Raw genomic sequence first — 455,944 nt, forward strand, 5'->3', positions numbered from 1 at the left:
CCAGGCCGGGCTGGTGTGCCGGGGTGTCACCACCACGATGTCCGGCACGCTCACCCCCGCCACGGCGGTGACCGTGCGGGTGCGGTGCACCGTCGATGTCGGCCAAGCCCTGCTGCTGGGCGTGCCCGGCGGGAAAACGTTGGAATCGAGCGCCAGCGAAGTCGTCGACACCTACCGGTCATCACACCAGGTTGCGGGTGCCTGATGGCCGTCTCAGCGCGCGAATCCGAGCCCGGGGACGCAGGCTCGCAGCTGGGTGCCGGTCAACGTCCGGTGCTCGAGCAATCCTTCGGCGACGCGGCCGATCTCCGGCCAGTACCGGTCGATCAAGTCGTGGGCGATGCCCGCCCACAGCTCAGGCTGGCCCGCGGGGAGCCCGTAGGCGCGGCGGGCCTCGGCGATCACGGCCAGGTCGTCGTGCCCGCCGTGCAGGTAGGCCTCGACCCGGACGTCCTCGGCCGTCACGTCCTCGCGGTACCGCTCGGCCGCGCTGGTCGTGTCCAGGACGTGCCGGGCTTGGGCGAGCGGGCCGGCGTGGGCGACGACCGCCAGCGAGGACAGGTCCACCGGGCGGGGCCGGACCGCGGTGAACCCCATCCGTCCGGCGGCGCGGGGCCGCAGCGTGACGTAGCGCAGCGACCGGCCCTGCAGCAGGTAGACGACCGCGTGCCCGGCCTCGTGCCAGGCGGTCACGCTGTCCTCGTCCACCACGGGCGATTCCGGTGTCTCGGGCGCGGTCACCCGGCCCATTCTGGCCACACCGCCGGCTCGTCGTGCACCGGCGTTCCCGGTGCGTCCGCGCGTTGCCGATGGCGGTGGTGGTGGCGGGCCGAGGAGGGCGCGGTGACGGCCTTCGTGGTCGCGCTGTTGCTGGGGTTGCTTGCCCTGACCGGGCTGGGCCTGGACGGCGGTCTCGCGCTGGCGAGCAAGGTCCGCGCCGGCGGGCAGGCCGAGTCCGCCGCCCGCGCCGGCGCCCAGGCGCTCGACCTCGCCGCCTATCGCGCCACCGGTGTGGTTCGGCTCGATCCAGGGCGGGCGCGGGACCTGGCGCAGCGGTACCTGGCCAGCGTCGGCGCGACCGGCACGGTCGCGGTGGCTGGCGACACGGTGACTGTCGAGGTCACCGCCACCTACCGGCCCCAGCTGCTCTCGCTGATCGGGATCGGCGACATCCACACCCACGGGCGGGGTGCCGCCCACCCACAGCGCGGGGTCACCGGCATCGAACCCTGACCACAGGCACACGTCGTCACGGAAGGAGAACACGGCATGGTCACATCGGAAGAGGAGATCACCCACCGCCTCGAGGAACGCGACGTCGCCCGCAGCATGCGCCGCGCGCAGGCGGCCACCACGGTGGGCGGGCTGGCTCGCCGGCACGCCGAGCTGGCCGGGCAGCTCGCCGGGCTCGAACGCGAGCTCGGCGAGATCCTGAGGAAGGCCAGCGACGTCATCGACGTCCCGGAGCTGGCCCAGGTCACCGACATTCCCGCCGCCGACCTCACCCGCTGGCGCGACCAGACGACCAAGTCCGCCCGCGGCGGCAAACGTAAACGCCCCAGTGCGACGACCAACGACACCACTGGCACGGACAGGCAGGCGGCCACCGGGCCACGTGCCGCCCGGCCGGCACCACCGGCCGAACCGGAGTCCGCCGGTAGGGCCGGGGGAGCGGTCGGCGCGGCGCGCGGCTGATGAGGGTGTCGTCTGGTCGCGGGCCGAGCGCGCGTGTCGCGCGGCTGCTGGGCCGGGCGGCGCGGGGGCTGGTCGCGGCCATCGTGCTGGCCGCGCTGGTGGCCGGGTTGCCGTGGGCGCTGATCTACGGCGTGGGGTGGCCGTTGCCGGGTCACGTGCCGAGCAGCGGCGACATCGGCGCGGTGCTGATGGCGCCGATGTCGTCCAGGTTCCTGCTCGACACGCTCGCCTGCCTGGCCTGGCTGCTGTGGCTGGTGTTCGCCGTCGACGTCGCCGCGTGCGTCGTGGACGTGGCCCGTGGTGCGCGGTGGCCGGACCTGCGGGGCCAGAGCGGGCCGGTGCGGCGCCTCGCGGCCGTGCTCGTCGGCGCGCTGCTGGTCGCGGTCCTAGGCCGTACCGCCACCGCCGCACCCGCTGCCCCAGCCGGTGGCGCCCGTCCCGTCGGCCATGCCCCGGTGGTCGCGACCGCCCCCGCCTGGACCACGCTGGCCGCCCGCGAGCACACCGGCCGCCCGCTGTCCCCGCCCCCAGCCGGGCCCGGGACCGAGCGGGTCCGCCCGCCGGAGGCGGGGGTGCACGACTCGTTGTGGCGGATCGCGCGGCGCTGCCTGGGCGAGGGCGATCGCTGGCCGCAGATCTGGGCCCTCAACAAGGGCAGCGCCCAGCCCGGGGGACGGGTGCTGAGCGACCCGAACCGGATCCACCCCGGCGACACCCTCCGGCTCCCCACCGCCGCAGCGCCCACCCCGCCCACCTCGGCGGCTCTGGCGCCACCGGAGCACGTGCCTACGGCCCCCACTACTCGGCCGGTACCTCCGGCACCGGGCGCCGCCACACCACCGCCTTCGGAGTCGGCGGCCGGACGGCCCGGCGGGGGTGCGGTGACGTGGGGCAGCGGTGAGGTGTTCGTCGGCCTGGGGCTGGCCGCGGCGGTCAGTGCGCTGCTGGTGCTCGCGCGGCGGCGGCGCCAGGCGCGCTACCGGCCCGGCAGCGGCCGGCGCGACGACGACGACCTGCCGGTCGCGCCGGTGGTGTATCAGCTGCGCCTGGCCCACCTGCGCGCCCAGCACCATGACGAGGACACCGTGCTGGACGCCGAGAGCGATCAGGAGATCGACGACCCGGTCCCGCCGGAGCGACGGCGCGAGCATCCCCGGCCCGAGGCGGCCCCGCGATCGACCACCGTCAGCCCCGGGCACGCGGGATCCGGGAACGCGGGGCCGGTGCGGGTGCTCGCGCCCCGCATCCGCCGGGTGATCGGTGCCCCCGGCAGTGGAGCCGGACCAGTGAACGTGCCGTCGGTGGTGGATATCGCCCTCGGCGCGACCGCCTCCGGCGCTGAGGGCGAGATCACGACCGGCGACTCGACGCACAGCCTGCCGGTGGGCACGGGATCGCACATTGCCCTTGACCTGGCCCGCGTCCACGGTCTCGGTCTGGTCGGGCCGGGCGGCTACGCCGCGGCCCGCGCCCTGCTGCTCACCCTCCTCACCACCGTGCCCGACGGCGGATCGGCGCCGAGGGTGCTCGTGCCCGCCACGGACCTGGCCCGCCTGCTCGGTGTGCCGGTGCCCGCCACGGGCCTGCCGGACACGGTCACCGTCGTGGCCGACCTGGACACCGCGCTGGACGTCCTCGACCCGCAGAACCCGGCCTCACCCCGGCCCGCCGTCCTGATCGCGGCGCCGCCGCTCGACCCGGACCGGCAGGCCCGGCTGCAGCAGCTGCTCGACAACGGCGGCCAGGACGGTGTCACCGCGGTGCTGCTGGGCCAGTGGCGCGCCGGAGTGACCGCCTATGTCACCGCCGGCGGGATCATCTCCGCGACCGATCCCGGCCTCGGCGAGCCCCTGCGCGGCACCCGCGCCTTCACCCTGCCCGAGACCGCGATGCGCGACCTGCTCGCCTTTCTGCACACCACCCAGCCCGCTCGAGGCGCCCGCGGCGAACCTGACACCGCACCGGGCGCCGACGGCGCGGCGACCGCGCCCGCCCGTGGGCCGGCGGCGCAGCCACCGGAGGCGGACCAGGCCCATCCCGAGAACGCCGGAGACGGCCCGGATCGCCTGGAGATCACCTCGGGCCCGCCCGCGCCGGAGCCGCCTCTCGCCGAGGCCGGGGAGCCTGGTGGCGCACCGTGCCCGCGGCTGCCGGTGCGGGCGAACGCGACCTCGGACACGCGCGCACCGCTGGTGCTGACGGTGTTCGGCGCCCCGGCTCTGCACTGGCGACCCGATCCCGCGCGGCCCGGGGCCGTACCGCGGGACCTGTCCGGGGAGTTGAGCAGCCGGCCGGTCGAACTGCTGGTGTTTCTCGCGGTGCATCCCGGCGGGGTGTCCCGGGACGGGATCGTCGATGCCCTGTGGCCCGACGCGCCGCCCCGCAACCCCGCCAGCGTGCTGCGCACGGTGCGCTCCCGGATCCGCCGCGCCCTCGAGACCGCCACTCACGGCACCGTCGGCGAGCTGGTCCTGGCTGAGCACGGCCAGTACCAGCTCGACCCGGCCGTGGTGGAGGTGGACTACTGGGGATTCGCCAACGCGGTCACCGCCCGCCGCAGCGCCGGCACGCCCGAGCGGCGCGCCGACGCCTACGAGGCGATCGTGGCGCGCTACGGCGGCGTCTTGGCTGAGGGCGTGGACGCCGACTGGCTTGTCGCCGCCCGGGAAGCGACCCGCCGCGACGCGCTCGACGCGGTGGCCGCGCTCGCCCGCGCCCGGGTCGGGACCGACCCGGACTACACCCTGGATCTGCTGGAAACCGCGCGGGCGTTCGACCCGCACAACGAACTGCTCTACCGCGACATCATGCGCCTGCAACACAACCTCGGCCGGCACGACGCCATCTCCCGCACCCTCACCCTCCTGCGGACCCGCCTCGCCGAAATCGACGCCACCCCCGCCGCGGACACCGTCGACCTCGCCCAGCGGCTGCGCGCCCGCCACACCGGGATCCCCGTCGACGACGACTTCTCCCGATCCACGGCGCCATGACATGAGCGAGCCCGCTGTTCCCGATAACGCCTCGGCGAGACGGCAATCGAGGCGCGATCCGCGGCCGGTCAAGGTAATTATGCGGAACAGCGAAATACCTCGATGTCTCGCCGCGATCCCGTCCGTTCCGATGCTAGCGTCGACCGTGGTAGCACCATTGTCGAGGCCGAAGAAAAAGAATCCGGTGGATGCGCGCCTGTATTCAAAGACATATCCGGAACCGTTGCGCATCGAATGCCGTATGCGGCTATCGCGCGCTGCGAAGACGTCCCGGTGCCCCATGTGCGGCCGCGACGTCCAGGAAGACGCCGGCGCCTCCGGCGCCGAGTGGTGTGCCCACTCCCGGCCACCCGCTGCCATGGTCGTGGACTGGGATGACGCGGAGGGTGAGTGCCAACCGTGGGGCCGCCGACCCGGCCGATCCGCCTCGTCCTCCGGTATCCGACTAAGGCGGATCCCCCCGTCTCGGCCGTTCTCGCAGCTCAAGCCCCCTCCTGGGGGATCCACCGGTGTCTCAGACTCGCTTGACACCAAGCAGGTAAACACATCAGGCCCGGCGGCGGTGTCACCGGTGCTCGTCATCGTTCCAGCCGTGCTCACCACTGCACTTCACTCACCGTCCCCTCTTCTCACCCTCCTTTTCTTAAAAAGAACCGCATTTATCCGCAGCCTCGGCCGGGGCCGGCGCTCCTATTCTAAACCATCCCGACATTGCCTGACCTGTACAAACATTCCCGAGAAATGCCCGTTGTTCACGCGAAAAGATAGGCAAAATTCCCCAAAATTGACCCGGAAAACTATTGCGCGACACCTGGGATCGAGTTACGTTTGTTGTGTCACCGGGAACACCGGAAACCACAACACACCACCGCCCCGGCCGCGAACGATCGCCCCCGGGAAGTCGGAAACAGCAACTAGCGAATGGGTAACGTGTCATGTGCGTGATCGAATGCGATTCCGTGGAAGTGAACGACGACGGCACCGTTTCGATTTGGTGCTACTGCGGTTGGAATGAAACACGCCCCACCATGGACGCCGCCGATGCCGCCGGACGCGCGCACATGGAAGAATTCGAAGAAAGCGAACGGCTTTACCGCGAAAACCCCGCCGCGTGGGTAGAACGCTACGGCTGAACGCCCCGGTTGGGGCGCGCCACCAACCACGGAACCACGACCACGGAAGAAAACCGCGCCATGCCCGACAACAGAAACAACCCGCCCGCTGATAGCCCCCCAACAACCCGCACGCAACCCACCCAAAACCAAATTCGCCACTGATTGACACCAGAAACCCGCCGCCCCGTTCAGGAAAGGACCGACACGATGACCACGATTCCGGCCACGGGCAGCACGCCCGCCGCCCCGGGTGCGGCAACCCGGTTGCGCAACGGTGAACTTCGCCGCATGGTGGCCGAACAATTGGCCAGCGACCCCGCGACCGCATGGACCCCCGGCACGATCGCCGCCGCGCTTGGCGGGAAATCGTCCGGCGCGGTCGGGAACGCGCTGGCGACGCTGGAAGCGCGCGGGGAAGCCGAAAGGGTCGGCACGAACCCGGTCGCCTACCGTGCGACCGACACAACCGCCGACGCCGCGAAAGCCGCGACGGTCGCCCCGCGCACTACCACCGCCCCCGCGCCGTCGGTACCCGTCACGGCGCCCGCCGCGCCCGCGTTGGTGACCGGTCCGGTCCGCCGTCCGAACGGGCAGATGTACCACCCGCGCAAGCTGTCCGGGTTGTCGGATGTGACCGCGCTACGACGGTTGCGGGATGCGGGGGTGTCCGCGCTCATGTATGGCCCGCCCGGTACCGGGAAAACGTCGGTGGTGGAGGCCGCGTTCGACGACCTGGTGACCATTTCAGGTGACAGCGACACCGTGACCGACGACTTCGTCGGGTCCTACACACAGACCCCGGACGGCCGTTACGCATTCGCCCACGGCCCGCTGGTGACCGCGATGCGGGAGGGGCGCGCGCTGTTCATCGATGACGCCACCCTCATCCCGCCGACCGTGCTCGCGGTGGTGTACCCCGCGATGGACGGGCGCCGTCAGATCGTCATCAAGACGCATAACGGTGAAGTCGTCGATGCCGCACCGGGGTTCTACGTCGTGGCCGGGCACAACCCCGGGGTTCACGGGGCGGTGCTGAGTGACGCGCTCTCGTCCCGGTTCGCCGTTCAGATCCAGGTGTCCACCGACTATGACCTCGCCGCGCAGTTGAAGATCGACCCGAAAGCGGTGCGCGTGGCGCGGCATCTGGCCAAGCGGCAGGAAAAAGGCGAGGTTGGGTGGGCGCCGCAACTGCGGGAACTGATCGCGTTCAACCGGGTCGCCGACGCGCTCGGCACCGCCCACGCCGCCGGGAACCTGATCGGCATCGCCCCGGAAGAAGACCGCGACATCGTGGGCGACATCGTCCGCAACGTGTTCGGCGCCAACGTCACCCCGCTGTCTCTGGGCCCCCAGTTCTAGCCCGACTCGCTGCCGTCACCCCGCCGCCACACTGTCGCGAAAGGACATACACGATGACTGCGCACATTGCACTACCCGCCGCCGCACCGACCGCCGTGTTCCCGGCCGCCCCGGGATGGCTGGCCCTGTCCGCCGCGTTCGGCGACGAGGTGCCCGCCATCGCCGACCGCGACGACCTCGTGGTCACCGTGTCCCCGGGGGCGGGGCACGGGGCGCCGGCCTGTTTCTTCCCGGACCTCGCCACCATCGAGGTCGACGGGGCCCACCTGGCCCCCGGGGTCGACCCCGCCACCGTGGCCCCGCACCGGGTCGGGGACCGCAAGCGCTACCGCACCGCGTGGGGATTGCTCACCCACGAATGCGGCCACGCCAAGCATTCCGTGTGGCGTGCGCCCGACGACGCGCCCCCGGGCGCCGCCGCAGCGGCGAACCTGCTGGAAGAGACCCGGATGGAAGCGGCTCAGGTACGCCGCCGCCCGGGCGACCGGTACTGGCTCCGTGCCAGCGCCACCAACCTGATCCTCGCCGACACCCAGGCCAGCAATCCCGCCGCCGCACCGCAGATGACCGCGCCCGACGCGGCCCGGGCCGCCGCGCTGCTGCTGGCGCGGGTGGACGGGGGCATCCTCACCCGCCGCGAAGTCGCCCCCGTGGCCCGTGTCGTGCGCGACGTGCTCGGCACCGACACCCTTGCGGCCCTGCGCGGGATCTGGCGTGCGGCGCACCGCACCGCCGACGACAACGCCACGGCCATGATCGAACTCGGGCGCCGCTGGTGCGAGACGCTGGGCACCGACCCCAACCAGCCTCCCCACACCCCCGATCCCAACGCCACCAGCAACGGGAACGGGGCGCCGTCTCCGCTGGCGAACGCGATCACCAGCGCCGCCGCCGCGATCAGCCGCGCGGCGGCCGCTGAACCCGCCCCCACCGATCCCACCACGCAGGCCATGAACGCCCGGGCCGCCGATGACCGGGCACGTCAGCGGGCCCGGAACGCGGCGGACACGGTGTTCGGGGGAACGGGTACCGGATACGACCCGACGGCCAGCCCTGTCCGGGGCACCCGTGCGCCCAGCACTGCCGAGCACACCGCCGCGCGGCACCTGGCCCGGGCACTGACCACCGCCGGACAGCGTGACCGCACGGCCACCAAGACCCGCTCGGCCGTGCCCCCGGGGCGGTTGCGGATGCGGGGCGCGATGACCGCCGACGCCCAGCGCGCGGCGGGCGCGATCCCCACCGCCGAACCGTTCACTCGCACCACCCGCGCCATCGTGCCCGCCCCGCCGCTACGGCTCGGCATCATCTGCGACGTCACCGACTCGATGAGCGCCTTCACTGCCCCGGTGGCTTCGGCGGCCTGGATCCTCGCCCACGCCGCCCGCTACACCGCCGTGCCCGCCACCACCGCCACCGTGGTCTTCGGGGCGGGCATCGTCACCCCCATCACCCGTCCCGGTGCCACTCCCGCGCAGGTGACCGAATTCCGTACGCGCTGGGGTGGCCACGTCATCGACACCGCGATCAGCGCACTCGACGGCGCCCTCGACCTGTCCCGCCCGACCGCCGCGCGCCTGCTGGTGATCATCTCCGACGGCAATTTCGAGTCCGAAACCAGGAATCCGGGTCAGCGGATGCTCGACCGCTTGCGGGACAGCGGATGCGCGGTCCTGTGGCTGGCGCCCGACACGCCGGGGCTCGACCCGATGAGCGGCGCCACCGTGCACACCCTGACCGACCCGACCACCACCGCCCGCGCGATCGGGCAGGCCGCCACGGCCGCCCTGCGCGCCACCCGCTGAACGATCCCACCGCCCGGGGGTGGGCACCCCGCCCCCGGGCCCATCAACCAGGAGCGCAGGTCCGATGCAGTTCTTCTCGCCGCCGACGTCGGCGACGTCTTCGGTGTCAGCCCCTGGGAGGTCACGGTGACCGACGACCACGTTCGTGACAGCTGGGGAATTGGCTGGTTCCGCGTCGTGATCACCGACCACGACGAGAACGAGTACCGCTTCACCACCTGCGCCACCGTGACGACGCTGCGGATCCTCGGCCCGTGCCCGCACTGCGGCGGTGACGTGCCGATCTCCGAGGGCACCGAACTCGCCGCGCTCGGCCGCTACCGACCCCGGCCACGCCAAGAAATGCCCACGCCCGTAACACCACCACCCGCGCCGCCCTCCACGCGAGGGACATCCAACCCGTCACCTTTCCATTAACAGAGAAGGGAAACCCCGGTCATGGCCACGAACACGACATCCGACGCACTCTGACGACCGATGACGGACGGCGGCGGCTACTACGGCGCCTCCCGGACAGGGCACGTCGCATCGATCGCGTACCCGTGTCGTGGCACCAGCCGTGACCCCGACGACCCGTCGATTCCCACAAAAGGGGCAAACACCATGCACGACAGGTCGAAACGGCTCACCTGGGCTGCGCTGGCGGTGATGCTGCCGGGACCGTGGACCCCGGTGATCGTGCTCGCCTACCTCCTCGGCCGCGCGGCTGAGCGCGACCAGGACACCGCACACCACGACGCCGCGACACCCGATCACTACGCCTGCGTCCCGGCCGCCGCGAGCGGGGACCCGTATGCGCGAGCACAATAAGGAGCCCCTGATGTTGCCGAATTACACCGACTTGTATGTGGGGCGTGGCGAGACGGCCGAGTGGATCGGTTCTCTGCGCGGACAGTGCTATCCCGACATGTTCCTCGCCGTGCCACCGGTGCGGCTGGCCCTGACCGCGACCGAGGAGAACCTCTTCCGCGCCGCCGTCGCCGACGCCCTCGAGGTCTGGGAGAACGACCGTCTCGGCCAGGGCTATCCCCGGTACCTCGGCTGGCCGTGGCCGTGGCTGACCAGCCATAAGAGCAGGTGGGTCATTGCGTTCGCTCCCGGGGCCGGGGCGGTGTTCGTCACTGTGGGCGGCGGGGTCGCATGGCACCCGATCGACCCGCATGATCCACGATTTCCTGAGGGCGACGATCCACTCGGCCCGCCCGACATGCTGGCGTGGCTGCGTAATCCGGCCGCGCCGCCCTCGGTGCCGCTGCCACTCATGCGCGATCCGGTCACCGGATTCTGGACCCCCGCCGGAGATGCGTGGTGAGCCGCTCCAGCACCCATGACTTCTACCTCGGGCGCGGCCCGCGCGCGGAATGGATCGGGTCGATCCACCTCGACTCCTGCGCCTGCAACGGGCTCGGCGAGATCGAGCAGGCCTGCACCGCGGACGAGTTCGCCGACCTCGTAAGCCTTTTCCTTCACGCCGCCGAGACCGACGAGGCCGGCGAGGTCACGCACAGGGGCCGCGAGTGGCCGTGGCCCTGGCCCGCCAGCCACGGCACCGATTACACCCACGCCTTCGACCTGGGTGCGGTGTGGACGGCGCCGCGCGGGGACCGGTGGTCGGTGCGCGGACGAGTACGGCGCACCCGGGCCAGGGGACTGCCCTCTGGTGTTTCCGCCCGGGCGGATACCTGCGGCTACACCGGTGTCGACGCCGCCGACACCCTCTCGCGCCGCTACGGCCCACTGCAGGGCGAGACCCATCGCCACGACCTGCACCAGCTCGGGCTCCAGATCCTGGCCGACCTCACCCTGCCGCTCGGGCCGGGGGCGCCCGCCGAGCTGGCCGAGTTACGCGAGCGGCTGTCGCCGCACCTGCGGTACGCCGTCACCGCCAATGAAGCAGCCGTGGAGCTGGAGTGGGAGGTGTTCGGCTACCGCGACGGGGACCCCGCCGCCGAGACCACCGCCCACGCCCTCACAGCACTGCCCGCCCTCTATGGGTGGACCGATCCCGACGGCGGACCACCCCGCTTCGGCATGCGGATCCTCGTCGCCGACGACGACCACACCAGCCACCCCGCGCTGACCGACCGCCACGTCCGCGCCGTGCTGGCCTCGTACTGACCCCGCATGGCCGCCACGGAGGAACCATGACCCACGCCACCACGCCGAAGGAACCCGCCGCAGCCGACGGCAAGGAGGGGGCGGCGCACCTGAGTGCCGCCGAGCACTGCGCCGCAGCCGAGACCTTGTTCGCCCGCGCCCGCACGTTGGACCCGGACCCGGGGCGGACCCCGCCCCTGGCCGCCGAGTACGAACGCTGCCTGGAGTGGGCGTGCCTGCACCTGCGCCTCGCCGAGGCCATCACCGCCGGAGCGGCACTGATCGCCGCCCACCGCCGGCTCCTCGCCGACCCCGAAGTGCGGACCAGCCCCCACCTCGAGGACGAGGTCCGGCACTGGGCCGGATTCTTCCGCACCCAGCACGACACCACCCGGAGGACAGCATGACCACACACGCCACCACCGACATCGACGCCACGCCGCTGGCATCGTCCTGCCCGGACTGCCACGTCGGCATCGGACGAGCTCACAGCGAGGGCTGCGACGTCGCCCGCTGCCTGGCCACCGGGCTGCAGCGGCTCGGCCACGACGCATCGTGCCGCTGCCCCCGAGACGTCTGGACCGGACGCTGGCCCGGAGAGGCCGAGTGCCGGGAGTTCGGCTGGATGCTCGGCCCCGGCCTGCCCGACCTCAACCGCCTGATCACCACAGCCACCTGGGACCCCGACGTCCACCGCTGGACCCGCCCCGGCCACCAGAACACGACTGCCGAAGGAGCGCCGCGATGACCACGCCCACCACCGCCACCGACTCGTCCGCCCCGGACTCGCCCGCGGCCACCGGCCTCGCCGCCGGCGAGTACTGGATCGAGTTCCGTGCCCGCCACCCATGCCGAGCCGCACCAGGTCAGCTTTCCCGCCGTCGTCGAACCCCGCCGCCACCACGGCGTGTGGGTGCGGCCCCGGCTGCGCCGGGAGGTCGCCGAAGCGGTGTGCGAGTGGCTCAACGTGGTGTACCCGACCGACCCGGACTGGTACCCGCTGGCCCGCTTCGAAGACGACCTGCTGGTCGTGCTCACCGGAGACTCAGCCCGCCAGCGCCACGAGATCACCGTCGGCGCCGACGGCCGCTACCCGCTCGGGGAGCTGGGCCGCTGGTTCCTGTCCGGCCCGACCCGCACCCGCGCGCGGTTCTACCACCAGCTCGACGTGCTGCGCGACGCCGAGCGCCATTTCCTGCGCCCAGGCGAAACCGTGGTCACCTGCGACCCGGACAACCTGCCCGTGAGCGGGTTTCCCGCCCGGATCGACACCCCACCCGGGCAGGCGTGGGTCCCGGTGTTCCGGCCGAAGATCGCCGAGGCCGTCGCGGTGTGGAGCGCGAGCAACCACGACACCTTCCCCGACGACCACCCGCAGGTCTACTTCGACGGCGACACCCTGGTCCACGTCCACCAGCACCTCCGAAGCCGCGACGGCTACCTGCCCCGGCGCATCGACCCCGACCCGGACGGGAACTACCGCATCGACGGCGACGAGTGGACCTTCCAGGCAGCCTCGGAGAAATCCGAGGGCGAGGCGCACCCGGCCACGACAGAGCCTGACGGCGGGCACCGAACCCGGTCGGGGAGCCCAGCATGAAAGCGCCCCGCAGCCCTCGCGCTGGCCGTTGCTTCGGGCGAAGCCCTGCGCGCCGGCAACCGGGGGCCCTTCGGGAATCCAAGAAGGGCCTTGCCAGCTCGAGGACCGTTCAAGCTTGCCGCGGTTGCGCCCCGAAGAACCGGCCCGGGAGAACAACACCAGAGGCAAGTCAGCAACCGGCTCCGCCATGGCGCGTTCGTTCGCGCCGCCATCGCATGCTGCGAGAGATTTCTCGGAGCCATGCAACCCTGCGGGGGTTCCGCATCGTATTGGGTAGTCGACGAGGGGTGGTGACGTGGCAGACCGGAAGAGCTTCATCGACGTGGCGAGGGACCGTGCGCCGGCGTGGCAACGGGTGTCGTTCCTGATGTGCGGGGACTGGGGTCTGGCCGAGGACATCGTCCAGGTGACGCTGCTGCGGCTGTACAAGCGCTGGCACCGGCTGGATCTGAACGGCATCGAGGCCTACGCACGCAAGGTCATGGCTCGGCTGGCGATCGACGCTTCCCGTCAACCGCACCGCCGTTCTGAACTGCTGGCCGTGCCTCCCGATCATCCACACCTGGATGCGGCATCTGAGGACGGCGCCGATGTCCGTGCCGCGCTCGGGAAGCTAGGACCACGGCAACGTGCAGTGTTGGCCTTGCGCTTCTACTGCGATCTCTCGGTCGCCGAGACTGCGGCAACGCTGCGGATCAGCGAGGGGACCGTGAAGTCCCAGTCCGCTCGAGCCTTGGCCACTCTGCGGACGCTGCTGTCGCACGACCCGACCACGCTCAACCCGAACGAAAGGGCCCTGCCATGACGACGGAACGGGAGCTGCTCACGAGCGCCGTGGGCTCGGACCAACCGCCAGTATCGCTGGATTTCGACGCGATCGAGGCACAGGGGGAGCGCGCGGTCCGGCGACGTACCAAACTGGCCCTGGCCGGCGCTGCCGCTGCTGTGGTCCTGGTCGGGCTCGGCGCGGCCGCGCTGTTGACGCGCGGCGGCCCGCAGACGGTGTCTCCAGCCGCACCAGGACAGGTCACCACCGCGGCGCCGACCGAACGTGAGATCGCCTACTGTTACGAGACCGCGGACATCACCAGCAGCGCGGACGGCCAGCACGTCGCCGTGGGCGTCAGCGGCAGCAGCGCCAACGGTCGCGGTGATACCGCAGCCCACATCATGTCGTACTGCGCCACCGCGTGGACCGAGGACTACTACCAGTGGCAGAAGCCCGGATTGCCCCGGGTCGTGCCGCCGCTCGTCCCGTGCGTCCTGACCTCCGACGCCGTCAGCATCGACCGAGCCGCGGTCGGCGCGGTCGGCGTGTTCCCCGGAGACGCCACAACTTGCGCTGCGATGGGCCTGTCCGTCGCGAAAATCTAGAATTTAGGCGTTAGCCAAAATTACGAAATCTTTTGTGACTTGGGTCTCACTCGGTTGGTTCTCGATACTTTTCCATTCCGATGACAAGGTTTCTTCCCGAAGGTATCCAATTTTTGGGAGGAATTTTGCCTACCTGTTCACGCGCATTTGTTCCGCTCATCGGTGCGCTTGTTCTTGCGGCCGGACTTACCGTGAGCTCGGGTGCGGTTGCGTCCGCGGCGACTGAGTCTGCGCAGGGCGCCTCGCACTGCGTGACCGTCGTAAGCGGAGAGTTCGACAAGAACGGAAACTCCGTCGTGGTTGGCCCGATGAGATGCTCGACCACCATGGAGGACGCTCTGGCTCAGTCCAAGAAGGCAGGTGGAGTTAGCGCCAACGGTACGTCTTCCGCGCAGACGGACACCCTCCTGCTCCGCGAGTACAAGGACGCCGGCTACGGCGGCCCGATCTATGACTTCGTTGGCACCGCCGGCCCCTGCGACTTCGCCGGCTATCACCTCGTCAACTACGTACAGGTCGAGATCAATGTGTCGTCGATACAGGGATTCAACAACTGTAACCGTGTCCGGATCAACGACGAGCATGAGCACTACGGCACTTTCGCGCTGCCCCTGTACTACGTCGGCGATGAATGGAATGACGACCTGGTGGCCCTTCAGGTCTATCACGCCATGTAAGCAATCCGGCTGGACTGTAGCCAGCTATGGATAAGTGAAAAAAAGATCGTCGCCGGTGATGAAAAAGCAATGCCGTGGCTGGTCCTCCTCGAAAGGCGGAGGGCCGGCCACGGCGCTTGTCGACCCAGATCACTACTGCTCGAGGCCGGCGCGACGGCTGGGCCGGCCATGGCGGTGGGCAATGAACCCGGTGACCGTCTTCGCGTGTCTTCAGTCCGGGCGGTTCCGGTGGCGGCTGTTGAGGTTGCGTTCGGTGCGGGTGGCGTCGTGGTGGCGGGATTGGTGGTGGTAGAGGGTGAGGGCTTCCTGCCAGGCGGCGTGGGCGAGGTCGTGCTGGCTGAGGGTTGTGTGGAGCTGGCCGAGGCGGTCGAGTGTGTCGGCCAGTTGGTAGGTCGCGCCGAGGTCGCGAAAGATCGTGAGCGCGTTGCGGTAGTGGGTGATGGCGCGGGTGTGGTGGCCGGCGGCGTGCTCGATGTAGCCGAGGCTGTCCAAGGTGGTTGCTTTGCCTTCGGGGTCTTCGTTGCGGCGAAACAGGGTGAGGGCTTGCTCGCAGTGTGCGCGGGCTTGGTCGTGCTCGCCGAGTTGGGCGGCGTACCAGCCCACGGCGTTGTGGGCGCGTGCTTCCCACACCGGGTCGTCGAGGGCGTGGCACATGTGCAGCGCTCGTTCGGCGTGGTCGCGGGCCTTGCGGTCGTTGCCTAGTTGTGCCCAGGCGGCGGCGAGTGTGCGGTGGGTGTGGGCCTGGTTGACGCGGTCGTGGTGGTGTTCGGCCAGCGTGAGCGACTGGTGCAGGTGGTTGATCGCCTTGTCGTGCTGCGTGAGGTCGGAGTGGGCGCGGCCGATCAGGCGGTGGGTGAGGATGTGCGCGGCCGGGTCGGGCAAGTGCGCGGCGGCGTCCAGGGCGGTCTGCCACACGGTGAGCCTGCTGTGCAGGTGCCCGCGTCGGCGGTGGAATGGCTCCAGCGCCCACGCGAGGTTCCACACGACCCGGTGCTGGCCGCGGGCGGCGGCCTGTTCCTGGGCGGCCAGCAGGCACCGGTGTTCGCTGTCGAACCACGCCATCGCGATCTCGTCGCTGACCGGCGGGTCGAGGTGGGTGCCGTGCGCGGGCTCGTCGAGCAGGACCGGATCGCGGTGCGGGTTGAGGCGGCGGTCGGCGGCGTGAGCGGTGTGCAGGTAGAAGTCGGTCACCCGGCTCAGGGCGGCGGCGCGGACCCTCTCGGGAATCGCAGTGGCGGTGTCGCGAGCGTGCTGGCGGACCAGGTCGTGCATCCGGTAGCGGCCGTCGGTGCCGTGATCGAGCAGCGAAGCTTGTTCCAGCTGGCGCAGCAGCGTCGCGGTTTCGTCGCGGGGCAGGCCGAGCAGGCTCGCGGCGGCCGGCAGGCCGGTGTCCGGTCCCGGGGCCACGCCGAGCAGCGCGAACGCGGTGACCTGCTCGGCCTTGAGGGCCCGGTGCGACCACGACAGCACCGCGGGGAGGCTGGCGGCCGGGTCTCCGTCGTCGAACGCCCGCAGCCCCTGCCCCCGCAACTGAGCGACCAGCGCCCCCAGCGGGAGCTGGGGGCGTGCCTGGGCGTGACCGGCGACGATCCCCAGCGCCAGCGGGTACCCGCCACACAGGGCGGCGAGTTCCTCGGCAGCGGGCGCTTGCCCGGTCACCCGGGCCTCGCCGAACCGGCCGACGAACACGGCGCGGGCTTCGGCCGCGGACAGCGGGTCGAGGCGCAGCGGATGCGCGCCGTGCCTGGTGACCAGGCCGGAGAGTTGGTTGCGGCTGGTCACCAGGACGGCGCACCCTCCGCTGCCGGGCAGCAGCCCCGCAACCTGGGCGCTGTCGGCCGCGTTGTCCAGCACGAGCAGCATCCGCTTCCCGGCGATCGTGCTGCGGAACAACGCGGCCCTGGCGTTCGGGTCGAGGGGGACGCGGCCGGGCTTGGCGCAGAGAGCGTCGAGGAAGCCGCGGACCGCGTCCGGCGGATCCATCGGCGTGCCGTCCGGACCGTAGCCGCGCAGGTCGACGAACAGCTGACCGTCGGGGAACCGGTGGGCATGCCGATGCGCCCACCGCAGCGCCAGCCACGTCTTGCCGATGCCGCCCGGCCCGGTGATGGCGGCGACGGCGACCGAGCCACCACCGGGGCGGCCGAGCACCTCGTCCAGCCGGTCCAGTTCGGCGCGGCGCCCGGCGAACACCCCAGGCGCGGCCGGGAGCTGCCTGGGGGTCGCCGTACCAGGGCCAGCGGCGGCCCCAGCGCCGGGCACCGGGTCGGGGGCCGTCGCGGGCGCGGTTGCGAGGAGCCGCCGATGCTCCTCGACCAGGGCTGCGCCGGGTTCGATGCCCAGCTCCTCGACGAGCTGGCGCCGGGTCCGGCCGTAGTGCTCCAACGCTTCCGCCCTGCGTCCTGCCTGGTGCAGGGCCCGTAGGTACTGGCTGGCCACGCCCTCGTCCAGCGGGTGTTCCACGGCGCGCGCGGCCAGGTCCGCCAGCAGGTCCCGGCCGTGGCCGAGGTTGAGCCGGGCCTCGGTCAGCTCGTGCTCGGCGGCCAGCCGTTCGCGCGCGAACAGGTCGCGCTGGGTGCGGGCCCACTCGCCGTCGATGCCCGTGAGCGGTTCCCCGCACCACAGCTCCAGCGCCTCGGTCAGCAGCCGCGCGGCCGGCTCGTCGGCGGGCTCGGCGTGCGCGCGGCTGCGCAGGTCGCGGAAACGGTGCAGGTCGATCACCGTTCCCTGCGTGTCGAGCAGGTAGCCGCCGGGTCTTCGGACGATCGCCACCCCGGTCACACCACGCAAGGCCTGGCGTAGCCGCGAGATGTAGCTGTGCAGCGTGGCGCGCCCCCGCCGAGGAACCTGGGTACCCCACACCCGATGGACAAGACGGTCGGCGGGCACCACCTGGCCCGCGTCGACCGCGAGTGCCGCCAGCGCGCACCGCTGCCTGGCCGGCCCCAGCCCCACCGGCTGCCCCTCCGCTACCACGGACAGCTCTCCCAGCACGCGCACGAGGACAGTCACCCGAATCCCCCCAAACCGCTCAACCCCGCCTCAGCGTGGCACAGCCACCAGCGGAATGCAGAAACCGTGCAAGCGATGTACACGATCGACGCAGCACCGTGGTCGTCCCGGGCGAACCCGGACTCTCGTGCAAGGCGAAAGGGATGACAGATGGTGGTCAAGAAGATCCTGGCAGCAGCAGCGGGTGCGCTCGCGGTCACGGCCGGCCTGGTCGTGGCGGGCGGGTCGGCGAGCGCCGCCGCACCGGACTGCCAGACCGCGACCGGCTACGGCGTCGTCGTGGCGTCCGCGCCGGTGAAGGGACTCTCGGACGGGACCGAGATCGGGAAGAGCCAGCTCTGCCGCGACGCCGCGTACCACTACTGGGCGTTCGTGCGCTTCTACTCGCCCCTCAACGCCAGCTCATGGGGGCAAGCCAGCCTCTACCGGTTCCGCAACGGCGTCCAGGTGAGCACGATCGACTGCGGCAGCGGCAACGGCCTCGTCAACCCGGGCCAGACCCGATGCTGGACCGGCACGCTGGACGGCCTGTCCGGGGGCTACACCTTCCAGGCGGTCGGCGAGGTCACCAGCAGCCACACCGGCAACGTCTACGCCCAAGGCTGGACACCGATCACCCGCTGAGAACGCCAGGGCGCGGCACGACCCCGCATGGGTTCGCGTCGCGCCCCCGCGTCGGCGATGGTCGAACCGGAACAGCGGGCCGCATCGGCCTCCCGCTGGGCTCGCTGGATGTCACTTACGTGGTTCCGCAGGTCAACGGGTACTCCGGGCCACCGACGATCCTCGCCGCCGCGGCACGCGGCACAGCCTGGGCCCGGACCGTGATCACCGTGTACCTGCTGCTGCGGCGCCGATCCGTTGCCCGGTCGGGCCATGAGCGTCCGGTGCCACCGGCCCACCGCCAGCCTCCCGCTCCTCGGCAGGCTGCCTGCTGATCATCGCCCGTGACCGGGGCATGGCTGGTGTGGCGGCGGGGTGGGGCCGTGGCCGCGTCGGACGGTGCGGCGGGTCCCTTCACGGCCACCATCGCCCAGGGCGGCGTGGGTGATCCACGCGCATTGGAATGTCTCGATCAGCTGACTCGCGGCAGCGATCAAGCACCGTTGCCACGGCGCCAGTTGATGGTTTCGCGACGGCGGATGAGCCGACGCCGAATTCGTCCCCCGGTCTTGCCGTTATGGGCACGGCCGTAACCGCGCTTGAAGCCGTAGGCACGGCAAAATCCGTCGTCGAAGTGATCGCCATCAACCTTGAACGCGCCACGGTTGCGGCGGCACGCACTCATTCCTGGCATGGGCTTCCTCCCCGAGCTGCATTTTCGGGCTCAATCGACGGAGAAACCCGCGCGTAGGGCCGCGCCTCGGAATTGTGGCGAGCGACCCTGCGCGGGCAGGCTGAGTTGTTGCTATTCGGTGTCTCCGGCCGTTTCCGGGACGTCGGTCTTGTCCGGGTTGATGGCGAATCGTTTCGGCGCCTCGCAGGTTTTGATCGCGTACCCGTCGGCGACGAGCTTCTCGCACGCGTTGTTGACCGCACCGCCCGACCGGCTCAGGTCCTTGCCGATCTTGGCGGGCCCGAAGTCCTCGCCCGGGTGGTCGGTCAGGTACTCCTCCACCAAGGCCCGCAGGCCGCCCTTGGGCAGTCGGTCCGTGTCCGCACTGGCGGAACCGGTGGGGTCGGCGACCGCAGGCGGCTCTGCCGGAGACGGCGCGGTCTCGGTCGCGTGGTCCATCGGATCAACCGGTGCGGTGTCGGGCAGCGGGGTGGTGTCGTCGGTTTCGGCAGATGGGGCGGCCTCGTCGATGGTGGCTGTGGTGGTGCTGTCGGCGTCGGAGTCGTCGGCTTCTGATCCGGTGGTGACCTCCTGCACCGCCGTGGTGTCCTCGGTGGTCGTGTCGTCGACGTCGGCGGCCGGGTCCTCGGCTATCCCCGGGTCCTCGGTCGTGCTGTCAGGGGTGCCGCTTGGGTGGTCGGTCGGGTCGTCGTCGCTGGGCGTCGCGGTCGCGTCCGGCAGTGAGTCTTCGGTGTCGGGTGTGGCTGCGCCACTGTCCGACGGGGCGAACGCCCAGGTATCGGGATTGCGCGGGCCGTCACCTGCGGTGCGGATGGCGGTGCCGTCGCGCTCCCAACGGACGAGGATCTTCGCGGCGGTCGAACGGCCGACTCCGGCGGACATCGCCACTGTGGCGGTAGTGGACCCGGGACCGTCGCGCAGCGCTTCCCACACTTTGTCCTCCGCGCTCGGTGCGTTCGGCTGGCCGGGGACGTCGGCCACGGCGTGTAGGCAGTGGTCGCCGTCGGTGGCTGTGGCGGTGCGGGTGGTGCGGTTCTTGCGGGACATGACGAACTCCGTGTGCTAGTGCGGAATGGAAAGGGTCCTGCCCCGGCCGGGGCGTCGGGCCCGCCGGTGCGCATCCGGTGGTTCGGGCTGCACGTCTATGGACGCTTCGTCACCGCGCCGATGTCAAGTGATTCGTCAAACAAGACACCTGTCTCGTGTGGATCTAGCGCGAATCTGCTGCTATCGCGAAACGGCAATATCAGTGACAACCCATACGTGGCTTGACATCGCCGCGTGCACGGAGCGTCCATAGAGCTGTCATGGCACGAACCACGCCAACCGATTTCCGAGAAGGATGTTGTCTCCTGTAGACCAAGACTTCCGTAAACCGCGGTTCCGCCGCCGGCCCCGCCCTCGGCGCTTACCTTTTCCTCTTACCTATTCTGAAAGCTGCTTCGTCATGCCCATTTCTGTGACCGCACACGACGTGCCCGAGATTCGCGCGCGTATGACCGCGTGGACGCGAGATCCCGGTCCCGATGGGGCGGCGAACTGGTTGCAGTTCTTCCTCGGCCCGCAACCCGATTCCGCGACGGAAACACGAGTGTTCGACCGCTCCGATGATGTGGCCGCCATCATCGCGGGCACGCTGGCCGCGCAGCTCCCGGCCGCCGAACTGTTCTACGTCTCCAGCGGCATGACCGAACTCGCACGCCACGCCGTGACCACGCTGACCGAGTACCGATTGCATCCCGGAGACCTGCCCGCCCCGGTCGGCATGATGGTCTACGCCGAGCCGCCCGTGGCCAGCCCGGTCGATCATCATGACGGCGTGAGCGTCGTGTTCTGGGGGCCGGGACGCGGCGGCCTGTGGGGCCACCGATGGCGACGCCCGTCCCGCACGGTCGCCCCCCATGGGGCGGCTCCTGGCGACGCTTTCCCGCGACGAGGCGATCCGGCGGGGCGAACGCGCCGTGACGCGCCCGGAAACCCACCCCGACGTCCCGCTGACGACCGAGGAAGGGTTCGACTTCCTCCTGTCCAGGCCGTTGCCCAACCTGCGCCGCGCCCCGGCTCCACCGTCGTTCACCCCGCCCCACGGCTACGACTGGTCCGGGCTCACCCCGATGGAGTACACCGACATGCACGGCTGGCCCGGTGATATCACAACCGGGCTCGACGGCAACAGCCTGCGGCTGGCCGAGGCGAGCCTGAGCCTGGACCGCACGATCCTGGCCACCTGGCTGCTGATGGGGCAGACCATCGCCCGGTCCGAAGACCTCACCGCGCCGCGCGCGGCCCGTCCTCGCATGGCCCGCGACACCCCCGGCGCCGACCCGGGCGTCCGCTACATCGACCTGCCTCGCGCCCGCACCGAGCCATCCGACCATAGCGAGACCACGGCATCGACACGTGAGTACCGGCATCGCTGGGTTCGCGCGAGGACATTGGCGCAATCAATGGTACGCCAGCCGAAACGGTCACCGTCCTATTTGGATCGACCCGCACCTCGCCGGACCGGAGAACGCGCCGCTGCTCGGCGGTGACCGGGTCAACGTGCTGCGCCGATAGCAACCGTCAGGAGAAGGAGTAATTCGACATGACCCGTGGTTCGTTTATCGCTTTGACTGTTTCCCTGCAGGACGGTGTCGTCGCGCACGGCGTCTTCGGCACACGTGCGGACGCGCGCTTGTGCGCGGATTGGCACGGTGTCACCGATCCGGACGTCGCCGCTACCCGCGCCGTGGCCCTGTTCCCTCCCGACGCGGAACCGGTGCTGACACACAACACCACCGGGGGCGAGGTGTTCACGCTGCCCGACGAAGTCATGGCGGTCCTGGAGAACGGCACCCCGGAGGCCACCGCCCGCGACGAGTGCGTCATCGCGTTGGTCACGGTGCCGACCCCCGAGGTGCGCGCCGCTTTCGCGGTGGGACCGTTCGACGGTGCGCAGGCACGCCGATGGCTGGCCGACGCGTTGGCGCCCGGCCGGGGCCGTCCGGCCGAGTGCCGCCTGCTGCCGGTCCGTGCCAGCGCTCTCGGCGCTGCCCGCACGCCCGCCGCAACCCCGGAGGCACCCGTCCCTGCCGTGGTCCTGCTGGACACCTCGAACGGCCCGATCTGCTACGGCCCGTTCGACAGCGCGCTGGACGCCGCGCTGTTCTGGCACGACGTCACCCGCACCCTGGACCTGGCCAATGTGCACCGCGCCCACGTGTGCGACCTCATTCCACCCGGCCCGGCCGCGATTCCCACACCGACTTCCGAGGAGCCTCCGGGCGATGACCGCGTGCGAGGCTGGGTGGTGCGCCTGCAGGACCGCGCCGACTCCGACCCCCGGGTCGTCGGCATGTTCGCCGACCAATCCGTCGCCCGCGCGTGGCGGCCGGAATCGTCCTCGTCGGAGACCACATCACCACAGGACCTGCTCCCGGTCCATCAACCGTGATGTCGTGTGCACATATCAAGCCGCTCTCACGCTATCAGTGTGCGGGGCGCTTCCAACGTGATCGTCTCCGGGATAGCGGTCGTTGTCGATTTCGCACGGATCAGTGGATGTCTGACGCGTTGCGATTTCCCGTTTCCTCTGCAGCGTCCCACATGCCGGATGCGCGAGGGCGAGCGACAATAGACGAGGTCACCGGACAGCAGGGGCGCCCGTCGGGCGCGCGATTTCCTGCTCGGTATCGACCGTCAGCTGCGCGGGCAAGCACGCACCGCGGACAGGAGTGAGCTACCGGCCGCGTGATCGTGCTACGGCGGCGCTGCAGGGCTGGCTTATGCGAGTGTGGCTACTGGATCACCGATGGGCAGGATCGCGTCGACGGGCAGGCCCTCGCGGAGGATGCGGTGTCCGTCGAGATGGGCGTCGTGCAGGAGGCAGGCGTTGCCGAGTCTCTCGGTGAACTCGCGGATGTAGTTGACGGAGAAAGGGATCCCCAGATAAGCGATGCCGAGTCCGTCAGGCCAGGTCGGGTCATGGACGTTGCCGTGTTCGTCGACGCACCATGCATGCGCGCAGCCGAAGCCGCCTTCGGTCAGACCGTAGCCTTCGACGTAGGTTAGGCCGTGCGTTTCGCTGTAGCCGGACGCGTTGGAGTAGCACATTCGTTCTGTCCCGCGGGCTCGGCCAGGTGGCAGAGGCGACGGGAAACCCCAGCGGCCGAGGGCAAGTACGAGCTCCTCGGTGCAGCAGTATGACCAGCCGGCTGGGCCCCTGGACGAGCGGTAAAGCTGGACGTGCATGGACAACCATTCGACGAGCTGCGCGTGGTGCCCGGTGCCTGGCTCGTGAGTCACCGGTCCATAGTGCCAGCTATCCAGGTGTCGGCCTGGGGGAGCCTATATACGGGTCTCATGGCGCTGGCTCTGACGTCGGTCTGGTCCCTGAGAGGAAGTCCGCTCCTGCCCAGAGATACGGCTCAATCTTGATCACTTGATCGACATCAGGCGCGTCGATCATCAGACCCGCACCCAGGTAGAGACCCACATGGTGGACGTGCTGTTCGGTCCCGAAGAAGACCAAGTCACCCGGGAGCAGGGGCTGGCCGGCGGGGACGCGCGGGCCGGCACGGTACTGCGCGTCAGCGGTGCGGGGCAGGGCGAGGCCGGCGGCGGCGTAGGCGGCGGTGGTGAGTCCGGAGCAGTCGAAGCCACCGTCTTGTGCCCCGTTGCCGCCCCACACGTACGGCAGTCCCCGTTGCCCGCAGGCGTAGTTGATCGCGGTCATCGCGGCGGCGGTCGCGGTCTGGATGTTGGTGCAGTCCCCGGTCCCGGTCGTCGCGGGTGCGGGTTGGCAGCGGACCCCGGCCACGGCCGCAACGATCGCGCGGGCGGCGTTTTCGTGCTGGGCGTAGGCGTTCGGGAATCCCGAGCCCTGGACTGCTTGTGCGGCGTCGTTGACGCTCATCGTCTGCCAGTTCGGTGTGGCGGTGAGGTGTTCGAAGAACTTTGCCGCCGCGTAGGTCGGGGTGGCGACTTGGTGCGGGGTGCCCCAGCCCATCGAGGGCCGTTGCTGGAACAGCCCGAGTGAGTCGCGGTCGCCGTAGTACAGGTTGCGCAGCCCGGATTCCTGCATCGCGGCGGCAATCGCGATCACCCAGCCTGCCTCGGGTACGCCCCTCTGCTTGCCGACCGCGACGATGATGGCGGCGTTGCCCATTTGCTCGGCGGTCAGGCCGACGACGGTGCCGGTCGGTGTGCCGTCGGGCGTGCAGGTCAGGGCACCTGCCGCGGCGCTGCTGCCGAAGAGAGGCCTGATGATGCCGGCGACACCGGCGCCGATCAGCAGCGGAATAGCGAGGACCAGGGCGGCGACGCTGGCGCCGAGTTTGCTTCCCATGGTGGGATCGCTCTCCTTTCGCAGTGAAGGGCCGGGGCCGGACGGGGGAGTTCCTGGGTGTGGGCGGAGAAGAAGGCCCCGGTTGTCAGTGCTCGCCGCGGGCGACCCGGTTGGGGGTGGCCGGTGGAGGGATCGGACTCGGCGGTGGCAGCCGGTACGGCGTGGCCGCGGCGGCCTCGCCGTCGCTCTGACCGTCGTCGGGCGCGGCAGGGTCGGCGGGCGGTGGCAGGCCGGGCCAGGCGTCGGCGAGGTCGGCGAGGCGGTAGCGCGGGCCGGCGCGGTCGGCGCGCGCCGAGGTCAGCGGCAGCCACACCGCCTCGGCCGGGCTCGGATACGGCGCGGCGGGGTCGAGCAGGTCGGCCGCGGCGGTGGCCACCGGCACCGTCCGGGGGTGGTCGAGGCCGGCGTGGACGCGGGCGAGGGCGGTGCGGGCGCCGGCTTCGCGGCGGGTGCTGGGCAGCCACACCAGCACCGGGGTGGCGATGCCGGTCGACTCGGCCAGCCGGGCGTAACCGGCGAGCTTGCGCCCGACCTTGGTCAGGGACTCGGTGCCGGTGTCGAACTCGAGGAACCACTCCACCTCCCGGACGCCGCCGGTGCGGTGGCGGGTGCGCCAGCGGCCGTAGCTATCGGGGATGACGAGGTCACCGAAATGCCGGGCACAGCGGGATTCCGACCACCACACCACCACCGCCTCCGCCTGGGGCGGCAGGGTGCGGCGAGCGCGGGCGATCAGCGAGGTGAAGAAGTCGTTCACACCGACGGTGTGGGCGAGGCGCTGGTTGTGGGCGATGCCCATGGCGCGGTCGTGCCGGTAGCCCAGTTCTGTGACCTCGAGGCCGTACTCGGCGGCGAGGACGGCGGCGCCGGCGGGGCCCAGGACGTAGTGCATGGGTGCGGAGCCGAGCTGCTGGAACGGCTGGAACCGGGACACCGCGCGCCAGAGGTACAGGTCGCGCAGCCGCTGCCGCGCTGAGCGCCCGGAGGGGAAGGCCACATCCTGGATCTGGGCGGTGGTCAGGACCCGGTGCTCGTGCAGCAGGGCCAGGAGCCACTTGTCGCGGACGGTCAGGCGGGCGGCGAGCATGGCCTGGTGCTCGACCGAGCCGGCGGCGCGGGCGGTGTGGCGGCCGGGGAGGTGGCCGCGCAGGCTGTGCTGGCGGGTGATGGTGGTGATCAACGGACGCTCCTCTGGCGAGGTGTCAACAGGGGTGTGGACAAGTGCTGTGGACAGTCCGGCTCCGCCCCGGGTGGAACCGGCGGCTGCGGCTGTTTTTCTTGTGGCGCGGCGGAATACCGCGTCGGGCGGCGGGTCAGCGGCGGGTGCGGCGGGGATCGGTCTTGGGCGGCCGGGCCGGCGGAACCCGGCGCGCGGTCGGCGCGGTCCGGGTCGCGGTGGCGCGAGTCGCCGCTGCGGTGTCACCGGCGGCGGTGTTGTGCGCGCGGCGCCGGGCGCGGAGCGCGGCCCGGATTTCCCGTGCCCGTCCGGGAATCGGGTCGCGCATGGGCGTGGTGGTCATGGTGAAGGGTTCGGTTTCCTCGCCGTGCACGACCAGCCGGGTCGCGGTGTGGTAGACGCCGAGGTGGGACAGGTCGTGGTCGGAGAGCCGGGGTGCGGTGTGGCGGGCGAGTTCGCGGGCGTCTTCGGGGCTGGCGGAGAAGAAGATTTTCGAGCGGGCGTTGGTGGAGATGCCTTCCTTCAGCTCGCGGGACAGTTGCCCGAGGTGCTGGTGCGCGAGCGTCATCGACACGCGGAATCCCCGGGCTTCGGCGAGCATGTCTTCGAGCGGGTAGGGCAGGTTCAGGAAGTTGTGGCATTCGTCGACCACCAGGCTCGCGTCGGGACGCTCGCGTTGCGGGACGCGGGCGCGGGCGGTGGTGGCCTGCCAGGTTCGGGCCACGACCAGGGACCCGACCAGCCGTGTGGTCTCCTCGCCGAGGGAGCCTTTGGGGATGCGGACCAGGCAGATGCCGCCCTCGTCCAGGACCTGGGACATGTCCACTGTGGAGCGTCCGCCGGCGATGGCTTCCTTGACGAAGGGCCGCAGCAGGAACGCCCGCAGTTTGTTCATCAGCGGGGAGATGACCTGGGAGCGGGAGCTGTCGGTGAGGTCGTCGTACCACTCCCAGAACCCGCGCAGCACCGGGTCGGCGAGCCCGGCGGTGATGCGGGACCGGAACGCCTCACTGACGAGCAATTTCGGCAGATCGGCCAGGGTCGGGACACCTTCTTGCGCCCGCAGGGTCAGGCAGGCGGCGCGCATGAGGTCGTCGGTGCGCGGACCCCAGAACGCCGAATACACCCTGCGGAACACCGAGACGAGGTTGTCGACCTCCCGGTCGGTGTCCCCGCCCTCCAACGGATTCAGGATGGGCGGGCGGTGCCGGGAGTCGGCGTCGAACAGCACCACGCGGTCCGCGGCCGAGCGCGGCAGCCGGTTGAGGACGTCGGTGACCAGATCGCCTTTCGGGTCGATCAGGACGACACCGCGGTGGTTCTCGGCGTCGTCGAGGATCATGGTGCCCAGCAGGGTTGACTTCCCGCTGCCGGTGGCGCCGAGCACATGCAGGTGGTGGCGTGCGTCGGCGACCCGCAGCCCGACCGGGCGGGCGTGGCCGGTGTCGGACTGGCCCAGCGGTTTGACCTCCGGTCCCGGTGTCGCGACCCCGGGTGGCGGGGCGACGGCTTTGGCTCCGGCGCGTTCGACGCCGGGGATGTCCGGGTCGGTGGGCAGGTGCGCGAGCACCGCCAGCTCGGGCACCGAGAGCAGGTCCCCGCGCTCGAGGCGCCGGCCGGCGAGCGCGTGGGCGGGCCGGCGTAGACGGGTGCGGGTGTAGTGGTTGTGGTCGGTGTAGGCGGCGAACGCGGCGGCCAGCGCGTGTGCCCGCCCACGTGCGGTGTCCCGGGCCCGCCGGGCCAGGTCGTCGGGGACGTTGGCGGGCAGCTCGGTGGCCACGGCGTAGCGCACGACGGTCTCGTACTGGGAGCCGCGCTGTTTGCCCACGATCGCCTTGTTCTGGGCGGAATATTCCAGCGACAGCTGCGGGTCCTGGCTGATCCGCCGCGAGTCCGGGGTCCGGCCCCGGAGACCGGCGTGCGCACCCGGCGTGACCGCGTCCAGGATCCGCCCACCGAGCCGGCCCGGGGAGCCCTGGTGCACCCGGCGGGCCGCGCGGCGGGCCCGGGCGACCCGGGCGCCGGTGACCGGGCGGGCGAGGATCTGCACGCAGGCGCGCTCGTCCCGGCCGAGGCCGACCGGGGCGCCCAGGAGCCCCCGGATCGGGTCCGCGTCGAAGCTCGTGCGGATCGGCAGCGCCTCCGGGCGGGCCAGGCGCAGCTGCCCGCCGACCGTGATCCGCCGGCGCCCGGACCCTGGATCGGGGAACGGGGAGGTGGCGGGGCTGGTGCGGGTGTGGGAGCCGGGCCAGGCGGCCTCGATCGCCCGCTCCACCAAGCTGGGTGGGATGACGCCGGGGACCCAGAACTGCACGGAGACGCCATGCTCGCCAAACACGTACTCCATCGCCAGATGCGGCTGCCCGGCCCACCACCGCCGCCAGGCCGGGCGCAGCAATCCGACGAGGTTGGACCAGACCGCGACGCCGCCGGCGGGATCCACGGTGGGTGGGGCGAGCACGGTGATCCGGCGGGCACCGACCAGCAGCGCGGCATGTCGGCGGGTCCGCCACCAGCGGTGTGCCGCGACCCCGCCCGCCAGCGCCACGGCCAGGGCCACGGCGGCGACCGGTCCCCACCCCAGCGCCCACTCGCGCAGGGCGGTGAGCAGGGTGGCGGTGGCGCTGCCGGGGTCGCGCAGGTAGTCACTCACCCAGTTCTGCATCACCGGCGATGCCGCGTCGCGCGAAGCCATGGTGGACCTCCCTTTCGGGAAACTCTTGCGAGACAAGGAAAAATTCGAGAGCGAGCGCGGAGCCGGGTCACGCGGGGCCGAGGTCGAGGTGTCCGGTGTCGTCGAGCCCGTCATCGTCGGGCTCCGTCTCGGTGTCCCCGGCAGACCCGAGGTCGAGGTAGGCGTCGGCGAGGCCGCTGTCGGTGGCGTCCGGGTCTGCTTCGGCGAATCGGGCGAGTTCGGCGGGGTCAGTCGTGATCAGGAAGTTCTCGGTGGGCGAGGCCAGCGACTGGAACGCCACCCGCTGTGTCCCCGAGGACAAGAGACCCTGGCCCCGGTCGGCCGACAGCAGGAACTGCCGCTCGCCGGCGGACAGGTCGAAGGTCTCGGCGATCTCGTCGATGGCTTGCGGCGCCTGGCGCAGCAGCACCTGGGTGGCGGCGTTGCTGACGATGGCTTTGCCCAGGTCGCTGCTGAGCACGTCGGCGGTGTCCTGGGTGGCGACGGTGAGACCGCACCAGTGTTTACGGGCGGCTTTGGCCATCCGCCACAGGAACTTCGCGCCTGCGGGTTGCTGCATCAGCAGCCACGCCTCGTCGACCACCACCAGCCGGGGCTGCCGGTGGGCGGGGTTCGAGACGCGCCGCCAGACGGTGTCGAGCACGAGCAGGGTGCCGATCGCCCGCAGCTCGTCGGGCAGATCCCGCAGGGAGAACACGACCAGGTGCCCGTCCGGGGCCGCAGCGGTGGGCCCGTCGAAGAGATCGGCGAACGACCCGTCGACGAACGGGTGCAGCCGGGCGGCCAGGTCGGCGGCCACCGCGTCACCTCTGTCGCCGGAGGCGGCGAGGACGTCGCGCAGGTCACGCAGCAGCGGCGCCGGGCGGGTCCAGGTGCGGGCGTCGCCGGTGATGCCCACAGCCGCGTAGGTGGCGGTGATCGCGGTGTCGAGCACGGCCCGCTCGGCGCCGGTGACCTCCGCGCCGAAGAGCACCGCGAGGACGGTGTGCAGGAACAGGCTGCGCCGGCGGAGCGCGTCGCGTGGGGCGGTGCGGCGGCCGTGGGCGTCGGTGTGCACGGGCAGGTCGAACGGGTTCACCCTGACCCCGCCCGCACCGAGGTGCACGTAGGTGCCGCCGACCTGGGCAGCCAGGCGGGCGTACTCGTCCTCGGGGTCGACGACGAACACCTGCACCCCGCCCGCGGCCCACCCGTTCTCGTCGTCGCCGAGGGTGCGGTAGAGGCTGCGCAGCAGCTCGAGCTTGACCAAGTACGACTTGCCTGCCCCGGAGCGGCCCAGTACGACGGAGTTGTAGTTGTCGCACGCGAACCGGTCCCAGTGCACCAACCCGGCGGAGCCGATGTTGTAGCCGTAGAGGACCCCGGGCGGGGCCGGGGTGGCAGGGGCGGTCGGGGGCAGGTCCGGTGAGGTGAAGGGATAGGCGGCGGAGACCGCGGCGGTGTCGAACGTCCGTTTCAACCCGAGCGGGTCCAGCCCGAGTGGCAGGGTGGACACCCAGCCTTGCAGCGCCCGGTAGGTCGCGGGTTTCGCGTCCAACAAGAGTGACGCGCACAGTGACCGCAGCGCCGAGACCTCCTCGGCGAGCGAGGTTTCGTCCGGTGCGTGCACGGTCAGGTAGAGGCCGAATTTGAAGAGTTTCCCGTCGCCGCGGGCGATGCGCCGGGACAGGTCGGCGGCGTCGGCGGCGGCGGCGTCGAGGTCCGGGTCGTCGAGCCGGTCATGCCGGGCGTTATGCCGGCGGGACGATTCGAGTTTGCCGCGTTGGGTGCGCAGACCCTTGGCGGCGGTGGCCGGGTCGACGGGCTGGACGTGCACGGACACGTCGAGGCGCGCGGGGTAGGTCAGCAGCGGGGCGAGCCAGCCGGGGTAGACCTCCTGCGGATAGCCGGTCACACCGAACGAGGCAACGAACTCGTTGCCGACTTCCAGGTGCCGGGCGGATACCGACAACGAGTCGGGGGTGAACGCCCCGGCCGACCCGGACCGGCCCGCGGCGGCGTGGTTTCTGGTGCGTGCCATGGGAGGTCTACCTGCTTTCGATCTCGTCGTCGTAGTCCCAGTCCTCGTCGTCGGACAGCCACGGCCCCGCCGCCTGCGGGCGGCCGGATCGCGGCGCCTCGGCGCGGGAGGGCTCGGGGCCGCGATCCGCAGGGCCGGGGGAGCGGCGCGTGGCCGGGGCGCGGCGCGGGTGCGCAGCCGCTGCGGGTTCGGGGTCGTAGAGGTCGGTGAAGGTGGTGGTGGCGGTGACGACCTCGTCGGCGGCGGCCAGCCCGGCCGAGGGCGGCAGGAACGTGTCGGGGTTGCACGCCGCGGCCAGCACCCCGGTCGCGGCCGCGGCATCGAGCGGGGTCACGACGATCCCGGCGGGGGAGAGCAGTTCGGTGGCTTCGCCGAGGCGGCGGACGAGCCGTTGCTCCGCGGCCTGCCGCACCCGCTCGTCCACGGTGTGCTCGTCGCTGCGGCCGCGCCGCCACGGCAGCCTGATCGCTGTGGCGGGTGCCGGGCTGGTGCGCAGGGGTTCGTGCAGCACGAGCAGCACCTGCCGGCGCAGCAGATCCGACTGGGCGGTGAGCTCGGCGAGGAAGTCCGCGTGATCGCGGGCCGCGGCCTCCAGCGCGGGGTGCGGGAGCCCGCCGGCGCGGGCCCGCAGCTCGGCGATCTGCGGCGCGAGGTCGAGCCGTTCGGCCCGCACGAGGAACTGCACGGGCGCGGTCAGGCTGTGCAGATACCGGGCAAACGAGGCGACAAGTGCTTCTTGCTCTCCCGGTGTGCGCAGCGAGAAGTTGACGGTGGAGCAGACGGCGATGACCGCGAGGCCGTCGCCGCCGAGGTCGACGATCCCGGCCGGCGCGCCGGTGTCGGCCACACCGTGGGCCGGGAGTTCCAGCGGGGCCGGCGATACCGGCTCGGCCCCGGCGGGGTGCCCGCGGCCGCCTCGCGTGTCGGGGTGCTGGGCGGTCAGCCAGGCCGGGGCCGCGCGGACGCCGTCGGGGGCGGAGACGCGGTGGCGCGGGGACAGGTGCTGGCGGATCGCGGCGAGGGCGAGCGTGTCCAGCGGGAGTCCGTCGCGCCGGCCCAGTGCCAGCACGGTGGCCGCGATCCCGGCCGGGACCGCGACGATCAGGAACACCGGCAGCGGCAGTACGGCGCGGCTTGCCGCGTAGAGGCCGTAGAGCAGCAGCCCGGCGACGCCGAGGATCCCTAGTTGCCGGGCGGTCAGCGGCCCGAGGACCCGGTCCGGGCGATCGACATCGGCGGGGATACGAACCGCATACGACACGTTCGTTCGGGAATCGTGGTAGCTCATTGGTGGTTACCCATCCCTTTCATCCGTTGTGTGGCCGGGATCTGCCGGTGTTGTTCGAGCGGCGGACGCGGCGCGGGCTGTGGTTCGTGTGTGAGGTCGACGGCAAGCAGCGAGCGACGCTGCGGCAGGAGTGGACCGATCGCGGCGCGCCGGCTGGTGATCAGCGGCTATCGGCCGACGGGCTGACGGCGTTGCGCGAGGTGGTCGACGCGGTGGCGGGTCGCCGTTCAGGCACCACCCAGGTGGGTGAATGATGATCTTGATGGTGCGTGCACTCGACAACGACGGCTCGACCGGGCCGGGGATGGGGCGTGGTGGCCGCGGCCTGGTCTGGCGAGGCGGTGATGGCCGTGGCGAACATGGTCGAATCGTTGCTGCGCAAGGACAGTCGCGGCGGTGGCACCGGTGAACGGCTCGTCGAAGATCACCACGGATCACCGGTCGCGCAGCGCGGTGGTGTATGTGCGGCAGTCGACGCTGATGCAGGTCCGCGAGCATGGCGAGTCGACCGCCCGCCAGTACGGCCTGTCCACGGTGGCGGTCGAACTCGGCTGGACCGCCGAGCAGGTTCTCGTCGTCGACGCCGACCTCGGCGTGTCCGGCCGCTTCGGGTCGGAACGCGACGGGTTTCGCGAGCTGATCTCCCGGGTGTGTCTGGGCGAGGTTGGCGCGATCTTCGGGCTGGAGGTCTCGCGGCTGGCGCGCTCGTCGGCCGAGTTCGCGCGGCTGCTGGAACTGGCCCGGTTGACCGACACGCTCCTGATCGACGGCGACGGGGTCTACGACCTGGGCGACGTCAACGACCGTTTGTTGTTGGGGCTCAAGGGAAGCATGTCGGAGGCCGAGCTTCATGTGCTGGCCGGCCGGTTGCACGGCGCGAAGCTCGCGGCCGCGCACCGCGGCGAGTTGCGCGCGAAGCTGGCGGTCGGGTTCGTCTACGACCTCGACGGCCAGGTCGTGATCGACCCGGATGAGCAGGTCCGCACCGCGGTGGAGGATCTGTTCGCCGAGTTCGCCCGCACCGGGTCGGCGTTCGGGGTGGTCAAGGCGTTCGCCGAGACCGGTAGGTTGTTCCCGCAACGCGCCTACGGCGGCGCGTGGGCGGGGCGGTTGAAGTGGGGCAAGCTCGGCCACTACCGGGTACTGCAAGCCTTGAAGAACCCCGCCTACGCCGGGGCCTACACCTACGGTCGCAGCTACGACAAACGCCGTGTCCAGCCGGATGGCACGGTGCGCTCGGCACGCCGCACCCGTGCCAGGGACGAGTGGACGGTGCTGATCCAGGACCACCACGAGGGCTACATCAGCTGGCAGCAGTACCTGGACAACGAGGCCAAGCTCGCGGCGAACCAGACCAACGCCGGTGCCCGTCCGCCGCGCGAGGGCATCGCGTTGTGTCAGGGCATCGTCTACTGCGGCGGCTGCGGTTCGCGGATGGGCACCCGCTACGGCGCCCGGCACTACGTGCACTACGAGTGCGTCAGCGCCCGCGACCAGGCCAAGACCGCGCGCTGCCGCTCGGTGACCGCCTCCACGGTGGACGCGATCGTCTCGGAGTTGCTGCTCAAGGCGGTGACCCCGGAACAGATCACGGCCGCGCTGGCAGTGGCGGACGAGGTCACCGAGCGGCACGTCCGCTCGCACCGGGCCGCTGAACTCACGGTCGAACGCGCCCGCTACGAGGCCGACCGCGCCGAACGCGCGTTCAGTCAGGTGGAGCCGGAGAACCGGTTGGTGGCACGGAGCCTGGAATCCCGCTGGGAAGTCAAGCTCGCCGCGGTGGCCGAGGCGGAGGCGGCGCTGGAGACCGCGCGGGCAGCCAAGCCACCGTTGCCGCCCCGCTCGACGTTGGAGGCGTTGGCGGCGGATCTGCCGCGGTTGTGGGACGACCCGGACACCAGCCCGCGTGACCGCAAACGGCTGCTGCGCACCCTCATCGCCGACGTCACCCTGCTGCCCACCGACGATCCCCGCGAGGCCCGGATCGGGGTGCGCTGGCACACCGGCGCCATCGACGAGGTCACCGTCAATCGCAAAGGCCCCGGTCGCACCCCGGCCACCGCGTTGGAGATCATCCGCCGGCATGGCGCGACACGCACCAGCGAGCAGCTCGCCGCGGAGCTCAACGCCGCTGGCCTGACCACGGGCAAGGGACGTCCCTGGGACACTGCCGCCGTTGCCCGGGTCCGCGACACCTACGGCATTCCCGCGCCTCGCACCGCGGCGGTCCGCGAGGGCGAAGTCAGCATCGCCCAGGCCGCCGCGCAGTTGGGCGTCGCGCCCAAAGCGGTCGGCAACTGGATCCGGAAAGGACAGCTGCCCGCCCGCCGCGGCGCCGCCGGACGCTGGTGCATCCCCTGGGACGAGGCCACACAAGAGCTCTACCGGCAGCAGGTCGCGAACTCGTTCCGCGTCACACGAACCACCCCAACAACCGCAGGAGAGGCAGTATGAAACGACCGTCGGCACACGCACAGGAGAGGTCATGGCGGACAAGGCCTCACTTCGTCTTCGGGGCCCGGCGGGCGGGCAGGTCCAGGGGCAGCGGTAGTTGCGTCCCGACCCGCTTCGGCGCCGGAACCGGTGCCGAGGGCGGGGGTGCGGCGGCAGGTGCGCTCCCTGCCTCCGGAGGTTCGGGCGTGGGTGTGGGCTTGGGCTGGCGGCGCACGCCGAGGGGCAGCGGGTACTGGCCCGAGGCCAGGGCCCGGTTGCCGGTGTAGGCGTCGGGGGGCGGGCGGCGGGTCGCGCGGGCGGCGCGGTTGATCTGCCCGGAGGGGGTGATCAGGGCGGGCCCGGTCTGCCGCTCCGGGCCGGCCGGTGGGTTGGCGAGGTCGTCGGCGAGGGTCTGGCGGGGTGGGCGCGGGGGCGCGGGTTGCAGGTGGATGGGCAGCATCCCGGTGCTCGGCGCGATCAGCGCGCGGGGCAGACGCGCGGGTGGGCGGGCGTGGCGGTTGATCCGTCCGTCCGGGGTCAGCAGCCCCGGCTGCGGCACCGGCGGCATGCCGGGTGGGCGGTCGGCAAGGTCGTCGGCCAGCGACCGGCGCCCGACCGCGCCGGGATCGTGGCGGGTGGTGATCGGCAGGCCGAGCTGGTCGCGGGGCAGTGCGTGCGGCAGCGCGTCGTGTGGCAGCGCTCGCGGGTTCGCCGACACGACGCGGTTCTTGCCGGAGCCGCTCGCGGTGAACAGCGACAGCTGCCCCGGACCAGCCCGGCGACTTTCCCGCGTGGTGGCGGGGAGTTCGCCCAGGCGCGGCGCTCGGCGTGGCCGGGGCCGGGTGTGGCGCACCCGCAGGGGCAGCATGAACTGTCCCGTGGTCGTCGACGGCGGATCCGCGCCAGGACCACCCCCGCCCGGTCCTCGCGGCCGTCCGCGCGGACGGCCTTTGCCGCCGAAAAGGGAGCCGGCGCTGCCGAGCAGGCCCATCGTCTTGTAGGCGATCGCGCCGCGCACCAGCGACCCGAGCATCGAGCGCCGGCCGCTGCGCAGCGGGGCCAGGCACCAGAACGGGATCTTGATCAGCACCCAGATCAGCGCCAGGCACATCAGCAGGTTCACCAGCCCGGAGGCGTTCGGGCCGAACACGGTGAACCCGCCGGGGGTGAAGAACACTCGCAGCGCGGTGACCATCGCCAGCGATTGGCCGAGCTGGATGGCCAGGACCCCGCCGAACGCTTTCCACCACGCCTGCGCGATGCCCTCGGTGTGGGGGAGGGCGTGCCACATCAGCGCGATCGGGGCGGCGGCGATCAGCAGGATCGTCAGCATCACCCGCACGATGAACGTGATCAGCAGGACCACGACCATGATCACGAGCGCGAGGCCGAGGAAGACCAGCCACACGCTGCTGTTGAACGCGCTCAGCACCATGTCGGTCATGGCCTTGCCCGCCGCGGCCGGGTCGACGCCCTCGCCCAGCACCGCGCCGGCGAGGGCGTTGGCGATCTGGATCGCCTGGGTCGCGATAAACAGCGAGAGCGTCCCGGCGAGGAAACCGATCACGACCCGAGGCCCGATTTCCTTGATGGTGTAACGGGTCTGCAGGGTTTCGTAGCCCATGACGATCAGCCCGGCGACCAGCACGATGAGCACGTAGACGGCGAGCAGGATCTGCCACGACTGCGTCCACAGCTGCCCGACACTCGGCAACGCACTGGGCTCGGGTGTGGTCAGCAGTGTTCGGCCGAGCAGGTCCAGCAGCGGGTTGAGCGCGTCGGTCACCAGCCCGCGGAAGAAGCTGCTGATGCCCTCGGTGACGCAGGCGACCGGGTCGGTGATGCCGCACTCGTCGGCCTGGCCGCCGCTGCCGGTCCCCGGGGCTGGTGCCGTGCCGGGGGCGCGCGGGCTGATCGGGACGGGCTGGGGAATGCAGTCCGGTCCCTGACACGACGGCGGCGCCGGCGTGGCGCCGAGTCCGCCGCACTCGGGCATCAGCGCACCCGGGAAACACGACACCGGCGGTGCCGATGGCGGCGGCACGAGCGGAGCACTGGGCGGTCCCGACGGCGTCGGTGTCTGGGGGCTGCCGGGCAGCACGCATACGGGCTCGGCCGAGCCCGGGGCGCAGCCGGGCTGGGGCGGCAGCGGCAGCACCGGCGGCTGAGCGGCAGCGCGCGGTGCAGCCGCGGCCGCGGCCACGGGCGCAGGCTCGGGCCCGGGTGCGGCGGAGGCGCTCAGCGTGATCCCGGCGACGGCTGCCACCAACGGCACCAGCACCGCGAGCACCCGGACCGGCCGCCGCCGGGCCAGCCGTCCCCAGCCACCGCGCCCACAACGGCTCCCCGCGCGTGCGGTGGGTGGGCGGTGCAGGGGCCGTTCATCGCTGCCTGACCCGGTGCGTGCGCTGGCCCGGCCGCCGTCCGCGCGGACGGGGCGCACGTTCGGCGTCATCGGCCAGGCCTGGTGCTCGCGCCGGCGGAGACGGGGTGTGTGGCGAGGGGCGGTCATGGCTCACACCCCGCCCACGATGGTCTTGAGCATCTCGACCACGAGCGGGGCGAGCGCGGCGAGCCCGAAGCCGATGCAGCCGGCTTTGAAGGCGCCTTTCGCCTTCTCGATCTCCCCGGGGTCGCCGGAGGCCAGCAGGTAGCGCAGGCCCGCGACGGTGAACAGCACGAGGGCGGCGCCGGCGAGGATCCCCATGATCAAGTTGCGGATGTTGGTGAAGACCTGCTCGACGGTCTGGGCGAGCGCGACGATCTGCACCGTCTCCGCCCGCGCCGTCGACGACGTCAGCAGCACCCCGAGGGCGACCAGCCACCCGATCAGCAGGACATCACGGCGGCGGTGCGCGCCTCGCTGTGGCCGCGCCGATACGGGCATCGCGGTGGCGCCGGCGGAACCCGCGCAGCGACTCCCGGCGCGGTGGTGTGTGGCGGCGGTCGCGGACCGGGGATGCGTCGGCTGCGGCGCGGAGGCCGGGGTACCGGGACGGCGTGGTGCCGTGCGGCGTGAGGGTGCCGGGTGCGGATGAGGACGGTGTCGTGGTGTGGTCAGTCGCATGAGCGGGCCTCCTGAGCGGGCGCCGGGTGCCCGGCGGGGCCGGGCGAGTGGCCGCGGCGCGGGCGGGCGGGCAGCCGGGTCCCGCGTGCGCTAACTCCGGATTTCGGGCCGTGCGGAGACATCGGGCGGACGAATTTCTTCGCCAGTTCCGGACTCACCCGTGTCACGCCGCGTAGCCGCAGCCGGTGGGTCGGGGAGAGCCGCACGACCGGGTGCCCGGACCCGCGCAGGTAGCCGCGACCGCCGGTGTCGGGCGCCGGAGCGGAGGCGTCGTCGGTGTCGTTGGCTGGCTCGGTGAGGTAGCGGGCCAGGCGCTGCTCGGCGCGACGGCGAGCCTGCTGTGTTGTCCGGTAGTGCTCTCCGCGTGCGTGCGCGGCTTCGGTCAGCGACAGGTCCCCGAAGCGGGTGGCCGAGATCAGCGCGGCCTCGTCGGTCGTGATGACGCCCGCGCGCACGGCGGTCACGAGCACGAGGTCGGGGTGCCCGCCCGGGCGGTGTGATGGTGTGGAGCGGAACTCGGTGTCCTCTACCGGGGCCGGCGCGTCGAGGGCCTCGCGCAGCGCGGTGTAGCCGGCACGGTAGGCCGCCCACCGCAGTCGCACGAGGATCGCCGGCCGGTCCAGCGCGGCCTCGCCGAGCCCGTGGAGGAACCCCGTCAGGACGGCGGCGTGGATGTCGTGCCTGTCGCCGCGGAACCGGTGGGTCAGCTGCGCGGCGACCGGCAGCAGCACCGGCATCGCCAGGCCGACGCACGCCATCGTCCAGGTGCCGCCCTCCGCGCGCGCCCGGGTGATCAGGTAGGTCCACGTCGCGTCCCGGGTGGCCTGGGTGCAGCCCGTGGCTAGCAGCAGCGCCCCGAGTTCGTCCAGTGGCACCGGGCGTGCGGGGAGCCCGGGGATCGCGGTGCCGTCCACGCACACGGGATGGGGGCCGGTCACCAGCCACGCGAAGGTGGCGGCGGCGACGTCGAACACTCCGTCTCTCCCCGCGTGGTCGCCGGTGCGGCGAAGTGAGAAAACGCCCGGCCCGGGATCGGTTTCCGGTAACGACATATTCATGGCGGCCACTCCTGATAGAGGCGGAATCAGTGCGGCCACCAGCAAGCCATTCGAGGCGCCTCACAACCGCCCCAACACCGCCTCGAAAGCGCCTCCGAACCGCATCAAAACCGCCTCAAAGAAGTGCCTCAAGCGCAGTCTTGTGCGCACGCTGGAAAGTTGGCGAACGCGGCCCAGTGGCACGTTCACAGCCTTTGAGGCGCCCCGTAATGCGGCTTTGATCTGCGACAGTGTGCTCCGATGCGCCAACAGTGAGGCGAGGCGCCTCACGAGCTTTGTGCCACCGGCGAGGGTGCTGGACGCGCGGGGGAGAGTGCCTCGGGAAACTTGTCGAGAACCCTCGCGATGCCCTGGCGAGCAGGGAACAGGTCATTCTCGTGGTATCGGAAGCGTGTGTTCGTGGCTTGCCCGGTTGCGGTTGATTTCGTCGTGAAGTCTCGGAAGTTTCTTGAATTTTCCGGGATTTGGATGTCTCCAAGCAGACTTTTTTGCGGAGTTAGTCGGTGATCGCAGCCACCGCCGGCACACCCCGGCGGCTCCCGCTCAGGAGGCTTCTCATGACCCAGCGCGCGCAGTCCCCGGACGGCCGTCCGGGCCGCCGCACGGACTCGGCTCGCCCGCCGCGCACCCGGCGCGGTGGCGACCGCACCCCCTACCCCGGAGCCCGCACACGGACCACCACGGCAGACACCGGCCGGGCCCGTGCGGCCTCGCGCCCCGAGGGCGCACCGGCCCCGTCGCGCCGGCGCACGACGACCCCACCGGCGGCTCCGGCTCCGGCCACGGTGTGGACGTGCGGGCCCGAGCCGATCGACGCCCACGCGGCGTGGCCGGCGCCGATCGTGGAGACCATCACCGCGGCGTTCACCGCACCCGGTGCGCATGTCGTTCTGATCGACATCGATGCGGCGCCGGCCACGGGCACGCGATCCGGCGTGGACGGCTCGGCGACCGCTGGCGAGGTGTCGGTGACGGCGGCGCGGGCGGCGGTGCGCGCGCTCGATCGCACCGCCGACACGCTCACCTTCGACAGGCGCGCGGAGGGCGCCGTCGCGTCCTCACGCCCGTTCTGGGCAGACCTGGTCACCGACACGGGAGACCCGTCCGCAGCCCTCGCCGGGGGACCGCCGAACCCGGCGCGCACCGGGGACCGTGACCGTGCGGGTGCGCCGGAATCGGGGCACGGCGCGGGGGCGGATCTGGTCCTCGTGTCCCTGCCCGCCCACGCCGCCGAGACGGTGCCGCTGGACCGGCTCGTGCTGTTCGCGGCGGACCGGCTGCGGCAGGGCGGCATCGTCGCGGTGTATACGCACAGTGACTGGACACAGGGGACGCTGGTCGACCCGACCGGTGCGATCGTGGCCGCCTGCCAGCACGCCGATCTGCTCTACCTGCAGCACATCGTCGCCCTGCACACCCCCGTCCGCGACGGCCGCCTGCGGGCCGCGCCGGGTGTGGCGGTGGCCGCCGAATACGACCGCGCCCGGCACCGCGCGACGGTGCGCGGACTGCCCGCGCCGCACCTGCGCGCGCACGGCGACGTCCTCGCCTTCGCGCAACCCGCCGACGCCAGCGCGCCGCCACCCGAGACCGGTCCGGCGACCGCGGCACACGGCGACGCGCCAGGCACGGGTGGCGGCGAGTGAGCCCGCTCTCGCCGCGCCCGACCGGCTCTTCGTCGGCCACCTCCGTACTTATGAAAGGCACCACGCTCATGTCCCACCAGCATCCCTCGGCAACGGCCGCCGCCGGTCCCGCTGCCAGCGTCCTCGACGACCCGACTGTGCCGATCTCGCGCGCGCTCATCGACGCCCTCGACGCCGTCGCCGACACCACCGCACAGCCGCGGCACCAGACCGGAAACGACCCGATCGATCCGACCAGCGCGACCAACGTGACCGAGACGGACGAGCTGCCGTTGTCGGTGTGGGCGACCGCGCAGACCTCCCCCGCCGCGCAACGCAAGGGCCGCTACGTGAGCGACTCGACCGCGCACCCGGCGAAGATGCTCCCGGCCGTGGCCGCGCACGCCATCGGTGCCTACACCCGTCCCGGGGAGCTGGTGCTCGACCCGATGGCCGGCTCCGGCACCACACTGGTCGAGGCGATCGACGCCGGCCGGCGCGCGGTCGGGGTGGAGTACGAACCCCACTGGGTCGCCGTCGCCCGCGCCAACCTCGAGCTGGCCCGTGAACGCGGGCACGACCATCGGGCGCAGGTCGTGCACGGCGACGCGCGCCAGCTGCCGCACCTGCTGCCCGAGCGGTATCGGGGGCAGGTCGCGCTGGTGGTCACCTCACCCCCGTACGGGCCCGCTACCCACGGGCAGGTCGTCACCGCCACCACCGGCTCGGACGACGGGAAGGTCCACAAGTACCACCACCGCTACGGCTCCACCCTGGACCGCGGGAACCTGGCCAACGTCGGGCACCACCGGCTGCTGGCAGGGTTCACCCGCATCCTCACCGGCTGCGCGGCCGTGCTGCGCCCCGGCGGGCACGTCGCGATCACCGCGCGGCCCTGGCGCGAGCACTCCGAGCTGATCGACCTGCCCTCGCAGATCATCGCCTGCGGCCGGGCCGCCGGACTGGTCCCGGTCGAACGCTGCGTCGCCCTGCTGGCCCGGGTCGCCGACGACGAGCTGATCGCCCGCGGCTCGTTCTTCCAGCGGGACTTCATCCGCAAACAGCGCGAGCAGGGCCTGCCGCTGCATCTGATCGCGCACGAGGACGTCATCGTGCTGCGCCGGCCGGTCGAACCCACCCCTGCCCCGAAGCCCTCGGCCCATGGCGGTCAGGAGCGGCGGTCATGAGCGCTCGCACACGGTGCACGGACTGCGGATGGACCGCCCGATACCGCCGGCCCACTGCCGCTTACCGCGCCGCAGCCCGCCACCGCTGCGCTGTCGTCACGAACCAGCCACCGCAGAAGCGGCAGCACCGAACAGCGACCGACCACGACGCCTCCCCGCAGACCAGCCCGCTGCCACTGCTGCAGGCGCGCGGCAACGCGTGCGGTTGTCTTCCACCGGCCAGGTGCGCGCGATGACCTCACCACACCCTGACTCCGAGTGCGAGACCGCGAGCGGACACGACCCGCTGCGGTTCGTGGCGACCGAGGGCCCGGTGATCGGGTCTTTGTGCACCGGGCTGGCCGGTCTCGACCTCGGCGTCGCGGCCGTGCTCGGCGGCCGGATCGCCTGGTACTGCGAAGTCGATCCGCACGCCGCCACGATCCTCGCCGCCCGCGTGCCGGGGGTGGTGAACCTCGGTGATCTGCGCGCGGTCGACTTCGCCTCCGTGGAGCCGGTCGAGGTGCTCACCGCAGGGTTTCCGTGTCAGGACATTTCCGCGGCCGGTCGGCGCGCGGGTATCGAGAAAGGCGCTCGCAGTGGACTGTGGAGCAACGTGCTGGACGCCATTCGCGTCCTACGACCCCGCCTCGTCGTCGTGGAGAACGTCGCCGCACTCCGCTGGAAAAACGGCGGCCTCGACCGTGTACTCGCAGGGCTGGCCGAGGTGGGGTATGACGCGGTCTGGCGTTGCGTACGCGCCGCCGACATCGGCGCCGCCGACCGGCGGGAGCGGGTGTTCCTGTGTGCCGTCCCCCAGCCGGGACGGGATGCGGATGATGCCGACCCCGCAGGCCCGCGACGGGGAACCGCGCGGTCCGGTCGATCCCGCGCGCAGGCGCGCGGGCGGGCATCAGGTGAACCTCAACGACGCGGTCGACGCGGTGATCCGGCCGGCGCAGCTGCTGCCTACGCTGACGGCGGCGGACTCCCGGTCGGCGGCGATTCAGACCGTGCTCCATCCGGTCCGGCCGATCCCGGCCGGGTGCGTGACGCTGACCGACTCGGTGCGGCTGCTGCCGACCCCGACGGCCTCGGATGCGAAGAACTGCACCCACGACACGCACGACGGCGGACCGTCCCTTCCGGACAGAGCCCGCGCGCTCGGCACGCCGCCATCACCGAGAGACGGAACGTGCTGCGCGGCAACGCAAAGTCCAGGGCGGATTCGTAGCTGTCTTTCCCCGGGTGCGTGGGGCCCTGCTGCCGACACCGACCGCGCACGACGGTTCTTCCAACGGAATCTCCGCTGCCACGCGACAAGGAGGCCCGTCCCTCTTGGACACGCTACGACTTCTCCCGACCCCACGGGCGACCGACGGCACCAAGGGCTGCCCCGCGCAGCGCGGCTCGAAGGGCGATCTGATGCTGCCCTCGGTCGTCATCGCCGTCACCACGCCCACACCGACAACCCAGGCGCGGAAGGAGGCGAGTGATCGTGGCCGCACGCGCACCTCGCGCCCGCCGCGCCGCGCGCGGTGAACCCTGCCCGGTGGACTGGGGCGACTACGCCGCCGACGTGCACCGCTGGGAACTCATCACCGGCCGTCCTGCGCCGTACCCGACCCAGCCCGGGCGACACGGACGTCCCGTCCTCGCGCCGCCGTTCGTCGAATGGCTGATGGGCCTGCCCCCTGGCTGGGCCACCGCCGAACACCTCGACCTGCCCCGCACCGCGCAGCTGCGCGCCCTGGGCAACGGCGTCATGCCCCAGCAAGCCGCGCACGCCCTGCGCCTCCTGCTGGACGACCTGACCCACCTGCACCGTCCACGCTGCCACCCGCCGGCCAGCACCCCACGGGACACCACTTCCCGCGCGAGCCGACCGGCCCCGGCGCGCGGCGGCTCGACGCGACCGCCCGGTGCCGCCCGAACCTCGACCGCTGCGCGCGGCCGTCGCAGCGGTACCCGCTCGCGCCGCTGAACTCGTGGCGCTCCGGGGTGCGAGGCCACCACCGATCCCGCCCCGGAGCGCCACGCTCCACCCACCGCCCAGGTTCTCTCTGCCCGACTTGCCGAAGGGGCCCTTCGCCATGCCCACCCACAGCAGGACCCGCCACCTCGCAACCCGTGTGCGCCGCCAGGCCCGTACAGGCCGCCTCTGGCTGCGGTACCGGCGGCCACCGCACCGGGCACTCACCCGCCACGCGTCCCTCCGTGTCCAACCTGTCCAGCATCCGGTGACGCGGCGGTCGGCCGAGGCGATCGCCGTCCTGATCCGCGCGGGCTGGAACGTGCACCACCCGCCGTACGGCTACACCACGATGACCGTGGGCGGGGCACACAGCCGGCGCGGAACTCCCCGCACCCGCCTGACCCCGGACCCGCGCCGCGCCCCGGTGGTGCAGAACATCTTCTACTGGCGTGCGGTCACCGGCCTCTCGGTCGAGCACATCACCGCCCGCCTCGACGCCGATCCCGACCGCTACCCACCGCCCGGAATCCACACCGCCTGGCCGCCCGCAGCGGTGATCGCGGTCCTGACCAACATCAAGTACACCGGCTACCAGGCCACCGGCGCCCGCGACGAGCACGGCGCCTTCCGCCCCGTCGAGCAGTGGGCGCTCTCCGACCAGCCCGCGCACCGCGCCCTGATTACTCCCGCCCTGTTCTGGGCAGCCCAGGATCCCGTGACCAGTGTGCGGCAGATTCCGCATCACCTTGTACGCGATGGACATCGTGGCGGCGGGCCGACAACCGAGAACGCAGATGCCGGTTGCTCTCGGAGGGAACTGACGTGATCGAACGGGGGATCCCGTTGCCAGCCCGCGTTGGTGACCACCAGCGAAGCCACCAGGCCCATGACGTCTCGGTCGGCCGGAGCGTCCAGTCGCCGAGTGCGCAGCTGCTCTACACACCGGCGCAAGCGGCCGAGCTTCTCGCGATAGGGGAGTCGTGGTTACGGCGTAAGGCGGGGACACGGGCGATCCCGTGCACCTACGTCGGTAAGCATTTGCGGTTCGCCCACGCCGATCTGGAACAGATCGTCGCCGCAGGACATCGCCCCGGCGGGACCTATCCACGACGCAGCGGCGCACGATCGCGTCGTACACATCGAAACGCCGCGCGATGACGAACGAGGATCTTCCCTTCCCCTACGAGGCTCTCTACGGCCCGTGCTTGCTCTCTGTCTGTAGTGGAGCGTCCATGGACGTCGTCCTATCCGTGACCCCCACACCCCAGCGAAGGAGTTCATGATGCCGTGGGTTGAACCAAGCGGTCAGGGGAGCTGGCGTGTGCGGTTCCGCCGTGAAGACGGGTCGGTCGCGTCGCTTCCTGGTTTCGCTTCGGAGGCCGACGCGAACGACCACATCGACGAGATGACCGTGAGTCAGCGCAAAGGGACCTGGATCGATCCGCTCGCCGGCCAGACCACGGTCGCGGAGTACGCACCGAATTGGCTGGCCTCGCTCGACATCGACCAGCGGACCGAGGAGAACTACCGAGGTTTCATCAACAAGCACATCGTCCCGAAGTGGGGAGCGACAGCGCTGGACGCGGTCACCAACCTCGCGGTCCGGGGATGGGAGAAGACGCTGCGGTCGGCGAAGCTCGCCAAGACCACGGTCGACAGCATCATCAAGTGCTTCTCCCTCATGCTGTCCGACGCGGTGGGCGAGTTCATCGGCGCGAACCCGATCCAGCCACGCCGCCGGGGCCGCCGCCGACGGGCGCACAAACGTACGCCCCGGAAGGTGTGGGCCGAACCCGGGGAGGTGCTGGGTGTGGCCGACCAGGTTGCGCTGAAGTATGGGCCAGGGGGAGCCGTGCTGGTGGTGGCAGCGGCGTGGACGGGGGCACGCTGGGGCGAGCTCGTCGGGCTGCAGCGGCACAACCTCCACCTGTTCGACGACGACACAGGCTTCATGGTCGTTGATCCCGACGTCGGTGCACTGCACGAGCCGAACAAGGGTGGCCTGTATCTGGGGCCGCCGAAGACCGAGGAGTCGGCCCGTGAGATCACCCTGCCACCGTTCCTGGTCGTCATGCTCAGAGCACACCTGCTGACCCACACGCACCCGCATGTGTTCGTCACCCAGCAAAAGGAGTTGCACCGGCGCAGCAACTTCTCCCGTCGGGCGTTCCGCCCGGCGGCCGACGGCAACGCCCGCATCCAGAACCCCTTGATCCGGCTGCAACCGATCAAGCCGGGTTTGACCTTCCACGGTCTGCGGCACAGCCACAAGACCTGGATGATTGACGACGGCATCGCCGAAATCGCCCAGTCGCTACGTCTCGGCCACATCCTGGGGGACAAGGTCCGGGAAACCTACTCCCACGTCGCCGCCGCCATGGAAGCACGGCTCCTTGCCGCGCTTCAGACTCGCTGGGAGAAGGCGGTCGCTGACCGTCCAGTTCATGCAACGCGTACTCGCTGGCGCGAACTCGCAGGGGCAGCCTGATCGCGCCGGACGAACTGCCACCCGGGGACCGTCCCACTCTTCAAGAGTTCGATCTACGAACGCCCGCGGGCGTCCAATGGAAGGGCTCCTTGGACAAGGCTCGGCAGGAGGACGCGGCTCATCGGGGTGGGTCGCCATGGGCTGGCTCCCACTTCGCGTGCCCCGGTGGCTGGCGCTCATGGCGTGGCCTCTTCCATCTCCGGAGGTTGTGGGGGACGTTTGACGATCAGCTTCCACAACTCGAGCCGGTGTTCAGAGTCCTGCGGGATCGTGCCCTGAACGACGATCGCCACCAGGGTGCAGAACATCCCGCTGAGGAAGATCGCCAGTGCGAGCCAAGGGCTGCCGGACCACGCGACCACGCCGCCGGAACCGACGCCCGAGCCGAGGAAGCCCAAACCGACGGTCAGGGCCTGGGTGCGAGCCCTTCGGTTCGGTGCGTTGTCGCGTTCGGTGGTGGTCATGCGGCATCGACCCGCTTGGCGCAGGGCTTATCCGACTCCGGTGGTGTGCTCAATCCAGTGTGACCAAGCGTTGTACGCGACGCCGCAGTCGGCGCATGTGGCCCTCGATGGCTCGTTGCTCAGTCCGTCGAGTAGCGGGCTCATTTCGGCGTCGGTCAGGTCGTGAAGGATCAGCATGCAGATTGCTCAGGCTTCGGGCTTCGCGCACCGCATGATCGTGCGGAGAGTGTCGGTGATGTACGCCTGGGTGGCCGGATCGAGTTCTGTCGGCGCTGTCCAACTGCTGAGCAGGTATTCTGCCGGCAGGGTGTCTGCCGCGGCCAAGCCAGCCGGAGCGCTCCTTCGCTCAAGACCGGACAACGCTGTGAAAGACGCGGATGCAGCACTCGACGAAGTACGTCGCGATCGAACCTTTCTCGGGATCCCAGCCGCCTCCCAGCAGCGCGTGCTTGCGGAAGTAGGGAATCGCCCGACGGAGGGTGTCCACGGTCAAGGCGTCGCGCTCCTCAATCGACGCTGCAGGATGCGGCGCTGCTCCTCGGTCATAGAGATCGGCACGTTGCTCGAGGCGACAACGCGATGATCTGTCCGTATGGCGTCCTTCAGGACTTTGAACCCGTAGACCCAGAGCTCGTCCTCGACCTGCCGTAGTTGCTGCGCGGACCAATCATCGGGTTTCTCTGGCAACCCGTCGATCTCGCCCGGCCGGCGGACAGGGGGCGGCTCACTCGGGTCCAACGCTTGGTCTGCTGTCTTGAGCACAACACCCCTCCCGTCCGGATCTACTCACGCCTCGTTTTAAACGCGGCTCCTTCCTCGGTTCTTGAGACTTGTAAGCAAGCCAGCCCATGCGATGTGATGTGGGTCACTCTATTGTCCTTGGCTGGTCACCGGCATGGGTCGGCGAACACCTGAACGTCGACCACACCACCGTGCTGACCAAACTCCGCGAACGCGGCATCCAGACCCGCGACACCCATGGACGACCACGACCTTAAACAACCGCTGATCCAGAGGACCGTCACTACGAATCAGGAGACCTCATCTTCGATCAATCCGTACGGAGGCTGGTCGGCTCGCCGAGAGAATCGAACGACGATGTCGTTCTCGACCGACGCAGGCGGTGCGTTGTCCACGACGAGGATCTGTGCACCTTCCCCTGGACCTGCCAGCCAGTCGTGAAGGTGCTTGTAGAAGTCTGCGACGGCCACGCTGTCGGCGAAATCGGCGTCGCGGTCGCCACCTTGGCCGAGGTTCTTTTGTGGGCTGTCGATCATGAGGAAGCCAGGGTGAGAGCTGCCGGTTTCCCAGGCGATCTCGAAGATGGCCAGGATCCATGCCAGGGAGATGAGCGTCCGCCCGCCCGACGAGGCGTGGGCGTAGCCGACACCGCGCATATGCGGTACGAGATTGGTGTCGACAAATGCCTGTTCTAGCTTGGGGTACCGCCACGATGTGAGGATCGCGGCGTACCTCTCGCTGATGCGGTGGATGACGTCGTTGCGATCGGGTTGCATCGTGGCTTGTTCCAACTCGCCACGGACGGCCTTGAGGGAGGCTTCCAGTCGTGTGACCGCCGCGCCGCGGCGGTCGAGGCTGTCGAACATCTTGATGGCGGTGCGTGCTCGTTCCAGGGTCGCGGCGGCGGTTTGTCGGTGCTGCATGAGGTCGTCACGCTGGCTGAGGAACGGGCTGACAGCCTCGTTGGTCGCGGAGTCGACCGCACGAGCGAGTTCGGCTTCTTCGGTCTCGGCTTCTTCAGCCGCGACCCGTAGCCGGCCTAGTTCCGCATCGAGTTCCTCGACATACTGGGTAATCTCCGCCAGACGTGCTTTGGTCGCCCTCAGTTCCGATGAGACGTCGAACTTGGCCTCCGTCATGAACCCATCAGAGCCCGCAGTTGTAGCCGGGCTGCTGCCGTTTCGGGTTTCGCCAGCCGGCTTCTGGTTGGCTGCTGGGGCGGTGATCTCGGAGGCGCAGAGCGTGCACTGGCCGTCGGCGATGTGTGGTGCTTCCCGAAGGGTAGTCAGGCACGCCGGGCACACCTTCACTTGGAGTGGGTCGAAGAGCATTCGCGCTTCGGCAAGCATCGTCAACTTGGTGATGTCATCTGCGTATTGGGCTCGCAGAGGAACGAATCTCCGCAGCTGCGTCTCCCGGTCTCGAAGCAGGGCAGCGGTCTGTTGCGCGCGGCGCGATGCGTCGCGGTGCCGAGTGCGCAATTCGGTGGCGAAAGTCGACGCCGCGCGTACCTGACTGTCCAGATCGCCCAGAAAACGTTCTGTCTCGGCCGATGTCCTCTCCGCTTCGCCGCGTATGAGTTCGACCTCGATGCGCGTTCCCAACTCCTGCTCGTCGATGAAGGCTTCAGTAGTGGTGTAATCGCTGCGTGCTCGGCTAAGCCTTGTCTCCAACTCCTTGATGCGGCTCCCGAGTTCGACGGCTTTATCGTCGTGGACTCCGAACACGACATCTACGACCTGCCGGAGCTTGAGCTTCTTCATGTGCGCGCTCTCGAATAAGAGATTCTTGTCGTCGAGGCGCTCGTTGGGCATGAAGCACAGCCACTGCAACTCACGGAAGCTCAGAGGGTCTGTTCCTGACTCTGCCTGTGTCGGCGCTTCCTTCAGCTCGACACCTTCGAGGCCGCAGTATGAGAGCAGCAGACTGGACAGACTCGCCGGGTCGCCAGCGGGCCTGATCGGATGCTTTTCGATCGGCGGTATTTCGATCTCGCCGAGCCGTCCTGTGCGGACGAACGCAGCTGTCGACGGTTCGCCCACGGCACGCTCGATCACGTGCGGTTGCCCGCTAAGTTCCACTTCAAGCAAGGCCGACCGGACCTTGCGCAGGATTTCGGGATGTTGTGGGTGATTGCTGGCACCCAAGCAATAGGCGATGAATTCCAGCACGGATGACTTGCCTGTACTGAACGCCCCCGCAATGACTGACACCGACCGGGCGACGTCACTCTTGCTGATGCGGAAGTCGACTTCGTAGTCCCGATCGACGCCTTTGAGACGAAGGCGGAGTACACGGATTCCCTGCCGCAAACTCGCTGCCTGTTTGATGTCCGAGGCCGAGTCGGCTTGGTCCTTAATGGACATGGCTCGCGGGGCTCCGGCGGCGGCGGGCTCTTTTGGGTCGCTCATGTGAGTTGTCCGTCAGTCGGCGGTGACGTCGCTGTGTTCGTGAACCACGGCGCATCTGTGTCGTCGTGCAGGAGGTCGACGGCGTCAAGGAGGTCGAGCGCCTCGGGGCGTGGCGTGTAGCGTCCTACTGTGGTCCACGTACGGACAGCTTCGCGTAGACGCTTGTCGGTCAGGCGCGATAGGCGGCGGATCAGAATCTCCGCCGACAAGCGATAGGAACGTGCGTATACCGCAGTGAACCTTCCGGCGAGGTCCAGGCCGGCCGGGGTGACCGCGTAGAGAACACTCTTGTTGACGGTGGGGGAAACCAAGTCGTAGGCGACTAGTAGCGCCAAGTCATGCTGAAGTCGTTCTCGCCGGGTGGTAAAGCGGTGCGCCGGGCTGGCGTAGCTCAACGCACGACCATCGAAGCCAGCCATCAACAGCCGTTTACGATCGGAGTCGTCCTCGTCCGTGAGTACCAGCAGTGGGTTGGCGACCAGGAAGTCGTAGCAACCGAGCCGCTCAAGTGAGACGCCAGGCTGCCGCTGACGCTGCAATGACGCGAGCAAGAGCAGTAGTTGAGCGAGACGAAAGACGACGTCGTCCTCCGGAACGACGACCAGTGAGGGGCGGCTCGCATCTGAACTGAGAAGGTGAGGGACGGTCATGACGGGCTCGCTGGCGGCGGTCCGTCGAGTGCGACGGCGGCAGTGGTGTCTTGTGATTGTTCTCCGTCGCCCCGTACGTGCTCGTCGGCGATCTGGCGCCAGTGCCGTACCCAACCTGCCCGGCGGTTGTCGACAACACGATGCATCAGCCCACAGGTGTGCACAGGACCGCAGGGAAGGCCACTGCTCAAAGTTGTGTGCTGGGCACGGATCTCGCTCATGACGGATTTGTGCAAGCCAGCCAGTCGAGCGCCCTCGTCGGTTTGGCAAGCCTCGTTGAAATGATCTTCCCAGACCCCGTGAATGGTTGCGTCGGCCGAGGACAGCGCGGCGACCTCGGCGGGAACGCCTTTGTCCACGATCTCGCGCGCCAGGAGTTCGGCGTTGAAGAACTGCTGCTTGGACGACGTGACCTCGACATGCCCAGCTTCCCGCAATTGTCGGACGAATAAAGCTGTCTCCAGCCGCTCGGCGTCTTCGTCGGCGAGGCCAACGACGGAGGTTTCCGGCCGTGTCGCCTGGGCGGGCTCGTAGTAGTGTCGACGCACCGTCTCCGCATCGGGAGAGATCAGCAAGCTGCGCAGTTCTGTCTCATCCCAAAGGTCGATCACGAACCCGAAATCGCGTTCCTTCTTCCGCTTCCAGGTGCTCCACCACTTCGTTGTGGGACCATCCATGCTTGACGGAACGCAAAGGATCCACTGCGTGAGAGCGAAGCCCTCCTTTGCGGCGTTTGCGACCACCGAGTCGAAGGACTCCCGGATTTGCGCTTGGTGGCTTTTGCTGACCTCCGGCATGAAGTACTTGGACTGCCAGACGGTCACGGAACCTCCGAGGTCCCCAACGAACACGTCGATGCCCCAGTCGCCGGGATTCGCCGCGACCATCTTGACCACACCAGGGCGGACAGCTCGGACCAGTTGGCCGATCATCTCTTCGAAATCCTGCCGGGCACCCTGCGCATTGGCTCGCGCTTGATGCGCCGCGAAGTTGATGCGTGCCTCGCCGACGGGTACTCCTGCTGGCAACGGGGCCACCGCGACAGCGTCTTGCGACATCGGCGGCCACCTCCAACTGGTCGAGGACGACCCGACAACGACTCGACCGAGTTCGCGCCGTGCCGTTTAGCGCATCGGGTGATCGGCGCACCACGTTACCGTTGATCACTCCATGCGAGCGCTCGACTGAGGTCGCGTGACCCGATTGTGCTCGAACAGGGCATGGGTGTTTTCGCAGCCAGTACCGGAGCGGCAGCTCCGGTCAGGTTGACGGGAAGATGGCAGCTACGTCGTCAGCGGTGACGAGCCGGCCGCGAGAGGGCGCGAGCAGCTTGCCCAGCCAGCCGTCCTCTTGCGGCAGGAGCGCCTCGATCCGGGTGCGGGCTTCACCTCGTGCTTCGGCGTTGTTGTCGCCGCACAGCGCGTCGTACTGACGGAGCCGGTCAGCCAGCATGTCGTAGACCCGCACAGCTGCCCCGTGGTTGACCAGCACGATCTTGTCGTGGGCCGCTTCGGCGGCGTCGGCCTTGGTGGTGGTGGCCGGGGTGAGTAGACAGCCGAATACGCGGGTCTTCGCCGAGCGCCTGGTCTCGACCTCGATCTGCCCGAGTAGTTGGTTCACGTCGCTGCGGATGAGCGGCTTGGGCTCGCCCTTCGGGACGGTCTTGACCTCCCAGACGCGGCGCTCGGCGCGCTTGACGGTGGACCAGGTCCAGCGACAGTCTGTGGCGCTCTGTTCGGTTCTGGGTGGGCGTTCGCCGCTGGCGCCCACGAGGCGAGCCAGCCTGGTCAGTCCTTCGCACTGCTGGTCGTGGCTACCGGTGAGCAGCGCTCGTCCCTCGGAGAGGACACGGTCGAGCCGTGCACCGGCTTCGCGGCGCCACTCATCCCACGCGAGGAAGAACCGGTCGGTGTCGTCGGCAGTCTGTTCGTAGCCTTCGAGGTCGGCGACGGTGCGAGACAGTCGGCGGAACCAAGTGGTGCGGGGGCCGCCGGCAGTGGCATCCTCCAGTGCCTTGCGGGCGGCGGCTAGGTCTTGGGCGCGTCCTCGGTCGAAGTGGGCGTGTGCTTCAACGTATCGCCAGAACGCAGCGTGTTCGGTTTCCCCGGCCGTGGCAAGTTGAACGGCTGCTTCGCTGGCCTTCTTGGCTGCTCCGCCATGGTCGCCGAGCCAGAGGTCTGTCGCTGCGGAGACCTCGGCGTCAGCGCTGGAGACGTCGCTGCTTCCGCTGATGTTGCGGCCTGGCCGCACCTTGCGACGTGGGCTCGCTGGGGCTGCGGTTCCGCCGGATTCAGGGGTTTGCGTGGCCGGTTGCCAGAAGGTGGCGCAAGCCCGAAGGGTGCCATCCCAGCCTTGGTCGTAGATCTCGAGCGCGGCGCGGATGGTGGGTTCTGTGCCTGCGGGGATCGACTTGCGGACGGCCGGGTCGGCGAGTATCTGGGCGAAGCTGGGGTCCAGCCCGAGGTAGAGGGAGCGATCGGTCGATTCGCGGTTGGCGCGGCCGAGTGCCTGGGTGACTCGTTGGCCGACGCGGTGGCGCATGAAGCTGGCGTCGCCGAGGTAGGCGACGACGAAGCGCTCGAACTCGCTGCTAGCTTGTGGGACGGTGGTGATGATGACCAGCTTGCACAGGTCGCCTGCGAGGTCGAGTCCGTCGTAGCGGCCGGCGGTGATCAGGTGTCCGCTGGCGACTCGGCTCCAGGTGTCAACCATCGAGTCGTCCCCGGGACGGAGACGGTAGACCTGCTGCCCGTAGGCAGCGAGGGTCTCCTGGAGGGTGTCGGCTTCGGCGTGGCTGGCGCACAACCAGGCGGCTCGCCCACCTGCCGCCTGGGCTTGGGCAAGCGCCCACCCGAGAACGTTCTGGTCAAAGGGGTGCTCAGCACTAGGGTTGAGCACCATTAGCCGCTCGCCCGTCGCGCCAGGCGGCAGCGGAGCAGCGGTGGTCAAGCGGGTGACTGGCCCGCCCCCGACTCGGCGCTGGAGGTCGTCCATCGAGCCGAGGGTGGCCGATAGGTAGACCCGTTGCTTGGCGCGGCTGTACTGGGTGTTGAGCGCGGTCGGCGGGTGGTAGGGGCGGATCTCGATGCCGGAGGGGCCGATGAGCACGCCGCACTGGGTGAGGTGGTCGCGAACAGTGGGCCAGACATATCTCATCTCGTCCTTGAGCTCTCGGTTCGTGACGAGAGGCGATGCCGCGATGGCGTCGTGCGCCTGGCTCGCGATCGCGGCCCAGTCGCTGAATGACAGCAGTTCGGGTGGCGTACCGGGCCTGGCAGTGCCGTCGAGCATCGCGCGCAGACCGGGGTAGGCGTCGGTGTGCGCCACAACCAACTCGCAGATCGTCTGGTAGAGCTGGCGTGCGGGGCCGAGCTTGTCGGGGATGCGCAGGGTCTGCAGCCCGCTGAGCGGCTGCTCGGCGAGGTGGGCATCGTCGAAGACGACCAGGTCGGCGGCCCCGACCTTTGGGTCGCTGTTGAAGTAGACCCAGTAGTTCATCACGCCGACGGCCTGGGCTTGGTGATAGTCGTCCAGCTTCGCGCCGCCGTAGTCTTTTGCGGCGAAGCGGACGACATCCAGCCCTAGATCTTCGGCTTCTTCTTCGACCCGCTCGGCGAGTTGGCGGGTGCCGGTCAGGTAGGCCACCGACCACCCGCGGGTAAGGGCGTGATCGGCGATCAGCAAGGCCAGCAGCGTCTTGCCCTCGCCGGTGGGCATCTCGATGGCCAGATCCGCGGTGTCGAGGTGCTGGTCCGCGTACGTTGTGAGAACCTGACGCTGGCCAGGCCGAAGCTGAGTGAACCTCGCCGACCCGAAGTCAGCCAGGTTCTGTTCGAAGTCCGGCTTCGACACGTCTGTCACCGTTCGCTCCTTTACTCGCAAGGTGTGAACTCTACGGCGCAGGGTTCCGACCCGGCCGGGCTTTTCCGTTGGCGCAGTGCGTGGGCCGGCCGCCGCTTCGTTGTTCCCGGCGCAAGTCGCGACCCGGCCGTAGCCACTTTTCGATCAGCGTCTGCCGTGCCGAGCCGACCTAGCCAGCCCGAACGCGTACGACACGGCGAGCGCGCGACGGTCGTCCTGCGGCAGCTGGCCGCCAGACACGGGGCAGCCGGCGACGTGCTGCGGTAGTTATCGCGGGGTGCGCCGGGGCCGGTCCCGGTACTGCACTCTCCCCAGAAGTCGGGCGTAGTTGTCGTCGCGCGCTTGTGCGTATCTGCCTTGGCCTGCCGAGCGGTTGCCCAGCAGTGACCACGCGGTGCTCGCCGCGTCGCGAACTCCGGAGTCGCCACCGTGGCCCTGAGAGATGTCGGAAAGAAGGGCGAGGAGCGCTTCGGTCTCGTCACCGCTGAGCAGCGTGTCGGCGCCCAATGGTCCGCGGCTGGGCATTTCGCCTTCCTAGAGCTGTGACCTCAAGATCAAGGCCGGGGCGGTTCAGCGAGGCATCTCCGCCTTATCACCGGTAGGAAGTTCACCGGCTGCGGTGACTGGGCGTGCCGTCATCGGTGCCGGGCAGGGACCGCACGCCCCTTAGCTTCGCACTCTGTTGCGCCTGGTCACCGGCCCGATCCTAGATCAAGAGCGCCACCCCGACGATGACGACGAGCAGGACCAGAGCAATGACTCCGACCGCCGCGGCGGACGTAGTCAGCTGGATCGTGCGGGGTACTCGTCGAGCCGCAGCGGAAGGCGGGTTCTGCTCCGGCCGCTGCGAAGCAGCCGGCGGAAGCACGGGCCGCGGACGGGCGAACTGAGGACGAGGTCGGAACGAGTCCCATACCCAGAGGTAGTGCTCGACATCTTCGACGGGCCGCCCGGCGCGCCCACACAACACCGACAGCAGGGTGCGTAGGTGTTCCTTCTTGTCCAGCGGCGGCAGCTCCTTCCCCGCGACGTACGGCGCGAGCCCGGATTTGCTCCAGGCGTGCCTGCGGTCAAGGTCCCGCGTCGCCGCCGCAATCGCTCGCAGGCTCGTACCTGACTTGGCGGTCAGCGCCGCCATGGCGGCCATAGAGTCCGCCTCGGTGACGATGGCGGCGATGTCGCGCGGTGGAGGGACGCGCTGCCACAGCTGCTGAGCGAGCCGTTCATGCGCTGCCTGGCAGACCTCGCGGTCGTGGTCACCAGGCTGCAGCAGGTACAGCAGTTGCTCGTAGACCGACCAGGCAGCGAGTTCCGGTTTCGAGGCACGGTGGCGTTGGTGGCCAGGATCGAGGGCGAGTTCCACCTCGGTGATCGGCAGGCCCGTTTCAAAGGCCAGGAGCGTCGGCGGCCAGATCGCACCGGAGACGGGTCGCTCGCATAGCCGCGCCAAGGTCGATCGCAGCAGCTCCGCGTCTGGGCGCCACCCCGCACTGCTTCCGTTGGCCGGATTGCCCTGTGTGGGAGGGATGCTCATCGTCGTCACATCAGACCCAATGTGCTGATTGCGGACCATGAGTCCATTCGTCAGCCGGGCGAACGTGGCTGTCGACTGTGGCGGGCTGCCAGGGCGCACGTGGCTACTGAGCCGATGCCGGCCAGGGGCCAGCCGGCAATGGCTACGAGTGTGAGGGCGAAGGCGGCGAGGACGAGGATCAGTACGAGGAGACGGCGGAATCGTCGGCGGTCGCGGAGGCAGCTGTCCACGATGTGCCGCCATGACGGCGGCTCTTGGGAGCGGTTCACCGTCGTACCTCGTCCTGCGTAGTGTGATTCGCGCTGGCGAGGTACTCGGATGCGGGAATGTCGTGTACTTCCAGCGTCAGGCACGCTTTCCGGAGTCGGACTTCCGCGCGCGTCTCGCTTGATTTCGTGGCACGGGCGTCGAGGATTCCGATGACTGGGTGCGTAAGCGCTCGGGCTACATCACTTGCTGGTACCGCGCCGTAGCCACCCCACCGAAGTGTCCAGTGGTCTTCGCCGCCCCACAGCTGGGTGAAGTCGAACTCACTTTGCTCACGGAAGCGGCGTGGTATGGGGTCCCTGACCAGCCAGCCGACTGCCCAGCCTTCTTCCTCGCTTTGACATGTGAGCCGCGCTACCAAGCCGGCGAGCAGGTCCACTGTGTCCACCCGCATCGGAGGGATCGCGTCGAGGATGTTGCGTTCTTGCGCGCCCAAGGCGATGTCCCGTCGCAGGCGGCGCCACTTGGTGGGGTGGAACCACGGTGGCGTTCGCTCCTTGGGCATATCGGGGTCGTGGTAGCGCATCCGCAAGAGGGCGCCGGTGGGGAGATGCGTCAGCAACAGGGCGTCGCCGGATCCCTCCACCATCAGGGGGCGTAACCCTGGGATGCCATGGCCCGAGTCGTCGGCAGTGTCGGCGAGACATCGGACCAAGTGATCGGGTAGATGAGTGAGGATGCTGAGGTCGTTGTATTGCGGGGAGACAACGACGTCGCTCCATCCCACTCGTGAGACTCCTGAGTGTGCGATGAGCTGAGCGTCCCCGGCGATCCTGAGGCGAGGTGGCACGTCTGGTGTGTTGAGCAAAAAGGGTGCGGCGGATGCGCGGAAGAGTTTTTGGGCTGGTTGGCAGGTGTCCAGGCCCAGCGCCGGTGGCCTGATCCCAGCAGTGATCCGCGGGATTGCTCGTGCTGCAAGTGAGCGGGGCTCCTGCGTGAACTGCCTACGGGAGTCAGCGAAGCGCAGACGGGAAGTTCCAGGCATAGCGCGTCTCCTGTCGCCCAGACTCGACTGTAGACACGTGCCAGACATGCTGACGTCCCAACACCAATGAATTGCAAGGTGGGTGCCCCACACCCTCTTGCCGCCAGCGGGATCGTCTGGGTAGATCCGCTGCGGCCCCGGCTCCTTGCGTTCCGAGTACTCGATGAGAGTACATGACCTCCGCGGTCAATGGCGGGAGCCGGGCTCTGGCGGTCGTCGGCATTCATAGCGTGCCATGCCTCAAGATCAGGTGGCATCCGTCGAGAGTGACGGCCCATTCGGATGACGAACGCTGCGTGAGGTTCCCCCTGGGCGGTGGACACCGAGCTAGCAGGACTGCGGTCCTGCTGGAAGGATGTCCGTTATGCCTCCTCGTAAGCGTCGGTCGTACACGGCCGAGTACAAGATTGAGGCTGCGCATCGTGTGATCGACTCCGACCGCACGATCGCCGAGGTTGCCCGTGAGCTGGGGATCGATCCGGGGATGTTCAGTGTCTGGGTCAAAGACGAACGGCGGAGGATCGCCGCCGCCGGGGTCCACGGCGAGAAACCCCTGGAAGCTGCAGAGCAAGCCGAACTGCTGCGATTGCGCAGGCAGGTGGCCGAGCTGGAGAAGGACAACGCGTTCTTGGTAAAAGCGTCGGCGTACTTTGCCGCGATGCAGAAGAACCCGCGAGGTTCGATCTGATGGCGAAGTACGCCGGCCCCGACGAGCCCGCCGGCTCCACACCACCCGAGGGCACACGGTTCTCTGTCCTGCGCATGGCGCGGCTGCTCGGTGTCTCGACGTCCGGCTACTACGCGTACATGAAACGTTCCGCAGCAACGATGTTGACGCCCCGGCGGCAGCGCCGCGCTGATCTGGCGGTGAAGATCCTCGACGTACACACCGAGTCCGACGGTACCTACGGGTCCCCGCGGATCACCGCCGAACTACGGGCACGCGGTGAAACAGTGAACGAGAAAACCGTCGCGGCAATCATGGCCGGAATCGGGATCGAGGGCATCAGTCCCCGCACCTTCAAAGTCCGCACCACGGTGGTTGACCCGGCGGCGTCGTTTCCGCCGGATCTGGTGCGACGCAACTTCGACCAGGGCAAGCTCGACGCGGTCTGGCTGACCGACATCACCTACCTCACCTGCGGTGAGGGTGATCTGTACTTGTGCGCGATCCGCGATGGGCATTCCCGCCGCGTGCTCGGGCACATCGTCGCCGACCATATCGGTGCTGACATGGTCTGTGAGGCCATCGACGCGGCGGTGGCCTGCCGCAGCCGCGGTGTCGCCGGCACAGTGCTGCATTCCGATCGCGGTGGGGAATTCACGGCCGGGTTGACGGCGCGAGCCTGCGACCGGTACGGGTTGAAACGGTCGATGGGTGAGACCGGTATCTGCTGGGACAACAGCCCCGCGGAATCGTTCTGGTCAACGTTCAAGCACGAGTACTTTTACCGCCACACGTTCACAGTCAAGGCAGAACTTGTTGCTGCAGTTGACAAGTGGATCGGTCGGTACAACAATGAGAGGCGTCACTCGGCTATCGGGATGCTCAATCCTGTGTGCTACGAACAGTCCCTGACAGGCGCAGCGAAAGCTGCTTGAAGACCTGTCCACTGTTCGGGGGGAACCTCAGCGTGGCAGCGAGGCCCGGTACACCGATGATGGGTGCTGTCAAGCACGCGATGACGTCCTCTGGTAGCGGCCAGCCGTTCCAGCGGAGTTCCCACTTTGGCCCTTGGCCCCACAGCACAAACCTATGGCTGCGCCGATAGCTCTGGTTGTTAGGGCGAAGCAGCGGGTCGTACCACCACATTCCTATTGCCCACTTGTCAGACGGGTCGTGTGCATCGAGCCGGGTTACGAGCGCCGCAAGAATCCGCTCGATGCCCGAGGGCATTGAAGGAAGGCGAGACAGGGCTTCGTGCTCAACTGCGGCCAGCGGGATCTCGGCGCCAACGTAGTGTCTGGCGCTCCACGTTTCGCCGTATGGGCCGTGGCGCTGTACTTCGCTCAGCGGCGGAAAGTCTGGGCGGCGGGCGATTACCATCTTCGCGCCGGTGGGCAGGTGGACGAGATGGTACGTCCCGAAGTCGACGGCGGCGACTACGCGCAGCCCAGGCACCCCGTACTGGAGGTCGCCATTCCCGGGAGAGGCCAAGAGCCTGCCGACGACGTTCTCGACGGCCCCCGGCACGACACAGGCGAAGGTGTCGAACCACGGCGACACGGTCATGGTGTAGGACAGGAAAGCGGTCGCGCTGTGCTGAGTGTCGAAAGGCGTGTCGGGCACATTGGCGTTGAAGAGGTACACCGCCAGGACAGCACGGAATCGTCGTTGTTGCGGTGAGCAGCGATCGAGTCCCAGGTCGCCCCTGCCTACGCCGGCTTCCGCGCTCACCTTGTCTTCGCCGGTGTACGAACGCCGGATGTCCCTGAGCTTGCGACGCGATGATGAGGGCATGTGTGATCCATTCCGCGTTCCGGCCCGCTCATGGTCACGTTGACACGATCAGTTCCATCCCTACGCGCAAAGCGGGTGCCCCACACCCTTGACATCGCCAGCGGGGGCGCCGGAGCCCTGTCGCTCATGCCATCGCAGCCCTTCACACGCGGCCGCGTCCTCACCAGGAGGAATCGCGAGAATAGCATGCACTGGGTGTGCGACGTGCTCGTTCCGGTAAGCACTTGAGAGGCTGGCGGGCCATCTCTGCGCTGGAGCCTGATCAAGGCTGGCGGACGAGCGCCGCCGGCCCGACTGGCACCTGCGGTGACGGCACTGCGGGTGCCATGGCTTCCAAAGTGCCTTTGCGGATCCACCCGTTCGGGGGTGCCGTCGCGCCGCTTCGCCTGACCCCATTTCGCCGCCGTCCGTGCGGTGCTCCAGCTTTGCTCCAGCTACCCACCAGTAGCTGAAGTTTTTCTTGATGAAACTCAAGATTCGTCCAGACGAAAAAACCGCCCTACCTGGACCTTCAAGTCCGGCGGGCGGTGTTTCGTCACGGTGGAGCTAAGGGGACTCGAACCCCTGACCCCCTCACTGCCAGTGAGGTGCGCTACCAGCTGCGCCATAGCCCCGAGGCGAAGGTGAACTTCGCATCTCGTGTGGCCATACGTTACACCCCGTCCCCGGCCCGGCGGCAGGGGGGTGGTGATCAGGAGCCGCTAGCTCGTTCGGGCAGGTGACCTGCACGTTCATGACTTATTTTAAAGCCTGTATTGATTCTGCGTGTGGTCCCGGTTACATTTTGCTCGGTTGTGACGCCGAGGTCCCCGCCCGCTACGCCGCGTCTCCATCCCTGGGTTCAGCCTTGCCGTTTCCTGCTCAGCGAACGCCGCGACGCGGCGGAGGAGGTTCCGATGAGTCGACGGTCACGGAGAGTGGCTACGTTGCTGCTGTCCGCCTTCACCCTGGTGGTGGGGTATCTGACGGTGGTCCTGGCACCGGCGGCGCAGGCCGCGGCCGTGCCGGGGGACTGGTCCACCGTCGGCTCGGTGAACAGCGGGAAGTGCGTCGACGCGCGGGCCGCGGCCAGTGCGAACGCCACCGCGGTCCAGCAGTACTCGTGCAATCAGTCGGGCTCTCAGCAGTGGCAGTTCCAGGCGACCAGCGACGGCTACTACCGCGTGAACGCCCGGGCCAACGCCGCGCAGGCGTGGGACGTCACGAACGTTTCCACGGCCGACGGCGGCCTGGTGCAGCTCTGGGCCTACTCGAACGGGGCGAACCAGCAGTGGCTGCCCGTCCAGGAGACCTCCGGCGCCTACCACTTCGTGAACCGCAACAGCGGCAAGTGTCTTGACGTGCCCAGCGCTTCGATGGCGGACAGCGTGCAGCTTCAGCAGTACACCTGTAACGGCACCAATGCCCAATCGTTCACAATTACCCCCGTGGGTGGCACTACTCCTCCGAGCTCGGGGCAGCCGGACCTCGGGCCGAACGTCGTCGTCTTCGATCCTTCGATGGACAGCGCGGCGATCCAGAGCAAGCTGAACAGCATCTTCAGCCAGCAGGAGAAAAACCAGTTCGGCAGTCAGCGGTACGCGGTGATGTTCAAGCCGGGCACCTACTCCAACGACGTCAACGTCGGCTTCTACACGCAGGTGCTGGGCCTCGGCCTGTCGCCGGACGCGGTGACCATCAACGGCGCCGTGCACGTCGAGGCCGATTGGTTCCCGCCGCAGAACGCGACGCAGAACTTCTGGCGCGGCGCCGAGAACCTGTCGGTGAACCCGGCCGGCGGGGCCGACCGCTGGGCGGTGTCGCAGGCGGCGCCGTACCGCCGCATGCACCTGCGCGGCGACCTGGCGCTCGACGACGGCGGCTGGGCCAGCGGCGGCTGGATCTCCGACTCGAAGATCGACGGCCAGGTCCGGTCCGGCTCGCAGCAGCAGTGGATCTCGCGGGACTCGCAGTTCGGCAGCTGGAACGGGTCGAACTGGAACATGGTGTTCGTCGGCGTCAACGGCGCCCCCGCCAACACCTTCCCGTCCCCGCCGTACACCACGGTCGGGCAGGCGCCGGTGGTCCGCGAGAAGCCGTTCCTTTACATCGACGACGCCGGCAACTACCAGGTGTTCGTCCCGTCGGTGCGCACCAGCACCTCGGGCACCAGCTGGGCGAACGGCACCGCGCCGGGCAGCTCCCTGCCGATCGACCAGTTCTACATCGCCAAGCCCGGCGCGACCGCGGCCGACCTGAACGCGGCGCTGGCGGCGGGCAAGAACCTGCTGATCACGCCCGGGGTCTACCACCTGAACCAGACCCTGCACGTGACCCGGCCGGACACCGTGGTGCTCGGCCTGGGCATCGCCACCCTGGTGCCGGACAACGGCATCACCGCGATGAACGTGGACGACGTCGACGGCGCCAAGATCGCCGGCCTGCTGATCGACGCGGGCACCACCAACTCGAACACGCTCATGCAGGTCGGCGCCGCCGGCTCGAGCGCCGACCACTCGGCCGACCCGACCTCGCTGCACGACGTGTTCTTCCGCATCGGCGGCGCCGCCGTCGGCAAGGCGACCACCAGCCTGGTGGTGAACAGCAACAACGTGATCGGCGACCACATGTGGATCTGGCGCGCCGACCACGCGGCGGACAACAGCTACGTCGGCTGGAACACCAACACCGCCGACAACGGGCTGACCGTCAACGGCAACAACGTGACCATGTACGGGCTGTTCGTCGAGCACTACCAGAAGACCCAGGTCGTCTGGAACGGCAACGGCGGGCGCACGTACTTCTTCCAGAACGAGATGCCGTACGACGTGCCGGACCAGGCCGGCTGGATGAACGGGTCCACCCAGGGCTACTCCGCGTACAAGGTGGGCCCGAACGTGACCAGTCACGAGGCGTGGGGGCTGGGCAGCTACTGCTTCTTCAACACCAACCCGTCGGTCGCCAGCGCGCACGCGTTCGAGGCGCCGAACACCCCCGGGGTGCGGTTCCACGACATGGTCACGGTGTCCCTGAACCACCAGGGCACCATCACGCACGTGATCAACTCGTCGGGCGATACGACGCCGGACGGTACGAAGCCGGTCAATTTGGTGAGCTACCCGTAGCCACCTCCCCGGACAACCGGTGCACGCCGTGGTGGCGGCCGCGGCGTGCACCGGTCCCCACCCCGACGTGGACCGGAAAAAGGCGCCCTCCCACGTGACGGCGCCGTCCGGGGACCGCACGCCGTAGGCTGGGCGTGTGAGCCAGCCGATCCTGATGACCGTCGACGACGACCCCGCCGTGTCGCGCTCGGTCGCCCGTGACCTGCGTCGCCGCTACGGCAAGGACTACCGCGTCATCCGCGCCGATTCGGGGGCCGACGCCCTCGACGCGCTGCGCGAGATCAAGCTGCGCGGCGACGCCGTCGCGGCGATCCTCGCCGACTACCGTATGCCCCACATGGACGGCATCGTCTTCCTCGAGAAGGCGATGGACCTGTTCCCCAACGCCCGTCGCGCCCTGCTGACCGCCTACGCCGACACCGACGCGGCCATCCAGGCCATCAACGTCGTGGACGTCGACCACTACCTGCTCAAGCCGTGGGACCCACCGGAGGAGAAGCTCTACCCGGTCATCGACTCCCTGGTGGAGACGTGGCTCGCGGTCGGCGACCGGCCGGTCGAGGAGACCAAGCTGATCGGCCACCGCTACTCGGCGCCGTCGTTCAAGGTGCGCGACTTCCTCGCCCGCAACGCCGTGCCGTACCGCTGGTACTCGGTGGACGACGAGGAGGGCGGCCGGATCCTGAAGGCCGCCGAGGCGTGCGAGACCGACATCCCGGTGGTCGTCACGCCGGACGGCACCGTGCTCAAGCAGCCCACCGGCGGGCAGATCGCCGACGCGGTCGGTTTGTCGACCCGGCCCGCGCAGGAGTTCTACGACCTGGTCGTGGTCGGCGGCGGCCCGGCCGGCCTCGGCGCCGCGGTGTACGGCGCGTCGGAGGGCCTGCGCACGGTGCTGGTGGAGAAGAAGGCCACCGGCGGGCAGGCCGGCACCAGCTCCCGGATCGAGAACTACCTGGGCTTCCCCGACGGCGTCTCCGGCGCCCAGCTGACCGACCGTGCGCGGCGGCAGGCCCAGAAGTTCGGCGCCGAGGTGCTCACTGCCCGTGACGTGGTCGGCCTGGAGGCCCGCGGTTCGAGCCGCGTGGTGACCTTCGGCGACGGCTCGGAAATCGCCGCGCACTCGGTGATCCTCGCCAGCGGCGTCACCTACCGGGCGCTGGAGGCCGAGGGCATCGAGGAGCTGACCGGCCGCGGCGTCTACTACGGCTCGGCCGCCACGGAGGCGCCCGAGTGCAAGGCCGAGCACGTTTACATCGTCGGCGGCGCGAACTCGGCCGGCCAGGCCGCGGTGTTCTTCTCGCGCCACGCCGCGGACGTGACGATCCTGGTGCGCGGCGCCTCGCTGGAGGCGTCGATGTCGCACTACCTCATCGAGCAGCTCGCGGCGATCGACAACGTCCACGTCCGCACGCACACCACCGTCGTCAAGGCGCACGGCTCGGAGCACCTCGAATCCCTTACCCTGTGCGAAAACGGGGTGACCGAGACGGTCGAGAGCGGGCACCTGTTCGTCTTCATCGGCGCCGCGCCGCGCACCGAGTGGCTCGGCGAGGCGATCCAGCGCGACGGCCACGGCTTCGTCCGCACCGGCCCGGACCTGGTCGCCGAAGGGCGTTACCCGGCCGGCTGGTCGCTCGACCGCGACCCGCACTACCTGGAGTCGTCGGTGCCCGGCGTGTTCGTGGCCGGCGACGTCCGTTCGCAGTCGGTGAAACGCGTGGCCTCCGCCGTCGGCGAGGGGGCCATGGCGGTCACCCTGGTCCACCGTTACCTGGAGGAGCAGTGAGCACTCCCGCACTGCCGCGCGAGGAACTGCGCGGCCTGTTCCTGTTCGAGCACCTGTCCGACGAGCAGCTGGACTGGATCGAAGCGCACGCGGCCCTCGAGCGTTACGAGGGCGGCTCCGTGGTGATCCAGGAGGGCGAGCCCGCCACCTGCTTCTACATCCTGCTCGGCGGGGCGCTGCGGATGACGCGGCTGGTCAGCGGCGTCGAGGTCGAGATGAAGCGCTCCGACCAGCGCGGTTCCTATTGCGGCGCAACGCAGTTCTTCGTGCATCAGGAGACCGACCACTCGTACGGCGCTTCGGTCCACGCGGTCAGCGACGTCGAGTTCCTGACCCTGCCCGCGGCCGAGTTCGCCGTCCAGTTCCGCGGCTGGTTCCCGATGGCTGCGCACCTGCTGGAGGGCATGTACGTCGGCTGGCGCAACACCGACACGGTGATCTCCTCGCGCCGGCGGCTGCTGGCGCTCGGCGAGCTTTCGGCGGGGCTGACGCACGAGCTGAACAACCCGGCCGCGGCCGCCGTGCGCGCCACCGCTTCGCTGCGCGAGCGGGTCGCCGGGATGCGCCACAAGCTGGCTGTGCTGGCGAAGAAGGACATCGACCCGGATCTGCTGGAGCAGCTGCTCGACGTCCAGGAGCGGCTGGTCAAGCAGGTCGCCGACGCGCCGAAGCTCACCGCGATGCAGCAGTCCGACCGTGAGGACGAGATCGGCGACTGGTTCGACGAGCACGACATCGACCAGGGCTGGGACCTCGCCAGCATCTTCGTCAGCGCGGGCCTGACCGCCGACAGCCTGGACGGCGTCCTGGAGTCCGTCGGCGAGGGCCTGCTCGACGGCGCGGTGCGGTGGCTGGCGTACGCGCTCGAGACCGAGATGCTGATGGGCGAGATCGAGGACTCGACCACGCGCATCTCGGCGCTGGTCGGCGCGGCGAAGCAGTACTCGCAGATGGACCGTGCGCCACACCAGTGGATCGACGTCCACGAAGGACTCGACTCCACGCTGGTGATGATGTCCGGCAAGATCGGCCCGGGCATCCGCGTGGTCAAGGAGTACGACCACGGCATCGCCCGGGTGCCGGCGTACGCGGCCGAGCTGAACCAGGTGTGGACCAACATCATCGACAACGCGCTGGGCGCGATGGCCGGCGAGGGCACGTTGACCCTGCGCACCTGGCAGGTCGACAAGCAGGTGCGCGTCGAGATCGGCGACACCGGCCCCGGCATCCCCGAAGACGTGCGGCAGCGCATCTTCGAGCCGTTCTTCACGACCAAGGGCGTGGGCGAGGGCACCGGCCTCGGGCTCGACATCTCGTGGCGCATCGTCGTCGAGCGGCACTCCGGCGACATCAAGGTGGAATCCGCCCCCGGCGACACGCGGTTCGAGATTTGCCTTCCGGTGGAAGAACAAGCCTCGCTCTGACCGGCTGAACCGCCCCTTCCCGTTCACGCGGGGCGGATGCCGGAGTCCGCTGTGGACAGTGTCCGGCACATCGCGGTCGCCAGCCTGCGGCATCGGGACCAGGACTGAAACCTCGGGTCAGCGGAGGAGTTCGCCGCCGCCGGTGAGTCCGTTTCTCAGGGTGCTGGTGGCCGCGGTGAGCGCGGTGGTGGCGGTGGCCCAGTCGACGCTGTCGTCCCAGGTGGCCATGACCGCGAGGGCGAAGGTCCGGGAGCCGTTCCGGACCAGGCCGGTGGTGTTGAGCACGCGCCGGCCCTCGCTGCTGCCCCAGCCCTGTTTCACCGCCCAGTCCGCGCCCGGGAACGCGCGCGGGATGCCGAAGTGCTGGTCGAAGCCGTCGGCAGCGTTGCGCGGGGCGTTTTCCATGGCCTCGGTGAGGAAGTCACGCTCGTCCTCGGCCAGCTCCGCGGTGATGTGGCGGTAGACCGTGATCACGTCCGCGGGCGACATCCGGGTGGAGCCCCATTGGCCGGAGTCGGCCGGAGGCGAGGTGCGCGTGAGCCCCAGCTTTCTGGCCTGCCGCTGGACGATCGCCGGCCCGCCGTCCTGCAACCACAGGCGGCTGGCGATGTGGTCGTCGCTGGCCGCGAGCATGGTGTGGAGGTCCGCGGCCTCGCTGTCCTCGGGGAGCCCGGACCGGTCGATCAGGTCCAGCGCGATGAGCAGCTTGACCACGGACGCGGTCGGCTGCGGCTGGTCGGCCTTCCAGCTCAGCTGCACCGCGCACTGGTCCAGGTCAACGACCTCGAGTTCGAGGCGGGGATCGTTTCCCTTGCTCAGCAACGCTTTCCTGGCTTCGGCGATGACGCTTGCCTGCGTGTCCTCGGCCTCGGCCGGATCCTGGCTGCACGCGGCGGTCCAGCGACTGCTGTCGGACCCGCTGTTCAGGGCGATTGCGGTGACCAGGCCGATCACGACGATGAGCGCGGCGATCGCCACGCGCACCTTCAGCTGTCCGAACTGCTTCAGCAACGGGCCACCTCCGCCGGAAATGTGAGCAATCCGAAGCTATTCAGGACGGCGTCGCGGGGGATCGACCGATGAGCCGGTGGATTCCGGCCAGGCGGCGGGCAACCTTTCCGGAGCGGGCGCTTTTATCGGCCGGATGGCCGATCCCCGGTGGTTTCGGCGCCTGCTAACCGGATCGGAGCCGGGACACTGCGGTCAGCTCGGCTCTGCTCAGGCCACAGCTAGGCCCGATCGTGTGACTGACATTCGAACTCTTGTTCGAGTACCGTTGATCAGGTGGAAAGGTTCCACAGCCGGGGAGGGTCAGGAACGTGTACCGAGTCGAGGCAGGGTCAAGGTCAGGGCTGCGGTGGTCAGCCAGCTCAGCAGATCACCGAGGGGGATGCGGGCCAGCCGTTCGGGCCACTCGTCCGCCACGGTGTCCAGCACCAGTTCGCCCTCCGCGGCGCGGACGCCGGTCAGCCGCAACCCTTTCGGCAGCTCCGGCAGCGGGAGCACGATCGGCCGGATCCGTTTCGGCGCACGGAACTTCCACCGTCCGATGTGGAGGGTGGCCGGTGTCAGCACCACGGCTTCCGGCTCCACGGTGGGCTCCAGGGTCAGGTGTCCCCACCCGGGCCGCCGGGTCGAGCGCAACCGCAGCCCGTCGTGGTGCGGGGTGGCGACGATCCCGGGGCGCAGCGCGGCCACCCGCTCCCGGACCACCTCACCGTCGACGAAGATCTCCAGCCCCACCTCGGCCGGAATCACCGACGGCGTGGGCAGGCTGCGCACCCGCACGTCCTTCGCCAGCACGACCACCCGGCGCAAGGGGATCCGGCCGGCCGCGGCGGCGCCTGATGCACCCGGGTCCGGTCGCGAGCTTGCCGCGGGGTCGGACGGTGCATCGGCGCCACTACCGCCGGTGTCCGAGCCATCGGAGACCTTGGGCGCGTCAGTGGAGTGCGGGTCGCGTTCGGGCCAGGTGATGTTTTCGGCCACGATGCGGACGTCGCCGATGCGGCCGGTCGCCAGGCGCAGGGAGTCGGCGGGGTAGTCGAGTTCGGTGAGGGTGAGGGCCAGGTCGGCGCCGTCCACCTTGGTGGTCAGGCGCCGGCCGAGGAGTTGTTCGGTGACCGTGCGGGCGAGCGCGGCCGGCACGTCCGGCACGAGGGAGCGCCCGGCGGCGGCCAGGCCCGCCAGCTCCGCCCACGGCACCAAGTTCTCGAACGGCAAACCCTCGAAGGGCAAGCCGCCGAATCTTCGGCCTTCGGTCATCCGGCCATCGTATGGCGGACAGCGCGCGTTCGCTGTCGGCTGTGTTGTTCGCCGCGTCGGGGTTTACCGCGCGGTTTCACGCAAGATCAGCGAAAAGGGGAGCGGTTTCCCGCCGGAAATGCGGCTCCCCGGCCAGGGCGAGCCCACGGCCGGGGAGACATCAAGACCACCGTCACCGGCCGACGATGCGGGCGATGATGCCGGTGATCACCAGCCAGAACACCGCGGCCAGACCGTAGTTGAGGATCACGGCCAGGTCGGCGTTGCCCACCGGGAACAGGCCCGGCCAGAACAACGCGAGGGGATCCGCCAATGATCGGATGAAAACGAAGAAGCCGTTCGCCGCGTTGGCGCCGGCGAGCAGCATCACCATGTACAGCACCTCGATGAACGCGAAGAGCGCGCCGATTCCGGTGATCACTCGAGCAGCACTGGTGTGGGTTGTGGTGGAGCCTCGCCATCTGGACATGCCGGTGAAATTCCACTTCGAGACGGCGCTGAAACGCGTCACCCGGCAAGTTGCGCCGATTGGCGGGGTGTTTTGCTCTGCGTCCCCCGTGATGTCGCTCTGCGCAACCTCCCGGCGACTAGGCTGGGCCGGTGCCCGAAGCCACCCAGGAACCAGCTCAGCCCGCGGACCAGCCGACCGAAGCGGCTCCGGAGGAGGAACGGACCTTCCGGCGCGAGGACTGGTACGGCGAGGAGTTCATCGGCCGGCGGTTCGTGCGGTGCGAGTTCCACGAGATCGACCTCACGGAGTCCGTCACGCGCGGTGCGACGTTCACCGACTGTGTGTTCGGCAACGTGCGGTTCAACGCCTCGAAGCACTTCCAGTCGGCGTTCACCGGGTGCAGTTTCAAGCGCTGCAACCTGTTCGACGCCGAGTTCACCGGGTGCAAGCTGGTCGGCAGCCGGTTCGAGGAGTGCTCGATGCGGCCGTTGCGGGTGAGCGGGGGCGACTGGTCGTTCGTCGGGCTGGTGCGGGCCGATCTGCGCGGCGTGACGTTCGAGCGGGTGCGCATGCGGGAGGCCGACCTCGCCTGGGCGGACGGCACCGACGCCGTTTTCTCCGACGTCGACCTTTCGGGCGCGGACCTGGGCAACGTCAAGTTCGCCGGCGCCGAGCTGCGCGGCAGCGACCTCTCGACGCTCGATCCGACGCAGGCCGAGCTGACCGGGGCGATCGTCTCACCGGAACAGGCGACGGTGCTCGTGACTTCGCTCGGCCTGCACGTGCGCGGGTAGGCTTTCCGGCGAGGGCAAGGGAAAGGAGCACCGGATGGGCGTCGTCACGCCGGGGTTCACCGGCCGCGCGCACAGCGGTGACCCGCGCCTGCCGCCGGGGCAGTACCTCGCCCGGGACTTCCCGGTGCTGTCCGCCGGCCCGACCCCGCGGGTCCGCACGGACGACTGGGAGTTCACCGTCGTCACGGAAAGCGGCGAGAAACGGGCGTGGTCCTGGCGGGAGCTGCTCGCGCTGCCGAGTGAGAAGTTCACTGTGGACATCCACTGTGTCACGCAGTGGTCCAAACTCGACACCCGCTGGCGCGGCGTCCGGGTGGAGACGCTGATCGGCGACCTCACCACGTCCGCCGATTACGTGATGGCCCGCTCCTACGGCGGCTACACCACCAACCTGCCCCTGGCCGACCTGCTCGACGGCCAGGCCTGGGTCGCCTACGAGTACAACGGCAAACCGCTGACGCCCGAGCACGGCGGGCCCGCCCGGCTGCTGGTGCCGCACCTGTACTTCTGGAAGTCGGCGAAGTGGGTGCGCGGGCTGCAGCTCACCACCAAGGACGACCCGGGCTTCTGGGAGACCGCGGGCTATCACGACTACGGAGACCCATGGCGGGAACAGCGGTATCAGGGCGATTAGCGTGGCGCGTCGCCCGCCTCGCCGAGGCCCGGGTGGAGACGCCGACGGCGCGCACGCTCGTCTTCGACATCCCCGGCTGGCCGGGCCACCTCGCGGGCCAGCACGTGGACGTCCGGCTCACCGCCGCGGACGGGTACACCGCGCAGCGCAGCTATTCCCTCGCCGCGCCGGCGGACGGCGACCGGGTGGAGCTGACGGTCCAGCGGGTCCCCGACGGTGAGGTCTCCGAACACCTCACCGGCCGGTACGCGGTCGGCGACCCGGTGGAGATCCGCGGCCCGGTCGGCGGCTGGTTCGTGTGGCGCCCCGCCGACCCGGCGCCCGTGCTGCTGGTCGCGGGCGGCTCCGGCATCGTCCCGCTGATGGCGATGATCCGCGCCCGCCGCGCGGCGGGTAGCAAGGCGCTGTTCCGGCTGGTCTATTCCTTGCGCACACCGGCCGAGCGGTACTACGCCGAGGAACTCCGCCGCCCGGTCGCGGGACTGGACGTCACGTACGTCTACACGCGCGAGCTGCCCGAGGGACAACCCGGCATTCCGCGCCGGATCGGCGTCGCCACGCTCAACACGGCGGGCTGGCCGGCGGACTTCGGCGCGACCAGCTACGTCTGCGGCCCGACCGGTTTCGTCGAAACCGTGGCCGACATCCTGCTCGCCCTGGGCCACGACCCGCACACCATCCGCACCGAGCGCTTCGGCCCCAGCCGCGACTGAGGTTTCAGGCGAAGTCGTACACCGCGAAGTCGGTGATCCGGACGTACCCGATTCGCTGGTAGAGGGCGTTGCTGGTGCGGTTGGCCGGGTCCGTGTAGAGGACGACGTCTTTCGCGCCCGCGGCCAGCGCGGCCCGGCTCGCCTCGACGGTCACGGCGCCAGCGTAACCATGGCCCCGGAGCCGGGCCGGGGTGTAAACCGGGTCGATCCGGACCATGCCGGCGATCATCGACGTCCGGGCCGCCATGGAGACCGGGGTTCCGTCTGGGGCTTCCCAGAACGTGAAGTGCCGGTCGGCGAAGCGTGAGCTGGCCCAGGAATCGGCGTCCACGGCTGGGACTTCCCCGACGGCGGTGACGAACTCGCTGCACATACGGATGAGTTGCGCGCGGTCCGGCTCGCCGACCGCGCGTCCCCGGCCCGCTGGGCGCGGCTCCGGCGGGGTGAGCGTGCCGAGACGGTACAGGTGCAACGGCTGGGTGAGCGTCGGAGCCGCGTTCGTGCGCTGGTGCCAGGCCTCGGCGAACGCAGCGGCCGTGTCGTGCTCCGCAGTGACCCCAGCGAGAGAGCGGCCGAGCCCGGCCAGATAGGCGGCGAGGACCTCGGCCTGCCCAGCGGAGAGGGGAGTGACACTCAGCCGCGCGGACTGACGGAGGTAGAAGGTGGCGCAGACCTCGCCCCCTCGCTCCATCCAGCCGAAAACGATGGCCTCGCCTCCCGGGAGCTTTCGCAGTTTCTCGAGCACAGTCAGCGGCGTGTTGTGCAAAGCGGGCCGTGAGTGCAGGAAGCCTTCAGCGCGGACGAAGAAGTCGCCGAGGTTTTCGGTGAGATGGCAGGTTTCCGGGCGCATGCCTCATCATCGCCGATGAGCCAGGCGACCGGGGCCAGTTCAGGAAGGGTCGGGTTTGGTCAGCAGCTCGCGGAGGGTGGCGAGCAGTTCGCGGCGGTCCGCGGCGCCCAGTTTGCCGCGGATGCGCGCCATGTGGTGCTCGACGGTCTTGCCCGAGATGAAGAGCTTGCTGCCGGCCTGTTTGTAGGTCAGGCCGTCGACGACCAGGCGGGCGACTTCCAGCTCGCGTTCGCTCAACGCGCTCAGGCCGGCGCCCGCGGTGGGCTCCGGGACATGGGACTCGCGCCGGTTCGTGATGCCCTGGAACTGGCGGGCGGCTTCCAGCAGCTGCACCATCGCCTTGCGGTCGGACGTGCGGATCGCTGCCTGGCCCGCCAGGCGTGCCGCGTCCCAGCCCAGGCCGAGTTCATGCAGCTCGGCTGCGGCGGCGGAGATGGTGTCGGGCTCGAAAGTGCCGCTCAGGACGGCGAGCCAGCACGACGCCGCCCGCGCGAGAGCTGACGGGTACCGGCCGCAGTCGGCGAAACCCGCCAGCGCCGTCAGCTGCTTCTCGACGGTGGCGCGGTCCTCCAGGGTGATCGCCGCGTGCAGTTCGTGCCAGCAGAGCGAGACCGTCCACAGTGGAGGGTTGGCGAGGCGGTCGAGCATCTCGTGGGCGCGTTCGAGCTGACGGGCGAGCTTCGCGTGCGCGCCGGTGCGCGCGGCGGCGATCGCCAGCTCACCCAGCGGCAGCAGGGTGAACAGGTCGGTCTGCTGCCGCATCGACGCCTGGTACGCGCGGTCCCAGGACCGCTGCAGCCCGACGAGGTCGCTCGCCCGGCGCGCCAGCCCCAGCTCCAGCGTCGCGAAGAACAGCTCGTCCCTGGCCTCGAGCCGCCCGGACGCGGCGACGGCGTTCCGGTGCTCGTCGGCCGTGGTCAGGTTGCCGGCGGTCATCGCGACCCAGCCGAGTAACAGGCGGTGCCGCGTGGTCAGCAGGTCGCCGCCGACTTCACTGGCCAGCGCGCGTGTGAGCACGGACTCGGCGAGCCCCAGCTCACCCGCGTGCAGCCCGACGATCGACGCGAGCGCGGCCGGGCTGTCCGGCAACGGCGCGCCGCCCCCGGACGGCTCCAGCATCGCCGCCGCGCCGACCAGCGTCGACAGGCTTTCGGTGCCATGGCCCGTGACCGATTCGGCGATCCCGTCCGCCGTGCGGCTCGCCGCGCCCGCGAACAGCGTCGGCGCCATCCCGGGCGCCGTCGCCCGCAGCACTTCCCGCGCGCCGGCCAGCTCGCCCGTTCCGACGAGCGCGATCGCGGCGAACGCGTTCACCGCGCCCTGTCCCGTCCAGCGGTACCCCTCGCGCGCGGTCGGATACGTGTCCGTGGTGACGAAGTCGTCCGGCTGAGGCGGTTCGGCGGCCACGTCAGCGCTCCGGGCCGCTTCCGCAGCGCAGAGTCCCGCCCAGCGGTACAACTCCGCGCTGCGAGCCAGTTCACCGCGGTGGGCCAGGACGGTGGCGGCGATCTCGGCGCCCGCGGCGCGTGTGCCGAGGTCGGCGGCGTTCAGCATGCCGTCGCCGAGCCGCAGGGCGGTGTCGAGGTCGCCGGACAATGCGGCGGCGCGGGCCCAGCCCGTGGTCACCAGCGCGTCGCGTGTGCCGGCTTCCGAAGCGGCTTCGAAGAGGCGCGCGGCCAGCTTGGCGTCGCTCGGCAGGGCCTCGCCCGCGGCGGCGGCGAAGGCGGCGGCCGCGCTGGAACCGGAGCTTCCCGCGTCCAGCAAAGACTTCGCGAGTTCCAGCACCGGCAAACCGTTGCGCAGCTGCAGCTCCACCAGCTGCTGCAACGCGGTCAGCCGCCGGGCCGGGGGACCGTACGTGCGCACGGCCTCGGCGGCCACCGGGAGCAACGCGTCCTCGGCGTCGAGCAGGCCGGTGGCGCGGGCGCCGTCGACGACCTCCGGCAACTGGTCCGGCGAACGGTCGAGCAGCGCGCACAACAGGTCCAGGTTCCGGCCCGCGCCGGCCTCCGCGGCGATGAGGTACCGCAGCACGTCTTCGGCCAGCTCGGCCAGCTCGGCGCGGAAGTCCGCGAGCCGGCCGGTCACCACGCGCTCCACCAGCCGCGGGACCCCGCCGGTGCGGGTGTGCAGCGCGGCGGCCGTCTTCGCGTCGACGGACCGGCCGGTGAGCTGCCGGGCCAGCGCGGCCACCTCGTCGGCGGCCAGCGGCGTCAGCACGATCTGCGGCGCCTGCCGGCCGAACGTCTCGCCGAGCGTGCGCAACGCCTCCGAGCCGGCGTTCGGCCGGTGTGCCAGCACGATCGGGCCCTCGGCGGTGGTCGCGAGCGTGCTCAGTCTCGCCAGGTCCTCTTCACCGAGCTGGTCGGCGTCGTCGATGAGGGTCGCTTCGACGCCGGCCGCGCGGTAGCCGCGGTCGAGGGCGCCGAGCAGCGCGGTCTTGCCGTAGCCGCCGGGCGCGACGACAACCAGTCGCGCGGGCGTCGCGGGGGCGTCGGCCAGCTCCGCGAGGAGCCGGCGCGCGACGGGGTGGACGGCTTCGGTGCCGGTCTTCGCCAGCAGTGCGTTCAACAGTGACCTTCACCGGTGGGGGCTGCGCCGGGGTGGGCGCAGGAGCTCAGGGTGGCGGAGTGGGGCGGGGTGTTTCCCTTGTCTGCGGTGGCTTCGTGGGACGAGAGGGTGGCGATCAGGACCGACGAGCCGATCGCGAGGACCGCGGCGGTCGCGGCCAGCGGCCGCCACCGCTTGAGCAGCTTCGCGGGTCCTTCGGGCTCAGGCAGCTCAAACGGCTTGATGTCGAGCGGCGGCCGGGCGGGCCGCTCGGTCAGCTCGGGCGGGTGGTCGACACGGGGCAGCAGGGTGGTCTCGGCGGCCGGCCGCTCCCGCCGCGAGGGCGGGCTCGTCCGTTGGGCGGCGAGGCTACTCGCCCCGAAAGCCGCCGTCAGCGCGGGCTGGGGGCCGGCGAACACGGGGCAGGGCAGCCGCCCCGGCAGCGCGCCCGGGCCGGGCTCGCCGCAGAACACGATGCCCGCCAACGCATCCGGCGTGACCGAGGCGCCGTGCGCGAGCGCAAAAGCAGTGCTCACGGCGGCTGCGGGGGCGACGCCCTCGGTGCTCGTGCGCGACACCCAGCCGCTCGCGCCGGACGCCGTCGCGAGGGTGACCGTGACGCCGTCGGGGCCGAATTCGCAGACGGCCGCGGCCTGGTCGCCCGGGCCGGGCTCCGGCAGGTGCGCGTACAGCGCCGCGATCGAGCCGGGCAGCAGGGTCGCCGCCCGGAAGCCCGATTCGGCCAGTGCGCGGCGAAGCAGGTCCCGCCGGTAGTCGCCCCAGTCGCCGGGGTGGGTCACCACGAGGTGGCGGGGCGGGCCGCCGAACTGCGCGGCCGCGTGCTCCGCGATGCCCTCGATCAGCACGGTGGTCAGCGATTCCGGCGAGAACGCGTCCGCCTCGATCAGCATCGGCACGTCGTCGCCGATCCGCCGGTGGAAGCCGGTGAGCAGGCGCGACGGCACCGCGGCCCCGGCGCGCGCGGCGGCGTCGCCGGTCAGCAGGTAGCCCTCGTCGTCGAGGAACAGGGCGGTCGCGGCGGCGGGCGTCTGCTCGCCCAGCCACAGCGGTTCGGGCACCTCCCAGCCGTCTCCTCGCCGGAGACGGGTGGCGGCGTGGGTCCGGGCGTGGGCGACATCGATGCCGAGCACGTAGGGCAACGCCGCTTCCTCCCTTCGTTGGACAGGGGGGCCGCCAACCGGCCTAAGGGGACCACTAGGGGTAGTCCATCCTCACCCGTAAGGGTCATTCGAGCAAGCCGGGCGGTGGGATTCGGCCCAACATCGGCTCGCTCGAACGAGCCCCTAACCCCCTAACGATCTCATATCGACTCCCTAACGGCTGAGCGAGTCGCGACTGGGAGTAAACCCCGATGTAGGCGGGGGTCCGGTGTCCCTACCTTGAGCGCCACCCAGACCGGAGACGGTCGGGTCAATCCCCCGTACAGACGAACAATCTGGAGATCTCCCCATGGATCCGGTGCAGACCCTGCACGATTTCACGCTCAACCTGCTCGGCGACCCCACCGCGCTCGCGTCGTTCGGCCAGGACCCGCAGGCCGCGCTGGCCGCCGCCGGCCTCGGTGACATCAGTGCCGCCGACGTGCACGAGGTCATGCCGCTCGTGCTCGACTACGTGCCGGTCGACAACCTGGCCGCGCTCGGCAACCTGCCGCAGGCGGGCGACCTCACCGGGGCCCTGTCCGACGGCCCGCAGGGCGCGATCGAGCAGCTCCAGGCGCTGACCGCGTCCTTCGGCCTGCCCGCCGTCGACGTTCCGTCGCTGCCGGCCGTGCCCGAGCTGCCGACCCTCCCGGTCGTGGGCGACCTGCCCGTGGGCGACCTGCCCCTCGGCGCGCTCCCGGCCCTGCCCGCGCTGCCGGCCGTGTCGGGCGCGAGCCTGCCCGCGGTCCCGGCGCTGCCGGGTGTGCCGGCGCTTCCCGGCCTCGGCGAGGTGCAGAACACCCTCGCCGGTGTCACCGCGCTCACGCAGAGCCCGGCCGGCTCGTTCTCCTTCGGCAACGACCTGTCCAACGGCCTCGACTCCGACGCCGTCTCGAAGGCCAGCGGCCTCGCCGAGGGCGCGGCTTCGCAGGTCCAGCACCTCGGCGGCGACGTCGTCGGCGCGGTCGAGCACGCCTCCCCGGTCGACCTCAGCGGCCTGACCTCGCAGGTGCCCGACGTGGCCGGCCTGACCTCGCACGCGCCGGACATCAGCGGCCTCACCTCGCAGCTGCCGGACGTCAGCGGCGCCACCGCGCCGGTCGGCGACCTGGCCGGTCACCTGACCCAGGCCGGCGGCGGCATCGCGGGCCACGTCAGCGACCTGGCCGGCCACCTCACCGAGCCGGTCGGCCACCTGGGCGGGACGCTCAGCCCGGCCGGCCTGGAGCACGCCGCCGGCAGCCTGGTCCACGGCGTGCAGTCGGCCGTGCCGACGCCGGACCTCGGCGCGCGGTCCGACACCGGCACGGACGCGGTCCACTCCGGGACCGACGCGGTGCACAGCGGCACCGACGCCGGTGTCGGCGCGGTGCACGACACCGTCTCCACGGTGACGGCCCCGCTGCACGACGCGCTGGGCGACGTCGGCCTCCACGCCGGTGTCGAGTCGCAGCACGGCGGCGGCGACCTGCACATTTCCCTCTGAGCAGAGGTTTGACGGAGGTGGCTCCGCGGTCTGGGTGCGACCGCGGAGCCACCACCCGGTTCGAATACTTTGCGTACACGGGGGACACTGCTTCGTCGTGACCGCTCCACCTTGGCTCGAAGTGCTCGACGAGACCTTGGACGCCTGCCGGACGCACGGCCGCGAGGACCTGGCCCTACGCCTTCGCCGCCGCCGGGACCGGCCGTCCGGGGGGACCCGGGTTGCCGTGCTCGGCTTTCCGAAGCAGGGCAAGGGGTATCTCGTCAACGCGGTGCTCAACGCGCCGGTCTGCGCGGTCGGTGACGCGCCGACCCCGGCGGTGCCGGTCGAGATCGGTTACGCCGCCGAGCCCGCCGCGACGCTGGTCGGGCGCGCCGATGAGCGCATCCCGGTCGCCCTCGAGCGGCTGACCGGTGAAATCGGCGCGCGGCCCACGGGATCGTTGCGCCGCGTGGAAGTGGGCGTCCCGCGTGAGCTGCTTTCCGCGGGGCTGGTGCTCATCGACACCCCCGCCATCGGCGATCCCCGCTCGGCCCGCACGGCCGCCGCGCTCGACGTACTCGCCGAGGCCGACGCCGTGATCCTCGTTTCCGACGCCACCACGCCGCTCAGCCCGGCCGAGCTGGCGCTGGCCCACCACGTCCGCACCTGGTGCCCGCACGTGCTCCTGGCCCTGACCAAGGTCGACGTCTGCCCGAGCTGGCGCGCGGTCGCCGAGGAGGACCGCACGGCGCTGTCCGGCGCCGGGATCGACGCGCGGGTGCTGCCCATCTCGGCCACAGTCCGCCAGGCGGCGGCGAAAACGGGGGACCAGGAGCTGAATGCCCGCTCCGGTTTCCCGGAACTGCTGTCGTGGATCGCCGAACAGGTCGCGCGGCCCGCGGACCGGTCGAACGCGCTGCTCGCCGCGGTGAGCGTGCGGGCCGCGGCCGCGGAGCTGGTCGAGACGCTGCGCACGCGCGCCGAGATGGCGGTGAAGGACGCCGGCGTCGACCAGACCACCTTGCTGCACCGCGCCCAGCGCAAGGCCGACGACCTGCGCAAGCGCAACACCCGCTGGCAGAACCTGCTGTCCGACGAGATCGCCGACCTGATGTCGGACGCCGAGTTCGACCTGCGCGAGCGGACCCGGCACATCGTCGAGGTGATCGACGAGACCTTCGACCGCGGCGACCCGCTCAAGGTGTGGGACGAGTTCGGGCCGTGGCTCGACGACACGCTCGTCAAGGCCGTGGAGACGAACTACCGCTGGGCCGCCGAGCGGGCGGAGTGGATCGCGCAGGCCGTCGCGGTGAGCTTCGGGGAGCAGTACGAGCAGCCGGACCTGCAGTTCGTCGACGCCGACGCCGAGTTGATCGGCGAGGTCCGCCAGCCGCGCATCGAAGCGTTCAAGATCGGCCAGAAGATGTTCACCGGCCTGCGCGGCTCCTACGGCGGTGTGCTGATGTTCGGCCTGATCACGAACATCAGCATGGGGCTGGGCATGTTCAACCCGGTTTCGGCGGCCGCGGGTGTGGCGTTCGCCGCCAAGACGATCAGCGACGAGGGCGGCATGCGGCGGCAGCGGCGGCAGGCCGTGGCGAAGATGACCGCCCAGCGCCACGTCGATGACGTCTTCCTGCGTTTCAGCAAGGACTGCCGCGACGCGATCCGTGGGGTGCAACGGAAACTGCGGGACCACTTCACCGCGCTGGCGGACGAGCTGTCCGAGCAGCTGGCGAAGGAGCGCGAGATGATCATCGCGGGCTCGGCGGAGCGGGAACGCCGGACTGCCCGGCTGCGGGGGGAGATCGAGCGGCTCGCCTCACTGCACCAGCGCGCCGGGGAACTGGGCCTGCTCGCGGGCCGCGCGCCACGGGAGCTGCCCGCGTGACCGAGGATGTCCGCGGCCTGCTGGCCGACGCTTTTTCGCTCTACCGCGACAGTCCGCGCGCGGCCGGGCTGCTGCGCGAGGCGCTGGAGCACCTCGAACAGCCGCTGCGCGTCGGCATCACCGGCGCGGCCGGCACCGGGAAGTCGACGCTCGCGGCGGCGCTCGGCGACTGGCCGACGCGGGCGTTGCGCGATCTCGCGCTGATCGACGACCCGGCGCCGGGCACGCTCACCGATGCCACCGTCCGGCTGTTCCGGCACCTCGAGCCGGACGAGCTGGCGGCGGCGCTTCCCACGCCGCGGTCGGCGTTCGCGCGCCAGACGGCTGTGGACACGGTCCTGGTGCTCGCGCGCGCCGATGAGATGGGCGCGGGCCGTATCGACGCGCTTCTCACCGCGAAGCAGCTCGCACGGCGCGCGTGGCGCGAAGACCCGCTGTGCAGCGGTTCCCAGGGCGTGATCGCCGTCGCCGGTCAGCTCGCGTACGGGGCGCACGCGTTCGACGACGACGAGTTCGAGCTGCTGGCCGCGTTCGCCGCCGTGCCGCGCGAAGAGCTGGAGCGGTACCTGATTTCGGTGGACTCCTTCACCGATCCGGCATTCCCGGGCCCGGTGTCGGTGGACACGCGGCGCTCGCTCGTGTCGCGCTTCGGGCTCTTCGGCGTACGGCTGGCGCTCACCCTGATCCGCACGGGCTCCGACAGCCAGATGAAGCTCTCCGCGGAACTGGTGCGCCGCAGCGGGTTGGGTGAGCTTCGTGACACGATTGCCGGCTGCTTCGCCGCGCGCGCCGACGCGTTGAAGGCGCGCACCGCGGTGATCCGGCTGGAAACCGTGCTGCAGGCCGAACCCCGCCCGCACGGCGACCGGCTGGCCGCGCGCGTCGAGCGATTCGCCGCCACCGCGCACGACTTCCGCGAGCTGCGCCTGATCGCCGACATCCGCGGCGGCCGGACCGCGCTGACCGGCGAGCCGGCGGAGGAGGCGGTGCAGCTGCTGGGCGCGCAGGGCACGGCGCCGGAGGAACGGCTGGGCCTCGCCCCCGACGCCGACCCGCGCGAGGTCTACGCCGCGGGCATCGACGCCGTCCGCCGCTGGCGCCACGAAGCCGAGCGCCCGGACCGCCCGCCGGCCGAGCGCGCCGCCGCACACGTGGTGGTGCGCAGCGCGGAGGGCTTGCTGGCGCTGTTCGCCTGAACTGCTCGTGAGTGTTCATGACGGTTCTAACCGGCATGAACACTCACGAGTCGTCAGGCGTTGCCGAGCACGCGCCGGACGGCGATCTCCAGCACCACTCGCTGCGGGTTCGGCTTGGGCTGGCGATACCGGGCGGCGTAACGGTTTTCCGCGTCCGTGACCGACGCCGGATCGTCCTTGAGCGTCATGCGTCCCTCCAAAGTGGACCAGCGCGGCCCCTCCAGCTGGCAGACGGCGGCGGCGACGCCGGCCTCCCCGGCCGCGCGGACGAGCTTCGCCTTGTGCGAGCCGTCGAACGTGATGACCCGGGCGATGCCCGTCTCGAAGTCGACGGTGACCCCGACGGCGACGACGTGCGGGGTCCCGTCGGGCCGGACCGTGGTGAGGCTGGCCAGGCGGCGTTCGGTCCAGAACAGGCGGAAGTCCTCGCCGCGGTCCGTGAGGTCGATCTTCATGAGGCCACGGTATCGGTTACCCCGCCGCGGCCGTTTTCGCCTGCGCTGACGGGTTTTTCGCGGCGCGGCCGTGCCCGGAGCCGGCGAAGGCTCGCCTGACCAGCGGGCGCAGGGTCCGAGACTGGATGGCGCGCATGACAAAGGCGTTGAGCCAGATGCCCCGCCTGGTTTTCGGGGCCGCGGCGGCCACCCGGCCGGGCGGGAGCTGCTGCGCGGAGGTGACACGAGGGCGCATCGCCGCCTCGAACGCCGCCAGCGCGGCGGGCACGGCGTCGGCACCGGAGTGTGCGCGCAGCGCGGCCGCCAGTTCGGCCGCGCCACGCAGGGCCAGCGCGGTGCCGAGCCCGCTGAGGGGACTGGAGGACCAGGCGCTGTCGCCGAGCAGGACCACGTGACCGTCGTGCCAACGAGGCATGTGCACCTGGTCGAACGTGTCCAGGGCGAAATCGTCGGCGTCGCGCGCCGCGGCCAGGAATTCCTTCGCGCGCCAGCCGACGCCGGCGAAAGTGCGCTCCAGCAAGGCGATCTGGGCCTCGCGGTCGTGGCGGGACGGCAGCGTCCCGGCGGCGGCGAAAGTCAGGCCGACCTCCTGCTGGCCGGGGTGGCCCGGCCGAGCCTTGACCGAACGGCCGCCGGGCGCGTTGTGCATCAGGAACCAGCCGTCCAGCCGGGGTGTGCCGGGCTTTTCGGTGATGGTGAACCAGGCGTGCGCGAGGCTCAGCGGCTTGCGGTACGCCTCCTCGGGGCCGAACCGCAGCGCGCGCACCTTGGAGTGCGCGCCGTCCGCGCCGACCACCAGGTCGAACTCCTCCTCGCCGCCGGTGCGGAACCGGGCCAGCACGCGATTTCCCCGGTCCTGGAGCGCTTCCACGGTTTCGCCGAAGCGGTGGGTCACGCCGGGGCCGGCCGCGTCGTGGATGATCCGGGCGAGGTCGGTGCGCAGCAGCTCCTCCTTCGACACCAGGCCCTGGCCGCCGAACGCCTCCACCGGCATCGCGGCCAGCCGCCATCCGCGCGCGGTGATCCACGCCGCCCCGGCCTGCGGTATCAGGCAGCCGAGCGCCTGCTCCAGCAGGCCCGCCTGTGCCAGCACCTCGCGGCTGTCGCCGCGCAGGTCCACGGTCTGGCCGCCCTTGCGCGGGGCCGGGGCGATCTCGGCCACTGTCACCGCCCAGCCGTCCCGCTCCAGCAACAGGGCGAGCGTGTCCCCCGCGATTCCCCCACCGACGACCAGTGCACGTGCCATGACCTGTCCCTCCCTGCCGCGCCATTGATGCGAACGTTTCGCGTTAACGGTAGACCCGACGAACGTGCTAACGCAAGAGATTCGCGGTAGTGTGCCGGCATGGCGCAGGCGACAGGGGTGACCCGACCCGGCGGGCGGACTGCCCGCACCCGCGAGGCCGTGCACGCGGCAACCCGCGAGCTGCTGGCCGAATCCGAGGACGGCACGGTCGAGATCGCCGAGGTGGCGGCCCGGTCCGGGGTGCACGTCGCGACGATCTACCGGCGCTGGCGCACTGCTGAGGGCCTGGTCATCGACACGATCGTCGACGAGCTGGCCACCCGCTCACCGCTGCCCGCGACCGGCGACCTGCGCGCCGACCTGCTCACCTGGGCCACCAAGCTGCTCGACGGCCTCCGCAAGCCGGTCCAGCTGACCCTGGCCCGCGCGATGATCCGGGCGGGCGAGGCCGGCGAACAGGGCTCGGACGACGTCGCCCGGTTCTCCGAGCCCCGCATCCGCGAGATCGAGGCCATGCTGAAGGCCAGCGACACGACCGCGATCGGCTGGCGCGACGTCTTCGAGATGGTGCTCGCCCCGGCGTACCTCTACGCGCTGATCTCCAGCCCGCTGGACCCGGCCGCCGACGCCGCCCGCCTGGTCGACAACCTCCTGGCCGTGCGCGACCAGCGCGCCGCGGCCGGCTGAACCGGTTACGGCGTAGGGATTCGCGGCTCGAGGCCGGCGGCGCGGTAGATCCCGTCGATCACCGTCATCGTCTCCACGGCGTCTTCCGGCGGAGTGCTCACCGGGCCGTCGCGCAGCACCGCGTTCGCGAACGCGTCCAGCTGGTAGTCGTACGACGGGCGGTGCGGGAACCGTTCGACGCGCCGGCCGCCCGGGCCCCGGACCGAAAGGCGGTGCCACAGCTGCGGGGCCACCGGGTTGATCGCCCTCAGCTCGCCCCGGGAGCAGGTGACGCGGGCGGAAATGCGGAGCACGTCGGACGACCACAGGGAGCAGTGCATCCGCCCGGTGGCGCCGGTCGGGAACTGAAGGGCGGCCGTCATCGCACGGTCGATGCCGGGGGAGTGGAGCTTCGCGCTCGCGGAAACCACTTGCGGCGTCGAAGCGGCCAAGACGCGGGCCAGGTGGACGGCGTAACAACCCGCGTCCATCGTCGCGCCGCCGGCCAGCGGGAGGCTGTAGCGGATGTCGGAGAAGCGGGGCAACGGGAAGCTCACCGCGGTCTCGACGTGCAGCACCGAGCCCAGCTCACCCGAAGCCAGGATCTCCTCCATCCGCAGGGTGAAGGGGTGATACCGGTAGTGGAACGCCTCCATCGCGACCAGGCCGGACTCCGCCGCTGCGCGCGCGACGGCGGCGGCCTCGTCCGCGTTGGCAGTAAAGGGTTTCTCGCACAGGACGTGCTTGCCCGCCTTCAGTGCGGCGAGCGTCCAGCGGCCGTGGAGACCGTTCGGGGTGGGGTTGTAAACGGCGTCCACCGACGGGTCCGCGAGGAGGTCTTCGTACGTCGCGTGCACCTTCGGGATGCCGTGTTTCGTGGCGAACTCGGCGGCCCGCTGCGGGTCGCGCGCCGCGATGGCCGCGACCTCCACCTCGGCATTGCCGCGCGCGGGCTTGACCAGCGCGCTCGGCACGATCCCGGCTGCTCCCAGCACTCCGATCCGCATGCCGGAACCTTAGCGGTCCGGTGAATTTCAACTGACCGTTGACCTCTTCAACACAGAGTTGTACCGTTCGCGGCACCACGACGCCCTGGAGGTCCCCGATGCCGTCGCCGTCCCGTACCCGCGCCTGGCAGGCCGCCCTGCTGGGTGGCGCCCTCGTCCTGGTCACCGCCGCCTGCGGGGGTGGTCCCGACGGCGCCGGCGGGTCGCCGGCCGCGGGGAACAGCCCGTCCGCCATCCCGGACAACACCGCGCTGATCACCGCCGTCAAGGCCGACCCGCAGCTCACGGCCGCGCTGCCGCCCGCCGTCGCGCAGGCCAAGACGCTGCACCTGGCGTCCAACATCCAGTCGGCGCCGAACAACTTCTACTCGGCCGACGGCAAAACGCCGATCGGCTACGAGGTGGACCTGGCCAAGGCGGTCGGCGCGAAGCTCGGTGTGACCGTGGCGTACCAGGACATGGCGTTCGGCTCGCTGATCACCAGCCTGCAGTCCGGCCGGGTCGATCTGACCATGGCCGCGATGAACGACACCAAGGAGCGCCAGCAGCAGATCGACTTCGTCGACTACTTCTCCTCCGGCATCACGATCATGGTGGCCAAGGGCAATCCCGACGGCATCACCGGGCCGGACACCCTGTGCGGCAAGAACGTCGCCGTCGTCCAGGGCACCAGCCACCAGAAGTTCGCCGCCGCGCAGAGCGAGAAGTGCACGCAGGCGGGCAAGCCGGCGATCACCGTCACGGCCACCGACAGCGACACGCAGAACCAGAACCAGCTGCGCACCCGCCGCGTCGCCGCGATCCTCAACGACCTGCCGAGCGCCGTCTACATCTCGCGCACGGCGGGCGAGGGCAAGTTCTTCGAGGTCGTGCCCGGCCAGCCGATCGAGGGCGGCCCGTACGGCATCGGCTTCACCAAGGCCAACACGAAGCTGCGCGACGCCGTGAAGCAGGCGCTGCAGTCGCTGATCACCGACGGCACCTACGGCAAGATCCTCCAGTCCTGGGGTGTCGAGCAGGGCGCGGTGAAGGAGGCGGCCGTCAATGGCGGAAGCTGAGCCGCTGCCGATCGTCCGGCTGAAGCACTGGGGGCGCTGGGTCAGCGCCGTGGTCATCCTCGCGCTGCTGGTACTGCTCGGGTTCGCGCTCGCGCAGGCCCAGATCGAGTGGGGCTCGGTGCCGGACTTCGTGTTCTACCGCGTGATGGCGCTGGGCCTGCTCAACACCGTGGTGCTCGCGGTGATCTCGCAGGCGGTGGCGATCGTGCTCGGCATCCTGATCGCGTTGCTGCGCCGCAGCGCGAACCCGGTGGCGAAGTGGTTCGCGGCGGCCTACATCTGGCTGTTCCGCGGCTTGCCGGTGCTGCTGCAGATCCTGATCTGGTACAACCTCGCGCTGATCTTCCCGACCATCTCGATCCCGCTGCCGTTCGGCGGCTACCTGCTCCACGAGCAGACGAACGTGCTGATCAGCGCGTTCACCGCGGCCTTGCTCGGGCTGGCGCTCAACGAAAGCGCGTACATGGCCGAGATCGTCCGCGCCGGGCTGAACAGTGTCGACAGTGGACAGACGGAGGCGGCCAAGTCGATCGGCATGACCCCGGGCGCCACGCTGCGCCGCGTGGTGCTGCCGCAGGCCATGCGCGTGATCATCCCGCCCACCGGCAACGACTTCATCAACATGCTCAAGGGCACGTCGATGGCGTCGGTGATCGGCGTGACCGAGCTGATCCACGCGGCCAACAACATCTCGTCCAACAACCTGCTGGTGATGGAGACGCTGATCGCGGCCGCGGTCTGGTACATGGTGGTGGTCACCGTCGCGGGCGTCGGCCAGCACTACCTGGAACGCGCGTTCGGCGCCTCGGACCGGGGTCCGGCGTCACGCGTGGGCAAGGCGTTGCGGGGAGTTCCGCTGGTGAGGAGTGCCCGTGTCTGAACCACTGCTGCGTGCCGTGGGTGTGCGCAAGAGCTACGGGCACACGGAGGTGCTGAAAGGCATCGACCTGGAAGTCCACAAGGGACAGGTCGTCTGCCTGCTCGGGCCTTCGGGCGCGGGAAAGAGCACGTTCCTGCGCTGCCTGAACCACCTGGAGACGATCGACGCCGGGCAGGTGTGGGTCGACGGCGAGCCGATCGGCTTCAAGCTGCGCGGCGGGAAGCTGTACGAGCTGCGCGAGGCCGACGTCGCCCGCCAGCGCCGTGACATCGGCATGGTGTTCCAGCGGTTCAACCTGTTCGGCCACCGGACGGCGCTGGAGAACGTCGTCGAGGGGCCGATCCGGGTGCTCGGGGTGAAACCGGACCAGGCGCGCGCGGACGCCCTCGAGCTGCTGGACCGCGTCGGCCTCGCGCACCGCGCCGACGCCTTTCCGGCTCAGCTTTCGGGCGGGCAGCAGCAACGGGTCGCGATCGCGCGTTCGCTCGCGATGAAGCCGAAGCTGATGCTGTTCGACGAGCCGACGTCGGCGCTCGACCCGGAGCTGGTGGGGGAGGTGCTCGCGGTGATGGGTACGTTGGCGCGGGAGGGGATGACGATGGTGGTCGTGACACACGAGATGGCCTTCGCCGCCGAGGCCGCCGACGAGGTGGTGTTCCTCGCCGACGGCGCGGTGGTCGAGACCGGCCCGCCGGACAAGGTGCTGAAGGCGCCGGAGCACGAGCGCACCCGCCAGTTCCTCGCGCGGGTCCTGTCGTGACGCGGATCTCGCCCCGGTACCTGCTCCAGTTCGACGAGCCCGCGGGCTACCTGGACTTCGCCCGGTTCGGCCCGCCGTCCCACGCCGTGCTCGACACCACGGCGAGCCTGCTCGAAGCGGCCACCAAGGCCGGTCCGTCCACTGTGGACGAGCTGATGCGGCAGGAGACGCGCGCCAAGGCGGCCGCCGCGCGGCTGTGCGGCAGCGACACCGACCACACCGTTTTGCTGCCGCACACCAGTTTGGGCCTGTTCCAGGCGGCGTTCAACACCCCCGGCGGCGAGGTGCTGGTGTCGGCCGCGGAGTTCCCGGCCAACACCTACCCGTGGGCCCGCGCCGAGCAGGCCGGGCTGGTCAAGGTGTGGCGGCTGGACGGCGGCCCGGTCACGGCCGATCGGGTGGCCGAGGCGCTGACGCCGGACATCACCACGGTCTCGGTGAGCGCCGTCGACTTCCGCACCGGCTACCGGGCCGATCTCGCCGCACTGCGCGAGGTTGTCGGCGATCGGCTGCTCGTGGTCGACGGCATCCAGGGCTTCGGCGTGACCGAGGCGCCGTGGGAGGTCGCGGACGTGCTGGTGGTCGGCGGCCAGAAGTGGCTGCGCGCGGGCTGGGGCACCGGGTTCGCCGTGCTGTCCGACCGCGCGCTGGAGCGGATGGACCCGATCCTGTCCGGCTGGACCGGCGCGCGCGACCCGGGCCTGTTCGACGACGAGATCCACCCGGCCGACACCACGGCGGCGGGCTGGTCGATCTCCAATCTCAGCCCGATCACGTCGGGCGCCTTCGCCGCCGCGCTCGAGCTGGTGGAGGAGGCCGGCGTCGGGGCGATCGCGGGCCGGATCGCCGAACGCCTCGGCTCGCTGGAGGACGTGCTGCGCTCGTGTGGCGCGGAGATCGTGTCCGCGACCGAACGGCGCGCGGGCATCCTCGCGTTCACGCTGCCCGGTCATCCGGCGGAGCAGGTCGGCGCGGCGCTCGCGTCGGCCGGGATCGCGGCCACGGTACGGCCCGAGCACGTGCGCCTCTCACCGCACGCGTCCACGCCGGTGGCCGCGGCCGATCAGCTGCGCGCGGCGCTGGAAACCCTTACCCGGCCACGGAAACCGTTGTCCGTGGTCCCGCCTGCCTCGTCTGGTGCGGCGACGCCGGAGCTGCTCAGCGCGCTGGTCCCGGCCGTCGACGGGCTGGCCGCGATGCTGGGCCCGGGCAACGAGGTGCTGCTGCACGACCTGAGCCGCCTGCCGGACTCGATCGTCGCCATCGCCGGCGACCTGACCGGCCGCACCGTCGGCGGCCCGATGACGGACCTGCTGCTCGGCCTGGTCCGCCGCGGCACCACCCAGGACCTGACGAACTACCGCACGCACGGCCCGGACGGCCGCGCCATCCGCTCGTCCACCCTCTTCCTGCGCGACGCGGCGAGCGTGGCGGTCGGCTGCCTGTGCGTGAACAGCGAGCTGCCGGGCGCGGCGCACGCCGAGACCCCGCAGGAGACTTTCCCCCCGGACGTCGACAGCCTCCAGCGCTTCCTGGTCACCCGCGCGATCGGCAAAGCCGGGATCCCGGTGGAGCTGATGAAAAAACGCCACAAGGCCGCGGTGGTCCGGGAACTGGACGAGGCCGGTTTCTTCCTGATCAAGGACGCGGTCGACCACCTGGCAGGGCAACTGGACGTCACCCGCTACACGATTTACAACTACCTCAACGAAATCCGCGGCTGAGGGTCCCGGCCGAAGCGCCCCAATGTGGCGTTGGTTGCGTTGAACGCACCGAACGCCACATTGGGTGCGTTGAGCGCACCGAACGCCACATTGGGGCGCATTCAGCTACTTCAGGAACGACTCCACCGCGTCCGCCGCGATGGAGACGCCGCCGTTGGCGCGGGACTCCGCCTTCAGCGTGGCCAGCCGGGCGGCGACCTCCGGGTCCGACGACACGGCGTCGACCGCTTCACGGAGCGACTCCGCGGTGACCTCGGCGGCCGGCAGGTGACGGCCGACCCCCAACGACTCCAGCAGCGCCGCGTTGCCGAACTGGTCGACGGCCTGCGGGATCGCGACCGTCGGCACGCCGAACCACAGCGATTCGGTGCAGCTGCCCATGCCAGCGTGCGTGATGAACGCCGACGCGGCCGCCAGCACCGCCAGCTGCGGCACGCTTTCGTGTGCCTCGAACGAGTCCGGCAGCGGGCCGAGGTCCTCGGCCGGCACGTGCTTGCCGATCGAGAGCACCACGTGCCAGCCCGAGTCCGCGAACGCCGAGATGCAGGCCCGGTAGACGTCGAGCTGATCGGTGAACGCCGTGCCGAACGACACCAGCAGCACCGGCTTCCCGTCCGCCGGCGGGGTCCAGCTCCGGTCCGCCAGCCGCAGCGGGTCCAGGCACGGGCCCACGAACCGCACGTTCGACGGCACCCGCTCGGCGTTCGGCTGCATCGCGCGCGGGATCAGCGAGAGCACCTGCCCCGGGTGGGCGATCCAGTCCCAGCCCTCGGCGATGATGCCGTTTTCCTTCAGCCACTCGGTATACGCGCGGTTGTAGTCCACTCCGGACGGTGACGAGCGGAGCGGGCCGAGCACCTCGGCCAAATCCTGTTCGTAGCCGTCCCACGCCACCATCGACGGCGACAACTGCACGGCCGGGACGCCGTAGCGCTCGCCGAGCAGCGGCGCGCCGAGGCCGCCGATGTCGTACAGCAGCAGGTCCGGGCGGTCCTCGTCGAACCTGGCGGTGAGCTGCGGGTGGATGGTGATGGCCTCGTCGAGGAAGACCCGTATCCCGTCGGCCGGGTCCTCTGGCCAGGCCGCGGCGTCGCCGATCGGGAAGATCGTCGGATGGGCGACGACCTCGGCCCCGGTGGGCTCGACGAGCCCGGTCAGCGGCTCGCCGACGACGTAGCTGACCCGGTGGCCCCGCCCGGTCAGCTCCCGGATCAGCGCGAGCGACGGGTAGACGTGGCTGGGCGCGCTACAGCCGACCATGACGATGTGCTGGGGCATGAACTGTCCTTTCCGGACTGAAACGGAAGGACGGCGCGCAGAAGAGGGGCCGCCCGGTGGCGGGCGGCCCGGAGAGTCACGCCGTCTCAGTGACTGCGCAGGCGCATGAAGTAGGTCATGGGCGACACGGTAGAGGTCGGCGCGGCTAGCGACCAACCGGTTTTCCGCCGCTCACCAAGGCTTGTGAGTGTTTAGGACGGTTAGAACCGTCTTAAACACTCACGAGCCCTTCGCAGGGGCTTTCCGAAGCAGGGAACTTTGTGTTACAAAGTGCAGGCAAGGTTTGCAACGCAAAGTTCTGGGGGAACGAAGATGAGCGAGGCATTCAGCCTACGGGGGCTGACCAAGAGATTCGGCCCGGTACTGGCGGTCGACGGGCTGTCCGTCGAGGTCAGCCGGGGTGAGGTGGTCGCGCTGCTCGGGCCCAACGGTGCGGGCAAGTCCACCACCGTCGACATGCTGCTGGGGCTGACCCACCCGGATCAGGGACAGGTGCGGGTCTTCGGGGCCGGGCCGCGGGAGGCGATCGACAGCGGACGCATCGCGGCGATGGTGCAGAACGGGTTCCTGCTGCGGGACGTCACCCCGGCCGAGCTGGTCGGGCTGCTGCGCTCGATGCACCGCAAGCCGTTGCCGGTCAAGGAGGTCTTCGAGCGGGCCGGGATCACCGAGTTCGCGAACCGCCGCTGCGGCAAGCTGTCCGGCGGCGAGCTCCAGCGCGTCCGGTACGCGCTGGCGCTGACCGGTGACCCGGAGCTGCTGGTGCTCGACGAGCCGACGGCGGCCATGGACGTGGACGGAAGGCGCGCGTTCTGGGCGTCGATGCGCGAGTTCAGCGCGTCCGGGCGCACGGTCCTGTTCGCGACGCACTACCTCGCCGAGGCCGAGGACTTCGCCGACCGCGTGGTGCTGATGCGCCACGGCCGGGTGGTCGCCGACGGGCCGGTCGCGCAGGTCCGCGCCGCCGTCTCCGGGCGGGTGCTGCGGGCCGTGGTGCCGGGCGCCGGCCAGGCCGCGCTGGCCGCGCTCGCCGGCGTCACCACCGCGCGCGTCCAGGGCGGGCGCGCCGAACTGGCCTGCGCCGACTCCGACCTCGCGATCCGCGCGCTGCTCACCGCCTTCCCGCTCGCCTCCGACATCGAGATCACCGCCGTCGGCCTGGAAGAAGCCTTCCTGGCACTGACCGCCGACGAGCCGGAAGGAGCGCTCCGATGAACTTCGTCTACTTGCGACTGGAGATCCTCCGGATCGTCCGCAGCCCGCAGTTCGCCCTCTTCACCATCGCCGTGCCGCTGGGCATGTTCCTGTTGTTCGGCGGCCTGTTCGGGGATCTGGCCGGGCCGGACGGGATCAAGGCGAGCGTCACCACGATGATCAACATGGGCGCGTACGGCGCGATGAGCGGCGCCCTGTTCACCGGCACCCGCGTCGCGACCGAGCGGACTGACGGCTGGCAGCGGCAGTTGCGCCTGACACCGATGCGCGGGCCGGGATACTTGTTCGTGAAGATCGCGTCGGCGATGGCGATGGCTCTGCCCGTGCTGCTGGTGATCTTCGTGGCCGGCGCGCTGCGCGGGGTGGACCTGACCGTCGCGCAGTGGGTGCTCAGCGGGCTCGGGCTGTGGCTCGGCGCGCTGCCGTTCGCGGTGCTGGGGCTGCTGCTCGGCCTGTTCGGCAAGGGCGACACGGTCGGCGCGATGACCGGGGCGCTGATGCTGCCACTGGGCGTCTTCGGCGGGCTGTGGATGCCGCTGTCGATCATGCCGGACTGGATGTCGACGGTCGCGCACTTCTTCCCGACGTTCTGGCTGGGCCGGGTCGGCACGCTGCCGGTGACCCACGAGGCCGGGCTGGGCCTGGCCGCCGCCGTGCTCGCCGCGTGGCTGGTGGTGCCCGCGCTGGTGGTGGTGCGGCGCTTCCGGTTGGACACGGCGAAGGTCGGTTGACGACGTGTTAGCTTCCGTGCTGCATGTGGGGTCAGCACGGTGGAGGGGCGAATCATGGTGGAAGACGACGAGACACCGCCGCTGTCGGCGGAGGAGTCGCTGAACCTGATCGCCCGGCAGAACGAGCGGATGCGCCGGGAGCTGGGGGCGAGCCCGGCGCGGCTGCTCGGGGTATGGGCCTTCGCGTGGCTGGTCGGCTGGGGACTGGTGTACCTGGCCGATCCCAGCCACGCGAAGCCGCTCCTGCCCGGCTGGGTCGCCGCGGTGGTGGTGGCGGTGTTGTTCGTCGCCGGGATCGCCTACTCCATCTTCTACGGCAGCCGGGTCAACCGCGGCATCCGCGGCCCGTCCCAGCTCGTCGGCGCGATGTACGGATGGAGCTGGATGATCTCCTTCGCCGCGCTGACGGTGGTCAACCTCCGCGTGATGGCGGTGGCCCAGCTGGCCCCGGCGACGATCTCCCTGCTGTGGTCGGGCACCTCGCTGCTGGTCACCGGCGCGCTCTACCTCACGGGCGGGATGCTCTGGCAGGACAAGCTGCAGTACGGCTTCGGCGTGTGGATCATCGTCTGCGGCGGGGCCAGCGTGCTGGTCGGCGTCCCGGGCAATTTCCTGGTGCTGTGCCTGGCCGGCGGGGGCGGGTTCCTGGTCGCCTCGCTCGTCTACTACCTGCGTGAGCGCCGTGGCCGTCCGATCGGGACGAGGCGCCGGTGACGGAGTCCGCGCTGCCCGAGCTCGACCCCGTCATCCACGCCCAGGCCCGGCTGCGGGTCACGGTCGCGCTGGCCGGGCTGCGCGCCGAGGACCAGATCACCTTCCCGCGGCTGCAGCAGCTGCTCGAGATGACCGCCGGCAACCTCTCCACCCACCTGCGCAAGCTCGAAGACGCCGAGTACGTGCAGATCACCAAGGCCCACGAGCACCGCACGCCGGTCACCCTGGTCCGGCTGACGGCCAAGGGGCGCGCCGCGTTCGAGGCCTACACCCAGGCGCTGCACCGGCTGCTGGACGCCACCGGCGGGAGCTGAGGACGTGCCCCGCTGGGTGATCCACCTCGACCTGGACGCCTTCTTCGCCTCGGCCGAGCAGCTCACCCGGCCCACGCTGCGCGGCCGTTCCGTGGTGGTCGGCGGCACCGGACCGCGTGGCGTCGTGGCCGGGGCGAGTTACGAATCGCGCGAGTACGGCGTTCGCTCGGCGATGCCGATGTCGCAGGCCCGGCGGATGCTGCCCGCGGGCGCGGTGATCCTGCCGCCGCGGTTCCGGCTGTACGAACGGCTCAGCAAACAGGTTTTCGACGTGGTGTCCTCGGTCGCGCCGGTGCTGGAGCGGATCTCGCTCGACGAGGCGTTCGCGGAGCCGCCGTCTTTGGCCCACGCCTCGATCGACGAGGTGACGGCGTTCGCCGAAGACCTGCGCGCGCGGATCCGCACCGAGACAGGCCTGACTGCATCGATCGGGGCGGGCACGGGGAAACAGGTCGCGAAGATCGGCTCGGACCGGGCGAAGCCGGACGGACTGCTGGTGGTGCCGCCGGGTGCCGAGCGGGAGTTCCTGGCGCCGCTGCCGGTGCGCGCGCTGTGGGGGATCGGCCCGGTGGCCGAGGCGAACCTGCGCACCATCGGCGTGAAAACGCTGGGGGAGCTGGCGAACCTCCCGGAATCGGACGCGGTCGCGACGCTGGGCGGCGCCGTCGGGCGGGAGCTGCGCAAGCTCGCGGGCGGCACGGACGACCGTCCGGTGGCCGAGCGCGGGGAGGCCAAGCAGGTCAGCGCGGAGACGACGTTCGACGTGGACGTGGTCGACCTGGCCCGGCTGCGCGCCGAGGTCCGCCGGATCGCCACGGGCGCCCACGCGCGGCTGGTCAAGGCCGGCCGCGTCGCCCGCACAGTGGTGATCAAGCTGCGGCACACGGACATGAGCACGGTGACCCGGTCGGAGACCACGGCGTCACCCACCGACGATCTCGAGCAGCTCGCCGCCACCGCCGAGCGGCTCCTGCTGGACCCCGCCCAGTTCGGCGGCGTGCGGCTGGCGGGGGTGGCGTTCAGCGGCCTTTCGGTTCCGCACCAGGACGCGCTGTTCACGCTCACTGTGCCTGCCGTGTCGGAACCTGTAGTGGCGGTGGAGCCTTCCCCGGGCGGCGCTGCGCCGGTGTCGTCGAGTGGCTGGCGGCCTGGTGACGATGTGGTGCACGCGGAGTTCGGCACGGGCTGGGTGCAGGGTGCGGGGCACAACCGGGTGACGGTGCGGTTCGAGACGCTGGCGTCGGGCCCGGGGGTGGCGCGGACGTTCGAGCAGTCGGATCCGGCGCTGACCCGCGGCGAGCCGTGGGACTGTCTGGAGTAGACAGACGGCGGGTTTTGCTCAGTCGCCGCGGGCTTCGAGCGCGGCGGCTACGAACGACGTGACCAGCGGCCGCCGGTCGTGCTCGTTCCAAGCCAGCACCAGACGGCTGGGCGGGGCGTCGGCGATCGGGACGGTGACCAGGCCGGGCGGGATCGGCTCGACCAGCGAGCGGGGCAGCACCCCGATCACCCGGCTCACTGTGATCAGGTGCAGCAGCTGGACCACGTCGGTGATCTCGGGACCGGCGTCCGGGACGGCTTGGCCCTTCCGGCGCGGCAGGACGTTCTCGTCGGGACCGGTGCCGTCGCTGGGAATCCCCTTCCAGCGCGGCAGGATCTCACCGTCCAAATCGGACATCTGCACCGAGCCGCGTCCGGCCAGCCGGTGTCCGGACGGCAGGATGGCCACCCGGTCCTCGACGTGCAGCGTCTCGTGGGCCAGGCCGTCGAGATCGTCGAACGGCGCGTAGAGCAGGCCGACGTCGGCCCGGCCGTCGCGCAGGAACTCGGTGCGGTCGGCGGGGCCGCTGAACAGGATGTCCACCCGGCGCGCGTCCGGATGGTGGGAGTACTCGCCGAGGATCCCGGACAGCAGCTGGGCGTCGCCGCCGGGTTTGAGCACCAGTCGCAGGTGGGCCTGGTCGTCGCCGGCGCGGCGGGCGTTGCGGACGGCGGCGCTCACCGCGTTCAGCGCGTGCCGCCCATGCTCCTGCAGCGCCTCCCCGGACGGCGTCAGCGAGACGTGCCGGCTCGAGCGGACGAACAGCCGGACGCCGAGCCGGCTCTCGATCCGCTGGATCGCCTTCGACAACGCCGGCTGCGCGATCGAGAGCCGGGTGGCGGCCCGCCCGAAGTGCAGCTCGTCCGCGACCGCGATGAAGTACTCCAGCTCCCGCGTTTCCAGTTCGACCATGCCTCCAGGTTATCGCCGGATAGCCAATGGATCTTGGACGGCCCGGTCTTTTCGCGCCGATAATCGAGGCATGATCAACCACACGATGATCGTCTCCTTCGATCAGCCCCTCCCGGACAGCGAGCTGGATCAATACCTGGCAGATGTGGAACGGGCCGCGCTCGCGACCGGTCTCCTGCAGTCGGCCGTGAGCCGGCGCCACCTGCCGATCCTCGGTGAGGAGGCCATCCCGGCGCTGATCGCGACCGCGATCGTGCAGTTCGCCGTGGCCGACACCGAGGCGCTGGCGAAGGCGTTCGCCGACCCCGGCCTGCACGAGGTGATCGACCGCTGGCAGTCGCGGCACTCGTACCAGGTTGCCTGGGCGAACCACGAAGCCCTGTCATGAGCAAGACCGGACTGGTGACCGGCGCCGGCAGCGGGATCGGCCGCGCGGCGGCGCTGGAGTTCGCCCGGGGCGGCGCCGCGGTGGCCGTGCTCGACCTCGACGAGCGCGCGGCGGCCGAAACCGTTGAGCTGATTGAAAAAGAGGGCGGGCAAGCGCTGGCGGTCACCGTCGACATCGCGGACGAAGGCTCCGTGAAGGCGGCCATCGAGCGCACCGTCGCGGCGTACGGCGGCCTCGACTTCGCCGTCAACAACGCCGGAATGGCCTCGCACCACCGGCAGCTCGACGAGATGACCCTGGCCGAGTTCAACCGCGTGCTCGGCGTCAACCTCGCCGGGACTTTCCTGTGCATGAAGTACGAGCTGCCGTTGCTCAAAGGCGGCGCGATCGTCAACGTCGCTTCCAACGGCGGCCTGTACGCGATCCCGCACGCTCCCGCTTATGTGGCCGCGAAGCACGGCGTCGTCGGGCTCACCAAGGCCGCCGCGGTCGACTACGCGGCCGAGGGCATCCGGGTCAACGCCGTCTGCCCCGGCCCGACTCACACCCCGGGGTTCGACGAGGTGGCGGCGGGCACCGACATGATCGCGTTCCAGGAGGGGATCACCCCGCTCGGCCGGCTGGCCCGGCCGGAGGAGGCCGCCGCGGCGGCGGTCTGGCTCTGCTCGGACGCCGCGGCGTACGTCACCGGGATCGCGATGTCGGTGGACGGCGGGCGACGGGCATGAGGGTCATCGCGGTTGAGGAGCACATATCAACCGAGGCGTTCCTGCGCACCGCGCACACCCTGGACGTCGTGCCGGGCGACGAGGCCGAGATGGCCTTGATGCGCGCGGTGGAGGAGTCCCCGGTGCCCCGCGCCCGGCTCGTCGATCTCGACGCCCGGCTGCGGGAGATGGACGCGGCCGGTCAGGACATGGCCGTGCTGAGCCTGAATCCGCCCGGGGTCCAGCCCTTCCCGGCGGCCGGCGCGGTGCCGCTGGCCCGGGCGTTCAACGACGAGCTGGCCGCGATCGTGCGACGGCACCCGGGCCGGTTCGGCGGGCTGGCCACGGTGGCGCCGCAGGACCCGGATGCCGCGGCGGCCGAGATCGAACGGGCCATGGGTCCGCTCGGCCTCAACGGGATCATGATCAACTCGCACACCGGCGGGCGGTACCTGGACGAGCCGGAGTTCGCGCTGCTGCTCGCGTCAGCCGAGGCGAACCGGGCGCCGATCTACCTGCACCCGCGGGTGCCGAGCGCGCTCGTTTACCGCGATTACGGGATGTCCGGGGCGGTCTGGGGTTATCAGGCCGAGGCCGGGCTGCACGCCATGCGGCTCATCCTCAGCGGCACCCTCGACCGTTACCCGGACCTGACCGTGGTGCTCGGGCATCTCGGCGAGGGCATCCCGTACTGGCTGCGGCGGATCGACAACCGGCACGCGTTCGCGGAGCGGATGATCGGGGCCGCCACGCCGATGCCGCGCCTTTCGCTCACCCCGAGCGAGTACTTCCGGCGCAACTTCGTGCTCACCACCAGTGGCATGGACGATCCGGACGTGCTCGGCCTGGTCCTGCGCGCGGTCGGCGAGGACAACGTGATGTTCGCGATCGACTTCCCGTACGAGGACTCGGCGGCGGCCGTCGCCTTCCTCCGGGACGCGCCGCTGACCGGCGATCAGCGGACCGCACTCGCCCACCGCACGGCCGAACGCGTGTTCCGGCTGACCTGATCTCCGGCGGAAGGCCGCCGCGCACGTCAGCGCGGCGGCCCTCCGGACGGTTCAGGCAGCGGGCGGTGCGCAGCCCGGCGTCAGGTCCGCGACCTGCTGACCGGCCAGCAGAAAAGCGCCCACCCCGTACGCCGCGGTGTCCGTGGCCTTCGCCGCGCCCGGGCCGGAGGCTTCCGGCTGGACGTAGCCCACGAAGCCGTCAGCCCGCTCGGCCTTGGTGGACAAGGCTTTCCACGCGCGGTCGACCACGGGCTTGAACCACCGCGCGTCCAGCACCCCCGCGTTGATGCCCCAGGCGATGCCGTAGGTGAACAGCGAGGTGCCGCTGCTCTCCGGGCCGGCCTGGTCGAACGGGTTCAGCAGGTTCGTGTTCCAGAAGCCGTCCGGGCGCTGCACCAGGCTCAGCGTGGTCGCCATCTTCTTGAACACCCGCAGGTACTCCGGCCGGCGCGGGTCGTTCGCGGGCAGGACCTGCAGCACCTTCGTGAGCCCGGCGAGCGCCCAGCCGTTGCCACGCGACCAGAAGTCCCGCGTGCCCGCGTCGTGGTACCAGAGGCCGGTCAGCTCGTTGAACAGGCCGTCCTGCTTTTCGGTGTGCTGGAACAGCTTCTGCATCGCGTCGAGCGTCGCTTCGCTGTGGTCCATCACCCCGATGCGGGCGAACGAGGGCATGGCCATGTTCAGCGCGTCCACGGTGTCCCAGTAGCCGGTCTGTCCGGATTGGACGCTCTTGACCTCGCCGGCCAGCCGCGAGCGCAGGTCGGCGAGGATCGGCGGGTCGGGGTGGAAGTAGGTGTACAGGTCGAGGTAGGCCTCGCCGGCCGCCTCGTCGCCCGGCGCGAACGGCTGCCCCGGCGTCTGCGGCAGCAGGTACTTGTTCGCCTGGCCCCAGGGCAGGGTCTGGTGGTTGGACACGCCGGTGGTGCGGACCACCGCGAGGTTGCCGACGTGGAAGGTCGCGTTCTGCCAGTCGGCGGGGGCCAGGTTGGTGCCGTTCGCGACCCAGTAGTCGCCCGCCTTGACCATCGCGTCGGCCACAGCGCACTGGGCGGACGGCACAGACTGGGCAGCTGGAACAAACGGGGCGGCAGGCGCGGCCGTGGCCACCGCCGGTGCCAGCCCGCTCGCCGTCACTGCCGCGGCGAGCACGGCAAAGCCACGGATTCCCGGGAAACGCATTCTCAGCGTCCTCCTCAAGAGCTCACGGCGGCGGAGGCCGCCGGGTCCGGTGGCCTCCCGGGAGCATGGTTGTGGCCTGCTGGGCGTGTCAAGGTGCCGTTCAGCGGTACTGGGCCAGGGTTTCCAGCAGCCGGGACGCCGCTTGCTCGGCGCCGTCGGCGTCCTTCGCCAGCACCTTGGTCAGCACGCGGGAATGCGCGAGCAGCGTTTCGGCCGGGGGCTCGGGCACGGCGCGCACCGCGGCCAGCACGGGCACCTGGAGCTGGGCGAACAGCGAGTTGCCCGCCGCCCGCACCAGCGCGGCGTGGAACAGCGGGTCGGCCTGCGCGAAAGCCGCGGCATCGTCCCGTTCGACGGCGTCGGCCATCAGCCCGTACGCCGCCGCCATCGCGGAAAGCTCCTCGGGCACCCGGTGCCGGGCCGCGAGCCGCGCGGCCTGCGGCTCCACCAGCCCGCGCAGCTCGAACAGGTCGCCGAGGTGCTTCGGCCCGTCCGGGCCGGCCACCCGCCAGGCGATCACGTCCGGGTCGATCGCGTCCCACCGCTCGGGCGGCTGCGGCCAGGTGCCCACGCGCGGGCGCGCGGCCACCAGGCCCTTGGATTCCAGCACCCGCAAGGCTTCCCGGACCACCGTCCGGGAAGCCGAGAAGCGGCGGCCCAGGTCTTCCGGCACGATCGGCTCGCCCTGGGGGAGGCTGCCCTCGACGATCAGCCGGCCGAGCGCTTCGACGAGCCGGGCGTGCAGGCCCGCTCCTGGCGCCGCCGCCACCTCAGGCCGGGAGACCGACGCGGCGCTCCCCGCTGCGCAGCTGCTGCAGCACCACGGCGACCACGAGCAGCGCGCCGTGCGCCACGTTCTGCCAGAACTGGTTGATGCCCAGCCCGGACATGCCGTTGTCTAGCACGCCGAGGATGAACACCGCCAGCACGGTGGAGACGATGGATCCCTTGCCGCCCTTGAGCATCGTGCCGCCCAGCGCGGCGCCCGTGACGGCCTGCAGCTCCAGGCCCTCCGAGCCCGACGTCGGCTGGCCCGAGCCGGTGCGCGCGGTGATCAGCACGCCCGCGATCGCCGCGACCACGCCGACCAGCGCGTAGACGCCGATGATGTAGCGGTTGATGTTGATGCCCGCCAGCCGCGCCGCCGTGTCGTTGCCGCCGATGGCGAAGATGTTGCGGCCGATGTCGGTGTACTTGAGCAGGAAGTGCAGGATCGCCGCGACGATCAGGAACACCCAGACCAGCGTCGGCAGCCCGAGCACGGTGCCCTTGGCCAGGAAGATGAACAGGTCGTCCGCGCCGGTGTAACCCTGCGCCTTGCCGTCGGAGACGACCTGCGCGATGCCCTTGTACGTGGCGAGCGTGGCCAGCGTCGCGACCACCGGGTTGACCCGGCCGAAGATGATGATCAGGCCGTTCACCAGCCCGCAGGCGATGCCGGTGCCGACTGCGGCCAGGATGCCGATCGCGGAGCTGCCGGTGGCCGTGAACGCCATCGCCGAGATCACCGACGCCAGCCCGGCCATGGAGCCGACCGAGATGTCCAGCGCGCCGAGGATGATCACCAGCGTCTGCACCAGCGAGAGCAGGCCCATGATGGTGACCGCGCTGCCGATCAGCAGCAGGTTGTTGGTGCGGAAGAAGTTGTCGTTGAGCGAGGACAGCACGATGATCAGCACCACGAGCGTGATGATCAGGCTGCTGTTCTGCACGCCGATCCCGCTCAGCACGCGGCGGACCGGAGAGACGTGGTCCGGGCCGGGCGCGCCGGGCGTCGGCTGCTCCTGCGCGGGGCTGGGACGGGTCGGGGTGCTCACGCGCCCACCTCCTGGATGTCTTCGGCGGCCGGCTCCGTCGCCGGGATGGCCAAGGTGAGTACGGCTTCTTCGGTCGCTTCGTCGCGGTTGAGCTCGCCCGCGACGTGGCCGGCGCGCATCACGACGATGCGGTCGGCCAGTGAGAGGACTTCGGGCAGGTCGGACGAGATCACCAGCAGCGCGATGCCCTCGGCGGCCAGCCCGTCGATGATCCGGTAGATCTCGGCTTTCGCGCCGACGTCGACGCCGCGGGTCGGCTCGTCGAGGATCAGCAGCTGCGGGCGCCGCGCGAGCCACCGGGCGAGCACGGCCTTCTGCTGGTTGCCGCCGGAGAGCTTGCGGACCTCCTGCTCCATCGACGGCGTCCGCACGCTCAGCTCGCGGATGTACTCCGCGACGAGTTCGCGTTCCTTCGCCCGCCGGATCACGCGGAAGCGGCGCAGCCGGTCGAGCACGGCGATGGAAACGTTGTCGCGCACGGAACGCTGCATCAGCAACGCGTCCGTCTTGCGCTCCTCGGGCGCGAAGCCGATGCCGGCCTTCACCGCGTCTCCTGGATTACGGGCCTTGAGCGGTTTCCCGTCCAGCTCAACGGTTCCCGAGCGCACCGGCAGATCGCCGACGATCGCGCGCGCCAGCTCGGAGCGCCCGGCGCCGACCAGCCCGGCCAGGCACACGACCTCGCCGGCGCGGACCTGGAACGAGATGCCGCTGACGTCGTCGGTGGTCACGTTTTCCAGCCGCAGCACCACCGCGCCGGGCTCCGCGCTCTCGCGGCGCTCCAGCGCGGACAGGTCCCGGCCGATCATCATGCGCACCAGCTGGTTCTCGTCGGTCTCGCCGGCCTGCTGGACGCCGATCAGCTTGCCGTCGCGCAGCACGGCCACGCGGTCGGCGAGCTGGAAGATCTCCTTCATCCGGTGGGAGACGTAAACGACGGCCACCCCGGCGTCGCGCAGCCGGCGGATCAGCCGGAACAGCGCCTCCACCTCGTGCTCGGACAGCGAGGACGTCGGCTCGTCGAACGCGATCACCCGCGGCGGGGTGGCCGCGGTGAGCACCCGCAGGATCTCGACGAGCTGGCGCTGCGCGGCGGAAAGCCGGCTGCCGAGCGTCGCCGGGTCGAGCACGCCCTCGAAGCCGTACTCGGCCAGCGCCTCGTACGTCCGCTGGTTCAGCGTGCGGCGGTTGAACACGCGGGCGCGCGTGGGCAGCTCGCCGACGAACACGTTCTCCGCCACGGAGACGTGCGGGATGATCTCCGGCTCCTGGTAGATCACGCGCACGCCCGCGGCCATCGCGGCGCGCGGGGTGTCGAACGCGACGGGCTCGCCGTCGATGCGCAGCGTCCCGTCGTCGGGGCCCTGGTCGCCCGAGAGCACCCGCAGCAGCGTCGACTTGCCGGCGCCGTTCTCGCCCATCAGCGCGAGCACCTCGCCGGAGCGGAACTCCAGCGTGACGTCGTCGAGCGCGGTGACGCCGGAGAAGCGCTTGCCGATGCCTTCCGCGGTCAGCGCGGTGGAACTGGACATGTCCGACCTTCCTCGACTCATGCGTGGTGGCGCCGGCTCGCACCGGCGCCACCACCCACGACGGCTATCAGGTGCAGTTGACGCCGGCCTGCTTGAAGTTGTCCTTGTTCACGATCTGGGTCTTCGCGATGGTCTCCGCCGGCAGCGCCTTGCCGTTCTTCACCTTGTCGAAGAGCACCTGGATCGCGGTGCGGCCGACCTCGGCACCCGAGATGTAGAGCGAGGACTTGTTGCCGGTGTCCTTGCCCGCGGCCCAGTCCTTGCAGTCGAGGTACGCGCCGAGCCCGACGCCGATGATGTTGCCCGCGGCGACGCCGGAGTTGGCCAGTGCGGTGACCACGCCGGTCTCGTTCTCGTCGTTGCAGCCCCACACCACCCAGTGCTTGACGCCCGGGTTCGAGCTGATCACCGCGCCACTGCGGTTCTGCGCGTCGACGGGGGAGTTGTCGGTGCCGACGTCGATCACCGGGACACCGGCGCCGGCGTCCTTCTGGAAGGCGGCCTTCGCGCCGTTCACCCGGTCCGTGCAGACGGTGAGGTCCTGCTTGTACGCGCTGATGATCTTGGTGTCGGCGGCGGTCCAGCCGGCGGCCTTGAACAGCTTCGCGGCCTCCTGGCCGACCGAGGTGCCCATCTGGGTGCCGTTGAAGCCGACGAACGCCGCGTTCTGGCCCGAGCCGTCCTTGATCACGTCGTCGGAGGCGACCAGCGGGATGCCGGCGCTCTTCGCCTTGTCGATCACCTCGGGGCCGATCGCCTGGTCCGGCACCACGATCGCGATGCCGTTGGCGCCCTGCGCGACGGCGGCGTCCAGCTCGGTGATGGCCTTGTTCGCGTCCTGGCCGAGGTTCACCACCTTGAGGTCGGCGCCCAGCTCCTTCGCCTTCTCCTGGGCGCCCTGCGCCTGCTCGACGAAGTACTGCTGGTCACCCTGCTTCTGCAGGTAGTACAGGGTGATCTTGCCGTTGGCCGGCGCCTGCTGGGCGGGCGCGGCGGTGTCCTTGCCCGACGAGCACCCGGCCAACACCACACCGGCAACCAAACAACAACCAACAACGCTCCAGATGCGTGACCTGTGCGGGTATGTGGACATCGAGCGCTCCCAAGGGGGCCGTGGACGAGTGTTGCCTACGCGTAAACTTCGAGTGACTCGTATTACAAGACACCGGATCGGGTGACGTCAACTCCAGGTGGGCCAGCAGTTAGCGGACAGATACCTACGGACAGTGACGATCTTGCTCACGAATGCCGGGGAATTATCGTATTTTTTCGGGCTTGACCAGGGTGGCTCACGAGCTGCGGATCGGGTGGAGTCTGCGGTGTCTGGTGGGTTTTGTTGTTGACTTGGGTTTGATTACGGTCCGCTATGGCAGGCCGGGCTTCCTGTCCGGTGGACATGCGGCAGGATGTGCCGCGCAGCCGGACAAAGGGGGCGAACATGGCACACGCGCGCCGGAGCGCGGTACTGGCGGGCGTCGCGCTGCTGCTGGTGGCGGCGGGATGCTCGAGCGGTGGCGCGGTGACCGTGCCGGACACCAAGCCGGACGGTTCGTCGTCCGCCTCGCCCACCCCGTCCTCGCCGGACTCGTTCACCGTGGTGGCGACCGGTGACGTGCTGATCCACCCGAAGCTCACCGACCAGGCCGAGGCGGACGGGAACGGCGCCATCGACTACCGGCCGCTGCTGGCCGGGGTGAAGCCGCTCGTGTCGGGCGCGGACCTCGGGATCTGCCACCTCGAGACGCCGCTGGCGCCGGAGGGCGGGCCGTACAGCGGGTACCCGTCGTTCAGCGCGCCGCCGGAGATCGTGGACGCGCTCAAGGACACCGGCTACGACACCTGCTCCACAGCGTCCAACCACACGCTCGACCAAGGCCAGGCCGGGATCACCCGCACCCTGGACAAGCTCGACGCGGCCGGGATGAAGCACACGGGCTCCGCGCGTTCGGAAAAGGAGGCGGACAACCCGCTGATCCTCGACGTGCACGGGGTCAAGGTGGCCCAGCTGTCGTATGCCTTCGGCTTCAACGGGATCAAGCGCCCGGCCGGGAAACCGTGGCTGGCCAACCAGATCGACGCCGACCAGATCCTCGCCGCGGCCCGCGCGGCCAAGCAGGCCGGCGCCGAGGTGGTCATCGCGAGCCTGCACTGGGGCATCGAATACCAGCACGAGGTGACCGACGACCAGGAGAAGCTGGCCAAGGAGCTGACCGCGTCCCCGGACATCGACCTGATCGTCGGCCACCACGCGCACGTGGTGCAGCCGTTCGAAAAGATCAACGGCAAGTGGGTCGCGTTCGGGCTGGGCAACGAAGTCGCCCGCCACGACGAGCCGCGCGGCTCCACCGAGGAGGGCACCGCCGCCCGCTTCCGCTTCACGCGCACGAACGGGCATTGGGCCGTCGACAAGGCGGAGTACGTGCCGACCCTGATCGACCTCGGCCCGCCCATCCGCCTGCGCGACCTGACCGTGGGCCCGGTCAGCCCGCGCGGCAAGCAGGCCCTGACCAACACCGACGAAGTGATCCTCTCGCGCGGCGCCGGCACCCAAGGGCTGACTCGCCCGCGCAGCTGACTCGTGAGCGGCCAAGTCCGTCAAGGCCTCCTTACCCGCGTCCGACGCGGGTAAGGAGGCCTTGACGGCGTCCTAGTGGTCGCGGCGGGTGATCAGGCGGGCCAGGGCCGTGAGTTCCGCGGCGGCGCGTGGGGTGGGCCGGGCGTCGGCCAGCGCGGACAGGCCGTCGGCGAGCAGGGAGCCGGCCTGGCCGCGGCTCCACTCGCGTCCGCCCGCGGAGTCCACAAGGGACGCGGCGCGCGCCAGTTGCGCTTCGGACAGCGGGGTTTCCTGGTTGTACAGCGAAGCCAGCTCGCGGGCTTCCGGCGTGCCCGAAGCCAGCGCCGTCACCACCGGCAGCGACTTCTTGCGGTTCTGCAGGTCCGAGTACACCGGCTTACCGGTCGCCGCCGGGTCGCCCCAGATCCCGAGCAGGTCGTCGACGTGCTGGAAGGCCAGGCCGAGCGAGTGGCCGAACACGCCGAGCCGCTCCACGTGCTCGCCCCGGCCGCCGACCACCAGCACACCGAGCGTGCAGGCCACGCCGATCAGCGCGCCCGTCTTGCCCTCGGCCATCCGGACGCACTCGGCCGGCGCGACGTCGCCGCGCCGTTCGAACGACACGTCCTCGCTCTGTCCCTCCAGCAGGTCGAGCACCGCGCGGCCGAGCAGCCGGGCGGCGTCGGGGCCGTCCGAGGACAGCACGTCGAAGGCCAGCGTCAGCATCGCGTCGCCGGCCAGGATCGCCGGGCCGGTGCCGAAGACCGTCCACGCCGTGGGCCGGTGGTGGCGCGTCTCGTCGCCGTCCATCACGTCGTCGTGCAGCAGTGAGAAGTTGTGCACCAGCTCCACGGCGACCGCAGCGGCGACGGCGTCGGCCGGGTCGCCGCCCGCCGCCTCCGCGCACAGCAGCACCAGCGCCGGCCGCAGCGCCTTCCCGCTGCTGACGTGCACCGGCCGTCCCGCCTCGTCCCACCAGCCGAAGTGGTAGCCGGCGATCTGCCGCATCGACTCGGGCAGCCGGTCCACCGCCGAGCGCATCAGCGGCTCCCACAGCGCCCGGCTCCAGGCCAGCACCTCGGCGACCTCCCGGCCGCCGGCGCGTGCGTCCACAGTTGTCATGTTCGTCCCCTCACCGGTGCCGGGCTCAGCGCCCGATTTCCACGTCGCCGAGCACACCCAGCGCATCCGGCACCAGCACCGCCGCGGAGTGGTAGGCACTGACCAGATAGGACGTGACGGCCCGCTCGTTCACGCCCATGAACCGCACGTTGAGCCCCGGCTGGTACTCGTCCGGCAGCGCGGCCGGCCGCAGCCCGATCACGCCGCTGTCCTCCTCGCCGGTGCGCAGCACCAGGATCGACGTGGTGCCGCCCTCGGTGACCGGGATCTTGTCGCACGGCAGCAGCGGCACGCCCCGCCATGCGGTGACCCGGCGGCCGTCGACCACGGTGTTCGCCGGGTACAGCCCGCGCGCGGTGCACTCGCGCCCGAACGCGGCGATTGCCTTGGGGTGGGCCAGGAAGAACCGCGATTTGCGACGGCGGCAGAGCAGCTCGTCGAGGTCGTCCGGCGTCGGCGGCCCGGTGCGCGTGGTGATCCGCTGGCCGAGGTCCGCGTTGTGTAGCAGGCCGAAATCGGTGCTGTTGACCAGCTCGTGCTCCTGGCGCTCGCGCAGCGCCTCCACGGTGAGCCGCAGCTGTTGCTCCAGCTGGTTCATCGGCTGGTTGTAGAGGTCGGTGACCCGGTTGTGGGTGCGCAGGATCGTTTGCGCCACCGCGAGTTCGTACTCACGCGGCGAAGGGTCGTAGTCGACGTACGTGCCGGGCAGCTGCGGTTCGCCGTCGTGCCCGGCGGTCAGGTCGATGCTCGCTTCACCGGCTTTGTTGTGCGACTTGGCCGGATTCGCTTGTCCCTCGCGGATGTGCGCGCGCAGGCTGTCGGCCCGCCCGTTGAGCCGTTCGAAGGCCTCGGCCGACAGCGTCAGCACGATGCAGCGCGTGACGGCCTTCGCGGTGAACGCCCAGCTGCCCGCGTCGCCGCCGAGCAGCTCGCCGCCGAAGTGGTCGCCTTCGGTGAGCGTGCCGAGGTGCGCCTCGTCACCGTACTGGCCGGGTGCGGTCCGGCCGACCTTGCCAAAAGCCAGCAGCTGCACCGAATCCAGCGGTGAGCCCGCGGTCACGATGGTGTCGCCCGGCTCGTACTCGCGCTGTTCGAAACGCTCGGCCAGCGCCGAAAGCGCTTCGGCATCGCTGAAACCACGCAGCAGCGGCAATTCCGCCAGTTCGGCCGGGATCACCTGCACGCGCGCACCGGTGCTGAAGAAGCTCACCCGGCCGTCGCCGACGGTGTAGGTGAGCCGCCGGTTGACCCGGTACGAACCGGCCGGCACCTCCACCCACGGCAGCTGCGAGAGCAGCCACCGCGGGGTGATGCCGCGCATCTGCGGCAGCGACTTGGTGGTGGTGGCCAGCGTGCGAGCCGCCCGGGTGGAGAGGCTGAGCGGCGGTTCTTCCGTGACGGTCATGCAGGTCCTCGCTGATCAGCACGGTGGGCGGGACGAGGCGGCTCGGCTTCCGGCGGCCGCGCACCGGCGGGCCTCGGCACGATCCGGGCGGAGGTGGTGCCGAGCCCGGTCGGGCCGTAGATCGACGGCGGCAACGGTTGCGGCCCAGCCTGTGGCGGTGGGCCGGGCCGTGGCGACGGCTTCTGTTGCGGCGGCTGCGGGGTCGCAGGCCGCCGCGGCTCGGCTTCCGCCGGGCGCGGCGGCGTGGTCGGGGTGGCCATGCTCAGTCACCGCGGCCGATCTCGGCGTTCTCCAGCACCGCGAGCGCGTCCGGCACCAGTACCGCGGCCGAGTAGTAGGCGCTGACCAGGTACGACATGATCGCCTGCTCGCTGATGCCCATGAACCGCACGTTCAGCCCCGGCTGGTACTCGTCCGGCAGGCCGGTCTGGTGCAGCCCGACCACCCCCTGTGCCTGCTCGCCGGTGCGCATCAGCAGGATCGAGCTGGTACGCGTCTCGGTGACCGGGATCTTGTTGCACGGCAGGATCGGCACTCCGCGCCAGGCCGGCACGTGCTGTCCACTGAAGTCGGCGGCATCCGGGTAGATCCCGCGGCGGCTGCACTCGCGGCCGAACGCGGCGATGGTCTTCGGGTGTGCCAGGAAGAACCCGGGGTCCTTCCACACCAGCGACAGCAGGTCGTCGAGGTCGTCCGGGGTCGGCGGGCCGGTGCGGGTGGACACGCGCTGCGAGAAGTCCGCGTTGTGCAGCAGGCCGAAGTCGTTGTTGTTGACCAGCTCGTGCTCCTGGCGCTCGCGCAGCGCCTCCACGGTGAGCCGCAGCTGCTGCTCGATCTGGTTCATCGGCTGGTTGTAGAGGTCCGCGACGCGGCTGTGCACCCGCAGCACGGTCTGCGCGACGCTCAGCTCGTACTCGCGCGGCGAGCTGTCGTAGTCCACGAACGTGCCGGGCAGCTGGGGTTCGCCGTCGTGGCCGGACGCGACGTCGATCACCGCCTCACCGTGGTCGTTGGCAGGGCCCGCCGCGCCGGCCGCGATAGTTTCCAGGTGCGCGCGCAGCGTCTCGGACCGGTCCAACACGCCGAGGAACTCGTTGCGGGGCAAGGAAAGCACGGTGCACGCGGTGATCGCCTTCGCGGTGTACTCCCAGATCCCGTCGTCCGAGGTGAGCACGCCCTCGCCGAAGTAGTCGCCGTCGGCGAGGGTGCCGAGCACGGTCTGGTCGCCGTACGCGCCGGTGCCGATCTTGCTGATCTTGCCGTGTGCGACGAGGAACACCTGGTCGGCCTGGTGGCCGAACTCGACCAGCGCGTCGCCGGGCGCGTACTCGTGCTGCACGAAGCGGCCGGCCAGCTCGGCGAGCACCTCTTCGTCGTCGTACCCGCGCAGCGGCGCCAGCTCGCCCAGCTCGGGAGGGATCACGCGCACCTGCGAGCCGGTGATGGTGAAGGTCACCCGGCCGTCGCCGACCGAGTAGCTCAGCCGGCGGTTCACCCGGTACGCGCCGCCGGAGACCTCGACCCACGGCAGCAGCTTGAGCAGCCACCGCGAGGAGATGCCCTGCATCTGGGGGACGGACTTGGTCGTCGTCGCGAGCGTGCGGGCCGCGGCCCGGCCCAGGCTCAGCAGTGGTTGTTCCGGGCTCGCGGAGCCCACGGGGTCCGTGACGGTCACAGCGAAAACCACCTATCGTCGATTTTCGGGCGCGGAAGGTGCAGTGCGAAATGAAGATCGTCTTCGCGAGCATTTGCTGGGCCCTGCGATTTACCCCGGCCGGCGTGGCGGGATGAACATATCAAGCCGCCCACCCGGAACAATCACACGATCGGGTTTCGGGAAGCGGTTCACCTGTTTGCCGAACAACAATCGGACATATTTCGAGCAAATGATCTTGCCGGGGCCGAGGCTCGGTCACCGACGGTTCGCCCGCGTCACCCGGTCGGGAATCGTCTGGGGAAATCGCCGCACTTTCCCAGGTCGGCGCCCGGCTTTGCGACCGCCGTGACCGCGCACGGCTGCTCCGTTCCGGCGATTCACAGGGCCGACCGGGGCCGCTCGCCGGAAAGGGCGAGGCCTGTCTTGTCGCTCGCTATTTACCTGGCTAGCTTGAGCGGAGCAATTCGCCGGGTGATGGCGCGGGCAGTGGTGGAAGGGTGCGGATGAACGTCTACCTGACCGGGATCTTCTGGGTGGTCGGTGCCGCGGTGGTTGCGGCGGTGATCGGCTATCTGGTGCGGCGTTTCGGCTGGGACGAAGGTCGTCGTGACAACAACGACGCGGCCGGGCAGGTGTTCACCATTGTCGGCGGTTTGTACGCCGTGCTCGTCGTTTTTGTGCTCATCTCGTTGTTCGACAACGTCAGCACCGCGCGCGAGGGCTCGTACACCGAGGCGGACGGCCTGGTCGCGATGAGCTGGGCCGCCGACTCGCTGCCCGGCGACACCGCCCCGAAGGTCCGCCAGCTGGCTTCGGCGTACGCCGCCACGGTCCAGCGCCAGGAGTGGCCGCGGCTCGCGGACGGCGGCGCGATGCCCGACACCGGCTGGAACCAGCTCGGCCAGCTCAGCAAGACCATTGCGGGGGCGCAGGCCGACGGCGACTGGATGAACGACCGTAAAAGCGAGGCAGCGAACCAGCTCTGGCAGGTCTACCAGGCGCGCCAGGCCCGGCTCACCGCCTCGGCGGCCAGCGGCGTCGGCTCCGTGGTGTGGTTCGCGCTGATCCTCGGCAGCTTCATCTCCGTGCTGCTGCCCAACCTCTTCGGCGGCACGCGGATGGCCGCGCACCTGGTCATCGTGTCCACTTTGGCCGGTACCATCGCGCTGCTGCTGTACGCGATCTTCCAGCTGCAGAACCCGTTCGCCGGCGGGGCGAACATCCAGCCGGACGCGTTCACCTCCGCGCTGGCCCGGCTTTCCTGACCGCCGTGCGCCTCGTCCGCCTCCTGCCCCCGCTGGCCGCCGCCGTAGTCGTTTCGGGGCTGCTGGCCGTGTCCGGCCTGCTCGGCCCGCCCGGCCGGACGTCCGCCGCGGCGCCCGCCGGCTGTGAAATCCTTCAGGTGGAGAACCAGTTTTCCGGCGCGTCCTCGGTCGTGCGCCTCACGGTGCCCGGGGGGGACCGCCGCGAACTCGGCGAAACCGGCTACGCGCTGAACGCCATCGCCTATTCCGCCGACCAGGACATGGTTTACGGCGTCGCCGACGCGCCCCACCACGGCCGGTTCGCCGACGGCGCCCACGCCGTGGAGATCTCACGCTCCGGGCAGGTCGCCGACCTCGGCTCGGTCGGCCGCGCGGGCCGCCGCGGCGGCTGGAGCTGGGCCACCGGCGCCACAGCCGGCGCGATCGACGGCACCACCTGGTACCTGCAACGCGCCGACGATCTGTACACAGTGGACATCGACCCGGCCGGCCCGGACTACCTCACCGTGACCGGCCGGGTGCAGCTGCGGCCGGTGGCGCTGGCCTCCGGCGTCGATGATTTCGCCTACGACGCGGCGTCCGGACTGCTGTACGGCGTCTCCATGTCGTTCGCGGGCCATGGCCGGGTGGTCACGATCGACCCGCGGACCGGGCACGTAGAACCGTTGCCAGGGTTAAGTTTCCCGGCCGCGAGCGCGTACGGGGCGGTGGTGCTGGGACCGGACAACACGCTGTACGCGACCGCGAATCGGATCGGGTACCGCAGCGTGACGTATCGGCTGCCGCTCGACGGTTCCGGTCCGGCGGTGGAGATCAGCACCGGACCGCCGCTGGTCAGCTCCGACGCCGCGGGCTGCTTGGTCTCCTCGCCTCCACCGTCCTCACCGCCACCATCGCCGCCGCCTTTCTCAACGCCTCCGCCGCGTTCGTTGCCGGCTCCGCCGTCGTCTTCGTCGAGCCCGCCGTCTTCGTCCTCTTCAAGCGCGCCACTGTCTTCCTCGAGCCCTACGCCCGCTCCGCAGTCGTTGCCTCCACTGCCCCCGCCGCCGAACGCGTCGGCGCTCGTGGAGCAGCCGTCGCCGCAACCGCGGGTGGACACCTCCACGCCATCCCCGACACCGACGCCGTCCGCGGTCCAGGCCCCGCCGCCGAGTCCGGTGCCGTCCGGGCGGCCGAAGCCCCAGCCGAGCGCCTCGCCGGTCGTCGACACCGCGGCGCACGTCAAGGAACAGCGCCGCTGGGGCCTGACCGTGCTGATCCTGGTGCTCGGCGCGGGTGCCGCCGCAAGTCGTGTGAGACGCGGCCGTTAACCCGGGTTTCGCCTCGAAGACGGCCGCCGTCCAACTCGGCCGCGAAGACTCCGCCTCCGGCGTCACCCGACGCCGGAGGAGGAGAACACGGATGAAGCGCGTGAGATTCGGGGTTGTCGCGGGGTTGCTCGCCCTGCCGCTGGTGACCACGGGCACTGCATCAGGTGCGGTGTCAGGGAATGGCTACCAGTCCAGCGTCCGCGACGACCACTACCGGGCGCGGTCCGGGCAGACCCTGCAAATCGGCGGCGACGGCGTGCTCGGCAACGACGCACTCGGCGCCCGCGGCCGCGCGCTGACCTCCGGCGGCGCCGTGGTCCGGCACACCGCGCCCGCACACGGCTCCCTCACGATCGGCGCCGACGGCACGTTCCGCTACACCCCGGCACCCGGCTTCCACGGCCAGGACACCTTTACCTACACGGCTTCGGACGCCGTCCGGCTGTACCCGACGAACCTGCCGCCGCTCGCGACGATCGGCGGCGTGCCCCTCACCGGCGGCGCCTACGGTTCCGCGCTGACGCCGGTGCCGGGCTCACCCGGCGAGTTCTACGGCCTCACCGACCGCGGCCCGAACGTCGACGCCCCGGACGGGTCCAAAGTGGAGCCGCTGCCCGCGTTCGACCCCGCGATCGGCCGGTTCCGGCTCCGCGACGGGAAAGCCGTGCTGGAGAAGCGGATCCCGCTGCGCGCGGCCGACGGCTCGCCGTACAACGGGCAGGTCAGCACCACCGCCGACACCGGCGAGAAGATCGTGGACCTGAACGGGAAGCCGCTGCCCGCCTCCCCGGACGGCTACGACTCCGAAGGCCTGGTGGCGCAGCGCGACGGCACGTTCTGGGTGTCGGACGAGTACGGCCCGTTCATCACGCACTTCCGCGCCGACGGCCGCGCGATCGAGCGGCTCTCGCCGTTCGACGGCTCGCTGCCGAAGGAGCTGAAGTACCGCGTGCCGAACAAGGGCATGGAGGGCCTGGCCCTCACCCCGGACGGCCGGACGCTGGTCGGCATCATGCAGTCCGCGCCGCAGCAGCCGGACCTGACCAAGAAGCCCGGCAACGTCACCACGCTGCGGATCGTCACCGTCGACCTGAAGACCCGCGCCACGCACGAGTACCTCTACCTGCTCGACAACCCCGACGACACCGGCACCGCAGTCAGCGAGATCACCGCGCTGTCGTCGACGAAGTTCCTGGTGGACGAGCGTGACGGCAAGTTCCAGCCCGGCGCGTACAAGAAGCTGTTCGAGATCGACCTTTCCGGCGCGACCGACGTCGGGCCGGGGGAGAAGGTGAAGGACGCGCCGTACGACGCGGCGAAGGGCGGGCTGCTCGTCGGCGACAAGCAGCAGAGCCTCGACGCGTACGTCGGCAAGGACACCACCGACGAGGCCGTGCAGGATCTGGCGAAGGTGGGCGTGCGGGCTGTCTCGAAGAAGCTGTACGTCGATCTCGGCGCGCTGGTGACGAACCTCGACCCGGCGGGCGGCTTCTTCGGCCACGACAAGGTGGAGGGCGTCGCGACCACGGACGGCGGCCGGACCCTGGTGATCAGCAACGACAACGACTTCGGCATCGACGCGGTGGCGAACACGGCCGCCCCGTACACCCTGCACCCGAAGACGCTGCCGGACGGCAAGCAGGACGACGGCGAGTACCTGGCCGTGGACACCACGAAGCTGCCGGCGCGCACCGGCACCGCGACCGTGACGATCGACGTCCGCTGAGGTTTGCTCAGTACTTGTACTGGTCCACATTGTCCTGGGTGATCCGCAGCGGGTCACCCAGGAGGATGGTCTTGGTGGTCGCGTCGTACTTCACCGTCGGCAGCTCGAGGCTGACGTTGTTGCTGGGGCCGAGCGGCTTGCCCTGCGCGAGCTGCTCGGCCGTCCAGGCGGTGAGGTAGCCGAGCGCCTGGACGTCCCACAACACGGACATCGAGGACGAGCCGTCGAGCAGGTACGGCTTCATCGTCTGCGGCGTGCCGACGCCGACGGTGTACACCTGGCCGATTTTCTGCTGGTCGCGCACGGCCTGCGCGACCCCGGGAGCGGCCGTGGTGCACTGCCCGATCAGCCCGGCCAGGTCCGGGTGCGCGGTGAGGATCTGCTTCGCGAGCGTCGTCGCCGTAGCGGTGTCTTCGCCCGCGTACACGGTGTCGACGACCTGCGCCCGTGGGTAGTGCTCCGCGGTGTACGCCTTCTCGACGGCGGTCCACGCGTTGAGATTCGCCGCGGTCGCCCCACACGAGACGATGGCGATCTTGCCGGCATCGCCGGTCTTGGCCATCAGCGCGTCGACCAGCGCGGTGCCGACCCCGTCGGCGGTGGCCTGGTTGACGAACACCTCCCGCTGCGAGCCCGCCGCGTCGGTGTCGGTGGTGATCACGTGGATGCCCTGCGCCCGCGCGTCCGCGATCACGGGCGCCAGCGCGGCGGGGTCGTTGGGCGCCACCGCGATCACGTTCACGTGCTCGGTGATCAGGTCACGCAGGATCGCCGTCTGCGCCGCGGGGTCGACCGTCGCGGGCCCGCGCGTGATCCACTGCGCGCCCAGCTGCTGCGCCGCGCTCAGCCCACCCGCGTTCATCGCGGTGAAGTACGGAATACCCGCGACCTTCGGCACGAACGCGATCTTGACCGGCGCGTCCGGCGGCGCCTGCCCGAGCCCGCCCGAGCAGCCCACGAGGACGGCCACCGCCCCCAGCAGCGCCACGACGCCCAGCACGAGCGTCTTCGTCGGCCCTCGCATCCCCACCATTCCTTCTGGTTCGCGGTCTGCACGGTGGAGACCTGGAGGCAAGGTAGGGGAGACCGCTCACGGGGGTCAACCGGTTGTGTGCAAAGGGTTACTGAAGTGAGTTCATCGTGGCGGTGACGGGGTTGGTACCCATTCGGGGTATGGGTTAGGGTGATCGGCGATGATCTCCCGTTCGGCTGCTTCCGGCCCGGGCGCGTTTCTGGCGCGCTGGGTGCTGCTTGGTGCGGTGGTGCTGGGGGTTGTCGCGATGCATCACGTGGCAGCTCCTGGTGGTGCGATGGCTGATGGGCCGATAGGTGATGTCTCGATGGCTGGTGCCTCGATGGGGCACGTTGCCGAGGCTCACGCTGCTGTTGAGAGTGCTGCTGCTGGGGCCGCCGCTCTTGAGGCTGTCGCACCGGCCGGGATGGACGGTGCGATGCATTCGATGCTGCACCTCTGCCTGGCCGTTTTGCTGGCGATGGCGGGCCTGCTACTACTCGTGATGCTGGTGTGGCGGGCCGGCCGGCCAGTGATCGCCGGACGCTCGGGGAATGTGGGTGCCGCCCGGCCACCGCCCTGGCGAACCGGCAGAGAACTCCTCACTGCCTCCTGCGTACTGCGGATCTGAGTGGACCGGTTTTCCCCGTGTCCACAGATTTCGCCGTACCCCAGTGAGGGAAGAAGCTCATGAAACGCAAGTTCCTGGCGGGCCTCGTGCTGCCCGTGATCGCCGTGGTCCTGGTCGGATGCTCAGGCTCGCAGCCGGCCCCCGCCACCCACAACGCCGCGGACGTCGCCTTCGCGCAGGGCATGGTCCCGCACCACCAGCAGGCGGTCGAGATGGCCGTGCCCGTGCCGCAACACACCGCGAACCCCCGCGTGATCGCTCTCGCTAAGCAGATCCAACAGGCCCAGCAACCCGAGATCGACCAGCTCACCACCTGGCTGAAGACCTGGGGCGCCCCATTGCCTGCGACAGGCGACATGGGCGGAATGAACGGCATGGACCACGGTCAGCCCATGCCCGGCATGGTCGACACCGCGGGCCTGGACCAGCTGCGCGACCAGGCCTACGACCGCAAGTGGCTGGACCTGATGATCGAGCACCACGAAGGCGCCATCACCATGGCCCGCACCGAGCTCTCCCAAGGTCAGGACACCGGCGCGAAAGCCATGGCCCAGCACATCACCGACTCCCAACAGGCGGAGATCACCACGATGAAGTCCCTGCTCGCCAGCTGATTCGCTCGGGCTGGTGAGTCCTCGGATCGGTGGCTTCCCCGGGCAACTGAGTCCTCAGGGTGCCGCTTTCTCCGGGCAACTGAGTGCTCAGGATGCCGCCTTCCCTGGACTGCTGAGTCCTCAGGATGGCTGGCCTCCCTGGGCGGCTGGTTCCCTGTGGTGGCTTCCCCTGGGCGAGCGGCCGGCGCGGCTGAACCACAGCCGGGCGCCCAGGACTGCTGCCTTCGGGAAGCCCCGGCAGCGAGCGGCTTCGCGGAGTCCGATCCGGACTCCGCGAAGCCGTTGTGCTGTCAGCCATCAGGTCGCTGCGCCGTCGTTGCTGTCATCGCCGCTCGGTGACAGAGCACTGCGTCTGCTGCCGCAACACTGCGCCGCCGCAACACTGCGCCGCCGCAACACTGCGCCACCGCCACGCCCTGCGAAGTCACTGTGTCGCCGCAACACTGCGCCGCCGCCACGCCCTGCGAAGTCACTGTGTCGCCGCGCTGTCAGGGAGATCGCGCCGCACCACCGTGCCGCACTACCGCGCCGCGCTGCAGCGCGACGAAGCTGCGGCGCTGCCGCAAAGCTGCGGTGTCGCTGCACTGCCGCGCTGTCAGGCCCCGTCGCAGCGAAGCCGCTGCTCCGCCGCGCCGCTCCGCGAAGCGCGCCGCTGCCGCTTTGCCGCTCGGCCACTACGCCGCCGCACCGTCAGGCTCCGTCGCAGCGAAGCTGCCGCGCCGCCGTGTCGCGAAATCCAGCTTCTGTCCCATAACCCCGCCTCCTCGCGACCCGGACGTGCTCCGCACCACCACCCTGGCCCCAGATACCCCCAAGGGGTATGGTCCACACCATGACCACACACCAGCACGGCGCGTCCTGGTCCGCCGCGGCCCAGGCGACGCTGCACTGCCTCACCGGTTGCGCCATCGGCGAGGTGCTCGGCATGGTTCTCGGCACCGCGTTCGGCCTGCACAACGCGGCCACGGTGGTGCTGTCGATCGTGCTCGCGTTCGTCTTCGGTTATGGCCTGACGATGCGCGGCGTGCTGAAGTCCGGTCTGGCGCTGTCGGCCGCGTTCAAGGTGGCGCTCGCGGCGGACACGGTGTCGATCGCGGTGATGGAGATCGTCGACAACACCGTGGTGGTCGCCATTCCCGGCGCGATGGACGCCGGGCTGGCGAGCGGGTTGTTCTGGCTGTCGCTGGTGATTTCGCTGGTGATCGCCTTCGTGGTCACGGTGCCGGTGAACAAGTGGATGATCGCCCGCGGCCGGGGGCACGCCGTCGTCCACGGCCATCACATGTAGCCATGTGGGTGACGACCATACGTTCGATCCGCCGCTATTCTGAATGAGTGAGTACCACCACAGGCGCCCACGAGATGTGGCAGCTTCCGGACGAGGAGCTGACCACGTTTCTCCTGGCGTGCGAAGAAAAGCTGCGCCGCGACCACGCGGAGATGCTCGGCGTCGTCAACGAGGTCGAGCGACGAGGGCTGGGCCGGACACTGGGGTTCAAGGACACCGCCGCGATGCTGCGGGAGACGCTCCGGGTCTCGGCCCGCGAGGCCACCACCCGAGTTGTACACGCATGCGCGACGGGGCCGTCCTCCTCGCCGACCGGGGTGCCGCAACCGGCATCGCTGGCGGCGACCGGCCAGGCCCTGGCCGACGGGCTGATCAACCGGGAACACGTCCAGGCCATCGTGGGCCTGTCCGCCACCTGCCCGGCCGCGATCGAGCCGGGGAACCGCGCCGCGGACGAAGCCATCCTGATCGCGCTGGCCGCGCAAGCAGCCCCGGAATCCTTGCGGGCCGCGGGACGGCGGCTGCTCGCCTACTGGGCCGACTACACCACCCCGCCCGACGAACGGCGCCGCCGCGAACTGTATCCGTCACGACGGCTGCACATCACCCACCGCTCCGACGGCAGTTCCCGGTTCGCCGGCGAACTCGACCCGGCGACCACCGCCGTCCTCGACGGCCTGCTCGGGCCACTGGCCAAACCCCGCCTCGACCCCGAAACCGAGGGTCCCGACCCGCGCAGCGCGGCCGAACGACGCGGCGACGCGCTCGCCGACATCCTCGAACTGGCGGCCCGCTGCGATGACCTGGCCGTGCAGGGCGGTGAGCGGGCCGTGATGATCGTGACGGTCACCCTGGCCGAACTCGAAGGCCGCCTGGCCGACGCGCTCTCCACCATCCCCGGCAGTCTCGACGAGCTACGCCGGCAGGCCTGTGAGGCAAAAGTGGTGCCCGCGATCTTGGGCACCGACGGCCAGCCACTGCACCTCGGGCGCACCACGCGGCTGGCCACCCCGGCCCAGCGGCACGCCCTGGCCTTGCGCGACAAGGGATGCGCCCACCCCGGCTGCGATCGCACGCCGAAGTGGTGCACCGCCCACCATGTGATCCCCTGGTCGGAGGGCGGGCCCACCGACCTGTCGAACCTGGTCCTGCTCTGCCCCGCCCACCACCGGCTCATCCACCACAGCGGCTGGGCGATCCGGATGCGGGACGGGATCCCCGAGTTCCTGCCACCATCGTGGCTCGATCCCGACCGCACCCCGCTGCGCAACCACATCCATGACGCCGCACCACCGCGTCACCGGCAGACCCGGCCTCGGAGGTTCCACTATGGACGGACGGCCGCCGGTCACCGGCATACGAACGCTCCGGTGCGCTGATGACCGGGTCAGACGCTGGACAGGTCGATCGCCTGGCTCAGCTCGCGCGGCTTGAGCACCCGCAGGATGCCTTCCAGGAGGTAGTAGTCCGCGTACGGCAGGGAGATCTCGATGCCGTCCTCGGACGGGCGGTTGCGGGTGCAGCGGGCGACCACGGCGTCGGCGCGGGCGGACTTGGTGGTGAGGCAGGTTTTCGCCGTCGCCTCCAGGATCTTCAGGCCGGCGTCGCGGTACTTCGGCTGTTTCGTGGCCGCCGCCAGGTCCAGCAGGCCGCAGGCGGTGACGACGCCGGCGGAGGCGTCCTTGATGTCGTTCGGCGCCTGCGGGGCGAGGTAGTCCCACACCGGCACATGGTCCGGGGTCAGCGCGCCGAGGGCGTAGTCGGCCAGCCGCTGGGCGGTGGTGAGGAACTGCTTGTCGCCGGTGCGCCGGTAGATCGTGGTGAAACCGTAGACGCCCCAGGCCTGGCCGCGCGACCAGCACGACGTCGGGCTGTAGCCCTGCACGGTGTTCGGGCCGATCTCGGCGCCGGTGGCCGGGTCGAAGTCGAACACGTGCGGCGTCGAGCCGTCCGGGCGCAGGAAGACGCGCTGCGCCGTTTTCGCGTGCTCGACGGCGATGTCGAGGTACTTGCCGTCACCGGTCTGCCGGGTCGCGAAGTCCAGCAGGTCCAGGTTCATGATCGTGTCCATGATGATCCGGCCCGCGTCCTTCGGGTCGGTGAGCGCGCCCCAGGCCCGGATGAAGTGGCCCTTCGGGTTGTAGCGCTGGATCAGCGACGAAGCCGCCTGGATCGCGCCGGCCCGCCACTTCTCGTCGCCGGTGATCCGCCACGCGGTCACCCACGACGGGTAGAAGAGGAAACCGAGGTCGTGGGTGCTGGTGTCGTTCTGCCGCGGCGCGAGCTTTTCCGCCGACGCGAGCGCGAGCGTGCGGAATTGCTCGTCACCGGAGTGCAGCCACGCCATCCAGAGCGTGCCCGGCCAGAATCCGCCGACCCAGTCGCCATTCTGCGAATAGGTCCATTTCTCGAACTTCGTCCCGGTCGGAAAGGCCGTGACGGACGGGGCCACCGCGCGCAGCTTCCGCACCGCGTAGTCCGCCGCCGCGCGGAAGGTCTCCGCCTGGCTCGCCGATCCGGATACCGCCTGGTCGGAGGCCGCTGCCGGGATGGTGCTGCTCGCGCTCACCGCCACCGCGGCACCGGCCGCGGTGGTCAGCAGGGTGCGCCGGGAAACGCTCACGGGTGCCCGCCATTCACAGTGGGGAAATGCATCACGGGAAGGTCGGCAAAGTTTTACACGATCGACACGCGCTTGTACACCCGCCGAATCGGCTATTCACGGTTGTGAATTGTTCACGGATGTGAATTCGCCATTCTTGACCGGTCGCCGTGTTACCGCGTGGTGAGCGTGGACTCGTCGTCGACGACCAGCGGGCAGAGCGGGTTCGGCGCCTGCGAAACGTCGATGACGGCCTCGAGCCGGTCACGGGTGTGCTGCAGCTCGGCGATGCGCGCATCGAGCCGGGCCTTCTCGGCGCGGAGCCGGGCGCGTGACTCCGGAGTGCTCTCGCCGGCGTCCACATGGGGCAGCAGGTCCTTGATGGTGGGGCTGGACAGCCCGGCGGCGTAGAGCATCTGGATCAGCTCGACCCGGGTGACCGCGTCGTCAGGATAGCGTCGCTGGCCGCCGCTGGTGCGGGTCGAGGCCAGCAGGCCTTGCTGCTCGTAATAACGCAGCGCCCGCACACTCACCCTGGCCCGCTCGGCGACTTCCCCGATCCGCATCGTCTGCTCCCTGGTCGGCCGGTTACCGCACGAACTTTACGCGCGCCGCGGCCCGGGCCGCGGCGATGCGCGGGGGTGTGACCTGCGAAACAGCCGCTTGAACCTGACGTTGGCGTCAGGGACCAAGCTCGGCGTCAGAACCTCGAACCGACAGGAGACGACCATGCAGATCACCGGCTCGACCGCACTGATCACCGGCGCCGGCCGCGGCCTCGGGCGCCACTTCGCCCAGGCGCTGCTCGACCGGGGAGCGGCCAAGGTCTACGCCACGGCCCGCCGCCCCGGGACGACCGACATCGCGGGCGTGACGCCGCTGGCCCTCGACGTCACCGACCCCGACTCGGTCCGCGCGGCGGCCGCGGCGGCCCCGGACGTCGACCTGCTGGTCAACAACGCCGGCTTGGCGGCCTACACCGACCTGGTCACCGGCGACCTCGACGCCATCCGCCGCGAGATGGAGACCAACTTCTTCGGCCCGCTCCACGTCGTCCGCGCGTTCGCTCCCGTGCTGGCCGGAAACGGCGGCGGCGCCGTCCTGAACGTGCTTTCCGTCCTGTCGTGGATCTCCTACCAGGGCTCGGCCGGGTACGCGGCCGCCAAAGCGGCGGCGTGGAGCATGACCAACGGGGTGCGCCTCGAACTGTCGGCCCAGCGCACTCAGGTCGCGGGCCTGGTGATGGCCAGTACGGACACCGACATGATGGCGGGGTTCGACGTGCCGAAGAACAACCCTGCCGACGTGGTGCGCGCCGCCCTCGACGGCATCGAGGCAGGCGAGATCGAGATCATCGCCGACGCCGACAGCCTCGCGACCAAGGCCGCGCTCGGCGAGCACCCGTCCGTCCTCTACCCGGCCGTGTCCACGGGACGGGCTTGATGAGCGGTCGGTGAAGCCAGCGTTACGCCGCCGGTCCTGCCGGTCAGGTCGTATCCGTCCACAAGCGACAGATCGGCGGGCGTCAGGCGGACGCGATGCGGTGCTCACCCGCCCCCTGGATCCGGTTCTCCAGCGCCGATTCCTGCGGCCGCGCGGACAGCTCTTGCCAGATGGCCAGCGCCCGCTCGGAGTAGACGCGTGAGCGCTCCGGCTGGCTCAGCGCCGAGTGCAGCTCGCCGAGCAGTTGCGAGACCTCCGCCTCCGAGCGCCGGTCGCCGTTGCGGCGGTGCACGCTCAGCGAGTTGACCAGCAGCAGCTGCGCGTGCGCGAAATCCCCGCTGTACAGGCAAAGTTCGCCGAGGGCCTGGTTCGCGTAGCCGACGCAGTGGTCGTCGCCGAGGTCGGTGAAGATGGCAATGGCGCGGGTGACCTGCTCGCGGGCCTGGGCGAGGTTGCCCTCGTGCTGGTGCAGCAGGCCGAGGCGTTGCAGCGCGTGCGCCTCGCGGTGCCGGTCGCCGATCTCGCCCGCCAGTTCCAGCGCGTCGGTGAACCAGCGTTTCGCTGGCGCGTAACACTTCTGCGCCAGCCAGATCGTGCCGGCGGAGATGCGCACCACGGCCTCGCCGTGCCGGTCACCGGCTTCGGCGAACAGCTTCAGCGCCTCGTGACAGCGCTCCAGCGCGCGGTCGTTCTCGCCCTCGATGCGCAGGATCGTGACGAGCCCGGCGAGCGCCGTGCCCCTGCCCTGCGCGTCGCCGATCCGTTCGTACAAGGCGAACGAGGCTTCGAACGCCACCAGAGCTTCGGCGTAACTGTCCTGGTAGAGGTGGATCTGGCCCAGGTTGCGCTGGATGATCGCCTCGCCGTGCGCGGACCCGGCGCGCCGGGCCGCTTCCAGCGCCAGCGCGTGCGTGCTGTGCCAATCGTCCTGATGACCGCGCAAATCGAAGTACGGCGTGAGGGCGGCGGTCAGCTGCCAGGTCAGGTCGTCGAAGCCGAGTTCGGCCGCCAGGGTCACCGCGGCGACGGCGGTGTGCCGCTCCGCGCCGAACCAGGCAGCGGGGTCGGCCAACAGCCGCCCCGTTTCCGGCGGTAGGTCCGGCAGCTTCGCGGACTCGTCGCGGTACTGGCCGAAGAAGTGGATCGGCATCCGGTCGGCCGCTTCGACGGCCAGCGCGAGATAACCCTCCAGCACCCGCCGTGCCGCCGCGCGCGTCTTGCCCGGGCCATCGCGCTCGGCCAGCTCCGCCGCGTACACGCGGAGCAGGTCGTGCAGGCGGTATCGCGGCTGGCCCGTGGCGTCCGAAGCGACCAGCTCGACGAGATGGGCGTCCACCAGCACGTCGAGGACCTCGTCGGCCGAAGGGCGGCCCAGCGCCGCGGCGACCACCCACGCCGGGAACTGCACCGGGCCGAGCGCACCGATCCAGCGGAACGCCGCGGCCGCCGACATCGGCAGCAGGTCGTAGCTCAAGGTCACGCTCGCGCGCACGGCGAGGTCGCCGACGCGCAGCTCGTCAAGCCGCCGACGTTCGTCGTGCAGCCGGTCGGCCAGCACGCGCAGCGACCAGTTCGGCCGGTTCGTCAGCTTCGCCCCGGCCACGCGGATCGCCAGCGGCAGGTGACCGCACTGGCGCAGGATCGCGGCGGCGTTGTCCGGCTCGGCGGCGACGCGCTCGGCCCCGACGATGCCCTGCAACAGCCGGGCTGCCTCAGGTTCGGGCAGCAGGTCGACGTCCACCGGGACGGCGCCGTCCAGGTCCGGCAGGCTCAGGCGGCTGGTCACCAGCACCGCACACGCCCCGGTGCCCGGCAGCAGCGGCCGCGCCTGGGCCGCGCCGCCCGCGTCGTCCAGCACCACACACATCCGCTTCCCGGCGAGCCGCGAGCGCAGCAGCGCCGAGCGCTCCGGCAGATCACGCGGCAGACCCGCGTCCGGGATTCCCAGCGCCCGCAGCAATTCCGCCAGCACCCCCATCGGCGCCCGCGGCGACGAGGAGGTGCCCGCCAGATCGACGTGCAGCTGGCCGTCGGCGAAAGCGTCCCGCACGGCATGCGCCACCCGGACCGCGATCGCGGACTTGCCGACCCCCGGCGCGCCCGACAGCACGATCACCGACGGCAGCCCGTTCGCGCCGCGCTCGCGCAGCCGCGCGACGATCCGGTCCACCACCTCCTCGCGGCCGGTGAAGTCCGGCAGGTCGAGGGGCAGCTGGCAGATCGGCAGCTCGGCGGCGTGCCGGACCTGGATTTCGGCCGGCAGCACCGGCAACTTCGGCTGCTTGGTCGACGATCTGGCCGAAGACACTGACGGCGCCGAGGACACAGACGGCACGGCCAGCGTGGCCCGCAACTCGCGTAGCCGCACACCGGGCTTCGCCCCGAGTTCCTCGTCAAGCGTCCGCTCCGCCAGCTGGTAAGCCTCGACGGCCTCATCGGTCCGGCCGCCGTCGCGCAGAGCCGTGACGAGCTGCTCCCAGAGTTCCTCGCGCAGCGGGTGTTCGGTGACCAGGCCGCGCAGTTCGGCGATCGCCTCGCCGTGCCGGCCCAGCTCGATCCGGGCCTTCAGCCGCTGTTCCTGGACGGACAGCCGCAGCTCGGCCAGCCGGGCGACGGCCGCGCTCCAGCCGTGGTCGTGCGGCAGGCCTTCCAGCACTTCGCCGCGCCACAGCGCGTCCGCCTGTTCCAGCAAAGCGAGTGCCGCTTCCGCGTCGCCGCGATCGAATGCTTTCTGCGCTTCGGCGGCGTGCTCGCTGAAAACGACATGATCCAGTTCTTCCGGCGCGGCGCTGAGCTGATATCCCGACGCGCGACTGCTGATCCGGTCGCCCAGCTCGGGTGCGGTTTCGGCCAGCCGGCGGCGGAGCGAATGGACGTAGGTGCGGATATTGGCCGCCGCGGAACGAGGCGCGGTGCCCGGCCAGAGCACCTCGACCAGCACCTCGGTGGACACCACGACGTTCGGCTGCAAAACCAGTGCGGCCAGCAGCAACCTCGGCTTCGGCCCGCCCAGCGGGACGGCCCGGCCTTCAGCGACGACCTCCAACGGTCCGAGAATCCGGAAAGCCAATGAGGTCAGCATTTTTTTACCCGCCTTCGTGGCAAGGTCCCCATGACCGCGCATCGTAGGAGCGTTCGAGTGGCATAGCTAGATCCATTCGGAGGGCAAAGCCCCGTAAATCGCTTTTGTACGAGTTGTGTACAGGACCGGGTCACTCTGTGGCCATGAAGCGTTCGAAGCTCCGGCGTTGGGCCGGTTCAGGGGTTGTCCTGGCCTCGGCCGGCGCGTTCGCCCTCGCCACGGCGGCGCCCGCGGCCGCGGCGGCGACCGGGACGGTCCAGACCGCCGGCGACCCGCTCAACGTCCGCCGCGCCCCGAACACGGCGGCGACGGCCGTGAAAACGGTGGCGAACGGCGCATCGGTGGGCATCGAGTGCCAAACGGCCGGGAGCTCCGTGACCGGCCCGCTCGGCACCACCACCATCTGGGACTACGTGCCCGCCCTCGGCGGCTATGTCTCCGACGGCTACGTCAAGACCGGCTCCGACGGCCGGGTCGCGCCCGACTGCGGGACCGGCACCGGCAGCGCCCAGTGCGCGTCGGCGTGCGCTGCGGAAGGCCAGTTCCGCTCGTCGGACGCGCATTTCGTCGTTTACGACACCAACGCGGACGGCAGTTCCGCGGTCGTGCAGTACTGGCTCGCGAGCGGGGCCGGCCCGTTCTACGCCTGGGCCTCCGGCGGCCAGGGCACCTCGGTGGACAAGGCGGCCGCGGTGCCGAAGGGCTCGTGGGTCTTCTACAAGACCTGCACCGGCCACAACACCTCGCCGCCGACCTTCGCCGGTTGCAGCGCCGGCCTCACCGACTTCGCCGCCTGAAACTCCCCGCCCCTGCTTTCCGGAAGGACCCCCTATGGGCCAGGTGAACCGGCGCTCAGTGCTGCTCGGCGGACTCGCCGCAGCGACCGCGGCGACCGCTTCGATGACGCTGCCCTCGATGACGCTGCCGTCGTGGGCGAACGCGCGGACCGCGGCGGCCGTCCCGCCGGCCATCCACGACCCGTTCCAGCTCGGCATCGCCTCGGGCGACCCACTGCCGGACAGCGTGGTGCTGTGGACGCGGCTCGCGCCGGCGCCGTTGAACGCCGACGGTTTCGGCGGCATGCCGGACGCGACCTACCCCGTGGACTGGGAGCTGGCGACCGACGAGAATTTCGCCTCGGTGGTGAAAAGCGGTTCGGTGGACGCCGTCCGCGCGTCGGCGCACAGCGTGCACGTCGAGCCCGCGGGCCTCGATCCGGCGCGCGAGTACTTCTACCGCTTCAAGACCGCGGGCTACCTCTCGCCGGTCGGCCGCACGCGGACCGCGCCCGCCGCCGGCGCAGCGGTGAACCAGCTGAAGTACTGCTTCACCTCCTGCCAGCACTGGGAGGAGGGCTGGTACCACTCGTACAAGGGCGTGGCGCGCGACGACCCGGACCTGGTGCTGTTCCTGGGCGACTACATCTACGAGAAGCCCTCGGGACGGGTGAAGTCCGAGCTGAACCCGCGGCGGCTGGCCGTCCCGCAGGACACCACCACGCTGGCGCTCTACCGGGCGCGCCACGGCCAGCACAAGACCGACGCCGACCTCAAGGCCGCGCACGCGCTCGCCCCCTGGCTGGTCGTCTTCGACGATCACGAGGTGATGAACAACTGGAACGGCACCACGAGCCCCGCGTCGACGGCGCGCAAGACCGCCGCGTTCCAGGCGTTCTACGAGCACATGCCGATCCGCTCGACCGCGAAGCCGAACGGCGCGTCCATCCAGCTGTACCGCCAGTTCCTGTGGGGAAATCTGGCGCGCTTCCACATGATGGACACCAGGCAGTTCCGCAGCGCGCAGGTGACCGGCACGGCGTGCGGCCCGTACCGCGACCCCGCGCGCACGCTCACCGGCACCGCGCAGGAGCAGTGGCTGCTCAAGGCGTTCGAGACGCACCCGGCGACCTGGGATTTCCTTGGCCAGCAAGTGTTCTTCGCCCAGCGCGACGGCGACGGCAAGGACACCACCTGCGAGAGCCCCGACTCGTGGGACGGCTACCAGGCCTCGCGTGACCGCATAACCCAAGGCTGGATCGACCGCCAGGTGCCGAACCCGGTGGTGCTCACCGGCGACGTGCACCGGCACTGGGCGGCCGACCTGCGCAAGGACTACTACGACCACACCGACCCGATCGTCGGCTCGGAGCTGGTGACCACGTCGGTCACCTCGAACAGCGACGACGCCGCGCCGCCGAGCGCCGCGTGGCTCGCGAACAACCCGCATGTCAAGTACTGCAAGGGAGAACGCGGCTACGTCCGGGTGACGGCGACGCCCGCGCAGATGCTCGCGGACTTCGTGGTGGTCTCCGACACGAGCGTGAACGATCCGGCGAAGCTGGTCATCAACACCGACAAGAGCTTCGTGGTGAACGCGGGTTCGAAGGGGCTGCAGGCGGTCTAGGACTCCTCGCCGGCGAGCAGGTCGATCGCCAGCGCGGCGGTCCAGCCGAACGAGCGGGCGCCGTGGCCCGCGGCGCTGAGCGGGTTGACGTACTCGGCGAAATCCGTCCAGCGGGCCAGGTTCAGCAGGTCGAGGCGCAGCTGACGGGCCAGCGCGTCTTCGCCGTGCCGGAGCAGGCCTTCGCGGACCAGCCAGCCGACGTTCGCCCACGCCGGGCCGCGCCAGTACTTCGCCGGGTCGAAGCTCGGCGACGTGAGGTCGTAACTCGGCACGGCGAGCACCTGGCCGAGGCGGAAGCGCGGGCCGGTGGCGGTGCTGAGCAGGGCCGGTGCGACGGCGAGGTCCGGCAGCAGCAACGGCAGCAGACCGCCGCAGGTGTACTCGCGGCAGGCCTTGCCGGTGCGGACGTCGAGGGGGAAGAAGAACCCGGCGCGGGTGTCCCACAGGCGTTCCGTCATCGCCTTGGCCATCCGCGCCGCGCTCTCGCGGTGCCCCGCCGCGGCGGCGGGCAGGCCCAGCGTGACGGCGATCTCGGCCAGCGCCAGCTCGGCGTCGGCCAGCAGGGCGTTGAAACCCGGGTCTTCGACCGTGAAGCCGTCGCGCTCGGTCGGCCAGTGGATGTCGGAGTAGTCGCTGTCGCGGTAGCCCGCGGCGAGCCGCACGTAGCGGCAGTACTCGTCGTCCGTCGGACGGTCCGCGGGCGCGCCGTGCACGAGGTCGCGGCGGGTGAACTGGCCGGGGTCGGCCGGGGTGACGCGCGAAAGCGGCCCGTCCCACGCCGGGCTGTTGTCCATTCCGGACTCCCACGGGTGCACGATCGACACCAGCCCGTGGCCGCCGAAGTCGCGGTGCGCCAGCAGATACCGGTGCCACGCCTTGAGTTTCGGGTACAGCGTGGCCAGGAAGGTGTCGGTGTCCGAGCCGACCGGGTCGGCCTGGTGCACCGCCCACACCGCCCGCGCGTGCACCGGCGGCTGGATCAGCCCGGACGTGCGCCCGGCGCGCCAGAAGCCCGGGCCCGGGAAGTAGGCCTCGGGCGGGGTGTCCGGGTTGAACAGGATGTGCGGCACCCGCCCGTCGCGCCACTGCGCGTTGAACAGGGTGACCAGCTCGCGCCGCGCCCGCTCCGGCGCGAGGTGGCGCAGGCCCAGCGCGATGAACGCCGAGTCCCAGCTCCACTGGTGGGGGTAGAGGTTCCGCGAGGGGACCGTGGACGAGCCGAGCCAGTTGTCTTCGAGCACGCGAGCGGCAGCGGCGCGCAAGGCGCTCGATGTTTCCAGCATGTGTCCAATTTATCTCCGACTTTTGTCTTGTCAATGGACAGAAGTGATGACCTGGGATGATGTCCGCTACACCCGAATGGCGGCGGAGGGAGGACCAGGCGTGACCGGCGGAGCGGCCCCGACCACGGCGGGCGAGCTGTTGTACCTGGTCCGGACCGGTCAGGCGACCACCCGCAAGGCGCTGCAGACGGTCAGCGGGCTGTCCCGGTCGACGCTCGTCGGACGGCTGGAGCAGCTCCAGGCGGCCGGCCTGCTGACCGAGGGCGGCCACGAGGACTCGACCGGCGGGCGGCCCGCGCGCTACCTCCGGTTCGACGACCGGCACGCCGTGGTCCTCGCCGCGAGCGTCGACACGATGCACACCGAAGCGGCCGTCACCGACCTCTCCGGACGACGGCTCGCGCGCCGCGGCGGCGCCCTGCGCGTGGCCGACGGGCCGGAGCCAGTGCTCGACACCATCGCCGGCTGGTTCGACGCGCTGCTGGCCGAAAGCGGCCGCAGCGCCGAGGAAGTCGCCGGGGTCGGATTGTCCGTGCCGGGCCCGGTGGAGCCCGGCGTCGCGCGGGTGAGCCGGCCGCCGATCATGCCCGGCTGGGACGGGTATCCGATCGGCGCGCACCTCGGCACCCGCTTCGCCGCGCCCGTGCTGGTGGACAACGACGCGAACCTGATGGCGCTCGGCGAGCACCGCTCGACATACCCGGACTCGCCGGCTTTTGTGCTCGTCAAGGTGTCCACCGGGATCGGCGCGGGGCTGGTGATCGGCGGCGAGGTCTACCGCGGCATCGACGGCGGCGCCGGCGACATCGGGCACATCCGCCTCGCCGGTTTCCCGGACGCCCGTTGCATGTGCGGCTCGTACGGCTGCCTGGCGGCCGTCGCCAGCGGTGGCGCGCTCGCCGCCCGGCTGACCGAGCAAGGCCTGCCGACGGTGTCCGGCTCCGGCGTGCGCGAGCGGATCGACGCGGGTGAGCCCGCCGCCATCCGGCTCGCCGAGATCGCCGGCCGCCAGGTGGGGGAGGTGCTGGCGACCGTGGTGTCGGTGGTGAACCCGGAGGTGCTGGTGATCGCCGGGGACCTCGCGGAGCCGTCGTTCGCCGCCGGGGTGCGCGAAGTGCTGTACCGCCACGCCCTGCCGCGCGCGACGCGGAACCTGCGCGTGGAAATCGGCGGACGCGGCGGCGACGCGGCGGTGAGCGGCGCGGTCGCGACGGTGGTGGAGTCGGTGTTCGCGCCCGCCGTGGTGGACCGGCGGCTGAAAAGCTCGTGAGTGGCTATGACGGTTAGAACCGGCATGAACACTCACAAGCCCCGACGGAAGTAGGTGGCGCGCCACGCCTCCGCGTGTTCCGCCATACCACTGAGCGGCACTGTCAAACCGGACGTACCCCCGTTTTCCCGACATTTCACTCGGGACAGCCGGGACGAACCGGACTCCCCGTAGGGAAAACCCGGCGGCGCCCGCACGTCTGTCCCGTGAGGACAGATAACGGTTCTGAACTCACCAGTGTGAAGCTTCCCTGACGCGGCACCGCCGACATAGTCTCGTGCGGACGTTCTGCGGCCTGGGGGCCGCGCTTCACAAGGGAGTTGCCTGTGCGAAGAAGCCTTACCGTGTTCCTCTCGCTCGCCGTGGCGGGTGGGCTCGCCGCGACCGCGCCGGCCGTCGCGTCGGCGCAGGGGCGCCAGGACATCCCCCAGTCGCACCCGCTGTGGGCCAGCCCGCAGGCCAAGGTGGCCGACACCGCGCCGTCGTCGAAGCTGGACTTCCGCGTGTACCTGAACCTGCGCGACCAGGCCGGGGCGGAGGCCGCGGCGCAGTCCGTGTCCGACCCGGAAAGCAAGGGCTACCGCAATTACCTTTCGCCGCAACAGGTTCGCGACCAGTTCTCGGCGTCCGACCAGACCGTCGGCGCGGTGAAGAGCTGGCTGCAGGGCAGCGGCTTCCAGATCGGCGACGTGCCTTCGAACCGCGCGTACGTGGAGGCCGTCGGCACCGCGGACCAGGTGCAGCAGGCGTTCGCCGTCAAGCTCGGCAAGTACTCGGTCAAGGGCCAGACCCTGCGCGCCGCGGACAAGAACCTGTCCGTGCCCGCGCCGCTGGCCAACGACGTGCTCGGCGTGATCGGCGTGGACCAGGCGACCAGCCTGTTCAAGCCCGACCACACCGACGGCGCGGCCACCCCGTCAGCGCAGTCGGCCAAGCCCGGCGTTGTCGCGCCCGGCCCCGGTTTCCGCAACGCGGGCCCGTGCAGCGCTTACTACGGCGAGAAGGTCGACACCACCGACCCGGCGTACCAGGGCAAGCAGCTTCCGTACGCGCCGTGTGGCTACACCCCGGCGCAGCTGCGTTCGGCGTACGGCCTGGACAACGCCGCGAAGCTCGGCGCGGACGGCAAGGGCACCACGATCGCCATCGTGGACGCCTTCGGCTCGCCGACGATCTACTCGGACGCGTCCACCTACGCCAAGCGCAACGACCCGTCGCACCCGCTGACCCAGGGGCAGTTCAGCCAGCACGTCTTCCCGCCCACCCCGGGCCAGGAGGCGCCGGACCAGTGTGACGCCGCGGGCTGGTACGGCGAGGAGACCCTCGACGTCGAGGCCGCGCACGCACTGGCGCCGGGCGCGAACCTGCTCTACGTCGGCGGTGCCGACTGCCAGGACCTCTCGCTGGACGCCGCGCTGAACTACGTGATCGCGGGCCACAAGGCCGACATCGTGTCGAACTCCTACGGCGACACCGGCGAGGACATCCCCGCCGACGAGGTCAAGGCGTTCAACCAGATCTCGATCCAGGCCGTGCTCGAGGGCATCGGCGTGTACTTCTCCTCCGGTGACAACGGCGACGAGGTCGCCCGTCTCGGCACGCCGTCGCCGGACTTCTCCGCCTCGGCGCCGTGGGTCACCGCGGTCGGCGGCACCTCGCTGGCGGTCGGCAAGAACGGCCAGCGGCAGTTCGAAACCGGTTGGGAGACCGGCAAGTCGAAGCTGACCGGCGGCACCTACACCCCGGCGTTCCCGGGTGCGTACAACGGCGGCGCGGGCGGCGGCACGAGCCGTCTGTTCCCGCAGCCCTTCTACCAGAAGGGCGTCGTGCCGGACGCTTTGTCGACGAAGAACCAGACCGGCAACGCGAAGGGCCGCGTGGTCCCGGACATCTCGGCGGTCGCGGACCCGAACACCGGGTTCCTGATGGGGCAGACGCAGACCTTCCCGGACGGCGCCTACTACGACCAGTACCGGATCGGCGGCACCAGCCTCGCGTCGCCGGTGTTCGCCGGGATCATGGCCGTGGCCGACAGCCTCGACCACTTCCACCACGGCTTCATCAACCCGGTGATCTACAAGCTGACCTCGCGCACTTCGGCGATCAGCGACGTGAAGCACGTGGACGCGGCGGTGCAGCGCGTGGACTACGCCAACAGCGTGGACGCCACGGGCGGCCTCCTCACCTCGGCCCGCACGCTGGACTACCCGAACCTGACCATCCACACGACAAAGGGCTACGACGACGTGACCGGTCTCGGCTCGCCGAACGGCTTGGCGTTCCTGTTGCTCGTCTGATGCACTGAGGGTCGGTGAAGGCCTCTTCTCCCGTCAGACGGCGGGGGAGGGGGCCTTCTTCGTGCGCGGCCTAAGGTGATCGCGGGAAGCAACGAGCACGGGAGTGGCAGATGAGCGGGATCGACGCGGACGTCTTCGGCGGGCGGATGCCCACGGGGGCCGGGGATTTCGCGATCGAGACGCGCGGGATCACGCCGATCCCGGAGGCGAACCGGTTCGGCCGGCCGTGGCGGCTGGCCAGTGTGTGGTTCGCGCCGAACCTGACCATGACGGCGGTGTTCACCGGCACCCTCGGCGCCACGCTGGGCCTGGGCTTCGGCACCGGGCTGCTGGTGCTGCTGGCCGGCACGGTGATCGGCTCGCTGCCCGTGGCGTACCTGTCGACCTGGGGCCCGCGCACGGGCACCGGGCAGCTGCCGCTCGCGAGGCTGCCGTTCCGCGGCGGGGTGGTGCTGCCCGGGCTGGTGCAGTGGCTCGGCTCGATCGCCTGGGACGCCTTGGTCGGGCTGTTCGGCGGTGAGGCGCTGGCCCAGCTGACCGGGCTGCCGTTCTGGGGCGCGGTGCTGATCGTGCTGGTGCTGCAATGCGCGCTCGGCGTGTTCGGTTACGCCGTGATCCACCGCGTGCAGGCCGTGATGAGCGCGGTGCTGGTGGTCGCCTTCGTCGCGCTCGCCGTGAAGGTCGTGCTCGACCACCCGATCACGTACGCGAACTCCGCGAGCGGCGGTGACCTCGCGGGCGGAATCGTGCTGTTCTCCACGATCACGCTCAGCCTGGCGATTTCCTGGGCGCCGTACGCGTCGGACTTCAGCCGCTACCTGCCCGCGTCGACGAGTCCGCGCGGGGTCTTCTGGTTCACGATGCTCGGCCTCACCGCCTCGTACGCGATCGGCGAGAGCATCGGGCTCGCGCTCGGCACGGCGCTGGGCGACCAGACCGCCGCGGGCATCTCGACGCTGCTGGGCGGCGGGTTGCTCGGCGGCCTCGCGTTGCTCGTCATCGCGCTGGCCGCGGTCTCCTCCAACGCGATGAACGACTACAGCGGCTCGCTCGCGCTGCAGACCGTCGGCGTCCGCCTGCGCCGCCCGGTGTCCGCGGTGCTGGTGACGGTGCTCGCGTTCGCGCTGATCCTGTGGATGCACAGCGGTGATCTGGCCTCGAAGTTCCAGAATGTGCTGCTGGTGGTGAGCTATTGGATCCCGCCGTTCCTCGGCGTGGTGGTGCCGGACTGGCTCCGCCGGACCCGGCCCGGCCGCGCGGTCGACGTCCCCGCCGAGCTGACGCGGCCGGTCCGCTCGTGGGCCGCGCTCGTCGCGTTCGTGGTCGGTTTCGGCGCCGCGGTCCCGTTCATGAACACGACTGTCTACACCGGACCCGTCGCGGCGGCGCTGCACGGCGCGGATTTGGCCTACTACGCGGGTTTTGTGGTTTCGCTCGCCGTGTATCTGCTACTGCGCGGACGTCGCACGCCGGAAACGAGTGTTCTGCCGGATTAGTCCGGATACCGGTATGGGCCGAACGTGGCCAGGATGTCCGGAAGTTGAAAATTAACTACCTTCGTCGGTTGTTCGAAGTTCACGAAAACCCGACTCTTGGTGGGGTTCGGTCCCCATTTACCTCCGAATCCGGCCCCCATCCGGGGCCTGATCCGGCCTGCCCGGAGGAGAACTTCGCCGATGACCTTGCGACGACCACTCGTGCTGCTCGCAGCCGGTGTGCTGGCCGCGGCCGTCACCACGACGACGGTTGCCCAGGCCCAAACTTCCGACCCTCGCAGCCCGCAGACCGCCGAGGCGATGGCCGTCACGGCCGCGCAGCAGCTGGTGGCCGCCCGGCCCGCCGTGCTGCACGCCAGCGCGGACGACGTTTTCCAGCCCCACAACGTGATTTCCTCCACCAACGGGCTGAAGTACGTGCCCTACGACCGCACCTACAAGGGCCTGCCGGTGGTCGGCGGCGACTTCGTCGTGGCCACGAACTCCGCGGGCAAGGTGCTCACCACCTCGGTCGCGCAGACCACCGCGATCAACCTGCCCAACATCACCCCGAAGCTGACCGCGCAGCAGGCCGAGGCGGTCGCCCGCCAGCAGGTGCCCACTGTGGACAGTGTGAATCCCGCGCAGCTCACCGCCTTCGCGCTCGGCACCACGCCGAAGCTGGCCTGGAAGACCCAGGTCGCCGGCCGTAACGCCGAAGGGCCGAGCAAGCTGGACGTGATCGTCGACGCGGTGACCGGCAAGGTGCTGCACACCCAGGAGCACGTGGCCTACGGCGACGCGCAGGGTGTGTGGAACGGCCCGGAGCCGCTGCACATCGACACCACGCAGTCCGGCGGCAGCTACTCGATGACCGACCCGAAGCTGACGAACGTCAGCTGCCAGGACGCCGACACCAACAAGACCTTCACCAAGTCCAGCGACAGCTGGGGCAACGGCGACGAGACCAGCAAGGAGACCGGCTGCGCCGACGCGCTGTTCAGCATCCAGGCCGAGAACAAGATGCTGACGGACTGGCTGGGCCGCAACAGCTTCGACGGCAACGGCGGCGGCTGGCCGATCCGCGTCGGCCTGAACGACGAGAACGCCTACTACGACGGCAGCCAGGTCCAGATCGGGCACAACGCGGCCGGGCAGTGGATCGGCTCGATCGACGTGATCGCGCACGAGCACGGCCACGGCATCGACGACCACACCCCCGGCAGCCTGTCCGGCAACGGCACCCAGGAATTCGTCGCGGACGTCTTCGGCGCCTCGACCGAGTGGTACGCCAACGAGGCCGCGCCGTACGCGGTGCCGGACTTCCTGGTCGGCAACCAGGTGAACCTCGTCGGCAGCGGGCCGATCCGCAACATGTACGACCCGTCCAAGCTCGGCGACAAGAACTGTTACGACGACTCGATTCCCGGCACCGAGGTGCACTCCGCGGCCGGCCCGGGCAACCACTGGTTCTACCTGGCCGCCGAGGGCACCAACCCGACCAACGGCCAGCCGGTCAGCCCGACCTGCAACAACTCGCAGGTCACCGGGATCGGCGTGCAGGACGCGGTGAAGATCTTCTACAACGCCATGCTGCTCAAGACCAGCGACAGCTCCTACCAGAGCTACCGCACCTGGACGCTGACCGCGGCGAAGAACCTCTTCCCGGGCAGCTGCACCCAGTTCAACAGCATCAAGGCGGCCTGGGACGCGGTGAGCGTGCCGGCACAGTCGGGCGACCCGTCCTGCGGCTAGCGCGTGTCTGAGAAAGCCGGTCTCGCGGCTGCCGCCGGTAGCGGATGACGCTTTCCCTGCACTGAGTGCGGGGAAAGCGTCATCCGCTCCACCGAGCCAGCCCGCCGCACAGCGACCCGCAACCTTTGCCAGACACGCCCTAGTCCGCCGCTTGACCAGCTGAGTCCGAGGAACCGTCAAGGCCTCCTTACCCGCGTCGCACGCGGGTAAGGAGGCCTTGACGGCTTTCGCAAGGGAGAACCGGGGTCGGCTCAGAAAACCAGGCCGGTGCTGTCGCAGCCCCCGTCGGAGATGGCGTTGACCCAGCCGGTGGCGTAGTTGGCTTCGGTCGGCGAGACGCGGGTCCTGCAGGTGCCGTGCCAGTCCGGATTGGCGGTGAATCGCCAACACGAAAAGGCGCTAGCCGTACCGGATTTGGTTGTCAAGGGATCTCATCAGGTTTCCCGGGATGCGGATGTCCATGCACGCGAGTGGGTGACCGTGCGAACCTCGCGCTGACATCGACCCCCGAAAGGCGACGCTGACGTGCGCACCCACCGCAGAACCCGCTTCCTGGCCTCGGCGCTGACCGCCCTGACCGTCGTGGGCGTGCTCGCCGGCTGTTCGCGCGCCGACACCTCCGCCGCGCCCGCGGCGAACGAGGGCGCGGCCACCGAGGTCCGGCTCGGGTTCTTCCCGAACGTCACGCACGCGCCCGCGCTGATCGGGGTGAAGAAGGGCTTCTTCGCGCAGAACCTCGGCTCGACCAAGCTGACCACTCAGACCTTCAACGCCGGGCCGGACGAGGTCAACGCGCTGCTGGGCAACTCGCTCGACGTCGCGTTCATCGGCTCCGGCCCGGCGATCAACGCCTTCACCAAGTCCAAGGGCGCCATCCAGCTGGTCTCCGGCTCGGTCTCGGGCGGCGCGCAGCTGGTCGTGAAGCCGGACATCACCAGCGTGGACCAGCTCAAGGGCAAGAACCTCACCACCCCGCAGCTGGCCAACACCCAGGACGTCGCGCTGAAGAAGTTCCTCGCCGGGAAGAAGCTGACCGACCAGGTCAAGATCACCACGATGGACAACCCGAAGACGCTCGACGCGTTCAAGAAGGGCGAGGTCGACGGCGGCTGGTTGCCCGAGCCGTGGTCGTCGAGGCTGGTGCTGGACGCCGGCGCGAAGGTGCTGGTGGACGAGAAGACCCTGTGGCCGGACGGCCGGTTCCCGACCACGGTGGTCATCGTGCGCAGCGAGTTCCTGCAGCAGCACCCGGACACCGTGCGGGCGCTGCTCAAGGGCCAGCTGGCCGCGATCGACTGGGCGAAGGCCAATCCGGCCGAGGCCAAGACCGTGGTCAACGGCGAGCTCAAGGACCTGGCCGGCGCCAGCCTGAGCCCGGCGGTGCTGGACCGCGCGTTCTCCGGCATCGAGCTGACCACCGACCCGATCCCGGCCGAGTTCCCGCAGCTGGCCCAGGACTCGGTGACCGCGGGCGTGGTGAAGTCCGCGGTCGCGCTGAAGGGCTTCGCCGACTTCGGCCCGCTCAACGACGTGCTGAAGGCCCAGAACCTGCCCGCAGTGAACGCACCCGAACTGACTCAGTGAGGCAGCCCGCGATGACCACGACCCTCCCCAGTGGACGGACGAGTTACACCGGCACGGCCGCGGTGCGGCTCGACGGCGTCGGCAAGGCGTTCGGCCCGGCCGGGCGCGCGGTGGTCGCGCTGGACGGGGTCGACCTGGAGGTCGCGCCGGGCGAGTTCGTCTGCCTGCTCGGCGCGTCCGGCTGCGGCAAGAGCACGCTGCTGAACCTGGTGGCGGGCCTGGACGCGCCGTCCGCGGGGCAGATCACGCTGAACACCTCACGGCCCGCGGTGATGTTCCAGGAGGCCGCGCTGATGCCGTGGCTGACCGCGGCCCGCAACGTCGAGCTTCCGTTGCGGCTGGCCGGTTTCGGCCGCGCCGAGCGCCGCGACAAGGCTGCCGGGCTGCTGGACCTGGTCCGCCTCAAGGGTGCCGGGAACAAGCGGCCGCACGAGCTTTCCGGCGGGATGCGCCAACGCGTCGCGCTGGCCCGCGCGCTGGCCGCGACCCACCGCGTCGGCGGCGACCCGGAGCAGGCGCTGCTGCTGATGGACGAGCCGTTCGCCGCGCTCGACGCCATCACCCGCGACGTCCTGCAGGGCGAGCTGCTGCGCGTTTACCGCAGCACCGGCACCTCGGTGCTGTTCGTGACCCACGACGTGCGCGAGGCGGTCCGGCTCGGCCAGCGCGTGGTCCTGCTTTCCTCGCGGCCCGGCCGCGTCGTGCGCGAGTGGGCCGACGTGCCGCTGGCCGACGCCGGGGAGCTGACCGAGGAAATCACCGGGCACCTGCGAGAGGTGATCAGTACCCATGGCGCCGCTTGACCGGTCCGCTGCCGCCGCCGACGACGCCGCCGTCGATGCCGTCAGTGCCGGCCTCGACGCGCTGGACGCCCCGGCCGGGGAACCGCGCCGGGGTTTCTGGAAGCGCTTCGCCTGGGGCTTCCTGCCGCCGGTGCTCGCCTTGGTGCTGCTGGTGGTCCTCTGGCAGGTGCTGTGGGCCGCGGCGTTCTGGCCGGAGACGTACCTGCCCGCGCCGCTCGCGGTGTGGGACGAGTTCTGGGAGCGGCTCGTCTCCGGCGACGTGTTCGAGTACATCTGGACCTCGGTGCACCGCGCCGCGCTCGGCTTCGCCGCCGGGGTGGTCATCGGCACGCCGCTCGGCCTGCTCGTGGCGAAGGTGCGCGTGGTGCGGGCGGCGATCGGGCCGTTGCTGACCGGGTTGCAGAGCCTGCCCTCGGTGGCTTGGGTGCCGGCCGCGATCCTCTGGTTCGGCATCAACGACGGCGCCATCTACTTCGTCGTGCTGCTCGGCTCCGTGCCCTCGATCGCGAACGGGCTCGTGTCGGGCATCGACCAGATCCCGCCGATCCTGCCGCGCGTCGGCCAGGCGATGGGCGCCGGGCGGTTCTCGTCCGCGCGGTACATCCTGCTGCCCGCGGCGCTGCCCGGGTTCCTCGCCGGGCTCAAGCAGGGCTGGGCGTTCTCGTGGCGCTCGCTGATGGCGGCGGAGCTGATCGCGCTTTCGCCCCAGCTGGGCATCGGGCTCGGCGCGTACCTGAACCAGGGCTCGTCGCTGAACGCCATCGAAAAGGTGATCGCGGCGATCTTCCTGATCATGCTGGTGGGCGTCGGGATCGAGCTGCTGGTGTTCCGCCCGGCGGAGCGCGCGGTGCTGCGCGCGCGGGGGCTGACGGCGTCACTCTGACGGGTCGGCACCGGCCCTGCCAGAATCCCCGGTCATGTTCTCCGGGGTGCTCGCGCTGATCGCCGTCCTGATCTTCCTGGCGCGGTTTCTGCGCGAGCCGCGGCGATTCGGCAACGCGGTGTGGTTCGGCGTCGCGCTGGTGCTGACCGGGCTGTGGCTGCTGGGTCTGCTGGGCGGCGTCAGCTGGCTGCAGACCGTGGTGCTGGTGCTGGCCGGGGTGCTCGCGCTGATGTCCGCGCTGGTGCTGCCCTGGGCGCTGGTCGCGAACGGCGTGGTGATGTGGCGGCGCGAGGGACACCGCCTGGCGAACCTGCTCTCCCTGCTGGCCGGGCTGGCCATGCTGGCGCTGTACGGCGTGACCGTGACGGCGCTGCGGTTCGCGCACCCGCAGTGGCTGGTGGTGGTCGCGCTCTCGGCCCTGCTGATCGCGGGTTACCTGGCCTTCGTGTTCAGCGCGCTGTTGCTGTACTCGGTGCTCTACAGCCGCATGAAGCGCCGGGCCCGGGCGGACGCGGTGATCGTGCTGGGCTCGGGGCTGCTGGGGGACCGGGTGCCGCAGCTGCTGGCCAACCGGCTGGACCGGGCCGTGGCCTTCTGGCGCCGCTGTCCCGACGCGCTGCTGGTGGTCTCCGGCGGCCAGGGCTCGGACGAGCTGAGGTCCGAGGGCGCCGCGATGGCCGACTACCTGGTGGCCGCGGGGGTGCCGGTGGCGCAGATCGTGGTGGAGGACCGGGCCGCCACCACGGACGAGAACCTGCGTTACAGCGTCGCCCTGCTGCGTGAACGCGGATTCACCGGCCGCGTGCTCGCGGTGACGAACAACTACCACGTCTTCCGGACCGCGGTTCTCGCCCGGCGGCTGGGGTTGCGCCTGGATGTGATCGGCGCGCGGACGGCCTCGTACTTTGTGCCGAGTGCCTTTTTGCGCGAGTTCGTCGCGCTGCTGGTGCAGTACCGGAAGACCAATGCGGCGGCTTGTTTTGTGCTCGCGGCGGGCCCGGTGGCGGTGGCTCTGCTCAGCTGAACGTTCCCGGAAAACGAAACAGACCCGCGGGGCGAACCCACGGGCCTGTTTCGTTGAGTGTTTCGGATCAGCGACCGGAGCGACGGCCGCCCGCGCGGGTGCCCGAGGAGAAGGCCGCCGCGCCACCGCGGGAGGAGCCGCCCGTGCGGGGCTGGCCGCCGCCGGTGCGGGCCGGGGCCGCGCCGCGCTGGCCGCCACCGGAGGTGGAGCGGGCCGGAGCCTGGCCGTTGCGGGCCGGGGCGCCGGCGCCGGAGCGCGCACCCGAGCCGGAGCGTCCGCCGGAGCCCGAACGGCCGCCGCCGGAGCGTCCGCCGGAGGCCGCGCCGGTGCCCGACTGGCCGCGGGAACGGCCCTGTCCGTCGTCACGACGGTCCGAGCCGGTCTCGGTCGTGTAGGTCGTGAACTCCGAGCGCGAGCCGCGCCCGCCGGAGCCACGGCCACCACCGGAGCGCTGGCCGCGGCCACCGCCATCGTCACGACGGGCAGCGGCTGCGGCGCGCGAGCCTGCGCCGCCGCGGTTCTCGCCGCTCGGGCCACCGCCGCCACGACGGCCACGGCCGCGAGGGGGACGCTCGTCGTCGTCGCGGCGGGAGCCGGGCGCGGCCTGGCCGCCGGCGGTGACCTTCTTGGGCCGGTTGTCCACGATCGGACGGCGCGGGGAGGCGTCGAAGGTGCGCTCGCCCGGGGCCAGCTCGGCCAGCAGCGGGTGGCCGGGGCCGATCTGCGTGGTGGTCGGCTTGATGCCGGCCTTGCGGGTGAGATCGCGCACGTCGCGGACCTGCTCGTCGGTCATCAGCGTGATGACGGTGCCCGAGGCGCCCGCCCGCGCGGTGCGGCCGGAGCGGTGCAGGTACGCCTTGTGCTCGACCGGCGGGTCGGCGTGGATGACCAGCGTGACGTCGTCCACGTGGATGCCTCGGGCGGCGATGTCGGTCGCGACCAGCGTCTTCGCCGCGCCCGAGGAGAAAGCCTCGAGGTTGCGGGTCCGCGCGTTCTGGCCGAGGTTGCCGTGCAGCTCGACGGCGGGCACGCCGCTGGCCACCAGCTTGCGGGTGAGGGTCTTCGCGCGGTGCTTCGTGCGGGTGAACACCAGCGTGCGCCCGGGCGCCGCGGTGAGGTCGACCAGCACCGGCAGCCGGTGGGTCTCCTCGAGGTGCAGCACATGGTGGGTCATGGTCGAGACCGGCGACTGGGCCGAGTCGACGCTGTGCGTGACCGGATCGTGCATGAAGCGCTTGACCAGCACGTCGACGCCGCCGTCGAGGGTCGCCGAGAACAGCAGCCGCTGGCCGCGCTCCGGGGTGGCGTCCATGATGCGCCGGACCTCGGGCAGGAAGCCCAGGTCGGCCATGTGGTCGGCCTCGTCGAGCACGGTGATCTCGATCTGGTCGAGCTTCACCTCGCCCTGGCGCATGTGGTCGGCCAGCCGGCCGGGGCAGGCCACGACGATGTCGACGCCGTCGCGCAGCCGGGTGATCTGCGGGCCGGCGCTGACGCCGCCGAAGATCGTGGTGGTCTTGAGGCCGAGCACCTTGCCCAGCGGCAGGATCGCGGCCTCGATCTGGGTGGCCAGCTCACGGGTGGGCGCCAGGATCAGCGCGCGCGGACGGCCCGGGCGACGGCGCGTCGGGCCGTCGGCCAGGCGGCTGAGCAGGGGCAGCACGAAGCCGTACGTCTTGCCGGAGCCGGTGCGGCCGCGGCCGAGCACGTCGCGGCCGGCGAGCGTGTGCGGCAGCGTGGCCGCCTGGATGGGGAACGGTTCGGTGACCCCCTGGGCCGCGAGGGCGTCCACGAGGGTGGCGGGCAGGCCGAGTTCGGTGAAAGTCGTCATAAGCGGTGCGGGCGCCCGAGGCGCCCTGGTCTCCATACCTGAGAAGGGTTGTCCTGCCCGGCGCAGACCCTTTACGGCCGCGGCGCGTGGTAGTCGACAACACGGCCCGAGGCAGAACTGAGCGGACCGCATGATCAGTTTACCTGGTCCGCCCCGCTCCCGTCGCGTGAGTTTGCCCGCACTTGGCCCGCTTGCTAAGTTACCGATGAGTAATCACAGAGGAGTGTCATGACCGCGACGTCGCTGTTGCTGAACCCGCGGGCCTACGACCCGCAGCGTTTCGACCCGGAGACCCGGCGCCTGCTGCGCGCCACGATCGACTGGTTCGAGTCGCGGGGGAAGGCGAAGCTCACCGAGGACTACCACGCGCGCGTCTTCTACGCGGACTTCCTCGAGTTCGCGGGGGAACAGGGGCTGTTCGCCACCTTCCTGACCCCGGCCGCGAACGCCGACGGCAGCCCCGACAAGCGGTGGGACACCAGCCGCGTCGCCGCGCTTTCGGAGATCCTCGGGTTCTACGGGCTCAACTACTGGTACCCGTGGCAGGTCACCATCCTCGGCCTGGGCCCGGTCTGGCAGAGCGCCAACGACGTCGCGCGCAAGCGGGCCGCGGACGCGCTCGCGGCCGGCGGCGTCGGCGCGTTCGGACTGTCCGAAAAGGACCACGGCGCCGACATCTACTCGTCCGACCTGGTGCTCACCAAGGACGGCGACAGCTACCGCGCGAACGGCTCGAAGTACTACATCGGCAACGGGAACTGCGCGCAGACCGTCTCGGTGTTCGGCCGGGTCGACGGCGTCGAGGGACCGGACCAGTACGTGTTCTTCTACGCCGACTCGAACCACCCGAACTACCACGTGGTGAAAAACGTGGTGCCCTCGCAGATGTACGTCGCGGAGTTCCGGCTCGAGGACTACCCGGTGCACGCCGAGGACCTGCTGCACGTCGGCGCGGAGGCCTTCAGCGCCGCGCTCAACACGGTCAACATCGGCAAGTTCAACCTGTGCTTCGGCGGCATCGGCATGGCCACGCACTCGCTGTACGAGGCAATCACGCACGCGCAGAACCGGATCCTCTACGGCAACCCGGTCACCGACTTCCCGCACGTGCGGCGCGAGTTCGTCGAGGCGTACGCGCGGCTGGTCGCGATGAAGCTGTTCTCCGACCGCGCCGTGGACTACTTCCGCTCGGCCGGCCCCGACGACCGCCGCTACCTGCTGTTCAACCCGATCACCAAGATGAAGGTGACCACGGAGGCACAGAAGGTGATCGGCCTGGTCGCCGACGTCGTCGCGGCGAAGGGCTTCGAGGCCGACACCTACCTGGCGATGGCGAAGAACGACATCGACGGCCTGCCCAAGCTGGAGGGCACGGTCGCGGTGAACCTCGCGCTGATCGCGAAGTTCATGCCCGCGTACCTCTTCGCGCCGCAGGACTACGCCCCGGTGCCGACCCGCGACGACGCCGCGGACGACGAGTTCCTGTTCCGCCAGGGCCCCGCGCGCGGGCTGTCGAAGGTCCGCTTCCACGACTGGAAGACCGCATACGAGAAGGCGTCCGGCATCCCGAACGTCGCGCTGTTCACCGAGCAGGCCGCCGCGCTGGTCAAGCTGCTCACCGAGGCCACGTCGGACGAGGCGCAGCAGAAGGACCTCGACTTCGGCCTGGCGCTGACCGAGCTGTTCACCCTCGTCGTGTATGGCCAGCTGGTGCTGGAGCAGGCGGAGCTGACCGGCATCGAGGCCGACGTCGTCGACCAGATCTTCGCCGTGCTGGTCCAGGACTTCAGCGCCGCGGCCGTCGACCTCAACGGCAAGGCCAGCTCCACCGACGCACAGCAGAAGATCGCCTTGGCGGCGCTGCGCAAGCCGGTCGTCGACGCCGAGCGCTTCGATCGCGTGTGGACGATGGTGCGCGGGCTTTCCGGCGCCTACGCGATGAATCCCTGAACGACTCGTGAGTGTTTATGACGGTTCTAACCGTCATAAACACTCACGAGCCCTACCGGCAGAACCGGCCCGCGAACCGGCGTTTCCGCGATCTTCCCGCTGGAATCCCCACGTCAGCCCATGATCGACGCGCAAGTCGCGGCGTAACCGCGCGCAACTCGCGCCGATACACCCCGGCAATACTCCGTTCCTAGCTTTCGGCCCAGCCGGCCGGAAGGAGCGGACATGGGGCTCGCTGACAACCCGCACATGGAAGACTACTCACTGCGCTACACACCGGCGTCGTTCCGGAAATGGTCGCCGTGGATGGTGTTCCTCAGCTGCCTGGTCGGGATCTCGGCCATGGCCGGGTACGCGCTCGACGCGGCGTTCGTGAACGCGTTCGGCTTCGCCAACGCGCTGATCGGTTTCCTCGTCGCCGCGGCGGTCACGCTGCCGCTGACGCTGGTGATCGCGTTTGCCATCACCCGGAAACACGTCGACATCGACCTGCTCACCCGGGGCTCCGGTTTCGGCTACCTCGGCTCGACGCTCACCTCGCTGGTCTACGCGACTTACACGCTGATCTTCCTGGCGTACGAGGGCGCGATCATGGCGCAGGCCGTGACCGCGTTGACCCGTCTGGACATCCATCTGTCCTATGTGGTCGTTTCCGCGGTGATGATCCCGCTGACGCTGTACGGGATGACGTTCAGCTCGAAGTTCCAGGCCTGGACCTGGCCGCTGTGGATCGCGCTGATCGGGCTCGCCATCGGCACCGCGGCGACCGCGCCGGACGCCGGGCACAACATGGTCCACCCGGCGACGGTTTCGCCCGAAGGGCTCGCCGGGCTGACCGTGCTGGCGGTGTTCACCATCGCCGCGGCGCAGCTCTCGCTGGCCACGCAGGTCGGGGAGCAGGGCGACTACCTGCGGCTGATGCCCGATCCGACGCCGGAGAACCGCGGCCGCTGGCGGCTCGCGGTGATCATGGGCGGCCCGGGGTTCGCGCTGTTCGCCGTCGGTATCTTCTTCGCCTCGACGCTGCTGGTCGGCTACGCCGCGACGAAGCTCGGCCCGGCGCAGGTGGCCGTGCCGGTGGACCTGTTCACCGCCGTCTACGAGCGGCTGACCGGCAACCACACGGTCGCGCTGGTGCTCGCCGGGGTACTGGTGCTGCTGTCTCAGATCAAGATCAACATCATGAACACCTACTCGGGCTCGCTGTCCTGGTCGAACTTCTTCTCCCGGCTGCTGCACCGCCACCCCGGCCGCGCCGCCTGGGTGTTCCTCCAGGTCGGACTGGCGCTGGTGCTGATGGAGCTGGACATCTTCAGCCACATCGTCGAGGTGCTCGCCTGGTACTCGAACGTCGGCATCGCCTGGATCGCCGCGATGGTGTCGGACCTGGTGATCAACCGGAAGCTGCTCAAGCTCGCGCCGGACGACCTGGTCTTCCACCGCGCGCACCTGTACAACGTGAACCCGGTCGGCTTCGGCTCGATGGTCGTGGCCGGCGGGGTGTCGATGGTCGCCTACTACGGCGCGTTCGGGGCCGACCTGGCGGCGCTGTCGCCGTTCCTCGCGCTGGTGCTCGCGTTTGTGCTGCCGCCGCTGGTGGCCCTGGCGACGCGCGGGCGCTGGTACGTCGCGCGGGTTTCGGAGCTGCCGGCCGACGCGACGGAGCTGCCGTGCACGGTGTGCGAGGGCACCTACGACGTCAGCGACATGGCGACCTGCCCGTTCCACGGCGGCACGATCTGCTCGCTGTGCTGCTCCACCGAGGGCAAGTGCAAGGACGCGTGCAAGCCGAGCGCGTGGGTGCCGCGCAAGACGGCGCTGGGCATGCCCGTGGTGCCGCCCCGTGAACCCGCGCTTACCGCCGCTTCCGAGGCGACGCCGTGAGCGCGCCGGTCCGCCTTAACAACCGGGTGACGCCGCGGACCCCGGCAGGCAACGCCCGCTGCCTATGGTCCGGCGGTGTGCGAGGTGCGTCGAGAGCGCACGACGTGCGCAGGCTGCGTGACCTGCTGCGTTCGGCGGTGCAGGGCGACCGGTTCACCGGCGGGCAGCTGCCCGGTGAAACGGAGCTGATGGCCGAGTACGGGCTGTCCCGCGCGGCGGTGCGGGAGGCGCTCGCCCTGCTCCGGGCCGAGGGGCTGATCGAGCGGACGCAGGGCGTCGGCACCCACGCCGTGGCGCACCCGGTCAGCACCGGGATCGCCGAGGCCCACGGCACCAGCTCGCCCTCGCCGACCAGCCTGCTGAACCGCCGGACGCGGCCGCAGGTGCTCGACCGGTCCGTGGTGGCGCTCTCCGCGGTCGCCGCCGAACGGCTCGGCGTGCCGGCCGGAATCCCGTGCCTGCGCTTGGAATACGTGGCGCTGCACGAGGAAGAGCCATTGTGGCTCGCCACCAACTACGCGCTGTTCCCCGAAGCGGAGAAGCTGCGCGACTGCCCGTTCGTCACGGACTGGTACGCGCTGCTCGCGGACGCCGGCGTCGAGTTCGGCGCCTCGGAGTTCGTGATCGGCGCGGAAACCGCCGATCCGCACACCGCGGCCGTGCTGGGCGTGCCCGCCGGCGCGCCCGTGCTGGCCATGGAGCAGACCATCTCCGACGTGTCCGGCCGGCTGTTCGACCTCGCTTTCGTCCACACCCGCGCGGACCGGTTCCGCATCGTCTCGCGCGGCACCCGCACCCCGATGCTCGAGGAGCTGACATGACCGAGATCCCGGAGACCCCGCAGACCCTCACCGACGCCGCCGCCGCGTTGCGGGACGGCGCCGTCACATCCGTCCGGCTGACCGAGGCCGCCATCGCCCGCGCCGATCTCGCCGACGCCGAGGTGGGCACCTACCTCGCCCGTTTCGACGAGTACGCGCTCGAGCGGGCCGAGCTGGCCGACGCCGAGCTGGCCCGCGGTGAGGACCGCGGCCCGCTGCACGGAATTCCCTTCGGCGTCAAGGACATCCTGGCGATGGCCGAGGGGCCGACCACCGCGCAGAGCCTGATCCTCGACCGGACCTGGGGTGCGGGCAAGGACGCGCCTGTCGTCGCGCGGCTGAAGGCGGCCGGCGCGGTGATCACCGGCAAGACCACCACGATGGAGTTCGCCTGCGGCATGCCGGACGACACCAAGCCGTTCCCCGTCCCGCGCAATCCGTGGGACACGGCGACCTGGCCCGGCGGGTCCAGCTCGGGCACCGGCAGCGGCGTCGCGGCCGGCATGTTCCTGGCCGGGCTCGGCACGGACACCGGCGGCAGCATCCGCATCCCCGCGGCGTTCTGCGGGGTGAGCGGGCTGATGCCGACGTTCGGCCGGGTGCCGAAGTCCGGCTGCGTGCCGCTGGGCTACAGCCTCGACCACATCGGGCCGCTCGCGCGCAGCGCGCAGGACTGCGCTTCCGTGCTGGAGGTGCTGGCCGGGCCGCACGCGAGCGACCCGGACTGCGTCGACGCGCCGTTCACCGCGCCGGAACTCGGCGGCGACCTGACCGGGATGCGCGTGGGCGTGGTGCGCGAGCACCACTTCCCGGCCGACGGCGATCCCGCGCTGGCGAGCACGTTCGACGCGGCCGTCACGGTGCTCACCGGGCTGGGCGCGGAGGTGGTGGAGGTGTCGCTGCCGCTGTGGTCGGAGATGATCACGGCGGACATGATCACCATGGGCTGTGAGGCACTGGCCTACCACCGCGGTGATCTTTCGGGCCGCTGGAACGATTACTTCGTCGGCACCCGGGCGATGCTGGCCACCGGGGCGACCGTCTCCGGCGCGGACTACGTGCAGGCCCAGCGCGTCCGGCGGGTGGCGCAGGACGCGATCGCGAAGCTGTTCCGGACCGTGGACGTGGCCGTGATGCCGACCGCCGCGGCCGGCGCGCCCGCGTTCGACAGCCTGGCCGGCCCGGACGGGGTGCCGGACGTCGGCGCGCTGTTCTCGACGATCTTCACGCCGTACTGGGACAGCCTCGGCAATCCCGTGCTCGCCGTGCCGATGGGCTTCACCGCGGCCGGGCTGCCGCTCTCGCTCCAGGTCGCCGGGCCGGCCTTCGGCGAGGCCGCGCTGCTGCGCACGGGCGCCGCGTTCCAGCTCGTCACCGATTGGCACCTGCGGGAGCCCTCGCTGGTGTCGGCTCCCGTCGCCGCCTGATTTGCTTGTCCTGGAAGGGGAAAGCAATGCCTGAATTGAGTCCGGCGTCCACAGTGGACGCAGTCGATGTGGTCCGGAAGCTGCTTGACGTCGCTTCGCTGCCCGCGAGCGAGGTCGAGCTGGCGGCTTACGCGGCCGCGTACCCGGCGCAGCGGGCCGGGATCGAGGCGCTGTATGCCGTGCCCGAGGCGCGCTACGTCGACCCGGCGCTGCGCTTCCGCGCGGAGGGGGTCATCGAGGACTGGGCGCACTGAAAAGCTTGTGAGTGTTTATGCCGGTTAGAACCGGCATAAACACTCACGAGTCCTTACTTGCCGAAACCGGCGCGCCGGAGGGCGTCGGCCATGGAGCCGCTGCCCCCGGAGGTTCCACCGGAGTTGCCGCCACGGCCGCCTCCGCCGCCGCGGTTCGGCTGCTGGCCGCCGCGGCGCTGACCGCCCTGACCGCCGCCGCCCTGGCCGCGGTCGCGCCCGCCGCCACCGCCCTGCTGACCACCGCCGCCACCACGGCGGTCCTGAGACGAGGCGCCCGGCTCGTCGTCCAGGCGCAGCGTCAAGGAGATCCGCTTGCGCGGCACGTCGACGTCGAGCACCTTGACCTTCACGATGTCACCGGGCTTCACGACGTCGCGCGGGTCCTTCACGAAGTTCTTCGACAGCGCCGAGACGTGCGCGAGCCCGTCCTGGTGCACGCCGACGTCGATGAACGCGCCGAACGCGGCCACGTTCGTCACCACGCCCTCCAGCCGCATGCCCGGCTTGAGGTCGCCGATCTTGTCCACGCCCTCGGCGAAGGTGGCCGTCTTGAACGCCGGGCGCGGGTCGCGGCCCGGCTTCTCCAGCTCGGCCAGGATGTCGGTGACCGTCGGGAGGCCGAAGGTCTCGTCGACGAACTCGGCCGGCTTCAGCGCCTGGAGGGTGCGCGTGCTGCCGATCAGCGAGCGCAGGTCCGTGCTGGTGGCGGTCAGGATCCGCCGCACCACCGGGTAGGCCTCGGGGTGCACGCTGGACGCGTCGAGCGGGTCGTCGCCGTCCGGGATGCGCAGGAAGCCCGCGCACTGCTCGAACGCCTTCGGGCCGAGCCGCGCGACCTCCTTCAGCGCGGTGCGCGTCTTGAACGGCCCGTTCGAGTCGCGGTGGGAAACGATGTTCTCGGCCAGCCCGGTGGTGATGCCCGAGACGCGGGTGAGCAGCGGCGCGGACGCGGTGTTCACATCCACGCCCACGGCGTTCACACAGTCCTCCACCACCGCGTCGAGCGAGCGGGACAGCGACACCTCGGACAGGTCGTGCTGGTACTGCCCGACGCCGATCGACTTCGGGTCGATCTTCACCAGCTCCGCCAACGGGTCCTGCAGCCGTCGCGCGATCGAGACGGCGCCGCGCAGCGAAACGTCCATGCCCGGCAGCTCCTGCGAAGCGAACGCCGAAGCCGAGTACACCGAAGCGCCCGCCTCCGAGACCACGGCCTTCGTCAGGTTCAGCTCGGCGTGCTTCTTGATCAGCTCCTGCGCGAGCTTGTCCGTCTCGCGGGACGCGGTGCCGTTGCCGATCGAGATCAGGTCGACGTGGTGCCGCGCGCACAGGGCGGCCAACTCGGCGATCGACTGGTCCCACTTGTTCGCCGGCTGGTGCGGGTAGATCACGTGGGTGTCGACGACCTTGCCGGTGGCATCGACGACCGCGACCTTCACCCCGGTGCGGAAGCCGGGGTCGAGGCCCATCGTCGCTCGGGTGCCGGCCGGGGCGGCCAGCAGCAGGTCGCGCAGGTTGGCCGCGAACACGCGCACGGCGTCGTCCTCGGCCGATTGGCGCAGCCGCATCCGCAGGTCGATGCCCAGGTGCAGGAGGATCTTGGTGCGCCAGGCCCAGCGCACGGTGTCGCCGAGCCACTTGTCCGCCGGGCGGCCCTGCTGGGTGATGCCGACCTTGTGCGCGATCCGCTGCTCGTACTGCGTCGGCCCGACCCGCGGCTCTTCGGAGGGCGCTTCCGGCTCCATCGAGAGGTCGAGGACTTCTTCCTTCTCCCCGCGCAGCATGGCGAGGATCCGGTGCGAGGGGAGCTTGGTGTACGGCTCGGAGAAGTCGAAGTAGTCGGCGAACTTGGCGCCTTCGGTCTCCTTGCCCGCGCGGACCTTCGAGGTGATGTGGCCTTCGGTCCACATCTTCTCGCGCAGCTCGCCGATCAGGTCGGCGTCCTCGGCGAAGCGCTCGACCAGGATCGAGCGGGCGCCGTCGAGCGCCGCCTGCGCGTCGGCCACGCCCTTGTCCGCGTCGACGAACACCGCGGCGGCCGCGTGCGGGTCGGTCGACGGGTCGCTCATCAGGCCGTCGGCCAGCGGCTCGAGGCCGGCTTCCCGGGCGATCTGCGCCTTCGTCCGCCGCTTCGGCTTGTACGGCAGGTAGATGTCCTCGAGCCGCGACTTGGTGTCCGCGGCGAGGATCTGCGCCTCCAGCGCCTCGTCCAGCTTGCCCTGGGTCCGGATGGACTCCAGCACGGCGACGCGGCGCTCGTCGAGCTCACGCAGGTAGCGCAGGCGCTCCTCCAGCGTGCGCAGCTGCGCGTCGTCGAGCATCCCGGTGACTTCCTTGCGGTACCGGGCGATGAACGGCACGGTCGATCCCCCGTCGAGGAGATCGACGGCGGCCTTGACCTGCCCTTCGCGCACCTCCAGCTCTTCAGCGATCCGCTGCTCGACCGACTGCACGCTCACAACCAAGCTCCTGCTCCGTCTCGACGTTCCGTGCCGGACATTCTGCCGTCCGGGGCGGTGCGACTTTCGTATGGGCCTGCCCAAGGGTGCCTTGACATCGGTATTGGTCTAGTCCACTTTGTGGTGACCTGCCTCACTCTCCAGCGGAGGTCTCCCCATGTCCCGTACCCCCAAGCCGGCGCTGACCGCGCTGGTGGCCGCCGTCGCCGCCTGCCTGGCGGTGACGTTCGCCGTCGGCGGCAACGCTTCCGCGGCTCCCGCCAAGACCGGCGCGGAAAGTCCGGGCGCTGCGAAGGCGGCCCCCAACGCCCTGCCCAAGCACCTGCTCACCGGCTACTGGCAGAACTTCGACAACGGCGCGAAGCCGCTGAAGCTCGCAGATGTGCCTTCGCAGTACAACATCATCGCCGTGGCCTTCGCCGACGCCACGAGCACGCCCGGCGCGGTGAGCTTCACGCTCGACTCCGGCCTGTCCTCGGCGCTCGGCGGCTACACCGACGACCAGTTCCGCGCCGATATCAAGGCCGTGCAGGCCCGCGGGCAGCAGGTCATCATCTCCGTCGGCGGCCAGAACGGCACGATCAACGTCAGCGACTCGGCGTCCGCGGACAACTTCGCCAACTCGATCAAGTCGCTGATCTCGACCTACGGCTTCGACGGCGTCGACATCGACCTGGAGAACGGCGTCAACGCCACCTACATGGCCCAGGCGCTGCGCAGCATCCACGACGGCGGCGGCCAGGTGATCACGATGGCCCCGCAGACGATCGACATGCAGTCCACGCAGGCGGCCTACTTCCAGCTCGCGCTGAACATCAAGGACATCCTGACGATCGTCAACATGCAGTACTACAACTCCGGCACCATGCTCGGCTGCGACGGCCAGGTCTACGGCCAGTCCACGGTCAACTTCCTGACCGCGCTCGCGTGCATCCAGCTGCAGGGCGGCTTGCGTGACGACCAGGTGGGCCTCGGCCTGCCCGCGTCGAGTTCGGCGGCGGGCGGCGGCTACCAGTCGCCGTCGAACGTGGTCTCGGCGCTGAACTGCCTGGCGAAGGGCTCGGACTGCGACACGTTCAAGCCCGCGGCGACGTACCCGGCGATCCGCGGCGCCATGACCTGGTCGATCAACTGGGACGCGGCCGCCGGGTACGCGTTCGCGAACACCGTCGGTGCCGGGCTCGCGAACCTGCCGTAGGGGCGGTCCGGACAGACCTGGAAGGGTTCCCGCGACGACAGGGGAGGGAGTCTCCGCGGGAACCCCTCCAGAACACCCCCAGTGCACGCGCGCAGAGGGGGTGAGCGCGTGCGACCGGCCCCAGCCTGCCCGGTACTGGTAGGCGAACCGGTTGTACGGCTGTTGAATCGCCTGGTCAGGCTGTTTACACCGGGTCGGACGCGGTGAAGGAGTCCTTACCGGCGGCTCAGCGCGTGGTCACCATCCGGTAGTCGGCCGGGTCGAGGCGCCGGGTCCGGCGGTCGTATTCGGTGACCAGGCCGGGCCAGTTGGTGGTCACCCGCCCGTCCGCCTGCCGGTACCAGCTGCTGCACGCGCTCCAGACGCTGCGCGAGAGCCGCCGCTGCACCTCGGTGTCGTACCGCTCCTCGACCTCCGGTTTGACGTCCAAATAGGACACTCCGGGCCGGGCCAGTTGCTCCACCGCCTGGCGGATGTAGCGCGCCTGCCGTTCGAGCATGTAGATGATGGAGCCCGCGCCGAGGTTGGTGTTGGGGCCGTAAACGCAGAACAGGTTCGGGAAGCCGGGCACCGAAAGGCCGAGGTACGCCCGCGCGCCACCGGCCCAGGCGTCGGACAGCGCCCGCCCGCCGAGCCCGTGCACCTTCATGGTGCCGAGGAATTCGGTGGCGCGGAAGCCGGTGCCGTAGACGATCGCGTCCACCTCGTGCTCGACGCCGTCTTCGGTGCGCACGCCGTGCGGGGTGATCTCGCGGATCCGGGTGGTCTCGACCTCGACGTTCGGCTGCGCGACGGCGGGCAGGTAGTTGCTGGTGAACAGGATTCGCTTGCAGCCCAGCGGAAATCCGGGGGTGAGCTTCCGTCGCAGCTCGGGGTCCTTGAGGTAGCGGCGACGCAGCTGCGCGGTGCGCGCCTCGAACATCTTCGCCAGGAGCGGGTGCTGCGTCATCGCGTACGTCGCGTACTCGGCCAGCAGGAAGATCCGCAGCCGGCCGAACAGCTGGGTGGCCGGGACACGCCGGAACAGCCGCTGCTGCCAGCCGGTGTACCGCGCGTCGTTCTTGGCCATGATGTGCGGCGCGGTGCGCTGGAAGATGGTCAGCTTCGCGACGCGCTTCTGCAGCTCCGGCACGAACTGGATGGCGCTGGCGCCGGTCCCGATCACCGCGACGCGCTTGCCGTCCAACGCCGCCTCGTGGTCCCACCGCGCGGAGTGGAACGAGGGGCCTTCGAAGGTGCCGAGCCCGGGGAGGTCGGGCATCGCCGGGCGCGAGAGCTGGCCGACGGCCGGGACGAACACGTCCGCCTCGTAGGTCTCGCCGCCCGCCGTCTCCACGCGCCATCGGCCTTCGTCGAAGGTGGCCGCGGTGACCTCCTGCCCGTAACGGATGTGCGGGGCGATCCCGTATTTCCCGATGACCCGTTTGAGGTACGCGTGGATGTCCGGCTGCAGCGAGTACCGCCGGGGCCATCGCGGGTTGGGCTCGTACGAGAAGGAGTAGAGCGGTGACGCGACGTCGCACGCCGCGCCGGGGTACGTGTTTTCGCGCCACACGCCACCGGGCTCGTCCGCCTGCTCCAGGATCGTGATGTCGTGGAACCCGGCGCGCTTGAGCTCGACCGCCGTCCCGATCCCGCCGAAGCCGGCGCCGACGATCAGCACCGACGGCGTCCTTGCCGTTTCACCCATGCCCTGGAAGCTACCGAGTGGTCATCACGTGGGGAAGGACAGCGGCGGACAGCGAATCGAGAATCCCGGCCATCAGGACTCGTGAGTGTTCATGACGGTTAGAACCGGCATAGCCACTCACGAGGCGGGCAGCACGCGCACCTCGGGCTCGGTGTCGGGGGAGGCCCAGGCCAGCAGCTTCCGTCCGGCGCTCTCCGCGGCGCTGACGTCGCGCTTGGTCAGCCGTTCGAACGGGGTCACCGTGAGTGTGGTTTTCCCGCCCGCCTTGGCCGTTTCCCAGCTGCCCCGCACCTGACCGCCGGCCAGCACGGTGCCCTTCACCAGCCCGTTCTGCGTGATGACGCGCTTGCGGTACTCGTCGCTGATCACCCGCCGCCGGTCGGCGTAGGCCAGCAGGGTCTGGTCGAACGGGCCCAGCAGCCGCAGCGGCGCGGGCACGTCCTCGTCCGGGACCACGGCTTCGGGCAGGTCGTAGAGCACGCGGCCGTCGGGGTCGCGGTAGGTGCGCAGGTCCATCTCCGCGAAGACCTCGCCGAGCCGCGTGATGCCCGCCCAGGCCTGCGCGTCCGCCACCGAAGCCGGGCCGAACGCCTTGAGATACCGCCGAACCAGCTCGGCCGGCGAGGGCGCGACCGGAGCAGACCTGCCGATCCAATCGTGGGCGTGCTGGTAGGTCGGCTGCCCGGACGAGCCCCACACGCCCCGCGGCGGGATCTGCACGAGCGGCAGGAGGCCCCTTGCCAGGTGCGTCAGCGCGCCGGCCGGCCGGTCCGGCCAGCGTGCCGCGAGCGCGGCGCCCAGCTCCGCGCCCGAGTGTGGCCGGGCGGCCAGCAGCTCACGCGCCGCCTCGCCGACGGCGCCGCGGTCCAGCCCGGCGATCTCCGCCGCGAACTGGATGTTCGTGTCCAGGTCGCGGTCCATGATCACCTGCACCAGCGGCCGCCACGCGAGCGCGTCCGCGGCGCTGACCAGGTGCACCGTGCCGCGCATCAGCACCAGGCGCACCACCTGCCGGTCGAGCAGCAGCTTCGACAGGTCCTCGGGCTGGAAGCCGTGCAGCCGCGCCTGAAGCGCGTAGTACGGCGGGAACGGCGCCTGCGCCTGCAATCCCGCGAGGTGCTCCACCGCGTCGAACGCCGGCAGCTTCACCCGCCGCAGCAGCAGCTGACGGTCCAGCGTCGCGCGGCTCAAGGCGCGCCGGCTCAGATTCATAGCCGGACTGTAACCACCAATGCGGACAGTTCCGGCCCTCGACGAGCGTGAGCGCCGGGTCCTGATCCATAATCCCGGCCATGGCCGAGCTCGCCGCGCCCGCGGTCCGCGACTGGGACTTCCCCCGAGGCACGGCCAGCATCCAGCTCATGCTCCGGTTCGCCGAGGACCACGGCGTGCCCGCGCGCGACCTGCTGCCCGCCGCCGACCTCGACGCACTGGGCGGCTGGGACGCGCCGGACCGGCAGGTGGACGCTCGCCAGGAGCTGGCCGTGGTCCGCGCCGTCGCCGCGCGCGCCGGGGATTCCGACGACCTGGCGCTGGAGCTGGGCCGCCGTTACCGCGTGACAACGTTCGGCATCTTCGGGTTCGCCTGCATCAGCAGCCCGACTATGCGTGACGCGATGCTGTTCGCCTTGCGCTACCTGGACCTCAGCTTCACCTTCTGCATCCCGCACGTCGAGCTGGACGAGGACGGGATCAGCGTGGTCATCGACGACTCGCGGGTGCCCTCCGACGTCGCCCGCTTCCTGACCCTGCGGGACCTCGGCGCGATCCACACGGTGATGCGCGACCTGCTCCCGGAGATCCGCCTGGAGCACCTGGCCTTCCGGCACGACGCACCCATTGACGCGCAGTCCTATGTGGACGCGTTCGGCCTGGTCCCGGAATTCGGCGCCCCGCGCCACATCGCGACCATGGACCCCGCGTTGCTCGCCTATCCGCTGCCGCAGGCCAACGAGCAGACAGTCGCCCTGTGCGCTGCGCAATGCGACGCGCTGGTCGCCCGCCGCCGGGCACGCTCCGGCATCTCCCAGCTGGTGCGGGAGCGCCTGGTGCGCCTGGGCGGGGTCGACGCCGGCATGGACGAGATCGCGCGCCAGCTCGCGGTCAGCCCGCGCACGCTGCGCCGCCGGCTGGCCGACGCGGGCACCGGCTACCGCCAGCTCGTGGACGAGGTCCGCCAGGCGCTCGCCGAGGAGATGCTGGACACCGGTGCGCTGTCGGTGGAGGACGTCGCGCTGCGGCTGGGCTACGCGGAGGCGTCGAGCTTCATCTACGCGTTCAAACGGTGGACCGGGATGACCCCGGCCGCGTTCGCGCGCCGGTCCGCTCCGCGAGCACGGCCGGGTAGGTGACCTTCAGCAGGCCCAGTATCGATTCGACGAGGAACGTGCGCAGTTCGGCGCGCTCGAGCGTGCCGCGGATCAGCCACTCGCGCGAAGCGGCGCGCAACATCCCGCCGTACGAACGGATCATCGCGCGCAACTGCTCACGGCCCTCGGCGACGTCGGTCATCAGCGCGGCGGCGAGCACCCGGTCGGCCGCGATCTCGTCGGCCTCCAGCATGATGCGCTCGATCTCGGGGTCGCGGCCCGCGGCCTCCGGCCCGATCACGGTCAGCCAGGCGTCGCGGTTGCGCTCGACCACCTCGATCCAGCGCTCGATGCCGATCTCCAGCCGGCGCTCCATCGGCTCGTCCGGCAGCGATTCCACCACCGGCGCGGGCACGATCATCATCTGCCGCACCACTTCGAGGTACAGCTCGCGCTTGCCGCCGAAGTAGTGGTTGATCAACGGCCGCGCCACCCCGGCGGCGGCCGCGATGTCCGAAGTGGACACCGATGCGTAGCTGCCCGCGCCGAACAGCCGCCGCGCCGCCGTGAGGATCTCGGCCTTGCGCTCGGCCGGCTCCATCCGTCGCCGGGTGGGCTGCGCTCCGGTACTCATCCGGTCAGCCTCGTCGCCTGCCTCCGCGCTGTCAACAAGTTGTTGACAGCGTGTAAAGAGTGTTGCCCCCGGTCCGGCGCGACGGTATTTGTACGGTCAACGCGGCGCCGTTACCCAACCGGAACGACCGGCCGGTAACTTCCCCGGCCACTGGCGCGACGAGACCGGCAGGGGGAAGGGCTGCAAGTGAAGCGCTGTGGGCAGGAGCTGATGGGCGACGCGGACGGCGGCACGACCGGCCCGGCCGGACGCTGGGTGAGTGTGCGCCTGCAACAGCGGCATGTACGGGTCGACGACCAGGACTGCCCGGAGGACAACGAACCCGGCTGCGGGGCCGGGGAGCCGGGCGAAACAGTGGAGACGGGCCAGCTGTCGATGTCCTACCCGGGCATCGTGATCTGCAGTTACGACGAGGGCCACCTGGTGGGCGAGCGCTGGATCCCGCTCGGCGTCGAGCCGTCGGAGGAAGACGACGAGGTGCTGATCGAGCAGCTGCGGGCCGCGATGCTGTGGCAGGCCCGCCGTCCGCCTCGGCAGAGCCCGCCGTACGAGACGCCACCGTTCGAGACTCCGCCTTACGAGGGCATGGGGGAGTAGTCCCCAGGCCGCCGGAAGCTTGTGGTGGCCGGGATTTTCGCTCCGGCCGGATTTTCCGTTGCGGCGCAAGGCAATCGTGAAATTCGGCTTACCGCAAGGGATCTGTCCGGCTCAGGCGCGCAGGCCGTCGAACGCCATCTTGCACACCGCGTCGGCCAGCTCCGTGGCGGACGAGCCGCGGCGCGGCCGGTACCACTCGATCAGCGAGTTCACCGTGCCGAACAGCAGCCGCGCGGCGACGGCGGGGTCGACGTCCGGCCGGACGTCCCCCTCCGCCTCGGCCAGCTTGACCAGATCGGTCACCACGAGGTCGAACTCGCGCCGCCGGGCCAGCGCCGCCCGCTCCACCTTGGTGTTGCCGCGCACGCGCAGCAGCAGCGTGACGAACGGCAGCCGGTCCGCCAGCACCAGCACACTGCCGCGGACCAGGTGCTCGAGCCGGTCGATCGCGCGCCCGTCGAGCTCCGCCGTTTGCGCGGCGACCTCGAACAGCCCGTCCAGCGCCCGGTCCACCGAAAGCCGCAGCAGCTCTTCCTTGCTCGGCACGTGGTGGTAGATCGCGGACTTCGTGATGCCGAGCTTGCGCGACAGGTCCTCCATGCTGGTGCCGTCGTACCCGCGCTCGTTGAACAGCTTCACCGCGACCTGGAGCAGTGACTCCAGGTCGTATCCGGGCCGCCCCCGCCGCGCCGCAGGGGTGGTCACGCGGGATCCCGCTGGTCCAGCACCCGGCGCATCTTCCCCAATGAACGTTCCAGTGTGTCCGGCTCCACGATCTCCACCGTAACGGTCACCCCGACCCCGTCCTTCACCCCCGCCGCCAGCGCGGACGCGGCGGACTCGCGCAGCGCGGCTTCGGCGCCGTGGCGGGCCTCCACGCGCACGATGAGGTGATCGAGGCGCCCGCGCGTGGTCCGGACGAGTTGGAAGTGCGGGCTCAGCCCCTCGGTGCGCAGCACGATTTCCTCGATCTGCGTGGGGAAGACGTTCACCCCGCGCAGGATGATCAGGTCGTCGCTGCGGCCGGTCACCTTCTCCATCCGCCGGAACGCCGGGCGCGCCGTGCCCGGCAGCAGCCGGGTGAGGTCGCGGGTGCGGTAGCGGATGATCGGCAGCGCCTCCTTGGTCAGCGAGGTGAACAGCAGCTCACCCTGCGCGCCGGCCGGCAGCACCGCTTCGCTGAACGGGTCGATCACCTCGGGGAAGAAGTGGTCCTCCCAGATGTGCAGGCCGTCCTTGGTTTCCACGCACTCCTGCGCGACGCCCGGGCCCATCACCTCGGACAGCCCGTAGATGTCCACCGCGTCGATCGCGAAGCGCTCCTCGATCTCCGCGCGCATCTGCTCGGTCCACGGCTCGGCACCGAAGATGCCGACCTTCAGCGAGCTGGCCCGCGGGTCCACGCCCTGGCGCTCGAACTCGTCCAGCAGGGTGAGCATGTACGAGGGCGTCACCATGATGACCTCGGGCTCGAAGTCGGTGATCAGCTGCACCTGCCGGGCGGTCATCCCGCCGGACGCGGGAATCACTGTGCAGCCCAGCTTTTCCGCGCCGTAGTGCGCGCCGAGGCCGCCGGTGAACAGGCCGTAGCCGTAGGCCACGTGCACCTTGTGCCCGGGCCGCCCGCCGGCCGCGTGGATCGAGCGCGCGACCACCGTGGCCCAGGTGTCCAGGTCCTTCTCGGTGTAGCCGACCACGGTCGGCTTCCCGGTGGTGCCGCTGGAGGCGTGGATCCGCCGGATGTCCTTCTGTGGCACGGCGAACATGCCGAACGGGTAGTTGTCGCGCAGGTCCGCCTTCGTGGTGAAGGGGAACTTCGCCAGGTCGGCCAGCTCGCGGCAGTCGTCCGGGTGCACGCCGGCGTCGGCGAACTTCTTGGTGTAGAAGGGCACGTTCGCGTACGCGTGGCGCAATGTCCACTGTAGACGTCCGAGCTGGACTGCGGCCAGCTCGTCGGCGCTGAGCTTCTCTGCGGTGTCGGTCATTGTGCTTCCCGTGCCTTCTGGATGACGCGGCTGCGGCCGCGGAACTCGGCGACGACCTCGGGCCCAGCGGGGGTCTCCCGGTGCACCGTGACGTCGTAGATGCCGTTGCGGCCGAAGGTGGTCCGCTCGGCCCCGGTGGCGATGAGGCGGTCGCCCAGCCGGCCGGCCGCGACGAAGGAGATCTCCGCGCCGGCGGCGACGGTCACCGGGCCGTGTGAATTGCAGGCGAGCGCGAACGTGGTGTCGGCCAACAGGAACAGGTAACCGCCGTGGGCGATGTCGTGGCCGTTGACCATCGACTCGGTGATCTCCATGGTGGCCACGGCGTGCCCGTCGGCGGCCTCGACGAGTTCGATCCCCAGCGCGAGCGAGGCCTTGTCGGTGTCGAACATCGTGTGCGCGGCGTTGCGTCCCAAGTCCGGCGCCTCCATCTGCGTAGCTGGCCGAATGGGCTTACTGACCGAATGGCCGGTAATTAGCGCCCGGAGTCAGTAAAGGCGGGGGACGGCTCCGGTGTCAAGCACCCGGGGGTTTCGGTCCGGGCCGGAAGCGGCTACCATGCGACTTACTGAACGTCCGGTTGGTAATTCGGCGAGAGGGTCGGCATGGTTCTGCTCCGCAGCTACGTCTCCGGTGGTTGGCACACGGCGCCCGGCGAGGGTGTCCCGCTGCACGACGCGGCCACCGGCGAGGAGGTCGCGCGGGTCTCGTCCGAGGGCGTCGACTTCGCCGCCGCGCTCGACTACGGCCGCACAGTGGGCGGGCCGGCGCTGCGTGAGCTGACCTTCCACCAGCGCGCGGCCCTGCTCAAGGCACTCGCCTCGCACCTGCGCGAGCACCGCGAGGAGCTGTACGCGCTGTCGGCGAAGACCGGCGCGACGCTGGGCGACTCGAAGTTCGACATCGACGGCGGCATCGGCGTGCTGTTCAGCTACGGGTCGAAGGGCAAGCGCGAGCTGCCGAACGACACCGTCTACGTGGACGGCGCGGTGGAGCCGCTGAGCAAGGGCGGCACCTTCGTCGCGCAGCACATCGCCACGCCGCTGCACGGGGTCGCGGTCCAGATCAACGCGTTCAACTTCCCGGTGTGGGGGCCGCTGGAGAAGTTCGCGCCCGCGTTCCTGGCCGGTGTGCCGAGCCTGGTCAAGCCCGCGAGCCAGACGGCTTACCTGACCGCGCGGCTGGTCGAGCTGATCATCGAGTCCGGCATCCTGCCCGAGGGCTCGCTGCAGTTCGTCGCCGGCAGCGTCGGCGACCTGCTGGACCACCTCACGGCGCAGGACCTGGTGTCGTTCACCGGTTCCGCCTCCACCGCGCAGAAGCTGCGCGCGCACCCGGCGGTGGTCCGCAACGCGGTGCGGTTCAACGCCGAGGCCGACTCGCTGAACTGCTCGATCCTGGCGCCCGACGCACGGCCGTCGACCCCGGAGTTCGACCTGTTCGTGAAGCAGCTGGTCACCGAGATGACCGTGAAGTCGGGCCAGAAGTGCACCGCGATCCGGCGCGCGTTCGTGCCGGCCGAGCTGCTGGACGACGTCGCCGAGGCTGCCAGCGCGCGGCTCGCGAAGGTGACCGTCGGCAACCCGGCCGCCGAGGGCGTCCGGATGGGCGCGCTGGCCAGCCTGGAACAGCGTGAAGAGGTGCGACGGTCGCTCAAGGCCCTGCTCGACGCGGGCAGTGTGGTCTTCGGCGACCCCGAGCAGGTCGAGGTGGTGGACGGCGACGCCGCCAAGGGCGCGTTCATGTCGCCGGTGCTGCTGAAGGCCGACCCGGAGCGCTCGGAGCCGCACGAGGTCGAGGCGTTCGGGCCGGTGTCCACGCTGCTGCCGTACACCTCGGTCGAGCAGGTCATCGAGCTGGCCGCGCGCGGCGGCGGCAGCCTGGTCGGGTCGATCGTGACCGGCGACCCGGTCTTCGCCCGGACCGTGGTGCTCGGCGTCGCGCCGTACCACGGCCGGCTGCTGGTGCTGGACAGTGACGACGCGAAGGAGTCGACGGGCCACGGCTCGCCGATGCCGCAGCTCGTCCACGGCGGCCCCGGCCGCGCCGGCGGCGGCGAGGAGATGGGCGGCATCCGCGGCGTGCTGCACCACATGCAGCGCACCGCCGTGCAGGGCAGCCCGACCGTGCTGAGCGCCGTCACCGGCCAGTGGGTCGCCGGCGCCCCTCGGACGGAAGGCGAGCACCCGTTCCGCAAGTCGCTCGCCGAGCTGCGGCTCGGTGACTGCGTGGTGGCCGGCCCGCGCACGGTGACCCGCGCGGACATCGACCACTTCGCCGAGTTCACCGGCGACACCTTCTACGCGCACACCAACCCGGAGGCGGCCGCGGCCAACCCGCTGTTCGGCGGGATCGTCGCGCACGGCTACCTGGTGGTGTCGTTCGCGGCCGGCCTGTTCGTCTCGCCCGAGCCGGGCCCGGTGCTGGCCAACTACGGGCTGGAGAACCTGCGGTTCCTCACCCCGGTCAAGGTCGACGACGCGCTGACGGTGACGTTGACCGCCAAGCAGATCACCCCGCGGATCGACCAGGAGTACGGCGAGGTGCGCTGGGACGCCGACGTCACCAACCAGGACGGCGACTCGGTGGCCAAGTACGACGTGCTCACCCTCGTGACGAAGGAGCAGCCGTGACCGCTGTAGCTCCGGACCTCGAAGAACTCTTCGAGCACACCATCGAGCGCGACCAGCGCATCGAGCCGCGCGACTGGGTGCCCGAGGGCTACCGCAAGACGATGATCCGCCAGATCGCGCAGCACGCGCACTCGGAGATCATCGGCATGCAGCCGGAGGGCAACTGGATCACCCGCGCGCCTTCCTTGCGGCGCAAGGCGATCCTGCTCGCCAAGGTGCAGGACGAGGCCGGCCACGGGCTGTACCTGTACTCGGCCGCGGCGACGCTGGGCGCGGACCGCTCGGACCTGACCGACAAGCTGATCACCGGCAAGCAGAAGTACTCGTCGATCTTCAACTACCCGACGCTGACCTTCGCCGACGTCGGCGTGATCGGCTGGCTGGTCGACGGCGCCGCGATCTGCAACCAGGTGCCGCTGTGCCGCAGCTCGTACGGGCCGTACGCGCGGGCGATGATCCGCATCTGCAAGGAGGAGTCGTTCCACCAGCGGCAGGGGTACGAGCTGCTGATGACGATGATGCGGGGCACCGAGCAGCAGCGCGAGATGGTGCAGGAGGCGGTGAACCGCTGGTGGTGGCCGTCGCTGATGATGTTCGGCCCGCCGGACGCGGACTCGCCGAACACCGCGCAGTCCATGGCGTGGAAGGTCAAGCGGCACACGAATGACGAGCTGCGGCAGCGGTTCGTCGACATGTCGGTGCCGCAGGCCGAGGTGCTGGGCGTCACCTTCCCGGACCCGGACCTGCGCTGGAACGCCGAGCGGGAGCACTACGACTTCGGCGCCGTCGACTGGGACGAGTTCAAGAACGTGCTGAAGGGCAACGGGCCCTGCAACACCGCGCGTATCGCGCACCGCAAGCGTGCGCACGACGAAGGCTCCTGGGTCCGTGAGGCTGCGGCCGCGCATGCCTCCAAACAGCTGTTGGGGGGTCCAGGGGGGCTCGACCCCCGGCCGGGGTCTGGGGCCAGGCCCCAGAGGACACAGAAGGGTTCGTGATGAAGCACGATTGGCCGTTGTACGAGGTGTTCGTCCGGGGCAAGCGCGGGCTGAACCACGTGCACGTCGGCTCGCTGCACGCGGCCGACGACGACATGGCGCTGCACAACGCGCGTGACCTCTACACCCGCCGCAACGAGGGCGTGTCGATCTGGGTCGTGAAGGCGGCGGACATCACCGCGTCCTCGCCGGACGAGAAGGACCCGTTCTTCGCGCCCAGCGGCGACAAGGTGTACCGGCACCCGACGTTCTACGAAATCCCCGACGACGTTCCGCACATGTAGGGGAGAGCCATGTCTTTCGACAACGTCTACGAGTCGCTGACCGAGGAGAACGACGCCCGCTGGGCGTTCGGCACCGGGTTCGAGGATCCACTGTCCGGAATGGACACTTCGGTCCCGGACGGGCTGGACGCCGCCGCGCTCGGCGCGTACTGCCTGATGCTGGGCGACGACGCGCTGATCTTCTCGCACCGCCTCCAGGAGTGGGTGACGAACTCGCCCGAGCTGGAGGACGAGGTGGCGGTCGCGAACATCGCCCTCGACCTGCTCGGCCAGGCCCGGCTCCTGCTGGCCCGGGCCGGCAAGGCCGACGGCTCGGACCGGGGCGAGGACTCGTTCGCCTTCGACCGGGTGGAGAACGAGTTCCGCAACGTCCGCCTCGCCGAGCTGGGCGGCGGCCACTTCGGGCACCTGATCGCGCGGCTGTTCGTGTTCTCGACCTGGCGGCTCGCCTTGCTGCAGCGGCTCGAGTCCAGCGCGGACCCGGTGCTCGCCGCGATCGCCGCCAAGGGCGTCAAGGAGCTGACCTACCACCGCGACTACGCGGCCCAGTGGCTGATCCGGCTCGGCGACGGCACCGGGCTTTCGCACGAGCGCATGCAGGAGGGGCTGGCCGAGGTCTGGCCGTACGTGGGCGAGCTGTTCACCACGCACCCGCTGGAGCTGGTGGACGCGGCGACGCTGCGGCCCGAGTTCGACGCGGTGGTGGACCAGGTCTTCGCGGCCGCCACCGTCTCGCGGCCGGAAATCGGTGCTGTGGCCGGGGTTTCCGGGCGGACGGGCCGCGACGGCGTGCACACGGAGAAGATGGGCTTCCTGGTCGGCGAGCTGCAGAGTGTCGCTCGGGCTATGCCGGGTGCGACATGGTGACCGCCGGCGCGGTGGCGTCCACGGTCACCGATCCTGAACTGCCGATGCTCACGCTGGCGGACCTCGGGGTGCTGCGCGAAGTGTCCGAAAAGGACGGACGGGTGACGGTGGCGATCACGCCCACGTACACCGGCTGCCCGGCGATGGACACCATGCGCGACGACCTGGAGCACGCGTTGCTGCGCGCCGGGTTCACCGACGTCGAGATCCGCACGGTGCTGGAGCCGGCCTGGACCTCGGACTGGATCTCGGCCGACGGGCGGCGCAAGCTGGCCGAGGCCGGGATCGCGCCGCCGGGGTCCGCGCCGCGGCGGGCCGCCGGGCCGATCCCGCTCACGCTGGGGCGGCCGGTTTCGCGCGTGGCCTGCCCGCACTGCGGCTCGCTCGACACCGAGGAGCAGTCGCGGTTCAGCGCGACGGCGTGCCGGGCGCTGCGGCGGTGCCGCGCTTGCCTGGAACCGTTCGAACACGTCAAGGAGATCTGAAGTGACCACCGCGGTTTCCCGGCGCACGGGCTTCCACTCCCTGCGGGTCGCCGGCGTCGAGCGGCTCTGCGACGACGCCGTCGCCGTCACCTTCGAGGTGCCGCCGGCGCTGGCGGAGACGTTCGCGTTCGCGCCCGGCCAGTCGTTGACGCTGCGGCGTTCGGTCGACGGCCGCGACGAGCGCCGCTCGTACTCGATCTGCGCCCAGGCGGGTTCGCAGCCACGCGTCGGCGTGCGGCTGGTGCCGGACGGCGTCTTCTCGACCTGGCTGGTGAACGAAGTCCGCCCGGGGGACGAGGTGGAGGTCGCGGCGCCGACGGGGTCGTTCACCCCGGACCTGACCACGGGCGGTCACCACGTGCTGATCGCGGCGGGCTCGGGGATCACGCCTGTGCTGTCGATCGCGTCCTCGCTGCTGGCGATGTCCGATGAAGCTGGGCCTGCCGCGACGGTGACCGTGCTGTACGGCAACCGCCGCACGGACACGGTGATGTTCGCGGACGAGCTGGCCGACCTGAAGGACCGCTGGCCGTCGCGGCTCGAGCTGGTGCACGTGCTCTCGCGCGAGCCGCGCGAGGCCGAGCTGTTCACCGGCCGCCTCGACGTGGACAAGCTGCGCGCGCTGTTCGACTTGCTGGTCCCGGTGGACGAGGTCGACCACTTCTGGCTGTGCGGTCCGTTCGGGATGGTGACGGGAGCGCAGGAGCTGCTTTCGTCATTCGGCGTGCCGGCCGAGCGCGTGCACCAGGAGCTGTTCTACGTCGATGATGTGCCGCCGGAGCCGGTGAAGCACGTGGACGCGGCGGTGGCCGGCGAGTCCTCGGAAGTCACGCTGGTGCTGGACGGCCGCTCGACGACCATGAGCCTGCCCCGTGAGTCGTCCGTGCTGGACGGTGCGCAGCGGTTCCGCCCGGACCTGCCGTTCGCCTGCAAGGGCGGGGTGTGCGGGACCTGCCGCGCCCGCGTCACCGAGGGCTCGGTGGAGATGCGGCGCAACTTCGCCCTGGAGAAGTCCGAAGTGGACGCCGGGTTCGTGCTCACCTGCCAGTCCCACCCGGTCACCGACCGCGTCACCGTCGACTACGACGCCTGAGGACTCGTGAGTGTTCATGCCGGTTAGAACCGGCCTGAACACTCACGAGTCCGGCAGCGGGCTTAACGCCGCCTGCGCCGCCTCCGCGAGCCGACGGTCAAATCCTCGGCGGCGGCTTCCGCGGTTTCGGTGTCCTCGACGTTTTCCGGCAACCCCATCATCTCCGCCGCCAGCTGCTGCGAAGACGCGAACATCCCCGAGGGCTCGTCCTTGGCCCGTCGCAGTGCGGACGGCCGCAGCCGGTTGTACCCGCGCACCGCCACCGGCCGCCGGGTGCGGAGTTCGTACGCCGGCAAGGGTTCGAGCGCAGCTGCCAGCTCGCGGTCGACCAGGATGGTGTCCGGGCGGGCGACCGAGGTGAGCCGGGCGGCGAGGTTGACCACCGAGCCGTACACGTCGCCGAAGCGGGACAGGATGCGGCCCGACGCCATGCCCGCGCGCACCGCCGGCAGGTCCGGCGCGGCGCTGGTCCGCTCGGTCAGCGTCAGCGCGATCTCGGCGGCCGCAGCGGGCTCGTCGGCCACGAAGAGGACCTCGTCGCCGATCATCTTGACCACGCGGCCGTGGTGCTCGGCGATGACCTCGGTGGCCAGCGACTCGAAGGCGTCCAGCACCTGGCTCAGCTCGTCCTCGTCGATCTGGCGGGTCAGCCGGGTGTAGCCGACCATGTCGACGAAGCCGACGATCTGCGTGCGCGCCTCGAGGTCCTCGTCCGAGGAAGCGAACGCGCGGCCCGCGTACGCCGCCAAATGCCGGCGCCAGACGAAGTTCTGCACCTGCTCCAGCTCCGGCAGCAGCCGCTCCACCAGGCGCGCCACCTGACGGTCGCTGCGGGCCAGCTCGGGGTTTTCGGTGATCAGCTGCCACAGCATGTGCACCTGCCACTCGGCCAGCCGCGAGAGGTGCTGGCCGAGCGCGCGCGTCACCGCGACTTCGAGGTGCTGCTCCACCAGACCGGACTGCACGAGCTGGTCGGCCGTGCGCATCGCCGCGACGTCGGCGTCGGTGAACACGGTTTCGTCGTCGTCCACCGTCGCGAACCCGAGGGCCCGCCACAGCCGCCGCGAGCGTTCCTCGGGGACGCCGGCCTTCTGGGCCACGTCCAGGCGGGTGTACTTGCGCGGCCCGCCGAGCAGCACCCGCTCGAGGCGTTGCTGGAGATCGTCCTGGGCCACGGCTCAGGTCGTGTGCACGATGAGCACGTCGACGCCCGACTTGCGGGCCACTTCCGACGGCACCGAGCCGAGGATCCGCCCGGCGAGGGTGTTGAGCCCGCGGTTGCCGACCACCAGCAGGTCGGCCGAGCGCTCGTGCACGACCTTGCGCAGCGCCTCGACCGGCTCGCCCTTCAGCGCCACCGTCTCGATGTTCTTCGCGCCGACCTTGGCCGCGCGGTCACGGGCGCTCTGGAGGGTGTCCTCGGCCGGCGCGGAGCCGACGACCTGGTACGACTCCTCGCCCAGCTCGTCCTGCGCGCGCTCGACGTCGTGCTTGCTCGCCGGGTAGTAGGCGCACACCACGACGAGGGTGGCGCCCGCGTCGGCGGCGACCCCGGCGGCCCGGTCCACCGCGGCGAACGACGAGTCCGACCCGTCGGTGCCCACCACCACAGTCCGATACACAGCCATCCGCGAACCTCCCAGCGACCCGGCGAAAGGGCGTCCTCGCCCCTTGTCGGGACGTAGGTTACTCGCCAGTCGGTTTCCCTGCCGGGCGCGGTGACGCCTGGGCCTGGGCCTTCGGCTTCTGCACGTCCGAGGCCCGCAGGCGGACCGTCTCGTGCTCGCCGTTCGAGGGCTTGCCCGCGGCCGCGGCGGCCGGCACCGGTGAGGGTGACGCCTTGATGTCCGCGGGCACGTTCGTGTCGGTCTCACCGAGCACGTGGTGCGCCTCGGCCAGCACGGTCCGGGCCTGGCGCACCTGCTCGGCCAGGCTGGACCGGACGTTGCGCAGCGATTCGACGCGCTCGTTCGCCTGGGTGATCCGCCGGTTCGACTCGTCGGTGGCGGTGCGCACCCGGCGGCGGGCCTCGTCGGCCGCCTCGGCGAGCCGGGCGTTGGCCTCGGTGATCGAGTCCTGACGGCGCTTGTTGGCGTCGGCGACCGACTCGCGCTGACGGCGTTCGATGTCCGCCTTCGCCGTGGTCTCCTCTTCCAGCACCTTCGCGCGGATCGCGGCGGCGTCCTCGGTCGCCTCGCGGACCCGGCGCTCGGCCTCGGCCTTGCTCGCGGCCTCCTGCTCGGCCAGCGCGCGCATCGCCTCGGTGCGCCGCGCCGCCATCGCGATCTCGAAGTCCTCTTCGACCTGCGTGCGGCGGGCCTCGGACTCCGCGTCGAGCTTCTTGCGCTCGGCCTCGGCCTTGTCCGTGATCGCCTTGCCCTCGGCGCGGGCGTCCTCGAGCACCTTGCGGTGCTCCGCCTCCATCTCCTTGCGCCGGAGGTCGAGCTCGGTGAGCAGCTGCTCGTAACGGGCGCGCATGGCGCTCGCGTCCGTCTCCGCCTTCGCCCGGATGTGGCCGGCCTCGGCCTCGGCGCGGGCACGCGTGTCCGCGGCCTCGTCCTGCGCCAGGCGCAGCATGCGCTGAAGCCGCTCGGACAGGCCTTCGACGCTCGTCGGCGGTTGCGCCAGCCGGTCCACCTGGCCGCGCAGGTCGGCTATCTCGCCGCGCGCGATCTCCAGCTGCCGCGCCAGGTCGCCCGCCTGTCCGATGGCGGCGTCGCGGTCTCCGGTGAGCATCTTCAGGTCGGCGTCAAGCCGTTCCAGATGTTCGTCGACCTGTGCTCGGCTGTACCCGCGCTTCGCCACGTCGAAGCCGGCTCCCAGCGGCACAAGCTCCCGTTCCTCGCCAAGGCTCATGTGACCACCGTAGTCGCAACGGGGTCTCGGACGGGTGAGCCCCCACGGTGTGCGGCCGACACGTGCGCCGAGCGGGCGAACGTGATCGGCCGATAGCCGGGTTCAGGCCCCACGGAACGCGTTGATCGCGTCGAGGTGCTTGGCGCGCAGTTCCTCGTCGCGCACGCCGAGCCCTTCCTCCGGCGCCAGCGCGAGCACGCCGACCTTGCCCTGGTGCGCGTTGCGGTGCACGTCGAGCGCGGCCTGGCCGGTCTCCTCGAGGGAATAGGCCTTGGACAGCGTCGGGTGGATGAGCCCCTTCGAGATCAGCCGGTTGGCCTCCCACGACTCGCGGTAGTTCGCGAAGTGTGAGCCGACGATCCGCTTCAGGTTCATCCACAGGTACCGGTTGTCGTACTGGTGCATGTATCCCGATGTCGACGCGCAGGTCACGATCGTGCCGCCCTTGCGCGCCGCGTAGACCGACGCGCCGAAGGTCTCGCGGCCCGGGTGCTCGAAGACGATGTCCGGGTCCTCGCCGCCGGTCAGCTCGCGGATCTTCGCGCCGAACCGCTGCCACTCCCGCGGGTCCTGCTCGTGCTCGTCCTTCCAGAACCGGTAGTCCTCGGCGTTGCGGTCGATGATCAGCTCGGCGCCGAGCTTCCGGCAGATCTCGGCCTTCTCCGGGCTGGACACGACGCACACCGGGATCGCGCCGCCGTTCAGCGCGTACTGCGTGGCGTACGAGCCGAGGCCGCCCGAGGCGCCCCAGATCAGCACGACGTCGCCCTGCTTCATGTCCGCGCCGTTGCGCGAGACCAGCTGCCGGTACGCGGTGGAGTTGACCAGCCCGGGGGAGGCGGCCTCCTCCCAGGTCAGGTGGGCCGGCTTCGGCATCAGCTGGTTCGCCTTGACCAGCGCGATCTCGGCCAGCCCGCCGAAGTTGGTCTCGAAGCCCCAGATCCGCTGCTCGGTGTCGAGCATCGTGTCGTTGTGCCCGTCCGGGCTCTCCAGCTCGACGTTCAGGCAGTGCGCGACGACCTCGTCGCCCGGCTTCCAGGTGTGCACGCCGACCCCGGTGCGCAGCACCACGCCGGACAGGTCGGAGCCGACCACGTGGTACGGCAGGTCGTGCCGCTTGGCCAGCGGCGAGAGCTTGCCGTACTTCTTCAGGAACTTGAACGTGGGGATCGGCTCGAAGATCGACGTCCACACGGTGTTGTAGTTGATGGCGCTGGCCATCACGGCGACCAGCGCCTCGCCCGGGCCCAGCTCGGGGGTCGGCACGTCGTCGACGTGCAGCGACTTGCGCGGGTCCTTGTCCTTGCTTTCGAGGCCGTCGAACATGGCCACCTCGTCCTCGTGCACCGTCACCCCGCGGTAGCTCTCGGGCACGGGAAGCGAGGCGACGGCGGCGGTGTCGCCGGTCAGGATGGCCTGCTTGATCTCGTCGAGCTGCGTCATCGGAACCTCCACAAGGTGCGGGTCGCGGCGTGGCGGATGAAATTACTCGCCAGTAACTCGCGGGCACAACTGTACGAGACGAGGGGCACCCGCACACCCCGAAGTGTGACCCACAGATCTTGACCGGCTGGCCAACCAAGGCGCAGAATCGGGGTCAGGAAACTTCCTGAACAGTGAGTTCTCTGCGGAGGTGAGCACGAATGAGTGAAGTCTCGACGCGCGCCTGGACCCGGCCCCATGACTGGGCCGAGGTCGTCATCGGTGTTGTCGCCGCTCTTTCACCCCTTTGGCTGAGCACGAGCAACGCGGCGATGTGGACGATGGTGATCCTCGGCGCGCTGGTCGCCATCGACGGCCTGGTGTCGCTGGGCGCGCCCGGCGCGGTCTACGGCGAAGGGATCCAGATCGTCCTCGGCGTGTTGCTGTTCATCGCGCCCTGGGTGATCGGGTACACCGAGCTGAACGGGGCGTCGTGGACGTCCTGGGTGGCCGGCGCGCTGACGATCATCGCCGGCGCGGCCGCGATGCCGGTGGCGCAGGCCGCCCACCGGACGGCCGGGCAGCACTGAAAGAACGCGTATTGGCAGCAAAGGAGCTGGCATGACCGAGGACTCGGCGAAAGAGCGGATCCTGAGCGCCGCTGAGGAGCTGTTCGCCGAGTCCGGCTTCGAGGCCACCCCGACGTCCCGCATCGCGGAGCGCGCCGGGGTGCCGAAGGGCCTGGTGCACTACTACTTCCGGCGCAAGGCCGACCTGCTGGCCGCACTCGTGGACCGGCTGCCGGACGAGCAGATCGAGCCCGCCACGGTGGTCGTCCCCGGCGATCTGGCGGGCAGCCTGCGCCGGCTGGTGGTCGAGCTGGACCGGCGGTTCACCGGCTCGCTCGGGCTCTCGCACCTGCTCTGGCGCGAGGCCGACACCCACCACGTGGTCCGCGAGGCGCTCGCGGACCGGTTCCAGCAGCTGGTGCGGCTGGTCCACTCGGTGATCGTGGGCGCCGCGGGCGGACGGCTGGCGGTCGCCGACGTCGACAACGCCTCAGGCCTGCTGGCCCGCGCGGTCAGCCACCGCCACGCCACGGCCCGCCATTCCCGCGACGACCGCCCGGCCGAATTCGACGGCGAGCTGACGTTCCTCGCGAACGCCCTCTCGTCGAAGGTCCGCAAGGCCGCCCCGGCCGACTGACGGTTCCGCCCCAATGCCACATTGGGTGCTCCAGCCCTGCCCCACCACCACCCTCAACGGAGGCGCTCCGCGCCCAGCCTCGATTCCATGCACCGAACGCCACATTGGGGCGCAAGAGCCAGCTCAGTGCGCGGCGGCCGCCGGCTCGACCAGTTCGACCAGCACGCCGCCGGCGTCCTTGGGGTGCACGAAGTTCACGCGGCTGTCCGAGGTGCCGCGCTTGGCCTCGTCGAAGAGCAGGCGCAGCCCCTTCGCGCGCAACGCCTCGGCGGCAGCGTCCACATCGGACACCCGGAACGCGAGCTGCTGAAGCCCGGGCCCGCTGCGGCCGAGGAACTTCGCGATCGTCGAATCGTCGCGCAGGGGCGCGAGCAGCTGGATCATCGTCTCGGTGCCCGCGGCGCCCGGGGCCCGCAGCATCGCCTCGCGGACGCCCTGCTCCTCGTTCACCTCCTCGTGCGCGACTTCCAGGCCGAAGTGCTCCGTCTGGAAGGCGATCGCGGCGTCGAGGTCGGGCACCGCGATGCCGACGTGGTCGATGGCCGTCACGAAGGGCTTGAGCACGGCTTGGGCGGACTCTGCGTTCATACCCGGCAGAATAAGCGCCCACCGGCTGGTGAAGCCCCCTGAATCGGCACGTGCGTCCCCTCACACTGGCTCAATCAAGAAGCGCCCCGGCCCTCGCCGCGCGGGTATGGTCACGGGAACTGCCAGTGCACTGATGCTTTGGAGGACGTCGTGTCCGGTTCCGTGATCGTGGGCGCTGCCCGTACTCCGATCGGGCGGCTGCTCGGCTCGCTGAAGGACTTCTCGGGCGCGCAGCTCGGCGGGTTCGCGATCAAGGCGGCGCTGGAGCGCGCCGGCGTCTCCCCGAAGGACGTCGAGTACACGATCATGGGCCAGGTCCTCACCGCAGGCGCGGGCCAGATCCCGGCGCGGCAGGCGGCCGTGGCCGCGGGCATCCCGATGGACGTGCCCGCGCTGACCATCAACAAGGTCTGCCTCTCCGGCCTGGACGCGATCGCGCTGGCCGACCAGCTGATCCGGGCCGGCGAGTTCGACCTGATCGTGGCCGGCGGGCAGGAGTCGATGACGCAGGCGCCGCACCTGCTGCCGAAATCCCGCGCGGGCTTCAAATACGGCGACGTGACGATGCTCGACCACATGGCGTACGACGGCCTGTTCTGCGCCTTCGACCAGGTCGCCATGGGCGCCTCGACGGAGAAGCACAACGTCCGCTACGGCATCACCCGCGAGCAGCAGGACGAGTTCTCCGCGCGTTCGCACCAGCGCGCCGCGGCGGCCATCGAGGCCGGGTTCTTCCGTGAGGAGATCGCGCCGGTCTCGATCCCGCAGCGCAAGGGCGACCCGGTGCTGTTCAGCGCCGACGAGGGCGTCCGCGCCGACACCACCGTCGAGAGCCTGGCCCGGCTGCGCCCGGCGTTCGCCTCCGACGGCACGATCACGGCCGGCACCTCGTCGCAGATCTCCGACGGCGCGGCCGCGGTCGTGGTCTGCAGCCCGGAGAAGGCCGCGGAGCTGGGCCTCACGCCGCTGGCCGAGATCGGCGCGCACGGCGTGGTCGCCGGCCCGGACGCGTCACTGCACGAGCAGCCGTCGAACGCCATCCGCAAGGCACTGGCCAAGGCGAAGCTGGACGTGGGCGACCTAGACCTGGTCGAGATCAACGAGGCGTTCGCCGCCGTCGGCGTGGTCTCGTCCGAGAAGCTGGGCCTGGACCCGGCGAAGGTGAACGTGAACGGCGGCGCCATCGCGCTGGGCCACCCGATCGGCGCGTCCGGCGCGCGCCTGGCCGTGCACCTGGTGCACGAGCTGCGCCGCCGCGGTGGCGGGCTCGGCGCGGCCGCGCTGTGCGGTGGCGGCGGCCAGGGCGACGCGCTGCTGCTGCGCGTCCCTTCCGCGTAAAGGCTGCTTCATTGATACCAATCCGACCGACAGCCACGGCCGATCGGCATGACGAGGCCGGCCGCCAGTTGGTCGGGCCTGCTTTTCGATCGGATTGGTAAGCCTTTGGCTGCACCCGATCTCGACGAACTGGTCGGCCGCGCGCGCGAAGGACAGGCGCGCGCGGTCGCCCGGTTGATCTCGCTGGTCGAGGACGGCTCGCCGCGGGTCGCGGACATCGCCCGCCTGCTGACGCCACACACCGGCACCGCGCGGGTGATCGGCCTGACCGGCCCGCCCGGTGTCGGCAAGTCGACATCGACGTCCGCGCTGCTCACGGCGCTGCGTTCGGCCGGTAAACGGGTCGGGGTGCTGGCGATCGACCCGTCCTCGCCGTTTTCCGGCGGCGCCCTGCTGGGCGACCGGATCCGGATGACCGAGCACGCGACCGACCCCGGGATCTTCATCCGCTCGATGGCCACCCGCGGCCACCTCGGCGGCCTGTCCTGGGCGACGCCGCAAGCCGTGCGGGTGCTCGACGCGGCGGGCTTCGACGTGGTGCTGATCGAGACCGTCGGTGTTGGACAGTCCGAAGTGGACGTTGTGAAGCTGGCCGACACCACCGTGGTCCTGCTCGCGCCCGGCATGGGCGACGGGATCCAGGCGGCGAAGGCGGGGGTGCTGGAGATCGCGGACGTGTTCGTGGTCAACAAGGCCGACCGCGACGGCGCCGAGGCGACCGTGCACGACCTGAAGCAGATGATTTCCCTGGCCCGCCGCGAACTGCGCGGCCCGAGCTGGCGCCAGCCGATCGTGCGGACCATCGCGTCGAAGGGCGAGGGCGCCGCCGAGGTCGTCGCGGCGCTGGACGCGCACCACGCTTGGCTGACGGCCCACGGCGAACTCGCCCGCCGCCGCTCGGCCCGGGCCCGCGACGAGGTGGAGGCCATCGCCCTGCGCCGCCTGCGCGCCGAACTGGCCGACCTCCGCGACGGCGACCGCCTCGCCGACCTCGCCGACCTCGTGGTCGCCCGCGAACTGGACCCCTTCGCAGCGGCGGAGGCCCTGATCACCGACTTGCGGGGTTATTGACGGCCGGGTTTGGCTGTTGCCGCGGTCTCTGAAGGCCACCTTCAGAGGCGTACATGCCCTCAAGGTGGCCTTCAGAGACCTACATCGAAGCCGCGCCGCTGTCACTGAGCCGACTGGGCCCGTTCGTACAACGGCTTGGTGATCGCCGTGCTGAACTGCGGCCCCACCAAGTTCCGCGTGCAGTTCTCCGTGGCACCCGACGGGCAGACTTTCCCTGCGGCGTCAAAGAAGCCGGCATGCGTGTTGTCCCCGACAACGGTGCCCAGCCCCGTACCAGGATCGAAGTCCCGCAGACGGGGGCCGCCGCTTGATCCGCCGCCCATGACGCAGGCCGTGCCCCACTCGTCGGGCGAATCGGGGTTGTCCGCGGTGCCCGGGTAGTGCTTCGCCGGGCCGTGGCAGAACGCCAGGCGCTCGCCGATGTACTCGGGCAGGCCTTCGCGCGCCGGGTCGGATGCGGCGCGCGGGTAGCCGAACTGGTAGACGTCGGCGTCGCCCGGAGCGGTGAAGGCGATGTTCTGTGACGCGCCCACGGCGTCTTCGACGCGTCGGCCCGCTTCATTGGGGTTGAGCGCCACGAAGGCCTGGTCGTAGGCGTCGAACTTCGCCGCGTGCTGCTGGTCGTTCGCGAGCCAGGTCGAGTCGGCGACGCCGAGGCGTCCGACGAACTTCCCGTACGGCGCCTGCCCGTCGTGGTAGCCGGGGATGAACAGGGAATTGGCGTTCCAGGCGTGGTTTTCGCCCAGCAGGTCGGTGTTCTCGACGCAGTGCCCGGCCGTGACGACCGTGCTGCGGTTGGCGCTGCGGACCACCGTCGCGGTGCAGCTGGAGTCCTCGCCGTGGTCGGTGAAGAAGAGCCGGCCGAAGGTGGCGGCCGGGCCGGTCCAGGGCGCGCCGTCGGCGGCGGCTTTCGGCGGGTTGCCCGAAGACGGCTGCGTGAGTGCCTTGATCCGCTCGGGGGTCCAGTAATCGAGTACGGCCTGCTGCTGGGCGGGCGTCACGGCGAGGTCGCTGGTGGCGACTTCGGCGGAGTCGGCGAAGGCAGGGGTCACGGCTCCCACTAGGAACACCGGGAGCAGGGAGAGCGCGGCGGCGAACTGCACAGGGCGGAGGCGGATGATCGACATACCGGCACGCTAGGGAGCGGTTGTCAGGCGCCGGTCAGGGTCCGGTCAGCATCCGCGACTTTCGCGGGCTGCCGCGCCGGCGCGGGCGTTCCTATACTGCGGGCCTGCTACTGGGGATCATCGGAAAGGCATCACATGAAGAGACTCCTGGTCACCGCGCTGGCGGTCGGTGCGCTGTTCGCCGCGGTCACGCCCGCGGCCACCGCGGCCACCGTCACGGCGCCGCCGAAGGTCACGCACGGCCCGTGCCAGTACACCGAGACGCCGGACGACCCCGCGGTCCGGCCGGTCTCGCTGCCGCCGGACCCGCGGCACACCCCGGACCACGGCAAGGTCGACGTGCTGGTCTCCACCAGCCAGGGCTCGCTGCCGCTGCGGCTGGACCGCGCGCAGGCCCCGTGCACCGTGCAGAGCTTCGTGCACCTGGCGACCCAGCGGTTCTACGACTTCACCACCTGCCACCGGCTCACCGCGTACCCGACGCTGAAGGTGCTGCAGTGCGGCGACCCGTCGGCCACCGGCGAGGGCGGCCCCGGCTACAAGTTCGGCGACGAGCTGCCCACGACGCTGCCGCCCGCGCCCAACGACCCGACGGGTAAGCGCCGGATCTACTCCCGCGGCCTGCTGGCCATGGCGAACGCCGGCCCGGACACCAACGGCTCGCAGTTCTTCGTCGTCTACGGCGATTCCACGCTGCTGCCCAACTACACCGTCTTCGGCACGGTCGGCGCGGCCGGCCTGCGCACGCTGGACAAGGTCGCCGCGGGCGGCATCAAGCCGGACGCGGACACCCCGCCGGGCACCACCCCCGTCGACGGCACGCCGGTGCTCACCACCGAACTGCGCCACGTCCTCCCGCTCTGCATCTTCTGCGGCTGAGCCGGTCTTGAAGGCGAGGCGAGCCAGGCTCAGGAAGTGACCTCCCACAGGGCCTCGACCAGGGCCTGAGTGGCACCCGCGAACGCGTGGCCGGCCGGGGCGCCGTACCCGGCGATCAGCCCGCCCGGCCCGCGTTCGCCGTGCCACCACTGGGTGAGGCCCTCGACGCCGATCGAACGGCGGCGGCACGCGGCCAGCACCTCGGCCTCGCTCGGGCTCGACGGGCGGTCCAGCATGAGCAGCAGGTGCAGCCCGGCGGCGATCCCTTGTGGACGGACGGTGCCGGGCAGCGCGGCCAGCAGCCGGTCGCGGCGGGCCCGGTACTCCGTGCGGGTCCGGCGGACGTGCCGGTCGTAGGCGCCGGAGGTGATCAGCTCGGCCAGCGCGAGCTGGTCGATCAGGGGCGGCCGCGCGCCGCTGTCGAACATCGCCGCGCGGACCGGCTCGACCAGCGCCCGCGGCAGCACCAGCCAGGCCAGCCGCAGCGCGGGCGCGAGCGTTTTGCTGGCCGTGCCCGCGTAGACGACGTGCTCGGGCGCCAGCGCCTGGAGCGCGCCGACCTGCTGGCGGTCGTACCGGAACTCGCCGTCGTAGTCGTCCTCGATGACGATCGCGCCGGTCTTCGCGGCCCAGCGGGTCAGCGACGCCCGCCGCTCGGGCGCGAGCGCGACGCCCAGCGGGTACTGGTGCGCGGCGGTGACCACGACCGCGGGACTGTCCAGTTCGGACACTCGCAGCCCCTGCGCGTCGACGTCCACCGGCCGGATCCGCTGCCCGTTCGCGGCGGCGATGTCGCGGTAGATGTTCAGCGAGGGGTTCTCGAAGGCCGTTTCGGTCACTCCGCGTTCGCGCAGGACCCGCGAAAGCAGCGCGACGGCGTGCGAGAAACCGCAGCACACCACGGTTCGCTCCGGGTCCGCGAGCACGCCACGGCTGCGCGAGATGTAGCCCGCCAGGGCGGCCCGCAGCTCGGGCGCGCCCAGCAGATTCGTGTAGCCGAAGTCGGCCGCGGCCGCGTGCTGCAAGGCTTTGCGGGTGGCGGCCTGCCAGTCCGCGCGGGGGAACATGGTCAGGTCCGGCCGTCCCGGACGCAGGTCCCAGCGCGGCGCCGGCTCGTGCGGGACGGGCCGGGGCGCGGACTGCGGCAGCGCCCCCGCCGTCGCGACGCGGGTGGGCGCGCCTTGAAGGGTGTGCAGGTAGCCCTCCGCGGCGAGGTCGGCGTACACGCGCGTGACGGTCCCCCTCGCGACGCCGAGGTCGGCCGCCAGCGCACGCGTCGACGGGACCGCCGCGCCCGGCTGCCAGCGCCCGGACCGGATGGCCGCGCGGATTGCGTCCGCGAGCCCCGTCCGGCCGGTTTCCGGCCGCCAGCCGAGGTGCACGTCGATGCCCGAACTGGACCACGTTTCCGCCATGACACTGGACCATACTCGTGGACCAGTTCGAGCTAATCTCGGAGACATGACAACACGCATCGCGATCGGGCGCGGAGTGCCCGGCATCTACCAGGCCATGGCCCACCTGCAAGGCGAGGTCGACAAGGCGGCCGCGAACGCCGGGGTCGACGGGAAACTGCTCGAGCTGGTGAAGATCCGCACCTCGCAGATCAACGGCTGCGCCTTCTGCCTCGACATGCACACCCACGACGCCATCGGGATGGGCGAATCGCCCCGGCGGATCTTCGTGCTCGAAGCCTGGCGCGAAGCCGAGCTGTACACCGAGCAGGAGCGCGCGGCGCTGGCGCTGACCGAGTCGATGACCCGGATCGCCGACACCAAGGACGTGCCCGAGGACGTCTACGCCGAGGCCGTCCGGGTGTTCACCGAAGAGCAGTACCGGGTGGTCGCGTGGGCGATCATCACGATCAACTCGTGGAACCGCATCGCGGTCCCCAGCCACTCGCCGCTGCCGGACCGCAGCGCGTGAGCGCCGGCGCACTGCGGGCGCTGCACGTGCCGGGGCGCCCACTGGTGCTGCCGAACGCCTGGGACGCCGATTCCGCGCGCCTGGTCGTCGAGGCCGGTTTCCCCGTGGTGGCAACGAGTTCCGCGGCCGTCGCGGCGGCGCTCGGCCACCCGGACGGCGAGGCCGCGCCGGTGGACGACATGCTCGCCGCCGCCGCGCGGATCGTCGCCGCGGTGTCCGTGCCGGTGACCGTCGACGCCGAGTCCGGCTACGGCCTGGCGCCGGCGGACCTCGCGGGGCGGCTGCTGGAGATCGGCGTGGCCGGCTGCAACTACGAGGACACCGACCACACCGGCGGTGGCCTTCGGCCGATCGTCGAGCAGGCCGCGCGCGTCACGGAGCTGCGCAAGGCCGCGGGTGACGAGCTGGTGCTGAACGCGCGGGTCGACGCGTTCATCGGCGCTCCCGACGAAGCGGCGGTGTTCGACGACGCCGTGGCCCGCGGCCGCGCGTACCTCGAGGCGGGCGCGGACTGCGTGTACCCGATCCTGGTGCGCTCGCCCGAATTGCTCGCTGAGTTCGTCCGCCAGGTCGGTGGTCCGGTGAATGCGGCCGCACTGCCGGGCGGGCCGGGGCTTGCCGCGCTCGCCGAGCTGGGGGTGGCGCGGATTTCCCTGGGCACGGGGCTGTGGCGGCACTTGCGCGGAGTGCTGCAGGACGTCCTCGGCGGCATAACCGAGGGACGGCTGCCTTATTGACTCGTGAGTGGCTATGACGGTTAGAACCGTCATAGCCACTCACGAGTCTGTGGGTCAGTGGTCGGTGGCCTTCTCGGCGCCCGCGCCGGTCAGGGACCGCACCTCCATCTCCGCGTACTTCGCCGCGTTGTGCTCCTTCGACAGCACAGTCCCGAGCCAGCCGAGGAAAAACGCGATCGGGATCGAGACCAGGCCCGGGTTGTCCAGCGGGAACCAGTGGAAGTCCACGCCCTGCAGCATCGACGCGCTCTTGCCCGTCTTCGCGTCGATCGGCTTCCCGGAGACCGCCGGCGAGAAGATGATCAGCACTAGAGTGATGATCAGCCCGCCGTAGATGCTCCACAGCGCGCCCTGGGTGTTGAACCGCTTCCAGAACAGCGAGTACAGGATGGTCGGCAGGTTCGCCGAAGCGGCGACGGCGAAGGCCAGCGCCACCAGGAAGGCGACGTTCTGCCCGTTGGCCAGGATGCCGCCGAGGATGGCGACGGCACCGATCACCAGCGCGGTGATCCGCGCGACCCGGACCTCCGAGCCCGGCGTGGTCTTGCCCTTCTTGATGACGTTCGCGTACACGTCGTGGGCGAACGAGGCCGAAGCGGTGATCGTCAGCCCGGCCACCACGGCGAGGATCGTGGCGAACGCGATGGCGGAGATCAGCCCCAGCAGCACCGGGCCGCCGAGGTTCAGTGCCAGCAGCGGCGCCGCCGAGTTGACGCCGCCGGGCGCGGCCTTGATCTCCTCGGGCCCGACCAGCGCGCCGGCGCCGTAGCCGAGCACCAGGGTGAACAGGTAGAACACGCCGATCAGCACGATCGCCCAGACCACCGAGCGGCGGGCGTCGCGCGCCGTGGGCACGGTGTAGAAGCGCATCAGCACGTGGGGCAGGCCCGCGGTGCCGAGCACCAGCGCGATGCCGAGCGAGAAGAAGTCCAGTTTGGACGTTCCGGTGGCGCCGTACTGCTTGCCCGGCCCGAGCAGCGTCTCACCGGCCTTGCCCGCCTTGTCCACGGCGCCCTGCAGCAGGTCGGAGAAGTTGAAGCCGTACTTGCCGAGCACCCACAGCGTCATCACGAGCGCGCCGATGATCAGCAGCGCGGCCTTGATGATCTGCACCCAGGTGGTGCCCTTCATGCCGCCGATCAGCACGTAGGCGATCATGATCACGCCGACCACGGCGATGACCACGGACTGCGCGGCCTTGCCCTCGATGCCCAGCAGCAGCGCGACCAGGCCGCCCGCGCCGGACATCTGCGCCAGCAGGTAGAAGAACGAGACCACCAGCGTCGAGATGGCCGCGGCGGCGCGCACCGGCCGCTGCTTCATCCGGAACGCCAGCACGTCGCCCATGGTGAACCGGCCGGTGTTGCGCAGCAGCTCCGCCACCAGCAGCAGCGCCACCAGCCAGGCGACCAGGAAGCCGATCGAATAGAGGAAACCGTCGTAGCCGTAGACCGCGATGGCGCCGGCGATGCCGAGGAACGACGCGGCCGAGAGGTAGTCGCCGGAGATCGCGATGCCGTTCTGCGGGCCGGTGAACGCGCGCCCGGCGGCGTAGTAGTCCGAGGCGGTTCGGCTGTTGCGGCTCGCGCGGAACACGATCACGAGCGTGATCAGCACGAACACCGCGAAGATGATGATGTTCAGCGTCGGGTTGCTGCCCTCGACGCCGGCCGCGAGCGTGCTCATTCGGACTCCTTCCCGGCCGGCGACTCGATGTCCGCGCGGATCCGGTCGGACAGCGGGTCCAGTTTCCGGTTGGCGTAGCGGACATACAGTCCCGTGATGACAAACGTGGAGACGAACTGCAGCAGGCCGAACAGCAGGCCGACGGTGAAGTTCCCGGCCAGCTTGGTGCTCATGAACCCGTGCGCGTAGTCCGCCAGCAGCACATACAGCAGGTACCAGGCGAGGAACAGCCCGGCCATCGGGAAGACGAACCGGCGCAGCCGCCCGCGCAGCTCACGGAATTCCGCGCTCTGCTGCACCTGCTCCCAGTCCGCGTCCGGCGGCCCGCCGGTCACGTCGGTTTCGCCTGCGGTCATGGGCTTCTCCCTCGCGACGCTGCGAATGTGGTCCGGGCCACAGTAAGGAAGCGGACGCGGCGGGAGGAACCGTCAGCGGCTCAAACGCCGGGCGACACGACGAACGGTTGACGAGCGGTACGCGGGCGCCGTCGAATGGGGCGGCCCCGGACCGCGCTCGCGCTCGTCCAGGTGCAGCCGGAGCATCGCCGCCCCGGCCCAGGACGGCGGCCGGCCGCGCAGCGAGACCACGGCCATCACACCGAACGCGAGTGGTACCGACCAGGGTGCCGGTTGCGCCACCAAGATCGCCACCCAGCCGTGCAGCGCCGGCCCGGTGAGCGAGAACAGGATCGAGCCGGACGAGCCGAGCAGCCCGGCCAGCACCCCGGCGATCGCGCCGGCCGCGGTGAGCCGCGGCCACCAGATGCCGAGCACCAGCAACGGGCAGAAGGTCGAGGCGGCCACGGTGAAGCCCCACGTCACCAGCACCCCGGCGTCGAGGCCCGCCGAGGGGAGCGCGAGCAGGACCATCGCGACGGCGGCGAACACCACCGTCACGCGCAGCCGGCGAAGGCCGCCGGACATCAGGTCGTAGGCGAGCGCGCCGGACATCACCAGCAGCAGGCCGAGTGACGTGGCGAGGAACGCGGCGAACGCGCCCGCGGTCAGCAGCGCGGTGAACAGCTGGCCGGCCCAGCCGTGGTCGACCTGCGCGGGGAGGGCGACGACCACGGTGTCGGTGGCGCCGGAGAGGTACAGCTCGGGCACGAGCACCCGGCCGAGCACGCCGTAAATGCCAGGGAAGAGGTAGAACACGCCGAGCAGGGCGACGGTGATGGCCGCGGTGCGGCGGGCGGCGCGGCCGTCCGGGCTGGTGTTGAAGCGCATCAGCACGTGCGGCAGGCCCATCGTGCCGAGCATGGTGGCGATGAGCACGGCCCAGGTGCCCAGCAGCGGGTAACCCTGGTCGTCGAGGTCGAGCAGCGGCCGTTGCCAGTCCGGCCCGCCGAGCGCCGCCCCGCCGCGCACGGCCGGGACCGGCGCGCCCGCGGCGAACACCAGCTTTTCCCCGCTGTGCGCGGTCAATTCCCCGGGCGGGAGGGTGCTGGGCCGGCCGGCGGTGACGAGCGTGGTCGGCTCGCGCAGCTCCAGCGTGACGTCGGCCTGGAACTCGACCGGGGTCTCGCGCCCGAAGTGCGTGAACTCCACCGGGTTGAGCGCGGCTTCGCGGTCCGCCGCGCCGACGTGCAGCACGAGCCAGAGCGCGGGGACGAGGAACAGCACCAGCTTCAGGAAGAATTGGAACGCCTGCACGTACGTCGCCGCGCGCATCCCGCCGAGCGCGAGAGTGACGCTCACGGCCGTGCCCGCGATGACCACGCCGACCCAGTACGGCGTGCCGCCGACCGCGGTGAGCACCAGCCCGGCCGTGCGGAACTGCGGGACCACGTAGATCGTGCCGATCACCAGCACCACCACCGCGGCCAGCCGCCGCAACGCGGGCGAGGCCAGGCGCGCCTCGGCGAAGTCGGGCACGGTCAACGCGCCGGAACGCCGCATGGGAGCCGCGACGAGCACCAGCATCGCGATGTACCCCGCGGTGAACCCGACCGGATACCAGAGCGCGCCGACGCCGTCCTTCACCACCAGCCCGGCCACCCCGAGGAACGACGCGGCGGACAGGTATTCGCCGGACACCGCGGCCGAGTTGACGAACGGCGAGATTCGCCTTGACGCGACGAGGAAGTCGGACGTCGTCCGGATCGCGGCCACCCCGCGCACGCCGATGAGCAGCGTCACGAGCACCACCGGCGCGACGGCGAACGCGATGTCCACTACCGCGCTCCGGCCGGGTTCGCGGGATGCGCCCCAATGTGGCGTTCGGTGCTCCAGCCCTGCCCCACCGCCGCCCTCAACGGAGACGCTCCGCGCCCAGCCCGCATTTCGCGCACCCAATGTGGCGTTCGGTGCGCTGGGCGCAACCAATGTGGCATTGGGGCGCTCCGGGCGGGGGCGTCACTGCTCGTCCTCGGGGCGCTCGGCGTCCTCGGCCCGGCGGAGCTGCCAGCGGGCCAGCGCGACCATCACCGGGTACGGCAGCAGCGCGATCATCAACCAGGACAACGGGATTCCCCACAACCGGACGTTGTCGAGCCCCGGCGCCGCCGCGAAGACCACGGGCAGTCCCAGCACGAGCACGAACATCGCCACCAGGGCGGGGATCCCGCGCCGCCGCTGGGCGCGGTAGAGGACGGCCGCGCGCTCGGCGTCGGCCACTTGCAGGCGGGGCATGCGCCAACGCCCGCGCGCCTGCCGACGCGACCGGGCCAGTCGCGTCTGCGGGCTCGTGACGGCGACCCGTCGGGTGCGGCTCATGCCGTCACCAGGACTCGTGAGTGTTTAGACCGGTTAGAACCGTAATTGCCACTCACGAGTCCGATCCCAGCTGACCTCGTTGCGCCGCTTCCAATAACCGGTCGCGCAGGTCCCGGGCGTGGCGGCGGCTGACCGGGACGTCACCGGCCTCGGTGTGCGCCAGCAGCCCGCCCGCCGAGTCGCTGCGCAGCTCCAGCACCCCGGCGACGGCGAGCAGGAAACCGCGGTGCACGCGGGTGAAACCGGTGCCCTCCCAGTATTCCGCCAGCCGTGAGATGGGCATGCGCACCAAATGGACGCCGCCACGGGTGTGCAGGCGGACGTAGTCGCCGTGGGCCTCGACGAACAGGACGTCGTCGCGGCGGACGTACCGGGTGCGGCCGCCCGAGTCGACCGGCAGCGCGGCCATCGCGTCGGGGGTGGGGCGGGGACCGCTGCTCGGGACCATCCGCAGCACCTTCGCCAGCGCCGCCGCGAGCCGTTCGGTGCGGACCGGCTTCAGCAGGTAGTCCACGGCGCCGATGCCGTACGCCGCCACGGCGTGGCCGTCGTGCGCCGTCACGAACACGATCACCGGCGGCTCCGAGAGCTTTGCCAGCAGCGAAGCCAGCTCCAGGCCGTCGAGCCCGGGCATGGAGATGTCCAGGAACACCGCGTCGAACCGGTCGGCCTGCAACAGCTTCACCGCCTGCAGCGCGTCGCCGGCGCCGACGACCTCCCCGACCTCCGGCGCCTCGCGCAGCATCCGGCACAGCTCGGCCAGCGCCCCCGGCAGGTCGTCGACGGCCAGCACCCGCAGCCCGCTCACGGCAGCACCCCCGGCTGGAACCGCGGCACCCGCACGATCACCCGGGTGCCGACAGCGAGTCCGGTTTCGACGGTCAGCCCGTACCAGGCGCCGTAGACGTTGCGAAGCCGTTTGTCCACATTGGCCAGTCCGAGCCCGGCGCCGTCGGCCACGCGCCCGGCGAGGATGTCCGCCGCGAGCGCCGGGTCCATGCCGACGCCGTCGTCCTCCACGCTGATCACGCAGTCGTTCCCTTCCGCCTGCCCGTGCACCTGGACCAGCCCGGCGCCGGACCGCGGCTCGATGCCGTGCCGGATCGCGTTCTCCACCAGCGGCTCCAGCACCAGGTACGGCACCGCGACGGCCAGCACCTCCGGCGCCACCCGCACCTGGACCCGCAGCCGCTCGCCGAGCACCGCGCGCTGCAGCGCCAGGTACGTCTCCACCGCGCGGAACTCCTCGGCCACCACGGTGTACTCGCCGTGGCGCGCCAAGCTGTAGCGCGTGTAGTCCGCGAAGTCCAGCATCAGGTCGCGCGCGCGGTCCGGCTCGTCGCGAACCAGCGACGCGATCACCGTCAGCGCGTTGTACACGAAGTGCGGCGACATCTCCGCTCGCAGCGCCCGCAGCTCGGCCTGCGCGGCCTGGTCGGCGGAGGCTTCCAGCCGGCCGCGTTCGAGCGCCTGCACGACAACGTCGGCTGCCTGCCGCAGGACGCCGCCGGGCGGATCGCCGAGCACCAGCAACGCGCCGGCCAGCTCGTCGTGGACGTGCAGCGGCACCGCGGCCACCCCGCCCGCGGACACCGGCTCCTCGCTGTGCAGCACCTCGTCCAGCACCTGGGCGACGGCTTCATCGGCGCCCGGCCGCCCGGACCACAGCAGTGAACCCGAGAGGTCCGTGAGGCCGAGCCCGGCGAAGCCGAACAGCCGCCGCAACCCGTGGGTGGCCCGGCGCGCGCGGACGCCGGTGAGCCCGTCCATCAGCTCGTCGGAGGCCTTCCTGGCCGCGGCGAGCACGGACGCGGTGGCGGTGCCGGCCGGGGCGGGCCGCCAGGGCAGGCGCGCACCCTCGGTCATCGGCGGCCTCCCCTCGGCGACGGTGTCTGGGGGAGTAGATCCTAGCCCCGAATGCGGTGAAGGGGACTTTCACGGCGCCGGACACGACGAAGGGGACCTTCCCGGTGGGAAAGTCCCCTTCGCGGCTACTGGCTCGGGGTCAGCACTTCTGCTTGTAGAAGTACTGCGAGTTCGCGTCCATGTCGGCCTTGGTGATGGAGTGCAGCTGCGCGGTGAGGTTGCGGGTCACCGTCTTGCCCTCCAGCGAGGCCACCGCCTGGTCGACGCCCTGGACGCCGATCGAGGCCGGGTCCTGGGCGATCAGGCCCTGGTACTCGCCCTTGCGCAGGCCGTCCACTTCGGACGGGCTGGCGTCGAAGCCGATCAGGTTGACCTGGCCGATCTTGCCCGCGTTGCGCAGGCCGGTCGCCGCGCCCTCACCGGTGTTGAGGTTGGTGGCGAAGATGCCGATCAGGTCCGGCGTCGAGGCCAGCGCCGCGGTGACCTTGGCGGCGGCCTGGTCGGGCTCGTTCTGGGTGAACTGGATGCCCGCCGACTTGAGGTTCGGGGTGTTCTTCAGCTCGTCCTCGAAGCCCTTGGCGCGCGCGGCCGTGGTCGAGGTGCCCGCGATGGTGTCGAGGATCAGCACCGAGCCGCTCTTGCCGCCGGCCAGCTTCGCCAGCGTCTGCGCGGCCATCTTGCCGCCCTCGGTGTTGTCCGAGGAGATGGACGAAACCGCGACGCTCTTGTCCTGCAGCGAGGTGTCCACCTCGACGATCTTCGTGCCGCGGTTCTTCACCTGCTGGATCGGCGCGAGCATCGCCTTGTCGTCGGTCGGGGTGACGAGCAGGGCGGCCGGCGGGTTGGAGCCCAGCGCGTTGACGATCGTGGTCTGCATGGCCGCGTCGAACATCTGCGGCGCCTGGGTGGTCAGGTCGTAGCCCAGCTTCTTGGCCTCGTCCTGCGCCGCGCACTGCATCGAGATGTAGAACGGCTCGGCCTGCACTCCCGGCACCAGCGCGAGCTTCTTGCTGTTCGCCGTGTTCGACGTGCCGCCGGAGCCACCGCTCTGGCCCACCTGGCCCTGGCCGCAGGCAGCCAGCAGCGAGGCGGCCGAGGCGAGCGCGCCGGCGGTGATCAGGGTCTTGCTCAGCTTCATCTTCAAGCACCTCTTCGTACTCGGGGGGAGTCAGCGGGAGTTGCGGTTGCGACGGCGTCGCTGGTCGAACCAGACGGCCGCGATCAGCACCGCGCCGACCGCGATCATCTGCCAGAAGTCCTGGACGTGCGTGATGTTGAAGCCCTTCTTCAGCACCGCCGGGATGAACACGCCGATCACCGTGCCCAGCACCGAGCCGACGCCGCCGAACAGGCTGGTGCCGCCCATCACCGTGGCGGCGATGGCGTTCAGGTTGTCCGTGGTGTGCGCCGAGATCGTGGTCGACGCGTAGTAGGCCAGCGAGAGGAAACCGGCGATCCCGGCCAGGAAACCGGTCAGCGTGTACACCTTCAGCAGGTGCGCGGTGACGCCGATCCCGGAGCGCCGCGCGGCTTCGGCGTTGGAGCCGACGGCGAAGGTGTAGCGGCCGAACTTGGTGGTGTGGAGCAGCCACGCGCCGATCAGCGTGATCACCACGGCCACCAGCACCAGGTTCGGCACTCCGCCGAACGAGGTGCCGTAACCCAGCGTCTTGTTCAGCGTGGTGGGTACGCTGCGCACGTCGGACCCGCCGTTGAGCAGGTACGCCGCGCCGAGCGCCGCGCCCATCGTGCCGAGCGTGACGATCAGCGGCGGGATGTTCGCCACCGCGATCAGGAACCCGTTGATCAGGCCCCAGATCGTGCCCGCGACCACGGCCGCGACCAGCCCGACGGTGATCACGCCCCAGCCGGCGTTCGACGCGTCGCCGCCGCTGAGCGCCTCCATGGTCTTGCCGGCCACCATGCCGGCGAAGATCAGCACCGAGCCCACGGACAGGTCGATGCCGGAGGTGATGATCACGAACGTCATGCCGACCGAGAGCACCAGCAGCACGGACGTCTCGATCAGCAGCGTCTGGAAGGTGAACAGCGTGGCGAACTCGTTCGGCGCGATCGCGGTGAACACGATGATCAGCGCCACCAGCACCAGCGCGATCCAGAACGTGTTCGCTCCGACCAGCCGCTTGCCCAGCGGCACCTTGCCGAACCCACCGTCCACAGTGGTCTGGATTTCGGGGTCCTTGGGTGGTGCGGTCACGCCGCCTCCTGTGTTTTGCGGGACACCCGCACCCGGTCGGCAGCGCGAGCGGGCTGTCGCGATTGTGTGCTCACGCTGCCTCCTCCTGTACCAACGCGCCGGTCATCGCCGCGACGAGGTCTTCCAGCTTCGTGTCCGAGCCGACGAACCGGGCGACGCGCTTGCCGAGGCGCAGCACCTCGATCCGGTCCGAGACCGACAGGACCTCGGGCATGTTGTGGCTGATCAGCACCACGGCGATGCCCTTGTCGCGCACCTTCTTGATCACGTCCAGCACGCGCTCGCGCTGCACCACGCCGAGCGCGGCGGTCGGCTCGTCCATGAACACGACCTTCGACGCCCACACCACCGAGCGCGCCACCGCGACACTCTGGCGCTGCCCGCCGGACAGCGAGCCGATCGGCACGTCGGTGCTCTGCAGCGTCACGCCGAGGCGCTTGAACTCCTCGACCGCCTGCCGCCGCATCTCCGGCTTGTCCAGCATGCCGAGCTTGCCGAGGAAGCCTTTGCGGTGGATTTCCCGGCCCAGGAACAGGTTCGCGGCCGGGTCGAGCTCCGGCGCGACCGCGAGGTCCTGGTACACCGTCTCGATGCCGAGGCGCCGCGCGGTGGTGGGGGTGTCGAAGTGCACTTCGGCGCCGTCGAGCAGGATCTGGCCCGACGACGGCTGTTCGGCGCCGGACAGGCACTTCACCAGGGTCGACTTCCCGGCGCCGTTGTCGCCGATCAGCGCCGTGACCTCACCCGCGCGGGCCTGGAAGGAGGCGCCGCGCAGGGCCTCGACCGAGCCGTAGTGCTTGGTGAGGTTGACTGCGTCGAGCAGGATCTCGCTCATCGGCCTACCTCTTCTCGGGCAGCGGGGGACGGCAGCGGATCACGGTCAGGTTCCCGGTCACCTCGGCCTGGCCGGAGTCGTACGGGACCACGTACGTGTCGCCCTTGGCCAGCGGGTGCTCGCCGCCGTGCTCCGTGCGCAGCGTGCCGGCGCCGTCGAGCACCACGAGCACGGCGAACGACGGGTCCAGCGCCAGGGGCGCACCGCTCACCTGGAGCCGGTCCGCGCGGAAGAACTCGTCCGAGCCGGCCGCCAGCAGGTCCACAGTGGACGAAGTGTCCGCCGCGGTGTGCTTGACGATGGACTTCAGCCGCTCCTCGTCCCAGCCGGAGGTGTCCAGCGTTTCGATCGCGGTGTCGAAGCCGATGCCGAGGTGGCCCTTCTCCGGCGAGGCCAGGAAGTCCCGCCACTCCAGGGTCAGCGAGAAGTCCGTGGGCTGCTGGAGCTCGACCACGAACACGCCCTCGCCGATCGCGTGCGGCAGGCCCGAAGGGATGTACACCGTGTCGCCGGCCTGGACCCCGACGCTGTTGAGCGCGCCCAGCATGCTCGGCGCGTCCTGCTCGCGGGTCCACTCGGAGACGGTCTCCTTGCTCACCGTCTCCTTGAAGCCCGGGTACACCCGCGGGTCGTCGCCGTACGTCCCGACCACGATCCACGCCTCGGTCTTGCCGAAGTGCGAGTCGAAGTGCTGCTGGGCGAACGCGTCCGACGGGTGGAAGTGCACCGGCAGCCGCTGCCCGGCGTCGAGCAGCTTCACCAGCAGGCCGGTGGAGTCGCCGAGCACCGCCACGTGCTTGGCGCCGAGCCACGCGGCCGGGTTCTCGCGCACGGCGTCCCGCAGCCAGCCGCCGTCGGGCAGCCGGGTCAGGCCGGTGGTGTCCTGGCCGAACATCGTGGTGACGGACCCGACCCAGTCCTCCGGGCCGAACTTGGTTTCGGAGCCGACGCCGCGCAGGGCGGCGATGGCGTCGCCGCCGCGGTAGAACTGCGGCGGCTGGTTGGCCGGGAGCCGGATGGGCTGGAGGCGCTCACTCACGGGGCAACCTCACCGGAACCGCGGGCGACAAGATGCACTGGCAGGATTACCTTTCTGGGTGCGGACTGATCCCCCTGCACGCGGGCGAAGAGCAGTTCCGCCCCCGCGTGTCCGAGGGCACTGACGTCGTGCGCGACGACCGTGACGGGCGGGTCCAGCAGATCCGCCAGCTCGAAGTCGTCGAAGCTGACCATGGCGAGCCGGTGCGGCGCGTGGGCCAGCGCGCGCAGCAGGTGGACCGCCACCCGGTTGTTGCCGGCGATCACCGCGGTGGCGGCGCCGGGGCCGGTGAGCAGGCTCCGCACGGCGTGCCCGACGGTCTCCGGCGTCGGCGTGGTCATCACGACCAGGCTCTCGTCGTAGGAGATTCCGTTGCGGACACAGCCTTCCCGGAACCCGCGCAGGCGCTCGGCCGCGGTGAAGATGTCCGGGCTGTCGCCGAGGAAGGCGATCCGGCGGTGGCCGTGCACGGCCAGGTGGGTGACCGCTTCGATGGCGCCGCCGAGGTTGTCCAGCAGCACGGTGTCGGCCACGATGTCGCCGGCCGGCCGGTCGAGGAACACCACGGGCGTGCCCGCGCGCATCTCCGGCACCAGGTAGCCGTGCTGCATGCCGGCGGGGACGACGAGGATGCCGTCCACGCGGCGCGCACAGAACTCCAGGGCCAGCTCGCGCTCGCGGTCGGAGTTCTCCTCCGACGAGCCGGTGAGCACCTGGCGGCCGAACGAGGTCGCGATCCGCTCGACCGCGCGGTTCAGCTCCGAGTAGAAGGGGTTGCCGACGTCCTCGACGATCAGGCCGATGGTGCCGGTCGTGGAACCGCGGCGCAGGTTGCGCGCGCCGAGGTTGCGCCGGAAGCCGAGCTGCTCGATGGCCGCGACCACCCGCTCGGCGGTGTCCGGATGCACCGCGGGCTCGTCGTTGACGACCCGCGACACCGTTTTGATGCTGACGCCCGCCAGCCGGGCCACGTCGCTCATGGTGGCCCGTCTGCTCGCCGGGCGGGGGAGCCCGTCCGCTTCCCGGCCGTGAGGAGACAACGTTGTCATAGTGGCGCAGATTGCACACCACGCGGCGGGGGTATGTCAATCCCCGTGCCGCGGTGACCGGAATTCACCCGCCGAACGTCGTGCGGCAGATGGCTGATCAGTCTGTCCTGAACCGGACAGACTCCCACCCCGGACTTGACGTTCTCGTGAGCCATTGCCCAAGGTTGCCCGCATCGACGGTGTGCGCGACAAGGTTGTCATCCATGCCTGGACACGGGTGGGCGAGCGTGTCGCGCCGACAACTGGAGAGGCGATGGCGATATGGCGCGAGCGCGCTGGAGAGCCGGACTTATCTTCCTGACCACGGCGGTGGTGGCGGCGATGGCCCCGGCCGCGCCCGCCCTCGCGGCGGCGAACGGCCCGGCGGCACAGACTGCACAGGACCTGGCGAAATGGGTGAACCCGTTCGTCGGGACCCGGCCGGGTGGTGCGGACCAGGGGACCGGCGGTGGCGCCGGCAACACCTTCCCCGGCGCGGTGGCGCCGTTCGGCATGGTGCAGTGGAGCCCGGACACGGTGAAATCCCAGCCGGGCGGCTACTTCTACGACGACAACGCCCTCACCGGGTTCAGCCTCACGCACCTTTCCGGCGCGGGCTGCTCGAGTTACGAGGACATCCCGTTCATCCCGTACGTGGGTGAGGTGAGCACGTCCCCGGCGACCGACCCCGGCCACTACACCTCGACGTTCTCGCACGCCAACGAGCACGCCACGGCCGGCGAGTACGACGTGAAGCTGGACAGCGGTGCGAAGGTCGAGCTGAGCGCGACCCAGCGCACCGGCTCCGCGCGCCTGACCTACCCGGCCGGCGCCTCGTCCACCCTGCTGGTGAACACCTCCGGCTCGGTCAACGGCACCGACGACGCGTCGATCAGCATCGGCAAGGACACGATCAGCGGCTGGGCGACCAGCGGCCGGTTCTGCGGCGCGAAGAACAGCTACCGGGTGTACTTCTCGGCGAAGTTCGACACCCCGTTCGCCTCGGTCGGCACCTGGAAGAACGGCGCGGTGACGCCGAACAAGACCGCCGAGACCGGCGGCGCGAAGGCCAAGGTGGCTCTGCCGAACGGCGTGGACGCCGCGATCGCGCGCCCGGCCAAGGAGAAGACCCAGGACACCACGGTCAGCGGCCCCGGCAGCGGCGGCTACGTCACCTTCGCCAACCTCAACGGCGCGCAGGTGAACGCCCAGGTCGGCCTGTCGTTCGTGTCGGTAGACGGGGCGAACGCGAACCTCAAGGCCGAGAACAACGGCAAGAAGTCGTTCGACCAGGTGGCCGCGGCGACCCGTCAGGCGTGGAACGACCAGTTCGGCAAGGTCGCCGTGAGCGGCGGCTCGGACGCGGACATGACCACGTTCTACTCCTCGCTGTACCACTCGCTGATCCAGCCGAACGTGTTCTCCGATGTGGACGGCAGCTACCCCGGCTTCGACGGGCGCATCCACAAGGCCGACAAGGGCCACGCGATGTACACGAACTTCTCCGGCTGGGACATCTACCGCTCGGAGATCCCGCTGCTGGCGACGATCGACCCGAAGCAGACCTCGGACATCGTCCGCTCGATGATGGCGTACGCCGAACAGGGCGGCGCCTGGGACCGCTGGACCGTGGCCAACGACTACACCGGCGTGATGAACGGCGACCCGTACCACATCATCGTCTCCAGCGCGTACGCCTTCGGGGCGCGTGACTTCGACGCCCAGAAGGCGTTGCTGCTCATGATCAAGGGCGCGACCCAGCCGACGCAGGGCTACACCGAGCGGCCGGGCCTGGACGCGTACCAGAAGCTCGGCTACGTGCCGGGCGCCGGCGCGGACACCCTCGAGTACACCAGCGCCGACTTCTCCATCGCCCAGTTCGCCAAGCGGCTCGGCGACAGCGCCACGTACACCACGTTCATGAAGCGGGCGCAGAACTGGCAGAATCTCTACAACCCGGGCACCGGGCACCTGCAGCCGCGCAACGCGGACGGCTCGTTCTCCGGCAGCTTCGACCCCGCCAGCTCGCAGGGCTGGGTCGAGGGCAACGGCGCGCAGTACGACTGGATGGTGCCCTACGACCTCGGCGGCCTGGTCACGGCGTTCGGCGGCAACACCGCCGTGCAGTCGCGATTGGACACTTTCTTCACCGAGCTGAACGCGGGCACCCAGAAGCCGTACGCGTTCATGGGCAACGAGCCGAACTCCAACGCGCCGTTCGTCTACTCGTTCGCCGGCGCCCCGGCCAAGACCCAGTCGATCGTGCACCGGTCGATGGACGAGCTGTACAACCCCCGTCCCGAGGGCCTGATCGGCAACGACGACCTCGGGCAGATGTCGGCCTGGTACGTCTGGTCGGCGCTCGGCCTGTACCCGGAGATCCCGGGCCGCGCCGAAACGCTGCTCACCACGCCGCGGTTCGCCCACTCCGTGCTCACCACGGGCGCGGGCAAGAAGATCACCGTCAACGCGCCGGGCACCGGTGACTACGTGGGCAGCCTCAAGGTCAACGGTTCGCCCGAGGCCGACGCGTGGCTGCCGGAGGGCCTCATCTCCTCCGGGGGCACGCTGGACTACACGCGTTCGGCCACCGCGACCGCGTGGGGCAGCGCCGCTTCCGAGGCGCCGCCGTCGTTCCGCGACCAGGAGAAGCCGAGCCTGTCCTTTGTGGACCCGGCGCGCGTGGTGACGCCGGCCGGTTCGAGCATCGCGGCCTCGGCCGGGGTGCAGGACCTGTCCGGCACCGCGAAGACGTGGACGTACACCGCCGGTTCGGTGGACGGGATCACCGTCTCGCCGGCCACCGGCAGCGTCGCGGTTCCCGCCGGCGGCAAGGCGCACGCCGCGTTCACCGTCACCGTGCCGCCCGGCACCTCCGACGGCTCGCGGAAGATCCCGGTGACGTTCTCGGCGCCGGGCCTGGCCAGCACGCAAGCGGTGCTGACCGTGCTGGTGGCGCAACCGAACAGCTGGCTCGCCACGGTCGACAACACCGGCATCTCACCGGACTCCGACTCGTCGGCGGCCAACTTCGACGGCGGCGGCTGGAGCTACTCGGCCGACGCGCTGGCCGCGGCCGGCGCCAAGCCGGGCAGCACGGTGACCAGTGACGGCATCAAGTTCACCTGGCCGTCGTTCGCCACCGGCGAGCCCGACAACGCGATCGCCAACGGCCAGACGGTGAACGTGACCGGCACCGGCACCCGGCTTTCCCTGCTGGGCGCGGGCGCCGACGGCAACGCGCAGGGCACGCTCACCATCACCTACACCGACGGCAGCAAGTCCACCGCGACCATCGGGATGTCGGACTGGACGCTCGGCGGTGGCGGCGCGCAGCCGGCGTTCGGCAACCGGATCGTGCTGACCACGCCGTACCGCAACGCTTCGGGCGGCGACCCGCAGCAGATCGGCACGATGGTGTTCGGCGCCGCGCCGATCACCCTCGACGCCGGTAAGGCGGTGGCCAGCGTGACGTTGCCGTCCAACGTCACCGGCGGCGTGCTGCACGTGTTCGCCATCGGCATCGGCTGATCTCTCAAGCCCAGAGCCGTCAAGGCCTCCTTACTCGCGTCGGACGCGGGTAAGGAGGCCTTGACGGCCTTTCACCAGTAAGGAAGCTCAATGAGGAGCAGAGTCCTGGCGGGCGCGGTCGCGCTCGCTGTCGTCGCGGCCGCGTTGTCGCCCGCACCCGCCGGCGCGCGCCCGGGCGGTGACCCGCTCGACGCCGTCAACACGTTCATCGGCACACAGGACGAGGGCAACACCTTCCCCGGTGCGTCCGCGCCGTTCGGCATGACCCAGGTCAGCCCCATGACGACGCATTACGCGGGTTATCTCTACACGGACACCGCGATCCGCGGGTTCGGCCACTTCCTGCTGTCCGGCGCGGGCTGCTGGGAGCAGGGCGGGCTGGTGTCGACGCTGCCCACCACCGGCGACGTCGGGCCGGGCGCCGCCTTCGACACGAGCAAGCCCGGCACCTTCGACTACACGAACTACGCCGCGCCGTACACCCACGAAGGCGAGGTCGGGAAGCCCGGCTACTACAAGGTGCACCTGACCGGCTACGGCGGCGTCGACGTGGAGACCACGGCCGCCACCCGCAGCGGCGTCGAGCGCTACACCTTCGACAAGTCCGGTCCTGCCAACGTGTTCGTGAACGTCGGGCAGGCGAACGCCAAGGAGCCGGTGACCGGGAGCAGCGTGCGGGTGATCGACGACCACACCGTCACCGGCACCGTGGAGTCGCAGGCCTTCTGCGGCGGCAAGTCCTACACCACGTACTTCACCACCAAGTACGACCAGCCGTTCACCGGTTACGGCACCTGGTCGCCGACCGGCGGCACCCCGGGCAGCAAGGAGTCCGCGGGCGGCGCGGGCCTGCGCGGCGCGTGGCTGACCTTCCCGAAGGGCGGCCAGATCACCGCCACCACCTCGATTTCGCAGGTGGACGCCCACGGCGCCGACGTGAACCTGGCGGCGTCGAGGGTGCGGCCGTTCGACGCGGTGAAGGCCGACGCGCAGAGCGCCTGGCGCAAGGAACTGTCCAGTGTGGACATCAGTGGCGGCACGACCGACGACCGCACAGTGTTCTACACCTCGCTGTACCACTCGTTCCTGCAGCCGCTAACCGCGAGCGACGCGGACGGGCGGTACTACGGCTTCGACAAGAAGGTCCACCGGGCGATCGGCTGGACGTACTACGACTTCTTCTCCCTGTGGGACACCTACCGCTCGCAGAACCAGCTGCTCGCGCTGCTGAAACCCGACCGGGCCCGTGACATCGCGAAGAGCATCCTCGCCATCCACGACCAGGGCGGCTGGCTGCCGCGGTGGGCGTACGCGAGCCAGGAGACGAACACGATGACCGGCGACCCGGTCACGCCGTTCCTGGTGGACCTGTGGCGCTTCGGCGCGTTGAGCGGCGAGGAAGTGCAGGCGTACCAAGCACTCCTGCAGAATTCGCGGGAGATCCCGCCGGCGTCCTCGCCGTTCCAGGGGCGCTCGGGCAACGCGAGCTACCAGGCCGACGGCTTCGTCCAGTACCAGACCGACTTCCCGAAGAAGGGCCAGGACACCGACCCGAACCACGGCGCTTCGGCCACTCTCGAGTACGCCCTCGGCGACTGCTCGTTGTCGGTGATGGCGGCGGCGCTGGGCAAGAAGCAGGACGCGGCGGCGCTGGCGGCGAAGGGGCGTACGTACTCCACGCTCTGGGACCCGAGCGTGACCGACCGCGGCTTCACCGGCTTCTTCCGCCCGAAGGTCACCGGCGGCGCCTGGTTCACCCCGGCCGATGGCCCGTACAGCCCGCAGAGCCAGGACGGCTTCCACGAAGGCACGGCGTGGCAGTACCAGTGGCTGGTGCAGCAGGACGTGCCCGGCTTGGAGCAGAAGATGGGCGGGGCGGCGAACGTCGGCAAGCGCCTGGACGACTTCTTCTCCTACGACAACCTGGTGAAGGACCCGGCCGGGACCGTCCGCAAGGACTGGGTGGTGGGCCCGTACAGCTACTACAACCAGTTCCGCTACAACCCGAACAACGAGCCCGACCTGCACTCGCCGTGGATGTACACGCTCACCGGGCAGCCGTGGAAGACCTCCGCGGTGGTGCGCGCGGCGCACACGCTGTTCACCAACGCGCCCAACGGCGTCACCGGGAACGACGACCTCGGCACCATGTCCGCCTGGTACGTGTTCAGCGCGCTGGGCCTTTACCCGGCCGTTCCGGGCACCGGCAATTTCGTGCTGAACGCGCCGCGGTTCGCCAAGTCCGTCCTGCATCTTGAGAACGGCCGCTCGGTCACGATCAACGCCGGCGGCGCGGACGGCGCGAAGCTGCAATACGTGCAGGGCCTGAAGGTGGGCTCCCGCCCGAGCGACAAGTCGTACGTCAGCGTCGAGCAACTCCGCCGTGGCACGACTCTGGACTTCTCGCTGACGGCGGACGCGGCGAAGGCGACGTGGGCAACGTCACCCTCGTCGGCTCCGGCGTCGCCTTGTGCCGGTTAGTGTCCGGCTGAAGACAATCCGTGAAGGCTCTTTCCCACCATGCAGGATCGGGAAGGGGCCTTCACGGTTTTTCCGGCATTTCACCAGGATTCCTCGCAGTGGTCCAGACCACAATGGACCGCTTTCGTGAGCACGATCACGGCCCCCGGTGTTCCGGTGAGGGCGGTCACGCCTCACACTGGTCTCATACACGTCCGACAGTGCTGTTGACGCCAAGCGGGTCCGTCCGTCTTGGACAGTGCTTCTCGGACGTTTTTGTGTGTGCAGGCAGCACGCACCCGTGTGACGCACAGGAGGAAGTCGTGTCCAGCAAGGCCGCTCTCGTGTTCCGCGTGGCCGCAGTCGCCGAAGCCCTGTCCTGGGCCGCGTTGCTGATCGGGATGTTTCTCAAGTACGTGGTGCACTCCTCCGGTGAGGGCGGCGTGCCCGTCATCGGCATGGTGCACGGCGTGATCTTCGTCCTGTACCTGCTGGTCTCCCTCTCCGTGGCGAAGCCGCTCGGGTGGCGCCCCAAGACGCTGGTGCTCGCGCTGCTGTCCAGCGTCCCGCCGCTGTTCACCTGGCTGTTCGAGAAGTGGGCCCTGCGCAACGGCCGCCTCGACGGCCCGGAGCGCCTGACCCACGGCGGCGTCGGCCTGTTCGAGCCGCGCGTGGTGGAGACCGCGGCCGCCTGATCAGCTCTTCCTGACTCGTGAGTGTTTATGACGGTTAGAACCGTCATAAACACTCACGAGTCTTTTATTCGGTGAAGTCGCCGGAGGACTTGCGGACCTTGGTCAGCAGCTCGGTGAGCTGCTCGACCTGGCGCTCGGTCAGCCCGCTGAGGCCGAAGTCGATCGAGGTGACGGCTTCGGTCGCGGCTTCGCGCCGCCGTCGCCCGTCGTCGGTGATCTCCACCAGCGTGGTGCGGCGGTCGGTGGGGTGCGGCACGCGCTTGACGAGGCCGTCGCGCTCCAGCCGGTCGACTATGTTGGTGACGCTGGTGGGGTGCAGCTGCAGCCGTTCACCCATCACCCGCATCGGCAGGCTGGCGGTGCGGGCGAAGGTGAGCAGCACAAGCGCCTCGTAGCGGGCGAAGGTGAGGCCGTGCGGCTTGAGCGCGCCGTCCACCGCGGACTGGATGATCTGTTGCACCCGCATCACACCGGTGACCGCGGCCATGGTTCCGGCCGGGCCGATCCGGTCCTCCCAGAGCTCGGCCGCGCGGGCGATCGGGTCGAACGGCAACGGACGGTTCATGACACGCGAAATTACCAGCGAGTACTCCGAACGTGACGCTCGACCTGCTCGGCGGCTGTTGACCGATATAGCAACTGAAGGGACCCGGACATGATCGTCGCGTTCAGCGTGAGCCCCTCGGGCGGCGACCCGGACGGCGGTGTCAGCGAGGCGGTTTCCCGCGCCGTGAAGGTGGTCCGCGACAGCGGCCTGCCCAACTCGACCAACGCGATGTTCACGAACATCGAAGGCACCTGGGACGAGTGCATGGCCGTGGTGAAGCAGGCCGTCGAGGCCGCGGGCGAAGGCTCGGCCCGCGTCGGCCTGGTCCTCAAAGCCGACCTCCGCCCCGGCTACGACTCTGGCCAGCTGACGGCGAAGGTCGAGCGGATCGAGGCACACCTGCAGGAAGACTGAGCGGACTCGCTCTCTGAAAGCCACGCCTGTCCGACGTTGATCGGGGCTCCGCGGGTCAGTCCGTGCTGGACCCGGCGCGAAAGACGGGATCGAGAATCGCCGCGACGAGTGCCGCCTGGTTGTCGAGGAGCTCTTCTTCAGATCATGTCGAGCCCTTCTTTGCGACGCCATGCGGCCCATTTGGCCTGTCCGACGTTGCCGTAGCCGGCCAGGTGGGCGGAGCGGAGAATCTCGTCAGTGTCGACGCCGTGCCGGGCGAGTTGGACGATGTCGATGTAATCGCGCCATCGGGTGCTGGTGATGCCGCGCTCGAGGATGGTGACGCCTTTTTCCGCGATGGCCGTCTCCGGCGCGTAGCCGAGTAGCTCGATCGGCTCCCCGAGCACCCGCCCGACTCGTACGGGTCGTGGAGCGGGGACGATCGGGTCGCCGGTGGACACGTCCCAGGCTGCGACACCCTGCCAAGGCCCGATCGCGGCCTTCACTCGCACTCGGTAGCCGGGATAGTCGGCTTGCTCGCGGATCTCCTGCACGGTGATCGTGTCGACGTCGAAGACCACGCCGTCCGGGGCGTCGACGGCGGCGATGTCGCGCACCACAGTGCTGAGGTGCGCGGTCGAGACCTCGGCGGTGACGGCGTTCGCGTCGACGTCCTTGGTGGGGCGGCGCACCCCGTAGGCGGCGAGCAGGATGCCGCCTTTGAGCACGAAGTCCTCGGCATGGGGCGTGCGGGTGAGGCGGTCGAGGAACGATTCGAGGACGTGCCGGGTCAGGTACTCCTGCGTCGGGACGGCGCGTCCGGTCTTTGCCGCGGTCGAACGTGCGGCGGCCTGGATCTGCTTGAAGGTCGTGGTGCCGGTGTTCATGCGAGTGCGTCCAGCGCGGTGAGGATCGGGGTCTTGGCCCTGGGCAGGGTGGTGGCGAGCTTGATCAGGCGTGCGGGTTTGCCGCCGCGGCGCAGCCACTCCTTCAAGGCGTCCCGGGCGAGTTCGTAGCCGATCTCACCGCGGAGGCGGAAGGCGTCGGCGATCGACCGTTCGGGGGAGTAGAGCCCGATGGTCGACTCGGTGCCGGGGATGGGGATCTCGTCGCGGCCGAGTTCGAAGGTGGCCCGGTCGAAGGAGTGCCACGCGATCGACGGGTTTCCGGCAGGGATGCGAGACCCCCGGGGGATCGCGATGTCCAACGCGGCCGGGATCGTGTCGGTCAGATCATGGTGGGCCAGTGCCGAGGTCAGGCAGATCGTCGCCTTCGGGCGCCGGATTGCCGCCTCGGTCCAATCCCAGTCCGCTGCGGCAGCGTCCGCCGGCAGGTAGATCCCGCGTGCGATGCGGTCCAGCTGTCCTTCCCGTGCGGCGCGGTACAGCCCGCTGCGCGACAGGCCGAGACGGTTGGCCGTGCCCGGTGTCACCGTCGCCATCGCAGTCACCTCCGCCCATGGAACAAAACGTCTACACGTAAGAGTGCCTGACGACAGTTCGTTCCAAGCTGTGTGCGTAAGCCCGGTCAAGGCAGCGGCGGCGTGAACGCCACCGTCCAGCGGCCTTCCTCCTGCGTCACCGCCAGCCGGTAGCTGAACGCCTGGCCCCGCCCGGCCACCCCGGTGACCACGGCGATGGTCGGCGACCGATCGTCCGGCAGCAGGTGCACAGCGACATCCCGCACACCCTGGTCGTTCAGCACAGCCACGTAGTTGTCGGCGAAGTCCGAGGCGCCCGAGCCCGGGTAGTTCAGCAGGCCGCCCAGCGCGTCGGCGTCGTGGGCGGTCAGGGCGGAGGCCAGTCCGTCGCGCAGGGCGGCGGGGGAGGGGGCACCGGGGTCGGGCTGGCGGGCGATGAGGATGGTGACCGTCCCCATCCACACGACCACCGCGGCGACCGCCAGGGTCACCGTCATCCTTCGCCGGCTCATCACGTCCGCCGCCACCTCCCGCCCGTTCCCGCCTGAGCTTGCCCGAGCCGGGTGCGCCGTGCCGGGCCGGGGCGGGCACCGGCGGTGAAATGCCGGGGGCGGACGTGCCAGGATGGAAGGGTGACACACCCACGCGGATCTGCAGCGAACTCGGCGGCGATGTCCGCCGCACTGTCCGGCGCGGTCGACCTGTCCGCGCTCAAGGCCCGGGCCGAATCGTCCCGGAACCAGCCCCCGGCACCGCCCGCGGGCGCACCCCCGGCGAGCAGCCCGCCGTCCGGCGCGGTCTTCGACGTCACCGAGGCCACCTTCCAGGCCGAGGTCGTCGAGCGCTCGCTGAACCAGCTCGTCGTGGTGGACCTGTGGGCCGAGTGGTGCGGCCCGTGCAAGCAGCTCAGCCCGGTGCTGGAGCGCCTGGCCGCCGAGGCCGGCGGCGCCTGGGTGCTGGCGAAGGTCGACGTGGACGCGAACCCGCGCATCGCGCAGCTGTTCGGCGCGCAGTCGATCCCGACCGTCGTCGCGATCGGCGGCGGCCAGCCCGTGGACGCGTTCTCCGGCGCCCTGCCGGAGCCCGAGATCCGCAAGTGGCTGAACGCCCTGCTGGACGCGCTGCGCGACCGCCTGCCCGGCATCAGCGCCGCGGAGCAGGAGAACGGCGGCCCGGCCGAGGAGCCGGAGGACCCGCGGTTCACCGAGGCCGAGGACGCCTTCGAGCAGGGTGACTTCGCCGCCGCGCAGGCCGCCTACGAGCGCATCCTCGACGCCGAACCCGCCAACGAGCTGGCCAAGAACGCGCTGGCCCAGGTCAAGTTCACCGCCCGCGCCGAAGCGGCCGACCCGGACGCCCGCGCGAAGGCCGACGCCGACCCCGCGGACCTCGACGCCCAGCTCGCCGCCGCGGACCTGGACATCGCCGAGCAGGACGTGGACGCCGCCTTCACCCGCCTCGTCGACACGGTCCGCCGCACGGCCGGCGACGAGCGCAACCGCGTCCGCGAGCACCTGGTCGCGCTGTTCGAGCTGTTCGACCCGGCCGACGAGCGGGTCATGAAGGCCCGCCGCAACCTGGCGAGCGCCTTGTTCTGAGCCGTTTCACCGGCAAAAGCCCCCAGCCGCAGGCACTCGCGGATGGGGGCTTTTGGCATTCCCGGCTCAGCCCAGGGTCAGGAAATCGACGCTGATCCAGCCGGACACGCCATTGTGCGTGTCCGTGCCGTAGCAGCAGCCGCCGTTGCCGTCGCGGTTCGTGACGTGGAACCGGTCGCCGACGGTGTCCGTCCCCGGCAGGTTCCCGCCGTAGGTGCAGGCGACCCAGGGCGCACCGCGTTTGCCCACAACGAAAATCCCCCGAGCCGGGCAATTCTGAACGCGGCCCGGTCAACTGCTTTTCGGCGGTCCGGGGGAGCAGCGTCACGGGTACTTCTGCGAGCACGAGGACGAGCCCTGGAGGTAGCCGCTCTGCATCGCCTGGATCCGGTCGAACCCGACGGCCGGGGCGGTGCCGTTGACGTCCGTCGTGATCACGCTGCCCTGGCGCAGCACCTCGGCGATGGCCTCGTCGAGGTCGCCGGCGGACAGCCGCAGCTGCGGTCCCGGGGCCGCGTCAGCCTGCTTCTGGCTGGCGAATTTCGCCCAGGCGCCCACCAGGCAGGTGGTCCGCAGCCCCGCGTTCGCGTTGTCCAGCGAAGCGCCGACACCCTTCTGAATCCCCATCGCGTAACGCGAGGCCACTTCGGCGAACGCCGCGAAGTCGCCGAGGCCGCCGCTGTCCTTGCCGGCCTGTTCGGCCTGCGGGTCGGACGGCTGGGCCAGCTGGGTGAGCCGGTTCAGGTCGATGTTCACGGTGTTGTCGGCCGGGCAGTACGAGGCGGGCGGCGTGCTCGGGCCGCCCGAGCAGCTGCCGTTGCCCGGCACGATCTCCGGCGCGACCACGCCGGCGCCCTTGAACGCCGTGTCGAGGCTTTCCTTGAGCAGCTTCAGGGTGCTGCTGTTGAGCTTCGCGTCGCCCTTGCCGGTGTCCTTCTGGTCGAACGGCCGCTCGGTGAGCCGGGCCTGCACGTTCTGCGTGTTCATCCCGGCGCACTCGGTCGGGCCCTTTTCGAACCCGGACTGGAAGGCGAAGGTGCGGTCGAACGCCGTGCCGTGCGCCTGCCGGTCGGTGGCGCTGGTGCCCGCCTGGTCGCGGATGAAGAACATCGCGGCCATCACCTGGTCGAGGCCCTCGGCGGTGGACACCTGGTAGAACTTGCTCTTCCCCTCGGCCACCCAGCGGAAGTAGCCGCCGGCGAAGCAGTCCGCCTGCTGCTCCTTCACGACGGTCGGGGTGCTCTTGGTGATGCCCGCCTTGTCGCCGAGCCGGTACTGGATCGCGTGGCCGAACTCGTGCGCCAGCACAGTGACCACCGACATCGGCCCGAAGCGCTGGCGCAGCATCGGCAGCAGCACGCCGCGGTCCCACGCCACCGAGTCGTCCTCCGCGCAGTAGAAGGCGTTCACCAGCTTCTTGACGCTGCCGCAGGCGGTGTTCTCGGTGTCAGAGTTCGAGTCGTAGGACAGCAGCGACGTGACGGGCTTGAAGTTCAGGCCGCCGAAGTCCGCGGGCAGGGTGGCGCCCCAGTACGCCTCCACGTCGGCGATCGCGGCCGTGGCGAGCTGGTCGTCCTGGCCGCCGTCGGCGTTCTTGACGTCCAGCCCCGGCGTGGGCGCGCCCGACTTGAGGCCGCTCTCGAAGTGCGTCACCGGCAGGCCCGCGACGTTGCCCGCCCCGGCCGTCACCGGCCCGGAAGACCCGTTGCCGCACGCGGCCACGCCGAGCGCCGCCACCAGCGCGAGCGCGACCAGCGCCCGGCCTCCCCCTTGGCTCATCTTCACTCGTTCCACTCTTCGGCCCACCGGACCGGGTCGACAACGGCCAGGCAGGACCCTACTAAGCGGGTACGCCGGATGCGCGCGTTATCCCCGAAGCCGCGCGGATCACAGTCCCCGCCGGTCCTGCCGCCAACTGGCCCGCGCGCCCGCCGCCCCGGCCCGATATGGTCGCTGGTCATGCGTGCAGTCCGCCGGTTCACCGTTCGCGCCAGCCTGCCCGAGTCGCTCGCCGGGCTCGGGGCGCTGGCCACCAACCTCCGCTGGACCTGGCATCCGCCGACCCGCGACCTGTTCGCGTCGATGGACGCGGAGCTGTTCAACGCCATCCGCGACCCGCTGCGGATGCTCACCGCGCTGCCGCCGGAACGGCTGTCCGAGCTGGCCGTCGACGAGGATTTCCTGCGCCGCACCCGGGAGGCGGCCGACGACCTCGAGCGCTACCTCACCGAGCCGCGTTGGTACCAGCGGCGCACCGACGAGGGCCTGCCCGGCGCCGTCGCGTACTTCTCGATGGAATTCGGCGTCACGGAGGCGCTGCCGAACTACTCCGGCGGGCTCGGCGTGCTGGCCGGCGACCACCTCAAGGCGGCGTCCGACCTCGGCGTGCCGATGATCGGCGTCGGCCTGCTGTACCGGTCCGGCTACTTCCGCCAGGCGCTGTCGCTGGACGGCTGGCAGGTCGAGCACTACCCGGTGATCGACCCGAACGCGTTCCCGCTGGAGCTGGTCACCGACGGCGGCCGCCCGGTGGTGGTCGAGGTCGCCATGCCCGGCGGGCGCGAGCTGCGCGCCCAGATCTGGCGCGCCCGCGTCGGGCGGATCCCGCTGCTGCTGCTCGACTCCGACATCGAGGACAACGACGAGGACCTGCGCCCGGTCACCGACCGGCTCTACGGCGGCGACGCCGACCACCGCATCCGCCAAGAGCTGCTCGCCGGCATCGGCGGCTTCCGCGCGGTCCGGAAGTTCTGCGAGCTGACCGGGCACCCGCAGCCGCTGGTGTTCCACACCAACGAAGGCCACGCCGGCTTCCTCGGCCTGGAGCGGGCGCGCGAGATCATCCAGTCCGACGGGCTGGCGTTCGACGAGGCGCTGCCCGCCGTGCGCGCGGGCACGGTGTTCACCACGCACACGCCGGTCAGCGCGGGCATCGACCGGTTCCCGGTGGACCTCGTGCAGCGCTACTTCACCGACGGCCGGCTGGTCCCGGACGTCGACCCGCGGCGCGTGCTGGCGCTCGGCGCCGAGGACAATCCCGGCCTGTTCAACATGGCGCACATGGGTTTGCGGCTCGCCCAGCGCGCGAACGGCGTCTCGGAGCTGCACGGGCGCGTCACCCGCCGGATGTTCTCCCGGCTGTGGCCCGGTTTCGACGAGGACGAGGTGCCGATCTCGTCCATCACCAACGGCGTGCACGGGCCCACCTGGGTCGCGCGCGAGCTGAGCGCGCTGCTGGGCGGCAACCACGACGAGTTCGGCCACGAGGGCCGGACTCCGGGCAGTTCGCTGCGCGACGGCGTCACGGACGAGCAGCTGTGGGGGTTGCGCCGGGAACTGCGCGAGAAGCTGGTCGGCGAGGTCCGGCGGCGCGTGCGCGCGGCCTGGGTGCAGCGCGGCGCTTCGGCGCTGGAACTCGGCTGGACCGACCGCGTCTTCGACCCGGATGTGCTGACGGTCGGCTTCGCCCGCCGCGTGCCGACGTACAAGCGGCTGACGCTGATGCTGCGCGACCCGGACCGGCTGCGCGCGCTGCTGCTCGACGAGCGGCGGCCGATCCAGATCGTGATCGGCGGCAAGTCCCACCCGGCCGACGACAACGGCAAGCAGCTGATCCAGCAGATCGTCCGGTTCGTCGACGATCCGGCCGTGCGGCACCGGATCGTCTTCCTGCCGGACTACGACATGTCCATGGCGCGCTACCTCTACCGCGGCTGCGACGTGTGGCTGAACAACCCCGTGCGGCCGCTGGAGGCGTGCGGCACCTCGGGCATGAAGTCGGCGCTCAACGGCGGCCTCAACCTGTCCATTCGGGACGGCTGGTGGGAGGAGTGCTACGACGGCAGCAACGGCTGGGCCATCCCGACCGCCGACGGCATCACCGACCCGCTGCGCCGCGACGACCTCGAGGCCGCCGCCCTGTACGACCTGCTGGGGCAGCAGATCGCGCCGCTGTACTACGACAACGACGCGGCGGGCGTGCCCACCGGCTGGCTGTCGATGGTGTGGCACACGCTGGAAACGCTGGGCCCGTTCGTGCAGGCGTCGCGGATGGTGCGCGAGTACGTGGATTCCGGCTACCTGCCCGCGTCCCGCACCGTCGCCGCCGCGACCGGCGACGGCTACCGCGGCGCCTTGTCGCTGGCCGACTACCGCACCAAGCTCGAGGTCGCGTGGCCACGCGTGCGGATCTTCGACTCGGAGCTGCTCTACGACCACGCCGAACGCCTGGTGGTCGGCACCGAGGTCACCGTGCGCGCCCGCATCGACCTGGCCGGCCTCGATCCGTCCGAAGTGGACGTCCAAGCCGTCGTCGGCCAGGTCGGCGACGCGGACGAACTCACCGACACCATCACGGTCCCCATGCACGGCGACGGCATCGGCGCGTTCGCCGCTTCGCTCACCCTGCCGCGCGCGGGCTCGGTCGGCTACACCGTCCGGGTGCTGCCGAAACACGACCTGCTGGCCAGCCCGGCCGAACTGGCACGGGTGGTCCTGGCCTGAACGGCTCGTGAGTGTTCATGCCGGTTCTAACCGTCATGAACACTCACGAGCCCCTACGGCACCGCCGGCGACCCACCAGCCGTCACCGGCAACCCAGCCGCAGCCCAAGCCCGAAACCCGCCCGCCAGATCCGTCGCCCCACTCAACCCCAGCCGCTGCAAGTCAGCAGCAGCAAGACTCGACGAGTAACCCTCGTTGCACACCACGATCGCGACAGTCCCCGGCGTGACGCCCGGGAGTTTCCATTCGCTGTCCGGTGCCAGGCGCCATTCCAGGTGGATCCGCTCGACGATCACCGAGCCGGGGATCTCGCCCTCGGCGAGCCGGTTCGCGTGCGGGCGGATGTCCACGATCAGCGCGCCGTCGGACTGCAGGCGCTGCGCGCGCACCGGGTCCACGCGGTCCAGACCGGACCGGGCGCCGTCCAGCAATTCGTCGATCACGCTCATCGGCCGAGTATGGCCGGGAGCGGCGGGATCTCCGCGGGCACGTCCGCGAGGGTCCGGTAGTCCCGCGTCGCCACCAGCGGCGGCGAGTACGCGTGGACGCTGGCCGCCGGCTGCTCGCCGAGGCCGGTGACCTGGTGCGCGCGCCCGGCGCCGAAGCCGATGCCCTCGCCCGCGGAGTGCGTGCGGCGCCGGATCGGCCCGCCGGGGTAGCGGTACTCCTCGCCGATCTCGCCCTGCAGCACCGTGAACGAGCCGGACGCGCCCCCGTGGTCGTGCGGCTTCGTGTGCTGGCCGGGCAGCCAGGAAAGCAGCCACAGCTCCACGCCGTCGGTCAGCGCCAGCCGCGCCCACCAGCGGGAGTCCTCGTCGAAGCGCAGCAGCTCGCGCAGGCCGCCGGTCAGCTCGGTGGTGACGGTGCTGGTCAGCTCGGCCAGCTCGCGCGGCGTCCACAGCAGCCGCGACGGGTGCAGCAGCTGCGGCAGCAGCGGGTCGGTCAGCTGGGGGTGGATCTCGACGTCAGGGGTGATCGACGTGGTCAACGGGGGCGCTCCTCGTTCGAAGGTGACGGCTGGGGTGACACAGCGCGGCACGCGGAGAACGCGGGGCGTCCTCGGCTTTCAGCGGGCGTGCCGCGCGGGCGTACACCCGGAGGAGGCGACGAGGAGCAGGTCGATCGCGCGACGGCGCCAGAACGAGCCCCGGGTGACGGGGGCGACGGCGGGCGCGGGCCTGGACATGCCGCAATCCTGCCACAGCCCGGCGGCCCGGCCGGGTTCCGTCCCACCGGCTGGACGTGCGCGGGGCGAACAAACCCGGGCGGGTGCGAACGCGTGCGCGAGGGCGGCCACAATGGGCTTGTGAGCGAGCCGACCCTGCCCAGCGACCTTGACGATCTCGTGGTGCGGATGGCCGGTGTCGGCGTCCGACGGAGCGGAAACGACCTGCTCGCCGGCCTCGACTGGAGTGTCGAGCTGGACGAGCGCTGGGTCGTGCTCGGCCCGAACGGCGCCGGCAAGACCACCCTCCTGCGGCTGGCCGCCGCCGAGTTGCACCCGACCGCCGGCACCGTCGACCTGCTCGGCGACCGCATCGGCCGGGTCAACATCTTCGACCTGCGCCCCCGGATCGGGTTCACCTCCGCCGCGATCGCCCAGCGCGTGCCTGGCGACGAGCTGGTCCGCGACGTCGTGGTGAGCGCCGGTTACGCCGTGATGGGCCGCTGGCGCGAGGCGTACGACGCGATGGACGTCAACCGCGCCGCCGAGCTGCTGGGCACGCTCGGCATCGCACACCTGGCCGAGCGCACCTTCGGCACACTGTCCGAGGGCGAGCGCAAGCGCGTGCTGATCGCTCGGTCGCTGATGACCGACCCCGAGCTGCTGCTGCTCGACGAGCCGGCGGCCGGCCTGGACCTGGGCGGGCGCGAAGACCTCGTCGCGCGGCTGTCCGACCTCGCGCTGGACCCGGACGCGCCGGCCATGGTGCTCGTCACGCACCACGTGGAGGAGATCCCGCCCGGCTTCACCCACGCGCTGCTGCTCAAGGACGGCCACGCCGTGGTCTCCGGGCTGGTGGACGACGTGATCACCAGCGAGAACCTGTCGAAGACGTTCGACCAGGACCTGGTCCTGCAGCGGTCGGGCGAGCGGTTCTTCGCCCGTCGGCGGTAGCTTGTCCTTACCGGCCGGTAGCCTGGTTTTCCGTCAACGAGGAGGAAGTCGCGTGGCAGAGTTCGTAAGCCTGGAGGTCGAGGGCGGGGTCGGCACGATCCGGCTCGACCGGCCGCCGGTCAACGCGCTGAACAACCAGGTGCAGGCCGAGCTCGCCGAGGCGGCGCGCGAGGCTTCCGACCGCGACGACGTCCGCGCGGTGATCCTGTACGGCGGCGAGAAGACCTTCGCCGGCGGCGCGGACATCAAGGAGATGGCCAACCGCACGTACCCGGAGATCGCCAAGTTCGGCGCCGAGCTGACCGCGTCGCTCGCCCGGATCGCGAACATCCCGAAGCCGGTCGTCGCGGCCATCACCGGCTACGCCCTGGGCGGCGGCCTGGAGCTGGCGCTGACCGCGGACTGGCGGGTCGCGGGGGACAACGTCAAGGTCGGCCAGCCGGAGATCCAGCTCGGCATCATCCCCGGCGCCGGCGGCACGCAGCGGCTCTCGCGGCTGATCGGCCCGAGCAAGGCCAAGGACCTGATCTTCACCGGCCGGTTTGTGAAGGCCGAAGAAGCGCTCAAGCTGGGCATCCTCGACGAGGTCGTGGCCCCGGACGACGTGTACGCCGCCGCCCGCAAGTGGGCCGCGCAGTTCGGAGGAGGTCCCGCCGTGGCGTTGCGCGCCGCGAAGACGGCCATCGATTCCGGGCTCGATGTCGACCTCGCTACCGGGCTGAAGATCGAGACCCAGCTGTTCACCGCCCTGTGGGCGACCGAAGACCAGGCGAACGGCATGAAGTCGTTCATCGAGAACGGCCCGGGCAAGGCCACTTTCGAGGGGAAGTGACCAGCGTGACCGATCCCGCGCCGAACCCGCACGCCACCGCCGAAGAGGTCCAGGCGGCCTACGGCGACCCGAAGCTCGCGAACGTGCTCTACCATGACTGGGAAGCCGGGACGTACGACGAGAAGTGGTCGATCTCCTACGACGAGCGCTGCATCTCGTACGCCACCGACGTGTTCAACGCCGTCGCGGGCGAGGACGGCCAGCCCTACCAGCACGCCATGGAGCTGGGCAGCGGCACCGGCTTCTTCTTGCTGAACCTGATGCAGGGCGGCGTCGCCAAGAAGGGCTCGGTCACCGACCTGTCGCCCGGCATGGTGCAGGTCGCGCTGCGCAACGCCGAAGGCCTCGGCCTCGACGTGGACGGCCGGGTCGCCGACGCTGAGCGGATCCCGTACGAGGACAACACGTTCGACCTCGTGGTCGGGCACGCGGTGCTGCACCACATCCCGGACGTCCGCGCGGCGTTCGCCGAGGTGCTGCGCGTGCTCAAGCCCGGCGGCCGGTTCGTGTTCGCCGGTGAGCCGACCAAGGTGGGCGACTTCTACGCGCGCAAGCTCGGCCAGTTCACCTGGTTCCTGACCACGCGGGTGACCAAGCTGTCCGCGCTGAGCAGCTGGCGCCGTCCGCAGGAGGAGCTGGACGAGTCCTCGCGCGCCGCGGCGCTGGAAGCTGTGGTGGACATCCACACGTTCGACCCGTCGGAGCTCGAGTCCATGGCCCGCGGCGCCGGCGCACAGGACGTGCGCGCGGTCACCGAGGAGTTCTCGGCGGCGCTGGCGGGCTGGCCGATCCGGACGTTCGAAGCCGCTGTGCCGCAGGAGAAGCTGACGGTGCGCTGGCGCCTGTTCGCCTACCACCTGTGGCTGCGGCTGTCCGCTTTGGACAAGAAGGTGCTCTCGAAGGTGCTGCCGCGCGAGCTGTTCTACAACGTGATGATCACCGGGACCAAGCGGCCGTCCTGAATTGGCCTACGGTTTCACGTCCGAAGACGTCGCCTTCCTGCGCTCCGGCGCGGGACGGGCGGCGTTGCTCGCGGCCTCCGCACTGCCGCTGACCGACGCCAGCCGGATCGCCGACGTCGGCGCCGTGCGGCGTTCGGTGGGGGAGCGGTACGCCGCCGCGGTGTTGGAAACCGTGGTGCTGCGCCGGAAATCGGGTGCGAAGCTGGCGGACGCTGGCGAATGGCTGTTCACCGGCGACGCGCTCCAGCAGGCGAGCGCGACGCCGGTGGCCCGGCACCGGGCGTCCCGGCTGGCCGGCCTGGACGTGCACGACGTCACCTGCTCCGTGGGCGCGGACCTGGTTGAGCTGGCCCGGGTGGCGCGCCGCGCTTTGGGGTCCGATGTGGACGCTGTACGGCTGGAAATGGCGCGGCACAACGCTTCCGTCGCCGGGGTCTCGCCTGGCGTGGTCCGGGCGGACGCGCTGGCGCCGGTCAGCCGCGGCACGGTAGTGGTCGCGGACCCGGCCCGGCGCGACTCGGCGGGCCGCCGCACCTGGAAGCCCGCCGACTTCCTGCCCCCGCTCGACGGCCTGGTGGACGCCTACCCCGACCGTCCACTGTCGATCAAGTGCGCGCCCGGCTTGGACTTCGAGATCGCACCGTGGGCCGAGGAGGTGGAGCTGGTCTCGCTCGACGGCGCGGTCCGCGAAGCCTGCCTCTGGCGAGGGTTGTCTGATGGCGTCTCGCGCCGGGCGACCGTGCTGCGTTCGGACGGTGCACAGTGGACTTTGACGGATACTTCGCCGGACGACATTCCGGTGAGGGAGCCGGGGAAGTGGATCATCGACCCGGACGGCGCCGTCGTCCGCGCCGGCCTGGTCCGGCACTACGCGGCGCGGCATGGGTTGTGGCAACTGGACGAACGCATCGCGTACCTCACCGGCGACACCCCGCCGTCCGGCGTGCGGGCGTTCCGGGTGCTGGAACACGGCCCGTACAACGAGAAATCGCTGCGCTCCGTCCTCAAGCGACTCGAGGTCGGACGGCTGGAGATCCTGGTACGCGGTCTGGACATCGACCCGGACGCGCTGCGCCGCCGGTTGAAACCGCGTGGCCCCGCGGAGTCCACTGTGGTGCTCACCCGGATCGGCCGCTCGCCCGCGGTTTTCGTCTGCCGGGCCGAGCGCATCCCTTCGTAGGGTGGAATCCGCGGCGGCGGCAGCGTAGGTTCGGCAGGTTCGTTACAGCTACGGAAGGGTCGCCGTGTCCCGTTTTCCAGGTCTCGTCAAGCTTGCCGCCGCCGCGGCGATCGGTGCCACCGTGGCGGGCGGCGCGACCGCGCTGGCCGGCTCGGACGCCGTGACCGCCGCCCACGGCCGGGAGCCGGCCAACATCGGCCAGGTGAAGAACGACGTCAAGGCCTACTACGGCGACTACCTCGACGCCTCGGGCAAGCACCACTATTCCGACAGCAGCCGGTTCGTCACCGACACCAAGCGGGTCGTCGCGGACGCCAAGCGGTACCTGACGCAGAAGCTGGGCGCCGTGAAGAACCCGGCGATCGTGCTCGACGTCGACGACACCGCCGAGGTCACCTACGGCTGGGAGGCCGACAACGACTTCGGCTTCGACCCGGTCAAGCAGCAGCAGGCGATCGACAACGGCACCTTCGTGGCCAACAAGCCGGTGCTGGAGCTGGCGAACTGGGCGGCGCAGCACGGGGTGAAGGTCTACTTCCTCACCGGGCGCAGCACGCCGCAGGGGCCGCAGTCGCTGAAGAACCTGGCGAACGAGGGCTACCCGGCCCCGGCCGATGCGTTCTTCAAGCCGAAAGGCACCGCACCGGACTACCTGCCGTGCGGGCTGACCTGCAACACCGTGCAGTACAAGTCCGGCACCCGCGCGCACATCCAGGCCACGGGCGCGCACATCGTGCTGAACCTCGGGGACCAGTTCAGCGACCTCGAGGGCGGCTACGCGGACAACCCGGTCAAGCTGCCGAACCCGATGTACTACCTGCCCTGAGCGTGAAGCGGCCCCAGGCGTCCATAGTGGACTCCTGGGGCCGCTTCGTTTGACCGGTCCGGCTCAGCCGTTGTAGCCCGCGAAGATCTTCGCGAACTCGTACGGCTGCTGCGGGACGTTGGTGCACTTGTAGAGCGCGCCGGTGCACGCATTCGCGTCGCGGCCGGCCTCCCACATCGACAGCATGCCGATGTGCACGGTCTTCGCGAAGTCGACCAGTGCGGTGGCGTCCTTCTGGTAGAAGATCTCGTTCTGCGAGTCGTTGACGCCGAGCATCGGGGTGACGCCGACCTTCTGCCAGGCGGCCGCGTCCGACAGCCCGAAGATGGACTTGACCTGGGCCTGCGTGGCCTTGGCCGCGGAGATCGCCTTCGCTCCCTGGTCACCGGCGCCCTGGTAGTAGTCCATCGCCATCACGTTGACCATGTCCACGTCGACGCCGGCGGACTTGGCCGAGTTGACCACGTTGAGCCCGTCCGAGGTGAGCCCGTCCGGCAGCACGGGCAGGGTCAGCGAGATCTTGAGGCCGGGGTTGTCGGCCTGCACGGTCTTCAGTGCCTGCGACCGGCGCTGGATCGTCGCCGTGTCGGCCACTGCGGCGCCCTCGATGTCCAGGTCGATGTACTTGAGGCCGTACGCCTTCACGACCGCGTCGTACTCCGCGACCAGTGCCGAGGTGTCCGTGCACGCCTGGGCCAGCTCGATGCCCGACGCGCCGCCGAACGACACCTTCACGTCGCCGCCGGCCGCGCGGATCTTGCCGATTTCGTCGGACTGCCAGCCGGCGCGCGGGTCGTAGGCGTTGAACCAGCTCGCCTTGCAGCCGGCCGAGGTGACGAAGCCGAGAGTGAAGCTCTTCACCCCGCCGCCCGCGGACATGGCAGACAGAACCGGCGTCGGCCAGGCGCCCATGTCCACATAGGGCGCGACGGGGACCGCCGAGTCATTGACGGCGGGAGCGGCGCCGGCCGTGGCTGCCGGCGCCGCCAGCCCGGCGGCGATCGCCACCAGCCCGCCGAGCGCGGTGGCCAGTTTCCGGGGAGAGGGGAGTCGCATCGGTGAAACCTCCACAGCGGGGACCTGGAGAAGGGGAAACCTTGTCCAAATGGTATAGACCAATAAGTCGGCCCAAGCCATAGCCCATTCGGATGCAGTGGTGTCCCGATCAGCGGGAACGGCGGAGGTTCGCCGGTTTCGTCAGCTTCAGGACTCGTGAGTGTTTATGCCGGTTCTAACCGTCCTGAACACTCACGAGTCCTTGCCGGACCTGGCCTGGTTCGGCTCAGCCGACGGCGAGCGCAGTGACTCCTGAGACGTAGCGTCCGCCCTTCAGATCACCCAACGGCACCAGGCGCGGCAGTGCGAGCGGTTTCCCGTCTTCGACCGTGGACAGCAGCAGTGGCCGTCCGCCGGCGGATTGCTCGGCGAGCGTCACGGCGGCGCCGTAACCGTCGGAGCCCACGGCGACCACCGGTTCGCCGGACGTCGGCAACACCCCGGCCAGCAGCAGGACGAGCGCGAGCGGCGGCCCGGACTCGGTGTGCGTCTGCGGTCCGGCGTCGGAGTTGAACTTGGCCGTCACGGTCCGGCGCGGCAGATGCGCGAGCAACGCCGGCGGCAGCGTGACAGCCCGCCGCCCCTGCGTGACGCGAACGGCCCGTTCAGCCGCCCCGGCATCGGACACGGCGAAGGTCACCGTCCGCACGTCAGCCACGGTGCGGCTGGCGTTCCGGTCACCCGGCACCGTCAGATCGACCCCATGCCGCCCGGCCCGGAACACCGCCGGATGGTTGCCGACGGACGGATCGATCTCAGCGAGCGCGAACGTTACGGACCGGTGCCCGCTCCCCGTCACCCGCACGGTCACGCGCAACGCGGTGTTCTTCCCCGGCGGCAGCACCGGCGCCGCCGCGGCGACCACCTGCTGCAGCCCGTCCCCAGCAAGCTCCTCAGCCGAGTACGACATCGGTGATCCTACGGCCCCGCCCACGGAAACCACCTCGGCCGCGGTGGCCACCCCGCCACTGACCCCGAGCCCGACGACCACCGCCAGCCCCACGACGAACCCGCGCATCAGCGCCTCCTTCGGCCGATCACCCCCGCAGGCGCGGACGATCGGGCCGGAGTTTAGCCGCTTCGCCGGAGATCGTGTGCCCACTGCCGCCCACCCGAACCGCCCTCTCGCCGATAGCCGGCGATGCCGTGCCACGCTCTGTCCAACTGGTCGGACCTGCGTCTCGTCGCCCCCTATGGATCGCGACGGCAATGCCGTGTCGCGACTGCCGGCCGATCGCTCCCTCTCGCCGATAACCGGCGACGCCACGGCAATGCCGTGCCACGCTCTGTCCAACTGGTCGGACCTGCGTCTCGTCGCCCCGGTCGATCGTGACGGCAATGCCGCTTCACGACTGCCGACCGATCGCTCCCTCTCGCCGATAACCGGCGACGCCACGGCAATGCCGCACCACGCTCCCTCCAACTGGTCGGAACCGCGTCTCGTCACCCCAGGTGGATCGCGACGGCAATGCCGTGTCACGGCAGCCGCCCGATCGCTCCCTCTCGCCGGCACCGAGATCAACCACCGCCCCACTCACCCCCGGCGCCGGGCCACCAGCACAGCGTCGCGAATGGACACTTCGCTCCCGTCCGGAAGAGTCCCCATCCGCGACCGAGCGTCGGTGACCACGCGGTCCCACCCGTCGTCGAGAGTCGCGGCGACGGCTTCGGCCGTGAAGAACAGGTCGGGTACCTGCGGACGGGGCACTCCCGCCTCCAGGTCCGACGGATGGTGCCCGACGATGAGCAGCGTCCCGCCCGGCGCGACCGCCGCCGCCAGCCGCGCGAACAGGGCCGTGCGCTCGGGCGTCGGCAGGTGCATGAACTGGGCCGACACCAAGTCGAACTGCTCGTCCGGCGTCCACGACGTCAGATCGGCCTGCTGCCACGAGATCCGCTCGTCCAGGCCCTGCGCCGCGGCCTCCTTCGCGCCGCGCGCCAGCGCCGTGGCCGAAAAGTCGACGGCCGTCACTTGCCAGCCGGAGGCGGCGAGCCACAGGGCGTCGCCGCCTTCGCCGCAGCCCGCGTCCAGCGCGCGGCCCGGACGCAGGTCCGCCGCCTCGGTGACCAGCTGCGGGTTGGGCCGTCCGGTCCACAGCGACGTCTGCGAACCGTAAAGCTCTTCCCAGAATCCCCGGTCGAACACCGGCATCTGCTCCGTCATCTCAAATCCCGTGCCTACGCGCGCCGGCCACCAGCTCGCTCACCCGCTGTTCGGTTTCGGGCGTGAACGGTCCGTTCGCGTCCAGGGCCAGCCGCACGTCCTCGTCGATGAGGTCGAAGTTCAGCGCGGCAGCGGCATTCAGCCCGGCGCCCGCGGAGATGATCACCTGCGACCGCAGATCCGTCACGTTCCCGGCCAGCCACACCCCGGGGACGGCCGTCGCGCCATTCGCGTCCGACGGCACCGCCGAGCCGACGACGTACCCGCCCATCTCCTGCTCCACCGCCGCCAGACCGAGCGACGCCAGCACGCCCACTCGCGCGGTGAACCGCGGCGCGACGACCATTGCCTCCCGCGCGACGAATTCGCCCGACCGCAGCCGGACGCCGGTCAGCGCGTCGTCGGCCACTTCCAGCGCGGCGACTTCGCCTTCCACGACGCGGATCCCACGCGCGGCCAGCTGCTTGCGCTGGTCGGCGTCGAGCGGCGGCGCGGTGTGGAGGAACAGCGTGACGTCCGCCGTCCACTGTCGCCACAACAACGCCTGGTGCGCGGACATCGGGTTCGTCGCGAGGATGCCGACGGCCTGGTCGCGCACCTCCCAGCCGTGGCAGTAGGGGCAGTGCAGCACGTCGCGGCCCCAGCGCTCGGCCACGCCGGGAACGTCCGGCAACTCGTCGACCAGGCCCGTCGCCACCAGGAGGCGACGCGCGCGCACCGACCGGCCGTCGGCCAGCTCCAGGGTGAAGTCGCCGTTTTCGCGTCGACGCGCGGTCGTGACGGTCCCGTTCACGACCTGGCCGCCGTAGCCCTCGACCTCCACGCGTCCGGCGGCGAGCAGCTCGGCGGGCGTGCTGCCCTCGCGGCCCAGGTAGTTGTGCACGTGCCCAGCCGGCGCGTTCCGCGGCTCGCCGGCGTCGACGACCAGCACCGAACGGCGCGCCCGCGACAGCGCCACCGCCCCGCTCAGGCCGGCCGCCCCGCCGCCGACGACCACCACGTCGTATCTCTCGTCCACTGGGTTCCTCCCGTTGTTCGCCTGTCCCTTCGGACTATCCGCACCAGCGGAGGACTTGACAAATATGTTTGCCGAACCAGCAAATGGAGGGATGACCGACGAACAGCCCGACTTCGGCGAGGTACTCCAGACGATCGGCCCGCGCCTGCGCGGCCTGCGGAAACAGCGGAACGCGACGTTGACGCAGCTCTCGGCGACCACCGGGATCTCGGTCAGCACCCTCTCGCGGCTGGAGTCGGGCCAGCGGAAGCCGACCCTGGAGCTGCTGCTGCCACTGGCCCGCGCCCACCAGGTGCCGCTGGACGAACTCGTCGACGCGCCGCCGACCGGCGATCCGCGGCTGCACCCCCGCCCGGTCGTGCGCAATGGCATCACGATCATGCCGCTCACCCGCCGCCCCGGCGGCCTGCGCGCGTACAAGCAGATCTTCCCGCCGAACTGGCCGGACCAGGAGCCGGACCTGCGTGTGCACGACGGGTACGAATGGGCCTACGTCCTGTCCGGACGGTTACGCCTCATCCTCGGCGAGCACGACTTCATCCTCCGGCCGGGCGAAGTGGTGGAGTTCGACACACACGTTCCGCACTGGTTCGGCAATCCCGGGCCGGAGCCGTGCGAGGTGCTCGCGCTGTTCGGGCCGCAGGGCGAACGGTTCCACGTGCGCGCCCGTCCGGCGTCAGGATCCTGACACAGCTCGGTGACGGGTTCCTGTCTTCACGGCAGTCCGGAAGACAGGAACCTGTCAACGGGTCACCGGGCTGTCAGGTGTTCCACGAACCAGTCGCGCGCCGCGGACGATGCTGCGACGAACCCATCACCCGTGTACGCGGCGAAATGGCCGCCCGGCAGGAACACGATCTTCTTCGGCTCGGCCGCCGTTTCGTAGGCCGAGGCGGCCAGGTTGCCACCGGTGAGGCCGTCCTCTCGGCCGACGATCATCAGCAGCGGGGTCGGCGTGATGTCCGGCAGGTAGCGGGCCGGCTCGTAGCCGCGGAAGAGGTCCATGCTGCGCAGGGTGACCTCGTTGGGCCAGCTCGGGTCCAGCTCCGCGCGGGTCCGGGTGAACCACTCCCGCGAGTCCGGGGTCGGCAGGCCGACCAGCTCGCCGGGGTCGTCGCCGATGACCGGGATCGTCGCGGGCGGCTCGCCGGCCGCGCGGGCGCGCCGATCGGCGGTGAAGACCTCCGGCCCGACCACGAGGTTGTTCACCCGGGCGAGGTTCGCGTACGTCGTGTGGCCGCTGATGAACGGCGCCTGCCCGCTCACCGCCTTCACCCGGCGGTCGATCGCCGCCACCACGAACGCGTGCGCCGCCGAGAAACTGGTGCCCCACACGCCGATGCGGTCCGGGTCGACCTCCGGGCGGTTCTGCGCGTGGGTGATCGCGTGCTGGTAGTCGCGGATCTGCTCCCACGGGTCGATCTCGTGCCGCGGCTTCCCGGGCGCGGTGCCGGACTCGCCCCAGCCGCGGTTGTCGAAGACCAGCACCGCGAGGCCCGCCGCCGCGAAGACCTCGGCGAACCGGTCGAGGTACATCAGCTTCGTCGACGACCAGCCGTGCGCCATCACCACGCACGGCGCCGGACCGCTCGCCCCCTCCGCCTCGTAGAACCAGCCGCGAAGCACGGCGCCCTCGGCGTCGAACTCGATGTCGTGCCGCATCAGCTTTCCCTTCGCCGGAATTCGTTGTGCCCCCAACGGTTCCAGCGCCTCGCAACGGCGTCCAAGACCTGATCGGCGGTCTGTGATACCCGCTGGACATCAGACCCGGTGATGTCCGTGGGGTATCACAGAGGTGGAAACAGGTCTTGGACGCCGCCCGGTCGCCCGTCGCAGGATGGAAGAGAACCACTACGGCGAAGGGGATTTCTCATGACAACGGCAACTGGACAGCTCGACGGCCGGCACGTGGTCGTCCTGGGTGGCACGTCGGGGATCGGCTTCGCGACGGCGGTTGCGGCGGCCGCCGAGGGCGCGAACGTGACTGTCGCGTCGAGCCGGCAGTCCAGTGTGGACAGGGCGCTCGCGCAGCTGCCTGCCACGGCGACGGGCCGTGCGCTCGACCTCGCCGACGCCGCGAAGGTCCGCGCCTTCTTCGACGAGCTGGGCGAGTTCGACCACCTCGTGTTCACCGCGGGCGAGCCGCTTGAGCTGATGCCGCTGGACACGCTCGACGTCGAGGCCGCCCGCAGGTTCTTCGGGCTGCGCTGCTTCGGCGCGCTCACCGCCGTGCAGGCCGCGGTCCCGCACCTGCGCGAGGGCGGCTCGATCACTCTGACCAGCGGGACGGCGGCCGCGCGCGGCGGCACCGGCTGGGGCATCGCGGCGAGCATCTGCGCGGCCATCGAGGGGCTGACCCGCTCGCTCGCCGTCGAACTCGCGCCGCTGCGGGTCAACGCCGTCGCCCCCGGCGTCGTGCGCTCGCCGCTCTGGCAGGGCATGACCGAAGCCGACCGCGAGCAGATGTTCAAGGAGACGGGCGCCGGCCTGCCTGCCGGCCGCGTCGGCGAGCCCGAGGACGTCGCACGGGCGTACGTCTACTGCATGACCCAGCGCTGGGCGACCGGCACCGTCCAGCTGATCGACGGCGGCACCGTCCTGGCCTGAGCGGTCAATTGACACCCGTGGAACGGAATCAATAACTCCGGTGAACGGCTGCCGTCCTTTCCGGGTTGGGTTTTCGATATGAGTGATTCCCCTTGTGGAGTCCGTTTTCGAGTGTGAACAAGTCAAGCTGTTCGTCGGTGTTTCACCTGATGTGGCGCGGTTATGGTCCGTTTTGGCGGCTGGCTGACCGCGATCGGAAACGCCCGAATTTTGCGGTTCAACCAATTAACGCCTTTTGTGCTCCTGGAGGTTCCGGGAGTGGGTGAATCCGTGAAAGAAGGTCGTTTTCATGCGTCATGTGAGGTTGATCAGCATGCTGGCGGTGGTCGTCGCCGTGGTCGGGTCCTCGTCGACCGCGCTCGCCGCCGCTTCGTCCCCGTACACGGTCTTCGCCGAACCCGACGACAACTGGCAGTCGGTGTACAACGCCATCAATTCCGCGCACAGCACCCTCGACATGACGATGTACGAGCTGGTCGACAACACCGCGCGACGACCTGGTCGCGGACGCGGGCCGCGGCGTCACGGTCCGCGTCATCCTCGACCAGAACCGCGAGGCCGGCAACAACCAGGCGGCCTACGACTACCTCAACGCGCACGGCGTGCACGCGGTCTGGGCTCCGGCGCAGTTCGAGGCCACGCACCAGAAAACCGTGACGGTGGACGGCCAGACCTCGCTCATCCTGTCCGGCAACCTGACCAGCCGGTACTACTCGACCGGCCGCGACTTCGGGGTGATCGACCAGGACAGCGCTGACGTCAGCGCGATCGAGAAGGTGTTCAACGCCGACTTCGCAGGCAGCTCCATCACCCCGCCGACCGGCGACGACCTGGTCTGGAGCCCGACCAACTCGCAGGCCTCGCTGCTCAAGCTGATCAACTCCGCGACCACCAGCCTGTCGGTGGAGAACGAGGAAATGGCGTTGCCGGCAGTGGTCGACGCGCTGGCCGGCGCGGCCAAGCGCGGGGTCGCGGTCAAGGTCACGATGACTTACAACAGCAGCTACAAAGCCAATTTCAACACCCTGGTCGCGGCCGGGGCCCAGGTCAGCACGTACGCGAACAGCGCGAATACGCTCTACATCCACGCCAAGGTCATCGTCGCCGACTACGGCAAGCCCTCGGCCGCGGTGTTCGTCGGCTCGGAGAACTTCTCCAGCGCGTCGCTGACCGGCAACCGGGAACTCGGGCTGATAGTCAATGACTCCGCAGTGCTGAGTTCGGTCGACAAGACGGTGGCCGGCGATTTCTCGGGCGGCACTCCCTGGACTGCGTAAGCCGTGCCGGGGTGGGAATTCCTGCCTACGCGCCGGCCTGCTTGACCGCGTCGGCCACCTGAGCGGGGGAGGTGTGCGAAGGGGCTCCGTGACCGGGAAGGACCCACGACGCCGACAGCCGGGCGAGCCGTTCCAGCGACGCGCGTGACTCGTCCGGGTCGTCGGTGAAGGGCGCGGGCTGCGGGCCGGTGCGCCCGGTCAGCACGTGCCGGGTCGTCAGGGCGTCTCCGACGAAAACGGCGTCCGCGAGCGGCACGTGCACGGCGACGCTTCCCGGCGAGTGTCCCGGCATCTGCACGATCACCGGGCGGCCCGGCAGGTCCAGGACGTCACCGTCGGCGACCTCGACCACCTCCTGCACATACTGGGGTCGCAGCCCGTTCTTCCGCAGCGAATACCAGAAAAAGCCGAGTGTGGGGCCGATTTTCATCGGGCCGATCGTGGTTTTGGGCTTCTCGCCGGTGCGCGCGCGGTCGGCGTCGGCGGCGTGCACGTAGACGGGCACTCCGTGCTCGCGCCGCAGCCGTTCGGCGAAGCCGAGGTGGTCGGCGTCCCCGTGGGTCAGCACGACGCCGCGGATGTCGTCGGCCGATTTGCCCAGCGACCGCAGCTCGTCCTGCAGGTCGTGCCAGTGGCCTGGCAGGCCGGCGTCGATCAGCGTGATGCCCTCGTCGGTGTTGATCAGATAGCACGCCACGACGTCGTTGCCGAGGCGGTGCAGGTGCGGAGCGAGCTTCATGGGGTTGCCCTTCGGAGGTGTCGTTCGGCTACGATAACTACGGTACATAGCCTTGATGGCTACGGTCAATAGCTTTGGAAGGGGCGAACCGTGCCGACTCCTGAGAAGACGTCGTTGAGCGCGATCGTCGCGGCGGGCCGGGAACTCCTGGAGTCGGGCGGTCAGGACCGGCTGACGATGCAGAGCGTCGCCGGCCGCGTCGGGGTCCGCGCCCCGTCGTTGTACAAGCACGTCCGTGACCGCGCGGCGCTGCTGGCGGCCGTGGCCGGGTCCGCCGTCGACGAACTCGTCGCCCGGCTTGAGAAAACCGACGGTTCATTGGAAGGGCTGGTGCGCGCCTACCGCGGCTTCGCCCAGGACAGCCCCGAGGGGTTTCGGCTGATGATGCTGTCCACGCTGGCGCCGGAGGAGGCCCTCGATCGCGCCGTGGCCCCGATTCTGCAGGTGTCCCGGGACCTCGTCGGAGAGGAAGGCGCGCTCGAAGCCGCGCGCCTGCTGACCGCGTGGGCCACCGGGTTCATCCAGATGGAACTCGTCGGCGCCTTCCGGCTCGGGGGAGACGTCGACAGTGCCTTCGAGTACGGCCTCGCCCGCCTTCGCCGCGCGCTCACGGCCGAGCCGTCCTCTGTGGACTGACGTTCCGCGAGTCAGCCTTCCGTGGCGCGTGAATGGGGCGCCGGGGCGTGAAAACTGCCCAGCAGTGCGAGGGCGTCGGCGCTGGGCGTGCCGGGCTCGGCGTGGTAGATGACCAGCTGCTGGCCGGGCGCGCTGCGCACGTCGAATGCTTGGTAGGTAAGGGTTAGCGGGCCGACGTCGGGGTGCACGAGGTGCTTGGGCTCCCGGCTCTTGCCGCGTACCTGGTGGGTGTCCCACAGCGCACGGAACTGCTCGCTGCCTTCGCTGAGTTCCACGACCAGGTGCCGCAGACCCGGATCGTGCGGATCGAAGCCCGCGGCCACCCGCAAGTTGGCGACGGTGGCCTGCGCCGTCCAGTCCCAGCGGGCGTAGAACTGCCGGCCGGCGGGATCGAGGAAGGTCATGCGGGCCAGGTTGTCCGCTGTCTCGAACGGTGAAAACAGCGCGTCGGCCAGCGCGTTGGTGGCCAGAACGTCCAGGGTGCGGCTGAGCACGAAGGCCGGGGTGTGCGGGTAGCCGTCCATGAGCTGGCGCAGTTCGGGGCTCACGGTTTGCGCCACCGGCGCGGGCGCGCGGTCCGGGGCGGTTCCGGCCAGCCGGTACAGGTGCTCGCGCGCGTCCTCGTCGAGGTCCAGCGCGCGGCACAGGGCTTCGAGAACCTGCGCAGACGGGCGGGTCTCGCGGCCCTGTTCGAGGCGGGTGTAGTAGTCGGCGTTCACGCCGGCCAGCACGGCGACCTCCTCGCGACGCAGCCCGGCCACCTTGCGCCGTCCGGAATAGAGCAGGCCCGCGTCCTCCGGGGACCGCTGCGCGCGGCGGGCCCGCAGGAACTCACCCAGCTCGTTGCCACTCATGCACCCAGGCTAGATCGCCGCCCGCCGGGTTGGCTGGGTGTGGCGCACCCGGTCACCGCGCGTCCTGCCACGGCGCTCGGCCGCCGTCGAGGCTGGAAGCACAACCGGGACCGAGGTGAGTGATGACAGACCGTGAAACGGCCGACGTGGTCGGCATGTGGGTGACCGCGGACGGCCACATCCGGCAAGAACTGCGCGCCGACGGACGCTACGACGAAGCGCGCGGCGACCGGCGTAGCGCCTACACCGGCCGATACACCGTGACCGGGAGCCATCTGGATTACGTCGACGACACCGGGTTCACCGCGACCGGGGACCTTCGCGACGGCGTTCTCTACCACGAGCACCTCGTCCTCTACCGCGAATGGCCGGTGCCGCGATGAGCGCACCGGCCGGCGATTTGGCCGGGAAGGTCGCGCTGGTCACCGGCGCCGCCCGGGGAGTCGGCGCGGCGACCGTCGGCTGGCTGCACGACCGCGGCGCGCGGGTGCTGGCCACCGACATCCGGCCCGAGGTGGCGGACCTGAAGGCTCGGTTCGACGAGGTGTCGACCCTGGTGGGCGACGTCTCGCGCGAGGAGACCGCAGTGCGGTCGGTGGCCGCGGCGCTGGACCGGTTCGGCGGCCTGGACATCCTGGTCAGCAACGCCGGCCGGTCGGTGAACAAACCGATCGTCGAGACCACGGCGTCCGACTGGGACGAGCTGATGGCCATCAACGCCCGCGCGGCGTTCCTGCACTCCCGCGAGGCGTTCCGGGTCATGCGCGAACGCGGCGGCGCGATCGTCACGGTCGGCTCGTTCGCCTGCACAGTCGGGCTGCCGGAGGCCGCCGCGTACAGCGCGTCCAAGGGGGCGTTGGCGCAGCTGACCAAGGTGCTCGCGCTGGAGGGCGGCCCGCACGGCATCCGCGCCAACGTCGTTGCCCCGGGGGTGATCGAGACCGACCTGCTCGACAACTTCCGGGACGACAGCCGCGCGTATCTGCGCTCTTTCGGCGACGCCCACCCGCTGGGCCGCGTCGCTCAGCCGGACGAGATCGCCGAGGTGATCGGGTTTCTGGCCTCGCCTCGGTCCAGCTTCATCACCGGCGCCGTCGTCGCCGCCGACGGCGGTTACACCGCGGCATGACTACTACGACAAGGAAAGAGAACACCATGCCTGGACGGCTTTCCGGCAAGGTCGCGCTGATCACGGGCGCGACCGGGGGCATCGGATCGGCCACTGCGGAGCTGTTCGCCCGCGAAGGCGCCGCCCTGATCGTCGCCGATCTGGATGAGGACGCGCTGCGTGCGCTGTCCGCGCGCCTGGACACCGACGTGCTCGCGGCCCGCTTGGACGTCTCGTCCTCCGAGAGCTGGGACGAGGCGATCGAGCTGACGCGGCAGCGCTTCGGGCGGCTGGACGTGCTGGTCAACGTCGCCGGAATCGTGGACTGGCCCGGAATCGAGGGCACCACGCGGGAATCCTGGGACCGGGTGATCGCGGTGAATCAGACCGGCACCTGGCTCGGCATGAAAGCCGCCATGCCCCTGCTTCGCGCCTCCGGCAACGGCTCGATCGTCAACACCTCGTCCGTCCTCGGCCTGGTCGGCAGCGGGGCCGCCGCCGCGTACCAGGCGTCGAAGGGCGCGGTGCGGCTGCTGACCAAAACCGCGGCCGTCGAATACGCGACCCAGGGCGTCCGGGTCAATTCGGTACACCCCGGTGTCATCGCTACCCCGATGATCCAGGACCTCCTCGACGCGCAGGGAGACCAGCAGCCCGACATCGTGCGCACGCCCATGCGTCGCGCGGGCCGCCCCGCGGAGATCGCCCCCGCGATGCTTTTCCTGGCCGGGGACGAATCCTCGTTCGTCACCGGAACTGAGTTGGTGGTCGACGGCGGGCTCACTGCGTACTGACGGGCTCGGCTTGCACCGGACTCGGACTCGGTCTCGGGTTCAGCCTGGTTCGGCCCGCGCTGGCCCCGGGCCCGGCCTGCGTCGACCGTGGTTTGGCCTGCGCAGGCCCGGGGTTCGGCCTGTGTCGGCCTTCGGATCGGCCCGTGGCGGCTCAGGGTTCGGCCTGCGGCGGCCCTGAGTTCGGCCCGCGTCGCCGGGGCTCGGCCGGTGCCGGCTCCGGGCTCAGCCGGGTTCGGCCTGTGTTGACCGCGGGTTCGGCCCGGCGTCGGCCTCGGGTTCAGTCGAGTTCGGCTCGGCGTCGCCGTAATTCGTCGATGGTCGCGTCGACCGTGTCGCGGTGCTGCTGGATCCGCCCGATGGCCCGGTCGATTTCGGCGCGAAGCTCCTCGGCTTTGCCGCGCTCGACTTCCGCGTGATCGGGCTGGACCCGGTTGCGCTCGCCGAGCACCAGCGGCCGGTCCACGCGGGGGATGTGGGACATGCGGTTGTTGATGAAGTCGTCCAGCTCGTTCAGGCTGTCGTTGAGCCGCTCGGTCCAGGACAGGCGCCGGCGGGCCTCCTGCTCGGGATCGCGTTTGTTCCAGGACGCGTCGGCCATGGTGCGGGTCAGCGCCTCGTCGGTGGCCCGGAAGTTCAGCAGCAGGCTGGTGATCGCGTGCCGGACCGCTTCGACGTCGAGCTGGTCCGGCCCCGATCGTCGCGGGGCGGCCCAGGTCCGTTGCCCGCCCCGGCGTTTGTAGTGCTGCTGCATCGCCTGCTTGGAGCGTTCGCCGTAGATCGCGCCCAGCTGTTCCCAGGTCCAGCCACTGTCCATGATGGACTCGATCAGCACCCGCTCGGCCTGCTCGACGGCCTCGCGGGCCCACGGCATCATCCGCAACGCGATCAAGGATTCATCCACCTCGTCAACGTATTGGTTGACGTATTGGTTCGTCAACCAACACGTTGACGCGGCTCTTCGCCGGTGAGGTGATCAGCTGGCGGGTTTGCCGAACCAGCGGGAGAGGTGGTCGTCCAGGCTCTGCTGATCGTCGCCGATCCAGGCGACGTGGCCGTCGGGGCGGAGCAGGAGACCCGGAACATCCAGTGCCGCAGTGGGATCCGCGAGGTGATCGACCCGGTCCGACCAATCGCCGACGGTCAGGCGTTCGGTGCGGTCCAGCAGCAGGCCGCGGCCGCGATCCAGCAGGTCGTAGAGGCGGCCCTGTTTGATGTCGATGTCGCGCAGACGTCGGCCGAGCAGGTCGGGGCCTTCGCCGAAGTCGTAACGGATGTCGATCGCGGTGATCTTCTCGATCAGATAGCGGTTCACCTCGTCGAAGTCCATCAGTTCGGTGAGCAGCCGGCGCACGGCTCGCGGGCCCGGTTCGGTGGAGTGCAATTCCATCTGGGCGCGAGTGTTGTCCAGTACGTCCTCGGCGACCGGATGGCGTTCGGCCTGATAGGTGTCCAGAAGCGTTTCCGGCGCCCAGCCACGGATTTGCGCGGCCAGTTTCCAGCCGAGGTTGAAAGCGTCCTGGAGGCCCAGATTGAGGCCCTGTCCGCCGGTGGGCGGATGAATGTGCGCCGCATCGCCCGCCAGCAGCACCCGCCCGACCCGATAACGTTCGGCCAACCGGGTCGCATCTCCAAATCGGGACAGCCAGCGCGGCGAATGCACGCCGAAATCTGTTCCGGCGATGGCGTGCAGCTGTTGTTTGAAATCCTCCAGAGTGGGCGGTTCCGCGCTGATTCCCGCGGCTGGAACCACGACGCTGTAAGTGTCATTGCCGACGGGCCGGAGCCAGAATCGCTGATGGGTCTTGCTGATTTCGGCCACCTTGGCGGAGATCTCCTCCTGTGGCACTCCCACTGCCATCTCGCCCATCAGCGTCTCGGTCTTCGAGGGCTCGCCGGGGAAGCCGACGCCGAGCAGTTTGCGCACCGTGCTGCGCGCGCCGTCACACCCGACGAGATAGCGCGAACGCACCTGTTCGCCGTCGGCCAGCTCGACGGTCACCCCCTCGTCGTCCTGCGCGAAACCCCTCACCGCGCAACCGCGCCGGATCTGCGCACCCAGCTGGATCGCATGTTCCTCGAGGAGGCGGACGATGACCGGCTGCGGAATACCCAGCAGATAGGCGTGCGCGGAATCCAGATCCTGGGGTGCGGGTTCGGGGATGCCGGCGAAGAAACCGCCGGCCGGACGCTTTCGCCCATGCTGAAGAAGACGATCCAGGAGCCCGCGCATCGCCATCAGCTCAAGGCTTCGAATATGCAGACCGACTATGCGGACGTACGAAACGGGCTCGGGTTCCTTTTCCAGCACGAGTACCCGCACGCCGTGCAGTCGCAGTTCGGAGGCCAGCATCAGTCCGGCCGGACCGCATCCGGAAATGATTACGTCGAACTGTGGAGAGTCCATGGTGTTGCCTTTCGGGAGTGCCTGATTATCGGGCGCTCCCGGCGACACCTACGTCAATCGCCCGACCGTGGCAGGAAGGAGAGCACCCACATCGATACAGCGTTCATGGGTCTCACCTCCTCGGGCGGTGTCGCGGTCCACTCCAAGCTACTAGCCCGGGCGTCGCCCCGTCCAATCGCTTCCCGGCCACGCCCCTGGCTGATCAGGCGGTCGGCCGGCCCGCGCCCGCGTAGTCGTCACCCGGCTTGCGGTAGGGGTGGACCTGCACGGCCTGGCCGGTCTGCGGCGCGTCGATCATCTGCTGGTTGCCGATGTAGAGGCCGACGTGGTGGATTTTCGTGGCGGGCTCGCCGTAGAAGATCAGGTCGCCCAGCTGGGGCGCGTCCACGTGCGGGACGCTGCGGAACTGCGTGTCGGCCGTGCGCATGAGCTTGACGCCCGCGCTGCTGTACGCCGCGGTGGTCAGGCCGGAGCAGTCGAAGCCGGGGTCGGCGTCGCCGGTGCCGTTGCCGCCCCAGACGTAAGGCAGGCCGATCTGGTCGATGGCGAAGTCGACCGCGCTCAGCACCGCGGGGTTGGGGGCCTGGCTGCCCTGGCCGACGGTGCCGTAGACGTTGGTCGTCGCCAGCGTGCGGTGCAGGAAGAGCGGCGCTGTCTGCAGGGAGCTGACGGCGTTCCACCAGTCCTTCGACAGGTCGCGCCCGTCGGCGCAAAGGGCGCGCCCGGTGGTGAGCGCGGCGTCGTCGACGTTCTGCGGGTCGGGCTTCCCGCCGGACGCGCTGCGCTGCCACTTCGCCCAGATCGCCGGCGACAACTGCATCGGCCCGGACGCGTTCGCCGTCGAGACGACGCGGTTGTAGAAGTCGCGCACCTCGACGGTGCCCAGGGGTTTCGCGAGAGTCCCGCTGGGGTCGAGGTGGTCACCCTGCGCGCGGCCGTGGTCGCTGGTCACCTTGCCGACGGCGGCGAGCGTGATCCACGAAAGGTGGCAACCGGGCTGTTCCTTGCCGAGCGTGACGGTCGCCTCGGCGTAACCGGTCATGGCGCGTAAGGGAATGTCGAGCCACTGACTGGTCCGTGAAGCCCACGCGTCGAACTCACTCGCCTTCGGCACGTTCGGCTGGGTAGGCACGGCACTGCTCGCCGGCGGCGCCCCGGCCGACGACGGCGCCCCGGCCGACGACGGCGACGGCGCCGTGGAGGTGAGGGCCGCCGTATTGGCCGCCTGTTGGCTACCAGGCGCGAACTGCACCGCGACAACCAACGCCGCGACAGCCACAACAACCGCCGCGAGGACGACCACGGTGCGCCGCCGCTTCGGCCGCTGCCCGGTGGCAAGCCCGCCGTCGCCACTGCCTGGCGACTGCTCGCCACCTCCGGGCGCTGCCTCGCCGCCGACTGGCGATGACTCGCTATTTCCTGGCCACGTCTCGCCACCGACCGGCGACGCCTCGCCGCTGTCTGGCGATGGCTCGCCACTTCCCGGCCACGGCTCGCCACTGACTGGCGACGCTTCCTTCCCGGCTGGCTGACCAGCGGAATCCTCACCCCACAACGGTGCCAGCGCCAGCGATTCCCCCGCCGGCACGGGCTGCTCCGGCCGCGTGGACGTCTCCGAGCCGAACAGCGGTTTCGCGCCGAACAGCGGCTTCGTGCCGGAACCCGTGTCAGGTTCCTGCTCTGATGCGGGGACGGCCGCAGGCTCCATGTCAGGTTCCTGACTCGGCCGCGCAACCCCAGCATCCGGCTGGGCCTCGCCGCCGGGCTCCGCCGTCTTGGCCGAGCGGGCGGCTTCCACATCCGCTTCCGTCGGGTCGGCTGCGATTGAGCCCCCGCCGCCCGAGCGAGTCTCCGCCGAGTCGGCTTCAGCCGGGCCATCGGCTTCCGCGCCGGCTCCCGCCGCGCCGGCTTCGGCCGCGCTGCCGTCGCACGAACTGGCCGCCGCGGTGCTGACATTCGCCGAGCTGGCACCGGCCGTACCGACGTCTTCCGAGGTGGCTGCCGCCGCGATGGCCTCCGCCGTGCTGACATCACCTGGGCTGGCTCCGGCCGAACTGGCGTCGCCCGAGTGAGTTTCCGTTGAGCTGCCTGTCACCGAGCTGGCGTCCGCTGAGCCGGCATCGCCCTTGCCGGTTCCCGCCGTACTGGCCCCGGTCGAGCTGGCTCCGGAGCCAGGCCCCGCCGAGCCAACCCCCGCCGAGCCAACCCCGCCCGAGTCAGTCCCGCCCGAGTCAGACCCTCTCGAACCGCTCTCGCCCCCCGGCGACGAATCCCGTCCCACCCCTGCCGCCATCATCGGCTCCCGGTGAGCCTCGACAGGACGAACTCGCGCAGCCCGTCCAGCTCGGTGTCGGTGGCGACCTCGATCCGGCGGCCCGGCGCCGACTCGGGGTCGTCGAGGGCGATGCGGCGGTCGACCAAGGTCATGCCGCGGGCGGGGCCGTCGGTGGTGTCGACGTTCACCGCGTACGTCTCCGTCTGCAGGATGCCCGGGTTGATCGCTTCGGCGACGGCGACGGCGTCGTGCATCACGATGCCGTCGTAGCCCAAAACCCGGCGGTAGTACGCGAGGTAGTCGGGGGTGAAGGCGTCCAGCGCCTCCCCGATCGGCCCCGAAGCGGCGAGCTTCGCCAGCCAGGCGGCGTCGACGGCGCATCGGTGCGTGAGGTCGAGCGGGACCATCACGCACGGCACCTCGTCCTCGGCGATCACGCGCCGCGCGGCCTCCGGGTCGGCCCAGATGTTGAACTCGGCGGCGGCCGTGATGTTGCCGCGGGCGACGCCGCCGCCCATCAGCACGATGCGCGCGATCTTGTCGCGGACCCCCGGGTGCGCGGCCAGCAGCGCGGCGATGTTCGTGAGCGGCCCGATCGGCGCGATCGTCACCGGCTCGTCGGACGCTTCGAGCAGGGAGACCAGCAGGCTGACGGCGTCCTGCGACTCCAGCGGGCGCGTCGCCTCGGGCAGCGAGCCGGCGCGCCCGGACAGGCCGTCGGCGCCGTGGACCTTGCCGTTGCGCTCCCCGCCGTAGACCAGCCGCCGCGCCGCGCCGGCCGCGACCGGGACGTCCGGGCGGCCGCACAGCTGCAGGAGACGGCGGGCGTTGGCGGTGGTCATGGCCAGCGGGACGTTGCCGAAAACGGTCGTCACCCCCAGCAGGTCGACGTCGGCCGACATCGCCGCCAGGGCGATCGCGAAAGCGTCGTCGACACCCGGGTCGGTGTCGATGATCAGCTTGGTCCCCATCGGTGCTCCCCTTGCCTGTGGCGGGCGTCCCCGCACAGGTTACGGTCAATGGCATGACGTCGATGTGGGGTGCGCCCGCGCTGTCCCGCGTGCGCGCCTGGGGGCGGGCCCGGCGCGACCCGCACCAGGCCAAGTTCCTGACGGGCGACTCGCTGCGCTGGATCGTGCGCAACCGCGCGTACACGCCGTGGTACCTGGTCCGGTACTACCGGCTGCTGAAGTTCCGCCTGGCCAACCCGCACATCATCCTGCGCGGCATGGTGTTCCTGGGCAAGGACGTCGAGATCCACTGCCGGCCCGGCTACGGGCGGCTGGAGATCGGCCGCTGGGTGCACATCGGCGACGGGAACGCGATCCGCTGTCACGAGGGGTCCCTTCGCATCGGCGACAAGTCGGTGTTCGGCCGGCAGAACGTGATCAACTGCTACCTGGACATCGAGCTGGGCGCGGCCACGCTGGTCGCCGACTGGGTGTACATCTGCGACTTCGACCACGTGACCGCCGACATCCACGTGCCGATCAAGGACCAGGGCATCGTGAAGTCGCCGGTGCGCATCGGGCCGGACACCTGGCTCGGCACGAAGGTGAGCGTGCTCAAGGGCACGCGCATCGGCCGCGGCTGCGTGATGGGCGCGCACGCCGTGGTCCGCGGCGACATCCCGGAGTACTCGATCGCGGTCGGCTCGCCGGCCCGCGTGGTGCGTAACCGCCAGGACGACTACGCCGCCGACGCCGCCCGCCGCGAGGCCGTCGCGGACATGGCCCGCAAGGCGAACAAGGCGTTGCAGAAGACCCTCGGCGAGAGCTGACGGGCCTCGCCTCTCCACGGCGAATCCGGCGTTCGCGCTGGTCAGGCGACCGGTGCCGCCGACGGGGGACGGTCGTCGGCGGCACGGGGAAACCTCACTCCTCGAAGGTGATCTCCGGCGGCGGACGGCGGAAGCCGTGGGTCAGGAACGTCAGGTAGACGATCCCGATCCCCAGCCACACCAGGCCGAAGACCAGCGCGATGCCGTCGAGGTTGATCAGCAGCCACAAATCGACGACGGCGCCGATCGCGGGGGCGACCAGCCAGGTCAGCACGTTGCGGCGGGTGGTGTTCCGTTCGCGGATCCAGGTGGCGATCACGCTGACGTTGACCATGGTGAAGGCCGTGAACGCGCCGAAGTTGATGAACGACGTCGAGGTCGTCACGTCCAGCGCCAGCGCGATCAGCCCCACCAGCCCGGTCAGGCCGATGGCGAACGTCGGCGTGTGCAGCTTCGGCTGGAGCCGGCCGAAGATCCGGGGCAGCACGCCGTCGCGGCCCATCGCGAACATCAGCCGTGACGCGCTGGCCTGCGCGGCGATGCCGGACGCGAACTGCGCGACGACGAGGCCGGCCAGGAAGAAACTGGCGAACAGGTTGCCGCCGATGTGCGTCGCGATCTCGAACGCCGCGGACGACTCGTCGTTGAAGACGCTGCCCGGGTGCACCAGCTGGGTGAAGTAGGCGAGCACGACGAAGATGCCGCCGCCGATCAGCGCGGTCAGCAGGATCGCGCGCGGGATGGTGCGCCGCGGCTCGATGGTCTCCTCGGTGAGCGTCGTGACGGCGTCGAAGCCGAGGAACGAGTAAGTCGCCAGCGCGGCGCCGCCCGAGATCGTCGCGAACGTGCTGCCCGCGTGGAAGAACGGGTCGCCGCTGGCGAGCGAATGCCCGTCGGAGACCACCTGCGAGATCGAGAGGACCACGAAGAACGCGATCACCAGGATCTGGAAGGCCATCAGGACGAAGTTGGCCTTCTCGGCGATCTTGATGCCGAGCACGTTCAGCACGGTGGTCAGCAGGATGAACGCGATCAGCCACAGCCAGCTCGGAACGGCCGGGAACTGCGCGGACAGGTAGGCGCCGCCGATCAGCCAGATCACCATCGGCAGGAAGAAGTAGTCCAGCAGCACGGCCCAGCCCACGAGGAAGCCGAGCCGGGAGTCGATGGCCTTGCGCACGTACGTGTAAGCGGATCCGGCGACCGGGTGGGTGGCGGCCATCTTGCCGTAGCTCGCGGCGGTGAACAGCATCGCGACCAGCGCCAGGACGTACGCCGAGGGGACGGTGCCCCCGGTTGTCGTCGCCACGACGCCGAACGTGCCGAGCACGATCAGCGGCGCCATGTACGCGAGTCCGAAGAGGACAACGCCGGGCAGGCCCAGCCGTCGTTCCAAAGTGGCCCCGGGGGCCGTGCTCGCCGTGCTCATCGGGCTCCTTCTTGTCGCGGACGCCACCGGTCCGGCTCGATCCGGCCTTGGTAGAGCGGCAGTTCCAGCGGCGCGTCGGCCGCCGTGAACTGGTCCCACATCCGGTTGACGCCCGCCGTGCCCTCGCGCCGGACGCGGGCGACTTCGTCCAGGTCGATCGTGCGCGCGAGCACGCCGGACTCGTCGCCCGGCAGCTCGTCGAGCACGGTGCCCTCGGGGTCGACCAGGATGCTGTCTCCTACCCCGACGGGGCCGGCGGTATTCACGCTCGCGACGAAGACCTGGTTGGTGATCGCGTTCGCCCGCGCGAGCACGAGCTCCTGCAGGCGGTCGCGCGTCGTGGTCTGCACGGGGTTGAGCACGAGCTCCGCGCCGAGCCACGCGAGATGGCGGGCGACCTCGGGGAACCAGGCGTCGTAACAGATCGAGAAGCCCAGGCGGCCGACGCCGGCCAGGTCGGCGACCACGAAGCGGTCACCCGGGTCGTACGGCTCGTAGGGCCGCCACGGGAAGATCTTGCGGTAGCTGCCGGCCAGCTCGCCGCCGGGGGAGAAGACGAGGGCGGTGTTGAACAGTTCGCCGTTGTTGCCGCGTTCGCAGACGCTGCCCGGGGCGAGCCAGACGCCGAGGTCACCGGCCAGCTGCGCCAGCTCGCGGGTGCGCGGTCCGTCCAACGGCTGCGCGGCGGCGTTCAGCTGCTCCGTGCGTTCCTCGGCTGTGCCCTCGACGCCGCAGAGGTGCAGCTCCGGAAACGCGATCAGCCGGGTTCCGGGATGGTCGCTTAGCAAGGAGCGGACTTCGCCCGCGTACGCCTGCACGGTGTCGGTGTAGGGGCGCGGCGGCAGCTGGGCGAGCGCGATCGGCAGCGGGCGGGACATGGGCGAAAAGTAGTCCATCTCGCACCGTCAAACAAGAGTGTTCATTTTGAGCAGTTTTGTGGGCTATCGTCGACTCATGGCTGCCGACCTGCGCGCGCCCGCGTTGACGGGCATCCGGCGCCTGTCCGCGCTCGACACCGTCCGAGCCCGCATCGCGCTCGCCATCGAACTGGGCCTGCTCGGGCCGGGTGAGCGGTTGCCGCCGAACGGCGAAATCGCGCGGGCGCTGGGCGTCGGCGACATCACCGTGCGCCGGGCGCTGGTGTCGTTGTGCGAAGACGGCGTGCTCGAACGCCGCCGCGGCCGCAACGGCGGCACCCTCGTCGCCGTCGACGCGCCCGCGGGGCGAGTCGGCGAGATCAAGGCGTATGAGGAGTCGACGGCCGAAGTCCGGGAGCTGATCGACCACCGTTTGGTGCTCGAGTCGGGCCTGGCCCAGCTGGTCGCCCTGCGCCGCCCGGACGAGTCGATCGACCGCCTCCGCGACCTCGTCCACCGCATGGACGCCGCGACGAGCTGGGCCGAATTCCACGACCTCGACGCCGAGTTCCACCTGACCGTGGCCGCCGCGGGAGCACCGGCGCCGGCGGTGAAGCAGTACGGCCAGGTGCTGCGCGAGCTGTATCGCTTCTACCTGCCCTACCCGATGTCCGCGCTGCGGGCGTCCAACCGCGAACACGAACTGCTCGTCCAGGCCCTCGCCGATCAGGAGCCGGAGACCGCCGCGCTCGTCACGCGAGCCCACGTGGGCGAACTCCACCGGACGATGTTTGTCGGGCTGGGCCGCTGAAACTCGGTGGGGTGTCAGGTTCCTGTCGCTTGGGGTTCGCTGGCCGGGAGCCGGGAGCCGGGAGCCGGGAGCCGGGAGCCGGGAGCCGGGAGCCGGGAGCCGGGAGCCGGGAGCCGTTGTCGGGCCGGGGTGGAAACCCGGAGCAGGAGTCGGGATCGTGTGTCAAGCCCGGGAGTGGGAGTCGGGCTCGTGTCTCGGAGCCGTGCGTCGCTGGGCGTCGTGCCAGGCGCCTGGAGCCGGATGCTGAGTCTTGGCTCGGGTTGGTGAGCTTCGAGCCGCCGCTGTCCGGCCGCCGTCGACCATCGTCGGCGGTCCCGGATTCCGGGCTGCTGAGCCAGAACACGGGCTTGTCAGGACCCTGACAAGGCCCCGCCGCGAAACCAATGGGATCCGGCTCTTCGGCGGTGACCATCGGCCGATTGGCCGATCTCCCACCACACCAATGGTCACGAAGCTGGGCCGCATGCCGAAGTTCCGATGTCTCGCCCCGTTCGTCGCGGCCGCGGCGATGGTCCCCCTCGTGCCGGCGGTGGCCATGGCCGATGGGCTGGACTGGAAGCCCTGCGCCTCCGTCGCGAAGGATTGGGATGCGGCTGATCAGCGGACGGAGTGCGCGATGGTCCCCGTCCCGCTCGACTACGCCGACCCCGGCGGCCGGACGATCGACATCGCCGTCAGCCGGATTCGCGCGACCGGCGAGCGCACCGGCGCGATCCTGTTCAACCCCGGCGGGCCCGGACAGTCCGGGATGGCCATGCCGCACGACATCGCCGCAAGCAAGGCCGCCGGGCTGCTCGTCCACCACGACCTCATCGGCTTCGACCCGCGCGGCGTCGACTACAGCGCGAGCCTGCCGTGTCCCGGCGACGAGACCCAGCCTGACCCGTCGTTGTCCGAAAAGGACCATGCCCGGTTCATCGCCGAGCGGGACGCCAAGGCCAACGCGCGGTGCATCGCGCGGGACCCGGCGCTCGTCCATTCGTTCACTACGCCGGACGTCGCCCGTGACATGGACCGGATCCGCGAGGCGCTGGGCGAGCAGAAGATCGGCTACTACGGCATTTCCTGGGGCACCGCGCTGGGCGCGCAGTACCGGACCCTCTTCGACGGGCACGTCGACAAGATGCTGCTCGACTCCGTCACGCCGCCGGACCTCAACGTCACCGCCATGGACGACGGCCAGGCGACCGCGGGCGAGAACACTTTCCACGAGTTCTCCGCCTGGATCGCCCGCTACGACGCCGTCTACCACTTTGGTCCCGACGAGGCGACGGTGGCGAAGGCCCTGCTCGACCTGCGCGCGGACTTGACGGCCCACCCGCGCACCGCCGCCGACGGTTCGCCGATCAACGGCGACACCGTCAACGCGATGTACGCCGACCCTCGTCGCCAGTGGGCGGACCTCGCCGCGCAACTCGCGACCATCCGCGACGGTGGCACCCCGGCGACGCCGTCCGCGGCGAAAACGGGCGCACTCGGCTGGGACACGACACCCACCGGCTTCGACCATTTCCAGCAGACAGCCCTGCTCTGCAACGAGTCCCCGAGCCCGCGCGATTTCGACACCGTCTGGCAACACCGCCTCGACCGCATGCGGCGCGACCCCGGCGCCGGCGGATTCGGGCTCTACGAACAGCTGTGCGTGGGCTGGCCGGAGCCCGCACGGCCGTGGCAGCTGGGCCCCGGCACCAGCCCGTTGCAACTCGTCGGCCACACCTACGAGCCGGTGACGCCGATCGGCTGGGCCGTCGCCATGCAGCGGCGAATCGGCGGCTCCCTCATGACCGTCGAGGACGACGCGCACGGTTCGCTGTCGTCACTGCCCTGCGCCGACGCCGCCGTGACGTTCTTCGACACCGGCCGCACAACCACCCAGTCGTGTCTCGGCGCACCGATCCCGGTCCCGCGGACGTGACGGGAAATCGGCTCGACGCCGTCGCTACGTTCGCGAGATGAGCGAAGCCCTGCGGCGACACGTCGACGCCTTCAACGCCCGTGACCTGGACGCGCTCCTCGCCGGCTTCACCGAGGACGCCGTCTGGGTCACGGGCACCACGGCCGTCCGCGGGATCGACGAGCTGACCGATTTCTTCGCCGACGCGATGACCCAGCTCCTGCCGACCCTGACAATCCAGGACGTCCTCACCGACGGCGACCGCGTGGCCGCCCAGCTGACCGAAACGCTCACCCACGACGGCCAGAAGCGAACCTTCTCCATCGCGGGCTTCTACCGACTCCGCGACGGCCGCATCATCTCGGCGAAGATCTACCGCGAGGGCAGTGCCGAACTCGCCTGATCGTGGCCGCGGCGCTGGACCCCGTTGACGCAGAAGGGTTTCACGCGTCGCGAGGGGGACTTTCGCGCGCGACCCGCGTCCGGGGGAGCCCGGCCTCAGAGCAGGTAGTGGAACAACGGACTCCCCGACTCGACCCGCTCCACCTGCAGCGGGCTGGCGTCGAGGCGCGCCAGCAGGCCGGGCAGGTCCGCCGGCCGGGCGATCTCGATGCCGATCAGGGCGGGGCCCGTCTCGCGGCTGTTGCGCTTGACGTATTCGAAACGCGTGATGTCGTCCTCCGGGCCGAGGATCTCGTCGAGGAAGCGGCGCAGCGCGCCCGGCTCCTGCGGGAAGCCGACGAGGAAGTAGTGCTTCAGTCCCTCGTGCACCAGGGATCGCTCGAGGATCTCGCTGTAGCGGCTGACGTCGTTGTTGCCGCCGGAGACGATGCAGACCACCGTCTGCCCGGGCTCCACCTGCACGGCGTTCCCCAGCGCGGCCGTCGCGAGGGCGCCGGCGGGCTCCGCGATCACGCCGTCCGACTGGTACATGGCGAGCATTTCCGTGCAGACCGCGCCTTCGGGGACCGACGTCAGTTCGGCGCCGCTGTCGCGTACGAGGGGGTATGTCACGGAGCCCGCGAGGCGGACCGCCGCGCCGTCGACGAACGGGTCCACTGTCGGGATCCGCACCGGCTCGCCCGCTTCGATCGCGGCCGCCATGCACATTGCGCCCGCCGGCTCGACGCCGACGATCCGGATCTCCGGGTGCCGCTCGCGCACCCACGTCGCGACGCCGGCCAGCAGCCCGCCGCCACCGACCGGGACCACCAGCACGTCCGGCACGAAACCGAGCTGTTCGACGACCTCCAGCGCCACGGTGCCCTGGCCTGCGACAGTGCGGACGTCGTCGAACGCCGGCACCAGCGTGGCGCCGGTGCGCTGCGCGTCGTCGTTCGCCGCGGCGAAGGCGTCTTCGTACGTTTCGCCGACGACGATCACCTCGATGTGCGCCCCGCCGAGCGTCGCGATGCGCTCGCGCTTCTGCCGCGGAGTGGTGCCCGGCACGTACACGCGGCCGTTCGCCCCTAGGCGGCGACACGCGTACGCGAGCCCCTGCGCGTGGTTGCCCGCGCTCGCGCAGACGACGCCACGGGCGCGCGTCGCGTCGTCGAGCTGGACGATGAAGTTGTAGGCGCCGCGGATCTTGTACGAGCGGACGGTCTGCTGGTCCTCGCGCTTGAGCCAGACCCGCGCGTCGACCCGCGACGACAGCCGGGCGTTGGGCTCCAGCGGCGTCCGGGTGACCACGCCCGCCAGCCGGCCGGCGGCCTGTTCGACCAGTTCCGCGTTCACCGTTTCGATGTCGTGCACCCGGCTGAATGTACTTCTCGCCCCGCGGCCACGTCTGGGGCACCGCTGCGTCTCAGACTTTGGGCACCGCCGGGTACGGGACGAACGTGCTCGTGTTCTCGTCGACGGTCAGCGGCTTGCCGATCGCCGGGAACGCGCGCTGCGAGCAGGCCGGGCGTTCGCAGACTTTGCAGCCCATGCCGATCGGCGTCGCGGCGGCGGGCTCGTCCAGGTCGAGGCCGGTGGAGTAGACGAGCCGCCCGGCGTGGCGCAGCTCGCAGCCGAGGCCGACGGTGAACGTCTTGCCCGGGCTGCCGTAGCCGCCGATGTTGCGGGAAACGGTCCGCGCCACCCAGAAGTACCGCTTCCCGTCGGGGAGCGCGGCGATCTGTGTCAGGATCTTGCCAGGCGAGGTGAACGCCTCGTAGATGTTCCACAGGGGACAAGCGCCGCCCACGCGCGAGAAGTGGAAGCCGGCCGCCGACTGCCGCTTGGACATGTTCCCCGCCCGGTCCACGCGCACGAACGAGAACGGCACTCCGCGCTGCTTCGGCCGTTGCAGAGTCGAAAGCCGGTGGCACGCCGTTTCGAAGCCGACGCCGTAGTGGTCGCAGAGCCGTTCGATGTCGTAGCGGAACTTCTCGGCCGTCGCCAGAAACGGGCCATACGGCAGGATCAGCGCCCCGGCGAAGTAGTTCGCCAGGCCGACGCGGGCGAGCGTCCGCGCGGCCGGCCCGGAGAACGCCCACGAGTCGGCCAGGTCCGTGATCAGGTCGTCGTATTCGAGCAGGGCGATCTGCGACGCCATCCGGAACGCCTGCTGCCCGACGCGCAGGCTCGGCGCGAGCCGCAGCACGCGCGTCGCCGGCTCGTAACGGTGCTGCTCACCTGCGGATTCGTCGATGCCCTCGGCGGTGACGTCCACGCCGTAGCGCTGCCAGAGGCGTTCCTTCAGCGAGCCGAGGACGGCGCCGCGGCGCAGCGGGATCTCGGCGGCCATCCGCTCGGCGCGCTCGTCCAGCTCGGCGACGTAGTTCTCACGCTCGTAGAAGAAGTCGCGCACCTCTTCGTGCGGCAACGCCGCGGCGGCGCTGCCGTGCAGGCCCAGGCCGTTTTCCGTGGTCAGCGCCGCGGTGCTCTCCACTGCGTTGCGATAGCTGCGGTGCAGCTTGACCAGCGCCTGGGCGATGGACGGCAAATTCGTGGCGAGGTCGTTCAGCTCGCCGGTGGTGACATCGACGCCGAGCACCTCGTCGAGCAGGGCCTCCTTGACGTCGGCGACCAGGCGCGCGGTGTCGTTGTTGGCGAAGAACTCCGTGTCGACGCCGAACGCCTGGGTGATCCGCATCAGCACGGGCACGGTCAGCGGGCGCGAGTTGTGCTCGATCTGGTTGAGGTAGCTCGGTGAGATCTCGAGCACACGGGCGAGGTCGGCCTGGCTCATCGAGCGGCTCTCGCGCAGATGCCGTAGCCGCGCTCCGGCGAAAGTTTTGTCCATGGGTGCTCCGTCCGGCCGGAAGGTTTCCGGGCCTGAACGATTACGTGAACGATCAAGCCCGTGGATTTTCGCCCAGTTGCGAATCTGAAATTAGCAACCTTTGCAAGATGCTACGGAAGCTTCACACAAATTGGCAAATTGGAGCTATAGCCCTTCGTTTCGTGCTCGTGTGAGGGTCGTGACCAGGCAAGGCGAGCAATCGCAAACTTCGCAACACGGGAGAGCCCGATGACCGAGCAGGCCAAGCAGCTCGAGCAGGCGGCGGCCGGACTGGCCGAGCAGTGGAAGACCGACCCCCGTTGGGCGGGCGTTCAGCGGACCTACTCCGCCGCCGACGTGGTGAAGCTGCGCGGCAGCGTCGTCGAGGAGCACACGCTCGCTCGCCGCGGCGCGGAGAAACTGTGGAACCTCCTGCACACCGAGGACTACGTCCACTCGCTCGGCGCCCTCACCGGCAACCAGGCCGTGCAGCAGGTGCGCGCCGGCCTGAAGGCGATCTACCTGTCCGGCTGGCAGGTCGCGGCCGACGCCAACCTGTCCGGCCAGACCTACCCGGACCAGAGCCTCTACCCGGCCAACTCGGTGCCCGCGGTCGTCCGCCGCATCAACAACGCGCTGGGCCGCGCCGACCAGATCACCTGGGCCGAGGGCAACACCGACATCGACTGGTTCGCGCCGATCGTCGCCGACGCCGAGGCCGGCTTCGGCGGCCCGCTCAACGCGTTCGAGCTGATGAAGGGCATGATCGCGGCCGGCGCCGCGGGCGTGCACTGGGAGGACCAGCTCGCGTCCGAGAAGAAGTGCGGCCACCTCGGCGGCAAGGTGCTGATCCCGACCAAGCAGCACGAGCGCACGCTGAACGCCGCCCGCCTCGCCGCGGACGTGTTCGACGTGCCGTCGCTGATCGTCGCCCGCACCGACGCGCAGGCCGCGACGCTGCTGACCAGCGACGTCGACGAGCGCGACCGCCAGTTCCTCACCGGCGGCCGCACCGCGGAGGGCTTCTACGAGGTCACCAACGGCATCGACCCGTGCATCGAGCGCGGCCTGGCCTACGCGCAGTACGCCGACCTGCTCTGGATGGAGACCTCCAAGCCGGACCTCGAGGTGGCGCGCAAGTACGCCGAGGCCATCAAGGCGAAGTTCCCGGACCAGATGCTGGCCTACAACTGCTCGCCGTCGTTCAACTGGAAGAAGCACCTGGACGACGCGACCATCGCGAAGTTCCAGCGCGAGCTCGGCCACATGGGCTACAAGTTCCAGTTCATCACGCTGGCCGGCTTCCACGCGCTGAACTACTCGATGTTCGACCTGGCCCACGGCTACGCCCGCGACGGCATGACCGCCTACGTCGACCTGCAGGAGCGCGAGTTCGCCTCCGAGGAGCGCGGTTACACCGCCACGAAGCACCAGCGTGAGGTCGGCACCGGCTGGTTCGACCTGGTCGCCACGGCGCTGAACCCGGAGAGCTCGACCACGGCGCTCAAGGGCTCCACCGAAGAAGCGCAGTTCTGAGCCCTGCTCCCCACCGGCGGGCCGGCGGCCTCCCCGTCGCCGGCCCGCCCCACCCCCTTGCAGCTCGCGGAGGTACGAGATGGCCGACAAGCTGAACTACCGCATCGAGGTCACCGGGCCCGCCGGTGACCGGTTCGCCGAGATCCTGACCCCGGCCGCGCTGGACTTCGTGGCCAAGCTCGACAACACCTTCGCCGGCCGGCGGCGAGAGCTGCTCGACGAGCGCCGCCGCCGTCGCGAGCGCCTGCAGACGGGCGAGGAGAGGCTGGACTTCCTGCCGGAGACCCGCCGCGTCCGCGACGACGAGAGCTGGCAGATCGCGCCGCCCGCCCCCGGGCTCGAGGACCGCCGCGTCGAGATCACCGGCCCGACCGACCGCAAGATGACGGTGAACGCGCTCAACTCCGGCGCGAAGGTGTGGCTCGCCGACTTCGAGGACGCGACGTCGCCCACCTGGCACAACGTCGTCGACGGCCAGCTGAACCTGTTCGACGCCATCCGCCGCAACATCGACTTCACCACCGAGGCCGGCAAGCGCTACACGATCGGTGACGAGCCGGCCACGATCGTCGCCCGCCCGCGCGGCTGGCACCTGGTGGAGAAGCACATCCGCATCGACGGTCGCCCCGTTTCAGCGAGCCTCGTCGACTTCGGGCTGTACTTCTTCCACAACGCGCGCCAGCTGCTCGCCCGCGGCAGCGGCCCGTACTTCTACCTGCCGAAGCTGGAGAGCCACCTCGAGGCGCGGCTGTGGAACGACGTTTTCCTGCTGGCGCAGCAGGAGCTGGGCATCCCGCGCGGCACGATCCGCGCCACCGTGCTGATCGAGACGATCACCGCCGCGTTCGAGATGGACGAAATCCTCTACGAGCTGCGCGAGCACGTGGCCGGGCTGAACGCCGGCCGCTGGGACTACATCTTCAGCGTCATCAAGAACTTCTCCTCGCACGGCGCCGACTTCGTGCTGCCGGACCGCGCACAGGTGACGATGACGGTCCCCTTCATGCGCGCCTACACCGAACTGCTCGTGCGCACCTGCCACCGTCGCGGCGCGCACGCGATCGGCGGCATGGCGGCATTCATTCCGAGCAAGGATCCTGACACCAACGAGATCGCGCTGCAGAAGGTCCGCCAGGACAAGGAACGCGAGGCCGGCGACGGCTTCGACGGCTCGTGGGTCGCGCACCCCGGTCTGGTCCCGGTCTGCCGCGAGGTGTTCGACGGCGTGCTCGGCGGCTGGCCCAACCAGCTCGGCAAGCTGCGCGAAGACGTTTCCGTCGCCGCTGAAGACCTGTTGGACGTCGCCAGCGCCGGCGGCGAGGTGACCGAGGCGGGCGTGCGCGCGAACATCAACGTCGCGCTGCGCTACGTCGACTCGTGGTTGCGCGGCACCGGTGCCGCGGCGATCCACAACCTGATGGAGGACGCCGCGACGGCCGAGATCGCGCGTTGCCAGGTCTGGCAGTGGATCCGCAACGGCACGAAGCTCGAGGACGGCACCGCGCTGACCCGGGAGCTGGCCGCCGAATTCCTGGAGGACGAGCTGACGAAGGTCCGCGCGGACCTCGGCCCGGACACCCGGCTCGCCGACGCCCACGCGATCTTCACCGAGACCGCCCTCGGCGAGAAGCTGCCGAGCTTCCTCACGACGGGCGCGTACGCCCGCTACCTCACCGACGCCCGGTGAGCAGTCTCCGGCCACCCCCGACCTGACCGGGGGCGGCCGGGTTTCCGCACCGAATGGGATTGGTGTGGCGACGGGTCCGGTGGCGGAGGCTCCCCGCCACCGGACCCGAGTTTTTGTGTGGGCACCCAGGTCCTGCGCTGGTCGCTGAGCCATTTGCCTCTGGGCGACGAAGGTTGCTTTCGCCCGGGTCGCCGGGCCATTTGCCGGTGAGCGGCTAACTGTGTCTTCGCGCGGGTCGCCGCGCGGCTTGTCGTTGGGTGACGAAGCCTTGTGTTCGATCGGGTCGCCGAGCTATCTGTCGCTGAGCCGCCGACCATGTCCGCACGCAGGTTGGTCGCTGAGTGGCCAACGTGTCTTCGCCTGGGTCGCCGGGCTGTTTGTCGTTGGGTGACGAAACCTTGTCTTCGGTCGGGTTGCCGGGTTATTTGTCGCTGAGCGGCCGACGATGTCTTTGCGCGGGTTGGTCGCTGAGTGGGCAACTGTGTCTTCGCGTGGGTCGCCGAGTCGTTTGCCGGTGCGTGGCCAAGATGTCTTCGCTCAAGTCGTTGGCCCGGTTGCCGGTGCGCGGCCAACGTGCCTTCGCCCGGGTCGCCGGGCTGTTTGCCAGTGAGCCGCCGACCGTGTCTTCGCGCGGGCCGCCGAGCTCTTTGCCGCTGGATGGCCAACCGCTTCGTACGACCGGCGATGACCGGCGTCGTCTCCGCTGGCCGTTCAATGGCGATCCGCCCGTTCGCCCCGATCTGCTCCGGTCGATTGGCCGGATCGAGGCGAATCCGTTCAGTTCTGGCTGTTCACCAGCGTCTCCGCGGCGGCACGGGCGGTGTGCGCCTCGTCGGCGTCGCCCGTGATCGCGGCGAGGACCGTGGCGCCTTCCATGAGCGAGAAGAGCTGGTCGGCGAGCGCCGGCGATGGGACGAGGTCGCGCAGGTACGCCCGCACCTCGTCCTTGTGCTTCCGGATGGCCGCCGCGATGCCGGGGGCCGGTTCGCCGAATTCGCCGAACGAGTTGACGAACGCGCAGCCCCGGAAGCCCGGCTCGCTGAACCACTCGTGCAGCCAGTCGAAGACGGCCAGCGGGTGGTCGTCGCGGGCGCGGACGAAGTCGCTCAGGGACCGTCGCCAGCGTTCGTCGCGTTTGAGCAAATAGGCGGTGACCAGGTCGTCCTTCGAGGGGAACACCTGGTACAGCCGCTTGAGCGACACGCCGGACCGCGTGCGTACGGCGTCCATGCCCACGGTCTGCACGCCGTGCGCGTAGAAGAGGTCTTCGGCTGCCGCGAGCAGCTTTTCGGTGGCTTCCGCCGTGTTCACGTCACGTTCCTCTGGTGCGGAGAATAATCGTTCTCTACAGTACCGGACAGGAGGGGAACGCACGTTCTCCGCTGATCCGGGAGGAGCCCCGATGGCACCGCGTCCGCCGTTTCCGCCGTTCGACGAGAACACCGCCCGACAGAAGGTCCAGGCCGCCGAAGACGCCTGGAACACGCGCGACCCCGAGAAGGTCTCGCTCGCGTACACCGAGGACTCCGTCTGGCGAAACCGCGACCAGCACGTCGTCGGCCGCGCGCAGATCGTCGAGTTCCTCAGCGCGAAGTGGGCGCGCGAGCTGGACTACGCGCTTCGCAAGGAGCTGTGGGGTTTCCGCGGCAACCGCATCGCCGTGCGCTTCCAGTACGAGTCGCACGACACGTCGGGTCAGTGGTTCCGCAGCTACGGCAACGAGTTGTGGGAGTTCAGCGACGAGGGCCTGATGCGCCGCCGCGAGGCGAGCATCAACGACCGTCCGATCGCGGAGAGCGAACGGCGGATATTCGGACCCCGCCCGGAATCCGAGCACGGCCTGGAGTTCCCCGTTTTCTGAGCAGCTTCCGCACGCTCGGCTCTGGGCGAAACGGGGTGCCTTCCCGTCACCGGAGGGTCAGGCTCGGGCGCATGAGCCTGGGATTCAGCGGGGAAGTGACCGAGTTCTACCACCGTTATCGCCGCGGCTATCCGCCTGCGGTGCTGGACGCGCTCGCCGCCGAGTTCGCCCTGGCCGGGGACAACGTGGTCCTCGACCTCGGCTGCGGCACCGGGCAGCTGACCCTCCCGCTGGCCGCGCGAGTCGGGACGGCGGTCGGCATGGACCCCTCGCCGGACATGCTGTCGCGCGCCCGGCAAGCCGCACTCGAGTCCGGCGTCTCGAACGCCGCGTGGCTCCTGGGTGGCGACACGGACGTACCCGCGCTGAGCAGTCTCGTCGGCAACCGGCTGGCGGCGGTCACCATCGGCCAGGCCCTGCACTGGATGGATCACCCGACTCTGTTCGCCGCTCTGCGACCACTGTTTCGGCCGGGAGGCGGCATCGCGGTGATCACCAACGGCCTGCCCCTGTGGCTACAGGACAGCGACTGGAGCCGCGCTCTGCGCACGACCCTCGGCGACTGGCTGGGCAAGCCACTCACCTCCCCGTGTGGCACGGACGAGGCCAGCCACGAGCGTTACCGGGCTTCGCTCGCCGAGGCCGGCTACGTCACCGGCACCCGGACCGTGGACTACCGCAGCACCCTGACCCCGGACGACATCATCGGCGGCGTGTACTCCGCCCTGAGCGAGGACAGGTTGCCGCCCACCGGCGAACGCCCGGCTTTCGACACTCGCCTCCGCGCGGCGATCGAGCCGCACGCGCCGTATGTCGAACCGGTCCGGGTCACCTTGCTGACCGGCCGGATGCCCTGACGCGCCAAGGGTTGCCGCCCGGCGGCGAATCGGTTCCGGAGCTGGGTGTGACGGTCCCGTTCGCTCCCGCTCGGAATAGGGGCTGACGATGCTGCTGCACGGTGCTGGCTGCCGGGCCGGGATGAGCTGCGGTACGGGATTGCGGGCCCGGCGCGCGCGGTGACGCGGCTTCCGGGAACGAAATTGCCGCGCTGCGGCGAACCCAGTGCGACGAATCCGCTGCAGCGGTAGCGGACCGACTACGGAGCACCAGCGCCGAACTCAATACTCCGGCGAACCAGCCGCGACGAACCCTCTGCGGCGGCGAACTACTGCCGCAGATCGGCTACGGCGAATCTGCGGCGGCGAACCCAGCATGGCGGCGGACCGGCGGCGAATGTCAGACGGCAAACCGCCCGCGGCGGCTAATCGGCGACGGACCGGGCTGGCTGCGGCGGACCCCATTGCGGCGGACCGCCTCTAGCGAATCTGCGGTGGCGGCGAATGTCCGGCGGGGAACCGCTGCGGCGGACCAGACTGCGGCGCACCGGCGGCGGGAACCGGATCGGAGGCGCATCCGCGGCGGCGAACCACCGACGTCGGCCGGTCACCGAGTGCGTTCAGGTAGCCCTACCTGTTGTTCCCCTTATTGTTTCGCGCCTGCCCCGGACGGATGCTCGGCAACCACGTCCCGTCCGCCAAGGGGAGCCGTCATGACCAGCAGGTTCAGGTTCGTCGTCGCCGCTGTGCTCGCTGTTGTCGCGGTGGGACTATCCGCGGCGCCGGCGGGCGCGGGGGCCGGGCAGACGCGACCGGACTGTATCCGGCCCTGCCATTTCTAAGTAGTCGCCGACAGGCGGCGACTACAGCTCGAAGGCGTTTCCCGTGGCGATCTTCGGGCGGCCCAGCTCGACCGGTTCGGCCGGGCGCGCGCGGCGGTAGACCTCCGCCGTAGCCTCGGCGATGCGGCCCCAGTCGAAATCGGCGGCGAGGCGTGACTGGGCCACTCGCGCTCGGCGGATCGCGGCCGTGGCGTCGCTGAGGACTGTGGTCACCGCGGTGGTCAGGCCCGTGACGTCGCCGGGCTCGAAGGCCAGCCCCGTCTCACCGTCGACGACCACCTCGCCGAGGCCGCCCGCGGTGGACGCCACCAGCGGCGCCTTCGCGGCGGCGGCTTCCAGCGCGACGATCCCGAACGGCTCGTACCGGCTCGGCAGCACCACGGCGTCGGCCGCGGCGAGCAGGGCACGCAGCTCACGGTCGGGCAGGTGCCCGGCGAAGTCCACCGCGCGCCGGATCCGCAGCCGGCGCGCCTGCTCCACCAGCTCTTCGTAATGTCGCCCCTTGCCGGCGACGACCAGGCGGGTGCCCGGAAAACGACGACGGATCCGGGGCAGCGCGGCGAGCAGGTCCTGCACGCCCTTCTCCCATTCGAGCCGGCCGAAGAACAACAGGAACGGCGCCCCGTCCGGGCTGTGCCGCTCGCGCACCCGCGCGACCTCGGCCGAGGACACGCGCCAGCTGCGTTCCTCGATGCCGTTGTGGATGACCGTGACGTCGGCGTCGTCGATCTCGAAGAGGTGCGCGACCTCCTTGCGCATCGCCTGCGAGCAGGTGATCACGGCGTCCGCGCGGTTCGCCAGCCACCATTCGACGGAGTGCACCTGCTGGTTCAGCGGGTGCGAGAGCCAGCCCGAGTGCCGGCCGGCCTCGGTCGCGTGGACGGTGCCGACCAGCGGCACCCGCGCGGCCTCCGCGATGGCGATGGCGGGGTGCGTCACCAGCCAGTCGTGCGCGTGGACGACGTCGGGCTGCCACGTCCGCAGCAGGTCCTGCGCCGCCCGGACCATCGCGTGGCCCATGGCGAGCGTCCAGGCGACGAGGTCGCGCTCGAACGTCAGGTGCATCGGGTCCTCGGCCACGCGGATCACGCGCACGCCCTCGGTCACGCGGTCGCTGCGCGGGTGCGTCGAGGCGTCCGTGCCGGCTGTGTGGCGGCAGAGAACCACCACGTCATGGCCCTGTTTCGAGAGGTGCCGAGCCAGCGCGTGCACGTGCCGGGCGAGCCCTCCGATGACCACGGGCGGGTACTCCCAGGACAGCATCAGCACGCGCATGGGCAGAGGTTACTCGCCAGTTGGTTCCGGTGGGCTGCCTGGCTGCCGCCGTCGTCGATCTCTGCCACCATCGGTGGTGATGACTTCCGGTCAGCCCGAGTGGCAGCCCAAGGACCCGCCCCTGACGACGCCGTGGACCGGCCTCGTCGACACCGCCGCGGTGCTCCCCGAGTACCCGCGCCCACAGCTGAGGAGGCCGCGATGGCTGAACCTCAACGGCCTCTGGGACTACGCCGGGTGGCCGTTTTCGCCGGATGAGCCGCGGCCTGTCGGCTACGGCGAGCGCATCCTGGTCCCGTTCGCGCCGGAGTCGGCACTCTCCGGCATCGCGCGGCGCGACGAGGTCCTCTGGTACCGGCGGCTGTTCGAGATCCCGGACGACTGGCGGGGCGAACGCGTTCTGCTGCACTTCGGCGCGGTCGACCAGACGGCGAAGGTGTGGGTGAACAACCAGCTGGTGGTCACCCACGAGGGCGGGTATACGGCGTTCTCGGCGGATATCACCGACGTTCTGCGCGCGTCGGGGCCGCAGGAGCTGACGGTCCGCGCGGAGGACCGCACCGACGTCGCGCCGTTCCCGGTCGGCAAGCAGCGCAACGAACCCGGCGGGATCTGCTACACGCCGGCGTCCGGAATCTGGCAGACGGTGTGGGCCGAGCCGGTGCCCGCCGCCCGCGTTTCGGGGCTCGAGATCACCCCGGACCTCAGCGGGTTCACGGTGTTTCCCCAGGTCACCGAGGGCTCGCAGGTTGAGTTGGTGGTGTCGTCGCCGAATGGCGACGAGGTAGCGCGAGTCCGCGGCGTCGCCGGGCAACGGTTACGGGTGGACGTGCCGGACCCGCGCTTGTGGACGCCGGACGACCCGCATCTGTACGACCTGACGGTCCGGGTTCTGGACCATCATGGTGACGTTCTCGACGAGGTCGCGAGTTATGGCGGGCTACGCACGGTCGGCATCGCGCCGGACGAAGCCGGACGCCCGCGGATAACGCTCAATGACCGCGCCACCTTCCTCCACGGCCCGCTCGACCAGGGCTATTGGCCGGATGGCGTCTACACGGCGCCCACGGACGACGCGCTCCGGTTCGACCTTGAAAAGACGAAGGAGCTGGGGTTCAACTTCGTCCGCAAGCACGTGAAGGTCGAGCCAGCGCGCTGGTACTACTGGGCGGACGTGCTGGGCCTGGCCGTCTGGCAGGACATGCCGTCGCTGATGGTGTCGTTCGACGGGCCGCCCGGGCCCGCGCCCGACCCGGTGCCGGAGGGCCAGGAACGGTTCGAGGCGGAACTGCGGGAACTCATTACGCAACTGCGGAGCGTGACGTCGATCGTCGCGTGGGTCCCGTTCAACGAGGGCTGGGGCGAATTCGACACCGCGCGTATCGCTTCGCTCGTGAAGGACCTGGACCCGACGCGGCTGGTGGTCGCGAACAGCGGGGTGAACTGTTGTTTCTCCCGTCCGGACGTCGGTGCCGGCGACGTCTACGACGACCACACGTACGTCGGCCCCGGCGAGCCGCGCGAACGGGACCATCGCGCCCTGGTGGACGGCGAGTACGGCGGCATCGGCCTGGTCCTGGACGGTCACTGCTGGCCCGGCCCGCCACAGGCCTACGAGATGGCGCCGTCGTCGGCACGGCTGACCGAGCGGTACGTCGAGGTCAGCGAACGGCTGGAGCAACTGGTCGGCGAACTCGGCCTGTCCGGCGCCGTCTACACGCAGACGACGGACGTCGAGAACGAGGTCAACGGGCTGCTGACCTACGACCGCCAGCTCATAAAACTCGACGCGACCGTCGCGGCGGCGCACAACCGGGCGGTCATCAGACGCGGCTCAGCCGGTGCTGGAGCGGCTGAGGGGGAGTTGCCGGAAAGCGGCGAGGCGGCTGACGGGGCGGCGAGCAGCTGATCGCCGGGCGGAGTTGCCCGGCGACGGCGACGGCCATGTGATGCGCCGACGCCGGGTGACGGCGTCTCGCCGAGGAATGGCGACGGTCGGGACGCAGCCCAAGGCAGGTGGTCATGGCGCGTTGCCAGCGAATGGCGAGCAGTCCAGAAGTGGGTGGCGACGGCGCGTTGCCGAGGAATGGCGATGGGCCTGGATGCAGCCCAAAACAGGCGGCGTTCGTGCGTCGCCGGTGAATGGCGGTGGGTCCGGACGTAGCCCGAAACAGGTGGTCATGGCGCGTTGCCGGTGAATGGCGAGCAGTCCAGAAGCGGGTGGCGACAGCGCGTCGCCGAGGAATGGCGACGGTCGGGACGCAGCCCAAAGCAGGTGGTCATGGCACGTTGCCGGTGAATGGCGACCAGTCCAGAAGCGGGTGGCGACAGCGCGTCGCCGAGGAATGGCGACGGTCGGGACGTAGCCCAAAACAGGTGGTCGTAGCGCGTTGCCGACGAATGGTGAGCAGCCCAGAAGCGGCGACCACAGGCGCGTAGCCGAGCAATGGCGACGGGTCCAAACCCAGCTCAGACCCGGCAACCACAGCCGCGTCGCCAAGCAGGGGCGACAGCCCGAACCCCTCCAGGAAACGGCAAAGGGCGGGAACGCAACCAACCAGCGTCCCCGCCCTCACCGCCAAAACAGCGCCAAAACAGTGCCAAAACCCGGCGACGAAATTCAGCACCGAAACGGCGCCGAACCCAGCCCACCTCAGGCAGGCAGAGCAGCCTCGATCGCCTTCACCACGGTCTCGTCCTCGGGCTCGGTCCGGGGCCGGAACCGGCCCACGACCTCGCCGGCCGGGTTGATCAGGAACTTCTCGAAGTTCCACTGCACGTCGCCGGCGGCGCCCTCGGCGTCGGGGGTTTCCGTGAGCGTGGAGTAGAGCGGGTGGCGGCCTTCGCCGTTGACGTCGATCTTCTCGAACAGCGGGAAGGAGACGCCGTAGGTGGTGGAGCAGAATGTCTGGATCTCCTCGGCCGTGCCCGGCTCCTGGCCCGCGAACTGGTTGCACGGGAAGCCGACCACGGAGAAGCCGCGGTCGCCGTATTGCTCCTGCAGCCGCTCCAGCCCGGTGTACTGCGGGGTCAGGCCGCACTTCGACGCGACGTTGACCACCAGCAAAGCCTTGCCGCCGAGCGCGCCGAGGGTGGTGTCCTCACCCGAAAGCGTCTTCAGCGGAATCTCGTTGATACCCATTCCTTTGGTGCCCTTTCACTCATGCGGCGATGTCACTCGTGCGGCATTGCGGCTAGGTCAGCAGTGCTCGCGCGTCCAGATGTCCGAACGGCCCGTCGTCGCGCCGGTATTCCGCCGCCAGCGAGGCCGCGCGCGTCCGGTTGCCCGCGCGGAGCAAGCCGGCGAGCGTGTCGAAGCGCTCGGTGTGGACGTGGGCGCGGCGTCGCGCGTAGTCGGCGGCGGAGTCCTTCGTGACCATAAACGCCCAGTCGCTCGACAGCGCCAGCATCGCCTCCGCGACGGCCTGGTCGGCCACCGTGTCGCGAGCGGACCGGTCGAGCCCCGAGACCAGGTCCAGCAGCCGCGTCTGCAGCGCGGTGTTGTCCCGCACCATGTCCGCGACCTGCTCGCCGTCCCAGACGCGCCAGTCCTTGCCCGAACCCCACGACGAGGCGGGCAGGTCGATCGGCGCGCCCAGATGGCCCGCGTCCAGCGCGCCCTTCAACGTCGTCACGCGCACGCCCGCTTCGGGCAGCGCGCGCAGCACGCCCTCCAGCCAGGCCGGACCCTCGTGCCACCAGTGCCCGAACAGCTCCGTGTCGTACGCCGCGACCACCAGCGACTCCCGGCCGTGCTCCGCGCGCAGCGAGCGCAGCCGCATGACGACCGTTTCCACGAAGTCCTTGACGTGCAGGCCGAGCACGTCCGCGGCCAGCGCCGGGTCGTACGGCGCCTTGTCCTGTGGCTCCACCTGTTTGCCCGTGACGCGCGACGCCTTCAGCCCCACTTCGTGCGCCCACGTGTGGAAGTCGCGGTACGCCGCGTGGCCCGGGTAGCCCGCTTTCGGCGACCAGACGCGGTAGGTCACCTCGAGGTCGCGACCGAAGCAGACGACGTCGGAGTCGCCGACCGGGCGGGCCGCCGAGGTGTCGCCGCGCAGCGACGGGCCGTCGACCAGGAAACGGCGAACGCCGGCGGCGTCGTAGTCCCGCTCCATGCCCGGCGCGTAGCCGCATTCGGGCGCCCAGATGCCGTCCGGCCGTCGCCCGATGCGCAACGCCGTGTCGTCGAGGCCGCCGCGCAACGCGAAGCGGCGTACGCGCTCGTCGAGCAGTGGCTGGAACGGGTGCGCCAGCGGCCCGCCCAGCAGCTCGATCGTGTCACTGTCCACAAGGGACCGCAGGATCGGCGAGAACCCGTGCCGCCAGTGGGATTCCAGGTCCTCGGTCGCGCGCACGGCGGTGCGGTACTCCGCGGCGGCCAGCTCGCGCAGCAGCGGGTCGCCGCCCCACAGCGTCGACGCGTGCTGCGCGCGCAGCTGCCAGTGGCCGAGCCAGTCGTGGCAGGCGCTGATCGCGTACGGGTCGTCGAGCTGGGCAGCGAGGACGGGCGTCATGCCGAGGGTCAGCACGTCGCGTCGCCCCTCATCGGCGAATCGGCGCAGCAGGTCGACCATCGGCAGGTACGAGTGCGCCCACGCCTGGTAGAGCCATTCCTCGCCGACCGGCCAGCTGCCGTGGTGCGGCAGCCAGGGCAGGTGGCTGTGCAGGACCAGGCAGAACGTGCCCTCGTGCTCGGTCGAGGTCATGCGCGCACCGCCACGGCGACCAGGTCGAGGCTGGCGTCGAGGTCGCCGGCGTGGACGGTGAAGTCCTCCGCCCGGATCGCGGCGACGTCCGCGAGCAGCGCCTCGGGCCAGACGGCCTGGCCGGGCAGCTCGCCCATCACGACGTCCAGCTGCGCGTTGATGATCGAACCCCCGTGCCGCCGTTCCACCGCGGTCAGGCTCGCGCCGTGGTGCAGCCCGAGCAGCTCGACGTCGAAGCCCGCGGCGCGCAGCAGACTGTCCAGTTCGGACGGTGCCAGCTCCCGCGTGTGGTACGGGTTCAGCGGGGTGTCGCTGTCCGGGGTGAAGGTGAGCCGGTTGGGCGTGGTGACCAGCAGCTTTCCGCCCGGCCGCAGCACTCGCCGGCATTCGGCGAGGAATCCGGCCTGGTCCCAGAGGTGCTCGATCACCTGGAAGTTCGCGATCACGTCGACCGAGTCGTCGCGCAGCGGCAGGTACGCCAGGTTCGCGCGCGCCACCGTGACGTCCGGGTAGCGGCGGGCGACGTGCTCCGTGGTCGGGACGTCGTAGTCCAGCGCCAGCACCCGGCGCGCCCGCGTGGCGATCAGACCGGCGCCGTAACCCTCCCCGCAGCCCGCCTCCAGCACCGTCGCGCCGGCGCAATGGGGGAGCAGCGCGGCGTAGGCGGCCTCGTGGCGGCGGAACCAATAATTCTCCTCGGGGATGCCGGGGACGGTCCGTTCGCCGGTGAGGTGGAGTGCCTCGGCCCGGGTGGCTGGGGTGGTCACCTGCGCGACCCTAGCGCGTGTCACGTTCCGCGCGGCCGTCTCGTTCCCCGCCCATGCAACGAACCCTCACCCGCGTACTGCTGCTCCTGCTCGGCGTCGCCGAGGGAGTGCCGGGGCTCTGGCCACTGATCACGCCGATCGGCTTCTACCAGGACTTTCCCGGCTTCCGGACCGGCTGGGTCTCGATGGACGGACCGTTCAACGAGCACCTGATCCGCGACTTCGGCGGGCTCAACCTCGCGCTCGCGGCGACGCTGATCGGCGCCGCCGTGATCGGCACCACAGCGCTCGCGCGGCTGGCCTCGGTGGCGACGCTGCTGTTCGCCGTGCCGCACTTGATCTACCACCTCGGCCACGTGTCGCACTTCGAGCAGCTCGACCGGGTGCTGATCATCGGAACCTTGTCGGCGAGCCTGGTGCTCCCGGTCGTGACGCTGCTCCTGCCGGGCCGGCGGGTCAGTTCACCGGCGACACCGTGATGCTCATCGCGCCGGGGCCGACGTGGGCGCCGATCACCGTGCTGGCGTCGCCGACGATCACGTCGGCGATGTCCGGAATCTCCTGCTTCAGCCGCCGGACGACCTCGCGCTCGTCGGAGCCGAACCGCGTGATCGCGAGGTCCACCTTCCGGTCGCCGGCCGCCCGCACGGCGAGCTCGACGAGCCGGTTCATGGCTCTTTTCGTGCCCGGGACCCGGGCGAGCGGGCCGATCTCGCCGTTGCGGACAGTGAGCAGCGGCTTGATCGAGAACGCGTTGCCCAGCAGCGACTGGGCGGCGCCGACGCGTCCGGTGCGCCGCAGGTATTCGAGGGTGTCGACGTAGATCAGTTCGGTGGAGCCGCGAACGCGTCGTTCGGCGGCTTCGAGCACACGTTCCAGCTGGCCGCCGGCGCCGGCGACGCGCGCGGCGGACACCGCCGCGAAGCCCAGGCTCATGCTGGCCGTGCCACTGTCGATGATGTGGACGGGGATGCGGACCTGCTGCGCGGCTTCGCGGGCGGCTTGGACGGTCGCGGAGAGGCGGCCGGAGATGTGCATGCTCACGATCGCCGAAGCGCCACTGGACGCGGCGTCCTGGTAGGTCCAGAAGAACGCCCCCGGATCGGGTGGCGACGTGCTGACCGGCCGGCCGGCCTTCATGGCGTCGATGAGCTGACTGCGATCGAACCGGTGCTCGTCGTCCGTGACGTCCCCTGCGTGCAGCTGGACCTGCACGACTCCGATGCCCCAACGGGCGGCGAGCTGATCGGGCAGGCACGAGGTCGAGTCGGTGACTACGGCGATGTGCGCGGACATGGTGGGGGAGGTTAATGCCTATCGGCCTACTGCCCGTAGGCCACCGTTGCTCCGATCGGGCGAGCGGTGTGCTGTGCGGGTTAATCGACCGACTACCGGGACTATGGTCCCAATAGATTGCTCATCCAGGTGAATGCCGTCACCTCGGCGGGTCCGGTCGCTCGAATGGCCCTAATCTACCGGCCAGTAGAGCACTGTCCCGCGGCCGAAAGCCGGCCCCTACCGGGAGGTCGAAGAAGACCTATGACGAACATCGTTGTCCTGGTCAAGCAGGTACCGGACACCTACTCGGAGCGGAAGCTCTCCGGTGCCGACAACACCCTTGACCGTGAATCAGCCGACGCCGTGCTCGACGAGATCAACGAGAAGGCCGTCGAAGAGGCCCTGAAGATCAAGGAGGCGGGTGAGGGCGAGGTCACGGTGATCTCCGTCGGCCCCGACCGCGCCACCGACGCGATCCGCAAGGCGCTGTCCATGGGCGCCGACAAGGCCGTCCACGTTTCCGACGAGGCCCTGCACGGCTCCGACGCGATCGCCACCGCCAAGGTGCTGGTCGCCGCGATCGGCAAGGTCGAAGGTTACGACCTGATCATCGCCGGCAACGAGGCCTCCGACGGCCGCGGTGCCGCCGTGCCCGCGATCGTCGCCGAGCTGCTCGGCCTGCCGCAGCTGACCTACGTGCGCCAGCTGAGCGTCGAGGGCACCACCGTGAAGGCCGACCGCGAGACCGAGGACGGCATCACCCACCTCGAGGCGAGCCTGCCCGCGCTGGTGAGCGTCGGCGAGAAGATCAACGAGCCGCGCTACCCGTCCTTCAAGGGCATCATGGCCGCGAAGAAGAAGCCGGTCGAGACGCTGACCATCGCCGACCTGGGCATCGACGCGGGCGAGGTCGGCCTCGCCAACGCGTGGTCCACCGTCGTCGAATCCTCCCCGAAGCCGCCGCGCACCGCGGGCGAGAAGGTCGAGGACGAGGGTGACGGCGGCACGAAGGTCGCCGAGTACCTGGTCGCGCAGAAGCTCATCTGAGACACGGTTTCGAGGAGGATTCTAGAAATGGCTGAAGTACTCGTCCTCGTCGACCACGTCGACGGTGATGTCAAGAAGGTCACGCTCGAGCTGCTGACCGCGGCCCGCGCGCTGGGCGAGCCCTCCGCCGTGGTGGTGGGCCCGACCGGCACCGCGGCCAAGGCCAAGGCGGCGCTGGCCGGCCACGGCGCCGCGAAGGTGTACGCCGCCGAGGGCGACGCCGCCACCGGCTTCCTGGTGACCCCGAAGGTGGACGTGCTGGCGAAGCTCGCCGAGCAGGTCTCGCCGGCGGCCGTGCTCGTCGCGGCCAGCGCCGAGGGCAAGGAGGTGGCCGCTCGCGTCGCCGTCCGGCTCGGCTCCGGCCTGCTGTACGACGCCGTGGGCGTGAACGCCGACGGCTCCGTGGACCAGTCCATCTTCGGTGGCGCGTTCTCGGTGAAGTCCAAGTCCGCCAAGGGTTCCCCGGTGATCTCGGTGCGCCCGGGCGCGGTCGAGGCCGAGGCGGCCGAGGGCGCGGCGGCGGAAGAGACCGTCGAACTGCCGGAGCAGGACCCGGCGAAGTCCGCCAAGGTGACCGGCGTCGAGCCGATCGTCGGCGGCGACCGGCCGGAGCTCACCGAGGCGTCGATCGTCGTCTCCGGTGGCCGTGGCGTCGGCTCGGCGGAGAAGTTCGACGTCGTCGAGAAGCTGGCCGACTCGCTCGGCGCGGCCGTGGGCGCGTCGCGTGCCGCGGTCGACTCCGGCTACTACCCGGCGCAGTTCCAGGTGGGCCAGACCGGCAAGACCGTGTCGCCGCAGCTGTACATCGCGCTCGGCATCTCCGGCGCGATCCAGCACCGCGCCGGCATGCAGACCTCGAAGACGATCATCGCCGTCAACAAGGACGCCGAGGCCCCGATCTTCGAGATCGCCGACTTCGGCATCGTGGGCGACCTGTTCAACGTCGCGCCGCAGCTGACCGAGGCCGTGGACAAGCGCAAGGGCTGAGTTTTCCCGCTGCGGTTTTCCCGCTCCGAAGGCCGCCAGGGTCCGCCCTGGCGGCCTTCGGCGTTTCCGGGCCGGGGGAGAAAACCCTCAATTAACTCAACGTGCACTGATCGGTCATCGATTCGCACTCTCCGCGGTTTCCGGGTGGCGGGTACACCTTGACCATGACGTCGTCACAGCTCCTCGTCAGCACTGATCAGGCCGGTGCCGAGCTTCCGGCAGACGCGCCGCGCTACTCCCTCCTCGTCGCCCACGGGAACCAAGAAGTGGTGGCCGCGCAAAAACTGCGGTACGAGGTCTTCGCCGAGGAGATGGGCGCGCACCTCAATTCCCCGGAACCCGGCTTGGACGTCGACCACTTCGACGAGTTCTGCGACCACCTCGTGGTGCGCGACGACCGGACCGGTGAGATCGTCGGCTGCTACCGGATGCTGCCGCCGGAGCGCGCCGTGCAGGCCGGAAGCCTTTACTCCGACAGCGAATTCGACCTGACGGCGCTCACCGGACTGCGCCCGTCGCTGGTCGAAACCGGCCGTTCGTGCGTGCACCCGGACCACCGCAGCGGCGCGGTCGTCGGCCTGGTGTGGGCCGGCATCGCGCGCTACATGCTGCTTTCGGGCCACCGTTACCTCGCCGGCTGCGCGTCGGTCCCGCTGACCGGCGGCGGCAGCTACGCCGCGGGCGTCTGGGACCTGGTGCGCGCCAAGCACTATTCGGACGAGGCCACTCGCGTTTCGCCGCTGCACCCGTGGCAGGTCGACAGCGTCGCGCGCCCGGACCGCGCGGTGCTGCCGCCGCTGATCAAGGGTTATCTGCGGCTGGGCGCGAAGGTCTGCGGCCCGCCGGCGCTCGACGCGGACTTCGGCGTCGCGGACTTCTTCGTGCTGCTCGACCTGCACCAGGTGGACGAGCGGTACCTCAAGTTCTTCCTCGGGGTCCAGTCGTGAGCCACGCCTGGATGCCGACGTCGCCGTGTGGCGACGGCTGCCTCACCGAGGACGGGCCGACGGTCGGCCTCCCGCGCCGGGTGCTGCGGTTCAGCTGCGCGATTTCCGTTGTCGTGGCGGCATTGCTGACGGCGCCGCTGCTGCTCGTGCTGCGCGGACGCGGCCGGGAACGGTTGGTGCGCACCATCTTCCGCGCCGTGCTGCGGTCTTTCGGGGTGAAGCTGTCGGTGCACGGTGGCGCGGACTTCCTGGCCGCGCCCGCCGGCCGCGGCGCGCTGGTGGTGAACAACCACATCTCGTGGCTGGACATCGTCGCGATCAACGCGCTGCGCCCGATGCGCGCCCTCGCGAAGGTCGAAATCGGCGGCTGGCCGGTCCTGGGCACGCTGGTCCGCCGCGGCGGCAGCATCTTCCTGGACCGGACCCGCCTGCGCACGCTGCCCGGCACGATGACGGAACTCGCGGAGGCCCTGCGCTCCGGCTCACTCGTCAACGTCACCCCGGAAGGCACCACCTGGTGCGGCCTGGCCTCCGGCCGCTTCACGACGGCCACCTTCCAGGCCGCCATCGACGGCGGCGTGCCCGTCCGCCCGATCGCGCTGCGCTACCGCCTGTCGGACGGCCGCGAGACCAGCCGCCCGTCGTTCGTGGGGCCGGAGTCGCTGATCGCGTCGCTGCGCCGGGTGGCCGCGCTCCGCGGGCTGGTGCTGGAGGTCCATGTCTGCCCGGAGATCGCGCCGGGCCGTGCGGAGGACCGACGGTCGCTGGCCGGGCTGGCGGAGGCTTCGGTCCATTCGGCACTCGGGACGGTCCGGATCCCGCCACAACGCCGTCGCCGCGTGGCGACCACGCCGACGGGGGGTCCTGCGGTTGGTGCTGGTGTCGGTTCTGCGGCTGGTGCTCGTCCCGCGGTCGGCTCTGCGGTTGGTGCTGGCGTCGGTACTGCTGCTGGTGCCCGTCCCGCGGTCGGCTCTGCGGTTGGCGCCCATCCTGTGGTCGGTTCTGCCGGTTGATGCCTGTCCTGCGGTTGGGTCTGCTGTCGGCGCGGTGACTGCTCCGGTTGTCACTCCGACTACCCACTCGGCCCTCCGCGTGACGCTCGGTTCGGGAGCTGTCCGGTGTCCGCTCGGGTAGCTGCGCGGGTCACCCGTCCGGTGCGTGTTCCGGCTCCGGCCGCGCGGACTGGCATCAGCTCCGCGGTTGCTCCGAAGGCCCGTCCGAACGCCACTCCGACTGCTTGATCGGCGGCTTCCCGGACCGGCTCCTTGCCAGACCGGCGGCTTGCTGGGCTCGCCTGCGTACCCGGACTAGCGGCTTGCTGAGCCGGGCTGTGTGCCGGGCCATCGGCTTGGTGGACTTAGCCGTTCGCCGGATCGGTGGCTTGCTGGACTTAGCCGTTTGCCGGGCCGGCGACTGGCTGGGCCTAGCCGCTTGCCGGCTCGGCGGGTTGCCGGACTTGGCTGTTGCCGGGCGGCGGATGACCAGATCTGCCCGCTTGCCGGACTAACGCCTTCCCGGCCTTCACTACTTGCCGGACGTCGGCTTATCGGACATGACTACTTGCCGGGCCAGCGGGTTGACGAGCTTGGCTGTTTGCCGGACGCCGGCTCTCCGGACATGACTATTTGCCGGACTGCGCCCAACCCCCGTCGTCCAGTTGCCGCCGGTGTCGCGCCGCCCGGCCGAATCCTCGTTCGGCCGGGCGAGCCGTTCCCGGCGTCGTCAGGAAACGGCGAGAGTGATCTTGCCGCCCGGGTGACCGTCCAGGCTTTCGCGCAGGGCGTCGGCCGCGTCGGCCAGCGGGTAGCTCCTCCCCTGGGCGATCCGCAGCCCGCGCTGGACGTGCTCCAGGATCGTGTTCAGCACCTCGGTGCTCTGCCCGTCGCTGCCACCTGCGGAGAACGTCAGGCCGAGCTGGAACGCGGCCGGGTCCGCGATGGTCACCACTCGCTCCTGCGAACCGAGCAGTTCGACGGAGTCCGGCAGCACGCCGTGGCCGGAAGCGTCGAAGACGGCGTCGACGGGACGGTCCGTCGCCTCGCGGACGCGTTCGGGCCAGCCCTCGCCGTAGAGGATCGGGATCGCGCCGAGGGACTTGACGTCGTCGAGGCTGCGCTGGCCCGCGGTGCCGAGGACGGTCGCGCCGAGGGCGACGGCCATCTGCGTCGCGATCCGTCCGACGGCGCCGCTCGCGCCGTGGATCAAGAGCACCTCACCGGACTTGACGCCGAGCAGGCTGAGCACGCGCAACGCGGTTTCGCCGGCCACCGGCAACGCGACGGCGTCCGCCCAGGAGAGGCTCGACGGCTTGCGCGTGATCGCCTCGGCCAGCGCGTACTCGGCGTACGAGCCGGTGGCCGACCAGCCGAAGACCTCGTCGCCGACGGCGAAGGCCGCGCCTTCACCGGCCGCGTCGACGACCCCGGCCAGCTCAAAGCCCGGGATCTGCTCGCCGTCCGGCTTCTTGTCCTCGCTCATGCCGCCGCTGAGGATTTTCCAGTCGAGGGGGTTCACGCCGGCCGTGCGGACGGCGACGCGGACCTGGCCGGGGCCGGGCTCGGGCACCGGTACCTCGCTCAGCCGCAGGACTTCCGGCCCGCCGTACTCGGCGAAGGTGATGGCTCGCATGGGGGTTCACACTCTCCTTCGATTCAGGACGCCCGGTCGAACGTCCTGCCTAGAGTCAACTGTTCCCGGTCGCCGTCCGAACCGCTCGGACGAGCAGCGTTCACTAGCCGGACGAGTAGCCGGGCCCACCGCGCACGTCCCTACTGTGGACGTATGGACGAATCCTGGGCTGATCCGGCGCACCTGCTCGACGTGGTCACGCGCATCATCTCGGCGCCCCGGCCCGAGCTGCTGCCCCGGTTCTCGCGTGAGCTCGCGGCCGTGCTGCCGCACCGCGCGGCGGCCATGCAGACCGGCGACTGCACGCGCAGTCCGTTCAAGGTCACCGGCGACACGACCGTGACGGACGCCGTGACCAGCGCCGAGCTGGAGCGCCTCGCGGACGTCGGCGTCGCGGGCGAGGCGGTGGTCGTCGAGGGGGTGCTAGCGGGCGTCGAGAGGACGCTTGTCCTGCTGACCTCGCGGCCGGCCGTCGGCAACGGGGCGATGCTGGTCGTGGTTCCCGACGGTGCCGTCCCGTCGGCGCGCGACCTCGGCCTCGCCGCCCGGCTGTGGCACCTGTCCTGCACGGACGCCGGCCAGCGGGCCGTCGACCCTGGCCCCGACGTGCTCGCCACGAACCTCGCCGCGGCGGCCGCCCGCGCCCAGACCGTGACGGACCTCGGCCAAACCCACGCGACGACGCTCGTCGCCCTGCTTTCGGTACTCCGCTCGGGCCGGCTGGGGGACAGCGCCGCTCGCCAGATGGCGACGGATCTGGCCGCTCGCGCCCTCGTTGACCTCCGCGCGGTGACGGAACGTGATGAAGTGCTGTCGGCGGAGTCTGCTCGCGCCGCGTTCAGGGTGCTCTCGGAGCAGCTCGCGCCCGTCGTCAGCCACGCTGAGGTCGGGGTGGACCTGGTCGGCCCGGTCGAGGACCGCCGGCTGCCGCAGGACATCGCGCACACCGCCCGCACGGTGACGCGTGGCCTGGTCATCGCCGCGCTCGACCGCCCCGGCACTACCCGTGCCCGCGCCTCCTGGCACTTCGACGGCCCCGTCCTCCGCATCACCGTCCGCGACGACGGCCCGGACGCCCCCGACATCGTCGTCGCCCCGGGCCTCACCGAGCGCATCACCCCGCTCGGCGGCCACTGGGAGGTGGACACCGTCCCCGGCTGGGGGACGACGATCACCGCCGCCCTGCCGCTGACCACCGCCGAACCGCCCGAGCTGCGCCCGCTGGACCGGCTGAACGCGCGTGAGCTGGAGGTGCTCGCAGGCATTTCGGAGGGATTGCGCAACCGTCAGATCGCCGACCGGCTGCAGCTGAGCGAGCACACGGTGAAGTTCCACGTCCGCAACCTGCTGGAGAAACTGAAGGTCACCTCCCGCGGCCAGGCCGCCGCCCTCGCCCACGACCTGCGCCTGGAGCCGGTCACGGTCCACCGGACGGCGTGAGTTCCACTGCCGATCGCTGACCACCGGATCGCGTGAGCCCCGCGCCGATCGCTACGCGTACGTCTGTGCTCAGGCGACCTGTTTCCTAACTCACGCCAGGTTTCTGCCCGCCGGCTCCGCGCCGTGTGACTGGCTTTCGACTCGTTTTGGTGAGCTCTGTGCACTGCTCGGCTGCCGGTCAACGGCGGGTTTTCTCGGCGCGCTGGGCCATCTCGCCTCAGACTCCACTGCGCTGCCCTGTGGGTAGGCCCGTCTCCTTGCTTGCGCCGCGAATGCTTACTGCGCCGCGAACCTCGCCACGCCGCGAAACTGAGGTTCCCCCTGGGCGGTGGACACCGAGCTAGCAGGACTGCGGTCCTGCTGGAAGGATGTCCGTTATGCCTCCTCGTAAGCGTCGGTCGTACACGGCCGAGTACAAGATTGAGGCTGCGCATCGTGTGATCGACTCCGACCGCACGATCGCCGAGGTTGCCCGTGAGCTGGGGATCGATCCGGGGATGTTCAGTGTCTGGGTCAAAGACGAACGGCGGAGGATCGCCGCCGCCGGGGTCCACGGCGAGAAACCCCTGGAAGCTGCAGAGCAAGCCGAACTGCTGCGATTGCGCAGGCAGGTGGCCGAGCTGGAGAAGGACAACGCGTTCTTGGTAAAAGCGTCGGCGTACTTTGCCGCGATGCAGAAGAACCCGCGAGGTTCGATCTGATGGCGAAGTACGCCGGCCCCGACGAGCCCGCCGGCTCCACACCACCCGAGGGCACACGGTTCTCTGTCCTGCGCATGGCGCGGCTGCTCGGTGTCTCGACGTCCGGCTACTACGCGTACATGAAACGTTCCGCAGCAACGATGTTGACGCCCCGGCGGCAGCGCCGCGCTGATCTGGCGGTGAAGATCCTCGACGTACACACCGAGTCCGACGGTACCTACGGGTCCCCGCGGATCACCGCCGAACTACGGGCACGCGGTGAAACAGTGAACGAGAAAACCGTCGCGGCAATCATGGCCGGAATCGGGATCGAGGGCATCAGTCCCCGCACCTTCAAAGTCCGCACCACGGTGGTTGACCCGGCGGCGTCGTTTCCGCCGGATCTGGTGCGACGCAACTTCGACCAGGGCAAGCTCGACGCGGTCTGGCTGACCGACATCACCTACCTCACCTGCGGTGAGGGTGATCTGTACTTGTGCGCGATCCGCGACGGGCATTCCCGCCGCGTGCTCGGGCACATCGTCGCCGACCATATCGGTGCTGACATGGTCTGTGAGGCCATCGACGCGGCGGTGGCCTGCCGCAGCCGCGGTGTCGCCGGCACAGTGCTGCATTCCGATCGCGGTGGGGAATTCACGGCCGGGTTGACGGCGCGAGCCTGCGACCGGTACGGGTTGAAACGGTCGATGGGTGAGACCGGTATCTGCTGGGACAACAGCCCCGCGGAATCGTTCTGGTCAACGTTCAAGCACGAGTACTTTTACCGCCACACGTTCACAGTCAAGGCAGAACTTGTTGCTGCAGTTGACAAGTGGATCGGTCGGTACAACAATGAGAGGCGTCACTCGGCTATCGGGATGCTCAATCCTGTGTGCTACGAACAGTCCCTGACAGGCGCAGCGAAAGCTGCTTGAAGACCTGTCCACTGTTCGGGGGGAACCTCAAACCTGCTGTCCCCTCAATCCCTGCCGCACCCGCTGTGTCATACCGCCGAGCCCATCCGCGCGCCCGCCCACCACCCCAAGGCCAACGGCACAGACCACACCGGGCGGCCAACACTCACCCCACCGCTGCCCAATTCCACGATGCAGTGCCTGCCCACCCCACAACCCGGATCCCCCGCCCGATAGTCGATCCGGCGTATTGACCTTCACCGCGCTGGAGGTTGCACGCTGGCGATCATGACCCAGACGGCCGCCGCCCCGCCCCGAAGAAGCGTCCTGTGGAGCCGCGAGCATCGGCTCACCACAATCGGCCTGCTCTTGGTGGTCACGCTGGTCGCGTTCGAGAACATGGGTGTCGCTACCGCGATGCCCACTCTCGTCGCGGATCTGCACGGCCTCGCGCTCTACTCGTGGCCGTTCACCACGTTCCTGATCGCCAGCGTGGTGGCGACGGTGCTGTCCGGCCGCATGGGCGACCGCCGCGGCCCGGCTCCTGCCCTGATCGCCGGGCCGGTGCTTTTCGCCGCCGGCTTGCTCGTCGCCGGCACGGCCGACGGGATGCCCATGCTGCTGGCCGGCCGCGCGCTGCAAGGCCTCGGCTCCGGTTTCCTGCTGGTCGCCGTGTCGCTCCTGATCGCCGCGACGTTCACCGACCGTGAACGTCCGGTCATCTACGCCGCCAACGCCGCAGCCTGGGTCCTGCCCGCTGTGGTCGGCCCGTCCGTCGCGGGCCTGATCACCGTCAGTATCGGCTGGCGGTGGGTGTTCCTCGGCCTGATCCCGCTGGTCGCGATCGGCGTGGCCCTGCTCGTCGTCGTGGCCCGCCGCCTGCCCACGCACGCGCCGACGGCCACAGCCCGCCGTGCAGGCGTGATCCCCGCCGTGGTCGCCGCGCTGGGTGTCGCCGCCCTGAGCTGGGCCGCCCAACACCCGTCACCGGCCGCCATCGCGTACGGCGCCGCGGGCCTTGTCGCCTTAGCCGCTGCCTTGAGGAAGCTCCTCCCCACCGGCACTCTGACCGCCCGCCCGGGCCTGCCGACCGTCATTGCCTCCCGAGCCCTGCTTTCCGGCGCCTACGCAGGAATGGAGGCCTACCTGCCCCTCACCATGAGCGCCGTCCACGGCTACGGCCCTGCCATGGCCGGCCTGCCCTTGACGATTACCGCGTTGGGCTGGTCAGCGGGCTCGGCGCTGCAGGGCCGATTCCTCGACTGGTCCCGCGAAGCGTCCTTGCGCACCGGTTTCGCCTTGGTCGCCGTGAGCCTGGCCGGGTTCGTGCTGGTGTCGCAGCCCTGGTTCCCGGCCTGGCTCGCGTTCGTGATCTGCGCGGTCGGTGGTGCCGGCATGGGCATCGCGATGCCGGCCATCTCCGTCCTGCTGCTCAGGTACTCGCCCGACGGCGAACGCGGTTTCAACACCTCGGCCATGCAGCTCGCGGACTGGGTCGGCTCGGCCCTCCTGATCGGCCTCGGCGGCGTGCTCCTCGCCATGGTCGCGTCGGCCGTCCACCCCTCAGCGGCGATGGCGATCCTCGGCGCCGCTCTCGTCCTGCTCACCTCGCTGGGAGTTCGCCTGACCAGCCGCTGGCCGCGGAAGGTGTGACAGGCCACTTCGGCGACCAGGGTGGGCTTCGTCACCGGCTGGAGCGGACTACCCTGAGGGGGCGATGACCTATCTCGACCATGCGGCGACCACCCCGATGTTGCCCGAAGCCGTGGCGGCGATGACCGAGGCATTGTCCACCGTGGGCAATGCCTCTGCGTTGCATTCCTCGGGACGCCGAGCGCGCCGCGTGGTCGAAGAGTCCCGGGAAGTCATAGCCGCCGCTCTCGGTGCCCGTCCCTCCGAGGTGATCTTCACCGGTGGCGGCACAGAGAGTGACAACCTGGCGGTCAAGGGAATCTTCTGGGCCCGTCACAACGAGCAGCCTGAGCGCCGCCGAATCCTGTGCGGCGCCGTCGAGCACCACGCCGTCCTGGACACCGTCGAGTGGCTTGAGGCCGAGTGCGGCGCCGAGATCACCTGGCTTGAGGTCGATGCCCAGGGCCGGGTCTCGCCGGACACCCTCCGCGCCGCCATCGGATCGGCGCCCGAGACAGTCGCCCTCGCGACGGTGATGTGGGCCAACAACGAAGTCGGCACCATCAGCCCCATCGCCGAACTGGCCAGCGTATGCGCCGAGTTCGGCATCCCGCTGCACACCGATGCAGTCCAAGCGGTCGGCGCCATTCCCGTCGACTTCGCAGAGAGCGGCGCGGCCGCGTTGACCCTCACCGGCCACAAGCTCGGTGGACCGTACGGCGTGGGCGCGCTCCTTCTCGGCCGCGACACGGCGTGCGTGCCGGTGCTCCACGGAGGCGGCCAGGAACGGAGCGTTCGCTCGGGCACCCTCGACGTCCCGGCGATCGTCAGCTTCGCCGTGGCAGTCCGAGCAAGCGTCGAAGCCCGCGAAGAGTACGCGGCGCGTGTCGAGAAGCTTCGCGACGAGCTGATCGACGCCGTCCTCCGTGAGGTGCCGGACGCCATCCTCAATGGCGGTTCCGGTGACCGGTTGCCCGGGCACGCCCACTTCACCTTCCCCGGCTCCGCCGGCGACAGTCTCCTGATGTTGCTGGACGCCAAGGGAATCGAATGTTCCACCGGCTCCGCGTGCACCGCCGGCGTCGCCCAGCCCAGCCACGTGCTGCTCGCCATGGGTGCCGACGCGGCTGCGGCGCGGGGATCCCTCCGATTTTCGCTTGGCCACACGTCGACACTGGATGATGTGACGGCGCTTGCGCGCGAGATCGGCGGAGTCGTTGCGCGAGCCCGGCAAGCGGGACTCGCCGGTATGCGTAAGCAGACCCAGAAGCAAGAGGTGTAAGCAATGCGGGTACTGGCCGCGATGAGCGGAGGAGTGGATTCGGCTGTCGCAGCCGCGCGTGCGGTCGACGCCGGCCACGAGGTCGTTGGCGTGCACCTGGCTCTGTCCGCCAAACCGGGCACGCTGCGGACTGGTTCGCGTGGGTGCTGCACTATCGAGGATTCGCATGATGCCCGCCGCGCGGCCGACATCATGGGCATTCCCTTCTACATCTGGGACTTCGCCGAGCGCTTCACCGAAGAGGTCGTCGAGACCTTCGTCGGCGAGTACGCCGCCGGCCGCACCCCGAACCCCTGCGTCACGTGCAACGAAAAGATCAAGTTCGAGGCGCTGCTGGAGAAGGCGATGGCGCTCGGCTTCGATGCAGTAGCGACCGGCCATTACGCCCGCCTTGCCGTTGTGGACGGCGAACCGAAACTTCGGCGCAGCGCGGACGAGGGCAAGGACCAGTCGTACGTGCTGGCCTCGCTGACCCCGGAGCAGCTCAGCCACGCCATGTTCCCCCTCGGCGATTCGTGGAAGTCCGAGGTGCGAGCGGAGGCTGAGCAGCGTGGGCTTTCCGTGGCGAACAAGCCGGACAGCCACGACATCTGCTTCATCCCCGACGGCGACACGCAGAAGTTCCTCGAGAACCGGCTCGGGCAACGGCCCGGTGAGCTGGTTGACGCTGAGACCGGTGCCGTGCTGGGACAGCACACCGGTGTGCACGGCTTCACAGTCGGACAGCGCAAGGGGCTGGGGATCGAAGCCCCGGCGTCTGATGGGCGTCCGCGGTATGTCCTTTCGCTCGAACCGGTTTCGGGCACGGTGAAGGTCGGCTCGTCCGCTGGGCTCGGCATCGACGCGATTGAAGCCGACCGTGCGATTTGGCCCAGTGGACAGGCACTCGACGGCCCCACTGAGTGCGTCGTCCAGGTGCGAGCGCACGGGGGCATTGCCGAGGCGGTCGCGGAGGCTGACGGCGAGCGGGTCAGCATGCAGCTGCGCGAACCGTTGCGCGGCGTCGCCCCGGGCCAGATCGTCGTCCTCTATCGGCCTGACAGCGAGGCTGGCGACCTCGTGCTGGGCAGCGCGAAGATCTCCAGCACGAGCTGATTGACCAGCTGGGTTCTCAGGCGCCCAGCCTCGTCTCACCGAGCTGTTCGGAGCTGGGTCGCGGCTCGTGTAGTGGCGTCGGAATGCTCTCCGCTCTCAGCCCGGTTGGGGTGGCGACCATGAGCGTTCCATCGGCGCGCACCTTGTACTCCCAATCGACGCGGTCCTTGAGACGCCGGTGCCGAAGGCAATAGCTCAACGTGCTGTCGGTACCGGGTCCAGGCTTGGCGGATTCGGTTGCAGTGTTCTCCGTCGCGCATCCCTGCACCGGCCGTGGACAGCCGGGGTGACGGCACTCGCGGTCTCTGATTCGTGTGAACTCGCTGACGTCGACGCTCGGCCGGTATCGGAACTTGCCGACCTCGATGACCTGTCCGTTGAGCGGGTCGGTGATGAGTCGTCGCAATGTCGTGTCCGGCCCGGTCGCGATGTGGCGGGCGACCGCGGCCGGGACGTGCCCGTGGTCCGCCAGCTCGGCAGGGCTGTCGTTCAGGCCGAGGTAGGTCTGCAGGTCGACGTAGAGATAGACCTCCGTCCGTTCGCCGGCTCCGCCCTTCCCAGTGAGCAACAGGTCGAGTGCAACATCGGTACGGAGCTGATCGAGCGTGCGTTTCTCGCTGCCGGTCTGGAGTGAGCGAGCGATTTTGTCGATACGCAGGTAAGCGGCGTTGGCCTTCTCGGCCGGCGCGTTGTCGACGGACAGGTGCGCGACGCCATCATCCTGCTGGTGCAGCGCGACTCTGCGTTCGCCCCGCCTCCTCAAGGCGCGATTCGCAGCGCCTTCCGGATCGGCCTTCATGGCGGCATAAGCGGTGGCCTTGCGAATCTGAGTCGGGTTCCTGCCCGAAAGCCTTCCCTCGAGGACGATGTCGACGAGCCGCGCGTTGTGGTCCGACAGCCACATCGTGCCGTCGGTGACCTTCATAGCGCGGTAGAGATCCAGGGATCCGTTGTCCATCAAGCGAAACGTCCGCGGGAGGCGGCTGGTGAGGGCTTCCGCCGCGGAGATCATCGCGCCGGCCCGGTTGTCGGTGATGCTCAGGGCCAGCGCTGTTTCGGCGGCGAGTTCACGGCGGTCAGCCCTTCGTCTTCGCAGGCCGGCCAGGCAATGGAGCTGTAGTGCCTGCAGCCGCGCTATTTCCGAGCTTGCGCTTCGTGTGACCTGCATGAGCTGTTCCGGATGCAGCTGCTCGAACATGTCGAGGTTTGTCTGCATCGCGCGCAGCAGGAAGGCTAGATCGGTTGTCTCGGCGGGCTTTTCAGTGCCGGTCTTCGGCAGTTCCGGGTGGTTCATGTCGGCGACCATACGCACGATTCGACGCGTTGGCACGAAAAGAATGGTGCGAAAGGTCCCCTCGCGACATTCTCTTGTCGTCGCCTCACGGTTCTGGCAAGGTGGAACTGCAGAGCGAAGTTACTGTCCTAAATAGATTGAAATGAGGTTAGAGCTTCAGTTTGAAGCCGGTGTGGCTCGCAACGAAGCCGAGGCGTTCGTAGAACTTGTGCGCTCCGGCGCGCGACGCGTCCGAGGTGAGCTGGACGAGCGCGCAGCCGCGGCGTTGTGCCTCGTCGATGGCCCATCGCATCAAGTCGCCGCCAAGGCCGGCGCTTCGATGATCGCGGCGGACGCGTACCGCTTCGATCTGGCCGCGTAGTGCGCCACTTCGGGCGAGCCCGGGGATGAACGTCAGCTGCAGAGTCGCTACTGGTTCGCCGTCCGAGACTGCGACAGCCAGGAACTGGTTGGGATCCGCGTCGATGGCCTGGAAAGCCCGCAAGTACGGATCCAGGTCGTCAGCCGAATCCCTGGTGGCGCCAAGCTGATCGTCGACGAGCATCCGGACGATCGCCTCGATGTCGTCGCGCCGGGCCTTCCTGATTTCGATGTCGGGCATGGAGGTCAGTATTCCAGCGATCGGGTGAACGGTTGGCAGGTGAGGCCGAAACCCGTGCGTGCAGGAGCTGACCAGGCGGGAGTCCGGTGCGGCCGTCGGCAGCAGCGTTGGCGTGCTTGGTCGAGCATCCCTGTGAGCACGGGCGCGCGGCTTCATGGCGAGCCGCGCGCATTCGGTCCAGATGACGGTGTGTCGCGCCTTGTCTGGTCGTGAAGGAAATGCTCGGCCAGATGGTGCGGCGCTTGTCGTCACTAAACGGCGACAGCGTTCATGACGGTCGCAGGGAGATTCGGCCCAGGGTCTGCGCGGGTCAGGTGGTCTTGTAGTGGCGAACTCCATCGACCTGCTGGGCGACGAGCTTGTTCTGCGCGACGAGGAGGTCGAGGTGGGCGCCGGTCTCCAGGACGGCCAGCATCTGGTTGAAGGCGTCCATTTCGGACAGTTTCCGGCCACGTCGCGTCCAGCCCAGCCGGTTCGCGGTGTCGTACGCGGTGGTGGCACCGGCTTCCACCTGGGCGGCCATCGTCTCGAGACGTTTCCGGTGGTGCTCGAGGAGTTCGTCGATCCGGGTGTGCACGCTGTCGGAGACGGGGCCGTGGGCGGGCAGCATGCGTTGGTCGGGAAGCGCGCGGACGATTTTCAGCGAGTCGAGGTAGTCGCTCAACGGCGACTCGGCGGGGACGGGCTGGAAGCCGATCGACGGGGTGATGTGCGGGAGCACGTGGTCGCCGGAGAAGAGCAGGCCGGCGGCGCCGTCGACGAAGACCACGTGGCCGCTGGTGTGACCAGGGGTGTGGACCACGTCGAGCTCACGGTTCGGCAGCACGGTGCGACGGCCGGGGGTGAGCCACTCGTCGGGGCTCTCCCACAGGTGAGCCTCGGTGTGGCGTGGCGAGTCACCGAACAGTTGTCTGAGCGCGGCCACGACGGAGTCGGCTCCGCTGAGGCGAAGCAGCTCGATCTGGGCCTGCATCGGGAACTGGTCCGGGCTGGACGAAGCCTTCAGGGACGGTTCCTCCAGCTGGCCCAACGAGATCTTGTTGCCGAATTCCCGTCGAAGGACGACTGCCTGCGTGTAGTGGTCGCGGTGGACGTGGGTGATCAGGAATTCGCGCACGTCGCCGAGTTCGGCGCCGATGGCCTTGAGCGCGTCGGTGAGCAGTTGGCGGGCTTCGGGCAGGGCCCAGCCGGAATCGATGAGGACGAGGTTCGTGCCATCGGTGACGGCGTAGACGTTGACCGCGCGGAGGGCGTCGTTCGGCAACGGCAGCGGGATGCGGTAGACGCCGGCGGCCACCTCGTAGACGCCGGGCTCCGCCCAGTTTCGGCTGCTGTCTTCGGGCAACGACTCCACGGCGACCTCCGTCCGGACGGGACTCCGGCGTCCCGGCCTTTTTCCTCACATTGGGCCGTTATCGTCCCGGTGTCCACCTGGGCGGGATGAGAGACCGGTCACTCGGTCAGGCGATGGCCCGGGCGAGCGCGGTGTCGATGGTGAGGGTGGTCGCGACCACCATGCTGGCCAGCGGTTCCGGCAGCTGGCGCGGAATTTCGACGACGTAGGTGTGCGGGGGAAGGCTGTTCGCCGGCTCGGGAGGTGGTTGCCGGACGCGGGCGACCTCGGTGTTCGCCTGGTTCTTGATCGCGATGTCGCCCGTTCGCCAGTCCGCGGTGATGACCGTGCCGATGGTGCTGCCGCCGACGACGAACGTGAAGCGGGTCTCCCCGGCGGCGGGCTCGCGGAGGATCTCGCCGATCGGCGTCTCGTCGGCACGGGTCACCAGGAAGCGGGGGCGCGGGTCCTTCGCCGGCCTCGCCACTTTCAGGACGGTGCTGTGGTTGGCGTCGCGGACCTCGAACTTGTGGGTGACGTACTGGTCGTACTTCGGCAGCAAGCGCGCGGCCTTGCGCAGGAAGCCCTGACTGACGTCGGCGACGCCGCCGAAGCGGGCGCCGTTCTGGTCGAAGACGCCGTACTCCTCGGCCGCCTCGAAGATCTCCGGCCGGCGGCTGACCACGAGCACCGGCTCGGTGAAGAGGGTGCCGCCGTAGGAACGGCCCGGCGAGCGCCGTTCGGGGATCCGCGTCTCGCCGTTCCACCGAGGGGGCTGATCGGGACTCACCTCGTCGGGGTACCTGCCCGGCGGTGGCGGCGCGGAACTCGTCATGACAGTCCACGGTATCGCTGTCCCCGCGAAATCGGTGCTGGCAAAGGGATATGCGGCGAATGTCCGGCTCAGGCCCGCGCTCCTGAGCGGCCCGGTGAGGCCAGCCACGGCCGGCTCGGCGAGAATCGCCGTCGTGACTGAACGAGCTTGGCCTGCGGGCGCCGCCACCGCGATCGGCTCGATGCCTGGGACTGACCCGGCCGAAGCGGCCGCGGTCGTGTTCGGCGAGCTGCCCGACTTTCCGCACGTGCCCGAGCTTCCGGCGCGCGGGGTGGGCGCGGACATCCTCGGCCGCACTGCCGCCCTGCTCGTCGACCTCGCCGTCGAGGTGGTGCCCAGTGGCTATCGCGTCGCCGCGCATCCCGGGCACGAGCACCGGCGCGGACTCGACCTGCTGCAGTGGGATCTCGACGCGATCCAGGAGGCCAAGGAGAAGGCCGGTGTCACGCCGCCGGTGATCAAGACGCAGATCGCCGGCCCGTGGACCCTCGGGGCCGGCATCGAACTGGCACGCGGGCACCGTGTTCTCACCGACCGCGGAGCGCTGCGGGACTTCACGTCGTCGCTGTTGGACGGTCTGGCCCAGCATGTCCGGGAGCTGACGGCGCGGACCGGGGCGCCCGTCGTCGTGCAGCTCGACGAGCCGTCGCTGCCTGCGGTGCTTGCCGGTGGGCTGTCGACGCCGTCTGGCTATGGCAACGTCCCGGCTGTGCCCGCGCCGGACGTGCGGAACCTGCTGTCGACGGTGATCGACGGCATCCACCGCGTCACCGACCAGCCCGTGGTCGTGCACTGCTGCGCGCCCCGGCCGCCGATCTCGCTGTTCCGCGCGGCCGGCGCGGGCGCGATCGCGTTCGACTTCTCGTTGCTCAGCGGCTCGCCGGCCGCCTTCCTGGATGAGATCGGCGAGGCGTGGGACAGCGGTACCACCCTGTTCCTCGGCCTCGTGCCGGCGACGGACCCCGGCGCGCCCCTGACCTTGCGCGACATCGCCGCGCCCGCGTTCAAGCTCGTCGACCGCCTCGGCTTCAACCGGGAAATCCTGGCTGAGCGCGCCGTCCCGACGCCCGCGTGCGGGATGGCGAGCGCGACGCCGGATTGGATGCGCACCGCGCTGTCCCTGGTCCGCGGCGTCGGCAACGCGTTCCTGGAACCGCCCGAGACTTGGTGAGCGTCAGCCGGGAGTGATGACGCAGGAGTCGAAGCGCGCGCTGAAGCCCGGTCCTTGCGGCGACGCCGCCATCACGCCGGTGAACACGGGCGCGTTCGGCGGAAAGTACGCCAGCCGGGCCATCCGCGTCGCCGGTGCGCCATCGAGGCCGTACTTCACCGTCGCCGTGTCCCCGGTCCGCTCGACGGCGATCGTCACCGATGCGGGTGACGCCGGCAGCGAGACGACCGACCAATCCGAGACCTCCCGCGTCACCACGACGCTCAGGAGCTGCTCGCCGTCGACGTACTCGATGCCCGTCTTGAGCCACGTCGCCTCGTCGATGCGCAGCAGTAGGCCCGCCTGGTCGTAGAGATGCGTGTAATCGCCGGAGAACGTCGCTGTGGCCGCGAAATCCCCGGAAACCGTGCGGCCGAGCGCGTGGCCCGTGTCGCGGACGAAGCCGTAGTGGGTGGTGCGCCAGAAGTCCGTGTCCGGCGCCGTGCGGACGACCAGGCCGTCCGAGGCGTCGTAGTCCGCGGGCGGGTTCAGCCATTGCCAGCCGGTGGTGCCGAATGCGTCCATGACGCCGAGTCTGCCAACCCGCGGACGGCGGAGGCGCCGAACTTGTAGCGTGTCGGGGACCGACCGAAACGGGGATTTGCCGATCATGCGCCTGTTCCGCCGCCGTCACAGCAGCGGCTCCGACCTGCCCGACCCGCGCACGCCGTGGCCCGACCGGCCCGTGCCCGCCGACGCCGAAGCCGCGGCGGCGAAGTTCTGGCAGGCCTGGTTCGAGATGCTCCCGCTGCTCAGCGCGGCGTTGGGCGACCGTGAACCGCAGCGCTTCGAGCACGACCTGTGCGTGCTGGTCGAGGCGCTGCACCCGCGGCTGCACTTCGCGCTGGAGCGTGGCCGCCGGGCGATCTACGCGCTCGTCATCAGCAGCCAGGAGGACCCGGAGCTGCGCCCGTACACCGACGCGTGGAAGGCCGCCGCGCCGCCGGACGACGCCATCTGGGAGTACCACGATTCCGTCCCGCCGGTGCCGGACCCGAGCGAGGTGACGGTGAACCTCGGCGAGCACCGGATCAGCCTCGCCGACGTGCGTGTGGTGGCTCAGGTGGACGCCGAGGTCGTCGATGTCGCCGTCTATCACCCGCTGCTGGCCGAACTCGACGAGGCGGCCCGCACCACGATGACCTTCCTCCCGCTGGACGCCACGCTGGGTGAGCGGCTGGCCGCCGAACGCCTCCGCCGCGTCGAGACCTCCTCGGCCGAGCCCGAGGGCGCGATCAGCCTCTTGGCGCTCCGCGAGCTGGTCTACGCCCTGGACGAGCGACCGGGCGAAAGTGTCGGTACCTCCGACTAGGGTTACCACCCGTGAGCAGCGACCTTCCCCAGAACCAGCTGGCCGCCCCCGCCGAGGCGGCCGAGGACGTCACCGACGTCCCCGCCGACGTGCGTGAGCGCCACGCCGCCCTCGCCGAGGAGATCCGCGGGCACCAGTTCCAGTACTACGTGCGGGACGCGCCGCTGATCTCCGACGGCCAGTTCGACGCGCTCCTGGGCGAGCTGCAGGCCATCGAGGACGAGCACCCGGCGCTGGTCACGCCGGACTCGCCGACGCAGAACGTCGGTGGCACGTTCTCCACCGAGTTCACCGCGCACGATCACCTCGAGCGCATGCTCAGCCTGGACAACGTCTTCGACACCGACGAGTTCCTCACCTGGGTCGAGCGGGTGGAGAAGGAGATCGGCGCCACCGAGTACCTGGCGGAGCTGAAGATCGACGGCCTGGCGATCAACCTGCTGTACGAGAACGGCAAGCTCACCCGTGGTCTCACCCGCGGCGACGGCCGCACGGGCGAGGACGTCACGCTGAACATCCGCACCCTCGAGCAGGTCCCGGACACGTTGGCCGGCTCCGACGAGTTCCCGGTGCCGGCGCTGGTCGAGGTGCGCGGCGAAGTCTACTTCCGTGTCGAGGATTTCCTGGAGCTCAACGCCAAGATGGTCGAGGCGGGCAAACCGCCGTACGCAAACCCGCGCAACACGGCCGCGGGCTCTTTGCGGCAAAAGGACCCCAAGGTCACTAGGTCCCGGCGGCTGCGGCTGATCTGCCACGGCCTCGGCAAGCGCGAGGGCTTCGAGCCGGTCACGCAGTCGCACGCGTACGACGCGCTGGTGGCGTGGGGGCTGCCGGTTTCCCCGCACACGCGCGTGCTGCACACGGGCAAGGAGCTCACCGACCACATCGCCTACTGGGGCGAGCACCGGCACGACGCGGAGCACGAGATCGACGGCGTGGTGATCAAGGTCGACCAGGTCTCGCTGCAGCGCCGGCTGGGCACCACGTCGCGCGCGCCTCGGTGGGCGATCGCGTACAAGTACCCGCCGGAAGAGGCCATCACCACGCTGCTGGACATCCAGGTGGGCGTCGGCCGCACCGGGCGTGTGACGCCGTTCGCCGTCACGGAGCCGGTGAAGGTCGCGGGCTCCACCGTCGCCCGGGCCACGCTGCACAACCAGGAAGAGGTCAAGCGCAAGGGCGTCCTGATCGGCGACCGCATCGTGATCCGCAAGGCGGGCGACGTGATCCCCGAGGTGCTCGGCCCGGTCGTCGACGCGCGCACGGGCAACGAACGCGAGTTCGTCATGCCCACGGACTGCCCGGAGTGCGGCACCGAGCTGGCGTACCAGAAGGAGGGTGACAAGGACATCCGCTGCCCGAACACCCGCTTCTGCCCGGCGCAGCTGAGGGAACGGCTGTTCCACCTGGCCGGGCGCGGGGCGTTCGACATCGAGGTGCTCGGTTACGAGGCGGCCGTCGCGCTGCTGGACGCGCGTGTGGTCGCCGACGAGGGCGACGTCTTCGACCTGAGCGAGGAGTCGCTCGCCGAGGTGGAGCTGTTCCGCACCAAGGCGGGCGAGCTGTCGGCGAACGCGCACAAGCTGCTGTCGAACCTCGACGCGGCGAAGGACCGTCCTCTGTGGAAGGTGATCGTCGCGCTGTCGATCCGCCACGTCGGGCCTACGGCGGCGCAGGCGCTGGCGCGCGAGTTCGGCTCGATCCAGCGCGTCGAGGAGGCGTCGGAGGAGGAGCTCGCGGACGTCGACGGCGTCGGCCCGACCATCGCCCACGCCGTGCAGGAGTGGTTCGAGGTCGGCTGGCACCGGGAGATCGTCGAGAAATGGCGAAACGCCGGCGTGCGGATGGAGGAGGCGCGCGACGACTCGATCCCGCGGCACCTCGAAGGGCTTTCCATCGTGGTGACCGGCTCGCTCGACGGGTTCTCCCGCGACGAGGCCAAGGAGGCCATCATGGCCCGCGGCGGCAAGGCGGCGGGCTCGGTGTCGAAGAAGACGGCGTTCGTCGTGGCAGGCGAAGCGCCGGGGTCGAAGTACGAGAAGGCCGTGCAGCTGAAGGTGCCGGTGCTCGACGAGGACGGGTTCCGCGCGCTGCTGGAACGCGGGCCGGAGGCGGCGGCCGAGATGGCGTTGCCGACTGGTGACGACGACGAGGCCGGGGCTGATTCCGGTGCCGAGCCGGGCGCTGATTCGGGCTCGGAGTAGGGCGCTGGGCCGGGGGCCGGAGTCCGGATCTGGTGGAGACACAGTCTGAGGGGACGGGGCAGGACGATGGCTGATTACGAGATCCGGCCGCCGCGCGGTGACGAGTTCGCCGCGCTGGGGGAGCTGACCGTCCAGGCCTACCGGTTCGGTGGCCTGCTCGTGGCGGACGTCGGTTACGAGGACGAGCTGCGCGACGTCTCCCGTCGCGCGGAGCACACCGAATTGCTGGCCGCGGTGGACGTTTCCGGGCAACCGCTCGGCTCCGTCGCGGTGGTGCGCCCGGGCACGAAGTACGCGGAGATCTCGCGGCCGGGTGAGCTGGAGTTCCGCATGCTGGCGGTCGCGAGCGCGGCGCAGGGCCGCGGAATCGGCGAGGCCCTGACGCGTGCGGTGCTGGGGCGCGGGCGTGAGCTGGGTGCGGGCCGGGTCGTGCTGTGCAGCCTCGACAGCATGCGGACCGCGCACCGGCTGTACGAGCGCATCGGCTTCCACCGGCTCCCGGAACGGGACTGGCAGCCGTTCCCGGACGTCACCCTGATCGCGTACGGCTACGACCTCTAGCGGGTTTTCGTCTCGTGCGGACCGGTTGCCGTTCATTGGCGACAGCGCCGTTTCCTGCGTGGTGTCGGTGTTCCGGCAGATAGCCGAATCCCGCGTTCGTCAGCTGATGGCGATGCCGACGACCTGGGTTCGCCCTCCATCGGCGACGGTTGGCTGGCGCTCGTCGTCCAGAGGCGACGGCTGATCAGCGTTCGCCACATGGCGGCGAACGGCTGGCCGCTGTTGCCGTTTGGTGGCGACGGGCCGGTTGTCGTCGGGCGGGGGAGCCTGTCAGCCGTCCAGGACGACGGCGACGATGCCGGCGAAGTGGGCCAGGCGGGCGACCTCAGCGGCGCGGAAGTTCGGGCCACCCGGGCGGGCTACGAGCAGGGCCTTGCCGGGCTTGCCGAGCGGCGTGGCCGCCAGTTCGGTGCCGAGTTCCTTCCAGGTCTCCGGGATCCAGTCCTCTTCGCCGTCCAGCACGGTGGCGCGTTCCAGCGGCAGCCACGGCAGGTCGGTGAACGGGTTCTCCGGCGCGGCGCTCGACGAGGCTAGACGGCGGGTGCCCGACTCGGCGTGCTCGACGACCACGGCCCAGCCCGCGCGGATGATCTTCGGCACGCCCTCGGCCAGCAGGTCGAGGCCGGACTTGGGCTGGGCGGCGATCTCCTCGACCAGTTCGAGCTCGCGATGCGTGTCGAGGACTCCCGCGTACGGGCGCACGGCGTCCACCTCGACGCCTTCGATGCTCTCGGCCGCCGTGATGAGCGCGTCCGGCAGACGCCCGGACGGCAGCTCCACCACGAGGTCGTCGATGGCGACGCCGCCGCCGCGCTCCACGACGTCGACGCTGAGGATGTCGGCGCCGACCGTGCCGAGCGCGGTCGCGACGGCGCCGAGGGTGCCTGGTGAGTCCGGAAGCTGGACCCGGAGCAGGAACGACACCACGCGCCCCTCTCGCCTCAGGCGTTCCAGCCTTGCCGTGGAACGCGCGTGCCGGCCGCCGATTGTGACAGACCGGGCAGTGGATGTGGACCGCTGTCCGGCGAGCGGGACACCAGCGGGGCGCCCTCGCCCCGGGCCCGCCCGGCGATAACCCGGTCGAGCTCGCCGACGCCGTCACCATAGACTTGCAGCTTCCGACCGCACCCGCACAGCACAACCCGGGAGTCACCCGCGTGCCCAACATTTCCCGAGACGAGGTCGCGCACCTCGCCAAGCTGGCCAGGCTGGCCGTGACCGACGACGAGCTGGACGTCTTCGCGGGCCAGCTCGACCAGATCCTGGACTCGGTGGCGAAGGTGAGCGAGGTCGCCGCGCAGGATGTCCCGCCGACTTCGCACGCCGTGCCGCTGACCAACGTCTTCCGTGACGACGTGGTCCAGCCCTGCCTCACGCAGCAGCAGGCGCTGGCCGGCGCGCCGGCCGCCGAGGAGGGCCGGTTCCGGGTGCCGCGGATTCTGGGAGAAGAGCAGTGAGCGAACTCGTCAAGCTGACCGCCGCCGAGCTGGCGGCGAAGATCCACGCGCGCGAGGTGTCCGCCGTCGAGGTCGCCCAGGCGCACCTGGACCGGATCGCCGAGGTGGACGAGCACGTCCACGCGTTCCTGCACGTCGACACCGAGGGCGCGCTGGGCGCGGCCAAGAACGTCGACGAGCAGCTGGCCGCCGGCGAGCAGCCCGCGTCGCCGCTGGCGGGCGTGCCGCTGGCGCTGAAGGACGTCCTCACCACGAAGGGCATCCCCACCACTGTCGGCTCGCGCACGCTCGAAGGCTGGCTGCCGCCGTACGACGCGACGGTCACGCGCAGGCTGCGCGAAGCCGGCGTCGTCATCCTCGGCAAGACGAACATGGACGAGTTCGCGATGGGCTCGTCCACGGAGAACTCGGCCTTCGGCCCGACGCACAACCCGTGGGACCACGCGCGCATCCCGGGCGGCTCCGGCGGCGGCTCGTCCGCGTCGATCGCCGCGTTCGAGGCCGCGCTGGCCATCGGCACCGACACCGGCGGCTCGATCCGCCAGCCCGGCGCCGTCACCGGCACTGTCGGCGTGAAGCCGACGTACGGCGGCGTCTCGCGTTACGGCCTCGTCGCCTTCTCGTCGTCGCTCGACCAGGCCGGCCCGTGCGCGCGCACGGTGCTGGACGCCGCGCTGCTGCACGAGGTCATCGCCGGCTACGACCCGATGGACTCGACGTCCATCAACGCCCCGGTTCCGCCCGTCGTCGCGGCTGCGCGCGAGGGGGCCAACGGCGACCTGACGGGCGTCCGCGTCGGCGTGGTCAAGGAGTTCGGCGGCGACGGCTACCAGAGCGGCGTCCTGCGGTCGTTCCAGGCCGCGGTCGAGCAGCTGCGCGCGCTCGGCGCCGAGGTCGTCGAGGTTTCGTGTCCGCACTTCACCTACGCACTGCCCGCGTACTACCTGATCGCGCCCAGTGAGGCGTCGTCGAACCTGGCCCGGTTCGACGCCATGCGCTACGGCCTGCGCGTTGCCGACGACGGTTCGCACAGCGCCGAGGAGGTCATGTCGCTGACGCGCGAGAAGGGCTTCGGCGCCGAGGTCAAGCGCCGGATCATGCTGGGCACCTATGCGCTGTCGTCGGGTTACTACGACGCCTACTACGGCTCCGCGCAGAAGGTCCGCACGCTCATCACGCAGGACTTCGCGGCCGCCTTCGAGCAGGTGGACGTGCTCGTCTCGCCGACCACGCCGACCACGGCGTTCAAGATCGGCGAGCGCGTGGACGACCCGATGGCGATGTACCTCGCCGACCTGTGCACCATCCCGTCGAACCTCGCGGGCAACGCCGCCATGAGCGTCCCGAGTGGACTGTCCGACGAGGACGGCCTGCCGGTCGGCCTGCAGATCATGGCCCCGGCGCTCGCCGACGACCGGCTTTACCGCGTCGGCGCCGCCTACGAGGCCGCACGCGACGCCGCCGCCGGCGGGTCGCTCGTGCACCAGGTCCCGGAGCTGGGAGGAACGAAGTGACTGCCGTGGCCGAGTTGATGGACTACGCCGACGTCGTCGAGCGGTTCGACCCGGTGCTCGGGCTCGAGGTCCACGTGGAGCTCAGCACGAACACGAAGATGTTCTGCGGCTGCGTCAACGAGTTCGGCGGCGAGCCGAACACGAAGACCTGCCCGACCTGCCTCGGCCTGCCCGGCTCGCTGCCGGTCGTGAACGGCAAGGGCGTGGAGAGCGCGATCCGCATCGGCCTCGCGCTCAACTGCGAGATCGCCGAGTGGTGCCGGTTCGCCCGGAAGAACTACTTCTACCCGGACCAGCCGAAGAACTTCCAGACCTCCCAGTACGACGAGCCGATCGCCTTCAACGGCTACCTCGACGTCACGCTGGACGACGGCGAGGTCGTGCGCGTGGAGATCGAGCGCGCGCACATGGAGGAGGACACCGGCAAGTCGCTGCACGTGGGTGGCGCGACCGGCCGGATCCACGGCGCGGACTATTCGCTGCTGGACTACAACCGCGCGGGCGTGCCGCTGATCGAGATCGTCACCAAGCCGATCGAGGGCACCGGCGCGCGGGCGCCCGAGGTCGCGCGGGCGTACGTCAGCGCGCTGCGGGACCTGCTGAGCGCGCTCGACGTGTCCGACGTCCGGATGGACCAGGGCTCGCTCCGCTGCGACGCGAACGTGTCGCTGATGGCCAAGGACGCCACCGAGTTCGGCACGCGGACCGAGACGAAAAACGTCAACTCGCTGCGCAGCGTCGAGCGCGCGGTGCGGTACGAGATGACGCGCCAGGCGGCCATCCTCGCCGGCGGCGGCTCGATCCGGCAGGAGACGCGGCACTTCCAGGAGGCGGACGGCACCACGTCCGGCGGGCGCATCAAGGAGACCGCGGAGGACTACCGGTACTTCCCGGAGCCCGACCTGGTGCCGATCGCCCCGTCGCGCGAATGGGTCGAGCAGCTGCGCGCGACGCTGCCGGAGATGCCGTCCGAGCGGCGCAAGCGCATCCAGACCGAGTGGAGCCTGTCCGACGAGGCGCTGCGCGACCTGCTGAACGTGGGCGCCGTCGACCTCGTCGCGGCCACGGTCGAAGCCGGCGCGTCGCCGGACGAGGCCCGCGGCTGGTGGGTGAACACGCTCGCCCAGGAGGCCAACTCGCGTGAGGTGGAGCTGGCCGAACTGGCGATCACGCCGGCGCAGGTGGCCGAGGTCGTCGGGCTGGTGTCCTCCGGCGAGCTGACGAACAAGCTCGCCAAGGAGGTCGTCCAGGGCGTCCTCGCGGGTGAGGGCTCGCCGCGTGAGGTCGTGGAGAAGCGTGGGCTGAAGGTCGTCTCCGACGACTCCGCACTGCTCGTTGCCGTGGACGAGGCGCTGGCCGCGCAACCGGACATCGCGGAGAAGATCCGCGGCGGCAAGGTCGCGGCCGCGGGCGCGATCGTCGGCGCGGTCATGAAGGCGACCAAGGGCCAGGCCGACGCCAAGCGCGTCCGCGAGCTGATCATCGAGCGCGTCGGTTCCTGAGTGTCGTTCTCCGTCAAACGTGTCACCTGGCGCGAGTGGCTCGGTCTGGGGGCCGGGCTGCTCGCGTTGGGATCGCTCTTCTTGCCGTGGACGACGCTGACCGCGGACGCTGCCGCACCGGACGTGCGCGACGCCTTCGCGTCGCTTCCCCACGGCGACGTCGTGCGGTCGGCGTGGAACTCGGATTTCTTCTCGTGGTTTCCGCCGTTCGTGCTGCTGCTCGCGGGCGTGGCGGTGGTGCTCTTCGGGCAGGTGACGAAGGCGCGGACCAGCGGGCTGCCGCACCTGTGGCTCGTCGCAGGCCTCGGGACACTGCTGCTGATGATCATCGGCTGGACCACGCTCGCCTGGATCTTCGACAGCGACCAGCGCGCCTTCCTGCAGACGGCCGGTATCGCGATCAACGCCGGGATCGGGCGATACCTCGGGATGCTCTTCGCGGTGGTCTCGGTGGTGACGGCTTTCCTGGACATCCGCGCTGCCCGCGCCGAAGCCCGAGCGCCGCGCCCTCGTCGTTCCTGAGCGGCGACGGTTCCGCGGTTCTTCGTCGGGGAGCCGTCGCCGATTGTTGTCGCCCTTGATCGGCGATGCTCGGACTTGCCGTTGGTCGGCGACGTCCGGGCCGCGGCCGATCGGTGAGGTCTGGAGAATCGTCGGCAGCTGGCAACAGCGCAGGTGCCCGGTCCCGTCGATCGTCGGGGCGGAGCTGCCGGCGTCAAGCGATCCGGCGCCTGACCAGGCAATCGCCGCTGACGGACGACCAGCTCAGTCCTTGCCCTGCCCGCCGTTGGTCTGGCTGATGGTGATGAGCACCACGCGGTCGTCGCTGGAGACGGGTTTGCCGCCGTCCTTGTTGGCGGTGCCCGCGACGGCCACCTGGGGGTTGATCATGCCCATGCCGGCGAGGCGGCCGTACGTGGTGGGGGGCTTGCCCTTGCCGTCGAGGCTGATGGTGGGCTTGCCGGTGACGGCGCCGTCCGCGTTGACCGGCAGGTTCTGCAGGCCGCCGGAGGAGGCGACGGCCAGGATGCCGTTCGCGTCGATGAAGTCCGCGCAGCCCGCGACGCCCGGCTTGTCGGGCCACGTCCACGCGGGCACCGTGAGCTGCTGGCCCGCCTGGACGCGGTAGACGGCGTCCGCGCTGCCCGGCTGGTCGGTGACCCACAGGCGCTTGCCGTCAGCCGAACCGCAGATGCCTCCGGGGGAGTGGAGGCCGGAGGCGAACACCGCGGAGCCCGGCGCCGGGTTGTCCGCGGCGGGGTTGCCGGAGGTGTCGATCCGCAGGATCTTGCCCGCGAGCGACTTCGCGTCGGCGGCCGCGGACGGGTTGCCGGCGTCGCCGGTCGCGACGAGAAGCGCGCCATGGCCGTCGCTGGCCAACGCGCCGCGGTTGCCTGTCGCGCCCTTCGGGATGCCGGTGAGTACGGCCTTCGCTGGCTGGCCCTTCGCGAAGCGCACAACGCGGTTGTCCGTGGCCGTCGTGACGTACGCGAACACGAGCTGGTCCTCGACGTAACTGGGCGAAAGCGCCAGCCCGGTCAGACCGCCGTCGCCGGTGGCCTGGACGTCGAGCTGCTCGAACGTCGTCGCGTCGTGGCCGGCGGTGGCGAGCAGGACGCGGCCGGATTTCCGCTCGCCGGCGAGGGCGCTGGGCGTGGTGCCGTCGCCGGGCAGCCCGGCCACGGCCGCGACCGTGTCCAGGCAGGTGGCGATCACAGCCTTGTCGAAGTCCTTGCAGCCCTGCGGCGGCGGGACCGGCGTCGGCGACTGCTGGGACCCGCCCGGATTACTGGGGCCGGCACCGGAATCGCCGCCGGGGCCTTGGACCTGTGGGGGCGATTCGGGGCTGGGGACGGGCGCGGGGCTGAACGTCTGGCCCGCGGCGGTGTTGTCGAACCGGGCGCAGCCGGAAAGCAGGAGACCGCCGCAGGCCAGCAGGGCCAGCGGCGAGGACCACCGGTACCGGGTACGCACGGTGACCCAGCCTAGGTGGCGCCGCGTGAGCCACGGGTAAGTGGTTACCGTGGTGATCATGACCGTAACCGTGCTGGTCCCCGATGACGAGGGCGTCGCCGCGCTCTCGGAGGTCCCGCTCGTGCAGGCCGTGCGCTACCAATGGGGCGATCCGGTACCGACGGAGGCCGCGAAGGCGGAGGTGCTCATCCCCGGCCGTCACCCCGCGGGCGACGAATTGTGGCGCGAACTGCCGAATCTCCGGCTGATCCAGCTGCTGACCGCGGGCGCCGACGACTGGATCGGCAAAGTCCCCGAAGGCGTTCTGCTCTCGACGTGCCGTGGCGCGCACGGCGGCAGCATGGCCGAATGGGTCGTCGCCGTGCTGCTGTCGATGTACCGGCAGCTGGATGTGTTCGCGGAGGCGCACCGGCAAACGCGCTGGACGCGCTTGTCGGCCGACACGTTGCAGGGCAAGCACGTGCTCATCGTCGGCGCCGGCGATCTCGGCCGGCAGCTGCGCCGGCGGCTCGAACCGTTCGACGCGCGCTGCACCATGGTCGGCATGTCCGCGCGCGACGGGGTACACGGCGTCCAGGAACTGCCTGAACTGTTGCCGGCGCACGATGTCGTGGTGCTGATGGTCCCCCTCACGTCCCGCACGCGCGGCATGGTCGACGCCGAGTTCCTGGCCGCGATGCGGGACGGCGCGGTACTGGTCAACGCCGCGCGCGGCCCCGTCGTGGTCACCGACGCGCTGGTCGCCGAGCTGACTGCGGGACGCCTGCGCGCCGCACTCGACGTCACCGACCCCGAACCGCTGCCGCCGGGCCACCCCCTGTGGACGGCGCAGGGCCTGCTGCTGACACCCCACATCGGCGGGACGGTGAGCGGTGGCCGTAGCCGCTCGTACGCCGTCGCCGCGGCCGAGATCGCTCGGTATGCCGGGGGCGAGTTGCCGGACAACCTGGTGCACGGGGAGTACTGACTTCGCCGTTGACCTCGGGATGAGGTGAGGGGAGACGCTGGACTCCGCGACGAGACCGGGCGAACGCTGGACTTCGCGACGATGTCCCGGGCGAACGCTGGACTTCGCGATGAGGTCAGGGGAGACCCCACACCTTGCGATGAGGTCAGGAGAGAGGCGAGCCAGTCCAGCGCCCGCACCTGTTGGTCCGGTGCCCGCTCAGCGTGGGCCGGTTCCGGGAGCGGTGTGGGCCGGTTCTGGCGAAAGGGCCTAACCGGTCCGGTGCTCGCGGCGTGGGGCCGGTGCCCGCGAGCTGCGGGCCGGTACGCGCGGGCGATGTGGACCGGTGCGCGTGCGTCTGGCCCGGTTCCGGCTACAGGCGTGGGCTGGTTCCTGGAAGGAGCGAATCGGTCCGGTGCCTGGGGCGTGGATCCAGCGCGGGCGTGGTGAGTCGGGTGCCCCGTGCGGTGCGGGCCGCCTCCGGGCATCGGTGTGGGCCGGTTCCGGCGAAAGGGCCGAGCCGGTCTGGTGCCTGCGGCGTGGAACCTGCGCCCGACCGCTGTGGGTCCTGCGCCCGTGAGCTGTGGAGCCCAGCGTGGGCGCTCTGGCTCGGTGCCTGCGCGACGTCGACCGGTTCCGGGCAGCGGTGTGGGCCGGTTCCGACGAAAGGGGCCCTGACCTCGGCGTGCTCGCTCGCGGCGGGGCGCGTCATCGCCTAGCCTTCGCGCGTGACCAGTCAAGGGGATGACTACCAGACCAGTCTGCTGTCCGGCGTGGAGGATTCCAGCGGCGACGCCACCGACGAGCCGCGCCAGGCCGGGCTTGGCCTGGGCCTGCTGGTCCTGAGGCTCGGGCTGGGCGTGATCATGGGCGCGCACGGGCTGCAGCACCTGTTCGGCGCGTTCGGCGGGCCCGGGGTCGGCGGCTTCGCGCACGTGCTGGAGATGTTCGGCTACCACAAACAGACCACGCTGCTTTCGTGGATCACCGGGGTCACCGAGGTGGCGGGCGGGGCGCTGGTGCTCGTCGGCCTGTTCACGCCGCTCGCGGCCGCCGGGCTGCTCGGCGTGGCGGCCAACGTGGTCTACGCGAAGTTCCACGGCGGCTTCTTCGTGGGCGACGGCAAGGGGTTCGAGTTCGAGCTGCTGCTCGGCCTCGTCGCGCTGGCGCTGGTCTTCACCGGCGCCGGCCGAATCTCGTTGGAGCGGAACACTCCGTGGCGGAAACGGCCGTTGCCACTGGGGCTCGTTTCGCTGCTTCTCGCCGCGGCGGCGTCCGTCGTGGTCATCGTCCTGACTCGCTGAAGACGAACGAAAGGGCCGTTCACCACGGGTGGCGAACGGCCCTTTCGCGGCAAACGCGCTCAGGTCACTTGTTCGGGTCGCGCACCGCGCCCGTGTCCGCGGAGGTGGCCATCCGGGCGTACGCGCGCAGCGCCGCCGTGATCGGGCGCTGGCGGTCCTTCGGCTGCCACGGCCGTTCGGAGACTTCCATCTTCGACCTGCGCTCAGCCAGGATCTCCGGCTCGACCAGGAGTTCCAGGCGGCGTTCGTGGATGTCGAGGACGATCTGGTCGCCGTTTTCGACCAACGCGATCAGGCCGCCCGCGGCCGCCTCCGGGGAGATGTGGCCGACGGAGATGCCCGAGGAGCCGCCGGAGAACCGGCCGTCGGTGATCAGCGCGCACTTCTTGCCGAGGCCCGAGCCCTTGAGGAACGCCGTCGGGTGCAGCATCTCCTGCATGCCGGGGCCGCCGGCGGGACCCTCGTACCGGATCACCAGCACCTCGCCGGGCTGGATCTCCTTCTTGAGGATCGCCGAAACGGCCTCTTCCTGGCTTTCCAGCACCCGCGCCGGCCCCTGGAAGTGCCAGAGGTCCTCGTCGATGCCCGCGGCCTTGATCACCGCGCCGTTCTCGGCGAGGTTGCCGCGCAGGATGGCCAGGCCGCCGTCCTTGGTGTACGCGTGCTCGACGTCGCGGATGCAGCCGCCCGCGGCGTCGGTGTCCAGCGAAGACCAGCGGTTCTCCGTGGAGAACGCCTTGGTGGTCCGCACGCCGCCGGGTGCCGCGTGGAACAGCTCCAGCGCCTTCTCCGACGGGGACTCGGCGCGAACGTCCCACTCGTTCAGCCACGAGTCGATGTCGGGGGAGTGCACCGAGTGGACGCCGGTGTTCAGCAGCCCGCCGCGGTGCAGCTCGCCGAGGATGGCCGGAATTCCGCCCGCACGGTGCACGTCCTCCATGTGGTAATCGGAGTTCGGCGCCACCTTCGACAGGCACGGCACGCGGCGGCCGATCTCGTCGATCTCGCTGATGGTGAAGTCGACCTCGCCCTCCTGGGCGGCCGCGAGGATGTGCAGGACGGTGTTGGTCGAGCCGCCCATCGCCATGTCCAGCGCCATCGCGTTCTCGAACGCCGCCTTGGTGGCGATCGAGCGCGGTAAAACCGACTCGTCGCCTGGACCTTCGGACACGTACCAGCGCTTGCACAGCTCGACCACGGTACGGCCGGCGCCGGCGAACAGGTCGCGCCGCGCGGCGTGCGTGGCCAGCGTGGAACCGTTGCCCGGCAACGAAAGGCCGAGCGCCTCGGTGAGGCAGTTCATCGAGTTCGCGGTGAACATGCCGGAGCAGGAGCCGCAAGTCGGGCAGGCCGAGCGCTCGACCTCCGCAAGGCCGTCCTCGTCCACCTCGCTGTTCGCGGACGCGGAGATGGCGGTGATCAGGTCGGTCGGCGCCTGCGCGACCCCGCCGACGACCACGGCCTTGCCCGCCTCCATCGGCCCGCCGGAGACGAACACGGTCGGGATGTTCAGCCGCATGGCGGCGTTCAGCATGCCCGGCGTGATCTTGTCGCAGTTGGAGATGCACACCAGCGCGTCGGCCTGGTGCGCGTTGACCATGTACTCCACGGAGTCCGCGATGATCTCGCGCGAGGGCAGCGAGTAGAGCATGCCGGAGTGGCCCATCGCGATGCCGTCGTCGACGGCGATCGTGTGGAACTCGCGGGCGATGCCGCCCGCCTCCTTGACCGCCTCCGCGACGATCTCGCCGAGGTCCTTGAGGTGCACATGGCCCGGCACGAACTGCGTGTAGGAGTTCGCGATGGCGACGATCGGCTTGCCGAAGTCGCTGTCGGTCATCCCGGTCGCGCGCCACAGCGAGCGCGCGCCCGCCGCGTTGCGGCCGTGGGTGGTGGTCCGGGAACGGAGGTGCGGCACGGCATTCTCCCAGGTCAGAAGGCTGGTCCAGGCGGGGTCATGAGACCGCCCCGCAAACTGGTCCTACCAATTCTACTCACCCGGTTTGGCCTCGGACCCGGTGGTCTCCGCGGGAGCGGTTTCGGCCGCGGGCTCGGAAGCGGGCTCCGGAGTGGTCCCGGCCTCCGCTCCGTCGGACTTCCCGGTCTTGACGTCGTCGTCGCCCAGCTGCCCGCTCGGGTCCTTGACCACGCCCTCGCTGACCAGCGCGAGCACGGGCAGGTGCCGCGTCCGCACGGTGGGCAGCGAGATCTGCGTGTCGTCCCGCAGCACGGCGCGGACTCGAGACTTGCCGGTGATGGCCAGCCCCTTGAGCGACGACCACGGCAGCTCGCGGTGGCCGAACACGGTCCGCACGGCGAGGCCCTGCTTGGTCGCGACGGTCCGCCACCGCGCGACGAACACGAACAACCCGATCGGGAAGACGTACAGCCACTGCAGTCCGCCGATCTCGCCCAGTGCGATCGGTGTCACACAGACGGTCAGGAGCCCGATCGCCAGGTAGGCCGTGCTGGGGATCTTGAAGACGGCCTTGCGGCCCTCGTCCACGCTCTGGTCCTGCTCTTTTCCGTCCACGGGAGAATGGTGCACCGGCGCTCGCGCGGGCCTGCGCGGGGGTCCGCGGGGACAGTACTGGCCGTCCAGCATGCGGAATCGCCGTCCCGCAGAGTTGACACTCGCGCGAGGGCCGGTCTAACGTCAGCGCCGTGACAACGCACACCGGCCTCGTACTTCCCAAGCGCGTCGACGCTTAGGAAGAGTCCGCTGCGTCGACGCGCGACCCTCGTGCGACCTTATGGTCGGCGGGGGTTTTTTGTTGCGTGAAACCGGTTTCCGACCGGTGTACGGCCCCAGGTAAACCCGAACGAGTGACACCGAGAACCCACGAGGCAGAACCGATGACCAGTGCCACGTCGCGCAGCGACGCGAAGCCCGGGCCCAGCACGCCCGGTGTCCCAGGAGCACGTCCGAAGCCGGCGCCGCCGGCGGGAACCCCGGTAAGGGTCACGGGCGCCCAGTCGCTCGTGCGCTCGCTCGAGGCGGTCGGCGCCGAGATCGTCTTCGGCATCCCCGGCGGAACGATCCTCCCCGCGTACGACCCGTTGCTCGATTCCACGAAGGTCCGCCACATCCTCGTCCGGCACGAGCAGGGCGCCGGGCACGCCGCCACCGGCTACGCCCAGGCGACCGGCAAGGTCGGCGTCTGCATGGCGACGTCGGGCCCCGGCGCCACCAACCTGGTCACCCCGCTGGCCGACGCGAACATGGACTCGGTCCCGATCGTCGCCATCACGGGGCAGCAGAGCCGTTCGCTGATCGGCACGGACGCGTTCCAGGAAGCCGACATCTGCGGCATCACCATGCCGATCACCAAGCACAACTTCCTCGTCACCGACCCGGCGGAGATCCCGCGGGCCATCGCCGAGGCGTTCCACCTGGCGTCGACGGGCCGGCCCGGCCCGGTGCTGGTGGACATCCCCAAGGACGTGCTCCAGGAGATGACCTCGTTCTCCTGGCCCACGGAGCTGCGGTTGCCGGGTTACCGCCCGACGCTGCGGCCGCACGGCAAGCAGGTCCGCGAAGCGGCGAAGCTGATCGCGCAGGCCCACCGGCCGGTGCTGTACGTCGGCGGCGGCGTGATCAAGGCGGAGGCCTCCGAGCAGCTGCTGGAGCTGGCCGAGCTGACCGGCATCCCGGTCGCGACCACGCTGATGGCGCGCGGCGCGTTCCCGGACTCGCACCGTCAGCACGTCGGCATGCCCGGCATGCACGGCGCGGTCGCGGCCGTCGCTTCGATGCAGCGGGCCGACCTGCTGATCGCGCTCGGCGCCCGCTTCGACGACCGCGTCACCGGGCAGCTCTCGTCGTTCGCGCCCGAGGCGAAGGTCGTCCACGCCGACATCGACCCGGCGGAGATCTCCAAGAACCGCAAGGCCGACGTGCCGATCGTGGGCGACTGCAAGGAGATCATCGGCGAGCTGATCACCGCGGTGCAGGCCGAGTTCGACGCCGGCCACCGGCCCGACCTCGCCGACTGGTGGACGCAGGTCGAGTCGTGGCGGGCCGACTACCCGGCCGGCTACGAGTGGCCCGACGACGGCTCGCTGTCGCCGCAGTACGTCATCGAGCGGATCGGCGAGCTGGTCGGCCCGGACGCGGTGTTCGCCGCGGGCGTCGGCCAGCACCAGATGTGGGCCGCGCAGTTCATCAAGTATGAGAACCCGCGCACCTGGATCAACTCCGGCGGCCTCGGCACCATGGGCTACGCCGTCCCGGCCGCGATGGGCGCGCAGTTCGGCCTGCCCGGCACGCCGGTGTGGGCGATCGACGGCGACGGCTGTTTCCAGATGACCAACCAGGAACTGGCCACCTGCGCCATCGAGGGCGCGCCGATCAAGGTGGCCGTGATCAACAACGGCAACCTCGGCATGGTCCGGCAGTGGCAGAACCTGTTCTATTCCGAGCGGTACTCGAACACCGACCTCGGCACGCACAAGCACCGCATCCCGGACTTCACGCTGCTGGCCGAGGCGCTCGGCTGCGCCGGCCTGCGCTGCGAGGCCAAGGAGGACGTCGACGCCACCATCCGCCGCGCGATGGAGATCAACGACCGTCCCGTCGTGATCGACTTCGTCGTGGGGAAGGATGCCCAGGTGTGGCCGATGGTGGCCGCGGGCACCGGGAACGACGAGATCATGTCGGTCCGCGGGATCCGGCCGCTGTTCGACGACGACGACGTTTCGCAGGAAGTGGCCGAGGCCGCCACCGCCGCGGAAGGAGAAGACCGATGACCGTCCACACGCTCAGCGTGCTGGTCGAGAACAAGCCCGGTGTGCTCGCCCGGGTCTCCGGACTGTTCTCCCGCCGCGGCTTCAACATCGAGTCCCTCGCCGTCGGGCCCACGGAGAACCCCGAGGTGTCCCGCATGACGATCGTGGTCGCCGTTGAAGAGCTACCGCTCGAACAGGTGACCAAGCAGCTCAACAAGCTGGTGAACGTGATCAAGATCGTGGAGCTGGAGCAGTCCACGGCGGTGCAGCGCGAACTGCTGCTCGTGAAGGTCCGGGCCGACAACACCGTGCGCAGCCAGGTGCTCGAGACCGTCCAGCTCTTCCGTGCCAAGGTGGTGGACGTGTCGCCGGAGGCGCTCACGGTCGAGGCGACCGGGACCTCGGACAAGATCGGCGCGCTGCTGCGGATGCTCGAGCCCTACGGCATCCGGGAGCTCGTGCAGTCCGGGATGGTCGCGGTCGGGCGCGGGGCCCGCTCGATCACCGCCACCTCGCCCCGCTGACCAGTATTACCTGGGGGTTTGGACCCCCGAAGACGTTCAGCAGTCAGGAAAGGAAGTAGTACCCCCCATGGCAGTGGAAATCTTCTACGACGACGACGCCGACCTCTCGATCATCCAGGGTCGCAAGGTCGCCGTGATCGGCTACGGCAGCCAGGGCCACGCCCACTCGCTGAGCCTGCGCGACTCCGGCGTCGACGTCCGCATCGGCCTGCAGGAGGGTTCCAAGTCCCGGGCGAAAGCCGAGGAGCAGGGGCTGCGGGTGCTCTCGGTCGCCGAGGCGTCCGCCGAGGCGGACGTGATCATGATCCTCGCGCCGGACACCAAGCAGCGCTACATCTACGAAGAGCACATCGCGCCGAACCTGAAGGACGGCGACGCGATCTTCTTCGGCCACGGCTTCAACATCCGCTACGACCTGATCAAGCCGCCGGGCAACGTGGACGTCGCCATGGTCGCGCCGAAGGGCCCGGGCCACCTGGTCCGCCGCCAGTTCGTCGACGGCAAGGGCGTGCCCTGCCTGATCGCGGTCGAGCAGGACGCCACGGGCGGCGCGCAGGCGCTCGCGCTCTCCTACGCCGCGGCCATCGGCGGCGCGCGGGCGGGCGTCATCAAGACGACCTTCACCGAGGAGACCGAGACCGACCTCTTCGGCGAGCAGGCCGTGCTCTGCGGTGGCGCTTCCGCGCTGGTGCAGACCGGTTTCGAGGTGCTCACCGAGGCGGGCTACGCCCCGGAGATCGCCTACTTCGAGGTGCTGCACGAGCTCAAGCTGATCGTCGACCTCATGTACGAGGGCGGCATCGCGCGCCAGCGCTACTCCATCTCCGACACGGCCGAGTACGGCGACCTCACCCGCGGCCCGCGCGTGATCTCGCCCGCGGTCAAGCAGGAGATGAAGAAGATCCTGGGCGAGATCCAGGACGGCACCTTCGCCCGCGAGTGGGTGGCCGAGGACGAGGCCGGCCGGCCGAACTTCACCAAGCTCGAGGAGCAGGGCAACCAGCACCCGATCGAGGCGACCGGCAAGAAGCTGCGCGACCTGATGTCGTGGGTGGACCGGCCGATCACCGAGACCGCCTGACGTTTCACGGCGGTCCCGGCCCCGCGGCGGTTCCGATCGCCGGGGTCCCGGTCGCGAACGGCCCCCTCGCCCGGCCGGGTGAGGGGGCCGTTCGGCGTCCGCGTGGCCGTCCCTTGTGGCCGGTGACCGGGTGGTTACCCTTGCGCTCATGAGTGATCAGCCGGTCGATGACAAGGCGCACATCCGGCACGAGCTGGACCTGACCGCCGCCGAGTGGATCCCGGGCGAGCAGGAAGGCGTCACGCTCGAGAACCGCCTCGAAGTCGCCTTCGTGCCGCACACCGATGGCGTCACCTATGTGGCCTTGAGGCACTCGATCGAGCCGGACGGGCTCAAGATGGTGTTCACGCCTTCGGAATGGGACGCGTTCGTGAAGGGCGTCGAGGACGGCGAGTTCGACCTGCCTGGGGATCTCCCGAAATAGCCGCTGACCGGGGGATCTCCGGTAGTCGCCACTGATCGGCGACGCGGTTGCCGCCCCGGGCGGCGTCGGCTGCGTCGCCGGGCCGCGGCGTGGTCAGGCCGCGTGGACCGGCTGCGTGGGCTGGCTGCATGGCCAGGCCGGGTGTTGCGGTCGTGTGGTCAGGCTGCGTGTTCGGGATGGATGGTCAGACCATCTGGTCAGGCCGTCTGGTCGCCCAGGCTCGCGAACAGTTCCGGCAGCCGTCCGGCGGTCGCGGCCAGCCCGAGGTGATCGCCGTAGTCGCGGGACTCGACGATCAGGCCGTCGCGGACCCGCACTACGAAGATGTTGTTGATGCGCAACGGTTTCCCGCCGAGTTCACCCTCATAGGCGAACTCGCCGATGATCACCTCCGGATCCGTTGACTGGTACGTCACGAGGTCGGTCGCCTGCATCCGGATCCCCAGCTCGCCGGCCGAGGCGAAGTGGGCCCGCAGGTCGTCGCGGGTTTTCAGGAGCGGGGCGTTCGGCAGGAACGGGTGGCGGACGTCGGTCTGCTCGGCGTAGAGGTCCGGGAGCTCGGCCCAGCTGGCGTCCGAGACGCCGAAACAGAGCCGTTGGAACACGCCGAGCGGGCTCTTGCGGTCGGCCAGTTCGGCGGGCCGGGGCGCGACAGGCCCCCGAACGTGTGCCGGTGCCTGCGCGTACGCGTCCACGACCGGTTCGATGCTGCCCCGGACGGCGGCCAGCTTGAGGTAGTCGTGGTAGTCGTGGCTGCGCACGATCAGCCCGTCGCGCGCGCGGATCACCAGGATGTTGGCGTTCTCGATGGTCCGCCCGGTTTTCAGCGACTCCACCGTGTTCTGGTATTCGGCGACGATCACCTCGGGAGCTGTCGTCTCGTGGACGACCACGTCGTGGGCCACCAGGCGCATCGTCGCCCCGATCCGACCGGTGAGCAGTTCGTGGATGGCTTGGCGCCCCTCCAGCTGCCGGGGCCGCGGCGGTGTCGTCGGATGCACGAGCACGGCGTCCTCGGCGTACAACGGCGAAAGCTCGTCGTAGCGGCCCTCGGCCAGGCCCTCGGTAAGCCGATGGAACAGGTCAGTCGGTGTGGTCACGAAGTCCTCCAGCAGGCAATGAAACGGAGTCGATAGTCCGTATGGTCCTCGACGATACGGACTACAGACTCCGCTTGTCCACTGGCTGCCCACGTCGGCCAGGGTTTGGCCGCTGGGCGGCTACGCCTCGGGCACGTGCTCCGGATCGGCCAGCCGTTGCAGCAGGGCCCGGGCTTCCGGCTGGTCACAGGCCTCGGCCCAGCCTTCGGGGGTGCTGTTCCACTGGCTGTCGCGGACGGTGAGGTCGGCGCCGGCCGTGACGAGTGTGGTGATGATGTCCAGCCGGCCGCCCTCCGCGGCGAGGTGCAGTGCCGTGATTCCGACGCCGTGCTCGGGACCGCCGAACGTGCCCACGCGGTTAACGTCGGCGCCCAGTTCGAGCAGCGTCCGCACGGCGACGAGCCGGTGCCGGGCGACGGCCCACGTCAGGGCGGTGCCGCGGTAGACGTCGGCGTCCAGGTCCGCGCCGCGGGCGGCGAGCGTCCGGATCGCGTCCACGCGGTTGTTGCGCGCGGCCCAGCTGAGGGCTTCGTCGCGGATCTCGGCCGGGTCGTCCGTGGGCTGCCAGAACGGGAAACCGCTGTGCGGGCGGTAGAACTGACGGTGCTCGCCCGCGCCCGGCGCGAGTGTCCCGTTCGGACGGAGGAGTTCGTCCAGCAGCGTGAGATCGCCGAGGCCGGCGGCGACCCGGAGGTTGCGAGGGGACCGGTCGCGCGCCGCCAGTTTTTCGGCCACCGCCCGGTTTCCCCAGAACAGCGCGACGATCAGGGGCGTCCCGCCGTCTCCTCGCGCGGAGACGTCCAGTGGCGCGCCGGCGTCGAGCAGCATCTCGGCGAGTAGCGGTTGCTTGCTGTACGCGGCCTGGTGCAGCGGCGTCCAGCCGTGCGCGTTGGCGCGCGACGGGTCGGCGCCGCGGTCGAGGAGCACGCGCGTGAGCCGTTCGTCGCCGGTGGCGCCGGCCATGCCGAGCAGGTCGTTGCCGTTGGTGCCGCGGGCGTGGACCAGCTGCGGGAACACGTCGAGCATCGCCGTCAGCCCGTTGACGTCACCCGCCTCGACCAGCCGGTACGCGCGGGCGAAGGGTTCGCCGTTTTCCGGCAACACCGCGACGTGCTCGCGCAACGCCCGCCACGAGCCGAAACCGTGCTCCCTCGCGACGACTGCCCGGGCGCCGTCGCGGGTGAGGGCCTGACCGTGGCGTTCGAACGCCACCTGCGCGCCGGTCGTGCCGTCCTCGGCGGACGCGAGCAGCCCGAGCGCGCGGTCGGCGTAGTAGCCGACGTCGGCGTGATAGGCGTGCTGCAGGTCTGGCCCGTTTTCGGCGACGCGTCGAACGTACGCCTGAAGCTTCGGCCAGCTCGGGAAACCGTGCTCGCGCGCGATGCGGAACTGCGCTTCGGACAGCTTCACGGCTTCGGCGCGCGCGAGTTCTTTCGCGCGTTTGCGCAACTGCTCCAGGCTGGGATTGGCGGGCAGCGTGCCCATGGTGCCTCCTTCCCTCGTCGCCCGTGGTCCGCCGGCACCGGGCAGGAAAGAAGGTGCGGAACAGGTGGTGCGGTGGAACGGGGGTGGGCTCGGCCCTTTCCGCGGACGGGACGCGGCCCTCACCGCGTCCCGCCACCCTACCGCGGGGGCCCGCGCTCGCCGCTCAGACGAGCAAGGCGGCGAGGTCGCGATAGGACCGCTGGTTCCGCGCCAGGACCTGGACGCAGACGTGGTCGGCGCCCGCGTCGAGGTGGGCCCGGATCCGGTCGGCGACCTGCTGTTCGCCGCGGAAGGCGACCAGCGCGTCGACGAGCCGGTCACTGCCGCCGCCGGTCAGGTCGTCGTCGGTGAAACCGAGCCGGCGGAGGTTCGACCGGTGATGCGGGGCGAGCTTCACGTACGTGCCGACGTGCTCCCGCGCCACCGCACGCGCCGTCTCGACGTCGCCGTCCAACACCACCGCCTGCTCGACAGCGAGGTACGCGCTTTTGCCGAGCCGTTCCCGGGCCAGCGCCGTGTGCTCCGGAGGGACGAAGTACGGGTGCGCCCCGTCGGCCTGCTCAGCCGCCAGTTCCAGCACCTTCGGGCCGAGCGCCGCGAGCACTCGGCGTGGCCGCGGCGTGGGCGGCGGCAGTCCGGGCAGCTCGGCCTGGTCCATGCCGGCCAGGTATTCGCGGATCGCCGCGAGCGGCTGCTGGCCGGGGAAGTGCCCGCCGAGGCCGACGACGAACCGGCCGGGATACGCCTCGCCGAGCGCCCGCGTCGCGGCCTCCGCCGTGATCGGCGCCCGCCGGTCGAACCGCGCGATCCCGGTCGCCACGGTCAGCTTCGCCGTGGCCGCCAGGATCAGCGCCGCCTGCGTGAACGCGTCCCGCCCGCCGTACTCGCCGAACCAGAGCGCGTCGAAGCCCAGCTCCTCCACCTCGGCGGCGGTTTCGCGCACGGCGCCGATCGGGACGCCGTCGAAGAACTGCCAGATTCCCACGCTCATCGCGTCACCTCGGCCAACGCCGGGGCCAGCTCCGCCAGATCGTCCACAATGGATTCGAACGGGCCGCCGGACGGGGTGACGAGCACGTGGTCCGCGCCGGCGTCGAGGAGTTCGCCCAGCCGTTTCGCGATCGTCTTCGCGTCGCCCCAGATGAGGTAGTCGTCGACGAAGCGGTCGCTGGGGCCGTTGATGTCGGCGTCGGTGAAGCCGAGCCGTTTCCAGCCCGCGATATACGCCTTGACGTTGTGTTCGTGCGAAAGCGCCACACTGCGGCGGACGCTCGCCCTGGCTTCCTCGCGGCTGCCGAGCAGCACCGTCTGCTGCGGGATCAGCAACTTGTCCGGCCCGAGGATTTCCCGCGCGTACGGCGTGTGCCCGATCGGCTGGGCGAACGGGTGCGCGCCGTCGGCGTGGTCGCGGGCCAGTGCCAGCATCTTGGGCCCGACGGCGGCCAGCACCCGGGGAAACGCCACCGGGGAAGGGTTTTCCGCCGCTATGGCGTCCATTTCGGACAGATAGTCCCGCATCCGGTCCAGTGGCCGGTACCGCTCGCCGAACTTCGCGGCCTGGAACGCGTGCCCGGCGCCGATGCCGAGCACGAACCGGCCGGGGTGCGCCCGGGCGAGCGTCGCCCCGCCCTTTTCGGCGGTCCGCCCCGGCCGCGACCAGATGTTGGCGATGCCGGTGCCGAGCACGACGTCCGGCACCGAGGCGAGCAGGTCGCCGAAGTGCGCGAACACCTCGCGCGTGCCGGGTCCCTCGCCGCTCCAGACCGAGCGGTAGCCGAGCGCGGCCAGCCGCCGGGTGGCCGCGCGTTCGACGTCCGGCGGTGGGGCCAGCGGCGCGCTCGGCAACCACGCGCCGATCGCGCCGAGCCGGGCCCGGGTGTCTTCGAGCAGGGTCATCTCGTTCCCTCCAGTAATCCGAGGCTGCCTCCGGTTAACATACGGAGGATGCCTCCGAATATCCACCGAGTAGCATTGGCCGGGCGATGACCGAAGTGAAACCGATGCGCGCGGACGCCCGCCGCAACTACGAGCGCCTCCTCGAGGAGGCGCAGCGAGCGTTCACCGAACACGGCGTCGACGCGTCGCTGGAGGACATCGCCCGCCGCGCCGGCGTCGGCATCGGCACGCTGTACCGGCATTTCCCGACCCGGGAAGCGCTGCTCGAGACGCTCCTGCGGGCCCGGTTCGACGGCCAGGCCGAGCGGGCGCGCGTGCTGCTCACCCACGACGAGCCGCTGAACGCCCTGCGCGACTGGCTGGTGGGCCTCGGCGACGCCACCGGCACGTTCCGCGGCTTGGTGGAGCTGACCGCCGACGCGCTCAATGACGAATCGTCGCGGCTGTACGCGTCCTGTCACGCGATGCGGGAAGCCGGTTCCCACCTAGTGGAACGCGCGAAGCAAGCCGGCGAACTCCGCGCGGACGTCACGCCGAACGAGCTGCTTTTGCTGGTGCACGCGGCATCCTGGGCCGGAGCGCACGTGCCGGGCGGTGAGGGCATGCAACGCTTGCTGACTCTTGTTTTCGAAGGATTGCGGCCGAGTTAACACCGTGAGAAGCCAGGGGGGCGGTCAGCGGGTTAAACTCCGCCCTGACCGGGGCACAACGACGTGCTGACACCGTTTGTCGACCCAAGCGTCCTGGAATGTGACCAGATAGTGGGAGCTGCATCGTGACCAAGCCCAGCAAACCCGTCGTCCTCATCGCGGAAAAGCTCGCGCCTTCCGTGCTGAGTGTGTTCGGTGACGAGGTAGAGGTCCGGCATGTGGACGGCACGGACCGTCCCGCGCTGTTCGAGGCGGTGAAGAGCGCCGACGCGCTCCTGGTCCGATCCGCCACGAAGGTCGACGCCGAGGTGCTCGGCCACACCACGCAGCTGAAGGTCGTCGCCCGCGCGGGCGTGGGCCTGGACAACGTCGAGGTCCCCGCCGCCACCGAGCGGGGCGTGCTGGTGGTCAACGCGCCGACGTCGAACATCGTCTCCGCCGCCGAGCACGCGGTCGCGCTGCTGCTCTCGGTCGCCCGGCGCGTGCCGGCCGCCGACCAGAGCCTGCGCGCGGGCGAGTGGAAGCGCAGCTCGTTCTCCGGCATCGAGCTGCAGGGCAAGACCGTCGGCGTGGTCGGCCTCGGCAAGATCGGCCAGCTGTTCTCCCAGCGCCTCGCCGCCTTCGACACCAAGCTCATCGCATACGACCCGTACGTCTCGGCCGCGCGCGCCGCGCAGCTCGGCATCGAGCTCGTCACCCTCGACGAGCTGCTGGAGCGCGCCGACGCCATCTCCATCCACCTGCCGAAGACGCCGGAGACCAAGGGCCTGATCGACGCCGAGGCGCTGAAGAAGACCAAGCCCGGCGTCATCATCGTCAACGCCGCGCGCGGTGGCCTGATCGTCGAGGAGGCGCTGGCCGACGCGATCCGCAGTGGCCACGTCGGCGGCGCGGGCATCGACGTGTTCGTCACCGAGCCGACCACCTCCAGCCCGCTGTTCGAGCTGCCGAACGTCGTGGTCACGCCGCACCTGGGCGCGTCCACCGCCGAGGCGCAGGACCGCGCGGGCACCGACGTCGCCCGTTCCGTGCTGCTCGCGCTGCGCGGCGACTTCGTGCCGGACGCGGTGAACGTCTCCGGTGGCGGCGCCGTCGGCGAGCACGTTCGCCCGTACCTGTCGCTGACGCAGAAGCTGGGCACCGTGCTCACCGCGCTGAGCCCGAAGGCGCCGACCTCGGTGACCGTCGTGGTCAAGGGCGAGCTCGGCAGCGAGGACACCTCCGTGCTGCAGCTCGCCGCGCTGCGCGGGGTGTTCGCCGGTGTGGTCGAGGACCAGGTCACCTTCGTCAACGCGCCGCGGCTGGCCGAGGAGCTGGGCGTCCAGGTCGACCTGGTCACCGAGACCGAGAGCCCGAAGTTCCGCAGCCTGGTCACGGTCCGCGCGGTGCACGCCGATGGCGCGACCCTGACGGTGTCGGGCTCGGTCACCGGCAAGGATGAGGCCGAGAAGATCGTCGAGGTCAACGGCCGCCACTTCGACCTGCGCGCCGAGGGCCACGTGCTGCTGCTCGAGTACCCCGACCGCCCCGGCATCATGGGCCGCGTCGGCACGCTGCTCGGCGAGGCCGGCATCAACATCGAGGCCGCGCAGATCAGCCAGACCACCGACGGCTCCGACGCGGTGATGCTGCTGCGCGTCGACCGGCACGTGGACAACAACGTGCTCCAGCCGATCGGCGCCGCCGTGGGCGCGCACACGATCCGCGCGGTCGACTTCAGCTGACGCACCAGCACGTCGAAGGCCCCTTTTCCGCACACCGCGGGAAAGGGGCCTTCTTTTTCCCCCGGTCCGGGCAGAGCGGCAACATTCGCATAACAGAGGCAATTCGGCACGAAAGTAGGTCTTTCGGGCGGATAGGTTCTGTGCCGCGAGGCCGAACCACACGCCGTGAGGGCACGGTGCGGTGCCGGGCGCTCACCGGTCGGGGGCGATGGGGGAGCGGCCGGCAGGTTCACGATCCGGGCCTCGGGTTAAGGGGTTGGGTATTCATGAGTAGATCCCGCTTACCTGGCTGGACGGCCCGGTCGACGGCCGTGGTGTCCGCCGTGGTGCTCGCGGCCGCCGTCGCCGGCGTCCCGGTCGCGTCGGCGCAGGGGGCGCCGCTCGCCGAGCCGGTCGCGCCCGCGAAGGTCGACGCCTCCGGATTGCAGGGCAAGCTCTCGTCGCGGCTGAGCGCCGCGCAGGGCGAAATCACGGCGTTCGTGGAGCTGGCCAAGAAGCCGGCCGTCGACGCCTTCACCACCGAGCAGAACAAGGGCACCGGCAAGGAGAAGGCGAAGCAGGCCGCGCGCGCCGCGAAGGCCGACACCGCTGCCGCGGTCACCTCCGTGCTCGGACAGCTCAAGGCCTCGGACTCGGCCGCGAAGCTCGTCACGCAGACTTCGAACGCAGTCGCGGGCGCCGTCGTCACAGCGGACGCGGCGAAGATCCGTGAACTCGCGAAGCGCGCCGACGTCGTCTCCGTGCGCACTGTCGTGCCGAAGTCGCGCACGAACGCCAGCGCCGAGCAGCTGACGAACACGCTCGCTTCGTGGCAGCAGACCGGGAAGTATGGCGACAACATCCGCGTCGGCGTGATCGACGACGGCATCGACTACACCCACGCCGACTTCGGCGGCCCCGGCACGCCCGAGGCGTACAAGTCGGTGGACCCGACGAAGGCGTCGCCGCTGTTCCCGAGCGCCAAGGTGGTCGGCGGCACCGACCTCGTCGGCGACGACTACGACTCCAACGGCAAGACCGGATCCCCGACCCCGAAGCCGGACCCCAACCCACTGGCCTGCGGTGAGCACGGCACGCACGTGGCCGGCACCGTCGCCGGCTTCGGCGTGAACGCCGACGGCAGCACCTTCACCGGCGACTACAAGAAGCTGGACAAGAAGAAGCTCGATGCGCTGAAGATCGGCCCGGGCACCGCGCCCAAGGCGCTGCTGTACGCCATCAAGGTGTTCGGCTGCGCGGGCTCCACGAACGTCACTTCGCAGGCCCTCGACTGGGCCCTCGACCCGGACGGCGACGGCGACTTCACCGATCACCTCGACGTCGTCAACCTGTCGCTGGGCAGCGACTTCGGCGCGCCGGACGACCCGGACTCGCTGTTCGTCCGCAAGCTCGCGCAGAACAACGTGCTCCCGGTGTTCGCGGCGGGCAACGGCGGCGACCTCAACGACATCGCGGGCTCGCCGGGCGCCACCCCCGAGGCGCTCACCGTGGCCAGCAGCCGTGACGCGGGCGAACTGCGTGACGCGGTCGAGGTCACCGCGCCGACCAAGGGCCAGCAGCCGGGCCAGTACAGCCAGGACTACGCGGGTTACGACACGCTCGACCTGACCGCCCCCGTCGTCGCCCTCTCCGCGGCGAACAACGCGGGCTGCCTGCCGTATTCGGCCGAGGACAAGGCCAAGGCCGCGGGCAAGGCCGTCTGGCTCGAATGGGATGACAACGACTCCAGCCGCGCCTGCGGTTCCGCCGCGCGCGCCAACAACGCGCAGGCGGCCGGGGCGAAGGCGCTCCTGGTGACCTCGACGCTGGAGCACTTCGCCGCCGGGCTCGCCGGCAACGCGGCCGTGCCGATGTTCCAGCTCACCGGCAAGGCCACCGCGGCGCAGCGGCCCGCACTGGCCGCGGGCACGCTGACCGTGCGCTTCTTCGGCGCCGGCCGGTCGACGCTGCAGACCTACGACCAGTCCATCGTGGACAGTCCCAGCTCGTTCACCTCGCGTGGCGGCCGCGGGCCGGCGCTCAAGCCGGACCTCTCGGCGCCCGGTGACACGATCACGTCGGCGTTCCGCGGCAGCGGCAACGGCCGGGCCGTGCTCTCCGGGACGTCCATGGCCGCGCCGCACACCTCGGGCATCACGGCGCTGATCCGCCAGGCGCACCCGGACTGGTCGGTCGAGGAGGTCAAGGCCGCGGTGATCGACACCGCCGGGCACGACCTGACCGACGGGGCCGGTCACACCTACGCGCCGCAGCGCGTCGGCGCGGGCCGGATCGACACGCTGGCCGCGCTGGACAACCAGGTGCTCGCCTACGTCCAGGACGACCCGGGCGCGGTGAGCGTCAACTTCGGCACCGTCGAGGCGGGCGGCCCGGTCACGCTGACCAAGACGATCAAGGTGGTCAACAAGGGCGTCAAGCCGGCCGAGTACTCGGTGGCGTACGAGGCGGTCAACAGCCTGCCCGGCGTCGAGTACACAGTGGACAAGAGCTCGGTGAAGCTGAGCCCGCGCGGCGTCGCGACGGTGAAGGTGACGTTCAAGGTCACCGACGCCAAGAAGCTGGTCAAGGTGATGGACCCGACCATGCAGGCCACGCAGGCCGGGCTCGCGCGCCAGTTCGTCGCGGACGCCTCGGGCCGCGTCGCCTTCACCCCGAAGAACGGGGCGACGGTGCCGCTGCGCGTTGCCGTTTACGCCGCGCCGAAGCCGGTCTCGGCCATCACGACGCCCGCGGGCGTGCGGTTCGGCGCGGGACAGAACCAGTCCGTGCTGAACCTCGGCGGCAAGGGCGTGGACCAGGGCAGCGGCGCCCAGCGGTACCGCTCGCTGATCAGCGTCCTGGAACTGCAGGCCGAATCGCCGCAGCTGCCGGAGTGCGACGCGGGCGTGACGTCCGACTGCACGCTGAACCGCACCGCGAAGGGCGGCGACCTGCGTTACGTCGGCGCGGCCTCGACCGCCCCGCTCGCCAAGGCGCAGGGCGACCCGGAGAACGCCGTGCTCGCGTTCGGCCTCACCACCTGGAGCGACTGGGCGAACCTGGGCAGCAACACCGTGCCGTTTGTCGACATCGACACCACCGGCGACGGGAAGCCGGACTTCGAGACCTTCGTCACCAAGGCGACGGCCACCGACGTCCTGCTGGTCAACACCGTCTCGCTGACCAAGCCCGGGTTCCCGAGCGTCGACCTGCAGGCGATCAACGGCCAGCTCGGCGACGTCGACACCAACGTCTTCGATTCGAACGTGATGGTGCTGCCGGTCAGCATCGCCGCGCTGGGCATCGACCCGAACGAGGCGTCGCACCGGATCAGCTACACCGTGGGCACCAGCGGCTATTACGTCGCGCCGGGCACCACCAACGGGCTGATCGACTACGTCGGCACGCCGATCTCGTTCGACGCCCTCGCGCCGGCGTACTCGGTCCAGGGCGGCGGCGACGCGGCGCTGGGCTACGTCGCGAAGCCGGGCACCGCGCTCGTGGTGAACCGCAACGCGGCGGCCGTCGCCGAGGACAAGGCGAAGGGCCTGCTGGCGATCGAGCACCACAACGCGGCGGGCTCGCGCGCCGCCGTCGTGCGGATTGAGACGGGCGTGCCGAGGGCATAACACCTTCGGCGCCGCCAGTCCTGAAAAGGCGTGGTGATCCTCCGATCGGGTAACGACCGACGGAACGGTCACCGTCGCCGATCAGCGGGACAAGGGGGCTTTCCGGGCCTTGACGGCTCGGGAGGCCCCCTTGTCATTAACCCGTTCAGGTGTCTCACCCTGCGGGAGGATGCGGCATAAGGGTGGTGCGGCTACGGCCTCTTGTCTACGGCCGGTAACCTTCCGCTGCTGGCGTTTTCTTGCGGATGGGCCATCGGAGCGTTCGGTGGCCTGGTCTACGGAGGTGTGTGGATGCGGCTCGCGGTGATCCCAGGTGACGGGATCGGGCCCGAGGTGGTCTCCGAGGCGCTCAAGGTGCTCGGTGAAGTAGCACCAGCGGCGGAGATCACGAACTACGACCTCGGCGCTGCGCGGTGGCACTCGACCGGGGAGCTGCTCCCGGAGTCGGTGCTGGGCGAGTTGCGTCAGCACGACGCGATCCTGCTGGGCGCGGTCGGCGACCCGTCGGTGCCGAGCGGAATCCTGGAGCGCGGGCTGCTGCTGCGCCTGCGCTTCGAGCTCGACCACCACGTGAACCTGCGCCCGGCGCGGCTCTACCCCGGGGTGCGCGGCCCGCTGGCCGACGCCGGCGAGGTGGACATGATCATGGTGCGCGAAGGGACCGAAGGCCCGTACGCGGGCACCGGCGGCCTCCTTCGCAAGGACACCGAGCACGAGATCGCCACCGAGGTCAGCATCAACACGGCCTACGGCGTGCGGCGTGTGGTGGCGGACGCGTTCAACCGCGCCGAGGACCGGCCGCGCAAGCACCTCACGCTGGTGCACAAGACCAACGTGCTGGAGCACGCCGGTTCGCTGTGGTCGCGGATCGTCGAAGAGGTTTCGCTGGAGCACCCGGACGTGACGGTGGCCTACTCCCACGTGGACGCGGCGACCATCCACATGGTCACGGACCCCTCGCGGTTCGACGTGATCGTCACCGACAACCTGTTCGGCGACATCCTCACGGACCTGGCGGCCGCGGTGACCGGCGGCATCGGCCTCGCGGCCAGCGGCAACCTGGACATCACCCGCCGCAACCCGAGCATGTTCGAGCCGGTGCACGGCAGCGCCCCGGACATCGCGGGCCAGGGCCTCGCGGACCCGACGGCCGCCGTGCTGTCGGTCTCGCTCCTGCTCGACCACCTCGGCCAGAAGGAGGCGGCGCGCCGCATCGAGGCGTCGGTCGCCTTCGACCTGGCCACCCGCGACCAGGCTTCGCCCGGCGCCACCCAGGCAATCGGCGACCGCCTGGCGGCGCTGGTCTCGTCGAACGTGCGCACGGGCTGAGTTTTGCCGCTTGGCTTGAATCCGCTGCTGCCCGGTACGCGAAGCGTGCTGGGCAGCAGCCGGTTGTAGTCGCCAGTCGTTGTAACAAGAACCCCCGCCGCGGAAGACCGGTCGAATTCCGGCGCTGACCCGCAACGGTAGGCCCACGGTCCACACCGGACCGCGAGCGAGCCCGACACCGGCGGTGGTTCGCCCCACCCGTCCCCTCCCGTCGCGGTCTGCGGGAGACGACACCTTCCCCGCCGTGGCTCGCCGTTCGCCGCACGGGTGGCTGTTGTCTTCGTCGCGTGGACCCCGGAACAGATTGGGTCCCGCCGGTGCCTCCCGATGACTTCCCGCCTGACGCCGGATCGGTCTCTCGTGTCTCGCCCGTTTCCGGCGACGGTGCTCCGGGCGCCTGTGTCCCTGGCCGGTCTGCTGCTGCCTTGCCTGTTTCCGGCGGAAACAGCCGTCCCGGCGGAAGCACCGCTGAGGCCGAGGATCGCCGCTCGGCAGTTTCGGCCGTTGCCGATTCGGACGGTCGCAGGCGTGAGTTCGATCCGTCGGCACCGAAGTCGGGGACGGGCCCGGCAGCTGCTCCCATCGACGCCACTACCAGCACCGCTGGCGCCGATACCGCCACCAACGCGGCCGCCTCCTCCGGCACCGCCACCGACACCGCCGCTTCCGGCACCGCCGCCGCTTCCGGCACCGCCGCCGCTTCCGGCACCGCCGCCGCTACTGTCGCGTCCTCCGGTGCCAGCACTGACGCCGCTTCCGGTGCCACTGCCAAAGCGGCCGTCTCCGGTGCGCCCGCCAACGCGGGGATTTCCTCTGGCACCAGCGAGCCCGTCACCGTCTCTGGCACCAGCGCCGACCTCTCCACCGGCACCGACGCCAGTGCCGGTGGCGCCAGCGTCGACCTCGTCACCGGCACTGGCACCGGCGCCACTGCCTCTGGCCCTAGGGCCGATCTCTTCACTGGCACTGGCACTGGCACTGGCACTGGCACTGGCACTGGCACCGACGCGACCGCCTCTGCCGCTAGTGCCGAGCTCTGCACCGACGCGACCGCCTCTGCCGCTAGTGCCGAGCTCTGCACCGACGCGACCGCCTCTGCCGCTAGTGCCGAGCTCTGCACCGACGCGACCGCCTCAGGTGCTAGTGCCGAACTCTCCAGCGGCATCGGCACTACGTCGGCCGCCACCACTTCCTCCGCCTCCACTTCCGCGGCCACCGTCGTCGCCAATCCCGGGCCCACCCGTCGCCGGCTGGCGCCGATCCTCCTGGGACTCCTCGTGGCCCTCCTGGTTTCCGTAGTGGTCGCCGTCGGGATCGGGACGGTCGCCGTGCCGGTCACTCACACGTGGGCCTTTCTCCGGGCCGGGCTCGTCGGCGGCGTCATCGGTCCGGGCGACGTCGGCCAGTACCGGATCATCTGGGACATCCGGTTGCCGCGGGTACTGCTCGCGGTGGTCGTCGGCGCGGGGCTGGCGACGGTGGGTGTCGCGATTCAGGCCATGGTGCGCAACGCGCTCGCGGAGCCGTTCGTGCTCGGCATCTCTTCCGGGGCGTCGGTGGGCGCGACGGCGGTGGCGTTGTTCGGTGTCTTCGCCTCGATGGGCGTCTACGCCCTGTCCGTCGGCGCGTTCCTGGCCGCGCTCGGCGCGACTGTGATCGTCTACCTCGTCGCGAGGACGCGCGAAGGCCTCACACCGCTGCGCCTGGTGCTGACCGGCACCGCGATGTCGTACGGGTTCTTCGCTGTCACCACGGTTCTCGTCTTCCAGGCGCCGAACGGCGAAGCCGCGCGCTCGGCCCTTTTCTGGCTGCTGGGCAGTCTCGCCGGGGCGAATTGGGCGTCGTTGCCGGTGGCGGCGATCGTCGTGGTGGCCGGAGCGCTGCTGCTGTTCGCGCTGTCGGGCCGATTGAACGCGCTGGCCATGGGCGACGAAGCGGCGACGACGCTCGGCGTGAGCGTGCCCCGGCTGCGTGTGCTGCTGTTCGTCGTTTGTTCGGCCATGACCGGAGTGCTGGTGGCGGTCAGTGGCGCGATCGGGTTCGTCGGGCTGATCCTGCCTCATCTGGTGCGCCTCGTCGTCGGCGCCGACCATCGGCGGGTGCTGGCCGTCGCGCCGCTCGCGGGCGCGGTGTTCCTCGTCTGGGTGGACGTTGCCGCGCGAGTGCTCGCCGCGCCCGAGGAGTTGCCGATCGGGGTGCTGACGGCGGCCGTCGGCGTGCCCGCGTTCCTGGTGCTGATGCGGCGCCGGGCCTACGTGTTCGGGGGTGCGTGAATGGACCTCTCGCTCCACGGCGTGACGGTGAGTGCCGCCGGCCGCGCACTGGTCGAGGACGTGACGCTCGACGCGCCGGCCGGCCGGTTCGTCGGCCTGCTCGGGCCGAACGGCAGTGGCAAGTCCACCACGTTGCGCGCTGTCTACCACGTGCTGAAGCCCGCAACCGGCGCCGTGCTGCTCGACGGGCGTCCGCTCGACGCCTTCGCCCCGCGTGAACGAGCGCGCGCGATCGCCGCCGTCGCGCAGGAGTCGCACACGGAGTTCGACTTCACCGTCGCCGAAGTCGTGGCGATGGGCCGGCTGCCGCATCACGGCCTGCTCGACCGGGCAACCGCCGCCGACCAGGACATCTGTGCGGCGGCCCTGCGCCAGGTCGGGCTGGCGGACCTGGCCGGACGAGGCGTGCTCACGCTTTCGGGCGGTGAACGGCAACGAGTCCTGATCGCGCGGGCCCTGGCCCAACAGCCGAAGATCCTCGTGCTGGACGAGCCCACGAACCACCTCGACATCCGCCACCAGCTCGAGGTCCTCGCCTTGGTGCGGCAAAGCGGGCCGACGGTGCTCGCCGCCCTGCACGACCTCAACCTCGCCGCCGCGACGTGCGACACCGTGCACGTGCTCGATGGCGGCCGGCTCGTCGCGAGCGGGACTCCGGCGGACGTCCTGACGCCCGAGCTGCTGGCCGACGTGTTCGGCGTGCGCGCGCACGTCGTGCCACACCCGGCATCCGGCCGGCCGCAGCTTTTGTTCGACCGGCTCGAATCCCAGGAGGACAGTCATGCGTAGGACAGTCGCGATGGTCCTGGTGGCCACGCTGGCGGTGACGGGCTGTGGTGCCCAAGTGTCCGAAGGGGACAGTGGCGCCGTGCCGGCGGGGTATCCCGTCACGGTGACGAACTGCGGTTCGCCGCTGACAGTCCAGCGTCCGCCGTCTCGGGTGGTCACCAACGACATCGGCATCACGGAGCTGATGTTCGCCCTCGGCCTCGGCGACCGGATGGCCGGTTACGTGGTCGACCAGGGGCAATTCGGCGGCGTCGCCTCGTCGCCGTGGAAAGGCGACTTCGCGAAAGTGCGCAAACTCGCCGAGAAGATCAACCTCGAGGTGATGCAGGGCGCGGGCGCGGACCTGGTTTTCGCCGGCTGGAACTACGGCTTCTCCGAGGGCACCGGCTTCACCCCGGACACCCTGCGGCAACTCGGCATCTCCAGCTATCAGCTCACCGAGGCGTGCCGAAACGGCGTCGGCAAACAGCGCGGGATCATGCCTCCGCTCGACGCGCTGTACACCGATCTGCGCAACCTCGGCAAGATCTTCGGCGTGAGCGACCGGGCCGAACAGCTGGTCAAGCAGTACAGCTCGCAGGTCGCGGCGGTCGAGGGCGCCGTCGCCACCGGGCGGCAACGGCCGAAGGTCTTCCTCTACGACGACGGGCGCGACCAGCCGTTCACCGCCGCGCGCAACGCGGGCCCGGACGAGATCATCACCAAAGCCGGCGGCACCAACATCTTCGCCGACCTCGACGACACCTGGACGACGGTCAGCTGGGAGGCCGTGGTCCAACGCGCGCCGGACGTCATCCTGATCAACGACTACGGCGGCGAAGTCGGCACGGTCGCCGACAAGGAGAACTTCCTCCGCTCGCGGCCCGGGCTTCGCGACATCCCGGCGGTCAAACAAGGCAGGTTCTTCGCTTTGCCGTACGCGGCGTTGGTGGAGGGCCCGCGCAACGCGTCGGCTGTGCAGTCTTTCGGCGCTTATCTCGCGGGCCTCCCTCACTGACGCCTCCCACAGGATGGGAAGCTCCGCCCGGTTCTTGGACGCCGGGCGGGGCCTGTGGCATGATGCGACCATGACCGCGATCTCGATCATTATCGCCGAGCGCGCCGGATAGACGCTCCACAAGAGCTTCCGGCGCGCAACCTCTCGCACCCATGCGGGAGGTTTTTTTGTTGCCAGAAACAGGTTCTGCCCCGTCTCAAGGAGATACCGTGACCCGCACGGAGCCCGCCGAAACCCCGCTCGGCGACGCCTTCCACCTCTACGACACCACCCTGCGCGACGGTGCCCAGCGTGAGGGGATCACGTACTCCGCCACGGACAAGCTGGCCGTCGCGCGGCTGCTGGACGAGCTGGGAGTCGGTTTCATCGAGGGTGGCTGGCCCGGCGCGCTGCCGAAGGACACGGAGTTCTTCGCCCGTGCCGCCAAGGGCGAGTTGGAGCTGAAGCACGCGGCGCTCGTCGCGTTCGGCTCCACGCGCAAGGCGGGCACGACGGCGGACCGGGATCCGCAGGTGAGGGCGTTGCTGGATTCCGCCGCCCCGGTCATCACGCTCGTCGCGAAGGCGGACCTGCGGCACATCGAGCGCGCGCTGCGGGCGGATGTCGACGAAGCCTGCGCGATGGTCAGCGACACGGTCAGGTTCCTGACCGGCGAGGGCCGCCGCGTCTTCCTTGACGCCGAACACTTCTTCGACGGATACGCCCATTCCCCGGAGACCTCGCTGCGTGTGCTCGACGCCGCGGCGACCGCGGGCGCCGACGTCCTCGTGCTGTGCGACACCAACGGCGGCCAGCTGCCGCTGGGCCTGGCCGAGACTGTCCGCGAGGTCAAGGAGAAGACCGGATTCCGCCTCGGAATCCATTGCCAGGACGACACTTCCTGCGCCGTGGCGAACTCCGTCGCCGCGGTGCAGGCCGGCGCGACGCACGTCCAGTGCACCGCGAACGGTTACGGCGAGCGGGCCGGCAACGCCGACCTGTTCGCCGTGACGGGAAACCTCGTGACCAAGCTCGGCATGGAGGTCCTCCCGACCGGGGGCGCCGCCGAGCTCACCCGCGTCTCCCATGCCCTTGCCGAAATCGCGAACATCGCACCCGACACCCACCAGGCCTACGTCGGGTCTTCGGCCTTCGCTCACAAGGCGGGGCTGCACGCGAGCGCGATCAAGGTGGATCCGTTGTTGTACAACCACATCGATCCGCCTTCTGTCGGCAACGGCATGCGGGTACTGGTCACGGAGATGGCCGGCAGGGCCAGTCTCGAGCTCAAGGGACGTGAGCTCGGGGTCGACCTTGCCGGCCGGCCCGAAGCCCTGACGAACGCGATGCGGAAGGTCAAGCTCCTCGAATCCGAAGGCTGGTCGTTCGAGGCCGCCGACGCCTCGCTCGGACTCCTGCTGCGGCGCGAGGTCGCGGGCGCCGCCGACGAGGAGCCGGCCGCACCGCCGTTCGAGCTGGAGTCCTACCGCGTGGTGCTCGACCACCGCCCGGACGGTGAGGTGGTGTCCGAGGCCACCGTCAAAGTCCACGTGTCGGGGCACCGCGTGATCGCCACGGCGGAGGGCAACGGCCCGGTGCACGCGCTCGATGCCGCGCTGCGCCAGGCACTCAGCCCGCACCTGTCCTGGCTGGACACTGTCGAACTCGCCGACTACAAGGTTCGGATCCTGCCCTCCCATCCCGGCACGGACGCCGTCACGCGGGTGCTGCTGGAAACGACTGATGGCTTGCACGAATGGACCACGGTGGGCGTCCACGGGAACATCGTGGAGGCCAGCTGGCTCGCGATGTGTGATGCGTTGGTGCACAAGAGCCTGGCCCCCACGACGTGATCCGCGCAAGATTCTCTTGACGCGAGCGGCCCGTTCACGACCTCGCCGGCACGAATGGGCCGCTCGTGCCGCAGGTTGGCCTTGGGTCCGCGTTGTGAGATGCCCCTTGTGTGCGGACGTCCGTGCGCTCCATTCCGGCGATTGCGCTGCTTACCTTTTTGCTTGTACCAAGGTGATTTGTGGCACGGCGAATGCGTTGTGAAGGCGTCTTCTGCGCCTCGTTTGACCGGCCTCGCTCGTGCGGGCGTTATCGTGCGTTTCGCCGTGGCGCAGGTCACGAGAGGACCTTTCGCACCGCACTGTCGCGAATGGTCCCTTCACTCCCGAAAACAGGAGGTTTCCCGAGGTCGTGGCCGGCGCGAGCGGCCCGTTCGCGCCGTGAGCGTCGTGAATGGGCCGTTCACGACGCGCGGGGTGCGCGCCCGGCGGCGGGCGTACGTAGACTGGCCGGGTGCGTCTAGCTCGTATTGCTCATCCCAGTGGTGTCGCGTTCGCTTCGGTCGAGGGTGAAGGTGACGACGCCCAGGTGCTGGAGATCGCCGAGCACCCGTTCGGCCAGCCGAACTTCACCGGCAAGCGGTGGCCGCTCGCCGACGTCCGGCTGCTCGCGCCGATCCTGCCGTCCAAGGTGATCGCCGTCGGCCGGAACTACGCCAAGCACGCGGCGGAGTTCGGCAACGAGGTGCCGTCCGCGCCGATGCTGTTCATCAAGCCGTCCACCACCGTCATCGGCCCCAACGCGCCGATCCGCCGCCCGTCGGGCATCGGGCGCGTGGATTTCGAGGGCGAGCTGGCCGTGGTCATCGGCCAGCCGATCAAGAACGTGACCGCCGCGCGCGCGGCGAGTGCGATCCTCGGCTACACGGTGGCGAACGACGTCAGCGCGCGTGACCTTCAGAAGGCCGACGGCCAGTGGGGCCGGGCGAAGGGCTTCGACACGTTCTGCCCGCTCGGCCCGTGGATCGAGACGTCGCTCGACCCGTCCGACCTCGCGCTCCGCAGTGAGGTGGACGGCGAGGTCAAGCAGGACGGCCGCACCTCGGACCTGGTGCACACGGTGCCCGAGCTGGTCGAGTTCGTGTCGGGCGTGATGACGCTCTTGCCCGGCGACATCATCCTCACCGGCACCCCCGAAGGCGTCGGCCCGATCGACGACGGCCAGCAGGTCTCGATCACGATCGAGGGCATCGGCACGCTGACCAACCCGGTGCAGAACGTCTGACCTACTGGTCGGGCGCGGTCGCCGGAATGCTCCGCGGCTGCGCCCGACCTGTGAGTCGTCTGCTGACTGGCGACTGTCCGTGGGTCGGTCCGGGTGATGATCAGTTCGTGCGGGCTTGGCCTGGCCGGGACTGGGTGTCGCCGGTTTTCGGCTAGTCGCTTATCCGCTTCGGAACTCCCACAGCGCTGTTGTGGATTGGCGCGCTCGGATTTGGCGGGGCTCGCCTGAAGTGGCCGCCGGTCGCCGCCGCTCAGCGGCCAGGCCGTGAGTGCTGCTGAGCCGCGGTTGCCCAAGAACGGCGAGGCTGTGAGCGCGGGGGTGGTCGCGCCGCGGTTGCCGCTGAATGGCCAAAGCTGTGCCAGGGTGATGGTTGGGCCTGGGTTGCCACTGAACGGCGAGGCAGTGGGCGCGGAGGCGGCCGGGTGGTAGTTGCCACGGAACGGCTAGACCGCGGGCGGGGAACCGACCGGGTGGCGGTTGCCACTGAACGGCCAGGCCGAGGGCGGGGGACCGGCCGGGTGGCGGTTGCCACTGAACGGCGACGCCGTGGGTGCCGAAGCGGCCGTGGGCGTGGTGGCCACTGAACGGCTAGGCCGTGTCAGCGGAGATGGCCGGGCCGCAGTTGCCGCTGAATGGCCGGACTGTGAGTCGCGGAAACAGCTGATCGCGGTTGCCGCCGAGTGGCGAGGATGTCGGCTTGGACGTGGCGATCCCGTTGTCGCCATTGGGTGGCGAGGGCTGGTCGAAGCGCTGGCGTGGTCCGCCGGGGCCGGGAGTCCCTGGTGGGTCCGGCCCCGGTCTGGTCAGTGGTCGGTCAGGTCAGCAGTCGACCGGTTCCTGGGCTCGGCGGGCGAACTCGGGGGCGTGCTCGGGCCGGAAGCCGACGCCTAGCACGAGCGCCGGGAAGAACGCGAGCTTCGGGAAACGCGAGAACACCTTGATCATCTGCTGTGGCGGCCCGTCGCGGCGGCCGTCCATGACCGGGTGCATCACGAACCGGTGGAGCACCCGCTGGATGGTCTGGACAGCGATCGTCGGCAGGATGCGGCGGGTGCGAATGGCTTTCAGCTCCGCTTCGGTTGGACGGCCGCGGAGGAGCGCCTCCGCCAGCAAGCTTGCCGCGGCGACCGCGTCCTGCACCGCCAGGTTGATCCCGACGCCACCCACGGGCGACATCGCGTGAGCCGCGTCGCCGATGCAGAGGAGGCCATCGGTGTGCCAGCGGTGCAGGCGGTTGACGCGGACGTTGAGGAACTTCACGTCTTCCATCGACTTGAGTTCGTCGATGCGGTCGGTGTACTCCGGGCAGACTTCGGTGACGTTGTGCCGGAAGCTCTCGATGCCCGCCGCGCGCAGATCTTCGCCCTTCGGCGCGAGGTAAGCGATCTGGTAGTAGCCGGTGCGGGGGAGCGGGACGGCGAAGCGGCGGTGGCGCATTCGCGGCATCAGCGTCGCGCCGGCCTCCTCGTCGTACCGGGGCAGGCGGAACCACCAGGCGTCGAACGGCGTGTCGTACTCCTTCGGCTCCAGCCCGGCGGATCGGCGGGCTAGTGACCATCGCCCGTCGGCGGCGATGACCAGGTCAGCGCGCAGTTCGCCCTCGACGCCCTCGGCGGTCCGGTACCGCACGCCGTCGACGCGGGAGCCTGAGCGGAGAAGCCCGGTCATCTCCGTCTCGAGCCGCAGAGTGAACGTCGGCTCCTTCTGCGCGGCCTCCGCGAGGAGATTGAGGAGGTCCCACTGCGGGACCATCGCGATGTAGGGGTGCGGCACTTTCAACAGGGACAGGTCGGCCAGCTTCATCGTCCCGCCGCTTTCAAGCGGGAAGCCGGCCGAAGACACCTCGCTGTGCGGCAGCGCGTCGAACTTCTCGCCGAGGCCGAGCTCGTCGAGCAGCGTGAGCGTGGACGGGTGCACCGTGTCCCCGCGGAAGTCCCGAAGGAAGTCCGGGTGCTTCTCCAGCACCGTCACCTCGACGCCGGCCCTCGCCAGGATCAGGCCGGTGACCATCCCGGCCGGCCCGCCGCCGACGACCACGCACCCTGTGCGCTCGTCCATCTCCCTCATCTCCCTCTTATTCATCACATGTTGAATAAGAGGAGCATGCACCCGGCGGTGGCAACTCGTCAAGGCCGGCGCTCGCGGACGGTCCGATCGGGCTACCGCGTCGACAACTGTCCTCATGCGACTGATTGCCGGAGTTTTCCGTCAGTGGCTCGTCCCGATCCGTCCGGATTCCACGCCGTAACGAGATGCATTTCACTGTGAGCGACGAAGCCGGGTAACCAAGTCCGTCACGGCCTATCGCGGATCCCGATCATCGGGCATGGGATGCGGCGTCCGAGAGTGCCGACCGCGGGTATGGTCAGGGTGGGAACTTTCAATGCCTGTAAGGGTTTTGCGGCTCTTCGAGTGGTGATCCAGGGATAGGACGGCGGGGTATCGGCTTTCACTCGACCGGCCGTGCGGCGAGTTGATCGGATAAACGGACGGCCACTTTCCGCCCACCGGGAGTAGAGCCGTTGCGCCGAAATAGCCCAGCTGCTATCACCTTTTTGGCCGCGTTGCGAACGCGGCGAGTGTCCTAGCCTCACGGGGTGGATTTCGCCGTGGCATCAGGGACCCCTTCGCGCACCGCCCCGCCGGCGCCCGCCGGCCCCGAACCGTGGGCGCCGCCCCAGCTGCGGCTGGTTTGCCTCGACATCGACGACACCCTGATCGACTGCACCGCCGCGATCCGCCGCACCCTGACCGCCCTGACCGGGCGCGGTGATCTCTGGCCGTTGTGGGACTTGATCACCGAGGAGCACGTGGCGATGGTCGTCGCCGGGCAACTCGGCTACGACGTGATGCACCACCGCCGTACCGAGTGTTTCCTCGCGGAGCTGGGCATTCTCGCGGACTTCGCGCAGGTGGCCTCGTTCGAAGAACGCCGGCGCGACATCCTTTCGCAGTCCTGGCAGCTGTTTGACGACGTGACGCAGTGCCTCGAGTGGCTTCGTGCGGCCGGCCTGCAGCTCGCCGCCGTGACGAACGCCTCGGGGGCCCACCAGCGGCGGAAGATCGCGGACCTGGGGCTTGCGCCGTTCTTCGACCATGTCGCCATCGCGGGGGAGCTCGGCGTCGCCAAGCCGGACCCACTGATGTTCCACTCGGCCTGCCTGGCGCTCGGCTGCGACCCGGCCCAGACGGTCCACGTCGGAGACAAGCTCGACACCGACGCGATCGGCGCGCAGGACGCCGGCCTCGGCGCCGTCTGGCTCGACCGCGACGGCACGAGTCGCACCGGCGAGCGCGCGCCCGCGGGTGTACACACGGTAACCAGTCTCGCCGAGCTGCCTGAGCTGCTGGTTTCCGAGTACGTGACGGTCGGCGTCCCGGCCCAGCGTGCGGCGGGGACCCCCGCTGCGCAGCTGCGGGACCGCGTGCTCTAGTATTTCTCCTCGTGCGGTGCTGAACCAGGTCAAACTGGGAAAGCGCCACACTGGGGTATGGTGTAATTGGCAGCACGACTGGTTCTGGTCCAGTTAGTCTAGGTTCGAGTCCTGGTACCCCAGCTGCGGAGAGAGACCCCCTTGCAGGGCGGGAAAGCGGCTCTGGTAAGTTCTCTCTCGCAAGAAAACAGAAAAAGCCCCGGAAACGGGGAAAGTTCCTAAGCCCCCGTCGTCTAGCGGCCTAGGACGCCGGCCTCTCACGCCGGTAGCGTGGGTTCGAATCCCATCGGGGGTACAGCACAAACCCTGGCTCAGCTTGCTCGCTGAGCCGGGGTTTTTTGCGTTTGGCCTGCTGTTGCTGAGCGTGTTCGTGGGGCTCGCGGGTGCTGTGGCACGGTCCGTTCGGTACGGGCCGGGGGATGCCGCGCCGAGGGATGGCGGTGGGCCCTGAGGGGCTGCGAACCGTGGGCGGGCGCGGCGCCGGTGGTCTGCGGGACGACCGTGGTCGGGCCCGGCGGTGACCGTTGGTTGGCGGTGGGCTGGACGGTGGGGACTGTCGAAGCGCTGCTCTTTGACGATCGGCCGCTCTGGATCGCTTGACGGTGGTTGTGTGGGTCGGTCTGGATGGCTTGTTGGTGAGGACGGTCATGGTTGGGCTGGTCCGGGCGGCTTGGTGGTGACGGCGGCCGTTGGTGGGGCAGTCCGGATGGCTTGCCGATGCTCGTGGGCTGGCCGGTCTGGATCGCTTGGTGGTGACGAAGGTCTGAGGTGGTCGGGCCAGACGGATTGTCGGGGCGATGGCGCTGGCGCGTGCTCCGTGGACGGGCGCAGGTCTGGTGGTCTGCTGACGACGGCAGTCCGAGGTGGGCTGGGCCGAGCGGATCGTCGGGTTGGTGGTTGCTGGCGCGTGCTCTTCGGGCTAGGGGCTGGTCCGGTGGTCTGCTGGCGACGGTGGTTCGAGTGCGGGTGGATCGTCGGCGTGGTGGTTGTTGGCGCATGTTCCGCGGATGAGGTGGGCCGGTCTGGTGGTCCGCTCGAGTTGGTGGTTCGGAGGTGGGCCGTTTTAGGCGGGCTGCCGAGGTGATGATCGCTGGGGCACGCATTGTGTGCGGGGGATGGGTGAGCCTGGTGGCTCACCGGGCGGCGGTCATTTGGCGGTGATCATTGGGCGGGGTCACGAGGTGCCGAGCAGGTCTAGCGGTTCTGTCGGGGCGATGGTGACTGGGCGGCGGAGCTGATCTTGTTCTCCGCCGGGGCGGTTCGGGGTGACTTCAATTGAACCGCGACTTCGTCGGGATTATGGAACGTCGACTTGATCGAGAGTGGCGGACGTCGACTCGATCAGGAGGGGCGGAGGTCGACTTCATTGGGAGTGGTGAATTCGCTGTGACCGGTGAGTTCGTTCGGGGTGGGGTTTCGGGTTAGGGGTAGTCGGCGAGTTGGCGGCGCGTTCTTTAGGAGGGCGGGTGGATTGCCATCGCTTTGGGACACTCGGGGTGGTGGGTGCTCGGGGCGGGCTGGCGGTCGGTCTGGCTGTCGTTCGGCGGGTCGTGAGTTGGCTGAGGGCGGCATTGGACTTCGGGCGGGCGTTCGGGTTGCTGACTTGTCGTCGGGATCGGGACGGTCCGAGGTGTTCTGGAGTCGCAGTTTGGGCGGTGGCTTGTTCTGGGGCGTGCCCGAGACCGCGGTTCTTGTTTGGCGGGCACTGCGGGTTCTGTGGCCCTGCCTGACGGCCGCGGGTCGGTGTGGTCGAAGTTGTCGCGTCTACATGCGACTGGTGGGCGCCGAGGTACTGCCTTCATGCCGGTTGGCCTGGCGGGAGATGTCTTCTGGATCGGCCGTTTAGTGGCAGTAAAGCGAAACGGAGGGTCGACTGGCGGCATCTCGACCGGCGGACAGCAGGCGTGGGGACGGAAGCAGCCAGGGGGACGACCAGGCAGTCAGATATGCAGGGAAGGCGACTGGCAGACGCGGCAACAGGGCGGGCAAGGCAACTGAGTGGACTGGCTTCCATCGGGCAAGGTAGCCCGGCCGGCCGGGTGGCAAGCAGGCTGCCAGGGCAAGCAAACAAGGTGACCAAGCGGGCAAGGCGGCAAACAAAGCTGACGAGGCAAGCGGGAGCCACGCGGGCAAGGCGGCCGGGCGGACAAGGTGGCAGCAAACAAGGCAGCAGGGCAAAGAAGGCAGTCAGGTGGTAAGCGGGCTGGCCGGGCACGAGCGAGGTGGGCAAGCAAGCTGCCTAGGTAACCGGGGCAGGCAAGGCAGCAAGCGGGCCAACCAACCAGGCAGGCGGGCAAGAGCCGGCTGGGCGGACAAGCATGCTGGGTGCGCAAGGCGACCAGCCTGGCGGGCTCGGCAACCAGCTGGCGGGGACGGCAACCAGCTGGCTGGGAAGGCAAGCAGGCTGGCAGACAAGCAGGAGAGAAACAGGCAGGGCCCCAACCACGCCGTGGTTGGGGCCCTGCCTGGTGAAAATCCTCGCCAGTGGGAGAGGGTTACTTCTTCTTCGCAGCGGAGGTGCGCTTGGCCGGGGCCTTGGCGGCGGGCTTCTTGGCCGCGGTGGTCTTCGCGGCGGTCGCCTTCGCGGCCGGCTTGGCGGCGGCCTTCGTTGCGGTGGCCTTGGCGGCCGGCTTCGCGGCGGCCTTGGCGCGGGTGGTGGTGGCCTTGGCCGCAGTTGCCTTCGCGGCGGGCTTGGCGGTGGCCTTGGTGGCCCTCGCCTTCGTCGCGGGGGCCTTGGTGGCCGTGGCCTTCGCGGCGGGCTTCGCTGCCGTGGCGCGGGTCCGCGTGGTGGTGGCGCGGGTGGTCGCCGGGCGGGAGGCCGTCGCGCGGGTTGCCGTCGCACGCGTGGTGGTGGCGCGGGCGGGGGTGGCGGTGGCGCGTTTGACGGCGGTGGCCTTGGGCAGCTTTTTGGTGCCCGAGATGACGTCCTTGAAGGTGGTGCCGGCGCGGAAGGCGGGCACGTTGGTCTTCTTCACCTTCACGGTCTCACCGGTGCGCGGGTTCCGTGCGGTGCGGGCGGCGCGGGCACGCTTCTCGAACACACCGAACCCGGTGATGTTCACCTTCTCGCCCTTGTTGACCGTCCGGATGATGATGTCGACGAGACCGTCGACGGCCTCCGAAGCAACCTTTTTGTCGCCCAGACGCTCCGACAGCGCCTCGATCAGCTGGGCCTTGTTGGCCATTCCAGTCCTCCAAGAAGAACTCTTCGTCCACGGCCACGTCGGCCGAACCTCAATACAGTATTACCCATGACGTTGCAAAGTCCAAACGGGACCCTTCGAGTTTCCTTGTACCCAAGGCAATCCGGGGTCTCCGGAGTGGCTTGTGACGGCCTCCGGATATTCGCTCTCCTGTTCGATTGCCGACGGCAAAAGGGCTTCTATCAGCGGTTTCGCCGGAAGTCCTGTGCCCGTGAGTGAAATACCGTGGTCCACAAACGACTGTTCGGCGATCGGCCGACCGGGTTTGCGACTGTCCGCGTGTCGGCCTTGCGGGAACGGCGCCGAGGGGTCGCTCCGGCAACCCGACGGCGACCGGAGCGAGGCGCGTGCGGTCGGCGGTCGAGCAAAACCGGGGGCGTCCACTGAGGACGATCAGACCGGCTCGGTGATGTGGGAGAGCGCGAAGTACCGCTCGTCGGTGTAGGCCGCGCAGGTGTCGGTCCGCAGGTCCCAGATCTTGCGTGACAGTTCGAACAAATCACCCAGGTACAGGTGCAGCGCGATGGAGCGTCCGGCGGTCCGGTTGCCGACCGCGTGGATCACGTGCTCGTCCATCGGCAGCACGCCGCCCGCGGCGGTTTCGATCTCCGCGACGGGGATGACGGCAGGGCCCTCGGCGCGGTAGAAGGTGTTCGTCTCTCGGCCATGGAGGACGGCGACGCACGCGGGGATCAGGTGATCGTGCGGCGGGTACTCGGTGCGGGGCGGGATTTCGACGCGCAGCAAGGTCGGCGCCGGCTCCGCGTAGAGCACCTGCTCGTCCGAACCGCCGCCGGGCAGCCACGACAGGACGTCGCCCGCCGAGTCCGCGACGAGTTCCTGGAGCCGGCGCAGGGCGGCGATCGGGTCCGGCGCGGTGGTGGCGCGGCGCGCATCCTGGACGAGTTCGGTCAAGGTCATCGTGGGGTCCGTCCACCGGAGATCGTGCGCGGGCGGGGGTCACCGCCGCGGAAGCTTCCCGCCGGCGTCCGTCTCGCGCTGGTGGACAAGCGCGGCCGGTTTTGGTGACCGCCACCGGAGTCGGACGTCCTGTCGTTCACCCGCTCGGCGCAACGGCAGACGGCGCCGTGCAATCCCCGCGCGGTTGCCGGTCCCCGCGTGCGCTGGTGAAATGCGCGCATGAGCGAGAAACTGACCGACCCCGCCGTGCTGGCCTTCGTGACTGCGCTGAACTCGGGTGACCGGACGGCGTTCCGCGCCGCGCTCACCGACGACGCCGCGATGTCCGACGACGGCACGGAACGGGACCTCGAAGACTGGACCGAGCGCGAGATCTTCAGCTCCCAGGGCCATCTCGACACGGATTCGCTGGAGTCCGTGGCCGAGGGCGGCCGGTCGTTCGTGACGACCTACTCCAACGCCACCTGGGGCGGCATGCGCACCCGCTGGCACTTCGTGGTGCGCGACGGGAAGATCGCGCGCTTCGAGACCGGGCAGGCCTGACCGGGCACATCTGAAAACAAAGGCCGTCTCCCCTTCGGCAAGGGGAGACGGCCGGGTTCGGACGTGGTGGGAGGGTAGCGGGTTCAGAGGCGCTCTTGCAGCGCGTCGGCGGCCGCGAGGAGGTCGGCGGCCCAGCGGGCGCCCGGCTTGCGGCCGATCCGTTCGACCGGACCGGAAACCGAGACCGCGGCCACCACGGTCCCGGACGAATCGCGCACCGGCGCCGAAACGCTCGCCACACCCGGTTCCCGTTCGGCGACGCTCTGCGCCCAGCCGCGCCGGCGGACCTCCAGCAGCGTGCGCTCGCCGTAGACGGCGTCGGCCAGGATCGTGCGCTGGGTGTGCGGATCCGACCACGCCGCAAGGACCTTCGCGCCGGAGCCGGCCGTCATCGGCAGCCGGGAGCCGATCGGGACGGTGTCGCGCAGGCCACTCGGCGGCTCGGCCGTCGAGACGCACACCCGCTGAACGCCGTCACGCCGGTACAGCTGCACGCTTTCGCCGGTGATGTCCCGGAGCTTGGGCAGCACCGAACCCGCCGCGTCGAGCAGGGGGTCGGTCGAACCGCCCGCCAGTTCCGCGAGCGCGGTGCCCGGCCGCCAACGGCCGTCCGGACCCCTGCGCAGCAGGCGATGCACCTCAAGGCCCACCGCGAGGCGGTGCGCTGTCGCTCTCGGCAACCCCGTGCGGGTGCACAGTTCCGCTAGCCCACAGGGGTCTTCGGCCACGGCCTGCAACACCGCCACGGCTTTGTCCAGTACTCCGATACCGCTATGCTGTCCCACGACTCGATACTAACTTCCCGCACTTTGGGAAGTCCAGAATCTGGGAAAAACGAACTCGAGCTGCGCGTGTGACGTGGCTCGCCACGTCTTCGCCGCGTCGCCCGAGTTCCTTGCTCCCGCCGACCCCATTGGAAGGAGCCGGAGATGACCAGCCCGACCGGCAAGGCCCGTACGCTGGCGGAGAAGGTGTGGGAAAGCCACCTCGTGCGCCGAGGCGAAGGCGCCGAGCCGGACCTGCTCTACATCGACCTCCACCTGGTGCACGAAGTGACCAGCCCGCAGGCGTTCGACGGCCTGCGCCTGGCCGGGCGCCCGGTGCGCCGTCCCGACCTCACGATCGCGACCGAGGACCACAACGTCCCGACGGTGGACATCGACCTGCCGATCGCCGATCCGGTTTCGCGGACCCAGGTCGACACCCTTCGCCGCAACTGCAAGGAGTTCGGTGTCCGGCTGCACCCGATGGGTGACGCGGAGCAGGGCATCGTGCACGTCATCGGCCCGCAGCTCGGCCTCACCCAGCCCGGCACCACCGTGGTCTGCGGCGACAGCCACACCTCCACCCACGGCGCGTTCGGCGCGATGGCGTTCGGCATCGGCACCTCGGAGGTCGAGCACGTGCTCGCCACCCAGACCCTGCCGCTCCGTCCATTCAAGACGATGTCGATCACCGTCGACGGCACGCTGCGCCCCGGCGTCACGGCCAAGGACGTGATCCTCGCCGTGATCGCCAAGATCGGCACCGGCGGCGGGCAGGGCTACGTGCTCGAGTACCGCGGCAAGGCCATCGAGGCGCTCTCGATGGAAGCCCGCATGACCGTGTGCAACATGTCGATCGAGGCGGGCGCGCGCGCCGGCATGATCGCCCCGGACGAGACGACGTTCGCTTACCTGAAGGGCCGTCCGCACGCCCCGCAGGGCGCGGACTGGGACGCCGCGGTGGCGAACTGGCGCGAGCTGCGCACCGACGACGGCGCCGAGTTCGACGCCGAGGTGCACCTCGACGCCGACGAGCTGACCCCGTTCGTGACCTGGGGCACCAACCCCGGCCAGGGCCTGCCGCTGGGCGCGAACGTGCCCGACCCGGCCGCCATCGCCGACGAGAACGAGCGGTTCGCGGCCGAGAAGGCCCTGTCCTATATGGACCTGAAGCCCGGCATGCCGCTGCGTGAGGTGACCGTGGACACGGTCTTCCTCGGCTCGTGCACCAACGGCCGGATCGAGGACCTGCGGGCCGCGGCGGAGGTGCTGCGCGGGCGCAAGGTGGCCGGCTCGGTCCGGATGCTCGTGGTGCCCGGCTCGATGCGCGTGCGCAAGGCCGCCGAGGAGGAGGGCCTGGACGAGGTCTTCACCGCGGCCGGCGCCGAGTGGCGGCAGGCGGGCTGCTCGATGTGCCTCGGCATGAACCCGGACCAGCTCGCCCCCGGCGAGCGCAGCGCGTCGACCTCCAACCGCAACTTCGAGGGCCGGCAGGGCAAGGGCGGGCGCACGCACCTGGTGTCGCCGCTCGTGGCCGCGGCCACGGCCGTCCGGGGGACGCTCTCCTCCCCCGACGACCTGGTCCCCGCCACCGTCTGAGACCCCCTGACGCCCGAGACAAGGAGCTCCCACCATGGAACCGTTCACCCAGCACACCGGCGTCGGGGTCCCGCTGCGCCGGTCCAACGTGGACACTGACCAGATCATCCCGGCCGTGTACCTCAAGCGCGTGACCCGCACCGGCTTCGAGGACGGCCTGTTCGCCGCCTGGCGCGGCCAGGAGGACTTCATCCTCAACCAGGAGCCGTTCGACCGGGGCAGCGTCCTGGTCGCCGGCCCCGACTTCGGCACCGGCTCCTCGCGTGAGCACGCCGTGTGGGCGCTGATGGACTACGGCTTCCGCGCCGTCATCTCCGCCCGCTTCGCCGACATCTTCCGGGGCAACTCCGGCAAGGGCGGGCTGGTGGCCGCGCAGTGCCAGCAGTCGGATGTCGAGCTGCTGTGGAAGCTGCTCGAGAACGAGCCCGGCACGGAGGTCACGGTCGACCTGGAGACCAAGACCGTGCGAGCCAAGGACTTCACCGCGCCGTTCGAGATCGACGACTACGTCCGGTGGCGGCTGCTCGAAGGACTGGACGACATCGCCCTCACCCTCCGGCACGCGGAAGAGATCACCGAGTTCGAGTCCGCCCGCCCGTCCTGGAAGCCCGTGACCGTCCCGATCGCGGCCTCCTAGCCCTGGTCAGGGGCACGGTTTCCGTTGCCGAGCTCGGAATCCGTGCCCCCGCACCAGGTCCGTTGAAACCTTCGAAACCACGCCGAACGGCACCTCCCAGCGGACCCGAACGGGTCCCTCCGGAGGCGGAACCACCCCCGATGCAAGGGAAATTTCCGCGCGCCGTTTGGAATTTGTGCTGCGTTGGTAATACCGTGTGCGCTAGTCGGCCGACGTGGCCGTGGACGAAGAGTTCTTCTTGGAGGACTGGAATGGCCAACAAGGCCCAGCTGATCGAGGCGCTGTCGGAGCGTCTGGGCGACAAAAAGGTTGCTTCGGAGGCCGTCGACGGTCTCGTCGACATCATCATCCGGACGGTCAACAAGGGCGAGAAGGTGAACATCACCGGGTTCGGTGTGTTCGAGAAGCGTGCCCGCGCCGCCCGCACCGCACGGAACCCGCGCACCGGTGAGACCGTGAAGGTGAAGAAGACCAACGTGCCCGCCTTCCGCGCCGGCACCACCTTCAAGGACGTCATCTCGGGCACCAAAAAGCTGCCCAAGGCCACCGCCGTCAAACGCGCCACCGCCACCCCCGCCCGCGCCACCACCACGCGTGCAGCGGCGACGACGCGTGCGGCCGCCACCCGCCCGGCGACCACGCGGACCCGTGCCACCGCGGCGAAGCCCGCCGCCAAGGCCACCGCCACCAAGACGGCCGCGAAGCCGGCCGCCCGCGCGACGGCCGCCAAGGCGACCGCGGCGAAGACGACCACGCGGACCCGCGCCACCGCAGCGAAGCCGGCCGCCAAGGCGACCGCGACGAAGGCCGCTGCCAAGCCGGCCGCGAGGGCGACTGCCGCGAAGACCACCGCGGCCAAGAAGCCCGCCGCCAAGGCTCCGGCCAAGCGCACCTCCGCTGCGAAGAAGAAGTAGGCAGTTGTAGCCACCTCTCGAGGCGAGCAACGGCAGGGCCCCACCCGAACCACGGGTGGGGCCCTGCCGCATGTTCGGGGCCGGTTCTGTGAATCGGCTGTGTGACAGGGCATTTCGGTGGGGTGGGGTGGGCTGGTGGGGCGGAAGGTGGCTGGGAGGCGGGTTTTCGGGCCGGCCGGGCGCTTGCTTGGGTTAGGGGTTTGCGGCTGGCCGCTGTTGGCTTCGGGCTTGCGGCCGGCGGCCGGTGGTTTTGGCCGTGGGTTTGTTGCTGGTCGACTGGGGATTTCGGCTACGGGTCAGTGATTGGCGGCTGGTGGTTTGAGTCTTGAGGTCTGGCTGGTGGGGCCAGGGGTTTGTGAGTGGTCACTGCTGGCGCGGACATAGGGTTTCCGACTGGCCACCGCTGTCGCGGGTGACTGGCTACCGTGGCGTAGGCCTTGGGATTCGCGGCCGGCGGTCTGGCCCCTGGGCCTTGGCTGGCGGACGTTGGTGGGGCTTTGGGTTTGTTGCCGGCGGCTTGGGCCTTGGGTTCTGACTGACCACTGCGGGCATTGGGCGTGCGGTTGCCAGGCTGGGCCTTGGGCTCGGGCGCGCGGACACTGGCGGGCCTTGGGTTTGTGGCTGGCGGCCGCCGGGGTCTGGGCCTTGTAGCCGGGCTGGGGACCGGCTGCTGGGGGTGGGGTTCGCGTTGGGGCTTCGGGCTGCGCGCTTCGGTCTGGGCCCTGGGGTCGGCCGATTGGTATAGCTGGTAAGGAGTTCTTTGCGCGGCGAGCCGCCAAGCTGCGGGGGCAGATGCTGCTGAGAGTTGGCCGTCGTGAGCTGGTCGCGGTGTCCGTGGAGTCGTACTCCCTGTGGCCTGGCCGGGAAAGTCCCCTCCAGTGGTGGGATCGTGGCCACCCGGTCGGACGAGTGAGGGTCACGTCAGGTGTCTGTGGCTGGGTGTTCGGCGGCGGTCGCTGCGTTCGGGACGGTGCGCTGCTGCGGGCTGGAAGCCCGCCAGCGAGCCGTGGTTCGGCGGATGGTCCCAGGAGAGGGTGCGCGGGGACAACGTCGCTCAGCGGCCGTCCTGGCTGGGAGGCCGAGGCGACGCCGTCCCCCGAGTGGCGCAGCGATCGGCAGGTGGCAGTGGACAACAACTCGCGAGGCGCAACAGCGGGCCGCAACAAGCGGGGTGCAAGAGCGAGGCACGCAGTCAAGCGCGGACCTCGATCGAATTCCCCGGACTAAATCCGTCGGCCCGCAAAGGTGCCCGGGAGAGGCGTTTGCGTTATTGCCGATCTTCACCAGCATCGAATCGCAGCGCCTCCACAATGGAGGAACGTACGTTTCCGGTCAGGAGTGCGACGGCGCCGGGGAAGGCAGGGCGCTCGGGTAATAGTCGGCGCTCATCAGTTCCGGGCCGGTGCTGCCGGACGGCGGGCGGAACGTCAGCACCCACAGCGAGCCCTTTTTGCTGGGCACCACGCCGCCGCGGGAAGCGGTCAGCTCGATGCCGTCGCGGTCGGCCAGTGCGCTGATCAGGTCCGGGATCACCCCGCCCTGGCTGCTCACCAGGGGAGTGCCGCCGTCGCCCGCGATGGCGAGCAGGCGGGCGATCCCGAGGACCGGGTCGGGCCAATAACCCTCTTCCGACAGCAGGTGCTCGTGCCGCACCTCGACGCCGAGGTCCTCCGCGACGCCGGCCACCGTTTGCACGCAGCGCAGCCGCGGCGCGGACAGCACGCGGTCCGCGCCGAACAGCGGCACCAGCGCGCGCAGGGCTTCGGCCTGGCGGTGCCCGGCGTCGGACAGCGGGCGCAGGTCGTCGTCGCCGGTCCAGTCCTCGCGCTTGCCCGCCTTCGCGTGGCGCACCAGCAACACGGTGATCGACGACGGCGGCAGCGCGCAGAACTCCCGCAGCACCCGGACGTCGGTGTCCCGCGTCAGCAACCGCTCCGCCGCCGACGGGTCGAGCCAGCGCAGCTCGTCGACCTCGTCGTTGGCCTCGAAGGAGCCGGACACGGCTTCGCCGCTGAAATAGTCGACCGTCTTTTTCAGCACCCCGTCGCCGTGGCGGGCGGGCACGTCGTACGCGGTCTGCGCGACGTACCGGCCCAGCACGGCGCGAAAACCCGTCTCCTCACGGATCTCGCGGACGGCGGTGGCGGCGATCGTCTCGCCGGGGTCGACCTTGCCCTTGGGCAGCGACCAGTCGTCGTACCGCGGACGGTGGACCAGCGCCACCTCGAACGCGTCACCGGCGCCGCGCCACAGCACGGCGCCGGCCGCCCGTACGTCCGGGCTCATCCGGCGGCCCCGTGCAGCTTCGCCAGTTCGGTCTGGTGGTCGCGAACCTGCGAGCCCGCGGCGGGGAACGGCTGCCACTCGCCGGTGGCCGAAAGCACCCAGCAGCGCGTGGTCGGGTCGAGCGCCGAGTCGAGCACCGCGTCCAGCTGCTGCGTCAGCTTCGGGTCCTTGACCCGCACCAGCGCCTCGATCCGCCGGTCCAGGTTGCGGTGCATCATGTCCGCGCTGCCGATCCAGTGCGTGCCGCCGGCGCGGAAGTGGAACACCCGCGAGTGCTCCAGGAACCGGCCGAGGATCGACCGGACGCGGATGTTCTCGCTCAGCCCCGGCACTCCCGGCTTCAGCGCGCAGATCCCGCGCACCACCACGTCGACCTGCACCCCGGCCTGCGACGCGTGGTACAGCGCGTCGATCACCTGCTCGTCGACGAGCGAGTTGCACTTGATCCGGATCCCGGCCCGCTGCCCGGCGCGCGCCAGCTCGATCTCCTCGCCGATCGCGCGCACGATGCCGCGGCGGATGCCGTGCGGCGACGTGAGCAGCGTCCGGTAGGTGTCCTGGCGCGAGTAGCCGGTGAGGACGTTGAACAGGTCGGTGATGTCCGCGCCGACACTCGGGTCGGCCGTGAGCAGGCCGAGGTCTTCGTACAGGCGCGCGGTCTTCGGGTTGTAGTTGCCGGTGCCGATGTGGCAGTAGCGGCGGATGGTGGCGCCTTCCTGCCGCACCACCATCGACACCTTGCAGTGCGTCTTCAGGCCGACGAGTCCGTACACCACGTGCACGCCCGCGCGCTCCAGCGTGCGCGCCCAGGCGATGTTGGCCTGCTCGTCGAAGCGCGCCTTGATCTCCACCAGCGCCACGACCTGCTTGCCGGCCTCAGCGGCGTCGATCAGCGCGTCGACGATCGGGGAGTCGCCCGAGGTGCGGTACAGCGTCTGCTTGATCGCCAGCACCTTCGAGTCGGCCGCCGCCTGCTCGATGAAGCGCTGCACGCTCGTGGAGAACGAGTCGTACGGGTGGTGCACCAGCACGTCGCCCTCGCGCAGCGTCGCGAACACGCTCTTGGGCGTCTCGCGCTCGCCGAACGCCGGGTGCGTCGCCGGCACGAACGGCCGGTCCTTCAGCTCCTTGCGGTCCACACCGGACAGCTGGAACAGGCAGGTCAGGTCGAGCAGGCCGGGCACCTCGACCACGTCGGCCGGGTCCACCTCCAGCTCGCGCAGCAGCAGTTCGAGCATGTGCTCGCTCATGTCCTGCGCGACCTCGAGCCGCACCGGCGGGCCGAACCGGCGCTGGGCCAGCTCGCGCTCCAGCGCCTGCAGGAGGTCTTCGTCGCGGTCCTCTTCGACCTCGAAGTCGGCATTGCGGGTGACCCGGAAGATGTGGTGCTCCAGCACCTCCATGCCGGTGAACAGCTCGCCGAGGTGGGCGGCGATGAGCTCTTCGAGCGGCAGGAACGTCGCCGTGCGGCTGGTCCGCTCCTGCTCCACCCGCATCAGCCGCGGCACGTTGCTGGGCACCTTCACGCGAGCGAAGCGCTCGGTCCCGCCCTGCGGGTCGCGCACCGTCACGGCGAGGTTCAGCGACAGCCCGGAGATGTACGGGAACGGGTGCGCCGGGTCGACCGCCAGCGGTGTGAGCACCGGGAAGATCTGCTCGGAGAAGTAACTGGACAGCCGCAGCTGGTCGGCCCCGGCGAGGTCGGCCCAGCCGACGATCCGGATGTCCTGCTCCGCCAGCTCCGGGCGCAGGTGCTCCTCGAACGCGGCGGTGTGCCGCTCCACCAGGTCCTGGTTGCGCTTGGCGATGTAGTCCAGCTGCTCGCGCGGGGTGAGCCCGTCCGCGCTGCGCACCGGCAGGCCCGTCTCGTCGCGGCGCTTCAGGCCGGCCACACGGACCATGTAGAACTCGTCCAAATTGGACGCGAAGATGGCCAGGAACTTCGCCCGCTCGAGCAAGGCCTGCGACTCGTCCTCGGCCAGCGCGAGCACCCGCGCGTTGAAGTCCTGCCAGGAGAGCTCCCGGTTGAAGTACCGGTCGTCGGGCAGGGTCTCCACCGCGGTCGGCACGGTCGAGGTGACGGCCGGCGGCGCGGACGGCACGGCGCGGAACTCCTCGCCCGAGGCCTCCCTCGCGGCCGCACTCGCCGCGGTAGCGCGGGCGGTGATCTTCGCGAGCGCGGTCTTCCCGGACGCGTTCTTGGCGCCGGTGTTCTTCGACGCGCGGCTCTTCGGCGTCGCCGGCTTCGAGGCCGAAGCCCGGAGCGCGGCGGACTTCGACGGCGTGTTCTTGGGCTCGCTCTTCGACGCGGAAGCGTCCGTGGCGGTCTTGCGGGCCGCAGCGGAGACACCGGCTCTGGCTGCCGTGGCGCGCGCGGCGGTCGACTTCGCCGAACCCTGGACCGCGGCCGCGGGCTTAGGGGCCGCCTGGCCGGTGGCCGTCTTCCGGGCGGCCGAGCTCCGGCGGGGAGCGGGGTCCTTCGCGACCGGCTTCGCCGGGCTGGTCCCGCGTCGCCGGGCCTGCTGGCCGCTACGGGCTGGAGTGCTGCCGTCGTCTGTGCTCACGGGGCCCATTGTTCACTACAAAGCCACCGATTGCGCAGACCGCGGTGAAGGTCAAATGAACAGCTCAGCCCAGCGGCACGCAGGCCGTCCCCAGCACTGCGGCAGTGTGTTCCCCGACACCGAGCGAACAGGCGTGCCCGAGGTCGTCGGGAGTGTCCACGTCGCTGCGCAGCGAGACCAGCCCGCCGGCCAGCGGGGTGGCTCCGGAGCGGGTGTGCAGGCCCGCGGAGCCGACCCCGAACCGCGGGTCGAGCGGTGCGCCGGGCGCCGACAGCAGCAGCGTCGTGCCGGTGCCTTGCCGATCGGCGACGAACGCGCGCCGTCCCGCCGCTTCGCCCAGCGCCGTGGTCAGATCGGCCGGGCGCAGGGCGGGCAGGTCGGCCTGCAACGCGCCGATCACCCCGCCGGGTGAGGCCGCTCGCAGCAGCGCCTCGCCGTGCCGCAGCGCCTCGTTGAGGCCGGGCACCTCCGGCTCGGGCACGATCTCCGCGCCGAGCGCGGCCAATTCGGACACCGCCGCCGGGTCGGCCGCGACCACCAGCACCCGCCGCACGTGCGCGGCCGACGCCACCGCCGCCAGCGTGTCGTAGGCCAGCGCCAGTACCAGGTCGGGGTGCCGTTCGTCGGCGAGTGCGCCGCGCAGCCGCGACTTGCCCTCGCGCGGGTGCTTCAACGGCACGATCAGGTCCACGTCCACCCGTCCATCTTTACCCGAAACCGCCGCCGCCCGTGGTGAGCACACCCTCCCTGGACTGCGTGAACCGGCGCGCGGCAGGATCAGCAGGAGTGCGAGCTCGAGGAGGAGACATTGACCCGGCGTGAGAAGGGCGGCTTCTGGGTGGGACTGGCCGCCGCTGTGTTCTACCCGTTGACGGCGATCGGCAAGCGGGTGCAGATCGGTGCGGAGAAGGTGCCCCGCCAGGGCCCGGCGGTGCTGGTGCTGAACCACATCTCGCACCTCGACCCGGTGGTGGACGCGGTGTTCGTGCACCGGCTCAAGCGGGTCCCGCGGTTCTTCCTCAAGGAGAGCCTGCGCCACGTCCCGGTGCTCGGGAAGATCGTGGACGGCTCGGGGCAGATCCCGGTTTCGCGTGGTTCGAGCGCGGCCGGCGACAGCCTCAAGGCCGCGCACGAGGCGCTGGAAGAGGGCAAGGTCATCGTCATCTACCCCGAGGGCACCATCACCAAGGACCCCGCGGGCTGGCCGAAGGACGCGTTCACCGGCGTCGCGCGGCTGGCGCTGCAGAACGACGTCCCGGTGATCCCGATCGCGCGCTGGGGCACGAACGAGATCTTCAACGGCTACACGAAGAAGTTCACGCCGCTGCCGCGCAAGACCGTGACGCATCTGGTCGGCGACCCGATCGACCTGTCGGCCTACGCGGGCGCGAACCCGCGCAGCGCCTCGACGCTGCGTGAGGTGACCGCGCTGATGATGGACGAGATCACCCGCCTGCTGGCGGAGATCCGGCACGAGGAGCCGCCGTCGAAGAAGCCGGAGGACGGCGCCTGATGGCCGCCTTCGCCACCGACGTCCAGCGGGTCACCGTGCTGGGGGCCGGCTCGTGGGGCACCGCGTTCGCGAAGGTGCTCGGCGACGCCGGCCGGGACGTGACCGTCTGGGCGCGCCGGGAGTCCGTCGCCGAGGAGATCCGCTCGGCGCACGCGAACTCCTCGTACCTGCCCGGGGTCCGGCTGCCCGAGCGCATCACGGCGACGGCGGACGCCGCGGCGGCGCTGGACGGCGCCGAGGCCGTTGTGCTGGGCGTGCCGAGCCAGAGCCTGCGCGCGAACCTCACCGCGTGGCAGCCGCTGCTGCCGCGCGAGGCGATCCTGGTGAGCCTGGCCAAGGGCGTCGAACTGGGCACGCTGAAGCGGATGAGCGAGGTCATCGCCGAGCTGGCGCAGGTGCCCGCGGACGAGATCGTGGTGGTTTCGGGGCCGAACCTGGCGCGGGAGGTCGCCGCGTCCCAGCCGGCCGCGGCGGTGCTCGCGTGCGCCGACCACGAGCGCGCGATGGCGGTGCAGCGGGCCAGCTCCAACCAGTACTTCCGGCCGTACACCAACACCGACGTGGTCGGCGCCGAGCTGTGCGGGGCGGGCAAGAACGTGATCGCGCTCAGCTGCGGCATGGCCGCGGGCATGGGCCTGGGCGCCAACACGATGGCGACGCTGATCACCCGCGGGCTGGCGGAGATGGCGCGCCTCGGCGCGAAACTCGGCGCGGACCCGCTGACGTTCGCCGGCCTCGCCGGCCTCGGCGACCTGGTGGCGACCTGCTCGTCGCCGCTTTCGCGCAACCGCACGTTCGGCGAACGGCTGGGCCGGGGCGACACGCTGGAGCAGGCGCAGGCCGCGGCCGGCGGCCAGGTCGCCGAGGGCGTCGCGTCCTGCTCGTCTATCCGCGCGCTGGCCCAGGGACTGGGCGTCGACATGCCCATCACGGACGCGATGCACCGCGTCTGCCACGAGGGCGTCGACCCCCGCCAGGCCGGCGCCGAGCTGCTGGGACGGTCGCAGAAACACGAGTGGAGCTGAACTGCTCGTGAGTGTTTATGCCGGTTAGTTGGGGTCGCCCTTGCGGGCGTGCCTTTGTGGGCTGAAAATTGTGGTTGGCTGCCTGTTGACGTCGTGGTTCTTTGGTTGTGGTGGAGGCCGTCGGTTAGTCGGGCGCTGGGAACTGCGTGGTGGGCCTTTGACTGTTGCTTCGAGCACGCGGATCAGATTCTGTGTTTCCCTGGTGGTTCCCCGGGCAGCCGTTGGTTGTCCCGGGGACGCTGCTGGGAGGTGGGTGTGATGCTGGCCGAGGCGCAGGATCATGAGGAGATCATCGAGCGGGTCGCGGCGATTGATGTGGGCAAGGCCGAGGTGATGTGTTGTGTGCGGGTGCCTGATCGGGTTCATCCGGGTCGGCGGTTGCAGGAGGTGCGGCCGTATTCGACGATGACGCGGTCGTTGCTGCTGCTCTCGGACCGGCTCGCGGAGCTGGGTGTCACCCGCGTGGTGATGGAGGCGACCTCGGATTACTGGAAGCCGGTGTTTTATCTGCTGGAGCGGCCGGGGCGGCAGGTGTGGCTGGTCAACGCCCGTGATGTGAAGCATCTGCCGGGGCGGCCCAAGACCGACCGGCTGGACGCGGTGTGGTTGTGCAAGGTCGCCGAGCGGCAGATGCTGCGCCCGAGTTTCGTGCCTCCGCCCGAAGTTCGGCGGTTGCGGGACCTGACCCGCTATCGCTGTGATCTGGTCCGGGCCCGCACGAGTGAGAAGAACCGGGTGGAGAAGCTGCTCGAAGACGCCTGCATCAAACTCTCGGTGGTCGCGTCGGATATTTTCGGGGTGTCCGGGCGGGCGATGATGGCGCAGCTGATTGACGGGCAACGCAACGCGCAGCAGTTGGCGCAGCTGGCGAAGGCGGGAATGCGCCGCAAGATCCCGGTCCTGGAGGAAGCGCTGACCGGCCGGTTCACCGATCACCACGCGTTCCTGCTGGCGACGATGCTGCGCCGGATCGACGGCATCGACGCCGACCTCACGGCGGTGGAGACCGAGGTCGAGCAGGCGCTGGCCCCTTTCGCGGTGGCGGTGGCCCGGCTCGATGAGATCATCGGCGTGGGTGTCACCGCGGCCTCGGTGATCATCGCCGAGATCGGTGTGGACATGTCCCGGTTCCCCACCCCCGCGCACCTGAGCTCCTGGGCGAAGTTCGCGCCGGGAGTGTCGGAATCCGCGGGTCGGCGCAAGGGCCGCTCCGCGACCGGGCACGGCAACCGCTACCTCGCCTCGGTACTCGGGGAGATCGCTGTCGTCGTCGGCAGAACGGACACCTTCCTCGGAGAACGTTACCGGCGCATCGCGAGACGGCGGGGTACCAACCGTGCGATCGTCGCGGTCGGGCGATCCATCCTGGTGATCGTCTGGCATCTGCTGTCCGACTCCGAGGCCCGCTACCGGGACCTCGGGGCGGAGTTCTACCAGCGGCAACGCGGCACCGAACGCCAGAAAGCCGGCCACATCCGCCAGCTCCAAGCACTCGGCTACCACGTCACCCTCGAACCCGTCGCCTGACCACACCGGCCAGCACACCCCACAACCCACCCGGCTCCGCCGGGCGCTGTCGCACGCCCGGTCACCATCATTTTCGGGTCAGAACCGTCATGAACACTCACGAGCGGGTTCCCGGGCGGGGCTGGTCCACGGGGTGGGACGGGTTGACCGGGGCCGGTGGCGCTGGTTCGCTGTACGGCATGTCGATGTGCCTGATGACCGTGTGGCCGGGGTCCTGTGACCTCCGCCCCGTCATGGGCGCCTCGTGTCGCTGTTGTCGGTGAACCCCGCCCCGGCCCAGCTCTTCTCTTCTTTCCTTCTGTGAGGACAGTTCCATGTTCGCCGTTCCGGACAACACCCTGCTGCGTCCCGAGAACCCCGCCCTGCGCCACCCCGTCCGCGTCGCCCTCGAGGTGGCCGCCGACCGGGACCGCTGGGGCGGCCTGCTCCGCTACGATCCCGACGAGCGGTTCTCCGCGCTCGTCTCCCGCGAGGACGGCCAGGAGATCTGGCTGCTCGGCTGGCTGCCCGGCCAGCACACCGACCTGCACGACCACGTTTTCGCCACCGGCGCGTTCACGGTCGTCTCGGGGCGGCTGAGCGAGACGGTCGCGCGCCGCGCTCCCGGCGGCCGCGCGGTGACCGAGGTGCACGCGCTCGCCGCGGGCCAGTCGCGGGTGTTCGGGCCCGGGTACGTCCACGAGGTCCGCAACGACGGGCCCGACCCGGCCATCAGCATCCACGTCTACCGCGACGGTCCCCGCGACATGCGGCCGTACCACCTGGACCCGTTGGGCGGCCCGGTCCGGGACTGATCCCGAGCCTGGTCCGGAGCCGGTTTCAGGGGCGGAAGTCCTTGCTGCCACAGGGAAACCGCCCCGATCGGGTGCCGGTGTGAAAGTCCCGTTCGCGCGGCCGCGGACCCCGGTGTCCGGTCAACGGTCCAGGTCGCCGCGGAGCCGGAACTCCTCCTCGATCCGGGACCGCGAAGCGCCGGTCGCCAGCAGGAGCTGCAGCAGGACCCGGGACTTGCGCGGGCACAGCCAGCCCGCCATAGTCGCGCCCATGCGGATCAGGCTGGACTCCGAGCCGTGGAAGCCGTAGGTGCCGCGGAAAGTCGGGCCGGCGCCGGTGCGGGACGCGATCACGACCGGGACTTTCGCGTCCGCGATCACGTCCGCCGTGCCGGTGGAAACGTGACCGACGCCGCTGGCCGCGAAGACCACGCCGCGCGCGCCGCCCGCCAGCACCAGGGAAAGCAGCTCGCCCGAGTCCGCGATGCCCGCCTCCAGCAGCGGCACCAGCCCGGAGAAGTCCGCGTCCGCCAAGGACAGCACGGGCGGACGCGGGACGGGCGGGTGGAAGTAGTGCACCGAGCCTTCCGCGACCAGGCCCAGCGGTCCCGCCGGCACCGACGAAAACGCCTCCAGGTGGCTCGAATGGGACTTTCGCACCCAGCGCGCCGCGTGGACGTCGTCGTTGAACACCACCAGGGAGCCGCGGCTGCGCGGGTGGGCCGCGACGGTGAGCGAGGCCAGCAGGTTCGCCGGCCCGTCCGCGCTCGGCAGGCTCGGGTTGCGCATCGCGCCGGTGACCACCACCGGCACGTCGTCGTGCGGCCAGGCCAGCTCGAAGAAGTACGCCGTCTCCTCCAGCGTGTCCGTGCCCTGCACGATGACGAGCCCGGTGGCGCCGTCCGCGACCTGTTCGGATCCCCAGGCCAGGCACCGCGCCAGGGTGGCGTAGTCCATCGAGGCGCTGCCGATGCCGGCGAGCGTGGCCGCGCGGACGTCCATCGGCAGGTCGGTGCCCAGTTCGCCGAGCAGGTCGGCGGCGGTCAGCCGGGGCACGACGCCGTCTTCGATCCGGCCGCCGGGGGTCATCGAGATGGTGCCGCCCAGGGCGGCGACGGCGATCAAGGCACGAGTCATGCCGCCACTCTAGGAACCGGGCGGGATCGAGGCTGTGTCAGGAACCTTTCACCGCCTGGAGCGTGTAGCTCGCCGCGAGCCGGCGCGGGTTCTCGCGCATGCGCCACTCACCGACCTCGTCCTCGGCCATCTCCTTCGGCAACGCGTTCCACGGGACGCTGTCGTGCTCGGTGAACGCGGTCAGCGTCAATCCGTTGTCCAGCAGGGCCGTGATGAGCTCGCCCAGCGAGTGGTTCCACGAGTGCGTGGTGGTGTTGCGAAGGGGCCGTTCGGTGTCGACGTACGTGTTCTCGTCGTCCCACACCAGCGGCTCGGCGTGCTCGAAATAGTCGTACTTCGGCCACGCGCGGTCGGTCTCGTCGTCCAGGCCCCACATCATCGGATGGGCCTCGCGCAGGAACAGCCGCCCGCCAGGGCGCAGCAGCCGCGCCACGACCGAGGCCCAGTCCGCGACCCGCGGCAGCCAGCACAGCGCGCCGATTCCGGTGTAGACCAGGTCGAACTCGCCTTCGCCGAAGACCTCGGCAGCGGCGTAGACGTTCGCCTCCCGGTAGTCGATGTCCGCGCCGGCGCCTGCCGCGAGCTTGCGGGCCTCGGCGAGCGACGCGGGCGAGAGGTCGAGTCCGGACATCCGCGCGCCCAGCCGGGACAGCGAAAGCGTGTCCGTGCCGATGTGGCACTGGAGGTGGACGCCGCGCAGGCCGGCGATGTCGCCCAGCCGCGGCCGGTCGAACCGCACCACGTGGCTGAGGAACTCCGGATCGTCGAGGAACTTCCGCAGGGAGTACTGCTCCGACGCCGCGTGCAGCGGCGCGCGCTCGTCCCAGTTGGCTCGGTTGAGGTTGAACGAACCGGTCATGCCGTCGCCGCCTTTTCGGCCGCGCTGCGCTCCACGCAGAACTCGTTGCCCGCCGGGTCGCCCAGCACGACCCAGCCGGTGCCGTCGGGTCGCCGCTGATCGTCGACGAGGGTCGCGCCGGCCGCCAGCAGCCGCGCCACCTCCTCGTCGCGCGGGACGTCCGGGCGCAGGCAGACGTGCACGCGGTTCTTCACCGTCTTGGGGTCGGGCACCTGCTGGAAAAGCAGGTGGACGCCCGATTCGAGCGCGATCGACGCCTCGGGGTCGCCGGGGAAGTCGTCGTTGGCCAGTGGCCGCTCGGTGACGACGGTCCAGAACTGCGCGAGCGCGTACGCGTCCGCGCAGCCGAAGGTGATGTTGTGCACTACCGAGGCCATCAGGCTCCTCACATCGGCTGCCGTTGCCGTGAGTCTGCCTGAACCGGACATCACGGGCGATCGTTTTTCAGGCGGCGTCCAGGCCGGGGGAGCGGTGCACCCGGCGCGCCGCGTCGATGATCAGCACCTCGCAGCCCGGTTGCCCGGCCGCCCATTCGATGCCCTCCTCGCCGAGCGCGAACGCGGCGGTGGCCAGCGCGTCGGCGTTCGTCAGGTCTTCGGCGACGATCGTCACGCTCAGCAGCCCGGTGGCCGGGCGCCCGGTGCGGCCGTCGAAGATGTGCTGCCCGCGCTCGTAAGCGGCGGACGTCGCCACCGCCCCGTTGCGAGAGGTGACCACCGCGCACACCGACTGCGGCTGCTCGGGATGCCGGATGCCGACGCGCCACGGCCGTCCCGGCTCGGGCTCGCCGGCGGTGACCACGTCCCCGCCCGCGTTCAGGCAGAACCGCCGCGCCCCGGCGGCGTGCAGCCGGTCGGCCGCGCGCTGCACCGCCCAGCCCTTCACCACGGCACACGGGTCGAGGGCGCGCCCGGGCAGCCGCGCCGAGAACGCGCCGCCGGAGAGGTGCTCGTAGTACGCGCACAGGTCGAGCACCTCGTCGAGGTCGCCGCTGAGGTCGCCCGCGGCCAGCTCGCCCCGGTCGTAGCGGGACACCTCACTGTCCACTTTGTACGGGCTGAAGCGAGCGTCCACCTCGTGCAGCCAGCCGAACGCGTCCTTGACAGCGGCTGAGAAGTCGCCTTCGTCGCGCAGATCGAGCGAGATGGGCAGGCCCATCACCTGCTCGACGTGGGTGGTCATCGGGAGCCCTTCGCGTCGATCGCCGCTTGCAGCGACTGGATGTAGGACTCGCTGGTCTGCGTCGCGCCGGAGACGGTGTCGATGTGCGAGCTCTGGGCCTGCAACGCTTCTTGCCGCAGTTGTGGCAACGCGTCGATGCCGCGACCGCTGTCGGGCTGTTGCAGGAGCTGGACGTCGGTGATCCGGCTGCCGGAGAACGTCACCTGGACCTGCACGGTGCCGAACTCGCTGCCTTGCGCCGAACCCGGCACGGTCACCGTGGTCCCGCTGCTGCCGGCCGAAGTGGACGGTGCCGAGGCCGACGGCGGGGTGGCGGTGGTGGTCGTGGTGGTCCCCATCGCGTCCGGCTCGAACCGCCAGACGGCGATGAACCCGGCGATCGACAGGGCGACGACGAGGATCGTCTTCTTCATCTCCCGCTCCTCACGCGGCCAGGCTGAAACGTTCGGCGTGCACCCGCGCGGAGGGCACGCGCAGCTCCCGCAGGCTCCGCAGCACCGCCGCCGTCATCCCGGGCGGACCGCAGACGAACACGTCGCGATCGTCCACGTCGGGCACCAGCGCGTGCAGGCTTTCCGTGCCCAGCAGCGGTCCGTGCGGGCCGCGCTGGTCCGACGGTCCACTGAGGACGTGCACGATGGCGCCGCGTGCCTTGGCCAGGCCGCGCAGCTCGGGCAGCAGCACCGCGTCCTGCGGGGTGCGCACGCGGTAGAGGACGACGACGTGGCCGGTGATGTCCTCCAGCAGCGCGCGGATCGGCGTGATGCCCACGCCGCCGGCCACCAGCAGCGCGTTCGGTCGCTGCTGGTGAATCGTGGTGAAGGCGCCGTACGGGCCTTCGGCGAACACCCGCGTGCCGACGCGCAGCGAGCGCAGATTCGCGCTGGACTCGCCGACGGCCTTCGCCGTCAGCCGCAGCGTGCGGCCGTCGGGCGCGGCCGACAGGGAGAACGGATTGGCTTGCCACCAGCGGTCCTTCGTCAGGAATCGCCACAGGAAGAACTGCCCGGCGCGCGCGGGCAGCCGGTCGAGTTCCTTGCCCGTCATGTAGACCGAAACGGTGTCGGGCGATTCCGGGACGACGGCGACCACTCGCAGCTGGTGGCGCAGATTCCGCCACAGCGGCAGCCCGACGCGCCCGGCCAGCACGACCGCACCGGTGCCCAGCCACAGCGTCCACCAATATGCGCGCGCGACCGGGTGACCGGTGAACGACTGGCCGACGGCGATCTGGTGCGTGAACGCGAGCAGCACCGCCGCGTACGTGTAGAGGTGCACGAAGTGCCAGGTCTCGTACGCCATCCGCTTGCGCGCGAACCGGGCGGAAGCGGCGCCGACCACGAGGATCAGCACAAACGCGACGATCGCGCGCAGCAGTCCCTCAAGGGTGTCGGCCAGCTGCACCAGCTCGCCGACCGGGCCGCGGTCCTCCACACTCGCGTAGCCGAAGACGATGAGCACGACGTGCGCGAGAAGCGTCCACAGCAGGGTGAAGCCGGTCCAGCGGTGCCACGCCGTGAGCCGGTCCATGCCGAGCCGCCGGTCGAGCCACGGCAAGCGCGCCACGAGCAGCAACTGGAAGGCCATGGCCTGCGCGGCGTACAGCCCGGCGAGGCGGCCGGCGCTGATCAACGGGTTGTCGGAGAGGCCGCCGTTGACGAAGAAAACGGTGACGAGTGCGACGTTGGCGCCCAGGAACGCGAAGAGCCACACCTTGGCGGTGACGCGCGGCGAGACCGCGGGTCTGGGCGGTGCGGCGGCTATGGGTGTCATGACACTCACACGAGGTCCCTTCGGTTCGGGTTCACGACAGCCAGCGTCGGCGCGGAACCTGTGGGGGATCTGGGCGGAACCTGTCGACTGGCTGTCGAGCGGGGGCTCGGCTCGCGCGCCCGGCCGCGGCTCACGGAGGATGGGGGAGTGGAAACCCCGAACCCGGTGCGGCTGCTGGTCGTCGACGACGAGCCGCACATCGCCGACCTGGTGGCGACCGTCGCGCGGTACGAGGGCTGGCTGGCCGTGACCGCGGGCTCCGGCGCGGCGGCGCTGAGCCGGGCGGCGGAGTTCGGGCCCGACATCGTGGTGCTCGACCTGATGCTGCCCGACCTCGACGGCTTCACGGTGCTGGACCGCCTGCGCGCGAACGGCAGCACCGTGCCCGTGGTCTTCCTGACGGCGAAAGACGCGACGGCCGACCGGATCGCCGGCCTCACCCGCGGGGGCGACGACTACCTCGTGAAGCCGTTCTCGGTCGAGGAGCTGATGGCGCGGCTGCGCGCGGTCCTGCGGCGCAGCACCGGCGCCGCGGTCCCGGCGGCCGCGCGCGGCGCCGTCCTGACCGTGGGTGATCTCACGCTGGACGAGGACACGCGCGAGGTCCGCCGCGACGGCCGCGCCGCCGAGCTGACGCCCACGGAGTACGAGCTGCTGCGCTACCTCATGCGCCGTTCGCCCACGGTGCTGACCAAGGCGCAGATCCTCGACCACGTCTGGGAGTACGACTTCGGCGGCCGCTCCAACGTCGTCGAGCTGGTCATCTCCCATTTGCGGCGAAAGCTGGACGACGGCGCGGAACCGTTGATCCACACCGTGCGCGGCGTCGGGTACGTCGTGCGCCGGGCGGGCCGATGAGCCGGCTTGGCCGCTGGGCCCGGCGCTGGTTCGGTGCGTGGCGCGCGTCGCGGCTCGGCACCCGGCTGGCGTTCGGGCTGGGCGCGCTGGCGCTGGTGGTCTTCGCCATCGTCGGCACGGTCACCGTGAGCTTCATGAACGGCTATCTCGGCCGACGGCTCGACGAGCAGCTGAAAACCAGCCAGGTCGCGCAGGTGCCGGACCTGCGCTCGTCCCACGGCAGCCCGCAGACCATCTACTCCTGGTACTCCGCCGTGTTCGAAGTGGACAAAGGCGTGGCGACGGCGCAACCGGGCGGGAAGCTGCCCGGCGACGCAACGACGCTCGCGAAGGTCGCTGTCGACGCGACGCGCGGCGATGTGTTCCGCACCGTGTACATCGACGGCGCCGGGGCGTACCGCGTACGCGCCTGCCCGGTCGCGACGAACCAGGTCGACACCGGCACCGTGCTGCTGAGCGCGGCGCCGCAGGCGGACCTCGACAACACCGTGCGGCAGCTGGTGCTCGTCGAGGTGATCGCGTTCCTGATCGCGCTGGCGATCCTCGTCGTCGCTGGGCGGCTAGTGCTGCGGCGTGGGCTGCGGCCGCTTTCGGACATGGCGGGCACGGCGCACGACATCGCGTCGCACGACCTCATGGCCACGGCCGCCCTGCCCGTCCGCGCGTCCGGCGAGGGCGGCGGCGCCGAGGTGCAGGAGCTGCGGACGGCGTTCAACCTGATGCTGACCCACATCGAGTCCTCGCTGGCCGCGCGGACGGCGGCGAACGAGCGCCTTCGCCGTTTTGTGGCCGACGCCTCCCACGAGCTGCGCACGCCGTTGACGTCGATCCGCGGCTACGCCGACCTGTTCCGCTACGCCGCCGCGAACGAGCCCGCCGAACGCGAGGCGCACCTGTCGAAGATCCGCGAGGAGACCGCGCGGATGAGCGTGCTGGTGGACGACCTGCTGCTGCTCGCGCGGCTCGACGCGCACGACGCCGAGCCGCCGGTCCGGCCACAGCGGATCGACCTGGCCGATCCGGCGCGCGCGGCCGCCGATGCGTTCCGGGCCGGACGGCCGGGGCACCCGCTGGAGCTCGCCGTGCCGGCCGGGCCGGTCGAAATCGACGCGGACCCGGTCCGGCTCCGTCAGGTTCTCGACAACCTGCTGGCGAACGCCGCGGTCCACACGCCGCCGGGCACGCCCGTTTCGCTGGCGCTGACGGTCGAGGACGGTCAGGCGGTCGTGCGCGTCAGCGACGCCGGGCCCGGCATCGCGGCCGAGGACCAGCGGCGGATCTTCGACCGGTTCTTCCGCGTCGACAACTCCCGCACGCGCTCGGCGGGGGGCACCGGGCTGGGGCTGTCGGTGGTGCAGTCGCTGGTGGTGGAGCACGGCGGCACCGTCGAGGTGGCCAGCGAACCGGGCCGCACGACGTTCACCGTGCGGCTGCCCCTTCCTTCGTGACGCGCTGGGCGACGTGCTCGGGCGTCGTCCATTTCGCGGACAGGTCCGCCGACGGCTCGGGCTCGCCGAAAACCGTCCGCACGGGGAGGACGCCGGCCCACGCGGCGTCGGCCTCGACGTCGTCCGGCTCGTCGTCCGGGCCTTCCGCGCGGAGCTTGACCGAAGCCTCTGCCAGGTCCAGCGCCAGCACGCTGACGGCGGCGAACTCCTTGGCATTGACGCCGCGGGCGTGCTCCCACGAGCCGGGGGAGAGGTGGTCGGTGAGCACGTGCAGGGCGTGCATCTTGGCGTCCGGGTCGGTAACGGTTTCGGCGCGGCCGAGGATGACGGCGCTGCGGTAGTTCATCGAGTGGTTGTTCACCGAGCGGCAGTAGACGATGCCGTCCAGCAGCGTGACGGTGACGCACACGTCGATGCTGCCCGCCGCGGCTCGCAGGCTGGCCGCGCCCGTGGAACCATGCAGGTAGAGGGTGTCGCCGTCGCGGCCGTAGCCGGTGGGCAGCACCAGCGGCGCGCCGTCGCGGACGACACCGAGGTGACAGATCAGCGCCTCGTCGAGCACGGCGTGGAGGGTGGCGCGGTCGGTGGCCGCGCGGTGCTTCTTGCGGCCGAGGGTGGTCCTGGGAGTCGGCGAGAGGCTCGTCATGCCTCTCAGTGTGAAACAGCCAAGTGGACCCATCAAACGTCCACTTCTCGTACACTTGGAAAGTCCACTTTGTCTTGAGGAGGTCCCTCGTGTCGTACGCCGACACCGCGCTGCCGGTCCGCCTCGACCGCGAAGCGGGCACGCCGCTCGCCGTCCAGCTGGCCGACGCCCTGCGTGAAGCCGCCGCGAGCGGCCACCTGCGCGGCGGTGACCGGCTGCCGTCCACGCGCGCGCTGGCCGACCGCCTCGGCGTCTCCCGCACGGTGACCTCGGCCGCGTACGAGCAGCTGCACGCCGAGGGCTGGATCGCCGGTCGGCACGGTTCCGGCACGTACGTGACTACTCCGCCGACGCGCGCGGCCGCGTCGGTGTCGCCGTCGGGACCGCCGTTGGCCGACGCCGAAATCGCGCCGATGCTGGACCTCAGCCCGGGCACGCCGTGGGCCGCGGGCCTGGACCGCGCCGCCTGGCGCCGCGCGTGGCGGGCGGCGGCGGACCCGGAGCCGTTGATCCGGGCGCACCGCGCGGGGCTGCCCGAATACCGCGCGACGGTGTCCGAACACCTGCTGCGCCACCGCGGCCTGGCCGCCGGCTCGGTGCTCGCCACGGGCGGGACGACGGCCGCGGTCGTCGAACTGGCCGCGGCCGTGCTGCGGCGCGGCGCGGTCGTCGCCTTCGAGGAGCCCGGGTATCAGCGCGCTGTGCAGGCGTTTCGGCAAGCGGGCCTCACGGTGGTGGGCGTGCCCGTCGACGAGCAGGGGCTGCGCCCGGACGCCATCCCGGCGGGCGCGCGGGCCGTCTATTGCTCGCCGGCGCACCAGTACCCGATGGGCAGCCGGATGAGCGCGGCCCGTCGCGTGGAACTGGTCGAGCGGGCCCGCGCGGACGGCCTGCTGATCATCGAGGACGACTACGACGGCGAGCTGCGCTTCGACGTCGCCCCGCTGCCCCTGCTGGCCGCCCTGGCCCCCGACGTCGTCGTCCACCTGGGCACGACGAGCAAGATCCTCACCCCGACGCTCGGCGCGGGCTGGCTGGTGGCGCCGTCGGAGGTCGTGCGCGCCGTGCTGGCGTACCGGGATCTGACCGGCACCCGTCCTTCCCCGGCGGGTCAGCGGGTCCTCGTGGAACTGGCCCGTCACGGCGACCTGGGCCGCCACCTGCGCAAGCTCCGCCGCGAACTGGCCGAGCGCCGCACCCTCCTGTCGGAAGCCCTATCGTCCGCCGGCGTCCCCATCCTCGGCGACGACGCGGGCGCCCACCTGGTGGTCCTCTTCGAGTCCGCCACGGAGGAATCAGACCGCATCGCCGCCGCCGAACGCCACGGCATCCGCCTCGACGGCCTGGCCCGCCACTTCGCGGGCACTCCGACGGCTCACGGTGTGGCGCTGGGTTACGCGGGCTGTTCGCGGGAAGCGTTGGTTACGGCTTTGCCTACGTTGGTGTCGCTGCTTCGGTGAGGCTCTCGCCACTGAGCGGCGGGGTTGTCGTCGCCGGGTGACGAGAGAATATTGCCGCTGGGTGGCAGGCCTGTCGTCGCTGGGCGGCGGGCTGTCGCCGTCGCACGGCGAGAGGTTGTTTCCGCTGGGTGGCAGGGCTGTCGTCGCTCGGTGGCGAGTGGTTGTTGTCGCCGGGCAGCGGGAGGCAGTTGCCGCCGTGTGGCGAGGTTCGTTGCCGTTGTTGTGGTGGACGTGGGCACTCCTCACAGCACCGTCGCCGCCAGTCGGCGAGAAGCCATGGTCGCGGGATCGGCATGAAGCCGTGGCCGCCGGACGGCGAAAGGCGTCGCCGCTGGTTGGCGAGCGGCTTGCCACTGGGTGGCGACAGACTGCTGCTGGGTGGCGAGCGGTTCTGGCCGCCTGGTGGCGAGAACCTGGAGTCGCCCGGTGATGGGAGCGTGCCGTCGCGAGGTGGCGAAGAGCCGTAGCCACCAGGTGGCGAAGTGCCGTGGCCGCCGGGTGGCGAAGTACGTTGCCGTTGGGTGGCGAAGGGCCGTCGCCGCCAGGTGGCGAAAGGGGCGAAGCCCGAACGTCCACCCGCGGCGGCCGCGGCCCGACACGAGCGAGGGCATCCGGACCGCCAGCCCACCCCGTCGACTGGTTGTGCCGGAGTGGTGTCTGTCGCGCTCGGTACCCGGGGCCGCGCTGTTCTCGGTGGTCACCCGGTACGGTGACCGGCTATGAGTGCTGAAAAGGTCCGGGTGGCGGTCGTGTTCGGCGGGCGCAGCAGCGAGCACACGATCTCGTGCCTGTCGGCGGGCAGTGTCATCGCGAACCTGGATCCGGAGCGCTTCGAGGTCCTTCCCGTCGGCATCACGCCGCAGGGCGGCTGGGTGCTCGGCAGCGGCGACCCGAAGGAGCTGAGCATCCAGGGCCGCGAGCTTCCGTCCGTCGACTCCGGTCGCGCGCTCGTGCTGGCCGGCGACCCGACCAGCCGCGAGCTGCGCACCATCGACCCCGGCCAGGCGACCGAGGTGCTCGGCGGCGTCGACGTCGTCTTCCCGGTCCTGCACGGCGCCTTCGGCGAGGACGGCACCATCCAGGGCCTGCTCGAGCTGGCCGACATCCCGTACGTCGGCCCGGGCGTGTTCGCCAGCGCGGCCGCCATGGACAAGGAGTACGCGAAGAAGCTCCTCGCCGCGGAAGGCCTGCCGGTGGGCTCGTACGCGGCGCTCCGCCGTGGACAGTCCACAGTGGAGCAGTCCGAGCGGGATCGCCTGGGGCTGCCGGTGTTCGTCAAGCCGGCGCGCGCGGGCTCTTCGGTCGGCATCTCGCGGGTCACCGACTGGTCTGAAGTGGACGCCGCCATCGAGCTGGCCCGGCGCACCGACCCCAAGGTCCTCATCGAGGCGGCCGTGACCGGGCGCGAGGTGGAGTGCGGCGTGCTGGAGTTCCCGGACGGCCGTATCGAGGCCTCCCTCCCCGCCGAGATCCGCGTCCTCACCGACGACGACAACGCCTGGTTCGACTTCGAGAAGAAGTACCTCGGTGATGACGCCGAGCTGGACATCCCGGCCAAACTCGACGACGCCCTCACCGAACGCGTGCGCGCGATGGCCATCGAGGCCTTCCGCGCCCTCGACTGCCAGGGCCTCGCCCGCGTCGACTTCTTCATCACCGAGAGCGGCGACCTGGTGATCAACGAGGTCAACACCATGCCGGGCTTCACCACCAAGTCCGCCTACCCGAAGATGTGGGAGGTCACCGGCGTGGACTACCCCACCCTCCTGGCGACCCTCATCGACACCGCCATCGCCCGCGGCACCGGCCTTCGCTGACCTCGCTACTGGCTGACGTCCGTTGGAGCTTTTTCGCTAACGCGGCGTCTCTGGTTGACGCTTCTTCGCTAACGCCGCGTCTCTCGTTGACGTTCCTTCGCTAATGCCGCGACGAAGACTGCCCGCGACCCCGAGTGATCACTGTCGCCACAAGACGGCGACAGCTCGGACCGCAGAGCGAGCGACCCGCTGAAAACCGCTCCACACCAACCAAACCCACCGAAACGGACCACCTCCCGGCCCGTCGCCACTGATCGGCGAAACCGCGAAACCGCGCCCCCGGCCGTCACCCATTACAGTGATCAACCGGAAATCCCGGCGGCACTGTCGCGGCTCCCAGCGACGCGCGCCGGCGCACAAGGAGGCAGCGCGTGCAGATCGCGTCCCGGCTCGACCGGCTGCCGGTCACCAGGCGGCACCGGTACTTCGTCGCCGTGGTGGGGGTGGCGACGTTCTTCGACCTCTACGACCTGTTCCTCGCCGCCACGATCAGCACCGTGCTGACCAAGGAGTTCGGGGTCACGGCCGACCTGCTGAAGCCGTTGATCGCGTCGGCGTTCGTCGGGGCGTTCGTGGGGGCGGTGTTCCTCGGGCGGCTGGCGGACCGGCTCGGGCGGCGGCGGGCGTTCCTGCTCACCCTCGGGATCTACTCGGTCTTCACGCTGCTCGGCGCGTTCAGCACGGACGTCTGGATGCTGGTGGCCTGCCGGTTCGTCGCGGGCATCGGCATCGGCGCGGAGCTGCCGGTGGCCGACGCCTACCTCGCCGACCTGCTGCCCGCCCGCGCCCGCGGCCGCGCCACGGCATGGGCCTACACGATCGGCTTCTGCGGCGTCCCTGCCGCCGGTTTCCTGGCCCGCGCGCTGGTCGGCCACTCGCCGCTGGGCATCGACGGCTGGCGCTGGCTGTTCGTGATCGGCGCGCTCGGCGCCGCGATCGTCTGGGGACTGCGGTTCACGCTGCCCGAGTCGCCGCGCTGGCTCGCTTCGCGCGGTCGGGAAAAGGAGGCCGACGAGATCGTCCGCCGGCTGGAGGCATCGGCGACGCAACCGCTGGCCGAGCCGGAACCGGAGCCACCCGCGCCGGAGCCGGTGCGCGCGTCCGCACTGCTGCGCCCGCCGTGGTTCCGCCGCACGGCGATGCTCTACGTGTTCCAGCTGCTGCAGTCGTTCGGCTACTACGGTTTCGGCTCGCTGGTCCCGATCGTGTTCGCGGCCAAGGGCTTCTCCCTGGTCAACTCCCTGACCTTCAGCGCGCTGACGTTCCTCGGCTATCCGATCGGCTCGGCGCTGTCGATCCCGATCATCGAGCGGGTCGAGCGCAAGTGGCTGATCGTCGCCAGCGCGGCGGGCATGGCGGTGTTCGGGCTCGCGTTCGGCTACTCGACGTCCGGGGTGCTGATCGCCGTCTTCGGCTTCTGCTACACGGCGCTGAGCAACGTCTTCTCGAACGCTTTCCACACCTACCAGGGCGAGCTGTTCCCGACGTCGCTGCGCGGGACCGCCGCCGGTTCGGCGTACGCGCTCTCGCGGCTGGCCACCGCGGCGATGCCGTTCATCCTGCTGCCGGTGCTGCAGGGCGCGGGCCCCACCACGATGTACGGCGTGGTGGCGGCCGCGATGGTGCTGCTGATCATCGACGTCGCCATTCTGGGGCCACGCACGACCGGCAAGTCGCTGGAGACGATCGCCGCTAGAACTTCAGGGGCTTGACCGGCAGCTTCGCCGCGACGGTGTCGGAGATCGTCTGCAGCGGGCCGGTGCCGGCGGAGTCCGGGATGGTCAGTGCGATGTAGACGTCCCGGTCGACGACGTACCAGGTGGCCGAGCCGTCCTCGCTGAGCTGCAGCCACTGCACGCCGTTGACGACGCGCAGCTGCGCAGTCTGCGTCAGCTCCGGCGGCCGGTCGAGGCCGCAGCGCAGGACGATCGGGTCACCCTCGCCCCAGGCGACCGTGGCCTTCGGTGCCGGCGTGGCGAGGGTGCGCGGGGCGAGCTGCTTGCCGTTGGACGTCAGGTCCGCCGGAACCGCGGAGATGAGCGTGGCGCACGACGGCTCGTCCGCGTGCGGGGCCGGAACGGAGACGAGCGCGAGCGGCCCGTTCGCCTCCGGGGCCGCGCTGGAGGCCGCCGTTCCCTTCGTCAGCGCGAAGACGGCGACTGCCACGGCCAACGCGACCACGAGCGCGGAGGCCGTGATGAGCACCACCTTCGGCGGTGCGCCGGTGTCGGAATCTGCCACCGGACCAGTGCACCACGGCTCAGAGATGGACCACCGGGCAGGTCAGGGTCCGCGTGATGCCTTCCACGTTCTGCACTTTCGCGACGACGAGCTGGCCCAGCTGGTCCACGGTGTCCGCGGTCGCGCGCACGATCACGTCGTACGGGCCGGTGACATCCTCCGAGCTGGTCACGCCGGGGACCCCGGCGATCTCCGCCGCCACCGCGGCCGCCTTGCCGACCTCGGTCTGGATGAGGATGTATGCGTGGACCACGGCGTGCCCTTTCGTCGGTAGCGATGGTGTCGAGGTAGGAACGGTGTAGGCAACGTATCGCCAGCCCCGGGAAAAACCTAGGGGATCCGACTGTCGGTGGTCGAGGCTTCGGGCCGGAGAGAAATCGGAGGTGACCGGTGTCACCGAACGACGGCACGGTGGCCGCGATCGGCGAATTCGCGCTGATCCAGGCGGTCACCGAAGGACGTCGCCAGCCGGCGTCCACATTGCTCGGCCCCGGCGACGACGCCGCGGTCGTCGCCGCCCCGGACGGGCGCGTGGTCGCGACCACGGACGTACTGGTGCAGGGCGTGCACTTCCGGCTGGACTGGTCGAGCCCCGAGCAGGTGGGGCGCAAGGCCGTGGCCGTGAACCTGTCCGATGTCGCCGCCATGGGCGCGAAACCGACCACGGTGCTCGTCGGCTTCGCGTGCCCGCCGGACCTGCCGGCGGCGGTCGTGACGGAACTCATGAACGGCATGTGGGCCGAAGCGGGCCGCGCCGGCATCGGCGTTTCCGGCGGTGACATGGTGCGCGCCGACCAGCTCGTGATCAGTGTCACGGCGCTCGGCGACCTCGAGGACCGCGAGCCGGTGACGCGCTCGGGCGCGCGGCCCGGCGACGTGCTGGCCGTCAGCGGGCGGCTCGGCTGGGCGGCGGCGGGACTTGCCGTGCTGCGCCGCGGGTTCCGTTCGCCCGTGGGCGTCGTCAACGCGCAACGCTGCCCGGAACCGCCCTACGAAGCCGGTCCGCGGGCCGCGCTCGCCGGGGCGACGGCGATGATCGACATCTCCGACGGCCTGCTCGCCGACCTCGGGCACATCGCGTCGGCGTCGGGGGTCGGCCTCGACGTGCAGACCACCGACCTGGAGGTCTCCACGCGGCTGCGGGAGGTGGGCACCGCGCTCGGCGCCGACCCGCTGCGCTGGGTGCTCACCGGCGGCGAGGACCACGCGCTGGCCGCCACCTTCCCGCCGTTCGGCGATCTGCCCGAGGGCTGGCGCCGGATCGGCACCGTGACCATGCCGGACTCCGGCATCACCGTGGACGGGAAGGAATACGGCCACGAAGGCGGCTGGGAGCACTGGCGGTAGCTGCCTAGAGTGGCGGCGTGGAGATCCGTGCGGTCGCGTTCGACCATCCCGATGCGGCCAAGCTGATGGCCGAGGTCCAGCTCGAGTACGTGAAGCGCTACGGCAGCGAGGACGCCACCCCGATGGACCCGGCGCAGTTCGCTCCGCCGCGGGGGTTGTTCCTCGTCGGCTACGTCGGCGAAGTCCCCGTCGCGACGGGCGCGTGGCGGGCGCACGACGAGCCGGCGTCGACGCTTCGAGCCGGGGACGCCGAGCTGAAGCGCATGTACGTCGTCGAATCCGCTCGTGGCCGCGGGTACGCGCGCGTGATGCTGGCCGAGTTGGAGCGAACGGCGGCAGCCGCCGGACGGCTGCGCGCGGTGCTCGAGACGGGCACTGAACAGCCCGAGGCCATCGCCCTCTACGGTTCTTCCGGCTACGTCGAGATCCCCGGTTTCGGCCTGTACAAGGACGAAGCCGAGAGCCGGTACTTCGGCAAGGACCTCGCCGTGGAGCCACGGCATTCTCGAGATTCTCAGCCCGCCCAGGACTTCCAGCACTGACGAACCGGAGGCGACATGGCGATCTACGCGCTCGGTGACCTCGTACCGTCGATCCACCCGGACGCCTACGTCCATCCGGACGCGACCGTGATCGGCGACGTCCGGATCGGCCCGCGAGCCTCGGTGTGGCCGCAGACGGTGCTGCGCGGCGACCACGGTTACATCGAGATCGGCGAGCGGTCCAACATCCAGGACGGCTGCGTCGTGCACTGCACCAGCCGGCACCCGACGATCCTCGGCCCGTCGTCGGCCGTGGGCCACGCCGTGCACGTCGAGGGCGCCACGATCGGCAGCGGCTGCCTGATCGCGTCCGGCTCGGTGGTGCTGAACGGGACCGTGATCGAGGACGGCGGCATGGTCGGCGCCGGTGCCGTGCTGTCGTACAACTCCCACGTCGGCAGCGGCGAGATCGCGCTCGGGGTGCCGGCGAAAACGCGGCCGAACAAGTCGTTCTCGCCGGAGCAGATCGCCACCGTGGTCGACTCCTACGTCCGGCGCGGCGCCCGGTTCCGCGCGGAGCTCCGCCGCCTCGACCCGCCCAGGTGAGCTCGCCCACCCCGCGCTAGGCTTGCGGGCCGTGACCGCACGACCGCTGAACGAGATCGTCGAAGCAGGCTGGGCGCAGGCCCTCGAACCGGTGGCCCCGCAGGTGGCCGCGATGGGGGAGTTCCTCCGCGCGGAGATCGCCGCCGGCCGCACGTACCTGCCGGCGGGGGAGCACGTGCTGCGCGCGTTCAAGCAGCCCTTCCACGACGTGCGGGTGCTGATCGTCGGCCAGGACCCGTATCCGACGCCGGGCCACGCGGTCGGCCTGAGCTTCTCGGTGGCGCCCGACGTGCGGCCGATCCCGAAGAGCCTGATCAACATCTACAAGGAGTACGCCGACGACCTCGGCCACCCGTTGCCGTCCAACGGCGACCTGACGCCGTGGGCCGAGCAGGGCATCCTGCTGCTCAACCGCGCGCTGACGGTCCAGCCCGGGAAGTCGAACTCCCACCAGGGCAAGGGCTGGGAGCAGGTGACCGAGCAGGCGATCAAGGCGCTCGCCGCGCGCGACGAGCCGATGGTCGCGATCCTCTGGGGCCGCAACGCCCGTAACCTGCGGCCGATGCTGGGCGACGTGCCGTGCATCGAGTCGGCGCACCCGAGCCCGCTTTCGGCGCACAACGGCTTCTTCGGCTCGCGCCCGTTCAGCCGCGCGAACCAGCTGCTGGCCGACCAGGGCGCGGCGCCGGTGGAGTGGAAACTCCCCTGAAGTTCCGGCACGTGTGGTGTCCGGTCCGGCGTCGCGGTTCCGACCAGGGCATGACGAACCACCCTGATCCTGGAGGGCAGCCATGACCGCCACCGTCACTTCCGCCGACGGCACCTCGATCGCCTTCGACAGCACCGGCGCGGGCGCGCCCGTGATCCTCATCGGCGGCGCCGTGAACGACCGGACCACGGTCGCCGGCCTCGCCACAGTGCTCGGCGAAGCGGGATTTCGCGCCGTCGCCTATGACCGGCGAGGCCGTGGTGACAGCGGCGACGCGCCGGCGTACAGCGTCGCGCGCGAGGTCGAGGACCTGGCCGCGCTGATCTCGCACGTGGGCGGTTCGGCGGCGTTGTTCGGGCACTCGTCGGGCGCGATCCTGGCGCTGGAGGCGGCTTCGCAGGGCTTGCCGGTCACGAAAGTCGCCGTCTACGAGCCGCCGTTCGTCGTCGTCGAATCGCGGCCACGCCCGGGCGACGACCTGGTCACCCGCGTGCGCGACCTGGTTTCCGCCGACGACCGCAGCGGCGCCGTGGAGCTGTTCCTGACCGAAGGCGTTGGTGCCCCGCCGAAGCAGATCGCGGGCATGAAGGCGTCGCCGGTGTGGGCTTGGTTCACGGCGCTGGCGCACACCTTGCCGTACGACCTCGAGATCTGCGGCCCGGGAAACCACCTGCCCGTCGACCGGCTGGCGAAGATCGACGCCCCGGTCCTGGGCATCGGCGGCGGCAACGGCGAGGCGTGGATCCGGGCCGCCGCGGAGGCCGTCGCCGCTGTGGTGCCCAACGGCCGTTACGAGACGCTCGAAGGACAGGACCACGGGGTGCTCCACCACCCCGAGTCCCTCCGCGACCTGCTCAGTGGGTTTTTCAGGTGACTGATTGCCGGAGGTGACGACCGCCGGGGGTCCAGGGGGCTTGCCCCCTGGCGGGGGTTCGGGGGTTCGACCCCCGAAAGACACCTGAGGCGAAAAAAATGGCGAGTGCTCTCCACGAGCACTCGCCACCCTGAAACTTTCGCCTCAGCCGCGGACTACTTTGCCGGCCTTGATGCACGAGGTGCACACGTTGAGACGCTTGCGCTGGGACACGCCGATCTTGGCGTGCACAGTCTGGATGTTCGGGTTCCACCGGCGGTTGGTACGCCGGTGGGAGTGCGAGACCGACTTACCGAAGCCCGGTCCCTTGCCACAGACGTCGCACACGGCAGCCACGTCGAACTCCTCTGATATGGGACTAAGAATGCGCGCCCGAACCAGCCGGGCAACTCGACCATAGTAACGAGTGGTCTCGGGTGGGTCGTCACGGGGTCGATACCCTCGCGGGGACCAGCGAGGAGGTTACGGGGTGCGGGTGCTGGACGTGGCAGCGGTGACGGCCTGGTCGGCGGCGTGTGTGCGCAGCCTGGACCGGCTGCGCCCGGCGATCAACGGCATCAACGTCTACCCCGTCGCGGACTCCGACACCGGCTCCAACCTCCTCCACACCCTGACCGGCGCCCGTGACGCCCTGACCGCCGCCCTCCAGGACCCGTCCGCACCCGACGACGCTGGGGTGGGCAGCTCCTCGCCGCTGACAGGCGACGCTGGTTCGCGCGGCCCTTCGCCGCTGGCTGGCGACGGCGGTTTGCGCGACGATTCGCTGTCAGCGGGAGACGCTGATTCGACGGGCAGTTCGCCGCTCGCGGGCGAGGCCGGGTCGAGCAGTCCTTCGCCGCTAGCCGGCGACGCTGGCTTGCGTGGCGATTCGCCTCTGGGGAGCGAGGCCGGGTCGAGCAGTGCTTCGCCTCTGGGGAGCGACGGTGGTTTGCGCGGCGATTCGCCGCTAGCTGGCGAGCCTGGTTTGCACGGTTCGCCGCCGCTGGCCGGCGAGGCTGCGTCGAGTGGTGCTTCGCCGTTGAAGGGCAATGCCGACCCGAGGGGCGGCTCGCCGTTGGCGCGCGACGCAGTCGGAGACGATGTCCCGCAGGTCGACAACACCGCAGCCCGGCCTCGCGATGACCAGTCGCCATCCACTGGCGACGTCGTCACCCGGTCCGAGCCGTCGCCAACCGCCGCGGCGCTCGCCGTCCTGGCCCGTGGCGCCGTGGCCGCGGCCCGGGGGAACTCCGGCGTGATCATCTCCCAGGTCATCCGGGGAATTGCCGAATGGGCGGCAACGGGGGGCGAGCTGGACGGCGCCGGGCTGGCCGCCGCGCTCGGGCATGCCGACAAGGTCGCCACCGGTGCGGTCAGCCGTCCCGTCGCGGGGACGATGCTGACCGTCCTGCATTCGGTGGCCGGGGCCGTTCGCGGGGACACGCGGCCGCTCGCCGAGGTGGCCGAGACCGTCGCCGCCACCGCTGCCGCCGCCCTCGAAGAGACGCCCAAGCAACTGCCCGCCCTCGCGAAGGCCGGGGTCGTCGACGCCGGGGGACGCGGGCTGGTCGCCGTGCTCGACGCGCTCGCCGGCGTCGTCACCGGCAAGAACGCCGCGCCCGAACACGAGCTGGAGGTCGCCGTCGCCGCGCCTGTCGCCGAGCCCGCGCCGTACGCGTGGGAAGTCATGTACCTGCTCGATGGCGTCGACGAGGCGCAGCTTCCGGCGTTGCGCAAGGAGCTGAGCGGCTTCGGCGACAGCGTCACGGTCGCGGGTGACGGTTCGGGCAGTCACGCCGTCCACGTCCACTGTGCCGATATCGGCGCCGCTATCGAGGCCGGGCTTGACCTGGGGCGGCCGCGCCGCGTCCGCGTCGAACCGCTGCTCACGCCCACGCCGATCGAGCCCGGCGGTGGCCTGGACCGGTCCGTGGTGGCCGTCGTCCGCGGTGGCGGGCTGGCCGAGCTGCTGCGTGCCGAGGGCGTCGCCGTGCTGGCCGTTCCGGAGGGCGAGATTCCGGGCGTCGAGGACATGATCGGGCTGTTCAACGAAGTCGCCGGACGGCACGTCACGGTGCTGCCCGGCGGCATCGACCTGACCGCCGCCGCCGACACCGCCGCCGGGCACGCGATGGCGGGCGACCGCGACGTGGTGGTGATCCCATGCGCGTCGCCGGTGCAGGTGCTGGCCGCGCTCGCGGTGCACGACGGGGACCGTCGCGCCAACGACGACGTCGTCGCCATGGCTGAGGCCGCCGCCGCGACCAGGCGTGGCGAGCTGCGGATCGCCCACGAGGAGTCGCTAACCTGGGTGGGCCGGGCCCAGTCCGGCGACGTGATCGGCCTGGTCGACGACGAGGTGGTGCTGATCGAAGCGGCGCCCGCCTCGGAGACGAACCTGGTCGCGGCCGCGATGGGCGTGCTCAACCGGATGTTGACCCTCGGCGGCGAATTGGTCACCGTGCTGGGCGGCGCGGACGCCCCGCCCGGGGTGGCCGCCGAACTCGCCGAGCAGCTGCGGCTGGAACACCCCGAGGTGGAGTTGACGAGTTATGCCAGTGGCCAGGCCGAGGCCGTGCTGCTGATGGGGGTGGAATAGGAATGGCCGGGCTACGCGAAAAGCTCCCGCTGCTGCTGGGCGCGAAGACGGCGAAGGCGCTCTCCGGGGCGTTGGACATCGAGACCGTTTCGGACCTGCTGCGGCACTACCCGCGCCGGTACGCCGAGCGCGGCGAGCTCACCGACATCGCCGGGCTGGAGCTGGGCGAGCACGCGACCGTGCTGGCGCGCATCGAGAAGATCAGCAAGCGCCGCATGAAGTCGCGCAACGGCACCATCCTCGACATGGTCATCACCGACGGAAAACGTCGCCTGGCCTGCGCGTTCTTCAACCAGGCGTGGCGCGAGAAAGAGCTGTCGCCGGGCAAGACGGGGCTGTTCGCGGGCAAAGTGACGGCGTTCCGCGACACGCTGCAGCTGGCGAACCCGGAGTACGAGCTACTGGACGCCGAGCGCGAGGCCGAGGCCGTCGACAGTTTCCTCGCCGAGATCATCCCGGTGTACCCGGCGGCGCAGGGCATGCCGTCGTGGTCGATCGCCAAGTGCGTGCGCCAGGTGCTCGATGTGCTGGAGGTCGACGAGGACCCGATGCCCGAGGAACTGCTGAAGCGCAACGGCTTGCCCGGCCTGGAGCGCGCGCTGCGCGGGATCCACCGGCCCGAGGACTGGGCGCACCTGGAGAGTTCGCGGCACCGGCTGAAGTGGGACGAGGCCATGGCCGTCCAGCTGATTTTCGCGCAGCGGCGGCATTCCGCGGTGTCGCGGCCGGCGAAGGCCAGCCCGCACACCGACGGCGGCCTGCTCGACGCGTTCGACAAGCGGCTGCCGTTCGAGCTCACCGCGGGCCAGCGCGCGATCGGCGAGGACCTCGCCGCCGACCTGGCGACCGAGCACCCGATGAACCGCCTGCTGCAAGGCGAAGTGGGCTCGGGCAAGACCGTCGTCGCGCTGCGGGCGATGCTGCAAGTCGTCGATTCCGGGCGACAGGCCGCGCTGCTGGCGCCGACGGAGGTCTTGGCCGCGCAGCACGCGCGTTCGTTGCGCGAAATGCTCGGTGAGCTGGGCATGGCCGGCGAGCTGGGCGCGGCGGACAACGCCACGCGCGTCACGCTGCTCACCGGTTCGATGGGCGCGAAGGAACGCAAGAAGTCGTTGCTGGAGACGGTCAGCGGCGAGGCCGGCATCGTCGTCGGCACGCACGCGCTGATCCAGGACACCGTGCAGTTCGCCGATCTCGGCTTCGTGGTGGTCGACGAGCAGCACCGGTTCGGCGTCGAGCAGCGGGACGCCCTGCGCTCGCGCGGTGCCGACTCCACCAGCCCGCACGTGCTCGTCATGACGGCGACGCCGATCCCGCGCACGGTCGCGATGACCGTCTACGGCGACCTCGAGACGTCCGCGCTGCGCGAGATGCCGGTGGGCCGCTCGCCGATCAAGACCACCGTGGTGCCGGTGGCGGAGAAGCCCGCGTGGTTCGACCGTGTGTGGCAGCGCGTCACCGAGGAGGTCGCGAAGGGGCACCAGGCGTACGTCGTGTGTCCGCGCATCGGCGACGAGCCGCCGTCGGACAAGAGCGACAAGCGGCCGCCGCTCGCGGTGCTCGACGTCGCGCCCGATCTGGTGGGCGGGCCGTTGAAGGGCCTGCGCGTCGCGGCACTGCACGGCCGCATGCCGCCCGACGAAAAGGACGCCGTGATGCGCGCGTTCGGCGACGGGAAGGTGGACGTGCTCGTGGCGACGACCGTCGTCGAGGTCGGCGTGAACGTCCCCAACGCGACGGCCATGGTGATCCTCGACGCCGACCGGTTCGGCGTGAGCCAGCTGCACCAGCTGCGCGGGCGCGTCGGCCGGGGGAGCGTGCCCGGGCTGTGCCTGCTGGTCACGGAGACCCTGGACGGCACCTCGACCCGCGAACGGCTGGCCGCGGTCGAATCGACCACGGACGGTTTCGAACTGTCGCGTTTGGACCTCGAGCTGCGTCGTGAGGGGGACATCCTCGGCGCGTCGCAGTCCGGCAAGCGCTCGAGCCTCAAGCTGCTTTCGCTGTTGCGCGACGAGGACGTGATCACGGAGGCGCGCGAGCAGTCGCAGGAGATCGTGGTGCGCGACCCGTCGCTTTCTGGGTATCCGCGGTTGGCCCAGATGGTGTCGGACGTCGTCGACATGGACCGCGCGGAATACCTGGAGAAGAGTTGACGCCGGTCGTCCGTCCGGCCACGGCCGCCGACGCGGCGCAGATCGCCGCCGTCCATGTCGGCTCCTGGCAAGCGGCCTACGACGGGCTGTTGCCTGCGGAGTTCCTCGCGGGCCTTTCGCTGCCGGCGCGCGAACGGTCCTGGGTGGAGAGGCTGTCCGCCCCTGATTCCGGCCAAACGGTGCTGGTCGTCTTGTTGGACGGCGCCGTCGCGGGCTTCGCCGCCGTCTGCCCCAGCCGTGACGAGGACGCGACCCCGGAAACCGGCGAGCTGACGTCGATCTACCTCCTGCCCGACCACTGGGGCCGCGGCGCCGGGCGGGCCCTGCACGAACGCGTGGTCGCGACGCTGGCCGCCACCTTCACCACGGCCACCCTGTGGGTCCTCTCGACGAACACCCGCGCCCGCCTCTTCTACGAACGCGCCGGCTGGTCACCGGACAACCGCACCAAGGTCGAAACGATCGCGAACGGGACCGTCACGCTGGACGAGGTCCGGTACCGGTTGTCGCTGCGCGGCTGAACTTCCGGCTCCGGCGCCGCGGCGGGGCCCGGGGTACTTGCGCATCCCAAGGCGTCGAAGATTCGGTCACTCGGACGTAGTTCGGCGGCGGTTTGGCTGGCCTTCCCGGTGTCAGGCCGGGTGAGGTTGGCCGTCGGCGAAATTCGGCGAATCGGTGCCGGGGTCGGCGAGGGCGCTGTGGTTGCCGTCGTCACCAGCACCAGCACCAGCACCAGCACCAGCACCAGCACCAGCACCAGCACCGCCACCAGCGGCGGTGCCGACGTCGTCGTCCGGCGGCGAATCCGTGACGAACACACCGGCACGGGCAGCGGCCGCGGCGGTCTCCGCGGCAATCCGCGCATCGTGGTCGGTCACGGACTCCCGCGAGATGAACAGGCGGTAGAAGATCGGCCCGCTCGCCGCGCGTAGGACCTCCGCAGAGTCGGTGCCGACGGGGGCCTCGCCGCGGGTGACGGCGCGCGTCACGATCACCGCGCAACGGTCGTGCCGATCTTGGTAAAACGCGTGCAGCGCCTCGGCCGCGCGCGCCGAATGGAAGGCCGTCAGCACCGACGCCGTCGGCAGTTCACGCAGCGCGGGGTCGGTGAAATAGCGGACGACCTCCGCCAGCATCTCGTGCAGGTCGCCGGCGAGCGAGCCGGTGTCGGGCGCCGTCCAGCCGTCCTCGACGCCCATGTGCAGCGCGGCGGCGACGAGCCCGTCCGTCGACTCCCAGCGGCGATAAACGGTGGTCTTGTGCACGCCCGAACGCTCGGCGACAGCCTCCACGGTCAGGTTGACGAAGCCGCGCTCGGCGAGCAGGTCGAGCGTCGCCTGCAGCACGGCGAGGCGCGTCCGCTCCGTGCGACCACCCGGTCGGCGGGTCCCGGCTAATTCGGTTGCCAACTGCGACTCCTGTTGCGTTAGTGTGCCCAGTATGCCAGACCTCGACGCAGTGACGCCCTTCTCGCCGGACGACGTGGCCCCGATCGCGGACCTGATCGGAGACGCGCGCGTCGTGGCGATCGGCGAAAACAACCATCACATCCGCGAGTTCGGCGAGCTGCGCAACCAGCTCCTGCGGCATCTCGTGACGGAGCGCGGGTTCGCCGTGCTGGGCTTCGAATCGGGATTCGCCGAGGGGCAGCTCGTCGACGAATGGCTGCGCGGCGGTCCCGGTGACGTCGCCGACATCGCCCGCGACGGTTTCACCTTCAAACTCGGCGACCCGCCCGAGATCCACGAGATGCTCACTTGGCTGCGCGGGCACGGCGGGGTCCGTTACGCGGGCCTCGACGTCCCGAGTTCCGGAGGCTCGCCGGTCCCGGCGCTGCTCGCCGTGCGGCGGTATCTGGAAGACGTCGACCCGGACGTGGTCCCGCTGGTCGAGGCCGGTCTCACCGCTTCGGAGCCGTACGCGTCGGTCAGCAATGCCGTCGCCCCTGGCCGTTACGCGGCCATGGCCGCGCCCGCGCGAGATGCGGCGACGACGGCGCTGGCCGTGCTCGTCGCGCATCTCCGTTCGCTGGCGCCGGTGTATGAGCAGCGTTGCGAGGGGGACCCCCACGCGCACGCCATCGCCGAGCACCACGCGGCCGGCGCGCTCCGCATCGACACCTGCCTGCGCGAGCTGGCGGCGATGATGTCCGGCGCGGCGCCCGCGCTCGTGAGTTCTTCGCGCGACACCTACATGGCCTCGACGGTCCAGTTGCTGCGGCGCCTCCACGGCGAGGGCGAGAAGATCATCGTGATGGTCCACAACGGACACTTGCAGCGCGTGCCGTTCGCGCCGAAGCCGTCGATGCGCTTCCCCTCGGCAGGCATGCACCTGGCGGCGGAACTCGGCGACGACTACTTCGCCCTCGGCCTCACCGCCGGCGTGGGCACCACCACCGGCCTCGCACCGGATGACAGCGAGCGTCTCGCCTTCCGCGTCTTCGAGAACGAGCTGCCGCCGCTCGCGGAGGACAGCGTCGAGGCCGCGCTGGCCGAGTCAGGTTCCTGTCTGGTCGACCTGCGCGCCAACCGCGCGAAGGGCATCACGGGGCCGTCGAGCATGCGGCACGCCCACCTGTTCACGCCGGTTGACGTCGTGCAGGCCTTCGACGCCCTGGTCCACCTGCCGCGGATGTCCGTCAGCGGGAACGTCCCGTCCGCTTAGGCGGCCGGGCCCTCGTCGAAAGTCTCGCCGGACAGCAACGGTTCGAACTGCCGGTACGCGGCGAAATCCCGGAAATGCCGGGCGTACAGGTCGGCGTCGCCGGTCAGGTCGTCGGCGAGCGACCGTGCGACGTCCACCACCCGCTTGCAGGTCCACGTGATCAGTTCGCCGCGCTCGTTGCGGTAGCTGCCCGTCTCGCCTTCGGCACGGCGACGGACGGCCTCGCGGGCGGCGTTTTCGTCGGCCGCGTGGACCAGCACGACGTCCTCGCGGTACAGCGGTTCGTGGGTCGGCGAATCGCCCGTCGCCTCGTAGAGGACAACGGCGATGTACGGCTCCGTCCTGCTCATTCGTCCTCCTCGCCTGGTTGTCGATCACTGTCCCCACGAGCCGTCACGAGGGCAAACTGTTTCGGTCAAACACGGTCCAGCCCATCGGGTGACGTCGAGTTGCCGCCCGCTGGCGACCGGGATACGACGCAGTCATGCGGAATCGGACGGCGCGTGGTCTCTTGTCGGCGACAATGGCGTTTCTGCTGGTGGCGGGCGTGCAAACGCCGGCGCTCGCGGCCGGCGGCACCCAGGCCAACCCACCGAGCTGGGGACTCGACCGGATCGACCAGCGGACCGGCCTCGACCAGAAGTTCCACTACGAAACCGACGCTTCGGACGTCACCGTGTACGTGATCGACAGCGGTGTCGACGCGAAGCACCCGGACCTCCAGGGCCGCGTGGCGCCGGGCAAGGACTTCCTCACCACCGGCGCCGACACCTCCGACACCAACGGCCACGGCACACGCGTGGCGGGCATCATCGCCGGGAGCAGTTACGGCGTCGCCAAGGGCGCGCAGATCTTCCCGGTCCGCGTGCTCGACAAGGACGGCGGCGGCTCCACCGACAACATCATCGCGGGCATCACCTGGGTGACGCAGAACGCGCACCAGCCCGCGGTCGCCGTTCTCGGCATCGGCGGCGTGCCCAACGAGAAGCTCGACAACGCTGTCACCGGCCTCGCCGCCGTGATGCCCGTCGCAGTGCCCGCGGGGGAAGGCGGCACGGACGCGAGCCAGATCTCGCCGGCGCACGTGCCGGCCGCGCTGACCGTCGGCGCGAGCGACGTCCAGGACCAGGTGGCGAGTTTCTCCAATTTCGGGCAACCCCTGGACCTGTACGCGCCGGGCGTCGACATCCCGGCGCCGCTCGCTGGGACGTCGAACGTCGGCACGCTCTCGGGGACATCGATGGCAGCGGCCTTCGTGGCGGGTGCTGCCGCCCTCTACCGCTCGGAGCATCCGGAGGCCTCGCCGGCGGACGTCACCACGGCGTTGGTGCAGGCGGCGACCCCGGACGTGCTCAAGAACGTGCCCACCGGAACGGCCAACCGGCTCCTGTGCACCCTGCCCGCGGCGAAACCCTGACTGTTGCGGGGAAGCGGAACTCCCCGCATCATGCACCCAGGTCGGGGCACATGACGTCCATCACCTGGACAACGGCTCCCGGACAGCGGGAAGAACCGGGTAACGTGCCTTCACTACCGATCCGAAACGGGAAGGACCGGGCATGTTCCGCAAGGTGCTGGTGGCCAACCGCGGCGAGATCGCCATCCGGGCGTTCCGCGCAGGCTACGAACTGGGAGCGGGCACGGTTGCCGTGTTCCCGCACGAAGACCGCAACTCGCTGCATCGGCTGAAGGCCGACGAGGCCTACGAGATCGGTGAGCCGGGTCACCCGGTGCGCGCCTATCTCTCGGTGGACGAGATCGTGGCGGCCGCCGAGAAGGCGGGCGCGGACGCGGTTTATCCGGGATACGGCTTCCTGTCGGAGAACCCCGACCTGGCCCGTGCCTGCGAAGAGGCGGGGATCACGTTCGTCGGGCCGTCGGCCGACATCCTCGAGCTCACGGGCAACAAGGCCCGCGCCGTCAAGGCGGCGCGCGAGGCCGGCGTGCCGGTGCTGGGCTCTTCGGAGCCCTCGAGCGACATCGACGCGCTCGTGGCCGCGGCCGACGACCTGGGCTTCCCGGTGTTCGTGAAGGCCGTCGCCGGTGGTGGCGGCCGCGGCATGCGGCGGGTCCAGGAGCCGGCTCAGCTGCGCGAGTCCATCGAGGCGGCCGCGCGCGAGGCCGAGTCCGCGTTCGGCGACCCGACGGTGTTCCTGGAGAAGGCCGTCGTCGAACCGCGGCACATCGAGGTGCAGATCCTCGCCGACGGCGAGGGCAACATCATCCACCTCTACGAGCGCGACTGCTCCGTCCAGCGCCGCCACCAGAAGGTGGTCGAGCTGGCGCCCGCGCCGAACCTCGACCCCGAGCTACGGGCCCGGATCTGCGCCGACGCCGTCAAGTTCGCGCGCCAGATCGGCTACCGCAACGCCGGCACGGTCGAGTTCCTGCTGGACAAGCAGGGCAACCACGTTTTCATCGAGATGAACCCGCGGATCCAGGTCGAGCACACGGTCACCGAAGAGGTCACCGACGTCGACCTCGTGCAGTCCCAGCTGCGGATCGCCTCGGGCGAGACCCTCGATGACCTCGGCCTCTCGCAGGACAAGATCTACCTGCGCGGCGCCGCGCTCCAGTGCCGGATCACCACGGAGGATCCGGCCAACGGCTTCCGCCCGGACACGGGCATGATCAGCGCCTACCGCTCGCCGGGCGGATCCGGCATCCGGCTCGACGGCGGCACCGCCTTCTCCGGCACGGAAATCAGCGCCCACTTCGACTCGCTGCTGGTGAAGCTGACCTGCCGCGGCCGCGACTTCAAGACCGCCGTGGGCCGCGCCCGCCGGGCCGTCGCGGAGTTCCGTATCCGCGGTGTGGCGACGAACATCCCGTTCCTGCAGGCCGTCCTCGACGACCCGGATTTCCGCGACGGCCACGTCACCACGTCGTTCATCGAGGAGCGCCCGCACCTGCTCACCGCGCGCCACTCCGCCGACCGCGGCACGCGCCTGCTCACCTACCTGGCCGATCAGACGGTGAACAAGCCGCACGGCGAGCGCCCGCGCACCCCCGAGGCGGCGGCGAAGCTGCCGAAGATCCCGGACGGTTTCAAACCGGCCGACGGCTCCAAGCAGAAGCTCATCGAGCTGGGCCCGGTCGGCTTCGCGAGCTGGCTGCGCGAGTCGCCGCTGATCGGCGTCACGGACACGACATTCCGCGACGCGCACCAGTCACTGCTCGCCACGCGGGTGCGGACGAAGGACCTGCTCGCCGTCGCGCCAGTGGTCGCCGCCACCGTGCCGCAGCTGCTTTCGCTGGAATGCTGGGGCGGCGCCACATACGACGTCGCGCTGCGCTTCCTGGCCGAGGACCCGTGGGAGCGGCTGGCCCAGCTGCGCAAGGCCGTGCCGAACATCTGCCTGCAGATGCTCCTGCGCGGGCGCAACACCGTCGGCTACACGCCTTACCCGACCGAGGTGACGCACGCCTTCGTCGAGGAGGCGACCGCCACCGGCATCGACATCTTCCGCATCTTCGACGCGCTCAACGACGTCGAGCAGATGCGGCCGGCGATCGAGGCCGTCCGCGAGACCGGCGCCGCCGTCGCCGAGGTCGCGCTCTGCTACACCTCGGACCTGTCCGACCCCGGCGAAAAGCTCTACACGCTCGACTACTACCTCAGTCTGGCCGAGCAGATCGTCGGCGCCGGCGCGCACATCCTGGCGATCAAGGACATGGCGGGACTGCTCCGCGCGCCCGCCGCGGCGAAGCTGGTGACCGCGCTGCGCAAGGAGTTCGACCTCCCGGTGCACATCCACACCCACGACACGGCGGGCGGCCAGCTGGCCACCTACCTCGCCGCGATCCAGGCGGGCGCGGACGCGGTGGACGGCGCCGTCTCGTCGATGGCCGGCACCACGTCGCAGCCCTCGCTCGGCTCGATCGTCGCGGCCACCGACCACTCCGACCACTCGACCGGCCTCGACCTGCAGGCGATCGGCGACCTGGAGCCGTACTGGGAGAGCGTCCGCAAGATCTACGCGCCCTTCGAAGCCGGCCTCGCGTCGCCCACCGGCCGGGTGTACCACCACGAGATTCCGGGCGGGCAGCTTTCGAACCTGCGCACCCAGGCCATCGCGCTGGGCCTCGGCGACCGCTTCGAGGACATCGAGGCCATGTACGCCGCCGCGGACAAGATCCTGGGCCACCTGGTGAAGGTGACGCCTTCGTCCAAAGTGGTCGGTGACCTCGCACTGCACCTCGTCGGCGCGGGCGTGTCGCCCGCGGACTTCGAGGCGGAGCCGAACAAGTTCGACATCCCCGACTCCGTGATCGGCTTCCTGCGCGGCGAGCTCGGCGACCCGCCGGGCGGCTGGCCGGAACCGTTCCGCACCAAGGCTCTTGAGGGCCGTTCGGCGGCCAAGCCGGTGGTGGAACTGTCCGAAGAGGACCGCAAGGAGCTGACGGACGATCGTCGCGGCACGCTGAACCGGCTGCTGTTCCCTGGCCCCACGAAGGAGTTCCAGGCTCACCGCGAGGCGTACGGCGACACGAGCGTATTGCCCAGCAAGGACTTCTTCTACGGCCTGCGCCCGGGCGAGGAGTACGCGGTCGACCTGGAGCCGGGCGTCCGCCTGCTCATCGAGCTGGAGGCGATCGGCGAGGCCGACGAGCGTGGCCTGCGCACGGTCATGTCGTCGCTGAACGGCCAGATCCGGCCGATCCAGATCCGGGACCGCTCCATCGCCTCGGACATCCCGGCCACGGAAAAGGCCGAGAAGGGCAACCCGAAGCAGATTGCCGCGCCGTTCGCCGGCGTGGTGACGCTGCAGGTGGCCGAGGGCGACGAGGTGGAGTCCGGTGCGACCGTGGCGACCATCGAGGCCATGAAGATGGAGGCGTCCATCACCGCTTCGGCGGCGGGCAAGGTCGGGCGCTTGGCGATCACCTCCGTTCAGCAGGTCGAGGGCGGAGACCTCCTCATCGTGCTCGAGTAGCCGGCCACGACGCCAGTTTTCAGTGTCGCGAACGGCCCTTTCGCTCCCCTGCGTAGCGAAAGGGCCGTTCGCGACGTTTTGGGCTCGTGTTCTTCGGCGTGCCCGCGCTAACGTCGGCCGCATGCTGATCAACGCGGTGCCGCAGTGGCAGGGCGCGATCGGCCCGAGAGCAACCGGGCTGGTCGAGGGCTGCCTCGCGCTTTCCGAACTGGCCGGGCACGTGCTCGGACTGCCGGTGCGCCATGTCCGCCAGGACAGGGCGACCTCGGACGCGGTCGACGGCGTCGCCAACCGGGCCGTGCTCACCGGCCCGAACCGGGCGGCGCAACTGGCCGCGCTGGAGGCTCCTGGCGGTCCGGTGCTGACCATCGGCGGCGACTGCGGCGTCGAGCTGATCCCGGTCGGGGTCGCACGATTCCGTTACGGCGCAGGGTTGGGAGCCGCGTGGTTCGACGCGCACGCGGACTTGAACACCGCTGAGTCGTCGCCGTCCGGCGCCTTCCACGGGATGGTGCTGCGGTCGCTGCTCGGCGAGGGGGACGCGTCATTCGCGGCCAGTCCAGCGCTGGAGCCCGGCCGGGTCGCGCTGTTCGGCACGCGGGCTTTCGACGCGGCCGAGGAGGAGGCGGTCGCCCGCGGGCTGGCTGTGCGGACCAAGGACGTCGCCGGGACGCTGCGCGCGGCCGGCGCGGATCGGGTGTACCTGCACCTGGACCTGGACGTCCTGGACCCGGCCGAATTCGGCGGCCTGAACTACCCGGAGCCGGGCGGGCTGACGATCACCGAACTTGTCGAGGCGCTCGACGGACTGTCCGAAATGGACGTCGTCGGCGCGGGGATCGCGGAGTGCGTCGGCACGGGCAGGGAACTGAACGTTCTCGAGCCCGTCGTCGCCGCGGTGGGGAGGTTGCTGATGCGGGCTTGAGCCCCGGACACCGGCTGTTCGTCCCGGTGTCCTTGCAGGTAGACGACCACGCACGTGTGCGGCCCGAAGGAGGTGTGCCCGAGGCCGTGACGCTGATCGGTCGTCGTACGGCGAAACCACGCCGGCCGGCTCGGATCCGGCTCCTCAGCCGAGGTGTTCGGAGGCTCTCTCATCCATCGCCGCGCGGACGGCGTCGACGGCTTCGGCCGGTCCGGCGTCCAGTTCACGTGCCCGGGCGGCGAACTCCATGGCCGCTTCGCGAAGCAGCCCGGCACGGTTCGGCCGTTCGGCCGGACCCGTGACGACGGTTCCCTTCGCGCGGCCCGTGGCCACCAGCCCACCGGCCTCCAGCTCGCGGTAGACGCGCGCGATGGTGCCGGAAGCGAGCCCGAGGTCGCGGGCGAGCTGGCGGATCGGCGGCAGTTTGGCGCCGTCAGCGAGTGCGCCCGTCGCGATCGCGCGGACGATCTGGTCGTACACCTGACGCCAGGGGGCGACGCCGCTGTCGGCGTCGACCGTGACTCGCAGCGGCACCTACTTCGCCGCCGCGGCCGCGGGCAGTTTCCCCGGCGGGGCAGCGATCGCGCGGAACGCCGCGACCGTCACGACGAACGCCACCAGCGACGACAGGTTGCCGGCGGTCCATCCGGTCATGGCGCACAAACCCGTGCCGAGGCCGATGACGACGCGCGCGCTGCGGCAACGCAGCGCCAGGTCGACGACGGAGTCACCTTCGGCCGGGCGGCGGACGGCGAGTATGGCCACCAGCCAGGCCGCGGCGTTGGCGGCGACGGTGATGCCGAGCAGGGTCCACTGGCCGAGGAAGGCCAGGTGCACCACGGCGGCGAGCGTGGCGAGGAGGTTGACGACGAGCGCCCACACCGGGACGAAGTCGGGCATCCGACGGGTCGCCAGGGTGGCTTCGCGCCGCGCAGTGCGTGCGGGTCGCTGGGCGAGCATTTCGGCGATCAGCGCGCCGAGCAGGAGGGTGACGACGATCGTGCCGCCGCCGTTGGAGTCCTGCAGGTCGCCGGCGTGCGGGATGAGGGGCAGGCCCACGAACAGCCACGGGTACCAGAACCGGCGGCGGCGCAGGTAGCGCACGGCCATTGCGACCTGGTCCGGCGTCGCCTCGGGCAGGCCCCACTTGGCGAGCAGGCGCGCGCCTTGCCGTTCACCCGGCCACAGCACGATCAGGATGACCAGCCCGAACACGCCGCAGGTCAGCGCGACGGCCAGCGCGTTGTCGAGTTGCATGGCCGAGCCCTCCAGCCTTGTATCAAACACATGATACAAGACGGCCTTGTGCTGCGCCGGGCGAGGACCTCGGTTTTCGGCGCCGCTGGAGGGCGACGGGCGGGTTCGTCCGTTCGTACGTACTTTTCGCGGCAGCCGGGGGAGATTTATCGGAAAGTACGAGCCGCTTCTCGTGAACTTGTCACGGACGGGACAAGAAATCGGTTTCTTCTGCGAGGGGTGACACGTTTCGGCGTGGTTTTTCGATGTGTCGGGTGTCACCCCTCGATGGCCGCGGGGTGTCCGGCCACGCCGTGGCGACGGCCGGGAACTGGGGCGGGGCAAAGGAGCTGCGATGTCGGTGGAGCGCGGACTCGATCATCCGGTGTTGCCCTCGGCGCTGCCCCGGAAGCTGGCCGAGATCCTGCGCCCTGAACTGGCGAGCCTTTCCGAGGAGATCGTCGACGAGATCCAGGCGACGATCCCGGCGTACGCGCGGCCGCTCGACGGGCCGTACGGGAAGTCGATCCGGGCGGGGGTCGAGTACGCGATCACGCTGTTCGTCGCGCAGATCGCCGATCCGAGCGTGTCCAAGGAGCAGTCGCACGAGGTGCACCACCGGCTCGGGCAGAACGAGATGCGCGAGGGCCGCAGCCTGGACACGCTGCAGTCGGCGTACCGCGTTGGCGCGCGGGTGTCGTGGCGGCGGATCATGCGGGTCGGGCGGCGCAGTGGCCTTTCATCGGCAGTGATGTCGCAGCTGGCGGACGCGATGCTGGCGTTCATGGACGAGCTCGCGTCGGTGGCCCTCGACGGTTACCTGGAGGCGAAGGCCCGGACGGCCGGCGCGTTGGAGACGTGGCGGCGAAAGCTGCTCGGGCTGCTGCTGGAGGTCCCTGCGGCCCCGGCGAAGGCCGTGGCGGAACTCGCTCAGCTCACCGGCTGGGCGGTGCCGGAGCTGGTTTCGCCGATTGCCGTCCGGCCGCTGTTCGAAGCCCATCCGCGCCGGCGCGTCACGCTGGACTCCGACGTACTGGCCGAACTCGATGGCGTGGAGCCCCGCCTCGTCGTCCCGGGCCCGGTCGGCGGCGCGCGGCTGGCGACGTTGCAGGCGGCGTTGCCGGACCACTGCCTGTCCATCGGGCCGTGCGTGCCGCTGGACAGCCTCGCGGATTCGCTGCGCTGGGCCCGAGCCGCATTGGTGCTCGCCGATCGGGGGCGAATCCCCGGCCAACGCGTGATCCGCGCCGAGGAGCACCTGGCCACGCTGCTCGTGAACTCCGACACCGCGCTGGTCACGCTGTTGCGCACCCGGCTGTTCGCGCCGCTCGCCGAAATGACGGACAAGCAGCAGGACCGTCTCCTCGAGACGCTGCGGGCCTGGCTCGACAGCCAGGGCAACGTCGTCGAGATCGCCGAACGCCTCCAGGTTCACCCCCAGACAGTGCGCTACCGCATGCGCCAGCTGCAGGCGACGTTCGGCGACCGGCTGCGCGACCCGTCGGCCCGTTTCGAGCTGGAACTGGTGCTGCGCGGATGCTCTCCCGACCATTCGCCGGCGGCGGGCGAATCCTGGGTGGGCGGCTTTCCCGTGGGCGAGCTGATGCCGTCGCCGCGCAGAAGCCCACAGTGGAGCGACCGCTGAACTTGGCGCCTGAGCGGCGACGCCCGGGCGATGGCCGCGGAATGGCGAGGCCGGTTTGCCCTCCGGAGCGCTGGGTTCTGTGCAAGTCGCCAAGCCTGGCCGGTGCACGCCCGGGAGATTCGGCATCCCCGCTGAAGGTGGCTGTCCGCCGAGCGCTCGGCGACGGCTGCCTGCCCGCGTTTCAGCATCCTCGCCGGACGTGGCTGCCCGCCCGAGCGCTTCGGGATCTCCGTCGGACCTGCTGTCTGCCGAGCACTTCGACATCTCTGCCGGAGGTAGCTGCCTGCCTGAGCGCTCCGGGGGTTCCGTGCTCGAGGTAGCTGTCTGCCTGAGCGGCTCGGGATCTGTGCCGGACATGGCTACTTGCCTGAGCACTTCGGGATCTGTGCCGGATGTGGCTGCTTGCCCGAGCGTTTGGATCTCTGCCGGACGCGCTGTCTGCCCGAGGGTGCGGCATGTCGCCGGGGATTGGCGAGTTCGTCAGGTTCTAGCGGGGTGACTTGGCGGTCTGTGCGGGTGGGAGGTTCGGGTCGGGTGGGCACTGGGTGTGGTCCGGGGACGTGCACTCGGCCAGGTTGAGCGTCTCGACGTGGGCCTGGTTGCCGGGGCCTGAGGCCATGCCGGTGAGGAGCGGGCTCACGGGTTCGGTGGCGCCGCAGTTGCGGAAGGGCGGGAGGACGAAACCGCGGAACTTGGGGTCCGGGGAGTTCGGATCGGTACCGATCGAGCCGACGCCCAGTGGCTCGTAGGGGCCCCGGAGGTCGAGGCCGACCGGCTGGGAGGTGACGCAGTCCGGGCCGACGTCGAGGGGCTGGCCGTTCACCTTGGCGTTGCTGAGGCGGGCCATCACGTCGATGTGGCTGGTGAGGATGGAGACGTTGTTCGCGTCGGTGGTGATGGCGCCGGTGATGGGGATCTGCTTGGCGTTGCGGTAATCGACGGGCAGGAACTCGACCGTCGCGGTCACCGGGACGAAGCCGAAGCCGAGGAAGGTGGACTGCTGGGGCTTGAACGACGTCGTGCCCGAGACGGTGCTGTCGATCGGGATTCCGGTGTTCGGGTCGAGGCGGATGGTCCAGATGCCGTTGAGCAGAGCCGTGGGCGTGCTGGTGATGTTCGCACCCAGGCGCACGACCGTGGATTTGGCGACGATCCGGACGAGGACCAGCGGCGTGACGATCGTCAGCGGCTCGTCGCTCTCGCTCTGCGCCTTGACGCTGCCGGCTGCGGCCTGGCCGGGCAGCACCATGAGCGTGCCGAGCGAGGTGGGCTGGCCGGGGGTCAGGGTGCAGGTCACTTCCTTGGCGGGCGGGGTGCCGGTGGGGGAGGTTCCGGTGGGGGGAGCGGTGCCCGTTTGCGGAGGTGCGCCGGTGGTGGGGGTGCTCGGGTCGGAGCCGGTGCTGGAGGAGTCGTTGGCTGGGGGGACGTTGCCGGGGACACCGCTGCTGGGAGGGGCCGGAGGATTGTCGCCCGGAGTGCCCGGAGTACCTGGGGACCCGGGGCTGGTGCCAGGTCCAGAGCCGGTGCCGGTGCCAGCGGGGGCTGGGGAGAGGGCGAGGGTCGGGGCGGTGACGTCGAGGGTTACGGCGCCGGGGGTGTCCAGGGCGAGGCCGGGGGCTTGGCCGGTGGCGGTGAGGGTGACGTCGCCGGTTGGGGGGACCGCGGTGGGGGCGAAGGTCATCGGGACGGGGATGGTGTCCTTCTTGCCGTCGCGGTGGATTGTTAGGCCGAAGGTGAGGCCGCCGGCCAGGCTGCCGGTTGAGGTCAGGGCGTGGGCGACGTCGTGGGACAGGGCGAAGGTTGTGGTGAAGTCGTTGAGGGACAGCGTTTGACCGGTTTTCACCGACGCCGGCACGGTCACGGTTGTGCGCATGGTGAGTGGAACTGGGCCGTCTAGGGGGCAGGTCATTGCGACGGTTGCGCTGGCCTGGTGGGTGGCCGTCTTGTTCGGGCCCGGTGCGGCGGACGAGCCTGCCGCCGTCAGGATACCTCCGGCGGTGCTCAGGACGGCTAGGGCTGACAGCACCGCGAGGGACCGGGCTCGTCGCCGGAAACGAAGCGGCGCCGCGAGAGACCGGGGTCGTTGCCGGAAAGGTCGTGCCACTGTTGTTCCACCGCCCCATTTTCCGGGCGGGCAAATGCCTGGAAGCTCCGCCGGAGTCGAAGTTACCCGCGGGTTCAGCGGGTGACAAGACCCCTGGTCAACGCCCTGGTGAGTGGCGCTTTTGTTGTCCGATCCTGCGTGCTGGGCGGGGCATTTTCGTAGCTGGGTGACAAAGAAATCCGCCGCGGTTTACCGGGTCCGGGGCGGCTGCGACCATCGGCGAAAAATGGGCGGAGAAAAGAGGCTGCTGTGTCTGGTGTCTCGCGTTACCGACGGATCCCGCGCCGTGGTGTCGTTCTCGGGGCCGCGCTGGCCGTGGTCGCGCCACTGTGGACGGGCGGGGTGGCCGTGGCGGCGCCCGCTGGGGGCGTGTTCGGTTGGGGAGTGGCGATCACGGTCACGTTGGCCATTCCGCCGGAGTCGGCCGATGGGGTGACGTCGATGTCGGCCGGGGGGATCGATGCGCTCGCGCTGCGCAACGGGGGCGTGCTTGCGTGGGGGGACAACAACTTCGGCCAGACGGAGGTGCCCGCGGGGCTCAGCGCGGGCGTCGCGCAGGTGGCGTCGGGCTGGGCACACGAACTCGCGCTCAAGAACGGCCGGGTCTACGCCTGGGGCAACGACTGGTACGGCCAGACCGACCTGCCCGCGTCCGTCGCGAGCGGGGTCACGGCTATCGCGACGTCCAATGTGCACAGTCTCGCGCTGAAGCAGGGCGGGCAGGTGGTGAGCTGGGGTTCGCGCTCCGACGTGCCCGCCGCCGCGGCCTCCGGCGTCAGCGCGATTTCCGCGGGCGGCGACCACAACCTCGTGCTGAAGAACGGCGGCGTTCTCGCCTGGGGCAACAACACCTACGGTCAGACGACGGTGCCGGCTGCCGCGACGTCCGGCGTCAGCGCGATTTCGGCCGGTTACGACCACAGCCTGGCGCTCAAGAACGGCGGCGTCCTCGCCTGGGGGCGGGACAACTTCCACCAGGTCGACGTGCCCGCCGAGGCGACGTCCGGGGTGGTCGCGATCGACGCCGGCTGGAACCACAACGTCGCGGTGAAGTCCGACGGCACGATCGTCCTCTGGGGATCCGACATCTCCGGGGAGAGCGACCCCTCCGCGTGCGCCCCGATCTTCGGCGCCTCCGCGGGCGACGGGGCGACGTTCGTGCTCAAGGCGGACCTGAACGTCTGCCAGTGACCAGCCACGAAAACGGGGGCGGCCACCACGGCCGCCCCCGCTTTCGTGCCCCTGGAAATCAGCTGATGGTGAGGTTCGGGCTGAACGAGGTGTTCTGCGCCGGCGACTGCGCCTTGAGGGTGCAGTTCATCGTCCAGTTGGACCAGCTGCCGTCCGACGCCTTGTGGAACTGCAGCGCGGCGCTGATCGGCGTGCCGAGCTTGAGCGTCGCCGAGCCCGCCGGGCCCGCGGTGTAGTTCGGGATGCTCGAGGCCGCGACCTGCGAGATGACCACCGTGATCGGGCCGCCGGCCGGGTAGATCGTCTCCGGGATGTCGAGGCCGGTGGCGGCCGGCTGCGAGAGGGTGCCCGACGTCGCCGTCACCGGAACCGTGGCCGAGCCCCGGATCCCGTCGAGGCCGACGGCGGTGAGCAGCGCGTGGACGGTCGCCGAGACCGTCGCGGTGCCGCCCACGTCGGTCGGCGTGATGGTGGTGCCCGACGGGACCGTGTCGGGCGCGCTGAGGTGCGCGGTGATCGCCACCGGCTGCGCCGGGATGCCCGGGAACGTGCAGGTGTAGGTGATCGCGGGGTTCGGCGTGGTGCCGGCCGAGTAGACGGTCGTGGCCGCGGCCGCCGTGCCGGCGGTGAGCACCGCGATGGCGCCCACGGCGATTCCGGTCATCGCGGCGCTCGTGGACAGCTTCCTGAGTCGGGACATGCCGGTCTCCTTGTTTCGAGGTTCACTTCCGCGTGGCCTACGTTTCGGCGCGGGCACAACGTGCTCACGAAATCCCCCCGGCTCGAGAGTAATCATCGAGCGCAGTAGGCTTTTGCAGAGGGCGTCCGGACCATCGGGATCCGGTCGCGAAACCAAGGTTACCCGCGAGTTCTACTAGTAACAAGCCTGTGACGTGCGGGTTTTCCGTCGCGTCGGCTGGACCGATTCTCTTGTCATCACCCGACTAAAGGATCTGCGGTTTTCGTCGGCCGATGACAAATTCTCCCGGCGGACAGCGGAAGGGGCGCCGAATGATTCCGGCGCCCCTTCGGCATGGTGATCGAAAATCAGGAATCCGTCTTCGGTGTCATGGTCAGGGAGATCGTGTTGTTCGGGCCCGAGACCAGTGCGCCGAGTGCGAGATCGGCGACGAAGCAGTTGGTGAAGTCCGGGATGGTGTAGGTGCCCTTGACCGTGATGGGCTGGGTGATGTCGACGTTCTCGGCGGTCAGGGTGAGGTCGAGCGGCTTGCTCGTCTTGCAGCTGCCGGGCACGGTCGGCACCGGTATCACGGGCACGACGAAGCCGGCCCAGATGTCGCTGATCTCCATGTTCGCCGTGGCGTGCGTGGTGAGCGTGCCGTTCGCGATCGTGCCGGTGGCGGGCGCGGTCGGGGTCACCGTGACCTTGGCCTTGATGCGGATGATGCCCGAGGCCAGCGAGATGTCGGCCTGCGCGGGCGGCAGGCTCAGGTCGGCGCGCAGGCCGACGCTGCCGGTCTGGTCGTCGATCAGCAGGGCGCCGTCGAGGGTGCCGGGGCCGAGCTTCATCGCGCTGCCGGTCTTCTGCACGGTGGTGCTGCCGGCCACGCCGTAGGAGACCGGGATCTCCACCACGTCGGCGGATGCGGGCACGGCGGCGGCCAGGCTCAGCCCGACCACTGCCACCGCGGCGAGCGCGCCGGTCCTGACCTTTCGGGAAATGGACATGATTGTTCTCCTTAGTGGTTTGACGATCAGTTCCCGGCTGCCCCCGGAAACCTTTTTCAACGCGGTGAGAGGTCGGTGACGACCCAGCTCCCGTCAACCCGTTCGGCTGTGACGGAAAGTTGTGCCGCCGCCGTACTGGTGGTGCCATTGTCCGCCCGGGTGGCGGACTGGTCGAGGAATGCGAGCAACTGTGCGTGGTTGCCGTCGAGTTGCTGGACGGAAACCTCCGAAACGCGCGAAGCGAGCACGATCTTTTGCGACGGAGCCATTCGGAGGACGTCCGCGAACAGCTTGTCGTAGGAATCCCGGGCCTTGCCGTGCAGAACGGCGTCGGCGGCCTTTTCGGTGACGTCGGTCTTGTCGTAGGAGTAGGAGAAGACCTTGTTGAGCGCGAGGCTGACGGCCGAGGTGACGTCGGCCGTCCCGGTGACGTCGGTGAGGGCCTGGTTCGTCGTCGCGACGGAGGTGGCGGCGGCGTGGGTTTCGAGGGTGAACCAGGCGCCGGCGGCGGCCAGGAGCACGGCTACGGCCAGGAGTGCCGCGGGGAGGCGGTGACGGCGGAAGCGATGGTGGCCGGGCGGTTCGGGGGTGGCGAGGGGGCTGGAATCGGAGCTTGGCGTGGGGTCGGCGGGGCCGGTGGTTTCGGTGGGGACGGTGTGGTCGTCGCTCACGCAGAGGGCGCCATTGTGGGGAGTGGGGACTTCGGCGGGGTCGGTGGTGTTCGTGGCTTCGGCAACGGCGGTGTGGTCGTCGCCCGCGCCGGGGGTGCCGTCGGAGGGGGCGCTGGGTGGGGTGACAGGGCGTCGCGGGGGGAGGATGCCCAGTTTGGCGAGGGTGGCCGAGCCATCGGGGGGTGTGGTGCTCATGACGACGTCACCGCCAGCTGGTCGAGGGTGCTGAGCTTCCAGCCGGACGCGGTGCGGGTCAGGGTGGCGGCGTAGCGGTTGCGGCGGGTGGCCGGGGCGGCGCCCTCCTTGGCGACGGTGACTTCGACCGACGCGATGAGCTTCGCGGTGCCCGCGTGGGTGTCCAGTTCGGACAGTCCCGCGTCGAGGACCTTGCCGGTGGCGACAGTGGCGCCGGCGGCCAGCGCCTGTTTCGTCTGGGGGGTGGTGCGGGCCAGCTCGTCGTGGAGGGGGCCGGTGGACGCGTCGAGCCAGCGGGACAGGCCGGCGTCCACCTGGTGGTAGTCGAGGGTGTTCAGGGTGGCGACCAGGGTGCGGCCGGTGGCCAGCGCCTCGTCGCGGGTCTCGCCGTAGGTGGTGGACGGCGAATGGGACGCCGAGTACCACGAATAACCCGACCAGCCCGCGAACACCGCGGCCGCCGCGAGGACCACCGCCGCGGCCCGGACCGGTTTCCGACGGGAGACCCAAGACCGGGGCGCGGAGGAGTCGCCTGCCGAGACAGGATCGGCGAGCTGCGACGGTGCGGCGGCTGCCGTTTCACCGGGCGTTGCCGGAGCGTGGTCGGACTCCGGCAAGGTCACCGAGAAGTCCGCATCGGCGGCGTCGAGTTCCACAACCGAGGTCAGTTTCCGTTGCGCAGCCACAGCATCTCCTCGAGATCGGTGGACGTGGGCTGGCCGTCGAAGCGCGTCAGGTCGGTCAGTCCCCCAGCGCCACCCGGGACGGCGACGGGCGGCAAACCCGGGTGCGGCGCGTTCTGTGAGCCCCGCACCGACGTCGCGGAGCCGGCGGGCAGCGTGCACGCCGCTGCGGTGTTGAACGGCAGCGGCGAAGTGTCGGCGCTGCTGCGGACCGGCGTGCTCCCGTAACCCGTGCGGCACGGCGGCGGGTCGAAGAACGTCAGCGCCAGCGACACCTTCCCGCTGCCCGGGGTGATGGCCGCGGACGTCGCCGCCACCGCCTTCGGCGTGGTGACCAGCAGTTGCTCCAGGCCGTCGGTGCGGGCGCTGAACACTTGTGACGTCGTGAGCAGGTTCGCGAGCAGCACCGGCAGCCCGGGGTCGGTGTCCTTCAGCAGGCCCGAAATCTCCGTGGCGGCGGGCGGCGCGGCCGTGATCAGGCGGCGCAGGTCGCCGTCGGAGGTCTTCAGCTGGTCGGCGAACAGGTGCGCGTTGCGGCTGAAGTCCCGCCACTCGCCCGAAGAATCGGCCTGCGTACGCAGCACCGTGGCGCCGTCGTCGATCAGGCGGTGGGTCTGCGGCAGGCTGTCCGAGGCCGACTTCGTGAACGAGGACGCCGTGTCCATCAGCAGTTGCAGGTCCGGGCCCGAGTTCTGCAACGCGTTGTCCAGCTCGTCGACGACCGTGCGCAGGTCGCCGGTCGGCACCGAGGCGGTCAGGTCGTCCAGGTTGGTCAGGAACGTCTGCACCGGCAGCGGCAGCGTGGTCGACTCGCGCGGGATGACCGAGCCCGCGGCCAGGTACGGCCCGCCGTCCGTGCGCGGCTGCAGGTCGACGTACTGCTCGCCGACAGCCGACCGGTTCGCCACGACCGCCTGGGAGTTCACCGGGATCGGCGGCGCGGACGAGTCGAGCAGCAGGTCGGCCTCCATGCCGGAATCGGTCAGCCGCAGCGGCCCGACGCGCCCGACCGGGACGCCGCGGTAGGTCACCTCGCCGTTGGTGAAGATGCCGCCGCCGTCGGACAGCTCCAGCTTCACCGTGTACGAGCCGATGCCGAACAGCCGGCTGATGCCCGCGTACTTAGCGCCCACGAACGCCGTCGTCACCAGCGCGATCACGACGAACACCAGCACCTGCACGCGCGCTTTCCTCGACAGCATCACTGGCCTCCCGACAACGGCAGCGTCGGCAGCCCCGGCGGCGTGCCTTCACCCGGCGGCGGCAGCGGCACCCCGGGCGCGGGGATCAGCGACGCGTAGACGTTGAGGTAATCGCCCTTGATCGCGTCCAGCACCGGGTCGGTGAACGGGAAGGTCGGCAGGATCTCCAGCGCCTTCGGCAGGTTCTGCCCGGCGTCGGCGAGCCGGTGCAGGATCGGCGCGAGCGCGTTCAGGTCCGCGACCAGGTCGTCCCGGCTCCGGTCGACGACGTTGGTGGCCACCGAGGACAGCTGGTTCAACGAGTCCAGCATGGTGACGAGCTGCGCGCGCTGGTCGGTGAGCGTCTTGAGGCCGGGGGTGAGGTCGGTGAGCGCGTCGGCGATCTGGTTGTCGCGGTTCGCCAGCGACGCCGACAGGTGGTCGAGCCCGTCGAGCGCGGTGGTGATGTCCGCGCGGTGGGCGTCCAGGTTGGACATCAGGGTGTCCACTCCGGACAGGAAGCCGCGGATCTCGGCCTCGTTGCCGGTCATCACCTTCGACAGCTCCTGGTCGATGGTCTGGAGCTGGCCGATGCCGCCGCCGTTGAGCAGCAGCGAAAGCGCGCCGAAGATCTCCTCGATCTCCGGGTTCCGGTTGGTGCGCGAGACCGGGATGACGTCGCCGTCGCCCAGCTTCCCGGACGCGGCCTGGTCCGGTGGCGCCAGCTCCACGAACTTCTCGCCCAGCAGTGAGGACTGGCGCAGCCGCGCGACCGCGTTCGCGGGCAGCGCGATGTCGCCGTTCACCCTCAGCACGGTCTGCGCGGTCCACCCGTCGGCGCCGAGGCCGATGGACTGGACCCGGCCGACCGGCACGTCGCCGACCTTCACCGCGGCCTGCGGCACCAGGTCCAGCACGTCGGCGAACTGCACAGTGACCTGGTACGGGTGGTCGCCGAGGTCCGCGCCGCCGGGCAGCGGCAGGTCGTACACGCCGTGGAAGCCGCCGGGCGAGGAGCATCCGGCCAGCGCCAGGCAGGCCACCGTCACCGCGGTCAGCAGCGGCCGGGCCCTCATCGCCCGCCCCCGGTGACGATGTCGCCCGATATCGGCAACGGCAGACCGGCGATGTGCTGACCGGAGGCATAGTCGAGCAGGTCGGTCCGGCCCTGCAGGGTGCCGGTGGCGGGGTCGATCGCGTTGAGAACGTTGGTCGCGGCCAGTGGCGCGGTGTCGAGCACCTCGGCCAGCGACGCGCGCTGATCCACCAGCGTCTGCGTGGTGCCGGCCAGCTTGTCCACATTGGACTTGATCGCGGCCCGGTTGTCGTGGATGAAGGACTGGATGCCGGCGAGCGCGCTGCCGAGGCCGTTCAACGCGCCGGCCAGCTCGCCGCGGTTGGCCGCCAGGGTGTCCGAGATCGCCGCGAGCTGCCGGTTCACGTCGGACACCTGGCTGTCGTTGGTGGCCAGCATGCTGGTGAACTTCTGCAGCTCGTCGACGGTGCCGAACAGGTCGTCGGAGTTGCCCGCCAGCGTCCGGGCGAGCTGGGCGAAGTCGCGGACGGAGTTGTTGAACGCCGTGCCGTTGCCCTGGAGGTTGGCCGCGCCGGTGCGCAGCAGGTCGGACAGCGCGCCGTCGGAGTTCGCGCCCTTCGGGCCGAGCGCCGTGGCGAGTGTGTTCAGGCTGGCGTACAGCTGGTCCAGCTCGACCGGCGTGGCCGTGCGGTCCCGGCCGATCACGGCGCCGTCGGGCAGCTTCGGGCCGCCGCGCGCCAGCTTGGCCAGCTGCACGTAGCGGTCGGCGACCACGCTCGGCGCCACCACCACCGCGGGCGTGTCGGCGGCGACGGCTACTCCGGCGTCCACCGACATGTCGACCCGCACCTGCTCGCCCTGCGGCGTGACCGCGGTGACCTCGCCGACCTTGACGCCGAGCACCCGCACGTCCGATCCACTGTAGACACCGACCGCGCGGGAGAAGTACGCCGTGACGTGGTGCTGCCCGGCGCCCGAGAAGACCCACCAGAGCACCCCCGCGAGCACGAGCACGAGGATCACGGCGAAGGTCAGGAACCGGCTGATGCGCAGGCCCGCCCGGGTGGTGGTCATTTCGCGCCTCCCTTCGGCGGCGTGCACGGATCGCGGTTCTCCGGGATCAAGCCGCACAGGTAGTTGTCGACCCACCGGCCGTTGCCCACGGAGTTGTTCACCACGCGGAAGTACGGGCCGGCCAGCTGGAGGCTCTTCGCGAGGTTGTCGTTCTGGCGTTGCAGCAGGTCGGTGACCTGCCCGAGCTGGGTGAGCGCCGGGCCGAGCTGGTCCTTGTTGTCCGCGACGAGCCCGTTGAGCTGCTGCGAGAGCTGCTGCGCGCCCACGAGCAGCTGGTGGATGGCGTCGCGCCGGTTGTTCAGCTCGGTCAGCAGCAGGTTGCCGTCGCCGATGAGCTTTTCGAAGTCGTCGTTGGAGTTCGCCAGCGTGGTGGTCAGCTTCCGGGCGCCCGCCAGCAGTTCCGCGATCTGGTTGTCGCGGGAGGACACGGTCTTGGACAGCGCGCTGAGGCCGTCCAGCGCGGTCCGGACGTGCTCGGGCGAGTTCTTGAACGTGTCGCTGATCGTCGCGAAGCTGTCCGCGAGCTGCTTGGTGTCGATGGCGCCGGCGGTGTCGGCGAGGCCGTTGAACGCGTCGGTGACGTCGAACGGCGTGACGGTGCGGCTGCGTGGGATCGGCTGGCTCGGGTCCTGGTCGCCGGCGCCGGTCGGGTTCAGCGCCAGGAACTTACGGCCCAGGAGGGTCTTGATCTTGATCTGCGCCGAGGTCCGGTCGCCGATCCAGGCGTCCTTCACCTGGAAGCTCACCAGCACGTGGTCGTCGGCCAGGTCGACGCCGGACACCTGGCCGACCTTGATGCCGGCGATCCGCACCTCGTCGTCGGCCTGCAGCCCGGCGGCCTCGGTGAACTCGGCCTCGTAGGTGGTGCCGCCGCCGACGACGGGCAGGTTGTCCCAGTTCAGGGTCAGCGTCAGCACGGCCGCCAGCGCGATGCTGCCGGCCACCCCCAGCGTCAGGGGATTGCGCTCGCGGAAGGACTTCACGCGCCACACCTCGCCGCGGTCGCAGGGACGCCGCGAGGCGGCGACGTCTGCAGCGTGGCGCTGCACAGGTAGAAGTTCAGCCACGAGCCGTACGAGCCGATCCGGCCGAGGTCGTTGAGCTTCGGCGGCAGCTTGTTCAGGAAGTTGTCCACATCGGACTGTCCGGTGTTCAGGTTCTGCGACAGCGCGCCCAGCCCGGAGATGCTGTCCTTCAGCCCCGGCCGGGCCTGCTCGAACAGGCCGGCGGTGGACTGCGACAGGTCGGCGATGCCGCCGATCGCGTCGCCGATCGCGGTGCGGTCGCCGGCCAGCCCGGAGACGAGCTGGCGCAGGGTGGAGATGAGCGTCGCGAGCGCGTCCCCCTTGCCGTTGACGGTTTTCAGCACCGAGTTCAGGTTGTCGATCACCCGGCCGATCACCTGGTCGCGGTCGGCCAGCGTGGTGGTCAGCGAGCCGGTGTGCGCCAGCAGGTCGTCGACCGTCCCGCCCTCGCCCTGCAGCACCTGCACGATCTCGCCGGACAGGTCGTTGACGTCCTTCGGCGAGAGCGCCTGGAACAACGGTTTGAAGCCGTTGAACAGGTCGGTCAGGTCGAGCGCTGGGGTGGTCCGGGACAGCGGGATTTCGCCGCCCGGCGGCAACGTGCCGGCGCCGGGCTCGCCCCGGTCCAGCGCGATGTAGCGCTGGCCGACCATGTTGCGGTACTTGATCACCGCGCTGACGTCCGACGGCAGCGTGCGCCCCTGCTCCAGCGAAAAGCTGACGTGCGCGCGGTTGTGGTCGGTGATGTCCAGGCTCTCGACCTGGCCCACCTTGACCCCGGAGATCCGCACGTCGTCGCCGACGTTCAGCGCCGTCGCATCGAGGAAGGTGGCGCCGTAGACCTGCGCGCTGCCCACGGTGCCGCCGGTGATCGACAGCGCGAGCACCACCGTGGCGACGGCCGTGACCAGGATGAAGATCAGGCTCTTGACCAGTGGCGCGGCGAGGTTCCTCATTTGAGCTTCACCTCCGTGCCGCGGTAGAGCGGGCCGACGAGCACGCTGCCCCACGAGGGCACCTGCCCGGTGGGCACGCCGATCGACGGCGCGACGAGCGTGGCCAGCAACTCCTGCTCCTGCGGCGAATTCGCGACGCCGAGGTCGCCGTCGGCGCCGGGCAGCAGCGGGTGCGCCGACGTGCCGGGCGCGGCCGCCGCGGTGCCGGTGGTCGGCACGACGCCGCTGGGGTAACAGCGGGGGCCGCCGGTGGCGTTGTACACCGGGTCGTCCTTGCCGGGCACGTACTTGCCGCGCGACTGCGTCACCGAGATCTCCACGTGCAGGCCGGGCTGGTTCGTGCCGGCGCCGAGCACCTTGTTCATGTCGGGCTTCAGGTTGGTCAGCGCCTGCAGCGTGCAGGGGAAGCTGGGGGAGTACTCGGCCCCGATCTCCAGCGGCCGCCGGCTGTCGGCGGACAGCGAGATGATGTTGTTCCCGTTGCGCTGCAAGAAAGTCGTGATGTCGCCAGAGGACGCTGTCACCTGCTGGTACAGCGCGCCGAGGTCGCCGCGCTTCTCGTTGACGGTGCCGAGCGTGACCGCGGAGGCGGACAGCGCGTCGAGCAGATCCGGCGCGATGTCGCCGTACAGATGGGAAACGGTGGCGAGGTCGTGCACGTTCTGGTCCAGCCGGGGCAGGTCGGGGTTGAACTGCTTGAGGTAGTCCGACGCCTGGGCCAGCGTCTGCCCGAGCTGGGCGCCGCGGCCCTGCAACGCGGTGGAGACCGCCGTCAGCGTGGTCGCGAGCTTCTGCGGCTGCACGGCTTGGAGCAGGGGCAGGAGGTTGTCGAAGACGCGTTCCAGCTCGATCGCGTTGGCCGAGTGGTCCTGCGCGATCACGTCGCCGGCCTTCAGCGGCGGCGTCCGGTCCGCGGCCGGGATCGACAGCTGGACGTAGCGCTCGCCGAACAGCGTCTTCGGGACCAGCAGCGCGGAGACGTCACGCGGGAGCCGGTCCACCTTGTCCGGCTCGAGCGCGAGCGAGATCTCCGCGCCGCCGGCCACCGCGCGCACGCCGCGGATCTCACCGACGACGACCCCGCGCGCCTTCACCTGGCCGCCTTCGCGTAGCTGGTTGCCGACGCGGTCGGCCTTGAGCGTGACCGGCACGGACGCGACGAAGTCCTTGTCGTAGACCTTGATCGTGATCAGCACGAACACCGACATCACGGCCAGGAACAGCACCCCCGCGGTCCGGACGCCCGCCTTGCGCAGCCGCGCGTGCCGGCTCATCCGGCCACCTGGACCGTGGTCGTCGCGCCCCAGATGGCGAGGCTGAGGAAGAAGTCGATCACGCTGATCGCGACGATCGCGGTGCGCACCGCGCGGCCAACTGCCACGCCGACGCCGGCCGGCCCGCCGCTCGCGCGGAAACCGTAATAACAGTGCGCCAGCACCACCACGACGCTGAACACCAGCACCTTGCCGAACGACCACAGCACGTCGCCGGGCGGCAGGAACAGCAGGAAGTAGTGGTCGTAAGTGCCCGCGGACTGGCCGAACGCCCACACGGTGACCTGCCGGGAGGCGAGGTAGGAGGACAGCAGGCCGATGGCGTACAGCGGGATCACGGCGAGGAAGCCGGCGATCACGCGCGTGGTGACCAGGTACGGCACGCTCGGGATGCCCATCACCTCGAGCGCGTCGATCTCCTCGGAGATCCGCATGGCGCCCAGCTGCGCGGTGAAACCACAGCCGACCGTGGCCGAAAGCGCGAGTCCGGCGACCAGCGGGGCGATCTCCCGGGTGTTGAAGTACGCCGAAATGAAGCCCGCGAACGCCGACGTGCCCACCTGGTTCAGCGCGGAGTAGCCCTGAAGGCCCACGACCGTCCCGGTCGCGACGGTCATGCCGATCATCACGCCGATCGTGCCGCCGATCACCGCGAGCGCGCCGCTGCCGAAGCTCACCTCGGCCAGCAGCCGCACGACCTCGCGCAGGTAGCGGCGCACCGTGCGCGGCACCCAGCCGAGCGCGCGCAGGAAGAACAGGATCTGGTCGCCGAGCGTGTCGAGGAAGCCGAAGCGGCGGTCGACGGCTTCGAGTACCCGCGTGGCCCGGGGCGGGGTCTTGGTGGCCATCGGCTCAGCTCCCCTTGGGCGGCACGAGTTGCAGGTAGACGGTCGTCAGCACCAGATTCAGCACGAACAGCAACAGGAAGGTGATGACCACGGACTGGTTCACCGCGTCGCCGACGCCCTTCGGCCCGCCGCGCGGGTTGAGGCCGCGGTAGGAGGCGACGACGGCTGCGACGAAGCCGAAGATCAGCGCCTTGATCTCGCTGATCCACAGGTCCGGAAGCTGGGCCAGCGCGGAGAAACTCGCCAGGTACGCGCCCGGGGTGCCGCCCTGCATGATCACGTTGAAGAAGTAGCCGCCGAGCACGCCGACCACGCTGACCATGCCGTTGAGGAACACCGAGACGCCCATCGCGGCGAGCACCCGCGGCACGATCAGGCGCTGGATCGGCGAGACGCCGAGCACCTCCATCGCGTCGATCTCCTCGCGGATGGTGCGCGAGCCCAGGTCGGCGCACATCGCGCTGCCGCCGGCGCCCGCGATCAGCAGCGCGGTGACGATGGGGCTGGCCTGCTGGATGATCGCCAGCACGCTGGCCGCGCCGGTGAACGACTGCGCGCCGATCTGCGTGGTCAGCGAGCCGATGTGGAGCGCGATCACGGCGCCGAACGGGATCGAGACCAGCGCCGTCGGCAGGATCGAGACGCTCGCGATGAACCAGAACTGCTGCACCAGCTCCCGGAACTGGAACGGGCGGCGGAAGGTCAGCCGGACCACGTCGAGGGCCAGCGCGTAGAGCCGCCCGGTCTGCCGGAGCGCGGCGGCACCCGGGAACTGTGTCGCCATCCGAGCCTCCCAGCATTCCCCGGGCGCGGTGAATCACCCCGCGAGAGGCCTTTCCGGCTGGTCCGAATGGCGGACTCGCGTGCCGGGCAAATGCTTTTCCGGGTGTTACCGTGCGGTTTCGTTACTGGTCGGTACGCTAACCACGGGCCCGCTCGGAGACAAGAACTTGTCGCTGGTTACGCGGTCACGGCCTGGTAACCGCGAAATTCTTGTGTATTTCTGACAAAGGCGGCCGATCTTGTTGTCAGAGGTGGAAAAGAAAAATCCCGGTCCAGTCCGGACCGGGATCTTCTTGCCGCGGGTCAATTCTTGAGATCGGCCACGATCTCGTAGGAACGGACGCGGTCGGCGTGCCCGTGGACCATCGTGGTGACCATCAGCTCGTCCGCCGCGGTGTCGGCGAGCAACTGCTCGAGTCCCTTGCGGACGGTCTCGGGCGAGCCGATGATGCCGGAGCCGAAACGCTCGGCGAGGAACGCGCGGTCCATCTCCGTGTACGGGTATTCGGCGGCTTCCTCGGGCGTCGGCAGCGCGATCGGACGGCCGCGGCGCAGGCTCAGGAACGTCAGCCCGCTCGGGCCGGCGAGGAACTGCGCGCGCTCGTCCGTCTCAGCCGCGACGATGGAGACGCCGAGCATCACGTACGGCTCGGAGAGCACCTCGGACGGCTGGAAGTTCTCGCGGTAGAGCTGCACCGCGGGCAGCGTGTTCTCGGCGGCGAAGTGGTGCGCGAAGGAGAACGGCAGGCCCAGGCGACCGGCCAGCTGCGCGCTGAAGCCGGACGAGCCGAGCAGCCACACCGACGGCTTGTTGCCCTCGGCCGTCACCGCGTTCACGCCGCGGGCCGGGTCGTGCTCGAAGTAGTCGTTCAGCTCCAGCAGCTGCTCGGGGAAGTTCTCGGCGGACAGCCCGCCGGGCCCGCGCAGGGCGAGCGCCGTGCGCTGGTCGGTGCCCGGCGCGCGGCCGATGCCCAGGTCGATCCGGCCCGGGTGGAACGCCTCCAGCGTGCCGAACTGCTCGGCCACCACGAGCGGCGCGTGGTTCGGCAGCATGATGCCGCCGGAGCCGACGCGGATCGTCTCGGTGGCGTCGGCCACGTGCCCGATCATCACCACGGTGGCCGAGCTGGCGATGCCCGGCATGTTGTGGTGCTCGGCGAGCCAATAACGGTGATAGCCCAGCCGCTCGGCGTGCCGGGCCAGGTCGAGGGTGCTGCGCAGCGCGTCGCCGACCCCCCTCCCTTCCGAGACGGGGGAGAGGTCGAGCACGGACAGCGGGACGTCAGGCAGAGAACTCACATCCGGCGTAACGCGCGAGGGGCCTGTTCCCTTCCCGAGGCAACCTCCGTTTTTCGCCGCGCGGCTGCGGTGGACGTCACCTCGCTTCGGCCGGGGCCGGGCCGGGGCGTGGGCGGGGCGGCGGCGATCAGGCCGAGGGCAGCCAGTCCGGGTCCGAGGCCAGCACGATGAGCTGCTGGGTGGCACGGGTCAGCGCGACGTACAGCACCCGGCGGCCGGTGGTGGACTCGGTGACCAGCTCCATCGGCTCGACCAGGACCACGGCGTCGTACTCCAGGCCCTTGGAGTCGAGGCTGCCGACGACCTTCAGGCGCTCGTCCGCGGTGGCCGCGAACCAGGACGTGACTTCCGCGACGCGGTCCATCGCCGTGATCACGCCCACGGTGCCCTCGACGGAGCCGAGCAGCTCCTTCACCGCGCCCTGCGTCGCCGCCTCCATGCCGGTGCGCTCGACCGGGCGGACCTCCGGCGTGATGCCGGTGGTGCGCACCGCGCGCGGCAGCTCGTCGGCCTCCGCGTGGCCGATGACGACCTTCGCGGCCAGGTCGAAGATTTCCGCGGAGTTCCGGTAGTTCGTGCGCAGCGTGTAGCGGCGCCGGGCGGTCTTCGGGCCGAAGGCCTGGTCGCGCGCGGCCGCGGCCTCGTCCGGGTCCGGCCACGAGCTCTGCACCGGGTCGCCCACCACGGTCCAGCTCGCGTACTTGCCGCGGCGGCCGACCATGCGCCACTGCATCGGCGACAGGTCCTGCGACTCGTCGACGACCACGTGCGAGTACTCGTCGTAGTGCTCCGGGCGGTGCGTCGTGCCGCGCTGTTCCGGCTCCGCTTCGAGCACGGTCTGGCGGCGGCGGCGCTTCGGCTCCGGGCCGATCAGCACCCGCAGCTCGTCCAGGAGTGCGACGTCGGCCACCGACCAGCCGTGCGAGCGGTCCGCGAAATCGGCCGCCAGCATGGTGATCTCGCCGCGGTTCAGCACGCCCTTGGCCGCGGCCGCGAGCCGCTTCTCGCTGCCCAGCCACTTCAGGATCTGGGCCGGGTACAGCACCGGCCACCAGACGACCAGGAAGCGGTGGAACTCGATGCGCTCGCCGAGGTCCGTGATCAGCTCGGCGCGGTCGATCTGACGGCCGTCCTCCTTCGCGTACCCCTCGGCCTTCGCGGCCAGCGCGTCCAGAAGCAGCTCCGCGACGCGCACGCGTGAACGGTTCGGCGGCGCCCCCTGGGTGTGGGCCTTGCGCCGTACCTTCTCCAGCTCGTGCTCGGTGAGCTTCAGCACCTCGCCGCGGTAGACGATCCGCAGCTCGTCCGGCGCCTCCGGCGGGGTGTCGCGCAACGCGCGCAGCAGCACCCGCCGCATCCGCAGCGAGCCCTTCACCGCGGCCAGCGGCGAGCTGTCCTGGCGGGTCGCCTCGAGCCCGTCGAGCACTTCGCCGAGCGCGCGCAGCTCCACGTTCGTCTCGCCCATCGACGGCAACACCCGCGAGATGTACGAGGTGAACACCCCGGACGGCCCGATCACGAGCACGCCGGCGCCGCCCAGCTGACGGCGGTGGCGGTAGAGCAGGTACGCCGCGCGGTGCAGCGCCACGGCCGTCTTGCCGGTGCCCGGCCCGCCGGTGATCTCGGTGACCCCGCGCCACGGCGCGCGGATGACCTCGTCCTGCTCCTTCTGGATGGTGGCGACGATGTCGCGCATCTTCTCGCCGCGCGAGCGGCCCAGCGCGGCCATCAGCGCGCCCTCGCCGACGATCTGCATGTCCTCGGGCACGGCGTCGGCGATCAGCACGTCGTCGTCCACGTCCAGCACGTTCGGCCCGGAGCAGCGGATCACGCGGCGGCGCACCACGTCCATCGGCTCCTCGGCGGTCGCCTGGTAGAACGCCGCGGCCGCCGGGGCGCGCCAGTCGGTGACCAGGTTGTCGAACTCCGCGTCGCGGATGCCGAGCCGGCCGACGTAGATCAGCTCGCCGTCGCGGTGGTCGAGCCGGCCGAAGACCAGGCCCTCGTACTCCGCGTCCAGCGTCTGCAGCGTCTGGTTCGCGTGGTGGACCATCATGTCGCGCTCGAAGAGCATCGACGCCTGCTCGAAGATCGCCTCGCGCTGGGCGCCCTGCCCGATTTCGTAGCCCTTGGTGCGCATCGCCTCGGCCTGGGCTTTCAGCGCCGCGAGCTGGGTGTACACCCGGTCCACATGCGCCTGCTCCACGGCGATCTCAGCCCGCCTGACCCGGGGTTCGGACACGCATCGCTCCTTGAAGAATCTCGATCGCCCCATCAGGGCGAAGAACGACTCTACGCGTTGCGCGCGCGTGGTTCAGCATGTCCTGCCCAACACCACAGCCGGGGCCTCGGCGAAGATGGGGGAGTGACCAGGATCGTGGCCGGGAAGGCGGGCGGACGGCGGCTGAAGGTGCCGCCGAAGGGGACCCGCCCGACGTCCGAGCGGGTGCGGGAAGCCCTGTTCAACGCCCTCGACGTGGCCGGCGAGCTGGAGGGCGCGCGGGTCCTCGACCTCTATGCGGGCTCCGGCGCGCTCGGCCTCGAAGCCCTCTCCCGCGGCGCCGCCGACGCGTGGTTCGTCGAGGCCGACCGCCGGGCCGCCGACGTGCTCCGCGGGAACGTCGCCGACGTGGGCCTCGGCGGCACCGTGCGCGCCGCGCCGGTCGAGGCCGTGGTGGCCGCGCCGGCGCCCGCGCGCTTCGACCTCGTGCTGGCCGACCCGCCGTACGCCGTGGACGCCGCGGCGCTCGGGCGAGTGCTGGCCGCGCTCGACGAAGGCGGCTGGCTCGGCGAAGGCGCGCTCGTGGTGGTCGAACGGGCCGCTCGCGACGGCGCGCCCGACTGGCCCGCCGCTTTCACGCCGACCCGCGACAAGCGTTACGGCGACACGGCCCTGTACTGGGCTGAGTTCGGCGCGGAAACTCCGGGTGTGACGCAGTAGTCACGTGGTGCGCGCGCGGCCCCGTGGCTTGGTAGCGTCCGCCCATGCGGCGTGCGGTCTGTCCCGGTTCCTACGATCCGGCCACCAACGGACACCTCGACATCATCGAGCGGGCCTCCCTCCTCTTCGACGAGGTCGTCGTCGCGGTGGGGGTGAACAAGAGCAAGAAGGGCCTGTTCGAGGTCGAAGAGCGCATGGAGATGCTGCGCCTGATCACCGCGAAGCTGCCCAACGTGCGCGTCGACTCGTGGCAGGGCCTGCTCGTTGACTATTGCCGCGAGAACGACATCTCGGCCGTCGCGAAGGGCCTGCGCTCGGTCAGCGACTTCGACTACGAGCTGCAGATGGCGCAGATGAACCGCGAGCTCACCGGGCTCGAGACGCTGCTGATGGCCAACAACCCGGCGTACGGCTTCGTCTCCAGCTCGCTGGTGAAGGAGGTCGCGGCGCTCGGCGGCGACATCGAGAGCCTCGTCCCGCCGGTCGTGTTCGAGCGGCTCAAACAGGTCTTCCCGAAGCAGGACTGAGCAGGGCTGCGGCAAGTTCAGCGGGCGTATTCGCCCGAACGGGCGGCGACCATCGTCTGGACTTCGGCCGTCGGCCAAGACTGTTCACTTGGCGGTATCCTTATCGGCCATCCGATCGGGTTACGGTCCGAAAATGACCAACCATCGTTCCCGTTTAGCTGGTGTCCTTTTCGCACTGCTGGTCGGTTTCCTGGGGTTCGCGACGGCCGCGCAGGCCGCCCCCGCGGCTCCGGCCGCCCCGGCTGCGACCGCCTCGCCCGCCTCGGTCCTGCAGAACTCCTGCGGCGACCTTTCGGGCTTCACGCACACGGCGCTGTCCTCGCTGCCCGCCGAGGCGACGACCACGTACAACCTGATCCAGTCGGGAGGCCCCTTCCCGTACCCGAAGAACGACGGCGTCGTCTTCACCAACCGTGAGGGCATCCTCCCGTCCTGCTCCTCGTCGTACTACCACGAGTACACCGTGCCGACGCCCGGCGCGAGCAACCGCGGCACCCGCCGGATCATCACCGGCCAGGGCGGCGAGTACTTCTACACCGGCGACCACTACGCCACGTTCAGCGTGATCGACGTCAACGGCGGCGGGGGCGGCACCACCGCCTGCGGCGACCTCTCGAAGCTGGCCAAGGTCGGCTACTCCACCCTGTCGGCGGCCGCGAAGAACGTCGTGGACACCGTCAAGGGCGGCGCCTCGACCGGCACCACCTACCAGAACCGCGAAGGCGTCCTCCCGGCCTGCGCCGCGGGCTACTACCAGCTGTTCCCGGTGGGCACCAACGACCGCGTGATCACCGGCAAGGCCGGCGAGCTGGTCTACACCCCCGACCACTTCAGCACCTTCAAGGCCATCGACCTCAACTCCTGAGCCGACGCGCCCGTGCCGCCCTGCCCGCCCGGGCAGGGCGGCACTGTCGTTTCCCGGGGGTGTTTCGAAAGGGACACGCCCAGCTCGGCGCGCGTTCACCGGTTCCGCAGCCGCAGCAGGCAGACTGGACCACAGCGAACGGGGAATTCTGCTTGAGGGAGTGGCCGTGTACCGGGTTTTCGAGGCACTCGACGAGCTCGTCACGATCGTCGAAGAGGCACGCGGAGTGCCCATGACGTCCAGCTGCGTGGTGCCCCGTGGCGATGTCCTCGAGCTGCTCGACGACGTCCGCGACGCCCTGCCGGGCGAGGTCGACGACGCCCAGGACGTGCTCGACAAGCGCGACGACGTGCTGCACGCGGCCCGCAAGGAGGCGGGCGAGACCGTCTCCGGGGCCAACGAGGAGGCCGAGCGCACGCTGTCCGACGCGACGTCGGAGGCCGAGCGCATCCTGGCCGACGCCCGCGACCGCGCCGAGCAGATGATGGCCGACGCGCACAACGAGGCCGAGCGCATGGTCGCCGGCGGGCAGGCGGAGTACCAGAACCTGACCGACCGCTCGCGCGCCGAGTCCGAGCGGATGATCCAGGCCGGCCGCGACGCCTACGAGCGCGCCATCGAAGACGGCCGCGCCGAGCAGGTCCGGCTCGTCTCCCAGACCGAGGTGGTCCAGGCCGCACACGCCGAGTCCGCCCGGATCGTGGACGAGGCGCACGCCGAGGCCGACCGCCAGCGCGGCGAGTGCGACGTCTACGTGGACGGCAAGCTGGCGGAGTTCTCCGAGCTGCTGGCGACCACCCTGCGGACCGTCGACTCGGGCCGCAACCACCTGCGCTCCCCGGCGAACCTCGGCGGCAACGGCGGCCGGCCGACGCTGTACGACTACCAGGTCTGACCCATGCCCTGAAGGCCACCTTGAGAGACGTACATGCCCTGAAGGTGGCCTTCAGAGCATCCGGCAGAGAGCGCGCCCAGGTCGCCCGCGAGCCGTTGGGTGCGGCCAGCTCCAACGGGGTGGCGGACCCTGCGTACCCTGGTCACTGATGTCTGAGAACCCTGTTAACCCAGCCCGGCCGGCGCCGCTCGACGACCGCAGCCCCTGGGTGATCGACACCCGTGAGCTGGGCCGCCGCGCCGGCCTGAGCCGTGAGGTGCGCCGCTCCGTCCCGGTCGAGGTCGCGCTCGGCGTGCCCGGCGTGATCGCCATCGACGCGGGCTCCGCCGTCGAGCTGGACCTGATGCTCGAGTCCGTGGTCGAAGGCGTGCTGGTCAGCGGCACGGCGTCGGCCACCGCGCACGGCGCCTGCTCGCGCTGCCTCGACCCGGTGACCGAGGAGGTCGAGGTCGACATCACCGAGCTGTTCGCCTACCCCGGCTCGGCCACCGAGGAGACCACCGACGAGGACGAGATCCCCCGCCTGGTGGACGACCGGATCGACCTCGAGCCGACGGTGCGTGACGCCGTGGTGCTGGCGCTTCCGCTCGCGCCGCTGTGCGAGGAGGACTGCGCCGGGCTGTGCACCGAATGCGGCGTCAAGTGGGCCGATCTCGAGCCCGGACACGGGCATGAGAAGATAGATCCTCGGTGGGCCGCGCTCGTCGATCGTTTCGACGAGAACGCGGGCGAAAAGCCTGCGCACGGCTCCGGAGAGCAAGCCTGACGAGCGTCCAGCTCGATCCGGGAGAAGAAAGTTCGCTCGCGAGGCGCGAGCAGACCGTTTTAAGGAGATCTACTCGTGGCCGTCCCGAAGCGGAAGATGTCGCGATCCAACACGCGCTCCCGCCGCAGCCAGTGGAAGGCGGCTCCGGTTCAGCTGGTGCCCTGCTCCAACCGCGCCTGCCGCCAGCCCAAGCTCCAGCACATCGCGTGCCCGGCGTGCGGCCAGCACAACGGCCGCCAGGTCGTCGAGCCCGCCTGATCGGGCAGCCGGCCATGGGGGGCAAGTCAGCTGGTGGCGCACCGGCGGATCCCGCAGCCTTACTCGACGCGCTCGGGGTCGTTCTCGACCCCGAGCTGCTTCGGCTGTCCTTGACTCATCGCTCGTACGCGTACGAAAACGGCGGCCTGCCGCCGAACGAGCGGCTGGAGTTCCTCGGCGACGCGGTGCTGGGGCTGGTCGTCACCGACCACCTCTACACCACGCACCCCGATCTGCCCGAGGGTCAGCTCGCGAAGCTGCGGGCCAGTGTGGTCAACATGCACGCGCTGGCCGGAGTCTCGCGCGCGCTCGGTGAAGGTGGGCTCGGCGCGCACCTGCTGCTGGGCAAGGGCGAGGAACTGACCGGTGGCCGCGACAAGGCGAGCATCCTCGCCGACGGCCTCGAGGCCGTGATCGGCGCGGTGTACCTGGCGCACGGGATCGAGATCGCCCGCAAGCTGGTGCACCACCTGTTCGACGGCCTGCTCGCCGAGGCCCCGCTGCGTGGCGCGGGCCTCGACTGGAAGACCAGCCTGCAGGAGCTCACGGCGTCGGCCGGTCTCGGCGTGCCCGAGTACCGCGTCGAGGACACCGGTCCGGACCACCGCAAGGAGTTCACGGCCACGGTGCTCATCGGCGGCCGTCCGCTGGGCCACGGCTCCGGCACCACGAAGAAGGAAGCCGAGCAGAAGGCCGCCGAGACGGCCTGGCGCGCGCTTTCCGACGAGCTGGGCACCGAAGAAACCAGTACCGACGGCAAGGACCAGCCCGAGACCGAGGGCTGACCTCGTCGCCGAATTTCGCCGAAAGCCTGCTGCCGCCTCCCGATCCGGGAAGCGACAGCAGGCTTTCGGGGTTTGCGGGGCGGTTCAGACCACCCGCAGCTGGCCGCCGTCCACGATCAATTCGCTGCCGGTGATGTAGCTCGCCTGGTCCGAGGCGAGGAAGACCACCATCGCGGCGATCTCGGCCGGCTCGCCCAGGCGGCCGAGGGGGATGCCGCCGATGGTCTCGACGAAACCGGCCATCGCCGTTTCGTAGTCGATGCCCAGCTTCTTGGCGAAGCCTTCGATCCCCGATTCGACCAGCGGCGTGCGGGTCAAGCCGGGGGAGACGCGGTTGACCCGCACGCCCTGGCCCGCGATCGCCGAAGCCAGGGTCTTGCTGTACGTCGAGAGCGCCGCCTTCGAAGCCGCGTAGTCCACGCCGACGGCCTGCGGGAACCGGTTCACCGTGGACGTCACGTGCACCACCACCCCCGAACCGCGTTCGATCATGCCCGGCACCAGCTCGCGGTCCAGCCGGACCGCGCTGAGCAGGTTCGTTTCGAGCATGGCCAGCCAATCGCCGTCGCCGACCGACAGCGGGCCTTCAAGGTGGCCCTTGCTCGTGCCGACGTTGTCGACCAGCACGTCGACGCCGCCGAGCAGCCGCTCCGCCTCCCGCGCCAGGCGGATCAGGTCGTCGGGGTCGCGGGCGTCGGTCGCGACGAACCGGACGCCCTCGGGCAGCTCGGCCTCCGTGCGCGCGCTGGCCACGACGGTCGCGCCCGCCTCGGCGAACTGCTGCACCACCGCCAGGCCGATCCCGCGGGTCCCGCCCGTCACCAGCACGCGTTTGCCGCGCAGTCCGCTTTCCTCACCCATGCCGACGACCCTAGTGACGACGCCCCTAGTGACGCTGCCCCGTCCGAAACTGTCGTACCCGCCGGGCAGAATGAGGTCATGCCCGAACTACCCGAGGTGGAGGTCGTCCGCGCCGGCCTGGAAGCCCATGTCGCCGGCCGCACCGTGAGCAAGGTCGAAGTCCTGCACCCGCGCGCCATCCGGCGGCATGTGCTGGGGGCCGAGGACTTCACCGGCCGGCTCGCCGGGGTGCGGATCGACGCCGCCCGCCGCCGGGGGAAATACCTGTGGCTGGAGCTTTCCGGCGGTGAGGCGGTGCTGGCGCACCTCGGCATGAGTGGCCAGATGCTGGTGCAGCCCGAGGGCGCGCCGGACGAGAAGCACCTGCGCGTGCGCGTCCGGTTCGCCGACGACGGGCCGGAATTGCGGTTCGTCGACCAGCGCACGTTCGGCGGGCTGGCGCTCGACGAACTGGTGACCACCGACGGCGAGCAGCTGCCCGGCACCATCGCGCACATCGCGCGCGACCCGATGGACCCGAAGTTCGACGCGGCCGCGGCCGTGCGGGCGCTGCGCTCGCGGCGCACGGAGGTCAAGCGCGCGTTGCTGGACCAGACCTTGGTGTCCGGCGTCGGCAACATCTACGCCGACGAGGCGCTGTGGCGTTCGAAGCTGCACTGGGCCCGGCCGGCCGAGAAGCTGACCGCCGCGCAGGGCCGCGCCCTCGTCACCGCCGCCACCGAGGTGATGGACTCCTCGTTGCAAGCGGGTGGCACGTCGTTCGATGCGTTGTACGTCAACGTGAACGGGCAATCGGGCTACTTCGCGCGCTCCCTCGACGCGTACGGCCAGGAAGGACTACCGTGCCGCCGTTGTGGCACGGCGATCCGGCGGGAGCCGTTCATGAACCGCTCGTCCTACTCCTGCCCGCGCTGCCAGCCGCGGCCGCGCAGCTCGCGTTGATGCATCTCTGAAGGGCATCAACTAGGATGAAAAGCAGCTGAAGGGGGCGTCGCATGGTGGCCACGGAGTCCGGCAAGACTTCGCTTTCGGGCAAGATCGACCAGCTGTTCCACGTGGTGCGCCGGCCCGACCGTGAGCAGTACAGCCACGAGGAGGTCGCGCGCGCCTGCCGCGAGGCGACCGGGGAGAGCTTCTCCACCACGTACCTCTGGCAGCTGCGCACGGGGCGTCGCGACAATCCCACGAAGCGTCATCTCGAGGCTCTCGCTCAGTTCTTCGGCGTTCCTCCGGCATACTTCTTCGACGACGAGCAGAGTGTGAAAATCGCCGAGGAGCTGGCCCTGCTCGGCGCGCTGCGCGACGCGGGGGTCCGTGATGTGGCCTTGCGCGCGGTCACGCTCTCGTCGGATGGGCTCGACACGATCAGCGACATGATCGACGCGATCGCGCGGAGGGAGGCCGGCCGCGGCGGCGCGCAGAAGGAGGGCTGAGCCGTGGCGGACCGGCAGCGTGAACAGCTGTGGCGAAGGTGCCGCCGGCTGGCCGAAACCGCGGCGCTGCCCGAGCCATTCGACTCGGGGCGATTCGTGGCGGGCATCGCCGCCGGCCGGGGACGGCCCATCGAGCTGATGCCGGTGAACACCCCGTCCGGCGGGCCCTGCGGCCTGCTGATGAGTACCGAGCGCGCCGACTACATCCTTTATCCGACCAACACCACGGCCTTGCACCGCCGGCACATCCTGCTGCACGAAGTCGGGCATCTGCTGTGCGGCCACGTCGGTTCCGACGCGGGCGCGGACGGCGCGGCCATCGACTCCGCCGCCAGCCGTCAGCTGATGCCGAGCCTCTCGGCCGAGCTCGTCCGCCGAGTGCTCGGGCGGACCACGTACACGGCTGTCGAAGAGCAGGAGGCCGAGCTGGTCGCGTCGCTCATCGCGCAGCGCGTCGCCCGCGGCTCGGGCACGCGCCCGGCCGTGGAGGCCGACGAGAGTAGTGGCTTCGACGGCGGGATGGCCCGCATGGACAACCTGTTCGGCGGCAAGCCGCGCCGCCGGCACCCGTGAGCGAGACGCTGGCGTACCTGGCCTGCGTGCTCGGGTTCGCCGGCTTCAGCGCCAAACTGCTGGAGGCGGGACGCGACCAGCCGGCGAAACGGCTCTGGTACCTGTCCGGCTTCGGCATCTGCATCGCGCTGGGGATCACCGTCGGCACCGAGGCCATGGACACGCTGACCGGGCACACGCAGTGGTACGCGCAGTTCGCGACGTTCGCCGGCGACGCGTTGAAGATCGGCGCGATCGGCTTCACGGTGGCGTTCGCGCGGTCGATGCGCCTGGGCGACGGCGCGAAGTTCGGCTGGCACGCGGTGGTGACGTGGGTAGTGCTGCTGACGGAGGCGGTGCTGTTCGTGCTCGCCTCGCCGATTCGGTCCGGCGACGTCACCGTGGCGGCCGGGGCCGGGCGGCCGTACTACTTCCTGTACGAGCTGATGTTCGTCGTCTACGGCGTGCCGAGCCTGATCCTGCTGGCGTCGGTCTTCGCGCGCTTCGCCGTGCGCGCCCGGGGCGGGCCTCTTCGCTTGGGGCTGTGGCTGATAGTCGCGGGCGTGGTCGCTGCGGTGGCGTGGACGCTGTGGGACCTCGACGATCTTCGCCAGGTCGCGCAGACCGGCCAGGTCGACGCGACGGACGACCTGCCCTCGGCCGCGCTCGGGGCGTCTTGCGTGGTGCTGGCGGTGGCGGGCGCGACGCTGTCGGCATGGGGACCTTCGCTCGCCGCGCCGATCCGGTGGCTGCGCGCGTACCGGGGCTACCGCCGGATCGAGCCACTGTGGACAGTCCTGCGTGACGCCGTGCCGGGCATCGCCCTCGATCCGGCGCGCGGGCTCGGCGGGGTGGAGTTCGCGTTGTACCGCCGCGTGATCGAGATCCGCGACGGGCACCTCGCGCTGCGGCCGTACTTCGACCCGGAGCTGCCTTCGCGGGTGGAAGCGCTCGCGCGCCGCCAGGGCGTGCCGGCCGGCGACGTCGTCGCGACCACCGAAGCGGCGGCGCTGGCCGCGGCCCTCGTCGCGAGCGAAGCGGGCCACCGTTACCAGCCCGACGACGCCGACGGCCCGGCCGGCGCGCCCGTCGACGCGGACGTCCTCGCCGAGGCGGCGTGGCTGGTCCAGGTGGCCCGGGCGTGGCGGCATTCGGCCGTGGTGCGCCAGATTCGTGGCGAAGCCCAGCGGGAACTGGGAATTTCGGCCTGACACCTGGGTTTCCGGCCCGGGCGATTCGAGTGCGTGGACGGGCTTGATGGTCCGAATAGCCCTCCGCCGTGCACACTACTGCGCTATGCGTGGTACCGTTCCAAGCGTAAGACTGGAGGGTGCCGTGGAGATCAGTCAGCTGCTCAAGGGAGTGCTGGACCTGGCTGTGCTGGCGGTGCTGCGCGAGGACGACGGGTACGGCTACGACGTGCTTCGAAGACTTCGGGTGGCCGGCCTGGAGGAAGTGGGCGATGCGTCGGTGTACGGGACGTTGCGGCGGCTCTACAAGGCCGGGCTGCTGACCTCGTACGTGGTGCCGAGCGAGGAAGGCCCGCACCGCAAGTACTACAGCCTGAACGAGCCGGGGCGCTCGCGACTGGCCGAGTCGGGGAAGACCTGGCAGAGCTTCGCGTCGACGATGAACGATTTGTTGGGGGAGGCGGCATGAGCGCGGAAAGTCCTTGTACGGCAACGCGAATCCGTGCCGCTGGGCCGGTGGCCCGCGTGACACAGGAGGCAGCATGAGTACGGAGAAGCCCACCGCCGTGCGGGTGTACCTGGCGAGGGTCCGCACCGCGCTCGCCGATCTGCCCGCGGGGGAGGTCGAGGAGATCCTGGAGGACGTCCGGCCGCACCTGGCCGAGATGGAGGCGGAGCTGGGGCCGTCCGCGCGGGTCGAGGCGCTGATCGAGCGGCTGGGCACGCCGGAGAGCTACGCCGCCGAGCTGCGGTCGTCCGGCGGCTATCCGTCGCCGGCCGACGGCGCGGCGACGACCGTGCTCAAGACGCCCAAGGAGCAGAGCCTGTTCGGGGCCCGTTTCGCCTTGTGGGGCTTGGTGTTCTGCGCCGCGGGGCTGGCGCTGTTCGCGTTCGGCGCCGGGGTGTCGGTGAACGCGGGCGCGCTGCTGGGGCTGCTCCTGCTGGCGCCGGTGTTCGCGCTGAGCCTGTGGTTCCTCCACCGCCGGGGTGTCGCGGCGGTGGCCGCGCTGCCCGAGGCGGTCCGGGCCCGCGAGGCGGTGGGCAAGTTCCGCGAGGACCACAAGGGCGACCGGGCGCTCTCGTACCTCGGCACGCTCAAGCCCGCCTGGTGGGTGGTCTGCGCGGCGGTGCTGGTGGCGTTCGGGCTGTTCCTGATGCTGCGGCACTCGTACGCGCTGCTGATGCTGCCGTTCCTGGTCGCGGCCGCGGTCGCGGTGGTGTGGGCCGGCCCGCGCGCGTCCGCCGACCGGCGGCTGCTGTGGGTCGTGGTGCCGGTGTCGGCGTTTGTGATCGGCGGCGGCCTCGGCGGGGTCGGCGCGATGATCGACCGGGTCGGCCATTCCTCGTACGGCTCGGGCACACCGTCCTACGTCACCTCGTATGCGTCGGACGACGAGTACGGCAACCAGCAATTGCGCTACGGCAACGAAGAGCTGAAGAACGTCTACGCCTTCGACGCCGACGGCAAGCCGCTCACCGACGTCTACCTCTACGACGAGCAGGGCCGCCCGCTCACCATCACCCGTTACGGCTGCGAGCAAAGCTCCGGAACGGAAGCCCGCCGCGGCGTGGACAACCGCTTCCCGCGGCCGCAACTGGTGCAGGGCACGCAAGACGCGAACGGCAACCTCGACGGCTACAACGGCTACCGCGGCTATTGCCACGAGGTAACCGGCGTCCCCTTCGCGGCGGCGATCCCGAAGCCGATCCCGGCGCCGTCGGGCAAGCCGTCCGGTGCGCCGGAAAGTCCGAAGCCGAGTGCTCCGGCTACGTCGAGCTCGGCTGTGCCGACGAGCTCTGCTCCGCCTACGCGGTAGGGGTAGCCTCGCTGTGTCGCGCCGGGGGTGAGGTGGTCGCTTGGCCTCGCGGGTAGGGCGGCAGTGGGGCTGCCCTGCTTGCGGGGTAAGGCGATTCGTGGTCTTGCTTCATTCACGAAGCGGCGCGGCGGGGGTCGTGCGACGGGTGAGTGGGGCGGCGCAGGGACGGGGGAGCGGAGGTCGGGGCCGCTCTCCCGTTTCTATAACCGGTGCTGGGCGCTTCCTGTCAGCGGCGGATGCAGTCTTGGAGGCCAACGGGTTCCCAGCCAGGTGGGCACGGCGGGGTGCCGTAGTCGAGGGAGAGGTAGATGGTCAGGCCGATGAGCAGGGCCAGCGCGGGGATGCCGTAGCGGCGCCACCATCGCCACAGGCAGCGGCGCTCGCCGCAGAGGGGCATTTCGCCTTCTCGGTGGCCTGGTTCGTGCCAGCAGGTTGGTTCGAACCAGGGGATGCGTCGGTTGTCCTCGGGCGGGAGAGCGCCGGTGCGGCGGTGGGACGGGCTCACCAGCAGCAGTGACAGGACGATCCGCAGGTGCGGCAGATGGTGCGCCGGCCGTGCTTCTCGATGCAGGTGCACGAGTGGTCGAAGCCGGGCAGTCGTCGAATCGGGTCGAGGGTGGGTGTTCGTGGTTGGCGGTGCACGGTGGTCGCCTTCCCGGTGAAACGGCGCGGGCCGCCTCCCGTGGTGGGAGGGGATGGGCGGCAGCGTTAGCGTTTGCATCGGGCTACGGGAGTCGCCTGACCGGGGAGCGAAACGACGACGGTCCGGAGCGCACAAGGTCGGCGGACCGGGGGAAAGGTCGGCGGACCAGAGAGAGGAAGGCGGCCCGACCGGGGCGGGGAAGGCCGCCCGACCGGGAGCGGAAGGTCGCGGGCGCGGAAGGCTGGGGACCGGGGGCGAAAGTCGGGGGCCGGGAGCGAAGCGGGGTGCGGAGGACCGGGGAGCGGGGCTCGAAGGCCCGGGGAGGGGCAGAGAAAAGCCCGGGCGCCCAGGTCACGTGGACCCGGACGCCCGGACTGGGAAGGACGAACGTCAGTGCGGCAAAACCGTCAGTGCAGCAGACCCGATCGAGCCGAAAGATCCGCCAGCAGCGCGCGGCCCTTCTCGGCGTTGCGGGGCTGCGACAGCACGTCGTAGCGCTGCGCGACCAGCTGGCTCTGCGAGACGAAACCGCGCTTGTTGCGGTTGGCCGCGTAGCCCAGTGCGCCGAACAGCAGGTTGAACCCGACGCCGGCGACCAGGCCGAGCAGAATCGGGATCAGGCCGGCCGCCGGGTTGAGCAGGCTCAGCACCAGGCCGAGGAACAGGCCGAACACCGCGCCGGACATGGCCGCGCTGCCGAGCAGCTTGCCCCAGGTCATCCGGCCCGCGATGCGCTCCACGAGCATCGGCTGGACGCCCACGATCGTCACGTCGGTGACCGGGAAGTCCGTGCTCGCGAGGTGGTCGACCGCGCGCTGTGCCTGCTCGTAGGACTCGTAGGAGCCGATCGGCCAGCCCGTCGGCATGGTCGGGAGCTGCGGCCGCGCCTGAGCCCGGCCCGCCGTGGTCTGCGTGAATGCTTCAGTCATCCCTCTCACCTCTCTTGCCCTGTCCAACGCACGCGAGGGCGAGTTTGGTCCCATTCCACCACGATTCACAGATTCTTCTCAGCCGGGCAACCCGGACATACGCGACCGGTACGCAATGGATCTGAAAAATACCTTTGATCGGATTGACCCGGCCGGGCTGACCCGGTAGGAAGAACCTGCAAAGGATCGGATCCAAACCTTTGGACGGTGCGATGGTCAGCAGGCGCGGCTTCCTCACCCTCGACGCGCTCCGGGCGCAGGTCGAGGCGGGCACGATCGACACCGTGCTCGTGGCGATCACCGACATGCAGGGCAGGCTCCAGGGCAAGCGCTGCTCGGCCGAGTACTTCCTCGAAGAGGTGGTCGGGCACGCCACCGAGGCGTGCAACTACCTGCTCGCGGTGGACGTCGACATGAACACCGTCGACGGGTACGCGATCTCGTCGTGGGAGAGCGGTTACGGCGACTTCGTGCTCCGGCCCGACTTCGCCACCCTGCGCCGGGTGCCGTGGCAGGAGGGCACGGCGATGGTGCTCGCGGACGTCGAGCGTGTGCAGGGCGGCCCGGTCGCCCCGTCGCCGCGGCAGGTGCTGCGCCGTCAGCTCGACCGGCTCGCCGAGCGTGGGCTGGCCGCGTTCGTGGGCACTGAGCTGGAGTTCATCGTCTTCGACGACAGTTACGAGACCGCGTGGGACAAGCGCTACCACGACCTCAAGCCCGCCAACCAGTACAACGTGGACTACTCGATGCTCGGCACCGCGCGCCTCGAGCCGCTGCTGCGCCGCATCCGCAACGACATGGCCGGCGCCGGGCTGTACCCCGAGTCGGCGAAGGGCGAGTGCAACCTCGGCCAGCAGGAGATCGCGTTCCGCTTCGCCGACGCGCTCACCACGTGCGACAACCACAGCGTCTACAAGAACGGCGCCAAGGAGATCGCCGCGCAGGAGGGCAAGAGCCTCACCTTCATGGCGAAGTACAACGAGCGCGAAGGCAACTCCTGCCACATCCACATCAGCCTCCGCTCGACCGACGGCGGCGCCGTGCTGGCCGGCGACGGCGACCACGGCTTCTCGCCGCTGATGGAGCACTTCCTCGCCGGGCAGCTGGCCGCGCTGCGCGAGCTGACCTACTTCCTCGCCCCGAACATCAACTCCTACAAGCGGTTCGTGCCCGGCAGCTTCGCGCCGACGGCCGTCGCGTGGGGCACCGACAACCGCACCTGCGCGCTGCGCGTGGTGGGCCACGGCGAGTCGCTGCGGGTGGAGAACCGGGTGCCGGGCGGCGACGTGAACCCGTACCTGGCAGTGGCCGCGCTGATCGCCGCCGGCCTGCACGGCATCGAGAACGAGCTGCCGCTGGAGCCGGAGTTCACCGGCAACGCCTACTCCTCGGGCAAGCCGACCGTGCCTACCACTCTGGGCGAGGCCGCCGGCACGCTCGCGACCAGCGAGATCGCCCGCGCCGCGTTCGGCGACGACGTGGTGGAGCACTACCTCAACGCCGCCAAGATCGAACGGGAGGCGTTCGAGAAGGCCGTCACCGACTGGGAGCGGGTCCGTGGTTTCGAGCGGCTCTAGCGAAAACCCGGTCATCGGCCTCACCTCGTACGTGGAGCAGGCGAAGTTCCTGGCCTGGGACACCGAAGCCGCGCTGCTGCACCGGGTGTACCTCGACTGCGTGGTGGCCGCGGGCGGCATCCCCGTGCTGCTGCCGCCGGTGACCGACGCGCACGACCGGCTCGTTTCCACTGTGGACGGTCTGGTGCTCACCGGCGGCGCCGACGTGGACCCGGCTCGGTACGGCCAGGCGCCGCACGAGAAGACCTACACCCGGCCGGACCGTGACGCGTTCGAGTTCGGCTTGCTCGCGGCCGCGCGCCGCGCGCACGTGCCGGTGCTCGGGGTGTGCCGTGGCCTGCAGGTGATCAACGTCGCGCTCGGCGGGACGCTGGCGCAGCACCTGCCGGAGACCGTCGGGGACACCGCGCATCAGCCCGCGCCCGCGGTTTTTGGGCCTGGCATCGTCTCGCTCACCGAGGGCAGCCGTGCGGCCGCGATCCTTGGGCCGGAAGCGAAAACGCTCTGTTACCACCATCAGGCGATCGACCGGCTCGGCGACGGGCTGGTCGCCACCGGGCACTCGGCCGACGGCACCGTCGAGGCCGCCGAGTCGCCGGGCGAAGACTTCCTGCTCGGGGTCCAATGGCACCCGGAGCAGGACACCGACGACATCCGGCTGTTCAAAGCACTGGTCGAAGCAGCAAGGGAGAACAGATGACTGCGTCTGACGCCGCCTCCGCGGGAGGGAGTGCGTCGGCGGTGTTCGACGTGATCAACCCCGCCACCGAGCAGGTGGTGCGGTCGGTCGCGCTGACGAGCGCCGAGGAGACCGACGCGGCGATCGCCCGGGCCCAGGCGGCGTTCCCGGCCTGGCGCGACGTCGCCCCGGGGGACCGGGCGCGGCTGCTGCGCCGGTTCGCCGATGCCGTCGAGGGCGACATCGAGAACCTCGCGCGCCTGGAGGTCACCAACTCCGGCCACACCATCGGCAACGCGCGGTGGGAGGCGGGCAACGTCCGCGACGTGCTGAACTACTACTCCGCCACCCCGGAACGTCTGATCGGGCAGCAGATCCCGGTGCCGGGCGGGGTGAACGTCACCTTCCACGAGCCGCTGGGCGTGGTCGGCGTGATCGTGCCGTGGAACTTCCCGATGCCGATCGCCGGCTGGGGTTTCGCGCCCGCGCTCGCCGCGGGCAACACCGTGGTGCTCAAGCCGGCCGAGCTGACGCCGCTGACGGCGGTGCGGCTGGCCGAGCTGGCCCGCGAGGCCGGTATCCCCGAGGACGTCTTCCAGGTGCTGCCCGGCAAGGGCTCGGTGGTGGGACAGCGATTCGTCGACAATCCGGCCGTGCGCAAGGTCGTGTTCACCGGCTCCACCGAGGTCGGCAAGCAGATCATGGCGGGCTGCTCCGCCCAGGTGAAACGGGTGACGCTGGAGCTGGGCGGGAAGAACGCGAACGTCGTGTTCGCCGACGCCGACCTGGAGAAAGCCGCCGCGACCGCGCCGTACGGGGTGTTCGACAACGCCGGGCAGGACTGCTGCGCCCGTTCACTGATCCTCGTCCAAGCGTCCGTGTACGACCGTTTCATGGAACTGCTCGAACCTGCTGTACGTGGCGTGGTCGTCGGCGATCCGGGCGACGAGAAGACCGAGATGGGCCCGCTGATTTCGGCCGGGCACCACGCGAAAGTCTCCTCTTACGTCACCGAGGACACCCCGGTCGCCTTCCGCGGCAGCGCGCCGGACGGGCCGGGCTTCTGGTTCGCGCCGACCGTCGTCACCCCGCCGGACCTGGCCGACCCGCTGGCCGCGGACGAGATCTTCGGCCCGGTGGTCGCGGTGGTCCCGTTCACCGGCGAGGCCGACGCGGTCCGGATGGCGAACCACACCGAGTACGGCCTGTCCGGCTCGATCTGGACCCGCGACGTCGGGCGCGCGTTCCGCGTCGCGCGCGGGGTCGAGGCCGGGAACCTGTCGGTGAACTCGCACTCGTCGGTGCGGTACTGGACGCCGTTCGGCGGGTTCAAGCAGTCCGGCCTCGGCCGGGAGCTGGGCCCGGACGCCGCGGCGGCGTTCACCGAGACCAAGAACGTTTTCCTGAGCACGGAAGAGTAGGGAAAGAGATGGTGCAGCGTTTCGAAGGCCGCGTCGCGGTGATCACCGGCGGCGCGAGCGGCATCGGCCTCGCCTCGGCGCGGCGGCTGGCGAGCGAGGGCGCGAAGATCGTGATCGGCGACCTCACGCCGGAGGCGGGCAAGGCCGCGGCGGACGAGGTCGGCGGCCTGTTCGTGCCGACCGACGTCACCGACGCCGAACAGGTGGAGGCCCTCTTCGCGACGGCCGTGGAGCAGTTCGGCTCGGTCGACGTCGCGTTCAACAACGCCGGCATCTCGCCGCCGGAGGACGACTCGATCCTGACCACCGGCATCGAGGCCTGGGAGCGGGTCCAGCGGGTCAACCTGACCTCGGTGTACCTGTGCTGCAAGGCCGCGCTGCCGCACATGCAGCGCCAGGGCAAGGGCTCGATCATCAACACCGCGTCGTTCGTCGCGGTGATGGGCGCCGCGACCTCGCAGATCTCCTACACCGCGTCCAAGGGCGGGGTGCTTTCGATGAGCCGCGAGCTGGGCGTGCAGTTCGCGCGGGAGAACATCCGCGTGAACGCGCTGTGCCCCGGCCCGGTGAACACCCCGCTGCTCAAGGAGCTGTTCGCGAAGGACCCCGAGCGCGCGGCCCGCCGCCTGGTGCACGTGCCTGTCGGCCGCTTCGCCGAGCCTGAGGAGATCGCGGCCGCCGTGGCCTTCCTGGCCAGCGACGACGCCAGCTTCATCACCGCCTCGCAGTTCCTGGTGGACGGCGGGATCTCGGGCGCCTACGTCACGCCGCTGTAATCGCGGGAAAACCGGGGCATGGTGGCCGGTGCCGGTGAGATGCTGGCCGCCATGAACCTTCGCAAGAGCCTGGACCGGCTGCCGTCCGGCGGCGTCGCGCAGCGCGTTTTCGGCGAGCCGCTCGAGTCGCCGGACGGGGCCATGGTCATCCCGGTCGTCCGGACCGCCGGCCTGCGCGGCGACGTGCCCAAGCCGGTCGGCGTGTTCGTGATCCACGACGGCAAGGCGCAGTGGGAGCCCGCCGTCGACGCGAACCGGATCGCGCTGATGGGCACGGTGGTCGGCTTGGCCGCAGCGGTCATCTCGACGCTCGCGGTGCTCCGCCGTCCGCCGTGGCCGGATCTGTCGGTCGAAGGGCTGGCCGCGTTGGCCAAGCGGCAGAAGGGGTAGGCGCGCCGTCATGGCCAGGGGTGTGTCGTAGGCCGGAAGAGGTAGACTCGCGCGCAAAGCGGCAGGTACGGTGGCCGCACCGCAGGATCTCCACAACTGAATATCGGGCCGTTCGAGCCGGAGCGGGAGAGCCCCACGCACGCAGTGGGGCACCGAAGGAGCAAACTCCCCGGAATCTCTCAGGTACCCACTACCGCTTCGCGCGAGGCCACTCTGGAAAGCAGGCGCACCCGCGCCTCACCCAAGGTGAAAGCCGTGTTCCGCACGGTGAAACTCTCAGGTGCCCATGACAGAGGGGGAGTTCCCAGTGCACCGCTGCGCCCGGTGCCCGTCCCGAGGAGCTCCCATCACCTCCACCCCCTTCGACGCCCGCCACATCGGCCCCGCTGAGGCCGAGCGGGCCAAGATGCTCGCCGAAACCGGGCACGGAAGCCTGGACGCCCTCGTCGAGGCGGCGGTGCCCTCGGCCATCCGCGCCACCCGTGACCTGGACCTGCCCGCGGCGGCCAGCGAGGAAGAGGCCACCGCGGAGCTGCGCGCGCTGGCGGCGCTCAACCGCCCGATGACGCAGATGATCGGCCTCGGCTACTCCGACACCGTCACCCCCGGCGTGATCCGCCGCAACGTGCTGGAGAACCCGGCCTGGTACACCGCGTACACGCCGTACCAGCCGGAGATCTCGCAAGGACGGCTCGAGGCGCTGCTGAACTTCCAGACCATGGTCGCCGACCTCACCGGCCTGGCCACCGCGAACGCGTCGCTGCTGGACGAGTCGACCGCCGTCGCCGAGGCCATGACGTTGATGCGCCGGGCTTCGAAGGCCAAGTCGAACGTGGTCGTGCTCGACGCCGAGTGCCTGCCGCAGACGATCGCGGTGGTGCGCACGCGCGCCGCGGCGCTGGGCATCGACGTGCAGGTGCGCGACCTGCTGACCGGGCTGCCCGAGGAGTTCTTCGGCGTGGTCGTGCAGTACCCGGGCGCGTCCGGCGTGCTGCGGGGACGCGGTTTCTACCAGGCCGTTTCCGAGGCCGCGAAGGCCGCGGGCGCGCTGTACACGGTGGCCGCGGACCTGCTGGCGCTCACCCTGATCACCTCGCCCGGCGAGTTCGGCGCCGACGTGGCGGCCGGCTCGACGCAGCGTTTCGGCGTGCCGCTCGGCTACGGCGGCCCGCACGCCGGGTACATGGCCGTGCGCGCCGGGCTGGAGCGCTCGCTGCCCGGCCGTCTCGTGGGCGTCTCGGTGGACGCCGACGGCAACTCCGCGTACCGGCTCGCGCTGCAGACGCGTGAGCAGCACATCCGCCGCGAGAAGGCGACGTCCAACATCTGCACCGCGCAGGTGCTGCCGGCCGTGCTCGCCGCGATGTACGCGGTCTACCACGGCCCGGACGGCTTGCAGGCCATCGCGAACCGCGTGCACAGACTGGCCGCCGGGCTCGCGGACGCCTTGCGCGCCGGCGGGGTCGAGGTCGTGCACGAGTCCTTCTTCGACACGGTCGTGGCGCACGTCCCGGGCCGCGCCGCGGAGGTCCACGCCGCCGCGCGTGAGGCCGGGATCAACCTCGGCCACGTCGACGCCGACCACGTGCGCATCGCCTGCGACGAGGTGACACGCCCGGACACGATCGCGAAGGTGCTCCGCGCGTTCGGCGTGGACGGCGAGTGGGCCACAGCCACCGCGCTGCCGAACGGCATCGTGCGCGAGAGCGGCTTCATGGGCCACGAGGTGTTCAGCACCCATCGCTCCGAGACGGCCATGCTGCGGTACCTGCGCCGGCTGTCCGATCAGGACTACGCGCTCGACCGCGGCATGATCCCGCTCGGCTCCTGCACGATGAAGCTCAACGCCACCACGGAAATGGAGCCGATCAGCTGGCGCGAGTTCGCGGGCATCCACCCGTTCGCGCCCGCCGAGGACGCCCAGGGCTACCACGTGCTGGTCGAGCAGCTTGCCGGCTGGCTCGCCGAGGTGACCGGCTACGACCAGGTGTCGTTGCAGCCGAACGCGGGCAGCCAGGGCGAGCTGGCGGGCCTGCTCGCCATCCGCGGCTACCACCACGCGAATGGCCAGCCCGAGCGCGACGTCTGCCTGATCCCGTCGTCCGCGCACGGCACGAACGCCGCTTCGGCGGTGCTCGCGGGCATGCGTGTGGTCGTGGTCAAGTGCACCGACGAGGGCAACGTCGACCTGGCCGACCTCCAGGCCAAGGTGGACGCCCACCGCGAGACGCTCGCGGCGATCATGGTCACCTACCCGTCCACGCACGGCGTTTACGAGCACGGCATCGAGCGGCTCGCGAAGATCGTGCACGACGGCGGCGGCCAGGTCTACGTCGACGGCGCGAACCTGAACGCGTTGCTGGGCCTGGCGAAGCCGGGTGAGTTCGGCGGCGACGTCTCGCACCTGAACCTGCACAAGACGTTCTGCATCCCGCACGGCGGCGGCGGCCCCGGCGTCGGCCCGGTCGCGGTGCGCGCGCACCTCGCGCCGTACCTGCCGAACCACCCGCTGCTGGACCAGGCCGGCCCGGCCACCGGCGTCGGCCCGATCAGCGGCGCGCCGTACGGCTCGGCGTCGATCCTGCCGATCTCCTGGGCGTACGTCCGGATGATGGGCGGCCCCGGCCTGACCACGGCCACCAAGGTAGCGGTGCTCGCCGCGAACTACGTCGCCTCGCGCCTTTCGCCGCACTTCCCGGTGCTCTACACCGGACAGGACGGCCTGGTCGCGCACGAGTGCATCCTCGACCTGCGCGGCATCACCAAGGAGACCGGCGTGACGGTCGACGACGTCGCGAAGCGGCTCATCGACTACGGCTTCCACGCGCCGACCATGTCGTTCCCGGTCGCCGGCACGCTGATGGTCGAGCCCACCGAGAGCGAGGACCTGGGCGAGATCGACCGGTTCATCGCGGCGATGATCGCCATCCGCGGCGAGATCGACCAGGTCGCGGCCGGCCGGTGGACCGCCGGGACCAGCCCGCTGCGCGGCGCCCCGCACACCGCGGAGGCGCTGGTCGGCGAGTGGACCGCGGACTACGACCGCGAGCTGGCGGTGTACCCGGCCGGGGTGTCGCGCAAGAACAAGTACTGGCCGCCGGTCCGGCGCATCGACGGCGCGCGCGGCGACCGCAACCTCGTCTGCTCCTGCCCGCCCCTCAACGCTTACGAAGGCTGACCCCGTGTCGAAAGAGACGTCCCTGCACGGAGTCCACAAGGGACTCGGCGCGCTGTTCACCGACTTCGCGGGCTGGTCGATGCCCGTGCGCTACGCCAGTGAACTGGCCGAGCACAAGGCCGTCCGCGAGGCGGCGGGCCTGTTCGACCTGTCGCACATGGCCGAGATCCACGTCCGCGGCGCGCAGGCCGCGGACGTGCTCGACTTCGCGCTGGTCGGCAACCTGTCCGGGGTCAAGCCGGGCCGGGCGCGGTACACGATGATCTGCGACGCCGACGGCGGTGTGCTGGACGACCTGGTGGTCTACCGGCTCGCCGACGAGGAGTACCTGGTGGTCGCGAACGCCGGCAACGCCGACGTGGTCGCCGCGGCGCTGGCCGAGCGCGTGACCGGGTTCGACGCCGTGGTGGAGAACCGTTCCGAGGAGACCGCGCTGCTCGCCGTCCAGGGCCCGAAGGCCGTGGAGATCGTCGGCGCGGTGACGGACGCGGACCTGGGCGCGCTGAAGTACTACGCCAGCGTCCCGGCCGTGGTGAACGGGCACAACGTGCTCCTGGCCCGCACCGGCTACACCGGTGAGGACGGCTTCGAGCTGTACGTGCCGGCCGCCGAGGCGCCGTCGGTGTGGCGGATCCTGACCGAGGCCGGGGAGCCGCACGGCCTGGTCCCGGCCGGGCTGGCCTGCCGCGACACCCTGCGTCTCGAAGCCGGAATGCCGTTGTACGGCAACGAACTCAGCCTCCAGCTCAGCCCGTTCGAGGCCGGGCTGGGGCGCGTGGTGAAGTTCGAGAAGCCGGGTGACTTCGTCGGGCGCGCCGCGTTGGAGGAGCTGGCCAAGGCGGACGTTCCGCGCGTGCGCGTCGGGTTGCGTGGCGCAGGGCGACGCGCGCCGCGCCATGGCTACCGGTTGCTGGACAGTGAAACCGAAGTCGGCGAGGTGACCAGTGGCGCGCTGTCGCCGACGCTGGGGTACCCGATCGCCATGGCGTACGTCGATCGGGCGTACACCGAGCCCGGCACAAAGCTTTCCGTCGACATCAGGGGCAGGATCGAGCCCGTCGAGGTCGTTGCCCTGCCCTTCTACTCCCGAGCCTGAAAGCCCGAGGTCTGAGAACGTGAGCATTCCCCAGAACCTGTCCTACACCAAGGAACACGAGTGGCTGTCGGTCGTCGACGGCGTGGCCACCGTGGGCATCACCGCCTTCGCCGCGGAGTCGCTCGGCGACATCGTGTTCGTGCAGCTGCCCGCCGTGGGCGCCACGATCACCGCGGGCGAGGTGTTCGGCGAGGTCGAGTCGACCAAGTCGGTCAGTGAGCTGTACTCGCCGGTGAGCGGCGAGGTGGTCGGGGTGAACGAGACCACATCGGACACCCCCGAGGTGATCAACTCGGACCCTTACACCGAAGGATGGCTCCTGAAGGTGCGGCTGACCGGGGACACGCCCGAGCTGCTCGACGCCGCTGCTTACGCCGAGCTGACCCAGGAGAACTGATGACGACTTTCGACGCCCCGCTGTCCGTTGTGGACCCCGAGGTCGCCGCGGCGGTGGCGGCCGAGCTGGACCGCCAGCAGTCCACCCTGGAGATGATCGCGTCCGAGAACTTCGCGCCGCTGGGCGTGCTCGAGGCGCAGGGCTCGGTGCTGACCAACAAGTACGCCGAGGGGTACCCGGGCCGCCGGTACTACGGCGGGTGCGAGCACGTCGACGTCGTCGAGCAGCTGGCGATCGACCGGGCCAAGGCGCTGTTCGGCGCCGAGCACGCGAACGTGCAGCCGCACTCGGGTGCGCAGGCCAACGCGGCGGCGATGTTCGCCGTGCTGAAGCCGGGGGACACGATCCTCGGGCTCGACCTGGCGCACGGCGGGCACCTGACGCACGGGATGAAGATCAACTTCTCCGGCAAGCTGTACAACGTGGTCGCCTACCACGTCGACAAGGAGACCGGGATCGTCGACCTGGCCGAGATCGAGCGGCTGGCCGTCGAGCACAAGCCGAAGCTGATCATCGCCGGCTGGTCGGCCTACCCGCGTCAGCTGGACTTCGCCGCGTTCCGGCGCATCGCCGACCGGGTCGACGCCAAGCTGATGGTGGACATGGCGCACTTCGCCGGGCTCGTGGCCGCGGGGCTGCACCCGTCGCCGGTGCCGCACGCCGACATCGTCACCACCACCACGCACAAGACCCTCGGCGGCCCGCGCGGCGGCCTGATCCTGTGCCGCGAGGAGCTGGCGAAGAAGGTCAACTCGGCGGTGTTCCCCGGCCAGCAGGGCGGGCCGCTGGAGCACGTGATCGCGGCGAAGGCCGTGGCGCTGAAGATCGCCGCGACCGAGGAGTTCCGCGAGCGGCAGGAGCGGACCCTGGCGGGCTCGCGGATCCTGGCCGACCGGCTGTCGCGTTCGGACTGCGCCGAGGCGGGCGTGCGGGTGCTCACCGGCGGCACCGACGTGCACCTGATGCTGGTCGACCTGGTCAACTCCGAGCTGAACGGCCAGGAGGCCGAGGACCGGCTGCACTCGGTGGGCATCACGGTGAACCGCAACGCGGTGCCGTTCGACCCGCGCCCGCCGATGGTCACCTCCGGCCTGCGCATCGGCACCCCGGCCCTGGCCACCCGCGGCTTCGGCGCCGAAGACTTCACCGAGGTCGCCGACGTCATCGCCGAGGCGCTCAAACCCGACTTCGACGAGTCCGTGCGGCAGACGCTCAGCGCCCGCGTCGAACTGCTGGCCAAGAAGCACCCGCTGTACGCGGACCTGGCCCGATGAGCGCGGCGCCCGAGGGGCGGAAGTTGTTGCGGCTGGAGGTCCGTAACAGTGAGACGCCGATTGAGAAGAAGCCGTCGTGGATCAAGACTCGGGTGCGGATGGGTCCTGAGTTCACGGAGTTGAAGGGCCTGGTCCGTCGCGAGGGCCTGCACACCGTCTGCGAAGAAGCCGGCTGTCCCAACATCTATGAATGCTGGGAGGACCGTGAAGCTACCTTCTTGATCGGTGGTGACCAGTGCACCCGTCGGTGTGACTTCTGTCAGATCGACACGGGTAAGCCGTCGGCGTTGGATCGCTCCGAGCCTCGCAAGGTCGCTGAATCCGTGCAGGCGATGGGGTTGCGGTACTCGACGGTCACCGGTGTCGCTCGTGATGACCTCGACGATGGTGGCGCCTGGCTTTATGCGGAGACGGTCCGCCAGATTCACGAGCTGAACCCGGGCACGGGTGTGGAGTTGCTGATCCCGGACTTCAACGCCGACCCGGCGCAGCTGGCGGAGGTGTTCGGTTCGCGTCCGGAGGTGTTGGCGCACAATGTGGAGACGGTGCCGCGGATCTTCAAGCGGATCCGTCCCGGTTTCCGGTATGCGCGGTCGTTGGAGGTCATCACCCGGGCTCGTGAGGCGGGTTTGGTGACGAAGTCGAACCTGATCCTCGGCATGGGCGAAACCCCCGACGAGGTCACCGAGGCGATGCGGGATCTGGTCGACGCGGGTTGCGAGATCCTGACCATCACCCAGTACCTGCGCCCCTCACCCCGCCACCACCCCGTCGACCGGTGGGTGAAGCCGGAGGAGTTCGTGGAGCACTCCAAGACCGCCGAATCGCTGGGCTTCGCCGGTGTGATGGCGGGTCCGTTGGTCCGCTCGTCCTACCGTGCGGGACGGCTGTACGCGCAGACCAAGGCCCACCGCGGCGAAACCCTCCCGGACAACCTCTCCCACCTCGCAGAGCAGGGTCCGGCCGCACAAGAGGCCAGCTCCCTGCTCACCAGATAAGGGGCACGATCAATGGCGATCAGCGTCTTCGACTTGTTTTCGGTCGGCATCGGGCCGTCCAGCTCGCACACCGTCGGCCCGATGCGCGCCGCCCGGACCTTTGTGGACGGTCTCGCCGAGGAAGGCGCCCTGGGCAGCGTGGCCCGGGTGCAGGCGGAGCTGTTCGGCTCGCTCGGCGCGACCGGCTTCGGCCACGGCAGCGACAAGGCCGTGCTGCTCGGGCTGTCCGGTGAGCGGCCCGAGGAGATCAACACCGACACGGTGCCGGCGAAGGTGGCCGCGATCCGCGAGTCCGGCCGGCTGCTCGTGCGCGGTGAGCACGAGGTCGTGTTCGTCGAGGACACCGATCTGACCATGCACCGGCGCAAGTCGCTGCCGGCGCACCCCAACGGCATGGTGTTCCGCGCCTTCGACGCCGAGGGCGGGCTGCTGCGCGAGCGCACGTACTACTCGGTCGGCGGCGGCTTCGTCCGCGACGAGTCCTACGAGACGGACGCGGTGTTCGTCGAGGACTCGACCCCGGTGCCGTACCCGTTCCGCACCGGCGCGGACCTGCTGAAGCACTGCGCCGACACGGGTTTGCCGGCCAGCGAGATCATGATGCGCAACGAGCTGTCCTGGCGCACACGCGAAGAGGTGCGCTCCGGGCTGCTGGCGATCTGGGCCGTGATGGCCGAGTGCGTCGAAAACGGCTGCGCCCACGAGGGCGTGCTACCCGGTGGGCTGAAGGTGCCGCGGCGCGCGAAAGCCTTGCACGACAAGCTGATCGCCGAAGACGGGGTGGGCGATCCGTTGTATGCGATGGACTGGGTGAGCCTGTACGCGCTGGCCGTCAACGAGGAGAACGCCGCCGGTGGCCGCGTGGTGACCGCACCGACGAACGGCGCCGCCGGCATCATCCCCGCCGTGCTGCACTACTACCAGCGCTTCATCCGCGGCTCTTCGGACGACGGCATCGTCACGTTCCTGCTCACCGCGGGCGCGATCGGCTCGATCCTCAAGCAGACCGGGTCGATCTCGGGTGCCGAGGTGGGCTGCCAGGGTGAGGTCGGCTCGGCCTCGGCCATGGCGGCGGCCGCGCTGACCGAGGTGCTGGGCGGCTCGCCGGCGCAGGTGGAGAACGCCGCCGAGATCGGCGTCGAGCACCACCTGGGGCTGACCTGCGACCCGGTCGGCGGCCTGGTGCAGATCCCGTGCATCGAGCGCAACGCGGTCGGCGCGTCCAAGGCGATCCACGCCGCCCGCATGGCCATGCGCGGCGACGGCAGCCACGTGGTCACCCTGGACAAGGCGATCAAGACGATGCGCGAGACCGGCGCGGACATGAGCGTGAAGTACAAGGAGACGGCGCGCGGCGGCCTGGCCGTCAACGTGATCGAGTGCTGATTTCCTTGGCCTGAAAGGGTTTCAGTGGGCCGGGCGGGCGGTGAGCCGCAGCCCGGTCTCCACCAGGAACCAGCCGAGGCGCTCCTTCGGAGGACGGCGGTGCGGCCGGTGCCGCCGTCGGGCGGCCGTGTGGAGTTCGGCCTGGCGGTCGTGCACGAACTGCTCGGTGAAGACGTGGTGCAGCATGGCTGTTTCCCCAGTTCTGGCTGTCACTGCTCGGATTCGGGACGGGCGGTGCGCGGGAACGCCGCCCAGTGCGTGACCACGGAGTCGTCACCGGGCCGTGGGTCGCGGCGGTACTTCTCGATCAGCGCGTGCGCCTCTTCGCTCATCGCCAGCGCTTCGTCGGGGGTCAGGGAGAGCCGGACGTTGTCGAACATCGCCTTGTCGGCCCAGCGGTCGATCCACTGCGGCAGCTCGGCGATGAACTGCGCCTCGTCCCGGTAGCGCTGCTCGACGACCTGGTGCAGGTACGTGGTGACCGGACCGGCCAGTTCGGGGTCGTCGAGGAAGTCCGCCGCGCGCAGTTTGGTCGAGTCCTGGGCCGGCTTCCACCAGCGCTCGCGTTTGGAACCGCGTTCGGTGTCCTCGACGACCAGGCCCGCGTCGGCGAGCTGGCGAAGGTGCCACGACGTGGTGCCGGAACTCTCCCCGACGCGCTTGCCGAGGCCGGTGGCCGTGGCCGGGCCGTCCTCCTCCAGCAGGTCGAGCAGCCGGATCCGCAGCGGATGGGCCACGGCGCGCAGCGTCTTCGCGTCGAGGATCCGCTGTTTCCGGCCGGTGCTGTCCGAGGTCATGGCCCCACCCTAGACCACAGAGACTTCTCTGCAAAGAGTCCTCTGCAATTGAGTGAGCGTGGGCGTCTCGCCCGTCCGGCCTAGACTCGGGGAGTGGAGTCGACGTCGGTGGTGAGCGCGGGGGAGGCACTGTTCCGGCCCGTGCGCGCCGGCAACGCCTTCGAAGAGACCGTGGAGCGGCTGCTCCAGTCCATCCGGCTCGGGGTGGTCGGCGCGGGGGAGCGGCTGCCGTCCGAGCGGGAGCTGGCCGAGCGGCTCGGCGTCAGCCGGGTGACGCTGCGGGAGGCGATCCGCGCGCTGGCCGACGCCGGGTACGTCGAGTCGAGGCGCGGGCGTTACGGCGGCACGTTCGTCAACCAGAGCCTGCCCGAGCCCGCCGAGGGCAGCCCCGGGGACGTGGACGCCGCGGCGTTCGAGGACGCGCTCTGCCTGCGTCACGTGCTGGAGACCGGGGCCGCCGAGGCCGCCGCCGCGCGCACGCTCTCCCCGGCCGACCGCCGCCACCTCACCGGCACGCTCGGCGAGGCCGCGACCGCCGGATTGGCCGACTACCGGCGCAAGGACTCCCGGCTGCACCTGGCGATCGCCGAGGTCACCGCGTCCGGCTCGCTGACCACCGCGATGGCCGACGCCCGCATGCGCGTGAACCAGCTGCTCGACCGGATCCCGCTACTGGAGCCCAATCTGGAGCACTCGAACGCCCAGCACGCGGCGATCGTCGACGCGATACTGGCGGGCGACCCGGTGGCCGCGCGGCAGGCGATGGCCGAGCACATCGAAGGCACCGCGTCACTGCTGCGCGCCTTCCTCGCGTGAATTTTTCACCGATCCCGCAGAACCTTTTCCCCCGGCCGCACGTCGTCCATTCGTGGAAGCCGAGACGGATGGTGCTGCCGAAAGTGATCCGACCGACCCCGAGGACCGCACTGACGATTCCCGTGTGCCCCGTCGCCGCACCTGGCGCAGGATCCGCCGCGTCGCCTACTGCGTTTTCGGCGTCGGCATCGGCCTGCCGCTGATCGCGTTCTGGATCGCCTACCTGCTGCTGGACGTCCGCAGCCCGCAGGACGTGCTCGCGTCACTGGACAAAACGGTGGTGCTGAAGTACTCCGACGGCAGCGAGCTGCTCAAGGTCCCGCCGGCCGAGGGCGATCGCCTGTTCGTGCCGTATGCGAAGGTGCCGGAGAAGCTGCGCGACGCGATCATCGCGACCGAGGACCCGACATTCTGGGACAACGCCGGCTTCGACCCCACCGGCATCGGCCGCGCTTTCCTGACCGGCGTCGGTGGCGGTTCCGGCATCACGCAGCAGTACATCAAGAAATCCACCGGCGACGACGACGCGACGATCGGACGCAAGCTCGAGGAGCTGGTGCTCGCCACGAAGATCACGCAGCAGCAGAGCAAGGAGCAGATCTTCGAGAGCTACGTCAACATCATCTCGTTCGGCCGCGGCACGTTCGGCCCCGCGGCGGCGATGAACGCGTACTTCGGCCGGAACCTCGACGACAGCATGACCTGGAGCGAAGCCGCCTTCCTGGCCGGGATGATCCAGTCGCCCTCGGTGCACGACCCCGCGGTGTCGGGCGACGCGCACGCGGCCAAGCGCTGGGATTACGTGCGGAACAAGGTCGTCGAGCGTGGTTATGTCAAGGGCGCGGATGCGGCGGCGATGGCGTATCCGGGCGCGGAGATCCAGGCGCCGTCGGAGACGCGCGCGAGCCGGCTGACCTACGACGAGTACCACGTCAAACAGCAGGTGCTCGCCGAGCTGGAGCAGGACGGGTTCCCGCTTTCCCGGCTGCAGCAAGGAAACCTGACCGTGCAGACGACGCTGGACCGCGGGGCGCAGGCCGCCGCGCGCTCGTCGCTGGCCGACCGGCTGAAGGGCGAGCCCAAGGAGTTCCGCGGCGGGCTGGTGTCCGTTGACCCGTCGACCGGTGCGGTGCGCGCGTACGACGGGGGCGACAACGGCGTGCGCGACTACGCCGGTTCGGAGCACGCGGCGGGCTCCGCGTTCTACCCGTTCACCCTCGCCGCCGGGCTGCGCAAGGGAATTTCGCCCGATCAGCCGGTGCCGGCGCCGGATCGGGTCAGCTTCCTGGGCGAGGAGTTCGTCTACCCCAACCGCTGCGGCAAACCCTGCACCCTGCGCGGCGCCATGGCCTCGGGCGCGGACACCCCGTTCATCGGGCTGGCCGGCAAGGTCGGGCCCGACGCGCTGAGCGAGACGGCGCGCGACGCCGGGATCCCGGAGACCATCAACGGCGCGCGGACGCTGCGGGAAAAGGACGGTTACCTGATCGGCTCGGGCATCGCCGTCGGCCGGTACCCGTTGCGGCCGCTGGACTTGGCCGGCGCGTACGCGAGCTTCGCCGACGGCGGCCTGCGCACCACGCCGCACCTGGTGGAGAAGGTCCTCGACCAGAACGGCGAAGTCGTGTGGCAGCACGACAACACGGCCAAACCCGCCTTCGACGCCGACCCGGGCGTGAGCAAGCGCATCGCCGACGGCGTGACCGGCGTGCTCCAGACCGCCCTGCCCGACGGCCGCCCCGCAGCGCTGCGCACCGGCGAGTTCCAGCACGGCGACTCCACCGACAACCAGGACGGCTGGGCGATCGGCTACACCCCGCAGCTGGCCACGGCCGTGTGGATCGGCTCCGACGACGATCGTCGCCTGTTCGACGCCACGGGCGCCAAGCTGGTCGGCGCGACCGTGCCCGCCGACGTCTGGCGGGTGTTCATGACCCAGACGCACAAATCGCTGCCGGTCCGCTGGAACTCCCCGGTCCTGATGCCGCCGGGGATCAAACCCGGCGTGCCCTTCCAGCGGGGCCCTGGCTCGTGAGGTCTCTGAAGGCCACCTTGAGGGACGTATGGTCTCTCAAGGTGGCCTTCAGGGCCCTGTCGCTCGGCCGGGTGAGTCAGCGGACGCGGGCGAGCACGAACCCGTCGTAACCCTTGCTGCCGACGGTTTGCACGGCCGTGGCGTCGAGCCGGTCGTCGCCCGTCATCGCCTCGAGCATCCCGCGCACGCCCCGCACGGCGGCGTCGGAGCCGGAATCGTCGACCACGCCGCCGCCGCGCACGACGTTGTCGACCACGACCGTCGTGCCGGGCCGCGAGAGTTCAAGCGCGGCGGCGAGGTAGCCGGGCAGGTTGACCTTGTCGGCGTCGATGAACACGAAGTCGAACGGCCCGGTCAGCCCCGGCAACGTCTCCAGGGCGGCGCCGACGCGGATGTCCACCACGTCTTCGCCGAAGCCCGCGCGGTCCAGGTTCGCGCGCGCGACCTTGGCGTGTCTCGGCTCGTATTCACAGGTGACGAGCTTGCCGCCGGGCGGCAACGCGCGGGCGAGCCAGATCGTGCTGTACCCGCCGAGCGTGCCGATCTCCAGGATCGACCGCGCGCCGGCCGTCAGGGCCAGCAGGTAGAGCATTTTGCCCTGATTGGGCGCGACGGCGATGGACGGCAGCCCGGCCGCCGCCGAATCGGCCAGCGCGGCGTCGAGCACCGGGTCGGCGGGGATCAGCGCGTCGGACAGATAACTGTCGACTTCGGTCCAGAGTTCGCGGGTCATGGCACCTCCACGGCCAATCTAGGGCAACTCGGCGACCCGCGTGATCGACGTCAGTCGCCGCGCCGCGTCGCCTTCGGGATCACCAGCGGGGTACCGGTTTCCGGGCAGGGCATCACGCGGCAGGGGAGTTCGAAGATCTTCTCGACGTTCTCCTCCGTGACGACCTCGGCCGGGGTGCCGGTGGCCAGCACCTGGCCGTCGCGCATCGCGATCATGTGCGTGGCGTAGCGGGCGGCGTGGTTGAGGTCGTGCAGCACGGCCACGAGGGTGCGGCCCTGCTCGGCGTGCAGCTGCGCGCACAGGTCGAGGATGTCCATCTGGTGCGCGATGTCCAGGTACGTGGTGGGCTCGTCGAGCAGCAGCAGGTCGGTCTGCTGCGCCAGTGCCATCGCCATCCAGACGCGCTGGCGCTGGCCGCCGGACAGCTCGTCCACCAGCCGCTCGGCCAGGTCGTCGACCCCGGTGGCGCGCATGGACTCCGCGACCACGGCGGCGTCGTCACGGGACCACTGGCGCAGCAGGCGCTGGTGCGGGTACCGGCCGCGCGCGACGAGGTCGGCCACCGTGATGCCGTCCGGCGCGACGGAGCTCTGCGGCAGCAGGCCCAGCCGGCGCGCGACCTCCTTCGCGCCGTAGCTGGAGATCACCTCGCCGTCGAGGTACACCGATCCCTGACGCGGCTTGAGCATGCGTGCGAGCGCCCGCAGCAGGGTGGTCTTGCCGCAGGCGTTCGGGCCGACGATGACCGTGAACGACTTGTCCGGGATGACCACGCCGAGCTGCTGGGCGACGGTGCGCCCGTCGTAGGCGAGGGTCAGTGCCTCGGCGTGCAGGCGCGGCTCGGCACGGGGCGGCGCTTCGGCGATCGTCTGTTCCACAAAGGCTAGGCTAACCTAGTGACCCTCGTTCGGGGAGTTCCGTGGGTCGCATTCGCCCACCGTGACGGCCCGGTGCCATCATGCGAGCGGCAAATCCCCTGGCGCGAGCGAAGGTGACGATGGACGACTACCGGGTCGTCGCGGACGAGCTCGCCGCCGAAATCGAGGCCGGACGGCTGCGTCCCGGCGACCGCCTGCCGCCGCAGCGCCGCTTCGCGCGTGACCGCGGGATCGCCGGCTCCACCGCCGCCCGCGTGTACAGCGAGCTGACCCGCCGCGGGCTGGCTATCGGCGAAGTCGGCAGAGGGACTTTCGTGCGCGCCGCGCGTCCGGCGCCCGAGCCCGCGCTGGCCGAGCCGGGTGACGCGAGGGTGGACTTGGAACTCAACTTCGCCGTGCTGCCAAGCCAATCCGCGAAGCTGGCGTACGCGCTGGAGCCGCTGCTTCGCGCGGACGTCTTCACGGACGCGCTGTACCCGGTGGGCGCGGCGGGCACGAAGGCCGTCCGCGAAGCCGCCGCGGGACTGCTCGCGCGCGGCGGCTGGACGCCGGACCCGGGCACGTTGCTGATCACCGGCAATGGGCGGCAGGGCATCGCGGCGGCCGTCTCGGCGTTCGTGCCGATGGGGGAGCGGCTGGCGGTCGAGGCGCTGACGTACCCCGTGGTCAAGGCGATGGCCCTGCGGCTGGGCGTCGAGCTGGTGCCGATCGCGACCGACGCCGACGGCCTGGTCCCCGCCGCCCTCGCGGCCGCCCACGCGGCGGCGCCGGTGCGCGCGCTCTACGTCCAGCCGACGCTGCACAACCCGCTCGGCCCGACCATGCCCGCGGCCCGTCGCGCCGAACTGGCGGACACCGTGCGGCGGCTGGATTTACCCGTGATCGAGGACGGCATTTACACGTTCCTGCGCCCGGACACCGCGCCGCTGGCGGCTTTGGTGCCGGAGCGGACGGTGTTCGTGGACAGCCTGTCCAAGCGCGTCGCCCCGGGCCTGACGGCGGGTTTCCTGGTGACGCCCGCGCAGTGGACTTCGCGGCTGGCTGCGGCCGTGCGCTCGGGCGGCTGGTCCGCGTCCCGCTTCGCCATGGAAGCGGCGACGCGCTGGATCGCCGGCGGCGTGCTGGCCGAGGTGGAAGACGCGAAGCGCGCTGACGCCGCGAAGCGCGCGAAGATCGTCGACGAGCGGCTGGCCGGCTTCCGCGTGCTGGGCGACCCGGCTGCCTATCACCGTTGGTGGGAGCTGCCGGAGCAGTGGCGCGCGGAGACGTTCGTGGCGGCGGCCGCGCGCCGGGGCATCGCGCTCTCGCCCGCGGCCGCTTTCGCGGTGCTCCCGGGGCACGCGCCGAACGCCGTGCGGTTCGCCGTTTCCGCGCCACCTGAGGAGACTTTGGCTGCGGCGCTGGATGTGCTGGCCGGGCTGGCGGCTGGGGCGCCGGAGGACAGCCTCGTCGAGTAAAGCTCGTGAGTGCCTATGACGGTTCTAACCGGCATAAACACTCACGAGGCCCATTTGCCCACAAAACTGCCACACACCACCGGCTGCCCGGTGAGCTTCGCGCGGATCGCGTTCTCCAGCCCGGTGTAGTCGACGTTCGGGGTGCCCGGCGGAACCGACGCGGGCACCGGGCCGCCGTTGGCGAGGGTTTCGTTCGAGACCGTTTCGAAGATCACCAGGTAGTCGCCCTCGTGGTTGAGGCGGTCGGCGGTGGTCAGCATGCGCTCGGGCGCGTCGCCGACGATCTCGGCCGGCAGCGGCCACTCCAGCGGGAACGGGTTGCGCAGGCCGAAAGCGGGGTAGGCGAACGGGTTGTCCGGCAGCACCGCCACCCGGCCGGCCGGGTGCTGGTTCAGGCAGTCGCGGATCTGGGCGACGTAGGCGAACGTGGCGGGATTCGTGCGGACGCCCGCCATGGCTGGGCTGACCGTGCCGAGGTCGGCGGTGAGCCGGTCGTGCGAGAGATCGTGGTACGCCGCTTCGTCGTGGTGCGCCACCACCATCCAGCCGCACAGCGCGACGACGGTGACGCCGGCCGTTGCCGTCAGCCAGGGGCGGGCGAAGCGGCTTCGCACCAGCGCGCGTTCCGGCAGGATCCCGGCGACCAGCAGCAGCGCGGTGAGCGCGAGGGTGCCGGTGAGCAGCGTCGGGGTGTCGTTGCCCCAGGAGAGGCTGGTCATGAAGCCGGTCGCGAGCACCAGCAGCCCCGCCCACGGCAGCCGCTTGCGCACACTCGCGTGCACCACCACGGCCATCGCGAGGATCCACCACAGCACGTCGGCCCAGCGCGACGAGCCCGTGAACCGGCCGTCAACCGTGGTCCAGACCACCGCGGCCGCGCCGCCCAGCGCGAGCAGCCACGAAGCCACGCGCCCGGCCACGCCGAGCCGGTCGCCGGTGAGGCGCACCAAAACCAGGACAACGGCGATCGCGGCGAAGAACGTCAGCTCGCGCACCGGCGGGACCATCAGCGCCGCGGGGTCGTCCAGCCACAGGCCGAGCAGGCGTTCGCCGTACACGGGGATGCCGCCGGTCAGCTGCGTGACCATCTCGCCGAAGCCGCCGCCGGCCGTCACCCAGGCGACGTAACCGAGGCCGAACGCGCCGAGCGCCAGGACGTCGGGGACCAGGCGGCGCCGGCGGCCGGGGTAGCTGAGCGTCCAGGCCAGGCCGATCAGGGCGGCGGGCACGAAGCTCTGCTTCATGAACACGGCCGCGCCGAGCAGAACGAGCCCGCCGAGCCGGGGCAGCGTTTTGCCGCTGCGCAGGCCGGCGTCCAGTGCCCAAGCGCCGCACGCGGTGAGCGTGATGCCGTCGACGGTGTGCCAGGCCATGAGCGGGAACCCGTTGAGGTTGATCAACGCGGTGGCGGCGACCAGCGCCGTGCGCCCCACGCCCCAGGTGAGCACCGGCCGCCGCATCACCAGCACGGCGAACGCGATCGTGGCGAGGATGATCTCGACCATCGCGAAGACACTGGAGGAGAAGAACAACGGCCCCGGCAGCGCGAAGTCGATCACGTGGAGGATCGCCGACCCGAGCGGCCGCGCGGAGATGATCTCGGCGTGCGGCACTTCGCCCAGCAGCACCCGCCAGGCCTGTGCCAGGATGAACCCCTGGTCCGTGGGGTGGAACCCGAACCTCCCGACGCGCAACTCCGTCGCGAACGCGAGCCCCGCCACCCACGCGGCGTGCACGGCCCACCGCACCACCGCCCGTCGCCTGGGCAGCCCCGCGGCGACCGACGGCAGCGCAGGACTGGCGACGTCCACGCTGGCCTCTTCCTTCCCGCTTCGCACTGTCTTCCCGCCCTGTCTGGCTAGACAGGCTCCCTAGACAGCCCGGCTGGACAGCGATGGTAGCGACCATGCCCCCACTTCACCGGCCGTGCCTTGTCCACACCTCGTGGCAGTGTCCACAGCCCGCCGCGGCGGTGCCCAGCGCGGGCCTTGCTCTCGCGCGTCACCTACGCCGCGACTTCGGCGAGAAGAACGGCCGAGGCGCTCCGCAGGATCGTGGGTGACTTCGGCACCCGGACAGCCAAGGTTCGAGATCACCGCACGGTGTGAGCGGGAAATGCAGATTGCTTCGGATCTGGATCGTCTTTGAATTTAGATACTACGCCGGAAAATCGCGGCGTTTTGTCTCTATTTGCATAGTGAATAATGTTGATCAGATACGGTTCGGGAGCTATCCGGCGAGAGGTTCGGGCGGGTTCACGCTGCCCGGTCGAAATGCTTCCGAACAGGGGTGGCGGCCATCCATCGGGGTGATGATCTGGCGAGGTGCTGTGTGGACAGCCGGCAGCGGCTAGTGTCCGGCTAGCGCTTGACAAGCACACCTTGGCGTGGGCGCCGATAGCTACTCGATTGGTGCGGTCGGAGGTTCTGATGCCGAGTGGTCATCAGTCGTCTGGGGAGTGGGAGTTGCATGGCTGGGTGGTTTCAGCGGCGGCGGATGAATCTGATGGCGGTTGTTGCGGTACTGCTGACCGTGATCGTGGGGCTGCTGACCAATCAGTTGACGTCCCAGTGGGGATGGGGCCTGGGGACCGCACTCCTTGTGACGACGGGGCTTCTTGGATGGGTGGCCTGGTATGACAAGTCGGTCCAACGACACTCAGAAGGTACCGCGGCCGAGGGTGGGAAGAGTGGCACTTCTGGCGCAGGGGAGGCCTGCAACACTAAAGGGTCCGGAAGAAACATCGTGCAGATCGATAGCGCTGACTACCTCGATGAGCGTAGATCGAAAGTCGCACCGCCAGTCCGAATGCTGCCACGACCGACCGAGAATTTCACCAACCAGGTCATCGCGCTGGACAAGGCATCTGACGCAGTCGTACACAGCGGTGATCGTGACGGCCCGAAGATCGTGGTGATCCAAGGCTCCCCGGGGATCGGGACAACTCAGGCGGCACTGATGCTCGCGCATCGACGCGCGGACGACTATCCGGACGGGCAGTTCTACGCTGACCTCGGCAGCCGTACCGGGGAATCCGCCGCACTGCGGAACATCCTCGGTGACTTCCTGATCGGGTGGGGCTTCGCCAAGAACGACCTTCCGGACAGCACAGAGGCACGGGCGGGGTGGTTTCGTAGCAGCACCGAGGGCCATGCGGTCGTGATGGTGATCGATGGCGCATCCTCGGCTGAGCAGGTCCGGACATTGCTGCCAGGACCCGGCCGATCCATGGTCGTGGTGACTGAGCGGGCGCCGTTGAGTGATCTTTGCGTCACCGGGGCGGTGACGTTCGTCGAGTTGCATCCGCTGGGTAATGCCGCGGCTGAGCTGCTGCTGACCCGCATCATCGGGTTGCGTCGGGCGGAGGCCGAAATCGACGCTGTCCGGGAGGTCGTTCGCCGCTGCATAGGGCTGCCCGCAGCTTTGGCCGCTGCCGGATCGCTGGTGCGACGGTTCGGAGACCGGCCTATCGCTCGCCTGGTGGAGGCGCTACGCGATGAGCAGCGTCGGTTGCAAGTGCTGTCCCCGGGCACAGGGATCTCGCTTGCGGCGTTGTTCAACGCCGCGTACCGACGTCTGAAGCCTATGGGGCAGCGCGTATACGGTTTGCTGGGCCTGGAACCTGGCACTGATCAAGTCAGTCTTGACCTGATCAGGTACCTCACCGGTCTCTCCGCGGACGAGGTGCGGGCCACGATGGACGAGCTGATCGCCTACAAACTCGCCGAGGAACCCTTCGAGGAGCGGTATCTGGTGCGGGAGTGGATCCGGGACCACACACCCACCACGCTCGAGACGCGGGAGCGCGAGCTGCTCTCTACGAGAAAATTTCGCTACTACCATGATGGGCTCCTTGCAGCCGAGGAGGTCGTGGCCGGTCGGCGGGGCTGGCGACAGCTGTTCTTCCCGCACTTGGCCGGCTGGCCGGACCGCTTCGCTGCGGACCAGGACGCGGCCTGGGCGTGGCTGGAGGCCGAACGGGCCAACTTGCTGGCCTGCATCGAGTTCGCTGCCAAGAGGCAGTGGCACAACGAAGTAATCCTGCTGAATCTCCTGCTGTTCCCCCTGTACGAGAAGGGAAAGTACGACGACGAGCTGCTCAGCGCGAGCGCTCTCGGCGTCGGCGCCGCCGTCGCTACCGAGAATCACGGGGTGCACAGTGTGATCCGTAGCCAATGTGGCTACGCCTACCGGGACCGTTGGGAGCTCGACAAAGCCGCAGCAGAGTTCGCCGAAGCCGTGGAGCTTGCCCTCAGAGTGAACCTCGACATCGCCGAAGGCACAGCGCTGGAAGGCTTGGGACTCACCTTTTCCGACCAGGGGGACAAGCCGGGCGCGAGGGAGGCGTTGCGACGCAACCATGTCATCGCCATGGCCAGTGGCGATGACCGGCGTCTCGCGATCGCCTGCTTGCTCTTGGCTCGAGTCGAAGATCCTGAGCGGGCATTCCCGTTGCTCGACGAAGCCGCCAGGCTGTTCGCGGGCATGGGGCAGGACGAATCTGTCAATCTCGCGAAGGTCACAACCTGTGGAGGCATCAAGCTCATCGAAGCCGGGCTGTATGAAGATGCTCTCGAGCCGTTGAACTACGCGCTGCGGGTGATGGATGAGCACGGCCGGTGGTTCGACCGTGCAATCGTTCTGGAAGCGCTCGGCGACCTTGCCCTCGCCCAAGGCGACCCCGCCCGTGCCTGGGAGCAGTATCGGCTTGCTCTGACGATCTACGCGATCCAGCAGTTCGACGCCCAGGCTGAGCACCTGCGGCGCAAGCTGGATGATCAGGAATAGCTCAGGCCCGCCGACGCCAGATCAGCCGCGTCAGGGTCCGGGCCACCGAAGCCACCGCCGGTTCGCGCGGGAGGTGCTTGGCTTCCGGCGCGGATTCCGGCATCACCCGGTACGCCAGGTGGACCACGAAACGCGCCAGGTTCGGGGCGGCCAGGGTGGCCAGTTCGGCGGCGCGGCCCTCCGGCAGGCTCAAGATCTGCGGCCGCTCCTCCAACGCCTTGACCACCAGCGCCGCCGCGCGTTCGGGAGAACTGGAGGGCAGGCCGCGGTAGCCGGACGGGGCGATCATGGGCGTGCGGACCAGCGGCATGCGCACGGAGCTGAACGTGATGCCGTCCGTCAAAGTCTCGCGGCCGGCCGTCTGGCCGAACTCCTCCAGCGCCGCTTTCGACGCCAGGTAAGCGGAAAACCGCGGGGTGTCGGTCTGCAGGCCCATCGTGGTCACGTTCACCACGTGCCCGAAGCCCCGCTCCGCCATCGACGGTAGCAGGCCCAAAGTCAGCCACACCGGGCCGAAGTAGTTGACGGCCATCGTGCGCTCGTAGTCGTGGAACCGCTCCGTCGAAAGCTGCACCGAGCGGCGGATCGAGCGGCCCGCGTTGTTCACCAGCATGTCGACGGCGCCGTGATCAGCCAGGACGGCCTTCACCAGCGCGTCGACGGCGTCGCCGTCCGTCAGGTCGCACGGGTACGCCGCGGCTTGCCCGCCCGCGGCCGTGATCTCCGCGCGCACCTCCTCCAGCTCGTCCGCGCGCCGCGCCACGAGAAGGACCTTCGCGCCCCGACGCGCGACAGCGAGCGCCGAAGAGCGGCCGATGCCCGAAGACGCCCCCGTGATCAGCACGACGCGTCCCTCGAGCCCCTGCTTACGAGCGCGGTCGGGATCGAGGTGCGCGCGCCAGTAGCGGTACAACGGCCCGGCGTAGTCCCGTAGCTCGGCCAGCGTGACGCCGCTGCCGTACAGCTCCGAAGTTGTCCGCGCGGTGTCGAACTCGACAGCCATGCTCAAGTGCGGCAGGACTTCCAGCGGGATACCCAGTTCGCTCAGCACTGCGGCGCGAGTGGCGCGTCCGCCGGGAATCAGGTCGACGCCCGAGGCCAGGCGCGAGGCCACCGCGCGCAGCGGGCCGGACGGCAGGGTCGCGACGATCCGGGGCCCGCCCGCGGCGCGCGCGAACGCGTTGTAGACCTCGCCCAGCTTCTGCGGCCGCGGCGACGCGAGGTGGTACGTGCTGCCCGAAGCCGCTTCGCGGTGCATCAGGTACTCCATCGCTTCCACGACGTAGTCCACCGGCACCAGGTTCGTCGCGCCCAGCTCCGGCGCGGGCATCGGCAGCCGCTGCGGCAGCGCGGCGAGGCGCGAGATGGCGGGCAGGAAGTAGTACGGGCCGTCGATCTTGTCCATCTCGCCGGTGCGCGAATCGCCGACCACGGCGCTGGGCCGGTAAACCCGGAAGGGCACGTCGCGCTGCGCGCGGACCAGCTTCTCGGCCTCGAACTTCGTTGCGTGGTAAGGGGAACTGAACGTCTGGCCGAGGTCGAAGTCGGTCTCGGCGAAACGGCCGGCGTGGTTGCCGGCCACGGCGATCGACGACACGTGGTGCAGCAGTCCCGCTCGGGCGGCAGCGGCGAAGGCCAGCACGTTGCGGGTGCCTTCGACGTTCGCGGCGCGGTTGGCCTCGTCGCTCGCGGTCAGGTCGTAGACGGCGCCGAGGTGGACCACGTGGTCGATGCCGCCGAACGCGGCCGGGTCGAGGCCCAGCAACGGCTCGGTGAGATCACCGACGGCGGGCGCCAGCTTCTCGGTACCCGCCCAGTCCCGCGCCAGCTCGGCCAGCCGGTCGCGGGAGGTGTTCCGGACGAGGACGTGCACGGCGGTGGTGTCCTGCCGCCGCAGCAGCCGGGCGACCAGGCGCTTCCCCAGGAAGCCCGTCGCGCCCGTCACGAAGTAGGTCGTCATGGCCGCACCTTCTGTTCGGAGTCTGCGGCGACTGTACCTACTCGTGAGTAGTAACGGTAGTTGTCACTCGGGGTGCTGCGCGACGACCACCACGGCGTCGCGCAGGGCGGCCCGCAGCCGGCCGACGTCCAGCGGCCCCAGCACGGCCGCCTCGCCCGGTGGTGCCACGAGCACGATCTTGTCGTCGCTGCTCACGAACACCGTCACGTCCCTCCGCCTGCCCGCCAGATCCCGGCAACCGACCGACCACTCGTCCCGACCCGACACGGTCCTCGCCCTCCGATTCACCCTCGTGGTGGCGCTTGTGCGGGGGTGTGACCGCGGCGGCCGGAGCGCCTTACGCCGGTTCACCCGAATTGCCTACCGGCGAGTTTTCCGGACAGCGGCGGGACAGAAAAGCCCACACATCCGACGTCTGGGTTGACCATCCCGGCGGGCCTCGCGTTAGGTGTGGGTGGACCACGGCCGAGGGCGCTCCTGGAGGAAAACGGTGATGGACACTCCCGACGGCAGCCGGACTTCCCTTTCCCGGCGCGGTTTCCTGGCCGCGACCGGCGGGGTGCTCGCGGGGGCGGCCCTGCCTGCGACGGCGTTGCCGGCCTCGGCGGAACCGGTCGCCACGGGCGCGGCGCCGGTCGCCGGGGGAGTGGCGCCGGTGGATCTGATCGATCCATTCATCGGAGCGGTGACCACTTCCGCCGACACCGCGTGCGGGAAGACGTATCCCGGCGCCGTGAAGCCGTTCGGGATGGTGCAGCTGAGCCCGGACACGGTCTCCGGCGGCGACAACGGCAGCGGCTACTCGGCCGAGATGACCACGATCGAGGGATTCAGCTTCCTGCACATGTCCGGCGTCGGCTGTTACGGCGACCTCGGCAATCTCCAGGTGCTGCCGCAGACCGGCCCGCTCGTGCTCGGCCGGGACGAGGCGAAAAGCCCGTACCGCAAGGAAACCGAGAGCGCGCACGCCGGTTACTACTCCGTGGAGCTGGACCGGTACCGCGTCCGCACCGAGCTGACCGCGGCGACGCGGGCGGGCCAGCTGCGCTTCACTTTCCACGATGCCGGCACCGGCCGCGTCAAGGTCGACCTCACGCGCCGGATCGGCGGCGACGGCTCGCACTCCATCGCGCAGTCCGTGCGCCAGGTCGACGCCACCACCGTCGAAGGCTGGATGCGCTGCGACCACACGGGCGGCGGCTGGATCTGCGACGCGCAGAGCCCGGCGTACACCGTGTACTTCTCGCTGCGCTTCGAGCGGCCGGTCACCGTTTTCGGCACCTGGGACGGCGCCGACGTCCGCACCGATGTCACCGAGCGGACAGGCACGCAGCTCGGTTTCTACGCCGAGTTCCCGGTCTCGGCAGGCGAGCAGGTTGGGGTGAAGGCGGGCGTTTCGTTCGTCGACGTCGACGGCGCGCGGGCGAACCTGCGGCACGACCTGCCGGGCTGGGACTTCCGCGGCGCCGCGGCCGGCGCGCGGACCGCGTGGGCCGAGACGATCGGCAAGGTTTCGGCCGAGGGCGGCACGGCCGAGCAGCGGCAGATCTTCGAAACCGCGCTCTACCACTCGATGACCGACCCGCGCGTGTTCGGCGACGTCGACGGCCGGTACCGCATCGGCGACAACGCGCCGGCCCGGGACGCGTTCACGCACCGGACGCTGTTCAGCGGCTGGGACGTGTTCCGCGCGCAGTTCCCGCTGCTGACGATCGTCGACCCCGGCTCGGTCCAGGACACGATCAGCTCGCTCGTCGGGCTCACCGACGCCGGGCTGGTGCGCGGGCTCGCGCGCTGGGAGCTGCTGGGCAAGGACACCGACACGATGCTCGGCGACGCCGCGGTCAACGTGATCGCCGAGGCCTACCTCAAGGGGATCCGCGGCTTCGACGTCGAGAAGGCGTACCGCTTCTGTCGCGAGGTGGCGCTCGGCCCGGCGGCGCGTTCCAACCGCACGGACTTCGCGAACTGGACGTCGCTCGGCTACTCGGTCACCTACAGCCTGTCGGCGACACTCGAGAACGCCTACAGCGACTACGCCCTCGCACGCTTCGCCGAGGCGCTCGGCAAGAAGGACGACGCCGCCGCGCTGTACCGCACGTCGCAGAACTACCGGAACCTGTTCAACCCCGACGCCGGCTGGTTCCGCGGCCGCAACGCCGACGGCTCGTGGATGGGCCCCGCGGACGGCTGCATCGAGAGCAATCCCGAGCAGCAGGGCTGGTTCGTGCCGCACGACGTGCAGGGCCTGATCGAGCTCGCGGGCGGGCGCCAGGCGTTCAGCGACCGGCTGAACGGGATCTTCGAGCGCACGCCGCCTGAGCTGATGATGAAGTGGAACGAGGATTACAACCACAGCAACGAGCCCGTGCAGCAGATGCCGTTCATGTTCACCTACGCGGGCGCGCCGTGGCTCACGCAGAAATGGTCGCGTTACGTCTGCCGGTACGCCTACCGCCTCGGCCCGAACGGCCTGGCCGGCAACGACGACGCTGGGCAGATGTCGGCCTGGTACGTGCTCGCCGCAGCGGGCTTCTACCCCGTTTCGCCGGCCAGTGGCGTGTACATCCTGGGCAGCCCGGTGTTCGACCGCGTGCGCTTCGCCACCGGCCGCGGCACGACGTTCACCGTGCGGGCCGACGGCAACTCCGAGGACAACGTGTACGTGCGCTCGGCGCGGCTGAACGGCCGTCCGCTGCGGCGGGCGTGGCTGACGCACGAGGAGATCGTCCGCGGCGGCGAACTGCGGCTCACGATGGGCTCGACGCCGGACACCTCGTGGGGCGCCGACCCGCGTCAGGCGCCGCCGTCACTGACCCGGGCCTGACCTCGTCCGACGGGATGTGGCGGGCGGGCATCGGGAGTAGCGTCCTGTCGGCAGGTCGCGGTCGGCGTTGGAGGTCGTGGTGTCGGAACCCCGGAAGATCGTCATCATCGGAGCGGGGCTGGCCGGCGCGTCGGCCGCCACTGCCTTGCGGGAGCGCGGTTACGGGGGTGACGTGCTGCTGATGGGGGCCGACCCGCACCGGCCGTACGAGCTGCCGCCGCTGTCGAAGGGCGTGCTGCTCGGCAACAGCGACGAACCGGACTGGGTCCACGACGAGAGCTACTACGCCGAGCACGACATCCGGCTCACCTCGGGCGTCACGGCGACGCGGCTGGAGCTGGGCGCGCGGCTCGTGCTCGACGACGCGGGCGGCGAGCACCTGTACGACCGGCTCGTGCTGGCCACCGGCTCACGCCCGCGCCCGCTGCCCGTGCCGGGCGGCGACCTCCCAGGCCTGTACACACTCAGGACGTTGGACGATTCGCTGCGGCTGCGTTCGGCGTTCGCGGACGCCGAACGGGTCGTGGTGGTCGGCGCGGGCTGGATCGGCACCGAGGCCGCGGCGGCCGCGCGTCACCACGGCGCGGACGTCACGGTGGTGGCGCCGGAACGACTGCCGCTCGGGCACGTGCTCGGCGACGAGGTCGCGACCGTTTTCCGTGACCTGCACACGGAACACGGCGTGCATTGGCGGCTGGGCGAGCAGGTCGCGGAGGTCCTCGGCGACCCCGGCGGCGTGCGCGGCGTGCGGCTGGCGAGCGGCGACGAGATCGCCGCGGACGCGGTGCTGATCTCGATCGGCGCGGCCCCGCGCGTGGAACTGGCCTACGCGGCCGGCCTGGAACTGTCCGACGACGGCGGCGTCAGCGTCGACGCGGGCCTGCGCACCGCTGCCCCAGACGTCTACGCCATTGGCGACATCGCCGCGCACTTCCACCCGCGCTACGGCCGCCGCGTCCGCGTCGAACACTGGGCGACGGCGCGCACCCAGGGTGCTCACGTGGCGGGCAACCTGCTCGGCGAGAACGAGCCTTACCTGGATCTGCCGTATTTCTTTACGGATCAATACGATCTGGGCTGCGAGTACCGCGGTCTGGCCGACCTGGACACCGACCGGCTGGTGGTGCGCGGTGACTTGGCGGCGCGGGACTTCACCGCGTTCTGGGTCGCCCCGGGTGGCGAGGTGAGCGCGGCGATGAACGTCAACCAATGGGACGACGGCGACGCGCTGCAGGCCCTGGTCGACAGCCGCGCGACGGTGCGGGATGAAGACCTGAAGTCCGGCAGTCTCGCGGAAATCGGCTAGGCCGTTCGTCTTCTTTGGCTTGAATGTGTAACGCCGTCCTCCGGCCGCCGATGATCAGGCGACGACTTGGGGGCGCGAGTGGACGACGACCTGCTGGACTCGCACCCGGACCTGGTGGATCCGGAGTGGCGCAAGCACGCCCAGGCGGACGCCCGGCTGGGGGCCAGGAAGGACCGCCGGCAGCAGCGCGCCAGCCGGCCGCGAAGGCCGAGAAAGCCGCAACGGCGGCGCTGGTGGATCCTCGCCGCGGTGCTGGGGATCCTGGCCGTGACCGGGGCGCTGGTCGTGCTGACCGGGCGCCGGCCCGCGGCCGAGGTGGCCGCGCCCAACCCGACGGCGGTGCCGGTCCTGGCGCCCGTGGACCTGGCCCGGCCGTACGCGCACACCCCGGCCGAGCAGTGGCCCAAGGGCCTCGACGGCATCAGCTCACCCGCCGCGGCCGCCGTCGGGCCGTTCGATGCGGGGGCGGTGGCGGATGCGTACGCGCAGGCCAGGCGCGCGATCTTCGCGGGCCGGCTCGATCCCGCCGCGTTGTTCCAGCACGATCCGAAGGGGTTCGCCGCCCTGCTCGCGCCGGACCAGCGGGACCAGCTCGGCCCCGTGCTCACCGCGAACGCGAAGCCGGCGAAGGGCAAGAGCGCTTTTTCCGGCTACCTGACCGAAATCGCCGACGGTTACCACCTGCTCGACGCGGGCCCGCGCTCGTTCGGCTCGCTGAGCGCGCACCCCGGCAAGCCGGGCGAGCTGGTGGTGGACGCGAAGTACGTGATCGCCTACGCCTTCGACGACGTGCACGCCGCCGGGCTGACCAACCCGGCCGAGATCGTCAGCTTCCTGCGCGTGGACGAGACCTACGTGGTCCGCAGCGGCCCGACCTTCGCCGACGCCAGCCACGGGCTCTGGGCCGCAAACGGCCAGAGCGGCTACTCCTCGGTCGGTTGCGCCGCGGCGGCCGAGGGCTTCCTCGCCCCCGGCTACGCCAACCCGCCGGCCGTCTCGCCGGTCGGTGACCACCAGGACGCGCCCGGTTACTACGACCCGAAGTACCCGGTCCCGACCCTCGACAGCTGCCCGCCGAACTAAGACCCGTTACCCAGCACCAAACCTCACGCGTCGACGGTGGATACCCGGCCTTCTCGATCGAGGTACGCGCGCAGGTTCGAGGGGTCGTAGCTCAGCAGCTCCCGGCGTTCGATGACGCTCGAAGCGACGGACTCGTGCCCCGGGTCGGTCACACCGATGGCACGCGTCACCGGCGGGATCAGGCGGTAGAAACCCTTGCGGGACTGGTACATCGGGCCCAGCGGGTCGGGGACGACACCCGGGTCGGGGGTCAGGGTGAGACCGCACGAGCGGGCCCGGTCGGCCATCCAGCGCATCGGCACGTCGGCCAGGCCGTGCTCGGTCTTGCCGCCCCCGCCGACGTCAGCGTGGTAACCCGCGAACCAGACCTGCTCCACCCGCTGCTTGCTGCCGACCGTCGAAGGCTGCCAGATCGCCGGCACGAACGGCTTGCGGTGCTCGTCGATCGACAGGGCCTGGAACGCCGCGTCCACCTGCGAGCTGAGCGCCGTGTCGTGGAATTCGAAGCGGCGGTTGAACAAATCGGCCGGCCAGACGCCGGTGAGCGGGATGCCCAGCGAGCCCACGGTGTCCCACACGCCGATGAAATGGATCCGCGGCTCGCGCGAGTAAGTCCGGCGGAACAGCGTCGCCTCGGTTTCGCGCGGGTGGCTTGCGTCGCGGCGGTCGCGGTACAGCGCGTACGCGCGGGGCACGAGGTCGACGTGTTCCGGGCGCAGCAGCCCGGAGTTGCGCACCAGCCCGGCGATGCTGCGCACCGTGTACGCGCCCCGGCTGAAGCCGACGAAGAAGATCTCGTCGCCGTCTTCGTAGGTCCGCACCAGAAAGCGGTACGCGTCGCAGACGTCGTCGGACAGGCCGAGCCCGAACGCGCCGCCCAGCAGCTTCCAGCGGACCGTGCCGACGCCGGACTGGTAGTAGACGCGCTGGGCCGCGCCATCCTCGCCGACCGGGGGCACGGACATCGCCAGCCGCGTGACGTTGCTCGGCGCGGCCACCGCCCCGTCGGCCAGGTCGGCCGTGTCCCACGTCCCGTCGCAGCAGATCACGATCCGCTTCGGCATCGCACCTCATTCCCGGAAAGCATCCCGGCTATCAAGGCACGGATCGCGAGGTCATTTCAACGTTTTGGGCAAACTCGCGCCGGCCGGTGCTGCCGGGCGGGTCAGGATGAGGAACGCCAGCAGCGCCAGCACACCGAACCCGGCCATGGTCGCGGCCATCGGCACCGCCGTGCCTGGGCCGCCGAGGCCGACCAGCGGCGTCGCGACCCCGCCGATCACGAACTGCAGCACCCCGAGCAGTGCCGACGCCGAACCAGCCGACCGCGCGTGCTCGGCCAGCGCGAGCGAGCTCGCGTTCGGCATCACCAGCCCGATGCTGGAAACGACCACCAGCAACGGGATCACCAGGCCGATCAGCGGCAGCCCGGCCGTCACCGCGAACAGCACGCCGAGGCCGCCGACCGCCGCCACGGTCAAGCCCGCGGCCAGCAGCGTCCGCTCGGAGAACCGGCCCACCAGGCGGCCGTTGAGCTGGCCGGCGAGCACGATGCCGACGCCGTTGAGGCCGAACACCAGGCTGAACTGCTGCGGGCTGAGGCCGTACACGCCCTGCAGCGCGAAGGAGGAGCCCGAGATGTACGCGAACAGCCCGGCGAACATCAGCCCGGACGCCAGCGCGTAGCCGAGGAAAGCCCGGTCTGCCAGCAATCCCGCGTACGTGCGCAGCACCCCGCCCAGCCGCGCGGGCGTGCGGTTCTCGGCGGCCAGCGGCTCCGGCATCGCGACCGCGACGACCACCAGCAGCAGCACGCCGAACCCGGTCAGCACCACGAACACCCCGCGCCAGGTGGTGAAGTTCAGCAGCTGCCCGCCGAGCACCGGCGCGATGATCGGGGCGAGGCCGTTGACCAGCATCAGCATCGAGAAGAACTTCGTCATCGCCTTGCCGGAGAACAGGTCCCGCACGGTCGCGCGGGAGATCACGAGCCCGGCGGCTGCACCCATCGCCTGCACCGCGCGGGCGACGATCAGCAAAGTGATGTCCGGGCTGACGGCCGCGGCCACCGAGCCCACGACGTACAGCGCCAGCCCGATCAGAAGCGGCACGCGCCGTCCGTACGCGTCGGACAGCGGCCCCGCCACCACCTGCCCGACGGCGAGCCCGACGATGAACGCGGTCAGTGTGAGCTGGACCGTCGAGTCACTCGCGCCGAGGTCGACGGCCAGGCGGGGCAGCGCGGGCAGGTACATGTCGATGGACAGCGGCCCGAACGCCGAGAGCCCGCCGAGGATCAACAGGAACCGAAGGGTCCCTTCGCGCCTCGGCGCCTTCCGCTCGGCTCTGATGCTGCGAGCGGTTTCGGCCGTAGTACTCATGCGTGGTCCCCATCCCCAGAGTCGGCAGGCACGCGCGCCGCGCGTGACCTTCGCTCAAACCCGCGCGCGGCTGTCCGCTATTCCGGTTGTGGCCCGGACCACCCCGGATGCCCGGATCCGGGCTGCGCGCCCCGCCTGGAGGGAGCACGATTGTCCTGGACCGGCGGACCAGGCCCACCTGGGTGATCCGATCAATTTTCAGCCAAATCCGTCCACCCTCTAGATCCGCGGGGACGCGTGCGCTATACATCGGATGTCTTGCTGGAGTGGTGAGAGGGGAACGTCCGTGCAGTTAGTGCGTCTCGGAGCAGCGGGAGATGAGCGTCCGTTCGTCCGTGCCGGTGACGGTGCGCTGTACGAGCTCTCCGGGCTGACCGCCGACATCACCGGCGCCTGGCTCGCGGGCGACGGCCCGGCCCGCGCGGCCGCGGCGCTCGAAGCCGGCGAACTGCCCGCCGCGGGCCCCGAGGCGGCCGGACTGCGGACCGGCCCGCCGATCGCCGCGCCCGGCAAGATCGTCTGCATCGGCATGAACTACCGGCGCCACGCCGAGGAAACCGGCGCGACCGTGCCGTCCGAGCCGGTGCTGTTCATGAAGGCCCCCGACGTGATCGTCGGGCCGGACGACGACGTGCTCATCCCGCGCAAGTCCACCAGCACCGACTGGGAGGTGGAGCTCGGCGTGGTGATCGGCAAGCAGGCGCGGTACCTCGACAGCGTCGAAGACGCGCTGGACCACGTTGCCGGATACGTGCTGTCGAACGACCTCTCCGAGCGCGAGTTCCAGATCCACCGCGGCGGCCAGTGGGACAAGGGCAAGAACTGCGAGACGTTCAACCCGCTCGGCCCGGTGCTGGTGACCGCCGACGAGGTGCCGGACCCGCAGGCGCTCGGCCTGCGCACCTGGGTCAACGGCAAGAAGGTGCAGGACTCGAAGACGTCCGACATGGTCTTCTCCGTGGCCGAGATCGTGCACTACCTCAGCCAGTTCATGGTGCTGCGCCCCGGCGACCTGATCAACACCGGCACCCCCGAGGGCGTCGCGCTCGGGCAGCCTGAGCCCAAGCCGTACCTGCGCGAGGGCGACGTCGTCGAGCTGGAGATCGACGGCCTCGGCCGCCAGCGCCAGACGCTGAGGCAGGCCTGAGATGGCCACGATCGTCGGCATGGAGGTGCTCGACGTCCGGTTCCCCACCTCGCGGGAACTGGACGGCTCGGACGCGATGAACCCGGACCCCGACTACTCGGCCGCGTACGTGGTGCTGCACACCGACGGCGGCCCGGACGGCTACGGGCTCGCGTTCACCATCGGCCGCGGCAATGACGTGCAGGCCGCCGCCATCCGCGCGCTCGCCTCGCACGTGGTCGGCCGCGCCGTGCCCGAGGACGCGCAGGCGCTCGGCGACCTTTCCCGCGAGCTGATCGGCGACTCGCAGTTCCGCTGGCTGGGCCCGGAAAAGGGCGTCGCGCACATGGCGATCGGCGCCGTGGTCAACGCGGCGTGGGACCTCGCCGCGCGCCGCGCCGGGCAACCGCTGTGGAAGTTCGCCGCGAGCATGACGCCGGAAGAGCTGGTCTCGCTCGTCGATTTCCGTTACCTGTCGGACGCGCTCACTGAACAAGAGGCGCTGGAGATCCTGCGCGCCGCCGAGCCCGGCCGGGCCGAGCGGATCGCGAAGCTGGAGGCCGAGGGCTACCGCGCGTACAGCACGTCGCCGGGTTGGCTCGGCTACTCCGACGCGAAGCTGGTGCGGCTGGCCGAGCAGGCCGTGGCGGACGGCTTCGAGATGATCAAGCTGAAGGTCGGTGGCGACGTCGCCGACGACGTCCGGCGGCTGAAGCTGGCGCGCGAGACGGTGGGCCCGGACATCCGCGTCGCCGTCGACGCCAACCAGCGCTGGGACGTCGACACGGCGATCGCGTGGATGACCGAGCTGGCGCCGTTCGACCCGTACTGGATCGAGGAGCCGACCTCGCCCGACGACGTGCTCGGGCACGCCGCCATCGCGAAGGCGCTCGCGCCGATCAAGGTCGCCACCGGTGAGCACGTGCAGAACCGGGTGATGTTCAAGCAGCTGCTGCAGGCCGGCGGCCTCTCGGTGCTCCAGCTCGACGCCGCGCGCGTCGGCGGGGTCAACGAAAACCTCGCGATCCTGTTGCTGGCGGCCAAGTTCGGCGTGCCGGTGTGCCCGCACGCCGGCGGCGTCGGGCTCTGCGAGCTGGTGCGGCACCTGTCGATGTTCGACTTCGTGGCGGTGTCCGGCGAGGACACCGACCGCACCATCGAGTGGGTGGACCACCTGCACGAGCACTTCACCGACCCGGCCGTCGTGCGCGGCGGCCGCTACCTCGCCCCGACCGCCCCCGGGTTCTCCGCGCGCATGCACGACGCGACGCTGCGCCGGTTCCGGTTCCCGGACGGTCCAGAGTGGACGGAGACGCCCAGTGAGTGAATTCGAGGGCCTGGTGGCCGCGGTCACCGGGGGTGCCTCGGGGATCGGCCTCGCCACCGCGCAGCTGCTCGCCGCGAAAGGCGCCCGCGTGGCCGTGCTCGACCTCAAGCCCGACGACGTGCCGGAGCCGCTCGCCGGCTTCCGCTGCGACGTCACCTCCGACGCCGAGGTGACGTCCGCGATCGACGCCGTGGCCGAGCGTTTCGGCCGGCTCGACGTGCTGGTGAACAACGCCGGCATCGGCGCTCAGGGCGACGTCACGGCCAACAGCGACGACGAGTGGCACCGCGTGTTCGACGTGAACGTGGTCGGCATGGTCCGCCTGACGCGCGCGGCGCTGCCGCACCTGAAGGCCTCGCCCTCGGCGGTCGTCGTGAACACCTGCTCCATCGCCGCGTGGGCCGGTCTGCCCGCGCGCGCACTGTATTCGGCGACCAAGGGCGCGGTGCTTTCGCTGACCCTGGCGATGGCGACCGACCACCTGGCCGACCGGGTCCGGGTCAACTGCGTGTGCCCCGGCACCGCGGACACCCCGTGGGTCGGCCGGCTGCTGGACACCGCGGCCGACCCTGCGGCGGAGCGCGACGCACTCGCCGCGCGCCAGCCGATGGGCCGGCTCGTGACCGCCGGCGAGGTGGCGAACGCGATCGCCTACCTCGCCAGCCCGCTTTCCAGCTCGACCACCGGCACCGCGCTCGCGGTGGACGGCGGCATGTACGGCCTGCGCCCGCGGGGACCCGTGCAGAACTGATCTGCCCACGCTGTCATCAAGGAGGATGCGGTGCGTACGAAGGTGATCCGGCTGGCTGCCGCCGTGGCGGCCTGTGGTTTGGTGCTCGGAGCGTGCGGGTCCACCAAGGACAAACCGGCCGCGTCCGCCGGTGGTGGCGGCGGCACGAGCGGCAAGATCGGCGCGACGCTGCCGTTGCTGACCTCGCCGTTCTGGCAGGCCTACAACAACTATGTGCCGCAGATGGCGAAACAGCAGGGCCTCGACGTGCTGCCGACGGTGAACGCCGACAGCGACCCGGCCAAGCTGATCACCGACATCGGCACGCTGCTCAACCAGGGTGTCAAGGGCCTGATGGTGACCCCGCTCGACTCGGCCGCGATCGTGGCCGGGCTCAAGCAGGCCGAGAACAAGAACGTGCCGGTGGTGGCGGTCGACGTCGCGCCCGAGGGCGGCAAGGTCGCCATGGTGGTGCGCGCGGACAACAAGGCCTACGGCACCAAGGCGTGCGACGAGATCGGCCAGCGGGTCAAGAGCGGCAAGGTCGTGCAGGTGATGGGCGACCTCGCCTCGGTCAACGGCCGTGACCGCTCGGCGGCGTTCCGCGACTGCATGAAGCAGAAGTACCCGGCCGTGCAGGTGCTGGAGATCGCGGCCGAGTGGAAGGCGGACAAGGCGTCCTCCGGGCTCGACAGCCTGCTCACCGCGAACCCGGACATCAAGGGCGTGTACATGCAGGCGGGCGGCGTTTACCTGGCGCCGACCGAGCAGGCGCTCAAGCGCAAGAACCTGTTCTTCCCGGTCGGCGACCCGCGGCACGTGGTGCTGGTCAGCAACGACGGCATCCCGCAGGAGCTGACCGCGATCCGCAACGGTGAGCTGGACGCCACCGTCTCGCAGCCGGCCGACTCCTACGCCAAGTACGGCCTGTACTGGCTGAAGAAGGCGATGGCGGGCGAGACGTTCAAGACCGGCCCGACCGACCACGGCAGCACGATCGTCGAGGTCAGCCCCGGCATCCTGGAGGACCAGCTGCCCGCCCCGGTCGTCACCAAGGCCAACGTGGACGACAAAGCACTGTGGGGCAACAACCTGTGAGCGCGCCCGCTTCGGAGCCGGCCGCGCCGGTGGTGCACGCCGAGGGCGTCGGGAAGCGCTACGGGCCCACGGTGGCGCTGCAGGACGTCAGCCTCACCGTGCACCCCGGCGAGTCCCACGCGCTGGTCGGGCGCAACGGGGCGGGCAAGTCCACGCTCGTCTCGATCCTCACCGGGCTGTCCAGGACGGACACCGGCAGCGTCTCGTTCGGCGGTGAGCCGGCGCCCCCGTTGTCCAAACAGGACGATTGGAAGGCGCGGGTGGCGTGTGTGTACCAGCACGCCATGGTGGTGCCGCAGCTGACCGTGGCCGAGAACCTGTTCCTGAACCGGCAGGCCCGGGGCGGGTTCGCCATCGGCTGGTCGAAGCTGCGCCGCCAGGCGCGGGAGCTGCTCGACTCGTGGGGGGTCGGCGTGGACGTCGACACCCCCGCGGGCGAGCTGTCCGTGGAGGACCGGCAGTTCGTCGAGATCGCGCGGGCGCTGAGCTACGGCGCGCGGTTCATCGTGCTCGACGAGCCGACCGCGCAGCTGGACAGCCAGGCGATCGAGCGGCTTTTCGAACGCATGCGGGAAATGCAGCGCAACGGCGTCACGTTCCTGTTCATCTCCCACCACCTGCACGAGGTGTACGAGGTGTGCCAGGCCGTCACGGTGCTGCGCGACGCGAAGCACGTGCTGACCGCGCCGGTCACCGAGGTCACCCGGCCGCAGCTGGTCGACGCCATGACCGGCGAGCAGGGCGGCCTGTCCGTCCGCGACGCGGCGACGCGCGACCCGCTGGCCGCGGACTCCGCCGAGGTGCTCACCGTGGAGTCCTTGTCCGGTGAGGGTTTCCACGACGTCTCGCTGCGCCTGCACAGCGGCGAGGTCCTCGGCCTGGCCGGCAGCAACGCGAGCGGCAAGCACCAGGTGGCCGAGACCGTCTACGGGCTGCGCGCGCCTTCGTCCGGCACGGTTTCGGTGGACGGCCGGAAGCTGCCGCCCGGGGACATCCCGGCCGCGCTGCACGCCGGGATCGGTTGTGTGCCCAGGGATCGCCACCACGAGGGGCTGGTGCTGGAGCACTCCATCATGGACAACACCACGCTGTCCGTGCTGGACCGGCTGGGCCGGGCGGGGTTCGCCTCGCCGCGGGCCCGGCACGCGCTCGGCGCCCGCGCGCTGGGCGACTACGGCATCGTGGCGGCCGGGCCGGAGCAGCCGGTTTCGGACTTGTCCGGCGGAAACCAGCAGAAGGTCGTGCTGGCCCGCGCGCTGGCGAGTGACCCGCGGGTGGTCGTGCTGATCAACCCCACCGCGGGTGTGGACGTGAAATCGAAGGAGGCCCTGCTCGCGGTCGTCGACCGGGTGCGGGCCGAAGGGAAAGCGGTGCTGATCGTCAGCGACGAGCTGGACGACCTGCGCCTGGCGGACCGCGTGCTGGTGCTGCGCGCCGGCGCCGTCGTCGCCGAACACCCGGCCGGCTGGTCCGACGGAGACCTCGTGGCCGACATCGAAGGAGTCGGGCTCCATGACTGACCTGATGAGCGATCCCCAGACGGCGCTGCCCGCGCCGCCGAAGCGCCGGAAGACGCTGTGGCTGCGTGAACTGGCGCTGCTGCCCGCGCTGGTGGTCGTGTTCGTCATCGGCGGGCTGATCAGCGACACGTTCCTCACGTTCGACAACGTGATCAGCATCCTCTCGGCGGCCGCGGCGCTGTCGCTGGTGGTGCTGGGCGAATCGCTGGTGCTGCTGACCGGGAAGTTCGACCTCTCGCTCGAATCCACCATGGGCATCGCGCCGGCGATCGGGGCGATGCTGGTGATCCCGGCGGCGTCGGCCGGCTTCGGCACGCAGTGGCCCGCCGCGCTCGGCCTGATCGCGATCCCGGTGGTCGGCGCGCTGATCGGCTTCGTCAACGGCTTCCTGATCGTGAAGCTCAAGCTGAACGCGTTCATCGTCACGCTGGCGATGCTCACGGTGCTGCGCGGCACGCAGATCGGCTCCACCAACGGCAAGACGCTGTTCGACCAGCTCGACGCGTTCACCGCGCTGGCCACCACCACGCTGGCCGGGCTGCCGATGTCGGTCTGGCTGGCCGCGCTGCTGTTCCTGCTGTTCGGGCTCGGCCTGCGCTACCACCGCGTCGGGCGCTCGCTGTACGCCATCGGCGGCAACCGCGAGGCCGCGCGCGCCGCGGGCATCCGGGTGGACCGGATCTCCTGGGCGGTGTTCATCGTGGCCGGCGTGCTGGCCGCGATCGGCGGGCTCGCCTACACCGGCTACGTCGGCGCGCTCGGCGCCGACCAGGGTGACGGCCTGATCCTGCAGGTCTTCGCCGCGGCGGTGATCGGCGGCGTCTCGCTCGACGGCGGCAAGGGCACGCTGGTCGGCGCGCTCACCGGCGTCCTGCTGCTGCAGTCGGTGGACAGCCTGCTGCGCATCGCCCAGGTCCCCGCGGAGTGGCTGAAGGCGATCTACGGCGGCATCATCCTGGTCGCGCTGATCATCAGCCGCTACGCCGGCGGCAAGCCACAGACCTGATCGGCCGTGATCATCCGACCTTCGGCTCGTGCCCTGAAGGCCACCATGAGGGCATCCCCGACTCTCATGGTGGCCTTCAGGGACAACGGGCGGTCAGGAGGCCGCGACGGCGGGCTCCTCGGGCTCGGCTTCGGCGGCGTTTTCGGTGCTTTCGGCAGGGTTCCCGGCCGGGGTAAGCGTGCTGCGCAGCCACTGCTCGACCCCCGCGATGTGCACGGTCGCCCAGGACCGCGCCAGCTCCGGCTCGCGCGCGGCGATGGCCTCGTAGATCGCGGTGTGCTGCTCGCGCGTGCGCGCGACGGCGCCCTCCTGCGTCAGCCCGCGCCAGATCCGAGCCCGCGCGGTGGGGCCGGACAGGCTGTCGAGCAGCGAGCACAGCACGGGGTTGCCGGAGCCGTCGGCGATCTTGCGGTGGAACTGGAGGTCGTTGGCGACCAGGGCCTCCACCGTCGGCGCGTCGGCGAGCTCGTCCAGCAGCGCGCCGAGCTCCGCGATGTCCGCCTCGCCCATGTGCAGCGCGGCCAGCGCGGTGGCCGCGGGCTCGAGGATCCGGCGCACCGCGAGGAAGTCGAGCACGGTGTCGTCGCGGTGGAAGTCGACCACGAACGTCATCGCGTCGAGCAGCAGGTTCGGCTCCAGGCTGGTCACGTAGGTGCCGTCGCCCTGGCGCACGTCGAGCACCCTGATCAGGCACAACGCCTTCACGGCCTCGCGCAGGGAACTGCGCGAGAGCCCCAGCCGCTGGGCGAGCTCCGCCTCTTTCGGCAGCCGGTCGCCCGGCGCGAGCTCTCCCGAGATGATCATGTCCTTGATCTTGTCGATCGCGACATCGGTGACGGGCATCCAGACCGCCCTCCCTACAGAGACCTCGGATGTTTCGGTGTGCTGAGCACAGCGTGCCACGTAACTCGCCAGGAGGATCGATGACCCACGCCTCGCCCCCGCACAGCGCCCCTGAAAGAGTGGCCCTCCACACGCGCTTGAAGCCGGGAAAAGAAGCCGAATACGAGACCGTGCACGCCGTCATCCCGGATGACCTCGACGCCGCGCTGCGCCGGGCCGGGGTGCGCACCTGGCGGATCTGGCGTGACGGGCTCGACCTGTTCCACTTCGTCGAGGTGGACGATTTCGAGGCCATGCGCGCCTCGCTCGCCGACGACCCGGCCGACATCACCTGGCAGGCCCGGATCAACCTGCTGCTGGACGCGGCGGACGGCGGCGCCGACACTTCGTCGGGGCTGCACCAGGTCTGGGAACTGCCGGTCAAGGAGTGAACGTGAAGCTCTCCCCGCTCGGGCTCGGCTGCGCGCAGCTGGGCAACCTCTACCACGCCATCACCGACGAGACGGCCGCCGCGACCGTGAGCCGGGCCTGGGCCGAAGGCATCCGCTACTTCGACACCGCGCCGCACTACGGGCTCGGGCTCTCGGAGCGACGGCTCGGCGCAGCGCTCGCTTCGCTCCCGCGTGACGAATATGTGCTGTCCACCAAGGTCGGCCGGGTGCTGGAGCCCAACGCCGCCGCGCCGGGCGAGCGCGACGACCAGGGCTTCGACGTGCCCGCCACCTACCGCCGCCGCTGGGATTTCAGCCGCGACGGGATCCTGCGCTCGATCGAGGACAGCCTGGCCAGGCTCGGCCTCGACCGCATCGACATCGCGTACGTGCACGATCCGGACGAGCACTTCGACGAGGCCGTCGAGGGCGCCTTCCCCGCGTTGCTGGAGCTGCGGGAGCAGGGCGTGGTCCGGGCGATCGGCGCGGGCATGAACCAGGCGCCGATGCTGGCGGAGTTCGTCCGCCGCTTCGACCTCGACCACGTGCTGATGGCCGGCCGCTACACCCTGCTGAACCAGCCGGCGCTCGACGAACTGCTGCCGCTGTGCCTGGACCGCGGCGTCGGCGTGATCGCGGGCGGGGTGTTCAACGGCGGCATCCTCGCCACCGCGGAGCCCGGGGAGATCTACGACTACGCGGCCGCGCCCGCGGAACTGGTCGAAAAAGCGCGCCGGATCGCGGAGATCTGCGCGCGGCACGGCGTCGAGCTGCCGCAGGCCGCGCTGGCCCTTCCCGTCTCGCACCCCGCCGTGGTCTCGGTCGTGGTCGGCGCGCACGGTCCCGAGCAGGTCGCGCTCAACGTCCGGCGGGCGTCCGCGCCGGTCCCGGCCGTACTGTGGACCGACCTCGCCGACGCCGGCCTGCTGCGCCCCGACGCCGTCACCGGCGACCCCGTCACTTCCGGAGGACCGCAGTGATCGACGCGCACCACCACCTCTGGGACCCGGCGCGGCGCGACTACCCGTGGCTGGCGGGCGCGGAGCTGGACCCGATCCGCCATCCGTACACAGTGGACGATCTCCGCACGGTGACGCACGCCGCCGGCGTGCACGCGACGGTGCTCGTCCAGACCCTGTCCGACGGGGGCGAGACCGAGGAGTTCCTGGCCACTGCGGCGGCCGAGCCGGTGATCGCCGGGGTCGTCGGCTGGGTGGACCTCACCGCGCCCGACGTCGCCGATCGGCTGGCCCGCCTGGCCTCGCTGGGCCCGCTGGTCGGCATCCGGCACCAGGTTGAGAACGAGGCGGACCCGGACTGGCTGCTGCGCGACGACGTGCTGCGCGGGCTGTCGGCGGTCGGCGCCGCCGGGCTGGTCTACGACCTGCTCGTGGCCCCGGCCCAGGTGCCGTCCGCGGTGAAGGTGGCGGAGCGGCTGCCGGAGCTGAAGCTGGTGCTGGACCACGCTGGGAAGCCGCCGATCGCGGCGGGGGAGTGGCAGCCGTGGGCGGACGGGATCACCGCGCTCGGCGAGCGGGAGAACGTGCACTGCAAGCTCTCCGGGCTGGTCACGGAGGCGGACTGGGAACAGTGGCAGGTCGGGCACCTGCTCCGGTACGCCGACCACGTCTTCCGGTCGTTCGGCGCGCGGCGGGTGATGTTCGGGTCCGACTGGCCGGTCTGCGAATTGGCGGCGGCCTACGAAGTGGTGCTCGACGCGGCGGTCTCGCTCACGGGATCGCTCACGGATCCGGAGCGGCTGGAAGTCTTCGAGTACTCGGCGAAGCGCGTATACGAGCTGTCCTGAACGGGGCGGCCGCCGGGTTTCTGGGGCGGCCGGCGCGGTTCAGAGGTCTTGGCCCTGGGCCATCTCGCGCAGCTTGCTCAGCGCGCGGTGCTGGGTGACGCGGACGTTGCCGGGGGAGATGCCGAGCGTCTCGGCGGTTTCGGCGGCGCTGAGGCCGACGATGACGCGCAGCGTGAGGATTTCCTGCTGCACGGGCGCGAGCCGGGTGACCAGCTCGCTGAGGCGGGCGCCGAGGTCGAGGTTCAGCGCGTGGGATTCGGGCTCGTTGCCGGCCAGCGGCCGCTCGGGCAGCTCGGGCACCGGGTCGGAGCGGTCGCGGGCGACGGCGCGGTAGGCGTCGGCGACCTTGTTGGCCGCGATGGCGTGCACCAGGTAGAGGAACGAGCCGCCGCGGTCCTGGTAGTCGGGCAGGGCCTTGAGCACGGCCATGCAGACGTCCTGGGCCACGTCGTCGGCGGACAGGTAGGACAGGTCGCGCCCGCCCATCCGGGCCCGGCAATAACGGGCGACGACGGGGCGGAGCACGTGCAGCAGGTCGTCGATCGCCCGCGCGTCACCGTGTCCCGCGGCGCGGACCATCGGGTCGAGATCTTCCTTGCTGAGCCGTCCGTTCGCCCGCGGCAAGGTCTCGGGGCGCGTATACCCCGGGATCTCGGACTCCGCGGTGCGCGCCGTGCTTGGCGGTGCTGTCATGGTCGTCTCCCCGGCGACCCCACGACCACCGAGGCCGAAAGGTCAACACTCTGTGATTTTGTGATGACGCATTAGTCCGTACGAGAGGATCGAGCCGCGTCCGTTGCGACGCTCTGTAACCCTAGGCGGCGGTGGCACCGACAGTCCAGATTTCAACTACGAATACCCCGTTAGCAGGAGCGGTCTTGATGTAAACGAGACCAGGCCCACTCGCAGTGCTTGTTCCAGCGCGTGAAATGTGCGGATCCGCGGGGTCTTCTGTCACTGGGAGTGAGGCAGCTGTAGCGCAACAGAGCGTGGCGGTCTGCGGTGTAGGCCAGACGGGTGACGAACGGGTTCTGCGTTCTCGGCGCGGCGGTCAGCTGTGCTGCGCGGCGGCCGGCTCGCGGCCGGCGAAGACCCACCAGCGCAGCAGGACGAACCGCGCGATGCCGCCGACGAAGCTGGCGGCCAGCAGGGTGCCGGTCTCTTCCCAGGCCGTCGGGTCGCTCACCAGAGAATCGACGACCGCGAGCACGATCGAGCCGTATCCGGCGTAGAAGGCGAACGTCAGCAGGTCTTGCAGGTGCCGCTTGCCGGCGTTGCTCTGCCGCCCGGCGAAGGTGACGCGGCGGTGGAACTCGGTATTGCCGACCGTGGTCAGCGCGATCGCCGTCAGATTCGCCCACTGCGAGCCGAATTCGGGGCGCAAAGCCAGGAAGAGGACGGCCTGCAGTCCCGTCGTGATGCCGCCGGCGAGGAGGTACCACGCCGCGTGCCCGCCGAGCTCGTGGTGACGGTGCGGGGCGCCGTCGACTACGTGGTGCCCGGGCGTCCACCTGGTGGTGGTCATACTGGAAACGCTACCTCCGCTTCACAAACTTGTGAACCTGATGAACCCGATGAAGAGTTGTGATCCCGGCGACAGCCCCCGCGCCCTTTGACCGCCGGCCTCGGGTTTCAAACGTTTTTGTGACCCGGTCCACGCGGATTCCCGGTCCCTTGCGCCGGTTGGCCGCTCACGCTGCGCCGCCGGACGGCCGCCCTTAGCGTGAGATTTCGTCAAAATCCCCGACCGCGACGAAGGGAAGGCCGAAAGATGCTGACCGTGACCGAAGCCGCCGCCGAGGCGATCACCGCGCTGACGGCACAACAGGGCGCCGAAGAGAGCGGACTGCGGTTCGCTCTCCAGAGCATGGAGAACGAAGGCGCGCAGCTGGCCCTCTCCGTGGCCCCCGCACCCGAAGACGGCGACCGCGTGGTGGGCACCGACGGTGGTGCCAAGGTGTTCCTGGAACCCCAGGCCGCCGAGCTCCTGGACGACAAGGTGCTGGACGTCCAGCAGGACGAAACCGGCGACGTCGCCTTCGCGGTGCTGCCGCAGCAGTCCGCCTAAGGGATTACTGGGGGATATTTTTTCCGGGCTGGTTGTCCACAGCGCTGTTCGGTTAGCACTGCTGAGTTGTGGACAACGCCTCCGGTCACCTGGCGTCGTCCGCTGACCACCTGCTTCGCCCGCCCAGACCAGAGCGGCGTTCCGCCCTGATCGCAAACATGTCTTTGCAAACCAGTGTGTGTGTTCTACCGTGGTGTCGTGCCTGCACCTGACGAGGACCGCTGGCCGCTGGCGCCGGACGCGCAGCGCGACCTGCTGATGAACTCGGCCGCGTTGCGCGCGTCGGCGCATCCGGTGCGGATCCGGATCCTCGGCGCCCTGCGCCTCGACGGCCCGTCCACCGCGACCGCGCTCGCTGCCCGGCTGGGCCTGAACTCGGGCGCGACGAGTTATCACCTCCGCCGGCTCGCGAGCGGCGGGCTGATCGTCGAGGACACCGAGCGGGGGACCGCGCGGGAACGGTGGTGGCGCGCCGCCCACCGGTCGACCTTCTTCAAGCCCGGCGAGCTGAGCGAGGAGGACGACGTCGCCGGCGTTGCGTACCTGCGGGCGCTCGCGCTGGTGTTCGGCGAGCGGATGCAGCAGGCGGCGGACGAGCGTTTCCAGCTGCCCCCGCAGTGGCAGGAAGCGACTGCCTTCAACGACTATCCGTTGCTGCTCACCGCCGACGAGGCCGAGTCGCTCCTGCGTGAGCTCGAGGGCGTGGTGTCCAGGTACCGCCACATCGAGCACGGCCGGGCGCAGGCACCCCCGGGCGCGGAGCCGTTCCACGTCCAGCTGCAGGCGTTCATCCGTCCCGGCTGGGAAGTCGAGGGCGGATGAGCTGGCGGCCGTTGGCCGGAGTGCTGTCGGCTCAGGCCGTGGCCTGGACCGGCACCCGGCTGTCGGCGATCGCGTTGCCGTGGTTCGTGCTCACGACCACTGGCAGTGCCACGCAGACGGGCGTGATCGTCTTCGCCGAGATGGCCCCGTACGTCGTGGCGCAGCTGTTGTCCGGGCCGTTGATCGACCGGGTCGGGCCGTCCCGGATCAGCGTCGCCGGGGACCTGGTCAGCATGGTCGCGGTGGCGCTGATCCCGGCGCTGTTCGCCCTCGGCCTGCTGCACTTCGGGCTGCTGATCCCGCTGGTGGCCGTGGTCGGCACGTTCCGCGGCCCGGCCGACGCGGCGAAGACGGTGTTCCTCCCGGACGCGACCCGGGCCGCGCGGGTCCCGCTGGAACGGGGGACCGGGATCGCCGCGACGATCGAGCGGCTGGCCTCGACCGTGGGCCCGGCCGTCGCGGGGGTGGTGGTGGCCGCGGTCGGCGGCCCGTACGCGCTGGTGGTGACCGCGGTGCTGTTCGGCTCCGGTGCGCTGATCGTCGCGTTCGCCGCGCCACGGCAACGGCCGCCGGCACCCGCGGAAGCCGAGGCCGAAGACGGCTACTTCCGGCGGCTCCGGGCCGGGATGGCGTTCCTGCGCCAGGACCGGCTGCTGCGTTCGATGGCCGGGATGATCGCCGTGACCAATCTCCTCGACGCGGCCTGGACGTCGGTCCTGCTCCCGGTGTGGGCCCGCGATTCGGGGCACGGGCCGGCCACGATCGGCCTGCTGCTGGGGGTGCTGAGCGGCTGCGCCGCGCTGTCGGCGCTGGTGGCGGCGGGGATCGCGCACCGGCTGCCCCGCCGTCCGGTGTACCTGATCGGTTTTCTCCTGGACGGCTTCCCGAGGTTTCTGCCCCTGGCGCTGGGCGCGCCGCTGGAAGTGACGATCCTGGTGTACGCCGTCTGCGGGTTCGGCTCCGGCTTCATCAACCCGATCGTCGGCGCCATCCAGTTCGAGCGCGCGCCGCAGGCGATGTACGGCCGGATCCGGACGCTCCTGGTGGCCGTCGCCTGGTCGGGCATCCCGTTCGGCGGGCTGGCCGGAGGGCTGCTCGTCGCCCGGCTCGGGCTTTCGCCGGCCCTGCTGGCCTGCGGTGCGGTCTACCTGCTCGTGACGACAATCCCGGCGGTGCTGCCCGGGATGCGCGATGAGTGGTCGAGGAAAAGCAAGCAGGACAAGGAAGTCACGTCGCCCTGACCTTCGCCGCGATCACCTCGGCGAGCGCCGCGGGCTGGGACAGGAACGGCGAGTGCGAGGACTCGAGTTCGGTGACGACCGTCGGGGCCGCCGAAACAGCGTCGATCTCCTTGACGAGACGGTGCTGCACCGCCGGCGGGATGGCGTTGTCCTGGGTGCAGATCACGTACGAGTGCGGGACGCGGCCGTAGCGTTCCGGGGTGACGGTCAGCTGCTCGGCGGGGATCCCGATCGGCCCGTCCGGGTTGAGCAGGGCGATCGCGGCGTCCGCGGTGCGGTCGTCGACGTCGGCGTAGAAGGCCGCTTTGATCTCGTCGCGCCGGGCGGGGTCGCCGACGTCGATACGGGCCGCGCCGACCACCGCCGGGTCGGCGGCCAGGAGTTTGAACAGCCGGTCGTTGTCGTTTTCCGGGCAGGTCGCGTAGTAGGAGCCGGGCTCGCCGTTCGCCGGCACGATCGCGGCCACGTAGACCAGCCCGGCCACGAGTTCGGGGGCGAGTTCCGCCAGCGCGGTGGCGACCACCCCGCCGTTGCTGTGCGCGACCACCAGACAGGGCCGCCCGATCGCGCGCACTTGCTCGGCCAGCAGCGCCGCCGCGGACGACGCGGTGACCTGCCCGACCGGCGACGGTTCGTTGGCAAACGCCTCCGCGTCGAACGGCCGCGCCGTGGCGGCGCGAGGCGCGGGACCCCGTAACCCGTGCCCTTCGAGATCAACCGCGACCGACCGGATCCCCCGGCCCGCCAGTTGCTCGGCCACCAGGCTCCAGCACCAGCTGCCGTGCCAGAAACCGTGCACCAGGACAACGGGCAGGGAGTCGTTCATGGCGGCAGGCTATCGCCGGTGCGGCCCGGTTCCCGGAGATCAAGGACTAACGGGCAGCTGCGCGGGATTCAGCGCCGCGCGGGCCACTCGCGGACCAGCGCTCCGCGCGGGCGTGCAACAACTCGGCCGCGTGCGAGCGGGCGGCGCGCTGCTGCCCACGAGGCCCAGCCGGACACCGGTTCGGTGTGGCCGGTCAGTACCTTCAGCGGCGTTCGGCCCAGTCGCGTACCAGAACCCCCGCGCGGGCGCGCAGCAACTCGGCCGGGTGTGGTCGGGTGAGTGCGCTGCTGTCCACCACGCCCAGCCCGGACGCCCGTTAGGCGTCCAGTTGGATCCGGCGGCCCAGCATCTTCAGTGCCGCCCGGCCCATTCGCGGACCAGTACCCCCGCGCGGGCGCGCAGCAACTCGGCCGCGTGTGAACGGGTGTGGTCGGGTGAGTGCGCTGCTGTCCACCACGCCCAGCCCGCACCGCCGTTAGGCGTCCGGTTGGATCCGGCGGCCCAGCACCTTCAGCGCCGCCCGGCCCATTCGCGGACCAGGACCCCCGCGCGGGCGCGCAACAACTCAGCCGCGTGCGAACGCGCGTGGTCGAGTGAAGGCGCGTGATCGATGAGTGCACTGCTGCCGACCACCCCCAGCCCGGACAGCCGTTCCGCGTCCAGTTGGATCCGCCCGGCCAGCACCATCAGCGGTGCGGCGGCGAGGCGGGCCCTGGCCGCGATCCCCGCGGGGGCCTTGCCGGCCAGGCTCTGCTCGTCCAGGGAGCCCTCGCCGGTGATCACCAGGTCCGCGCCGATCAGCGCGGTGTCCACCCCGGTCAGCTCGGCGATCAGGTCGAAGCCCGACTCCACGGACGCGCCCAGCCCCGCGATCGCCCCCGCCGCGACTCCGCCGCCGGCACCCGCGCCCGGCAGGTTCGAGACGTCCGGCGTGCCCGCGTTCGCCAGTGCCGTTGCCCAGCGGCCGAGGGCGGCGTCCAGCGCGGCGACCTCCTCGGGCCCCGCGCCCTTCTGCGGCCCGAACACCGCCGCGGCCCCGTCCGGGCCGAGCAGCGGGTTCGTCACGTCCGTGGCGACGGCCACCGGCACCGTCCCCAGCCGGTCGCGCGCCGGGCCCAGTTCCACCTTCGCCACGCGGGAAAGCGTGCCGCCGCCGAGTCCGATGGGGGAGTCGAAGGCGTCCAGCACCCCCGCGCCGAGCGCCGCCAGCATGCCCGCGCCGCCGTCGGTGCTCGCCGTGCCGCCGACGGTCAGCACGAGCCGGCCGGCGCCGTGCATCAGCGCGTCGGACAGCAGTTCGCCGACGCCCCAGGTGTGCGCGGCGAGCGAGGTTTCCCGCGTGGGCGTTACGAATTCGATGCCGCACGCGCGCGCCGACTCGACGTACGCGGTGCCGTCGAGCACCACGTAACGAGCGTCGACCGGCTCGTCCAGCGGGCCCCGCACGGACAGCCGCACGATCCGGCCGCCCGCGTTCTCCAGCACTTCGAGCGTGCCCTCACCGCCGTCGGCGACCGGGCAGGCGGCGATGTCGGCGTCCGGCAACGCGTCGCGCACGCCCAGCGCGATGGCGTCGGCCGCCTCGACCGCCGTCAGGCTGCCCTTGAACTTGTCCGGCGCGATGACAACACGGGTCAAGGCCGTACCTCCGTCAGCGGTTCGTCCCCGGCGAGCACCGAGGTCACGTTCCGCGCGGCCAGCACGGCCATCGCGGTCCTGGTCTCCACGGTTGCCGACCCCAGGTGCGGGGTCAGCACCACGTCCTCACGGCCGAGCAGCCGCGGCTCGACGTCCGGCTCGGCCTCGAACACGTCCAGCGCCGCGCCCGCGATCTCGCCGGCCTCCAGCGCGTCGGCCAGCGCGGACTCGTCGACGACCGGTCCGCGCGTCGTATTCACCAGGTAGGCGCCGGGTTTCATCGCCCGCAGCGCGCGGGCGTCGATCAGGTGGCGGGTCTCCGGCGTCAGCGGGCAGTGCAGCGAGACGAAGTCCGACCGTCGCAGCAACTCGTCGAACGACACGAACTCACCGTCGAAATCCGGTTTGGGCGACCGTCCTGAGTAGACGGTCCGCAGCCCGAACGCGGCCGCCCGGCGCGCCACCGCGCGGCCGATCTGCCCGAGCCCGACGATGCCCAGCGTTTTGCCCTGAAGTCCCGAGCCGAGCAGGAAACCGAGGTGGAACGACCACGGCGTGCGCGCGCGGACCAGCCGCTCGCCTTCACCGAGCCGCCGCGTGACGGCCAGCAGCAGGCCGAACGCCAGGTCCGCCGTCGCGCCGGTGAGCACGCCCGGGGTGTTGGTGACGGTGACGCCGCGGGCGGCCAGCGCGGCCACGTCGACGTTGTCGTAACCCACCGCGACATTCGCGACGACCTTCAGCCCCGGCCCCGCGGCCTCGGCCACCGGCCCGTCGATCCGGTCGTGCAGCATCGCCACCACCGCGGACGCGCCGGCCACGAACTCCCGCAGCTCCTCGGGCGTCAGCGGCCGGTCGGCGTCGGACAGCTTCACCTCGCCCGCCTCGGCGAGCACCTTCACCGCCTCGTCCGGGATCCAGCGGGTGACGGCGATGGTCGGGCGAGCGGGCATGGGGGCAGCCTAGTGCGAGGTCCTCACCGGGAGCGAGGTTCGCGGCGCAGCCGGATCAGCCGGCTCGCGTAGCCGCTGCCGGGCAAGCCCAGGCCCAGGCCGTGGTTCAGCAGCACCGCGCCGTGGTGGACCTCGCCGGTATCCACATCGCGGAATCGCGCGTCCGGGTCGAGCCCGGCCAGCACCGGCGTGACGACCGGCCGCCCGTAATCGTGCGGGCGCCGCAGGAACAGCACCACGACGTCGTCGCCCAGCACGTACTGCACGGCGCTGAGCGGCGACGCCGCCGGGTCCGCCAGCCGGTACGCGTCACCGTGCTGCACGATGGGCCGGATCTCCTTGTACAGAGCCACGAACCCGGTCGCCGTCTGCAATTCCGCGGCGCTCCACCGGGTCAGGTCGCCGCCCAGGCCGAGCACCCCGGCCATCGCGACGTGGAACCGGAACTCCAGCGGCGCCGCCCGGCCGGTGAGCGGGTTCGGGCTGTCGGTCACCCAGGCCGCCATCGTGCCCGCGGGCAGCAGCTGGCTGTAGCCGTGCTGGATGGTGACGCGGTCGGCGGCGTCGGTGTTGTCCGAGGCCCAGACCTCGTCGGTGCGCGCGAGGATGCCCAGGTCCGCCCGCCCGCCGCCGCCCGAGCAGGCCTGGATCCGCAACGCCGGGTGCGCTTCCCGCAGCCGGTCGAGCACGCCGTAGACGGCGCGGACGTGGTCCACCCACAGCCGTCCGGGATCGTCGTCGCCGGGCCGTCCGGCCTCGGTGAACGCGCGGTTCATGTCCCACTTCAGGTAGTCGACGCCGTGCTCGCCGACCAGCCGGTGCAGCCACTCGTAGGCCCACCCGGCCACCTCCGGCCGGCCGAAGTCGAGCACCAGCTGGTTGCGCAGCGTCGTGCGTTCGCGGTGCGCCATGCTCAGCACCCAGTCCGGGTGCTCGCGGTAGAGATCGCTGTCCGGGTTGACCATCTCGGGCTCGACCCACACGCCGAATCCCATGCCCAGGCGGTGCACCTCGGCCGCGAGCGGGCCGAGCCCGTCCGGGAAGCGCCGCCGGTTCACCGTCCAGTCGCCGAGGCCCGCGGTGTCGCCGGTGCGCGCGCCGAACCAGCCGTCGTCCATCACGAACAGCTCCGCGCCGACCTCCGCGGCGAGCGCGGCGAGCTTCAGCTGACCCGCCTCATCGACGTCCCAGCCCGTTGCCTCCCAAGAGTTGTAGACGATCGGGCGCGATTCTCCGGGCTGTGGCTGGACGTGTTCGCGGACGTACGAGTGCCAGCGGCGGCTGGTCCCGCCGAAGCCGTCGGCGGCGTAGAGCCCGGCGAACACCGGCGTTTCCCAGGCCTCGCCCGGATTCAGCCGCCATTGCACGCCCTCGTGGCCGAAGCCGCCGGTCCAGGTGACGCGTCCGGTGTGCGAGCGCTCGACGGTGATCCGCCAGCTGCCGCTCCACGCGAGCGCGGTGCTCCAGACCTCTCCGCCGGTTTCGGTGGCGTTGCCGTCGTCGAGCATCAGCCACGGGTTCGCCTGGTGGCTGGACACCCCGCGACGGCTGGTCAGCGTGGTCTCCCCGACGGGCAGGTTTTCCCGCAGCAGCCCCGATTCCGCGCTCCACGAGCCGCTCGTGTGCGTGAGCCGGGCCCCGGCGCGGTGCGGCATCGTCCATGCCGCCGAGTCCGTGCGCAGCAACGTGATCGGGTCGTCGTTTCCGGTGTGGCGCAAGCGAAGCCGGCGTTCGATGACGTCGTCGTGCGCGCGGTACCGCAGCTCGGCTTCCAGCGGGTAGTGCCGGTCGCGCAGCCGGACGGCCAGCTCGCCGTCTTCGACCTCGTGACCCGCGTACGTCCACTCCAGCGCCTGGGTGCCGTCGGCGAAGCGCACGCCGAGGCCCGCGACGCCGAAGAACGCGCCGCCGTCGGCGGGCAGCTCCAGCCGCTCGTCGCCCGGCTCGTCGAAGCTCGAGTCCGCCGGGCTGGGCTGCGGCGCGATGCCGGCGGCCTGCTCCAGCGTGAGCGGAGCGCCCCAGTGCACGTGCCGCGGGCGGTCGGCCGCGTCGAGGCGGAACGCGTACGCGCTGTTCGGGGTGCGGAGCAGCCACAGGCGGTGACCGGCATCGAATTCCACAGACGACATGCCGCTGAGCGTAGGGATGATCAGCTGAAAAATAAATTCTTGACGAAGTTAATTTATCCGCCGTACGGTTCCGCGCATGCCACGCAGTGCACCGGCAAGGGCGCCGATCACGAGTCCCGCCGCGGCCACCGTGTTCACCACGGTGCTGACGCAGGGCCCGGTCAGCCGGGTCGACGTCGCCCGCCGCACGGGTCTGTCCTCGGCCGCGGTCACCAAGGCCGCGCGGCCGTTCATCGAGGCCGGCTACCTGGAGGAGCTGGCCTCGGCCGAGCGCACGGCGCCGGGCGCGGGCCGCCCCGCCAGCCCGCTGGCCATCCGCCCGGACCGCGAGTACTTCATCGGCGTCAAGATCACCGGCGACGACCTGATCGGCGTGGTCACCGACCTGCGGGCGCAGATCCGCGTCGCCCGGCACCACGCGCTGACCGGCCACGAGGTGCCCCACGTCGTGGCCGCGCTGACCGACCTGGTGACCGAGCTGCTCGGCAGCCGCGCGCCGGACGGCGCCACGAACTTCCGCGACCGGGCCTACTGCCTCGGCGTGGCCGTCTCCGGCGACGTCGACCGCGACTCGGGCCTGGTCCGCTACTCGCCCTTCCTGGGCTGGCGCGACGTCCCGCTGGCGGAGTTGCTCGAGGACGCCACCGGCCTCGCCACCACGCTGGAGAACGACGTCAAGGCGCTCACCGTGGCCGAGCAGTGGTTCGGCGAAGGCGTCGGCGCCTCGTCGTTCGCGCTGGTCACCGTCGGCACCGGGATCGGCAGCGCGCTGGTGCTCGACGGCCGGCTCGTCGGCGGCTCGCACGGGGTGGCCGGCGAGATCGGGCACGTCCCGGTCGCCGCCATGGGACCGGACAGCCCGCGGTGCCACTGCGGCGGCACCGGCTGCGTGGAAGCGATCGCCTCCACCGAGGCGATCGTCGCGAGCGCGCGCCGGGTCGCCGCGGACCCGGCGCTGACCATGGACGACGCCGTCTCGCGGGCGCGCGCCGGGGACGAGCCGCTGCGCCGCGTGTTCGCCACCGCGGGCCACGCCATCGGGCTCGGGCTGGGCGCGCTGGCCAACCTCTTCGGCCCCGAGCGGATCGTCGTCTCGGGGGAGGGCGTGGCCGCCTACGACCTGTTCGAAGACCAGATCCGCCGCACGTTCGCGGAGCAGGCCTTCGGCAGTGCCGTCCGGTGCGGCCTGGTCATCCGGCCGCTGCCGTTCGAGGAATGGGCACGGGGCGCCGCCGCTGTCGCCGTTCAGAGTCTTTTCGTGTCCGACCGCTTGTGAACGCTTGTGAGGAGAAGTGACATGGCCCCATCGCTGTCCCGCCGCAACTTTCTCGTCGGCTCGGTGCTGTTCGCCGGGGGTGCCGCGCTGGCGGCCTGCACGTCCGACCCGCTGAACAAAAACGCCGGCGCGGCGGGCGGGGCCAAGGTCACGCTGAACCAGTGGTACCACGCGTACGGCGAATCGGGCACACAGCAGGCGGTGCAGCGTTACGCGCAGGAGTTCACCAAGGCCAACCCGGACATCGCGATCAAGGTCAGCTGGATCGCCGGCGACTACGAGACCAAGCTGAACTCCGCGATGCTCACCGCGGACGCTCCCGACCTGTTCGAGATCGGCGACTTCCGGTACCAGAACGTGAAAAACGGGCTCCTCGCACCGCTCGACGACCTCGTCGACCCGGTGAAGGGCGACTTCTCGAAGGCCGCGCTGGACACCGCGACCGTCGAGGGCAAGATCTACGGCGTCAAGACGATCGACGACGTGATGATGCTGTACTACCGCAAGAGCGTGCTCCAGGCCGCGGGCGTGCAGCCGCCGCAGACGTTCGCCGAGCTGCTCGACGCGACCAAGCGGCTGACCAAGGGCAACCAGAAGGGGCTCTACGTCGGCACCGACGGCGTCGGCGAGGCCGCGACGCTGCTGCTGTGGTCCTCCGGCGGCGACTTCTTCGACAGCACCGGGAAAAAGGTCGCGTTCGCCAGCCCCGAGGGGATCGCCGCGATCGCCGGGCTCAAGCAGCTGCACGACACCGGCGGCCTGCTGCAGGGCTACCCGACGGACTGGTCCGACCCGGGCGCCTTCGCCGACAACGCGACCGCCATGCAGTGGGGCGGCCTGTGGTCGCTGCCCGACATCAAGAAGGCCGTCGGGGACGACTTCGGCGTGGTCCCGTGGCCGAAGTTCGGCGACGCCGGCCGCCAGGTCGCGCGCGTCGGCGGCTGGTACCAGCTGGTCAACGCGAAGAGCAAGAACATCGACGCCGCCAAGAAGTTCGTGAACTGGCTGTGGATCCAGCAGGCCGACCTGCAGAAGGACTGGTCGGTCAAGTACGGCTTCCACATCCCGGCGCGCAAGGAGGTCGCGGCCCAGACCACGGAGTTCTCCAGCGGCCCGGCCAAGGACGCCGTGACGATCTCCCAGCAGAACGGGCTGTCCTACGCGGGCCTGTGGAACAAGGCGTCCACGACGCTGTTCCTGCAGGCGGCCACGAAGATCGCGAACGGCCAGGCCGACCCGGCCGCCGAGCTCGGCGACGCGCAGCAGAAGGCTCAGGCCGAAGTCGACAAGCAGCTGGCCTGACATGGCTGTCTCCTCTCCGGCGAACTCATCTCCGGCTACCACGGTGCCGCCGCGGCCCCGAGCTTCGGCGGCACCGGTGAAACGGCGTCGCCGCAAGGTGGACTGGCGCGCGGTCGGCGCGTTCACGGTGCTCACGGCGCCGGTGGTGATCGGGCTCGGCGTGTTCAAGTACGTGGCGATCGCGTGGAGCTTCCTGCTGTCGTTCAACGACGCGCGGGGCACCATCTCGCTCGGGCACTGGATCGGCTTCGACAACTACGCGTTCCTGCTCGGCGACTCCGCCTTCCGCGACTCGCTGCTGGTGATCGCGCTGTTCACGGTGTTCATCGTGCCGGTCACGTTCGTCGCCTCGCTCGCGCTGGCGGTGCTCGTCAACGCGATCCGCCGCGGCCGGGCGTTCTTCCGCACGGTGTTCCTGATCCCGGGCGCGGTGTCGTACGTGGTCGCCGCGCTGGTCTGGAAGATGGCGCTGTTCAACGGACTCCCGTCCGGGGTCGCGAACGTGATCGGCGGGCTGTTCGGCGCCGACCCGGTGCCATGGCTGTCGGAGACCAGCCCGCCGGTGTACTGGGTCGCGGTGGTGACCCTGCGGCTGTGGCTGCAGGTCGGGCTGTACATGATCCTCTTCCTGGCCGGGCTGCAGGCGATCTCGCCTTCGCTGTACGAGGCGGGCGAGCTGGACGGCACCACGAAGTGGCAGGCCTTCCGCTACATCACGCTGCCGCAGCTGCGGAACACGTCGGTGGCCGTGCTGCTGCTCATCCTGATCGCCGCGTTCCAGGCCTTCGACGAGTTCTACAACCTGTTCGGCACCGGGCTTTCGGGCACCGCGACGGCACCGGTGAAGCCGCCGCTGGTCTACCTCTACGACTCGGCGCTGGGCGACCAGAACTACGGGGTCGGCTCCGCGGGCGCGTTCGTGCTGACCCTGATCATCGTGGTGATCACGTTGCTGCAAGGGAAGTTCGTGGGCTTCGGGAAGAAGGACTGACATGGCTGTGCTCACCCCCGAAGCGCCGCCGGCTCCCGTCCGCCCGGCCGGTCCCGGCCGGCGGAACTGGGGCCGGGCGCCGAAGTACGTGCTGGCCGGTGTGCTGGTGCTGGTCTTCCTGACGCCCTTCTACATCATGGTGCGCAACGCGCTGATGACCCGGCCGCAGGTCTCGTCGCCGGACTGGTCGTGGCTGCCGGACCCGCTGTCCTGGGTCAACTTCCACGACCTGTTCGCGGATCCCTCGGTGCCGATGGGACACGCGCTGCTGAACTCGCTGGTGATCGCCGTGATCACCGCTCCGGTCGGCACGATGTTCGGCTCGATGGCGGGTTACGCGCTGGCGCGGATCGACGTGCCCGGCCGCCGCGCGGTGTTCACCTACGTGCTGGTGACGCTGATGATCCCGCAGTCGGTGACGTTCGTGCCGACGTTCGTCGTGGTCGGCGCCATGGGCGGGGTGAACACGACCTGGGGCATCATCGCGCCCAACCTGTTCAGCGCGTTCACGGTGATCCTGTTCCGCAACTTCTACCTGCGCTTCCCGGCGGAGATCGAAGAGGCGGGCCGGCTCGACGGGCTGGGCTACCTCGGCGTCTACCGCCGCCTGGTCCTGCCCAACTCGGGCAGCATGATCGCCTCGCTGGGCGCGCTGATGTTCATCGAGAGCTGGAACTCGTTCCTGTGGCCGCTGGTGATCGGGCAGGACCCGTCTTCGTGGACGGCCCAGATCGCGCTGTCCACTTTCCTCACCGCCCAGACGATCAACCTGCCCGCGCTGTTCGCCGGGGCCCTGGTGACGATCGCGCCACTGGTCGCGATGTTCCTGGTGGCGCAACGGTTCATCGTCCGCGGCATCGCGGCCAGCGGCCTTAAGGAGTAATCCCCGGCCGGTGGCGGCCACGGTCCGGTACCACTTCATCCCTGCTCCTCCTCCTCGCTGCCGGTCCCCGCTCGCCGGGGACCGGTCCTACCCGATCGGACACTCGCCTCGGGTCGTTCCTTCGTGCTATGTTCTCATCAAGAACGGATGTGCGCAATGCGAACAAGCGCATCCGCCACGATCGAGGAACGGGATGAGGGGACTCAATGGCAAGGGTGCTGTCGCTCGGCGAAGCGGTCGCCGAGCTGGTGCACGACGGGGACACCGTCGCGCTCGAGGGTTTCACGCACCTCATCCCGGTCGCGGCCGGGCACGAGATCATCCGGCAGGGCCGCCGCGGGCTGACCCTCGTGCGGATGACCCCGGACATCGTCTACGACCAGCTGATCGGCGCCGGCTGCGCGAGCAAGCTGATCTTCTCCTGGGGCGGCAACCCGGGAGTCGGCTCGCTGCACCGGTTCCGTGACGCCGTGCAGCACGCCTGGCCGGTGCCGCTGGAGATCGAGGAGCACAGCCACGCGGGTATGGCGAACCGTTACGTCGCGGGCGCGTCCGGGCTGCCGTTCGCCGTGCTGCGCGGGTACACCGGCACCGATCTGCCCGCGCAGACCGACACGATCAAGCCGATCACCTGCCCGTTCACCGGCGAGCAGCTGACCGCGGTGCCGGCGCTGAACCCGGATGTCACGATCGTCCACGCGCAGCGGGCCGACCGGGCCGGAAACGTCCAGCTGTGGGGGATCGCGGGCGTGCAGAAGGAAGCGGTGCTGGCGGCGAAGCGCTCGCTGGTCACCGTCGAAGAGGTCGTCGACGAGCTGGAACCGCGGCCGGGCGCAGTGGTGCTGCCGACCTGGGCCGTCACCGCCGTCGCCGAGGTGCCCGGCGGCGCGAAGCCCTCGTACGCCGCGGGCTACTACGAGCGGGACAACGCCGCTTATCAGGCCTGGGACGAGATCGGCCGCGATCGCGGAGAGTTCACGAAGTGGCTGAACGACCTGACGGGGGTCAAGGCGTGAGCGAGTACACCGCGGACGAGATGATGACGGTCGCCGCCGCGCGGGCGCTCGGCGAGGGCATGTCGTGCTTCGTGGGCATCGGGCTGCCCAGCACCGCGGCCAACCTCGCGCGCCGTACGCAAGCACCGAACCTCACGCTGATCTACGAGTCCGGCTGCCTCGGCGCCAAGCCCTCGCGGCTGCCGCTGTCGATCGGCGACGGCGAGCTGGCCGACACGGCCGACGCGGTGGTCAGCGTGCCCGAGGTGTTCAACTACTGGTTGCAGCCCGGCCGGATCGACGTCGGCTTCCTCGGTGCCGCGCAGCTGGACAAGTTCGGCAACATCAACACCACGGTGATCGGCTCCGACTACCACGACCCGAAGGTCCGCCTGCCCGGCGCGGGCGGCGCGCCGGAGATCGCGGCGTCCTGCCGGGAGGTGTTCGTGGTGCTGCGGCAGAATCCCCGCGCGTTCGTGGAGAAGGTCGACTTCGTGACGTCCTTCGGGCACGGCCGCGGCAAAGGCGACCGCGAGCGGCTCGGCCTGCGCGGCGCGGGCCCGACGCTGGTCGTCACCGACCTGGGCCTGTTGCGGCCCGATCCGGAGACCGCGGAGCTGACCCTCACCGAGCTGCACCCCGGAGTGCAGCTCGAGCAGGCCGTCTCCGCCACCGGGTGGACACTGAAGGTGGCCGCGGACCTCAAGACCACCCCCGCGCCCACCGAGCACGAACTGACCCTGCTCCGCGAACTGAAGAAGGCCGGCGAATGAGCGACGCTTACGTACTCGACGCGATCCGCACCCCCTTCGGGCGCTACGGCGGCGCCCTGTCCGGGGTGCGGCCCGACGACCTCGCCGCGGGCGTGCTGCGCACGCTGGGCGAGCGCAACGGGCTCGACCCGTCCACTGTGGACGAAGTGGTGCTCGGCGACGCGAACGGCGCCGGCGAGGACAACCGCAACGTGGCGCGCATGGCCGCCCTGCTCGCGGGCTGGCCGACGTCGGTGCCCGGCGCCACCGTGAACCGGCTGTGTGGCTCCGGGGTCGAGGCGACGATGCAGGCGAGCCGGGCGATCCAGGTCGGCGACGCGTCGCTGGTGGTGGCGGGCGGGGTGGAGTCGATGAGCCGCTCGCCCCTGGTGATGCCCAAGCCGGACAAGGCTTTCCCGGCCGGCAACCAGACGCTGTACAACACCGCGCTCGGCTGGCGGATGGTCAACCCGGCGATGCCGTCGCAGTGGACCGTCTCCCTCGGCGAGTCCACCGAGCTGCTCGCCGAGCGTTACGGCATCAGCCGCGAGGAGCAGGACGCCTTCGCCGCGCGCAGCCATGTGAACGCGGCCCGCGCATGGGACGAGGGCTTCTACGACGACCACGTGGTGCCGGTGGACGGCGTCGAGCTGACCCGTGACGAGGGCATCCGGCCCGACTCCAGCGCGGAGAAGCTCGCGAAGCTGAAGACGGTGTTCCGCAAGGAAAACGGCACCGTCACGGCGGGCAACGCGTCGCCGCTCAACGACGGCGCGTCGGCGTTGCTGCTCGGCGACTCGGCCGCGGCCGAACGGCTCGGCCGGGCGCCGCTGGCGAGGATCGCCGGCCGCGGGGCCGCGGGCGTCGACCCGGACGTGTTCGGCATCGGCCCGGTGCGCGCGGCCGAGATCGCGTTGGCCCGGGCCGGCATCGACTGGGGCGACCTCGCCGCGGTGGAGCTGAACGAGGCCTTCGCCGCGCAGTCGCTGGCTTGCCTGAAGGAGTGGTCGAAGCTCGACCCGGAGATCGTGAACCTCAACGGCGGCGCCATCGCGATCGGCCACCCGCTCGGCGCGTCCGGCGGCCGGATCATCGGCAGCCTCGCGCACCAGCTCCGCCGCACCGGCGGCCGGTGGGGACTGGCCGCCATCTGCATCGGGGTCGGTCAGGGCCTTGCCATCGTGCTCGAACGCCAGTAAGCCGACCAGGGAGGAAACGTGGCCACACCGACCGGGCTCCGCCTGCCGAGCTACCGGCAGGACCCCGAGGGCACGCACCCGCCGATGGACTTCGCGGGTTACCGCTCGACCAAGCTGCGCCATCCGACGCAGCCGCTGGTGCTGCTGCCGCAGATGCTCACCGAGGTGACCGGCCCGCTGCTCGGCCCCGGCCGGCTGGGCGAGCACGACAACGACCTCACCCGGCAGCACTCCGGCGAGCCGCAGGGACAGCGGATCATCGTCACCGGCCGGCTGCTCGACGGCGACGGCCGTCCGATCCGCGACTCGCTCGTGGAAATCTGGCAGGCCAACGCGGGCGGGCGCTACCGGCACACCGGCGACCGCTGGCCGTCGCCGCTCGACCCGAACTTCGACGGGCTCGGCCGCGCGCTGACCGATGCGGACGGGCGGTACGAGTTCACCACCATCAAGCCGGGCGCGTACCCGTGGAAGAACCACGACAACGCGTGGCGGCCCGCGCACATCCACTTTTCGGTGTTCGGGGCGGCCTTCACGCAGCGGCTGGTCACCCAGATGTACTTCCCGGACGACCCGTTGTTCGGCCAGGACCCGATCTTCAACTCCATCCCGGACGAGAAGGCGCGCCAGCGGATGATCTCCCGCTTCGACCTCGAGCGCACCGAGGAGCAGTGGGCGCTGGCGTTCCAGTTCGACATCGTGGTCCGCGGCCGCGAGCAGTCGGTGTTCGAGGACGAGGAGGACGAGGACCAGTGAGCAGCTTGGGGAGCACGCCCTCGCAGACCGTCGGGCCGTACCTGTCGATCGGGCTGCCGTGGGAGGACGGGCCGTTTGTGGTGCCCGACGGCACGCAAGGCGCGGTGTGGATCCGCGGCATGGTGTCCGACGGCGAGGGCGCGCCGGTGCCGGACGCGCTGGTCGAAACCTGGCAGGCCGATCCGTCCGGCCGGTTCGACCATCCGGACGATCCGCGTGGCCGTGGCGAGTCCGGGTTCCGCGGCTTCGGCCGCTGCCCGACCGACGAGCGCGGTGAGTACGGGATCCTCACGCTGCTACCGGGAATCCTGCCGTCCGGGGACGGTGGTGACCAGGCGCCGCACATCGACGTTTCGGTGTTCGCGCGCGGCATGCTGAGCCGCGTCGTCACCCGCATCTACTTCGAGGACCAGGACAACTCGGGTGACGCGGTACTGGCGAGCGTGCCGGAAGAGCGGCGCGCCACACTGGTCGCGGCCAAGGCCGGCGACGGCTACCGGTTCGACGTGCGGCTGCAGGGCGAAGGCGAGACAGTCTTCTTCGCGGTGTGACCGCTCCGGCGAGTGTCCACAATGGAGGTAATGACGTGTCCGCGGTCCAGGTGCACCGGGTGGTCGAAGGTCCCGTCGACGGTCCGGTGGTGGTGTTCGGCAACTCCGTCGGCAGCGACCACCGGATGTGGGCGCCGCAGGTGGCCCCGCTCGTGGCGCGCGGGTTCCGGGTGATCCGGTACGACACCCGCGGTCACGGCGCGTCGCCGGTGCCGCCGGGCCCGTACGAGCTGGACGACCTGGGCGCGGACCTGCTGGCGTTGCTGGACGACGCCGGCGCGGAGCGGGCGCACCTGGTCGGCCTCTCGCTCGGCGGGATGACCGGCATGTGGGCGGGCATCCACGCGCCGGAGCGGGTGGCGAGCCTGACGTTGTGCTGCACGTCGGCGAAGCTGGGGCCGCCGGAGATGTGGGTGGAGCGGGCGGCGAAGGTGCGGGCGGAAGGCACCGGTTCCATCGCCGAGGCAGCTGTCGGGCGGTGGCTCACGCCCGCGTACGTGCAGGCGAACCCGGACGAGGTGGCCTTCCTGCGCGGCATGATCGCGGCGACTCCGAGCGAGGGCTACGCGGCCTGTTGCGGCGTGATCGAGCGGATGGACCTGCTCGGCGGGCTGTCGAAGATCAGCGCCCCGACGCTCGTCATCTCGGGGGCCGAAGACCCGGCGACGCCGCCGGAGCCGCATGGCCGGCTCATCGCCGAGGGGGTGCCGGGCGCGCGGTTCGAGGTGGTCGCGTCGGCGGCGCACCTGGGCAGTTACGAGCAGCCGGCGGAGTTCACCCGGCTGATCCTGGAGCACATCACGGAGGACGCATGACCGGCGAGCGTTACGAGGCGGGCATGAAGGTGCGCCGCGAGGTGCTGGGCGACGAGCACGTCGACCGGTCCGTCGCGCGCACCACGGAGTTCAGCCGCCCGTTCCAGGAGTACATCACCGAGGCCGCGTGGGGTGCGGCGTGGACGCGCGAGGGCCTGGACCGGCGTACGCGCAGCTGCATCACGCTGGCCACGCTCACCGCGCTGCACTGTCACGACGAGCTGGCCATGCACGTCCGCGCGGCCGTCCGAAACGGACTGACCGCCGACGAGATCGGCGAGGTGCTGCTGCACACCGCGGTCTACGCGGGGGTGCCGGCGGCGAACACGGCCATCGCGATCGCCCAGCGCACGCTGGCCGAACTGGGTGAGCCGACGGCCCAGCCACCGGGCGGCGGATAGGGTTCCGGGCATGGACGAGGGCGAACCGGCCGAGCGCGGCGCACACCACGTGCAGTCGCTGGAGCGCGGGCTGGCGGTGATCAGGGCGTTCAGCGCGGAGGCGCCGCACCCCACGCTCAGCGAGGTCGCGCGGGCCACAGGCCTGACCCGCGCGGCGGCGCGGCGGTTCCTGCTCACCCTCGTCGACCTCGGCTACGTCCGCACGGACGGCAAGTACTTCACGCTCACCGCGCGGGTGCTGGACCTGGGTTACGCGTACCTGTCGAGCATGTCGTTGTCGGAGGTGGCGCAGCCGCACCTGGAGCGCCTCTCGGCGGCGGTGCGGGAGTCCAGTTCGGTGTCGGTGCTGGAAGTCCCGGACATCGTGTACATCGCGCGCGTCGCAGTCTCGCGGATCATGACCGTGAGCATCAACGTGGGCACGCGCTTCCCGGCGTACGCGACGTCGATGGGCCACGTGCTGCTCGCGGACATGAGCCGGGCGGAGCTGGAGGCCTACTTCATCGTCGCGGATCTGGACCGCCTCACCGACCACACCCTGACCGACCGTGCGTTGCTGAAAGCCGAACTCGCCCGGGTCGCCGAGCAGGGCTGGGCCATGGTCGACCAGGAACTCGAGGAGGGCCTGCGCTCCGTCGCCGCCCCCATCCACGGCGCCGACGGCCGGGTCGTCGCCGCCGTGAACCTCTCCACCCACGCCAGCCGCACCACCGCGGAAGCCGTCCGCGCCGACCTGGTCCCGCCCCTGCTGGCCACGGCGGCAGCCATCTCGGACGATCTCTCCTCCGCCGGTCCGACCAAGGCCGCCCGTGGCTGACGGCGCCGCCGCTCCCGAGCCACCAGTCCCCGCGCCTGCCGGGCCGCTGGCCGCCGGGCTTGGTGCGGCGGAGCCGCAAGCAGCCGGGCCCGATGGGGCTGGGGCGCGGGTCGCCGGTCTGCTTTTGGCGGCCGGGGCCGGACGGCGGTTCGGCGGGCCGAAGGCGTTGGCCGA

Annotated in this window: 410 protein-coding genes, 3 tRNA genes, 2 pseudogenes and 1 riboswitch (2 of these 416 only partly in view); of the genes and pseudogenes, 242 read left to right on the forward strand and 173 right to left on the reverse strand. The window is 70.5% G+C overall.

Annotated elements, in window-relative coordinates; translation table 11 throughout:
* Positions 1-205, forward strand: the final stretch of a protein-coding gene (locus tag OG371_RS23680; protein WP_329072682.1) for a TadE/TadG family type IV pilus assembly protein. The gene continues 266 nt to the left of window position 1, outside the view; the window shows 205 of its 471 coding nt (coding positions 267-471); the start codon falls outside the window, past its left edge; the stop codon is at positions 203-205.
* 8 nt (positions 206-213) lie between these two features.
* On the opposite strand, the gene OG371_RS23685 is transcribed toward OG371_RS23680, so the two are convergent.
* Positions 214-741: a hypothetical protein gene (locus tag OG371_RS23685; protein WP_329072684.1), complete on the reverse strand. Its 528-nt coding sequence runs from the start codon at positions 739-741 to the stop codon at positions 214-216.
* 102 nt (positions 742-843) lie between these two features.
* Between OG371_RS23685 and OG371_RS23690 the strand changes: the two genes are divergently transcribed.
* The 16 genes from OG371_RS23690 (at position 844) to OG371_RS23765 (ending at position 14,715) form a co-directional block, all read left to right on the forward strand.
* Positions 844-1,233 carry a hypothetical protein gene (locus tag OG371_RS23690; protein WP_329072686.1) on the forward strand — a complete coding sequence of 130 codons (390 nt, stop codon included), beginning with the start codon at positions 844-846 and terminating at the stop codon, positions 1,231-1,233.
* Between the two features lie 36 nt (positions 1,234-1,269).
* The gene (locus OG371_RS23695) at positions 1,270-1,695 is read left to right on the forward strand and encodes a hypothetical protein (RefSeq protein ID WP_329072688.1); all 426 of its coding nucleotides are present in this window, start codon (positions 1,270-1,272) and stop codon (positions 1,693-1,695) included.
* Positions 1,695-4,688, forward strand: coding sequence for a BTAD domain-containing putative transcriptional regulator (locus tag OG371_RS23700; RefSeq protein WP_442876135.1), 2,994 nt, complete (start codon positions 1,695-1,697; stop codon positions 4,686-4,688). The genes OG371_RS23695 and OG371_RS23700 overlap by 1 nt, the downstream gene beginning before the upstream one ends.
* A 959-nt stretch (positions 4,689-5,647) precedes the next feature.
* A complete protein-coding gene (locus OG371_RS23705) occupies positions 5,648-5,821 on the forward strand; it encodes a hypothetical protein (protein ID WP_329072691.1) in 174 nt (57 codons plus the stop codon).
* A gap of 189 nt (positions 5,822-6,010) precedes the next feature.
* Positions 6,011-7,162 carry an AAA family ATPase gene (locus OG371_RS23710; RefSeq protein WP_329072693.1) on the forward strand — a complete coding sequence of 384 codons (1,152 nt, stop codon included), beginning with the start codon at positions 6,011-6,013 and terminating at the stop codon, positions 7,160-7,162.
* Between the two features lie 53 nt (positions 7,163-7,215).
* Positions 7,216-8,967 carry a VWA domain-containing protein gene (locus OG371_RS23715; protein WP_329072695.1) on the forward strand — a complete coding sequence of 584 codons (1,752 nt, stop codon included), beginning with the start codon at positions 7,216-7,218 and terminating at the stop codon, positions 8,965-8,967.
* 126 nt (positions 8,968-9,093) lie between these two features.
* Positions 9,094-9,384 carry a hypothetical protein gene (locus OG371_RS23720; RefSeq protein WP_329072697.1) on the forward strand — a complete coding sequence of 97 codons (291 nt, stop codon included), beginning with the start codon at positions 9,094-9,096 and terminating at the stop codon, positions 9,382-9,384.
* Between the two features lie 186 nt (positions 9,385-9,570).
* Entirely contained in the window at positions 9,571-9,777 is a 207-nt protein-coding gene (locus tag OG371_RS23725) for a hypothetical protein (protein WP_329072699.1), read from the forward strand.
* Between the two features lie 10 nt (positions 9,778-9,787).
* Positions 9,788-10,279 (forward strand): hypothetical protein, encoded by a 492-nt coding sequence (locus OG371_RS23730; RefSeq protein ID WP_329072701.1) that lies wholly within the window; start codon positions 9,788-9,790, stop codon positions 10,277-10,279.
* Positions 10,276-11,085 carry a hypothetical protein gene (locus OG371_RS23735; protein ID WP_329072703.1) on the forward strand — a complete coding sequence of 270 codons (810 nt, stop codon included), beginning with the start codon at positions 10,276-10,278 and terminating at the stop codon, positions 11,083-11,085. The genes OG371_RS23730 and OG371_RS23735 overlap by 4 nt, the downstream gene beginning before the upstream one ends.
* Before the next feature lie 26 nt (positions 11,086-11,111).
* Positions 11,112-11,471 carry a hypothetical protein gene (locus tag OG371_RS23740; protein ID WP_329072705.1) on the forward strand — a complete coding sequence of 120 codons (360 nt, stop codon included), beginning with the start codon at positions 11,112-11,114 and terminating at the stop codon, positions 11,469-11,471.
* Positions 11,468-11,812, forward strand: coding sequence for a hypothetical protein (locus OG371_RS23745; protein WP_329072708.1), 345 nt, complete (start codon positions 11,468-11,470; stop codon positions 11,810-11,812). The genes OG371_RS23740 and OG371_RS23745 overlap by 4 nt, the downstream gene beginning before the upstream one ends.
* 87 nt (positions 11,813-11,899) lie before the next feature.
* Positions 11,900-12,664: a hypothetical protein gene (locus OG371_RS23750; RefSeq protein WP_329072709.1), complete on the forward strand. Its 765-nt coding sequence runs from the start codon at positions 11,900-11,902 to the stop codon at positions 12,662-12,664.
* Positions 12,665-12,959: 295 nt separating this feature from the next.
* Complete coding sequence (locus tag OG371_RS23755) at positions 12,960-13,469, forward strand: RNA polymerase sigma factor (RefSeq protein ID WP_329072711.1); 510 nt, start codon at positions 12,960-12,962, stop codon at positions 13,467-13,469.
* Positions 13,466-14,038 (forward strand): hypothetical protein, encoded by a 573-nt coding sequence (locus OG371_RS23760; RefSeq protein WP_329072713.1) that lies wholly within the window; start codon positions 13,466-13,468, stop codon positions 14,036-14,038. Before OG371_RS23755 ends, OG371_RS23760 begins: the two co-directional genes overlap by 4 nt.
* Positions 14,039-14,364: 326 nt before the next feature.
* Positions 14,365-14,715, forward strand: coding sequence for a hypothetical protein (locus tag OG371_RS23765; protein WP_329072716.1), 351 nt, complete (start codon positions 14,365-14,367; stop codon positions 14,713-14,715).
* A 210-nt stretch (positions 14,716-14,925) separates the two neighbouring features.
* Here OG371_RS23765 and OG371_RS23770 read toward each other — a convergent pair whose 3' ends face one another.
* Positions 14,926-17,727, reverse strand: coding sequence for an AfsR/SARP family transcriptional regulator (locus OG371_RS23770; protein WP_329072718.1), 2,802 nt, complete (start codon positions 17,725-17,727; stop codon positions 14,926-14,928).
* Positions 17,728-17,877: 150 nt separating this feature from the next.
* Here OG371_RS23770 and OG371_RS23775 point away from each other — a divergent pair, with 150 nt between their 5' ends.
* Positions 17,878-18,351 carry a hypothetical protein gene (locus tag OG371_RS23775; RefSeq protein ID WP_329072720.1) on the forward strand — a complete coding sequence of 158 codons (474 nt, stop codon included), beginning with the start codon at positions 17,878-17,880 and terminating at the stop codon, positions 18,349-18,351.
* A gap of 472 nt (positions 18,352-18,823) precedes the next feature.
* On the opposite strand, the gene OG371_RS23780 is transcribed toward OG371_RS23775, so the two are convergent.
* Positions 18,824-19,024, reverse strand: a complete 201-nt coding sequence (locus tag OG371_RS23780; RefSeq protein WP_329072721.1) for a hypothetical protein — start codon at positions 19,022-19,024, stop codon at positions 18,824-18,826.
* Positions 19,025-19,135: 111 nt separating this feature from the next.
* A complete protein-coding gene (locus OG371_RS23785; protein WP_329072723.1) occupies positions 19,136-20,071 on the reverse strand; it encodes a hypothetical protein in 936 nt (311 codons plus the stop codon).
* An 854-nt stretch (positions 20,072-20,925) separates the two neighbouring features.
* Between OG371_RS23785 and OG371_RS23790 the strand changes: the two genes are divergently transcribed.
* Both OG371_RS23790 and OG371_RS23795 read left to right on the forward strand, forming a co-directional pair.
* Positions 20,926-21,558 (forward strand): hypothetical protein, encoded by a 633-nt coding sequence (locus OG371_RS23790; RefSeq protein WP_329072725.1) that lies wholly within the window; start codon positions 20,926-20,928, stop codon positions 21,556-21,558.
* Between the two features lie 53 nt (positions 21,559-21,611).
* Positions 21,612-22,460 carry a hypothetical protein gene (locus OG371_RS23795; protein WP_329072727.1) on the forward strand — a complete coding sequence of 283 codons (849 nt, stop codon included), beginning with the start codon at positions 21,612-21,614 and terminating at the stop codon, positions 22,458-22,460.
* Positions 22,461-22,789: 329 nt separating this feature from the next.
* Here OG371_RS23795 and OG371_RS23800 read toward each other — a convergent pair whose 3' ends face one another.
* The 6 genes from OG371_RS23800 to OG371_RS23825 form a co-directional block, all read right to left on the reverse strand.
* On the reverse strand, positions 22,790-23,119 hold the full coding sequence (locus tag OG371_RS23800) for a hypothetical protein (protein WP_329072729.1): 330 nt from the start codon (positions 23,117-23,119) through the stop codon (positions 22,790-22,792).
* 247 nt (positions 23,120-23,366) lie between these two features.
* Entirely contained in the window at positions 23,367-24,353 is a 987-nt protein-coding gene (locus tag OG371_RS23805) for a C40 family peptidase (RefSeq protein ID WP_329072731.1), read from the reverse strand.
* 85 nt (positions 24,354-24,438) lie between these two features.
* On the reverse strand, positions 24,439-25,533 hold the full coding sequence (locus tag OG371_RS23810; RefSeq protein WP_329072733.1) for a replication-relaxation family protein: 1,095 nt from the start codon (positions 25,531-25,533) through the stop codon (positions 24,439-24,441).
* A 133-nt stretch (positions 25,534-25,666) separates the two neighbouring features.
* Positions 25,667-28,225: a type IV secretory system conjugative DNA transfer family protein gene (locus OG371_RS23815; protein WP_329072735.1), complete on the reverse strand. Its 2,559-nt coding sequence runs from the start codon at positions 28,223-28,225 to the stop codon at positions 25,667-25,669.
* A 67-nt stretch (positions 28,226-28,292) separates the two neighbouring features.
* Positions 28,293-30,245 carry a VirB4 family type IV secretion system protein gene (locus OG371_RS23820; RefSeq protein ID WP_329072737.1) on the reverse strand — a complete coding sequence of 651 codons (1,953 nt, stop codon included), beginning with the start codon at positions 30,243-30,245 and terminating at the stop codon, positions 28,293-28,295.
* 7 nt (positions 30,246-30,252) lie between these two features.
* The gene (locus OG371_RS23825; protein ID WP_329072739.1) at positions 30,253-31,533 is read right to left on the reverse strand and encodes a PrgI family protein; all 1,281 of its coding nucleotides are present in this window, start codon (positions 31,531-31,533) and stop codon (positions 30,253-30,255) included.
* A 2-nt stretch (positions 31,534-31,535) separates the two neighbouring features.
* Between OG371_RS23825 and OG371_RS23830 the strand changes: the two genes are divergently transcribed.
* The gene (locus OG371_RS23830) at positions 31,536-31,787 is read left to right on the forward strand and encodes a DUF5372 family protein (RefSeq protein WP_329073253.1); all 252 of its coding nucleotides are present in this window, start codon (positions 31,536-31,538) and stop codon (positions 31,785-31,787) included.
* 142 nt (positions 31,788-31,929) lie between these two features.
* Positions 31,930-33,987, forward strand: coding sequence for a recombinase family protein (locus OG371_RS23835; RefSeq protein WP_329072740.1), 2,058 nt, complete (start codon positions 31,930-31,932; stop codon positions 33,985-33,987).
* Positions 33,988-34,033: 46 nt separating this feature from the next.
* On the opposite strand, the gene OG371_RS23840 is transcribed toward OG371_RS23835, so the two are convergent.
* The 3 genes from OG371_RS23840 to OG371_RS23850 form a co-directional block, all read right to left on the reverse strand.
* Complete coding sequence (locus OG371_RS23840; protein WP_329072741.1) at positions 34,034-36,478, reverse strand: hypothetical protein; 2,445 nt, start codon at positions 36,476-36,478, stop codon at positions 34,034-34,036.
* 3 nt (positions 36,479-36,481) lie between these two features.
* Positions 36,482-36,853, reverse strand: coding sequence for a pilin (locus OG371_RS23845; protein WP_329072742.1), 372 nt, complete (start codon positions 36,851-36,853; stop codon positions 36,482-36,484).
* Between the two features lie 170 nt (positions 36,854-37,023).
* Positions 37,024-38,007 carry a sigma-70 family RNA polymerase sigma factor gene (locus OG371_RS23850; RefSeq protein WP_329072744.1) on the reverse strand — a complete coding sequence of 328 codons (984 nt, stop codon included), beginning with the start codon at positions 38,005-38,007 and terminating at the stop codon, positions 37,024-37,026.
* 641 nt (positions 38,008-38,648) lie between these two features.
* Here OG371_RS23850 and OG371_RS23855 point away from each other — a divergent pair.
* From OG371_RS23855 to OG371_RS23890, 8 genes are all read left to right on the forward strand, one after another.
* Entirely contained in the window at positions 38,649-39,737 is a 1,089-nt protein-coding gene (locus tag OG371_RS23855) for a hypothetical protein (RefSeq protein WP_329072746.1), read from the forward strand.
* A gap of 68 nt (positions 39,738-39,805) precedes the next feature.
* Positions 39,806-40,903 carry a TRM11 family SAM-dependent methyltransferase gene (locus OG371_RS23860; RefSeq protein WP_329072748.1) on the forward strand — a complete coding sequence of 366 codons (1,098 nt, stop codon included), beginning with the start codon at positions 39,806-39,808 and terminating at the stop codon, positions 40,901-40,903.
* Between the two features lie 232 nt (positions 40,904-41,135).
* Positions 41,136-42,116: a DNA cytosine methyltransferase gene (locus OG371_RS23865; RefSeq protein WP_329072750.1), complete on the forward strand. Its 981-nt coding sequence runs from the start codon at positions 41,136-41,138 to the stop codon at positions 42,114-42,116.
* Positions 42,117-42,220: 104 nt separating this feature from the next.
* On the forward strand, positions 42,221-42,424 hold the full coding sequence (locus OG371_RS23870; RefSeq protein WP_329072752.1) for a hypothetical protein: 204 nt from the start codon (positions 42,221-42,223) through the stop codon (positions 42,422-42,424).
* Positions 42,381-42,866, forward strand: coding sequence for a hypothetical protein (locus OG371_RS23875; protein ID WP_329072754.1), 486 nt, complete (start codon positions 42,381-42,383; stop codon positions 42,864-42,866). The genes OG371_RS23870 and OG371_RS23875 overlap by 44 nt, the downstream gene beginning before the upstream one ends.
* Positions 42,867-43,122: 256 nt before the next feature.
* Entirely contained in the window at positions 43,123-43,683 is a 561-nt protein-coding gene (locus tag OG371_RS23880; RefSeq protein ID WP_329072756.1) for a recombinase family protein, read from the forward strand.
* Entirely contained in the window at positions 43,680-44,015 is a 336-nt protein-coding gene (locus OG371_RS23885) for a helix-turn-helix domain-containing protein (protein ID WP_329072758.1), read from the forward strand. The genes OG371_RS23880 and OG371_RS23885 overlap by 4 nt, the downstream gene beginning before the upstream one ends.
* 163 nt (positions 44,016-44,178) lie before the next feature.
* Positions 44,179-45,345 carry a tyrosine-type recombinase/integrase gene (locus tag OG371_RS23890; protein WP_329072760.1) on the forward strand — a complete coding sequence of 389 codons (1,167 nt, stop codon included), beginning with the start codon at positions 44,179-44,181 and terminating at the stop codon, positions 45,343-45,345.
* Between the two features lie 176 nt (positions 45,346-45,521).
* Here the strand turns inward: OG371_RS23890 and OG371_RS23895 are convergent, their stop codons facing one another.
* From OG371_RS23895 to OG371_RS23935, 9 genes are all read right to left on the reverse strand, one after another.
* Positions 45,522-45,809 (reverse strand): hypothetical protein, encoded by a 288-nt coding sequence (locus tag OG371_RS23895; RefSeq protein ID WP_329072761.1) that lies wholly within the window; start codon positions 45,807-45,809, stop codon positions 45,522-45,524.
* A gap of 346 nt (positions 45,810-46,155) precedes the next feature.
* The gene (locus tag OG371_RS23900; RefSeq protein ID WP_329072763.1) at positions 46,156-46,302 is read right to left on the reverse strand and encodes a hypothetical protein; all 147 of its coding nucleotides are present in this window, start codon (positions 46,300-46,302) and stop codon (positions 46,156-46,158) included.
* Positions 46,299-46,571 (reverse strand): hypothetical protein, encoded by a 273-nt coding sequence (locus OG371_RS23905; RefSeq protein WP_329072765.1) that lies wholly within the window; start codon positions 46,569-46,571, stop codon positions 46,299-46,301. The genes OG371_RS23900 and OG371_RS23905 overlap by 4 nt, the downstream gene beginning before the upstream one ends.
* A 269-nt stretch (positions 46,572-46,840) precedes the next feature.
* On the reverse strand, positions 46,841-48,961 hold the full coding sequence (locus OG371_RS23910; protein ID WP_329072767.1) for a hypothetical protein: 2,121 nt from the start codon (positions 48,959-48,961) through the stop codon (positions 46,841-46,843).
* Positions 48,958-49,611 (reverse strand): ABC-three component system middle component 2, encoded by a 654-nt coding sequence (locus OG371_RS23915; RefSeq protein ID WP_329072770.1) that lies wholly within the window; start codon positions 49,609-49,611, stop codon positions 48,958-48,960. Before OG371_RS23915 ends, OG371_RS23910 begins: the two co-directional genes overlap by 4 nt.
* The gene (locus OG371_RS23920) at positions 49,608-50,669 is read right to left on the reverse strand and encodes a hypothetical protein (protein ID WP_329072772.1); all 1,062 of its coding nucleotides are present in this window, start codon (positions 50,667-50,669) and stop codon (positions 49,608-49,610) included. The genes OG371_RS23915 and OG371_RS23920 overlap by 4 nt, the downstream gene beginning before the upstream one ends.
* A 202-nt stretch (positions 50,670-50,871) precedes the next feature.
* Positions 50,872-53,472, reverse strand: coding sequence for a DEAD/DEAH box helicase family protein (locus OG371_RS23925; RefSeq protein ID WP_329072774.1), 2,601 nt, complete (start codon positions 53,470-53,472; stop codon positions 50,872-50,874).
* Between the two features lie 706 nt (positions 53,473-54,178).
* Complete coding sequence (locus OG371_RS23930; RefSeq protein ID WP_329072775.1) at positions 54,179-55,006, reverse strand: hypothetical protein; 828 nt, start codon at positions 55,004-55,006, stop codon at positions 54,179-54,181.
* Positions 55,007-55,271: 265 nt separating this feature from the next.
* Positions 55,272-56,000 carry a hypothetical protein gene (locus tag OG371_RS23935; protein ID WP_329072776.1) on the reverse strand — a complete coding sequence of 243 codons (729 nt, stop codon included), beginning with the start codon at positions 55,998-56,000 and terminating at the stop codon, positions 55,272-55,274.
* Positions 56,001-56,622: 622 nt separating this feature from the next.
* On the opposite strand from OG371_RS23935, the gene OG371_RS23940 reads away from it, so the two are divergent.
* Positions 56,623-56,946 (forward strand): transposase, encoded by a 324-nt coding sequence (locus tag OG371_RS23940; protein ID WP_329057474.1) that lies wholly within the window; start codon positions 56,623-56,625, stop codon positions 56,944-56,946.
* Positions 56,946-57,860, forward strand: a complete 915-nt coding sequence (locus tag OG371_RS23945; RefSeq protein WP_329057475.1) for an IS3 family transposase — start codon at positions 56,946-56,948, stop codon at positions 57,858-57,860. Before OG371_RS23940 ends, OG371_RS23945 begins: the two co-directional genes overlap by 1 nt.
* Here OG371_RS23945 and OG371_RS23950 read toward each other — a convergent pair.
* Entirely contained in the window at positions 57,808-58,719 is a 912-nt protein-coding gene (locus OG371_RS23950) for a hypothetical protein (protein WP_329072777.1), read from the reverse strand. The genes OG371_RS23945 and OG371_RS23950 overlap by 53 nt on opposite strands.
* 541 nt (positions 58,720-59,260) lie before the next feature.
* Positions 59,261-59,333: transfer RNA gene (locus OG371_RS23955), tRNA-Ala, on the reverse strand.
* 282 nt (positions 59,334-59,615) lie between these two features.
* On the opposite strand from OG371_RS23955, the gene OG371_RS23960 reads away from it, so the two are divergent.
* From OG371_RS23960 to OG371_RS23970, 3 genes are all read left to right on the forward strand, one after another.
* Positions 59,616-61,823: an RICIN domain-containing protein gene (locus OG371_RS23960; protein ID WP_329072778.1), complete on the forward strand. Its 2,208-nt coding sequence runs from the start codon at positions 59,616-59,618 to the stop codon at positions 61,821-61,823.
* A gap of 136 nt (positions 61,824-61,959) precedes the next feature.
* Positions 61,960-63,612, forward strand: coding sequence for an FAD-dependent oxidoreductase (locus OG371_RS23965; protein WP_329072779.1), 1,653 nt, complete (start codon positions 61,960-61,962; stop codon positions 63,610-63,612).
* A complete protein-coding gene (locus OG371_RS23970; RefSeq protein WP_329072780.1) occupies positions 63,609-65,036 on the forward strand; it encodes an ATP-binding protein in 1,428 nt (475 codons plus the stop codon). The genes OG371_RS23965 and OG371_RS23970 overlap by 4 nt, the downstream gene beginning before the upstream one ends.
* A 117-nt stretch (positions 65,037-65,153) precedes the next feature.
* Here OG371_RS23970 and OG371_RS23975 read toward each other — a convergent pair whose 3' ends face one another.
* The 3 genes from OG371_RS23975 to OG371_RS23985 all read right to left on the reverse strand — a co-directional run bounded on the left by OG371_RS23975 (position 65,154) and on the right by OG371_RS23985 (position 67,770).
* Positions 65,154-66,047: a serine hydrolase gene (locus OG371_RS23975; RefSeq protein WP_329072781.1), complete on the reverse strand. Its 894-nt coding sequence runs from the start codon at positions 66,045-66,047 to the stop codon at positions 65,154-65,156.
* Between the two features lie 300 nt (positions 66,048-66,347).
* Positions 66,348-67,301, reverse strand: a complete 954-nt coding sequence (locus OG371_RS23980) for a hypothetical protein (RefSeq protein WP_329072782.1) — start codon at positions 67,299-67,301, stop codon at positions 66,348-66,350.
* A gap of 172 nt (positions 67,302-67,473) precedes the next feature.
* Positions 67,474-67,770, reverse strand: a complete 297-nt coding sequence (locus OG371_RS23985) for a hypothetical protein (RefSeq protein ID WP_329072783.1) — start codon at positions 67,768-67,770, stop codon at positions 67,474-67,476.
* A gap of 131 nt (positions 67,771-67,901) precedes the next feature.
* On the opposite strand from OG371_RS23985, the gene OG371_RS23990 reads away from it, so the two are divergent.
* Genes OG371_RS23990 through OG371_RS24000 form a run of 3 tightly spaced genes read left to right on the forward strand, consistent with a single transcriptional unit; the run spans position 67,902 to position 69,893 of the window.
* Positions 67,902-68,546 carry a pentapeptide repeat-containing protein gene (locus tag OG371_RS23990; RefSeq protein WP_329072785.1) on the forward strand — a complete coding sequence of 215 codons (645 nt, stop codon included), beginning with the start codon at positions 67,902-67,904 and terminating at the stop codon, positions 68,544-68,546.
* 34 nt (positions 68,547-68,580) lie between these two features.
* Positions 68,581-69,180 carry a sulfite oxidase-like oxidoreductase gene (locus OG371_RS23995; protein ID WP_329072787.1) on the forward strand — a complete coding sequence of 200 codons (600 nt, stop codon included), beginning with the start codon at positions 68,581-68,583 and terminating at the stop codon, positions 69,178-69,180.
* Positions 69,150-69,893 (forward strand): ferredoxin reductase, encoded by a 744-nt coding sequence (locus OG371_RS24000; RefSeq protein ID WP_329072788.1) that lies wholly within the window; start codon positions 69,150-69,152, stop codon positions 69,891-69,893. Before OG371_RS23995 ends, OG371_RS24000 begins: the two co-directional genes overlap by 31 nt.
* Before the next feature lie 4 nt (positions 69,894-69,897).
* Here the strand turns inward: OG371_RS24000 and OG371_RS24005 are convergent, their stop codons facing one another.
* From OG371_RS24005 to OG371_RS24015, 3 genes are read right to left on the reverse strand one after another with little or no spacing between them, the layout of a single operon-like run.
* Complete coding sequence (locus OG371_RS24005) at positions 69,898-70,743, reverse strand: GNAT family N-acetyltransferase (RefSeq protein ID WP_329072790.1); 846 nt, start codon at positions 70,741-70,743, stop codon at positions 69,898-69,900.
* 39 nt (positions 70,744-70,782) lie between these two features.
* A complete protein-coding gene (locus OG371_RS24010; protein ID WP_329072792.1) occupies positions 70,783-73,314 on the reverse strand; it encodes a helix-turn-helix transcriptional regulator in 2,532 nt (843 codons plus the stop codon).
* The gene (locus OG371_RS24015) at positions 73,311-74,453 is read right to left on the reverse strand and encodes a molecular chaperone DnaK (protein ID WP_329072794.1); all 1,143 of its coding nucleotides are present in this window, start codon (positions 74,451-74,453) and stop codon (positions 73,311-73,313) included. Before OG371_RS24015 ends, OG371_RS24010 begins: the two co-directional genes overlap by 4 nt.
* Before the next feature lie 310 nt (positions 74,454-74,763).
* On the opposite strand from OG371_RS24015, the gene OG371_RS24020 reads away from it, so the two are divergent.
* From OG371_RS24020 to OG371_RS24030, 3 genes are all read left to right on the forward strand, one after another.
* On the forward strand, positions 74,764-75,942 hold the full coding sequence (locus tag OG371_RS24020) for an IniB N-terminal domain-containing protein (RefSeq protein WP_329072796.1): 1,179 nt from the start codon (positions 74,764-74,766) through the stop codon (positions 75,940-75,942).
* Positions 75,943-76,039: 97 nt separating this feature from the next.
* The gene (locus tag OG371_RS24025) at positions 76,040-77,815 is read left to right on the forward strand and encodes a dynamin family protein (RefSeq protein WP_329072797.1); all 1,776 of its coding nucleotides are present in this window, start codon (positions 76,040-76,042) and stop codon (positions 77,813-77,815) included.
* Positions 77,812-79,011 (forward strand): GTPase, encoded by a 1,200-nt coding sequence (locus OG371_RS24030; protein ID WP_329072799.1) that lies wholly within the window; start codon positions 77,812-77,814, stop codon positions 79,009-79,011. Before OG371_RS24025 ends, OG371_RS24030 begins: the two co-directional genes overlap by 4 nt.
* A 53-nt stretch (positions 79,012-79,064) precedes the next feature.
* On the opposite strand, the gene OG371_RS24035 is transcribed toward OG371_RS24030, so the two are convergent.
* Positions 79,065-79,466, reverse strand: coding sequence for a TIGR03618 family F420-dependent PPOX class oxidoreductase (locus tag OG371_RS24035; protein WP_329072801.1), 402 nt, complete (start codon positions 79,464-79,466; stop codon positions 79,065-79,067).
* 16 nt (positions 79,467-79,482) lie between these two features.
* Positions 79,483-80,712 carry an FAD-dependent monooxygenase gene (locus OG371_RS24040; RefSeq protein WP_329072802.1) on the reverse strand — a complete coding sequence of 410 codons (1,230 nt, stop codon included), beginning with the start codon at positions 80,710-80,712 and terminating at the stop codon, positions 79,483-79,485.
* A 99-nt stretch (positions 80,713-80,811) separates the two neighbouring features.
* Between OG371_RS24040 and OG371_RS24045 the strand changes: the two genes are divergently transcribed.
* Positions 80,812-81,399: a TetR/AcrR family transcriptional regulator gene (locus OG371_RS24045; protein WP_329072803.1), complete on the forward strand. Its 588-nt coding sequence runs from the start codon at positions 80,812-80,814 to the stop codon at positions 81,397-81,399.
* Between the two features lie 5 nt (positions 81,400-81,404).
* On the opposite strand, the gene OG371_RS24050 is transcribed toward OG371_RS24045, so the two are convergent.
* Positions 81,405-82,385: a Gfo/Idh/MocA family protein gene (locus tag OG371_RS24050; RefSeq protein ID WP_329072804.1), complete on the reverse strand. Its 981-nt coding sequence runs from the start codon at positions 82,383-82,385 to the stop codon at positions 81,405-81,407.
* Positions 82,386-82,483: 98 nt separating this feature from the next.
* On the opposite strand from OG371_RS24050, the gene OG371_RS24055 reads away from it, so the two are divergent.
* The 4 genes from OG371_RS24055 to OG371_RS24070 are packed head-to-tail and all read left to right on the forward strand — an operon-like array spanning position 82,484 to position 86,807.
* Complete coding sequence (locus tag OG371_RS24055) at positions 82,484-83,443, forward strand: ABC transporter substrate-binding protein (RefSeq protein WP_329072805.1); 960 nt, start codon at positions 82,484-82,486, stop codon at positions 83,441-83,443.
* Positions 83,430-84,323, forward strand: a complete 894-nt coding sequence (locus OG371_RS24060; RefSeq protein ID WP_329072807.1) for an amino acid ABC transporter permease — start codon at positions 83,430-83,432, stop codon at positions 84,321-84,323. Before OG371_RS24055 ends, OG371_RS24060 begins: the two co-directional genes overlap by 14 nt.
* Positions 84,316-85,083, forward strand: a complete 768-nt coding sequence (locus tag OG371_RS24065) for an amino acid ABC transporter ATP-binding protein (protein WP_329072808.1) — start codon at positions 84,316-84,318, stop codon at positions 85,081-85,083. The genes OG371_RS24060 and OG371_RS24065 overlap by 8 nt, the downstream gene beginning before the upstream one ends.
* Positions 85,080-86,807 carry an aminotransferase class V-fold PLP-dependent enzyme gene (locus tag OG371_RS24070; protein WP_329072809.1) on the forward strand — a complete coding sequence of 576 codons (1,728 nt, stop codon included), beginning with the start codon at positions 85,080-85,082 and terminating at the stop codon, positions 86,805-86,807. The genes OG371_RS24065 and OG371_RS24070 overlap by 4 nt, the downstream gene beginning before the upstream one ends.
* 105 nt (positions 86,808-86,912) lie before the next feature.
* Here the strand turns inward: OG371_RS24070 and OG371_RS24075 are convergent, their stop codons facing one another.
* Positions 86,913-88,085, reverse strand: a complete 1,173-nt coding sequence (locus OG371_RS24075) for a macrolide family glycosyltransferase (protein ID WP_329072811.1) — start codon at positions 88,083-88,085, stop codon at positions 86,913-86,915.
* A gap of 312 nt (positions 88,086-88,397) precedes the next feature.
* On the opposite strand from OG371_RS24075, the gene OG371_RS24080 reads away from it, so the two are divergent.
* Genes OG371_RS24080 through OG371_RS24100 form a run of 5 tightly spaced genes read left to right on the forward strand, consistent with a single transcriptional unit; the run spans position 88,398 to position 92,380 of the window.
* On the forward strand, positions 88,398-89,300 hold the full coding sequence (locus OG371_RS24080) for an ABC transporter ATP-binding protein (protein WP_329072814.1): 903 nt from the start codon (positions 88,398-88,400) through the stop codon (positions 89,298-89,300).
* Complete coding sequence (locus OG371_RS24085) at positions 89,297-90,031, forward strand: ABC transporter permease (RefSeq protein ID WP_329072815.1); 735 nt, start codon at positions 89,297-89,299, stop codon at positions 90,029-90,031. The genes OG371_RS24080 and OG371_RS24085 overlap by 4 nt, the downstream gene beginning before the upstream one ends.
* 54 nt (positions 90,032-90,085) lie before the next feature.
* The gene (locus OG371_RS24090) at positions 90,086-90,745 is read left to right on the forward strand and encodes a hypothetical protein (RefSeq protein WP_329072817.1); all 660 of its coding nucleotides are present in this window, start codon (positions 90,086-90,088) and stop codon (positions 90,743-90,745) included.
* A complete protein-coding gene (locus tag OG371_RS24095) occupies positions 90,742-91,059 on the forward strand; it encodes a transcriptional regulator (protein WP_329072819.1) in 318 nt (105 codons plus the stop codon). Before OG371_RS24090 ends, OG371_RS24095 begins: the two co-directional genes overlap by 4 nt.
* A 4-nt stretch (positions 91,060-91,063) precedes the next feature.
* Entirely contained in the window at positions 91,064-92,380 is a 1,317-nt protein-coding gene (locus tag OG371_RS24100; protein ID WP_329072822.1) for a DNA polymerase IV, read from the forward strand.
* An 18-nt stretch (positions 92,381-92,398) separates the two neighbouring features.
* Here the strand turns inward: OG371_RS24100 and OG371_RS24105 are convergent, their stop codons facing one another.
* The gene (locus OG371_RS24105; protein ID WP_329072824.1) at positions 92,399-93,292 is read right to left on the reverse strand and encodes a LysR family transcriptional regulator; all 894 of its coding nucleotides are present in this window, start codon (positions 93,290-93,292) and stop codon (positions 92,399-92,401) included.
* A 70-nt stretch (positions 93,293-93,362) separates the two neighbouring features.
* Here OG371_RS24105 and OG371_RS24110 point away from each other — a divergent pair, with 70 nt between their 5' ends.
* From OG371_RS24110 to OG371_RS24120, 3 genes are read left to right on the forward strand one after another with little or no spacing between them, the layout of a single operon-like run.
* Positions 93,363-93,680, forward strand: coding sequence for a hypothetical protein (locus tag OG371_RS24110; protein ID WP_329072826.1), 318 nt, complete (start codon positions 93,363-93,365; stop codon positions 93,678-93,680).
* On the forward strand, positions 93,677-94,408 hold the full coding sequence (locus OG371_RS24115) for an SDR family NAD(P)-dependent oxidoreductase (protein WP_329072829.1): 732 nt from the start codon (positions 93,677-93,679) through the stop codon (positions 94,406-94,408). Before OG371_RS24110 ends, OG371_RS24115 begins: the two co-directional genes overlap by 4 nt.
* On the forward strand, positions 94,405-95,397 hold the full coding sequence (locus tag OG371_RS24120) for an amidohydrolase family protein (protein ID WP_329072832.1): 993 nt from the start codon (positions 94,405-94,407) through the stop codon (positions 95,395-95,397). Before OG371_RS24115 ends, OG371_RS24120 begins: the two co-directional genes overlap by 4 nt.
* A gap of 51 nt (positions 95,398-95,448) precedes the next feature.
* On the opposite strand, the gene OG371_RS24125 is transcribed toward OG371_RS24120, so the two are convergent.
* The 5 genes from OG371_RS24125 to OG371_RS24145 all read right to left on the reverse strand — a co-directional run bounded on the left by OG371_RS24125 (position 95,449) and on the right by OG371_RS24145 (position 100,955).
* Complete coding sequence (locus tag OG371_RS24125; protein ID WP_329072834.1) at positions 95,449-96,576, reverse strand: glycoside hydrolase family 88 protein; 1,128 nt, start codon at positions 96,574-96,576, stop codon at positions 95,449-95,451.
* Positions 96,577-96,676: 100 nt separating this feature from the next.
* Entirely contained in the window at positions 96,677-97,345 is a 669-nt protein-coding gene (locus OG371_RS24130) for a FadR/GntR family transcriptional regulator (RefSeq protein WP_329072836.1), read from the reverse strand.
* Between the two features lies 1 nt (position 97,346).
* Positions 97,347-98,393, reverse strand: a complete 1,047-nt coding sequence (locus tag OG371_RS24135; RefSeq protein ID WP_329072838.1) for an ABC transporter permease — start codon at positions 98,391-98,393, stop codon at positions 97,347-97,349.
* On the reverse strand, positions 98,390-99,925 hold the full coding sequence (locus OG371_RS24140; RefSeq protein WP_329072840.1) for a sugar ABC transporter ATP-binding protein: 1,536 nt from the start codon (positions 99,923-99,925) through the stop codon (positions 98,390-98,392). The genes OG371_RS24135 and OG371_RS24140 overlap by 4 nt, the downstream gene beginning before the upstream one ends.
* 67 nt (positions 99,926-99,992) lie before the next feature.
* Complete coding sequence (locus OG371_RS24145) at positions 99,993-100,955, reverse strand: substrate-binding domain-containing protein (protein ID WP_329072841.1); 963 nt, start codon at positions 100,953-100,955, stop codon at positions 99,993-99,995.
* 408 nt (positions 100,956-101,363) lie between these two features.
* Between OG371_RS24145 and OG371_RS24150 the strand changes: the two genes are divergently transcribed.
* Positions 101,364-102,500 carry a CapA family protein gene (locus OG371_RS24150; protein ID WP_329072843.1) on the forward strand — a complete coding sequence of 379 codons (1,137 nt, stop codon included), beginning with the start codon at positions 101,364-101,366 and terminating at the stop codon, positions 102,498-102,500.
* A gap of 72 nt (positions 102,501-102,572) precedes the next feature.
* Here OG371_RS24150 and OG371_RS24155 read toward each other — a convergent pair whose 3' ends face one another.
* From OG371_RS24155 to OG371_RS24165, 3 genes are all read right to left on the reverse strand, one after another.
* The gene (locus tag OG371_RS24155) at positions 102,573-103,601 is read right to left on the reverse strand and encodes a family 2 encapsulin nanocompartment cargo protein polyprenyl transferase (RefSeq protein WP_329072845.1); all 1,029 of its coding nucleotides are present in this window, start codon (positions 103,599-103,601) and stop codon (positions 102,573-102,575) included.
* A gap of 25 nt (positions 103,602-103,626) precedes the next feature.
* Positions 103,627-105,006: a family 2B encapsulin nanocompartment shell protein gene (locus OG371_RS24160; protein WP_329072847.1), complete on the reverse strand. Its 1,380-nt coding sequence runs from the start codon at positions 105,004-105,006 to the stop codon at positions 103,627-103,629.
* A 262-nt stretch (positions 105,007-105,268) separates the two neighbouring features.
* Entirely contained in the window at positions 105,269-106,681 is a 1,413-nt protein-coding gene (locus tag OG371_RS24165) for a family 2B encapsulin nanocompartment shell protein (protein ID WP_329072849.1), read from the reverse strand.
* A 485-nt stretch (positions 106,682-107,166) separates the two neighbouring features.
* On the opposite strand from OG371_RS24165, the gene OG371_RS24170 reads away from it, so the two are divergent.
* The 3 genes from OG371_RS24170 to OG371_RS24180 all read left to right on the forward strand — a co-directional run bounded on the left by OG371_RS24170 (position 107,167) and on the right by OG371_RS24180 (position 110,964).
* Positions 107,167-107,928, forward strand: coding sequence for a bestrophin-like domain (locus OG371_RS24170; protein ID WP_329072851.1), 762 nt, complete (start codon positions 107,167-107,169; stop codon positions 107,926-107,928).
* 5 nt (positions 107,929-107,933) lie between these two features.
* Positions 107,934-109,238, forward strand: coding sequence for a DUF6923 family protein (locus tag OG371_RS24175; RefSeq protein ID WP_329072853.1), 1,305 nt, complete (start codon positions 107,934-107,936; stop codon positions 109,236-109,238).
* A gap of 91 nt (positions 109,239-109,329) precedes the next feature.
* Positions 109,330-110,964 carry an esterase-like activity of phytase family protein gene (locus tag OG371_RS24180; protein WP_329072855.1) on the forward strand — a complete coding sequence of 545 codons (1,635 nt, stop codon included), beginning with the start codon at positions 109,330-109,332 and terminating at the stop codon, positions 110,962-110,964.
* Between the two features lie 7 nt (positions 110,965-110,971).
* On the opposite strand, the gene OG371_RS24185 is transcribed toward OG371_RS24180, so the two are convergent.
* Complete coding sequence (locus tag OG371_RS24185; protein WP_329057332.1) at positions 110,972-111,988, reverse strand: autoinducer 2 ABC transporter substrate-binding protein; 1,017 nt, start codon at positions 111,986-111,988, stop codon at positions 110,972-110,974.
* Positions 111,989-112,157: 169 nt separating this feature from the next.
* Between OG371_RS24185 and OG371_RS24190 the strand changes: the two genes are divergently transcribed.
* From OG371_RS24190 to OG371_RS24205, 4 genes are all read left to right on the forward strand, one after another.
* Entirely contained in the window at positions 112,158-112,607 is a 450-nt protein-coding gene (locus tag OG371_RS24190; RefSeq protein WP_329057333.1) for a hypothetical protein, read from the forward strand.
* 59 nt (positions 112,608-112,666) lie between these two features.
* The gene (locus tag OG371_RS24195; protein ID WP_329057334.1) at positions 112,667-113,221 is read left to right on the forward strand and encodes a DUF305 domain-containing protein; all 555 of its coding nucleotides are present in this window, start codon (positions 112,667-112,669) and stop codon (positions 113,219-113,221) included.
* A gap of 832 nt (positions 113,222-114,053) precedes the next feature.
* Positions 114,054-114,509 (forward strand): DUF4396 domain-containing protein, encoded by a 456-nt coding sequence (locus OG371_RS24200; RefSeq protein WP_329057335.1) that lies wholly within the window; start codon positions 114,054-114,056, stop codon positions 114,507-114,509.
* Between the two features lie 47 nt (positions 114,510-114,556).
* Positions 114,557-115,888: an HNH endonuclease signature motif containing protein gene (locus OG371_RS24205; protein ID WP_329057336.1), complete on the forward strand. Its 1,332-nt coding sequence runs from the start codon at positions 114,557-114,559 to the stop codon at positions 115,886-115,888.
* Positions 115,889-115,896: 8 nt separating this feature from the next.
* Here OG371_RS24205 and OG371_RS24210 read toward each other — a convergent pair whose 3' ends face one another.
* Both OG371_RS24210 and OG371_RS24215 read right to left on the reverse strand, forming a co-directional pair.
* Positions 115,897-117,132, reverse strand: coding sequence for a glucuronyl hydrolase (locus OG371_RS24210; protein WP_329057337.1), 1,236 nt, complete (start codon positions 117,130-117,132; stop codon positions 115,897-115,899).
* Positions 117,133-117,284: 152 nt separating this feature from the next.
* Complete coding sequence (locus OG371_RS24215) at positions 117,285-117,677, reverse strand: MerR family transcriptional regulator (protein WP_329057338.1); 393 nt, start codon at positions 117,675-117,677, stop codon at positions 117,285-117,287.
* A gap of 163 nt (positions 117,678-117,840) precedes the next feature.
* Between OG371_RS24215 and OG371_RS24220 the strand changes: the two genes are divergently transcribed.
* Positions 117,841-118,554 (forward strand): SDR family oxidoreductase, encoded by a 714-nt coding sequence (locus OG371_RS24220; RefSeq protein WP_329057339.1) that lies wholly within the window; start codon positions 117,841-117,843, stop codon positions 118,552-118,554.
* 82 nt (positions 118,555-118,636) lie between these two features.
* On the opposite strand, the gene OG371_RS24225 is transcribed toward OG371_RS24220, so the two are convergent.
* Positions 118,637-121,678 carry an AfsR/SARP family transcriptional regulator gene (locus OG371_RS24225; protein ID WP_329057340.1) on the reverse strand — a complete coding sequence of 1,014 codons (3,042 nt, stop codon included), beginning with the start codon at positions 121,676-121,678 and terminating at the stop codon, positions 118,637-118,639.
* A 101-nt stretch (positions 121,679-121,779) separates the two neighbouring features.
* On the opposite strand from OG371_RS24225, the gene OG371_RS24230 reads away from it, so the two are divergent.
* On the forward strand, positions 121,780-122,433 hold the full coding sequence (locus OG371_RS24230) for a hypothetical protein (protein WP_329057341.1): 654 nt from the start codon (positions 121,780-121,782) through the stop codon (positions 122,431-122,433).
* 34 nt (positions 122,434-122,467) lie between these two features.
* Positions 122,468-124,039, forward strand: a complete 1,572-nt coding sequence (locus OG371_RS24235; RefSeq protein ID WP_329057342.1) for an alkaline phosphatase D family protein — start codon at positions 122,468-122,470, stop codon at positions 124,037-124,039.
* Here OG371_RS24235 and OG371_RS24240 read toward each other — a convergent pair.
* On the reverse strand, positions 124,036-125,322 hold the full coding sequence (locus OG371_RS24240) for an MGH1-like glycoside hydrolase domain-containing protein (RefSeq protein ID WP_329057344.1): 1,287 nt from the start codon (positions 125,320-125,322) through the stop codon (positions 124,036-124,038). The genes OG371_RS24235 and OG371_RS24240 overlap by 4 nt on opposite strands.
* Positions 125,323-125,422: 100 nt before the next feature.
* On the opposite strand from OG371_RS24240, the gene OG371_RS24245 reads away from it, so the two are divergent.
* The 8 genes from OG371_RS24245 (at position 125,423) to OG371_RS24280 (ending at position 136,413) form a co-directional block, all read left to right on the forward strand.
* Complete coding sequence (locus tag OG371_RS24245) at positions 125,423-126,592, forward strand: ROK family protein (RefSeq protein WP_329057345.1); 1,170 nt, start codon at positions 125,423-125,425, stop codon at positions 126,590-126,592.
* 326 nt (positions 126,593-126,918) lie between these two features.
* Positions 126,919-128,889 carry a S53 family peptidase gene (locus tag OG371_RS24250; protein ID WP_329057346.1) on the forward strand — a complete coding sequence of 657 codons (1,971 nt, stop codon included), beginning with the start codon at positions 126,919-126,921 and terminating at the stop codon, positions 128,887-128,889.
* A 110-nt stretch (positions 128,890-128,999) separates the two neighbouring features.
* Entirely contained in the window at positions 129,000-130,385 is a 1,386-nt protein-coding gene (locus OG371_RS24255; RefSeq protein WP_329057348.1) for a purine-cytosine permease family protein, read from the forward strand.
* A 180-nt stretch (positions 130,386-130,565) separates the two neighbouring features.
* A complete protein-coding gene (locus OG371_RS24260) occupies positions 130,566-132,119 on the forward strand; it encodes a M4 family metallopeptidase (protein WP_329057349.1) in 1,554 nt (517 codons plus the stop codon).
* A gap of 525 nt (positions 132,120-132,644) precedes the next feature.
* Positions 132,645-133,703, forward strand: a complete 1,059-nt coding sequence (locus OG371_RS24265; RefSeq protein WP_329057350.1) for an ABC transporter substrate-binding protein — start codon at positions 132,645-132,647, stop codon at positions 133,701-133,703.
* 11 nt (positions 133,704-133,714) lie between these two features.
* Positions 133,715-134,506 (forward strand): ABC transporter ATP-binding protein, encoded by a 792-nt coding sequence (locus OG371_RS24270; RefSeq protein WP_329057351.1) that lies wholly within the window; start codon positions 133,715-133,717, stop codon positions 134,504-134,506.
* Positions 134,493-135,389, forward strand: coding sequence for an ABC transporter permease (locus OG371_RS24275; protein ID WP_329057352.1), 897 nt, complete (start codon positions 134,493-134,495; stop codon positions 135,387-135,389). The genes OG371_RS24270 and OG371_RS24275 overlap by 14 nt, the downstream gene beginning before the upstream one ends.
* A gap of 34 nt (positions 135,390-135,423) precedes the next feature.
* Positions 135,424-136,413, forward strand: a complete 990-nt coding sequence (locus OG371_RS24280; protein WP_329057353.1) for a YdcF family protein — start codon at positions 135,424-135,426, stop codon at positions 136,411-136,413.
* Positions 136,414-136,480: 67 nt separating this feature from the next.
* Here the strand turns inward: OG371_RS24280 and OG371_RS24285 are convergent, their stop codons facing one another.
* Positions 136,481-138,244 carry a DEAD/DEAH box helicase gene (locus OG371_RS24285; protein WP_329057354.1) on the reverse strand — a complete coding sequence of 588 codons (1,764 nt, stop codon included), beginning with the start codon at positions 138,242-138,244 and terminating at the stop codon, positions 136,481-136,483.
* A 228-nt stretch (positions 138,245-138,472) separates the two neighbouring features.
* On the opposite strand from OG371_RS24285, the gene OG371_RS24290 reads away from it, so the two are divergent.
* The 5 genes from OG371_RS24290 to OG371_RS24310 all read left to right on the forward strand — a co-directional run bounded on the left by OG371_RS24290 (position 138,473) and on the right by OG371_RS24310 (position 144,580).
* Positions 138,473-140,194 (forward strand): acyl-CoA dehydrogenase family protein, encoded by a 1,722-nt coding sequence (locus OG371_RS24290; protein WP_329057355.1) that lies wholly within the window; start codon positions 138,473-138,475, stop codon positions 140,192-140,194.
* A gap of 225 nt (positions 140,195-140,419) precedes the next feature.
* Entirely contained in the window at positions 140,420-142,078 is a 1,659-nt protein-coding gene (locus tag OG371_RS24295; RefSeq protein ID WP_329057357.1) for a purine-cytosine permease family protein, read from the forward strand.
* 104 nt (positions 142,079-142,182) lie between these two features.
* A complete protein-coding gene (locus OG371_RS24300; protein ID WP_329057358.1) occupies positions 142,183-142,899 on the forward strand; it encodes a GntR family transcriptional regulator in 717 nt (238 codons plus the stop codon).
* Positions 142,896-144,326 (forward strand): amidase, encoded by a 1,431-nt coding sequence (locus OG371_RS24305; protein WP_329057359.1) that lies wholly within the window; start codon positions 142,896-142,898, stop codon positions 144,324-144,326. The genes OG371_RS24300 and OG371_RS24305 overlap by 4 nt, the downstream gene beginning before the upstream one ends.
* Positions 144,327-144,352: 26 nt before the next feature.
* Positions 144,353-144,580 (forward strand): hypothetical protein, encoded by a 228-nt coding sequence (locus OG371_RS24310; protein ID WP_329057361.1) that lies wholly within the window; start codon positions 144,353-144,355, stop codon positions 144,578-144,580.
* Positions 144,581-144,633: 53 nt separating this feature from the next.
* On the opposite strand, the gene OG371_RS24315 is transcribed toward OG371_RS24310, so the two are convergent.
* The gene (locus OG371_RS24315; protein WP_329057362.1) at positions 144,634-147,039 is read right to left on the reverse strand and encodes a Tex family protein; all 2,406 of its coding nucleotides are present in this window, start codon (positions 147,037-147,039) and stop codon (positions 144,634-144,636) included.
* Between the two features lie 304 nt (positions 147,040-147,343).
* Between OG371_RS24315 and OG371_RS24320 the strand changes: the two are divergent.
* Positions 147,344-148,237: pseudogene (locus tag OG371_RS24320) on the forward strand (chitinase); the annotation flags it as partial.
* Positions 148,238-148,463: 226 nt separating this feature from the next.
* On the opposite strand, the gene OG371_RS24325 reads toward OG371_RS24320, so the two are convergent.
* Positions 148,464-149,927, reverse strand: a complete 1,464-nt coding sequence (locus OG371_RS24325; RefSeq protein ID WP_329057363.1) for a flavin-containing monooxygenase — start codon at positions 149,925-149,927, stop codon at positions 148,464-148,466.
* A gap of 117 nt (positions 149,928-150,044) precedes the next feature.
* The gene (locus tag OG371_RS24330; protein WP_329057364.1) at positions 150,045-151,139 is read right to left on the reverse strand and encodes a winged helix DNA-binding domain-containing protein; all 1,095 of its coding nucleotides are present in this window, start codon (positions 151,137-151,139) and stop codon (positions 150,045-150,047) included.
* An 80-nt stretch (positions 151,140-151,219) separates the two neighbouring features.
* Here OG371_RS24330 and OG371_RS24335 point away from each other — a divergent pair, with 80 nt between their 5' ends.
* A complete protein-coding gene (locus OG371_RS24335; protein WP_329057365.1) occupies positions 151,220-152,278 on the forward strand; it encodes an AraC family transcriptional regulator in 1,059 nt (352 codons plus the stop codon).
* On the opposite strand, the gene OG371_RS24340 is transcribed toward OG371_RS24335, so the two are convergent.
* A complete protein-coding gene (locus tag OG371_RS24340) occupies positions 152,205-152,870 on the reverse strand; it encodes a TetR/AcrR family transcriptional regulator (protein ID WP_329057366.1) in 666 nt (221 codons plus the stop codon). The two genes, OG371_RS24335 and OG371_RS24340, sit on opposite strands and share 74 nt — an antisense overlap.
* A gap of 186 nt (positions 152,871-153,056) precedes the next feature.
* On the opposite strand from OG371_RS24340, the gene OG371_RS24345 reads away from it, so the two are divergent.
* Positions 153,057-153,467 (forward strand): hypothetical protein, encoded by a 411-nt coding sequence (locus tag OG371_RS24345; protein WP_442875979.1) that lies wholly within the window; start codon positions 153,057-153,059, stop codon positions 153,465-153,467.
* Positions 153,468-153,578: 111 nt separating this feature from the next.
* Here OG371_RS24345 and OG371_RS24350 read toward each other — a convergent pair whose 3' ends face one another.
* From OG371_RS24350 to paaI, 3 genes are read right to left on the reverse strand one after another with little or no spacing between them, the layout of a single operon-like run.
* Positions 153,579-154,172: a TetR/AcrR family transcriptional regulator gene (locus OG371_RS24350; protein WP_329057368.1), complete on the reverse strand. Its 594-nt coding sequence runs from the start codon at positions 154,170-154,172 to the stop codon at positions 153,579-153,581.
* Positions 154,169-155,452 carry a phenylacetate--CoA ligase PaaK gene (gene paaK / locus OG371_RS24355; RefSeq protein WP_329057369.1) on the reverse strand — a complete coding sequence of 428 codons (1,284 nt, stop codon included), beginning with the start codon at positions 155,450-155,452 and terminating at the stop codon, positions 154,169-154,171. The genes OG371_RS24350 and paaK overlap by 4 nt, the downstream gene beginning before the upstream one ends.
* Positions 155,449-155,844 (reverse strand): hydroxyphenylacetyl-CoA thioesterase PaaI, encoded by a 396-nt coding sequence (gene paaI, locus OG371_RS24360; protein WP_329073255.1) that lies wholly within the window; start codon positions 155,842-155,844, stop codon positions 155,449-155,451. The genes paaK and paaI overlap by 4 nt, the downstream gene beginning before the upstream one ends.
* Positions 155,845-156,057: 213 nt before the next feature.
* Between paaI and paaZ the strand changes: the two genes are divergently transcribed.
* From paaZ to paaE, 6 genes are read left to right on the forward strand one after another with little or no spacing between them, the layout of a single operon-like run.
* Entirely contained in the window at positions 156,058-158,085 is a 2,028-nt protein-coding gene (gene paaZ, locus OG371_RS24365) for a phenylacetic acid degradation bifunctional protein PaaZ (protein WP_329057370.1), read from the forward strand.
* Positions 158,082-159,083: a 1,2-phenylacetyl-CoA epoxidase subunit PaaA gene (paaA, locus tag OG371_RS24370; RefSeq protein ID WP_329057371.1), complete on the forward strand. Its 1,002-nt coding sequence runs from the start codon at positions 158,082-158,084 to the stop codon at positions 159,081-159,083. Before paaZ ends, paaA begins: the two co-directional genes overlap by 4 nt.
* Entirely contained in the window at positions 159,083-159,367 is a 285-nt protein-coding gene (paaB, locus tag OG371_RS24375; protein ID WP_329057372.1) for a 1,2-phenylacetyl-CoA epoxidase subunit PaaB, read from the forward strand. Before paaA ends, paaB begins: the two co-directional genes overlap by 1 nt.
* A gap of 9 nt (positions 159,368-159,376) precedes the next feature.
* The gene (paaC, locus tag OG371_RS24380) at positions 159,377-160,234 is read left to right on the forward strand and encodes a 1,2-phenylacetyl-CoA epoxidase subunit PaaC (protein ID WP_329057374.1); all 858 of its coding nucleotides are present in this window, start codon (positions 159,377-159,379) and stop codon (positions 160,232-160,234) included.
* Positions 160,228-160,719 carry a 1,2-phenylacetyl-CoA epoxidase subunit PaaD gene (paaD, locus tag OG371_RS24385; protein WP_329057375.1) on the forward strand — a complete coding sequence of 164 codons (492 nt, stop codon included), beginning with the start codon at positions 160,228-160,230 and terminating at the stop codon, positions 160,717-160,719. The genes paaC and paaD overlap by 7 nt, the downstream gene beginning before the upstream one ends.
* Before the next feature lies 1 nt (position 160,720).
* Positions 160,721-161,812, forward strand: a complete 1,092-nt coding sequence (paaE, locus tag OG371_RS24390; protein WP_329057376.1) for a 1,2-phenylacetyl-CoA epoxidase subunit PaaE — start codon at positions 160,721-160,723, stop codon at positions 161,810-161,812.
* A gap of 62 nt (positions 161,813-161,874) precedes the next feature.
* Here paaE and OG371_RS24395 read toward each other — a convergent pair whose 3' ends face one another.
* The 4 genes from OG371_RS24395 to ccrA form a co-directional block, all read right to left on the reverse strand.
* Positions 161,875-162,987, reverse strand: a complete 1,113-nt coding sequence (locus OG371_RS24395; protein WP_329057377.1) for an adenylate/guanylate cyclase domain-containing protein — start codon at positions 162,985-162,987, stop codon at positions 161,875-161,877.
* A 3-nt stretch (positions 162,988-162,990) separates the two neighbouring features.
* Complete coding sequence (locus OG371_RS24400; RefSeq protein WP_329057378.1) at positions 162,991-163,440, reverse strand: universal stress protein; 450 nt, start codon at positions 163,438-163,440, stop codon at positions 162,991-162,993.
* A gap of 58 nt (positions 163,441-163,498) precedes the next feature.
* The gene (locus OG371_RS24405) at positions 163,499-164,668 is read right to left on the reverse strand and encodes a chromosome segregation protein (RefSeq protein ID WP_329057380.1); all 1,170 of its coding nucleotides are present in this window, start codon (positions 164,666-164,668) and stop codon (positions 163,499-163,501) included.
* A gap of 102 nt (positions 164,669-164,770) precedes the next feature.
* A complete protein-coding gene (gene ccrA, locus OG371_RS24410; protein WP_329057381.1) occupies positions 164,771-166,111 on the reverse strand; it encodes a crotonyl-CoA carboxylase/reductase in 1,341 nt (446 codons plus the stop codon).
* A 200-nt stretch (positions 166,112-166,311) separates the two neighbouring features.
* Here ccrA and OG371_RS24415 point away from each other — a divergent pair, with 200 nt between their 5' ends.
* Positions 166,312-166,680: an SPW repeat protein gene (locus OG371_RS24415; RefSeq protein ID WP_329057382.1), complete on the forward strand. Its 369-nt coding sequence runs from the start codon at positions 166,312-166,314 to the stop codon at positions 166,678-166,680.
* Positions 166,681-166,711: 31 nt separating this feature from the next.
* On the forward strand, positions 166,712-167,296 hold the full coding sequence (locus OG371_RS24420; RefSeq protein WP_329057383.1) for a TetR/AcrR family transcriptional regulator: 585 nt from the start codon (positions 166,712-166,714) through the stop codon (positions 167,294-167,296).
* Between the two features lie 123 nt (positions 167,297-167,419).
* On the opposite strand, the gene mce is transcribed toward OG371_RS24420, so the two are convergent.
* Positions 167,420-167,884 carry a methylmalonyl-CoA epimerase gene (gene mce / locus OG371_RS24425; RefSeq protein ID WP_329057384.1) on the reverse strand — a complete coding sequence of 155 codons (465 nt, stop codon included), beginning with the start codon at positions 167,882-167,884 and terminating at the stop codon, positions 167,420-167,422.
* Positions 167,885-168,034: 150 nt separating this feature from the next.
* On the opposite strand from mce, the gene OG371_RS24430 reads away from it, so the two are divergent.
* Entirely contained in the window at positions 168,035-169,222 is a 1,188-nt protein-coding gene (locus OG371_RS24430) for an acetyl-CoA C-acetyltransferase (protein ID WP_329057386.1), read from the forward strand.
* A gap of 105 nt (positions 169,223-169,327) precedes the next feature.
* Complete coding sequence (meaB, locus tag OG371_RS24435; protein ID WP_329057387.1) at positions 169,328-170,293, forward strand: methylmalonyl Co-A mutase-associated GTPase MeaB; 966 nt, start codon at positions 169,328-169,330, stop codon at positions 170,291-170,293.
* A gap of 101 nt (positions 170,294-170,394) precedes the next feature.
* On the opposite strand, the gene OG371_RS24440 is transcribed toward meaB, so the two are convergent.
* Positions 170,395-171,420 carry a trypsin-like serine peptidase gene (locus tag OG371_RS24440; RefSeq protein ID WP_329057389.1) on the reverse strand — a complete coding sequence of 342 codons (1,026 nt, stop codon included), beginning with the start codon at positions 171,418-171,420 and terminating at the stop codon, positions 170,395-170,397.
* Between the two features lie 135 nt (positions 171,421-171,555).
* Between OG371_RS24440 and OG371_RS24445 the strand changes: the two genes are divergently transcribed.
* Positions 171,556-172,299, forward strand: a complete 744-nt coding sequence (locus OG371_RS24445; protein ID WP_329057390.1) for a peptidylprolyl isomerase — start codon at positions 171,556-171,558, stop codon at positions 172,297-172,299.
* A 29-nt stretch (positions 172,300-172,328) separates the two neighbouring features.
* On the opposite strand, the gene pdxR (OG371_RS24450) is transcribed toward OG371_RS24445, so the two are convergent.
* Positions 172,329-173,714, reverse strand: a complete 1,386-nt coding sequence (pdxR, locus tag OG371_RS24450) for a MocR-like pyridoxine biosynthesis transcription factor PdxR (RefSeq protein WP_329057391.1) — start codon at positions 173,712-173,714, stop codon at positions 172,329-172,331.
* A gap of 46 nt (positions 173,715-173,760) precedes the next feature.
* On the opposite strand from pdxR (OG371_RS24450), the gene OG371_RS24455 reads away from it, so the two are divergent.
* Both OG371_RS24455 and OG371_RS24460 read left to right on the forward strand, forming a co-directional pair.
* Positions 173,761-174,225, forward strand: a complete 465-nt coding sequence (locus OG371_RS24455) for a carboxymuconolactone decarboxylase family protein (protein WP_329057392.1) — start codon at positions 173,761-173,763, stop codon at positions 174,223-174,225.
* On the forward strand, positions 174,222-174,962 hold the full coding sequence (locus OG371_RS24460) for an isocitrate lyase/PEP mutase family protein (RefSeq protein WP_329057394.1): 741 nt from the start codon (positions 174,222-174,224) through the stop codon (positions 174,960-174,962). Before OG371_RS24455 ends, OG371_RS24460 begins: the two co-directional genes overlap by 4 nt.
* A 54-nt stretch (positions 174,963-175,016) precedes the next feature.
* On the opposite strand, the gene OG371_RS24465 is transcribed toward OG371_RS24460, so the two are convergent.
* The 11 genes from OG371_RS24465 to OG371_RS24515 all read right to left on the reverse strand — a co-directional run bounded on the left by OG371_RS24465 (position 175,017) and on the right by OG371_RS24515 (position 186,300).
* Positions 175,017-176,648 (reverse strand): solute symporter family protein, encoded by a 1,632-nt coding sequence (locus tag OG371_RS24465; protein WP_329057395.1) that lies wholly within the window; start codon positions 176,646-176,648, stop codon positions 175,017-175,019.
* Complete coding sequence (locus OG371_RS24470) at positions 176,645-177,004, reverse strand: DUF485 domain-containing protein (protein WP_329057396.1); 360 nt, start codon at positions 177,002-177,004, stop codon at positions 176,645-176,647. The genes OG371_RS24465 and OG371_RS24470 overlap by 4 nt, the downstream gene beginning before the upstream one ends.
* 72 nt (positions 177,005-177,076) lie before the next feature.
* Positions 177,077-178,822, reverse strand: coding sequence for a sodium/solute symporter (locus tag OG371_RS24475; protein WP_329057397.1), 1,746 nt, complete (start codon positions 178,820-178,822; stop codon positions 177,077-177,079).
* Between the two features lie 180 nt (positions 178,823-179,002).
* The gene (locus tag OG371_RS24480; RefSeq protein ID WP_329057398.1) at positions 179,003-179,362 is read right to left on the reverse strand and encodes a hypothetical protein; all 360 of its coding nucleotides are present in this window, start codon (positions 179,360-179,362) and stop codon (positions 179,003-179,005) included.
* A gap of 52 nt (positions 179,363-179,414) precedes the next feature.
* Positions 179,415-180,170, reverse strand: a complete 756-nt coding sequence (locus tag OG371_RS24485) for a LytR/AlgR family response regulator transcription factor (protein WP_329057399.1) — start codon at positions 180,168-180,170, stop codon at positions 179,415-179,417.
* Complete coding sequence (locus OG371_RS24490; RefSeq protein WP_329057400.1) at positions 180,167-181,228, reverse strand: sensor histidine kinase; 1,062 nt, start codon at positions 181,226-181,228, stop codon at positions 180,167-180,169. The genes OG371_RS24485 and OG371_RS24490 overlap by 4 nt, the downstream gene beginning before the upstream one ends.
* A gap of 139 nt (positions 181,229-181,367) precedes the next feature.
* A complete protein-coding gene (locus OG371_RS24495; protein WP_329057401.1) occupies positions 181,368-182,366 on the reverse strand; it encodes an ABC transporter substrate-binding protein in 999 nt (332 codons plus the stop codon).
* A 30-nt stretch (positions 182,367-182,396) separates the two neighbouring features.
* Positions 182,397-183,446 (reverse strand): ABC transporter permease, encoded by a 1,050-nt coding sequence (locus OG371_RS24500; protein WP_329057402.1) that lies wholly within the window; start codon positions 183,444-183,446, stop codon positions 182,397-182,399.
* A 70-nt stretch (positions 183,447-183,516) separates the two neighbouring features.
* Positions 183,517-184,281 carry an ATP-binding cassette domain-containing protein gene (locus tag OG371_RS24505; RefSeq protein WP_091622117.1) on the reverse strand — a complete coding sequence of 255 codons (765 nt, stop codon included), beginning with the start codon at positions 184,279-184,281 and terminating at the stop codon, positions 183,517-183,519.
* Positions 184,282-184,285: 4 nt separating this feature from the next.
* Entirely contained in the window at positions 184,286-185,320 is a 1,035-nt protein-coding gene (locus tag OG371_RS24510) for a class I mannose-6-phosphate isomerase (protein ID WP_329057404.1), read from the reverse strand.
* Entirely contained in the window at positions 185,317-186,300 is a 984-nt protein-coding gene (locus OG371_RS24515) for a LacI family DNA-binding transcriptional regulator (protein ID WP_328607104.1), read from the reverse strand. Before OG371_RS24515 ends, OG371_RS24510 begins: the two co-directional genes overlap by 4 nt.
* Before the next feature lie 390 nt (positions 186,301-186,690).
* Between OG371_RS24515 and OG371_RS24520 the strand changes: the two genes are divergently transcribed.
* The 3 genes from OG371_RS24520 to OG371_RS24530 all read left to right on the forward strand — a co-directional run bounded on the left by OG371_RS24520 (position 186,691) and on the right by OG371_RS24530 (position 193,034).
* On the forward strand, positions 186,691-189,879 hold the full coding sequence (locus OG371_RS24520; RefSeq protein WP_329057406.1) for a GH92 family glycosyl hydrolase: 3,189 nt from the start codon (positions 186,691-186,693) through the stop codon (positions 189,877-189,879).
* 90 nt (positions 189,880-189,969) lie between these two features.
* On the forward strand, positions 189,970-192,360 hold the full coding sequence (locus OG371_RS24525) for a GH92 family glycosyl hydrolase (RefSeq protein ID WP_329057407.1): 2,391 nt from the start codon (positions 189,970-189,972) through the stop codon (positions 192,358-192,360).
* Between the two features lie 302 nt (positions 192,361-192,662).
* Positions 192,663-193,034 (forward strand): DUF3817 domain-containing protein, encoded by a 372-nt coding sequence (locus OG371_RS24530; protein ID WP_329057408.1) that lies wholly within the window; start codon positions 192,663-192,665, stop codon positions 193,032-193,034.
* 64 nt (positions 193,035-193,098) lie between these two features.
* Here OG371_RS24530 and OG371_RS24535 read toward each other — a convergent pair whose 3' ends face one another.
* Positions 193,099-193,599, reverse strand: coding sequence for a MarR family winged helix-turn-helix transcriptional regulator (locus OG371_RS24535; RefSeq protein ID WP_091622103.1), 501 nt, complete (start codon positions 193,597-193,599; stop codon positions 193,099-193,101).
* Between the two features lie 90 nt (positions 193,600-193,689).
* On the opposite strand from OG371_RS24535, the gene OG371_RS24540 reads away from it, so the two are divergent.
* Positions 193,690-193,995, forward strand: a complete 306-nt coding sequence (locus OG371_RS24540; RefSeq protein ID WP_329057409.1) for a thiamine-binding protein — start codon at positions 193,690-193,692, stop codon at positions 193,993-193,995.
* Between the two features lie 137 nt (positions 193,996-194,132).
* Here OG371_RS24540 and OG371_RS24545 read toward each other — a convergent pair whose 3' ends face one another.
* From OG371_RS24545 to OG371_RS24555, 3 genes are all read right to left on the reverse strand, one after another.
* Positions 194,133-194,861: a nucleotidyl transferase AbiEii/AbiGii toxin family protein gene (locus OG371_RS24545; protein WP_329057410.1), complete on the reverse strand. Its 729-nt coding sequence runs from the start codon at positions 194,859-194,861 to the stop codon at positions 194,133-194,135.
* On the reverse strand, positions 194,858-195,415 hold the full coding sequence (locus OG371_RS24550) for a type IV toxin-antitoxin system AbiEi family antitoxin domain-containing protein (RefSeq protein ID WP_329057411.1): 558 nt from the start codon (positions 195,413-195,415) through the stop codon (positions 194,858-194,860). Before OG371_RS24550 ends, OG371_RS24545 begins: the two co-directional genes overlap by 4 nt.
* Before the next feature lie 86 nt (positions 195,416-195,501).
* Complete coding sequence (locus tag OG371_RS24555) at positions 195,502-195,891, reverse strand: hypothetical protein (RefSeq protein ID WP_329057412.1); 390 nt, start codon at positions 195,889-195,891, stop codon at positions 195,502-195,504.
* Between the two features lie 135 nt (positions 195,892-196,026).
* Between OG371_RS24555 and OG371_RS24560 the strand changes: the two genes are divergently transcribed.
* A complete protein-coding gene (locus OG371_RS24560; protein WP_329057413.1) occupies positions 196,027-196,992 on the forward strand; it encodes a tetratricopeptide repeat protein in 966 nt (321 codons plus the stop codon).
* A 66-nt stretch (positions 196,993-197,058) separates the two neighbouring features.
* Here OG371_RS24560 and OG371_RS24565 read toward each other — a convergent pair whose 3' ends face one another.
* Both OG371_RS24565 and OG371_RS24570 read right to left on the reverse strand, forming a co-directional pair.
* Positions 197,059-197,241, reverse strand: coding sequence for a hypothetical protein (locus OG371_RS24565; RefSeq protein WP_329057414.1), 183 nt, complete (start codon positions 197,239-197,241; stop codon positions 197,059-197,061).
* 75 nt (positions 197,242-197,316) lie between these two features.
* Entirely contained in the window at positions 197,317-198,771 is a 1,455-nt protein-coding gene (locus OG371_RS24570) for a neutral zinc metallopeptidase (protein WP_329057416.1), read from the reverse strand.
* 180 nt (positions 198,772-198,951) lie between these two features.
* Here OG371_RS24570 and glgP point away from each other — a divergent pair, with 180 nt between their 5' ends.
* Positions 198,952-201,495: an alpha-glucan family phosphorylase gene (gene glgP / locus OG371_RS24575; protein ID WP_329057417.1), complete on the forward strand. Its 2,544-nt coding sequence runs from the start codon at positions 198,952-198,954 to the stop codon at positions 201,493-201,495.
* A 53-nt stretch (positions 201,496-201,548) separates the two neighbouring features.
* On the opposite strand, the gene OG371_RS24580 is transcribed toward glgP, so the two are convergent.
* Positions 201,549-201,944, reverse strand: coding sequence for a rhodanese-like domain-containing protein (locus tag OG371_RS24580; RefSeq protein ID WP_329057418.1), 396 nt, complete (start codon positions 201,942-201,944; stop codon positions 201,549-201,551).
* On the reverse strand, positions 201,941-202,483 hold the full coding sequence (locus OG371_RS24585) for a cysteine dioxygenase (RefSeq protein ID WP_329057420.1): 543 nt from the start codon (positions 202,481-202,483) through the stop codon (positions 201,941-201,943). Before OG371_RS24585 ends, OG371_RS24580 begins: the two co-directional genes overlap by 4 nt.
* Before the next feature lie 318 nt (positions 202,484-202,801).
* Between OG371_RS24585 and OG371_RS24590 the strand changes: the two genes are divergently transcribed.
* The 5 genes from OG371_RS24590 (at position 202,802) to OG371_RS24610 (ending at position 207,414) form a co-directional block, all read left to right on the forward strand.
* Positions 202,802-203,614: an ABC transporter ATP-binding protein gene (locus tag OG371_RS24590; protein WP_329057421.1), complete on the forward strand. Its 813-nt coding sequence runs from the start codon at positions 202,802-202,804 to the stop codon at positions 203,612-203,614.
* Positions 203,615-203,666: 52 nt separating this feature from the next.
* Positions 203,667-204,446, forward strand: coding sequence for an enoyl-CoA hydratase/isomerase family protein (locus OG371_RS24595; protein WP_329057422.1), 780 nt, complete (start codon positions 203,667-203,669; stop codon positions 204,444-204,446).
* Entirely contained in the window at positions 204,443-205,408 is a 966-nt protein-coding gene (locus tag OG371_RS24600) for a class I SAM-dependent methyltransferase (protein WP_329057423.1), read from the forward strand. Before OG371_RS24595 ends, OG371_RS24600 begins: the two co-directional genes overlap by 4 nt.
* Before the next feature lies 1 nt (position 205,409).
* Positions 205,410-206,588 (forward strand): class I SAM-dependent methyltransferase, encoded by a 1,179-nt coding sequence (locus tag OG371_RS24605; protein ID WP_329057425.1) that lies wholly within the window; start codon positions 205,410-205,412, stop codon positions 206,586-206,588.
* A 64-nt stretch (positions 206,589-206,652) separates the two neighbouring features.
* The gene (locus tag OG371_RS24610) at positions 206,653-207,414 is read left to right on the forward strand and encodes an HAD family acid phosphatase (protein WP_329057426.1); all 762 of its coding nucleotides are present in this window, start codon (positions 206,653-206,655) and stop codon (positions 207,412-207,414) included.
* 63 nt (positions 207,415-207,477) lie between these two features.
* Here OG371_RS24610 and OG371_RS24615 read toward each other — a convergent pair whose 3' ends face one another.
* From OG371_RS24615 to OG371_RS24630, 4 genes are all read right to left on the reverse strand, one after another.
* Positions 207,478-208,470: a chitinase gene (locus OG371_RS24615; RefSeq protein ID WP_329057427.1), complete on the reverse strand. Its 993-nt coding sequence runs from the start codon at positions 208,468-208,470 to the stop codon at positions 207,478-207,480.
* Positions 208,471-208,696: 226 nt separating this feature from the next.
* Positions 208,697-209,488: a hypothetical protein gene (locus tag OG371_RS24620; protein ID WP_329057428.1), complete on the reverse strand. Its 792-nt coding sequence runs from the start codon at positions 209,486-209,488 to the stop codon at positions 208,697-208,699.
* 516 nt (positions 209,489-210,004) lie between these two features.
* Positions 210,005-210,634 carry an SAM-dependent methyltransferase gene (locus OG371_RS24625; protein WP_329057429.1) on the reverse strand — a complete coding sequence of 210 codons (630 nt, stop codon included), beginning with the start codon at positions 210,632-210,634 and terminating at the stop codon, positions 210,005-210,007.
* Position 210,635: 1 nt separating this feature from the next.
* Positions 210,636-211,652: an NAD(P)/FAD-dependent oxidoreductase gene (locus OG371_RS24630; protein WP_329057430.1), complete on the reverse strand. Its 1,017-nt coding sequence runs from the start codon at positions 211,650-211,652 to the stop codon at positions 210,636-210,638.
* Between the two features lie 91 nt (positions 211,653-211,743).
* Between OG371_RS24630 and OG371_RS24635 the strand changes: the two genes are divergently transcribed.
* Positions 211,744-212,340, forward strand: a complete 597-nt coding sequence (locus OG371_RS24635; protein ID WP_329057431.1) for a helix-turn-helix domain-containing protein — start codon at positions 211,744-211,746, stop codon at positions 212,338-212,340.
* A gap of 62 nt (positions 212,341-212,402) precedes the next feature.
* Here the strand turns inward: OG371_RS24635 and OG371_RS24640 are convergent, their stop codons facing one another.
* Positions 212,403-213,314, reverse strand: coding sequence for an alpha/beta hydrolase (locus tag OG371_RS24640; RefSeq protein WP_329057432.1), 912 nt, complete (start codon positions 213,312-213,314; stop codon positions 212,403-212,405).
* A 210-nt stretch (positions 213,315-213,524) separates the two neighbouring features.
* On the opposite strand from OG371_RS24640, the gene OG371_RS24645 reads away from it, so the two are divergent.
* Positions 213,525-214,259, forward strand: a complete 735-nt coding sequence (locus OG371_RS24645) for an SDR family oxidoreductase (RefSeq protein ID WP_329057433.1) — start codon at positions 213,525-213,527, stop codon at positions 214,257-214,259.
* A 294-nt stretch (positions 214,260-214,553) separates the two neighbouring features.
* On the opposite strand, the gene OG371_RS24650 is transcribed toward OG371_RS24645, so the two are convergent.
* Positions 214,554-214,745 (reverse strand): hypothetical protein, encoded by a 192-nt coding sequence (locus OG371_RS24650; RefSeq protein ID WP_329057434.1) that lies wholly within the window; start codon positions 214,743-214,745, stop codon positions 214,554-214,556.
* Between the two features lie 11 nt (positions 214,746-214,756).
* Here OG371_RS24650 and OG371_RS24655 point away from each other — a divergent pair, with 11 nt between their 5' ends.
* Positions 214,757-215,536: a phospholipase D-like domain-containing protein gene (locus tag OG371_RS24655; RefSeq protein ID WP_329073256.1), complete on the forward strand. Its 780-nt coding sequence runs from the start codon at positions 214,757-214,759 to the stop codon at positions 215,534-215,536.
* A gap of 25 nt (positions 215,537-215,561) precedes the next feature.
* Here the strand turns inward: OG371_RS24655 and OG371_RS24660 are convergent, their stop codons facing one another.
* Positions 215,562-216,275 carry an MBL fold metallo-hydrolase gene (locus OG371_RS24660; RefSeq protein ID WP_329057435.1) on the reverse strand — a complete coding sequence of 238 codons (714 nt, stop codon included), beginning with the start codon at positions 216,273-216,275 and terminating at the stop codon, positions 215,562-215,564.
* A gap of 90 nt (positions 216,276-216,365) precedes the next feature.
* On the opposite strand from OG371_RS24660, the gene OG371_RS24665 reads away from it, so the two are divergent.
* On the forward strand, positions 216,366-216,911 hold the full coding sequence (locus tag OG371_RS24665) for a TetR/AcrR family transcriptional regulator (RefSeq protein ID WP_329057436.1): 546 nt from the start codon (positions 216,366-216,368) through the stop codon (positions 216,909-216,911).
* Positions 216,912-216,922: 11 nt separating this feature from the next.
* Here the strand turns inward: OG371_RS24665 and OG371_RS24670 are convergent, their stop codons facing one another.
* Positions 216,923-217,765, reverse strand: a complete 843-nt coding sequence (locus OG371_RS24670) for a helix-turn-helix transcriptional regulator (RefSeq protein ID WP_329057437.1) — start codon at positions 217,763-217,765, stop codon at positions 216,923-216,925.
* 122 nt (positions 217,766-217,887) lie between these two features.
* On the opposite strand from OG371_RS24670, the gene OG371_RS24675 reads away from it, so the two are divergent.
* The 3 genes from OG371_RS24675 to OG371_RS24685 are packed head-to-tail and all read left to right on the forward strand — an operon-like array spanning position 217,888 to position 219,667.
* Positions 217,888-218,148 (forward strand): Atu4866 domain-containing protein, encoded by a 261-nt coding sequence (locus OG371_RS24675; protein ID WP_329057438.1) that lies wholly within the window; start codon positions 217,888-217,890, stop codon positions 218,146-218,148.
* Positions 218,145-218,894 (forward strand): SDR family NAD(P)-dependent oxidoreductase, encoded by a 750-nt coding sequence (locus OG371_RS24680; protein WP_329057439.1) that lies wholly within the window; start codon positions 218,145-218,147, stop codon positions 218,892-218,894. Before OG371_RS24675 ends, OG371_RS24680 begins: the two co-directional genes overlap by 4 nt.
* Before the next feature lie 26 nt (positions 218,895-218,920).
* Positions 218,921-219,667, forward strand: coding sequence for an SDR family NAD(P)-dependent oxidoreductase (locus OG371_RS24685; protein WP_329057440.1), 747 nt, complete (start codon positions 218,921-218,923; stop codon positions 219,665-219,667).
* Between the two features lie 277 nt (positions 219,668-219,944).
* Here the strand turns inward: OG371_RS24685 and OG371_RS24690 are convergent, their stop codons facing one another.
* The 3 genes from OG371_RS24690 to OG371_RS24700 form a co-directional block, all read right to left on the reverse strand.
* Positions 219,945-220,568 (reverse strand): hypothetical protein, encoded by a 624-nt coding sequence (locus OG371_RS24690; protein WP_329057441.1) that lies wholly within the window; start codon positions 220,566-220,568, stop codon positions 219,945-219,947.
* A 72-nt stretch (positions 220,569-220,640) separates the two neighbouring features.
* The gene (gene rox / locus OG371_RS24695; protein WP_329057442.1) at positions 220,641-222,071 is read right to left on the reverse strand and encodes a rifampin monooxygenase; all 1,431 of its coding nucleotides are present in this window, start codon (positions 222,069-222,071) and stop codon (positions 220,641-220,643) included.
* 202 nt (positions 222,072-222,273) lie between these two features.
* Entirely contained in the window at positions 222,274-223,374 is a 1,101-nt protein-coding gene (locus OG371_RS24700; protein WP_329057443.1) for a C40 family peptidase, read from the reverse strand.
* Here OG371_RS24700 and OG371_RS24705 point away from each other — a divergent pair.
* Complete coding sequence (locus OG371_RS24705; RefSeq protein WP_329073465.1) at positions 223,300-223,479, forward strand: hypothetical protein; 180 nt, start codon at positions 223,300-223,302, stop codon at positions 223,477-223,479. The two genes, OG371_RS24700 and OG371_RS24705, sit on opposite strands and share 75 nt — an antisense overlap.
* Positions 223,480-224,363: 884 nt before the next feature.
* Here OG371_RS24705 and OG371_RS24710 read toward each other — a convergent pair.
* A complete protein-coding gene (locus OG371_RS24710; protein ID WP_329057444.1) occupies positions 224,364-225,317 on the reverse strand; it encodes a nucleoside hydrolase in 954 nt (317 codons plus the stop codon).
* A gap of 53 nt (positions 225,318-225,370) precedes the next feature.
* On the opposite strand from OG371_RS24710, the gene OG371_RS24715 reads away from it, so the two are divergent.
* On the forward strand, positions 225,371-226,126 hold the full coding sequence (locus tag OG371_RS24715) for an acyltransferase (RefSeq protein ID WP_091622035.1): 756 nt from the start codon (positions 225,371-225,373) through the stop codon (positions 226,124-226,126).
* Positions 226,127-226,220: 94 nt separating this feature from the next.
* Here the strand turns inward: OG371_RS24715 and OG371_RS24720 are convergent, their stop codons facing one another.
* Both OG371_RS24720 and OG371_RS24725 read right to left on the reverse strand, forming a co-directional pair.
* On the reverse strand, positions 226,221-227,555 hold the full coding sequence (locus OG371_RS24720) for an APC family permease (RefSeq protein ID WP_329057446.1): 1,335 nt from the start codon (positions 227,553-227,555) through the stop codon (positions 226,221-226,223).
* The gene (locus tag OG371_RS24725; RefSeq protein ID WP_329057447.1) at positions 227,552-228,433 is read right to left on the reverse strand and encodes a carbon-nitrogen hydrolase family protein; all 882 of its coding nucleotides are present in this window, start codon (positions 228,431-228,433) and stop codon (positions 227,552-227,554) included. Before OG371_RS24725 ends, OG371_RS24720 begins: the two co-directional genes overlap by 4 nt.
* Positions 228,434-228,509: 76 nt before the next feature.
* On the opposite strand from OG371_RS24725, the gene OG371_RS24730 reads away from it, so the two are divergent.
* The 3 genes from OG371_RS24730 to OG371_RS24740 all read left to right on the forward strand — a co-directional run bounded on the left by OG371_RS24730 (position 228,510) and on the right by OG371_RS24740 (position 231,520).
* Positions 228,510-229,223 carry a FadR/GntR family transcriptional regulator gene (locus OG371_RS24730; RefSeq protein WP_329057448.1) on the forward strand — a complete coding sequence of 238 codons (714 nt, stop codon included), beginning with the start codon at positions 228,510-228,512 and terminating at the stop codon, positions 229,221-229,223.
* 463 nt (positions 229,224-229,686) lie between these two features.
* Positions 229,687-231,138: an alpha/beta fold hydrolase gene (locus tag OG371_RS24735; protein ID WP_329057449.1), complete on the forward strand. Its 1,452-nt coding sequence runs from the start codon at positions 229,687-229,689 to the stop codon at positions 231,136-231,138.
* Positions 231,139-231,175: 37 nt separating this feature from the next.
* Positions 231,176-231,520 carry a nuclear transport factor 2 family protein gene (locus OG371_RS24740; RefSeq protein WP_329057450.1) on the forward strand — a complete coding sequence of 115 codons (345 nt, stop codon included), beginning with the start codon at positions 231,176-231,178 and terminating at the stop codon, positions 231,518-231,520.
* A gap of 95 nt (positions 231,521-231,615) precedes the next feature.
* On the opposite strand, the gene ilvA is transcribed toward OG371_RS24740, so the two are convergent.
* Positions 231,616-232,872, reverse strand: a complete 1,257-nt coding sequence (gene ilvA, locus OG371_RS24745; protein ID WP_329057452.1) for a threonine ammonia-lyase IlvA — start codon at positions 232,870-232,872, stop codon at positions 231,616-231,618.
* A 52-nt stretch (positions 232,873-232,924) separates the two neighbouring features.
* Positions 232,925-234,349, reverse strand: coding sequence for a short-chain fatty acyl-CoA regulator family protein (locus tag OG371_RS24750; protein ID WP_329057453.1), 1,425 nt, complete (start codon positions 234,347-234,349; stop codon positions 232,925-232,927).
* A 228-nt stretch (positions 234,350-234,577) separates the two neighbouring features.
* Here OG371_RS24750 and aceA point away from each other — a divergent pair, with 228 nt between their 5' ends.
* Entirely contained in the window at positions 234,578-235,864 is a 1,287-nt protein-coding gene (gene aceA / locus OG371_RS24755; protein WP_329057454.1) for an isocitrate lyase, read from the forward strand.
* Between the two features lie 79 nt (positions 235,865-235,943).
* On the forward strand, positions 235,944-237,551 hold the full coding sequence (gene aceB / locus OG371_RS24760) for a malate synthase A (protein WP_329057456.1): 1,608 nt from the start codon (positions 235,944-235,946) through the stop codon (positions 237,549-237,551).
* Between the two features lie 777 nt (positions 237,552-238,328).
* Here the strand turns inward: aceB and OG371_RS24765 are convergent.
* The gene (locus OG371_RS24765) at positions 238,329-238,862 is read right to left on the reverse strand and encodes a TetR/AcrR family transcriptional regulator (RefSeq protein ID WP_329057457.1); all 534 of its coding nucleotides are present in this window, start codon (positions 238,860-238,862) and stop codon (positions 238,329-238,331) included.
* A 91-nt stretch (positions 238,863-238,953) separates the two neighbouring features.
* On the opposite strand from OG371_RS24765, the gene OG371_RS24770 reads away from it, so the two are divergent.
* Both OG371_RS24770 and OG371_RS24775 read left to right on the forward strand, forming a co-directional pair.
* Positions 238,954-239,412, forward strand: coding sequence for a nuclear transport factor 2 family protein (locus tag OG371_RS24770; protein WP_329057458.1), 459 nt, complete (start codon positions 238,954-238,956; stop codon positions 239,410-239,412).
* Positions 239,413-239,483: 71 nt separating this feature from the next.
* Entirely contained in the window at positions 239,484-240,269 is a 786-nt protein-coding gene (locus OG371_RS24775; RefSeq protein WP_329057459.1) for a class I SAM-dependent methyltransferase, read from the forward strand.
* 842 nt (positions 240,270-241,111) lie between these two features.
* Here OG371_RS24775 and OG371_RS24780 read toward each other — a convergent pair.
* Positions 241,112-242,365: a glycosyltransferase family 4 protein gene (locus tag OG371_RS24780; RefSeq protein WP_329057461.1), complete on the reverse strand. Its 1,254-nt coding sequence runs from the start codon at positions 242,363-242,365 to the stop codon at positions 241,112-241,114.
* Positions 242,366-242,444: 79 nt separating this feature from the next.
* Between OG371_RS24780 and OG371_RS24785 the strand changes: the two genes are divergently transcribed.
* Complete coding sequence (locus OG371_RS24785) at positions 242,445-244,274, forward strand: glycoside hydrolase family 2 protein (protein WP_329057462.1); 1,830 nt, start codon at positions 242,445-242,447, stop codon at positions 244,272-244,274.
* A 744-nt stretch (positions 244,275-245,018) separates the two neighbouring features.
* Here the strand turns inward: OG371_RS24785 and OG371_RS24790 are convergent.
* From OG371_RS24790 to OG371_RS24800, 3 genes are read right to left on the reverse strand one after another with little or no spacing between them, the layout of a single operon-like run.
* Positions 245,019-245,507, reverse strand: a complete 489-nt coding sequence (locus OG371_RS24790; RefSeq protein WP_329057463.1) for a glutathione peroxidase — start codon at positions 245,505-245,507, stop codon at positions 245,019-245,021.
* 52 nt (positions 245,508-245,559) lie between these two features.
* A complete protein-coding gene (locus tag OG371_RS24795; RefSeq protein ID WP_329057464.1) occupies positions 245,560-247,074 on the reverse strand; it encodes a glycoside hydrolase family 57 protein in 1,515 nt (504 codons plus the stop codon).
* Complete coding sequence (locus OG371_RS24800) at positions 247,071-247,841, reverse strand: class I SAM-dependent methyltransferase (protein ID WP_329057465.1); 771 nt, start codon at positions 247,839-247,841, stop codon at positions 247,071-247,073. Before OG371_RS24800 ends, OG371_RS24795 begins: the two co-directional genes overlap by 4 nt.
* A 53-nt stretch (positions 247,842-247,894) precedes the next feature.
* Here OG371_RS24800 and OG371_RS24805 point away from each other — a divergent pair, with 53 nt between their 5' ends.
* Complete coding sequence (locus tag OG371_RS24805) at positions 247,895-248,320, forward strand: hypothetical protein (RefSeq protein ID WP_329057466.1); 426 nt, start codon at positions 247,895-247,897, stop codon at positions 248,318-248,320.
* Here the strand turns inward: OG371_RS24805 and OG371_RS24810 are convergent.
* Positions 248,298-249,137 (reverse strand): DegV family protein, encoded by an 840-nt coding sequence (locus tag OG371_RS24810; protein WP_329057467.1) that lies wholly within the window; start codon positions 249,135-249,137, stop codon positions 248,298-248,300. The two genes, OG371_RS24805 and OG371_RS24810, sit on opposite strands and share 23 nt — an antisense overlap.
* Before the next feature lie 243 nt (positions 249,138-249,380).
* On the opposite strand from OG371_RS24810, the gene OG371_RS24815 reads away from it, so the two are divergent.
* From OG371_RS24815 to OG371_RS24830, 4 genes are all read left to right on the forward strand, one after another.
* Positions 249,381-250,166 (forward strand): electron transfer flavoprotein subunit beta/FixA family protein, encoded by a 786-nt coding sequence (locus OG371_RS24815; protein WP_329057468.1) that lies wholly within the window; start codon positions 249,381-249,383, stop codon positions 250,164-250,166.
* Between the two features lie 27 nt (positions 250,167-250,193).
* Positions 250,194-251,153: an electron transfer flavoprotein subunit alpha/FixB family protein gene (locus tag OG371_RS24820; RefSeq protein WP_329057469.1), complete on the forward strand. Its 960-nt coding sequence runs from the start codon at positions 250,194-250,196 to the stop codon at positions 251,151-251,153.
* A gap of 164 nt (positions 251,154-251,317) precedes the next feature.
* Positions 251,318-252,100, forward strand: a complete 783-nt coding sequence (locus OG371_RS24825; protein WP_329057470.1) for a GNAT family N-acetyltransferase — start codon at positions 251,318-251,320, stop codon at positions 252,098-252,100.
* Entirely contained in the window at positions 252,097-253,113 is a 1,017-nt protein-coding gene (locus OG371_RS24830; RefSeq protein ID WP_329057471.1) for a lysophospholipid acyltransferase family protein, read from the forward strand. The genes OG371_RS24825 and OG371_RS24830 overlap by 4 nt, the downstream gene beginning before the upstream one ends.
* Positions 253,114-253,822: 709 nt before the next feature.
* On the opposite strand, the gene OG371_RS24835 is transcribed toward OG371_RS24830, so the two are convergent.
* Positions 253,823-254,728 (reverse strand): NADP-dependent oxidoreductase, encoded by a 906-nt coding sequence (locus OG371_RS24835; RefSeq protein ID WP_329057472.1) that lies wholly within the window; start codon positions 254,726-254,728, stop codon positions 253,823-253,825.
* A gap of 153 nt (positions 254,729-254,881) precedes the next feature.
* On the opposite strand from OG371_RS24835, the gene OG371_RS24840 reads away from it, so the two are divergent.
* The 6 genes from OG371_RS24840 (at position 254,882) to mnmA (ending at position 261,771) form a co-directional block, all read left to right on the forward strand.
* Positions 254,882-256,168, forward strand: a complete 1,287-nt coding sequence (locus OG371_RS24840) for a helix-turn-helix transcriptional regulator (RefSeq protein WP_329057473.1) — start codon at positions 254,882-254,884, stop codon at positions 256,166-256,168.
* Positions 256,169-256,545: 377 nt separating this feature from the next.
* Entirely contained in the window at positions 256,546-256,869 is a 324-nt protein-coding gene (locus tag OG371_RS24845) for a transposase (RefSeq protein WP_329057474.1), read from the forward strand.
* Positions 256,869-257,783 carry an IS3 family transposase gene (locus OG371_RS24850; RefSeq protein ID WP_329057475.1) on the forward strand — a complete coding sequence of 305 codons (915 nt, stop codon included), beginning with the start codon at positions 256,869-256,871 and terminating at the stop codon, positions 257,781-257,783. The genes OG371_RS24845 and OG371_RS24850 overlap by 1 nt, the downstream gene beginning before the upstream one ends.
* Before the next feature lie 267 nt (positions 257,784-258,050).
* A complete protein-coding gene (locus OG371_RS24855) occupies positions 258,051-259,415 on the forward strand; it encodes an MFS transporter (RefSeq protein ID WP_329057476.1) in 1,365 nt (454 codons plus the stop codon).
* 64 nt (positions 259,416-259,479) lie between these two features.
* A complete protein-coding gene (locus OG371_RS24860; RefSeq protein ID WP_329057477.1) occupies positions 259,480-260,676 on the forward strand; it encodes a cysteine desulfurase family protein in 1,197 nt (398 codons plus the stop codon).
* A gap of 3 nt (positions 260,677-260,679) precedes the next feature.
* The gene (mnmA, locus tag OG371_RS24865) at positions 260,680-261,771 is read left to right on the forward strand and encodes a tRNA 2-thiouridine(34) synthase MnmA (RefSeq protein WP_329057478.1); all 1,092 of its coding nucleotides are present in this window, start codon (positions 260,680-260,682) and stop codon (positions 261,769-261,771) included.
* 16 nt (positions 261,772-261,787) lie between these two features.
* Here the strand turns inward: mnmA and OG371_RS24870 are convergent, their stop codons facing one another.
* The 4 genes from OG371_RS24870 to OG371_RS24885 form a co-directional block, all read right to left on the reverse strand.
* Positions 261,788-263,077 carry a DUF222 domain-containing protein gene (locus tag OG371_RS24870; RefSeq protein ID WP_329057479.1) on the reverse strand — a complete coding sequence of 430 codons (1,290 nt, stop codon included), beginning with the start codon at positions 263,075-263,077 and terminating at the stop codon, positions 261,788-261,790.
* A 136-nt stretch (positions 263,078-263,213) separates the two neighbouring features.
* Positions 263,214-263,666, reverse strand: coding sequence for a GNAT family N-acetyltransferase (locus OG371_RS24875; RefSeq protein WP_329057480.1), 453 nt, complete (start codon positions 263,664-263,666; stop codon positions 263,214-263,216).
* A gap of 310 nt (positions 263,667-263,976) precedes the next feature.
* A complete protein-coding gene (locus OG371_RS24880) occupies positions 263,977-265,020 on the reverse strand; it encodes an MBL fold metallo-hydrolase (RefSeq protein ID WP_329057481.1) in 1,044 nt (347 codons plus the stop codon).
* 106 nt (positions 265,021-265,126) lie between these two features.
* Positions 265,127-265,834: a scramblase gene (locus OG371_RS24885; RefSeq protein ID WP_329057483.1), complete on the reverse strand. Its 708-nt coding sequence runs from the start codon at positions 265,832-265,834 to the stop codon at positions 265,127-265,129.
* Between the two features lie 133 nt (positions 265,835-265,967).
* Between OG371_RS24885 and OG371_RS24890 the strand changes: the two genes are divergently transcribed.
* Positions 265,968-267,005: a methionine synthase gene (locus OG371_RS24890; RefSeq protein ID WP_329057484.1), complete on the forward strand. Its 1,038-nt coding sequence runs from the start codon at positions 265,968-265,970 to the stop codon at positions 267,003-267,005.
* Between the two features lie 3 nt (positions 267,006-267,008).
* Here OG371_RS24890 and OG371_RS24895 read toward each other — a convergent pair whose 3' ends face one another.
* Positions 267,009-267,569, reverse strand: a complete 561-nt coding sequence (locus tag OG371_RS24895; protein WP_329057486.1) for a DUF1349 domain-containing protein — start codon at positions 267,567-267,569, stop codon at positions 267,009-267,011.
* Positions 267,570-267,654: 85 nt separating this feature from the next.
* On the opposite strand from OG371_RS24895, the gene OG371_RS24900 reads away from it, so the two are divergent.
* The 3 genes from OG371_RS24900 to OG371_RS24910 all read left to right on the forward strand — a co-directional run bounded on the left by OG371_RS24900 (position 267,655) and on the right by OG371_RS24910 (position 271,121).
* Positions 267,655-268,356 carry a hypothetical protein gene (locus OG371_RS24900; RefSeq protein ID WP_329057487.1) on the forward strand — a complete coding sequence of 234 codons (702 nt, stop codon included), beginning with the start codon at positions 267,655-267,657 and terminating at the stop codon, positions 268,354-268,356.
* Between the two features lie 11 nt (positions 268,357-268,367).
* Positions 268,368-270,560, forward strand: coding sequence for an NAD-dependent DNA ligase LigA (ligA, locus tag OG371_RS24905; RefSeq protein WP_329057489.1), 2,193 nt, complete (start codon positions 268,368-268,370; stop codon positions 270,558-270,560).
* A 66-nt stretch (positions 270,561-270,626) separates the two neighbouring features.
* Positions 270,627-271,121, forward strand: a complete 495-nt coding sequence (locus OG371_RS24910; RefSeq protein WP_329057491.1) for a GNAT family N-acetyltransferase — start codon at positions 270,627-270,629, stop codon at positions 271,119-271,121.
* Positions 271,122-271,391: 270 nt separating this feature from the next.
* Here OG371_RS24910 and OG371_RS24915 read toward each other — a convergent pair whose 3' ends face one another.
* Positions 271,392-272,045, reverse strand: coding sequence for an amino acid-binding protein (locus OG371_RS24915; RefSeq protein ID WP_328612349.1), 654 nt, complete (start codon positions 272,043-272,045; stop codon positions 271,392-271,394).
* Positions 272,046-272,278: 233 nt separating this feature from the next.
* Here OG371_RS24915 and gatC point away from each other — a divergent pair, with 233 nt between their 5' ends.
* The 4 genes from gatC to OG371_RS24935 are packed head-to-tail and all read left to right on the forward strand — an operon-like array spanning position 272,279 to position 276,116.
* On the forward strand, positions 272,279-272,578 hold the full coding sequence (gatC, locus tag OG371_RS24920) for an Asp-tRNA(Asn)/Glu-tRNA(Gln) amidotransferase subunit GatC (protein WP_329057494.1): 300 nt from the start codon (positions 272,279-272,281) through the stop codon (positions 272,576-272,578).
* Complete coding sequence (gene gatA, locus OG371_RS24925) at positions 272,575-274,092, forward strand: Asp-tRNA(Asn)/Glu-tRNA(Gln) amidotransferase subunit GatA (protein ID WP_329057496.1); 1,518 nt, start codon at positions 272,575-272,577, stop codon at positions 274,090-274,092. The genes gatC and gatA overlap by 4 nt, the downstream gene beginning before the upstream one ends.
* The gene (gene gatB / locus OG371_RS24930) at positions 274,089-275,594 is read left to right on the forward strand and encodes an Asp-tRNA(Asn)/Glu-tRNA(Gln) amidotransferase subunit GatB (RefSeq protein WP_329057498.1); all 1,506 of its coding nucleotides are present in this window, start codon (positions 274,089-274,091) and stop codon (positions 275,592-275,594) included. Before gatA ends, gatB begins: the two co-directional genes overlap by 4 nt.
* The gene (locus OG371_RS24935) at positions 275,595-276,116 is read left to right on the forward strand and encodes a hypothetical protein (RefSeq protein WP_329057499.1); all 522 of its coding nucleotides are present in this window, start codon (positions 275,595-275,597) and stop codon (positions 276,114-276,116) included.
* A gap of 243 nt (positions 276,117-276,359) precedes the next feature.
* Here the strand turns inward: OG371_RS24935 and OG371_RS24940 are convergent, their stop codons facing one another.
* Complete coding sequence (locus OG371_RS24940) at positions 276,360-277,568, reverse strand: PQQ-dependent sugar dehydrogenase (RefSeq protein ID WP_329073257.1); 1,209 nt, start codon at positions 277,566-277,568, stop codon at positions 276,360-276,362.
* Between the two features lie 58 nt (positions 277,569-277,626).
* Between OG371_RS24940 and OG371_RS24945 the strand changes: the two genes are divergently transcribed.
* Together OG371_RS24945 and OG371_RS24950 are read left to right on the forward strand one after the other, a co-directional pair.
* The gene (locus tag OG371_RS24945) at positions 277,627-278,535 is read left to right on the forward strand and encodes a 2-hydroxyacid dehydrogenase (protein ID WP_329057501.1); all 909 of its coding nucleotides are present in this window, start codon (positions 277,627-277,629) and stop codon (positions 278,533-278,535) included.
* Between the two features lie 707 nt (positions 278,536-279,242).
* Positions 279,243-279,818 carry a DoxX family protein gene (locus tag OG371_RS24950; RefSeq protein ID WP_329057503.1) on the forward strand — a complete coding sequence of 192 codons (576 nt, stop codon included), beginning with the start codon at positions 279,243-279,245 and terminating at the stop codon, positions 279,816-279,818.
* A 64-nt stretch (positions 279,819-279,882) separates the two neighbouring features.
* On the opposite strand, the gene ilvD is transcribed toward OG371_RS24950, so the two are convergent.
* Together ilvD and OG371_RS24960 are read right to left on the reverse strand one after the other, a co-directional pair.
* Positions 279,883-281,736, reverse strand: a complete 1,854-nt coding sequence (ilvD, locus tag OG371_RS24955) for a dihydroxy-acid dehydratase (protein WP_329057504.1) — start codon at positions 281,734-281,736, stop codon at positions 279,883-279,885.
* 72 nt (positions 281,737-281,808) lie between these two features.
* Positions 281,809-282,351, reverse strand: coding sequence for a PH domain-containing protein (locus OG371_RS24960; RefSeq protein ID WP_329057506.1), 543 nt, complete (start codon positions 282,349-282,351; stop codon positions 281,809-281,811).
* 323 nt (positions 282,352-282,674) lie between these two features.
* Here OG371_RS24960 and OG371_RS24965 point away from each other — a divergent pair, with 323 nt between their 5' ends.
* From OG371_RS24965 to OG371_RS24980, 4 genes are all read left to right on the forward strand, one after another.
* Positions 282,675-284,567, forward strand: a complete 1,893-nt coding sequence (locus OG371_RS24965; protein ID WP_329057507.1) for an acetolactate synthase large subunit — start codon at positions 282,675-282,677, stop codon at positions 284,565-284,567.
* Positions 284,564-285,070: an acetolactate synthase small subunit gene (gene ilvN / locus OG371_RS24970; RefSeq protein ID WP_086842284.1), complete on the forward strand. Its 507-nt coding sequence runs from the start codon at positions 284,564-284,566 to the stop codon at positions 285,068-285,070. The genes OG371_RS24965 and ilvN overlap by 4 nt, the downstream gene beginning before the upstream one ends.
* 67 nt (positions 285,071-285,137) lie before the next feature.
* The gene (ilvC, locus tag OG371_RS24975; RefSeq protein WP_329057510.1) at positions 285,138-286,151 is read left to right on the forward strand and encodes a ketol-acid reductoisomerase; all 1,014 of its coding nucleotides are present in this window, start codon (positions 285,138-285,140) and stop codon (positions 286,149-286,151) included.
* Positions 286,152-286,299: 148 nt separating this feature from the next.
* Complete coding sequence (locus OG371_RS24980) at positions 286,300-286,575, forward strand: DUF397 domain-containing protein (RefSeq protein ID WP_329057512.1); 276 nt, start codon at positions 286,300-286,302, stop codon at positions 286,573-286,575.
* Positions 286,576-286,772: 197 nt separating this feature from the next.
* Here the strand turns inward: OG371_RS24980 and OG371_RS24985 are convergent, their stop codons facing one another.
* The 4 genes from OG371_RS24985 to OG371_RS25000 all read right to left on the reverse strand — a co-directional run bounded on the left by OG371_RS24985 (position 286,773) and on the right by OG371_RS25000 (position 291,056).
* Entirely contained in the window at positions 286,773-287,675 is a 903-nt protein-coding gene (locus OG371_RS24985; protein ID WP_329057515.1) for a nuclear transport factor 2 family protein, read from the reverse strand.
* 120 nt (positions 287,676-287,795) lie between these two features.
* Positions 287,796-289,160, reverse strand: coding sequence for an ankyrin repeat domain-containing protein (locus OG371_RS24990; protein ID WP_329057516.1), 1,365 nt, complete (start codon positions 289,158-289,160; stop codon positions 287,796-287,798).
* A 163-nt stretch (positions 289,161-289,323) separates the two neighbouring features.
* The gene (locus tag OG371_RS24995) at positions 289,324-290,151 is read right to left on the reverse strand and encodes a TIGR03620 family F420-dependent LLM class oxidoreductase (RefSeq protein ID WP_329057518.1); all 828 of its coding nucleotides are present in this window, start codon (positions 290,149-290,151) and stop codon (positions 289,324-289,326) included.
* Positions 290,148-291,056 (reverse strand): TIGR03620 family F420-dependent LLM class oxidoreductase, encoded by a 909-nt coding sequence (locus tag OG371_RS25000; protein ID WP_329057520.1) that lies wholly within the window; start codon positions 291,054-291,056, stop codon positions 290,148-290,150. Before OG371_RS25000 ends, OG371_RS24995 begins: the two co-directional genes overlap by 4 nt.
* Before the next feature lie 86 nt (positions 291,057-291,142).
* Between OG371_RS25000 and OG371_RS25005 the strand changes: the two genes are divergently transcribed.
* The 9 genes from OG371_RS25005 to OG371_RS25045 all read left to right on the forward strand — a co-directional run bounded on the left by OG371_RS25005 (position 291,143) and on the right by OG371_RS25045 (position 305,480).
* Positions 291,143-291,706 (forward strand): TetR/AcrR family transcriptional regulator, encoded by a 564-nt coding sequence (locus tag OG371_RS25005; protein ID WP_329057522.1) that lies wholly within the window; start codon positions 291,143-291,145, stop codon positions 291,704-291,706.
* A gap of 125 nt (positions 291,707-291,831) precedes the next feature.
* Complete coding sequence (gene serA / locus OG371_RS25010; protein ID WP_329057523.1) at positions 291,832-293,430, forward strand: phosphoglycerate dehydrogenase; 1,599 nt, start codon at positions 291,832-291,834, stop codon at positions 293,428-293,430.
* A 266-nt stretch (positions 293,431-293,696) separates the two neighbouring features.
* Complete coding sequence (locus tag OG371_RS25015; protein ID WP_329057526.1) at positions 293,697-297,038, forward strand: S8 family peptidase; 3,342 nt, start codon at positions 293,697-293,699, stop codon at positions 297,036-297,038.
* Between the two features lie 291 nt (positions 297,039-297,329).
* A complete protein-coding gene (locus tag OG371_RS25020; RefSeq protein ID WP_091629065.1) occupies positions 297,330-298,367 on the forward strand; it encodes a 3-isopropylmalate dehydrogenase in 1,038 nt (345 codons plus the stop codon).
* Positions 298,368-299,617: 1,250 nt separating this feature from the next.
* Positions 299,618-300,640 (forward strand): FecCD family ABC transporter permease, encoded by a 1,023-nt coding sequence (locus OG371_RS25025; protein ID WP_329073258.1) that lies wholly within the window; start codon positions 299,618-299,620, stop codon positions 300,638-300,640.
* Entirely contained in the window at positions 300,641-301,429 is a 789-nt protein-coding gene (locus OG371_RS25030; protein ID WP_329057528.1) for an ABC transporter ATP-binding protein, read from the forward strand.
* Positions 301,422-302,426 (forward strand): ABC transporter substrate-binding protein, encoded by a 1,005-nt coding sequence (locus tag OG371_RS25035; RefSeq protein WP_329057530.1) that lies wholly within the window; start codon positions 301,422-301,424, stop codon positions 302,424-302,426. The genes OG371_RS25030 and OG371_RS25035 overlap by 8 nt, the downstream gene beginning before the upstream one ends.
* Before the next feature lie 209 nt (positions 302,427-302,635).
* Positions 302,636-304,258, forward strand: coding sequence for a citramalate synthase (cimA, locus tag OG371_RS25040; protein ID WP_329057532.1), 1,623 nt, complete (start codon positions 302,636-302,638; stop codon positions 304,256-304,258).
* A gap of 451 nt (positions 304,259-304,709) precedes the next feature.
* Positions 304,710-305,480, forward strand: coding sequence for a fumarylacetoacetate hydrolase family protein (locus OG371_RS25045; RefSeq protein WP_329057533.1), 771 nt, complete (start codon positions 304,710-304,712; stop codon positions 305,478-305,480).
* A gap of 819 nt (positions 305,481-306,299) precedes the next feature.
* Here the strand turns inward: OG371_RS25045 and OG371_RS25050 are convergent.
* Positions 306,300-307,538 carry an FAD-dependent oxidoreductase gene (locus tag OG371_RS25050; protein ID WP_329057535.1) on the reverse strand — a complete coding sequence of 413 codons (1,239 nt, stop codon included), beginning with the start codon at positions 307,536-307,538 and terminating at the stop codon, positions 306,300-306,302.
* Positions 307,539-308,077: 539 nt separating this feature from the next.
* Between OG371_RS25050 and OG371_RS25055 the strand changes: the two genes are divergently transcribed.
* The 3 genes from OG371_RS25055 to OG371_RS25065 all read left to right on the forward strand — a co-directional run bounded on the left by OG371_RS25055 (position 308,078) and on the right by OG371_RS25065 (position 309,209).
* On the forward strand, positions 308,078-308,914 hold the full coding sequence (locus OG371_RS25055) for an HAD family hydrolase (RefSeq protein ID WP_329057536.1): 837 nt from the start codon (positions 308,078-308,080) through the stop codon (positions 308,912-308,914).
* Between the two features lie 51 nt (positions 308,915-308,965).
* Positions 308,966-309,037 (forward strand) — tRNA-Gln (locus OG371_RS25060).
* 99 nt (positions 309,038-309,136) lie between these two features.
* Positions 309,137-309,209: transfer RNA gene (locus OG371_RS25065), tRNA-Glu, on the forward strand.
* 2,200 nt (positions 309,210-311,409) lie between these two features.
* Here OG371_RS25065 and OG371_RS25070 read toward each other — a convergent pair.
* Together OG371_RS25070 and OG371_RS25075 are read right to left on the reverse strand one after the other, a co-directional pair.
* The gene (locus tag OG371_RS25070) at positions 311,410-312,099 is read right to left on the reverse strand and encodes an HU family DNA-binding protein (RefSeq protein WP_329057538.1); all 690 of its coding nucleotides are present in this window, start codon (positions 312,097-312,099) and stop codon (positions 311,410-311,412) included.
* A gap of 411 nt (positions 312,100-312,510) precedes the next feature.
* Positions 312,511-313,038, reverse strand: a complete 528-nt coding sequence (locus OG371_RS25075; RefSeq protein WP_329057540.1) for a hypothetical protein — start codon at positions 313,036-313,038, stop codon at positions 312,511-312,513.
* Positions 313,039-313,257: 219 nt separating this feature from the next.
* On the opposite strand from OG371_RS25075, the gene OG371_RS25080 reads away from it, so the two are divergent.
* Complete coding sequence (locus OG371_RS25080; protein ID WP_329057541.1) at positions 313,258-313,581, forward strand: nuclear transport factor 2 family protein; 324 nt, start codon at positions 313,258-313,260, stop codon at positions 313,579-313,581.
* An 83-nt stretch (positions 313,582-313,664) separates the two neighbouring features.
* Here the strand turns inward: OG371_RS25080 and OG371_RS25085 are convergent, their stop codons facing one another.
* Positions 313,665-314,366, reverse strand: coding sequence for an IclR family transcriptional regulator (locus OG371_RS25085; RefSeq protein WP_177231881.1), 702 nt, complete (start codon positions 314,364-314,366; stop codon positions 313,665-313,667).
* A 144-nt stretch (positions 314,367-314,510) separates the two neighbouring features.
* Between OG371_RS25085 and leuC the strand changes: the two genes are divergently transcribed.
* From leuC to OG371_RS25100, 3 genes are all read left to right on the forward strand, one after another.
* Positions 314,511-315,944, forward strand: a complete 1,434-nt coding sequence (leuC, locus tag OG371_RS25090; RefSeq protein WP_329057543.1) for a 3-isopropylmalate dehydratase large subunit — start codon at positions 314,511-314,513, stop codon at positions 315,942-315,944.
* 34 nt (positions 315,945-315,978) lie between these two features.
* Positions 315,979-316,581, forward strand: a complete 603-nt coding sequence (gene leuD / locus OG371_RS25095) for a 3-isopropylmalate dehydratase small subunit (RefSeq protein ID WP_329057544.1) — start codon at positions 315,979-315,981, stop codon at positions 316,579-316,581.
* Between the two features lie 251 nt (positions 316,582-316,832).
* A complete protein-coding gene (locus OG371_RS25100) occupies positions 316,833-317,495 on the forward strand; it encodes an HU family DNA-binding protein (RefSeq protein ID WP_329057545.1) in 663 nt (220 codons plus the stop codon).
* Between the two features lie 1,332 nt (positions 317,496-318,827).
* Here OG371_RS25100 and OG371_RS25105 read toward each other — a convergent pair.
* The 3 genes from OG371_RS25105 to cofC all read right to left on the reverse strand — a co-directional run bounded on the left by OG371_RS25105 (position 318,828) and on the right by cofC (position 323,042).
* The gene (locus tag OG371_RS25105; RefSeq protein WP_329057547.1) at positions 318,828-319,781 is read right to left on the reverse strand and encodes an NUDIX hydrolase; all 954 of its coding nucleotides are present in this window, start codon (positions 319,779-319,781) and stop codon (positions 318,828-318,830) included.
* Positions 319,778-322,345: an RNA degradosome polyphosphate kinase gene (locus tag OG371_RS25110; RefSeq protein WP_442875980.1), complete on the reverse strand. Its 2,568-nt coding sequence runs from the start codon at positions 322,343-322,345 to the stop codon at positions 319,778-319,780. Before OG371_RS25110 ends, OG371_RS25105 begins: the two co-directional genes overlap by 4 nt.
* A 64-nt stretch (positions 322,346-322,409) precedes the next feature.
* On the reverse strand, positions 322,410-323,042 hold the full coding sequence (gene cofC, locus OG371_RS25115) for a 2-phospho-L-lactate guanylyltransferase (protein ID WP_329057549.1): 633 nt from the start codon (positions 323,040-323,042) through the stop codon (positions 322,410-322,412).
* A gap of 111 nt (positions 323,043-323,153) precedes the next feature.
* Here cofC and OG371_RS25120 point away from each other — a divergent pair, with 111 nt between their 5' ends.
* The 4 genes from OG371_RS25120 (at position 323,154) to OG371_RS25135 (ending at position 327,204) form a co-directional block, all read left to right on the forward strand.
* Entirely contained in the window at positions 323,154-323,858 is a 705-nt protein-coding gene (locus OG371_RS25120; protein WP_329057550.1) for a lysophospholipid acyltransferase family protein, read from the forward strand.
* Positions 323,858-324,883, forward strand: a complete 1,026-nt coding sequence (locus OG371_RS25125) for an NAD(P)H-dependent glycerol-3-phosphate dehydrogenase (protein WP_329057551.1) — start codon at positions 323,858-323,860, stop codon at positions 324,881-324,883. The genes OG371_RS25120 and OG371_RS25125 overlap by 1 nt, the downstream gene beginning before the upstream one ends.
* A gap of 258 nt (positions 324,884-325,141) precedes the next feature.
* Positions 325,142-326,410, forward strand: a complete 1,269-nt coding sequence (locus tag OG371_RS25130) for an IS110 family transposase (RefSeq protein ID WP_329057553.1) — start codon at positions 325,142-325,144, stop codon at positions 326,408-326,410.
* Positions 326,411-326,724: 314 nt separating this feature from the next.
* The gene (locus OG371_RS25135) at positions 326,725-327,204 is read left to right on the forward strand and encodes a cysteine dioxygenase (RefSeq protein ID WP_329057554.1); all 480 of its coding nucleotides are present in this window, start codon (positions 326,725-326,727) and stop codon (positions 327,202-327,204) included.
* Positions 327,205-327,324: 120 nt separating this feature from the next.
* Here OG371_RS25135 and OG371_RS25140 read toward each other — a convergent pair whose 3' ends face one another.
* From OG371_RS25140 to OG371_RS25165, 6 genes are all read right to left on the reverse strand, one after another.
* The gene (locus OG371_RS25140) at positions 327,325-328,320 is read right to left on the reverse strand and encodes an asparaginase (protein WP_329057555.1); all 996 of its coding nucleotides are present in this window, start codon (positions 328,318-328,320) and stop codon (positions 327,325-327,327) included.
* A 37-nt stretch (positions 328,321-328,357) separates the two neighbouring features.
* The gene (locus OG371_RS25145; RefSeq protein WP_329057556.1) at positions 328,358-329,179 is read right to left on the reverse strand and encodes a class I SAM-dependent methyltransferase; all 822 of its coding nucleotides are present in this window, start codon (positions 329,177-329,179) and stop codon (positions 328,358-328,360) included.
* Complete coding sequence (locus tag OG371_RS25150; RefSeq protein ID WP_329057557.1) at positions 329,176-329,556, reverse strand: VOC family protein; 381 nt, start codon at positions 329,554-329,556, stop codon at positions 329,176-329,178. Before OG371_RS25150 ends, OG371_RS25145 begins: the two co-directional genes overlap by 4 nt.
* A gap of 67 nt (positions 329,557-329,623) precedes the next feature.
* Complete coding sequence (locus OG371_RS25155) at positions 329,624-330,361, reverse strand: FAD:protein FMN transferase (RefSeq protein ID WP_329057558.1); 738 nt, start codon at positions 330,359-330,361, stop codon at positions 329,624-329,626.
* Complete coding sequence (locus OG371_RS25160) at positions 330,358-330,774, reverse strand: FMN-binding protein (RefSeq protein ID WP_329057559.1); 417 nt, start codon at positions 330,772-330,774, stop codon at positions 330,358-330,360. The genes OG371_RS25155 and OG371_RS25160 overlap by 4 nt, the downstream gene beginning before the upstream one ends.
* Positions 330,775-330,784: 10 nt before the next feature.
* Positions 330,785-332,134 carry a ferredoxin reductase family protein gene (locus OG371_RS25165; RefSeq protein ID WP_329057560.1) on the reverse strand — a complete coding sequence of 450 codons (1,350 nt, stop codon included), beginning with the start codon at positions 332,132-332,134 and terminating at the stop codon, positions 330,785-330,787.
* A 147-nt stretch (positions 332,135-332,281) separates the two neighbouring features.
* Here OG371_RS25165 and OG371_RS25170 point away from each other — a divergent pair, with 147 nt between their 5' ends.
* Both OG371_RS25170 and OG371_RS25175 read left to right on the forward strand, forming a co-directional pair.
* The gene (locus tag OG371_RS25170) at positions 332,282-332,992 is read left to right on the forward strand and encodes a response regulator transcription factor (RefSeq protein WP_329057561.1); all 711 of its coding nucleotides are present in this window, start codon (positions 332,282-332,284) and stop codon (positions 332,990-332,992) included.
* Positions 332,989-334,440, forward strand: coding sequence for a sensor histidine kinase (locus tag OG371_RS25175; RefSeq protein WP_329057562.1), 1,452 nt, complete (start codon positions 332,989-332,991; stop codon positions 334,438-334,440). The genes OG371_RS25170 and OG371_RS25175 overlap by 4 nt, the downstream gene beginning before the upstream one ends.
* Here OG371_RS25175 and OG371_RS25180 read toward each other — a convergent pair.
* A complete protein-coding gene (locus OG371_RS25180) occupies positions 334,412-335,086 on the reverse strand; it encodes a pyridoxamine 5'-phosphate oxidase family protein (protein WP_329057563.1) in 675 nt (224 codons plus the stop codon). The genes OG371_RS25175 and OG371_RS25180 overlap by 29 nt on opposite strands.
* A gap of 89 nt (positions 335,087-335,175) precedes the next feature.
* Between OG371_RS25180 and pdxR (OG371_RS25185) the strand changes: the two genes are divergently transcribed.
* From pdxR (OG371_RS25185) to OG371_RS25195, 3 genes are all read left to right on the forward strand, one after another.
* On the forward strand, positions 335,176-336,546 hold the full coding sequence (pdxR, locus tag OG371_RS25185; RefSeq protein WP_329057564.1) for a MocR-like pyridoxine biosynthesis transcription factor PdxR: 1,371 nt from the start codon (positions 335,176-335,178) through the stop codon (positions 336,544-336,546).
* 719 nt (positions 336,547-337,265) lie between these two features.
* Positions 337,266-338,363, forward strand: coding sequence for a D-alanine--D-alanine ligase family protein (locus OG371_RS25190; protein WP_329057565.1), 1,098 nt, complete (start codon positions 337,266-337,268; stop codon positions 338,361-338,363).
* A gap of 371 nt (positions 338,364-338,734) precedes the next feature.
* Positions 338,735-340,075, forward strand: coding sequence for an MFS transporter (locus OG371_RS25195; protein ID WP_329057566.1), 1,341 nt, complete (start codon positions 338,735-338,737; stop codon positions 340,073-340,075).
* On the opposite strand, the gene OG371_RS25200 is transcribed toward OG371_RS25195, so the two are convergent.
* Complete coding sequence (locus OG371_RS25200) at positions 340,056-340,604, reverse strand: DUF3515 domain-containing protein (RefSeq protein ID WP_329057567.1); 549 nt, start codon at positions 340,602-340,604, stop codon at positions 340,056-340,058. The genes OG371_RS25195 and OG371_RS25200 overlap by 20 nt on opposite strands.
* Positions 340,605-340,623: 19 nt before the next feature.
* Complete coding sequence (locus OG371_RS25205; protein WP_091623261.1) at positions 340,624-340,857, reverse strand: Lrp/AsnC ligand binding domain-containing protein; 234 nt, start codon at positions 340,855-340,857, stop codon at positions 340,624-340,626.
* Positions 340,858-340,994: 137 nt separating this feature from the next.
* Here OG371_RS25205 and OG371_RS25210 point away from each other — a divergent pair, with 137 nt between their 5' ends.
* The 5 genes from OG371_RS25210 (at position 340,995) to OG371_RS25230 (ending at position 344,622) form a co-directional block, all read left to right on the forward strand.
* Positions 340,995-341,951 (forward strand): thiamine-phosphate kinase, encoded by a 957-nt coding sequence (locus OG371_RS25210; protein WP_329057568.1) that lies wholly within the window; start codon positions 340,995-340,997, stop codon positions 341,949-341,951.
* Between the two features lie 65 nt (positions 341,952-342,016).
* Entirely contained in the window at positions 342,017-342,493 is a 477-nt protein-coding gene (locus OG371_RS25215) for a GNAT family N-acetyltransferase (protein ID WP_442876179.1), read from the forward strand.
* Positions 342,494-342,508: 15 nt separating this feature from the next.
* Positions 342,509-343,039 (forward strand): gamma carbonic anhydrase family protein, encoded by a 531-nt coding sequence (locus OG371_RS25220; protein WP_329057570.1) that lies wholly within the window; start codon positions 342,509-342,511, stop codon positions 343,037-343,039.
* 31 nt (positions 343,040-343,070) lie between these two features.
* Positions 343,071-343,748, forward strand: a complete 678-nt coding sequence (locus OG371_RS25225) for a uracil-DNA glycosylase (RefSeq protein ID WP_091623269.1) — start codon at positions 343,071-343,073, stop codon at positions 343,746-343,748.
* An 82-nt stretch (positions 343,749-343,830) separates the two neighbouring features.
* Complete coding sequence (locus OG371_RS25230; protein ID WP_329057571.1) at positions 343,831-344,622, forward strand: alpha/beta fold hydrolase; 792 nt, start codon at positions 343,831-343,833, stop codon at positions 344,620-344,622.
* 144 nt (positions 344,623-344,766) lie between these two features.
* Here the strand turns inward: OG371_RS25230 and rpmB are convergent, their stop codons facing one another.
* Positions 344,767-344,958 carry a 50S ribosomal protein L28 gene (gene rpmB / locus OG371_RS25235; protein WP_091623274.1) on the reverse strand — a complete coding sequence of 64 codons (192 nt, stop codon included), beginning with the start codon at positions 344,956-344,958 and terminating at the stop codon, positions 344,767-344,769.
* Positions 344,959-345,091: 133 nt separating this feature from the next.
* Here rpmB and OG371_RS25240 point away from each other — a divergent pair, with 133 nt between their 5' ends.
* Genes OG371_RS25240 through OG371_RS25250 form a run of 3 tightly spaced genes read left to right on the forward strand, consistent with a single transcriptional unit; the run spans position 345,092 to position 349,877 of the window.
* Positions 345,092-347,200: a DAK2 domain-containing protein gene (locus OG371_RS25240; protein WP_329057574.1), complete on the forward strand. Its 2,109-nt coding sequence runs from the start codon at positions 345,092-345,094 to the stop codon at positions 347,198-347,200.
* A gap of 2 nt (positions 347,201-347,202) precedes the next feature.
* Positions 347,203-349,356: an ATP-dependent DNA helicase RecG gene (gene recG, locus OG371_RS25245; protein WP_329057575.1), complete on the forward strand. Its 2,154-nt coding sequence runs from the start codon at positions 347,203-347,205 to the stop codon at positions 349,354-349,356.
* Complete coding sequence (locus OG371_RS25250) at positions 349,353-349,877, forward strand: GNAT family N-acetyltransferase (protein WP_329057576.1); 525 nt, start codon at positions 349,353-349,355, stop codon at positions 349,875-349,877. Before recG ends, OG371_RS25250 begins: the two co-directional genes overlap by 4 nt.
* 273 nt (positions 349,878-350,150) lie before the next feature.
* On the opposite strand, the pseudogene OG371_RS25255 reads toward OG371_RS25250, so the two are convergent.
* Positions 350,151-350,765, reverse strand: a pseudogene (locus OG371_RS25255) (TetR/AcrR family transcriptional regulator); the annotation flags it as partial.
* 31 nt (positions 350,766-350,796) lie between these two features.
* Between OG371_RS25255 and OG371_RS25260 the strand changes: the two are divergent.
* Positions 350,797-352,020, forward strand: coding sequence for an erythromycin esterase family protein (locus OG371_RS25260; RefSeq protein WP_329057577.1), 1,224 nt, complete (start codon positions 350,797-350,799; stop codon positions 352,018-352,020).
* Here the strand turns inward: OG371_RS25260 and OG371_RS25265 are convergent.
* Entirely contained in the window at positions 352,017-352,370 is a 354-nt protein-coding gene (locus OG371_RS25265; RefSeq protein WP_329057578.1) for a DUF4288 domain-containing protein, read from the reverse strand. The two genes, OG371_RS25260 and OG371_RS25265, sit on opposite strands and share 4 nt — an antisense overlap.
* A gap of 173 nt (positions 352,371-352,543) precedes the next feature.
* Here OG371_RS25265 and OG371_RS25270 point away from each other — a divergent pair, with 173 nt between their 5' ends.
* The 3 genes from OG371_RS25270 (at position 352,544) to OG371_RS25280 (ending at position 357,882) form a co-directional block, all read left to right on the forward strand.
* Positions 352,544-353,437, forward strand: a complete 894-nt coding sequence (locus OG371_RS25270) for a S8 family peptidase (RefSeq protein ID WP_329057579.1) — start codon at positions 352,544-352,546, stop codon at positions 353,435-353,437.
* 142 nt (positions 353,438-353,579) lie between these two features.
* A complete protein-coding gene (locus OG371_RS25275; RefSeq protein WP_329057580.1) occupies positions 353,580-356,957 on the forward strand; it encodes a pyruvate carboxylase in 3,378 nt (1,125 codons plus the stop codon).
* A gap of 121 nt (positions 356,958-357,078) precedes the next feature.
* Positions 357,079-357,882 (forward strand): arginase family protein, encoded by an 804-nt coding sequence (locus OG371_RS25280; protein ID WP_329057581.1) that lies wholly within the window; start codon positions 357,079-357,081, stop codon positions 357,880-357,882.
* A 144-nt stretch (positions 357,883-358,026) separates the two neighbouring features.
* Here OG371_RS25280 and OG371_RS25285 read toward each other — a convergent pair whose 3' ends face one another.
* Together OG371_RS25285 and OG371_RS25290 are read right to left on the reverse strand one after the other, a co-directional pair.
* A complete protein-coding gene (locus tag OG371_RS25285) occupies positions 358,027-358,416 on the reverse strand; it encodes a GntR family transcriptional regulator (protein WP_329057582.1) in 390 nt (129 codons plus the stop codon).
* A complete protein-coding gene (locus OG371_RS25290) occupies positions 358,417-359,139 on the reverse strand; it encodes a hypothetical protein (RefSeq protein WP_329057583.1) in 723 nt (240 codons plus the stop codon).
* Positions 359,140-359,473: 334 nt separating this feature from the next.
* Here OG371_RS25290 and OG371_RS25295 point away from each other — a divergent pair, with 334 nt between their 5' ends.
* Positions 359,474-360,763 carry a helix-turn-helix domain-containing protein gene (locus OG371_RS25295; protein WP_329057584.1) on the forward strand — a complete coding sequence of 430 codons (1,290 nt, stop codon included), beginning with the start codon at positions 359,474-359,476 and terminating at the stop codon, positions 360,761-360,763.
* 487 nt (positions 360,764-361,250) lie between these two features.
* Here OG371_RS25295 and OG371_RS25300 read toward each other — a convergent pair whose 3' ends face one another.
* On the reverse strand, positions 361,251-362,672 hold the full coding sequence (locus tag OG371_RS25300) for a DUF6801 domain-containing protein (protein ID WP_329057586.1): 1,422 nt from the start codon (positions 362,670-362,672) through the stop codon (positions 361,251-361,253).
* Positions 362,673-363,116: 444 nt separating this feature from the next.
* Between OG371_RS25300 and OG371_RS25305 the strand changes: the two genes are divergently transcribed.
* A complete protein-coding gene (locus tag OG371_RS25305) occupies positions 363,117-364,058 on the forward strand; it encodes an RCC1 domain-containing protein (protein ID WP_442875981.1) in 942 nt (313 codons plus the stop codon).
* Between the two features lie 58 nt (positions 364,059-364,116).
* Here the strand turns inward: OG371_RS25305 and OG371_RS25310 are convergent, their stop codons facing one another.
* The 14 genes from OG371_RS25310 to OG371_RS25375 all read right to left on the reverse strand — a co-directional run bounded on the left by OG371_RS25310 (position 364,117) and on the right by OG371_RS25375 (position 379,014).
* The gene (locus OG371_RS25310; RefSeq protein WP_329057587.1) at positions 364,117-364,758 is read right to left on the reverse strand and encodes a DUF6801 domain-containing protein; all 642 of its coding nucleotides are present in this window, start codon (positions 364,756-364,758) and stop codon (positions 364,117-364,119) included.
* A 347-nt stretch (positions 364,759-365,105) separates the two neighbouring features.
* The gene (locus tag OG371_RS25315; protein ID WP_329057588.1) at positions 365,106-365,747 is read right to left on the reverse strand and encodes a hypothetical protein; all 642 of its coding nucleotides are present in this window, start codon (positions 365,745-365,747) and stop codon (positions 365,106-365,108) included.
* A 56-nt stretch (positions 365,748-365,803) separates the two neighbouring features.
* Positions 365,804-366,613, reverse strand: coding sequence for a hypothetical protein (locus OG371_RS25320; protein WP_329057589.1), 810 nt, complete (start codon positions 366,611-366,613; stop codon positions 365,804-365,806).
* Positions 366,610-367,299 (reverse strand): hypothetical protein, encoded by a 690-nt coding sequence (locus tag OG371_RS25325; RefSeq protein ID WP_329057591.1) that lies wholly within the window; start codon positions 367,297-367,299, stop codon positions 366,610-366,612. The genes OG371_RS25320 and OG371_RS25325 overlap by 4 nt, the downstream gene beginning before the upstream one ends.
* Positions 367,278-368,498 (reverse strand): MlaD family protein, encoded by a 1,221-nt coding sequence (locus OG371_RS25330; RefSeq protein WP_329057593.1) that lies wholly within the window; start codon positions 368,496-368,498, stop codon positions 367,278-367,280. Before OG371_RS25330 ends, OG371_RS25325 begins: the two co-directional genes overlap by 22 nt.
* Positions 368,498-369,553, reverse strand: a complete 1,056-nt coding sequence (locus OG371_RS25335; RefSeq protein ID WP_329057595.1) for an MCE family protein — start codon at positions 369,551-369,553, stop codon at positions 368,498-368,500. The genes OG371_RS25330 and OG371_RS25335 overlap by 1 nt, the downstream gene beginning before the upstream one ends.
* Positions 369,550-370,587 carry an MCE family protein gene (locus tag OG371_RS25340; RefSeq protein WP_329057597.1) on the reverse strand — a complete coding sequence of 346 codons (1,038 nt, stop codon included), beginning with the start codon at positions 370,585-370,587 and terminating at the stop codon, positions 369,550-369,552. Before OG371_RS25340 ends, OG371_RS25335 begins: the two co-directional genes overlap by 4 nt.
* On the reverse strand, positions 370,584-371,570 hold the full coding sequence (locus OG371_RS25345; protein WP_329057600.1) for an MCE family protein: 987 nt from the start codon (positions 371,568-371,570) through the stop codon (positions 370,584-370,586). Before OG371_RS25345 ends, OG371_RS25340 begins: the two co-directional genes overlap by 4 nt.
* A complete protein-coding gene (locus OG371_RS25350) occupies positions 371,567-372,568 on the reverse strand; it encodes an MCE family protein (RefSeq protein ID WP_329057602.1) in 1,002 nt (333 codons plus the stop codon). Before OG371_RS25350 ends, OG371_RS25345 begins: the two co-directional genes overlap by 4 nt.
* Entirely contained in the window at positions 372,565-373,842 is a 1,278-nt protein-coding gene (locus OG371_RS25355) for an MCE family protein (protein WP_329057605.1), read from the reverse strand. Before OG371_RS25355 ends, OG371_RS25350 begins: the two co-directional genes overlap by 4 nt.
* Positions 373,839-374,690: an MlaE family ABC transporter permease gene (locus OG371_RS25360; RefSeq protein ID WP_091623321.1), complete on the reverse strand. Its 852-nt coding sequence runs from the start codon at positions 374,688-374,690 to the stop codon at positions 373,839-373,841. Before OG371_RS25360 ends, OG371_RS25355 begins: the two co-directional genes overlap by 4 nt.
* Positions 374,691-374,694: 4 nt before the next feature.
* Complete coding sequence (locus OG371_RS25365) at positions 374,695-375,474, reverse strand: MlaE family ABC transporter permease (protein WP_091623324.1); 780 nt, start codon at positions 375,472-375,474, stop codon at positions 374,695-374,697.
* Between the two features lie 302 nt (positions 375,475-375,776).
* Complete coding sequence (locus OG371_RS25370; protein WP_329057608.1) at positions 375,777-376,772, reverse strand: LLM class flavin-dependent oxidoreductase; 996 nt, start codon at positions 376,770-376,772, stop codon at positions 375,777-375,779.
* Between the two features lie 127 nt (positions 376,773-376,899).
* Entirely contained in the window at positions 376,900-379,014 is a 2,115-nt protein-coding gene (locus OG371_RS25375) for a HelD family protein (protein ID WP_329057610.1), read from the reverse strand.
* Positions 379,015-379,137: 123 nt separating this feature from the next.
* On the opposite strand from OG371_RS25375, the gene rsmD reads away from it, so the two are divergent.
* The 7 genes from rsmD to rnc all read left to right on the forward strand — a co-directional run bounded on the left by rsmD (position 379,138) and on the right by rnc (position 383,809).
* Complete coding sequence (gene rsmD / locus OG371_RS25380; RefSeq protein WP_329057612.1) at positions 379,138-379,713, forward strand: 16S rRNA (guanine(966)-N(2))-methyltransferase RsmD; 576 nt, start codon at positions 379,138-379,140, stop codon at positions 379,711-379,713.
* A 44-nt stretch (positions 379,714-379,757) separates the two neighbouring features.
* Entirely contained in the window at positions 379,758-380,240 is a 483-nt protein-coding gene (coaD, locus tag OG371_RS25385) for a pantetheine-phosphate adenylyltransferase (RefSeq protein WP_091623329.1), read from the forward strand.
* A gap of 133 nt (positions 380,241-380,373) precedes the next feature.
* Positions 380,374-381,105: a ribonuclease domain-containing protein gene (locus OG371_RS25390; RefSeq protein ID WP_329057614.1), complete on the forward strand. Its 732-nt coding sequence runs from the start codon at positions 380,374-380,376 to the stop codon at positions 381,103-381,105.
* 166 nt (positions 381,106-381,271) lie between these two features.
* Complete coding sequence (locus OG371_RS25395) at positions 381,272-382,000, forward strand: DivIVA domain-containing protein (RefSeq protein WP_329057616.1); 729 nt, start codon at positions 381,272-381,274, stop codon at positions 381,998-382,000.
* A gap of 148 nt (positions 382,001-382,148) precedes the next feature.
* A complete protein-coding gene (locus OG371_RS25400; RefSeq protein WP_329057618.1) occupies positions 382,149-382,766 on the forward strand; it encodes a YceD family protein in 618 nt (205 codons plus the stop codon).
* A gap of 75 nt (positions 382,767-382,841) precedes the next feature.
* Positions 382,842-383,024: a 50S ribosomal protein L32 gene (gene rpmF / locus OG371_RS25405; RefSeq protein ID WP_020661787.1), complete on the forward strand. Its 183-nt coding sequence runs from the start codon at positions 382,842-382,844 to the stop codon at positions 383,022-383,024.
* Positions 383,025-383,038: 14 nt separating this feature from the next.
* Positions 383,039-383,809 carry a ribonuclease III gene (rnc, locus tag OG371_RS25410; protein WP_329057622.1) on the forward strand — a complete coding sequence of 257 codons (771 nt, stop codon included), beginning with the start codon at positions 383,039-383,041 and terminating at the stop codon, positions 383,807-383,809.
* 84 nt (positions 383,810-383,893) lie between these two features.
* Here rnc and OG371_RS25415 read toward each other — a convergent pair whose 3' ends face one another.
* On the reverse strand, positions 383,894-384,670 hold the full coding sequence (locus tag OG371_RS25415; RefSeq protein ID WP_329057624.1) for an oxidoreductase: 777 nt from the start codon (positions 384,668-384,670) through the stop codon (positions 383,894-383,896).
* A 78-nt stretch (positions 384,671-384,748) separates the two neighbouring features.
* On the opposite strand from OG371_RS25415, the gene mutM reads away from it, so the two are divergent.
* From mutM to OG371_RS25445, 6 genes are all read left to right on the forward strand, one after another.
* Entirely contained in the window at positions 384,749-385,612 is an 864-nt protein-coding gene (gene mutM / locus OG371_RS25420; protein WP_329057625.1) for a bifunctional DNA-formamidopyrimidine glycosylase/DNA-(apurinic or apyrimidinic site) lyase, read from the forward strand.
* Positions 385,613-385,665: 53 nt separating this feature from the next.
* A complete protein-coding gene (locus tag OG371_RS25425; protein WP_177231612.1) occupies positions 385,666-386,103 on the forward strand; it encodes a helix-turn-helix domain-containing protein in 438 nt (145 codons plus the stop codon).
* Between the two features lie 3 nt (positions 386,104-386,106).
* Complete coding sequence (locus tag OG371_RS25430) at positions 386,107-386,676, forward strand: hypothetical protein (RefSeq protein WP_329057626.1); 570 nt, start codon at positions 386,107-386,109, stop codon at positions 386,674-386,676.
* Entirely contained in the window at positions 386,673-387,866 is a 1,194-nt protein-coding gene (locus OG371_RS25435; RefSeq protein ID WP_329057627.1) for an MAB_1171c family putative transporter, read from the forward strand. The genes OG371_RS25430 and OG371_RS25435 overlap by 4 nt, the downstream gene beginning before the upstream one ends.
* 124 nt (positions 387,867-387,990) lie before the next feature.
* The gene (locus OG371_RS25440; protein WP_329057628.1) at positions 387,991-388,314 is read left to right on the forward strand and encodes a PadR family transcriptional regulator; all 324 of its coding nucleotides are present in this window, start codon (positions 387,991-387,993) and stop codon (positions 388,312-388,314) included.
* 73 nt (positions 388,315-388,387) lie between these two features.
* Positions 388,388-389,662, forward strand: coding sequence for a DUF1700 domain-containing protein (locus OG371_RS25445; RefSeq protein WP_329057629.1), 1,275 nt, complete (start codon positions 388,388-388,390; stop codon positions 389,660-389,662).
* Positions 389,663-389,888: 226 nt separating this feature from the next.
* Here OG371_RS25445 and OG371_RS25450 read toward each other — a convergent pair whose 3' ends face one another.
* The gene (locus OG371_RS25450) at positions 389,889-390,059 is read right to left on the reverse strand and encodes a hypothetical protein (RefSeq protein WP_329057630.1); all 171 of its coding nucleotides are present in this window, start codon (positions 390,057-390,059) and stop codon (positions 389,889-389,891) included.
* A gap of 653 nt (positions 390,060-390,712) precedes the next feature.
* Positions 390,713-391,234, reverse strand: coding sequence for a general stress protein (locus OG371_RS25455; protein WP_091623353.1), 522 nt, complete (start codon positions 391,232-391,234; stop codon positions 390,713-390,715).
* A 212-nt stretch (positions 391,235-391,446) separates the two neighbouring features.
* Here OG371_RS25455 and OG371_RS25460 point away from each other — a divergent pair, with 212 nt between their 5' ends.
* From OG371_RS25460 to OG371_RS25510, 11 genes are all read left to right on the forward strand, one after another.
* Complete coding sequence (locus OG371_RS25460; protein WP_329057631.1) at positions 391,447-392,811, forward strand: glutamine synthetase family protein; 1,365 nt, start codon at positions 391,447-391,449, stop codon at positions 392,809-392,811.
* Positions 392,792-393,511, forward strand: coding sequence for a gamma-glutamyl-gamma-aminobutyrate hydrolase family protein (locus OG371_RS25465; RefSeq protein WP_329057632.1), 720 nt, complete (start codon positions 392,792-392,794; stop codon positions 393,509-393,511). The genes OG371_RS25460 and OG371_RS25465 overlap by 20 nt, the downstream gene beginning before the upstream one ends.
* On the forward strand, positions 393,508-394,911 hold the full coding sequence (locus tag OG371_RS25470; RefSeq protein WP_329057633.1) for an aldehyde dehydrogenase family protein: 1,404 nt from the start codon (positions 393,508-393,510) through the stop codon (positions 394,909-394,911). The genes OG371_RS25465 and OG371_RS25470 overlap by 4 nt, the downstream gene beginning before the upstream one ends.
* A gap of 8 nt (positions 394,912-394,919) precedes the next feature.
* Entirely contained in the window at positions 394,920-395,687 is a 768-nt protein-coding gene (locus tag OG371_RS25475) for a 3-oxoacyl-ACP reductase (protein WP_329057634.1), read from the forward strand.
* A 51-nt stretch (positions 395,688-395,738) separates the two neighbouring features.
* Positions 395,739-396,077 (forward strand): hypothetical protein, encoded by a 339-nt coding sequence (locus tag OG371_RS25480; RefSeq protein ID WP_329057636.1) that lies wholly within the window; start codon positions 395,739-395,741, stop codon positions 396,075-396,077.
* 113 nt (positions 396,078-396,190) lie between these two features.
* Positions 396,191-396,283, forward strand: a riboswitch (glycine riboswitch).
* 140 nt (positions 396,284-396,423) lie between these two features.
* Positions 396,424-399,255 carry an aminomethyl-transferring glycine dehydrogenase gene (gene gcvP, locus OG371_RS25485; protein ID WP_329073260.1) on the forward strand — a complete coding sequence of 944 codons (2,832 nt, stop codon included), beginning with the start codon at positions 396,424-396,426 and terminating at the stop codon, positions 399,253-399,255.
* A gap of 4 nt (positions 399,256-399,259) precedes the next feature.
* The gene (gcvT, locus tag OG371_RS25490; protein ID WP_329057637.1) at positions 399,260-400,351 is read left to right on the forward strand and encodes a glycine cleavage system aminomethyltransferase GcvT; all 1,092 of its coding nucleotides are present in this window, start codon (positions 399,260-399,262) and stop codon (positions 400,349-400,351) included.
* A 19-nt stretch (positions 400,352-400,370) separates the two neighbouring features.
* Positions 400,371-400,748 carry a glycine cleavage system protein GcvH gene (gene gcvH / locus OG371_RS25495; RefSeq protein WP_329057639.1) on the forward strand — a complete coding sequence of 126 codons (378 nt, stop codon included), beginning with the start codon at positions 400,371-400,373 and terminating at the stop codon, positions 400,746-400,748.
* On the forward strand, positions 400,748-402,022 hold the full coding sequence (gene glyA, locus OG371_RS25500; RefSeq protein ID WP_329057640.1) for a serine hydroxymethyltransferase: 1,275 nt from the start codon (positions 400,748-400,750) through the stop codon (positions 402,020-402,022). Before gcvH ends, glyA begins: the two co-directional genes overlap by 1 nt.
* The gene (lipA, locus tag OG371_RS25505; protein ID WP_329057641.1) at positions 402,019-403,020 is read left to right on the forward strand and encodes a lipoyl synthase; all 1,002 of its coding nucleotides are present in this window, start codon (positions 402,019-402,021) and stop codon (positions 403,018-403,020) included. Before glyA ends, lipA begins: the two co-directional genes overlap by 4 nt.
* Positions 403,021-403,032: 12 nt before the next feature.
* Positions 403,033-404,406: an L-serine ammonia-lyase gene (locus OG371_RS25510; RefSeq protein ID WP_329057642.1), complete on the forward strand. Its 1,374-nt coding sequence runs from the start codon at positions 403,033-403,035 to the stop codon at positions 404,404-404,406.
* Between the two features lie 21 nt (positions 404,407-404,427).
* Here the strand turns inward: OG371_RS25510 and OG371_RS25515 are convergent, their stop codons facing one another.
* Both OG371_RS25515 and OG371_RS25520 read right to left on the reverse strand, forming a co-directional pair.
* Positions 404,428-404,592 (reverse strand): hypothetical protein, encoded by a 165-nt coding sequence (locus OG371_RS25515; protein ID WP_329057643.1) that lies wholly within the window; start codon positions 404,590-404,592, stop codon positions 404,428-404,430.
* 23 nt (positions 404,593-404,615) lie between these two features.
* Positions 404,616-405,203, reverse strand: coding sequence for a helix-turn-helix domain-containing protein (locus OG371_RS25520; protein ID WP_329057644.1), 588 nt, complete (start codon positions 405,201-405,203; stop codon positions 404,616-404,618).
* Positions 405,204-405,296: 93 nt separating this feature from the next.
* On the opposite strand from OG371_RS25520, the gene OG371_RS25525 reads away from it, so the two are divergent.
* Together OG371_RS25525 and OG371_RS25530 are read left to right on the forward strand one after the other, a co-directional pair.
* On the forward strand, positions 405,297-406,019 hold the full coding sequence (locus OG371_RS25525; RefSeq protein WP_329057645.1) for a FadR/GntR family transcriptional regulator: 723 nt from the start codon (positions 405,297-405,299) through the stop codon (positions 406,017-406,019).
* Positions 406,020-406,143: 124 nt separating this feature from the next.
* A complete protein-coding gene (locus OG371_RS25530; RefSeq protein ID WP_329057646.1) occupies positions 406,144-408,054 on the forward strand; it encodes a transglycosylase domain-containing protein in 1,911 nt (636 codons plus the stop codon).
* A 76-nt stretch (positions 408,055-408,130) separates the two neighbouring features.
* Here OG371_RS25530 and OG371_RS25535 read toward each other — a convergent pair whose 3' ends face one another.
* Positions 408,131-408,787: an O-methyltransferase gene (locus OG371_RS25535; protein ID WP_329057647.1), complete on the reverse strand. Its 657-nt coding sequence runs from the start codon at positions 408,785-408,787 to the stop codon at positions 408,131-408,133.
* Between the two features lie 50 nt (positions 408,788-408,837).
* Positions 408,838-409,665: an ABC transporter ATP-binding protein gene (locus tag OG371_RS25540; RefSeq protein ID WP_329057648.1), complete on the reverse strand. Its 828-nt coding sequence runs from the start codon at positions 409,663-409,665 to the stop codon at positions 408,838-408,840.
* A 119-nt stretch (positions 409,666-409,784) separates the two neighbouring features.
* Between OG371_RS25540 and OG371_RS25545 the strand changes: the two genes are divergently transcribed.
* The gene (locus tag OG371_RS25545; RefSeq protein WP_329057649.1) at positions 409,785-411,122 is read left to right on the forward strand and encodes an aminotransferase-like domain-containing protein; all 1,338 of its coding nucleotides are present in this window, start codon (positions 409,785-409,787) and stop codon (positions 411,120-411,122) included.
* Between the two features lie 41 nt (positions 411,123-411,163).
* Here OG371_RS25545 and OG371_RS25550 read toward each other — a convergent pair whose 3' ends face one another.
* The gene (locus tag OG371_RS25550; RefSeq protein ID WP_329057650.1) at positions 411,164-412,933 is read right to left on the reverse strand and encodes a hypothetical protein; all 1,770 of its coding nucleotides are present in this window, start codon (positions 412,931-412,933) and stop codon (positions 411,164-411,166) included.
* 934 nt (positions 412,934-413,867) lie between these two features.
* On the opposite strand from OG371_RS25550, the gene OG371_RS25555 reads away from it, so the two are divergent.
* On the forward strand, positions 413,868-415,910 hold the full coding sequence (locus tag OG371_RS25555; protein WP_329057651.1) for a hypothetical protein: 2,043 nt from the start codon (positions 413,868-413,870) through the stop codon (positions 415,908-415,910).
* A 1-nt stretch (position 415,911) separates the two neighbouring features.
* On the opposite strand, the gene OG371_RS25560 is transcribed toward OG371_RS25555, so the two are convergent.
* Both OG371_RS25560 and OG371_RS25565 read right to left on the reverse strand, forming a co-directional pair.
* Positions 415,912-417,870 carry an SDR family oxidoreductase gene (locus OG371_RS25560; protein ID WP_329057652.1) on the reverse strand — a complete coding sequence of 653 codons (1,959 nt, stop codon included), beginning with the start codon at positions 417,868-417,870 and terminating at the stop codon, positions 415,912-415,914.
* Between the two features lie 63 nt (positions 417,871-417,933).
* Positions 417,934-418,137, reverse strand: coding sequence for a hypothetical protein (locus tag OG371_RS25565; RefSeq protein WP_091623393.1), 204 nt, complete (start codon positions 418,135-418,137; stop codon positions 417,934-417,936).
* Positions 418,138-418,363: 226 nt separating this feature from the next.
* Between OG371_RS25565 and OG371_RS25570 the strand changes: the two genes are divergently transcribed.
* From OG371_RS25570 to OG371_RS25580, 3 genes are all read left to right on the forward strand, one after another.
* The gene (locus tag OG371_RS25570) at positions 418,364-420,697 is read left to right on the forward strand and encodes a GH92 family glycosyl hydrolase (RefSeq protein ID WP_329057653.1); all 2,334 of its coding nucleotides are present in this window, start codon (positions 418,364-418,366) and stop codon (positions 420,695-420,697) included.
* Between the two features lie 79 nt (positions 420,698-420,776).
* A complete protein-coding gene (locus OG371_RS25575) occupies positions 420,777-422,003 on the forward strand; it encodes an NAD(P)/FAD-dependent oxidoreductase (protein WP_329057654.1) in 1,227 nt (408 codons plus the stop codon).
* A gap of 78 nt (positions 422,004-422,081) precedes the next feature.
* Positions 422,082-423,086, forward strand: a complete 1,005-nt coding sequence (locus OG371_RS25580) for a hypothetical protein (RefSeq protein ID WP_329057655.1) — start codon at positions 422,082-422,084, stop codon at positions 423,084-423,086.
* Positions 423,087-423,109: 23 nt separating this feature from the next.
* Here OG371_RS25580 and OG371_RS25585 read toward each other — a convergent pair whose 3' ends face one another.
* Positions 423,110-424,150, reverse strand: coding sequence for a DUF2235 domain-containing protein (locus tag OG371_RS25585; RefSeq protein WP_329057656.1), 1,041 nt, complete (start codon positions 424,148-424,150; stop codon positions 423,110-423,112).
* 51 nt (positions 424,151-424,201) lie between these two features.
* Positions 424,202-425,467 carry a Bcr/CflA family multidrug efflux MFS transporter gene (locus OG371_RS25590; RefSeq protein ID WP_329057657.1) on the reverse strand — a complete coding sequence of 422 codons (1,266 nt, stop codon included), beginning with the start codon at positions 425,465-425,467 and terminating at the stop codon, positions 424,202-424,204.
* A 286-nt stretch (positions 425,468-425,753) separates the two neighbouring features.
* On the opposite strand from OG371_RS25590, the gene OG371_RS25595 reads away from it, so the two are divergent.
* The 6 genes from OG371_RS25595 to OG371_RS25620 are packed head-to-tail and all read left to right on the forward strand — an operon-like array spanning position 425,754 to position 432,274.
* Positions 425,754-426,614 (forward strand): fumarylacetoacetate hydrolase family protein, encoded by an 861-nt coding sequence (locus tag OG371_RS25595; RefSeq protein WP_329057658.1) that lies wholly within the window; start codon positions 425,754-425,756, stop codon positions 426,612-426,614.
* Position 426,615: 1 nt separating this feature from the next.
* On the forward strand, positions 426,616-427,920 hold the full coding sequence (locus tag OG371_RS25600) for an enolase C-terminal domain-like protein (protein WP_329057659.1): 1,305 nt from the start codon (positions 426,616-426,618) through the stop codon (positions 427,918-427,920).
* Positions 427,913-428,671 (forward strand): SDR family NAD(P)-dependent oxidoreductase, encoded by a 759-nt coding sequence (locus OG371_RS25605; protein ID WP_329057660.1) that lies wholly within the window; start codon positions 427,913-427,915, stop codon positions 428,669-428,671. The genes OG371_RS25600 and OG371_RS25605 overlap by 8 nt, the downstream gene beginning before the upstream one ends.
* A 30-nt stretch (positions 428,672-428,701) precedes the next feature.
* Positions 428,702-429,748, forward strand: a complete 1,047-nt coding sequence (locus tag OG371_RS25610) for a sugar ABC transporter substrate-binding protein (protein ID WP_442875982.1) — start codon at positions 428,702-428,704, stop codon at positions 429,746-429,748.
* On the forward strand, positions 429,745-431,268 hold the full coding sequence (locus OG371_RS25615) for a sugar ABC transporter ATP-binding protein (protein ID WP_329057661.1): 1,524 nt from the start codon (positions 429,745-429,747) through the stop codon (positions 431,266-431,268). Before OG371_RS25610 ends, OG371_RS25615 begins: the two co-directional genes overlap by 4 nt.
* Positions 431,261-432,274 (forward strand): ABC transporter permease, encoded by a 1,014-nt coding sequence (locus OG371_RS25620; RefSeq protein WP_329057662.1) that lies wholly within the window; start codon positions 431,261-431,263, stop codon positions 432,272-432,274. Before OG371_RS25615 ends, OG371_RS25620 begins: the two co-directional genes overlap by 8 nt.
* Before the next feature lie 93 nt (positions 432,275-432,367).
* Here OG371_RS25620 and OG371_RS25625 read toward each other — a convergent pair whose 3' ends face one another.
* A complete protein-coding gene (locus OG371_RS25625; RefSeq protein ID WP_329057663.1) occupies positions 432,368-433,117 on the reverse strand; it encodes a FadR/GntR family transcriptional regulator in 750 nt (249 codons plus the stop codon).
* Between the two features lie 80 nt (positions 433,118-433,197).
* On the opposite strand from OG371_RS25625, the gene OG371_RS25630 reads away from it, so the two are divergent.
* Genes OG371_RS25630 through OG371_RS25640 form a run of 3 tightly spaced genes read left to right on the forward strand, consistent with a single transcriptional unit; the run spans position 433,198 to position 435,355 of the window.
* On the forward strand, positions 433,198-433,548 hold the full coding sequence (locus OG371_RS25630) for an L-rhamnose mutarotase (protein WP_329057664.1): 351 nt from the start codon (positions 433,198-433,200) through the stop codon (positions 433,546-433,548).
* Positions 433,545-434,528 (forward strand): aldo/keto reductase, encoded by a 984-nt coding sequence (locus OG371_RS25635; protein ID WP_329057665.1) that lies wholly within the window; start codon positions 433,545-433,547, stop codon positions 434,526-434,528. The genes OG371_RS25630 and OG371_RS25635 overlap by 4 nt, the downstream gene beginning before the upstream one ends.
* Positions 434,525-435,355: an amidohydrolase family protein gene (locus tag OG371_RS25640; RefSeq protein ID WP_329057666.1), complete on the forward strand. Its 831-nt coding sequence runs from the start codon at positions 434,525-434,527 to the stop codon at positions 435,353-435,355. The genes OG371_RS25635 and OG371_RS25640 overlap by 4 nt, the downstream gene beginning before the upstream one ends.
* Before the next feature lie 39 nt (positions 435,356-435,394).
* On the opposite strand, the gene shbA is transcribed toward OG371_RS25640, so the two are convergent.
* Both shbA and OG371_RS25650 read right to left on the reverse strand, forming a co-directional pair.
* Positions 435,395-436,048, reverse strand: coding sequence for an RNA polymerase sigma factor ShbA (gene shbA, locus OG371_RS25645; protein WP_329057667.1), 654 nt, complete (start codon positions 436,046-436,048; stop codon positions 435,395-435,397).
* Between the two features lie 358 nt (positions 436,049-436,406).
* The gene (locus OG371_RS25650) at positions 436,407-436,880 is read right to left on the reverse strand and encodes a GtrA family protein (RefSeq protein WP_329057668.1); all 474 of its coding nucleotides are present in this window, start codon (positions 436,878-436,880) and stop codon (positions 436,407-436,409) included.
* Between the two features lie 246 nt (positions 436,881-437,126).
* On the opposite strand from OG371_RS25650, the gene OG371_RS25655 reads away from it, so the two are divergent.
* The 3 genes from OG371_RS25655 to OG371_RS25665 all read left to right on the forward strand — a co-directional run bounded on the left by OG371_RS25655 (position 437,127) and on the right by OG371_RS25665 (position 439,486).
* Positions 437,127-437,423 carry an iron-sulfur cluster biosynthesis protein gene (locus OG371_RS25655; protein ID WP_329057669.1) on the forward strand — a complete coding sequence of 99 codons (297 nt, stop codon included), beginning with the start codon at positions 437,127-437,129 and terminating at the stop codon, positions 437,421-437,423.
* A 198-nt stretch (positions 437,424-437,621) separates the two neighbouring features.
* On the forward strand, positions 437,622-438,245 hold the full coding sequence (locus tag OG371_RS25660; protein ID WP_329057670.1) for a helix-turn-helix domain-containing protein: 624 nt from the start codon (positions 437,622-437,624) through the stop codon (positions 438,243-438,245).
* The gene (locus tag OG371_RS25665) at positions 438,242-439,486 is read left to right on the forward strand and encodes an MFS transporter (RefSeq protein WP_329057671.1); all 1,245 of its coding nucleotides are present in this window, start codon (positions 438,242-438,244) and stop codon (positions 439,484-439,486) included. Before OG371_RS25660 ends, OG371_RS25665 begins: the two co-directional genes overlap by 4 nt.
* Here the strand turns inward: OG371_RS25665 and OG371_RS25670 are convergent.
* The 4 genes from OG371_RS25670 to OG371_RS25685 form a co-directional block, all read right to left on the reverse strand.
* On the reverse strand, positions 439,473-440,312 hold the full coding sequence (locus tag OG371_RS25670; protein WP_329057672.1) for an alpha/beta fold hydrolase: 840 nt from the start codon (positions 440,310-440,312) through the stop codon (positions 439,473-439,475). The genes OG371_RS25665 and OG371_RS25670 overlap by 14 nt on opposite strands.
* Before the next feature lie 510 nt (positions 440,313-440,822).
* Positions 440,823-441,950, reverse strand: a complete 1,128-nt coding sequence (locus OG371_RS25675) for a glycerate kinase (protein WP_329057673.1) — start codon at positions 441,948-441,950, stop codon at positions 440,823-440,825.
* The gene (locus OG371_RS25680) at positions 441,947-442,903 is read right to left on the reverse strand and encodes a 2-hydroxyacid dehydrogenase (protein ID WP_329057674.1); all 957 of its coding nucleotides are present in this window, start codon (positions 442,901-442,903) and stop codon (positions 441,947-441,949) included. Before OG371_RS25680 ends, OG371_RS25675 begins: the two co-directional genes overlap by 4 nt.
* Before the next feature lie 23 nt (positions 442,904-442,926).
* Positions 442,927-445,032, reverse strand: a complete 2,106-nt coding sequence (locus OG371_RS25685; protein WP_329057675.1) for an alpha-galactosidase — start codon at positions 445,030-445,032, stop codon at positions 442,927-442,929.
* A 76-nt stretch (positions 445,033-445,108) separates the two neighbouring features.
* On the opposite strand from OG371_RS25685, the gene OG371_RS25690 reads away from it, so the two are divergent.
* The 13 genes from OG371_RS25690 to OG371_RS25750 all read left to right on the forward strand — a co-directional run.
* Positions 445,109-446,308 (forward strand): ROK family protein, encoded by a 1,200-nt coding sequence (locus tag OG371_RS25690; protein WP_329057676.1) that lies wholly within the window; start codon positions 445,109-445,111, stop codon positions 446,306-446,308.
* A gap of 21 nt (positions 446,309-446,329) precedes the next feature.
* The gene (locus tag OG371_RS25695) at positions 446,330-447,610 is read left to right on the forward strand and encodes an ABC transporter substrate-binding protein (protein WP_329057677.1); all 1,281 of its coding nucleotides are present in this window, start codon (positions 446,330-446,332) and stop codon (positions 447,608-447,610) included.
* A 76-nt stretch (positions 447,611-447,686) separates the two neighbouring features.
* Positions 447,687-448,601, forward strand: coding sequence for a carbohydrate ABC transporter permease (locus tag OG371_RS25700; protein WP_329057678.1), 915 nt, complete (start codon positions 447,687-447,689; stop codon positions 448,599-448,601).
* Position 448,602: 1 nt separating this feature from the next.
* Positions 448,603-449,484 (forward strand): carbohydrate ABC transporter permease, encoded by an 882-nt coding sequence (locus tag OG371_RS25705; RefSeq protein ID WP_329057679.1) that lies wholly within the window; start codon positions 448,603-448,605, stop codon positions 449,482-449,484.
* Between the two features lie 206 nt (positions 449,485-449,690).
* A complete protein-coding gene (locus OG371_RS25710; protein WP_329057680.1) occupies positions 449,691-450,500 on the forward strand; it encodes a CoA transferase subunit A in 810 nt (269 codons plus the stop codon).
* Positions 450,497-451,252 carry a CoA-transferase subunit beta gene (locus OG371_RS25715; RefSeq protein WP_329057682.1) on the forward strand — a complete coding sequence of 252 codons (756 nt, stop codon included), beginning with the start codon at positions 450,497-450,499 and terminating at the stop codon, positions 451,250-451,252. Before OG371_RS25710 ends, OG371_RS25715 begins: the two co-directional genes overlap by 4 nt.
* On the forward strand, positions 451,249-452,430 hold the full coding sequence (locus OG371_RS25720; RefSeq protein ID WP_329057683.1) for a thiolase family protein: 1,182 nt from the start codon (positions 451,249-451,251) through the stop codon (positions 452,428-452,430). Before OG371_RS25715 ends, OG371_RS25720 begins: the two co-directional genes overlap by 4 nt.
* Positions 452,431-452,448: 18 nt before the next feature.
* Positions 452,449-453,186: a protocatechuate 3,4-dioxygenase subunit beta gene (pcaH, locus tag OG371_RS25725; protein WP_329057684.1), complete on the forward strand. Its 738-nt coding sequence runs from the start codon at positions 452,449-452,451 to the stop codon at positions 453,184-453,186.
* Positions 453,183-453,737 (forward strand): protocatechuate 3,4-dioxygenase subunit alpha, encoded by a 555-nt coding sequence (gene pcaG / locus OG371_RS25730; protein ID WP_329057685.1) that lies wholly within the window; start codon positions 453,183-453,185, stop codon positions 453,735-453,737. Before pcaH ends, pcaG begins: the two co-directional genes overlap by 4 nt.
* A gap of 35 nt (positions 453,738-453,772) precedes the next feature.
* Positions 453,773-454,552, forward strand: coding sequence for a 3-oxoadipate enol-lactonase (gene pcaD / locus OG371_RS25735; RefSeq protein WP_329057687.1), 780 nt, complete (start codon positions 453,773-453,775; stop codon positions 454,550-454,552).
* Entirely contained in the window at positions 454,549-454,953 is a 405-nt protein-coding gene (gene pcaC / locus OG371_RS25740; protein WP_329057690.1) for a 4-carboxymuconolactone decarboxylase, read from the forward strand. The genes pcaD and pcaC overlap by 4 nt, the downstream gene beginning before the upstream one ends.
* Before the next feature lie 10 nt (positions 454,954-454,963).
* The gene (locus tag OG371_RS25745) at positions 454,964-455,770 is read left to right on the forward strand and encodes an IclR family transcriptional regulator domain-containing protein (RefSeq protein WP_329057692.1); all 807 of its coding nucleotides are present in this window, start codon (positions 454,964-454,966) and stop codon (positions 455,768-455,770) included.
* 118 nt (positions 455,771-455,888) lie between these two features.
* Positions 455,889-455,944: the 5' end (the start) of a nucleotidyltransferase family protein gene (locus OG371_RS25750; protein ID WP_329073262.1), read on the forward strand. 502 nt of this gene lie beyond the right edge of the window; the window shows 56 of its 558 coding nt (coding positions 1-56); it begins with the start codon at positions 455,889-455,891; its stop codon lies off the right edge, out of view.

The organism is Amycolatopsis sp. NBC_01480, from assembly GCF_036227205.1.
Lineage (GTDB): Bacteria > Actinomycetota > Actinomycetes > Mycobacteriales > Pseudonocardiaceae > Amycolatopsis.

Bases quoted from the DNA above. Each gene is read 5' to 3' on its own strand.
- OG371_RS24835 (WP_329057472.1), bottom strand. From the start codon at position 254,728: ATGCGAGCCATCACCTTCGCCGAGTACGGCGGGCCGGAAGTCCTGCGG.
- OG371_RS24050 (WP_329072804.1), bottom strand. From the start codon at position 82,385: ATGCGGATCGGAGTGCTGGGAGCAGCCGGGATCGTGCCGAGCGCGCTG.
- OG371_RS23865 (WP_329072750.1), top strand. From the start codon at position 41,136: ATGACCTCACCACACCCTGACTCCGAGTGCGAGACCGCGAGCGGACAC.
- OG371_RS23960 (WP_329072778.1), top strand. From the start codon at position 59,616: ATGAGTCGACGGTCACGGAGAGTGGCTACGTTGCTGCTGTCCGCCTTC.
- OG371_RS24035 (WP_329072801.1), bottom strand. From the start codon at position 79,466: ATGAAGATCGACCTCACGGACCGCGGCGAGGACTTCCGCCTGTTCTGG.
- OG371_RS24850 (WP_329057475.1), top strand. From the start codon at position 256,869: ATGGCGAAGTACGCCGGCCCCGACGAGCCCGCCGGCTCCACACCACCC.
- OG371_RS25180 (WP_329057563.1), bottom strand. From the start codon at position 335,086: ATGACGAGCCTCTCGCCGACTCCCAGGACCACCCTCGGCCGCAAGAAG.
- OG371_RS24280 (WP_329057353.1), top strand. From the start codon at position 135,424: ATGTTCTCCGGGGTGCTCGCGCTGATCGCCGTCCTGATCTTCCTGGCG.
- OG371_RS24740 (WP_329057450.1), top strand. From the start codon at position 231,176: ATGAGCGAAGCCCTGCGGCGACACGTCGACGCCTTCAACGCCCGTGAC.
- paaK (WP_329057369.1), bottom strand. From the start codon at position 155,452: ATGACCGACACCGCAGAGAAGCTCAGCGCCGACGAGCTGGCCGCAGTC.
- OG371_RS25080 (WP_329057541.1), top strand. From the start codon at position 313,258: ATGAGCGAGAAACTGACCGACCCCGCCGTGCTGGCCTTCGTGACTGCG.
- OG371_RS25160 (WP_329057559.1), bottom strand. From the start codon at position 330,774: ATGAAGAAGACGATCCTCGTCGTCGCCCTGTCGATCGCCGGGTTCATC.
- paaI (WP_329073255.1), bottom strand. From the start codon at position 155,844: ATGTTCGACACCGACAAGGCCTCGCTCGCGCTGGGGATCGAACTCGTC.
- OG371_RS25360 (WP_091623321.1), bottom strand. From the start codon at position 374,690: ATGGCCACCAAGACCCCGCCCCGGGCCACGCGGGTACTCGAAGCCGTC.
- OG371_RS24330 (WP_329057364.1), bottom strand. From the start codon at position 151,139: ATGAATCTGAGCCGGCGCGCCTTGAGCCGCGCGACGCTGGACCGTCAG.
- OG371_RS25275 (WP_329057580.1), top strand. From the start codon at position 353,580: ATGTTCCGCAAGGTGCTGGTGGCCAACCGCGGCGAGATCGCCATCCGG.
- OG371_RS25005 (WP_329057522.1), top strand. From the start codon at position 291,143: ATGACCGAAGTGAAACCGATGCGCGCGGACGCCCGCCGCAACTACGAG.
- OG371_RS24845 (WP_329057474.1), top strand. From the start codon at position 256,546: ATGCCTCCTCGTAAGCGTCGGTCGTACACGGCCGAGTACAAGATTGAG.
- OG371_RS24275 (WP_329057352.1), top strand. From the start codon at position 134,493: ATGGCGCCGCTTGACCGGTCCGCTGCCGCCGCCGACGACGCCGCCGTC.
- OG371_RS25720 (WP_329057683.1), top strand. From the start codon at position 451,249: ATGAGCGACGCTTACGTACTCGACGCGATCCGCACCCCCTTCGGGCGC.
- OG371_RS24640 (WP_329057432.1), bottom strand. From the start codon at position 213,314: ATGCGGCACGACATCGAGTTCGACGCCGAGGGCGCCGTGCTTCGCGGC.
- OG371_RS25695 (WP_329057677.1), top strand. From the start codon at position 446,330: ATGGCCCCATCGCTGTCCCGCCGCAACTTTCTCGTCGGCTCGGTGCTG.
- OG371_RS23715 (WP_329072695.1), top strand. From the start codon at position 7,216: ATGACTGCGCACATTGCACTACCCGCCGCCGCACCGACCGCCGTGTTC.
- OG371_RS24000 (WP_329072788.1), top strand. From the start codon at position 69,150: ATGGCGGGAACAGCGGTATCAGGGCGATTAGCGTGGCGCGTCGCCCGC.
- OG371_RS24090 (WP_329072817.1), top strand. From the start codon at position 90,086: ATGGTGGAAGACGACGAGACACCGCCGCTGTCGGCGGAGGAGTCGCTG.
- OG371_RS24200 (WP_329057335.1), top strand. From the start codon at position 114,054: ATGACCACACACCAGCACGGCGCGTCCTGGTCCGCCGCGGCCCAGGCG.
- OG371_RS24020 (WP_329072796.1), top strand. From the start codon at position 74,764: ATGGATCCGGTGCAGACCCTGCACGATTTCACGCTCAACCTGCTCGGC.
- OG371_RS25665 (WP_329057671.1), top strand. From the start codon at position 438,242: ATGAGCTGGCGGCCGTTGGCCGGAGTGCTGTCGGCTCAGGCCGTGGCC.
- OG371_RS24285 (WP_329057354.1), bottom strand. From the start codon at position 138,244: ATGACGACTTTCACCGAACTCGGCCTGCCCGCCACCCTCGTGGACGCC.
- OG371_RS24535 (WP_091622103.1), bottom strand. From the start codon at position 193,599: ATGAACCGTCCGTTGCCGTTCGACCCGATCGCCCGCGCGGCCGAGCTC.
- OG371_RS24240 (WP_329057344.1), bottom strand. From the start codon at position 125,322: ATGCTGGAAACATCGAGCGCCTTGCGCGCCGCTGCCGCTCGCGTGCTC.
- OG371_RS24965 (WP_329057507.1), top strand. From the start codon at position 282,675: ATGACCAGTGCCACGTCGCGCAGCGACGCGAAGCCCGGGCCCAGCACG.
- OG371_RS23790 (WP_329072725.1), top strand. From the start codon at position 20,926: ATGGGGCGGCTCCTGGCGACGCTTTCCCGCGACGAGGCGATCCGGCGG.
- mutM (WP_329057625.1), top strand. From the start codon at position 384,749: ATGCCCGAACTACCCGAGGTGGAGGTCGTCCGCGCCGGCCTGGAAGCC.
- OG371_RS24540 (WP_329057409.1), top strand. From the start codon at position 193,690: ATGATCGTCGCGTTCAGCGTGAGCCCCTCGGGCGGCGACCCGGACGGC.
- OG371_RS25520 (WP_329057644.1), bottom strand. From the start codon at position 405,203: ATGACCTCGGACAGCACCGGCCGGAAACAGCGGATCCTCGACGCGAAG.
- OG371_RS23800 (WP_329072729.1), bottom strand. From the start codon at position 23,119: ATGTGCTACTCCAACGCGTCCGGCTACAGCGAAACGCACGGCCTAACC.
- OG371_RS24785 (WP_329057462.1), top strand. From the start codon at position 242,445: ATGACTTCCGGTCAGCCCGAGTGGCAGCCCAAGGACCCGCCCCTGACG.
- OG371_RS25335 (WP_329057595.1), bottom strand. From the start codon at position 369,553: ATGAGGGCCCGGCCGCTGCTGACCGCGGTGACGGTGGCCTGCCTGGCG.
- shbA (WP_329057667.1), bottom strand. From the start codon at position 436,048: ATGACAGCACCGCCAAGCACGGCGCGCACCGCGGAGTCCGAGATCCCG.
- OG371_RS25280 (WP_329057581.1), top strand. From the start codon at position 357,079: ATGCTGATCAACGCGGTGCCGCAGTGGCAGGGCGCGATCGGCCCGAGA.
- OG371_RS25670 (WP_329057672.1), bottom strand. From the start codon at position 440,312: ATGAACGACTCCCTGCCCGTTGTCCTGGTGCACGGTTTCTGGCACGGC.
- OG371_RS24520 (WP_329057406.1), top strand. From the start codon at position 186,691: ATGGCCCCGGCCGCGCCCGCCCTCGCGGCGGCGAACGGCCCGGCGGCA.
- OG371_RS24125 (WP_329072834.1), bottom strand. From the start codon at position 96,576: ATGCGTTTCCCGGGAATCCGTGGCTTTGCCGTGCTCGCCGCGGCAGTG.
- OG371_RS24055 (WP_329072805.1), top strand. From the start codon at position 82,484: ATGCCGTCGCCGTCCCGTACCCGCGCCTGGCAGGCCGCCCTGCTGGGT.
- OG371_RS24310 (WP_329057361.1), top strand. From the start codon at position 144,353: ATGCCTGAATTGAGTCCGGCGTCCACAGTGGACGCAGTCGATGTGGTC.
- paaC (WP_329057374.1), top strand. From the start codon at position 159,377: ATGTCTTTCGACAACGTCTACGAGTCGCTGACCGAGGAGAACGACGCC.
- OG371_RS25400 (WP_329057618.1), top strand. From the start codon at position 382,149: ATGTCTGAGAACCCTGTTAACCCAGCCCGGCCGGCGCCGCTCGACGAC.
- OG371_RS25310 (WP_329057587.1), bottom strand. From the start codon at position 364,758: ATGTCCCGACTCAGGAAGCTGTCCACGAGCGCCGCGATGACCGGAATC.
- OG371_RS23780 (WP_329072721.1), bottom strand. From the start codon at position 19,024: ATGCCAGGAATGAGTGCGTGCCGCCGCAACCGTGGCGCGTTCAAGGTT.
- OG371_RS25545 (WP_329057649.1), top strand. From the start codon at position 409,785: ATGGACGACTACCGGGTCGTCGCGGACGAGCTCGCCGCCGAAATCGAG.
- OG371_RS24340 (WP_329057366.1), bottom strand. From the start codon at position 152,870: ATGAGTACCGGAGCGCAGCCCACCCGGCGACGGATGGAGCCGGCCGAG.
- OG371_RS24415 (WP_329057382.1), top strand. From the start codon at position 166,312: ATGAGTGAAGTCTCGACGCGCGCCTGGACCCGGCCCCATGACTGGGCC.
- OG371_RS24075 (WP_329072811.1), bottom strand. From the start codon at position 88,085: ATGCCCCAGCACATCGTCATGGTCGGCTGTAGCGCGCCCAGCCACGTC.
- paaB (WP_329057372.1), top strand. From the start codon at position 159,083: ATGAAGCACGATTGGCCGTTGTACGAGGTGTTCGTCCGGGGCAAGCGC.
- OG371_RS25655 (WP_329057669.1), top strand. From the start codon at position 437,127: ATGCTGACCGTGACCGAAGCCGCCGCCGAGGCGATCACCGCGCTGACG.
- OG371_RS24715 (WP_091622035.1), top strand. From the start codon at position 225,371: ATGACGTCGATGTGGGGTGCGCCCGCGCTGTCCCGCGTGCGCGCCTGG.
- OG371_RS25215 (WP_442876179.1), top strand. From the start codon at position 342,017: ATGGCCGAGGTCCAGCTCGAGTACGTGAAGCGCTACGGCAGCGAGGAC.
- OG371_RS23910 (WP_329072767.1), bottom strand. From the start codon at position 48,961: ATGAGCGACCCAAAAGAGCCCGCCGCCGCCGGAGCCCCGCGAGCCATG.
- OG371_RS24490 (WP_329057400.1), bottom strand. From the start codon at position 181,228: ATGACCGAGGGTGCGCGCCTGCCCTGGCGGCCCGCCCCGGCCGGCACC.
- OG371_RS24840 (WP_329057473.1), top strand. From the start codon at position 254,882: ATGGACGAATCCTGGGCTGATCCGGCGCACCTGCTCGACGTGGTCACG.
- OG371_RS24910 (WP_329057491.1), top strand. From the start codon at position 270,627: ATGGCTGATTACGAGATCCGGCCGCCGCGCGGTGACGAGTTCGCCGCG.
- OG371_RS25560 (WP_329057652.1), bottom strand. From the start codon at position 417,870: ATGACGACCTACTTCGTGACGGGCGCGACGGGCTTCCTGGGGAAGCGC.
- OG371_RS23995 (WP_329072787.1), top strand. From the start codon at position 68,581: ATGGGCGTCGTCACGCCGGGGTTCACCGGCCGCGCGCACAGCGGTGAC.
- OG371_RS25020 (WP_091629065.1), top strand. From the start codon at position 297,330: ATGCGGCTCGCGGTGATCCCAGGTGACGGGATCGGGCCCGAGGTGGTC.
- OG371_RS24660 (WP_329057435.1), bottom strand. From the start codon at position 216,275: ATGAAGCTCGCTCCGCACCTGCACCGCCTCGGCAACGACGTCGTGGCG.
- OG371_RS24505 (WP_091622117.1), bottom strand. From the start codon at position 184,281: ATGAGCGAGATCCTGCTCGACGCAGTCAACCTCACCAAGCACTACGGC.
- OG371_RS24795 (WP_329057464.1), bottom strand. From the start codon at position 247,074: ATGACCTCGACCGAGCACGAGGGCACGTTCTGCCTGGTCCTGCACAGC.
- mnmA (WP_329057478.1), top strand. From the start codon at position 260,680: ATGCGGGTACTGGCCGCGATGAGCGGAGGAGTGGATTCGGCTGTCGCA.
- OG371_RS25300 (WP_329057586.1), bottom strand. From the start codon at position 362,672: ATGACCTGCCCCCTAGACGGCCCAGTTCCACTCACCATGCGCACAACC.
- pcaC (WP_329057690.1), top strand. From the start codon at position 454,549: ATGACCGGCGAGCGTTACGAGGCGGGCATGAAGGTGCGCCGCGAGGTG.
- OG371_RS25125 (WP_329057551.1), top strand. From the start codon at position 323,858: ATGGCCGCCTTCGCCACCGACGTCCAGCGGGTCACCGTGCTGGGGGCC.
- OG371_RS25135 (WP_329057554.1), top strand. From the start codon at position 326,725: ATGTTCGCCGTTCCGGACAACACCCTGCTGCGTCCCGAGAACCCCGCC.
- OG371_RS25350 (WP_329057602.1), bottom strand. From the start codon at position 372,568: ATGAGGAACCTCGCCGCGCCACTGGTCAAGAGCCTGATCTTCATCCTG.
- OG371_RS24570 (WP_329057416.1), bottom strand. From the start codon at position 198,771: ATGAGCCAAGGGGGAGGCCGGGCGCTGGTCGCGCTCGCGCTGGTGGCG.
- OG371_RS25570 (WP_329057653.1), top strand. From the start codon at position 418,364: ATGGACACTCCCGACGGCAGCCGGACTTCCCTTTCCCGGCGCGGTTTC.
- OG371_RS25620 (WP_329057662.1), top strand. From the start codon at position 431,261: ATGACTGACCTGATGAGCGATCCCCAGACGGCGCTGCCCGCGCCGCCG.
- OG371_RS25585 (WP_329057656.1), bottom strand. From the start codon at position 424,150: ATGCCGAAGCGGATCGTGATCTGCTGCGACGGGACGTGGGACACGGCC.
- OG371_RS23745 (WP_329072708.1), top strand. From the start codon at position 11,468: ATGACCACACACGCCACCACCGACATCGACGCCACGCCGCTGGCATCG.
- OG371_RS25630 (WP_329057664.1), top strand. From the start codon at position 433,198: ATGACCCACGCCTCGCCCCCGCACAGCGCCCCTGAAAGAGTGGCCCTC.
- pdxR (WP_329057391.1), bottom strand. From the start codon at position 173,714: ATGGCGGAAACGTGGTCCAGTTCGGGCATCGACGTGCACCTCGGCTGG.
- OG371_RS23855 (WP_329072746.1), top strand. From the start codon at position 38,649: ATGACCCAGCGCGCGCAGTCCCCGGACGGCCGTCCGGGCCGCCGCACG.
- OG371_RS24290 (WP_329057355.1), top strand. From the start codon at position 138,473: ATGACCGCGACGTCGCTGTTGCTGAACCCGCGGGCCTACGACCCGCAG.
- OG371_RS24670 (WP_329057437.1), bottom strand. From the start codon at position 217,765: ATGAGTGGCAACGAGCTGGGTGAGTTCCTGCGGGCCCGCCGCGCGCAG.
- paaZ (WP_329057370.1), top strand. From the start codon at position 156,058: ATGGTTCTGCTCCGCAGCTACGTCTCCGGTGGTTGGCACACGGCGCCC.
- OG371_RS23915 (WP_329072770.1), bottom strand. From the start codon at position 49,611: ATGACCGTCCCTCACCTTCTCAGTTCAGATGCGAGCCGCCCCTCACTG.
- OG371_RS25295 (WP_329057584.1), top strand. From the start codon at position 359,474: ATGTCGGTGGAGCGCGGACTCGATCATCCGGTGTTGCCCTCGGCGCTG.
- paaD (WP_329057375.1), top strand. From the start codon at position 160,228: ATGGTGACCGCCGGCGCGGTGGCGTCCACGGTCACCGATCCTGAACTG.
- OG371_RS25070 (WP_329057538.1), bottom strand. From the start codon at position 312,099: ATGGCCAACAAGGCCCAGCTGATCGAGGCGCTGTCGGAGCGTCTGGGC.
- OG371_RS24995 (WP_329057518.1), bottom strand. From the start codon at position 290,151: ATGAGCGTGGGAATCTGGCAGTTCTTCGACGGCGTCCCGATCGGCGCC.
- OG371_RS24455 (WP_329057392.1), top strand. From the start codon at position 173,761: ATGACAACACGCATCGCGATCGGGCGCGGAGTGCCCGGCATCTACCAG.
- OG371_RS25270 (WP_329057579.1), top strand. From the start codon at position 352,544: ATGGCGTTTCTGCTGGTGGCGGGCGTGCAAACGCCGGCGCTCGCGGCC.
- OG371_RS24235 (WP_329057342.1), top strand. From the start codon at position 122,468: ATGGGCCAGGTGAACCGGCGCTCAGTGCTGCTCGGCGGACTCGCCGCA.
- OG371_RS24580 (WP_329057418.1), bottom strand. From the start codon at position 201,944: ATGAGCGTGATCGACGAATTGCTGGACGGCGCCCGGTCCGGTCTGGAC.
- OG371_RS25260 (WP_329057577.1), top strand. From the start codon at position 350,797: ATGCCAGACCTCGACGCAGTGACGCCCTTCTCGCCGGACGACGTGGCC.
- OG371_RS24180 (WP_329072855.1), top strand. From the start codon at position 109,330: ATGAAGCGCGTGAGATTCGGGGTTGTCGCGGGGTTGCTCGCCCTGCCG.
- OG371_RS24270 (WP_329057351.1), top strand. From the start codon at position 133,715: ATGACCACGACCCTCCCCAGTGGACGGACGAGTTACACCGGCACGGCC.
- OG371_RS24325 (WP_329057363.1), bottom strand. From the start codon at position 149,927: ATGGGTGAAACGGCAAGGACGCCGTCGGTGCTGATCGTCGGCGCCGGC.
- OG371_RS24815 (WP_329057468.1), top strand. From the start codon at position 249,381: ATGACGAACATCGTTGTCCTGGTCAAGCAGGTACCGGACACCTACTCG.
- OG371_RS23765 (WP_329072716.1), top strand. From the start codon at position 14,365: ATGGAGGACGCTCTGGCTCAGTCCAAGAAGGCAGGTGGAGTTAGCGCC.
- OG371_RS23785 (WP_329072723.1), bottom strand. From the start codon at position 20,071: ATGTCCCGCAAGAACCGCACCACCCGCACCGCCACAGCCACCGACGGC.
- OG371_RS23795 (WP_329072727.1), top strand. From the start codon at position 21,612: ATGACCCGTGGTTCGTTTATCGCTTTGACTGTTTCCCTGCAGGACGGT.
- OG371_RS23820 (WP_329072737.1), bottom strand. From the start codon at position 30,245: ATGGCACGCACCAGAAACCACGCCGCCGCGGGCCGGTCCGGGTCGGCC.
- OG371_RS25460 (WP_329057631.1), top strand. From the start codon at position 391,447: ATGGTCAGCAGGCGCGGCTTCCTCACCCTCGACGCGCTCCGGGCGCAG.
- OG371_RS25290 (WP_329057583.1), bottom strand. From the start codon at position 359,139: ATGCAACTCGACAACGCGCTGGCCGTCGCGCTGACCTGCGGCGTGTTC.
- OG371_RS24725 (WP_329057447.1), bottom strand. From the start codon at position 228,433: ATGTCCCGCCCGCTGCCGATCGCGCTCGCCCAGCTGCCGCCGCGCCCC.
- lipA (WP_329057641.1), top strand. From the start codon at position 402,019: ATGAGCGCGGCGCCCGAGGGGCGGAAGTTGTTGCGGCTGGAGGTCCGT.
- OG371_RS25625 (WP_329057663.1), bottom strand. From the start codon at position 433,117: ATGCCCGTCACCGATGTCGCGATCGACAAGATCAAGGACATGATCATC.
- OG371_RS25510 (WP_329057642.1), top strand. From the start codon at position 403,033: ATGGCGATCAGCGTCTTCGACTTGTTTTCGGTCGGCATCGGGCCGTCC.
- OG371_RS25155 (WP_329057558.1), bottom strand. From the start codon at position 330,361: ATGACCACCCACGTCGAGCAGGTGATGGGCCTGCCCATCTCGCTCGAT.
- OG371_RS25140 (WP_329057555.1), bottom strand. From the start codon at position 328,320: ATGACTCGTGCCTTGATCGCCGTCGCCGCCCTGGGCGGCACCATCTCG.
- OG371_RS25535 (WP_329057647.1), bottom strand. From the start codon at position 408,787: ATGACCCGCGAACTCTGGACCGAAGTCGACAGTTATCTGTCCGACGCG.
- OG371_RS24105 (WP_329072824.1), bottom strand. From the start codon at position 93,292: ATGGTCGAACTGGAAACGCGGGAGCTGGAGTACTTCATCGCGGTCGCG.
- OG371_RS24990 (WP_329057516.1), bottom strand. From the start codon at position 289,160: ATGGGCACGCTGCCCGCCAATCCCAGCCTGGAGCAGTTGCGCAAACGC.
- OG371_RS25705 (WP_329057679.1), top strand. From the start codon at position 448,603: ATGGCTGTGCTCACCCCCGAAGCGCCGCCGGCTCCCGTCCGCCCGGCC.
- OG371_RS24170 (WP_329072851.1), top strand. From the start codon at position 107,167: ATGAACGTCTACCTGACCGGGATCTTCTGGGTGGTCGGTGCCGCGGTG.
- OG371_RS24420 (WP_329057383.1), top strand. From the start codon at position 166,712: ATGACCGAGGACTCGGCGAAAGAGCGGATCCTGAGCGCCGCTGAGGAG.
- OG371_RS24855 (WP_329057476.1), top strand. From the start codon at position 258,051: ATGACCCAGACGGCCGCCGCCCCGCCCCGAAGAAGCGTCCTGTGGAGC.
- OG371_RS24900 (WP_329057487.1), top strand. From the start codon at position 267,655: ATGCGCCTGTTCCGCCGCCGTCACAGCAGCGGCTCCGACCTGCCCGAC.
- OG371_RS25450 (WP_329057630.1), bottom strand. From the start codon at position 390,059: ATGCCCCTCTGCGGCGAGCGCCGCTGCCTGTGGCGATGGTGGCGCCGC.
- OG371_RS24465 (WP_329057395.1), bottom strand. From the start codon at position 176,648: ATGAGCACGCTCGCGGCCGGCGTCGAGGGCAGCAACCCGACGCTGAAC.
- OG371_RS24780 (WP_329057461.1), bottom strand. From the start codon at position 242,365: ATGCGCGTGCTGATGCTGTCCTGGGAGTACCCGCCCGTGGTCATCGGA.
- OG371_RS24615 (WP_329057427.1), bottom strand. From the start codon at position 208,470: ATGCGACTCCCCTCTCCCCGGAAACTGGCCACCGCGCTCGGCGGGCTG.
- OG371_RS24150 (WP_329072843.1), top strand. From the start codon at position 101,364: ATGGCACACGCGCGCCGGAGCGCGGTACTGGCGGGCGTCGCGCTGCTG.
- OG371_RS24005 (WP_329072790.1), bottom strand. From the start codon at position 70,743: ATGCGCCCGGAAACCTGCCATCTCACCGAAAACCTCGGCGACTTCTTC.
- aceB (WP_329057456.1), top strand. From the start codon at position 235,944: ATGGCCGACAAGCTGAACTACCGCATCGAGGTCACCGGGCCCGCCGGT.
- OG371_RS24335 (WP_329057365.1), top strand. From the start codon at position 151,220: ATGGCCGAGCTCGCCGCGCCCGCGGTCCGCGACTGGGACTTCCCCCGA.
- rox (WP_329057442.1), bottom strand. From the start codon at position 222,071: ATGGACTCTCCACAGTTCGACGTAATCATTTCCGGATGCGGTCCGGCC.
- OG371_RS24515 (WP_328607104.1), bottom strand. From the start codon at position 186,300: ATGAGCGACGTGGCCCGGCTGGCGGGCGTCAGCATCAAAACGGTGTCG.
- OG371_RS23840 (WP_329072741.1), bottom strand. From the start codon at position 36,478: ATGACCGCCCCTCGCCACACACCCCGTCTCCGCCGGCGCGAGCACCAG.
- OG371_RS24045 (WP_329072803.1), top strand. From the start codon at position 80,812: ATGGCGCAGGCGACAGGGGTGACCCGACCCGGCGGGCGGACTGCCCGC.
- OG371_RS24225 (WP_329057340.1), bottom strand. From the start codon at position 121,678: ATGCGCGGTCATGGGGACCTTGCCACGAAGGCGGGTAAAAAAATGCTG.
- OG371_RS24060 (WP_329072807.1), top strand. From the start codon at position 83,430: ATGGCGGAAGCTGAGCCGCTGCCGATCGTCCGGCTGAAGCACTGGGGG.
- aceA (WP_329057454.1), top strand. From the start codon at position 234,578: ATGACCGAGCAGGCCAAGCAGCTCGAGCAGGCGGCGGCCGGACTGGCC.
- OG371_RS25075 (WP_329057540.1), bottom strand. From the start codon at position 313,038: ATGACCTTGACCGAACTCGTCCAGGATGCGCGCCGCGCCACCACCGCG.
- OG371_RS25475 (WP_329057634.1), top strand. From the start codon at position 394,920: ATGGTGCAGCGTTTCGAAGGCCGCGTCGCGGTGATCACCGGCGGCGCG.
- OG371_RS25480 (WP_329057636.1), top strand. From the start codon at position 395,739: ATGAACCTTCGCAAGAGCCTGGACCGGCTGCCGTCCGGCGGCGTCGCG.
- OG371_RS24220 (WP_329057339.1), top strand. From the start codon at position 117,841: ATGCAGATCACCGGCTCGACCGCACTGATCACCGGCGCCGGCCGCGGC.
- leuC (WP_329057543.1), top strand. From the start codon at position 314,511: ATGACCAGCCCGACCGGCAAGGCCCGTACGCTGGCGGAGAAGGTGTGG.
- OG371_RS25455 (WP_091623353.1), bottom strand. From the start codon at position 391,234: ATGACTGAAGCATTCACGCAGACCACGGCGGGCCGGGCTCAGGCGCGG.
- OG371_RS24215 (WP_329057338.1), bottom strand. From the start codon at position 117,677: ATGCGGATCGGGGAAGTCGCCGAGCGGGCCAGGGTGAGTGTGCGGGCG.
- OG371_RS24080 (WP_329072814.1), top strand. From the start codon at position 88,398: ATGAGCGAGGCATTCAGCCTACGGGGGCTGACCAAGAGATTCGGCCCG.
- OG371_RS24110 (WP_329072826.1), top strand. From the start codon at position 93,363: ATGATCAACCACACGATGATCGTCTCCTTCGATCAGCCCCTCCCGGAC.
- OG371_RS24155 (WP_329072845.1), bottom strand. From the start codon at position 103,601: ATGACAACTGTGGACGCACGCGCCGGCGGCCGGGAGGTCGCCGAGGTG.
- OG371_RS24635 (WP_329057431.1), top strand. From the start codon at position 211,744: ATGACCGACGAACAGCCCGACTTCGGCGAGGTACTCCAGACGATCGGC.
- OG371_RS25390 (WP_329057614.1), top strand. From the start codon at position 380,374: ATGACCAACCATCGTTCCCGTTTAGCTGGTGTCCTTTTCGCACTGCTG.
- OG371_RS23930 (WP_329072775.1), bottom strand. From the start codon at position 55,006: ATGAGCATCCCTCCCACACAGGGCAATCCGGCCAACGGAAGCAGTGCG.
- OG371_RS25590 (WP_329057657.1), bottom strand. From the start codon at position 425,467: ATGAGTACTACGGCCGAAACCGCTCGCAGCATCAGAGCCGAGCGGAAG.
- OG371_RS23940 (WP_329057474.1), top strand. From the start codon at position 56,623: ATGCCTCCTCGTAAGCGTCGGTCGTACACGGCCGAGTACAAGATTGAG.
- OG371_RS25030 (WP_329057528.1), top strand. From the start codon at position 300,641: ATGGACCTCTCGCTCCACGGCGTGACGGTGAGTGCCGCCGGCCGCGCA.
- OG371_RS24255 (WP_329057348.1), top strand. From the start codon at position 129,000: ATGAGCGGGATCGACGCGGACGTCTTCGGCGGGCGGATGCCCACGGGG.
- OG371_RS23920 (WP_329072772.1), bottom strand. From the start codon at position 50,669: ATGTCGCAAGACGCTGTCGCGGTGGCCCCGTTGCCAGCAGGAGTACCC.
- OG371_RS24820 (WP_329057469.1), top strand. From the start codon at position 250,194: ATGGCTGAAGTACTCGTCCTCGTCGACCACGTCGACGGTGATGTCAAG.
- OG371_RS24870 (WP_329057479.1), bottom strand. From the start codon at position 263,077: ATGGTCGCCGACATGAACCACCCGGAACTGCCGAAGACCGGCACTGAA.
- OG371_RS24440 (WP_329057389.1), bottom strand. From the start codon at position 171,420: ATGTCGATCATCCGCCTCCGCCCTGTGCAGTTCGCCGCCGCGCTCTCC.
- OG371_RS25745 (WP_329057692.1), top strand. From the start codon at position 454,964: ATGGACGAGGGCGAACCGGCCGAGCGCGGCGCACACCACGTGCAGTCG.
- OG371_RS25685 (WP_329057675.1), bottom strand. From the start codon at position 445,032: ATGTCGTCTGTGGAATTCGATGCCGGTCACCGCCTGTGGCTGCTCCGC.
- OG371_RS25000 (WP_329057520.1), bottom strand. From the start codon at position 291,056: ATGACCCTGCTCGAAGACACCCGGGCCCGGCTCGGCGCGATCGGCGCG.
- OG371_RS25680 (WP_329057674.1), bottom strand. From the start codon at position 442,903: ATGCCCGCTCGCCCGACCATCGCCGTCACCCGCTGGATCCCGGACGAG.
- OG371_RS24140 (WP_329072840.1), bottom strand. From the start codon at position 99,925: ATGTCCAGTTCCACCGCGCTGACCGCGGAAGGCATCGGCAAGCGCTTC.
- OG371_RS24480 (WP_329057398.1), bottom strand. From the start codon at position 179,362: ATGAGCCGCACCCGACGGGTCGCCGTCACGAGCCCGCAGACGCGACTG.
- OG371_RS24750 (WP_329057453.1), bottom strand. From the start codon at position 234,349: ATGGACAAAACTTTCGCCGGAGCGCGGCTACGGCATCTGCGCGAGAGC.
- OG371_RS23980 (WP_329072782.1), bottom strand. From the start codon at position 67,301: ATGACCGAAGGCCGAAGATTCGGCGGCTTGCCCTTCGAGGGTTTGCCG.
- OG371_RS25050 (WP_329057535.1), bottom strand. From the start codon at position 307,538: ATGGACGAGCGCACAGGGTGCGTGGTCGTCGGCGGCGGGCCGGCCGGG.
- OG371_RS25515 (WP_329057643.1), bottom strand. From the start codon at position 404,592: ATGCTGCACCACGTCTTCACCGAGCAGTTCGTGCACGACCGCCAGGCC.
- OG371_RS25315 (WP_329057588.1), bottom strand. From the start codon at position 365,747: ATGTCCATTTCCCGAAAGGTCAGGACCGGCGCGCTCGCCGCGGTGGCA.
- OG371_RS23740 (WP_329072705.1), top strand. From the start codon at position 11,112: ATGACCCACGCCACCACGCCGAAGGAACCCGCCGCAGCCGACGGCAAG.
- OG371_RS24680 (WP_329057439.1), top strand. From the start codon at position 218,145: ATGAGCGCACCGGCCGGCGATTTGGCCGGGAAGGTCGCGCTGGTCACC.
- OG371_RS25105 (WP_329057547.1), bottom strand. From the start codon at position 319,781: ATGAGCCCGGACGTACGGGCGGCCGGCGCCGTGCTGTGGCGCGGCGCC.
- OG371_RS24115 (WP_329072829.1), top strand. From the start codon at position 93,677: ATGAGCAAGACCGGACTGGTGACCGGCGCCGGCAGCGGGATCGGCCGC.
- OG371_RS24775 (WP_329057459.1), top strand. From the start codon at position 239,484: ATGAGCCTGGGATTCAGCGGGGAAGTGACCGAGTTCTACCACCGTTAT.
- OG371_RS24805 (WP_329057466.1), top strand. From the start codon at position 247,895: ATGCAACGAACCCTCACCCGCGTACTGCTGCTCCTGCTCGGCGTCGCC.
- OG371_RS23695 (WP_329072688.1), top strand. From the start codon at position 1,270: ATGGTCACATCGGAAGAGGAGATCACCCACCGCCTCGAGGAACGCGAC.
- OG371_RS23760 (WP_329072713.1), top strand. From the start codon at position 13,466: ATGACGACGGAACGGGAGCTGCTCACGAGCGCCGTGGGCTCGGACCAA.
- OG371_RS24230 (WP_329057341.1), top strand. From the start codon at position 121,780: ATGAAGCGTTCGAAGCTCCGGCGTTGGGCCGGTTCAGGGGTTGTCCTG.
- OG371_RS24730 (WP_329057448.1), top strand. From the start codon at position 228,510: ATGGCTGCCGACCTGCGCGCGCCCGCGTTGACGGGCATCCGGCGCCTG.
- ilvC (WP_329057510.1), top strand. From the start codon at position 285,138: ATGGCAGTGGAAATCTTCTACGACGACGACGCCGACCTCTCGATCATC.
- OG371_RS24470 (WP_329057396.1), bottom strand. From the start codon at position 177,004: ATGACCGCAGGCGAAACCGACGTGACCGGCGGGCCGCCGGACGCGGAC.
- OG371_RS23700 (WP_442876135.1), top strand. From the start codon at position 1,695: ATGAGGGTGTCGTCTGGTCGCGGGCCGAGCGCGCGTGTCGCGCGGCTG.
- OG371_RS25710 (WP_329057680.1), top strand. From the start codon at position 449,691: ATGGCAAGGGTGCTGTCGCTCGGCGAAGCGGTCGCCGAGCTGGTGCAC.
- glgP (WP_329057417.1), top strand. From the start codon at position 198,952: ATGCGTGCAGTCCGCCGGTTCACCGTTCGCGCCAGCCTGCCCGAGTCG.
- OG371_RS25690 (WP_329057676.1), top strand. From the start codon at position 445,109: ATGCCACGCAGTGCACCGGCAAGGGCGCCGATCACGAGTCCCGCCGCG.
- OG371_RS24885 (WP_329057483.1), bottom strand. From the start codon at position 265,834: ATGACGAGTTCCGCGCCGCCACCGCCGGGCAGGTACCCCGACGAGGTG.
- OG371_RS24720 (WP_329057446.1), bottom strand. From the start codon at position 227,555: ATGAGCACGGCGAGCACGGCCCCCGGGGCCACTTTGGAACGACGGCTG.
- OG371_RS25340 (WP_329057597.1), bottom strand. From the start codon at position 370,587: ATGACCACCACCCGGGCGGGCCTGCGCATCAGCCGGTTCCTGACCTTC.
- OG371_RS25600 (WP_329057659.1), top strand. From the start codon at position 426,616: ATGGCCACGATCGTCGGCATGGAGGTGCTCGACGTCCGGTTCCCCACC.
- OG371_RS24405 (WP_329057380.1), bottom strand. From the start codon at position 164,668: ATGAGCCTTGGCGAGGAACGGGAGCTTGTGCCGCTGGGAGCCGGCTTC.
- OG371_RS24710 (WP_329057444.1), bottom strand. From the start codon at position 225,317: ATGGGGACCAAGCTGATCATCGACACCGACCCGGGTGTCGACGACGCT.
- OG371_RS25355 (WP_329057605.1), bottom strand. From the start codon at position 373,842: ATGAGCCGGCACGCGCGGCTGCGCAAGGCGGGCGTCCGGACCGCGGGG.
- OG371_RS25190 (WP_329057565.1), top strand. From the start codon at position 337,266: ATGAGTGCTGAAAAGGTCCGGGTGGCGGTCGTGTTCGGCGGGCGCAGC.
- OG371_RS24160 (WP_329072847.1), bottom strand. From the start codon at position 105,006: ATGACCGTCACGGAAGAACCGCCGCTCAGCCTCTCCACCCGGGCGGCT.
- OG371_RS25035 (WP_329057530.1), top strand. From the start codon at position 301,422: ATGCGTAGGACAGTCGCGATGGTCCTGGTGGCCACGCTGGCGGTGACG.
- OG371_RS24810 (WP_329057467.1), bottom strand. From the start codon at position 249,137: ATGTCCGCGCACATCGCCGTAGTCACCGACTCGACCTCGTGCCTGCCC.
- mce (WP_329057384.1), bottom strand. From the start codon at position 167,884: ATGAACGCAGAGTCCGCCCAAGCCGTGCTCAAGCCCTTCGTGACGGCC.
- OG371_RS25470 (WP_329057633.1), top strand. From the start codon at position 393,508: ATGACTGCGTCTGACGCCGCCTCCGCGGGAGGGAGTGCGTCGGCGGTG.
- OG371_RS25445 (WP_329057629.1), top strand. From the start codon at position 388,388: ATGAGTACGGAGAAGCCCACCGCCGTGCGGGTGTACCTGGCGAGGGTC.
- OG371_RS24190 (WP_329057333.1), top strand. From the start codon at position 112,158: ATGATCTCCCGTTCGGCTGCTTCCGGCCCGGGCGCGTTTCTGGCGCGC.
- OG371_RS24195 (WP_329057334.1), top strand. From the start codon at position 112,667: ATGAAACGCAAGTTCCTGGCGGGCCTCGTGCTGCCCGTGATCGCCGTG.
- OG371_RS24120 (WP_329072832.1), top strand. From the start codon at position 94,405: ATGAGGGTCATCGCGGTTGAGGAGCACATATCAACCGAGGCGTTCCTG.
- OG371_RS23860 (WP_329072748.1), top strand. From the start codon at position 39,806: ATGTCCCACCAGCATCCCTCGGCAACGGCCGCCGCCGGTCCCGCTGCC.
- OG371_RS24555 (WP_329057412.1), bottom strand. From the start codon at position 195,891: ATGACGGTGACCCTGGCGGTCGCCGCGGTGGTCGTGTGGATGGGGACG.
- rnc (WP_329057622.1), top strand. From the start codon at position 383,039: ATGGGGGGCAAGTCAGCTGGTGGCGCACCGGCGGATCCCGCAGCCTTA.
- OG371_RS24495 (WP_329057401.1), bottom strand. From the start codon at position 182,366: ATGAAGCTGAGCAAGACCCTGATCACCGCCGGCGCGCTCGCCTCGGCC.
- ilvN (WP_086842284.1), top strand. From the start codon at position 284,564: ATGACCGTCCACACGCTCAGCGTGCTGGTCGAGAACAAGCCCGGTGTG.
- OG371_RS23985 (WP_329072783.1), bottom strand. From the start codon at position 67,770: ATGTCCAGATGGCGAGGCTCCACCACAACCCACACCAGTGCTGCTCGA.
- glyA (WP_329057640.1), top strand. From the start codon at position 400,748: ATGACGACTTTCGACGCCCCGCTGTCCGTTGTGGACCCCGAGGTCGCC.
- OG371_RS24305 (WP_329057359.1), top strand. From the start codon at position 142,896: ATGACCGAGATCCCGGAGACCCCGCAGACCCTCACCGACGCCGCCGCC.
- OG371_RS25165 (WP_329057560.1), bottom strand. From the start codon at position 332,134: ATGACACCCATAGCCGCCGCACCGCCCAGACCCGCGGTCTCGCCGCGC.
- OG371_RS25320 (WP_329057589.1), bottom strand. From the start codon at position 366,613: ATGAGCACCACACCCCCCGATGGCTCGGCCACCCTCGCCAAACTGGGC.
- coaD (WP_091623329.1), top strand. From the start codon at position 379,758: ATGCGGCGTGCGGTCTGTCCCGGTTCCTACGATCCGGCCACCAACGGA.
- OG371_RS24525 (WP_329057407.1), top strand. From the start codon at position 189,970: ATGAGGAGCAGAGTCCTGGCGGGCGCGGTCGCGCTCGCTGTCGTCGCG.
- OG371_RS25150 (WP_329057557.1), bottom strand. From the start codon at position 329,556: ATGGCCTCGGTAGTGCACAACATCACCTTCGGCTGCGCGGACGCGTAC.
- OG371_RS24295 (WP_329057357.1), top strand. From the start codon at position 140,420: ATGGGGCTCGCTGACAACCCGCACATGGAAGACTACTCACTGCGCTAC.
- OG371_RS24545 (WP_329057410.1), bottom strand. From the start codon at position 194,861: ATGAACACCGGCACCACGACCTTCAAGCAGATCCAGGCCGCCGCACGT.
- OG371_RS24445 (WP_329057390.1), top strand. From the start codon at position 171,556: ATGAAGAGACTCCTGGTCACCGCGCTGGCGGTCGGTGCGCTGTTCGCC.
- OG371_RS23775 (WP_329072720.1), top strand. From the start codon at position 17,878: ATGGTGGTCAAGAAGATCCTGGCAGCAGCAGCGGGTGCGCTCGCGGTC.
- OG371_RS24860 (WP_329057477.1), top strand. From the start codon at position 259,480: ATGACCTATCTCGACCATGCGGCGACCACCCCGATGTTGCCCGAAGCC.
- OG371_RS24790 (WP_329057463.1), bottom strand. From the start codon at position 245,507: ATGGGTATCAACGAGATTCCGCTGAAGACGCTTTCGGGTGAGGACACC.
- OG371_RS25650 (WP_329057668.1), bottom strand. From the start codon at position 436,880: ATGACCACCACCAGGTGGACGCCCGGGCACCACGTAGTCGACGGCGCC.
- OG371_RS24875 (WP_329057480.1), bottom strand. From the start codon at position 263,666: ATGCCCGACATCGAAATCAGGAAGGCCCGGCGCGACGACATCGAGGCG.
- OG371_RS24825 (WP_329057470.1), top strand. From the start codon at position 251,318: ATGACGTCGTCACAGCTCCTCGTCAGCACTGATCAGGCCGGTGCCGAG.
- OG371_RS24260 (WP_329057349.1), top strand. From the start codon at position 130,566: ATGACCTTGCGACGACCACTCGTGCTGCTCGCAGCCGGTGTGCTGGCC.
- OG371_RS25015 (WP_329057526.1), top strand. From the start codon at position 293,697: ATGAGTAGATCCCGCTTACCTGGCTGGACGGCCCGGTCGACGGCCGTG.
- OG371_RS24895 (WP_329057486.1), bottom strand. From the start codon at position 267,569: ATGGACGCATTCGGCACCACCGGCTGGCAATGGCTGAACCCGCCCGCG.
- OG371_RS24185 (WP_329057332.1), bottom strand. From the start codon at position 111,988: ATGCGAGGGCCGACGAAGACGCTCGTGCTGGGCGTCGTGGCGCTGCTG.
- OG371_RS24735 (WP_329057449.1), top strand. From the start codon at position 229,687: ATGCCGAAGTTCCGATGTCTCGCCCCGTTCGTCGCGGCCGCGGCGATG.
- OG371_RS25175 (WP_329057562.1), top strand. From the start codon at position 332,989: ATGAGCCGGCTTGGCCGCTGGGCCCGGCGCTGGTTCGGTGCGTGGCGC.
- OG371_RS23950 (WP_329072777.1), bottom strand. From the start codon at position 58,719: ATGCCCTCATCATCGCGTCGCAAGCTCAGGGACATCCGGCGTTCGTAC.
- OG371_RS25220 (WP_329057570.1), top strand. From the start codon at position 342,509: ATGGCGATCTACGCGCTCGGTGACCTCGTACCGTCGATCCACCCGGAC.
- recG (WP_329057575.1), top strand. From the start codon at position 347,203: ATGGCCGGGCTACGCGAAAAGCTCCCGCTGCTGCTGGGCGCGAAGACG.
- OG371_RS24400 (WP_329057378.1), bottom strand. From the start codon at position 163,440: ATGGCTGTGTATCGGACTGTGGTGGTGGGCACCGACGGGTCGGACTCG.
- OG371_RS24645 (WP_329057433.1), top strand. From the start codon at position 213,525: ATGACAACGGCAACTGGACAGCTCGACGGCCGGCACGTGGTCGTCCTG.
- OG371_RS24625 (WP_329057429.1), bottom strand. From the start codon at position 210,634: ATGACGGAGCAGATGCCGGTGTTCGACCGGGGATTCTGGGAAGAGCTT.
- OG371_RS25130 (WP_329057553.1), top strand. From the start codon at position 325,142: ATGCTGGCCGAGGCGCAGGATCATGAGGAGATCATCGAGCGGGTCGCG.
- OG371_RS24675 (WP_329057438.1), top strand. From the start codon at position 217,888: ATGACAGACCGTGAAACGGCCGACGTGGTCGGCATGTGGGTGACCGCG.
- OG371_RS24040 (WP_329072802.1), bottom strand. From the start codon at position 80,712: ATGGCACGTGCACTGGTCGTCGGTGGGGGAATCGCGGGGGACACGCTC.
- OG371_RS25415 (WP_329057624.1), bottom strand. From the start codon at position 384,670: ATGGGTGAGGAAAGCGGACTGCGCGGCAAACGCGTGCTGGTGACGGGC.
- OG371_RS24770 (WP_329057458.1), top strand. From the start codon at position 238,954: ATGGCACCGCGTCCGCCGTTTCCGCCGTTCGACGAGAACACCGCCCGA.
- OG371_RS24685 (WP_329057440.1), top strand. From the start codon at position 218,921: ATGCCTGGACGGCTTTCCGGCAAGGTCGCGCTGATCACGGGCGCGACC.
- OG371_RS24980 (WP_329057512.1), top strand. From the start codon at position 286,300: ATGAGTGATCAGCCGGTCGATGACAAGGCGCACATCCGGCACGAGCTG.
- OG371_RS25230 (WP_329057571.1), top strand. From the start codon at position 343,831: ATGACCGCCACCGTCACTTCCGCCGACGGCACCTCGATCGCCTTCGAC.
- OG371_RS25330 (WP_329057593.1), bottom strand. From the start codon at position 368,498: ATGCTGTCGAGGAAAGCGCGCGTGCAGGTGCTGGTGTTCGTCGTGATC.
- OG371_RS24085 (WP_329072815.1), top strand. From the start codon at position 89,297: ATGAACTTCGTCTACTTGCGACTGGAGATCCTCCGGATCGTCCGCAGC.
- leuD (WP_329057544.1), top strand. From the start codon at position 315,979: ATGGAACCGTTCACCCAGCACACCGGCGTCGGGGTCCCGCTGCGCCGG.
- OG371_RS23895 (WP_329072761.1), bottom strand. From the start codon at position 45,809: ATGACCACCACCGAACGCGACAACGCACCGAACCGAAGGGCTCGCACC.
- OG371_RS23730 (WP_329072701.1), top strand. From the start codon at position 9,788: ATGTTGCCGAATTACACCGACTTGTATGTGGGGCGTGGCGAGACGGCC.
- OG371_RS24945 (WP_329057501.1), top strand. From the start codon at position 277,627: ATGACCGTAACCGTGCTGGTCCCCGATGACGAGGGCGTCGCCGCGCTC.
- OG371_RS23815 (WP_329072735.1), bottom strand. From the start codon at position 28,225: ATGGCTTCGCGCGACGCGGCATCGCCGGTGATGCAGAACTGGGTGAGT.
- OG371_RS25100 (WP_329057545.1), top strand. From the start codon at position 316,833: ATGGCCAACAAGGCCCAGCTGATCGAGGCGCTGTCGGAGCGTCTGGGC.
- OG371_RS23725 (WP_329072699.1), top strand. From the start codon at position 9,571: ATGCACGACAGGTCGAAACGGCTCACCTGGGCTGCGCTGGCGGTGATG.
- OG371_RS23805 (WP_329072731.1), bottom strand. From the start codon at position 24,353: ATGGGAAGCAAACTCGGCGCCAGCGTCGCCGCCCTGGTCCTCGCTATT.
- OG371_RS23825 (WP_329072739.1), bottom strand. From the start codon at position 31,533: ATGAGCTACCACGATTCCCGAACGAACGTGTCGTATGCGGTTCGTATC.
- OG371_RS23710 (WP_329072693.1), top strand. From the start codon at position 6,011: ATGACCACGATTCCGGCCACGGGCAGCACGCCCGCCGCCCCGGGTGCG.
- ccrA (WP_329057381.1), bottom strand. From the start codon at position 166,111: ATGACGCAGCTCGACGAGATCAAGCAGGCCATCCTGACCGGCGACACC.
- OG371_RS24620 (WP_329057428.1), bottom strand. From the start codon at position 209,488: ATGCGCGGGTTCGTCGTGGGGCTGGCGGTGGTCGTCGGGCTCGGGGTC.
- OG371_RS25265 (WP_329057578.1), bottom strand. From the start codon at position 352,370: ATGAGCAGGACGGAGCCGTACATCGCCGTTGTCCTCTACGAGGCGACG.
- OG371_RS23945 (WP_329057475.1), top strand. From the start codon at position 56,946: ATGGCGAAGTACGCCGGCCCCGACGAGCCCGCCGGCTCCACACCACCC.
- OG371_RS25365 (WP_091623324.1), bottom strand. From the start codon at position 375,474: ATGGCGACACAGTTCCCGGGTGCCGCCGCGCTCCGGCAGACCGGGCGG.
- OG371_RS24550 (WP_329057411.1), bottom strand. From the start codon at position 195,415: ATGGCGACGGTGACACCGGGCACGGCCAACCGTCTCGGCCTGTCGCGC.
- OG371_RS23845 (WP_329072742.1), bottom strand. From the start codon at position 36,853: ATGCCCGTATCGGCGCGGCCACAGCGAGGCGCGCACCGCCGCCGTGAT.
- OG371_RS25145 (WP_329057556.1), bottom strand. From the start codon at position 329,179: ATGACCGGTTCGTTCAACCTCAACCGAGCCAACTGGGACGAGCGCGCG.
- OG371_RS25425 (WP_177231612.1), top strand. From the start codon at position 385,666: ATGGTGGCCACGGAGTCCGGCAAGACTTCGCTTTCGGGCAAGATCGAC.